413 protein-coding genes, 2 tRNA genes, 3 rRNA genes, 1 other RNA gene and 2 pseudogenes (2 of these 421 cut by a window edge) are annotated in these 454834 nt (G+C 71.6%); 133 read left to right on the top strand and 288 right to left on the bottom strand.

Annotated elements, in window-relative coordinates:
• The 3 genes in view from M1D46_RS08770 to M1D46_RS08760 are tightly spaced (at most 50 nt apart) and all read left to right on the top strand, a layout consistent with a single transcriptional unit that may run on beyond the window.
• Positions 1-505, top strand: the final stretch of a protein-coding gene (locus M1D46_RS08770) for a CaiB/BaiF CoA transferase family protein (protein WP_456285320.1). Its footprint begins 722 nt before the window's first position; the window shows 505 of its 1227 coding nt (coding positions 723-1227); the start codon falls outside the window, past its left edge; its stop codon occupies positions 503-505.
• Positions 502-1425 carry a hydroxymethylglutaryl-CoA lyase gene (locus tag M1D46_RS08765; RefSeq protein WP_456285319.1) on the top strand — a complete coding sequence of 308 codons (924 nt, stop codon included), beginning with the start codon at positions 502-504 and terminating at the stop codon, positions 1423-1425. Before M1D46_RS08770 ends, M1D46_RS08765 begins: the two co-directional genes overlap by 4 nt.
• A gap of 50 nt (positions 1426-1475) precedes the next feature.
• Entirely contained in the window at positions 1476-2306 is an 831-nt protein-coding gene (locus tag M1D46_RS08760; RefSeq protein WP_456285318.1) for a nucleoside hydrolase, read from the top strand.
• Between the two features lie 9 nt (positions 2307-2315).
• Here M1D46_RS08760 and M1D46_RS08755 read toward each other — a convergent pair whose 3' ends face one another.
• The 3 genes from M1D46_RS08755 to ssrA form a co-directional block, all read right to left on the bottom strand.
• Positions 2316-3212: a D-alanyl-D-alanine carboxypeptidase family protein gene (locus M1D46_RS08755; RefSeq protein ID WP_456285317.1), complete on the bottom strand. Its 897-nt coding sequence runs from the start codon at positions 3210-3212 to the stop codon at positions 2316-2318.
• A 60-nt stretch (positions 3213-3272) separates the two neighbouring features.
• Positions 3273-4586, bottom strand: a complete 1314-nt coding sequence (locus M1D46_RS08750) for an APC family permease (protein WP_456285316.1) — start codon at positions 4584-4586, stop codon at positions 3273-3275.
• Between the two features lie 143 nt (positions 4587-4729).
• Positions 4730-5099, bottom strand: a transfer-messenger RNA (tmRNA) gene (ssrA, locus tag M1D46_RS08745).
• Positions 5100-5253: 154 nt separating this feature from the next.
• On the opposite strand from ssrA, the gene M1D46_RS08740 reads away from it, so the two are divergent.
• The 6 genes from M1D46_RS08740 (at position 5254) to M1D46_RS08715 (ending at position 13876) form a co-directional block, all read left to right on the top strand.
• Positions 5254-6402, top strand: a complete 1149-nt coding sequence (locus M1D46_RS08740) for a hypothetical protein (protein WP_456285315.1) — start codon at positions 5254-5256, stop codon at positions 6400-6402.
• A 129-nt stretch (positions 6403-6531) separates the two neighbouring features.
• Entirely contained in the window at positions 6532-7323 is a 792-nt protein-coding gene (locus M1D46_RS08735) for a hypothetical protein (protein WP_456285314.1), read from the top strand.
• Positions 7320-8930, top strand: a complete 1611-nt coding sequence (locus tag M1D46_RS08730; protein WP_456285313.1) for a DNA polymerase Y family protein — start codon at positions 7320-7322, stop codon at positions 8928-8930. Before M1D46_RS08735 ends, M1D46_RS08730 begins: the two co-directional genes overlap by 4 nt.
• Positions 8930-12439, top strand: coding sequence for an error-prone DNA polymerase (locus M1D46_RS08725; protein ID WP_456285312.1), 3510 nt, complete (start codon positions 8930-8932; stop codon positions 12437-12439). Before M1D46_RS08730 ends, M1D46_RS08725 begins: the two co-directional genes overlap by 1 nt.
• Positions 12440-12500: 61 nt before the next feature.
• Positions 12501-13019 (top strand): hypothetical protein, encoded by a 519-nt coding sequence (locus tag M1D46_RS08720; RefSeq protein ID WP_456285311.1) that lies wholly within the window; start codon positions 12501-12503, stop codon positions 13017-13019.
• An 86-nt stretch (positions 13020-13105) separates the two neighbouring features.
• A complete protein-coding gene (locus M1D46_RS08715; protein WP_456285310.1) occupies positions 13106-13876 on the top strand; it encodes a hypothetical protein in 771 nt (256 codons plus the stop codon).
• Here M1D46_RS08715 and M1D46_RS08710 read toward each other — a convergent pair.
• Entirely contained in the window at positions 13841-15118 is a 1278-nt protein-coding gene (locus tag M1D46_RS08710) for a DUF6716 putative glycosyltransferase (RefSeq protein ID WP_456285309.1), read from the bottom strand. The genes M1D46_RS08715 and M1D46_RS08710 overlap by 36 nt on opposite strands.
• A complete protein-coding gene (locus M1D46_RS08705; RefSeq protein ID WP_456285308.1) occupies positions 15115-16878 on the bottom strand; it encodes an acylneuraminate cytidylyltransferase family protein in 1764 nt (587 codons plus the stop codon). Before M1D46_RS08705 ends, M1D46_RS08710 begins: the two co-directional genes overlap by 4 nt.
• A 176-nt stretch (positions 16879-17054) precedes the next feature.
• Here M1D46_RS08705 and M1D46_RS08700 point away from each other — a divergent pair, with 176 nt between their 5' ends.
• Complete coding sequence (locus tag M1D46_RS08700) at positions 17055-17960, top strand: 5'-3' exonuclease (protein WP_282979235.1); 906 nt, start codon at positions 17055-17057, stop codon at positions 17958-17960.
• Between the two features lie 3 nt (positions 17961-17963).
• Here M1D46_RS08700 and trpD read toward each other — a convergent pair whose 3' ends face one another.
• Positions 17964-19028, bottom strand: a complete 1065-nt coding sequence (gene trpD, locus M1D46_RS08695) for an anthranilate phosphoribosyltransferase (RefSeq protein ID WP_456285307.1) — start codon at positions 19026-19028, stop codon at positions 17964-17966.
• Positions 19029-19155: 127 nt separating this feature from the next.
• On the opposite strand from trpD, the gene ctaE reads away from it, so the two are divergent.
• From ctaE to qcrB, 4 genes are read left to right on the top strand one after another with little or no spacing between them, the layout of a single operon-like run.
• On the top strand, positions 19156-19785 hold the full coding sequence (gene ctaE / locus M1D46_RS08690) for an aa3-type cytochrome oxidase subunit III (protein WP_421075315.1): 630 nt from the start codon (positions 19156-19158) through the stop codon (positions 19783-19785).
• Positions 19786-19806: 21 nt separating this feature from the next.
• On the top strand, positions 19807-20610 hold the full coding sequence (gene qcrC, locus M1D46_RS08685; protein ID WP_271173240.1) for a cytochrome bc1 complex diheme cytochrome c subunit: 804 nt from the start codon (positions 19807-19809) through the stop codon (positions 20608-20610).
• A gap of 29 nt (positions 20611-20639) precedes the next feature.
• A complete protein-coding gene (gene qcrA / locus M1D46_RS08680) occupies positions 20640-21704 on the top strand; it encodes a cytochrome bc1 complex Rieske iron-sulfur subunit (protein WP_271173241.1) in 1065 nt (354 codons plus the stop codon).
• A complete protein-coding gene (gene qcrB / locus M1D46_RS08675) occupies positions 21701-23386 on the top strand; it encodes a cytochrome bc1 complex cytochrome b subunit (RefSeq protein ID WP_271173242.1) in 1686 nt (561 codons plus the stop codon). Before qcrA ends, qcrB begins: the two co-directional genes overlap by 4 nt.
• A gap of 67 nt (positions 23387-23453) precedes the next feature.
• On the opposite strand, the gene M1D46_RS08670 is transcribed toward qcrB, so the two are convergent.
• Positions 23454-24413 (bottom strand): D-2-hydroxyacid dehydrogenase family protein, encoded by a 960-nt coding sequence (locus M1D46_RS08670; protein ID WP_456285306.1) that lies wholly within the window; start codon positions 24411-24413, stop codon positions 23454-23456.
• A gap of 84 nt (positions 24414-24497) precedes the next feature.
• Here M1D46_RS08670 and M1D46_RS08665 point away from each other — a divergent pair, with 84 nt between their 5' ends.
• A complete protein-coding gene (locus M1D46_RS08665; RefSeq protein ID WP_456285305.1) occupies positions 24498-25067 on the top strand; it encodes a dihydrofolate reductase family protein in 570 nt (189 codons plus the stop codon).
• Between the two features lie 58 nt (positions 25068-25125).
• Here the strand turns inward: M1D46_RS08665 and ctaF are convergent, their stop codons facing one another.
• From ctaF to M1D46_RS08640, 5 genes are all read right to left on the bottom strand, one after another.
• Complete coding sequence (gene ctaF, locus M1D46_RS08660) at positions 25126-25548, bottom strand: aa3-type cytochrome oxidase subunit IV (protein WP_271173245.1); 423 nt, start codon at positions 25546-25548, stop codon at positions 25126-25128.
• The gene (ctaD, locus tag M1D46_RS08655) at positions 25548-27290 is read right to left on the bottom strand and encodes an aa3-type cytochrome oxidase subunit I (protein WP_271173246.1); all 1743 of its coding nucleotides are present in this window, start codon (positions 27288-27290) and stop codon (positions 25548-25550) included. The genes ctaF and ctaD overlap by 1 nt, the downstream gene beginning before the upstream one ends.
• Before the next feature lie 2 nt (positions 27291-27292).
• Positions 27293-28192, bottom strand: coding sequence for an aa3-type cytochrome oxidase subunit II (ctaC, locus tag M1D46_RS08650; protein ID WP_271173247.1), 900 nt, complete (start codon positions 28190-28192; stop codon positions 27293-27295).
• A gap of 159 nt (positions 28193-28351) precedes the next feature.
• Entirely contained in the window at positions 28352-28717 is a 366-nt protein-coding gene (gene erpA, locus M1D46_RS08645) for an iron-sulfur cluster insertion protein ErpA (RefSeq protein WP_271173248.1), read from the bottom strand.
• Positions 28718-28802: 85 nt separating this feature from the next.
• Entirely contained in the window at positions 28803-30197 is a 1395-nt protein-coding gene (locus M1D46_RS08640; RefSeq protein ID WP_456285304.1) for a M20/M25/M40 family metallo-hydrolase, read from the bottom strand.
• A 48-nt stretch (positions 30198-30245) separates the two neighbouring features.
• On the opposite strand from M1D46_RS08640, the gene M1D46_RS08635 reads away from it, so the two are divergent.
• Positions 30246-30815 carry a DUF3043 domain-containing protein gene (locus M1D46_RS08635; protein ID WP_271173250.1) on the top strand — a complete coding sequence of 190 codons (570 nt, stop codon included), beginning with the start codon at positions 30246-30248 and terminating at the stop codon, positions 30813-30815.
• 102 nt (positions 30816-30917) lie between these two features.
• On the opposite strand, the gene M1D46_RS08630 is transcribed toward M1D46_RS08635, so the two are convergent.
• The 24 genes from M1D46_RS08630 to M1D46_RS08515 form a co-directional block, all read right to left on the bottom strand.
• Positions 30918-31976 (bottom strand): quinone-dependent dihydroorotate dehydrogenase, encoded by a 1059-nt coding sequence (locus M1D46_RS08630; RefSeq protein ID WP_456285303.1) that lies wholly within the window; start codon positions 31974-31976, stop codon positions 30918-30920.
• Positions 31977-32002: 26 nt separating this feature from the next.
• Positions 32003-32485 (bottom strand): transcriptional regulator NrdR, encoded by a 483-nt coding sequence (gene nrdR, locus M1D46_RS08625; protein WP_271173252.1) that lies wholly within the window; start codon positions 32483-32485, stop codon positions 32003-32005.
• Positions 32486-32496: 11 nt separating this feature from the next.
• Entirely contained in the window at positions 32497-33810 is a 1314-nt protein-coding gene (hisD, locus tag M1D46_RS08620; protein WP_282979107.1) for a histidinol dehydrogenase, read from the bottom strand.
• 81 nt (positions 33811-33891) lie between these two features.
• Positions 33892-35325: a hypothetical protein gene (locus M1D46_RS08615; protein WP_456285302.1), complete on the bottom strand. Its 1434-nt coding sequence runs from the start codon at positions 35323-35325 to the stop codon at positions 33892-33894.
• Positions 35326-35416: 91 nt separating this feature from the next.
• Positions 35417-38929 (bottom strand): DNA polymerase III subunit alpha, encoded by a 3513-nt coding sequence (dnaE, locus tag M1D46_RS08610; RefSeq protein WP_271173255.1) that lies wholly within the window; start codon positions 38927-38929, stop codon positions 35417-35419.
• 87 nt (positions 38930-39016) lie between these two features.
• On the bottom strand, positions 39017-39940 hold the full coding sequence (locus M1D46_RS08605) for an RluA family pseudouridine synthase (RefSeq protein WP_456285301.1): 924 nt from the start codon (positions 39938-39940) through the stop codon (positions 39017-39019).
• Complete coding sequence (gene lspA / locus M1D46_RS08600) at positions 39937-40527, bottom strand: signal peptidase II (RefSeq protein ID WP_456285300.1); 591 nt, start codon at positions 40525-40527, stop codon at positions 39937-39939. Before lspA ends, M1D46_RS08605 begins: the two co-directional genes overlap by 4 nt.
• Before the next feature lie 8 nt (positions 40528-40535).
• Positions 40536-41168, bottom strand: a complete 633-nt coding sequence (locus M1D46_RS08595; RefSeq protein WP_456285299.1) for a DivIVA domain-containing protein — start codon at positions 41166-41168, stop codon at positions 40536-40538.
• A gap of 121 nt (positions 41169-41289) precedes the next feature.
• On the bottom strand, positions 41290-41592 hold the full coding sequence (locus tag M1D46_RS08590) for a YggT family protein (RefSeq protein ID WP_271173259.1): 303 nt from the start codon (positions 41590-41592) through the stop codon (positions 41290-41292).
• A gap of 37 nt (positions 41593-41629) precedes the next feature.
• Positions 41630-42133 carry a cell division protein SepF gene (locus tag M1D46_RS08585; RefSeq protein ID WP_456285298.1) on the bottom strand — a complete coding sequence of 168 codons (504 nt, stop codon included), beginning with the start codon at positions 42131-42133 and terminating at the stop codon, positions 41630-41632.
• Between the two features lie 34 nt (positions 42134-42167).
• Complete coding sequence (locus tag M1D46_RS08580) at positions 42168-42851, bottom strand: YggS family pyridoxal phosphate-dependent enzyme (RefSeq protein WP_271173261.1); 684 nt, start codon at positions 42849-42851, stop codon at positions 42168-42170.
• 3 nt (positions 42852-42854) lie between these two features.
• Positions 42855-44030, bottom strand: a complete 1176-nt coding sequence (ftsZ, locus tag M1D46_RS08575) for a cell division protein FtsZ (RefSeq protein ID WP_456285297.1) — start codon at positions 44028-44030, stop codon at positions 42855-42857.
• A 248-nt stretch (positions 44031-44278) separates the two neighbouring features.
• Positions 44279-45355, bottom strand: coding sequence for an FtsQ-type POTRA domain-containing protein (locus tag M1D46_RS08570; RefSeq protein WP_456285296.1), 1077 nt, complete (start codon positions 45353-45355; stop codon positions 44279-44281).
• Between the two features lie 5 nt (positions 45356-45360).
• On the bottom strand, positions 45361-46770 hold the full coding sequence (gene murC / locus M1D46_RS08565) for a UDP-N-acetylmuramate--L-alanine ligase (RefSeq protein WP_456285295.1): 1410 nt from the start codon (positions 46768-46770) through the stop codon (positions 45361-45363).
• Positions 46771-46820: 50 nt separating this feature from the next.
• The gene (locus M1D46_RS08560) at positions 46821-47906 is read right to left on the bottom strand and encodes a UDP-N-acetylglucosamine--N-acetylmuramyl-(pentapeptide) pyrophosphoryl-undecaprenol N-acetylglucosamine transferase (protein ID WP_282979236.1); all 1086 of its coding nucleotides are present in this window, start codon (positions 47904-47906) and stop codon (positions 46821-46823) included.
• Positions 47907-48063: 157 nt separating this feature from the next.
• The gene (gene ftsW / locus M1D46_RS08555) at positions 48064-49263 is read right to left on the bottom strand and encodes a putative lipid II flippase FtsW (RefSeq protein WP_271173266.1); all 1200 of its coding nucleotides are present in this window, start codon (positions 49261-49263) and stop codon (positions 48064-48066) included.
• Positions 49229-50785 carry a UDP-N-acetylmuramoyl-L-alanine--D-glutamate ligase gene (gene murD, locus M1D46_RS08550; protein ID WP_456285294.1) on the bottom strand — a complete coding sequence of 519 codons (1557 nt, stop codon included), beginning with the start codon at positions 50783-50785 and terminating at the stop codon, positions 49229-49231. Before murD ends, ftsW begins: the two co-directional genes overlap by 35 nt.
• Entirely contained in the window at positions 50782-51894 is a 1113-nt protein-coding gene (mraY, locus tag M1D46_RS08545) for a phospho-N-acetylmuramoyl-pentapeptide-transferase (protein WP_271173268.1), read from the bottom strand. Before mraY ends, murD begins: the two co-directional genes overlap by 4 nt.
• Positions 51891-53303 (bottom strand): UDP-N-acetylmuramoyl-tripeptide--D-alanyl-D-alanine ligase, encoded by a 1413-nt coding sequence (locus M1D46_RS08540; protein ID WP_456285293.1) that lies wholly within the window; start codon positions 53301-53303, stop codon positions 51891-51893. Before M1D46_RS08540 ends, mraY begins: the two co-directional genes overlap by 4 nt.
• 28 nt (positions 53304-53331) lie before the next feature.
• Complete coding sequence (locus tag M1D46_RS08535; RefSeq protein WP_456285292.1) at positions 53332-55122, bottom strand: peptidoglycan D,D-transpeptidase FtsI family protein; 1791 nt, start codon at positions 55120-55122, stop codon at positions 53332-53334.
• Positions 55123-55158: 36 nt separating this feature from the next.
• The gene (locus tag M1D46_RS08530; RefSeq protein ID WP_456285291.1) at positions 55159-55758 is read right to left on the bottom strand and encodes a hypothetical protein; all 600 of its coding nucleotides are present in this window, start codon (positions 55756-55758) and stop codon (positions 55159-55161) included.
• The gene (rsmH, locus tag M1D46_RS08525) at positions 55755-56708 is read right to left on the bottom strand and encodes a 16S rRNA (cytosine(1402)-N(4))-methyltransferase RsmH (protein WP_324011770.1); all 954 of its coding nucleotides are present in this window, start codon (positions 56706-56708) and stop codon (positions 55755-55757) included. The genes M1D46_RS08530 and rsmH overlap by 4 nt, the downstream gene beginning before the upstream one ends.
• 97 nt (positions 56709-56805) lie before the next feature.
• Complete coding sequence (gene mraZ / locus M1D46_RS08520; protein WP_271173273.1) at positions 56806-57237, bottom strand: division/cell wall cluster transcriptional repressor MraZ; 432 nt, start codon at positions 57235-57237, stop codon at positions 56806-56808.
• 251 nt (positions 57238-57488) lie between these two features.
• Positions 57489-57875, bottom strand: coding sequence for a DUF3040 domain-containing protein (locus M1D46_RS08515; protein WP_271173274.1), 387 nt, complete (start codon positions 57873-57875; stop codon positions 57489-57491).
• 64 nt (positions 57876-57939) lie between these two features.
• On the opposite strand from M1D46_RS08515, the gene M1D46_RS08510 reads away from it, so the two are divergent.
• The gene (locus tag M1D46_RS08510; protein ID WP_456285290.1) at positions 57940-59022 is read left to right on the top strand and encodes a polyprenyl synthetase family protein; all 1083 of its coding nucleotides are present in this window, start codon (positions 57940-57942) and stop codon (positions 59020-59022) included.
• A gap of 1 nt (position 59023) precedes the next feature.
• On the opposite strand, the gene M1D46_RS08505 is transcribed toward M1D46_RS08510, so the two are convergent.
• Positions 59024-59374 (bottom strand): Rv2175c family DNA-binding protein, encoded by a 351-nt coding sequence (locus M1D46_RS08505; protein WP_282979129.1) that lies wholly within the window; start codon positions 59372-59374, stop codon positions 59024-59026.
• Positions 59375-59605: 231 nt separating this feature from the next.
• On the opposite strand from M1D46_RS08505, the gene M1D46_RS08500 reads away from it, so the two are divergent.
• Together M1D46_RS08500 and pknB are read left to right on the top strand one after the other, a co-directional pair.
• Positions 59606-60886: a LysM peptidoglycan-binding domain-containing protein gene (locus M1D46_RS08500; protein ID WP_456285289.1), complete on the top strand. Its 1281-nt coding sequence runs from the start codon at positions 59606-59608 to the stop codon at positions 60884-60886.
• 93 nt (positions 60887-60979) lie between these two features.
• Positions 60980-62953 carry a Stk1 family PASTA domain-containing Ser/Thr kinase gene (pknB, locus tag M1D46_RS08495; protein WP_456285288.1) on the top strand — a complete coding sequence of 658 codons (1974 nt, stop codon included), beginning with the start codon at positions 60980-60982 and terminating at the stop codon, positions 62951-62953.
• Between the two features lie 167 nt (positions 62954-63120).
• Here pknB and M1D46_RS08490 read toward each other — a convergent pair whose 3' ends face one another.
• Together M1D46_RS08490 and M1D46_RS08485 are read right to left on the bottom strand one after the other, a co-directional pair.
• Positions 63121-64458 carry a class II 3-deoxy-7-phosphoheptulonate synthase gene (locus tag M1D46_RS08490; protein ID WP_271173279.1) on the bottom strand — a complete coding sequence of 446 codons (1338 nt, stop codon included), beginning with the start codon at positions 64456-64458 and terminating at the stop codon, positions 63121-63123.
• 58 nt (positions 64459-64516) lie between these two features.
• Positions 64517-65200 carry a lysophospholipid acyltransferase family protein gene (locus M1D46_RS08485; RefSeq protein WP_324011774.1) on the bottom strand — a complete coding sequence of 228 codons (684 nt, stop codon included), beginning with the start codon at positions 65198-65200 and terminating at the stop codon, positions 64517-64519.
• A 128-nt stretch (positions 65201-65328) separates the two neighbouring features.
• Here M1D46_RS08485 and M1D46_RS08480 point away from each other — a divergent pair, with 128 nt between their 5' ends.
• A complete protein-coding gene (locus tag M1D46_RS08480) occupies positions 65329-67158 on the top strand; it encodes an AMP-dependent synthetase/ligase (protein WP_456285287.1) in 1830 nt (609 codons plus the stop codon).
• Between the two features lie 54 nt (positions 67159-67212).
• Here the strand turns inward: M1D46_RS08480 and M1D46_RS08475 are convergent, their stop codons facing one another.
• The 3 genes from M1D46_RS08475 to M1D46_RS08465 are packed head-to-tail and all read right to left on the bottom strand — an operon-like array spanning position 67213 to position 73216.
• Entirely contained in the window at positions 67213-67707 is a 495-nt protein-coding gene (locus M1D46_RS08475) for a peptide deformylase (protein ID WP_282979135.1), read from the bottom strand.
• Positions 67704-69764, bottom strand: a complete 2061-nt coding sequence (locus tag M1D46_RS08470) for a MinD/ParA family ATP-binding protein (RefSeq protein WP_456285286.1) — start codon at positions 69762-69764, stop codon at positions 67704-67706. Before M1D46_RS08470 ends, M1D46_RS08475 begins: the two co-directional genes overlap by 4 nt.
• Before the next feature lie 44 nt (positions 69765-69808).
• Positions 69809-73216, bottom strand: coding sequence for a pyruvate carboxylase (locus M1D46_RS08465; protein WP_456285285.1), 3408 nt, complete (start codon positions 73214-73216; stop codon positions 69809-69811).
• Positions 73217-73307: 91 nt separating this feature from the next.
• Here M1D46_RS08465 and M1D46_RS08460 point away from each other — a divergent pair, with 91 nt between their 5' ends.
• Positions 73308-74126: a ParA family protein gene (locus M1D46_RS08460; protein WP_271173285.1), complete on the top strand. Its 819-nt coding sequence runs from the start codon at positions 73308-73310 to the stop codon at positions 74124-74126.
• Between the two features lie 316 nt (positions 74127-74442).
• Here M1D46_RS08460 and M1D46_RS08455 read toward each other — a convergent pair whose 3' ends face one another.
• From M1D46_RS08455 to M1D46_RS08445, 3 genes are all read right to left on the bottom strand, one after another.
• Positions 74443-74982, bottom strand: coding sequence for a MerR family transcriptional regulator (locus tag M1D46_RS08455; protein ID WP_456285284.1), 540 nt, complete (start codon positions 74980-74982; stop codon positions 74443-74445).
• A gap of 131 nt (positions 74983-75113) precedes the next feature.
• Positions 75114-75794, bottom strand: a complete 681-nt coding sequence (gene ftsR, locus M1D46_RS08450) for a transcriptional regulator FtsR (RefSeq protein WP_324011787.1) — start codon at positions 75792-75794, stop codon at positions 75114-75116.
• Complete coding sequence (locus M1D46_RS08445; protein WP_271173288.1) at positions 75794-76261, bottom strand: FHA domain-containing protein; 468 nt, start codon at positions 76259-76261, stop codon at positions 75794-75796. Before M1D46_RS08445 ends, ftsR begins: the two co-directional genes overlap by 1 nt.
• A 149-nt stretch (positions 76262-76410) precedes the next feature.
• Between M1D46_RS08445 and M1D46_RS08440 the strand changes: the two genes are divergently transcribed.
• Complete coding sequence (locus tag M1D46_RS08440) at positions 76411-77070, top strand: copper resistance CopC family protein (protein ID WP_456285283.1); 660 nt, start codon at positions 76411-76413, stop codon at positions 77068-77070.
• A gap of 64 nt (positions 77071-77134) precedes the next feature.
• Positions 77135-78532 carry a dihydrolipoyl dehydrogenase gene (lpdA, locus tag M1D46_RS08435; protein ID WP_282979141.1) on the top strand — a complete coding sequence of 466 codons (1398 nt, stop codon included), beginning with the start codon at positions 77135-77137 and terminating at the stop codon, positions 78530-78532.
• Between the two features lie 157 nt (positions 78533-78689).
• On the opposite strand, the gene M1D46_RS08430 is transcribed toward lpdA, so the two are convergent.
• The 7 genes from M1D46_RS08430 to ftsE are packed head-to-tail and all read right to left on the bottom strand — an operon-like array spanning position 78690 to position 83697.
• Positions 78690-79298, bottom strand: coding sequence for a CYTH domain-containing protein (locus M1D46_RS08430; protein WP_324011789.1), 609 nt, complete (start codon positions 79296-79298; stop codon positions 78690-78692).
• A 1-nt stretch (position 79299) separates the two neighbouring features.
• Complete coding sequence (locus tag M1D46_RS08425; RefSeq protein ID WP_282979143.1) at positions 79300-79542, bottom strand: response regulator; 243 nt, start codon at positions 79540-79542, stop codon at positions 79300-79302.
• A 4-nt stretch (positions 79543-79546) separates the two neighbouring features.
• Positions 79547-80581 carry a YihY/virulence factor BrkB family protein gene (locus M1D46_RS08420; protein ID WP_456285282.1) on the bottom strand — a complete coding sequence of 345 codons (1035 nt, stop codon included), beginning with the start codon at positions 80579-80581 and terminating at the stop codon, positions 79547-79549.
• 47 nt (positions 80582-80628) lie between these two features.
• Positions 80629-81099 carry a prepilin peptidase gene (locus tag M1D46_RS08415; protein WP_271173294.1) on the bottom strand — a complete coding sequence of 157 codons (471 nt, stop codon included), beginning with the start codon at positions 81097-81099 and terminating at the stop codon, positions 80629-80631.
• Positions 81100-81149: 50 nt separating this feature from the next.
• The gene (smpB, locus tag M1D46_RS08410) at positions 81150-81626 is read right to left on the bottom strand and encodes an SsrA-binding protein SmpB (RefSeq protein ID WP_271173295.1); all 477 of its coding nucleotides are present in this window, start codon (positions 81624-81626) and stop codon (positions 81150-81152) included.
• Between the two features lie 53 nt (positions 81627-81679).
• A complete protein-coding gene (ftsX, locus tag M1D46_RS08405) occupies positions 81680-82591 on the bottom strand; it encodes a permease-like cell division protein FtsX (RefSeq protein ID WP_324011791.1) in 912 nt (303 codons plus the stop codon).
• A complete protein-coding gene (ftsE, locus tag M1D46_RS08400; protein WP_456285281.1) occupies positions 82588-83697 on the bottom strand; it encodes a cell division ATP-binding protein FtsE in 1110 nt (369 codons plus the stop codon). The genes ftsX and ftsE overlap by 4 nt, the downstream gene beginning before the upstream one ends.
• A 137-nt stretch (positions 83698-83834) precedes the next feature.
• Here ftsE and M1D46_RS08395 point away from each other — a divergent pair, with 137 nt between their 5' ends.
• Positions 83835-84701, top strand: coding sequence for a Cof-type HAD-IIB family hydrolase (locus tag M1D46_RS08395; protein ID WP_456285280.1), 867 nt, complete (start codon positions 83835-83837; stop codon positions 84699-84701).
• Between the two features lie 7 nt (positions 84702-84708).
• Here the strand turns inward: M1D46_RS08395 and M1D46_RS08390 are convergent, their stop codons facing one another.
• The 4 genes from M1D46_RS08390 to pulA form a co-directional block, all read right to left on the bottom strand.
• Positions 84709-86118: a sugar porter family MFS transporter gene (locus tag M1D46_RS08390; RefSeq protein ID WP_271173299.1), complete on the bottom strand. Its 1410-nt coding sequence runs from the start codon at positions 86116-86118 to the stop codon at positions 84709-84711.
• On the bottom strand, positions 86118-87809 hold the full coding sequence (locus tag M1D46_RS08385; RefSeq protein WP_456285279.1) for an amino acid ABC transporter ATP-binding/permease protein: 1692 nt from the start codon (positions 87807-87809) through the stop codon (positions 86118-86120). Before M1D46_RS08385 ends, M1D46_RS08390 begins: the two co-directional genes overlap by 1 nt.
• Positions 87806-89491 (bottom strand): ATP-binding cassette domain-containing protein, encoded by a 1686-nt coding sequence (locus M1D46_RS08380; protein ID WP_456285278.1) that lies wholly within the window; start codon positions 89489-89491, stop codon positions 87806-87808. The genes M1D46_RS08385 and M1D46_RS08380 overlap by 4 nt, the downstream gene beginning before the upstream one ends.
• Positions 89492-89589: 98 nt before the next feature.
• A complete protein-coding gene (gene pulA, locus M1D46_RS08375) occupies positions 89590-95241 on the bottom strand; it encodes a pullulanase-type alpha-1,6-glucosidase (RefSeq protein WP_456287156.1) in 5652 nt (1883 codons plus the stop codon).
• Positions 95242-95464: 223 nt separating this feature from the next.
• Here pulA and M1D46_RS08370 point away from each other — a divergent pair, with 223 nt between their 5' ends.
• Complete coding sequence (locus M1D46_RS08370) at positions 95465-96040, top strand: TetR/AcrR family transcriptional regulator (RefSeq protein ID WP_282979153.1); 576 nt, start codon at positions 95465-95467, stop codon at positions 96038-96040.
• A gap of 31 nt (positions 96041-96071) precedes the next feature.
• Positions 96072-97175, top strand: coding sequence for an LOG family protein (locus M1D46_RS08365; protein WP_456285277.1), 1104 nt, complete (start codon positions 96072-96074; stop codon positions 97173-97175).
• Between the two features lie 3 nt (positions 97176-97178).
• On the opposite strand, the gene M1D46_RS08360 is transcribed toward M1D46_RS08365, so the two are convergent.
• The 3 genes from M1D46_RS08360 to M1D46_RS08350 form a co-directional block, all read right to left on the bottom strand.
• Entirely contained in the window at positions 97179-98582 is a 1404-nt protein-coding gene (locus M1D46_RS08360) for an FtsX-like permease family protein (protein ID WP_456285276.1), read from the bottom strand.
• Positions 98579-99325 (bottom strand): ABC transporter ATP-binding protein, encoded by a 747-nt coding sequence (locus M1D46_RS08355; RefSeq protein WP_456285275.1) that lies wholly within the window; start codon positions 99323-99325, stop codon positions 98579-98581. The genes M1D46_RS08360 and M1D46_RS08355 overlap by 4 nt, the downstream gene beginning before the upstream one ends.
• 127 nt (positions 99326-99452) lie before the next feature.
• Positions 99453-100724, bottom strand: coding sequence for a phytase (locus M1D46_RS08350; protein ID WP_456285274.1), 1272 nt, complete (start codon positions 100722-100724; stop codon positions 99453-99455).
• Positions 100725-100874: 150 nt separating this feature from the next.
• Here M1D46_RS08350 and M1D46_RS08345 point away from each other — a divergent pair, with 150 nt between their 5' ends.
• Positions 100875-101486 (top strand): dihydrofolate reductase family protein, encoded by a 612-nt coding sequence (locus M1D46_RS08345; protein WP_456285273.1) that lies wholly within the window; start codon positions 100875-100877, stop codon positions 101484-101486.
• Positions 101487-101497: 11 nt separating this feature from the next.
• Here the strand turns inward: M1D46_RS08345 and M1D46_RS08340 are convergent, their stop codons facing one another.
• Positions 101498-102076 carry a TetR/AcrR family transcriptional regulator gene (locus M1D46_RS08340; protein WP_282979160.1) on the bottom strand — a complete coding sequence of 193 codons (579 nt, stop codon included), beginning with the start codon at positions 102074-102076 and terminating at the stop codon, positions 101498-101500.
• A gap of 61 nt (positions 102077-102137) precedes the next feature.
• Here M1D46_RS08340 and M1D46_RS08335 point away from each other — a divergent pair, with 61 nt between their 5' ends.
• The 3 genes from M1D46_RS08335 to M1D46_RS08325 are packed head-to-tail and all read left to right on the top strand — an operon-like array spanning position 102138 to position 104118.
• Positions 102138-102524, top strand: a complete 387-nt coding sequence (locus M1D46_RS08335) for a DUF1304 domain-containing protein (protein ID WP_456285272.1) — start codon at positions 102138-102140, stop codon at positions 102522-102524.
• Between the two features lie 44 nt (positions 102525-102568).
• On the top strand, positions 102569-103579 hold the full coding sequence (locus M1D46_RS08330) for an NADP-dependent oxidoreductase (RefSeq protein ID WP_456285271.1): 1011 nt from the start codon (positions 102569-102571) through the stop codon (positions 103577-103579).
• A 26-nt stretch (positions 103580-103605) separates the two neighbouring features.
• Positions 103606-104118: a nucleoside deaminase gene (locus tag M1D46_RS08325; RefSeq protein WP_456287137.1), complete on the top strand. Its 513-nt coding sequence runs from the start codon at positions 103606-103608 to the stop codon at positions 104116-104118.
• Here M1D46_RS08325 and pepN read toward each other — a convergent pair.
• The gene (gene pepN / locus M1D46_RS08320) at positions 104106-106601 is read right to left on the bottom strand and encodes an aminopeptidase N (protein ID WP_456287136.1); all 2496 of its coding nucleotides are present in this window, start codon (positions 106599-106601) and stop codon (positions 104106-104108) included. The two genes, M1D46_RS08325 and pepN, sit on opposite strands and share 13 nt — an antisense overlap.
• 64 nt (positions 106602-106665) lie before the next feature.
• On the opposite strand from pepN, the gene M1D46_RS08315 reads away from it, so the two are divergent.
• Positions 106666-107121, top strand: a complete 456-nt coding sequence (locus tag M1D46_RS08315) for an acyl-CoA thioesterase (RefSeq protein ID WP_271173313.1) — start codon at positions 106666-106668, stop codon at positions 107119-107121.
• 82 nt (positions 107122-107203) lie between these two features.
• Here the strand turns inward: M1D46_RS08315 and M1D46_RS08310 are convergent, their stop codons facing one another.
• From M1D46_RS08310 to M1D46_RS08280, 7 genes are all read right to left on the bottom strand, one after another.
• Entirely contained in the window at positions 107204-108145 is a 942-nt protein-coding gene (locus M1D46_RS08310; protein WP_271173315.1) for a diacylglycerol/lipid kinase family protein, read from the bottom strand.
• A 35-nt stretch (positions 108146-108180) separates the two neighbouring features.
• Positions 108181-108378 (bottom strand): hypothetical protein, encoded by a 198-nt coding sequence (locus M1D46_RS08305; protein ID WP_271173316.1) that lies wholly within the window; start codon positions 108376-108378, stop codon positions 108181-108183.
• A gap of 97 nt (positions 108379-108475) precedes the next feature.
• Positions 108476-110719, bottom strand: coding sequence for an esterase-like activity of phytase family protein (locus M1D46_RS08300; protein WP_456287135.1), 2244 nt, complete (start codon positions 110717-110719; stop codon positions 108476-108478).
• Between the two features lie 110 nt (positions 110720-110829).
• On the bottom strand, positions 110830-112353 hold the full coding sequence (locus tag M1D46_RS08295; RefSeq protein ID WP_456287134.1) for a gluconokinase: 1524 nt from the start codon (positions 112351-112353) through the stop codon (positions 110830-110832).
• Between the two features lie 15 nt (positions 112354-112368).
• The gene (locus tag M1D46_RS08290; protein ID WP_456287133.1) at positions 112369-113388 is read right to left on the bottom strand and encodes a zinc-binding dehydrogenase; all 1020 of its coding nucleotides are present in this window, start codon (positions 113386-113388) and stop codon (positions 112369-112371) included.
• Between the two features lie 17 nt (positions 113389-113405).
• Entirely contained in the window at positions 113406-114173 is a 768-nt protein-coding gene (locus M1D46_RS08285; protein WP_456287132.1) for an SDR family oxidoreductase, read from the bottom strand.
• A gap of 2 nt (positions 114174-114175) precedes the next feature.
• On the bottom strand, positions 114176-115558 hold the full coding sequence (locus M1D46_RS08280; protein WP_456287131.1) for a GntP family permease: 1383 nt from the start codon (positions 115556-115558) through the stop codon (positions 114176-114178).
• A 105-nt stretch (positions 115559-115663) separates the two neighbouring features.
• Between M1D46_RS08280 and M1D46_RS08275 the strand changes: the two genes are divergently transcribed.
• The 6 genes from M1D46_RS08275 (at position 115664) to M1D46_RS08250 (ending at position 121973) form a co-directional block, all read left to right on the top strand.
• On the top strand, positions 115664-116368 hold the full coding sequence (locus M1D46_RS08275; RefSeq protein ID WP_456287130.1) for a FadR/GntR family transcriptional regulator: 705 nt from the start codon (positions 115664-115666) through the stop codon (positions 116366-116368).
• A 125-nt stretch (positions 116369-116493) separates the two neighbouring features.
• Complete coding sequence (locus tag M1D46_RS08270) at positions 116494-117720, top strand: MFS transporter (protein WP_456287129.1); 1227 nt, start codon at positions 116494-116496, stop codon at positions 117718-117720.
• A gap of 104 nt (positions 117721-117824) precedes the next feature.
• Positions 117825-119771, top strand: a complete 1947-nt coding sequence (locus tag M1D46_RS08265; RefSeq protein WP_456287128.1) for a glycosyltransferase family 2 protein — start codon at positions 117825-117827, stop codon at positions 119769-119771.
• Entirely contained in the window at positions 119768-120100 is a 333-nt protein-coding gene (locus M1D46_RS08260; protein ID WP_456287127.1) for an STAS domain-containing protein, read from the top strand. The genes M1D46_RS08265 and M1D46_RS08260 overlap by 4 nt, the downstream gene beginning before the upstream one ends.
• Positions 120090-120503 carry an ATP-binding protein gene (locus M1D46_RS08255; protein ID WP_456287126.1) on the top strand — a complete coding sequence of 138 codons (414 nt, stop codon included), beginning with the start codon at positions 120090-120092 and terminating at the stop codon, positions 120501-120503. Before M1D46_RS08260 ends, M1D46_RS08255 begins: the two co-directional genes overlap by 11 nt.
• A gap of 39 nt (positions 120504-120542) precedes the next feature.
• Entirely contained in the window at positions 120543-121973 is a 1431-nt protein-coding gene (locus tag M1D46_RS08250) for an MFS transporter (protein ID WP_456287125.1), read from the top strand.
• A gap of 3 nt (positions 121974-121976) precedes the next feature.
• Here the strand turns inward: M1D46_RS08250 and M1D46_RS08245 are convergent, their stop codons facing one another.
• Positions 121977-122435, bottom strand: a complete 459-nt coding sequence (locus tag M1D46_RS08245) for an SRPBCC family protein (RefSeq protein WP_271173396.1) — start codon at positions 122433-122435, stop codon at positions 121977-121979.
• 135 nt (positions 122436-122570) lie between these two features.
• Between M1D46_RS08245 and pgi the strand changes: the two genes are divergently transcribed.
• Positions 122571-124253 (top strand): glucose-6-phosphate isomerase, encoded by a 1683-nt coding sequence (gene pgi / locus M1D46_RS08240; protein ID WP_282979182.1) that lies wholly within the window; start codon positions 122571-122573, stop codon positions 124251-124253.
• Between the two features lie 196 nt (positions 124254-124449).
• Here pgi and M1D46_RS08235 read toward each other — a convergent pair whose 3' ends face one another.
• The 3 genes from M1D46_RS08235 to M1D46_RS08225 form a co-directional block, all read right to left on the bottom strand.
• Complete coding sequence (locus tag M1D46_RS08235) at positions 124450-125793, bottom strand: FAD-binding oxidoreductase (protein WP_456287124.1); 1344 nt, start codon at positions 125791-125793, stop codon at positions 124450-124452.
• A gap of 10 nt (positions 125794-125803) precedes the next feature.
• Complete coding sequence (gene helR / locus M1D46_RS08230) at positions 125804-127981, bottom strand: RNA polymerase recycling motor ATPase HelR (RefSeq protein WP_456287123.1); 2178 nt, start codon at positions 127979-127981, stop codon at positions 125804-125806.
• 143 nt (positions 127982-128124) lie between these two features.
• The gene (locus M1D46_RS08225) at positions 128125-128751 is read right to left on the bottom strand and encodes a cyclase family protein (protein ID WP_455968583.1); all 627 of its coding nucleotides are present in this window, start codon (positions 128749-128751) and stop codon (positions 128125-128127) included.
• Positions 128752-128819: 68 nt separating this feature from the next.
• Here M1D46_RS08225 and M1D46_RS08220 point away from each other — a divergent pair, with 68 nt between their 5' ends.
• Positions 128820-129647, top strand: coding sequence for a metalloregulator ArsR/SmtB family transcription factor (locus tag M1D46_RS08220; RefSeq protein WP_456287122.1), 828 nt, complete (start codon positions 128820-128822; stop codon positions 129645-129647).
• Complete coding sequence (locus tag M1D46_RS08215) at positions 129644-130243, top strand: dihydrofolate reductase family protein (protein WP_282979188.1); 600 nt, start codon at positions 129644-129646, stop codon at positions 130241-130243. Before M1D46_RS08220 ends, M1D46_RS08215 begins: the two co-directional genes overlap by 4 nt.
• A 4-nt stretch (positions 130244-130247) precedes the next feature.
• Here M1D46_RS08215 and M1D46_RS08210 read toward each other — a convergent pair whose 3' ends face one another.
• Genes M1D46_RS08210 through M1D46_RS08200 form a run of 3 tightly spaced genes read right to left on the bottom strand, consistent with a single transcriptional unit; the run spans position 130248 to position 134853 of the window.
• A complete protein-coding gene (locus M1D46_RS08210) occupies positions 130248-131858 on the bottom strand; it encodes a thiamine pyrophosphate-binding protein (RefSeq protein WP_456287121.1) in 1611 nt (536 codons plus the stop codon).
• Positions 131855-133534, bottom strand: coding sequence for an amidohydrolase (locus tag M1D46_RS08205; RefSeq protein WP_456287120.1), 1680 nt, complete (start codon positions 133532-133534; stop codon positions 131855-131857). The genes M1D46_RS08210 and M1D46_RS08205 overlap by 4 nt, the downstream gene beginning before the upstream one ends.
• On the bottom strand, positions 133531-134853 hold the full coding sequence (locus M1D46_RS08200; RefSeq protein WP_456287119.1) for an MFS transporter: 1323 nt from the start codon (positions 134851-134853) through the stop codon (positions 133531-133533). The genes M1D46_RS08205 and M1D46_RS08200 overlap by 4 nt, the downstream gene beginning before the upstream one ends.
• A gap of 217 nt (positions 134854-135070) precedes the next feature.
• Between M1D46_RS08200 and M1D46_RS08195 the strand changes: the two genes are divergently transcribed.
• On the top strand, positions 135071-135964 hold the full coding sequence (locus M1D46_RS08195; protein ID WP_271173337.1) for an Lrp/AsnC family transcriptional regulator: 894 nt from the start codon (positions 135071-135073) through the stop codon (positions 135962-135964).
• Positions 135965-135968: 4 nt separating this feature from the next.
• Here the strand turns inward: M1D46_RS08195 and M1D46_RS08190 are convergent, their stop codons facing one another.
• From M1D46_RS08190 to M1D46_RS08125, 14 genes and pseudogenes are all read right to left on the bottom strand, one after another.
• Positions 135969-137327 carry a purine-cytosine permease family protein gene (locus tag M1D46_RS08190; protein ID WP_456287118.1) on the bottom strand — a complete coding sequence of 453 codons (1359 nt, stop codon included), beginning with the start codon at positions 137325-137327 and terminating at the stop codon, positions 135969-135971.
• Between the two features lie 22 nt (positions 137328-137349).
• Positions 137350-137754 carry a nuclear transport factor 2 family protein gene (locus M1D46_RS08185; protein ID WP_456287117.1) on the bottom strand — a complete coding sequence of 135 codons (405 nt, stop codon included), beginning with the start codon at positions 137752-137754 and terminating at the stop codon, positions 137350-137352.
• Positions 137751-138698, bottom strand: a complete 948-nt coding sequence (gene speB / locus M1D46_RS08180) for an agmatinase (RefSeq protein ID WP_456287116.1) — start codon at positions 138696-138698, stop codon at positions 137751-137753. The genes M1D46_RS08185 and speB overlap by 4 nt, the downstream gene beginning before the upstream one ends.
• 216 nt (positions 138699-138914) lie before the next feature.
• A complete protein-coding gene (locus M1D46_RS08175; protein ID WP_324011842.1) occupies positions 138915-139238 on the bottom strand; it encodes a sugar ABC transporter ATPase in 324 nt (107 codons plus the stop codon).
• A 110-nt stretch (positions 139239-139348) separates the two neighbouring features.
• Positions 139349-140464, bottom strand: a complete 1116-nt coding sequence (locus M1D46_RS08170) for an AI-2E family transporter (RefSeq protein ID WP_324011843.1) — start codon at positions 140462-140464, stop codon at positions 139349-139351.
• A gap of 57 nt (positions 140465-140521) precedes the next feature.
• Complete coding sequence (locus M1D46_RS08165) at positions 140522-141694, bottom strand: acyl-CoA dehydrogenase family protein (RefSeq protein WP_456287115.1); 1173 nt, start codon at positions 141692-141694, stop codon at positions 140522-140524.
• Positions 141669-142928 (bottom strand): beta-ketoacyl-[acyl-carrier-protein] synthase family protein, encoded by a 1260-nt coding sequence (locus M1D46_RS08160; protein ID WP_456287114.1) that lies wholly within the window; start codon positions 142926-142928, stop codon positions 141669-141671. Before M1D46_RS08160 ends, M1D46_RS08165 begins: the two co-directional genes overlap by 26 nt.
• Complete coding sequence (locus tag M1D46_RS08155; protein WP_456287113.1) at positions 142925-143164, bottom strand: hypothetical protein; 240 nt, start codon at positions 143162-143164, stop codon at positions 142925-142927. The genes M1D46_RS08160 and M1D46_RS08155 overlap by 4 nt, the downstream gene beginning before the upstream one ends.
• A gap of 242 nt (positions 143165-143406) precedes the next feature.
• Positions 143407-144432 (bottom strand): annotated as a pseudogene (locus M1D46_RS08150) (AMP-binding protein); the annotation flags it as partial.
• Positions 144433-144465: 33 nt separating this feature from the next.
• Positions 144466-146151, bottom strand: coding sequence for an ABC1 kinase family protein (locus M1D46_RS08145; RefSeq protein ID WP_456287112.1), 1686 nt, complete (start codon positions 146149-146151; stop codon positions 144466-144468).
• A gap of 5 nt (positions 146152-146156) precedes the next feature.
• The gene (locus M1D46_RS08140; RefSeq protein WP_456287111.1) at positions 146157-146699 is read right to left on the bottom strand and encodes a PadR family transcriptional regulator; all 543 of its coding nucleotides are present in this window, start codon (positions 146697-146699) and stop codon (positions 146157-146159) included.
• A gap of 62 nt (positions 146700-146761) precedes the next feature.
• A complete protein-coding gene (locus M1D46_RS08135) occupies positions 146762-147403 on the bottom strand; it encodes a UdgX family uracil-DNA binding protein (protein WP_456287110.1) in 642 nt (213 codons plus the stop codon).
• A gap of 14 nt (positions 147404-147417) precedes the next feature.
• Positions 147418-148278, bottom strand: coding sequence for a Rieske 2Fe-2S domain-containing protein (locus tag M1D46_RS08130; RefSeq protein ID WP_456287109.1), 861 nt, complete (start codon positions 148276-148278; stop codon positions 147418-147420).
• A gap of 27 nt (positions 148279-148305) precedes the next feature.
• On the bottom strand, positions 148306-148905 hold the full coding sequence (locus tag M1D46_RS08125; RefSeq protein WP_456284922.1) for an NADPH-dependent FMN reductase: 600 nt from the start codon (positions 148903-148905) through the stop codon (positions 148306-148308).
• A 155-nt stretch (positions 148906-149060) separates the two neighbouring features.
• Here M1D46_RS08125 and M1D46_RS08120 point away from each other — a divergent pair, with 155 nt between their 5' ends.
• Positions 149061-149456, top strand: coding sequence for a TraR/DksA family transcriptional regulator (locus M1D46_RS08120; protein ID WP_456287108.1), 396 nt, complete (start codon positions 149061-149063; stop codon positions 149454-149456).
• Between the two features lie 29 nt (positions 149457-149485).
• On the opposite strand, the gene M1D46_RS08115 is transcribed toward M1D46_RS08120, so the two are convergent.
• Complete coding sequence (locus tag M1D46_RS08115; protein WP_324011859.1) at positions 149486-149893, bottom strand: VOC family protein; 408 nt, start codon at positions 149891-149893, stop codon at positions 149486-149488.
• 59 nt (positions 149894-149952) lie between these two features.
• On the opposite strand from M1D46_RS08115, the gene M1D46_RS08110 reads away from it, so the two are divergent.
• The 5 genes from M1D46_RS08110 to M1D46_RS08090 all read left to right on the top strand — a co-directional run bounded on the left by M1D46_RS08110 (position 149953) and on the right by M1D46_RS08090 (position 153234).
• Positions 149953-150108, top strand: coding sequence for a hypothetical protein (locus tag M1D46_RS08110; RefSeq protein WP_456287107.1), 156 nt, complete (start codon positions 149953-149955; stop codon positions 150106-150108).
• Between the two features lie 49 nt (positions 150109-150157).
• Positions 150158-150940, top strand: a complete 783-nt coding sequence (locus M1D46_RS08105; RefSeq protein WP_456287105.1) for a histidine phosphatase family protein — start codon at positions 150158-150160, stop codon at positions 150938-150940.
• On the top strand, positions 150924-151805 hold the full coding sequence (locus tag M1D46_RS08100) for an ADP-dependent NAD(P)H-hydrate dehydratase (RefSeq protein WP_456287104.1): 882 nt from the start codon (positions 150924-150926) through the stop codon (positions 151803-151805). The genes M1D46_RS08105 and M1D46_RS08100 overlap by 17 nt, the downstream gene beginning before the upstream one ends.
• A gap of 7 nt (positions 151806-151812) precedes the next feature.
• Positions 151813-152463, top strand: a complete 651-nt coding sequence (locus M1D46_RS08095; protein ID WP_456287103.1) for a M23 family metallopeptidase — start codon at positions 151813-151815, stop codon at positions 152461-152463.
• Positions 152464-152532: 69 nt separating this feature from the next.
• Positions 152533-153234 (top strand): haloacid dehalogenase type II, encoded by a 702-nt coding sequence (locus M1D46_RS08090; RefSeq protein ID WP_456287101.1) that lies wholly within the window; start codon positions 152533-152535, stop codon positions 153232-153234.
• 49 nt (positions 153235-153283) lie between these two features.
• Here the strand turns inward: M1D46_RS08090 and M1D46_RS08085 are convergent, their stop codons facing one another.
• The gene (locus M1D46_RS08085) at positions 153284-154000 is read right to left on the bottom strand and encodes a lysophospholipid acyltransferase family protein (protein ID WP_456287100.1); all 717 of its coding nucleotides are present in this window, start codon (positions 153998-154000) and stop codon (positions 153284-153286) included.
• Positions 154001-154120: 120 nt separating this feature from the next.
• On the opposite strand from M1D46_RS08085, the gene M1D46_RS08080 reads away from it, so the two are divergent.
• Both M1D46_RS08080 and M1D46_RS08075 read left to right on the top strand, forming a co-directional pair.
• Positions 154121-155182, top strand: a complete 1062-nt coding sequence (locus tag M1D46_RS08080) for a flavin-containing monooxygenase (RefSeq protein ID WP_456287099.1) — start codon at positions 154121-154123, stop codon at positions 155180-155182.
• A 19-nt stretch (positions 155183-155201) separates the two neighbouring features.
• A complete protein-coding gene (locus M1D46_RS08075) occupies positions 155202-155834 on the top strand; it encodes a TetR/AcrR family transcriptional regulator (protein ID WP_324011866.1) in 633 nt (210 codons plus the stop codon).
• 26 nt (positions 155835-155860) lie between these two features.
• Here M1D46_RS08075 and M1D46_RS08070 read toward each other — a convergent pair whose 3' ends face one another.
• Both M1D46_RS08070 and M1D46_RS08065 read right to left on the bottom strand, forming a co-directional pair.
• On the bottom strand, positions 155861-156088 hold the full coding sequence (locus M1D46_RS08070) for an alpha/beta fold hydrolase (RefSeq protein WP_456287098.1): 228 nt from the start codon (positions 156086-156088) through the stop codon (positions 155861-155863).
• Positions 156089-156232: 144 nt separating this feature from the next.
• Entirely contained in the window at positions 156233-157507 is a 1275-nt protein-coding gene (locus M1D46_RS08065; protein ID WP_456287097.1) for a sensor histidine kinase, read from the bottom strand.
• Positions 157508-157764: 257 nt separating this feature from the next.
• Here M1D46_RS08065 and M1D46_RS08060 point away from each other — a divergent pair, with 257 nt between their 5' ends.
• The 3 genes from M1D46_RS08060 to M1D46_RS08050 all read left to right on the top strand — a co-directional run bounded on the left by M1D46_RS08060 (position 157765) and on the right by M1D46_RS08050 (position 159841).
• Positions 157765-158415, top strand: a complete 651-nt coding sequence (locus M1D46_RS08060) for a response regulator transcription factor (protein WP_324011869.1) — start codon at positions 157765-157767, stop codon at positions 158413-158415.
• Positions 158416-158660: 245 nt separating this feature from the next.
• The gene (locus M1D46_RS08055; protein ID WP_456287096.1) at positions 158661-159200 is read left to right on the top strand and encodes an RDD family protein; all 540 of its coding nucleotides are present in this window, start codon (positions 158661-158663) and stop codon (positions 159198-159200) included.
• Positions 159201-159211: 11 nt separating this feature from the next.
• Complete coding sequence (locus M1D46_RS08050) at positions 159212-159841, top strand: hypothetical protein (protein ID WP_456287095.1); 630 nt, start codon at positions 159212-159214, stop codon at positions 159839-159841.
• Between the two features lie 152 nt (positions 159842-159993).
• On the opposite strand, the gene M1D46_RS08045 is transcribed toward M1D46_RS08050, so the two are convergent.
• Both M1D46_RS08045 and M1D46_RS08040 read right to left on the bottom strand, forming a co-directional pair.
• The gene (locus tag M1D46_RS08045) at positions 159994-160380 is read right to left on the bottom strand and encodes a hypothetical protein (protein ID WP_456287094.1); all 387 of its coding nucleotides are present in this window, start codon (positions 160378-160380) and stop codon (positions 159994-159996) included.
• A 145-nt stretch (positions 160381-160525) separates the two neighbouring features.
• Positions 160526-160599 (bottom strand) — tRNA-Pro (locus tag M1D46_RS08040).
• A gap of 106 nt (positions 160600-160705) precedes the next feature.
• On the opposite strand from M1D46_RS08040, the gene M1D46_RS08035 reads away from it, so the two are divergent.
• Positions 160706-161287 carry an N-acetyltransferase family protein gene (locus tag M1D46_RS08035; protein WP_456287093.1) on the top strand — a complete coding sequence of 194 codons (582 nt, stop codon included), beginning with the start codon at positions 160706-160708 and terminating at the stop codon, positions 161285-161287.
• Positions 161288-161324: 37 nt separating this feature from the next.
• Positions 161325-161693: an RNA-binding S4 domain-containing protein gene (locus M1D46_RS08030; protein WP_324011877.1), complete on the top strand. Its 369-nt coding sequence runs from the start codon at positions 161325-161327 to the stop codon at positions 161691-161693.
• Positions 161694-161702: 9 nt separating this feature from the next.
• Here M1D46_RS08030 and M1D46_RS08025 read toward each other — a convergent pair whose 3' ends face one another.
• The 21 genes from M1D46_RS08025 to M1D46_RS07925 form a co-directional block, all read right to left on the bottom strand.
• Positions 161703-162602 carry an NUDIX hydrolase gene (locus M1D46_RS08025; RefSeq protein WP_271173373.1) on the bottom strand — a complete coding sequence of 300 codons (900 nt, stop codon included), beginning with the start codon at positions 162600-162602 and terminating at the stop codon, positions 161703-161705.
• Between the two features lie 414 nt (positions 162603-163016).
• Positions 163017-164543: a ribosome biogenesis GTPase Der gene (der, locus tag M1D46_RS08020; RefSeq protein WP_282979224.1), complete on the bottom strand. Its 1527-nt coding sequence runs from the start codon at positions 164541-164543 to the stop codon at positions 163017-163019.
• Positions 164533-165216 carry a (d)CMP kinase gene (gene cmk, locus M1D46_RS08015; RefSeq protein ID WP_456287092.1) on the bottom strand — a complete coding sequence of 228 codons (684 nt, stop codon included), beginning with the start codon at positions 165214-165216 and terminating at the stop codon, positions 164533-164535. The genes der and cmk overlap by 11 nt, the downstream gene beginning before the upstream one ends.
• The gene (locus tag M1D46_RS08010; protein ID WP_456287155.1) at positions 165209-166345 is read right to left on the bottom strand and encodes a prephenate dehydrogenase; all 1137 of its coding nucleotides are present in this window, start codon (positions 166343-166345) and stop codon (positions 165209-165211) included. Before M1D46_RS08010 ends, cmk begins: the two co-directional genes overlap by 8 nt.
• 11 nt (positions 166346-166356) lie before the next feature.
• Complete coding sequence (locus tag M1D46_RS08005) at positions 166357-167154, bottom strand: pseudouridine synthase (RefSeq protein WP_421075237.1); 798 nt, start codon at positions 167152-167154, stop codon at positions 166357-166359.
• Positions 167155-167358: 204 nt separating this feature from the next.
• On the bottom strand, positions 167359-167961 hold the full coding sequence (scpB, locus tag M1D46_RS08000) for an SMC-Scp complex subunit ScpB (RefSeq protein WP_282979226.1): 603 nt from the start codon (positions 167959-167961) through the stop codon (positions 167359-167361).
• Between the two features lie 45 nt (positions 167962-168006).
• Positions 168007-168882 carry a segregation and condensation protein A gene (locus M1D46_RS07995; protein ID WP_456287091.1) on the bottom strand — a complete coding sequence of 292 codons (876 nt, stop codon included), beginning with the start codon at positions 168880-168882 and terminating at the stop codon, positions 168007-168009.
• Positions 168866-169732, bottom strand: coding sequence for a ParA family protein (locus tag M1D46_RS07990; RefSeq protein ID WP_324011887.1), 867 nt, complete (start codon positions 169730-169732; stop codon positions 168866-168868). Before M1D46_RS07990 ends, M1D46_RS07995 begins: the two co-directional genes overlap by 17 nt.
• A 134-nt stretch (positions 169733-169866) precedes the next feature.
• The gene (locus M1D46_RS07985; RefSeq protein ID WP_456287090.1) at positions 169867-171222 is read right to left on the bottom strand and encodes an ABC transporter permease; all 1356 of its coding nucleotides are present in this window, start codon (positions 171220-171222) and stop codon (positions 169867-169869) included.
• Positions 171219-171896 carry an ABC transporter ATP-binding protein gene (locus tag M1D46_RS07980; protein WP_271173381.1) on the bottom strand — a complete coding sequence of 226 codons (678 nt, stop codon included), beginning with the start codon at positions 171894-171896 and terminating at the stop codon, positions 171219-171221. Before M1D46_RS07980 ends, M1D46_RS07985 begins: the two co-directional genes overlap by 4 nt.
• Positions 171893-173521, bottom strand: a complete 1629-nt coding sequence (locus M1D46_RS07975; RefSeq protein ID WP_421075235.1) for an efflux RND transporter periplasmic adaptor subunit — start codon at positions 173519-173521, stop codon at positions 171893-171895. Before M1D46_RS07975 ends, M1D46_RS07980 begins: the two co-directional genes overlap by 4 nt.
• Positions 173522-173545: 24 nt before the next feature.
• The gene (locus tag M1D46_RS07970) at positions 173546-174607 is read right to left on the bottom strand and encodes a hypothetical protein (RefSeq protein ID WP_271173383.1); all 1062 of its coding nucleotides are present in this window, start codon (positions 174605-174607) and stop codon (positions 173546-173548) included.
• Between the two features lie 181 nt (positions 174608-174788).
• Positions 174789-175691 carry a site-specific tyrosine recombinase XerD gene (gene xerD, locus M1D46_RS07965; protein WP_456284908.1) on the bottom strand — a complete coding sequence of 301 codons (903 nt, stop codon included), beginning with the start codon at positions 175689-175691 and terminating at the stop codon, positions 174789-174791.
• A gap of 8 nt (positions 175692-175699) precedes the next feature.
• Positions 175700-176269: an NUDIX domain-containing protein gene (locus M1D46_RS07960; protein WP_271173385.1), complete on the bottom strand. Its 570-nt coding sequence runs from the start codon at positions 176267-176269 to the stop codon at positions 175700-175702.
• Entirely contained in the window at positions 176269-177957 is a 1689-nt protein-coding gene (locus M1D46_RS07955; protein WP_324014898.1) for a CTP synthase, read from the bottom strand. The genes M1D46_RS07960 and M1D46_RS07955 overlap by 1 nt, the downstream gene beginning before the upstream one ends.
• A gap of 168 nt (positions 177958-178125) precedes the next feature.
• The gene (gene recN / locus M1D46_RS07950; RefSeq protein WP_456287089.1) at positions 178126-179817 is read right to left on the bottom strand and encodes a DNA repair protein RecN; all 1692 of its coding nucleotides are present in this window, start codon (positions 179815-179817) and stop codon (positions 178126-178128) included.
• Positions 179814-180770, bottom strand: coding sequence for an NAD kinase (locus M1D46_RS07945; protein WP_271173388.1), 957 nt, complete (start codon positions 180768-180770; stop codon positions 179814-179816). Before M1D46_RS07945 ends, recN begins: the two co-directional genes overlap by 4 nt.
• On the bottom strand, positions 180767-181567 hold the full coding sequence (locus tag M1D46_RS07940) for a TlyA family RNA methyltransferase (protein ID WP_456287088.1): 801 nt from the start codon (positions 181565-181567) through the stop codon (positions 180767-180769). Before M1D46_RS07940 ends, M1D46_RS07945 begins: the two co-directional genes overlap by 4 nt.
• The gene (locus M1D46_RS07935; protein ID WP_271173390.1) at positions 181564-181719 is read right to left on the bottom strand and encodes a hypothetical protein; all 156 of its coding nucleotides are present in this window, start codon (positions 181717-181719) and stop codon (positions 181564-181566) included. Before M1D46_RS07935 ends, M1D46_RS07940 begins: the two co-directional genes overlap by 4 nt.
• Positions 181720-181728: 9 nt before the next feature.
• On the bottom strand, positions 181729-182769 hold the full coding sequence (locus M1D46_RS07930; protein ID WP_282979244.1) for an HAD-IIA family hydrolase: 1041 nt from the start codon (positions 182767-182769) through the stop codon (positions 181729-181731).
• The gene (locus M1D46_RS07925) at positions 182753-183838 is read right to left on the bottom strand and encodes a hypothetical protein (protein ID WP_456287086.1); all 1086 of its coding nucleotides are present in this window, start codon (positions 183836-183838) and stop codon (positions 182753-182755) included. Before M1D46_RS07925 ends, M1D46_RS07930 begins: the two co-directional genes overlap by 17 nt.
• A 39-nt stretch (positions 183839-183877) precedes the next feature.
• Between M1D46_RS07925 and M1D46_RS07920 the strand changes: the two genes are divergently transcribed.
• Complete coding sequence (locus M1D46_RS07920; protein WP_456287085.1) at positions 183878-184618, top strand: hypothetical protein; 741 nt, start codon at positions 183878-183880, stop codon at positions 184616-184618.
• Between the two features lie 114 nt (positions 184619-184732).
• On the opposite strand, the gene rrf is transcribed toward M1D46_RS07920, so the two are convergent.
• The 14 genes from rrf to M1D46_RS07850 all read right to left on the bottom strand — a co-directional run bounded on the left by rrf (position 184733) and on the right by M1D46_RS07850 (position 204211).
• Positions 184733-184849, bottom strand: a 5S ribosomal RNA gene (gene rrf / locus M1D46_RS07915).
• A 103-nt stretch (positions 184850-184952) separates the two neighbouring features.
• A 23S ribosomal RNA gene (locus M1D46_RS07910) occupies positions 184953-188057 on the bottom strand.
• 357 nt (positions 188058-188414) lie between these two features.
• Positions 188415-189938: ribosomal RNA gene (locus M1D46_RS07905) — 16S ribosomal RNA — on the bottom strand.
• Together the 16S, 23S and 5S rRNA genes form the textbook arrangement of a ribosomal RNA operon.
• A gap of 489 nt (positions 189939-190427) precedes the next feature.
• Positions 190428-191732, bottom strand: coding sequence for a tyrosine--tRNA ligase (tyrS, locus tag M1D46_RS07900; protein WP_456287084.1), 1305 nt, complete (start codon positions 191730-191732; stop codon positions 190428-190430).
• 33 nt (positions 191733-191765) lie between these two features.
• Positions 191766-193196, bottom strand: a complete 1431-nt coding sequence (gene argH, locus M1D46_RS07895; RefSeq protein ID WP_456287083.1) for an argininosuccinate lyase — start codon at positions 193194-193196, stop codon at positions 191766-191768.
• Between the two features lie 75 nt (positions 193197-193271).
• A complete protein-coding gene (locus tag M1D46_RS07890) occupies positions 193272-194408 on the bottom strand; it encodes a heparan-alpha-glucosaminide N-acetyltransferase domain-containing protein (protein ID WP_456284902.1) in 1137 nt (378 codons plus the stop codon).
• A complete protein-coding gene (gene argF, locus M1D46_RS07885; protein ID WP_271174283.1) occupies positions 194384-195310 on the bottom strand; it encodes an ornithine carbamoyltransferase in 927 nt (308 codons plus the stop codon). The genes M1D46_RS07890 and argF overlap by 25 nt, the downstream gene beginning before the upstream one ends.
• Positions 195307-196512 carry an acetylornithine transaminase gene (locus M1D46_RS07880; RefSeq protein ID WP_456287082.1) on the bottom strand — a complete coding sequence of 402 codons (1206 nt, stop codon included), beginning with the start codon at positions 196510-196512 and terminating at the stop codon, positions 195307-195309. The genes argF and M1D46_RS07880 overlap by 4 nt, the downstream gene beginning before the upstream one ends.
• A complete protein-coding gene (argB, locus tag M1D46_RS07875; protein ID WP_271174281.1) occupies positions 196509-197414 on the bottom strand; it encodes an acetylglutamate kinase in 906 nt (301 codons plus the stop codon). The genes M1D46_RS07880 and argB overlap by 4 nt, the downstream gene beginning before the upstream one ends.
• Complete coding sequence (gene argJ / locus M1D46_RS07870) at positions 197411-198568, bottom strand: bifunctional glutamate N-acetyltransferase/amino-acid acetyltransferase ArgJ (RefSeq protein ID WP_324011915.1); 1158 nt, start codon at positions 198566-198568, stop codon at positions 197411-197413. Before argJ ends, argB begins: the two co-directional genes overlap by 4 nt.
• On the bottom strand, positions 198565-199611 hold the full coding sequence (gene argC, locus M1D46_RS07865; protein ID WP_282980044.1) for an N-acetyl-gamma-glutamyl-phosphate reductase: 1047 nt from the start codon (positions 199609-199611) through the stop codon (positions 198565-198567). Before argC ends, argJ begins: the two co-directional genes overlap by 4 nt.
• A 601-nt stretch (positions 199612-200212) precedes the next feature.
• Entirely contained in the window at positions 200213-202705 is a 2493-nt protein-coding gene (gene pheT, locus M1D46_RS07860; RefSeq protein WP_456287080.1) for a phenylalanine--tRNA ligase subunit beta, read from the bottom strand.
• Positions 202705-203745 (bottom strand): phenylalanine--tRNA ligase subunit alpha, encoded by a 1041-nt coding sequence (gene pheS, locus M1D46_RS07855; RefSeq protein WP_271174276.1) that lies wholly within the window; start codon positions 203743-203745, stop codon positions 202705-202707. The genes pheT and pheS overlap by 1 nt, the downstream gene beginning before the upstream one ends.
• On the bottom strand, positions 203738-204211 hold the full coding sequence (locus M1D46_RS07850; protein ID WP_456287079.1) for a winged helix-turn-helix transcriptional regulator: 474 nt from the start codon (positions 204209-204211) through the stop codon (positions 203738-203740). The genes pheS and M1D46_RS07850 overlap by 8 nt, the downstream gene beginning before the upstream one ends.
• A 53-nt stretch (positions 204212-204264) precedes the next feature.
• Between M1D46_RS07850 and M1D46_RS07845 the strand changes: the two genes are divergently transcribed.
• Positions 204265-204546 carry a RidA family protein gene (locus M1D46_RS07845; protein ID WP_456287078.1) on the top strand — a complete coding sequence of 94 codons (282 nt, stop codon included), beginning with the start codon at positions 204265-204267 and terminating at the stop codon, positions 204544-204546.
• A gap of 44 nt (positions 204547-204590) precedes the next feature.
• Here the strand turns inward: M1D46_RS07845 and M1D46_RS07840 are convergent, their stop codons facing one another.
• From M1D46_RS07840 to infC, 9 genes are all read right to left on the bottom strand, one after another.
• A complete protein-coding gene (locus tag M1D46_RS07840; RefSeq protein ID WP_456287077.1) occupies positions 204591-206063 on the bottom strand; it encodes a hypothetical protein in 1473 nt (490 codons plus the stop codon).
• Positions 206064-206125: 62 nt separating this feature from the next.
• Positions 206126-207049 carry an amino acid ABC transporter permease gene (locus M1D46_RS07835; RefSeq protein ID WP_271174272.1) on the bottom strand — a complete coding sequence of 308 codons (924 nt, stop codon included), beginning with the start codon at positions 207047-207049 and terminating at the stop codon, positions 206126-206128.
• Positions 207046-207693, bottom strand: a complete 648-nt coding sequence (locus M1D46_RS07830) for an amino acid ABC transporter permease (RefSeq protein ID WP_271174271.1) — start codon at positions 207691-207693, stop codon at positions 207046-207048. Before M1D46_RS07830 ends, M1D46_RS07835 begins: the two co-directional genes overlap by 4 nt.
• A 68-nt stretch (positions 207694-207761) precedes the next feature.
• A complete protein-coding gene (locus M1D46_RS07825) occupies positions 207762-208667 on the bottom strand; it encodes a glutamate ABC transporter substrate-binding protein (RefSeq protein WP_271174270.1) in 906 nt (301 codons plus the stop codon).
• Between the two features lie 62 nt (positions 208668-208729).
• The gene (locus M1D46_RS07820) at positions 208730-209470 is read right to left on the bottom strand and encodes an amino acid ABC transporter ATP-binding protein (protein WP_271174269.1); all 741 of its coding nucleotides are present in this window, start codon (positions 209468-209470) and stop codon (positions 208730-208732) included.
• Positions 209471-209552: 82 nt separating this feature from the next.
• A complete protein-coding gene (locus M1D46_RS07815) occupies positions 209553-210359 on the bottom strand; it encodes a TrmH family RNA methyltransferase (RefSeq protein ID WP_324011932.1) in 807 nt (268 codons plus the stop codon).
• Positions 210360-210428: 69 nt separating this feature from the next.
• A complete protein-coding gene (gene rplT, locus M1D46_RS07810) occupies positions 210429-210815 on the bottom strand; it encodes a 50S ribosomal protein L20 (protein WP_271174267.1) in 387 nt (128 codons plus the stop codon).
• 32 nt (positions 210816-210847) lie between these two features.
• Positions 210848-211042: a 50S ribosomal protein L35 gene (gene rpmI, locus M1D46_RS07805; protein ID WP_259606271.1), complete on the bottom strand. Its 195-nt coding sequence runs from the start codon at positions 211040-211042 to the stop codon at positions 210848-210850.
• 75 nt (positions 211043-211117) lie between these two features.
• On the bottom strand, positions 211118-211681 hold the full coding sequence (infC, locus tag M1D46_RS07800) for a translation initiation factor IF-3 (RefSeq protein ID WP_271174266.1): 564 nt from the start codon (positions 211679-211681) through the stop codon (positions 211118-211120).
• Between the two features lie 280 nt (positions 211682-211961).
• Here infC and M1D46_RS07795 point away from each other — a divergent pair, with 280 nt between their 5' ends.
• A complete protein-coding gene (locus tag M1D46_RS07795; protein ID WP_271174265.1) occupies positions 211962-212372 on the top strand; it encodes a DUF1844 domain-containing protein in 411 nt (136 codons plus the stop codon).
• A 24-nt stretch (positions 212373-212396) separates the two neighbouring features.
• Here the strand turns inward: M1D46_RS07795 and M1D46_RS07790 are convergent, their stop codons facing one another.
• The 6 genes from M1D46_RS07790 to M1D46_RS07765 all read right to left on the bottom strand — a co-directional run bounded on the left by M1D46_RS07790 (position 212397) and on the right by M1D46_RS07765 (position 216731).
• Positions 212397-213164, bottom strand: coding sequence for an SseB family protein (locus M1D46_RS07790; protein ID WP_455968119.1), 768 nt, complete (start codon positions 213162-213164; stop codon positions 212397-212399).
• A complete protein-coding gene (gene priA / locus M1D46_RS07785) occupies positions 213148-213894 on the bottom strand; it encodes a bifunctional 1-(5-phosphoribosyl)-5-((5-phosphoribosylamino)methylideneamino)imidazole-4-carboxamide isomerase/phosphoribosylanthranilate isomerase PriA (protein ID WP_271174263.1) in 747 nt (248 codons plus the stop codon). Before priA ends, M1D46_RS07790 begins: the two co-directional genes overlap by 17 nt.
• 86 nt (positions 213895-213980) lie before the next feature.
• Complete coding sequence (gene hisH / locus M1D46_RS07780) at positions 213981-214631, bottom strand: imidazole glycerol phosphate synthase subunit HisH (protein WP_455968120.1); 651 nt, start codon at positions 214629-214631, stop codon at positions 213981-213983.
• The gene (hisB, locus tag M1D46_RS07775) at positions 214628-215227 is read right to left on the bottom strand and encodes an imidazoleglycerol-phosphate dehydratase HisB (RefSeq protein WP_271174261.1); all 600 of its coding nucleotides are present in this window, start codon (positions 215225-215227) and stop codon (positions 214628-214630) included. Before hisB ends, hisH begins: the two co-directional genes overlap by 4 nt.
• Positions 215228-215270: 43 nt before the next feature.
• Positions 215271-216350 (bottom strand): histidinol-phosphate transaminase, encoded by a 1080-nt coding sequence (locus tag M1D46_RS07770; RefSeq protein ID WP_282980027.1) that lies wholly within the window; start codon positions 216348-216350, stop codon positions 215271-215273.
• A gap of 27 nt (positions 216351-216377) precedes the next feature.
• Positions 216378-216731: a LysM peptidoglycan-binding domain-containing protein gene (locus M1D46_RS07765; protein WP_271174259.1), complete on the bottom strand. Its 354-nt coding sequence runs from the start codon at positions 216729-216731 to the stop codon at positions 216378-216380.
• A gap of 251 nt (positions 216732-216982) precedes the next feature.
• Between M1D46_RS07765 and lexA the strand changes: the two genes are divergently transcribed.
• The gene (gene lexA, locus M1D46_RS07760; protein ID WP_271174258.1) at positions 216983-217666 is read left to right on the top strand and encodes a transcriptional repressor LexA; all 684 of its coding nucleotides are present in this window, start codon (positions 216983-216985) and stop codon (positions 217664-217666) included.
• Positions 217667-217735: 69 nt separating this feature from the next.
• Here lexA and M1D46_RS07755 read toward each other — a convergent pair whose 3' ends face one another.
• Positions 217736-218674, bottom strand: coding sequence for a methylenetetrahydrofolate reductase (locus M1D46_RS07755; protein ID WP_324011941.1), 939 nt, complete (start codon positions 218672-218674; stop codon positions 217736-217738).
• A 145-nt stretch (positions 218675-218819) separates the two neighbouring features.
• Here M1D46_RS07755 and M1D46_RS07750 point away from each other — a divergent pair, with 145 nt between their 5' ends.
• On the top strand, positions 218820-220802 hold the full coding sequence (locus M1D46_RS07750) for an alpha/beta hydrolase family protein (RefSeq protein WP_456287076.1): 1983 nt from the start codon (positions 218820-218822) through the stop codon (positions 220800-220802).
• A 4-nt stretch (positions 220803-220806) separates the two neighbouring features.
• Positions 220807-221583, top strand: coding sequence for a hypothetical protein (locus M1D46_RS07745; protein WP_456287075.1), 777 nt, complete (start codon positions 220807-220809; stop codon positions 221581-221583).
• An 18-nt stretch (positions 221584-221601) separates the two neighbouring features.
• Here M1D46_RS07745 and hflX read toward each other — a convergent pair whose 3' ends face one another.
• Positions 221602-223125, bottom strand: a complete 1524-nt coding sequence (gene hflX, locus M1D46_RS07740; protein ID WP_271174254.1) for a GTPase HflX — start codon at positions 223123-223125, stop codon at positions 221602-221604.
• A gap of 161 nt (positions 223126-223286) precedes the next feature.
• On the opposite strand from hflX, the gene M1D46_RS07735 reads away from it, so the two are divergent.
• On the top strand, positions 223287-223925 hold the full coding sequence (locus M1D46_RS07735; protein WP_271174253.1) for a class I SAM-dependent methyltransferase: 639 nt from the start codon (positions 223287-223289) through the stop codon (positions 223923-223925).
• Here the strand turns inward: M1D46_RS07735 and M1D46_RS07730 are convergent.
• Entirely contained in the window at positions 223922-224815 is an 894-nt protein-coding gene (locus M1D46_RS07730; protein WP_271174252.1) for a LysR family transcriptional regulator ArgP, read from the bottom strand. The genes M1D46_RS07735 and M1D46_RS07730 overlap by 4 nt on opposite strands.
• Before the next feature lie 75 nt (positions 224816-224890).
• Between M1D46_RS07730 and M1D46_RS07725 the strand changes: the two genes are divergently transcribed.
• The gene (locus M1D46_RS07725) at positions 224891-225571 is read left to right on the top strand and encodes a LysE/ArgO family amino acid transporter (RefSeq protein WP_456284889.1); all 681 of its coding nucleotides are present in this window, start codon (positions 224891-224893) and stop codon (positions 225569-225571) included.
• Here M1D46_RS07725 and dapF read toward each other — a convergent pair whose 3' ends face one another.
• From dapF to M1D46_RS07660, 13 genes are all read right to left on the bottom strand, one after another.
• Entirely contained in the window at positions 225572-226444 is an 873-nt protein-coding gene (gene dapF / locus M1D46_RS07720; RefSeq protein ID WP_282980016.1) for a diaminopimelate epimerase, read from the bottom strand.
• A gap of 58 nt (positions 226445-226502) precedes the next feature.
• The gene (miaA, locus tag M1D46_RS07715) at positions 226503-227420 is read right to left on the bottom strand and encodes a tRNA (adenosine(37)-N6)-dimethylallyltransferase MiaA (RefSeq protein WP_456287074.1); all 918 of its coding nucleotides are present in this window, start codon (positions 227418-227420) and stop codon (positions 226503-226505) included.
• The gene (gene miaB, locus M1D46_RS07710) at positions 227417-228964 is read right to left on the bottom strand and encodes a tRNA (N6-isopentenyl adenosine(37)-C2)-methylthiotransferase MiaB (protein WP_456287073.1); all 1548 of its coding nucleotides are present in this window, start codon (positions 228962-228964) and stop codon (positions 227417-227419) included. The genes miaA and miaB overlap by 4 nt, the downstream gene beginning before the upstream one ends.
• Positions 228965-229013: 49 nt before the next feature.
• Complete coding sequence (locus M1D46_RS07705) at positions 229014-229949, bottom strand: RecX family transcriptional regulator (RefSeq protein WP_456287072.1); 936 nt, start codon at positions 229947-229949, stop codon at positions 229014-229016.
• Positions 229950-229956: 7 nt separating this feature from the next.
• The gene (recA, locus tag M1D46_RS07700; protein ID WP_271174246.1) at positions 229957-231018 is read right to left on the bottom strand and encodes a recombinase RecA; all 1062 of its coding nucleotides are present in this window, start codon (positions 231016-231018) and stop codon (positions 229957-229959) included.
• Positions 231019-231278: 260 nt separating this feature from the next.
• Complete coding sequence (locus M1D46_RS07695) at positions 231279-231497, bottom strand: DUF3046 domain-containing protein (RefSeq protein WP_324011949.1); 219 nt, start codon at positions 231495-231497, stop codon at positions 231279-231281.
• Positions 231498-231503: 6 nt separating this feature from the next.
• Positions 231504-231818 carry a helix-turn-helix domain-containing protein gene (locus M1D46_RS07690; protein WP_271174244.1) on the bottom strand — a complete coding sequence of 105 codons (315 nt, stop codon included), beginning with the start codon at positions 231816-231818 and terminating at the stop codon, positions 231504-231506.
• Between the two features lie 126 nt (positions 231819-231944).
• Complete coding sequence (locus M1D46_RS07685; RefSeq protein ID WP_456287071.1) at positions 231945-232445, bottom strand: CinA family protein; 501 nt, start codon at positions 232443-232445, stop codon at positions 231945-231947.
• Positions 232438-233019 carry a CDP-diacylglycerol--glycerol-3-phosphate 3-phosphatidyltransferase gene (gene pgsA, locus M1D46_RS07680; RefSeq protein ID WP_282980006.1) on the bottom strand — a complete coding sequence of 194 codons (582 nt, stop codon included), beginning with the start codon at positions 233017-233019 and terminating at the stop codon, positions 232438-232440. The genes M1D46_RS07685 and pgsA overlap by 8 nt, the downstream gene beginning before the upstream one ends.
• Before the next feature lie 25 nt (positions 233020-233044).
• Positions 233045-235861 carry a DNA translocase FtsK gene (locus M1D46_RS07675; protein WP_456287070.1) on the bottom strand — a complete coding sequence of 939 codons (2817 nt, stop codon included), beginning with the start codon at positions 235859-235861 and terminating at the stop codon, positions 233045-233047.
• 98 nt (positions 235862-235959) lie between these two features.
• Positions 235960-237636, bottom strand: coding sequence for a ribonuclease J (locus tag M1D46_RS07670; protein ID WP_271174241.1), 1677 nt, complete (start codon positions 237634-237636; stop codon positions 235960-235962).
• A gap of 80 nt (positions 237637-237716) precedes the next feature.
• Positions 237717-238694, bottom strand: a complete 978-nt coding sequence (dapA, locus tag M1D46_RS07665) for a 4-hydroxy-tetrahydrodipicolinate synthase (RefSeq protein WP_282980002.1) — start codon at positions 238692-238694, stop codon at positions 237717-237719.
• 10 nt (positions 238695-238704) lie between these two features.
• The gene (locus M1D46_RS07660) at positions 238705-239727 is read right to left on the bottom strand and encodes a LacI family DNA-binding transcriptional regulator (RefSeq protein ID WP_456287069.1); all 1023 of its coding nucleotides are present in this window, start codon (positions 239725-239727) and stop codon (positions 238705-238707) included.
• Positions 239728-239840: 113 nt separating this feature from the next.
• Here M1D46_RS07660 and M1D46_RS07655 point away from each other — a divergent pair, with 113 nt between their 5' ends.
• Positions 239841-241364, top strand: coding sequence for an alpha-N-arabinofuranosidase (locus M1D46_RS07655; protein ID WP_271174238.1), 1524 nt, complete (start codon positions 239841-239843; stop codon positions 241362-241364).
• 30 nt (positions 241365-241394) lie between these two features.
• Here M1D46_RS07655 and M1D46_RS07650 read toward each other — a convergent pair whose 3' ends face one another.
• From M1D46_RS07650 to M1D46_RS07635, 4 genes are read right to left on the bottom strand one after another with little or no spacing between them, the layout of a single operon-like run.
• A complete protein-coding gene (locus tag M1D46_RS07650) occupies positions 241395-241901 on the bottom strand; it encodes a dihydrofolate reductase (RefSeq protein WP_456287068.1) in 507 nt (168 codons plus the stop codon).
• 3 nt (positions 241902-241904) lie between these two features.
• Positions 241905-242714, bottom strand: a complete 810-nt coding sequence (locus M1D46_RS07645; protein ID WP_271174236.1) for a thymidylate synthase — start codon at positions 242712-242714, stop codon at positions 241905-241907.
• Between the two features lie 34 nt (positions 242715-242748).
• Complete coding sequence (locus tag M1D46_RS07640) at positions 242749-243312, bottom strand: DUF4395 domain-containing protein (protein WP_456287067.1); 564 nt, start codon at positions 243310-243312, stop codon at positions 242749-242751.
• Positions 243305-243742: a TlpA family protein disulfide reductase gene (locus tag M1D46_RS07635; RefSeq protein WP_456287066.1), complete on the bottom strand. Its 438-nt coding sequence runs from the start codon at positions 243740-243742 to the stop codon at positions 243305-243307. Before M1D46_RS07635 ends, M1D46_RS07640 begins: the two co-directional genes overlap by 8 nt.
• Positions 243743-243888: 146 nt before the next feature.
• Between M1D46_RS07635 and M1D46_RS07630 the strand changes: the two genes are divergently transcribed.
• The gene (locus M1D46_RS07630) at positions 243889-244311 is read left to right on the top strand and encodes an OsmC family protein (protein WP_271174233.1); all 423 of its coding nucleotides are present in this window, start codon (positions 243889-243891) and stop codon (positions 244309-244311) included.
• Positions 244312-244317: 6 nt separating this feature from the next.
• Entirely contained in the window at positions 244318-245217 is a 900-nt protein-coding gene (locus tag M1D46_RS07625; protein ID WP_456287065.1) for a TIGR01777 family oxidoreductase, read from the top strand.
• A gap of 29 nt (positions 245218-245246) precedes the next feature.
• Here the strand turns inward: M1D46_RS07625 and M1D46_RS07620 are convergent, their stop codons facing one another.
• Together M1D46_RS07620 and dapB are read right to left on the bottom strand one after the other, a co-directional pair.
• A complete protein-coding gene (locus M1D46_RS07620) occupies positions 245247-245711 on the bottom strand; it encodes a hypothetical protein (protein WP_421075992.1) in 465 nt (154 codons plus the stop codon).
• Positions 245708-246517: a 4-hydroxy-tetrahydrodipicolinate reductase gene (gene dapB / locus M1D46_RS07615; RefSeq protein ID WP_456287064.1), complete on the bottom strand. Its 810-nt coding sequence runs from the start codon at positions 246515-246517 to the stop codon at positions 245708-245710. The genes M1D46_RS07620 and dapB overlap by 4 nt, the downstream gene beginning before the upstream one ends.
• Before the next feature lie 402 nt (positions 246518-246919).
• Between dapB and M1D46_RS07610 the strand changes: the two genes are divergently transcribed.
• Positions 246920-247750, top strand: coding sequence for an endonuclease domain-containing protein (locus M1D46_RS07610; protein WP_456287063.1), 831 nt, complete (start codon positions 246920-246922; stop codon positions 247748-247750).
• 220 nt (positions 247751-247970) lie between these two features.
• Here the strand turns inward: M1D46_RS07610 and M1D46_RS07605 are convergent, their stop codons facing one another.
• From M1D46_RS07605 to M1D46_RS07580, 6 genes are all read right to left on the bottom strand, one after another.
• Positions 247971-248573, bottom strand: coding sequence for a histidine phosphatase family protein (locus tag M1D46_RS07605; protein ID WP_282979995.1), 603 nt, complete (start codon positions 248571-248573; stop codon positions 247971-247973).
• Positions 248574-248681: 108 nt separating this feature from the next.
• Positions 248682-249746 (bottom strand): aldo/keto reductase, encoded by a 1065-nt coding sequence (locus tag M1D46_RS07600; RefSeq protein WP_456287062.1) that lies wholly within the window; start codon positions 249744-249746, stop codon positions 248682-248684.
• Between the two features lie 158 nt (positions 249747-249904).
• Positions 249905-252190 carry a polyribonucleotide nucleotidyltransferase gene (locus tag M1D46_RS07595; RefSeq protein WP_271174226.1) on the bottom strand — a complete coding sequence of 762 codons (2286 nt, stop codon included), beginning with the start codon at positions 252188-252190 and terminating at the stop codon, positions 249905-249907.
• A gap of 283 nt (positions 252191-252473) precedes the next feature.
• Positions 252474-253397 carry a carbohydrate ABC transporter permease gene (locus tag M1D46_RS07590; RefSeq protein WP_456287061.1) on the bottom strand — a complete coding sequence of 308 codons (924 nt, stop codon included), beginning with the start codon at positions 253395-253397 and terminating at the stop codon, positions 252474-252476.
• Complete coding sequence (locus tag M1D46_RS07585; RefSeq protein ID WP_271174224.1) at positions 253394-254338, bottom strand: carbohydrate ABC transporter permease; 945 nt, start codon at positions 254336-254338, stop codon at positions 253394-253396. Before M1D46_RS07585 ends, M1D46_RS07590 begins: the two co-directional genes overlap by 4 nt.
• The gene (locus tag M1D46_RS07580) at positions 254335-255672 is read right to left on the bottom strand and encodes an ABC transporter substrate-binding protein (RefSeq protein ID WP_456287060.1); all 1338 of its coding nucleotides are present in this window, start codon (positions 255670-255672) and stop codon (positions 254335-254337) included. Before M1D46_RS07580 ends, M1D46_RS07585 begins: the two co-directional genes overlap by 4 nt.
• Positions 255673-255804: 132 nt before the next feature.
• On the opposite strand from M1D46_RS07580, the gene M1D46_RS07575 reads away from it, so the two are divergent.
• The 3 genes from M1D46_RS07575 (at position 255805) to M1D46_RS07565 (ending at position 259129) form a co-directional block, all read left to right on the top strand.
• Positions 255805-256419, top strand: a complete 615-nt coding sequence (locus tag M1D46_RS07575) for a TetR/AcrR family transcriptional regulator (protein ID WP_456287059.1) — start codon at positions 255805-255807, stop codon at positions 256417-256419.
• 84 nt (positions 256420-256503) lie between these two features.
• Entirely contained in the window at positions 256504-258486 is a 1983-nt protein-coding gene (locus M1D46_RS07570) for a glycosyltransferase (protein WP_456287058.1), read from the top strand.
• A gap of 40 nt (positions 258487-258526) precedes the next feature.
• Positions 258527-259129, top strand: coding sequence for a DedA family protein (locus tag M1D46_RS07565; protein ID WP_456287056.1), 603 nt, complete (start codon positions 258527-258529; stop codon positions 259127-259129).
• A gap of 29 nt (positions 259130-259158) precedes the next feature.
• Here M1D46_RS07565 and M1D46_RS07560 read toward each other — a convergent pair whose 3' ends face one another.
• Positions 259159-259800: an FMN reductase gene (locus M1D46_RS07560; RefSeq protein ID WP_456287055.1), complete on the bottom strand. Its 642-nt coding sequence runs from the start codon at positions 259798-259800 to the stop codon at positions 259159-259161.
• A 5-nt stretch (positions 259801-259805) separates the two neighbouring features.
• Positions 259806-261014, bottom strand: a complete 1209-nt coding sequence (locus M1D46_RS07555) for an LLM class flavin-dependent oxidoreductase (RefSeq protein ID WP_271174287.1) — start codon at positions 261012-261014, stop codon at positions 259806-259808.
• Between the two features lie 169 nt (positions 261015-261183).
• Between M1D46_RS07555 and M1D46_RS07550 the strand changes: the two genes are divergently transcribed.
• Positions 261184-262311, top strand: coding sequence for an acyltransferase family protein (locus tag M1D46_RS07550; RefSeq protein ID WP_271174218.1), 1128 nt, complete (start codon positions 261184-261186; stop codon positions 262309-262311).
• Positions 262312-262401: 90 nt separating this feature from the next.
• Here M1D46_RS07550 and rpsO read toward each other — a convergent pair whose 3' ends face one another.
• The gene (rpsO, locus tag M1D46_RS07545) at positions 262402-262671 is read right to left on the bottom strand and encodes a 30S ribosomal protein S15 (protein WP_271174217.1); all 270 of its coding nucleotides are present in this window, start codon (positions 262669-262671) and stop codon (positions 262402-262404) included.
• A gap of 140 nt (positions 262672-262811) precedes the next feature.
• On the opposite strand from rpsO, the gene M1D46_RS07540 reads away from it, so the two are divergent.
• Positions 262812-264134, top strand: a complete 1323-nt coding sequence (locus M1D46_RS07540; RefSeq protein WP_324011974.1) for an MFS transporter — start codon at positions 262812-262814, stop codon at positions 264132-264134.
• A gap of 51 nt (positions 264135-264185) precedes the next feature.
• Here M1D46_RS07540 and M1D46_RS07535 read toward each other — a convergent pair whose 3' ends face one another.
• From M1D46_RS07535 to M1D46_RS07525, 3 genes are all read right to left on the bottom strand, one after another.
• Positions 264186-264734: a YceI family protein gene (locus tag M1D46_RS07535; protein ID WP_271174215.1), complete on the bottom strand. Its 549-nt coding sequence runs from the start codon at positions 264732-264734 to the stop codon at positions 264186-264188.
• A 165-nt stretch (positions 264735-264899) separates the two neighbouring features.
• Positions 264900-265271 (bottom strand): FKBP-type peptidyl-prolyl cis-trans isomerase, encoded by a 372-nt coding sequence (locus M1D46_RS07530; protein WP_271174214.1) that lies wholly within the window; start codon positions 265269-265271, stop codon positions 264900-264902.
• A gap of 123 nt (positions 265272-265394) precedes the next feature.
• Positions 265395-271940 carry a hypothetical protein gene (locus tag M1D46_RS07525; RefSeq protein WP_456287054.1) on the bottom strand — a complete coding sequence of 2182 codons (6546 nt, stop codon included), beginning with the start codon at positions 271938-271940 and terminating at the stop codon, positions 265395-265397.
• Between the two features lie 443 nt (positions 271941-272383).
• On the opposite strand from M1D46_RS07525, the gene M1D46_RS07520 reads away from it, so the two are divergent.
• The gene (locus M1D46_RS07520; protein WP_456287053.1) at positions 272384-273772 is read left to right on the top strand and encodes a response regulator transcription factor; all 1389 of its coding nucleotides are present in this window, start codon (positions 272384-272386) and stop codon (positions 273770-273772) included.
• Positions 273773-273793: 21 nt separating this feature from the next.
• Complete coding sequence (locus M1D46_RS07515; RefSeq protein ID WP_456287052.1) at positions 273794-275347, top strand: LuxR C-terminal-related transcriptional regulator; 1554 nt, start codon at positions 273794-273796, stop codon at positions 275345-275347.
• Between the two features lie 120 nt (positions 275348-275467).
• Here the strand turns inward: M1D46_RS07515 and M1D46_RS07510 are convergent, their stop codons facing one another.
• Entirely contained in the window at positions 275468-276685 is a 1218-nt protein-coding gene (locus M1D46_RS07510; RefSeq protein WP_456287051.1) for a PrsW family intramembrane metalloprotease, read from the bottom strand.
• A 76-nt stretch (positions 276686-276761) separates the two neighbouring features.
• On the opposite strand from M1D46_RS07510, the gene M1D46_RS07505 reads away from it, so the two are divergent.
• Positions 276762-277625: a fumarylacetoacetate hydrolase family protein gene (locus M1D46_RS07505; RefSeq protein ID WP_456287050.1), complete on the top strand. Its 864-nt coding sequence runs from the start codon at positions 276762-276764 to the stop codon at positions 277623-277625.
• Between the two features lie 60 nt (positions 277626-277685).
• Here the strand turns inward: M1D46_RS07505 and M1D46_RS07500 are convergent, their stop codons facing one another.
• Positions 277686-279146, bottom strand: a complete 1461-nt coding sequence (locus M1D46_RS07500) for an aspartate ammonia-lyase (protein ID WP_271174209.1) — start codon at positions 279144-279146, stop codon at positions 277686-277688.
• A gap of 175 nt (positions 279147-279321) precedes the next feature.
• On the opposite strand from M1D46_RS07500, the gene M1D46_RS07495 reads away from it, so the two are divergent.
• A complete protein-coding gene (locus M1D46_RS07495; protein ID WP_456284868.1) occupies positions 279322-281490 on the top strand; it encodes a S9 family peptidase in 2169 nt (722 codons plus the stop codon).
• On the opposite strand, the gene M1D46_RS07490 is transcribed toward M1D46_RS07495, so the two are convergent.
• Entirely contained in the window at positions 281473-282369 is an 897-nt protein-coding gene (locus tag M1D46_RS07490; protein ID WP_456284867.1) for a phosphodiesterase, read from the bottom strand. The two genes, M1D46_RS07495 and M1D46_RS07490, sit on opposite strands and share 18 nt — an antisense overlap.
• A 520-nt stretch (positions 282370-282889) precedes the next feature.
• On the opposite strand from M1D46_RS07490, the gene M1D46_RS07485 reads away from it, so the two are divergent.
• A complete protein-coding gene (locus M1D46_RS07485; RefSeq protein ID WP_456287049.1) occupies positions 282890-283813 on the top strand; it encodes a hypothetical protein in 924 nt (307 codons plus the stop codon).
• A gap of 70 nt (positions 283814-283883) precedes the next feature.
• Here M1D46_RS07485 and M1D46_RS07480 read toward each other — a convergent pair whose 3' ends face one another.
• The 3 genes from M1D46_RS07480 to M1D46_RS07470 form a co-directional block, all read right to left on the bottom strand.
• The gene (locus M1D46_RS07480) at positions 283884-284912 is read right to left on the bottom strand and encodes an ATP-dependent 6-phosphofructokinase (RefSeq protein WP_271174205.1); all 1029 of its coding nucleotides are present in this window, start codon (positions 284910-284912) and stop codon (positions 283884-283886) included.
• A 66-nt stretch (positions 284913-284978) separates the two neighbouring features.
• Positions 284979-287132 (bottom strand): DEAD/DEAH box helicase, encoded by a 2154-nt coding sequence (locus tag M1D46_RS07475; RefSeq protein ID WP_271174204.1) that lies wholly within the window; start codon positions 287130-287132, stop codon positions 284979-284981.
• A gap of 242 nt (positions 287133-287374) precedes the next feature.
• Complete coding sequence (locus M1D46_RS07470; RefSeq protein WP_456284866.1) at positions 287375-287992, bottom strand: hypothetical protein; 618 nt, start codon at positions 287990-287992, stop codon at positions 287375-287377.
• 115 nt (positions 287993-288107) lie between these two features.
• On the opposite strand from M1D46_RS07470, the gene deoC reads away from it, so the two are divergent.
• A complete protein-coding gene (deoC, locus tag M1D46_RS07465; protein WP_271174202.1) occupies positions 288108-288827 on the top strand; it encodes a deoxyribose-phosphate aldolase in 720 nt (239 codons plus the stop codon).
• Positions 288828-288830: 3 nt separating this feature from the next.
• Here the strand turns inward: deoC and M1D46_RS07460 are convergent, their stop codons facing one another.
• From M1D46_RS07460 to M1D46_RS07440, 5 genes are read right to left on the bottom strand one after another with little or no spacing between them, the layout of a single operon-like run.
• Positions 288831-289790, bottom strand: coding sequence for a bifunctional riboflavin kinase/FAD synthetase (locus M1D46_RS07460; protein ID WP_271174201.1), 960 nt, complete (start codon positions 289788-289790; stop codon positions 288831-288833).
• Complete coding sequence (locus M1D46_RS07455) at positions 289787-290224, bottom strand: hypothetical protein (RefSeq protein ID WP_324011991.1); 438 nt, start codon at positions 290222-290224, stop codon at positions 289787-289789. The genes M1D46_RS07460 and M1D46_RS07455 overlap by 4 nt, the downstream gene beginning before the upstream one ends.
• A gap of 52 nt (positions 290225-290276) precedes the next feature.
• Positions 290277-290645, bottom strand: coding sequence for a hypothetical protein (locus tag M1D46_RS07450; RefSeq protein ID WP_421076003.1), 369 nt, complete (start codon positions 290643-290645; stop codon positions 290277-290279).
• The gene (gene truB, locus M1D46_RS07445; protein WP_421076004.1) at positions 290642-291562 is read right to left on the bottom strand and encodes a tRNA pseudouridine(55) synthase TruB; all 921 of its coding nucleotides are present in this window, start codon (positions 291560-291562) and stop codon (positions 290642-290644) included. Before truB ends, M1D46_RS07450 begins: the two co-directional genes overlap by 4 nt.
• A 41-nt stretch (positions 291563-291603) precedes the next feature.
• The gene (locus tag M1D46_RS07440; RefSeq protein ID WP_421076005.1) at positions 291604-292272 is read right to left on the bottom strand and encodes a hypothetical protein; all 669 of its coding nucleotides are present in this window, start codon (positions 292270-292272) and stop codon (positions 291604-291606) included.
• A 160-nt stretch (positions 292273-292432) separates the two neighbouring features.
• Between M1D46_RS07440 and M1D46_RS07435 the strand changes: the two genes are divergently transcribed.
• Entirely contained in the window at positions 292433-293305 is an 873-nt protein-coding gene (locus M1D46_RS07435) for an HhH-GPD family protein (RefSeq protein ID WP_421076006.1), read from the top strand.
• A 3-nt stretch (positions 293306-293308) separates the two neighbouring features.
• On the opposite strand, the gene rbfA is transcribed toward M1D46_RS07435, so the two are convergent.
• The 6 genes from rbfA to M1D46_RS07405 all read right to left on the bottom strand — a co-directional run bounded on the left by rbfA (position 293309) and on the right by M1D46_RS07405 (position 301374).
• A complete protein-coding gene (rbfA, locus tag M1D46_RS07430) occupies positions 293309-293752 on the bottom strand; it encodes a 30S ribosome-binding factor RbfA (protein ID WP_271174195.1) in 444 nt (147 codons plus the stop codon).
• A 74-nt stretch (positions 293753-293826) separates the two neighbouring features.
• Positions 293827-296601 (bottom strand): translation initiation factor IF-2, encoded by a 2775-nt coding sequence (infB, locus tag M1D46_RS07425; RefSeq protein WP_310089089.1) that lies wholly within the window; start codon positions 296599-296601, stop codon positions 293827-293829.
• Positions 296602-296661: 60 nt separating this feature from the next.
• Positions 296662-296901 carry a YlxR family protein gene (locus M1D46_RS07420; protein WP_456284865.1) on the bottom strand — a complete coding sequence of 80 codons (240 nt, stop codon included), beginning with the start codon at positions 296899-296901 and terminating at the stop codon, positions 296662-296664.
• A gap of 97 nt (positions 296902-296998) precedes the next feature.
• The gene (nusA, locus tag M1D46_RS07415) at positions 296999-297988 is read right to left on the bottom strand and encodes a transcription termination factor NusA (protein WP_324012002.1); all 990 of its coding nucleotides are present in this window, start codon (positions 297986-297988) and stop codon (positions 296999-297001) included.
• 106 nt (positions 297989-298094) lie between these two features.
• The gene (locus tag M1D46_RS07410) at positions 298095-299567 is read right to left on the bottom strand and encodes an alanine/glycine:cation symporter family protein (RefSeq protein WP_456287048.1); all 1473 of its coding nucleotides are present in this window, start codon (positions 299565-299567) and stop codon (positions 298095-298097) included.
• A 52-nt stretch (positions 299568-299619) separates the two neighbouring features.
• Positions 299620-301374: a proline--tRNA ligase gene (locus M1D46_RS07405; protein ID WP_456287047.1), complete on the bottom strand. Its 1755-nt coding sequence runs from the start codon at positions 301372-301374 to the stop codon at positions 299620-299622.
• A gap of 132 nt (positions 301375-301506) precedes the next feature.
• On the opposite strand from M1D46_RS07405, the gene M1D46_RS07400 reads away from it, so the two are divergent.
• From M1D46_RS07400 to M1D46_RS07390, 3 genes are read left to right on the top strand one after another with little or no spacing between them, the layout of a single operon-like run.
• On the top strand, positions 301507-301965 hold the full coding sequence (locus tag M1D46_RS07400; protein WP_282978092.1) for a carboxymuconolactone decarboxylase family protein: 459 nt from the start codon (positions 301507-301509) through the stop codon (positions 301963-301965).
• Between the two features lie 5 nt (positions 301966-301970).
• Positions 301971-302861 carry a sigma-70 family RNA polymerase sigma factor gene (locus M1D46_RS07395; RefSeq protein ID WP_456287046.1) on the top strand — a complete coding sequence of 297 codons (891 nt, stop codon included), beginning with the start codon at positions 301971-301973 and terminating at the stop codon, positions 302859-302861.
• Positions 302862-302896: 35 nt separating this feature from the next.
• Positions 302897-304324 (top strand): RNB domain-containing ribonuclease, encoded by a 1428-nt coding sequence (locus M1D46_RS07390; RefSeq protein WP_456287045.1) that lies wholly within the window; start codon positions 302897-302899, stop codon positions 304322-304324.
• A gap of 10 nt (positions 304325-304334) precedes the next feature.
• Here the strand turns inward: M1D46_RS07390 and M1D46_RS07385 are convergent, their stop codons facing one another.
• Entirely contained in the window at positions 304335-304922 is a 588-nt protein-coding gene (locus tag M1D46_RS07385) for a TetR/AcrR family transcriptional regulator (protein WP_456287044.1), read from the bottom strand.
• Between the two features lie 66 nt (positions 304923-304988).
• Between M1D46_RS07385 and M1D46_RS07380 the strand changes: the two genes are divergently transcribed.
• Entirely contained in the window at positions 304989-305600 is a 612-nt protein-coding gene (locus M1D46_RS07380; protein WP_456287043.1) for an NAD(P)H-dependent oxidoreductase, read from the top strand.
• 58 nt (positions 305601-305658) lie between these two features.
• Positions 305659-306345 carry an alpha/beta fold hydrolase gene (locus M1D46_RS07375; protein ID WP_456287042.1) on the top strand — a complete coding sequence of 229 codons (687 nt, stop codon included), beginning with the start codon at positions 305659-305661 and terminating at the stop codon, positions 306343-306345.
• A gap of 6 nt (positions 306346-306351) precedes the next feature.
• Here M1D46_RS07375 and M1D46_RS07370 read toward each other — a convergent pair whose 3' ends face one another.
• Together M1D46_RS07370 and ispG are read right to left on the bottom strand one after the other, a co-directional pair.
• Positions 306352-307107 carry a metallophosphoesterase family protein gene (locus M1D46_RS07370; RefSeq protein ID WP_456287041.1) on the bottom strand — a complete coding sequence of 252 codons (756 nt, stop codon included), beginning with the start codon at positions 307105-307107 and terminating at the stop codon, positions 306352-306354.
• A gap of 22 nt (positions 307108-307129) precedes the next feature.
• A complete protein-coding gene (ispG, locus tag M1D46_RS07365) occupies positions 307130-308281 on the bottom strand; it encodes a flavodoxin-dependent (E)-4-hydroxy-3-methylbut-2-enyl-diphosphate synthase (RefSeq protein WP_271172211.1) in 1152 nt (383 codons plus the stop codon).
• 244 nt (positions 308282-308525) lie between these two features.
• Here ispG and M1D46_RS07360 point away from each other — a divergent pair, with 244 nt between their 5' ends.
• Positions 308526-310460 (top strand): chorismate-binding protein, encoded by a 1935-nt coding sequence (locus M1D46_RS07360; protein ID WP_456287040.1) that lies wholly within the window; start codon positions 308526-308528, stop codon positions 310458-310460.
• Positions 310461-310477: 17 nt separating this feature from the next.
• Here M1D46_RS07360 and M1D46_RS07355 read toward each other — a convergent pair whose 3' ends face one another.
• Positions 310478-311812 carry a M50 family metallopeptidase gene (locus tag M1D46_RS07355; protein ID WP_456287039.1) on the bottom strand — a complete coding sequence of 445 codons (1335 nt, stop codon included), beginning with the start codon at positions 311810-311812 and terminating at the stop codon, positions 310478-310480.
• A 77-nt stretch (positions 311813-311889) separates the two neighbouring features.
• Here M1D46_RS07355 and M1D46_RS07350 point away from each other — a divergent pair, with 77 nt between their 5' ends.
• The 3 genes from M1D46_RS07350 to M1D46_RS07340 all read left to right on the top strand — a co-directional run bounded on the left by M1D46_RS07350 (position 311890) and on the right by M1D46_RS07340 (position 315026).
• Positions 311890-312492 carry a hypothetical protein gene (locus M1D46_RS07350; protein ID WP_456287038.1) on the top strand — a complete coding sequence of 201 codons (603 nt, stop codon included), beginning with the start codon at positions 311890-311892 and terminating at the stop codon, positions 312490-312492.
• A 153-nt stretch (positions 312493-312645) separates the two neighbouring features.
• Positions 312646-313341 carry a YcnI family protein gene (locus tag M1D46_RS07345; protein WP_456287037.1) on the top strand — a complete coding sequence of 232 codons (696 nt, stop codon included), beginning with the start codon at positions 312646-312648 and terminating at the stop codon, positions 313339-313341.
• A 74-nt stretch (positions 313342-313415) separates the two neighbouring features.
• On the top strand, positions 313416-315026 hold the full coding sequence (locus M1D46_RS07340; RefSeq protein ID WP_421075636.1) for a Mur ligase family protein: 1611 nt from the start codon (positions 313416-313418) through the stop codon (positions 315024-315026).
• 130 nt (positions 315027-315156) lie between these two features.
• On the opposite strand, the gene dxr is transcribed toward M1D46_RS07340, so the two are convergent.
• Both dxr and M1D46_RS07330 read right to left on the bottom strand, forming a co-directional pair.
• Positions 315157-316242, bottom strand: coding sequence for a 1-deoxy-D-xylulose-5-phosphate reductoisomerase (gene dxr / locus M1D46_RS07335; protein WP_456287154.1), 1086 nt, complete (start codon positions 316240-316242; stop codon positions 315157-315159).
• A 5-nt stretch (positions 316243-316247) separates the two neighbouring features.
• Positions 316248-317204 (bottom strand): FKBP-type peptidyl-prolyl cis-trans isomerase, encoded by a 957-nt coding sequence (locus M1D46_RS07330; RefSeq protein ID WP_271172217.1) that lies wholly within the window; start codon positions 317202-317204, stop codon positions 316248-316250.
• 154 nt (positions 317205-317358) lie between these two features.
• Here M1D46_RS07330 and M1D46_RS07325 point away from each other — a divergent pair, with 154 nt between their 5' ends.
• Positions 317359-318129, top strand: a complete 771-nt coding sequence (locus tag M1D46_RS07325; RefSeq protein ID WP_282978104.1) for a lysophospholipid acyltransferase family protein — start codon at positions 317359-317361, stop codon at positions 318127-318129.
• Positions 318130-318132: 3 nt separating this feature from the next.
• On the opposite strand, the gene M1D46_RS07320 is transcribed toward M1D46_RS07325, so the two are convergent.
• Positions 318133-318600: an OsmC family protein gene (locus tag M1D46_RS07320; RefSeq protein WP_421075635.1), complete on the bottom strand. Its 468-nt coding sequence runs from the start codon at positions 318598-318600 to the stop codon at positions 318133-318135.
• A gap of 62 nt (positions 318601-318662) precedes the next feature.
• Here M1D46_RS07320 and M1D46_RS07315 point away from each other — a divergent pair, with 62 nt between their 5' ends.
• Complete coding sequence (locus tag M1D46_RS07315) at positions 318663-319658, top strand: asparaginase (protein ID WP_324012024.1); 996 nt, start codon at positions 318663-318665, stop codon at positions 319656-319658.
• Positions 319659-319685: 27 nt separating this feature from the next.
• On the opposite strand, the gene M1D46_RS07310 is transcribed toward M1D46_RS07315, so the two are convergent.
• From M1D46_RS07310 to prmC, 16 genes are all read right to left on the bottom strand, one after another.
• Positions 319686-322451, bottom strand: a complete 2766-nt coding sequence (locus M1D46_RS07310; RefSeq protein WP_456287036.1) for an FtsK/SpoIIIE domain-containing protein — start codon at positions 322449-322451, stop codon at positions 319686-319688.
• A 298-nt stretch (positions 322452-322749) separates the two neighbouring features.
• Positions 322750-323655 (bottom strand): PP2C family protein-serine/threonine phosphatase, encoded by a 906-nt coding sequence (locus M1D46_RS07305; protein ID WP_456287035.1) that lies wholly within the window; start codon positions 323653-323655, stop codon positions 322750-322752.
• A gap of 148 nt (positions 323656-323803) precedes the next feature.
• Entirely contained in the window at positions 323804-324559 is a 756-nt protein-coding gene (locus M1D46_RS07300; protein WP_324012029.1) for a large exoprotein, read from the bottom strand.
• A gap of 70 nt (positions 324560-324629) precedes the next feature.
• Positions 324630-325388 carry a YaaA family protein gene (locus tag M1D46_RS07295; protein ID WP_456287034.1) on the bottom strand — a complete coding sequence of 253 codons (759 nt, stop codon included), beginning with the start codon at positions 325386-325388 and terminating at the stop codon, positions 324630-324632.
• A gap of 91 nt (positions 325389-325479) precedes the next feature.
• Positions 325480-325740, bottom strand: coding sequence for a F0F1 ATP synthase subunit epsilon (locus M1D46_RS07290; protein ID WP_271172225.1), 261 nt, complete (start codon positions 325738-325740; stop codon positions 325480-325482).
• A gap of 2 nt (positions 325741-325742) precedes the next feature.
• The gene (atpD, locus tag M1D46_RS07285) at positions 325743-327191 is read right to left on the bottom strand and encodes a F0F1 ATP synthase subunit beta (protein ID WP_271172226.1); all 1449 of its coding nucleotides are present in this window, start codon (positions 327189-327191) and stop codon (positions 325743-325745) included.
• A gap of 31 nt (positions 327192-327222) precedes the next feature.
• Positions 327223-328113, bottom strand: a complete 891-nt coding sequence (locus M1D46_RS07280; protein WP_271172227.1) for a F0F1 ATP synthase subunit gamma — start codon at positions 328111-328113, stop codon at positions 327223-327225.
• Between the two features lie 22 nt (positions 328114-328135).
• Positions 328136-329779 (bottom strand): F0F1 ATP synthase subunit alpha, encoded by a 1644-nt coding sequence (gene atpA, locus M1D46_RS07275; protein WP_271172228.1) that lies wholly within the window; start codon positions 329777-329779, stop codon positions 328136-328138.
• 64 nt (positions 329780-329843) lie between these two features.
• The gene (locus tag M1D46_RS07270; RefSeq protein ID WP_324012035.1) at positions 329844-330626 is read right to left on the bottom strand and encodes a F0F1 ATP synthase subunit delta; all 783 of its coding nucleotides are present in this window, start codon (positions 330624-330626) and stop codon (positions 329844-329846) included.
• Positions 330626-331177, bottom strand: coding sequence for a F0F1 ATP synthase subunit B (locus M1D46_RS07265; RefSeq protein ID WP_271172230.1), 552 nt, complete (start codon positions 331175-331177; stop codon positions 330626-330628). The genes M1D46_RS07270 and M1D46_RS07265 overlap by 1 nt, the downstream gene beginning before the upstream one ends.
• A 28-nt stretch (positions 331178-331205) precedes the next feature.
• Positions 331206-331445, bottom strand: coding sequence for a F0F1 ATP synthase subunit C (gene atpE, locus M1D46_RS07260; protein WP_156241867.1), 240 nt, complete (start codon positions 331443-331445; stop codon positions 331206-331208).
• Positions 331446-331488: 43 nt separating this feature from the next.
• Positions 331489-332295 (bottom strand): F0F1 ATP synthase subunit A, encoded by an 807-nt coding sequence (gene atpB, locus M1D46_RS07255; RefSeq protein WP_271172231.1) that lies wholly within the window; start codon positions 332293-332295, stop codon positions 331489-331491.
• A 176-nt stretch (positions 332296-332471) separates the two neighbouring features.
• Positions 332472-332942 (bottom strand): hypothetical protein, encoded by a 471-nt coding sequence (locus tag M1D46_RS07250; protein ID WP_282978113.1) that lies wholly within the window; start codon positions 332940-332942, stop codon positions 332472-332474.
• On the bottom strand, positions 332942-334117 hold the full coding sequence (locus M1D46_RS07245) for an MraY family glycosyltransferase (protein ID WP_271172233.1): 1176 nt from the start codon (positions 334115-334117) through the stop codon (positions 332942-332944). Before M1D46_RS07245 ends, M1D46_RS07250 begins: the two co-directional genes overlap by 1 nt.
• Positions 334114-334821 carry an L-threonylcarbamoyladenylate synthase gene (locus tag M1D46_RS07240; RefSeq protein WP_456287033.1) on the bottom strand — a complete coding sequence of 236 codons (708 nt, stop codon included), beginning with the start codon at positions 334819-334821 and terminating at the stop codon, positions 334114-334116. The genes M1D46_RS07245 and M1D46_RS07240 overlap by 4 nt, the downstream gene beginning before the upstream one ends.
• 80 nt (positions 334822-334901) lie before the next feature.
• Positions 334902-335789, bottom strand: coding sequence for a peptide chain release factor N(5)-glutamine methyltransferase (gene prmC, locus M1D46_RS07235; protein WP_456287032.1), 888 nt, complete (start codon positions 335787-335789; stop codon positions 334902-334904).
• A 111-nt stretch (positions 335790-335900) separates the two neighbouring features.
• Here prmC and cysK point away from each other — a divergent pair, with 111 nt between their 5' ends.
• Positions 335901-336839 (top strand): cysteine synthase A, encoded by a 939-nt coding sequence (gene cysK / locus M1D46_RS07230; RefSeq protein ID WP_271172236.1) that lies wholly within the window; start codon positions 335901-335903, stop codon positions 336837-336839.
• Positions 336840-336846: 7 nt separating this feature from the next.
• Positions 336847-337416 carry a serine O-acetyltransferase EpsC gene (gene epsC, locus M1D46_RS07225; protein ID WP_456287031.1) on the top strand — a complete coding sequence of 190 codons (570 nt, stop codon included), beginning with the start codon at positions 336847-336849 and terminating at the stop codon, positions 337414-337416.
• A gap of 70 nt (positions 337417-337486) precedes the next feature.
• On the opposite strand, the gene M1D46_RS07220 is transcribed toward epsC, so the two are convergent.
• The 9 genes from M1D46_RS07220 to argS form a co-directional block, all read right to left on the bottom strand.
• Entirely contained in the window at positions 337487-338890 is a 1404-nt protein-coding gene (locus M1D46_RS07220) for an amidase (RefSeq protein ID WP_456287030.1), read from the bottom strand.
• Positions 338891-339195: 305 nt separating this feature from the next.
• Positions 339196-340269 (bottom strand): peptide chain release factor 1, encoded by a 1074-nt coding sequence (prfA, locus tag M1D46_RS07215; protein ID WP_324012044.1) that lies wholly within the window; start codon positions 340267-340269, stop codon positions 339196-339198.
• A 19-nt stretch (positions 340270-340288) separates the two neighbouring features.
• A complete protein-coding gene (rho, locus tag M1D46_RS07210; protein ID WP_456287029.1) occupies positions 340289-342529 on the bottom strand; it encodes a transcription termination factor Rho in 2241 nt (746 codons plus the stop codon).
• Between the two features lie 153 nt (positions 342530-342682).
• Positions 342683-343615 (bottom strand): homoserine kinase, encoded by a 933-nt coding sequence (gene thrB / locus M1D46_RS07205; protein ID WP_271172240.1) that lies wholly within the window; start codon positions 343613-343615, stop codon positions 342683-342685.
• Positions 343612-344700: a threonine synthase gene (gene thrC, locus M1D46_RS07200; protein WP_271172241.1), complete on the bottom strand. Its 1089-nt coding sequence runs from the start codon at positions 344698-344700 to the stop codon at positions 343612-343614. Before thrC ends, thrB begins: the two co-directional genes overlap by 4 nt.
• 2 nt (positions 344701-344702) lie before the next feature.
• Positions 344703-346007 (bottom strand): homoserine dehydrogenase, encoded by a 1305-nt coding sequence (locus M1D46_RS07195; protein ID WP_456287028.1) that lies wholly within the window; start codon positions 346005-346007, stop codon positions 344703-344705.
• Complete coding sequence (gene lysA / locus M1D46_RS07190) at positions 346004-347434, bottom strand: diaminopimelate decarboxylase (RefSeq protein WP_456287027.1); 1431 nt, start codon at positions 347432-347434, stop codon at positions 346004-346006. Before lysA ends, M1D46_RS07195 begins: the two co-directional genes overlap by 4 nt.
• A 120-nt stretch (positions 347435-347554) precedes the next feature.
• Positions 347555-348325, bottom strand: coding sequence for an LmeA family phospholipid-binding protein (locus tag M1D46_RS07185; RefSeq protein WP_456287026.1), 771 nt, complete (start codon positions 348323-348325; stop codon positions 347555-347557).
• A gap of 1 nt (position 348326) precedes the next feature.
• Entirely contained in the window at positions 348327-349994 is a 1668-nt protein-coding gene (argS, locus tag M1D46_RS07180; RefSeq protein ID WP_271172245.1) for an arginine--tRNA ligase, read from the bottom strand.
• A gap of 60 nt (positions 349995-350054) precedes the next feature.
• On the opposite strand from argS, the gene M1D46_RS07175 reads away from it, so the two are divergent.
• The 3 genes from M1D46_RS07175 (at position 350055) to hrpB (ending at position 353621) form a co-directional block, all read left to right on the top strand.
• The gene (locus tag M1D46_RS07175) at positions 350055-350903 is read left to right on the top strand and encodes an SGNH/GDSL hydrolase family protein (protein WP_456287025.1); all 849 of its coding nucleotides are present in this window, start codon (positions 350055-350057) and stop codon (positions 350901-350903) included.
• 16 nt (positions 350904-350919) lie between these two features.
• A tRNA-Arg gene (locus M1D46_RS07170) sits at positions 350920-350992 on the top strand.
• Positions 350993-351062: 70 nt separating this feature from the next.
• Positions 351063-353621 (top strand): ATP-dependent helicase HrpB, encoded by a 2559-nt coding sequence (hrpB, locus tag M1D46_RS07165; protein ID WP_456287024.1) that lies wholly within the window; start codon positions 351063-351065, stop codon positions 353619-353621.
• Between the two features lie 61 nt (positions 353622-353682).
• On the opposite strand, the gene M1D46_RS07160 is transcribed toward hrpB, so the two are convergent.
• From M1D46_RS07160 to M1D46_RS07140, 5 genes are all read right to left on the bottom strand, one after another.
• Positions 353683-355776 carry a RecQ family ATP-dependent DNA helicase gene (locus tag M1D46_RS07160; RefSeq protein WP_456287023.1) on the bottom strand — a complete coding sequence of 698 codons (2094 nt, stop codon included), beginning with the start codon at positions 355774-355776 and terminating at the stop codon, positions 353683-353685.
• A gap of 234 nt (positions 355777-356010) precedes the next feature.
• On the bottom strand, positions 356011-357126 hold the full coding sequence (locus M1D46_RS07155) for an FAD-dependent oxidoreductase (RefSeq protein ID WP_456287022.1): 1116 nt from the start codon (positions 357124-357126) through the stop codon (positions 356011-356013).
• Positions 357127-357136: 10 nt separating this feature from the next.
• Positions 357137-358018 (bottom strand): CPBP family intramembrane glutamic endopeptidase, encoded by an 882-nt coding sequence (locus M1D46_RS07150; protein ID WP_456287021.1) that lies wholly within the window; start codon positions 358016-358018, stop codon positions 357137-357139.
• Positions 358019-358021: 3 nt separating this feature from the next.
• Positions 358022-358747 (bottom strand): tRNA (guanosine(46)-N7)-methyltransferase TrmB, encoded by a 726-nt coding sequence (gene trmB, locus M1D46_RS07145; RefSeq protein WP_324012058.1) that lies wholly within the window; start codon positions 358745-358747, stop codon positions 358022-358024.
• A 54-nt stretch (positions 358748-358801) separates the two neighbouring features.
• Complete coding sequence (locus M1D46_RS07140; RefSeq protein ID WP_271172262.1) at positions 358802-359635, bottom strand: DUF3097 domain-containing protein; 834 nt, start codon at positions 359633-359635, stop codon at positions 358802-358804.
• Between the two features lie 173 nt (positions 359636-359808).
• Between M1D46_RS07140 and M1D46_RS07135 the strand changes: the two genes are divergently transcribed.
• From M1D46_RS07135 to M1D46_RS07125, 3 genes are all read left to right on the top strand, one after another.
• Positions 359809-361839 carry a TPM domain-containing protein gene (locus M1D46_RS07135; protein WP_456287020.1) on the top strand — a complete coding sequence of 677 codons (2031 nt, stop codon included), beginning with the start codon at positions 359809-359811 and terminating at the stop codon, positions 361837-361839.
• Between the two features lie 62 nt (positions 361840-361901).
• The gene (locus M1D46_RS07130; protein ID WP_271172264.1) at positions 361902-362639 is read left to right on the top strand and encodes a PspA/IM30 family protein; all 738 of its coding nucleotides are present in this window, start codon (positions 361902-361904) and stop codon (positions 362637-362639) included.
• A 95-nt stretch (positions 362640-362734) separates the two neighbouring features.
• Complete coding sequence (locus M1D46_RS07125) at positions 362735-363553, top strand: arginase family protein (RefSeq protein ID WP_456287019.1); 819 nt, start codon at positions 362735-362737, stop codon at positions 363551-363553.
• 7 nt (positions 363554-363560) lie between these two features.
• On the opposite strand, the gene M1D46_RS07120 is transcribed toward M1D46_RS07125, so the two are convergent.
• Positions 363561-364451: an NAD(P)-dependent oxidoreductase gene (locus M1D46_RS07120; RefSeq protein WP_456287018.1), complete on the bottom strand. Its 891-nt coding sequence runs from the start codon at positions 364449-364451 to the stop codon at positions 363561-363563.
• Positions 364452-364548: 97 nt separating this feature from the next.
• Between M1D46_RS07120 and M1D46_RS07115 the strand changes: the two genes are divergently transcribed.
• The 5 genes from M1D46_RS07115 (at position 364549) to M1D46_RS07095 (ending at position 369162) form a co-directional block, all read left to right on the top strand.
• Positions 364549-365607: a D-2-hydroxyacid dehydrogenase gene (locus tag M1D46_RS07115; protein WP_282978137.1), complete on the top strand. Its 1059-nt coding sequence runs from the start codon at positions 364549-364551 to the stop codon at positions 365605-365607.
• A gap of 37 nt (positions 365608-365644) precedes the next feature.
• On the top strand, positions 365645-366433 hold the full coding sequence (locus M1D46_RS07110) for an IclR family transcriptional regulator (protein ID WP_271172268.1): 789 nt from the start codon (positions 365645-365647) through the stop codon (positions 366431-366433).
• Positions 366434-366519: 86 nt separating this feature from the next.
• The gene (locus tag M1D46_RS07105) at positions 366520-367929 is read left to right on the top strand and encodes an MFS transporter (protein ID WP_421075608.1); all 1410 of its coding nucleotides are present in this window, start codon (positions 366520-366522) and stop codon (positions 367927-367929) included.
• Positions 367926-368651, top strand: a complete 726-nt coding sequence (locus tag M1D46_RS07100; RefSeq protein ID WP_324012071.1) for a fumarylacetoacetate hydrolase family protein — start codon at positions 367926-367928, stop codon at positions 368649-368651. Before M1D46_RS07105 ends, M1D46_RS07100 begins: the two co-directional genes overlap by 4 nt.
• A gap of 52 nt (positions 368652-368703) precedes the next feature.
• Positions 368704-369162 (top strand): Fe-S oxidoreductase, encoded by a 459-nt coding sequence (locus M1D46_RS07095; RefSeq protein ID WP_282978142.1) that lies wholly within the window; start codon positions 368704-368706, stop codon positions 369160-369162.
• Here the strand turns inward: M1D46_RS07095 and M1D46_RS07090 are convergent.
• Together M1D46_RS07090 and M1D46_RS07085 are read right to left on the bottom strand one after the other, a co-directional pair.
• Positions 369152-369622 carry an SIP domain-containing protein gene (locus M1D46_RS07090; RefSeq protein ID WP_456287017.1) on the bottom strand — a complete coding sequence of 157 codons (471 nt, stop codon included), beginning with the start codon at positions 369620-369622 and terminating at the stop codon, positions 369152-369154. The two genes, M1D46_RS07095 and M1D46_RS07090, sit on opposite strands and share 11 nt — an antisense overlap.
• Positions 369623-369670: 48 nt before the next feature.
• Positions 369671-370141, bottom strand: a complete 471-nt coding sequence (locus tag M1D46_RS07085; protein ID WP_282978144.1) for a carboxymuconolactone decarboxylase family protein — start codon at positions 370139-370141, stop codon at positions 369671-369673.
• Positions 370142-370347: 206 nt separating this feature from the next.
• Between M1D46_RS07085 and M1D46_RS07080 the strand changes: the two genes are divergently transcribed.
• The 7 genes from M1D46_RS07080 to M1D46_RS07050 all read left to right on the top strand — a co-directional run bounded on the left by M1D46_RS07080 (position 370348) and on the right by M1D46_RS07050 (position 377454).
• Positions 370348-371295 carry an alpha/beta fold hydrolase gene (locus M1D46_RS07080; protein ID WP_456287016.1) on the top strand — a complete coding sequence of 316 codons (948 nt, stop codon included), beginning with the start codon at positions 370348-370350 and terminating at the stop codon, positions 371293-371295.
• Positions 371292-372809, top strand: coding sequence for an ABC transporter substrate-binding protein (locus M1D46_RS07075; RefSeq protein WP_456287015.1), 1518 nt, complete (start codon positions 371292-371294; stop codon positions 372807-372809). The genes M1D46_RS07080 and M1D46_RS07075 overlap by 4 nt, the downstream gene beginning before the upstream one ends.
• A 13-nt stretch (positions 372810-372822) precedes the next feature.
• On the top strand, positions 372823-373773 hold the full coding sequence (locus M1D46_RS07070; protein WP_271172276.1) for an ABC transporter permease: 951 nt from the start codon (positions 372823-372825) through the stop codon (positions 373771-373773).
• On the top strand, positions 373770-374648 hold the full coding sequence (locus M1D46_RS07065; protein WP_456287014.1) for an ABC transporter permease: 879 nt from the start codon (positions 373770-373772) through the stop codon (positions 374646-374648). Before M1D46_RS07070 ends, M1D46_RS07065 begins: the two co-directional genes overlap by 4 nt.
• Complete coding sequence (locus M1D46_RS07060) at positions 374645-375481, top strand: ABC transporter ATP-binding protein (protein ID WP_456287013.1); 837 nt, start codon at positions 374645-374647, stop codon at positions 375479-375481. The genes M1D46_RS07065 and M1D46_RS07060 overlap by 4 nt, the downstream gene beginning before the upstream one ends.
• Positions 375474-376274 (top strand): ATP-binding cassette domain-containing protein, encoded by an 801-nt coding sequence (locus tag M1D46_RS07055; RefSeq protein WP_282978154.1) that lies wholly within the window; start codon positions 375474-375476, stop codon positions 376272-376274. The genes M1D46_RS07060 and M1D46_RS07055 overlap by 8 nt, the downstream gene beginning before the upstream one ends.
• A 154-nt stretch (positions 376275-376428) precedes the next feature.
• Positions 376429-377454 carry an alcohol dehydrogenase catalytic domain-containing protein gene (locus tag M1D46_RS07050; protein WP_456287012.1) on the top strand — a complete coding sequence of 342 codons (1026 nt, stop codon included), beginning with the start codon at positions 376429-376431 and terminating at the stop codon, positions 377452-377454.
• A 6-nt stretch (positions 377455-377460) separates the two neighbouring features.
• On the opposite strand, the gene M1D46_RS07045 is transcribed toward M1D46_RS07050, so the two are convergent.
• The 4 genes from M1D46_RS07045 to M1D46_RS07030 all read right to left on the bottom strand — a co-directional run bounded on the left by M1D46_RS07045 (position 377461) and on the right by M1D46_RS07030 (position 380180).
• Positions 377461-378087, bottom strand: coding sequence for a GNAT family N-acetyltransferase (locus M1D46_RS07045; protein WP_271172281.1), 627 nt, complete (start codon positions 378085-378087; stop codon positions 377461-377463).
• Between the two features lie 9 nt (positions 378088-378096).
• Positions 378097-378792: a uracil-DNA glycosylase gene (locus M1D46_RS07040; RefSeq protein ID WP_282978261.1), complete on the bottom strand. Its 696-nt coding sequence runs from the start codon at positions 378790-378792 to the stop codon at positions 378097-378099.
• Positions 378793-378803: 11 nt separating this feature from the next.
• On the bottom strand, positions 378804-379313 hold the full coding sequence (locus M1D46_RS07035; RefSeq protein WP_456287011.1) for a phosphoribosyltransferase: 510 nt from the start codon (positions 379311-379313) through the stop codon (positions 378804-378806).
• Positions 379314-379397: 84 nt separating this feature from the next.
• Positions 379398-380180: an SDR family oxidoreductase gene (locus tag M1D46_RS07030; RefSeq protein WP_324012083.1), complete on the bottom strand. Its 783-nt coding sequence runs from the start codon at positions 380178-380180 to the stop codon at positions 379398-379400.
• A 196-nt stretch (positions 380181-380376) separates the two neighbouring features.
• On the opposite strand from M1D46_RS07030, the gene M1D46_RS07025 reads away from it, so the two are divergent.
• Both M1D46_RS07025 and metX read left to right on the top strand, forming a co-directional pair.
• On the top strand, positions 380377-381693 hold the full coding sequence (locus M1D46_RS07025; protein ID WP_416383271.1) for a bifunctional o-acetylhomoserine/o-acetylserine sulfhydrylase: 1317 nt from the start codon (positions 380377-380379) through the stop codon (positions 381691-381693).
• 106 nt (positions 381694-381799) lie between these two features.
• The gene (gene metX, locus M1D46_RS07020; protein ID WP_271172284.1) at positions 381800-383005 is read left to right on the top strand and encodes a homoserine O-acetyltransferase MetX; all 1206 of its coding nucleotides are present in this window, start codon (positions 381800-381802) and stop codon (positions 383003-383005) included.
• Positions 383006-383011: 6 nt separating this feature from the next.
• On the opposite strand, the gene cds1 is transcribed toward metX, so the two are convergent.
• The 5 genes from cds1 to M1D46_RS06995 form a co-directional block, all read right to left on the bottom strand.
• Positions 383012-384079, bottom strand: coding sequence for an L-cysteine desulfhydrase Cds1 (gene cds1 / locus M1D46_RS07015; RefSeq protein WP_456287010.1), 1068 nt, complete (start codon positions 384077-384079; stop codon positions 383012-383014).
• 48 nt (positions 384080-384127) lie between these two features.
• A complete protein-coding gene (locus M1D46_RS07010; protein ID WP_282978263.1) occupies positions 384128-385360 on the bottom strand; it encodes an MFS transporter in 1233 nt (410 codons plus the stop codon).
• Between the two features lie 81 nt (positions 385361-385441).
• Entirely contained in the window at positions 385442-385753 is a 312-nt protein-coding gene (locus tag M1D46_RS07005) for a thiamine-binding protein (RefSeq protein ID WP_456287009.1), read from the bottom strand.
• Between the two features lie 23 nt (positions 385754-385776).
• Complete coding sequence (locus tag M1D46_RS07000; protein WP_456287008.1) at positions 385777-386994, bottom strand: hypothetical protein; 1218 nt, start codon at positions 386992-386994, stop codon at positions 385777-385779.
• Positions 386995-387598: 604 nt separating this feature from the next.
• Complete coding sequence (locus M1D46_RS06995) at positions 387599-388501, bottom strand: ADP-dependent NAD(P)H-hydrate dehydratase (protein WP_282978162.1); 903 nt, start codon at positions 388499-388501, stop codon at positions 387599-387601.
• A 58-nt stretch (positions 388502-388559) separates the two neighbouring features.
• On the opposite strand from M1D46_RS06995, the gene M1D46_RS06990 reads away from it, so the two are divergent.
• The 3 genes from M1D46_RS06990 to M1D46_RS06980 all read left to right on the top strand — a co-directional run bounded on the left by M1D46_RS06990 (position 388560) and on the right by M1D46_RS06980 (position 392149).
• Positions 388560-389651: an NADH:flavin oxidoreductase/NADH oxidase gene (locus M1D46_RS06990; protein ID WP_456287007.1), complete on the top strand. Its 1092-nt coding sequence runs from the start codon at positions 388560-388562 to the stop codon at positions 389649-389651.
• Positions 389652-389765: 114 nt separating this feature from the next.
• On the top strand, positions 389766-391091 hold the full coding sequence (locus M1D46_RS06985) for a hemolysin family protein (protein ID WP_324012093.1): 1326 nt from the start codon (positions 389766-389768) through the stop codon (positions 391089-391091).
• A complete protein-coding gene (locus tag M1D46_RS06980; protein WP_456287006.1) occupies positions 391088-392149 on the top strand; it encodes a hemolysin family protein in 1062 nt (353 codons plus the stop codon). Before M1D46_RS06985 ends, M1D46_RS06980 begins: the two co-directional genes overlap by 4 nt.
• 22 nt (positions 392150-392171) lie before the next feature.
• Here M1D46_RS06980 and guaB1 read toward each other — a convergent pair whose 3' ends face one another.
• Positions 392172-393638: a GMP reductase gene (gene guaB1 / locus M1D46_RS06975; protein WP_456287005.1), complete on the bottom strand. Its 1467-nt coding sequence runs from the start codon at positions 393636-393638 to the stop codon at positions 392172-392174.
• Between the two features lie 229 nt (positions 393639-393867).
• On the opposite strand from guaB1, the gene M1D46_RS06970 reads away from it, so the two are divergent.
• The gene (locus M1D46_RS06970; protein ID WP_456287004.1) at positions 393868-397548 is read left to right on the top strand and encodes a multifunctional oxoglutarate decarboxylase/oxoglutarate dehydrogenase thiamine pyrophosphate-binding subunit/dihydrolipoyllysine-residue succinyltransferase subunit; all 3681 of its coding nucleotides are present in this window, start codon (positions 393868-393870) and stop codon (positions 397546-397548) included.
• A gap of 73 nt (positions 397549-397621) precedes the next feature.
• Here the strand turns inward: M1D46_RS06970 and M1D46_RS06965 are convergent, their stop codons facing one another.
• The 5 genes from M1D46_RS06965 to M1D46_RS06945 all read right to left on the bottom strand — a co-directional run bounded on the left by M1D46_RS06965 (position 397622) and on the right by M1D46_RS06945 (position 401626).
• Positions 397622-398923: a GNAT family N-acetyltransferase gene (locus M1D46_RS06965; RefSeq protein ID WP_456287003.1), complete on the bottom strand. Its 1302-nt coding sequence runs from the start codon at positions 398921-398923 to the stop codon at positions 397622-397624.
• Positions 398924-399276: 353 nt separating this feature from the next.
• Positions 399277-399525, bottom strand: coding sequence for a hypothetical protein (locus M1D46_RS06960; protein ID WP_456284813.1), 249 nt, complete (start codon positions 399523-399525; stop codon positions 399277-399279).
• Positions 399525-400712 carry an anion permease gene (locus tag M1D46_RS06955; protein ID WP_456287002.1) on the bottom strand — a complete coding sequence of 396 codons (1188 nt, stop codon included), beginning with the start codon at positions 400710-400712 and terminating at the stop codon, positions 399525-399527. The genes M1D46_RS06960 and M1D46_RS06955 overlap by 1 nt, the downstream gene beginning before the upstream one ends.
• A gap of 57 nt (positions 400713-400769) precedes the next feature.
• Positions 400770-401030: an anti-sigma factor family protein gene (locus M1D46_RS06950; RefSeq protein WP_271172300.1), complete on the bottom strand. Its 261-nt coding sequence runs from the start codon at positions 401028-401030 to the stop codon at positions 400770-400772.
• On the bottom strand, positions 401027-401626 hold the full coding sequence (locus M1D46_RS06945) for a sigma-70 family RNA polymerase sigma factor (protein ID WP_271172301.1): 600 nt from the start codon (positions 401624-401626) through the stop codon (positions 401027-401029). Before M1D46_RS06945 ends, M1D46_RS06950 begins: the two co-directional genes overlap by 4 nt.
• A gap of 123 nt (positions 401627-401749) precedes the next feature.
• Here M1D46_RS06945 and aroA point away from each other — a divergent pair, with 123 nt between their 5' ends.
• Positions 401750-403108 carry a 3-phosphoshikimate 1-carboxyvinyltransferase gene (aroA, locus tag M1D46_RS06940; protein ID WP_271172302.1) on the top strand — a complete coding sequence of 453 codons (1359 nt, stop codon included), beginning with the start codon at positions 401750-401752 and terminating at the stop codon, positions 403106-403108.
• Positions 403105-404148: a ribosome small subunit-dependent GTPase A gene (gene rsgA / locus M1D46_RS06935; RefSeq protein ID WP_282978173.1), complete on the top strand. Its 1044-nt coding sequence runs from the start codon at positions 403105-403107 to the stop codon at positions 404146-404148. Before aroA ends, rsgA begins: the two co-directional genes overlap by 4 nt.
• Before the next feature lie 8 nt (positions 404149-404156).
• Here the strand turns inward: rsgA and M1D46_RS06930 are convergent, their stop codons facing one another.
• The 4 genes from M1D46_RS06930 to M1D46_RS06915 all read right to left on the bottom strand — a co-directional run bounded on the left by M1D46_RS06930 (position 404157) and on the right by M1D46_RS06915 (position 407697).
• Complete coding sequence (locus tag M1D46_RS06930; protein WP_456287001.1) at positions 404157-405296, bottom strand: SseB family protein; 1140 nt, start codon at positions 405294-405296, stop codon at positions 404157-404159.
• An 81-nt stretch (positions 405297-405377) separates the two neighbouring features.
• Positions 405378-406085 carry a YidC/Oxa1 family membrane protein insertase gene (locus M1D46_RS06925; protein ID WP_456287000.1) on the bottom strand — a complete coding sequence of 236 codons (708 nt, stop codon included), beginning with the start codon at positions 406083-406085 and terminating at the stop codon, positions 405378-405380.
• Positions 406086-406161: 76 nt separating this feature from the next.
• The gene (locus tag M1D46_RS06920; protein ID WP_456286999.1) at positions 406162-406461 is read right to left on the bottom strand and encodes a DUF6412 domain-containing protein; all 300 of its coding nucleotides are present in this window, start codon (positions 406459-406461) and stop codon (positions 406162-406164) included.
• Between the two features lie 45 nt (positions 406462-406506).
• Complete coding sequence (locus tag M1D46_RS06915) at positions 406507-407697, bottom strand: MFS transporter (RefSeq protein ID WP_456286998.1); 1191 nt, start codon at positions 407695-407697, stop codon at positions 406507-406509.
• A 45-nt stretch (positions 407698-407742) separates the two neighbouring features.
• Between M1D46_RS06915 and M1D46_RS06910 the strand changes: the two genes are divergently transcribed.
• Positions 407743-408432 (top strand): GntR family transcriptional regulator, encoded by a 690-nt coding sequence (locus M1D46_RS06910; protein ID WP_456286997.1) that lies wholly within the window; start codon positions 407743-407745, stop codon positions 408430-408432.
• Here M1D46_RS06910 and M1D46_RS06905 read toward each other — a convergent pair.
• Complete coding sequence (locus M1D46_RS06905; protein WP_421075588.1) at positions 408429-410807, bottom strand: ATP-dependent helicase; 2379 nt, start codon at positions 410805-410807, stop codon at positions 408429-408431. The genes M1D46_RS06910 and M1D46_RS06905 overlap by 4 nt on opposite strands.
• Positions 410808-410945: 138 nt before the next feature.
• Here M1D46_RS06905 and M1D46_RS06900 point away from each other — a divergent pair, with 138 nt between their 5' ends.
• Both M1D46_RS06900 and M1D46_RS06895 read left to right on the top strand, forming a co-directional pair.
• A complete protein-coding gene (locus tag M1D46_RS06900) occupies positions 410946-411596 on the top strand; it encodes a GntR family transcriptional regulator (protein WP_456286996.1) in 651 nt (216 codons plus the stop codon).
• A gap of 62 nt (positions 411597-411658) precedes the next feature.
• Positions 411659-412324, top strand: coding sequence for a GntR family transcriptional regulator (locus tag M1D46_RS06895; RefSeq protein WP_271172309.1), 666 nt, complete (start codon positions 411659-411661; stop codon positions 412322-412324).
• On the opposite strand, the gene M1D46_RS06890 is transcribed toward M1D46_RS06895, so the two are convergent.
• A complete protein-coding gene (locus M1D46_RS06890) occupies positions 412317-413339 on the bottom strand; it encodes a glycerophosphodiester phosphodiesterase family protein (RefSeq protein ID WP_456286995.1) in 1023 nt (340 codons plus the stop codon). The two genes, M1D46_RS06895 and M1D46_RS06890, sit on opposite strands and share 8 nt — an antisense overlap.
• Positions 413340-413515: 176 nt before the next feature.
• On the opposite strand from M1D46_RS06890, the gene M1D46_RS06885 reads away from it, so the two are divergent.
• The 6 genes from M1D46_RS06885 to M1D46_RS06860 all read left to right on the top strand — a co-directional run bounded on the left by M1D46_RS06885 (position 413516) and on the right by M1D46_RS06860 (position 419552).
• Positions 413516-414427 carry a Bax inhibitor-1/YccA family protein gene (locus tag M1D46_RS06885; RefSeq protein WP_271172311.1) on the top strand — a complete coding sequence of 304 codons (912 nt, stop codon included), beginning with the start codon at positions 413516-413518 and terminating at the stop codon, positions 414425-414427.
• Positions 414428-414564: 137 nt separating this feature from the next.
• Positions 414565-415479, top strand: coding sequence for a phosphodiester glycosidase family protein (locus M1D46_RS06880; RefSeq protein WP_456286994.1), 915 nt, complete (start codon positions 414565-414567; stop codon positions 415477-415479).
• Complete coding sequence (locus M1D46_RS06875) at positions 415476-416546, top strand: glycosyltransferase (protein ID WP_456286993.1); 1071 nt, start codon at positions 415476-415478, stop codon at positions 416544-416546. Before M1D46_RS06880 ends, M1D46_RS06875 begins: the two co-directional genes overlap by 4 nt.
• Positions 416547-416607: 61 nt before the next feature.
• Positions 416608-417198 carry a DUF4956 domain-containing protein gene (locus M1D46_RS06870; RefSeq protein WP_271172314.1) on the top strand — a complete coding sequence of 197 codons (591 nt, stop codon included), beginning with the start codon at positions 416608-416610 and terminating at the stop codon, positions 417196-417198.
• Positions 417195-417962 carry a polyphosphate polymerase domain-containing protein gene (locus tag M1D46_RS06865; protein ID WP_456286992.1) on the top strand — a complete coding sequence of 256 codons (768 nt, stop codon included), beginning with the start codon at positions 417195-417197 and terminating at the stop codon, positions 417960-417962. Before M1D46_RS06870 ends, M1D46_RS06865 begins: the two co-directional genes overlap by 4 nt.
• Before the next feature lie 222 nt (positions 417963-418184).
• Positions 418185-419552: a carbohydrate-binding domain-containing protein gene (locus M1D46_RS06860; protein ID WP_456286991.1), complete on the top strand. Its 1368-nt coding sequence runs from the start codon at positions 418185-418187 to the stop codon at positions 419550-419552.
• 321 nt (positions 419553-419873) lie between these two features.
• Here M1D46_RS06860 and M1D46_RS06855 read toward each other — a convergent pair whose 3' ends face one another.
• A complete protein-coding gene (locus M1D46_RS06855) occupies positions 419874-420755 on the bottom strand; it encodes a formate/nitrite transporter family protein (RefSeq protein WP_282978187.1) in 882 nt (293 codons plus the stop codon).
• Between the two features lie 169 nt (positions 420756-420924).
• Between M1D46_RS06855 and M1D46_RS06850 the strand changes: the two genes are divergently transcribed.
• The 3 genes from M1D46_RS06850 (at position 420925) to M1D46_RS06840 (ending at position 422674) form a co-directional block, all read left to right on the top strand.
• On the top strand, positions 420925-421305 hold the full coding sequence (locus M1D46_RS06850) for an MmcQ/YjbR family DNA-binding protein (protein WP_456286990.1): 381 nt from the start codon (positions 420925-420927) through the stop codon (positions 421303-421305).
• A 167-nt stretch (positions 421306-421472) separates the two neighbouring features.
• Positions 421473-422090 carry a ClpP family protease gene (locus tag M1D46_RS06845; protein WP_282978189.1) on the top strand — a complete coding sequence of 206 codons (618 nt, stop codon included), beginning with the start codon at positions 421473-421475 and terminating at the stop codon, positions 422088-422090.
• On the top strand, positions 422087-422674 hold the full coding sequence (locus tag M1D46_RS06840; protein ID WP_282978190.1) for a ClpP family protease: 588 nt from the start codon (positions 422087-422089) through the stop codon (positions 422672-422674). Before M1D46_RS06845 ends, M1D46_RS06840 begins: the two co-directional genes overlap by 4 nt.
• 51 nt (positions 422675-422725) lie before the next feature.
• Here the strand turns inward: M1D46_RS06840 and M1D46_RS06835 are convergent, their stop codons facing one another.
• From M1D46_RS06835 to M1D46_RS06825, 3 genes are all read right to left on the bottom strand, one after another.
• Entirely contained in the window at positions 422726-423055 is a 330-nt protein-coding gene (locus tag M1D46_RS06835; RefSeq protein ID WP_271172321.1) for a helix-turn-helix domain-containing protein, read from the bottom strand.
• Between the two features lie 59 nt (positions 423056-423114).
• Positions 423115-424308 carry an MFS transporter gene (locus tag M1D46_RS06830; protein WP_282978265.1) on the bottom strand — a complete coding sequence of 398 codons (1194 nt, stop codon included), beginning with the start codon at positions 424306-424308 and terminating at the stop codon, positions 423115-423117.
• 447 nt (positions 424309-424755) lie between these two features.
• Entirely contained in the window at positions 424756-426036 is a 1281-nt protein-coding gene (locus tag M1D46_RS06825) for an alpha/beta fold hydrolase (protein WP_456286989.1), read from the bottom strand.
• A gap of 240 nt (positions 426037-426276) precedes the next feature.
• Between M1D46_RS06825 and M1D46_RS06820 the strand changes: the two genes are divergently transcribed.
• Positions 426277-426615, top strand: a complete 339-nt coding sequence (locus tag M1D46_RS06820) for a hypothetical protein (protein WP_456286988.1) — start codon at positions 426277-426279, stop codon at positions 426613-426615.
• 52 nt (positions 426616-426667) lie between these two features.
• Here the strand turns inward: M1D46_RS06820 and guaA are convergent, their stop codons facing one another.
• From guaA to groES, 13 genes are all read right to left on the bottom strand, one after another.
• Positions 426668-428245, bottom strand: a complete 1578-nt coding sequence (gene guaA / locus M1D46_RS06815) for a glutamine-hydrolyzing GMP synthase (protein WP_271172326.1) — start codon at positions 428243-428245, stop codon at positions 426668-426670.
• Positions 428242-428760: a DUF3817 domain-containing protein gene (locus M1D46_RS06810; protein ID WP_282978194.1), complete on the bottom strand. Its 519-nt coding sequence runs from the start codon at positions 428758-428760 to the stop codon at positions 428242-428244. The genes guaA and M1D46_RS06810 overlap by 4 nt, the downstream gene beginning before the upstream one ends.
• Before the next feature lie 91 nt (positions 428761-428851).
• Positions 428852-429544 carry a nucleoside/nucleotide kinase family protein gene (locus tag M1D46_RS06805; RefSeq protein ID WP_456286987.1) on the bottom strand — a complete coding sequence of 231 codons (693 nt, stop codon included), beginning with the start codon at positions 429542-429544 and terminating at the stop codon, positions 428852-428854.
• A 2-nt stretch (positions 429545-429546) separates the two neighbouring features.
• Positions 429547-430377: an SURF1 family cytochrome oxidase biogenesis protein gene (locus M1D46_RS06800; RefSeq protein ID WP_282978266.1), complete on the bottom strand. Its 831-nt coding sequence runs from the start codon at positions 430375-430377 to the stop codon at positions 429547-429549.
• 65 nt (positions 430378-430442) lie between these two features.
• A complete protein-coding gene (locus M1D46_RS06795; RefSeq protein WP_271172329.1) occupies positions 430443-431561 on the bottom strand; it encodes a GuaB3 family IMP dehydrogenase-related protein in 1119 nt (372 codons plus the stop codon).
• A 56-nt stretch (positions 431562-431617) separates the two neighbouring features.
• Positions 431618-431893, bottom strand: a complete 276-nt coding sequence (locus M1D46_RS06790; RefSeq protein ID WP_282978196.1) for a DUF2277 domain-containing protein — start codon at positions 431891-431893, stop codon at positions 431618-431620.
• 88 nt (positions 431894-431981) lie between these two features.
• Entirely contained in the window at positions 431982-433484 is a 1503-nt protein-coding gene (guaB, locus tag M1D46_RS06785) for an IMP dehydrogenase (protein WP_456286986.1), read from the bottom strand.
• 129 nt (positions 433485-433613) lie between these two features.
• Positions 433614-434468 carry a metal ABC transporter permease gene (locus M1D46_RS06780; RefSeq protein WP_456286985.1) on the bottom strand — a complete coding sequence of 285 codons (855 nt, stop codon included), beginning with the start codon at positions 434466-434468 and terminating at the stop codon, positions 433614-433616.
• Positions 434465-435190: a metal ABC transporter ATP-binding protein gene (locus M1D46_RS06775; RefSeq protein ID WP_456286984.1), complete on the bottom strand. Its 726-nt coding sequence runs from the start codon at positions 435188-435190 to the stop codon at positions 434465-434467. The genes M1D46_RS06780 and M1D46_RS06775 overlap by 4 nt, the downstream gene beginning before the upstream one ends.
• Positions 435187-436092: a metal ABC transporter substrate-binding protein gene (locus M1D46_RS06770; RefSeq protein ID WP_271172334.1), complete on the bottom strand. Its 906-nt coding sequence runs from the start codon at positions 436090-436092 to the stop codon at positions 435187-435189. The genes M1D46_RS06775 and M1D46_RS06770 overlap by 4 nt, the downstream gene beginning before the upstream one ends.
• A gap of 403 nt (positions 436093-436495) precedes the next feature.
• The gene (locus M1D46_RS06765; protein ID WP_456286983.1) at positions 436496-437653 is read right to left on the bottom strand and encodes a hypothetical protein; all 1158 of its coding nucleotides are present in this window, start codon (positions 437651-437653) and stop codon (positions 436496-436498) included.
• Between the two features lie 357 nt (positions 437654-438010).
• On the bottom strand, positions 438011-438955 hold the full coding sequence (rarD, locus tag M1D46_RS06760) for an EamA family transporter RarD (RefSeq protein ID WP_282978201.1): 945 nt from the start codon (positions 438953-438955) through the stop codon (positions 438011-438013).
• A gap of 151 nt (positions 438956-439106) precedes the next feature.
• Positions 439107-439403, bottom strand: coding sequence for a co-chaperone GroES (gene groES / locus M1D46_RS06755; RefSeq protein ID WP_039394204.1), 297 nt, complete (start codon positions 439401-439403; stop codon positions 439107-439109).
• A 147-nt stretch (positions 439404-439550) separates the two neighbouring features.
• Between groES and M1D46_RS06750 the strand changes: the two genes are divergently transcribed.
• On the top strand, positions 439551-440738 hold the full coding sequence (locus M1D46_RS06750; RefSeq protein ID WP_456286982.1) for a THUMP-like domain-containing protein: 1188 nt from the start codon (positions 439551-439553) through the stop codon (positions 440736-440738).
• A 3-nt stretch (positions 440739-440741) separates the two neighbouring features.
• Here the strand turns inward: M1D46_RS06750 and M1D46_RS06745 are convergent, their stop codons facing one another.
• The 14 genes and pseudogenes from M1D46_RS06745 to M1D46_RS06680 form a co-directional block, all read right to left on the bottom strand.
• On the bottom strand, positions 440742-441086 hold the full coding sequence (locus tag M1D46_RS06745; protein ID WP_271172337.1) for a hypothetical protein: 345 nt from the start codon (positions 441084-441086) through the stop codon (positions 440742-440744).
• On the bottom strand, positions 441083-442150 hold the full coding sequence (gene tsaD, locus M1D46_RS06740) for a tRNA (adenosine(37)-N6)-threonylcarbamoyltransferase complex transferase subunit TsaD (protein ID WP_271172338.1): 1068 nt from the start codon (positions 442148-442150) through the stop codon (positions 441083-441085). The genes M1D46_RS06745 and tsaD overlap by 4 nt, the downstream gene beginning before the upstream one ends.
• Complete coding sequence (gene rimI, locus M1D46_RS06735) at positions 442147-442644, bottom strand: ribosomal protein S18-alanine N-acetyltransferase (RefSeq protein ID WP_456286981.1); 498 nt, start codon at positions 442642-442644, stop codon at positions 442147-442149. Before rimI ends, tsaD begins: the two co-directional genes overlap by 4 nt.
• Positions 442641-443294, bottom strand: coding sequence for a tRNA (adenosine(37)-N6)-threonylcarbamoyltransferase complex dimerization subunit type 1 TsaB (gene tsaB / locus M1D46_RS06730; protein WP_324012173.1), 654 nt, complete (start codon positions 443292-443294; stop codon positions 442641-442643). Before tsaB ends, rimI begins: the two co-directional genes overlap by 4 nt.
• 51 nt (positions 443295-443345) lie before the next feature.
• On the bottom strand, positions 443346-443813 hold the full coding sequence (locus M1D46_RS06725) for an N-acetyltransferase family protein (protein WP_456284785.1): 468 nt from the start codon (positions 443811-443813) through the stop codon (positions 443346-443348).
• The gene (locus tag M1D46_RS06720; RefSeq protein WP_271172342.1) at positions 443810-445306 is read right to left on the bottom strand and encodes an APC family permease; all 1497 of its coding nucleotides are present in this window, start codon (positions 445304-445306) and stop codon (positions 443810-443812) included. The genes M1D46_RS06725 and M1D46_RS06720 overlap by 4 nt, the downstream gene beginning before the upstream one ends.
• Positions 445303-445809: a tRNA (adenosine(37)-N6)-threonylcarbamoyltransferase complex ATPase subunit type 1 TsaE gene (tsaE, locus tag M1D46_RS06715; RefSeq protein ID WP_324012178.1), complete on the bottom strand. Its 507-nt coding sequence runs from the start codon at positions 445807-445809 to the stop codon at positions 445303-445305. The genes M1D46_RS06720 and tsaE overlap by 4 nt, the downstream gene beginning before the upstream one ends.
• Positions 445806-446927 carry an alanine racemase gene (alr, locus tag M1D46_RS06710; RefSeq protein WP_456284784.1) on the bottom strand — a complete coding sequence of 374 codons (1122 nt, stop codon included), beginning with the start codon at positions 446925-446927 and terminating at the stop codon, positions 445806-445808. The genes tsaE and alr overlap by 4 nt, the downstream gene beginning before the upstream one ends.
• 131 nt (positions 446928-447058) lie before the next feature.
• A pseudogene (locus tag M1D46_RS06705) lies at positions 447059-447412 on the bottom strand (holo-ACP synthase); the annotation flags it as partial.
• Between the two features lie 43 nt (positions 447413-447455).
• On the bottom strand, positions 447456-449309 hold the full coding sequence (glmS, locus tag M1D46_RS06700; protein WP_456284783.1) for a glutamine--fructose-6-phosphate transaminase (isomerizing): 1854 nt from the start codon (positions 449307-449309) through the stop codon (positions 447456-447458).
• A gap of 59 nt (positions 449310-449368) precedes the next feature.
• Entirely contained in the window at positions 449369-449725 is a 357-nt protein-coding gene (locus M1D46_RS06695) for a universal stress protein (RefSeq protein WP_456284782.1), read from the bottom strand.
• Complete coding sequence (locus M1D46_RS06690; protein WP_456284781.1) at positions 449722-451233, bottom strand: tripartite tricarboxylate transporter permease; 1512 nt, start codon at positions 451231-451233, stop codon at positions 449722-449724. Before M1D46_RS06690 ends, M1D46_RS06695 begins: the two co-directional genes overlap by 4 nt.
• Positions 451234-451247: 14 nt before the next feature.
• Positions 451248-451760: a tripartite tricarboxylate transporter TctB family protein gene (locus tag M1D46_RS06685; RefSeq protein ID WP_456284780.1), complete on the bottom strand. Its 513-nt coding sequence runs from the start codon at positions 451758-451760 to the stop codon at positions 451248-451250.
• 68 nt (positions 451761-451828) lie between these two features.
• Positions 451829-452815, bottom strand: coding sequence for a tripartite tricarboxylate transporter substrate binding protein (locus M1D46_RS06680; protein ID WP_456284779.1), 987 nt, complete (start codon positions 452813-452815; stop codon positions 451829-451831).
• Positions 452816-452955: 140 nt separating this feature from the next.
• Between M1D46_RS06680 and M1D46_RS06675 the strand changes: the two genes are divergently transcribed.
• Positions 452956-453840 carry a LysR substrate-binding domain-containing protein gene (locus tag M1D46_RS06675; RefSeq protein WP_456284778.1) on the top strand — a complete coding sequence of 295 codons (885 nt, stop codon included), beginning with the start codon at positions 452956-452958 and terminating at the stop codon, positions 453838-453840.
• 117 nt (positions 453841-453957) lie between these two features.
• A protein-coding gene (gene kdgD / locus M1D46_RS06670) for a 5-dehydro-4-deoxyglucarate dehydratase (RefSeq protein ID WP_456284777.1) crosses the window boundary here: on the top strand, positions 453958-454834 show its 5' portion. Its footprint extends 59 nt past the window's final position; only the first 877 of its 936 coding nucleotides appear in the window; its start codon is at positions 453958-453960; its stop codon lies off the right edge, out of view.

Raw genomic sequence — 454834 nt, 5'->3', positions numbered from 1 at the left:
CGCCCCGTCGAACGCGTACCTGTGCGCAGACGGCAAGAGCATCGTCGTCGCGGGCAACGGAGATGCCATCTACCAGCGGTACATGACGGCGATCGGCCGAGCCGACCTCGCATCCGCGCCCGATCTGCAGTCGAACGAGGGCCGGTGGGCCGCGCGCGATCGCCTCGACGACGCGATCGGGGCGTGGGCGGCCACGCTCACGAGCCAGGAGGCGCTCGCCGTGCTCGACGCCGCGGGCGTGCCATCCGGCCCGATCTACACGGCGGAGGATGTCTGCGCCGATGAGCAGTACGCGGCGCGCGACATGATCCAGCGCTTCGACGTCGACGACGGGGAGGGCGTCCGCGAGGGCGTCGGATTCCCCGGCATCGTGCCCGTGTTCGGCGGGCGATCGCTTCCCATCGCGCACGTCGGGCCCGATCTCGGCGAGCACACGCGCGACGTGCTGCGCGAGCTCGGCTGGGACGACGCGCGGATCGACGCCTACGAGGAGGACCTCCGATGACCCTGCAGTACCGCGACGTCACGCTGCGCGACGGCCTCCAGCTCGTCGGCAGGCCGCTGCCGACCGAGCGGAAGGTGCAGCTCGTCCGCGAGCTCTTCGCCCTGGGCGTCGAGCACATCGAGGTGGGCTCGATGGCGCGCCCCGACCTCGTGCCCGCGCTCGCCGACACCCTCGACGTCGTCGCCGCCCTGACGCCCGAGGAGCGCGACCGCGTCTGGGTCTGGGTGGCGACCCCGCGACACGTCGAGCGCGCCGCCGCGGCGGGTGTCCGGCGATTCCAGTACTGCTTCTCGGCCTCCGACAGCCACAATCAGGCGAACATCGGCCGCGACACCGAGACCTCGCTCGCGGCGATGCCCGATGCGATCGCGGCCGCCGCGGAGGTCGGCGGGAGCGTGCAGCTCTGCATCGCGACGTCGTTCACGTGCCCCTTCGAGGGCGAGGTCCCCCTCGAGCGCTTCGCGCGCATCCTCGACGACCCGCGCACCGACGGCGCTGTCGACGTCGTCGTCTGCGACACGCTCGGGCAGGCCCATCCGTCAGAGGTGCGCACGCGCGTCGCGCTGGCCGCGTCCGCCCGCCCCGGTCTCGGCGTCGTCTTCCACGGGCACGACACGTGGGGCCTCGGCGTCGCGAACGCCGCCGCGGCCGCGGATGGCGGCGCGACCGTCGTCGACGGAGCGCTCGGCGGCGTCGGCGGATGCCCGTTCGCGCCGGGCGCCTCCGGCAACACCGCCCTGGAGGACCTCGTCTTCGCCTTCCGCCCCGACTGGCTCACTCCCGACGCCTTCGGCACCCTCGTCCGCCTCGGTGAGGAGATCACGACGACGCTCGGCGAGCCCGATCGGTCGCGAGCGCGCTCCGGCGCGCGCAGCCGGGCGAAGGCGTTCCCGTGGGTGGTCGGTGACGCGCCAGACTAAAACATAAAGCGTGTAATGTTTTCATCCACGACAACGGAGCGGAGGCGCGGATGAGGCATGCGATCGCGACAGCAGGACGGATGGTCGTCGACAACGACTGGGGCGGCGACCCGGATGGCCTCGTGGCGCTCGCGCACCACCTCCTCTCGCCATCCGACGACGTCGTCGGAGTGACGAGCTCCTTCCTCAACCCGATGTTCGGCCCATCCGAGGGCACCGCGGAGCGCGGCCGTGAGCTCGCCGCCGAGCTCCTCACGCGGATGGCGCACGCGCCTCTTCCGCTCGCAGCGGGAGCCGACACAGGGTTCGACGGCAGCCCGCGCGAGACCGCCGCGGCGCGGCTCATCGTCGATGCGGCCGCGCAGGCGACGCCCGACGCGAAGCTGACCATCGTGTGCGGCGGCCCGCTGACGAACGTCGCCGACGCCATCCGCCTCGCGCCCGACGTCGTCGAGCGGACTCGCCTCCTCTGGGTCGGCGGCCTGCTCGAGGGCGACGGGTTCGAGTACAACCGCGACACCGATGCCGGCGCGGCGACGTTCGTCTTCGCCCAGCCGGAGCTCGAGGTCATCCGCTTCCCGGCCGAGACGTACCGGCTGCTCGCGATATCGGTCGCCGAGCTCGAGGAGCGGCTGACGTCTTCCGGAGCACTCGGCGGATGGCTGTGGGAGCGCTACGAGCAGCTGCCGCTTCCCGAGGGGGTCGCGATCGACCCGGTCTGGCCGCTCGGCGACAGCGCGCCGCTCGCGTTCACGGCGCTCCGGCACGCGCGCACGCGGACCGTTCCCGGATCGCTCCCCCACGAGCTGGTGTGCGTCGATCTCGACGAGCGCCTGATCATCGAGGACCTCTTCGCACGGCTCCGTCTCGCCGCGCGCTGAGCCGGTCGCTCACTCCGCGAGCGACGCCTCGACCTGCGCGTACAGCTCCCGCGACGCCGTGAACCGCGCGTCGTCGTCGGGCTGCCCCAGCACGACCGCGTAGACGCGGGTCGTCTCGCCGTCTCCGTCCGGCACATCCTTGGCCGAGAGCAGGCTGCTGCCCTCGAGAGTGCCGGTCTTGATGCCGACGACACCCGGATCCGCGAGCAGGTCGTTCGTGTTCTCGACCAGCCCTGCGCCCGGGAGGTCCACGGACGGCGTCGCGACGATCTCCGCGATCACCGGGTTCTCGAGCGCGAGGCGGCCGAGCTCGATGAGCGCCTCGGGCGTGGCCGTGTTCCGGGTGTCGATGCCGGTCGGCTCGACCATCGTGATCCCGTCGAGGCCGTTCTCGGACACGAAGGCGGCCGCGGCTGTCGCGAACGCCGCCTCGTCGCCCCAGATGCTCGTCAGGAGGATGTCGGCGTAGTTGCACGCGGAGCCGATCAGCATCCCCTGGAGCAGCTGGTGCTGCGTGAGCATCCCGTCGACCGGGATCTTCAGGGCGGACTCACCTCGCGCGATGTAGTCCCGGTACGCGATGTCCCACTCCTCGGTGAACCAGTAGTCGCCGCCCTGCTCACCGGGTTCGAGCGGACGCTCCTCGAGCACCATGAGCGCCGTCACGACCTTCGAGATGCTCGCCATCGGCACGGGCGCGTCCGAGCTCGCGACGACGTCTCCATCGGCGATCGCGACGGCGGCCTGTCCCTGCGACGGCCAGTCGATGCCGTCGACGACCGCCGACGACGAGGCCTTCGACGCCCACGTGACGAGCCCGACGATGAGCGCCGCGGCGACCGCGAGCACCGCGACGACGATCGCGATGCGGATGGCCGCAGGCCGACGGGCAGAGGAGGTGATCACACTCCAGTGTGTCCCGCGAGGCGGACCGCGGACATCCGGGATGTCCCTGAATCCGCGGACTCAGCGCGCGCGGTCGCGGCTCGTCCAGCGGGCGACCGCGTACAGCAGGCCGCCGAGGGCGAGCAGAGCGGCCCCGAAGGCCCACACGATCGGGCGCTGCTGGGTGAGCAGCACGATGCACGACGCGATGCCGAGGACGGGGACGAACGTCCACACGCGGAAGTGCGGATGGCCGACACGGTCGCGACGCAGGACGAGCACCGAGATATTCGCGCTGAGGAACACGAAGAGGAGGAGCAGGACGACGGTCTCCGCGAGCGTCGCGAGGTCGCCGATCAGGGTGAGCGCCATCGCGACGACCGTCGTCGCGACGATCGCGACCCACGGCGTCTTCCGGTTCGGGAGAACCCGCGCGAACGCGCCCGGCAGCATCCCCTGCTCCGCCATGCCGTAGGTGAGTCGGCTGGCCATGATCATCGTGAGGAGCGCGCCGTTCGCCACCGCGACCAGGGCGATCGCGCTGAACAGCCACGAGGGGACGGCCACACCGGTCGACTCGACCACCGCGAGGAGGGGCCCGGTGGAGGAGGACAGCTCCTCCGGCGGAAGCGCGATCGCGCTCGCGAGCCCGACGAGCACGTAGACGGCACCTGCCGCGGCGAGCGCGCCGAAGAGCGCGCGCGGGTACGAGCGGGTCGGGTCCTTCACCTCCTCGATGACGTTCGCCGACGTCTCGAACCCCACGAAGGAGTAGTAGGCGATGATCGCTCCCGCGAGGATCGCGCCCGCCCCGCCCGCGTCATCCGGCAGCTGGGTGACGCGCCCGAGGTCTCCGCCGCCTCCTCCGAGGAGCACGCCCACGACGACCACGACAATCACGAGGCCGCTCACCTCGATCACGGTCATCACGACGTTCGCGCCCATGGACTCGCGGATGCCGCGCGCGTTGATCGCCGCGACGAGGGCGAGGAACGCGATCGCGACGGGAACCGCGGGTAGCTCGACGAAGGTGGCGAGGTACTCCCCCGCGAACGCCAAGGCCAGTCCGGCTGCGCTCACGACACCGGCCGCCAGCATGCTGAACCCGACGAGGAACGACACGAGCCGGTTGCGGAACGCCCGCTCGGCGAACACCGCGGCGCCGCCGGCGCGCGGGTACTTCGTCACGAGCTCGGCGTACGAGCCTGCCGTCAGCAGCGCCATGAGCAGGGCGAGCAGAAGCGGCGCCCAGAGCATGCCGCCGACCTCCTCGGCGAGCACGCCCATGAGCGCGTAGATGCCTGCGCCGAGGACGTCGCCGAGGATGAAGGCGAACAGCAGCGGGGTGGTGATGCCCCTTCGCAGCCGCGTTCCGGTGTCAGAGTCGATCGCCATCCGACCATCCTGTCCGCGACGCGGCGCCCGCGCGCGGGGTTGACGAGGCGGGGCGCACCTGCGATGGGCCGAGCCCGAGCATGACGAAGGCCCCTCTCCTCGCGGACGCGAGGAAAGGGGCCTTCCCACTGTGCGACAGCGATCGGTGGAGCTGGGGGGAATCGAACCCCCGTCCAGCGCTGAGTCTCTGGGGCTTCTCCGGGCGCAGTCTGTGAAAGCGTTCTGCTCGGCTCCGACCTTTGTCACAGACACCTAAGTCGACGAGCCCAGTCGAGAAAGAGTCCCGCACGGCGTCCCGACACCGCCGTGCAGCAAGATCCCTAGATGACGCCAGAGTCCGTGTCGGGATCAACCACGGTCTGACGGACTATCGGGCTCGCTTAGGCAGCGAGGGCGAAGTCAGTGCGCTTGGATTCGGCACTTATTGGTTCGCAGGGAGCGTTTACGAGATAACCCTGCATCCTCGGCCCGCTTCTCGCAGATTCGCAAGCACTGTCGAAACCGATCAGCCCCTGGGAATCCTTCTCGCGAAGGGAACCGCTGTCGCTCTGTGGAGTTGTCACCTCGGGTTTCCCCGAGCACTACAGACTACAACACATCCCGAGCCCCCGCATTCCCGCGCGACCCCGGCCATCCGCCCGTCGGCAGATGTCGATAGCGTGGAAGCGTGATCAGGCTCCTCATGTCCTTCATCTTCGGAGCCGGGGTCGCCGCGCTCCTCTTCTCGATCTTCGTCGGCGACCGCTTCACATGGATCTGGATCACCGCGATCATCGTCCTGTCGACCCTCTTCCCCCTCGTGCTCGTCGCGCGGTCGATGGGCTCCCTCGCCGGGCTCCATCCGAAGAAGATCGAAGCCGCCAGGGCCGCGGGGCGCTTCGCCCCCGCCCGCATCGACGCGCTCCGCCGCACCGGCACGACGATCAACGACCAGCCGGTGTGCGAGATCGACGTGTCGGTCGCGCCGGCCGACCGCCCCGCCTACCGCACGACCATCCGCCAGCTCGTCGACATCGTGCGGATCCCGCAGTACCAGCCCGGGGCATCCGTGACCGTGGCGCGCCTCGAGGCGGATGCGCCCGAGGTCGCGATCATCGAGGACGAGGTGCCGGATGCCGCGCGGCTGTCGCGCCTGCCCGCACGCGAGCACGTGGCCGAGTGGCAGGATGGCCCGGTCGTGCTGGGCGCGGAGCGCGCGCCGCGCAGGCGCAAGGGAGATCCGATCATCGGCACGGGCCCGAAGGGCCGCGGATGGCGGATCGCCGCCTACGTGGTGCTCGCCCTGGCCGGTGCGGCAGCCGTGCTCGTGCCGGTGGCCGACGACGTCCGGGCCGAGACGCTCACGATCATCACCGGCGAGGACCACGCGTCGATGTTCGCGGAGGGGCGCGTGCAGCGCGCCCTCGCCGCGATCGAGGAGGCCGCGGGAACGGATGAGACGGTGCAGGTGCTCGTGTACGAGGAGTTCGTGTCCGCCGACATGGCGACCGCACCGGGCTCCGACCGGTTCGACACCTTCTTCTACCGGGGCGGCACCGTCGAGAACCAGGGGCCGGCGTCGATCCAGCCGGAGAACCCCGATGCGGAGCGCTTCCGCTTCGACGACATCGCGTGGGCGGCGTTCCCCGAGTTGCTCGCGCAGGCGCTCGGCGAGGCCGGCCTGACGCGCGACGAGCTCGTCGACGGGCCGTACATGTTCGTCGAGCGCGGCTACGAGGAGGGCGCCCCGGTCGGCATCTCGATCTCCTTCGGCGACGGCTACGCGGACTACGCGTTCATCGGGTCGGCGGACGGCGCGTTCCTCGGCGCCCGCTGACGCGGATCTCCGAGGCGACCAGCACCCTTCTCCCCTCTCACCGTCCTCTCGACCGCGATGTCGGAGGCTGGAAATAGTGTTCGAACAACTCCTCTGGCGGAGCTAGAACATACTTTCTAGAATGGTGGGATGGGGATGGCGCTTCCGGTCGAGGTGCTGCGGCTGCAGACCGAGATCAGCAGGATGCAGCGGGCGAGCGCCCGCGTCACGGCGCTGCCCGTGCACGACGCGCTCGCGCCCCTGTTCCCCGAGGGAGGCCTGCGCCCCGGCGCCGTCTACACGCTCGATCCCGCGGCGAGTCTGCTGCTGGCCCTGCTCACCGAGCCCTCGCGAGCGGGCTCCTGGTGCGCGGTCGTGGGGATGCCCGAGCTCTCGGCGGAGGCGGCCGAGGCCGCGGGCGTCGACCTGTCGCGCTTCGCGCTCGTCCCCGAGCCCGGCGACCGCTGGCTCGCCGCGGTGTCGGCGATCGCCGAGGTCTTCCCCGTGGTCGCGGTGCGCCCCGCCGGGAGCCCGCGCGATGCCGAGGTCGCGCGCCTGACCGCGCGACTGCGCGACCGAGGCGGCGTCCTGCTCGTGACCGGGCCCTGGCCGCAGGCCGAGGCGACGCTGCACCTCGAAGATCCCGTGTGGTCCGGCCTCGGCGAGGGCCACGGTCTGCTCACGGCGCGCACCGTCACGGTGTCGTCGTCGGGGCGGCGCTCCCCCGTCCCGAAGCGCGTGCGCGTGCAGCTGCCCGGGCCGCAGGGCGCCCCTGTCGCGGTGCCCCGTCCGGCTCTCGTCCCCGCGGTGGTGCCCGTCCCGGCAGCGGAGGAGCGGATCGACGCGGCGGCGGCCGAACGCGCCGAGCGCGCTCGCGCGGTGCTCGCCCGCGCCGAGCAGAAGACGCGCGCCGCGCGACGCGGATTGGCGGCTGTCGGATGACCAGGGCCATCGTCGTGTGGCTGCCGGACTGGCCGGTCACCGCGCACCTGCGGACCGTGTCGCGCGACGCGGCACGCCGGGCCGCACGCGACCCGCGGGCCCGCCAGACGAGCGCTCCCGCGACCGCCGCGCCGGCGACCGCTGCGACGGTCGCCGCCGCTCCGCCGGTCGCGATCCTGCATGCCAACCGCGTGGTCGCCTGCTCGGCGGCGGCGCGCGCCGAGGGGGTGCGCCGCGGACAGCGCCGTCGCGACGCGCAGGCGGCCTGCCCTTCTCTGCAGCTCGCCCCGGCCGATCCGGGGCGCGACGAGCGCGCGTTCCTGCCCGTGCTCACGCGCCTCGACGAGCTCACCCCCGGCGTGCAGCCCTTGCGACCGGGCCTCGCCGCAGTGCGGGCTCGGGGCCCCGCCCGCTTCTACGGCGGGGAGGAGCCCGCCGCCCTCGCCCTCATCGAGGCGCTCACGGCGATGGGGCTCCCAGGAGCCCGCGCCGGCGTCGCCGACGGCGTCTTCACCGCCGAGCGCGCCGCCCGCCTGACGCGCGCGGACGCCCCCGTCCGCTGCGTGCCGCCTGGAGCATCCGCCGACTTCCTCGCGCCCCTCTCCATCGCAGCCATCGAAGACGACGCCCTCGTGGGGCTGCTCGCGAAGCTCGGCGTGCAGACCCTCGGCGATTTCGCCGCGCTCGACGGCGAGCAGGTCCGCGCACGACTCGGCGAGCACGGCGTGCGGCTGCACGATCTCGCACGCGGCGCGGACTCCCGTCCCGTCGAGCCGCGCACGCCGCCGCCCGAGCTCGCGCGCGAGCTCGATCTCGAGCCGCCGCTCGAGCTCGCCGATCAGATCGCCTTCGCCGTGCGCCAGACGTGCGACGACGTCTGCACCGCCCTCGGCGAAGCCGGGCTCGTCTGCACCGAGGCCCGGATCATCCTCACCGACGACCGCGGCACGCGCAGCGAGCGCGTGTGGCTGCATCCCACGCGGTTCGACCCCGCGGCCCTCGTCGACCGCGTGCGCTGGCAGCTGCAGGCTGCCGCCGACGACGGCGGCGACCTCGTCGGCGGCATCGCGCACGTCCGCATCGAGCCCGAGGCCGTCGACGACAGCGTGCATCACCAGCCGACGCTCATCGGCCAGGGCCCCGACGAGCGACTCCATCACGCGATGTCGCGCGTCCAGGCGATGCTCGGACACCGCGGCGTCGTCACCCCTGCCGTCGGCGGCGGGCGCTGGCTGCAGGAGCGCGAGGTGCGCGTGCCGTGGGGCGACGGGGAGCGGCCGGCTCAGCGACGCGACGCGCCGTGGCCGGGATCGCTGCCGCAGCCGCTGCCGAGCGAGGTGTTCCGCCATCCGAGGCGCACGCGCGTCTCCGGCCAGGGCGGCGCGGAGGTCTCCGTCGACGACCGCGGGCTGCTCACGGCGGCGCCCGCGGTCATCGACGGGCGCCCCATCACGGCATGGGCAGGGCCGTGGCCCGTGATCGAGCGCGGATGGGACGGCGAGCGGATGCGGCGAGCGCACCGCTTCCAGGTGGTCGACGCGGAGCAGACGGCCTGGCTCATCGTGCTGGAGGACGACTCCTGGTGGATCGAGGGGAGGTACGCCTGATGGGATGGCACAATCCACCCGTGCGCTGGTCGGAGCTCGAGCGCGCGCTGAGCGGGCGTCGCCCCGATCCCGTCCCGGCCGGAGCGGACGGCGGCGACAGCCCCGCGTGGAGCCGCAAGCGCGGCGCGTACACGCCGCCTCCCATCGAGCGCCCGGTCGACGCCATCCCCTATGCCGAGCTGCACGCGCACTCGTCGTACTCGTTCCTCGACGGAGCCTCGTCACCCGAGGCCCTCGTCGAGGAGGCGGAGCGCCTCGGCCTGCATGCCCTCGCCCTCACCGACCACGACGGCTTCTACGGTCTCGCCCGCTTCGCCGAGGCGGCCGAGACGACGAGCGTCAAGACCGTGTTCGGCGCCGAGCTCTCGCTCGGGCTCTCCGAGCCGCAGAAGGGTCATGCCGATCCCGAGGGCGATCATCTGCTTGTCCTCGCCCGCGGCGAGGAGGGATACCACCGGCTCTCGGCCGCGATCACGCACGCGCAGCTGCGCGGAGGGGAGAAGGGGCGCCCCCTCTACGACCTCGAGGAGCTCGGCGCGCAGGCCGGCGGCGAGTGGGTCGTCCTCACCGGGTGCCGCAAGGGCGCGGTGCGGAGGGCACTCGATGCCTCGCTGCGCGGAGGAGGAGATCTCGAGCGCACGGGGCGGGAGCTCGAGCGCCTCGTCGCGCTCTTCGGCCGCGACAACGTGAGCGTCGAGCTCACGGACCACGGCGATCCGCTCGACTCGCCCCGCAACGACGCGCTCGCGGCGCTCGCCGGCCGCCTGCACCTGCCGACCGTGGCGACCAACAACGTGCACTACGCGTCGCCGCACGACGCTCAGCTCGCGACGGCGATCGCGGCCGTGCGCGCGAACCGCAGCATGGACGATCTGGACGGCTGGCTCCCCGCGCACACGGCGGCGCACCTGCGCTCGGGCGCCGAGATGACGCGGCTCTTCGCGCGCCATCCCGGAGCGGTCGAGCGCACCGTGCCGCTCGCCGACGAGCTCGCCTTCCCGCTGCGGCTCGCGAAGCCCGCGCTGCCGAAGCTCGATCTCGACGACGGATGCACGCCGATGGAGCATCTGCGCCATCTCGTCTGGGAGGGCGTCGACCGCAAGTACCCCGGTCGCCGCGAGGAGGTGCGCAAGCGCATCGAGAAGGAGCTGCGCGTCATCGAGGAGAAGGACTTCCCCGGCTACTTCCTCATCGTCCACGGCATCGTGCAGGAGGCCCGCCGCCGCGGCATCCTCTGCCAGGGTCGGGGCTCCGCCGCCAACAGCGCCGTCTGCTACCTGCTCGACATCACCGCGGTCGACGCGATCTTCTACGACCTCCCCTTCGAGCGCTTCCTCTCCGCGCTGCGCGACGAGGAGCCCGACATCGACGTCGACTTCGACTCGGATCGGCGCGAGGAGATCATCCAGTGGGTCTACGACGAGTACGGCCGCGAGCGCGCGGCGCAGGTCGCGAACGTCATCCAGTACCGGCCGAAGAACGCCATCCGCGACATGGCCAAGGCCCTCGGCTTCTCCCCCGGCCAGCAGGACGCCTGGTCGAAGCAGGTCGAGCGCTGGGGCGCCTCGGTCGACACCGGTCCCGACCACGACATCCCCGAGCAGGTGCTCGCGTACGCGACCGAGCTGCTCAAGGCGCCTCGGCACCTCGGCATCCACTCGGGCGGGATGGTGCTCACCGAGCGCCCCGTGGGCGAGGTCGTGCCCATCGAGCACGCCCGCATGGAGAAGCGCACGGTCATCCAGTGGGACAAGGACGACGCGGCGTGGATGGGTCTGGTCAAGTTCGATCTGCTGGGTCTCGGGATGCTCGCGGCGCTGCAGCACTGCTTCGACATCATCCGCGAGGCCACAGGCGAGGAGTGGCGGCTCGAGACGCTCCCGCGCGAGGAGGCCGCGGTCTACGACATGCTGTGCCGCGCCGACTCGATCGGCGTCTTCCAGGTCGAGTCGCGCGCGCAGATGGGCCTCCTCCCCCGGCTGCAGCCGCGCTCGTTCTACGACCTCGTCGTGCAGATCGCCCTCATCCGCCCCGGTCCGATCCAGGGTGGGGCCGTCCATCCGTTCGTGAAGCGGAAGGCGGCCCTCGAGGCCTACCGCCGCGAGCACCCGGATCTGTCGTACGACGCGTGCGTCGCGGCGGTCGTCGAGTACCCCCACCCCAAGCTCGAGCCGGTGCTCAAGCGCACGCTGGGCGTGCCGATCTTCCAGGAGCAGCTCATGCAGATGGCGGTCGCCGTCGGCAACTGCGACGCGGGTGAGGCCGACATGCTCCGTCGGGCGATGGGCTCCAAGCGCGGGCAGGAGAAGATCGAGACGCTCAAGAAGAAGCTCTACGCGGGGATGGCCGAGAACGGCATCACGGGAGAGCTCGCCGACGACCTGTACGGGCGCATCCAGGCGTTCGCGAACTTCGGCTTCGCCGAGTCGCACTCGCTGTCGTTCGCGCTGCTCGTCTACGCCTCGTCGTGGATCAAGCTCCACTACCCCGCCGCGTTCCTCGCAGGGCTCCTCCGCTCGCAGCCCATGGGCTTCTATTCGCCCGCGTCGCTCACGGCAGATGCGCGTCGACACGGGGTGCGCGTGCGCCGCCCCGACATCAATCTGTCGGGTGCGACCGAGGAGCTCGAGCCCCTCGAGCGCGCCGACGAGCCTGCGCACCGTGTGCACAGCCGCGAGACCATCGGCGCGTCGCGCAGGGCGCCGACCGGACGGGAAGCGTGCCGTGAGCACGACCACCCTCCCGTCGGCGACTTCGAGCGGAGCGCACCAGACGAGTCGGAGGCGCACCGACGCGATGGCGCGCACGCCGTCCGCCTCGGCCTGGCCGGGGTCACCGGCATCGGCCTCGCCACCGCGAAGCGGATCGTCGCCGAACGCGCCGCGAACGGCCCGTTCACCGACCTCAACGGGCTCGTGCGGCGCACGGGCGTGACCGAGGCGCAGGTCGAGGCGCTCGCCACGGCGGGGGCCTTCGAGGGCCTCGGGATGACCCGTCGCGAGGCGATCTGGATGGCCGGATCGGCGGCGCTCGATCGCGCGGAGTTCCTGCCGGGAACGGTCGCGTCGGTGCAGCCGCCGCTCTTCCCCGACCCCTCGAGCTTCGAGCGCCTGGCTGCGGACCTGTGGGCCACGGGCATCTCGGTCAACGACCATCCGCTCGCGCACTACCGGGTGCAGCTCAACGGCCGGGGCGTGCTGCCGTCGACGGCGCTGCGCACGCACGAGTCCGGTCGCCGCGTCGAGATCGCGGGCCTCGTGACCCACCGGCAGCGCCCGGCGACCGCATCGGGGGTGACGTTCCTCAACCTCGAGGACGAGCACGGGCTCATGAACGTCATCTGCTCGACGGGCGTCTGGAACCGCTACCGACGCGTGCTGCGCGACAGCCCCGCGCTCATCGCACGCGGCATCCTCGAGCGCTCACCCGAGGGCGTCGTCAACCTCCTCGCCGACGCGTTCGAAGACCTCCGCGTCGGGGTTAAGCACAACTCGCGCGACTTCCAGTGACCGCATCATGACCTGTGGATAACTGCCGCGTCCGCGCCGCGAGCGCACTACCGTGACATGCATGATGCCCCGCAGCCCCCTCGCCCTCGTCGCCGCGATCGCCGGCGCGATCTCGCTCGCGGGCTGCGTACCCGAGCCCGCACCGACGCCGACGCCGACCGGCTTCGCGTCCGAGGAGGAGGCATTCGCCGCGGCGGAGGAGACATATCGGGCGTATATCGACGCGCTCAACGCGAGGAATGCAGGCGATCAGGAGGCCGATCCTCAAGAGTTTCTCGCTGGCGAAGCTCTCAAATCAGATGAGGAAACGCAGCAGCTCCTCGAAGAAAGCGGCCGCTCGTTCGCAGGAGAGTATCTGCTCATAAGCTTCACACCAGCCAAGTATCGGTCGATCGAGGACGCCGCTGAGGTGCAGGCGACCGCTTGCATTGACTCAAGCAACGTGACCGTCGTCGATCGCGACGGGAATGACGTGACCCCGGCCGACGACATACCCGTTTACTCACTCGAACTGGCCCTAACAACAGTCAACAGCGGGTTCAAGATCGCGGAAAGCGAGTACGGAGCCGCGGAATGTTGACAACCACGGTTCTCTCGACTTTCGCGCTAATTGCGGGCCTGCTCACAGCAGAGGCTGCCTTCAACGCCAGTACCGCTGCGTGCTCGATGGACGAAATCAAGCTAGGAATCTGCACCGAGACGCACAACAAGGAAGACCACGTCGAGCTCGAGGGAGAGCGGCACATTCCGCAGGCTCCTCCGCCGCAGCAGCAGAACCCGCAGCAGGAGTACGAGTACATCGACTACGGCGACAACGGCCTGCCGCAGGTGCCGGGGCAGCAGGAGGAGCGGGTGCCGTGCCGGCTCGAGAACTGGCCGGAGGCGCGGGATCAGTGCCGTGTCGAGAAGCCGCCGGCGGAGGAGGATCCCGAGCCGGAGGCGCCGGTCATCCCGCCGCTGACCGAGCGCGACGTGCTGACGTTCGCGCCGGCTCCGCCGAGCGTGACCACCGAGCCCGCCGGGATCGCGATCGTCGGCATGCCGATGAACGTCGTCGCGCCCGCTCAGGAGCACGTCGCTGGCGGTTCGCTGTTCGGGCTGCCGGTCACCGTGTCCTTCACGCCCGCGTCGTTCGCCTTCGACTTCGGCGACGGCACGGTGCAGACGGTCGGCTCGGGCGGATCGACGTGGAACGACCTCGGGCTCCCGGAGTTCTCGGCGACCGAGACGAGTCACGCCTATGCGGCCCGCGGCTCGTACGACGTCGTCGTCTCCGTGTCGTACAGCGCCGTGGTCGACTTCGGAGTGTGGGGCGTCTATCCCGTCGACGGGCTCGTCACCGCGACGTCAGCAGGATCATCCGTGCGGGTGGTCGAGGCGCACACCGCCCTCGTCGAGGGCTCATGCGTCGAGAACCCCGCGGGCCCCGGCTGCTGAGACGGCAGCGCCGAGGCGTCGTCTCATGCGCCTCGTGAAGCGCAGCACCGAGCGGATGGGCACGCCGATCGCGTACGCGACGGCTCCCGAGACCGTGCGGTCGGCGTCGCCCAGTGCGAGCCGCCGCTCCCACGCGTCGCGAGCGCGGCCGCCCCAGCGCCGGTACGGCGGGCGCGGCGCGAGCGCTCCCGCCCGCCGCTGCGCCACGAGCCCGGCGAGCTGCTGGCTCCAGTCGTCGTCCGCCGTGTCGTGGAAGTAGCTGTCGCGCAGCCATTCCGCGCGGGGCATGCGGAAGCTCCGCGCGATCACGTCGTCCTCACCGCCGAACAGGCCGCTCTCCTCGAACACGACGTTGATGAGGCGGCGCGAGACGCCGAACGTGTCGAGCACGATCACGGGCACGCCGCGCGCGATGGCCTCGATCGCCGCGGTCGAGCTGACGGTCACGAGCCCTTCGGCCCTGTCGAGCGCCTCGCCCATCGGCTCCGTCGAGAAGACGAGATTCGGCGGCACGTCGCCGAGCTCGGCGATGAGATCCGGATAGGCATCCCGCTCGGCGTGCGTCTGCTGCTCCCCCGCGCGTCCGCGCAGCTTCACGACGACACGGCGACTCGGATCGAGCTTCGCCGCGTCGACGAGGATGCGCGCGACGAGCTCACGATCCTCACGCGCGCGCGGCACGATCGCCTGCGCCGCGAACACGAGGTCCGTGCCGCCGCGCACAGGCTGCCCGCTCGGCGTGCCTCCTGCCGCGAACGGCAGGCGAGCCAGGCCGAACCGCTGCGCGATCCCCCGCTCCTCCGCGAGCCGGGCGAACTCACGCACCTCGCGATGCGCATGCAGCACGAAGAGATCGCATTGACGCCGGAAGTGCAGCGCGAGCCACGTCGCGGGGACGGAGATGCCCGGGAGCCCCGTCACGATGACGGGCCGCGGCTCCAGCTGTGCGACCTCCCTCGCGACGACGCGCACGAGCGGACCGCGCGCGGCGACGAGCACCGCATCCGCATCCGCCACGAGCTCCGCGAGCTCGTTGAAAGCGGCGCGCCGCACGCGGCTGCGGTCGAGCCCGCTTCCCGCGAGCGCCGTCTCGAGCTGGGCGTCGCTAACGACGAGCGGCGTGTCCAGCACGATGAGCTCGCCGGCCTCATCCGGAAGGGTCCCGAGCAGGGCGGCCGCCCACTTGACGTACGAGTCCGTGTCGGCGATCCCCACGACCCGCCGCAGTGCGGCGGTGGTCATGCGTCGATCGCGTGCGCGAACCGACGCCGCGCGCCCGCGCGAACGCGCATCCGGTCGATGAGCGGCGCCATCGCCCGGGCGATCTCGAGCTGCTCCTCGGAGTCGATCTCGATGGCCGTGCGCTCGGGAACCTCGACGATCTCGATACGGCCGAAGAACCGATGGCGCGCGCGGACGAAGCCCTCGACATCCAGCACATAGAACGCGCCCGTCTCGAGGAAGTGCGGCTCGCGATCCTGCCGCCGCGGCCGGTACCCGACCTCGTGGTTGACCGCCTCGGCCCCCTGCTCGCCCCGCCGCCACAGGAAGCCGTAGGACTCGACCGCCGAGAACGCGCAGTCGGCATTCCCCTCTCGGACCCCGGCCACCGCCATCCGGAGCGCCTCGGCGTCGATGAACGGCGACGTCGCCTGCAGGAAGACGAGCACGCGCGGGCGCACGCCCTGGGCCGCGAGGGCGTCGAGCGCGTGCAGGAGCGCCGACTCCGAGCTCGCGGTCGAACCGGCGATCTCCGCCGGACGCTCGATCACCGCCGCCCCGTGGACCGTCGCGGTCGCCGCGATCTCCGCATCGTCGGTCGACACGAACACCTGGTCGATGCCCGCGTCGAGCGCCGAGCGCACCGCGCGGCCCACAAGCGGGACCCCCGAGATGCGGCGGAGGTTCTTGCCCGGCACCCCCACCGACCCGCCGCGAGCGGGGATCACCGCGACGACGTCGGCCGGCGCCGTCGCCGCGTCGTCGATCGCAGCGGTCGGCGCGCCCCCGGAGCCCCCCAGCTCCCTCGCGCCGACCGCCGCAGTCTCATCCGGGGCTGTCCGCCCCGGCAGCTCGTCCGCGAACGACTCGCCCGTGCGTCGCACGATGCCGTCCTTCTCGCGCAGCACGCTTCCCGTGCCCTCGAGCAGCAGCGACAGCGTCGTCGTCGCGCTCGTCGCGAGCGACAGGACCTCGAGCGGCCGCCCGGCCCCCGCCAGCACCAGCTCGACCGGAAGCCCGAGGCGTGCGACCGTCACACCCGGCAGCGCCGAGACGAGGTCGAGCTGCTCATCGGTCTCACGGCGGTGCGGCAGGTACGTCACCGGCTCAGCGGCCGCCTCGTCGGCGACCCACGCGATGTAGTCGGGAAGCGGCATATGCCCGTCCACCGGGCGCGCGCTGCCGAGCAGAAGGCGATCTCCATCCACGGCCCGCCTCATCCGGTCGCTGTGCGCGCTGTCGCGCAGCCATCCGAATCCGTGGGCGCCGACGCCGACCCCCATCGTGCCCAGCGCCGCGGTGCGCTCGTCGCCCAGTGCGAACGCCGTGAAGAGGTCGACGCCGCCGGCGTGTGCGCGTCGGCGCAGGTGCTCGAGGGCCGAGGGGCCGAATCGCGCCGTGAGCCCGCGCTCGGTCTGCCCCGGTCGCGCGTAGGGGCGCCGCCCCGTGAGCGCGTCGGCGAGGGCGAGCGTGTTCGCGCCGTCGTCGAGGAACGTCACGCGGTCGGGGCGCAGCACGCTCGCGGCGAGACGGAACTGCCCCGAGAAGCCGTCGCCGACGATCCAGTGCCGGTGGCGCGCAAGCAGCCGCCACGGGATGCCGAAGTACGGGAGCATGTCGCCGAGCGGCGCGCGCCGGGCCGAGAGCTCTGCCGCGGTCTCGGGAACCTGGGTCGTGAGGCGGCACGCGACATCGATCACCGTGCCGTGAGCGTGCGCCCACTCGGCCGCCCCGAGCAGCTGCAGGGGCGACTCGATCCATGCGACCGGCTCGCGCTCCACGTGACCTCCTGGCTCTGCGGGATGCCCCGCGCGGCGAGACGCGGGTGTCCCACCTTGACGACCAGGGTGAGCCGAGGGCGTGAACGGGCCCCGGTCCGCGGGTGAGCCGCGGACGACGCGCACATGAACGGATGGTGACGCGGCGGCACTGGCAGGATGGGCACGTGCCCCGCCTCATGCTGCTCGACACCGCCTCGCTCTACTTCCGCGCGTTCTACGGCGTCCCCGACACGGTGCGCGCCGCCGACGGCACGCCCGTCAACGCGGCCCGCGGCCTCCTCGACATGATCGCGAAGCTCGTCACGACCTACGAGCCGACGCACCTCGTCGCCTGCTGGGACGACGACTGGCGCCCGCAGTGGCGCGTCGACCTCATCCCGTCGTACAAGGCGCACCGCGTCGTCGAGGTCGTCGCCGCCGGCCCCGACGTGGAGGAGGTGCCCGATCCCCTCGAGGCGCAGGTGCCGGTCATCCGCGAGGAGCTCAGCGCGCTCGGCATCCCGATCGTGGGGGCGGCGGAGCACGAGGCCGACGACGTCATCGGGTCGCTCGCGACGCAGTCCGCCATGCCCGTCGACATCGTCACGGGCGATCGCGACCTCTTCCAGCTCGTCGACGACGCCCGAGACGTGCGCGTCATCTCCACCGTGAAGGGCATGAGCAAGCTCGAGGTGATGACGGAGGGCGTCATCCTCGAGCGATACGGCATCCGCGCCGACCAGTACGCGGATTTCGCGACCCTCCGCGGCGACGCCTCCGACGGGCTGCCGGGGGTCGCGGGCGTCGGCGAGAAGACGGCGGCGACGCTCCTCGCCGCGCATGGCGATCTCGCGGCCATCCGCTCTGCCGCCGCCGAGGGCGTGGGCATGACGAAGGGTCAGGCCGCGAAGGTCCTCGCCGCCGCGCCGTACCTCGACGTGGCGCCTCGGGTCGTCGCGGTCGTCAGAGACCTCGCGCTCGGCGACGTCGACGGAGAGCTGCGCCCGCTCGACGAGGCGCGCCGCACCGCCGCCCTCGAGCTCGCCGAGCGATGGAACCTCGGGACGTCGATGGCCCGCGCGATCGACGCGCTCGACCGCTGACGATCAGGCGACGCTGAACCGCTGCGTCGCCGCGATCCACTCCTCGAGCTTCGCGGTCGCCCGCCCGTCGTCGACCGCGGCCGCCGCCTCGTCGCGCGCCTCGGTGAGCCGCTGGATCATGTTGCGCTGGGCCTGCGTCGGGTCCTGCGACAGCCGGTAGGCCACGATCCCCGCCGCGGCGTTGAGCAGGACGATGTCCCGGACAGCTCCCTCCTCGCCCGCGAGGGTGCGACGCAGCACATCGGCGTTGTGCTCGGGGGTGCCGCCGAGGAGGTCCTCCATCTGCGCCGTCGGGATGCCGATGTCGCGCGGATGGATGTCGAACTCGTGCATGTCGCCGTTCGAGATCTCCCAGATGCGGCTGTACCCCGTCGTGGTGAGCTCGTCGAGCCCGTCCTCACCGCGGAACACGAGGGCCGTCGCGCCGCGCGTGCGGAACACGCCGGTGATGAGCGGAACGCTCTCGATCTGCGCGACGCCCACCGCGTTCGCCTCGGCGCGCGCCGGGTTCACGAGCGGCCCGAGGTAGTTGAAGACCGTCGGGACGCCCAGCTCGGCGCGCGTCGGGCCCGCGTGCTTGAAGCCCGGATGGAACGCGGCGGCCCAGGCGAACGTGATGCCGGCCGCGTCGAGCACCTGCGCGACGGCCTCAGCCGGGACGCGCAGATCGATGCCCAGCGCGCTCAGGACATCCGATGCGCCCGACTTGGAGCTCGCGGCCTTGTTGCCGTGCTTCACGACGGGGATGCCCGTGGCCGCCACGATGATCGATGCCGTCGAGGAGATGTTGACGGTGCCGAAGCGATCGCCACCGGTCCCGACGATGTCGAGCACGCGCGGATCGACAGGCAGCGGCACGGCGGCCTCGAGGATCGCGTCGCGGAAGCCGATGATCTCCTCGACCGACTCCCCCTTGGCGCGCAGGGCGAGCAGGAATCCGCCGAGCTGAGCGGGCGTCGCCTGACCCTGCATGACCTGCCGCATGGCCCAGGTCGCCTCCGACACGCTGAGGTCCTGACGGGACAGCACCGTGGTCAGAACGGACGGCCAGCTGAGCTCATCGATCATGCCTCGATCTTAGGGCGCATGCGGGGCGGTCTCCCAGCAGGTTGTAAGGCGAACCTAAGTCGCAGGAGGGTGCGACGCACACCCTCCGGTGCCAAAATCACTCCCCGATATCGGCCATAATGGACGGGTGACGACCTCAGCTACGTATGCCCCTGCGCCGAGAACCGTGAAGCGCCCCGATCCCGTCGCCGTCGGCACGATCGTCTGGCTCGGCAGCGAGGTCATGTTCTTCGCGGGTCTGTTCGCGATCTACTTCACCCTCCGCAGCACCTCCCCCGAGCTCTGGGAGAGCCGCACCGAGCTCCTCAACGTGCCGTTCGCGCTCGTGAACACGATCATCCTCGTGCTCTCGAGTGTCACGTGCCAGATGGGCGTGTTCGCCGCGGAGCGCATGCAGCCCTACACCGTCAAGGGCAACGGCTGGAAGAGCTGGGGCATGGTCCCGTGGTTCTGGGTGACCTTCGCGCTGGGCGCGATCTTCGTCTCCGGCCAGGTCTGGGAGTACGCGCAGCTCGTCAGCGAGGGCATGCCGTATGGCGCCGACTCGTACTCGTCGGCCTTCTACCTCACGACCGGCTTCCACGCCATGCACGTGACCGGCGGCCTCGTCGCGTTCCTGTTCACCATCGGCCGCGCGTTCGCGGTCAAGAAGTTCACGCACAAGGAAGCCACCACGGCGATCGTCGTGTCGTACTACTGGCACTTCGTCGACGTCGTCTGGATCGCCCTGTTCGCGGTCATCTACTTCCTGAAGTAAGAGCGGAGCAACAACATCCCCATGGCACGAGAGAAGAAGCGCCGCTCCCACGGCCGTCGCAGCCCCCTCGCCGCAGCAGCCCTCATCGGCATCGGCCTCGTCCTGTCCGGCGGCATCTACGCCGGTGCATCCGCGGCCGTCGCCGCGACGAGCCAGCCCACCGCGGCCGAGACGAGCCTGACCGCCGAGGACGGCGAGAAGCTGTTCCAGGCGAACTGCGCCACCTGCCACGGCCTCGACCTGCAGGGCACGGACGACGGCCCCTCGCTGTACGGCGTCGGCGCACTCGCGGTCGAGTTCCAGGTCTCCACCGGCCGCATGCCGATGGCCGCCCAGGGCCCGCAGGCCGACCAGAAGCCGGTCCAGTTCACCGAGGAGCAGATCCTCGCGATGGCCGAGTACGTGCAGTCGGTCGCCCCCGGCCCCGACTTCCCGTCGGACCACGTGCTCGACGGCGAGGGCGACCTCGCGCGCGGCGCTGAGCTGTTCCGCATCAACTGCGCCATGTGCCACAACGTCGCCGCAGCCGGCGGCGCGCTCACCCAGGGCAAGTGGGCCCCGGACATCCAGGACACGAGCGCCCTGCACATCTACGCGGCCATGGTCACCGGCCCGCAGAACATGCCCGTCTTCAACAACATGAACCTCACGCCCGAGGACAAGCGCGACATCATCTCCGCTCTCCTCTACCAGCAGGAGCAGCAGGCGCCCGGCGGCTTCACGATCGGCTCGCTCGGCCCCGTCGCGGAGGGTCTCTTCGTGTGGATCTTCGGCATCGGCGGCCTCGTGGCCATCACGGTGTGGATCACGGCGAAGTCGAACTGAGCATGGCGAACGAAGAGGACAAGAGCGACATGGCACACGAGCACGACACGCAGGCGGTCGAGAAGGCCTACCGGCCTTCTCCCGGCCTCGCCGTCGCGGTCGACGACCCCGTGAAGAACCCGGGGCTCCCCCCGCACCGGGCGCGCATCACGGACAAGGACCCGCAGGCCAACCGCCGTGCGGTCCGCACGATCTACACGCTGTTCTACGTCTCGGTGGCGGCGAGCATCTGGGCGGTCGCCGCCTACATGCTGTTCCCCATCGAGGGCGACAACGCCACGATGTCGGCCATCCGGAACAACAACCTGTTCATCGGACTCGGCATCGCGTTCGCGCTGCTCGCGATCGGCATCGGGGCCATCCACTGGTCCAAGGCGATCATGAGCGACAAGGAGTTCGTCGAGGAGCGCCACACGACCCGCGGCTCCGAGCCGACGCGCGCGGCCGCCGTCAAGGCCTTCGCCGACGCGAACGAGGAGTCCGGCTTCGGACGTCGCAAGATGATCCGGAACTCGCTGTTCGCGGCTCTCGCGGCCAGCATCATCCCGGGCATCACGCTCTTCCGCAACCTCGCCCCGAACGACGGCAAGGACCCGGTCCAGCTGCTCAACGAGACGATGTGGGAGAAGGGCGAGCGCCTCGTGCTCGACCCCGAGGGCACGCCCGTCAAGGCGTCGGATGTCACGCTCGGGTCGGCGTTCCACATCATCCCCGAGTCGCTCGCGTCGCTGTCGCACTCCGATGGCTACCTCGAGGAGAAGGCGAAGGCCATCGTGCTCCTCGTCCGCCTGCTCCCCGAGCAGCTCACCGAGAGCGAGGAGCGCAAGGACTGGTCGTACGACGGCATCGTCGCGTACTCGAAGGTGTGCACGCACGTCGGCTGCCCCGTCGCCCTGTACGAGCAGCAGACGCACCACCTCCTGTGCCCCTGCCACCAGTCGCAGTTCGACGTGTCCGACCACGCGAAGGTCGTCTTCGGCCCCGCCGCGCGTCCGCTGCCGCAGCTGCCCATCACCGTCGACGACGAGGGCTACCTCGTCGCCAAGAGCGGCTTCACCGAACCCGTCGGCCCGAGCTTCTGGGAGCGTCATTGAGCACCGCAACCGTCACTGACAAGCCGCAGGAGAAGCCCCTCGGCGGACGCTTCGTCGGCGCGACGGCGAACTACATCGACGAGCGGACGAGCATGTCCGGCTTCGTCAAGGCCCTGGGACGCAAGGTCTTCCCCGACCACTGGTCGTTCATGCTCGGCGAGATCGCGCTGTGGTCGTTCGTCGTGGTCCTGCTCTCGGGCACGTACCTCACGTTCTTCTTCCAGGCGTCGATGGTCGAGACGCACTACGACGGCGCCTGGCTGCCCATGCGCGGCATCCCGATGTCCGCGGCCATGGAGTCGACGCTGCACATCAGCTTCGACATCCGCGGCGGCCTGCTCGTCCGCCAGATCCACCACTGGGCGGCGCTCGTCTTCGTGGCGGGCATCGGCATCCACATGCTCCGCGTGTTCTTCACGGGCGCGTTCCGCAAGCCGCGCGAGCTGAACTGGGTCATCGGCTTCGTCCTCTTCATCCTCGCGATGGCCGAGGGCTTCACGGGCTACTCGCTCCCCGACGACCTCCTCTCGGGCAACGGCCTCCGCATCATCGACGGCATGATCAAGGGCATCCCGCTCATCGGCACGTGGACCTCGTACCTCCTCTTCGGCGGCGAGTTCCCCGGCACCGACATCGTGGGCCGCCTGTACACGCTGCACATCCTGATCCTGCCGCTGCTCGTCATCGGCCTGATCGCCGTGCACCTGCTGCTCATGATCGTCAACAAGCACACGCAGTTCGCCGGCCCCGGCCGCACGAACGAGAACGTCGTGGGCTACCCGATGATGCCGGTCTACATGTCCAAGATGGGCGGCTTCTTCTTCATCGTGTTCGGCGCGATCGTGCTCATCGCATCGCTCGTGCAGATCAACCCGATCTGGAACTACGGTCCGTACGACCCGTCCCCCGTCTCGGCCGGAACCCAGCCCGACTGGTACATCGGCTTCGCGGACGGCGCGCTGCGTCTCGCCCCCTCGCACCTCGACGTCGTCATCGGCAACTACACGCTGTCGTTCGGCATCCTCATCCCGCTCGTCGTCCTCGGCCTCTTCATCGTGGTCGTCATGTTCTACCCCTTCATCGAGGCGTGGATCACGGGCGACAAGCGCGAGCACCACATCGCCCAGCGCCCGCGCAACGCCGCGACGCGCACCGCGATCGGCGCCGCCGGCGTGGTCTTCTACGCGACGCTGTGGGCCGCTGCCTCGTCGGACATCATCGCGACGCACTTCCGCCTGACGATGGAGGGGGTCATCCTCTTCCTCCAGATCTCGCTGATCCTCGCCCCGGTGGTCGTGTACTTCATCACGAAGCGCGTCTGCATCGCGCTGCAGAAGAAGGACCGCGAGATCGTCCTCCACGGCTACGAGTCGGGCCGCATCGTCCGCCTCCCCGGCGGCGAGTACCGCGAGGTGCACAAGCCCGTGAACGAGTACGAGCGCTGGAAGCTCGTCGCGGAGGAGACGTACGAGCCTCTCGTCGTCCGTCCTGACGACCGTGGCCGCATCACGGCTGGCCAGAAGCTCCGCGCGGGCCTCTCGCGCTGGTTCTTCGAGGACCGCCTCGCTCCGGTCACCGAGACGGAGTACCGCGCGGCGCTCGAGCACCAGCAGCACGTGCTCCACGAGTACGGCGACGGGCACGCCCACGGCGAGCTCGAGTCGGGCCACGACAAGCACTGAGCCAACGGCTTCAGCAGAAGGGCCCCGGATCCTCGGATCCGGGGCCCTTCTGCTGTCACCGGCTCTGTCAGCCGAGCACGCGGATGGGCGCGCCATCCAGGAACGCCTGCACGTTCTCCACGATCGCCGGATAGAACACCTCGTACGACGCGCTCGTCACGTAGCCGAGGTGGGGCGTGAGGACGGTCCGCGGCGCGGACGCGAGCGGATGGTCGTGCGGAAGCGGCTCGGTGTCGAACACGTCGAGCGCGGCGCCGCCGAGCCATCCCTCCGTCAGCCCGCGGACGAGAGCGTCCGTGTCGACAAGGCCAGCGCGCGCCGTGTTCACGAGCAGTCCGTCCGGGCCGAGCGCGCGCAGCTCCCTCTCCCCCACGACGAGACGCGTGCTGTCGGACAGCCGCAGGTGGAGCGAGAGGATGTCCGCTCGTTCGGCGAGCTCGCGCAGCGTCGACGCGCGCTCGGCGCCGGCGGCAGCGGCGCGCTCCTCCGTGAGATGCGGGCTCCACGCGGCCACCGACATCCCGAACGCGTGCGCATACCGCGCGATGCGCGAGCCGATGCGTCCGATCCCGACGATGCCGAGCGTCATCCCCTCCGCCTCGCGCCCGACGGTCTGCTGCCAGGCCCCGCTGCGCGCGTTCCCGTCCTCGACGGGGAGGTCCCGGAGGGCGGCCAGCAGGAGCGCCCAGGTGAGCTCAGGAGCACCGGCCGCGGAGCCGGGCGTCCCGGCGACGACGATGCCTCGCTCGCGCGCCGCCGCGAGGTCGATGGACGCGTTGGCCATCCCTGTCGTGACGAGAAGGCGCAGAGCGGGCAGGTGCTCGAGGGCGGCCCGGTCGAATGCCGTGCGCTCGCGCATCGCCGCGATCGCGTCGAAGCCCTGCAGGGCGCGAGCCGCGTCATCCCCGAGGTGCTCGTGGAAGAAGACCACGTCGACGCCTCGCGCACGGAGCGCATCCCAGTCGGCGTAGGACGCCGCCACGCGCTGGTAGTCGTCGAGCACGGCCAGTCGGCGAAGAGATCCCATGCTCCGAACCTAGCGGCGCGCGTAGAGTGAGCGGCGTCGGGCGCCCCGGCCCGGGGCGTGCCATGCAGCAGAGAGAGCGCCGAGATGAGAACGCTTCGCTACTCGATCAACGTCACCCTCGACGGGTGCTGCCATCACGAGGCAGGACTCCCGCCCGACGACGAGTCCATGCGGTACTGGACGGAGGAGATGGAGCGGGCCGACGCGCTCGTCTTCGGCCGCGTGATGTACGAGATGATGGAGTCCGCCTGGCGACGACCGGCCTCCGGTGAATGGCCGGGATGGATGGGCGGCGCCGAGGTCGCGTTCGCCGAGGCCATCGACGGCGCTCGGAAGTACATCGCGTCCACCACCCTCGACAAGGTGGACTGGAACGCCGAGATCCTCGAAGGCGACGTCGGCACCGCGGTCCAGCGCCTGAAGGAGGAGCCGGGCGAGGACCTGTGGGTCGGCGGTGTGCGGCTTCCCCTCGCCCTTGCCGATCGGGGGCTCATCGACGAGTACGAGTTCGTCGTCCACCCAGTGCTCGCCGGGAGCGGACCGACCCTGCTCTCCGGTCTGCGCACGCGCATCGAGCTCGAGCCCGTGGCCCGACGGGAGTTCGGTTCAGGAGCCGTCGCCGTCCGGTATCGGCCTCGGGTGACACGAGCATGAACGGAAGAGGCCCCGACCTGGACGAACCGGATCGGGGCCTCTGCGGCGCGTGCGCTGCTCAGCGCGCGAAGTTGCCGCGGTAGTACTCGTAGACCCACCCGAAGAGGGCGACGATCAGCAGGCCGGCCGCGACGGGGATCAGGAAGTGCGCGGTCGCGAGCGAGACGGCGCCCACCGCCACGGCGCTGCCGAGCACGAGGGGCCACCACGACCACGGGCTGAACTCGCCCTGCTCGGTCTCGCCATCGTCGATGTCGGCGTCGAGACGATCCTCGGGGAGCTCCACACCGTGCTGGCCCTTGTGGACCAGCTGCACGTAGAAGGCGATCAGAGCGGCCATGAAGGCCGTGAAGAGGAGCGCCACGGCGCCCACCCACTCGATGTGGCCGCCGTAGTAGGCGAGCCCCCACCCGACGTAGATGACCGCGCAGAGCAGGAAGAACCCGCTGAGCAGCCACCAGATGACGACGTTGGAGCGCATTACTTCACCTTCCCATCGGCGAGGTCCACCGCGGGCGCGTCAGGCGCGTCCTTGGCCGGTCCGACACCCACGGGCACGCCGGCCTCGGGGTGGTTGAGGTCGAATGCCGGGCGCTCGCTGCGGATCCGCGGTATCGACGTGAAGTTGTGGCGCGGCGGCGGGCACGAGGTGGCCCACTCGAGGGAGGCGCCGTAGCCCCACGGGTCGTTGACCGTGATGCGCGGCGCGGTGCGCGCCGTGATCCACACGTTGAGGAGGAACGGCAGCATCGAGGCGCCGAGGATGACCGCGCCCACCGTGGAGAGCTGGTTGCCCCAGGTCCATCCGTCGGCCTCCGAGTAGTCCGCGTAGCGGCGGACCATGCCGTCGACGCCCAGCCAGTGCTGGATGAGGAACGTCATGTGGAAGCCGATGAACAGCATCCAGAAGTGCACATAGCCGAGGCGCTCGTTGAGCATCCGCCCCGTCCACTTCGGCCACCAGAAGTAGAAGCCGGCGAACATCGCGAACACGACCGTGCCGAACACGACGTAGTGGAAGTGCGCCACGACGAAGTACGAGTCGCTCAGGTGGAAGTCGAGCGGCGGCGACGAGAGGATGACGCCGGTCAGGCCGCCGAAGACGAACGACACGAGGAAGCCGAGGGCGAAGACCATGGGCGTCTCGAACGTCACCGAGCCGCGCCAGAGCGTGCCGATCCAGTTGAAGATCTTCACGCCGGTCGGGACGGCGATGAGCATCGTCATGAGGGCGAAGAACGGCAGCAGGACGGCGCCCGTGACGTACATGTGGTGCGCCCACACCGAGACGGACAGCGCGGCGATCGCGATCGTCGCGTAGACGAGCGTCTTGTAGCCGAAGATCGGCTTGCGGCTGAAGACCGGGAAGATCTCCGACACGATGCCGAAGAACGGCAGAGCGATGATGTACACCTCGGGGTGGCCGAAGAACCAGAACAGGTGCTGCCAGAGGAGCACGCCGCCGTTCGCCGGGTCGTAGATGTGCGAGCCGAAGATGCGGTCGGAGGCGGCGGCGAACATGGCGGCCGCGAGCACGGGGAACGCGATCAGGATGAGCAGGCTCGTGATGAGCGTGTTCCACGTGAAGATCGGCATGCGCCACATCGTCATGCCCGGTGCGCGCATCGTGATGATCGTCGTGATGAAGTTCACACCGCCGAAGATCGTGCCGAAGCCCGAGATGCCGAGACCGAGCATCCAGAGGTTGCCGCCGATGCCGGGCGTGAACGACGCGTTGGCGAGCGGCTGGTAGGCGAACCATCCGAACGAGGCCGCACCCTGCGGCGTGAGGAAGCCCGCGACCGCGATGAGCGATCCGAACGTGAACAGCCAGAAGGCGAAGGCGTTCAGACGCGGGAACGCGACGTCAGGCGCACCGATCTGCAGGGGCAGGAGCGCGTTCGCGAAGCCCGCGAAGAGCGGCGTCGCGAACATCAGCAGCATCACGGTGCCGTGCATCGTGAAGAGCTGGTTGTACTGCTCCTTCGTCGGGATGATCTGCATGCCCGGCGCGAAGAGCTCCGCGCGGATGACGAGGGCCATGACGCCGCCGAGCGCGAAGAACAGCAGCGACACGATCAGGTACATGTACCCGATGGTCTTGTGGTCGGTGGAGGTGATCCACTTGACCACGATGTTGCCCTTCTGCTCCACGCGCGAGCCGCTCAGGAGAGCGGCCTGGCGGGGAGGCAGCGTGGTCGGGCGCTCCGTGACGGTCGCCATGATCAGTGCTCCTCTTCCGTGGTGCTGGCAGCCCCGGTGCCGGGGTTGTTGGCGAGACGGTCGTAGGCGTCGGTGATGTCGCCCGTCTGGCCCTTGGCCTCGAGCTCGTCGAGGTACGCCTCGTACTCGGCCTCGCTGACGACCTTCACGTTGAAGAGCATCATCGAGTGGTACTCGCCGCAGAGCTCGGCGCACTTGCCCTGGTACTCGCCCTCGCGGGTCGGGATGAACGACCACGAGTTCTCGTGTCCCTGGTACATGTCCTTCTTGTAGAGGAAGTCGATGATCCAGAACGAGTGGATGACGTCGCGCGACTGCAGGTCGATCGTGACGCGCTTGTCGACCGGGAGCACGAGCGTGGGCAGCTCGTCCTGGTCGATGTCGCCGTTGGCCTCGGGCTGCGCCTGGACGCCCATCGTCCAGACGGTGTCCGAGCCGTCCTCGGCCTCGCCGTTGTACTGGAAGTCCCAGGCCCACTGCTTGGCGATCGCCGTGATCGTCACGTCGGGGTCCTCGTGCGGCGTCTCGATGATCGCCTGGTCGCGCGCCGTGAAGGCGAAGAGGCCGAGCACGAGGATGAGCGGCACCGAGGTGAAGAAGATCTCGATGGGCATGTTGTAGCGGAGCTGCACGGGCAGCCCCGTCTGGCCCTTGCGGCGGCGGTACACGACCATCGCCCAGAGCATGAGGCCCCAGGTGATGATGCCGACGACGAGCGCCGCGACCCACGAGCCCACCCAGAGCGACGCGATGATGGGCGCCTGGTCGGTGGTGGGCGTCCCGGACTCATCGAACCCGGGGAGGTATCCGTGCAGTTCCGTGGGCGTGCACCCTGCGAGAGCGACGGCTGCCGCGGCGATCGCGGGGATCGCAGCCCAGCGGAGATGGCGTTTCGACGGCACGAATTCACCTTTCGAACGTGGATAGGGCGTCTTCAAGTCTAGGGCAACCGCACATGCGATTCTGGCCAACCTTCCAGCGCGTGCCCCGGTTCGCAGGGCCCGTCTGGGCACACGAAAGCCCCGCTCCGGCGTGGCGCGGGGCTTTTCGCGGGGGCGGGCTCAGTGGAAGCTGTCGCCGCAGGCGCAGGAACCCGATGCGTTCGGGTTGTCGATCGTGAAGCCCTGCTCCGAGATCGTGTCCTTGAAGTCGATCTGAGCGCCGTCGAGGTACGGGATGCTCATGTTGTCGACGATGACCTCGACGCCGTCGAAGTCGACGGTCTCGTCGCCCTCGAGGTAGCGCTCGTCGAAGTACAGCTGGTAGATGAGGCCCGAGCAGCCGCCGGGCTGCACGGCGACGCGCAGGCGCAGGTCGTCGCGACCCTCCTGTTCGAGCAGGCTCTTGACCTTCGCGGCTGCGGCGTCGGTGAGGCTCACGCCGTGAGCGCGCGTCGCGGCATCGGCCGCAAGTGTCGTGTCTGTCATGACGCTCCTTCGGGGACGGCCGCGCAGGCGGCGGGGTCGATCCATGGTACCGCCGCCCGCCGGGTGCGGGCTCAGCGCGACGTGATCAGACGGTGCGCGCGTTCGCGCGTGCGAGGAGGAGGGTCTCGGCGAGCACGGCGTGGCGGAACGTGTCGAGATGGAGCGACTCGTTCGGGCTGTGCGCGCGCGAGTGCGGGTCTTCCACGCCGGTCACGAGGATCTGCGCGCCGGGGTACCGCTCGACGAGGTCGGCGATGAACGGGATGGACCCGCCCACCCCCAGGTCGACCGGATCCTTGCCGTAGCCGTCGCGCATCGCCCCGCGCGCGGTCTCCACGGCCCATCCGCTCGTGTCGACGAGGAAGCCGTTCCCGAGGTCGATCTCGCTGAAGGCCAGCTCGGCACCGAAGGGCGCGTGCGCGCGGAGATGCCTCTCGATCGCGTCGTACGCGTCCTGCGCGCTCTGCCCCGGTGCCACACGGGCGCTCACGACGACCGTGACCTCGGGCGACAGGGTGTTCGACGCGGCCGCGACGCTCGTGAAGTCGATGCCGGTCACGGTGATCGACGGCTTGTTCCAGATCCGCGAGAGGATGCTGCCGTTCCCGACGGGCTGGACGCCCGGCAGGAGCCCGGTCTCGCTGCGCAGCGTGTCCTCGTCGTAGGCGGGCGTCTCCGCCTCGCGTGCGGCGAGCCCGTCGACGGCGACGGAGCCGTCGTCGTTCCACAGCGTGGAGAGGAGGCGGATGGTCGCCATCATCGCGTCGGGCACGGCCCCTCCGAACATCCCGGAGTGCGACGCGTGGTCGAGGGTGCGGACGGTGAGGTGGAACTTCGCATTCCCGCGGAGGGATACCGTCACGGCCGGGGTCTCCGCGTCCCAGTTGCCCGAGTCGGCGACGACGATGACGTCCGAGCGCATCTCCTCGGCGTGATCGGTGAGGAACGACGTGAACGACCGCGAGCCGTACTCCTCCTCGCCCTCGACGAAGAGGACGATGCCGAGGTCGAGATCATCGCCGTACGTCTCGCGCAGGGCGCGCAGGGCGGCGATGTGCGCCATGACGCCGGCCTTGTCGTCCGCCGCACCGCGCCCGTAGAGGCGCCCGTCGCGCACCGTCGGCTCGAACGGCGGCGTCTCCCAGAGCGCCTCATCGCCCGGGGGCTGCACGTCGTGGTGGGCGTAGAGCATGACCGTCGGGCGGCCGTTGCGCGCCGCGCGCGTCGCGAGCACGGCCGGCTGCCCCTGCTCCCCCGTCTCCGGGATCGCCGCGGTGCGGACGCGGACCTCGTCGAACACGCCAGTGTCCTCCGCGAGCTGCGCGATCGCCTGCGCGCTGCGCTGCAGCTGCTCCTGGTCGAAAGCCGGCCATGCGATTCCGGGAATGCGCACGAGGCGCCCGAGATCGGCGAGCGCCGAGGGGATGCCGCCCTCCGCGGCGTCGATGAGCTGGGGTTCCGCAGGGAGCTGGGAGGTCATGCCGGTAATCTTAGGTACATCCCGCGACGAGACTTCCGAGGTTCCCTCATGGCCAAGACACCACCCGCCGAGAACGACGCGTCCGAGGCGACGCCCCCCGTCGGGAAGGGGCGCCCGACCCCGACCCGCGCCGAGCGCGAGGCGGCTCGCCGTCGACCCCTCGTGCCCGACACCAAGGAGGCCCGCCAGGCGGCGAAGGCCGAGCTGCGCGCGCGCCAGGAGCGTGCCCGCATCGGCATGGCGAACGGCGAGGAGAAGTACCTCCCCCTGCGCGACAAGGGCCCGCAGAAGCGGTTCGCCCGTGACTGGACCGACGCAGGCTGGCACCTCGGCGAGTTCCTCATGCCGATGATGGTGCTCGTCATCGTCGCCACGTTCATCCCGTCGCCGGCGACCCAGTACTGGTCGTTCATCGTGCTCTGGGTCTTCATCCTCTTCGCCGTGGGCGACATGATCATCCTGTCGCGGCGCGTGAAGACGAAGGCGGCAGAGAAGTTCGGCGGCAAGGACAAGCTCGAGAAGGGCCTCGGCTGGTACGCCGCGATGCGCTCGGTGCAGATGCGCTTCATGCGCCTCCCCAAGGCGCAGGTCAAGCGGGGCCAGTACCCCGCGGTCTGAGACGCATGGCAGAAGCCCCGGAGCCGTCGGCTCCGGGGCTTCTCTCGTCTCGACGCGCTGCGTCTCGACTCGCTGCGTTTCGACGCGCTGCGTTTCGACTCGCTACGCTCGCTCAACGTCCGGGCGCACAGCGCCCGGAGCTCGCAGCGCGTTCAGGTCGCGGTTGATCCTGCGGGCCCAGAGCGGGCCCTCGTAGATGAACGCGCTGTACCCCTGCACGAGCGTCGCGCCCAAGTCGAGGCGCTCCTGCACCTCTTCGGCCGTCTCGACGCCGCCGACCGAGATGACGCAGAAGCCGGGATCGGTCGCGACCGACCGGACGATCCGCAGCACCTCGAGCGAGCGCGCCTTGAGCGGAGCGCCGGAGAGGCCGCCCTCGCCCGCCGCGATGATCGTCGCGGGGTCGGCCGTGAGGCCCTCGCGCGAGATCGTCGTGTTCGTGGCGATGAGGCCCGCGAGCCCGAGCTCGAGGGCAAGACGCGTCACGCCCTCGACCTCATCGTCGGGCAGGTCGGGCGCGATCTTGACGAGCAGGGGCGTCTCCCCCGCCGCGTCCTTGACCGCGGTGAGGAGGGGGCGCAGCGTCTCGACGGCCTGCAGGCCGCGCAGGCCCGGCGTGTTGGGCGATGACACGTTCACGGCCAGGTAGTCGGCGAGCGGGCTGAGCATCCGGGCGCTCGCGACGTAGTCGGCCGTGGCGTCCTCGACGGCGACCACCCGGCTCTTGCCGATGTTCACCCCCACGACGGCGCCTCCGCGGCGCAGTCGGGCGAGTCTCCGCGCGGCCGCCTCCGCGCCCGCGTTGTTGAAGCCCATCCGGTTGATGAGCGCCCGGTCGGCCACGAGACGGAACAGGCGCGGACGGGGGTTGCCCGGCTGCGGGATCGCGGTGAGGGTGCCGACCTCGACATGGCCGAACCCGAGGGCGTCGAGACCACGCACGGCCACGGCGTTCTTGTCGAATCCCGCGGCGACGCCGAACGGCGTCGGGAACTCGTGCCCGAGCGCCTTCACGCGCAGCTCCGGAGCCGGGCGCGTGAGAGCGCGCGCCACCCAGGAGAGCGGGCGGATGCCCATGGCCCGGATCACGGGCATGGCGAGGTGGTGCGCGACCTCGGGGTCGAAGCGCGAGAGGACGTGCGTGAAGAGGAGGGGATACATCCCCGCCAGGGTATCGGGTGCCGCCGTCAGTTCGCCGACGGCGCCTCTGCGCTGCGGCGCCGCGCGTGGTCCGCGCGCAGGTCGGCGATCGACGCCTCGAAGTCCTCGAGCGAGTCGAACGCCTGGTACACGCTCGCGAACCGCAGATACGCGACCTCGTCGAGCTCGCGGAGCGGGCCGAGGATGGCCAGGCCGATGTCGTTCGCGTCGATCTGGCTCAGCCCGGTCTGCCGCAGCGACTCCTCCACACGCTGCGCGAGGATCGCGAGGTCGGCGTCCGTGACCGGGCGCCCCTGGCAGGCCTTGCGCACACCGGCGACGACCTTCTCCCGGCTGAACGGCTCAGCGGCGCCCGACCGCTTGATGACGTTGAGGCTCGCGGTCTCGATGGTCGAGAAGCGGCCACCGCACTGCGGGCACTGCCGTCGACGCCGGATCGAGAGGCCGTCGTCGCTCGTGCGCGAGTCGATGACACGGGAGTCGCCGTGGCGGCAGAACGGGCAGTGCATAGCGCGTCAGCCTACTCGGCGGTTCCTGCGAATCGGGCCGTGATCGCCTCGCCGTGCGCCGGGAGCGCTTCCGCGTTCGCGAGCGCGACGATCGCGTCGGCGACCTCGGCGAGTCCATCCCGGTCGTACTCGATGACCTGCTGCGGTCGCAGGAACGTGTGCGCGCCGAGTCCTGCGGCGTAGCGCGCCTGCCCGCCCGTCGGCAGCACGTGGTTCGACCCCGCGAGGTAGTCGCCGAGGCTCACCGGAGCGAAGCCGCCGACGAAGACGGCGCCCGCACTCGTGTACCGCGCCGCCGCGCGAGACGCGTCCTCGAGGTGCAGCTCGAGATGCTCGGGCGCATAGGCGTTGCTGAACGCCTCAGCGGTCGCCTCATCGTCGACGAGCACGATCGCCGACTGCTCCCCCGCGAGGGCGGTCGCGACGCGCTCGGCGTGGCGGGTGAGCGGCGCGATGCGCGCGAGCTCGGCCGCGACCGCGTCGGCGAGCGCAGCCGACGTCGTGACGAGCACGGCCGAGGCCTGCTCGTCGTGCTCGGCCTGGCTCACCAGGTCGTAGGCGATGAGGCGCGGATCGGCGGCGCCATCGGCCACGACGAGGATCTCGGTCGCGCCGGCCTCGGCGTCCGTGCCGACGAAGCCCGCGACGGCGCGCTTGGCCGCCGCGACGAAGTTGTTCCCCGGCCCCGACACGACGTCGACCGGATCGAGGCCGAGCGAGGGCACGCCCGCCGCGAGCGCGCCGATCGCACCGGCCCCGCCCATCGCGTAGACCTCGTCGACGCCGAGCAGGCCCGCCACAGCGAGGATCGTCGGGTGCACGCGGCCGCCCTGGTCGGCCTGCGGAGGCGACGCGAGTGCGATGCTCTCGACGCCCGCAACCTGCGCGGGCACGACGTTCATCACGACGCTCGACGGGTAGACGGCCTTCCCGCCCGGGATGTAGACGCCGGCACGGGCGACGGGCTGCCAGCGCTGGATGATGCGGGCTCCCTGCCCGATGCGCGTCTCACGCCCCTCGGGCACCTGTGCGGCGGATGCCGCGCGCACGCGGTCGATGGCCCGCTCGAGCGCCGAGCGCACCTCGGGCTCGAGCCCCGCCACCGCCTCGGCGATGTGCTCGGCCGGCACGCGGATCTCGTGCCCCGAGACGCGGTCGAACCTCTCGGCCTGCTCCCGCAGGGACGCCTCGCCACGGGCTCGGACGTCGGCGACGATCTCGACGGCGACCGACGCCGCCGTCTGCAGCGCCTCGGCGGCACGGGGGACGACGGCCAGCAGCTCGGCGGGAGTGAGCGAGCGGCCGCGGAGGTCGATGGTGCGCATGCATCGATTATCCCGCGGCGGCGACGTGCTCATGACAGACGGCCTCCCCTCGCAGCGAGGAGAGGCCGTCGGCGAGGGTGATCAGCCGCGCGTCACGCCGGACACGTCGTGCAGGTAGCCGATTCGGCCGTCGTCGTCGCGCACGACGAAGACGTCGCCGCGGTCCTCCAGGACGAGGGCCCAGGCCGTGGGCCCGATGCGGAACAGCGGTTCGCCGCTCTCGTCCACGACGTCGCGCTCGACCGGGACAAGAGCCCAGAAGGGCTGGGCGGAGGTCGGACGCTCGACGGCCTGGGTCGTCTGAGCGTCGGCCGTCGGGGAACCCTCGGAGCCCTCGACAAGTCGCGACAGCTCGTCGGCGCCGTCATGGGGCGCGGGCGCCGGCTGCTCGGCATCGGGCTCGGTGACCTGGACGTCGGAGAAGACCTCGGTCTCCTGCACACCATGCTCGGCGCCGCGCGGCTCGTCATCGCTGAGGATCGTGTCGTAGAGACCCTCATCGGCAGGCTGCGCGGCCGACGCCTGCTCGGGCGCCGACTGCTCCTCGGGCGCCGCGGCGGACTCGGTCGCCGACGCGTCCTCCGGAGCGGCTGCCGCCGGAGTCACGTAGGGATTCGCGCCCGGAGCGACCCAGGCGTCCTGCGCGGCACCGTGCTGCTGGCCGTATGCGGCCTGACCCGGCTGACCGGCCTGCTGGCCGTAGGCCTGCTGACCGGCCTGCTGGCCGTAGGGCTGCTGGCCGTAGCCGGCCTGTCCGTACGGCTGCTGGCCGTAGCCCTGCTGCCCGTAGGGCTGCTGACCGTAGCCCTGCTGCCCGTACGCCTGCTGGCCGTACGGCGTCTGCGCGTACTGCTGACCGTAGGGGTGCTGGCCCTGCTGCGCTCCCGGCGCCTGCGGCCATCCGCCCTGCCCGGCCGGCGCGTGCGGCCATCCGCCCTGCGCGGCCGGCTGCGGACGCGGCGCGCGTGCGACAGGACGCGCCTTCCGCGCCGCGGGGTGCGCGGTGCTCTCCTCACGGCCGTCGAAGTCCTCGCGGAAGGGCGGGACGAACGGGGCGACCACCGTGAAGAACACCCCGGCGAGCATGAGGAGCGCCTCGAGCCAGGGCACCCACGTGAGGAACCACTCGCCGCCCTGCGCACCCCACGCGAGGCGACTCACCCACAGCACCGCGCCCACCGAGAACGCGACCGAGGCGAACTGGTCGACGCCGAGCGACCCGACGCGGGTGATGGCCGTGGGCGCGAGACGGCGAAGCAGGATGAGGAACGCGCCGGCCGCGGGGAGGAGGGCGCCGAGGATCCAGTCGAGGCCCGATGCCCAGATCGGCACGAACGAGAACCGCACGATGGAGAAGAACGAGAACAGCAGCGCGAGGCCGCCGACGATGACGAGGATGAGCTCACGCGCCGTGAACGGCCCGACGCCCTTCTGCGGGCGCCCGCTGTTCGTCTCCCGCGGCGCGTGCGCCGCCGGTTCGGGCTGGGGCGTGTAGCCGGGGTACTGGTCGCTCACCCTGTGTCCTTCCGTCGAGGTGCGGGTCGATCCTACTTGCCGCGCTTCAGAGCGGCCGCGGGCACGACTCCCCTGCCCGCCGGGCCGTCGCTCACGCGATGCACTGCGGCCCGAGGAGCGCCTTGAGGTCGCCGAAGAGCTCGGCCGTGATCGAGACGGGCATCGGGATCTCGAAGACCTTCGCCGTGCGCCCGCGGTGCATCTTCAGGCGCACCTCGGTCTCGCCGCGGTGGCGCCGCAGGACCTCCGCGAGGTCCTGCGCGACGCGCTCGGTCGCACGTTGCTCGGGAAGGAGCAGCGTGAGCGGCCCCGACACCTCGAGCGCGCCCACGTCGGGAACGAACGCCATCTGCGCGTGGATGTTCAGCCCGTCGTCGCGTCGCGACACGCGGCCGCGCACGGCCAGCACCGAGTCCTGCTGCAGGATCGGCTGGAACTCCGTGTACGTCTTGCCCATGAACATGACCGTGACCTCGCCGTCGAAGTCCTCGACGGTGATCATGCCGTAGGGGTTTCCGCTCGACTTCGCGACGCGGTGCTGCGCGCTCGTGACGAGCCCCGCGACCGTCACCTGATCGCCATCCTGCAGGTCCTCGGAGGCGAGCAGGTCGCTGATCGTGATCGACCGGTGCTTCGCGAGCGGCACCTCGAGGCCCGCGAGCGGATGGTCGGACACGTAGAGCCCGAGCATCTCGCGCTCGAAGGCGAGCTTGTCCTTCTTCGTCCACTCGGGGCGGTCCGGCACCTTCTGCACGGCCTCTGGCTCATCCCACAGGCTGTCGAAGTCGAATCCGATCGCGCCGCCCGCCGCATTGCGCTTGTCGGTGACCGCGGACTCGACCGCCTGCTCGTGGATCTCGAGCAGCGCGCGCCGCGTCGAGCCCATCGTGTCGAAGGCGCCCGCCTTGATGAGCGACTCGACCGTGCGCTTGTTCGCGACGTGCATCGGCACCCGGCGGAGGAAGTCGTGGAAGTCGGTGTAGGGGCCCTCCTCGCGCGCGGCGATGATGCCGTCCACGACGTTCGACCCGACGTTGCGGATCGCGCCGAGGCCGAAGCGGATGTCGTCGCCGACGGCCGCGAAGAAGCCGATCGACTCGGAGACATCCGGCGGCAGCACGTGGATGCCCATCCGACGGCACTCGTTCAGGTACATCGCGAGCTTGTCGCGCGAGTCGCCGACGCTCGTGAGGACCGCCGCCATGTACTCGGCGGGATAGTGCGCCTTGAGGTACGCGGTCCAGTACGAGACGACGCCGTACGCGGCCGAGTGCGCCTTGTTGAACGCGTAGTCCGAGAAGGGCAGCAGGATGTCCCAGAGGGCCTTGATCGCGCCCTCGCCGAACCCGCGCTCCTTCATGCCGTTCGAGAAGCCCTCGTACTGCTTGTCGAGTTCGGACTTCTTCTTCTTGCCCATCGCGCGCCGGAGGATGTCGGCCTGGCCGAGGCTGAAGCCCGCGACCTTCTGGGCGATGGCCATCACCTGCTCCTGGTAGATGATGAGGCCGTAGGTCGTGTCGAGGATCTCGCGCAGCGGCTCCTCGAGCTCGGGGTGGATCGGCGTGATCTCCTGCTGCCCGTTCTTGCGGAGCGCGTAGTTCGTGTGCGAGTTCGCGCCCATGGGGCCCGGTCGGTACAGGGCGATGACGGCCGAGATGTCCTCGAAGTTGTCGGGCTTCATGAGCCGCAGAAGGGAGCGCATGGGGCCGCCGTCGAGCTGGAAGACGCCGAGCGTGTCGCCCCGGGAGAGCAGATCGTAGGCACCGCGGTCGTCGAGCGGCAGGTGCTCGAGGTCGACCTCCTCGCCGCGGTTGGTGCGGATGTTGTCGAGCGCGTCCGAGAGGATCGTGAGGTTCCGGAGCCCCAGGAAGTCCATCTTGATGAGGCCCAGAGACTCGCACGCGGGGTAGTCGAACTGCGTGACGATCTGGCCGTCCTGCTCGCGGCGCATGATCGGGATGATGTCGATGAGCGGCTCGCTCGACATGATGACGCCGGCCGCATGCACGCCCCACTGGCGCTTCAGGCCCTCGAGGCCGACCGCGCGGTCGAAGACCGTGCGCGCCTCGGGATCGGTCTCGATGACCGTCCGGAACTCGCTCGCCTCCTTGTAGCGCGGGTGCTCGGGGTTGAACATCCCGTCGAGCGGCATGTCCTTGCCCATCACGGCCGGAGGCATGGCCTTCGTGAGCTTCTCGCCCATGCTGAACGGGAAGCCGAGCACGCGGCCGGCGTCCTTCAGCGCCTGCTTGGACTTGATCGTGCCGTACGTGACGATCTGCGCGACGCGCTCGGAGCCGTACTTCTCGGTGACGTAGTCGATCACCTCGCCACGGCGGCGGTCGTCGAAGTCGACGTCGAAGTCGGGCATCGAGACGCGGTCGGGGTTGAGGAAGCGCTCGAAGATGAGTCCGTGCTCGAGCGGGTCGAGGTCGGTGATGCGCATCGCGTAGGCGGCCATCGAGCCGGCGCCCGAGCCGCGGCCCGGACCGACGCGGATGCCGTTGTCCTTCGCCCAGTTGATGAAGTCGGCGACGACGAGGAAGTAGCCGGGGAACCCCATCTGGGTGATGATGCCGATCTCGTACTCGGCCTGCTTGCGAGACGCCTCCGGGACGCCGTTCGGGTACCGGTAGTGGAGGCCCTTCTCGACCTCCTTCACGAACCAGCTCTCCTCGGTCTCGCCCTCGGGCACCGGGAAGCGCGGCATGTAGTTCGCCGACGTGTTGAACTCGACGTTGCAGCGCTCGGCGATGAGCAGCGTGTTGTCGCACGCCTCCGGATGGTCGCGGAAGAGCTGGCGCATCTCCTGCGCGGTCTTGACGTAGTAGCCGTCGCCGTCGAACTTGAAGCGGTTGGGGTCGTCGAGCGTCGAGCCGGACTGCACGCAGAGGAGCGCCGCGTGCGCATCGGCCTCGTGCTGGTGCGTGTAGTGCGAGTCGTTCGTCGCGACGAGCGGGATGCCGAGGTCCTTCGCGAGACGCAGGAGGTCGCTCATGATCCGGCGCTCGATCGAGAGGCCGTGATCCATGATCTCGGCGAAGTAGTTCTCCTTGCCGAAGATGTCCTGGAACTCGGCGGCTGCCGCGCGCGCGGCGTCGTACTGCCCGAGGCGCAGGCGCGTCTGGATCTCGCCCGACGGACATCCGGTCGTGGCGATGAGCCCCTTGCCGTACGTCTGCAGCAGCTCGCGGTCCATGCGGGGCTTGAAGTAGTAGCCCTCGATGCTCGACAGCGAGCTGAGACGGAACAGGTTGTGCATGCCCTGCGTCGTCTCGCTGAACAGCGTCATGTGCGTGTACGCTCCGGAGCCCGACACGTCGTCGCTCTTCTGATCGGGCGAGCCCCACTGCACGCGCGACTTGTCGCTACGGTGCGTTCCGGGCGTGACGTAGGCCTCGAGTCCGATGATCGGCTTCACGCCCGAGGCCTTGGCGGCCTTGTAGAACTCGAACGCGGCGAACGTGTTGCCGTGGTCGGTGACCGCGATCGCCGGCATGCCGTAGTCGGCCGCCGCCTGCGTCATCGCCGAGAGCTTCGCCGCCCCGTCGAGCATCGAGTACTCGCTGTGCACGTGGAGGTGGACGAAGGAATCAGACGCCATGCCTCGAGTCTACGTTCGGCGTCCGACACGGAGCCGGGGGCGTGTCGGGCGCGCGCCGCCCGCGCCGCCCGAGGGCGGGGGACGGCGCTACTCGCCGCGGAGGACCGCGAGCGCGTGAGCGAGATCCGCGGGGTACTCCGAGGTGAACTGCACCCACTCCCCCGATCCGGGATGCGCGAACGCGAGCTCATGCGCGTGCAGCCACTGGCGCGTGAGACCGAGCCGCGCCGAGAGCGTCGGGTCCGCGCCGTAGAGGGGGTCGCCGACGCAGGGATGGCGGTGCGCCGCCATGTGCACGCGGATCTGGTGCGTGCGGCCCGTCTCGAGGTGGATCTCGAGAAGCGAGGCGCCGGGGAACGCCTCGATGGTCTCGTAGTGCGTGATGGAGTCCTTGCCGTCCGGAGTGACGGCGAACTTCCACGAATGGCTCGGATGGCGGCCGATCGGCGCTTCGATCGTCCCCGTCAGCGGGTCGGGGTGGCCCTGCACGACCGCGTGGTAGATCTTGTCGACCGTGCGCTCCTTGAACGCGCGCTTGAGCAGCGTATAGGCGCGCTCGGTCTTCGCCACGACCATGAGCCCGCTCGTGCCGACATCGAGGCGATGCACGATGCCCTGGCGCTCTGCGGCGCCCGTCGTCGCGACGCGCACGCCCGCGGCGAGAAGGGCGCCCAGCACGGTCGGCCCCTCCCAGCCGAGGGAGGGATGCGCCGCCACTCCCGATGGCTTGTCGACGACGACGATGTCGTCGTCCTGGTGGACGATGCCCAGCTCGGGCACCTCGACCGGGACAACCCGCGGCTCCTCCTTCGGCTGCCACTCGACGTCGAGCCACGAGCCGGCCGAGACGCGGTCGGACTTGCCGACCGTGACGCCGTCGACCTGCACGCCGCCGGACTCGGCGACCTCGGCGGCGAAGGTCCGCGAGAAGCCGAGCATCTTCGCGAGAGCCGCGTCCACGCGCGTCCCCTCGAGCCCGTCGGGGATCGGCAGCCGCCGGGACTGGCTCACGCGTGCCGTCCTGCGTCGGCGCCCTCGTCATCCGGATGCGCGCCCTCGGCGACGGCGCGGTCCTTCTCGCGCGAGCCGTCGAAGCGGATGCCGACGAGAGTGAGCAGCGCGACCGAGATCATCATCGACACGATGAAGATGTCGGCGACGTTGTAGATCGCGGGGGTGGTCCAGAACCACATCCAGGGCGTCAGGATGAAGTCGACCACGTGGCCCACGGCGAACCCGGGCTCCCGGAACACCCGGTCGACGAGGTTGCCGAGCACGCCGCCGAGCAGCAGGCCGAGCACGACCGCCCAGAGCCGCGAGCGGATGCGCGTGATCGCGAGCCAGACGATCGCCGACGCGACGAGCGCCATGGCGAGGGTGAAGACCCAGGTCACGCCCTCACCGAGGGAGAACGCCGCACCCGGGTTGTAGACGAGGTGCCACTGCAGAGCCTCGCCGACGACGGGAACCGTGCGCCCGGGGTCGAGGCTCTGGATGGCGAGCTGCTTGCTGAACTGGTCGGCGGCCAGCACGACGATCGCGAGGATCGCGATCGTCGTACCGGCCGCCGCCGCACGCAGAGGGGGTCGGCCCGACAAGACGGGCTTTACAGACCGATTGCCGAGACCGGGGTCGAGCTCGCGGGCGTGGCCGACGAGTCGAGGTCCTTGAGCTTGGTCTCGAAGTACGTGCGCAGCTGCTGACGGTAGTCGCGCTCGAACTGGCGGAGCTCCGTGATGCGGCCCTCGAGCGTCTTGCGCTCGCTTTCGAGCTTCGCGTGGATCTCGCGCTGCTTGGCCTCGGCCTCCGAGACGATCTGGCTCGCCTTGGTGTTCGCCTCGCTGACGATCTGCTCGGCCGTGGCCTGGCCCTCGGCGACGTGCTCGTCGTGCAGGCGCTGTGCGCGCTCGATGATGCTCGCGGCGCTCGTGGCGGTCGACGACACGGCGGGAGCAGCGGCCGGAGCCTCCTGCGCGGGGGCCGGCGCGGCGGGTGCCTCGGCGACAGGGGCCGGTGCGGCCTCGGCGGCGGGAGCCTCAGCGGCGGCAGGAGCCGGAGCGGCCTCGCCCGACTCGTACTGAGCGAGCTTCGCCTTCAGCTGCTCGTTCTCCTCGATGGTCTTGCGCCACTCGACGACGATCTCATCCAGGAAGTCGTCGACCTCGTCCGGGTCGAAGCCCTCCTTGAACCGGACGTGCTGGAACTGCTTGGTGACGACGTCATCCGGGGTCAATGCCATGGTTTTGGCTCCTCTTTCGATGAGTACTCGGTCGGCGGCCGGGAACGAACCTGGCACGTGTCCGTGTCTGACAGCATAACCGCCGCTCATGGGCGTTGCCGAGCCGCGACCCGGGGAGGGGTCAGAGATAGGTGAGGGTCCGCGTCACCGACAGCAGGATGAAGCAGAGCAGCATCGTGAGCGCGAACGCGAAGTCGATCGCGATCCCGCCGACGCGAAGCGGGGGGATGACTCGCCGGAACATCTTGATCGGAGGGTCGGTGAGCGTGTACGCGATCTCCGCGAGCACGAGCACCGCTCCCTTGGGACGCCACTCGCGGTTGAACATCGGGATGTACTCCAGGATGAGGCGCCCGAAGAGCACGAAGATGTACAGCAGCAGTGCGAAGTTCAGGATCGACGCGATGAGTCCGAGTGCGCTCACAGCGTACGATTCTGCCCGATTCGGCTGTGCGGGGCCGTCACGACTGCGCGAACGGCGCCGACTCGATGTCGGCGTGCGCGATCGCCCCGTCGCCCGAGACGGCGATGTTCTCCGGCGACAGCAGGAAGACCTTGCTCGTGACGCGCTCGATGCGGCCGTACAGGCCGAGCGAGAGACCGCTCGCGAAGTCGATGAGGCGGCGCGCGTCGGCGTCGCTCATCTGCGAGAGGTTGATGATCACGGGGATGCCGTCGCGGAAGTGCTCGGCGATCGTCTGAGCGTCGCGGTACTGCTTGGGGTGGACCGTGACGATCTCGTTGACCGCGCCGGACGCGGGCTGGCGCACCACGGCGGGGCGACGCAGCGGCGTGACGGGCGCGGGAGCTGCCTCTTCGATGAGCTTCTCCTCTCGGTGCGGACGCTCTTCGCGCGCGATGCGCTCTTCGCGCGGCGTGCGGGACTGCGCCGCGGCCTCTTCCTCGTACTCTTCCTCGTCGGCGAGGCCGAGGTAGACCATCGTCTTCTTGAGCGGGTTCGCCATGGCGTCCTCCGTTGTGTTCGCGTCTTGTCCGAGGCTAACCCCGCGCGTCGCGCGGGCCCGTGATTGCGGATCCGATCCGCAGGTGTGTCGCGCCGCAGGCGATCGCCTCGACGAGATCCGCCGACATGCCGGCGGAGATCCAGGTCGCGTGCGGCTCCACCGAGCGCACGCGCGCGGCGTAGCCCGCGAGTCGCTCGAACGCGGCAGCAGGGGCCTCTCCGAGCGGCGCGACGGCCATGACGCCCCTGAGGGCGAGTGACGGCGCCGCGGCGATCCGCTCGGCGAGCGCCTCGATGCCATCCGGCGCGACGCCCCCGCGGGCGGGGTCGTCGGTGAGGTTGATCTGCACGAGCACGTCGAGCGGGCTCTCCCCCGGCTCGGCCGCAGCCTCGAGCGCGTCGACGAGCCGATCACGGTCGACCGAGTGCACGGCCGAGGCGACCCGGCGAACCGCTCGCGCCTTCTTCGTCTGCAGCTGGCCGATGAAGTGCCAGCGCAGGCCGAGGGGCGCGAGCTCCTCCGCCTTCGCGACGAGCTCCTGCTGGCGGTTCTCGCCGACGTCGACGACCCCGAGCCCGTGCAGCTCGCGCACGAGCGCGGCGGGGTGGAACTTCGTCACGACGATCCGGGTGATCTCCCCGGCGTCGCGCCCCGCCGCGCGTGCGGCATCAGCGATCTGAGCGTCGACGGCCGCCAGACGCTCGGCGAGGCCCGACACGGCCTACTTCAGGAAGTCGGGGATGTCGAGGTCGTCGTCGCCGAACGCCGAGTCGAACCCGCTCGAGTCGGGCAGGACCGGGTTCGTCGCGCCGACGCTGACGGGCTCGCGCTCGGCACGCGACGTCTCGGCCGCGGGCTTCTCCTCGGTCTTCACGACGGTCGGGAGCGACGCGGGCTTCTGCGACTCGACGCGTCCGCCGAACGCGGGCACCTCGACGCGCGGCTGCGGCTCGCCGCTGTCGAACCCGGCCGCGATGACCGTGACGCGCACCTCGTCGCCGAGGGTGTCGTCGATGACCGTTCCGAAGATGATGTTGGCCTCGGGGTGCGCGGCCTCCTTGACGAGCTGCGCGGCGTCGTTGATCTCGAAGATGCCGAGGTTCGACCCGCCCTGGATCGACAGCAGCACGCCGTGCGCACCCTCGATCGACGCCTCGAGCAGGGGCGATTCGACGGCGAGCTCCGCCGCCTTGATCGCCCGGTCGGCTCCGCGCGCGGAGCCGATGCCCATGAGGGCGGAACCGGCCCCCTGCATGACCGACTTGACGTCGGCGAAGTCGAGGTTGATGAGACCCGGCGTCGTGATGAGGTCGGTGATGCCCTGAACACCCGCGAGGAGCACCTGGTCGGCCGTCGCGAACGCCTCGACCATGGAGATGCCGCGGTCGCTGATCTCGAGGAGACGGTCGTTCGGCACGACGATGAGCGTGTCGACCTCTTCCTTCAGGGTCGCGACGCCGAGCTCCGCCTGGTTCTGGCGGCGACGGCCCTCGAAGGAGAAGGGCTTCGTGACGACGCCGATCGTGAGCGCGCCGATCGACTTCGCGATGCGCGCGACGACGGGCGCGCCGCCCGTGCCGGTGCCGCCGCCCTCGCCTGCCGTGACGAACACCATGTCGGCGCCCGCGAGCGCCTGCTCGATCTCCTCCGCGTGGTCCTCCGCCGCGCGGCGCCCGACCTCGGGGTCGGCGCCCGCGCCGAGCCCTCGCGTCAGCTCACGGCCGACGTCGAGCTTGACGTCGGCGTCGCTCATGAGCAGCGCCTGCGCATCCGTGTTGACCGCGATGAACTCGACGCCGCGAAGCCCGAGTTCGATCATGCGGTTCACCGCGTTGACGCCACCGCCGCCGACGCCGACGACCTTGATCACGGCGAGGTAGTTCTGGTTCTGGCTCATGCCGGCCTCCGTATCGACCCCAGGCTTCACCGGGCCTCAACCTTCACGTTCAAGTAGAGGGTTAAAGTATTGCCCGGTATGTATTTCTTTCGTGCTCGACGCTACGTGCGGCGCGGGCGCCACGCGCGCAATGGATGCGGGCGTGTCGGGAGAAATTCCCGGATTGGCCCGCCCCCTGCTCGCATGTCTCACTTCGGCACGGATTTCGACGCCCAAAACCGCCCGTCGTGAGACACGGTCCAAGGTTGTCAGCGCACGATGATGGTCCCGGGTGCGGAGACGTCGTAGACGGTCGCCCCCTCGGCCAGGGCGCCCTTGAGCGCTCCCTGGAGTGTCGAGACCTTCTCGGACGTGTCGTCGACGCTCCCCCAGATGACCCGCGGGCCGCCGTCGCCGAGCGTGAGGGTCACGTCCTCGGGCGACGTCGCTCCCGCTCCCGTGACGCGTGCGCGGATGTCCTCCGGCAGGGAGCGGAGCACCTGGCCGACCGCGCGGAACGCGTCAGCACCTGTCCCGCCCTCCACCTGGATGAGGGGCAGCCCAGCCGGTCGCTCCCCCGCCGTGGCGAGCACGACGCCCGCGGCGTCGACCGTCGTGAAGCCGGCCTCCGACTCGACCACGCCGACCGGCGTGCGCTCGACGACGCGGATGACGAGATCGTGCGGTGGGTGCGCCTCGAGGGTGTAGGTCTCGATGAGCGGGAACGCCACGAGCGCGGCCTTCACCGCGCTCGCGTCGACGAGGGGCAGCGGCTTGCCGAGCTGGTCGGCCAGCACCGACTCGACCGCTGCGGCATCGAGCTGCTCGGCACCCTCGATCGAGATCTCCTCGACCGCGAAGAGCGGGCTGTACGCCGCTCCGACGCTCCCGACGACGAGGAGCAGCACCGAGCCGATCCCGATCAGCCACGCGAGTCGGCGCCGCCGCGCGCGCACCGTGAACCGGCGCACCTCCGCGCGGAGGGCCTTCCGGCGTGCGCGCGCCGCGCGCCAGACGCCGCGCCATCCGACCTGGCCGTCGTCCGCGCGGCCCGACACCCGGCCCTTCGCCTCGTCGTCGGCGCCGCGTGCGCCCGGCCGAGACCGCTCCTCCGCACGACCGCCGTCACCCGGCTCGGCTGAACCGCCCGAGCGGATCTGCACGATCGGGGCCGTGTCGACGTGATCGCCGGCCGGTGCGCTCGACGCGCGGTTCTCGGAGACGGGCTCGCCGATGCCGAGCCGCTGCATCGCCGAACGCCGTTCGGCGAGCCGGCGCTCCTCGTCGTGAGCCGACGCGTCCTCCTCCGTGCCGGAGGAGGGTGGGAGGGGTCCCGGTCGCCGCATGGCGCCTAGCCTGCTGCGCGGGCGTCCGAGCTCGCGAGGGAGTCGAGCACCTGCGGGATGATCCGGTACACGTCGCCGCAGCCGAGGGTGATGACGTAGTCGCCCTCGCGGGCCACGGACGCCGTGTAGTCGGCCGCCTGCTGCCAGTCCGCGACGAAGTGCACGCGCGACGGGTCGTCGAACGCGCCGCTCACGAGCTCGCCCGTGACGCCGGGGACCGGATCTTCGCGGGCACCGTACACGTCGAGCACGACGGTGTGATCGGCGAGCTCCTCGAGGACCCTCGCGAATTCGCCCGCCATGAGCTTCGTGCGCGAGTAGGTGTGCGGCTGGTGGAGCGCGATGATCCGCCCCTCGCCCACCACGGTGCGCGCGGCCGACAGTGCGGCGGCGACCTCGGTCGGGTGATGCGCGTAGTCGTCGTACACGCTCACGCCGCGCTCGACGCCGTGCAGCTCGAATCGGCGCACGGTGCCGCCGAACGTCTCGACCGCGCGCACCGCGGGTTCGAGGTCGTATCCGAGCGTGAGGAGGACCGCGACGGCTCCGGCCGCGTTGATCGCGTTGTGGCGGCCGGGCACGCCGAGGCGGCCCGAGACGCGCTCCTCGCCGTGGACGAGCGTGAAGCCGACGGGTCCGTCGGTCTCGATGTCGACGACGCGCACGCCGGCCGACTCGGCCTCGCCGAACGTCACGACGTTCTCGTGGCGCAGTCGCGACGCCACGCGCTGGGCGCCGGGGTCGTCGGACGAGATGACGACGGCCTCGCGCGCCTCGTCGGCGAAGCGCACGAACGCGTCGTCGAAGGCCTCGTGCGAGCCGTAGTGGTCGAGGTGGTCGGCGTCGACGTTGGTGATGAGCGCGACCGATGTGTCGTAGAGGAGGAACGTCCCATCCGACTCGTCGGCCTCGATCACGAAGAGGTCATCGGAGCCGACGCCGCTCGACGCGCCGACCTGCTGGATGACGCCGCCGTTGACGTAGCTCGGGTCGGCGTCGAGCGCGCGCAGGGCGGTCACGATCATGCCCGTCGAGGTCGTCTTGCCGTGCGCGCCCGCGACGGACACGAGGCGACGCCCGCCGATGAGGTAGTGGAGAGCCTGCGAGCGGTGGATGACGGCGAGGCCGCGCTCCTTCGCCGCGAGGAACTCGGGGTTCTCGGGCCAGATCGCGCCCGTGTAGACCACGGTGTCGACGTCGCCGAGGTTCGCGGCGTCGTGGCCGATGTGCACCGTGGCGCCGAGCTCGGCGAGATCGCGCGTGTTCTGGCTCTCCGACCGATCGGAGCCCGAGACGGGGATGCCGGCGGCGAGGAACATGCGGGCGAGGCCCGAGATGCCCGAGCCGCCGATGCCGATGAAGTGCACGGCGCCGATGCGCTCGGGGATGGGGACGGAGAGGTCGGGCTTGATCATGGCCCGTCGAGTCTAAGCCGCGCGCCTGGCATCGGGCTCACGGCGCGCTGTCATGCCCGGGGCCGCTCCGCGAGGGCCCGGTCGAGGTGCGCGATGACGTTCTCGGTCCCGCGACGCGTGCCGGCCCCGTCGGCCGCCGCGGCCATCCGCTCGAGGAGGTCCGAGCGCTGCAGGAGCGGCAGGATGTCGGTGCGCACCTTCTCGGGAGTGAAATCGGCGTCGTCGATGAGGATGGCGGCGCCCGCGTCGACCGCGGATGCCGCGTTGAGGCGCTGCTCGCCGTTGCCCACGGCATACGGCACGTAGACCGCGGGGATGCCGAGCGCGCTGACCTCGCTCACCGTGGAGGCGCCGGAGCGAGACACGATGAGGTCGGCGAGGGCGAACGCGAGGTCCATCCGGTCCACGTAGCGGCGGACCGCGTATCCGGCGACGCCGGGGTCGACCAGGTCGGACTTCTCCCCCGTGACGTGCAGCAGCTGCCATCCGGTGTCGAGGATCTCCTGCCACGACGCGCCGATCGCCTCGTTGAGGCGGCGCGCGCCGAGCGACCCGCCGAAGACGAGCAGGGTGGGCCGGTCGGGGTCGAGGCCGAAGTGCGCTGCGGCCTCCTCGCGCGCGGCAGCCCGGTCGAGGTTCACGATCTCGGGGCGCAGCGGCATGCCCACGACCTCGCCGCGCTTGAGCGGCGTGCCCTCGAATGCGACGCCGACGTGCGCGGCGCCGCGGGCTCCGAGGACGTTCGCGAGACCCGGACGGGCGTTGGCCTCGTGGACGACGTAGGGCACGCCCTCCTTCCGGGCGGCGACGTACGCGGGCGCTGCCGCATAGCCCCCGACGCCGAGGACGACGTCGACACCGCGCTCGCGGATGTGACGGCGCACGTCCGCGACGGCCTTCCGCCACTTCGCCGGGAAGCGGAGCGCGTACCCGTTCGGCCGACGCGGGAAGGGCACCTTGTCGACGACGAGCAGCTCATAGCCGCGCTCCGGCACGAGACGCGACTCGAGCCCCTCGCGCGTGCCGAGGACGAGGACCTCGTCGGACGCGCTGCGGGCGCGGAGCCCGTCGGCGACAGCGAGAAGCGGGTTCACATGGCCGGCGGTCCCGCCGCCGGCGAGGAGGTACGTCGTCACCCCTCGATCCTCCCATGTGCGCAGCGCGCGCCCGGGCACGACCGCACGGACGGGCATGTCCCGAACGTTCACGGAACCCGAACCCGGATGGCGGGCGGGTGGCACGGCGCCGGCCGGATGGCGCGGGTCAGGCACGGCGCCGGCCGGATGGCGCGGGTCAGGCGCGGCGCGCCGGCCGGTCGGGCAGGGTGCGCGCGCAGGCGAGGAGCACACCCGACGCGAGGAGCACCGCGATGAGCGAGGAGCCTCCCGATGACAGGAACGGCAGTGGCACGCCCAGCGCGGGGAAGACCCTCAGCACGACGCCGATGTTGATGAGCGCCTGGCCGATGATCCAGACGCCGAGTGCGCCCGCCACGACGCGCACGAACAGGTCATCGGCGCGGCTCACGATGCGGAACGCGCCCAGCGCGAACACCAGGAACAGCGCGAGAACGGCGATGCAGCCGAGGAGTCCGAGCTCCTCGCCGACGATCGCGAAGATGTAGTCGTCCGCGGCCGCGGGGAGCCAGTCGTACTTCTCCTTGGAGTTGCCGAGGCCGAGCCCGAGGAAGCCGCCGCTCGCGAGTCCCCAGATGCCGTGCAGCGGCTGATAGCACTCGTTGAGGTAGCGGTCGAGGCAGCTCTGGTCGAGCACGCTCATGATGCGCAGCATGCGGTTGGGGCTCGCGATCGCGAACGCCGCTACCGCGGCGACGGCGGCGAGCACGGGGGCGATGAAGAAGCGGAGCTTCACACCCGAGAAGAACAGCGCGCCGAGCACGACGAGCGCGATGACCATGACCGTGCCGAGGTCCTTGCCCGCCATGACCGTTCCCATCGCGAGCACCGCGACCGGGCCGAGCGGGATGAGGACGTGCTTCCACTTCCCGAGGACCGCCTTCTTCCGGTCGAGCATGAAGGCGCACCAGATCGCGAGGCCGAGCTTGATGAACTCCGACGGCTGCACCGACATGAAGCCGAAGTTGAGCCAGTTGCGGTTTCCGCCGTTCTCCATGCCGAGCGGCGTGAACACGAGCAGCTGCAGGAGGATCGCCCCGATGAGCGCGGGCCAAGCCAGCCGCTTGAGCCAGGCCATGGAGAACCGGCTCACGATGAACATGAGCGGGACGCCGACCGCCGCGAAGACCGCGTGCTTCGCCCCGTCGTTGTACGGGTTGTTCTGCGCCTGCATCGACGTCACGGTCGTGGCCGAGAACACCATGAGGATGCCGAAGATCGTCAGCAGCAGCGCCGCGGAGGCGATGAGGAGGAACTCGAGCGGAACCGGCTTGAAGGCCGCGCCGAGCGAGACCCGTGCCGAGAGCGCGCGGCGCTCGGACTCAGCGGCCTTCGGGATCGTCGTCGTGCGGGCCATCCTCGGTCCCCTTCCCCAGACGCTCCCTCACCGCGGCGGCGAAGCGCTCCCCGCGGTCGCCATAGCTGCGGAACTGGTCGAACGACGCCGCCGCCGGTGCCAGGAGCACCGTGTCGCCTGCGACGGCGACCCCTGCGGCGAGCTCCACGACCCGCGCCATGACGTCTTCAGTGTCCGCGTCGTCGACCTCGAAGAGCGGCACCGCCGGCGCGTGTCGCTCGAACGCGTCGCGCACCGCCGAGCGGTCGACGCCGATGACGATCGCGGCGCGCACGCGGGCGCCGTGCTGGGCGACGAGGTCGGAGATGTCGACGCCCTTGAGGAGCCCGCCGACGACCCACACGGCTCCCGGGTACGCCGCGAGCGACGAGGCGGCGGCGTGCGGGTTGGTCGCCTTCGAGTCGTCCACCCACGTCACGCCGTCGGCGACGCCGACGACCTCGATCCGGTGCGGGTCGAGGCGGAACGACGCGAGCGACGAGCGGATGGCCGCAGGCGGCACATCCAGGGAGCGCGCGAGAGCCGACGCGGCGAGGATGTTCGCCACGACGTGCGGCGCGGCGAGCCCGGCCTCCGCGAGGTCGGCCACGGTCGTGAGCTCGAGCGCCGACGTCCGCCGGTCGTCGAGGAACGCGCGGTCGACGAGGATGCCGTCCACGACGCCGAAGTCGCTCGGGCCAGGGACGCCGAGATCGAAGCCGATCGCGCGCGCTCCCTCCACGACATCCGCGTCCTCGACCATCCGCTGCGTCGCCGCGTCCGACTTGTTGTAGACGCACGCGACGCGCGTATTGCGGTACACGACCGCCTTCGCGTCGCGGTACGCCTCGAACGACCCATGCCACTCGAGGTGATCGTCGGCGAGGTTCAGGCACACCGACGCGTGCGGCACGGGAGCGCCCGCCTCCGCGCTGCGGCCGAGGTACCAGAGCTGGTGGCTCGAGAGCTCGACGACGAGCACGTCGAATCCCGCGGGGTCGCGCACGGCGTCGAGCACCGGCACCCCGATGTTGCCGCAGGGCGCGGCGCGCAGCCCGCCCTCGACCATCATCGTGGCCGCGAGTCGCGTGGTCGTCGTCTTGCCGTTCGTGCCCGTGATGAGGACCCAGGCCGCGGGGCTGCCGTCCGGCCGCACCACCTTGTCGCGCACGCGCCATGCGAGCTCGATGTCGCCCCAGAGCGGGACGCCCGCCTCGTCGGCCCACCGGATGACGGGGTGCGACGGCGGGAAGCCGGGTGAGGCGACGACGACCTCGGGAGCGAACGAGACGAGCTCATCGGGGACGACGTCGAGCGGCCCCTCCCACAGGCGCGCGCCGATCACCGGCAGCAGGCGCGCGTACTCCTCCGCCGCGCTCTCCGTGACGACGAGCACCTCGGCGCCCAGCTCGGCCAGGGTGTCGGCGACGGAGAAGCCGGTGACCGAGAGGCCGAGCACCGCGACGCGCAGCCCCTTCCAGTCCGCGTGCCAGCTCGTCAGAGCGTCGAGTCGGGTGGTCGGAGCGTCCTGCTCGTTCGTCATACCTTCGAGAGCCATTCGACGTAGAAGAGGCCGACGCCGCTCACGGCGAGCATGCCGGCGATGATCCAGAACCGCACCACGATCGTCACCTCGGGCCATCCGCGCAGCTCGAAGTGGTGGTGGAGCGGGCTCATGAGGAAGAGGCGCTTGCCCTTGGTGGCCTTGAAGTACAGGCGCTGCAGGATGACCGAGCCCGACGACAGAACGAAGAGGCCGGCGATGAGCACGCCCAGCAGCTCCGTGCGGGTGAGGATGGCGAGCGCCGCGACGACGCCGCCGATCGCCATCGACCCGACGTCGCCCATGAAGACCTTCGCCTTGGGCGCATTCCACCAGAGGAATCCGACGAGCGAGCCCACGAAGGCGGCCGAGACGATGGCGAGGTCGAGCGGATCGCGCGCCTGGTAGCAGGCCTGCAGGTACTCGTCGGCCAGCTGCGTCGTCGAGCACGACTGATTGAACTGCCAGAACGCGATGAGGCTGTACGACCCGACGACGAAGATTCCCGCCCCCGCCGCGAGGCCGTCGAGGCCGTCGGTCAGGTTGACGCTGTTCGAGAAGCCCACGCCGAGAAGCGCGAGCCAGGCGAGGTAGAGCATCCATCCGAGCACGGGGCCGAGCGCCATGAAGGAGAGCACCGAGATGTCGCGGAAGAACGACACGTAGGCGCTGCCCGGCGTGAGGTTGTACGTGTCGGCGAAGTTCAGCGACACGATGCCGAACGGGATGACGACGAGCACCTGGCCGACGATCTTCTTCCAGCCCGACAGCCCCGCGTAGTGCTGCATGCGCACCTTGAGGAAGTCGTCGATGAATCCCACGGCGCCGAAGCCGACCATCATCCAGAGCACGAGCCAGCCGGAGACGGTGGGCGGATTGTAGCCCGTGTACGCGCCGATGAGATAGCCGACGATCGTGCCGACGATGAAGACGACGCCGCCCATCGTGGGCGTGCCGCGCTTCAGCTCGTGCTTGGGCGCGTTGAAGTTCTCGCCGTCGGTGCGGATGACCTGTCCCCAGCCCCAGCGGCGGAACGCTCGGAGGAAGAGGGGCGTGAGGAAGAGCGTGAACGCCAGTGAGATCGCCGCAGCCGTCAGAAGTGATCTCACGAGAACGATTCTCCCAGACGATCGCCGAGGAACCTGAGTCCCGCCGAGTTGGACGACTTCACGAGCACCCGGTCGCCGTCGCGCAGCTCGCCCTGGAGATACGCGAACGCCGCCTCGGCGTCCTCGAAGAAGACCGCCTCGTCGTTCCACGACCCCTCGGCCACGGCCGCGAGATAGAGCGGCCGGGCGTCCTGGCCGACGACGACGATGCGCGGGATGCGCAGGCGCACGGCGAGGAGGCCGATCTTGCTGTGCTCCTCGACGGCGTACTCGCCCAGCTCGCTCATCGCGCCGAGCACCGCGACCATCCGCTCGTCCGGTCCCGTGATCTGCGCGAGCGTGCGCAGCGCGGCCTGCATCGAGTCGGGACTCGCGTTGTAGGCGTCGTTGATGATGCGCACGCGCTCCGATCCCATGACCTGCATGCGCCAGCGCTCGGCGAGCTCGACGGTCTCGAGGCGCGCGATCGCGTCGTCGAGCGAGACCCCGAGCGCGGTCGCCGCGGTCGCGGCGGCGAGGGCGTTCTTGACGTGGTGGCTGCCGAGCACCTGCAGGTGGAGCGGAAGCGCGGTCTCCCCCGCCGAGATCACGGCATCCGTGCCCGACGCCGTGACACGGAGGTCGGAGGCGCGGACGTCGGCGCCCTCGCCCTCCCCGAACCAGAGGAGGCCGAGGCCCCGCTCGCGCGCGATGCCGGCCATGCTGGCGACCCGCGCGTCGTCGATGTTCAGGACGGCCGTGCCGCCGTCGCGGATCGCCGAGACGAGCTCCGACTTGGCCTTCACCGTCGCCTCGATTCCGCCGAATCCGCCCGCGTGGGCCATCCCGACCATGAGCACGACGCCCACGTCGGGCGTCACGAGCCCCGCGAGGCGGGCGATCTGCCCCGATGCGTCGGCGCCGAACTCGCACACGAGGAAGCGGGTGTCATGCGTGACGCGGAGCATCGTGAGCGGGGCGCCGACCGCGTTGTTGAACGAGCCGACGGGCGCGACCGTCTCGCCCTCTGCGCGCAGGATCGTCGCGAGCATGTTCTTGGTCGTCGTCTTGCCGTTCGAGCCGGTGATCCCGACGACCTGGAGGCGGCCAGCGGCGCGCACGCGTGCGACGACCTCGCGAGCGAGCTCGCCGATCGCGACCACGACATCGGACACGACGATCTGCGTGATCGGCTCGTCGACGACGCGCTCGACGAGGGCGAGTGCCGCGCCCTGCTCGAGCGCCTTCCCAACGAAGAGGTGCCCGTCGGTCGCCTCGCCGGGCTTGGCGACGAAGACGCCGCCCTCGCGGATGTTCCGCGAGTCGGTGTCGACGACCCCGTCGACCGTCGTCTCGGGAGTGTCGGCGCCGTGCAGGCGCAGCTCTCCGCCGACGGCGGCAGCGATCTCGGCAAGGGACAAAGCGATCATGGAATGGAGATCCTCCGCGCGGTGCGCGTCATTCGGCGAACTTGGGAAGCGGCTCTTCTGTCGTCTCAGACGGCATCACACGGTAGTTCTTCACGACCTGCGTCATCGCCTTCTGCAGGGCGGGAGCCGTGGCCGCAGACGATGTTACCCGCGTCGGCTCGTCGAGCGTGACCATCACGATGTACTCGGGGTCGTCGGCGGGGACCACCCCGACGATGCTCGTGAAGTAGACGCCGGCCTTGTATCCGCCCTTGCCGTCGCTCTTCTGGGCGGTGCCCGTCTTGATGCCGATGCGGTAGCCGTCGACGGCCACCTGGTCGGCGAGGGTGCCCTGCGTCGCGACGTTCTCGAGCAGGCGGATGGTCGTGTCGGCCGCGTCCTCGCTCACCACGCGCTCGGGGTCGCTCAGCTCGGGCTTCTCGACCTCGCCGTCGGCCGTCGTGCACGACTCCACGATGTGGAGGGGCTCGCGCACGCCGCCGTTGGCGATGGTCTGGTAGGCGTTGACGACCTGCGGCATCGTCGTCGTGAACGCCTGCCCGAACGTCGTGGCGTAGTGGCCCTGCGGGCCCCACTGGTCGGGCGGGTAGATCAGCCCGGACTCCTCCCCGGGGAAGCCGATGTCGGTGGGGGTGCCGACGCCGAACTTCTGCAGGTACTCGTAGCGCGTCTCATCGGGGACGAGCTCGCCGAACTTCGACAGCGCGACGTTCGACGAGTCGATGAGGGCGCCGGTGAGGGTGTAGTTGAACGTGCCGTGCGAGAACGAGTCGCCGACGCGCGCGCCGTTCGGGAAGGTCTCGAACCCCGAGGCGGTCACCGAGCTGGAGGGGGTCACGGCGCCCTGGTCGAGCAGCGTCGCCGCGGTGATGGCCTTGAACGTCGATCCCGGCTCGAACGTGCGGGAGAAGATGCGCGAGTAGCGGTCATCCTCCTTGCTCGCGCCGAAGTCGTTGGGGTCGACCGTGGGGTACTCCGCTGCCGCGCGGACCGCGCCGGTCGCCACCTCGACGACCATGACCGCGCCCGACTGCGCACCCTGGTTCTGGGTCTCCTCCGCGATCATCTGCTGCATGTACCACTGGAGGTCGGCGTCGATCGTGAGCTGCAGCGTGCCGCCGTCGACGGGCGCCTTCGTCGTCTCCGTGCCGGGGATGATGAGCCCGTCCGATCCCTGCTGGTAGTTCAGCGAGCCGTTCTCGGCCTGGAGGCACGCGTTCTGCGCGGACTCGTAGCCCGCGAGGGGCTCGCCGTCGGTGCCGACGAACCCGAGGAGGTTCCCGGCCACGGCGCCGTACGGGTAGGCACGCGACTGCACCGGCTCGAAGTGGATGTACGGCAGGCCGAGAGCGAGGATCTTCCGGTACTGCTCGGTCGACAGCTTCTTGCCGAGCGGCGCGTACTCCGAGTCCGGGTTCGCCGCGATGGCGTCCGAGACGATCTTCTCGATGTCCTCGCCGCTCATCCCGACGATCTCGCCGATCGCGGCGGCGCTCTCCTCCCACGTGACGACGTGCTCCTCGCCGTCCTCGTCCTCGCGCGTGAGGTCCTTCACGTTCTGCGGGTTGAACTGCGCGGCGTACTGCATGGTGCTGCTCGCGAGCACGGCTCCGTTCGCGTCGACGATCGAGCCGCGTGTCCCGTACAGCGTCTGCGTCGAGGCGATGCCGCTGTAGGCCGCGCGGTTGTCGAGGTGCTCCTGCGCGTTGACCACCTGGATGTCGACCAGGCGCACGGCGAAGCCGGCCACGACGACCGCGACGAGGGCTCCGGCGACGGCGGTGCGGCGCCTCGCGCTTCGACGGGCCTTCGCGTGCATCTCGCCTCCTGGTGTCGCGTGCTTCGGCGGGTCGGATCAGTGGGTCGTGGGGCTCGGCAGGCCGTCGGTCACGGCGGGCGGCAGCTGCGGCTGCTCCTCCTGAGCCCTCTCGTCGCTCTTCTCCGTCTGGCTCGAGGGTGCCTCATCCGCCGACTCCTTGGCGGAGCCCGACTGCGTGTCGGCGAGGAACGCGTTGCCGACCGCTCCGCGGCCCGCCGCATCGACGGCCGAGGCGGAGCCCGCCGCGGCGCCGCCGCCGATCACGGCTCCGTCGCTGAGACGCAGGTAGCTGGGCGCCGCGTCGATGACCATGCCGAGCGACGCGGCCTGCTCGGCCAGGTGCTGCGGCGAGCTGAGACCCGCGACCTCGTCGTAGAGCGCCTGCGTCTCGAGCGTCAGCTCGCGCTGCTGCGCGTCGAGCGCCGCGATCTCGAAGGTGCTCTGCGTCGTCATGACCGACAGCGCCATCTGCGCGACCGCGATGAGCACGGCGCCGACCACCGCGACGACGGCGTAGGCCAGCTTCGGACGTCTGCGGCGGGCAGGGGCCTCGACCGGGCGCAGGTCGGGGCGGCGCTTCTCGACGGGCCGCCGGGCGGGCGGCGCGAGCACGGAGCTCTGGGTGGCAAGGCTCATGGCACATCCCTCACTCGTTCGATGGCGCGCAGGCGCACCGGCTTGGCACGGGGGTTCGACTCCGCCTCGGCGTCGCTCGCGAGCTCGGCGCCGCGGACGAGGAGGCGGAACTCGGCGGCGTGCTCGGGCATCTCCATCGGCAGACCGGCCGGCGCCTTCGACTTGACGGCCTCCGCGAACAGCCGCTTGACGAAGCGGTCCTCGAGCGACTGGTACGAGAGCACGACCATCCGTCCGCCCACCGCGAGCGACGCGAGCGCAGCCGGGATCGCCCGCTCGAGCGCTGCGAGCTCGCCGTTCACCTCGATCCGCAGCGCCTGGAAGACGCGCTTCGCGGGGTGCCCGGCGTTCTTGAGCGCCGACGGCGTGGCGTCCTGGAGGATGTCGACCAGCCGTCCCGAGCGCTCGATGGGGGCCTCCGCCCGCGCGGCGATGATCGCGCGGGCGTAGCGCCCGGCGAGCTTCTCCTCGCCGTACCGCTCGAAGATGCGGCGCAGGTCGCCCTCGCCGTACGTCGCGATGACGTCGGCTGCCGTCATGCCGCCCGTCGGATCCATCCGCATGTCGAGGGGAGCGTCCTGCGCGTAGGCGAAGCCGCGCTCGGCCTCGTCGAGCTGGAGCGACGAGACGCCGAGGTCGTAGAGGATGCCGTCGGCGCGGGGGAAGCCGGCGGAGTCGAGCGCCGCCCGGATGCCGTCGTACACCGTGTGGACGAGCGTCGTCCGGTCGGCGAAGCGCGCGAGCCGCTCCCCCGCGATGCGCAGCGCATCAGGGTCGCGGTCGAGGCCGACGAGGCGGATCCCCGGGAAGCGCTCGAGGAACGCCTCCGAGTGGCCGCCCATGCCGAGGGTGCCATCGACGTACACGGCGCCGTCGCGCTCGAGCGCGGGGCCGAGCAGCTCGACGCAGCGCTCCAGCAGCACCGGGGTGTGGATGTCGCGGATGCCCATGTCGTCTCCCTCATCCGTCCCCGGCTCTGATTCCCAACCGCTCGACCTGCCGCCGGGGAAGTGGCTTCAGGGCTGCGGGTGGGGATCACAACCGGGGTCAGAACAGTCCGGGGATCACCTCCTCCTCCAGTTCGGAGTAGCTCTCTTCATTGCTCTCGAGGTACGCGTTCCATGCGCCCGCGTCCCAGATCTCGGCGTGCGACCCGACGCCCGTGACGACGAGCTCCTTCTCCAGGCCCGCGTAGGTCCGCAGGTGGGACGGGATGGTGATCCGGTTCTGACCGTCGGGGGTCTCGGCACTCGCACCGGACAGGAACATGCGCATGAAATCGCGCGCCTGCTTGTTCGTGAGCGGAGCCTCGCGGATCCGCTCGTGCACCCGCTCGAACTCCGCCGTGCTGAACACGTACAGGCAGCGCTCCTGTCCGCGCGTCACGACGATCCCGCCGGCGAGCTCCTCGCGGAACTTCGCGGGGAGGATGACGCGGCCCTTGTCGTCGAGCTTGGGGGTATGCGTGCCCAACAGCATCGGCCATCACACCCCCCTTCGTTCCGGCCAACTCAGGTGCGCCCCACTTTACTCCACTTCCCTCCACTGTCCAGGGAGATCTGCGCATTATCAGGAATGCGGCGCGTCGGCGTGCCGCGTGATCTCAAGGGAGAACGCGGTGGAGGAGAGTGGAGGCCAAGTGGTGGGCCGGTGGAGCGGATGACGATCGCCGGGCACAGAAAAAGCGCCGACCCGAAGGTCGGCGCTTCTCGTGTGGAGGACGGTGGGGCTCAGCGGCCCTGCTGGCGGCGGTCCCATCGATCGTTCATGCGGTCCATGAAGGAGGCACCCTGCATCGGCTTGCCGGGCACGGTGCCCGTGCGCGGGAGACCCTGCGCGTCGTCGCCCTTCGCCGGCGTCGTGGCGAGCACGACCCCGCCGACCATCGCGGCGAAGCCCGCGACCCCGAGTCCTATGCCGAGAGCCAGGATGCTGTTCCACAGGGCGATGCCCGCGATCACGGCGGCGAGGCCGACGAGCACGAGGATGGCCCCGTAGATGAGATTGCGATAGCTGAGCGCACGGCTCGCCGAAGCGCTCACGACGTCGGCGTCGTTCTGCATGAGATGGCGTTCCATCTCGTCCAGCAGGCGCTGCTCCTGTTCGGAGAGTGGCATGGTGTCCCCCTCGGGTGAAACTGACGATCATTCTATCGCCGCGTGTCCTCACTAGGCTAGGCCTGTGGCGCCTCCTCTCCCCCTGATCGAGACGATCTCCCAGCGACTGGAGAGCTTCTCGACAGTGCAGCACCAGGCCGCTCGCGAGCACGGCCCCGAGGCCGAGGGATTCGTCGCCAGCGCGACGGCCGCGCTCGTCGGCGGGAAGCGCCTCCGCGGGCGGTTCTGCGCGACGGGATGGCGCGCGGTGCGCGGGGCGGACGCCGCCCTCCCGAGCAGCGTCGTCGATGCGTGCGCGGCGCTCGAGGTGTTCCAGGCCGCCGCGCTCGTGCACGACGACCTCATCGACAACTCCGACACGCGCCGGGGGCGGCCCTCCGCCCACCGCGCCCTCGAGTCGTGGCACCGCGACGCCGGCTGGGCCGGCGATGCGGCCGCCTTCGGGCGATCCGGCTCGGTCCTGCTGGGAGACCTGCTCCTGTCATGGAGCGCCGATCTCTTCGACGCCGCGCTGGAGGGGCTCGACACGACCCCTGGCCGCGCACGATCCGAGTACGCGCGGATGCGCCGAGAGGTGATGATCGGGCAGTTCCTCGATGTCGCCGAGGAATCGGCCTGGCCGCGCACACCCGACGCGCAGCACGCCGATCGCGCCCTCCGCATCGCCTCCCTGAAGTCGGCCCGATACAGCGTGCAGCAGCCCCTCGTCATCGGTGCGGCCCTCGCGGGCGGCTCGGACGCGCAGCTCGCGGCGCTCGCGGCCTTCGGCCATCCGCTCGGGCTCGCGTTCCAGCTGCGCGATGACGTGCTCGGCGTGTTCGGCGACGCGGACGAGACCGGCAAGCCCGCCGGCGACGACCTCCGCGAGGGGAAGCGCACCCTGCTCATCGCGTACGCGCGCGAGCGCGCGACCGCGGACATCCGCGCGCGGATCGACGCGCTCGTCGGCGACCCCGATCTCGGCGACGCCGAGATCGCCTTCCTCCGCGAGCAGATCGTCGGCAGCGGAGCCCTCGAGCGCGTCGAGGAGCGCATCGCCGCGTACGCCGACGACGCCGTCGCCGCCCTGGCATCCGCGCCCATCGACGCCGATGCGGTCGTCGAGCTGCGTCAGCTGCTCGACGCGGCCACCCAGCGCACCGCGTGAGTCACGCGAGCGTCTGAGCGACCCGGCGCACCTCGCTCTTGCGCCCCGCGAGCAGCGCCGTGATCGGCGCGACGCCGATCGTGTCATCCGTCGTGAGCAGCCAGTCGATCGCCTCGTCGTCGCTGAAGCCGGCGTCCGCGAGGACGATCACGGTGCCCCGGAGCGAGGACAGCGGATGGCCGTCCACGATGAAGACGGAGGGCACCTTGAGCGGCCCCTCGCGCCGCGAGCCGATGAGCGCGCGCTCATCGAGCAGCCGGCGGATGCGCCCCTGCGGCTCGCCGAGGATCTCGACGAGCTCGGGAATGGTCAGCCAGTCGGTGGGAACGGTCGAGGAGGTCTCCGCAGTCACGTCATCAGTTTCTCATCCCTCGACGGGGGACGCCGCTCGGGCGGCACCGCGGCACAAATCACATCAGTCACATCCGTCCCGTTGACACCCCGGGCACCAGGGGTCACTTCCGGTGACACCAATTGACTTCGTAACACTTCCGTGACAACGTTTCTCGAGTCCGATCGTTGGGGGTTCAACGTGCATCGACCGACTCCGCGCCGCAGGCGCGACCTGTTCACCACCGTTCCCATGGCTGTCACCGGCGCCATCGCCGTGACCCTGGGAGCTCCTGCCGCTGCCGTCGCCGCGGAGCCGAAGCCGCGGGACGGCATGCGCCATCTGCCGTCGGCGTTCGGCCACGTGCAGGGCAGCCTCGCGGTCGCCGCCGGCACGGCGCCGAAGCAGCCGATGGCCGCCGCCGCGCAGATCACGGTGCGCGCTGCCGCCGCTGTCGCGACGAGCTACACGGTCGAGTCGGGAGACACGATCACCGGGATCGCCATCCGCCACGGCCTGCGCACCGTCGACCTGCTGACGTGGAACGGCCTCAGCTGGTCGAGCACGATCTACCCGGGCCAGAAGCTCACGCTGGCCGCGCGCGCCGCGGCGCCTGCGCAGACCGAGGCGAAGCCCTCGATCGAGGCGTCCGCCACGACGAAGAGCCACACGGTCGCGGCGGGCGACACGGTCTGGTCGATCGCGCAGAAGCACGGCACGTCGGTCGACCGCATCATCTCGCTCAACAAGCTCGGCGCGGACGCGATGATCTTCCCCGGGCAGAAGCTCCTTGTCGCGAGCAACGCCGTCGCGCCCCAGGCCGAGGCGAAGCAGCAGGAGTCGGCGCCCGAGGCACCCCAGGCGCCCGCCGTCCCCGAATCCCCCGCCGACGAGACCTACATCGTCCAGGCCGGCGACACCCTCTGGAGCATCGCGCAGGAGCACGGTGTGAGCGTGAGCGAGCTCCTCGCGGAGAACGGTCTCAACGGGTCGAGCATCATCTACCCCGGGCAGAAGATCGTCATCCCGCGCGCCGACGCGAAGCCGGCGCCGCAGGGCGAGGAGAAGAAGGAGGAGTCCGCTCCCCCGTCGATCTACGACTCGCCGCAGGATCAGCTCACCTCGTCGCTCAACGCGCCGCAGACAGAGAACGCGCAGATGATCATCCGCATCGGACGCGAGCTCGGCATCCCGGACAAGGGCATCGCGATCGCGCTGGCGACCGCGATGGTCGAGTCCTCGCTGCGCAACGTCAGCTGGGGCGACCGCGACTCGCTGGGCCTGTTCCAGCAGCGCCCGAGCACGGGCTGGGGCACCGAGGAGCAGATCCTCGACCGCGACTACTCCATCCGGGTCTTCTACGGCGGCGCGGGCGACCCGAACGGGCACACGACGCGCGGCCTGCGCGACATCCCCGGCTGGGAGAGCATGGAGTTCGGCGAGGCGGCCCAGACCGTCCAGATCTCGGCGTTCCCCGACCGGTACCGCCGCTGGGAGCAGCAGGCCTACACCTGGCTGGCCCAGCTCGGCTGATCCGCGCGGAGGCGCGGGATCGTCATCGACCTGTGACCGGCGCCGGGCGCGCCGGTCACAGGCGTCTCAGGGGCCCTTTCGTAGAATTCAACGGTGTCCATGAGTCAGCAGGTCGATCCCCTCATCGGGCGGCTTGTCGACGACAGATACCGGGTCCGCGCCCGCATCGCGCGCGGTGGGATGGCCACGGTCTACGTGGCCACGGACCTCCGCCTTGAGCGCCGCGTCGCGCTCAAGGTGATGCACAGCCACCTGAGCGACGACAGCGTCTTCCAGAGCCGCTTCATCCAGGAGGCGCGCACCGCGGCCCGCCTGTCCGACCCGCACGTGGTCAACGTCTTCGACCAGGGCCAGGACGGCGAGCTCGCGTACCTCGTGATGGAGTACCTCCCGGGGATCACGCTGCGCGAGCTGCTCAAGGAGCAGCGCCGGCTCACGGTGACGCAGACGATCACGATCATGGACGCCGTGCTCGCCGGGCTGTCCGCCGCGCATCGCGCGGGGCTCATCCACCGCGACGTCAAGCCCGAGAACGTGCTCCTCGCGGAGGACGGCCGCATCAAGATCGGCGACTTCGGCCTGGCGCGCGCGACGTCCGCGAACACCGCGACCGGCCAGCAGCTTCTGGGCACGATCGCCTATCTCGCTCCCGAGCTCGTGACGCGCGGGACCGCCGACACCCGCAGCGACATCTACGCCCTCGGCATCATGCTGTACGAGATGCTCGCAGGCGAGCAGCCGTACAAGGGCGAGCAGCCCATGCAGATCGCGTACCAGCACGCGACGGAGTCGGTGCCGCGACCGAGCGTGAAGAACCCCGGCGTGCCCGAGCAGCTCGACGAGCTCGTGCTGTGGGCGACCGAGAAGGAGCCGGACGAGCGTCCGTCCGACGCGCAGCAGATGCTCGAACGGCTGCGCGAGATCGAGCGCGAGCTCGGCGTCACTCCCCTGCCGACGCGCACGGCCGCGGCCAGCAGGTTCCCCGAGGAGCTTCCCGACGAGGGCGAGCAGACGGGCGGCCAGACGAAGGTCATGCCCGAGGCGGCGACCTCGGTGCTCCCGCCGTCGCTGACGAGCACGGGCCCGCAGGAAGACGCCGACAACGCCGCGGTCCTCCGCCGACGGGCGAAGCGCCGACGCGCGCGCGGCGTGTGGCTGATCGTGCTGACGCTCCTGCTCGCGGGAGGCGCGGCGGGCGCCGGATGGTGGTGGGGCTCGGGTCCGGGATCGTACGTCGCCGTTCCGGATCTCGACGGGCTCACCTACGCCGAGGCGGAGAGCACGCTCGCGGGGCTCGAGCTCGACGCGCAGGAGCGCACGGAGAACACGCTCGACGTGCCCGCCGGCGAGGTCATCCGCACCGACCCCTCGGAGGGCGCGCGCGTCGACAGGGACACGGTCGTCACGGTGGTGACGTCGGCGGGCCCCGCCAGCGCCGAGCTGGGCCAGCTCGCGGGTCTCAGCGCCGACGAGGTGCGCGGACTGCTCGAGGACAGTCGGATCTCGGTGGCCGAGGACGACGTGCCGCTCTTCGCCGAGGAGGCGGAGGGGACGGTCCTCGGGGTGAGCATCACTCCGGCGGCCGGGGGCGACCCGGTCGACTGCGCCGCCGGCTGCTCGGTGCACCAGGGCGACGCGGCGCAGCTGACCGTCTCCCTCGGAGACCTGCCCAACGTCGTCGGGATGAGCTCAGAGGAGGCCGCGGCGACCCTCGACGCCGTCGGCGTGAAGACCGAGGTCGTGTCACAGGAGTACCACGACACGGTGCCCGAAGGGCACGTGATCTACTTCCTCGAGCGGTCCGAGCCGGGCAGCTGGCGCCCCGGCGACACGGTGCGTCTCGTCACCTCGCTCGGCCCGCAGCTGTTCGAGGTTCCTGACGTCGTCGGCATGACGCGCGACGAGGCGAAGGCCGAGCTCGAGGCCGCCGGCTTCGCCTACTCGTACAACGGACTGTGGGATGCCGTGGTCGACGAGTTCACCGAGGTCGTGTCGATGAGCCCCGAGGGCGGCTCGCAGCAGCGTGCCGGCACGACGATCACGCTGACGATCACCGGCTCGTTCTAGCCCCGCGCGTTCGTTCCCCCGCGCCATCCGCCGTCACCGGAATCGGATGCACGCGCCTGGTGTGCGCGTGTCGACCCCACCCGCACACACCCGCCCCACCGATCCGATTCCCGGAACCGGTGCGGCACCATCCGCCGTCACTCGAATGGGGGCCGATGCCGCGCAGGTCAGCGCTTCTCGAGCTCCTCGGCCACGAGGAAGGCGAGCTCGAGCGACTGCATGTGGTTGAGGCGCGGGTCGCACAGGGACTCGTAGCGGGTCGCGAGGGTCGCCTCGTCGATCTGCTCGGATCCGCCGAGGCACTCGGTGACGTCGTCGCCCGTGAGCTCGACGTGGATGCCGCCCGGGAACGTGCCCGCCGCGCGGTGCGCCTCGAAGAAGCCGCGGACCTCGTCGACGACGTCGTCGAAGCGACGCGTCTTGTAGCCGGTCGGGGTCGTGATGCCGTTGCCGTGCATCGGGTCGGTGACCCAGAGCGGCTGCGCGCCGGAGGCCTTGACGGCCTCGAGCAGCGGGGGCAGCGCGTCGCGGATCTTGCCGGCGCCCATCCGGGTGATGAAGGTGAGGCGACCGGGCTCCCGCTCGGGGTCGAGCTTGTCGATGAGCGCGAGCGCGGTGTCGGTCGACGTCGTCGGACCGAGCTTGACGCCGATGGGGTTGCGGATGTGCGAGAAGTACTCGACGTGCGCGCCGTCGAGCTCGCGCGTGCGCTCGCCGATCCACTGGAAGTGGCTCGACGTGTTGTAGATCTCCCCCGTGCGCGAGTCGATGCGCGTGAGCGGACGCTCGTAGTCCATGAGCAGGCCCTCGTGCCCCGTGTAGAACTCGACGCGGCGCAGCTCGTCGAAGTCCGCGCCGCACGCGTCCATGAAGCGGATGGCGCGGTCGATCTCGGCGGCGAGACGCTCGTATCGCTTGTTGGCGGGGTTCTCCGCGAAGCCCTTGTTCCACGAGTGCACCTCGCGGAGGTCGGCGAAGCCGCCCTGCGTGAACGCGCGGATGAGGTTCAGCGTCGAAGCCGACGTGTGGTACGCCTGCAGGAGGCGCTGGGGGTCGGCCTCACGCGACGCCGCGGTGAAGTCGTAGCCGTTGACGATCTCGCCGCGGAACGCGGGGAGGGTGATGTCGCCGCGCGTCTCGGTGTCGCTCGAGCGGGGCTTGGCGAACTGGCCGGCCATCCGCCCCATCTTGACGACGGGCATCGAGGCGCCGTACGTGAGGACGACGGCCATCTGCAGCACGGTCTTGACCCGGTTGCGGATCTTGTCGGCCGTGGCACCCGCGAACGTCTCGGCGCAGTCGCCGCCCTGGAGGAGGAACGCGCGGCCCGCGGCCGCGTCGGCCAGCCGCGCCTTGAGGGTGTCGACCTCGCCGGCGAAGACGAGCGGCGGGAGGGTGCTGAGCTCGGCGGCGACCTCGGCGACCGCCGCCGCGTCGGGATACACCGGCTGCTGCTTGATCGGCAGGGACTTCCAGGCGTCGAGTGCATCCAGCGTTCGGGGCATTGTCCGATGTTATCGCGGGACGGCGGCCCCTCCGTTCACGGCGGATGGCCGGCGGATGTCAGCTGGCGGCGAGGCGGTTCTTGACCGTCGACGCGTACTCATCGCTGTACTCCTGGCCGCCGAGCCGCTGAAGCGCGACCATGATCTCGTCGGTCACGGAGCGCAGCACGTAGCGGTCGCCCTCCATGCCCGCGTAGCGGGAGAAGTCGAGCGGCTCGCCGATCACGACGCCCACGCGCATGACGCGCGGCAGGGTCTGCCCGATCGGCATCATCGTGCCGGTGTCGACCATGATGACGGGGATGACCGGCACCTTCGCCTCGAGCGCCATCCGCGCGATGCCCGTGCGGCCCCGGTAGAGCTTGCCGTCGGGGCTGCGCGTGCCCTCGGGGTAGATGCCGAGCAGGTCGCCTCGGCCGATGACCTGGAGAGCCGTGTTGAGCGCCGCCTCCGAGGCGGGCCCGCCCGAGCGGTCGAGGGCGATCTGCCCTGTGCCCTTCATGAACCACTTCGTGGCCCAGCCCTTGAGGCCGCGCCCCGTGAAGTACTCCGCCTTCGCGAGGAAGGACACGGGACGGTCGAGCATGAGGGGAAGGAAGACCGAGTCGATGACCGACAGGTGGTTGCTCGCGAGGATGGCCGCGCCCGTCGTCGGGACGTTCTCGCGTCCGGTGACCCACGGGCGGTAGATGGCCTTCACGATCGGACCGACGAAGACGTACTTCATGAGCCAGTAGAACAAGGTCAACTCCCACTGTCGGAATCGGTCGCCTGGAAGTCTAGCCTTGTAGGAACCGTGCACGCGCGAGGGTCGGGCGCATGCCCCGGCATATACTCGCAGCATCCGCAGCCGGTACCGAAGGAGATGCCGTGATCGAGACATCGACGCCCGCAATCGTCCCCGCCGATCCGTCGGCGAACGTCGCCGACCTCCTCGTCGAGCGGGTGTCGGAGACCCCCGATCGGGCGCTGTTCGCGATCCCTGACGGCTCAGGCGGATGGCGCGACGTCTCGGCCCGCACGTTCCACGAGCAGGTGGTCGCCCTCGCGAAGGGCTTCGTCGCCGCGGGCGTGCAGCCCGGCGACAAGGTCGCCTTCCTCGCGCGCACGACCTACGAGTGGTCGGTCGTGGACTTCGCTCTCTTCTTCGCGGGCGCCGTCATGGTGCCGGTCTACGAGACGAGCTCGCCCGCCCAGATCCAATGGATCCTCTCCGACTCGGGTGCGACCGCCCTCATGGTCGAGAGCGCCGACCATGCAGCGCGCTTCGAGGAGGTCCGCGGCGAGCTCCCGCTCGTGCGCGAGCTGTGGCGGATGGATCAGGACGCCATCGCGACGCTCACCGTCGCGGGCGCGTCCGTCGAGGATGCCGAGATCGAGCGGCGACGTCAGCTCGCGAACGGCGACGACATCGCCACCCTCATCTACACGTCAGGGTCGACCGGGCGCCCCAAGGGATGCGTGATCACGCACGCGAACTTCGTCGAGCTCTGCCGCAACTCGGCGAAGGCGATGACCGAGATCGTGCACCAGCCCGGCGCCTCGACGGTGCTCTTCATCACGACCGCGCACGTGTTCGCCCGGTTCATCTCGCTGCTGTGCGTCCACTCGGGTGTCAAGACCGGACACCAGCCCGACACGAAGCAGCTCGTCGCGGCGCTCGGCTCCTTCAAGCCGACGTTCCTCCTCGCGGTGCCCCGCGTCTTCGAGAAGGTCTACAACTCGGCCGAGCAGAAGACCGAGTCCGAGGGCAAGGGCCGGATCTTCCGCGCCGCGGCGAAGGTCGCCGTCGAGCACTCCCGTCGCGTGCAGGACGGCGAGAAGATCGGGCTCGGGCTGCGCGTGCAGTTCGCGCTCTTCGACCGCCTCGTCTACGCGAAGCTCCGCGCGCTCATGGGCGGGAACGTCCGCTACGCGATCTCCGGCTCGGCGCCCCTCGGCGCCCGACTCGGGCACTTCTTCCACAGCCTCGGCATCACCATCCTCGAGGGGTACGGCCTCACCGAGACGACCGCTCCGGCGACCGTGAACCTCCCGTCCAAGTCGAAGATCGGCTCGGTCGGCCCTGCGCTCCCCGGCGTCGGCGTGCGCATCGCGGACGACGGCGAGGTGCAGGTGCGCGGGATCAACGTCTTCCGCGAGTACTGGCGGAACCCCGAGGCGACCGAGGCCGCCTTCGACGGCGAGTGGTTCCGCACCGGCGACATCGGCGCGCTCGACGACGACGGCTACCTCACGATCACGGGGCGCAAGAAGGAGATCATCGTGACCGCGGGCGGCAAGAACGTCGCCCCGGCCGCACTCGAGGACCCGATCCGCGCGAACCCGATCGTCAGCCAGGTCGTCGTGGTGGGCGACCAGAAGCCGTTCATCGCGGCGCTCGTCACGCTCGACCCCGAGATGCTGCCGGCCTGGCTCGCGACGCACGGCGAGTCGTCCGACCTCACGCTCGAGCAGGCGGCGCAGAATGCGACGGTGCGCGCCGAGATCCAGCGGGCGATCGACGAGGCGAACACGCGCGTCTCTCGCGCCGAGTCCATCCGCAAGTTCACCGTGCTCGGCACGGAGTGGACGGAGGCGACCGGCCATCTGACGCCCAAGATGTCGATCAAGCGCGCGGAGATCCTGCGCGACTTCGCGAAGGACATCGAGGCGATCTACGAGGCGCCCATCCAGACGACGAACATCCCGATGGGGTGAGCAGGCATGAGTGAGGGGGACGGCCGGCGGCCGTCCCCCTCACTCATGCCCTGCCTAGGTGAGCCAGATCTTCTCCCGCACCTCGCGCATGGCGGCCTTGCGGTCGTCCGCCGAGAGGCGCTTGAGGTAGAGCATGCCATCGAGGTGGTCCGTCTCGTGCTGCAGCATCTGCGCGAAGAGGCCCTCCCCCTCAAGCACGACGCGCGCGCCGTCGAGGTCGATGCCCTCCGCCCGTGCGTACGGGTGGCGCAGGGCGTCGTGCCAGAGGCCCGGCACCGACAGGCATCCCTCTCCGGTCGGGACGGGCTCGCCGCGCACCTCGACGATCCGCGGGTTGAGGATGTACCCGATGTCGCCGTCGATGTTGTAGCTGAACGCACGGAGCCCGACGCCGATCTGCGGCGCCGCGACCCCGGCCCTGCCCGGCAGCTTCACCGTCTCGATGAGGTCGTCGACGAGCGCGCGGACGCCGTCGTCGATGTGCTCGATCTCGGCGCACCGCTGAGCGAGGACCGGGTCGCCGATGATCCGGATGTCGCGGACGGTCACTTCTCCTCCTGCGCCGGCTGCCGCAGTCCCTCGACGACGCGCGCGGCGAGCTCGCGCGCGGCGTCGCGCGTGGCAGGAGCGAGCTCGCCGTACGCGATGGCGCTGCCCGTCGCGAGCTGCGGGTCGTACGGGATGCGGACGACGGCGCGCACACGGCTGCGGAAATGCGCGTCGAGCTCGTCGAGGCGCACGAGCGGAGCACCCGGAGTCGACTGGTTCAGCACGACGACCGCAGAGCGCACCTGATCGGCGAAGCCGTTCGACTCGAGCCACGTGAGCGTCTCGCTCGCGAGGCGCGCCTCGTCGACACTGAGCCCCGCGACCACGACGACCTGGTCGGCGAGGTCGAGCGTCGCGCCCATGACGGAGTGCACGATGCCCGTGCCCGTGTCGGTGAGCACGATCGAGTAGTAGTGCGCGGCGACGTCGGCGACGTCGCGGTAGTCCTGATCGCTGAACGCCTCTGACACGTGCGGATCGGTGTCCGACGCGAGCACGTCGAGGCGGGTCTCGTCCCGGACGACGTGATCGGACATGTCGGCGTAGCCGTGCACGGCGTCGCGGTTGCGGACGAGGTCGCGGACGGTCTTCCCGGTCGTCCGCGCGATGCGCTCGGCGAGCGTGCCGCGGTCGGGGTTCGCGTCGACGGCGATCACGCGGTCGTCGCGGGCATCGGCGAGTGCCATGCCGAGGAGTGCCGTGACGGTCGTCTTGCCGACGCCGCCCTTCCGGCTGAGCACGGGGACGAAGCGCGCCGCGCCGCTCAGCGGAGCGGCGATGCGCCGCGAGAGCTCCTTGCGCTCGCGCGTCCGCCGGCTGTCGCCGAGGTTGATGAGGTGTCCCGACAGGCGGTAGACGAGCTGCCGCCACGGCCCCTCCGGCTCGGGACGGTGGATGGCGCCCGTATCGAGGAGCCGGTCGGCCGTGAGCACATCCGCGCTCTCCCGTGCGGCGTTCTCGCTCACCTCCCCCGCCCGACGAGAGAAAGTCTCACGCGGCTTGCGGACGGACTCGGGCGACGACTCGGGCGCGGCCTTCGCCTGCTCGATGAACGACGGACGCGTGATCGGCGGCGCGGGCTTCGCGTTCTCGGTGGATTCGGACATGTCCTCTTCTCTCGCATCGGCGACGGCGCCATCGGGCGCGGTCTCTCCGACGTGCTCGGCCGGCTCTTCCTGGTCGCGGGCGGAAGCGGCCGCGGGGCGCAGGAAGGAGTCGTAGCCCGGCGGGAGCGTCTCCTCTCGCGCGAGGGGACGGCGCTCGCGCGGCTCGGTGTCCGGGGCGCTCTGCGCGTCGGTCGACGCCGCGGCGGTGTCGGCCTCGGCCTCGTCCGCCTCGATGGCGATGTCGGATTCGACCTCGGTCGGCTCGTCGGGCTCGTCGTCCGGCTGGTCGTCGGGCTCGATGTCGTCCGCCGCGGCGGGCTGGTCGTCAGGCTCGACGTCTTCCGCGTCGAGGCCCGTTTCCTCTGCCGCGGCTGCAGCAACGGTGAGGTCGTCGTCCGGCGCGAGCTCGTCCACCTGGGCGTCGGGCTCCTGGGCTTCAGGCTCGTGGACCTCGGGCTCCTGCGCGTCGGGCTCCTCGGCCTCGGGCTCGAGCGCCTCGACGTCGTCCGCTTCGGCACCGTCCGGGTCGAGCGCAGCCGCGCCATCCGCGTCGAGCTCCTCCGCGCCATCCGCCTCGTCGGCGTGCGCGCCGTCCGGCTCCGCGCCATCCGCCTCGGCGTCGTCCTCGACGGTCTCTGCGGGCGTGGACTCACGGGCGGCGGCGACGGTCTCCTCGTCGAGCTCGCCCGTGATGACCTCGAGGTCGTCGTCGGGCTCGTCGGCCGGGAGCTCGATGACGATCCCGCCGCGGCGCACGTCGCCGCCCGGGATGTCATCGTCGACGACGTCGTCATCCGGGTCTTCGATGGTCTGCGGCAGCACGACGCGCACCTGTGCCGTGTGCGTGCCGAGGATGCCGATCGCCGTCGTGTCGATGCCGGTGTCCTCGAGGACTCCGTGGTCCTCGGGCTCTTCCTCTGGCTGTCCGCTGCGATCCGAACTCACTGTCATGTCTCCCCAAGCGGGGCGCGACACACGTCGCGCCCCGCTCAAGGTTACTGGGCGGGCGTGACGACGACCAAAAGGTCGCCCGCCTCCACCTGCTGGGTGGCCGCGATCGCGATCCGCTCGACGATGCCGTCGACGGGCGCCGTGATGGCGGCCTCCATCTTCATCGCCTCGATCGAGGCGACCGGCTGCCCCGCGGCCACGCGGTCGCCCGGCTCCACCTTGACTGTGACCACGCCGGAGAACGGCGCGGCCACCTGCCCCGGCCTGCTCGTGTCGGCCTTCTCGGCCTCATGCGCCTCGACCTGGATGCTGCGGTCGCGCGCCGAGACCGGGCGGAGCTGGCCGTTCAGGGTCGTCATGACCGACCGGATGCCCTTGTCGTCGGCCGCGCCGATCGACTCGAGCCCCGCGTAGAGCTGCACGCCCTTCTCGAGCGTGATGACGTGCTCGCGACCCGGGGTCAGCCCGTAGAGGTAGTCGGCCGTGTCGAGGACGGACAGGTCGCCGTAGGTCTCGCGCATCTCCTGGAAGACCTTCGTCGGCTGCGGGAAGAGCAGGCGGTTCAGCGTCGCGCGTCGCGTGGCCGAGTCGCCGTCCAGAGCCGCCTGGTCATCGGCGCTGATCGGCGTGACGCCGGTCTTCACCTCGCGCCCGGCGAGCACCTTCGTGCGGAACGGCTCGGGCCATCCGCCCGGCAGGTCGCCGAGCTCACCGGCCATGAACCCGACGACCGAGTCGGGCACGTCGTACTTGCCGGGGTTCTCGGCGAAGTCGGCAGGATCGGCGCGGACCGCCGCGAGGTGGAGCGCGAGGTCGCCCACGACCTTCGACGACGGGGTGACCTTGGGAACGCGCCCGAGGATCTCGTTCGCCGCGGCGTACATGTCCTCGATGAGCTCGAAGTCGTCGGCGAGACCGAGCGCGATCGCCTGCTGACGCAGGTTCGACAGCTGTCCGCCCGGGATCTCGTGCGCGTAGACGCGCCCGGTCGGCCCGGCGAGGCCCGACTCGAACGGCTTGTACAGGTGACGGACGGCCTCCCAGTACGGCTCGAGGTCGGACACGGCCTGCAGGTCGAGCCCCGTGTCGCGCTCGGTGTGCGCGAGGGCGGCGACGAGCGACGACAGCGACGGCTGGCTCGTCGTGCCCGCCATGGTCGCCGCCGCGGCGTCGACCGCATCGGCGCCCGCCGCACTCGCCGCGAGCAGCGTCGCGAGCTGGCCGCCGGGGGTGTCGTGCGTGTGCACGTGCACGGGCAGGTCGAAGCGCTCGCGGAAGGCCGAGACGAGCTTCGCCGCGGCGGCGGGTCGCAGGAGGCCCGCCATGTCCTTGATCGCGAGCACATGAGCGCCCGCGTCCGCGATCTGCTCGGCGAGGCGGAGGTAGTAGTCGAGCGTGTAGAGATCCTCAGCAGGGTTCAGCAGGTCGCCCGTGTAGCAGACGGCGACCTCGGCGACCGTCGTGCCGGTCTCGAGCACCGCATCGATCGCGGGGCGCATCTGGGACACGTCGTTGAGCGCGTCGAAGATGCGGAAGATGTCGATCCCGGTCGCCGCGGCCTCGCGCACGAAGGCATCGGTCACCTCGGTCGGGTACGGCGTGTACCCGACCGTGTTGCGACCGCGCAGCAGCATCTGGATGGCGACGTTCGGCAGCGCCTCGCGCAGCCGTGCGAGACGCTCCCACGGGTCCTCGGCGAGGAAGCGCAGCGCGACATCGTAGGTCGCACCGCCCCACGCCTCGACGGAGAGCAGCTGCGGAGTCAGACGCGCGACGTGCGGCGCCACGTTGAGGAGGTCCTTCGTGCGGACGCGCGTCGCGAGCAGCGACTGGTGCGCGTCGCGGAAGGTCGTCTCCGTGACGGCCAGGGCCTTCTGCTCGCGCAGCGCCTGGGCGAAGCCCGCAGGGCCGAGCTCGCGGAGCCGCTGGCGCGAGCCCGCGGCCGGCGCGGCCGACAGGTCGACGGCCGGCAGCTTCGAGCGCGGGTCGATCGAGAGCGGGTTCTCCCCGTGGGGCTTGTTGACGGTGACGTCGACCAGCCAGTTGAGGATCTTCGAGCCGCGGTCCTTCGACGGCCGCCCCCGCACGAGCTCCGGGCGCTCGTCGATGAACGACGTCGAGAGGTCGCCCTCGATGAACGACGGGTCGTCGAGGACGGCCTGAAGGAACGGGATGTTCGTCGAGACGCCGCGGATGCGGAACTCCGCGAGGGCGCGGCGCGCGCGGCGGACGGCCGCGGTGTAGTCGCGTCCGCGGCACGTGAGCTTCGCGAGCATCGAGTCGAAGTGCGGGCTCACCTGGGCGCCGGCGGCCGTCGTGCCGCCGTCGAGGCGGATGCCCGCGCCGCCCGGCGACCGGTAGGTCGTGATCTTGCCGGTGTCGGGCCGGAATCCCTGTGCCGGGTCCTCGGTCGTGATGCGGCACTGGAGAGCCGCCCCGTGCAGGCGGATGTCGTCCTGCAGGAGCCCGATGTCGGCGAGCGTCTCGCCCGACGCGATGCGCATCTGCGCCTGGACGAGGTCGACATCCGTCACCTCCTCGGTCACGGTGTGCTCGACCTGGATGCGCGGGTTCATCTCGATGAAGACGACCTCGCCCGCGCGCGGCCCCGCGGTCTCGAGGAGGAACTCGACGGTCCCGGCGTTGACGTAGCCGATCGACCGCGCGAACGCGACCGCGTGGCGGTGGAGGTCGGCGCGCACGGCGTCGTCGAGGTTCGGCGCTGGCGCGATCTCGATCACCTTCTGATGGCGGCGCTGCACCGAGCAGTCCCGCTCGAACAGGTGGACGGTCTCTCCCGATGCGTCGGCGAGGACCTGCACCTCGACGTGACGCGGCCGGAGCACGGCCTGCTCGAGGAACATGCGCGGATCGCCGAAGGCGCTGTCGGCCTCGCGCATCGCCTCGGCGAGCGCGGGGGCGAGCTCCTCCTTCGACTCCACGCGGCGCATGCCGCGGCCGCCGCCGCCCGCGACGGCCTTCGCGAAGAGGGGGAATCCGATCTCGTCGGACTGGGCGACGAGCTCGTCCACGTCGTCGGACGCGGGCGTCGACCGGAGCACGGGAACGCCCGCCCGGATCGCGTGCTCCTTGGCGGTGACCTTGTTGCCGGCCATCTCGAGCACCTCGGCCGGCGGGCCGATGAATGCGATGCCGTGCGCGGCGGCCTTCGCCGCGAGGTCGGGGTTCTCGGAGAGGAACCCGTAGCCGGGGTAGATCGCGTCGGCGCCCGACTCGACCGCCACGCGGACGATCTCGTCGACGTCGAGGTAGGCGCGGACCGGATGGCCCTCCACGCCGATCTGGTACGCCTCATCCGCCTTCAGGCGATGGAGCGAGTTGCGATCCTCGTACGGGAAGACCGCGACCGTGCGCGCCCCCAGCTCGTACGCCGCGCGAAACGCGCGGATGGCGATCTCGCCACGGTTGGCCACGAGAACCTTCGAGAACATACGCCTCCTCGGCGACAGCTGGCACGGCGGAGCCCGGCACACCGACATCGCTGAGCTCGCCCCCAGCTTAGGGGAGGGTAGGTTAGACCACGTGCACGTACTCAGCGTCAGCTCTCTCAAGGGAGGCGTCGGCAAGACGACCGTGACCCTCGGGCTCGCCTCAGCGGCATTCTCGCGGGGCATCCGGACGCTCGTCGTCGACCTCGACCCCCAGTCCGACGTGTCGACGGGACTCGACATCCAGATCGCCGGCCACCTGAACGTGGCCGATGTTCTCGAGAACCCGAAGGAGAAGGTCGTCCGCCAGGCCATCACGGCGAGCGGATGGACGAAGGTGCACCCCGGCGTCATCGACGTGCTCATCGGGAGCCCGTCGGCGATCAACTACGACGGACCGCACCCGACGGTGCGCGACGTGTGGAAGCTCGAGGAGGCGCTCGCCTCGGTCGAGGCCGACTACGACCTCGTGCTCATCGACTGCGCTCCGTCGCTCAACGCCCTCACGCGCACGGCGTGGGCCGCGAGCGATCGCGTCGCCGTCATCACCGAGCCGGGACTCTTCTCCGTCGCGGCCGCCGACCGCGCGCTGCGTGCGATCGAGGAGATCCGCCGTGGCCTCTCGCCGCGTCTCCAGCCGCTCGGCATCGTCGTGAACCGCGTGCGCCCCCAGTCGATCGAGCACCAGTTCCGCATCAAGGAGCTCCGCGACATGTTCGGCCCCCTTGTGCTGTCGCCGCAGCTGCCCGAGCGCACCTCGCTCCAGCAGGCGCAGGGCGCCGCGAAGCCGCTGCATGTGTGGCCCGGCGAATCGGCGCAGGAGCTGGCGCAGGACTTCGACCAGCTGCTCGACCGCATCGTGCGCGCCGGCCGCATCCCCGTCCCCGAGACGGGCCCCACCGCCGCGGAGTGAGCCCCGGGCCATCCGGCCCCGCCGCGCGAAGCGAGACACGCACCGCCCCACCCCGACGCGTGTCTCACCCGGCGCGGGAAAGCACCCGCCATACCCACCCGTAGCGAGACACGCACCGCCCCACCTCGACCCGTGTCTCACCCGACGCGGGAAAGCACCCGCCATACCCACGCGAAGCGAGACACGCACCGCCCCACCTCGACGCGTGTCTCACCCGGCGCGGGAAAGGACCCGCCATACCCACTCGAAACGAGACACGGCGTGCGAAAGCCCCGTCACTGCCGACGGATGTGTCGACGCGACCCGGGGAGGAGCGTCAGGCGGTGCGCTTCGAGCGGCGTGCAGCCAGCTCGTCGACCGGGTCCGGAGCGGTCGGGTCGAAGTCGACGAGCGTCGACTCGACCTCGCGCAGCACGCGCCCGACGGCGATGCCGAACACGCCCTGGCCGCGGCTCACGAGGTCGATGACCTCGTCGTTCGAGGTGCAGAGGTAGACCGAGGCGCCATCGCTCATGAGCGTGGTCCCGGCGAGATCGCGAATGCCCGACGCGCGCAGCTGGTCGACGGCGACCCGGATCTGCTGAAGCGAGATGCCCGTGTCGAGCAGGCGCTTCACGAGCTTGAGGACGAGGATGTCGCGGAAGCCGTACAGCCGCTGCGAGCCCGATCCCGAGGCGCTGCGGATGGTCGGCACGACGAGCTCGGTGCGCGCCCAGTAGTCGAGCTGCCGGTACGTGATGCCCGCCGCGCGCGCCGCGACCGCACCGCGGTAGCCGGCTTCGGGGTCGAGCTGCGGCAGGCCGTCGGTGAAGAGAAAGTCGGCGGTGAAGCCGTCCGCTGCGGGATCCTCAGCCATCGTGATCCTTACTCCTCACGTTCGATTCCTGTCCACCGTATGGCAGGGATGGGGCCCCGGCAACGACATCCGCGTCGAGGCGGCGGCGTGTCGAGCGAAGCGTTATGAACGTTATAGAACGACGCCGCAGGTCACGGGAGGACGCGCTCGAGCGCCTGCCGCACGAAGATGCCGCGCACCTCGTCGAGACGCCGCGCGAGCTCGGGGCCGAGCTCACCGGCCCGCGCGCGCGAGCGCGCGTCCGTGCGCCGCAGGAGCGGGGTGAGCGCCTGATCGACGAGGTCGGCGTCCTTGTCTGCGCTCTGCTTCACGGCGCGGAGGTGACGCGGCTCGATGCCGTGCCGGTCGAGCGCGACGAACGCACGCAGCAGCGCGACCGCGTGCTCGTCGTAGACGTCAGATGCCTGGATGAGCCCGATGCTGATCGCGTCGTTGAGCAGCTGCGGGGCCGCTCCCGCTTCGGCGAGCAGGTCGGCTCGCGTGTAGGTGCGGGTCGTCGGATGGATCGAGGTCGGCAGCGCGAGCCTCTCGCCTCCGCTCGCATCGACCTCGTCGAGGTGATCGCGGATCACGCTGAGCGGGAGGTAGTGATCGCGCTGCAGCACGAGGCCGAGACGCAGCCGCTCGACGTCCTGCGGGGAGAACTTGCGGTACCCCGACGGCGTCCGCTGCGGCGAGACGATCCCCTGCTCCTCGAGGTAGCGGAGCTTGCTCGAGGTGAGGTTGGGGAACTCGGGAGTGAGCTTGGCGAGCACCTGTCCGATGCTCAGCAGCGCCGCTGACGCGCTTCGCTCTGCGGCAGCGGCTGCCATCAGGCGCCCGCCCCCGCGATGTCTCGGGGGGAGGCGAAGAAGTTGAAGCGGAACTTGCCGATGCGCACCTCGGCGCCGTTGCGGAGCACCGCGCGATCGACGCGCTCTCCGTCGACATAGGTTCCGTTGAGCGAGCGCTGGTCGATGATCTCGAACACCGTCCGGTCGCGGGTGATCTCGGCGTGACGGCGCGAGACCGTGACGTCGTCGAGGAAGATGTCGGCCTCGGGATGCCGACCCGCGGTCGTCACGTCGGCGTCGAGGAGGTAGCGCGCGCCCGCGGTCGGGCCGGAGCGCACGAGGAGCAGCGCGGCTCCCGACGGGAGCGCCCCCACCGCCTCGAGCTCGGCGGTCGACAGCTCACCCGCGAACGGCACGAACGACAGGTCGGCGTCATGCCCGAACGTCTGGGTGACGTCACCTGCTCCGTCGTGGCCGCCCGCCGGCCGGTACTGCGCTTCTGTCACGCTCGACCTCCCTTTCGCTCCACCCTATCCGATCGCCGTCGATCGGATCGGCCCCTCCCAGGGGCCTGTGAGGGCACTCGCGAAAGTCTGCCCTGTGCACGACGCGAGCGGAAGATCCGTTCAGAATCGGCCGATAGCGTCGAGATGCCATGACTGCTCTCCACGCCTCCGCACGCACCCGCCGTCCGTCCCGCCGTCTTGCCGCCGCAGCGCTCGTCGCGGCCGCGATCCTCGCGCCGCAGCTGATGCCATCCGCCGCGTCGGCGCACGACGCGCTCGTCAGCACGTCGCCCGCCGACGGCGAGACGGTGCAGACCCTCCCCGACGCGATCACCCTCACCTTCAGCGGCGCTCTCCTCGAGGGCGCGCCGCAGGCGGTGTTCGTCACGGACGCGTCCTGCCCCGGGATCGCCGAGGCCGAGCCGGGCAGCATCGCGATCGACCGCGCGTCGTGCCGGGACTACGCGGCCGGCGACGCCGTGGCGGACGGCCCGCTCCTCACGCAGCAGCTCGACGTCGCCGGGGCACCCGCCGGCGAGTACACGGTCATCGCGAGCGTCACCTACGGCGACTCGCACAGCGAGGACAAGATCTTCCGGTTCACGACGACCGAGGCCGCGCCGGGCGGGGCGTCCGAGGCGCCGAGCGCCGAAGCGGCGGAAACGCCCGCGGCGGAGGACACGGCCGCCCCGACCGAGACGTCGGAGGATGCCGCGTCTCCCCTCCCCTGGATCCTCGGGGGCATCGGCGCGGTGGTCGCCCTGTCGCTCGTCGCCGTCCTCGTCGGCCGCGCACGCCGGTCCTCCTGAGCCGCCCCGGGCATCCGCCCGCCCGCGCGCTCAGGTCCCCTCCCGCACAGATAGGCTTGATCCCATGGCTCACTACGACGTCGTCATCCTCGGCGCGGGCCCCGGCGGCTACGTCGCCGCCGTCCGCAGCGCCCAGCTCGGTCTCACGACCGCCATCATCGAAGAGAAGTACTGGGGCGGTGTCTGCCTCAACGTCGGCTGCATCCCCTCGAAGGCGCTCCTGAAGAACGCCGAGATCGCCCACACCTTCACCCACAAGGCCGACCTGTTCGGCATCTCGGGCGACGTGCACTTCGACTTCGGCGCGGCGTTCGACCGCAGCCGCAAGGTCGCGGAGACGCACGTCAAGGGCATCCACTTCCTCATGAAGAAGAACAAGGTCACCGAGTACGAGGGCCGCGGCACCTTCACGGGACCCAAGGCGATCTCGGTCGCCAAGTCGGATGGCTCGACCGAGGAGGTCACGTTCGACAACGTGATCATCGCCACCGGCTCGACCGTGCGCCTCCTCCCCGGCGTCCAGCTGAGCGACAACGTCGTGACGTACGAGGAGCAGATCCTCACGCGCGAGCTGCCCGAGTCGATCGTCATCGTCGGCGCCGGCGCCATCGGCATGGAGTTCGCCTACGTCCTGTCGAACTACGGCGTCAAGGTCACGATCATCGAGTTCCTCGACCGCGCGCTCCCGAACGAGGACGCGGAGGTCTCGAAGGAGATCCAGAAGCAGTACAAGAAGTACGGCATCGACATCCTCACCTCGACCGCCGTCAAGACCGTCACCGACAACGGCTCGTCCGTGCACGTCACGTACGAGTCGCGTGACGGCGTGGCCGGCGAGATCACGGCCGGCAAGGTGCTCATGTCGGTCGGCTTCGCGCCGAACGTCTCGGGCTTCGGCCTCGAGAACACGGGCGTCCAGCTCACCGACCGCGGCGCGATCGAGATCGACGAGTTCATGCGCACGAACGTCGAGGGCATCTACGCGATCGGCGACGTCACCGCCAAGCTCCAGCTCGCGCACGTCGCCGAGGCTCAGGCCGTCGTCGCGGCCGAGACGATCGGCAAGGCCGAGACGATGCCGCTCGGCGACTACCGCATGATGCCGCGCGCCACCTTCTGCTCGCCGCAGGTCGCCAGCTTCGGCCTCACGGAGGAGCAGGCGCGCGCCGAGGGCCGGGAGATCAAGGTCGCGAAGTTCCCGTTCAGCGCGAACGGCAAGGCGAACGGCCTCGGCGAGCCCGTCGGCTTCGTCAAGCTCATCGCGGATGCCGAGCACCTCGAGCTCATCGGCGCCCACCTCATCGGCCCCGACGTCTCGGAGCTCCTTCCCGAGCTCACGCTCGCGCAGAAGTGGGACATCACGGCGCTCGAGGCGGCCCGCAACGTGCACACGCACCCGACCCTCTCGGAGACGCTGCAGGAGGGCTTCCACGGCCTCCTCGGTCACTTCATCAACATGTAGGACTGAGCGCGCGCAGCGCGCCGCCTCCGGTCGTTGAGCGACGAGCGCCAGCGCGGAGACGAAACGACGTGAGCCGGCCCCGGGACGATCCCGGGGCCGGCTCACGTCATTTCGACTCGCTCCGCTCGCTCAATGACCGGGGTGGGTGGCGCCGCCCTCAGTTCCCGAGGGCGCGAGCGAGCTTGGACGCACTCGAGGCCGAGCGTGCGCCCGCTGCGGTCGCCGCGCGTGCCACCGCGTCGAAGAACGCGTCGCGGTCGGCCGGGGCGGCCGGTCCGAGCTCGATCTCCCACTCGTGCCATTCGCGGTCGACCCCCGCGCGGAGGTCCGCCGTGCGCACGTGGTCGTCCACGAACTCCGCGACGACGCCGCCGTCGGCGTCGAGCAGCTCGTACGCCGTGCGGTCGTTGACGATGCGCGCGAGCGGGCGCAGGGGCTCGGTCGTCCAGGCGGCGATCTCCGCGGCGACCGCATCCGGGATCTCCTCGGTGTCGCCCAGCGGCCATCCGAGCTCCGTGCGCGCGCCGTCGACGAGCGGGCCCTTGATGTGCCAGCCCGCGTCGGGGCCGCCGGTGCGGCGCCGCAGCGCGACGCCGGCGCGCGCGAGCGCGAGGTCGTCGGTGTCGAGGTAGAGGGCGTCGAGATGCCGCTCCTCGCCCTCCGTGGCCGACGCGACGCCGGGGACGGCCGTCCAGTCGGGCAGGGGCGTTCCGGGGTCGACGTCGAACTTCCGCTCGACCTCGACGAAGCGCGTGGGCTCGGTCATGTCAGCGCGAACCGCCCTCGTCCTCGTCGTCCTCGCCGTCCTGGACGAGGCTGTCCTCCTCCTCGACGAAGAGGAACGCGACCTCGGTCGGGCCGTCGCCCTCCCCCGTGTGCTGAGCCGCGCCCGAGCGGTGGTAGACGACCTGCGTCTCCGAATACGGGACGATCAGCTGCTCGAGATCGGGGCTGTCCAGGGGCAGGACCTGTCCGTCGAGGGGTCCTCCGTGCAGTCGTGCGATGGCCATGCCCTCACGATAGCCGCGCCGCGACGTGCTCGCGCTCTTCGCGCTCGGCCTTGCGCGCGAGCTCGAGAGCGTCTACGGCGAGCCGGACGTCGCGCTCGGCCATCCGCACGCGCCGCTGGGCGAACGTCTCGGCGCCGAACCGGGCGCTCACCCGCGCCTCCTGCTCCTCGACGCGGACGACGATGTACGTGCACGCGATGAGGATCACCTGCGCCGAGAGGTTGAACCACAGCAGCAGGGCGATGAGAGACCCGAACGACGCCAGGAACGGATTGCGGTCCGCCCCGCCGGCGAACAGACCGGACAGCTGCTGCAGGACGGTGAGGCCCGCGCCGCCCAGGAGCGCGCCCGTCCACAGCGCACGCGCCGGAGCGCGGACGCCGGACAGCAGGCGGAAGAGCCAGGCGATGATCACCGCGTCCAGCGCGAACGTCGTGGCGACCGTCGCGACGCGCGTGAGGATCTCGGCCCACCCGCCGCCGGAGAGCCCCAGCCATCCGAGCACCGTCTCGATGAACGTCGAGCCGAGGAACGTGAGCACGGCCGCTGCGAGGAACAGCACGCCCACCGACACCGCGAAGAGCAGGTCGCGCAGCAGCAGCCACACGACGAGGACCTCCTCGTGGGCGGTGCCCGCGATCATCCGGATGGCCGTGCGCATGTTGCCGATCGCGCCGATCGCCGCCCAGACGAGGGCGAGCGCCGAGACGACACTCAGCCAGACGCTGCCGCCGAGCGCGGCGCCGAGGCTGTCGGCGTCGATGATGCCGTCGCCGCTGCCGTTGTGCACGAGACCGGGGATGGCCGCGCTCACGGCGTCGATGAGAGCCTGCCAGAGGTCGCTGCGCGCGTTGAGCCAGAGCGCCGCGACCGCGAAGCCGAGCGCGACGGCCGCGAACACCGAGAACAGCGCCCGGAAGGTCACGGCCGCTGCGAGCAGCCCGCCCTGGTGCTCGGTGAAGAGGAGCACGGCGCGCACGATGCGCACGCGCAGCATCCGGGCGATGGCCGAGCGCACCCATCTCTCGATCGACGACATGCCTGCCACGTTACCGAGCGCCGCGCAGCCCGAGCGCCCCGCCGCGCTCAGGCGACGAGCAGCCCCGCCCAGGCGCCGAGGATCATCCACGGGCCGAACGGGATGCGCGCGTCGCGGTCGGCGCGCCGCGCGGCCAGGAGCGCGAGCGCCCAGGCGGCCCCGCCGACGAAGGCCGCGGCCGCGCCGACCGCGAGCACGGCCCATCCGTGCCAGGCGAGGAAGACGCCCACGAGCGCCGCGAGCTTGACGTCGCCGCCGCCCATCCCCTCGGGGTTCGCGACCCGCAGAGCGAGGTAGAAGGCACCGAGCGCGAGTCCGCCGAGGAGGGCACGGGCCAGGGGCGCCGCATCTCCGAGCGATACGGCGTGCGCGGCGACGACGGCGAGGAGAGCGGCCGTCGAGGGCAGGACGATCCGATCGGGGAGCCGATGCTCATGGATGTCGACGCGCATGAGGATCACGCCGACGACGAGGAAGCCGCCGTACGCGACGGCGGCGAGAACCTCGGGAAGCGGCATCCCGTCAGGCTAGGGACGCCTGCGGGGGTGGCGCGGATGCCTGTGGAGAGTCACTCCCCCATGCGGTTGCGCATGCGCATCGCGCGCTCGGCCTCGCGCTTGTCCTGCCGCTCGCGGAGGGTCTGGCGCTTGTCGAACTCGCGCTTGCCCTTCGCGACGCCGATCTCGACCTTCGCGCGGCCGTCGAGGAAGTAGAGGCGCAGCGGAACGAGCGTGTACCCGCCCGCCGAGACCTGGTGGCTGAGCTTCACGATCTCGTCGCGGTGCAGGAGCAGCTTGCGGGTGCGCTTGGACGCGTGGTTCGTCCACGTGCCCTGCGAGTACTCCGGGATGTGCACGGCGTCGAGCCAGGCCTCGCCGCGATCGATGTACGCGTAGCCGTCGCTGAGGTTCGCGCGCCCCTGGCGCAGCGACTTCACCTCGGTTCCGGTGAGCACGAGGCCCGCCTCATAGGTCTTCTCGATGGTGTACTCGTGGCGGGCGCGACGATTCGTCGCCACCACCTTCTCACCCTGTTCCCGGGGCATGCGCTCACCTCCTCGCTCTCACAGCGCAGCCTTCCACCCTAGCAAGGGTCGGGCTATGCCCGGAGCCAGCGCCGGATCGCGAAGCCCGCCGACAGCGCCGCGAGCACGACGCCGACCACGACGAGCACCGGCACGACGGCCCACGCCTCGGCCATCCCCACCCACGGGATGGCGTACATCTCGTTCACGAGGTACCGCTCGACGCCGAAGTGCACGCCCGCGAGCACGGCCGCGCCGGCGAGGGCCGCGCCGATGAACGCCGCGAACACGCCCTCGAGGACGAACGGCGTCTGGATGAACCGGTTGGACGCGCCCACGAGGCGCATGATGCCGACCTCGCGGCGGCGGGCATAGGCCGAGAGGCGGATGGTCGTGGCGATGAGGAGCACGGCCGACACGAGCATGAGGGCCGCGATGCCGATCGCGATGTACGTCGCGATCGTGAGGGTCGCGAAGAGCGGATCGAGGTACTCGAGCTGGTCGGTGATCTCCTCGACGCCCTGGATGCCCGTGAACGCCTCGACGATGACGTCGGACTGGCTCGGGTCGACGAGGTTGACGTGGAACTCCGCGCTCGTCTGCTCGGCGGTGAGAAGGCTCGCGTAGTCCTCGCCGAGGTTCTCGACGATCGAGTCGAACGCCTCCTCGGGGCTGAGGTAGGTGTAGTCCTGGATGAGCGGCGAGAGCGTCGGGCCCTCGAGCTCCTCCTGCACGGCGGCGATCTGCTCCTCCGACGCGGCGCCATCGACGCACGTGTCGCCGGTCGACAGGGGCGAGCACATGTAGATGTCGACGAGCGCGCGGTCCTGGAAGTACGCGTTGGTCTTGGCGATCTGGGCCTGCATGAGCACGGCCGCGCCCACGAAGGTGAGCGAGACGAAGGTCACGAGGATGACCGAGACGACCATCGAGGCATTGCGGCGCAGGCCCTGCAGCGCCTCGCCGAGGACGAGTCCGAATCTCATGAGGTCGGCCCCACTTCGTCGTCGCGGGAGGTGAGCCCCAGGCGGTCGGCCATGCCGAGCGCGTCCACATCGACGTCGACGCGCGGGATGGACGAGGTGCGGTTCGCGGCGTCCTCCGGCTCCGGATCGACGCCGGGCGCGGCGGATGTCTCGGCGGCGCGCTCGACGGGCGGGATGGCCGCGTCGGCGGGCTCGGACGGCTGCGCGGCGGGCGCCGACGTCGGCCGCACGGCGGGCGCCGACGTCGGCTCGGCGGTGGTCTCCACGACCTCCTCGACGGCGTCGACCGCGCGCTGCGTGGCGCTCTCGGCCGTCTCGCCCGGGGTCTCGGACACCTCGCGCTGGACCTCGAGGACGGCGGTCAGGGCCGCGATCGCGGCCGCACCGCGCTCGGTCTCCGGCTGCAGCGTGCGGATGACCGAGGTGTCTCCGTAGCCGCCGTGGCGGTCGTCGCGGACGAGCTCGCCCTCGCGGAGCTCGATGACGCGGCGCCGCATCTGGTCGACGAAGGTCGCCTCGTGGGTCGCCATCACGACCGTCGTCCCTGTCGCGTTGACCTGCGCGAGGATGCGCATGATGTCGACGGACGTCGTCGGGTCGAGGTTGCCGGTGGGCTCGTCGGCGAGGAGCAGCTGCGGCCGGTTGACGAGCGCCCGCGCGATCGCGACGCGCTGCTGCTCGCCGCCGGACAGCTCGTGCGGCATGCGGCGGCCCATGTCCGCAAGGCCCACGCGCTCGAGCGCCTCGGGCACGGCCTCCTTGATGAAGGCGCGCGACCGGCCGATCACCTGGAGCGTGAACGCGACGTTCTGCGCGACGGTCTTCGACTGCAGGAGGCGGAAGTCCTGGAACACCGCCCCGATGTTGCGGCGGAAGTACGGCGTGCGCCGTGAGGTGAGGGTCTTCGTGTCGCGACCGAGCGCGACGACGCGGCCCGAGGACGGAAGGTCCTCGCGGAGGATGAGGCGAAGGCAGGACGACTTCCCCGAGCCGGAGGCTCCGACGAGGAAGACGAACTCGCCGCGCTGCACCTCGAAGTCGATGTCGCTGAGGGCCGGCTTCGCCGTGCCCTTGAAGCGCTTGGTGACGTGTTCGAACCGGATCATGGCGTACCGAGCCTAAGTCGCGACGCCCCGGGTACCCCGAGCGACACCCCCGCCCGACGCGTTGCCAGGCGGTTCGGAGGTGAGGGCGCTCCGAGGCGCGTGTGGTGTCATGGTGCTCTCCGACGAAAGGCCTCGCCGTGCCCCGCACCTCTCCCCTGCCGTCCGCCTCCGCGGCGACGGACCTGCCCGCTCCCCGACTCGTCGTGAGCGACATGGACGGCACGCTCCTCGACGCGGCCGGCGAGGTTCCTGAGGCGTTCTGGCCGCTGCTCGACCTCATGCGCGAGCGCGGCATCGTCTTCGCGCCGGCGAGCGGGCGGCAGTACGCCACGCTCGCCCGGCTCTTCGCGCGCGCCTCCGACGGCATGCCCTTCATCGCCGAGAACGGCGCCTATGTCGTGCGCGACGGCGTGGAGATCTCGTCGCTCGTCCTCGATCGGGCGTTCGTCCTCGAGGCGGTCCGGCTCCTGCGCTCCCTCGCGGGCGCCGGGCGCGACATCGGCGTCGTCCTCTGCGGCAAGCGCTCGGCGTACATCGAGCGCGTCGACGCGCCCTTCGTCGCCGAGGCGAGCCGGTACTACGCCGCGCTCGAGCGGGTGGACGACATCCTCGCCGCCGATGACGACGTCCTAAAGATCGCGGTGTACGACTTCGTCGACGCCGCCACCGGGACGGGCGCCGAACTCGACCGGCTGCGCGAGACGCACCAGGTCGTCGTCTCGGGACGGCACTGGATCGACGTCATGCCGCCCGCCGCGAACAAGGGCGCTGCGGTCGCGAGCCTGCAGCGCGAGCTCGGCGTGACGCGGGACGAGACGGTCGCCTTCGGCGACTACCTCAACGACCTCGAGATGCTCGACGCGTCGGGGCAGTCGTACGCGATGGCGAACGCCCACCCGGACATCCTCGCGCGCGCTCGCTTCACGGCGCCCGCGAGCGAGGACGAGGGCGTCGTGGCCGTGCTGCGCGGGCTCCTCGACGCGGAGCCCGCGCAGCAGGGCTGAGCGGAGGTCAGCCCTCCATGTCCTCGAGCTCTCGGCCCTTCGTCTCGCGCACCTTCCAGAGCACGAAGAAGAACGACAGCAGCGAGAAGAACGCGTAGAACCCGTACGCGAAGGTCAGGCTGATGTCGCTGAACACCGGGAAGGTCGTCGAGATGAAGAAGTTCGCGACCCACTGAGCGGCCGCGGCGACCGCCAGCGCGCTCGCGCGGATCCGGTTGGGGAACATCTCCCCGAGGAGCACCCACACGACGGGGCCCCAGGTCGCGCCGAAGCCGACGACGAACAGGTTCGCGGCGATGAGGGCGATGATCGACCACGGTGCCGCGAGCTCGGCGCTCGTCGTGCCGTCGGCCGCCGTGACGAGCTCGGCGAACGAGAACGCGAGGGCCATCGTCCCGAGCGAGAGGGTCATCAGCACCGAGCCGGACAGGAGAAGCGCGCGGCGGCCGACGCGGTCGACGAGGATGATCGCGACGATCGTGACCGCGATGTTCGTGATCGACGTGATGACCGACGTCGTGAGGGCGCTCGACTCGTCGAAGCCGACCGATCGCCACAGCGTCGTCGAGTAGTAGAAGATGACGTTGATCCCGACGAACTGCTGGAACACCGACAGCAGCAGCCCGACCCACACGATGGGCTTGAGGCCGAGCACGGGCCCGGCGAGGTCGCGGAGCGATTCGCGCTTCTCGCTGTCGAGCGAGTCCCGGATCTGCTGGATCTTGAGGTTGACGTCGGGCTCGCCCGTGAAGTCGAGCAGCACCTGCGACGCGCGGTCGTAGTCGCCCTTGCGGACGAGGAAGCGCGGCGACTCAGGCAGCCGCAGCGACATGACGCCGTACACGATGGCCGGGATCGCCTCGGCCATGAACATCCACCGCCACGCGTCGATGCCCCACCAGAGCACGGCGTTCGAGCCGCCCGCGATGCCGGCAAGCAGCGCGTTCGAGAGCAGAGCCGCGAAGATGCCGAGCACGATCGCGAGCTGCTGCAGCGAGCCGAGCCGTCCGCGGATCCGCGCGGGCGACACCTCCGCGATGTATGCGGGCGCGATGACCGAGGCGGCGCCGACGCCGAGACCGCCCACGACGCGCCACACGATGAGGTCGATCACGCCGAACGCGAGACCCGACCCGATCGCGGAGACGAGGAAGAGGATGGCCGCGACGAGCATGACGGGGACGCGCCCCCAGCGGTTGGCGATCGACCCGGCGAACCACGCGCCGGCTACGCAGCCGAGCAGCGCGGACGACACCGCGAAGCCCTTGAGCGCGGCCTCGAGCTCGAAGTCCGCCGCGAGCGCGTCGACGGCGCCGTTGATGACGGCGGTGTCGAATCCGAAGAGGAATCCTCCGAGCGCCGCGGCGATCGCGATGCCGATCACCCGGCCGCTGGTCCTCGTGTGCTGTCTCTCCATCAGAGTCCTCCTCGTTCTGCCTGCGGACGTTCGAGGCCTCGTGAGCCTCCCGTGCGTGCTCGCTTCGTGTCAAGGGCTCCCGCGTCGGAGGCCTCGAGGGCGAGGATCTCGGAGATGCCGGCCACGGCGTCCGCACGGTGCGCGATGACGATCGTCGTGAGCTCGGGGCGCGCCGCGACGCTGCGGCGGATGGCCTCCTGGGTGATCGGGTCCTGATGGGATGTCGCCTCGTCGAGGATGAGGAGGCGCGGGCGCCGCGCGAGAGCGCGCGCGAGGCTCAGCCGCTGGCGCTGGCCGCCCGAGAGCGCGAGACCGTCCTCGCCGACGCGCGCGGCGAGACCGTCGGGGTGCGCGCGCACGTCGTCGGCGAGTGCCGCCTGCTCGAGCGCTCGCCACGCGTCATCCTCCGAGAGCCGCGGATGTCCGAGGCGCAGGTTCTCGAGGACCGTGCCGCTCACGAGCACGGCCCGCTGCTCGACGAGCGCGACCGCGGCACGCAGCTCGGAGAGCGCGATGTCGCGGAGATCCACGCCGCCCAGCAGGATGCGCCCCGACCGGGGATCCCGTGCCCGGACGAGGAGCGACGCGAGCGTCGACTTGCCGCTTCCGCTCGGCCCCACGACGGCGAGGCTCCCGCCCGCCGGCACCGCGAACGACAGTGCATCGAGGACCGGAAGAGCGGCCTCCGAATACGCCGCGGTCACGTTCTCGCCCCGGACGTCGAGCGGGCCGTCCGGCAGCCTCACGGGTCGCTCGGGGTCGGCGACGCGCGGGCTGCGATCGAGCACGTCGAGGTAGCGCCGGGCCGCCGCGAGCGCGAGCGGGAGGCTGCGCGCGAACGCCTCGACCGCGGTGACGGCGGGCGCCGCGCCCACGACCGCGGCCGCGAGCACGACGTGCGCCGCCGGGTCGCCGCCCGCGAGCGCGAGCAGGGCGATGACGGCCGCGAACGGCCAGGCGGCGCCGATCGCCGTCCGTGCGCCGAGCGCGCGCCCCTCCGCTCGCAGGTGCGCCCCGACTCGCGCCCCGAGCGCATCGAGTGCGGCGAGGCGCCGCTCCTCGGCGCCGAGGGTCCGGATCTCGACCGCGGCGGCCGCGTCCTCCGCGACGTGCTGGGCGATCGCGGCGCGTTCGACGAGGAGCCCGCGCGCTGCGGAGGCTCCGCGCGCGCGGCCCACGAGCGGCGCGAGCACTCCCCCGATGATGAAGGCCGCGAGGACGACAGCTCCCTCGGCCGGTCCGACCGCGAAGCCCGCCGCGACCAGACCGCCGGGCACGATGACCGCCGCGAGCGCCGGAACGAGGGTGTGCGCGAAGAAGACCTCGACGCGGTCGATGTCGCGTGCGGCGATCGAGGTGAGCTCGCCCGACCCCTCCGCGATCTCGGCGGGCGCGAGCGGGACGACCGCGTCGTAGAACCGCAGCCGCATGTCGGCGATGAGATCGAACGCGGCACGATGGCCGAGGAACTGCTCGAGATACCGCAGCCCGCCCTTCGCGACGGCGAGGGCCACGAGCAGGACGACCAGCGGCAGGATGTCGACGGAGGCGCCTGCGGCGACGGACACGATGGCCCCTGCCGGCACGGCGAGCAGCGCGACGCCCGCGGCGAGCCCCGCGAGCCGCGCGAGCAGGGACGCGAGCAGCCAGGGCCAGGCCGGTGCGGCGATGCGAGCGAGCCGTGCGATCACGATGCCTCCTCCGCCGAGGTGGCGGCCGCGAGGTAGCCGCTCGACAGCGCGAGCTCGGCAGGAGCGCCCGCGGCGGTGGCTCTTCCGCCCTCGATCACCACGACGCGATCGGCGGCGTGCGCCTCGGCCAGACGGTGTGTGACGAGGAGGACGGCGCGTGTGCGCGCGAGGTCTCGGAGCGTCGCGAGGACCCGGTCGGCCGTGGCGCGGTCGAGGCTCGCCGTCGGCTCGTCGGCGACGAGCGCACCCCGCCCGCCGAGCAGGGCACGCGCGATCGCGATGCGCTGCGCCTGACCGCCCGAGACGCCTCGCGCGCCCTCGCCGACCCTCGTCTCGAGTCCGGCCGGCAGCTCGGCCTCCGGTGTCGCGAGACCTGCGGCGCGGAGCGCCGCGACCAGGTCGTCGTCGGACGCGCCGGGCGCGGCCAGAAGGAGGTTGTCGCGCACCGTGCCGGTCAGCAGCACGCTGCGCTGCGGGACGTAGGCGACCGCCGCGCGGAGGGCCTCGGCGGACGCCTCGCGCCCGTCGATGCGCAGACCCGTCGCGGGCAGGAGCCCGGCGACCGCGAGCGCCAGCGACGACTTGCCGGATCCCGAGGGTCCGACGATCGCGGTGAGCCCGGGGGCGAGCTCGAGATCGACGTCGTCGACGACACGGACGCCGCCTCGATCGACGCGGATGCCGTCTCCGCGGATGCGGCCGCCCGGCGCGACGGCCGGCGCTGCGGATGCGGGCGACGGAGCGGACGCGATGGCGGCGCGCACGCGCTCGGCCGCGGCGCGTCCGGCGAGCCCGACGTAGAACGAGCGGCCGAGGCGGTCGACCGGCTCGCGCAGAGGCACGGTCAGGAGGAGCAGGGCGAATGCGGCCCCCGGCGAGACGGAGCCGTCCGCGACGCCGGACACCGCGAGCGCGCCGACGAGCGACAGCATCACGACCCCGAAGATCGCATCGGTGACGAGCAGCACGACCTGATTGCGCCGGAGAAGGCGCATGGCCTCCACGCGCGTCCTCTCGGCCTGGGCGGCGAGCTGCGCGCGGCGCTGCCCCTCGGCACCCAGCAGGCGGATCGTGCCGAGAGCGCGCAGCGTCTCGAGGAAGGACGCGGCCAGACGCGCGGAGATCATCCGGAAGCGGCCGGACCCCGCGCGGAAGCGCGACAGGAACCAGGCGATCACGGGCGGGATCGCCGCCGCGCAGACCGCGATCGGCAGCGCGATGCCGGTCGAGACGAGCACCGCGATCGCGACGATCACGACCACGGGCACGGTGAACGCGGCGATGAGCGGCCCCAGGAAGACGCTGCGGTAGTGCGCGGCCCGCTCGACGTCGTCGGTCGCGCGCGCGACGCGGTCGCCCGACGGCGTGCCGTCATCGAGCGGCGCCGTCAGCTGCGCCGCGACGACGGCGCGACGCCAGGCGCGCTCCTCACCGGCCTGCGCGAGCGGAGGAAGGAGCGCCTCGGCTCCCGCGAGAAGCGCCGCGGCCGCCGTGGCGGCGAGCGCGATGCCGAGTGCCGGGGCGGCGCTCGCGCCCTGGAGGAGCGCGTCGACGCCCGCGCCCGCGGCGAGCGCGGCCCCCGTGAGGGCGCCCGCCCGCAGGACCCCGAGCGCGACCACTGCCCAGCCGGCGGGCGGGACGTCCGCGAGCACGCCGAGCGGGCGCCGAGGGGTGGTGCGCATGGGAGATGAGGCCTTCGGGGTCGAGGGACTCGATCCATCCTAGGAAACGCGGGAGAGGAGGGGCGCATCGCGCCCCTCCTCTCCCGCGTGGTCCGAGCTCAGTCGACGAGCACCGCGACCGTCCGCGCCGGGATCTCGATGGTCGCCGTGTCCGCGCTCCAGGAGGTCTCCTGGACGACCGGGTCGGAGCCGTCGGCCTGCGCGGGCGTGAGCGCGAGGGCGCGTCCCTCGAGCCCCGCGAGCGATTGCGTGACCGGCTCATCCGAGGCGTTGAAGAACACGAGCGCGCCGTCGAGCTCGGGGTCGGCGTCGGCGCCGCGCAGATCGTCGATCCACATCGCGATCGTGCCCGGCGCGTCGGTCGCGGGGAACGACACCTTCTCGTGGATGAGCTCCGACGAGCCGAGCGTGAGCAGGCCCACCTCCGAGCGCACCTCGAGCAGGTCGAGCGCCGCGGCCTCGGCCGTCGCGATGTCGTCGGCCGTCGGCTTCAGCGCAGGGTCCTCGAGGAGGGGCGCCATGATGCTCCACTTGCCGCCGTTGTCGGCCTCGGGAGGCAGACCCGATCCGAAGGTGGACTCCTGCCCCGACCAGTCGATCCGGTTGAACCAGTCGCCCGAGTCGTAGCTGTTGCGGTCGAGCGACTTCGAGCGGAGCAGCTCGGTGCCCGCGTGCCAGAACGACACCGACTGCGACAGCGTGGCGGTCGCGAGGGACAGCGTGTTCATGCGCACGCGCTCGGCCATCGGGGTGTCGGCCGGGAGCTTGAACACGGAGAGGTCGTAGAGCGTCTCGTTGTCGTGCGCATCGACGTAGTTCACGACCTCGGATGGCTCGTCGGCGTAGCCGGCGGGCGCGCCGCGATAGTCGATCTCATCGCCCCGGCGGATCTCGCCGTCCGACGTGAGCAGCTCGTAGTCGCGGAGGTTGCCCGCGAGGCCGAGCTTCACGAGGTCGGTCTCGTGGCCGAGGTCTGCGAGCGCCTGCTCGTCGGTGCCGTTGATCGGGTCGCCGTTCGGGTCGGTGCCGAGGCCCGTGCCGAAGCCCTGGCGGAACGTCGACGATCCGTCGACCGGGCTGCCGCCGTGCACGGCGTCGCGGAGCCGGTCGTTGAACGTGCCGATCCCGGTGCCGCCGAGCTGGCCCTGCTTCGCCTGGGTGAAGAGCCGGTTCCCCGCGACCTCGCCGAAGTCCCAGCCCTCGCCGTAGAGGTAGATGGACGATCCGTCGACGCCGTCGCGGCGCAGGGTGAGCTCGTCGAGCGCCGCGCGGATGGCGGTCATGTTCTCGACGGAGTGGTGGCCCATGAGGTCGAAGCGGAATCCGTCGACGTGATAGTCCCGCGCCCAGGTCACCACCGAGTCGACCATGAGCTTCTGCGCCGCGGCGTGCTCGGTCGCGACGTTCTGGCAGCACGTCGACGTCTCCACATCTCCCGCGGCGTCGAGGCGGTGGTAGTAGCCCGGCACGACGCGGTCGAGCACCGAGCGCTCCCCCTGACCGGACTCCGCGGTGTGGTTGAACACCTCGTCGAGCACCACCTCGAGCCCCATGCCGTGCAGCGCTCCCACCATCGAGCGGAACTCCGCGACGCGCGCCCCTCCGTGGGCGTCGACCGCGTAGGAGCCCTCGGGCACCGAGTAGTGGTACGGGTCGTACCCCCAGTTGAAGCCGTCCTGAGCGGCGACCGCCGACACGCACTCCTGCTGGTCGGGCGACGCCGGCTCCATGGAGGCGAGGTCGCAGTCGGGCTCGAGCTGCGCGGCCCGGTCCTCCTCGATCGTGGCGATGTCGAAGGACGGCAGGAGGTGCACGGTCGTGATGCCGGCGTCGGCGAGCTGACGCAGCTGCCGCGTGCCGTCGCTGTCCCGCGTGAACGCGCGGTACGTGCCCCGCTCCTCCGCGGGCACGGACTCATCCGTGATCGAGAAGTCGCGGATGTGCAGCTCGTAGATCGCGCGGTCCACGTCCTGCTCGACCTCGGGCGCCTTCGCCTTCGTCCACTGCTTCGGCTGCCAGGCCCTGTCGTCGAGGTCGATCGCGACCGAGCGCTCGGAGTTCGACGTGAGCGCGACGGAGTACGGGTCCGTGACGACGTTCGTCTCGATGGCGCCCGTCGTCGGCGCGAAGACGGTGACCTCCCAGGCGAACTCATCGCCCTTGAGATCCTTCTTCCCGCGGACCTCCCACACTCCGGAGGCCTCGTCGTAGCGCGCCTCGTGGCGGAGCGGATCGCCGTCGGCGCCCTCGTCCCACGTCAGCAGGGTCGCCGACTGCGCCGTGGGGGCCCACAGGCGGAAGGTCGGCTTGCTCCCCTGGAACGTGACGCCGAGCTCGACCCGCTCGAGCGCGTCCGCGTAGAGCGCGTCGAGCAGCCCGGGGATCTGGACGCCGGTGTAGCCCGTGATGACGCCGTCTCCGCCGCGCTGTGCGACGGCCAGCTCGCCGCGAGCGAGCTCCGCGGCGTCCTGCCCTTCGACCCGCAGCGCGATCCCGTCCGCGAGCGCCGGGAAGCGCTCGCGCTGCTCCTCGGTGAGGCCCCCGTCGACGACCGTCAGGGCGATGGGGTCGGCGCCTTCGACGGCGCCGTCGACGAGCTCGAGGCTCGCGTCCGGCGAGGCGTAGAGCTCGTACGACGCCCCGTCGGGCTGCCCGAGGTCGGCGGGCCAGACGAGCGTCTCCTCATCGATCCAGTGCGCGCGCTGCTCCCCCGTCCCGGCGAGCGGCGGCTCGGCGGCGGCGATCTCGAGCCGGTGGTCGGCGATCGAGTAGCGGAAGGTCACGGGCGTGCCGTCGGCCACGCTGAAGGAGTAGTTCGCTCCGTCGCGCACGCCGTCGACGCCGTAGTTCTCGTCCCAGCTGCGCCCGTGCGCGACCTTGGCCTCGTAGCCGCCGTCGGGGATGGCGTCGGTCGTGAGCTCGTAGACGCCGTCGCGATCGCCGTCGGAGAGCAGTGAGCCGAGGCAGTCGGGAGCCCAGTCGCCCGCGCACCCGAGCTCGCTCTGGAAGCTCCCCGGCACCGTCACGATGGGGCCCTCCGCCGTCGACTGCACCACGTTCGAGCGCGGGTCGAAGAGGAACGTGATCGGGCCGCCGTCGTGCGAGAACGAGAAGTTCGCGCCGTCCTGGACGCCGCCCTGGCCGTAGTTCACGGTCCAGCTGCCGTTCAGCGCCACCTTGTACTCGTAGTCGCCCGCGGGCAGGTCGAACGTGCCGGCGTAGACACCGCCCGCCTGCAGCTCGAGCTTCGCCGCCTCGCACGCCGGGTCCCAGTCCCCCGCGCAGCCGAGCTCGGAGTTGTGGCTTCCGGGCACCGTGACGAGCTCGATCGGCGTCTCCGGCTCCTCCCTCTCGACGAGATCGACCGCATTGCCGACCGATGCGTAGGTCGAGGCCGCCGAGCGGTTGCCCGCGGCATCGGTCACCACGGCGCGGTACTCGACGAGCGTTCCCGCTGGCAGCTCCGAGACGTCGTGGAACACGCGCGGCTCGGTGTCCTCGGCGGTGCCGAGCGCGTGCCAGGCATCCTCTCCGACCGTGCGCCACGAGAAGCTCGTCTCGATCCATCCGTCGCCCTCGACCTCCGCCGAGATCGGTGCGAGGCCCTCGAGGCCTGCGCCGGGTGTCGGGGCCGCGATCTGCACGGCGGGCGCGGCGTCGCCCGCCGACACCGTGGCGTCGGCGCGGTAGACGACCGCGCCGAGTCCGGGGACGGTGACCGATGCGGTGCCGGACGCGTCGCTCGCGATGGGCGCGTCCGCGCCGTACACGGGAGCGTAGGACGCATCCGAGGTGAGCGTGGTGAGCTCGACCGTGCGCGCCTCCTCGGCGTTGTTGAGGGCGACGACGTACTCGACCTTCTCATCGCGATCGACGCGCGAGAAGGCGTACACGCCCGCGCCGTTCTCGGCGTAGAGCTCGACCTGGGCGCCGGTCGACAGCGCGGGGTGCGCCTCGCGCAGCGCAGCGAGCTCGGCGATGTGCGTGTAGAGCGGCGCCGACGTGTCGTAGCGGTCGACCGATCCCGCGGTCTCCCCCGTCACGAGGGGCTGCTCGACGTACTCCGCGACCTGCGAGGCGAAGAGCGTCTGGCGTGCGCCCTTGTCGCCGCCCGTGCCCGCGAAGCCCTGCTCGTCGCCGTAGTAGACGACCGGCTGCCCGCGCGTGAGGAACAGCAGCTCGTGTGCGAGCTCATCCCGCTCGAGGGCCTCGCCCGTGTTCTGGAGGAGGTAGCCGATGCGCCCCATGTCGTGGTTCCCGAGGAACGTCGGCAGCGCCGTCGCCGACGAGTCGGGCGTCGTGTAGCGGTCGTCGCCGTCGAAGAGGCCCTGGAGGCCCTTCGCGGAGTTGCCCGCCGCGAAGCCCGCCGCCGAGGACTGGAAGGCGAAGTCGAGGACCGAGTTCATGTCGGTGTCGCGCACATACGGCGCGAGCTTGACCGGGTCGGCGTCGTAGACCTCGCCGAACATGAAGAAGTCGTCCTTGCCCTGCGCGTGCGCGTAGTCGAGGACCTCCTTCGTCCAGGTCTCCCAGAACGGGAAGTCGACGTGCTTGACGGTGTCGATGCGGAAGCCGTCGATGCCGAGGTCGACCCAGTCGCGGTACACCTCGACGAAGCCGTTCACGACGGTCGGGTGCTCGGTCATGAGGTCGTCGAGACCGTCGAAGTCGCCGTAGGTCACCGACTCCCCCGACCAGGTCGAGTTGCCGCGGTTGTGGTACAGCGTCGGGTCGTTGAGCCACGCGGGGGTCTTGGCCTCGGGGTCGCTCGTCACGGGCGTGTACGGGAACGAGGTCTCCGCGTCGAGAGCCGGGAACGATCCCGTTCCGGAGTAGTCCGCCGGGTCGAAGGCGCTGCCGTCCGCGTCGCGATACGGGCTCGTCGCCTGGTCGATGTACCCGTACTGGCCCTCGGCGTAGTCGATGACGTCGGCGGTGTGGTTCGTGATGATGTCGAAGTACACCTTGATGCCGCGCGCGTGGGCGTCGGCGATGAGCGCCTCGAGCTCGGCGTTGGTGCCGAGGTGCGGATCGATGCGGGTGAAGTCGGTGACCCAGTACCCGTGGTAGCCGGCGCTCGCATTCGCGCCCTCGCCCTGCACGGGCTTGTTGGCGAAGCTCGGCGTCAGCCAGATCGCCGTCGTGCCCAGACCCTCGATGTAGTCGAGGCTGTCGCGCAGGCCCGCGATGTCGCCGCCCTGGTAGAACCCGCGGTCGGTCGGATCGAAGCCGTGCGCGAGCCGGTCGCCCTCGATGCCGCCCGTGTCGTTCGCGGGGTCGCCGTTGGCGAACCGGTCGGTCATCACGAAGTAGAACCGCTCGTCGGAGCCGGGCTGCCGCACGGGCGCCGCGACGAGCGCGTCGTCCTCCGCCGTGTACCCGCCCGTGAGATCCACGACCTCGACGCCGACGCGCTTGAGGTTGTCGTCGAAGACGAACCGCAGGGTCGCAGGCCCCGCGACGGCGAGCGGGATGTCGTCGGCTCCCCCGTCGAGCCCGTACGCTTCGTCCCATGTGTCGTTCAGCGCGACCTTGTAGTGGTAGCTGCCCGCCGGCACCTCGAATTCGGCGGCGTACACGCCCTCGACGTCGGTCGGCGCGAGCTCGGTCTCCGAGCAGTCCGGCAGCCAGTCGTCGGCGCAGCCGAGCTCGCTCTGCAGGCTGCCCACGAGCGCAGGCGACCGATCGGCGGCGCTCGCGGACACGGCGGAGCCGACCGCGCCCGAGAGCGCGAGGGCGGGGATGGTCATGAGGGCAAGCGCGCGACGTCGCGCAGCGGTCGTCTTCGACACGTCTTCTCCGGGGGTGCTCGGGTGATGACGCCAGGCGTCCCGCCGAAGGTAGCAACCTCGGCGGCGATTCTGCAAGCGCTTGCAGCGAGAAACATGAAGCGTCACCGCCGACTTGGCCCCTTCCGCGCAAGCGCTTGCAGGGCGGGATGTGCGGGATGCCGCGATCGGGCACACTGGAGGGATGGCGGAGGACCCCCGAGCGCTGCGCAGCCGCAGGCGGCTGCAGGAGGCGCTGCACGACCTGCTCACGCGCGAGGCGCTGACCGACATCGGCGTCGCCGAGCTGTGCCGCGCGGCCGGTGTGCACCGGACGACGTTCTACGGGCACTACACGAACGTGGGGGACGTCGCGTCCGACATGCACGCGAGCTGGCTCGACGCAGCCGCCGAGATCTCCGTGCAGCCGGGAGACTCGCTCGACGACCTCGCGGCGCGGTACGAGGAGGCGACCACGGCCGTCCTGCGCGGCATCACCGCGGAGCGCCCCGCCCTGCGCGCGCTCCTCGCCTCGGAGTTCTCCCTCGACTTCCGGCGACGGCTGCAGGCCCTCTTCGACGAGCGGTGCGCCACGGCGCTGTCGCGGTTCCGCGAACGCGGCTTCGATGTGGTCTTCGACGACGCGGTCGCTGCCGCGTACGTCGCAGGCGGGTTCGTGGGCGCCGCCCTGCGCTGGGCGACGAGCGACGACGCCGACGAGGAGTCGTACACGCGCGCGATCTTCCAGCACCTTCCCGCATGGTGGCCGCGCCCGGCCTGACGCGGCGCGGCACCGCGCTAACCTCGGACGGATGAGGCACAGGCGCGGGCGGATCGTCGTGGTGGAGTCCTTGGCCGAGTTCGACGCACGACTCGCGCAAGGCGCGCGGAGCCTGCGCGGATGGCGCCTGCTCGGCCTCGACCTCCGCGAGCGGTCCGGGCAGCTCGCGGAGGTCGACACGTCGCGCGCGACCTTCGCGGGATGTACGCTCGCCACGGGGGACGCCGAGCTCCACGCCGGTCGGGGCGCGCTCGTGCTCCCCGACGTCGCCTTCGCCCCCGTCGACCCTCATCGCGACGCGCTCTACACGGCCGACGAGCTCTACGACGCGCCGGCGTGGGGCGCATCCCTCGACGGACGCGCGTACGCCTGGTCGCAGGAAGCGCGCGACCCCGACGCCGTCCTCGCCCGCGTGCTGCACGACGCGGGGGTCGACGCGGCGCTCGAGCGCTGGGTCGCGGGGCGGCACCTCGTCGGCGTGATGGGCGGCCACGCCCTCCGGCGCGGCGAGCCCGACTACCGTGAGGCCGCGCGCCTGGGGCGCCTCCTCGCGGCGCAGCGCCCCGACGGGCGCCTCGTCGTCGCGACCGGAGGGGGTCCCGGCGCGATGGAGGCCGCGAATCTGGGCGCGCGCTTCGCCGATCTCCCCGAGGACGCGCTCGATGCGGCGCTCGCCACCCTCGCCGTGCATCCGTCCTTCCATCCGTCGGTCGACAGATGGGCCTCATCGGCGCGCGCCGTCCTCGCCGGCCTCGCGTCGCCCGTCGACACGCTCGGCGTGCCCACCTGGCACTACGGGCACGAGCCGCCGAACCTCTTCGCGACGGCCATCGCGAAGTACTTCCGGAACGCGCTGCGAGAGTCGATCCTCCTGCAGCTCTGCGACCGCGGCATCGTCTTCCTGCCCGGCGCCGGCGGAACCGTGCAGGAGATCTTCCAGGACGCGTGCGAGAACTACTACGCGACGCCGGAGACCGTGGGCGAGATGGTGCTCGTCGGCCGGCGGCACTGGACGGAGACGTACCCCGCCTGGCCGCTCCTGCGCGCTCTCGCGGAGGGGCGGTCCATGGCGGGGCACGTGCACCTCGTGGACGACGTCGACGAGGCGGCAGCGCTCATCGCGGCGCGCGGCTGACGGCTACTCGGTCCGCTCGGGGTCCCGCAGCACGCGGGTGAGCACGGGGCGCGTCGCCCGCAGGGCGAGCCACACGAGCAGGATGCCGAGCGCGAAGCACGCGACCATGACGAGGATCGAGATGGGCGCGAGGATGAGCGACATGCCGAGGAGCGGGAAGACGAGCGCGCCCCCGGCGAGCGCCGAGACGATGACCGTGAAGAGAAGCGGCCCCATCGTCGCGCGCGTGCGGGCAGCCTCCATCGTCGCCCGCGGCATGCCGATGCGATCGAGCGCGACGTAGAGCCCGCGCCGGTCGAGGATGGCCGCCGCCTGATTGACGCCCACCGAGCACGCGACCATGAGGAACGAGACGACGAGCGTGATGAGGATGCCCGTGCGCACGTCGACCATGAGGTAGGCCTCCGCTCCCTCGCCGGCCGGGGTCGCCTCGGCGAAGGCCATGCCCGAGCCGCCGACCACCGCGACGAACGTCGTCATGGCCATCCCGCCGACCTGCCGCCATGCGGCCTTGGGGGATTCGAGGACGGCGCGCGCCGCGATGAGCCGCTCGGGGGTCGTCGCGCGCTTCACGCGGAGCCGCGCGTGCACGCCGATCGCCCACGGCCCGATGAGCCCGAGCACCCCCACGCCCGCGGCGAAGCAGCCGCCGACCGCGATGACGACGGCGGCGTATCCCGGCAGCGCGCCCAGGGCGCTGAGCACCGCATACGCACCCGCGACGACCGCGACGGCGATGACCGCCCGCAGCCAGTGCAGCCGCGGCGCCTCCTGCCTCGTCCGCACACCCAGCGGCGAGATGTTGACGCGGCGCAGCCCGAGCCCCGCGCTGAGGGCGGCGACCGCGCCGACCGCGGCGACGACGCCGAGAAGCGGCCCGGGTCCGACCCAGAGCGATGCCGCGCCGATCGGCCGTCCGAGGAACGGGATGAGGCCGACGAACGGCATGAGCCCGAGGTAGAGCACGATGCCGACGAGCGCCCCGGCCACGGCGACCGCCGTCGACTCGAGCACGGTCATGATCGTGACGAGGCGGGGCGTCGCCCCGAGGAGGCGGAGCGTCGCGAGCCGGTCGTCGCGACGGCGCGCCGAGAGCCGGGCCGCAGCGCCGCCGAGTGCCATGAGAGGCACCGCGAGGATCGCGAGCGCCACGATGCTCAGCACCTGGTAGAGCGGGATGATGCCGGCGTCGTCGACCGGCCAGGCCCAGAACATGAGCACGCCCCCGAGCACGGTGAGGAGGAGAGCGGTCGTCACGGCGAACGCGACGGCGGGCAGCGCGAGCGCGGCCGCGCTCTGCGCGCTCGGTCGCGAGAGGTGCCAGGTCAGGCGCAGCACCGGGGCGCGGCCGCTCCCCTGCCCGAGCGGCGCGGGAGGCGCCGTGCGCTCGGCCGCCAGCGCGGTCATCGCGCCACCGCCGTCGTCCGCTCGCCCTGGACGATCCGTCCGTCGCTCAGGCGGATGGTCCGCGTGCAGCGCGCCGCGACCTGCGGATCGTGCGTGACCACGACGAGCGCGTGCCCCTGACGCAGGGTCGCGTCGAGCAGGGCGGTCATCACGTCGGCCGACGTGGCCGAGTCGAGCGCGCCGGTCGGCTCGTCGGCGAACACGACGCGCGCTCCGGTCGCCTGGGCGCGCGCGATCGCGACGCGCTGCGCCTGACCGCCGGAGAGCTGGCCGATGCGACGGTCCTCCATGCCGGCGAGGCCCAGCGCCGCGAGCCACTGCGCGGCGTGCGCCTGCGCCGCCTCCCGCGGATGGCCGGCGAGCATGAGCGGGAGCGCGACGTTCTCGACGGCCGTGAGCTCAGGCAGGAGGAGGCCCTGCTGGAACACGAAGCCGAGCTCCTCTCGACGCAGCTTCGAGCGCTCGGACTCGCGCAGGTCGTTCACGAGCCTGGCGCCCGTGCGCGTCTGGAGGGTCACCGTCCCGGCATCGGGGGTGATGATGCCCGCGAGCACGTGCAGCAGGGTGGTCTTGCCCGACCCCGAGGCGCCCATGATCGCGACGGCCTCGCCGGGGCGCACGTCGATGTCGACGCCCGCGAGCGCGTAGGTCGGCCCGTAGGCCTTCGTCAGGCCGCGTCCGCTGAGCAGCGGGGCGGACGGGGCATGGGCGGAGGCATCGGGTCGAGGGTCTGGAGTGTGCATGCCTCCATGACATCGGATGGCCTCCCGCGGCGGCGTCCGCCGGGCGGCCCCATCCGGTCATCCTCGCGATGTATCCCGTCTCGGTCGCGGAGGGGAGCCGCCCCGCCGGCGGCTCCCCTCCGACCCGTCACCGGCGTGCGACGTCGAGGTCGAGGCCGCTGCGCTCCGCGACGTCCTCCCAGGCGAGGAACTTGAAGTTCGTGCTCGCCTCGTCCGAGCCCTCCGGCGTGTTGTCGCCGTCCTGCACGACGAGCAGTCCCCCGTCGAAGCCGGGCAGGCTCGCGCTCACTGCGTCCGCGCCGTCGCTGTGCTGCGTGCCGTCGACCGCGCCGTCGCCGATCGCGAACGAGCCGACGTAGTCGTTCCCGCCCTGCAGCTCGTAGACGGCGAAGGTGTCGTCGCCCTGGCTCGAGGCCAGGAGGTAGCCCTTCTTCCCCTTCGTGCGGTAGATCGTGAGCCCCTCGATGTCGGTGCGCAGGGCATCGCCGCCGAAGCCGGGGTTCTCCCCCGCGACGCACTCGTCGGTCTCCGGGTCGTACACGGCGGGCTGGCCGAACTCGACCGCGGTGTCGACGAGCTCGGGCTCTCCGGTGAGGTCGGCATCGACCTTCCAGATGCCCACCAGCTCCTGGCCGAGGTAGGCCGTCCCTGTCCGCTCATCCACGACCATCCCCTCGACCTGCGGGTACTCGCCGGGGTCGTCGCACGTCGTCCAGGTGGAGCCGTCGGGCAGCGTGAACGCGGCCGGCAGGGCGAGCTCGCGGATGCGCTCCCAGCCGACCGTGCCGTCCTCGTGCGCCTGCAGCTCGAGGAGGGCCACCTCCGTCTCGGAGTTGCGGCTGACGAGCGCGTACGCGCCGTCGTCGTCCTGCCACGTCGTGAGGCCGTACGCGGTGTGCTCGCCGTCGATCTCGTCCTGAGAGGCGCTGAAGATCCAGCCGGCGTCGGGGTCGGTGACCTCGGTCAGCTCGCCGTCGTCGATGACGAAGATACCCAGGTCGTCCATGCCCTTGTCGGACGCGACGGCGAGGTCGACCTCGTCGCCGTCGAGCTCGAAGTCCTCGACGATGTCGACGTTGTTGTAGCGGCCGGGCGCGTGGTCGTCGCCGGGTGCCGGCTTCGGGGCGATGTGCTGGAGCTCCTCGCCGTCGAGGTCGTACACGTAGATGCCGGCCTCCTTCGCGGTCGCGATGACCACGCTGTCCTCGGGGTCGTCCTCGTCGATCCAGATCGCGGGGTCGTCGGCGTCGGCGTCGTCCTCGTCCCACAGCGCGGGGGTCTCGAGCACGGCCGTGAGCTCATCGGGCTCGTCGTGGTGAGGGCGCGCCTGCGCGGCGGAGGCGCCGACGAGCACGGCGGCCGTGCCGATCGCGGTGACGGTGAGCAGTCGGGGCAGCAAGGTCTCTCCTCGGTTCGGGGAACGGTGACGCTCGATCGTTCTCCCCGGCCGTGAACGCGACATGAACCGGCGCTGACGCGACGACCGGCGTTGACGGCGCCGCCGCGGGTGCCTAGCGTCAGTCGCAGGCGGCCCCGAGGAGGCAGGCGCATGGGAGTGGTGTTCTCGAGCTTCACGACGTCTCTCGACGGATTCATCGCCGACGAGCACGGCCGGGTCGGCGCGCTCTTCGACTGGTACGAGAACGGCGACGTCGAGGTGCCGCTGCGCGGCTACGGCCTGGTGTTCCACATGTCGCAGGCGAGCGCCGACTACTGGCGGCAGAACGACACCGAGGGCGCGTTCGTGGCCGGACGCGGGATCTTCGACGACGCGCGGGGCTGGGGCGGGAGGCCGCCCGGCGACTCGCCGACCGTCGTGGTCACGCATCGACCGCCTCCGGAAGGCTGGCCGCCCGTGCCGGACGCGCCCTTCACCTTCGTCGGCGACCTCGAGGAGGGACTGCGGATCGCGCGCGAGCTCGCCGGCGACGGCGACATCAACGTCGCGGGCGCCGACATCGTGCGCCAGTGCCTCGACCGCGGCGTCCTCGAGGAGATCCGCGTCGACCTCGCGCCCGTGCTGCTGCACGCCGGCACGCGGTACCTCGACGGGATCGCCCGCCGGGACATCGAGCTCACGCAGCTCCAGGTCGTCGAGGGCACGGGCGTGACCCACATCCGGTACGCCGTCGCGTACCGCGACGCGGCGGACGCGCGCTGATCCCGCGGAGCTCAGCCCTCCAGCAGGTCGACCGCGGTGTCGAGCGTGCGCGCCGCCGCCTGCGCGTCGACCCGCACGGTGGCGAGCGCCGCGACGACGAGCCCCGTGAGCGCTTCCGCGAGTCGCAGCCGCTCGCCCTCCGACCGCTCCGGATGCCGTGCCGCGACGCCTGCGGCGAGCGCGTCGCGCAACTCGGCACGGTAGGCCGCGACCGTCTCGGCGACCGCGTGGTCGTCGCCGATCGGCGCCGACGCGGCGTTGATGAGGAGGCACCCGCTCGTGGCCGGGAGCGTGCGCGCCCGCGCGAGCGCATCGCGCAGGCCCACGAGGTAGTCGCGTGCCGCGGTCACCGCCACGTCCGCGCCCTGCAGCGGCCTCAGGCGCGGGCGCACGACCTCGTCGAGGTAGCTCTCGACGGCGGCGTCGAAGAGACCGCGCTTGGATCCGAACGCGTGATAGAGGCTCGACCGCCGCAGCCCCGTCGCCTCCTCGAGCGCGGGCACCGACGCGCCCTCATAGCCCTCGTGCCAGAACACGCCGCGCGCCGCGCGCACGACCTCCGCGCGGTCGAAGCTCGGAATCCGCCCCATGTCCGCTCCCGTCACCCGTTCCCCGGACTATATTGTAACGGTCATTACAGAAAGGTCGATCATGATCGTCGCAGGTCTCGTGCTCGCCGCCGTCGCGGCACTCGTCCACGTCTACATCTTCTTCCTCGAGTCGATCGCCTGGACGAGCCCGCGCGCCCTCAGGACGTTCGGCCAGACGCGCGAGGGGGCCGAGGCGCAGAAGGAGCTCGCCTTCAACCAGGGCTTCTACAACCTGTTCCTCGCGATCGTCTCGGCCCTCGGCGTCGTGCTGTTCGCCACGGGCGCGGCCGTCGTCGGGGCGACCCTCGTCTTCACCGGAGTGGGCTCGATGCTGGCCGCGAGCCTCGTGCTCCTGATCTCGAGCCCCGACAAGGCCAGCGCCGCGCTGAAGCAGGGCCTGGTCCCTGCTCTGTCCGTGATCGCGCTCGCGATCGGCCTCGCCCTGTGATCGACGCACCCCGCGAAACCGCAGCGAAGGAGAGAACCCGGCCCATGCCATCCGCCGTCAGCACTCAGATCCAGCTCGTGTCCCGCCCTCAGGGCTGGCCGACCCACGAGGACTTCCGCACGGTCCAGGTGACCTACGGCGACCTCGCTCCCGGGGAGGTCCGTGTGGAGAACGCGTTCGTCTCCGTGGACCCGTACATGCGCGGGCGCATGAACGACGCGCGCAGCTACGTCGCGCCATACGCGCTCGGCGAGACCATGGAGGGCGGAGCGGTCGGACGGGTCGTGGCGTCGGCGTCGGACGACGTGCCGGTGGGCAGCGTCGTCGTCCACCAGCTCGGATGGCGCGATATCGCGCAGGCTGACGCGTCGGCGTTCCGAGTCGTCCCCGACCTGCCCGGCGTGCCCCTCTCGCTGCGGCTCCACATCCTCGGGATGACCGGGCTCACGGCGTACGTCGGGCTCACCCGCATCGCGGAGATGAAGGAGGGCGACACGGTCTTCATCTCGGGCGCGGCCGGAGCCGTGGGCACGGCCGCGGGCCAGATCGCGCGGCTCCTCGGCGCGAAGCGCGTGATCGGCTCGGCGGGCTCGCCCGAGAAGGTCGCCCTGCTCACCGAGAAGTACGGCTACGACGCGGCGGTGGACTACAAGGCCGCCCCCATCCGTCAGCAGCTGGCGGACGTCGCGCCCGATGGCATCGACGTCTACTTCGACAACGTGGGCGGCGACCACCTCGAGGCCGCCCTCGACGCCTTCAACGACGGCGGCCGCGCGGCCCTGTGCGGGGCGATCGCCACGTACAACGCCGACGGCCCCGTGCCGGGCCCCGACAACCTGTCGAACCTCGTCACGCGCGGTCTGCGCCTCGAGGGCTTCACGGTCGGCAATCATCTGTCGGCGGCGCCGGAGTTCCAGGAGCGGATGGGCGGATGGCTCGCGGAGGGACGCATCGCCTACGACGAGACGATCGTCGACGGCATCGACCACGCGGTCGACGCGTTCCTCGACATGATGCGCGGCGCGAACACCGGGAAGATGCTCGTCGGGATCTGAGGCCAGGGCCGCGCTATCGTCGCGGCATGAGCACCACCCTGAGCGACACCGATCTGGCGCACCTGCGCCGCTGCGTCGACCTCGCGCGCGAGGCCCTCGACGACGGGGATGAGCCGTTCGGCTCCGTCCTCGTCGACGCCGAGGGCCTCGTGCGCTTCGAGGACCGCAACCGCGTGAAGGACGGCGACGCCACCCGACACCCGGAGTTCGAGATCGCACGCTGGGCAGCCGCGCACCTGTCGCCCGCCGAGCGGCGGACGTGCACCGTGTACACCTCGGGCGAGCACTGCCCGATGTGCGCCGCTGCGCACGCCTGGGTCGGACTCGGGCGCATCGTGTACGCGTCGAGCACCGAGCAGCTGGGCGCGTGGCATCGCGCGTGGGGCGTCGCCCCTGGCCCCGTCGCCGCGCTGCCCATCACGGCGGTCGCGCCCGGCGTCCGCGTCGCCGGCCCCGCGCCCGAGCTCGCGGACGAGATCCGCGCCCTGCACGCGCGCATGCTCGGCCGCGAGGCGGACGACGGCGATCAGGCCGGCTGAGCCGCGCGGACTCGCAGGGCGCGCGCGAGGTGGTCGCGCTCCTCGATGACGATCCGGCGCAGTGCGGCCGGGGCGTCGCCGTTCGCGGCGAGCCACGCGTCGACGCGATCGAGCGAATCGGCCTCGGGGAACAGCCCGCGCACGAGGCGCCCCGCGATCTCGATGCTGCGCTCCTCCCACGCGGCGCGGATCCGCGCGAAGTAGGCGTCGTCGAACTCGGCCACGAGGTCGCGCCGGCCGCCGGCGCGGAAGCCCGAGATGGTCGCCGAGAGGTGGTCGTTCGTGAGCGTCCGATCCTCCCACGCGGCGTTCCACGCGTCCCGGCGGACCACGGCGTCAGGGCGCGACGCGAGCACCCGGAGGTGCTCCGTCCGGCCGCTCGCGGTGTCGTCGCGCGCGAGCTCGGCGTCGGCGTCGGCAGACGTCGCATGCCCGGTTGCGGCGAGCGCCGCGAGCCACGCCCAGCGGAGGTCGGGGTCGAGAGCGAGGCCATCCGGCGCCGGCCGGTCGCCCGCGAGGATCGCACGGAGGTCGGCGGCGCGCCCGTCGTGGAAGGCCGCCGCCGACGCGACCGCACGCGCCCAGGCGAGCTGGCCGTCCGACCCCGGTGCCGCCGCGGTCATCCCCTGCCACGTCGTCTCGAGCCATGCCGCGCGCTCGGCCGTGCGCGACGACTCCGGCGTGTAGTGCCCGACCGCGTAGGCGGAGTTCGCGAGCACGCCGCCGAGCAGCGCGACGTTCGACTCGGCCGGTGCGTGACGCCGGACGATCTCGAGGTACCGCCCCGTGGGGAGCTCCCCGTCGCGGGCCGCGTTCCAGAGCGCCGACCACACGAGCCCGCGCGCGAGCGCATCGTCGATGGTCGAGAGCGCCTCGTGCACGGCGTCGAGCGAGCGCGCGTCGAGGCGGACCTTGGCGTACGTGCGGTCGCCGTCGTTCGGGAGGATCAGATCGACGTCGGGGGCGACCGGGAGATCCACGGTCGTGCGCTCCGCGCGGATGTCGAGGTCGAGCGATGCGCGGCGGACGAGGCGGCCCGCGTCGATCGCGTACAGGCCGAGCGAGAGCCGGTGCGGACGCGGATCGGTCTGCACGACGGTGAGGCCCTGCCCGCGCTCGACCGAGATCGTCGACATGCCGGTCGTCTCGAGCCACGCGCGCGACCACGCGCGGACGTCGCGGCCGGACACGGCCTCGAGCTGCGCGAGCAGATCCTCGAGCGTCGTGTTCCCGTACGCGTGCGCGGCGAAGTAGCGTCGGGCCCCCTCGAAGAACGCCTCCTCGCCGACGAACGCGACGAGCTGCTTGAGGACCGACGCGCCCTTCGCGTAGGTGATCCCGTCGAAGTTGAGCTTGGCTGCCTCGAGATCGGGGATGTCGGCGACGATCGGATGGGTCGTCGGCAGCTGGTCCTGCTGATACGCCCACGCCTTGCGTCGATTCGCGAACGTCACCCAGGCGTCTGTGAACCGGGTCGCCGCGGCGGCCGCGTGCGAGCCCATGTAGTCGGCGAAGGACTCCTTGAGCCAGAGGTCGTCCCACCAGCGCATCGTGACGAGATCGCCGAACCACATGTGCGCCATCTCGTGGAGGATCGTGTTGGCGCGCGCCTCGTGCTGCGCCGTCGTCGACGCGCCGCGGTACACGTAGGCCTCCGTGAAGGTCACGAGACCGGGATTCTCCATCGCCCCGAGGTTGTACTCGGGAACGAACACCTGGTCGTACTTGCCCCACGGGTACGGGAACGCGAACGCGTCCGTGAAGAAGTCGAGGCCCTGGCGCGTGATCTCGAGCACCTCGTCCGCGTCGAGGTGCTCTGCGAGCGACGCGCGGCAGAGGACGCCGAGCGCGACCTCCTGCTCGTCGCGGCGCCAGACGCCGTCGACGCGGTGGTAGGGGCCCGCGGCGACCGACGTGATGTAGCTCGAGATCGGCAGAGTCGGCGCGAACTCGACGTGCTGCGCGCCATCCGCCTCCTCCGACGCGACCGCGCTCTGATTCGAGAGCACGTGCCATCCGCTCGGCGCGGAGACGCGGAACGTGTACCGCGCCTTCATGTCGGGCTGCTCGAAGCAGGCCATCACCCGGCGGGAATCGGCGGGCTCGTACTGCGTGTACAGATAGGTCTCGCCGTCGACGGGGTCGACGAACCGGTGCAGGCCCTCGCCCGATCGGCTGTATGCGCCGCGTGCCGCGATGCGCACGGTGTTGCGGTCGGCGAGGCCCGAGACGCGGATGCGCGCGCCGTCCCACTCGACATCGTGCGCGACGCCGTTCACCTCGACGGACTCGACGGCCTCTCCGATGAAGTCGATCCACGTCTCCTCGGCCGTCGCGTCGAACTCGAGGACGCTCGTCGTCGGGAAGCCGCTGCGCTGCGGATCGGGTGCTCCCGTGAGATCGAGCTCGACGCGGATGGCGTGGACGGTGATGGCCGCGGATCGCGCGGCCGCTGCTTCACGGCTGAGGTTGGCGCTGTTCACCGGTCCATGCTTTCACGGCGCGGAGCCGTCGCCGCGGAGCGGCCCCGCGCGTAGGCTGGCCGCGATGAGCACTTCCGCAGACGACGGCCGCATGAACTTCCACACGCGCAAGTGGGTCCGCCCCGAGGACCTCAACGCGAACGGCACCCTGTTCGGCGGGAGCCTGCTCAAGTGGATCGACGAGGAAGCCGCGATCTACGCGATCATCCAGCTCGGCAACTACCGCGTCGTGACGAAGTTCATCTCGGAGATCAACTTCGAGGCGTCGGCTGTGCAGGGCGATCTCATCGAGATGGGCCTCATCGCGACGCACTTCGGCCGCACGTCGCTCACGATGCGCGCTGTGGTGCGCAACATGATCACGCGGCGGACGATCCTCACGATCGAGAAGATCGTCTTCGTGAACCTCGGCGAGGACGGCAACCCCGCCCCGCACGGCTACGACTCGATCACCTACCAGCGCGATCGCATGCCGACCGAGCACTCCGCGACCGGGACCATCCGCCTGCCGCAGGCATAGCCGCCGACGCGGCGGGCCCGGCTCGGATGCTCAGAGCAGGCGAGCCGCCGACGAAGCTGCAGAGGACGCGCACCGCGCGCCGTCAGCGCACGCGCAGCGCGCCGGGCTGGATCTCGACCGTGAACTGCGTCACCTCGCCGAGGTCGTCGCCGTCGACCTCGAGCACGCGCGGCTCCGGCAGCTCGACCGCGACCGACGTCGCCCGCGCGTGGGCCGCCGTGTCGCCGCTCTCGGCGCGGTCGGTCGCACCCATGAGACGGCGGATGCCGTTGTCCCACACGAACGAGCGCAGGGTGTCCAGCCATCCGGCGATGCCCTCCGCGCTCAGCAGCAGCAGGTCGAGCTCGCCGTCCGACGGATCCGCGTCGGGCAGAAGCGTGATGCCGCCCTGCAGCATGCCGCAGTTGCCGACCATCAGGGTGTGGCCCGCCGCCGTCACGGCCTCTCCCCCGTCGACCGCGATCCGCAGCTCGATGACCTCGCTCGCGTTGACCGCGCGCCCGAGGGACTCCACGTAGGCGAGCCATCCGACCTTGCTCTTGAGGTCGTCGTCGGTCTCCACGATCATGTGCGCGTCGATGCCGAATCCGGCCATGACGGCGAAGGCCTGCCGCGTGGGCGCCCCGTCGACGGCCGTCTCGATCCATCCGATGTCGATCACGCGCGCTTCGTCGGCGAGCGCGCGAGCGAACGCCGCCTGCGGGTTGTTGAGCGGGATGTCGAGGTTGCGCGCGAGCAGGTTGCCGGTTCCCAGGGGCACGATCGCGAGCTCCGCCCCCGCGCCCGGCTCCGCGAGGCGCTCAGCGACCGCGCGCACCGTGCCGTCGCCGCCCGCCGCGACGATCACGTCGGCACCCCACTCGAGCGCATCCTCCGTCGCCTTCTGACCGGGATCCTCGACCGTGGTCTCCCACCACGAGATCTCCCGCTCGTCATCGCCGAGCGCGGCGGCGAGCCCGGTCTCGAGCACCTCGCGCTCGGTCTTCGACGGGTTCCAGACGATCGCGATCCGCTCGAGTGCCATGCTTCCCCCTGTGTCCTGCGGCCCGACTCGCCTCCTCAGCCCTCGGGGAGTGCGAGCTTGGCCTTCTTCGCCTGCTTGCGGTTGCGGTCCTTCGCGAAGATCTTCTTCGCGTCCGCTGGGTCCAGTCTGCCCTCGGCGAGCAGGCGGATAGGGCACCGCTTGCAGCGTGGCTTCGACTTGCAGCAGGACTTCTTCGGCTTGACCCGCTTGCTCTTCTTCTTCCCGGAGGACATCCCGACATGGTAGGCCGCCCGGCTCCCCGCGCGAAGAGGGGAGCCGGGCGGATGACGCCGCGTGTCACGCGGCGGCCGAGCGGATGGCGCCGGCCGGTCAGCGCGCGTCGGCCACGGCCTCGACGGCGACGTCGGGATGGTCGCTGAAGACGCCGTCGAGGCCGGCATCGACGAACGCGCGCAGCTCCCCGGCGAGATCGCCGGCCGCATTCGGGTCGGCGCTCGACCGGAACTCGGCGGGCAGGAACTGGTTCTCGAGCCGGAACGTCCACCCGTGCACCTCGAGTCCGGCGGCGTGCGCGTCGGCGACGACCGCGGTCGGCTCGGCGAGCGTGCCATCGGCCGCGCGCGGGATGACGACCGACTTCTCGGCGCCGAGGATGTCGGCGTACGTCGCGATCTCCGCGAGCCCCTCGGGCGTGACGAGGTCGGCGTACGTGCGCGGGTCGCCCGCGGCGTGCAGGTCGAACGGTGCGCCCGACGAGTTCGCGAGCTGGGCGATCCGGACATCCGTCATCGCGTCGAGATCGCGCAGGTTGCCGGTCTCGAAGCTCTGGATGACGACGGGCGCGTCCGCGTGATTCATCCCATCGGCCTCGAGCGCCGCGACGAGCGGCTCCTCGAGCGGGAGGCCGATCCCGTCGAAGTAGGTGGGGTGCTTCGTCTCGGGCGCGATCCCGACGGGCTCCCCGTCGCACGTCGTGGAGTGGCGGGCGAGGTCGATCACCTCGTCGAGGGTGGGGATCAGGTACAGCCCGTCATAGGCCGCGCTGCCGGGGCGGACGTGCGGAACGCGCTCCTTGGCGCGCAGCGTGCGCAGCTCGGCGAGCGTGAAGTCCTCCGTGAACCAGCCCGTCACGCTCACGCCGTCGATGACCTTCGTCGTCCGGCGATCGGCGAACTCCGGATGGGCGGCGACGTCGGTCGTCCCGCCGATCTCGTTCTCATGCCGGGCCACGAGGACGCCGTCCTTCGTCGACACGACGTCCGGCTCGATGTAGTCGGCGCACTGCAGGATGGCCGTCTCGTACGCCGCGAGCGTGTGCTCGGGACGGTACCCGCTCGCGCCGCGGTGGCCGATGACGTCGACCGCCGAGACCTGCGGTCGCGTCTTCTCGAACGACACGACCGCGAACTCGGTGTCGTCGGGCGTGCCCGGCACGCGCGCGTCGTTGCCGGGGTAGTTGTTGTCGTTCCCGATGAGAAGGTCGCCGCCGCGCAGCTGCACGACCGTCTCGAACGACTGGACGGGGAGGGAGAAGACCTCGCCCGTCCCGTAGCCGTCGCCCGCGCCGATCCCGCTCGGGTTCGCGATGCGCAGCGCGTCGAGCGCGAGGGTCTTCTCGACGTATCCGTCGTCGTCCACGCTGTCCAGGGCGACGCGGTACACGCGCTTGGTCACGGCCTGCTCGCCCTCGAAGTCGTCGCGCTCGACGAGCAGCAGATCGCCGCCGCGGACGGCGAAGGCGTCGCCGATGACGTTGGCCTCCTGGTCGGCCTGGTAGCTCCAGGTGCGCCCGGTGTACGCGCCGGCGCGGATGTCGAACTCCAGGATCTCCCGGCGACGCTGGTCGGCGTCGTCGGCGTACGCGCCCTCGACCACCGGGTACAGGTAGTGGCCGTTCGTCGAGATCGCGAGCGCCTCGAACCCGCGGCTCGAGCGCACGCGCGGCGTCTCTCCGGCCGAGAGGTAGGGGTTCTGCGGCGACTTCGCGCCCTCGAGCGCGTAGGGCTTCTCGAGGAGCGTGCCCTCGGCGTCGAAGTGGAGCAGGAACGGCCCGAACTCCTCGCCGACCCAGAACGTGCCGTCCTTCGCGCGCACGACCGACTCGATGTCGAAGTCGGCGCCCGTGAGCAGCCGCTCCTCCGTGCCCTCGTTCACGATCGGGAAGTCCAGGATGTTGTCGCGGTCGTTGTACGAGATGAACCGCTCGACGGCGATCTCGCCGGAGCCGCCCTCCGCCGTCTCCCAGTCGGGACGGACGAGGTAGCTGCGCAGGAGGAAGTCGGCGGAGTTCTCCTTGGAGCCGAACCCGTTGTCGGGCTGAGCCCAGAACGTGCCGTCGCCGTTGTCGATCATGGCGGAGAACCCGGGGATGACCTGGCCCTCCCACGGGCCCGTGCGGCCGTTCGCGGGGGTCGCGAGGGCGCCCGACGGCGGCCCCTCCTCGAGGTGGTCGGCGGAGAGGGTCGCGCGCGCGACGAGCGTGGGCTCGTCGACGGGCGCGCCGCCCTTCTCGTTCGCGGCCAGGGCGGGAGCGGGGACGAGGGAGACGGCCACGGCGGCCGCCGCGGCGGCCGCGGCCAGGCGCTGGGGCCTCCGGGAGAGGATTCGCTTCATGCCGCCAGCGAACCGAACCGCGCGAGCACGACGGTGTCGCGCATGCGGCTGCGCGGCGACGCCGAGGTGAACGGCCGGAAGCACCCGGGGACGCTCCCCGGCCATCCGCCTCAGAACGCGATCGGAAGCGAGGGCGCGAGCCGCCGAAGCCGCGTGTACGTCGGCAGGAGGGCGTCGTACAGCTCGTCGAAGACGGGCAGGAGCGCTCCGTAGACGGCGGCGTCGCCGGGATGCGGGCGGATGGTCTCGTGCACGGGCAGGCGCTCGGCCGCGACGTCGATCGACTCGATGAGCCCGAGCGCCTGCATGCCGAGGAGGGCCGCGCCGTAGCTGGAGCCCTCCTGCCCCTCGAGCAGGCCGACCGGAGCGCCGAACGCATCCGCGAGGGTCTGCTGCCACAGCGGGTGCTTCATGACGCCGCCCGTCGCGCGGATCTCCTCGACCTCGAGGTCGGCCGCGCGCATCGACTGCAGGACGAGGGCCAGCTGCAGGGCGACGCCCTCGACCGCCGCGCGCACGAGGTGCTCCGTGCGATGTGCGCGGGTGAGCCCGATGTAGGCGCCGCGCGCGATGCTGCTCCAGTGCGGTGCGCGCTCGCTGAGGAGGTAGGGCAGCATGATCAGGCCGCCCGAGCCGGCCGGCACGGTCGCCGCCGCATCGAGCAGCTCGGCGGTCGACAGCTCGTGACCGCCGGCGATCTCGGACCGCACCCACTCGAGGGTCACGCCGCCGTTGTTGATCGCCCCGCCGATGACCCAGCGGTCCTCCGTGAGGGCGTAGCAGAAGACGCCGCCGCGAGGATCGACCGCGGGACGGCGGACGGCGACGCGCAGCGCCCCGCTCGTGCCGATCGAGCAGGCGGCGACCCCGGGCCGCACGGCGCCCACGCCGAGATTGGCGAGGGGGCCGTCTCCTGCGCCGACGACCACGGGGGTCGCGAGCGGGAGGCCCGTGGCGGACGCCCCCTCCTCCGTGAGCGTGTCGAGCACCGTGGTCGTCGGGACGAGCTCGGGGAGCTGCTCGGCGCGGATGCCCGCGAGCGAGAGCGCCTCCTCGTCCCAGTCGAGGCGGTGGATGTCCATGAGCCCCGAGCACGACGCGAGCGAGTGGTCGATGACGAGCGCACCGCACATCCGCAGCAGCACCCAGTCCTTGATCCCCGCCCAGATGGCCGCCTGCTGGCGGATCCGCGGCTCCTGCTCGCGGAACCAGATGAGCTTGGTGAGCGGCGACATGGGGTGGATGGGCGTTCCCGTGCGCCGATGGAGCGCGAGCCCGCTCGCGGACGCGCGCAGCCGCTCCGCCTGCACCGCCGCGCGCGTGTCGGCCCACGTGACGACGGGCGTGATCGGCTGCAGCTGCGCGTCGAGCGCCAGCAGCGAGTGCATCGCCGACGAGAACGACAGCCCCGCGACGCGCTCCGCGCCGACCTCGGCGACGACCTCGCGCACCGATGCGTAGACCGCGCCCAGGATGAGCTCGGGATCCTGGACGGCGTGACCGGGATGCGGCTCCTCGAGCGGGTAGCCCTGCGAGGCCGAGGCGACGAGCTCGCCGTCGACCGTGTAGGCGACCGCCTTCGTGGCGGTCGTCCCCATGTCGACGCCGATCACGATGTCGCGCGGGTTCGTCATGCTCCGACCTCCTCGTCAGCCAGCGTCGCTCTGCAGCGTCACGACCACCTTGCCGGAAACCTGCGCATCGCGCGCGATCCGGAAGGCCTCGGCGACCTCGGCGAGCGGAAGCGCGTGCGTGACGACCCTCTCGATGCCGGGGTCGGCCGCCAGCAGCGCGACGGCCTCGTCGATCTCGTCATGGAACCGGAAGGTGCCCACGAGGTGCACCTCCTTCGAGATGTACGGCGCGAGGTTCACCGGCCGCGGCTCGTTCGGGACCATCCCGACCTGCACGACGACGCCCTTGCGGCGCACCGCCGTGCCGGCCGACGAGATCGCGACGGGCGCCCCCGAGCACTCGAAGACGACGTCGAACGCGCTCTGCGGGAGCTCCTCGGCGCCCACGCGAACGAGCGCGTCGGCGCCGAGCTCCGCGGCCCGCGCGAGCGGGGCCTCGAGCACGTCGCTCACCGTGATGTGCGCGGCGCCGCGTGCGCGGGCCGCGGCGACCGCGAGCAGGCCGATCGGCCCGGCACCCGACACGAGCACCCGGGCGCCGGCGAGATCGCCGGCCCGCGTGGCGGCGTGCAGGGCGACGCCCAGCGGCTCGGCGAGCACGGCGCGCCGCACGGGCAGCGTGTCGGGCAGGACGCGGATCATGTCGGCCCGCACGACGAGCTGCTCGCTCATGCCGCCCTGGGTGTGCGGCCACGTCGACGCGCTGCCGAGGTACGACCCGCCCGGCCACAGGTGCGGGTCGTCCTCGATGCCGTGCTCCGGGGTCCCGAAGCGCGCGGGATGGACCGTCACCGGCGTCCCGGGGGCGAGCCGGCCCGACGGGTCGAGATCGACCCGTCCCGACAGCTCGTGGCCGGGGACGAGGGGCTCCCGCACCACGTACTCGCCGTTCGCGCCCTCGAAGTAGTAGTGCAGGTCGGAGCCGCAGATGCCGACGCTGTCGACGCGGATCCGCACCTCGCCCTCCCCCGGCTCGGGCGTCGGGGCCTCGCGGACCTCGATCCGCTCCTTGCCGTCGATGAATGCGGCGCGCATGCTCTTCTCCCTCTCGCTCACACGACGGCGGTCATGCCGCCGTCGACGAAGATGTTCTGCCCCGAGACGAAGCTCGACGCATCGGACGCGAGGTAGAGCAGCGTGCCCCACAGCTCGCGGAAGTCCCCCCAGCGCTGCGCGGGCGTCCGGTTCACGAGCCAGGAGTTGAACGCCTCGTCCTCGACGAGGGCCCGGTTCATCTCGGTCGCGAAGTACCCGGGCGAGATCGCGTTGACCTGCACGTCGTAGCGCGCGAGGTCGGCGGCCATCCCCTTCGTGAGCATCGCGACGCCGCCCTTCGACGCCGAGTACGGCGCGATCGTCTGCCGTGCCAGCTGCGACTGCACCGATCCGATGTTGATCACCTTGCCGGAGCGGCGCTCGGCCATCCCGGGGGTGACGAACCGCGACACGTAGAACACGCTCGAGAGGTTCGCGCTCACGACGGCATCCCAGTCCGCGACCGGGAACTCGGTGAACGGAGCGCGCCGCTGCACGCCCGCGTTGTTCACGAGGATGTCGGGCACGCCGTGCGCGGCGACGATGTCGGCCACGCCGCGCTCGACGGCCTCGGCGTCGGTGACGTCGAACGTCGCCGCGTGCGGTCGGCGGCCGGTCGCCTCGGCGATCGCGTCCTGCGCGGACGCGAGCGCCGCGGCGTCGCGCCCGTGCAGGACGACCTCGGCGCCCGCCTCCGCGAGCGCGAGGGCGAGAGAGGCGCCGAGCCCGCGAGAGGAGCCGGTGACGAGCGCGAGCCGGCCCGTGATGTCGAAGATCCCCGCCATGCTCAGAAGATCGCGAAGACGATGAGCACGATCGCGAAGCCGACGACCGACTCGATCGCCTGCTGCACGGTCCAGGTCTTGAGGGTGGTCTTGACGTCCATGCCCATGAGCCGGCCGACCAGCCAGAAGCCCGAGTCGTTCACGTGGCTGGCGAACACCGAGCCCGCCGCCGCGGCGAGCGTGATGGCGGCCGTGTCGATGACGCTGTACCCGCCCGACGTGACGGCCGGCGCGAGAAGGCCTGCGGTCGTGACGAGGGCGACCGTCGCCGAGCCCTGCGCGACGCGCAGCGCGACGGCGATGACGTACGCGGCGAAGATCACGGGCATGCCGAGGTCGGCGAGGGTGCCGGAGAGGGCGTCGCCGATGCCGGATGCGCGCAGGACGCCGCCGAACATGCCGCCGGCACCCGTGATGAGGATCACCGAGGCCACCGTGCCGAGCGTGCCCTCGACGAGCTTCTCGAGCGCCGACCCGTTCTCGCCGCGGAACTTGCCGAGGACGAGCAGGGCGACGAGCGCCGTGATGAGGAGGGCGACCGGCGACGTGCCGATGAGGATGAGCGCCTGGACCCACACGGCGTCGCCGTCGACGACGCCCGCGGTCGACAGGGTGCTGAGGCCGGTGTTGAGGAAGATGAGCACGAGCGGGAGCAGGAGGATCATGATGACCGTGCTCGCCTTCGGCGGGTTCGCCGGCTGGTCGTCGTCCTGCGCGCCGAAGAGCTCGGGGACGATCATCGGGTAGCGCGAGTTGACGAACTTGCCCCACAGGTAGCCCGAGAGGTACCAGGCCGGGAACGCGATGACCAGGCCGAGCAGCATGACGACGCCGAGGTTCGCGCCGAAGAAGTCCGATGCGGCGACAGGCCCCGGGTGCGGGGGCAGGAAGACGTGCATGACCGAGAAGGCCGCGGCTCCGCTGAAGCCGTAGAGCAGGAGGTTCCGGCCGCCGATGCGGCGCGCGACCGCGAAGATGATCGGCAGCATGACGATGAGGCCCGCGTCGAAGAAGATCGGGAAGCCGAGGATGAGCGAGGTGAGGCCGAGGGCGAAGGCGGCGCGCTTCTCGCCGAAGATGGCGACCATCTTCTCCGCGATGACGCGGGCTCCGCCGGACGACTCGATGAGGCGGCCGATGATCGCGCCGAGCCCGATGAGGAGGGCGACGGAGCCGAGCGTCCCGCCGAAGCTCGACACGAGCACCTCGTTGACGAGCGCGTTCAGTGGCAGGCCGGTCGCGATCGCGGTGAGCAGCGAGACGACGATGAGGACGAGGAAGGCGTGCAGCCTCACCTTGATCACGAGGAAGAGGATGAGCGCGACGGCGACGGCCGCGATGCCGAGCAGAGGCCCGGTGCCCATCGTCTGGGTCCAGTCTTCCATGGTTTCTCCATTGAAATCGAGGGCGCGCACTGTCGCGTGCCGTGCATCAAAGGTACTACTTAAACAACCGATAAGATACTACGTAACCGCGAGCAAGGGAGCGACATGGCCATCGGAGTCCACGGCGATGTGCTCGACGATCTCGGGAGCCGGATCGCGTCGGGCGACCCCCAGCCGGGAGCCGTCTTCACGCTCGCCCAGCTGGAGCGCGACTACGGCGCCTCCCGCACGGTCGTCCGCGAGGCGGTGCGCGTGCTCGAGAGCATCCGCATGGTCGCGTCGCGCCGCAAGGTCGGCATCACCGTCCTCCCCCGCGAGCAGTGGGACGCCTTCGATCCGCACCTCATCCAGTGGAACCTGCGCGGCCGCTTCCGCCAGCAGCAGCTCGAGGCCCTCATGGAGCTGCGCGTCACGGTCGAGCCCATGGCCGCGCGCCTCGCCGCCGCCCGCGCGACCTCGGCTCAGCGCGCCGAGCTCCTGCGTCTCGCCGAGCGGCTCAACGCACTCGGGCAGGCGGGCGACGGCGACTCGGAGGAGTACCTCGCTGCCGACCTCGCCTTCCACGGCACGCTCCTCGCCGCCTCCGGGAACCCGCTTCTCACAGCGCTCGAGACGCCGGTCCACGAGGTGCTGAGCGGACGCGCGAAGCTCGGCCTCACTCCGGGCATCCCCGCTGAGGGCACGCTCGAGGATCATCTGCTCACGGCCCGGGCCATCGCCGAGGGCGACCGCGACGCCGCCGAACGGCACTCGCGGTCGCACATGATGACGGTGTGGAGCGAGATCGCCTCCGACGACGTGATCAGCTGACGCCGAGGTCGGCTCGGTAGAGTCAGCCTGTCGGACGCTCGTCGTCCGAGAGCAGTGCATCTACCGGCCGCCGGAGACCCCGGCGGACAGCGGCGGCACCCGAACCCCGCAGACCGGAGGTGCCCATGACGATCAGCGACGTCCGAGAGAGCCGCAGCCTCCTGCGCATCGCAGGACTCCCCTACTTCCTCATCGCGCTCGTGGCGCGGCTGCCGTTCGCCATGATGGTGGTCGGCGTGCTCACGGCGGTCGTGTCCGTCCGGGGCTCGCTCGCGCTCGGCGGGCTCACGTCCGCGACCGTCGGACTCGGCACGGCGTGCTTCGGCGCGCTGCTCGGCGCCGCCGCCGATGCCTTCGGGCAGCGCCGCGTGCTGCTCGTGCTCGCGGCGGCGAACGCGGCGGCGCTCGCGCTGTTCGCCGCGGTCGTCTACGGCGACACCCCCGACGGACTCGTGCTCGCGGCGGCCTTCGGGATCGGCGCGACGGCTCCCCAGGTCGCGCCGTTCTCGCGCGCCCGGCTCGTGACGCTCATCCGACGCCGGGTCGCCCCCGAGCGCGCACCGCGCACCCTCTCGTCGACGATGGCGTACGAGTCCGCGGCCGACGAGACCGTCTTCGTGATCGGCCCCTTCATCGTGGGCCTGCTCGCTGCGGCGATCGCGCCGTGGGCGCCGCTCGTCGGCGCCGCCGTGCTGACCGCGGTCTTCGTCGGCGCCTTCGCACTGCATCCCACGGGACGCCTGGTCGCGCCCGGTCGCGAGGACGGCGCGGCGCCCTCCTCCGACGTGCGCGATCTCTTCCGGCCGCGCGTGCTCGTGGTCGTGGGAGGCACGCTCGGCGTGGGCCTCTTCTTCGGCTCGATGCTCACCTCCCTGACCTCGTTCATGGCCGACCGCGGCCGCGCCGACGAGGCGGGGCTCATGTACGGCGTGATGGGCATCGGCTCGGCCCTGTTCGCGCTCGGCATCGCGTATCTTCCGGCCCGGTTCTCGCTCGCCGCACGATGGATCGCGTTCGCCTCGGTGCTGCTCGCGGGCTCCCTCTCGCTCCTGCTCGCCGCGAGCCCTGGCGCCATGGCGTGCTCGCTCGCGGTCATCGGCATCGGCATCGGGCCGACCCTCGTGACGCAGTACAGCCTCGCCGCGGCCCGCAGCCCGGAGGGCCGCTCTGCCACGGTCATGACGATGGTCGGCTCGGCCGTCGTCGTCGGGCAGGCGATGGGCTCGGCCCTCACCGGGTCCGTGTCCGAGACGTTCGGCACGTCGGCTGCGCTCCTGCTGCCGATCGCGGCGGCCGCCCTCGTCCTCATCGCGGCGGTCGCGAACGCCGTCCTGTCGCGCCCACGCGCCTGATCGGCGTACCGGCCGGCGGGGCCGATGTCAACGCCGACCGCGCGGATCCACCGCGGCCATAGGATGGCGCGGATGGGCACGAGCGACGACGGGATGGTCCGCAGATGAGCGCGCGCTTCGCAGCGATCCGCATCCTCGCCGTCCTGTCGGTGATCCTCGGCGTGAACTACGTCGCCTGGCGCTGGCTCGAGTCCGTCAACTGGTCGGCGTGGTGGATCGCCGTGCCGCTCGTGCTCGCGGAGACGTACAGCCTCATCGACACGATCCTCTTCTGCCTCACGATGTGGCGCGCACGGGACCGCCCCGGCCCGCGCTCGGAGCCGCAGGGCACGGTCGACGTGCTCATCACGACGTACGACGAGCCGCTCGACCTCGTGATGGGCACCGCACGGGCCGCGAAGCGGATCGCCTATCCGCACTCGACCTGGATCCTCGACGACGGTGCACGCGCGGATCTCGAGCTCGCCGCCGCCGAGGCCGGGATCGGCTACATCCGGCGCTCGGACGACTGGGACGGCAAACCGCGCCACGCCAAGGCGGGGAACCTCAACAACGCCCTGTTCCAGACCGACGGCGAGTTCCTGCTCATCCTCGACGCCGACCAGGTGCCGGATCCCCTGATCCTCCACCGCACGCTCGGCTACTTCGCCGACGACCCGGAGGTCGCGCTCGTCCAGACGCCGCAGTGGTTCTCGAACGTCGACGAGGCCGACCCGCTCGGGAGCCAGGCGCCGCTGTTCTACGGCCCGATCCAGCAGGGCAAGGACGGCTGGAACGCCGCGTTCTTCTGCGGGTCGAACGCGGTGCTGCGCCGCGAGGCGCTCATGCAGCTCGGCATCGTCGGCTACGTGCGCGACCTCGCCGAATCGACCCAGCGCGCGCTCCGCGCGTCGGAATCGCTGCTCGGGCGCGAGGCGAAGCGCGCCGACGGAGCGCTCCGCGAGGAGCTGATGGCCCTGCGCGCCGAGGTCGCCGCCGCACGCGCCGAGATCGCCGCGGGCGAGCCGGTGGCCGACACGACGTACCGCGTGCGTGCGCGCGTCGACGACGCAGGTCGGCGTCTCGTCGAGAACGACCTGGCCGCCATCCGCGCCGACCTCGAGGAGATCGGCGAGCTGCCGATCGCGCACGACGCGCAGCTCGACGTCATGGTCGTCGACGAGGTCGCGCTCGACGAGCTGGCGACCCGCGACCTCTCCCCGCTCGGCGCGATCGAGGCCGTCCGATCGCTGCTCGACGCGCTGCGCGTGGACCGGCCGGGTGAGGCCCAGCCGCTCCTGCCGCTCGCGACGATCTCGGTCACCGAGGACATGGCCACCGCGATGCAGCTGCACGCCCTCGGGTGGCGCAGCGTCTACCACCACGAGATCCTCGCCCGCGGACTCGCCCCGGAGGATCTCCGCACGATGCTCACGCAGCGCCTGCGGTGGGCGCAGGGCACGCTGCAGGTCATGCTGCGCGACAACCCGCTCGTGAAGCGCGGGCTCTCCGCCGGCCAGCGGCTCATGTACTTCGCGACGATGTGGACGTACCTGTCGGGCTTCGCCGCGATCGTGTACCTCGCCGCTCCCGTGTTCTACCTCGTCTTCGGCGTCATGCCGGTCACAGCGTGGTCCGTGGACTTCTTCGCGCGCTTCCTCCCCGCCTTCGCGGTGAACCAGCTGCTCTTCCTCGTCGTCGCCAAGGGCGTGCGCACGTGGCGCGGGCAGCAGTACTCGCTCGCGCTCTTCCCGGTCTGGATCCGGGCGTGCTGGACGGCCTTCGCCAATGTGGTGCTGGGCCGCCCCCTCGGCTTCGCGGTGACCAGGAAGGACGGGCGAGCACCCGGAGGAGTGGCCTGGCGCGAGATCTGGCCGCAGCTCACCGCGATGGCGGTGCTCGTCGCGTCGCTCGCGATCGGCGTCGTCCGCGTCGCGGTCGGAACGGCGGACGGCACGGGGACCCTCGTGAACACCCTGTGGGTCGCCTACGACGTCGTCGTCCTCAGCGTGATCATCCAGGCCGCCCGCTATCGAGGGCCGGCGGCCGCCGACAGAGAGGCAACCGCATGAACCTCACGAGCGCTCACCGCGACGGGTTCTCCGTCATCACGATCGACGGACGCCTCACCGCTTCGGGCGCACCGCGTCTGCGGGACGCCGTGAAGGAGCTCGTCGAGGCCGGCCGCACGCGGATCGTCGTGGACCTCGGCGGCACCGAGTTCGTGGACTCGTCGGGCCTCGGCGCCCTCATCGGCGGTCTCAAGGCCGCGCGGGTCGCGGGTGGGGACCTGCGCATCGCCGCCGTCCCGGATGCTGTGCGGACGGTGATGCGCCTGACGAACCTCGATCGCGTGCTGCGCGAGCACGCGTCGCCGGAGACCGCGTTCGATGAACGGTGACGAGCCCGTCCTTCGTGCCCGTGTCGAGGGACGCGCGGAGATCGCCTTCGTCGACGCCGTGCTCGACGCGCTGGAGAGGATCTGGTTGCGGGCCGACGTCGCCGACGCGGACCGGATGCTCTTCGGGCTCGCCGTATCCGAGATCGCCACGAACGTGGTGACGCATTCCCCCGGCGACGCGGAGGTCCGTGTCACAGCCGAGCTCGAGGTGGGGCGGACCGCGCTCACGGCGATCATCCGCGACACCGCGTGGCCGGTCGACATCGCGTGGGCGGACGTGTCGATGCCCGGCCCCGAAGCGGAATCGGGGCGCGGTCTCGCGCTCGCCCGAGAAGCGCTCGACGTGCTCGATCACCATGTCGACCACGGGAACGTCTGGACCCTCGTCCGTCGTCTCGCCTGATCGGGAATGCCCGGGGCGCCCCGCGACTTGGGTTGTGAGGTGAGCACCACGAGCAGTCGCAGCAGGACCGTCGGCCTTCGATCCGAGCGCGGGCCCGTGCTCGGAGCGCTCATGCTGGCGACCGGGCTCATCGCGATCGACGCGACCATCCTCGCGACGGCCGTCCCGAGCGTCGTGGCCGATCTCGGGCAGTTCGACCAGTTCCCGTGGCTGTTCTCGGTCTACCTGCTCGCGCAGGCCGTGAGCGTCCCGATCTACTCGAAGCTCTCGGACACGATCGGGCGCAAGCCCATCATCCTCATCGGCATCGGGCTGTTCCTCGTCGGCTCCCTTCTGTGCGGCGTCGCCTGGAGCATGACGTCGCTCATCCTCTTCCGCCTCGTCCAGGGTCTCGGCGCCGGCGCGGCGACGCCCATGGCCATGACGATCGTCGGCGACATCTACACGGTCGAGGAGCGCGCGAAGGTGCAGGGCTACATCGCGAGCGTCTGGGCGGTCTCATCGGTCCTCGGCCCTGCCCTCGGCGGGGTCTTCTCTCAGTTCGCGTCGTGGCGCGGCATCTTCCTCATCAACATCCCGCTCTGCATCGCCGCGGGCTGGATGCTCGTGCGCGCGTATCACGAGCAGGTCGAGCGGCGCCGTCACCGCATCGACTACGCGGGAGCCGCGCTCCTGACGGTCGGGATGTCCGCCCTCATCCTCGCGGTCCTCGAGGGCGGGAGCGCCTGGGCATGGACGGCTCCGCCGAGCATCGCGGCCTTCTCGATCGCCGGGGTCGCCCTCGTCGCGTTCGCCCTCGTCGAGCGGCGCGCAGCCGAGCCGATCATCGACCTGTCGCTGCTCCGGCGCCGGCTCATCCTCACGACCACCCTCGTGGCGCTCGCAGTCGGTGCGCTGCTGACGGGCATCACGAGCTTCGCGCCCACCTACCTCGAGAACTCGATCGGCACCGTGCCGCTCCTCTCGGGGCTCGCGGTGGCCGCGCTCACGCTCGGATGGCCGCTCGCGGCGTCGAACTCGGGGCGCCTGTACCTGCGCTGGGGCTTCCGCACGACGACCGTGATCGGCGCGGCGATCTCGCTCGCGGGCGCTGCCGGGCTCGTGGCCGTCGCGCCCTGGCCCAACCCGTTCCTCGTCGCCCTCACCGCGTTCGTCGTCGGCTTCGGCCTCGGCTGGACGGCCGCGCCGACCCTGATCGCCGCGCAGGCGTCGGTCGGGTGGGGCGAGCGCGGGGTCGTCACGGGACTCAACGCCTTCTCGCGCTCGGTGGGCTCTGCCGTCGGCGTCGCGATCTTCGGCGCCGTCGCGAACGGCATCATCGCCGCTGGCGAGGGCGAGCACGACTACGACACGATCATCGCGGCCTCCACCTGGGTCTTCGTCGGCGTCGCCGTCACGGCGGCGCTCATGCTCGCGGCCGCGATCGCGATGCCGCGCGAGCGCATCGCCTCGGGCGAGCCGACGGACTGACGCTCAGGAGCCCGCCGCACGGTCGCGGGCCGCGTGTCCCTCGGCGAGGAACGCCAGACGCCGCAGCGTCTCGGCATTGCGCGCATGCAGCGGCGGATCGACGAGGAACCGGGGAACGAGCGACCCGGGACCCTCGACGGCCGCCTCCGAGATCCGCACGAGCGATCCGGCGCCGCGCGGCTTGACCTCGATCGTCACGCGCGCCTCGCCGATCGGCCATCCGCGCGCCTGCAGCACCATCCGGCGCGGCGGATCCCACTCGACGCACTCGGTCGTGTCGTCGAGGAGCAGCGGCCAGCTGCCCACCGAGTGGTGGAGCTCGGCGCCGGGGCGCGGCCAGTCGTCATCGACCTCGCGCATGCGCGACGCCCCCACGACCCAGACCGGGTAGAGCCATCCGTCGCCGAGGACGCGGAAGATCTCCTCGGGGGTGCAGCGGATCTCGCGGACGTTGATCGACATGGTCGCCTCCGGCTCTCGGTGCCTGGTGCTCACGCTAGACGCAGCCCCTGACCGCGGCACGGGCTTGACATGCGGAGCCTGCCCTCACATGACGCCCGGTGGGCGCGTGAGGGCGGCACTCGGTACGGTTGCAGCATGACCGCTCCCGTCGACCCCACGTCCACCTCGGCCTGGGCGGAGCTCGAGGCGCACCGCGCGAGCTTCTCCCCCGACCTGCGCGGCTGGTTCGCAGCCGACCCCGATCGGGCCGAGCGTCTCAGCCTTCCGCTCGCCGACCTCCACGTGGACCTCTCGAAGAACCTCGTGACCGACGACATCCTCGCCTCGCTCGTGCGACTCGCCGAGCAGACCGGCGTCGCCGAGCGCTTCGCGGCGATGCTCGAGGGCACGCACATCAACACGACCGAGGACCGCGCGGTCCTGCACACCGCGCTGCGTCGCCCGGCCGGCGCGACGCCCGCGCTCACGGTCGACGGGCAGGATGTCGACGCCGACGTGCACGCCGTGCTCGACAAGGTCTCCGCCTTCGCGGAGCGCGTGCGCGGCGGCGACTGGCGGGGCGTCACCGGCAAGCGCGTGACGCACGTCGTGAACATCGGCATCGGCGGATCCGACCTCGGGCCGGTGATGGTCTACGAGGCGCTCAAGCCCTACGCTGACGCGGGAATCGAGGCGCGCTTCATCTCGAACATCGACCCCACGGACCTCGCGCAGAAGGTCGCCGACCTCGACGCCGAGACGACCCTGTTCATCGTCGCGTCGAAGACGTTCACGACGCTCGAGACGCTCACGAACGCACGTCTCGCACGCGACTGGCTGTGGTCGCAGCTCGCCGGCAAGGGCGCGATCGCCGACGACGACGCGGCGCGCACCGACGCCGTCGCGCACCACTTCGTCGCCGTGTCGACCGCCCTCGACAAGGTCGCCGACTTCGGCATCGACCCCGAGAACGCCTTCGGGTTCTGGGACTGGGTCGGCGGCCGCTACTCGGTGGACTCGGCGATCGGCACGTCGCTCGCGATCGTGCTCGGACCGGCGGTCTTCCGCGAGCTGCTCGAGGGATTCCACGCGGTGGACGAGCACGTGCGCACGACGCCGCTCACGCGCAACGTGCCCGTGCTCATGGGGCTCCTCAACGTCTGGTACACGAACTTCCTCGGCGCCCAGTCGCACGCGGTGCTCCCCTACGCGCAGCAGCTGCACCGCTTCGCGGCCTACCTCCAGCAGCTCACCATGGAGTCCAACGGCAAGTCGGTGCGCTGGGACGGCACGCCGGTGACGACCGACACGGGCGAGGTGTTCTGGGGCGAGCCGGGCACGAACGGCCAGCATGCGTTCTACCAGCTGATCCACCAGGGCACGCGGCTCATCCCGGCCGACTTCATCGCGTTCGCGAACCCCGCATACCCCCTCCAGGACGGCGGCCGGGACGTGCACGGGCTGTTCCTCGCGAACTTCCTCGCGCAGACGAAGGCGCTCGCGTTCGGCAAGACCGCGGATGAGGTGGAGGCCGAGGGCACGACGGGTCCGCTCGTCGCGGCCCGCACGTTCGCGGGCAACCGCCCGACGACGTCGATCTTCGCTCCCGCCCTCACGCCGGCGGTGCTCGGCCAGCTGATCGCGCTGTACGAGCACATCGTCTTCACGCAGGGCGTCGTGTGGGGCATCAACTCCTTCGACCAGTGGGGCGTCGAGCTCGGCAAGCAGCTCGCCCTCCAGATCGCGCCCGCCATCGAGGGCGACGAGGCCGCGCTCGAGGCCCAGGACCCGTCGACGAAGGCGCTGCTCGCGTACTACCGCGCGCACCGCTCGAGCTGACGCGAGGTCCCCGACGGCCCGGCTGCGTTCGCGCGGCCGGGCCGTTCGGCGTCGTCAGACGCGGACGAGCGGCACGAGCGCGACGTCGCCGAGCACGTCGCCGTCGATGGAACAGGTCATGAGCGTGCACGCGGGCTGGCGTCGACGGTCGGTGGGCGAGCCCGGATTCAGCCTCGAGAGCGTCGCCCCGCCGCCGTCATCGCGGCAGGCGCCCCTCGTGCAGGACGGCGTCGGGATCGACCCGCTCGCGGATGGCGCGGAGTCGATCGAGATCGGCGCGGGTCCCCGCGCGCTCGAGCGTCTCCTCGGGCGCGAGGAACGTCGGCACGAGCGGCGCCTCGTCCGCGCGACCGAGGATCTCGCGCAGGCCAGCGAGGCTCGCGTCACCCGGCTCGCGCGGCGCACCGGGCGCGGCCGGGGCGAGTCCGTGCACGAGCCATGCGGCGTCGGACAGGGACGCGAACCCCTCGCGGCGTGGCGAGTCGAGTGCGCCGCCGAGCATGCGGAGCCCGAGTCCGACGAGGGGCGCCTGCTCGGGAAGCGCGCGGAACGTGAGGAGGTCGTCGAGCAGGGCGTCGTCGAGAGACCGCAGTGCGGAGGACACACCGCGTGTGGGCGTGGGATCGGTGGGCTCCGCCGATCGAGAGGCCATGAGCGCCGGTGTCGTGTGACCGAAGTCCTCGCGCTCGACGGGGGCCGCCGCGCGAATCGGCTCGAGGAACTCCGCCGCGGCCTCGTCGATCGCGAGCACATCGACCGTGAGGAAGCTGCGCGCCCTGATCGCCTCGGGCAGCTGAGGGACGTCGGGCATGCGCATCGACGTCGCGAAGAGATTGAGCGACGGCGGGGCGACAGCGGCGAGGTCGCGCACGGCCCGCAGCGCGTCGGCCGAGTGCGCCGAGTCGAAGACGATGCTGCCGCCCACGAGCACGGGGGCCGCGACGAGGTCGATCTCGATCTCGGTCACGATCCCCGCGATGCCGCCCGCGCCGCGCAGCGCCCACATGGTCTCGGGGTCGCTCGCGTCATCCACACGCTCGTGCGTCCCGTCTGGCCGGACGATCCAGGCCGCGCGCAGCGCGTCAGACCCGAGGCCCGCCGATCGGCTGAACCACGAGTGTCCCCCGCCGAGGGTGTAGCCCGTCGCGCTCACGACGCGGCTCGTGCCGGCGGGCGCGACCAGTCCCGTGCCGTCGAGGGCGTCGATGACCGCGCCCCACGCCACGCCGGCGCCGATACGCGCGATGCGGGCCTCCTGGTCGATCTCGAGCGCATCGAAGGCACGGGGCCGAACGAGCACTGCTCCCTCGAGAGCCGAGGCCGCGCCATGCCCGCACGGCTGGACGGCGAGCGCGACGCCCTCCTCGCGCGCGAAGGCGACGAGGGCGACGAGGTCGTCGACTCCGGCCGGCTCAGCGACCGCCGCGGGCCGCTGCTCGACGGAGAGGTTCCACGGTCGGCGCGCCTCGTCGAAGGCGGCGTCGTCGGGCAGGCGGAGGAGGCCGGAGAGGCGGCCGCGGAGCGCATCGAGAGCGGACATGACCCACACGCTAGCGAGGTCGTCGGACATCCGTCTCCCCCGGCTCCGCATCGAGGAGGACGAGCTCGCGCGTCGCACGCGTCATCGCGACGTAGCGGTCGACCGCGGCCTCGATCCCCTCGCCCGGCGCATCGGCGCCGGCGAGGAGCACGAGGTCGAACTCGAGTCCCTTCGCGTCCTCCGGCGTCGCCGAGCGGACGCGCCCGTGCGGGCGGAAGTCCGGGTCACCGATCACGCATGCCGTGCCCTCGACGTGCCCGGCGAGCCACCGCTCGAGAATCGCGTCGCGCTCACCCGCCCGCGCCCTCCGCACGGGGATGCCCGAGCTGCGTACGGACACCGGGACGTTCGCGTCGGGCAGGGCGGCGCGGATGACCGGCTCGGCGACCGCCATGATCTCCGACGGCGTCCGGTAGTTGACCGTGAGCGAGGCGACGCGCACGTCGCGCAGACCCGCGCGCGCGAGCCGCTCCTCCCACGAGCCGAGGAAGCCGTGCCGTGCCTGCGCTCGGTCGCCGACGACCGTCAGGCTGCGGGAGGGACAGCGGCGCAGCAGCATCTGCCACTGCGCGTCGGTGAGCTCCTGCGCCTCGTCGACGACGATGTGGGCGAAGGGCCCGATCAGCGCGTCGGGTTCGTGCGCCGGAACGCCCGCCTCGTCGACGAGGCTCTCCCGCGCGTCGTCCCCGCGCAGGATCATCGCGACGCCCATCTCGCTGTCGTCGTTCGCGATGAGGTAGTCGGCGATGTCCTCCCGGTAGGCCCGCTGCGCGGACAGCGCCGCCTCGCGCTCCCGCGCGCGGCGCGCCGTCCCGGGATCGCCCAGTCGCATCCGGGCTGCATCGAGAAGCGGGAGATCCGCGCTCGTCCAGGCCGCGCCATTCGCCCGCGTCAGCAGCCGCACCTCGTCGTCCGCGAGCCACGGCGCGCAGCGCCGCAGGTACGCCGGCACGGTCCACAGGTCGCTCACGAGATCCGCTGCCTCGAGCCGCGGCCACGCGCGCGTGAAGGCCGTCGCGAGGTCCCTGTCCTGCGCGAGCGCGCGGCGCAGGAGGTCCGCCGGCACCTCCTCGTCGTCGTGCCGGTCGGCGATGAGCTCGAGCAGCGTCTCCCAGACCTGGTCGCGCGCCTCGTTGTGCGGCGTCCCCGGCTCGGGAGACGCGAACGCGTCGGCCCAGTCATCCGCCGTCACGACGACGTCCGTCCATGGCGTCTCCACGAGCACCTCGTCGACGGGCGGCTCCTCGTAGAGGCGCACGGCCGGCTCGATCGCCTGCACCATCCGCCCGTCCGCCTTGAGAGACGCGACCCGGGGGTCGGGTTCCGCGCGGGCGACGGCGCCCTCGACCACGAGGTCGTCGACCGTGCACACGCGCACGCCCTCCTCTCCGAGACTCGGCAGCACATCCGACACGTAGTCGAGATATGCGCGCGACGGCCCGACGACGAGCACGCCGCCGCCACCGCGCGCCATCCGCGGCTCGGCGTGCAGCAGGTAGGCCGCGCGATGGAGCGCGACGACCGTCTTGCCCGTTCCCGGGCCGCCGTCGACGACGAGCGCGCCGGCCGAGGGTGCGCGGATGATCGCGTCCTGATCGGCCTGGATGGTCGCGAGCACATCGCGCATGTGCGGAGAGCGGCTCGCGCCGAGACTCGCGATGAAGGCGGACTGGTCGTCGAGCGCCGCGCCGCTCTCGAGGGCGTCGGCCGTGAACACCTCGTCCCAGTAGTCGACGATGCGGCCGCCGCTCCACCGGTAGCGCCGTCGGCTGCTCAGCCCCATCGGATCGGCGTGCGTCGCGCCGAAGAAGGGCTCGGCCGCCCGCGCCCTCCAGTCGACGAGGAGCGGCTCGCCATCGGCATCGGAGAGGCCGATGCGGCCGATGTAGACAGGGTCGCCGCCCTCGGCGGGCACCATGCGGCCGAGGCAGAGATCGAGGCCGAAGCGCCGCAGCAGGCGCAGGCGGGCCGTCAGGCGGTGGATCTCGAGGTCGCGGTCGAGGGCCTTCTGCCCCTGGCCGGCCGGCGCGCGGCGCTGCGCCTCGAGGCGGTCGGATGCGTCGGCGATCTGGCGAGCGAGGCTCGCGGCGATCGCGGCGAACTGCGCCTCGTCGCGTGCGATGAGCGCGGCGTCGGCCTTGGCGGCGCGGCTGTCGGGAAGGGCGAACGGGCTGAGGGCGGTGGTCATGCGGGCGGCTCCGACGATCGCGACGGCACGGCGGACACCCGCTGCGCGCGGGTGCCGGCCGGAGGGAAGGAGACGATTCTGCCCCGTACCGGGGGCCTTGCGGCAAGCCCCCACCCCGGCCGTACACTGGAACCGCGGGGAGATCAGAGGGCGACGACGCGCGCCGGCGCTCCATCCGCATCGATCGCGAGCGGGAAGACGCCGATCCGCGGATGCCGCTCGAGGCCCGCCAGGCCGCGCAGGTTCTCGACGATGAGCGCGTCGGCGCCGAGCACGATCTCGTGCACGGGGAAGCCCTCCCCGCCCGTCGGGTCGGGGCTCAGCAGGTCGACCGCGAGCACGCGCATCCCGTGCGCGACGAGCCAGGCGGCCGCCACCGGGTCGAGGTGCGGATGCGCGGTCGCGTCCGCCGACCCGAAGCGCTCCGCCCATCCGGTGTCCAGCACGACGATCGGCCGCAGATCGGCTTCGAGGTCGGCCGACGCCCTACGCAGGTCGTCGAGCGTGATGACCGCGCCGGCGGCGACCTCGCCGAGGTGCAGGACGATTGCCTCGCCCACGAGCTCGTCGAGCGGGATCGCGCCGGTCGTGCGCCCGCCCGCGATGACGTGGGACGGCGCGTCGAGGTGCGTTCCCGTGTGCGAGCCGAGGTGCAGGGCGGCGACCTCGACGCCGTCGCGCGCGATCTCGAGAGCCGACTCGATGCGCACCGCGGGGTCGCCGGGGTACACGGTCATGCCGGTGCGGATGGGACGGCTGAGATCGCGCATGCGCCGACGGTACACCGCGCCGAAGATTTTCCTTGACATGAATATTCGTCGCAGTGAATACTTCAGTCATGGACCCGCTGCTCGCCGCTCTCGCCGATCCCGCCCGATGGCGGATGATCGAGCTGCTCGCCCTCCGCCCCCGAGCCGTGGGCGAGCTGGCGGAGCTTCTCGGCCTGCGCCAGCCGCAGACCACCAAGCACCTGCAGACGCTCGCGCGCGTGGGCGTGGTCAGCGTGCATCCCCTCGGCCAGCGGAGGGTGTACGCCCTCGAGACGTCGCCCCTCCGGGCTGCGGCGAACCGCCTCGCGAACCTCCTGCAGCAGGCCGACGCGCACGCCGACGAGCGCGAGGTGCTCGATCGCTATCGCGCCGCCATCAGTGCGGAGCGTGCCGCCGCGGACTCCCCTGGATGGGCGGATGGCCGCTCGTTCGCCTTCGAGCGCCACCTCGCCGCCCCGCGCGAGACGGTGTGGCGTCACTGGACCGACGCCGCACTCCTCGCCACGTGGTGGGCGCCGCCGTCTTTCGAGGTCGTCGAGAGCACGATCGCACCGCACCCGGAGGGGGCGGTCGTGCTCGCCTACCGCGATCCGGACGGCGCTCACTACCGGTCGGACGGGCGGGTCCGGGTCGCCGAGGCTCCGGAGCGCCTCGAGTTCGACCTGTCGGTGCGCGACAGCGAGGGCGGTGTGGCCTTCACGGCCCACTACGCGGTCTCGCTCGACGAGGCTCCCCGGGGAACCCGTCTCGCGGCGGAGCTGCACCTCGACGCCACCGCCGTCGCCTCCGCTCCCTTCATCGCCGGCATCGAGACCGGCTGGAACCAGGTGCTCGACAACCTCGTCGCACGCGTCGCCGCGGATCCGCGGCCTGATCGGAAGGAACCCCTCTCATGAACGCTCACGCACCTCGCAGGGTCACGGCGAACCTCAGCCTCACCCTCGATGGACGCTTCAACGGCCCCGGCGGGCCCGGCGACCTCGCTGCGATCGTCCCGTATGCGGTGACCGATGTCGCACGCGACCAGATGCACCGCATGCACGAGAACGCGACGACGGCCGTGCTCGGTCGCGGCAACGCGCAGGGGTTCCTCGGCTTCTGGCCTTCCGTCGCCGACGACCCCTCCGCAGACCCGCGCGACCGCGGCTACGCCGCCTGGCTCCGCGATGTCGAGAAGGTGGTCCTCTCGTCCTCGCTCTCGGAGGCGCCGTGGGAGCGCACGCGCATCGTCTCGGCCCCCGTCGCCGACGTCGTGACGCAGCTGCGCGCGTCCGGCGAGGGCGACATCCTCGTCAACACCAGCCCGAGCCTCATCCGCCCGCTCCTGGCCGCGGACCTCATCGACCGGCTCTACCTCATCGTCTGCCCCGAGATCTCCGGCGGCGGCGAGCGGCTGCTCGAGGACGGGCTCCCGTCGTCGTCCTGGCGCCTGGTGCTGCACGAGGCCGGCGACCGCGGGGAGCTCGCGCTCGTCTACGACCGAGCGCGCTGAGGACTCATCCGTCGACGAGTGCGCCCTGCGGGATGTGGACGAGCCGGACGCCTCCGGCCTCGACCGCCTCGCCGATCGCGGTGCCGATGTCGGCCCGTCGCTCGACGCGCATGCCCCGCGCGCCGAAGGCATCTGCGAGCGCAGCCCAGTCCGGCTGGACGAGATCGACGCCGATCGGCGCGATGCCCCGGTCGATCTCGTTCTGCCGGATCTCCTCGTAGCCGCCGTTGTCGACGCACACGACGACGAGGTCGAGCCGCTGCTCGACCGCGGTCATGAGCTCGTTGACGCAGAACATGAGCGCGCCGTCGCCCAGGACGGCGACGACGGGCCGCTCGGTCTGGGCGACCCGGGCGCCGATCGCGGCCGGGAGTCCGTATCCGAGCGTCGCGTAGGTCGGCGTGTAGAGCAGCGAATGCGGGCGCGCCTGGCGGAGCACGTTCGCGAGCGCCATGTAGACGATCTGCGACGAGTCGCCTGCGACGACCGCGTCGTGGGGCAGGGCTCGCGCGATGGCCTCGGCGAGCGCGACGGTCTCCGGGAGGGCCTCACGGGTCTCCGCGAGGATGGCCGCTCGCGCGTCGGCGAGGTTCGGCGCGGGGCGCGTCCGGATCGCGAGCTCGGCGAGCAGCGCATCGAGGACGGCCCCGCAGTCGCCCACGATCCCGACCGTCGCCTCGAGGTTCTTGTGCACCTGCGCGGCCGAGATGTCGATGCGGATGACCCGGCCGCGTGCGGCGAGTGCGGGAGCCCACAGCTCGGCCTCGCCGAGCTTCGAGCCGAGCACGACGAGCACGTCTGCGTCCTCCGCGACCCCGCGCGCCGACGCGAGTCGCAGGTTCGAGCCGAGCGACAGGGGGTGGTGCTCGTCGACCGTCCCCTTGCCGTTGAGGGTCGTCAGCACCGGAGCGCCGAGGCGCTCGGCGAGCGCCGTCACCTGCGTGGCGGCGCGCGTGGCGCCCCCGCCGGCGACGATCACGGGGCGCCGGGCGCCCTCGAGAAGCGCGACAGCACGGGCGACGGCGGTCGCGTCCGGCCGTGCCGCCGGGCGGAGCTCGCGCGGCGCCCGTGCGGCGACCGGCACCTCGGCCGGCGCCTCGAGCACGTCGAGCGGGATCTCGATGTGCACGGGGCGCGGCCGCCCCGTGCGGAAGAGCGCGAAGGCGTCGTGCACGGCGTCCACGGCCTCAGCCGCGCTCTCGACGCGGCGCGACCACTCCGCGATCGCACCGACCATGGCGCTCGCGTCCTTGGTCTCGTGGAGCGTGCCGACGTCGCGGAACTCGTCTCCGCGCGCGACCCCGGGCGACAGCACGAGCAGCGGGCGGGACTCGCAGAACGCCGTGCCGATCGCGCTCATGGCGTTCTGCAGACCGGGCCCCGAGGTCGTGATGACGACGCCCGGCATCCCCGTCAGCTGCGTCCAGCCGTCCGCCCCGTAGCCGGAGCCCTGCTCATGGCGATTCGTGACCGCGCGGATGCCGAGATCGGTCAGCGGCCGGTAGAGCTCGAGGTTGTGCGTGCCGGGGATGCCGAAGACGGCCGTGACGCCATAGGCGCGGATCGTCTCGAGCACCGCACGCCCCGCGGTGTCCGCGTCGCGCGCCCCGGTCACGAGCCGACCTCCGCGCGGTGGCGGCGCTCGCCGCCGATCCACGTCTCCCTGACCCGGATGGCGGCGATGCGCTCGGGCTCGACCGCGAGCGGGTCGTCGCTCAGCACGGCGAAGTCCGCGCACTTCCCGACCTCGAGCGAGCCGAGATCGTCCTCCCGCCCGAGCGACACCGCGCCTTCGTAGGTGTGGGCGCGCAGCGCCGCGCGCGCGGACACGCGCAGGTCGTCGGGGCCGAGACGGCGCCCGCGCCGCGTCACCCGCGTCACGGCCGTCTGGATCGCCTCGAGCGGGATGGGCTCGGCGACCGGCGCATCCGACGAGATCGTGATCGGCACGCCGGCGGCCTCGAACTCGCCCAGCGGGTTGAACCGCTCCCCCGGGGTTCCGATGGCCTCCTCGACGCCCTCGCCCCAGTTGTAGTAGTGCTGCGTCTGGTTCACCGGCCGGATGCCCGCTGCAGCCATCCGGCGGATCTGGTCGGCCGTCGGCAGGCCGCAGTGCTCGATCCGATGGCGGGCGTCGGGATCGGGGCGCTCGGCGAGCGCCGCCTCGATCGCCGACACGACCATCTCGATCGCGGTCGGCGACTGCGCATGCGTGGCGGTCTGCAGGCCCGCGGCGTGTGCGCGGCGGATGAGCTCTGCGTACTCTGCGGGCTCGTGGTAGAGCTGGCCCGTGCGGCACGGGTCGCCCACGTACCCGTCGGGGAAGTACGCCGTCCATCCGCCGAGCGTGCCGTCGGCGTAGAGCTTGATGCCGGCGAAGCTCAGGTGCGCGTTGCCGAAGGCGCCCACGAGCCCCATCTCGAGTGCCTCGTCGAGGAGGTGCGAGAGCAGGTACATCGACACGCGCAGCTCGAGCCGCCCGGCCTCGGCGAGGCGCAGGTACATGTCGAACTCGCGACGCGAGACCTGAGCGTCGCCGATCGCGGTCACACCGCCCTCGAGGAACCGGCGGGTCGCGACATCGAGCTGGCGCAGGTGCTCCTCCGGCTCGTCGGCGAGGTGGAAGTTCGGTCCGTGATGGCCGATCTTCACGCCGTGCACCCCGGTGAGGATGTTGCAGGCCGCGTCGGACAGCTCGCCCGTGAGCTCGCCGTCTGCGTCGCGGAAGAACACGCCGCCCTCGGGGTCGGGCGTGCCGCGGTCGACGCCCGCGCGCTCGAGCGTCACGCTGTTGACGACGCCGCCGTGGCCCGAGGCGTTCATGAGGTAGACCTCGCGCTCGGTCGACACCTCGTCGAGCTCGAAGCGGGTCGGGTGACGGCGCTCGGCGAGGTTGCGGTGCTCGTACCCGTAGCCGCGGACGGGACGCCCCTCGGGGAGGCCCTCCGCCGCGGCGCGGAGCAGCGCGACGATCTCGGGGATGCTGCCCGCCTTCTCGGGCCCGCAGTCCACCCACGTCATCATCTGCCCGTACATGAGCGGATGCGCGTGCGCGTCGACGAAGCCCGGCACGACGACGCCGTCGCCGAGGTCGACGGTCTCCGGATCGAGGCCGAGCGCGTGCGCGGCCGCCGCGCAAGTCTCGCGGTCGCCGACGGCGAGGATCCGGCCGCGATCGATGAGCATCGCCGTCGCGGTCGTGTCGCGGGCGTCGACCGTGTGGATCGCACGCGCGACGATCATCCGCGGCGCGGTCTGAGCGGGTCGGTCGAAGGGGGTCAGCTTCCTCATGGGAGTCGGTTCGTCCTCGTGTCGGTGCGGGGCGTGAAGGACGCCGTGACCGGCGCCTCGTCGGAGTGCTGGGGAGCGAGCCGCGTGCAGATGCCCGCGAGCACGGCCATCCCGATGAACATCGCGATCACCGACCAGACGCTGCCGGTCCACGCGATGAGCTGCGTCGCGAACCAGGGCGAGAACCCTGCCCAGACCGCCGCGCCCACGCCATAGGCGAGCGCGATCGACGTGTAGCGCGCCTGAGGGCGGAACATCTGCGCGAGGATCGCGGCGATCGGAGCGTACGTCGCGCTCATCGCGACGCGCACGAGCGAGGCCAGGAGGAAGACGGCCGGCTCGATCCGCCCCGGCATGACGAGCAGGAAGGGCGCGAACGTGAGCACGGAGGTGACCAGGCCGATGTACATGATGTTCTTGCGCCCCCAGCGGTCGCCCAGCCACGCGATGGGGAGCGTCACGAGGAACTCGACGAACGACGCCACGGTCATCGCGTCGAGGATCAGCTGCTCGCTGAGCGCGACCGTCTCGCCGGTCGCGTATGCCGTGGCGAACGTCGTCGCGAGGTAGTAGCCGCCGGTCGAGATCGGCAGCAGGCCGATGCCGAGGAGGATCGGCAGCCAGTTGGCACGCAGCGCGAACGCGAGCGGCATGGACTGCTTGCGCCCCTCGACCTTCGAGGCGAAGACCGGCGACTCCTCGACGCGGTAGCGGACCCACAGCCCCACCCCGATGAGCACGATCGACGCGATGAACGGGATGCGCCATCCGCCGTCGATGATGAAGGTCTCGCCGCCGCGCGACATGATCGCGAAGACGCCGGACGCGAGCAGCGCACCGGCGGGGTTGCCGAGCTGCGTGAAGCCCCCGTAGAAGGTCTTCGACTTCTCGGGCGCGTGCTCGACGCTCATCAGGACGGCGCCGCCCCACTCGCCGCCGACGGCCAGCCCCTGCAGCGCGCGCAGGGCGATGAGGAGGATCGGCGCGGCGATGCCGATGTCGGCGTACGTCGGCAGGCAGCCGACGAGCACGGTCGCGACGCCCATGAGGAGGAGGGTGATCACGAGGGAGACACGGCGGCCCAGCTTGTCTCCGATGTGGCCGAAGACGATGCCGCCCAGCGGACGGACGAGGAAGGCGACGGCGAACGTCGCGAAGGCGGCCGCTGTCTCGGCGAGCGGGTCGTCGCTCGGGAAGAACAGCGGTCCGAAGACGAGGGCGGCGGCGGTCGCGTAGACGTAGAAGTCGTACCACTCGATCGTGGTGCCGACGAACGCGGCGAAGCCGGCGCGCCGCGCTCTGCTGTGCGTGGAAGTCATGGTGGCCGCTCCTTTGCGGGGGTATCGGGTTGCATCGGATGCTACGAGCGGCCGGAAGGCGGAGCAAGGCCAGAACTCCAGGAGAATCTCGCTGTCGCCGATGTTCCGATTCGAAGAACGCGCAGATCCGCTCGCGGTGTCTCCTTGAATCGCGAGTAGACTTCACTTCTGCGCGCGTCGACGCGCGTTCCACGGAATCTCGCGGATCGGAGACGGGATGGACTTCGAAGCCGACCTCGTTCGGGCGCTGCAGGAGGACGGGCGTGCGAGCATCCACTCCCTCGCGCTGAGGCTCGGGCAGTCCCGCGCGGCCGTCTCGACACGGCTCCGCGCGATGCTCGCCGACGGCACCGTGCGCGTCGTCGCCGCGGTCGATCCCGCCTTCCTCGGTCAGCACGTGCTCGCGCACGTCTCGGTGCGGGCCGACGGCTCCGTGCAGCCCATCGCCGAGCATCTGCGCGGGCTCCCCGAGACCGTGCTCGTCTCGGCCGTGGGCGGCTCGCACGATCTCGTCACCGAGGTGCGGGTCGGCTCCATGGCGACCCTCCACGAGCTGCTCGCGCGCATCCGCGGGCTCAGCGGCGTCGTGGACATCAGCACCCTGATCTACTCCACGGTCGTGAAGGGCTTCTTCGTCTCGGACTATCAGGGCGACCTCGTGATCGACGACATCGACATGTCCCTGATCGAGATGCTGCAGCGCGACGGCCGCATGAGCTATCGCGCACTCGGCGAGGCGGTCCGCCTCTCCCCCTCCGCGGTCACGACGCGCGTGCAGCGCCTCATCGCGGGCGGTGTCATCAAGATCAGCGCCGTCGAGGCGCGGGGCCTTGCGCACCGGCAGCTGTCGATGGGGGTCGGGCTCAACCTCTCCGGGGAGGACGACGCCGTGATCGACGCGCTGCGCGAGTGGCGCGGCGTCGACTTCGCCGCTCGCACGCTGGGCCGCTTCGACGCGGTCGCGACGCTCGTGGAGCCGACGGCGGGCGCGCTGTACGCGAGCCTCGAACGACTCCGCACGCTCCCTGGCGTCGCGCGGATGGAGTCGTGGCTGCACCTCGCGGTGCTCAAGGAGGACTACGCGCGGACGCTGCGGCCCGCCGCGCGCTGAGGCCTCAGCCCTCCAGCGACTGCTCGGCGAGGTGCACGCTGCGCTCGGCACGCGCGCGACGCCGGACGGGGAGCATCGGGACGAGGTACACCGCGAATGTCACGGCGAACGCGGCGGCGGTCGCGCCGATCGGACTCGGCCAGACATAGGTGAGGAGATAGGACACGAGCGCGCCGACGACCCAGGCGATGATCGCGATCGGGTTCACCCCCTTCGCGAACCAGTAGCGGCCGCCCGAGCTGCGGAGGATGTCGGCGTTGTACGACCCGCGCCGGATGACGTAGTAGTCCACGATCATGATCGCGAACACCGGCACGAAGAACGCGCCGATGACCGTGAGGAACGTCGTGAACTGGTCGAGCAGCGCGAGCCACGTCGAGCCCGCGATCGAGATCGCGCCGAGGATGAGCGCGGTGGGGAGGAAGCGCGGCTGCCAGCCGGGCAGGGAGTTCATGACCGACGTCGTCATCCCGTACACGACCATCGTGTTCGTCGCCATGACCGAGACGAAGATCACCACCGCGATCGGCGCCCCGAACGCCGTCACGAGCGCGGTCGGGTCGAACGGCGCCCCGTCGCCACCCGACTGGAGGATGTACGCGAATGCGGTCGCTCCGAGCGACATCGACACGATCGTCGAGGTCGCGTAGCCCGCGACCGAGCCGACGACGCCCGCACGCGAGGTCCGCGCGAGCCGGTTCACATCGGCCGACAGCACGGTCCACGAGATCGCCGTCGCGATGACCATGTCGAGCACGAACACGTGGGTGAGCTCGCCGGTCGGCTCGAGCGCGAAGTAGTCCGCCGGAGGGAACGCCGTGAACGCCTGCGCGAACATCCACCCGATGACGATGAGCATGAGCACCGCGAGCCACGGCTCGACCCGGGCGATGCCCTCGTGGCCGAAGATCGCGAGGACGACGACGATCGCCTGGCACAGCACCGAGAACAGGACCGGGTTCGAGAAGCCCGTGAGCTGCGCGACGAGTGCGTCGACCGTCACCCCCGCGAGCATGGCCTGCACCCAGCTCCATCCCATGAGCACGAACACGTTCGCCGCGAGCGGCAGCAGGCTGCCGCGGGTGCCGAACGCGCCGCGTGTCAGCGCCATCGTCGGCAGGCCGGTGCGTGTGCCGATGTTGCCGACGGCCGCGAGCACGGCCACGCCCGCGAGCGTGCCGATCACGATCATGAGAAGCGCGCCGCCGTAGTCGATCCCGGGCACGAACAGCGTGCCCGTCAGAAGAGTCGTCACGACGAGGTTGGCGGCGAGCCAGATCATCCCGACACGCCGGACCGCGAGCGTGCCCGTGACGGGGCCGGTCGCGTCGGCGGGGGTCTCTCGACGGCGTTCGGATGACATCGGCGTCTCCTCGGGGTGCGGCTCAGTCGCCGGCGGGAAGGGGTGACAGGTGCTCGTGGATCGCGACGAGGCGACCGCCGTCGACGCGGAAGACGATGCTCTCGCGCTCGCGGTACGCCTCCTCGCCGACGCCGGTGGCGACCCGGGTCGCCACCGTGTGGCTGAAGACCGCACCTCCGGGGTAGGTCTGCACGAGCGCGTCCGACGACGTGCACGACAGCACGCGCCATCCCGATTCGGTCCACGACCTCCACAGGATCTCGTACGACGCCCGGTCGTCGAGCCGCGCGGCCTCGGTGTGGAACACGAACGAGGCGTCGGGTGCGAAGCGCGCGAAGTAGCGCCGGGTGTCGGTCGCGGCGAACGCGTCGACGATGGCGGCGGCCGCCGCCGCGACCTCGTCCTCGCCGGGCGTGCGGACGCTCATCGCTCGGCCCGGGGCGCCATCGCGCTGATGAGCTCGTACGCGACGTGCGACGCCGCGACGGCCGTGAGCTGCGCGTGGTCGTAGGCCGGCGCGACCTCGACGACGTCGGCTCCGACGATGCGCTTGTCGGCGAGGGCGCGCAGGATGCGCAGGAGCTCGCGCGAGGTGAGGCCGCCGGCCTCGGGCGTCCCCGTGCCCGGGGCATGCGCGGGATCGAGCACGTCGATGTCGATCGAGATGTAGAGCGGCGCGTCGCCGATCCGGGTGCGGATCCGCTCGATCGCGCGCTCGACGCCGTCCTCCTCGATCTGCTCGCTCGTTACGATCGCGAAGCCGAGGCGCTCGTCGTCGACGAGGTCGGACTGCCCGTACAGGGGGCCGCGCGTTCCGACGTGCATGCTCGCGGTCTGGTCGATGAGCCCCTCCTCGCTCGCGCGACGGAAGGGCGTGCCGTGCGTGACGGGCGCGCCGAAGTAGGTGTCCCACGTGTCGAGGTGGGCGTCGAAGTGCAGCACCGCGACCGGTCCGTGGTCGCGCGCGACGGAGCGCAGAAGCGGAAGCGCGATCGTGTGGTCGCCGCCGATCGTCACGAGGCGCGTTCCTCCTGCGCGCAGCGCCGTCGCTGCTTCGTCGATCGCGCGGACCGCGTCGTCGATGTCGAACGGGTTCGCCGCGATGTCGCCCGCGTCGGCGACCTGCTGAGCGGCGAACGGCGAGACGCCCTGCGCGGGATTGAACGGCCGCAGCAGACGGGACGCCTCGCGGACGTGAGCGGGACCGAACCGGGCGCCGGGGCGGTAGCTCACACCGCTGTCGAACGGAACGCCCACGACGGCGATGTCGGCTCGGTCCACCTCGTCGATGCGCGGGAGGCGCGCGAAGGTCGCGATGCCCGCGAAGCGGGGGACGACGGATGCGTCGACGGGTCCGATGGGTTCGGTCATGGCGGGTCCTCCTGTGCGGGATCGCCTGGATCCTACGCACGCAGAGGAGGGGCCCGCAAGCGCGGAAATCCAGCGCTTGCGGGCCTCAGGAGAAGGAATATCGGGCAGCTCCGGCGATATCCGCACGAGTGTCATGTTCAGCGCACGGGACGCTGGAGTTCTGCACCCGCCGATCGCCATTCCCCCGATTCTCGGGAGCGGAGACGGCGCGCCGATTCAGAGGTCTTCGGGGGCGAGGTCGCCCTCCCCGTCCTCGCCGAGCTCGGCGACGACCGGATCCTCGTCCTGCGTCTCGGGCTGCACGTCGCTCACGGGGAGGTCGGCCGCCGGGATCTCGTCGTCGTCCGCCGGGATCTCGTCGGGGTCACGGCCGGTCGCCGTCTCCTCGCTCGCGCCCTCCCCCGCATCGCGCGCCTCGGTCTGCTCCCACTCCGCCTGCGCAGGATCGGCGGACGGGTCCGCGTACGCGGTCGCCTCCGCATCCCGGACAGGGCGGATGGCGTCGGGGTCGTCGGTCAGGCGGCTGTCGTTCGCGTCCATGGGGTCCTCCTGTCGGAGCCGGGTGTCGGTACCCGTCCACTCTGCGCGACGGCGCGGTCCGCGCCGAGGGGCTTGATCCGCGACCGCGCGCGCGTTATCGCCGGCCCTCGTCAGACCTTCGCCGGCGGGAGCCGCTTGGCGTCCTGCGACGGGAAGATCACCTTCTGCACGATGATGATGATGCTCGCCGCCACCGGGATCGCGACGAGCGCGCCCAGCACGCCGCCGAGGGCACCGCCCGCGACGGCGGCGATGACGACGATCGCGCCCGGCACGGCGACAGCCTTGCTCATGATGCGCGGGCTCAGCACGTACGCCTCGATCTGCATGTAGACGAGGTAGTACCCGAACGCGATGAGCGCCGTCACCGGCGAGGCGATCAGGCAGATGAGCGAGTTGATGATCGACGCGCTGAGCGTTCCGACGAGCGGGATGAGCGAGCCGATGAACGCGATGAGCGCGAGGAGCGCCGGCATGGGCGCCCCGATGATGCTCAGCACGATGAGGCTGAGCACGCCGTTGATGAGCGCGAGGCTCGCCTGGCCGATCACGTAGCGGCCGACCGCACTCGAGATCTCCTCGAGCACCTCGGTGAAGCGCGCCCGCTGGTAGGCGGGAACGAAGCGCGCCGCGAGGCGCTTCATGCCGCGCAGCGATGCCATGAAGTAGAGCGTGAGGATGAGCACGATCGTCATGCCCGTGACGCCGCCCGCGATGCCGGCTCCGACCGCGACGATGCCTCCGCCGATCTGGGTGAGGTTGGCCGGATCCTGGAGGAAGCTCAGCGCCTGCCCTGCCGCGTCCTCGAACGACGACCCGAACTGCGCGCTCAGCTGCCGGTACCAGTCGCTGGCCATGACGTCGCTCACCATCTGCGGCCCGTTGTCGATGAGGTTCGTCACCTGCTGCACGAGCACGGGGACGATCGCGAGCACGATGCCGGCGAACGCGAGCAGCACGCCGGCCACGACGATCGCGACCGCGGCAGGGCGCGGGAGCCGCCGCTCGATCGCGCGGACGACCGGATCGAGACCGAGCGCGAGGAACAGCGCGATCCCGATGTACACGAGGACCGTGGCGAGCTTGCCCACGAGCGACCCGATGAGCAGCGCGACGAGCACGCCGAGCGCCCCGAAGAGGCCGAAGGTGAACGGGCGGATGCGCCAGCCCACGAGCCTCGCCTCGATCGGCCCACGGGGCTCGCTCTCGACCGTCGTCCGCCGCATGGCTGTCTCCCCCGCGCTCGATGCCGTTCCTCTGCCGATCATAGGCGCGCGTGATGCTCAGTCGTCGTCGAGGAGCGCGGCCGCGTACATGGGCCGCGCGACATCCGCGCTCGGCGGATGGAACAGGCCCGCCGTCGCGTCGCGGTACAGGCGGCTGAGCTCGCTGCCGTTGTCGAAGCCGCTGCCGCCCGCGCACAGGAGGGCGGTCTCCGCGGCTCTGCGCGCCGCGTGCGACGCGTTGAGCCGCGCGCTCACGAGCCGCAGCGGCCATCCGGCGCCGTGCTCGACGAGCTCGTCGAAGTCGCGCGTGTAGGCCTCGAGCTGCGCGGGCACCGCGAGGTACGCCATGTGCGCATCGGCGAGGCGCACGCGCGCCTCGGGCACCTCGGCGAACGTCGTGCCGGTCTTCGCCGACCGCCGCCGCTTCAGCGCTTCGGCCCCCAGCTCGAGCGCGCGGCGTGCGATGCCCGCGTAGACCGACCCGACGAGCAGCTGGAACGTGCTCGTGATCGCGAACACGAGGAGGTCGGGATGGCGTCCCGCCGGGATCCGGCGAGCGACCCGGTCGGCGCGGAGCGGCACGCCGTCGAGGATGGTCGCACGGCTCTGCGACGCGCGCATGCCGAGCACGTCCCACTGGTCGGAGACCGTGATGCCGGGCGCGTCCCGGTCGACGAAGCCGTACACGAGCACGGGGTTGTCGGGAACGGAGCCGTCGCGTCCGTGCACGATGAGGCGCGTCCACACGGGCGAGAGCGACGTGAAGATCTTGACGCCCGTGAGGCGGTACCCGCCGTCGCCGTCGGGCTCCGCGACGGTGTTCGACCCCTGAAGCACCCAGTCGTTCGACGGCTCGCTGATGCCGAACGCGAAGATCTCGCCCGCCATGGCCTCCTCGAGCACCCACGCCAGCGACCGGTCGCCGCGCGCGAGCATCGCCTGGACGACGCCCGTGCACATGAGGTGCATGTTGATCGCGAGCGCCGTGGCCGGAGCCGCCCCGGCGAGACGCTGCTGCAGCCGGGAGACGTCGCCGAGGCCGAGGCCTGCCCCGCCGAGCTCCTCGGGGACGAACAGCGTCAGATAGCCGACTGCGCGCAGCTCCTCGAGGTCCTCGTCGAAGAAGCGGTTCTCCCGGTCGTACACGGCGGCGCGCTCCCGGAACCGCTCGAGCAGATCGTCGGGGAGGTACCGCTCGGCGAGCTCAGCATGCCTGCGTTCCCGGTCCATGTGTCTCCTCTCCGCGCGCGATGAGCAGCGCGCCGTTGTGCCCGCCGAAGCCGAACGACGTCGACAGCACGGCGGCGACGTCAGCGCGCCGCGCCGTGCCGGCGACCACGTCCCATCCGGGCTCGGGGTCGTCGAGATTGAGCGTGGGCGGCAGGATGCCGTCGCGGATGCTCAGCGCCGCGATGATCGCCTCCACGACGCCCGCCGCGCCGAGCAGATGCCCGGTCGACGACTTCGTCGCGCTGATGGGGATGGCGCGGGCGCGGGCGCCGAGGGCGGCCTCGAGCGCCGCGAGCTCGGCCGCGTCGCCCGCGGGCGTGCCCGTGCCGTGCGCGTTCACGTGCTGCACCCGCTCGGCTGTCGCGCCTGCGTCATCGAGGCAGGCGCGGATCGCGGCCGCCGCGCCTGCGCCGTCGGGGCGCGGGGCGGTGGGATGGTGCGCATCGCTCGATGCGCCGAACCCCGCGACCTCGGCGATCGCACGGGCACCGCGAGCCCGCGCGCTGTCGACCGACTCGAGCAGCACGGCCGCGGCACCCTGCGACATGACGAAGCCCGTTCGCCCGCGGTCGAACGGCCGCGATGCCGCCGACGGGTCGTCCTCGTATCCCGTCGCGAGCGCGCGCAGGTTGGCGTTCGAGGCGAGGTTCACGGGTCCGAGGCAGTCCTCCATCCCCACGACGAGCACGGCGTCGGCGTACCCGTGCCGGATGCGGCGCATGCCCTCGCCGATCGCGACGGCGCCGCTCGCGCATGTGGCTGAGACCGCCGAGGCGGCTCCCGTGAGGCCATGCCTCTGGCTGAGCAGAGCGGCCGCCGCGTCGGGCGCGCCGTGCATCGCGAGAGCGAGCGGGACCGCCCGCGGCCCGCGGGCATCCAGCGCTCTCGTCGCGCGCTGCATGGCGTCGACCGGCCCCGAGCCGGTCGCGGCGATGACATCGACGCGGCCGCCGAGCATGCCGCGCGCATCCGCGTCGTCGATCGCCTCGTCTCCTGCGGCGACAGCCCACTGGAGCACGGCGCTGAGGCGCCGCGCGAGGCCGGGCTCGAGGAGGTCGGATGCATCGAAGTCGCGCACCTGGCCCCCGATGCGGACGGGGAGCTCGGCGAACTCCGGCCCGTCGAGCTCGCGGATGGCGCTGCGGCCGTCGGCGACGGCCTGCCACATCGCGGGGACGCCGATGCCGCTCGGCGTGACCGCGCCGGCTCCCGTGATCACGACGCGGCGGCTCACAGGCGCTCCGCCTCTCCGCGCACGACGAGCTCCTTCGCCTCGGCACGCCGGATCTTGCCGCCGACGGTCCGCGGCAGGCGAGCGACCCGGTACCAGCGGCGCGGCACGAACTGGGGGGCGAGGTGCGAGCGCGCGTGCGCCAGGAGCGCCGCCTTGTCGGGTGCGTCGCCCTCGAGGATGAGGGCGACGGCCGTCCCGAGGCGCCCGTCGGGCAGGGCGACCGCACAGGTCGCCACGACCCCGGCCATCCCGTCGAACGCCCGCTCGACGTCGGGCAGCGCGACCTTGTGGCCCCGGTCACCGCGATGTCCCCGGCGCGCCCGATGAGCTCGAGACGGCCGCCGATGATCCGCGCCTGATCGTGGACCGTGGCCCACCCCGACGCATCGCGCAGCACGGCGTCGGTCGTGCCCGAGACGTAGCCGTCGGAGCACGCGGCGGCGCGCACCCACAGGGTGCCGGGCTCGCCGTCGGGCAGGTCGACGCCGTCGGCGTCGCGGACACGCACGGCGATCCCGTCGTAGACGTCGATGAGCGTGCCGTCGCCGCCGCGGCTGTCGCCGATGAAGCCGATCTCCGCCGCGCCGTAGTAGCTGATCAGGCGCACGTGCGGGAGCACCGAGGCGAGGCCCGCGCGGATGCGCGCCGGCAGGTTCGCGCCCCCGGTCACGACGAGCTCGAGCGACGCGAGCCGGTCGGGATCCCGCCGAGCCGCGGCGGTGAGCGCCTCGACGACCGCAGGGACCGCGACGACACGCGTGATGTGCTCGTCGCGGATGCGCCGGGTCGCGTCGAGGGGGTCGAACGCGTCGGCGAGGTGCACGCTGCCGCCCGTCGCCAGGCACTCGATCACGGCGTAGAGCGTGAGGCTGTACGAGACGGGGCCCGGCGCGAGCGTCGCGACACCGGGCAGCGGCTCGAGATGGGCGCTCGACACGGCGACGTTCTCGCGATACTGCCGGCGGGTCTTGAGGAACGCCTTCGGGTCGCTCGTCGTGCCCGAGGAGAAGAGCATGAGGAACGGCTCGTCCGCGTCGCGCACGGCCGGCGGCGCGGCCGGCCGCGTCTCGGCCTCTCGGCGCCGGACGTCGTCGAGCGAGAGGACGACGCCTCTCCAGCCGGCCTCCGCGAGCGCGGCGGCGAGCGCGGGATCGTCGCTCACGACGACGCCGATCCCGGTCGCGACGACGACGCGCACGCGATGCGCGAGCGGCCAGCGCGGGTCGATGACGGCGGAGACGGATCGGTGCCCCGCGAGCCCCGCGACGAGGCGCGCCGTGTGGAAGGCCGAGGTGACGCTGACGGCCGTGATCGGGATGCCCTCCGTCTCGCGCGCCGGGGCGGGCGGATGGTCCTGGGCGCCGTGGAGCGCGTCGACGACCGCGAACACGCGCCGCGAGTCCTCGACGAGGTCGGCGTACGAGAGCCGCTCGCCCTCCCCCGCGATCGCCGTCCGCTCGGGATGCCGCGACGCGACATCGAGGATCGTCGAGGTGATCGGCACGGACCCAGTCTAGGAACCCGTCTGGATGCCGACTCAGCGCCCGCGCGCGAACACGGCGTGCAGGAGCGGGAGCGCGGAGGCCGCCATGAGCCAGCCGCCGAGCGCCGCGTCGCCCGCGTGCAGGACCGCCCCGGCGATGAGAAGCGCGCTGAACACGATCGCGGAGCCCAGCCGCCGCGCGAGGTTCTCGAGCCGTGACAGGCGCCGATCGAGCCGCGGGGTCGACACCTCGACGGAGCCGTCCTCGATCCTCCCGATGAGGCCGTCGAGCCGCTTCGGCAGGCGCAGCGCGAGGCCTGCGGCGTCGAGTGCCTCCTTGGCGACGTCCTGCACGACGTTGCCGCCCTCGTCGCGCAGCAGCTGCGCGGCGTACGGCTCGACCGAGTCCCACAGGTTGAAGCGCGGGTCGAGCGCGCTGCACACCCCGGAGGTCAGCGACATGGCGCGCACGACGAGCAGGAAGTTCTCGGGCAGCTGGAACGGCATCGCACGGGCGAGATCGCCGAACTCCGCCGCGAAGTCCCGGAACTCACGCGGATCCACCTCGCGCAGCTCGGCGAACCCCATCCCGCCGAAGCGGGCGAAGAGCGCAGCGAGCGCGCGCTCGAGCTCGGCGACATCCGCGGAGGGCAGGAGGGCACCGACCGACCGGATCGCGTCGACGAGACCGCGGCCGTCGCGAGCCGCCGCGGCGATGAGCGCCTTGCGCAGCCCCGCGCGGGTGCTCGGCGGGACCTCGCCCATCATCCCGAAGTCGATGAAGGTGAGCCGCCACGAGCCGCCGCCCGTCGGCGTCACGAAGATGTTGCCGGGGTGCGGATCGGCGTGGAAGTACCCGTGCACGAAGAGCTGGTCGAACATGACCGAGGCGAACACGGGCGCGACCTCGGCCGGGTCGATGCCCGCCGCGCGCAGTCCGTCGGCGTCGGTGATCTTGATCGCGGTGACGTCCTCAAGGGCGAGGACGCGGCGCGTCGTGCGCTCCCAGAGCACCGCCGGCACCGCGACGCGGGCGTCGCCCGCGAAGTCCTCGGCGAAGCGCTCGGAGGCGGCGGCCTCGTGGAGATAGTCGATCTCCTCGCGGCACGTCTGGGCGAACTCCTCGATGAGCGCGGGCATGTCGACCCGCTCGCGGACGACGCGGACGCGGCGCAGCCATCCCGCGACCCGCCGGAGCGCCGCGAGGTCGGTGTCGACGACAGCGTCGATGCCGGGGCGCTGCACCTTGAGGACGACGCCGTGGATGCCCGTCTGGGCCGCGTCGGCCGCGGCAGGGCGCGCGCGGTGCGCCTGTCCGAGCGACGCGGCCGCGATCGGGGTCTCGTCCACAGCCGCGAACGCACGGTCGAGCGGGATGCCCAGCTCGGCTTCCGCGAGCGCGCGGACGTCGGCGAAGGCCACGGGCGGCACCTCGTCCTGCAGGCCCTCGAGCTCGGAGGTGATCTCGGGCGGGAGCACATCGAGGCGCGACGACATGAACTGCCCCGCCTTGATCATGAGCCCGCCGAGCTCGACGGCGAGCGCGTGGAAGCGCCGCGCGAAGCGCGTCAGACGCTGCGTCCTCGTGCGCTCGGCAACGCCCGCGAGGCCGATGCGCGGCAGCACGAGCTCGTACCACCACTCGATCGCGAGGTTCCGCGCCGCGAAGCGGAGGATGCGACGGTAGCGCGCGCGGGAGACGTCGTCGACGGGCGCGCCCGACGCGCCGGCGGCCGCCACCCCGCTCAGTCCTGCGCCAGGATCGCGTACAGCCGGCGCCGTGCCTCGTCGAGCACGTCCACCGCCTGCTGCACCTGCTCGGGCGTGCCGGTGCGGCCGACCTGGGCCGCTGCCTGCGCGAGCTCGAGACCCGCCTTCGGCAGCGCCGTGAACGCCGGGCGCTCAGCGCCCTCGGACGGCGACCCCCACGGGACGGAGGCGCGCGCGGCCTCCTCGCGGCCGGCGTCGGTCATCACGTACGTCTTGCGGCCGCCCGACTCCTCGGCGCGCACGAGTCCCTCGTCGGCGAGCAGCTGCAGGGTGGGATACACCGAGCCGGCGCTGGGCTTCCAGCTGCCGCCCGTGCGCTCCTCGATCTCACGGATGATCTGGTAGCCGTGCATCGGCTGCTCGGCGAGGAGCACGAGCACGGCCGCGCGCACGTCGCCGCGCCCCATCCGCGTGCCGCCGCGCTTGTCGAACGACGAGCGCAGCTGCTCCATCATCTGCCACATGCCCTCGAGGGGGGTGCCGCCGCCGAAGCCGCCGGCCGGGAACGAACCGCTCATGATCGTCTCCTTTATCTCGAACGATACTCAACGATATGTCGTCGAGAGCGATCGGGGAAGGGTCATCCGTGAGCGATCCGGGCAGCGGTCCGCAGATCGTCGACGAGGTGATCGAAGGCCGTCTGCCGATCCGTCGCCTCGCGGATGCGCAGCAGGCTCGACGGGTGCGCGGTCACGATCGTCGGCGTCACCGAGGCGTCCGCCGACTCGAGCAACGTGCCGCGTGCCTCGCCGATCTTCACCGGGGCGCCGAGAACCGACCGCGCGGCGGTCGCGCCGAGCGCCACGATGGCGGATGGCCGCACGAGGGCGATCTCGGCCTCGAGCCACGGTCGGCAGGCGGTGAGATGGCCGACGGCGGGCTTCTCGTGGATGCGCCGCTTGCCGCGCCGCTCGAAGCGGAAGTGCTTGACCGCGTTCGTGCGGTAGACATCCTCATCCGGCACGCTGGCGGCATCGAGGGCGTCCGCGAGGACCCGGCCCGCCGGGCCGACGAAGGGCTCCCCCTCGAGGTCCTCGCGGTCGCCCGGCTGCTCCCCCACGAGCATGAGACGCGCCGCGGCCGAGCCGCGCGAGAACACGACCTGCGTCGCGTCCTCCCACAGCTCGCAGCCGCGGCACGTCTCGGCAGCCTGCCGAAGGCCGTCCAGATCCGCTCCCTCGGGAACCCACTCCCCGGCGCCGGGGCGATCGATGTCGGCCACCGCCATCCGTCCGATCAGGCCGCGCGCACGAGCACGCGGCCGTCGTCGACCCGCACCTCCCAGCGCGGCTGCGGCACGCTCGCGGGGCCGCGATCGACGCTGCCGTCGTCGAGGCGGAAGCGGCTTCCGTGCCAGGGGCACGTGACGCAGCCGCTCGGGTCGAGCTCGCCCTCGTCGAGCGGCCCGCCCGCGTGCGTGCAGGTGGCCGAGAGCGCGTGGAGCTCGCCGCGCTGGCGCACGAGCAGAAGCGGCGTGTCGCCGACCGTCACCCTGTTGAGCTCGCCCTCGCGGATCTCGTCGTCGGCCGCGACGTCGTTCCACTTCCGGGTCGTCTTCTGGAACGCGGTGTGGTTGACGCCGATGCCCTTGACGTAGGACAGGTGCCCGCCGAGGTAGGCCGACGCCAGCGTGACGCTCACCGCGACGAGACTCAGCGCGACGCCGACCCCCCGGTGGCCGCGTCGGCGCGCCAACCACGATGCCGCCTGCAGCACGGAGGCCGTGCCGTTCGTCGCCGCGTGCACGAGGCCGACCCGCTTGTCGGGTCCGTACGTGTCGGACCAGTCTGCCGCGCCGGCGAGCGCCGTCGGCGCCGAGGCGACCAGGCCGAGTCCGACGAGCTTGCGCGAGGCCTCCGCGCTGTCCTCGCCCCCGACGAGGTCGAGGGCCGTCGCCGCGCCCCATGCGCCGATCGGCAGGTCGGTCAGGACGGGATGCAGCTGGTGGCCGAGCCACGAGCCCGACAGCGCGTTCTTGACGGGAGCGGCCTTCGTGACGGCCGCGACCCATCCGCTCACCTTCTCGACGATGCCGTCGAGCTCCTTCGTCTTCCCGATGCGCTCGACGAGGTCGTTCACGATCTTCGGTGCCTGCATGTCGTTCCCTCCTTCGTCTCGCGCGCGTCAGTGCATCGTGTCGGGGTCGGAGTCGCCCATGTGGCCCGGCAGCGTCACCGAGAGCACGCGCTCGACGAACGCCGCGTACTCGTCCATGTAGTGGCGGAGGAACTTCTCCGTGCCCTCGTCGGCGACCTCGCCGTCGTCACCGTAGACCTCGGGCTTGAACGTGATGTAGGCCTCGGGCGCGTTCAGCTGCGGTGCGTCGAGGAAGCTCAGCACGCTGCGCATCGACGACTGCATGACGGCGGTGCCGATCGCTCCGACCGATGCGCCGATGATGCCGGTGGGCTTGCGGGCGAAGGAGTTCTGACCCCACGGCCGCGATCCCCAGTCGATCGCGTTCTTCAGCGGCGCGGGGATCGAGCGGTTGTACTCGGGCGACACGAACAGCAGCCCATCCGACCCCTCGATGGCGGCCTTGAACTCGGTCACCGCGGGCACCGGGTCCATCTCGTCGTCGCGGTTGTACAGCGGGAGGTCTCGGATGGGGATCTCGGTGAGCTCGAGGCTGTCGGGCGCGAGGCGGATGAGCGCCTTCGCGAGCACGCGGTTGATGGAATCCTGCGAGAGGCTGCCGACGAGGTAGCCGATCCGATGGGTCATGACACGCTCCTTCTCGTTGCGGGTCACTTCGGTATAGCGCGTCGGCCCCCGGCATGTCACGGGGTTGCGCGTTCTCGCCGATGTCGGCATGCGGCCGCGGATGGTCGATGTCGGTGCTGCGTGGAAGGCTGTTGGGAACGACGGGAGGAGAGGGCATGGCAGGTCCCGAGGAGGCGGCCGCGCTCACGCCGGGCGACCTCGCTGAGCTCCGCGAGCTGCTCGTCGACGAGAGCCGGCGCGCCCGCGCGCAGATCGCGTCCCTCACGGGCGCGTTCGACGACATCGTGGGCGCCGTCGACCACACGGCGACCGACGACGAGCACGAGCCCGAGGGATCGACGATCGCGCTCGAGCGCTCGCAGACGAGCGCGCTGCTCGTCTCGACGCGCGCTCACCTCGCCGACGTCGACCTCGCCCTCACGCGCATGGACGAAGGAGCGTACGGCGTCTGCGAGAGCTGCGGTCAGCCGATCGCCCGCGAGCGGCTGCTCGCCCGGCCCGCTTCACGCACGTGCGTCGCGTGCGCGGCCCGCGCGCAGCGGCGGCGCTGACCACCGGATCGCCGGCGACCGTGCCCTCGTCAGGACGCGTCGGCCGGCGGATTGTGCATGAACTCGAGACGGATGCCGCTGTCATCCTCGACGAACGACGCGTAGTACCGGTCGGTGTAGCGCGGGTACTCCTTGGGGTCGCGCACGGGGGTCCACCCTGCGGCGAGCGCGATCGCGTGCATCCGGTCCACCTCCTCGCGCGAGTCGACCGCGAACGCGAGGTGCTGCCATCCGACCCGCCCGTGACGGTGGGGCCCGCTGTCGGGCTCGCGGGGCGGATAGATGATGAACTCCGTGTCGTCGCCGCGCTGCCAGGAGACGGAGCTGCCGTCGTCGAATCCGCACGTGTAGCCGAGCGCCTCGAGGATGGGGTGGTACTGCTCCTTGGCCCGCGCGAGGTCTTCCACGGTGATTCCGAGATGGTCGAGAAGTGCCATGCCCCCAGTGTCGCGGACGACCGCGTTACGCTGTGCACGACGCGAGCGAAGGAGCCGCCATGTCTCGACAGGAAGAGCATCACGTCCCCGCACCGGGCGAGCCGAGCGTGCCCGAGCTGGAGGACGACGAGACCGTCGCGCCGCGACCCGAGGAGGAGATCGCCGACGTGCTGCGGGCCGAGCCCGACGTCGAGGAACACACCCGCAGCGCGTAGGCGCGCAAGGGGTTGCCGACCGGCGGGGGCCGCTCGCTAGCCTCGGACGATGGCACTCCAGCGGCTCATCCTCATCCGCCACGGCGAGAGCGTCGGCAACGAGGCGGCGAGCGCCGCCGAGCGTGCGGGCGAGGAGGTCATCGACCTTCCGTACCGCGACGCGGACACACCGCTCTCCCCGACCGGCGAGGCGCAGGCGGCCGCGCTCCGCTCGGCGCTGCGCGCGCTCGGCGCGGGGGATGCGATCGCCTGGACGTCTCCGTATCGACGCGCGGCGCAGACGGCCGAGCGCGCCCTCGCGGAACTCGGCGCGCCCGCGGTCGCCGACGAGCGCCTCCGCGACCGCGAGCTGGGCGTGCTCGATCACCTGACCTCGCACGGCGTCGTCGCGCGGTATCCGTCGGAGGCCGAGCGACGCGACCATCTGGGCAAGTTCTTCTATCGTCCGCCGGGCGGCGAGTCGTGGGCGGACGTCGCGCTGCGACTGCGCTCGTTCCTCTCCGACGCAGCCGGGGCGGCAGCCGCGACCGGCGTCGTGTTCGTGCACGAGGCGGTCGTCCACCTGATCCGGTACGTGCTCGAGGGGTGGGATGAGCGCCGCGTCCTCGCCGCGGCGATCGAGGAGCCCGTGCCGAACGCATCGGCGACGGTGCTCGAGCGGGCGGACGGACGCTGGCGCGCTGCACGCGTCGGCGACGTCGGCCACCTGATCGAGGCGGGCGTCGAGGCGACGCTGCACACCGGGCGCCGGGACGCGCTGCCCAGCGGCGGCGAGATCGACCCCGGGCATCCCGACGACGCGGAGGCGGAATCGCGTGTCTCTGCGGAGTGAGCGGGTCACGCCCCGGCTGCTGCGCGGCTGGGGGCTTCCCGACCCTGGCGACTCGAAGTACTCGCGCGGCACCGTGCTCGTGGTCGGCGGGGCGCTGCGCAGCCCAGGCGCCGCCATCCTGGCCGGAACGGCCGCCCTCCGGGTCGGCGCCGGTCGGATCACGCTCGCCGTGGCGCGCTCCGTCGCACCGTCCGTGGGCGCAGCGGTTCCCGAGTCGGGCATCGTCGCGCTGCCGGAGACCGACCAGGGTTCCGTCCGCGCGGAGGCGAGCGCCCTTCTCGTTCCGGAGCTCGACCGCGTGCAGGCCGTGCTCGTCGGGTCGGGACTCGACGACATCGAGGTCGCGGGGCGCCTGCTCGCGTCGCTCGCGACCGAGGCGCCGGAGTCGGTCGTGTTCGTTGTCGACGCGTTCGCTCTCGGTGCGCTCGCAGCCGATCCCGACCTCGCCTCCGCCGTTCGCGGGCGCCTCATCCTCACGCCGAGCCCGACCGAGCTCGGCGTGCTGCTCGACGAGGACGAGGTGGATGCCTCTGATGCGCGCGAGATCCGGCGAGCGGCCCGCGAGACGGCCCGCCGGTACGGAGCGGCGGTCGCGACGCAGTCGCTCGTGGCCGATGCGGATGGCAGCGCCTGGGCCATCCGCGCGGGCGGAGCGGGCCTGGGCACCTCAGGAAGCGGCGACGTCCTCGCGGGCGCCGTCGCGGGGTTCGCCGCCCGCGGGGTCTCCCCCGCTCGGGCCGCCGTGTGGGCGACCTACGTGCACGCGAGCGCGGGCGACGAGCTCGCACGCGGCACGGATGGCGTGGGCTTCCTCGCCGGAGAGCTCGCGCCACGGTTCCCCGGGGTCATCGCGGACGTGAGGTGACAGCGACATGAGCACTTCGATCGATCTGAGATATCCCTTCGCAGGTCGTTGGCTCGCGCGGAACAGTCCGGCGAACCGGGTTCCCAGCCACGGGACGCGGCTGTTCGCGACGGACTACGCCATCGACTTCGTTCCCGTCGACGAGACCGGGCGCACCGCCCCGATCACCCTCGGCTCTCTCGTGAAGCCGGAACCCGTCGACAGGTTCCCCGGATTCGGGCGCCCCGTCCTGGCTCCTGTCGATGGCGTCGTCCTGGCGGTGCACGACGGCGAGCCGGATCACCCTGCCTATCGCGGGCTGCCCTCGCTCCGCTACGCGCTGACCCAGCGGCGTCGCGCCAGGGCCGGCTGGATCGCCTTGGCCGGAAACCACGTCCTGATCGAGAAGCGCGGCGTCATCGTCGCGCTGTGCCACCTGCGTCAGGGCAGTGTCGCCGTGCGCCCGCGGCAGGAGCTGCGGATCGGCGACGTGCTCGGCGAATGCGGGAACTCGGGAAACAGCACCGAGCCCCACGTCCATGTGCAGGCGCTCGACAGCCGCGACATCGAGCGAGCCGGTGCCGTCGGCATCACCTTCAACGGCACGCTCCCCGCGAACGGCGAGGTCATCGACGCAGACGCGCATCCCCGAGCGCTCGTTCCCCCGTCGGGCTCGTGAAGCTCCGAAGACCCTGCGCGAATCCCGGCGAGCCGGATGCGCTGTCGCGTGCGCCGTTAGCGTGGCGGTGTGGAGCGTGCGCAGAGGATCCCTGACGGCCCATCCGCCCGGCCGCGAACCTTCGTGTTCGACATCGTCGGGACGCTGACCGACGAAGTGGGCACGGTGCAGAGGGTCGTCGCGGAGGTGCTCCGCCTCTCCGACGCCGAGTCGCTCGCCTTCGCACGCGAATGGCAGGCGGGGCTCGAGTCCGAGGTCGACGCCGTCGTTCGCGGCGAGCGCGACTGGGCCGACTACGAGTCGCTGAGGTCGGAGGCCCTGAGCGGCGTGCTGCAGGAGCGGCAGGATCGGCCGGGGCGCGCACAGCTCAAGGCGCTGCGGCGGGTCGGGTGCTCTCTGGCCGCTTTCCCGGGTGCCGCCGACGAGCTCACCGCGCTCGCGGAGTCCGCACGCGTCGTCGGGCTGACGAACAGCACGCTCCCGGCGGCATCCGCGTTCTCGGCAGCGGCAGGGCTGCGGTGGCACGCTCTGCTCTCGGCCGACCTCGTCCGGGCCTTCAAGCCGCAGCCCGAGGCGTATCGCTTCGCGATCGACGCCCTCGGGCTCATCCCCGAGGAGTGCGTCTTCGTGGCTGCGCATCCGTGGGATCTCGACGCTGCGAAGGGGTTCGGGTTCCAGACGGCGTACTACCCACGGCCACATGCCGACGCGCCCGCGGCGTCGGACGCGTACGACTACACGATCTCTTCGCTGCGGGAGCTCGTGAGCTGAGCCGCACTGCGGCCACGAGGTCGCTGCGCACGCCGCCTCGCGCCGCGCGTCAGTCCCGCGACGACGCGTTGACGCTTCCCGAGCGCTCCTGTCCGCTGAGTGCGGCGATGGCAGCCATCATGCGCTTGGTGATCTCACGGCGCGCCTTGCCGTCAGGCATGCCTTCGAGGTCGGTGAGGTCGAGCGGCTCGCCGAAGCGCACCTCGAGTCGCGGCCGCCCGGGGAGGAGATGGCTGAACGGCGCGACGGTCCCGGTTCCGATGAGGCCGACGGGCACGACGGCGGCGCCGGTGTCGCGGGCCATCCATGCCGCGCCGCCGTGGCCGTCGTGCAGCTTGCCGTCACGCGAGCGGCTGCCCTCGGGGAAGACGGCGAAGACGCTGCCTGCCCGGAGGATGCTGCTTCCCGCGTCGAGCGCGGCACGGGCGTCGCGTCCGGTGGCGCGCTGGACGGGAACCCCGCCGATCGAGGTGAAGAACCAGCGCTTGGCGCGGCCGAGAGCCCCGGGGCCGGTGAAGTACGCCGACTTGATGAGGAACTGCACGGGCCGCGTCGCGGAGGTCGGGATGATGACCGTGTCGAGCGACGCGAGGTGGTTGCTCGCGAGGAGCACGGGGCCGCTCGCCGGCACATTCTCTCGCCCGGTGACGCGCGGGCGGTAGAGCAGCCAGAACAGGGGACGAAGGATGACGCGGCCGATGAAGTACACGGCGCCGGGGCGGGGAACCGGCGCCGCGGCGGGAGTCGGCGAGACGGGGGCTGGCACGTCGTCACCCTATCCGGGCCGGGCGCCGATGGCGGTGAGGAGAGCCCCGTTGACGCCCGACCTCTCGCGGCGTAGCGTCGAATTCATACGAAGCATGTTCGTACGAATAGGGAGCGCGCCATGGACACCGACGTCCTCATCATCGGCGCGGGGCAGTGCGGCCTCGCCCTCAGTCGCGAGTTGATGCGACGACATGTGGCTCACGAGGTCGTCGATGCCCGCGAGGCACCCGGCGACGTATGGCGCGACCGCTGGGACTCCCTGCGGCTGTTCACTCCCGCGCGATTCGATGCCCTTCCCGACCGCCCGTTCCCGGCCGACTCGGCATCGTACTGCCCTCGCGGACGCGAGTTCGCCGACTACCTCGACGACTATGCCGAGGCCATCCGCTCTCCCCTGCGGATGGGCGTGCGCGCGACGCGCGTCGTCGCCGCGCCGGCCGGCGGATTCATCGTGGGCCTCGAGACCGCTCGCGGCGCGGCCGAGATCGGCGCGCGGCGCGTCGTGATCGCGACCGGCGGTCATGCCGAGCCTCGGGTTCCCGCCGAGGCGGCCGGCCTCGACGCCGGGATCATGCAGGTGCATTCCGGTGACTACCGCCGTCCGGAGGATCTGCCCGGCGAGCGCGTGCTTGTCGTGGGGTGCGGAGCGTCGGGCGTGCAGCTCGGCATCGAGCTCGCGCGCAGCGGGCGTGAGGTGACGGTCGCCGGGCGCCCGACCCCCGCCATCCCGAAGCCTCTGCTCAACGTCGCGGGCGCGCTCTGGTTCGCGTTCCTTCACCACGTCCTGACGCGTGCGACGCCGATCGGGCGCAAGGCGGCGCCGCGTGCGCTCCGGGCGGGCGCGCCGCTCATCGGCCTCAGCGCGCGGGCGCTTGATGAGGCCGGCGCCACTCGAGCGCCCCGGTTCGTCGCCGCGGTGGACGGTCAGCCGGCGCTCGCCGACGGACGCGTCGTCGCGGTGGACACGGTGCTCTGGGCGACCGGGTACCGCCCAGCACTGGACTGGATCGAGGGCCTGCCCCTCGACGAGCTCGGGCTGCCGGAGCATCGTCGGGGCATCTCGACGGTCATCCCCGGCCTCGCGTTCCTCGGGCTGCCCTTCCAGTTCGGGCTCACGTCGACGCTCATCGGCGGAGCCGCTCGGGACGCCGCGCACGTCGCCGCGGAGATCGCGAGATGACCGGCGGGATGAGCACGACGTGACGCCGCGCGCATACCGCTCCCCCGTCCGGGCCGAGCGCGCCGGCCGCACCCGCGCGGCGGTGATCGACGCGGCACGCCATCTCCTCGTGACCGAGGGATTCGACCGGACGACGGTGCACAAGATCGCCGCGCGCGCCGGCGTGAACGTCGACACGATGTATCGGGCGGTAGGACGGAAGCCCGACGTGATCCGCGCCGTCGTGGAGTCCGCCCTGTCCGGCACGGCGGAGACGGTGCCGGCTCATGAGCGCGACTACGTCCTGCGGATCAGGGCCGCGGCGACGGCGGGCGAGAAGCTCGACCTCTACGCCGGAGCCGTCACCGCCATCCAGCAGCGACTCGCACCCGTCTTCGCCGCGCTCAGCGACGCCGCTCGCACCGACGACTCGTGTCGGCGGCTGTGGGACGAGATCTCGGAGCGCCGCGCGCTGAACATGCGGGACTTCGCCGCCGACCTGCGCGCAACGGGCGAGCTGCGGGACGACCTCGACGACGAGGCGGTAGCGGATGTCGTCTGGAGCATGAACGCCCCCGAGTACTGGAATCTGCTGGTGGGGGCACGCGGATGGCCCCCCGAGCGCTTCCGCGCCTGGCTCGCGGATAGCTGGAGGCGCCTGCTGCTGGTGTGAGCGGTGCAGCGCGCGTGCCCCGCAGCTCAGTCCGCGTGGGCGCTCAGGAACGGGATGACCGCGTCGATGACGGCGGCGGGATTCTGCTCGGCCGGATAGTGGCCCGCTCCCGGGCGGACACGGCCCGTGACGTCGCTCGCGAGGCCCCTCATCCCCTCCTCGACGGCGCTGCCCATGCCGAACTCCCCGCCGAGCGCGAGCACCGGCGTGCGGATCGGGTCGTCGGCGATTCGACGAACGGCACGCGCGTCCACTTCCGCAGTGCGGTAATAGGAGCAGAAGCAGGCACGAATCGCCAGCATCGAGGATCTCGGTTTCGCCCGGTTCGTGAAGTTCTATGACCCTAGCAACAACTTTCTCGGTGCGATCGAGTTCTCCGAGGAAGCCAGCACCCCGAGTTAGTGTGCTGCGCGGCTCTCCGTCGCGACTATTCGCTCCAACTCCGCACCAGAGGCAGGAACGGTGGCACGGAGGACCCACCCATCCGCGGTGGCTTCTGATTGCAGCTGCCCTCCGTGGTGGATGAGGCGCTGGCGGGCGCGCACGAGGCCACGGCCTCCCCCGCTGCCGCCGACCGCTCCGCTCGCCAACGGCGTCGAGACGTTCTTCACGGCGAGCTCGACGGTTTCGGGCTGACGAAGGATCTCCACGCTCGCGGAGCGTGAGTTCGGGGCGTGCTTGAGGATGTTGGTGACGGCCTCTATCGCGGTCTCCGTGAGCGCCCGATCCGCAGCCGGCGTCGCACCGAGCGGAGTGCGAGGCGTGGAGACACGCGTGGGGATGTGGGCATCTTTCAACAAGGCTCCGAGGGATGTCACGACGTCGACGACGTCGCCCTCATACCGTGTCGGGCATGAACCCGCGCCGCCAGCACTGGTGTCGCGGATCAGAGACAGCAGGGACTGGATTCTCTCAAGCGCCTTCTCGGCGGAGTCTTCGATCGTCGAGAGGGACACCTGCCGTGCTGCCTCGTCTGGCTGGCGCGGCAGTGCGCGGGCGTGGAACAGCACGAGCGTGAGATCGTGCGCGATCCCGTCGTGCAGCTCATCGGCGATCCGCTCCTGCTCCTCCCGCGCCAGCGTCTCGAGATCTCTCACAACGCGGGCACGTTCGGAGGCGAAGATCGCCTCCCGTGCTGAGACGAGCCGAAAGGTGAGACCCGCTAGGAACGAGATCACTGCGATACCCGCGATCCCGAAGACCCCGCCGTCGGTGAGGGACGAGCCGTTCAGAGCGATGTCCGCGGTGATCACGCCGAGCACCACGACGTGGATCACGATCACCCAGGGTGCGCACGTCGCTGCCACCAGTCCCAGCGCGATTGCCAGCTCGAGAAGGTCGCCGGCGCTGCCGGCCAGCACCGCGCCGAGGCCGCAGATCACCATGACCATGAACGCCGCAGTCAGGGGGTGCCATGCGAAGGCTGCGATGGCGGCATAGAGCATCAGCGCAAGCAAATCTGCTCGGGCGAAGCGCCCGGTGGCGACGATGAAGCCCAGAGCGATACACACCAGGACGCTAACGACGACGATGAGCAGGATGCGGGCGATCGGATGCAGGGATCGCTGCTGCCGGAACTGTCTGGAAACGAGCATTCGGCGCAGAGACGTCCGTCCCGGGTCGGAGAGCGTCAGCTCGCCGCCGGCGCGAGGACGATCGCGCGGTTCAGGCACAGATCCCCAGCACCTTGCACAGCCAGTCGCCGAGGTCGGCATTCGCCCCACTGGCCAGGCGAACCAACGATGCGAGGCTGAACATGGTCGGGGTGTGCATGGTGACTCCTCACGGTCAAGACACGACCTCTGCCCGAGCGGGCGACGGCGTCCCGGTACATGGATGTTCCTCCACACTACGTCGCACCTCCCCAGGGCTGGAGAACCATAGCCCTGGGGCTACAGATTCGCCCTCGCAAGAGCGATAGCGTGAAGAGGTGAGTGAAGTCGTGCGCGTTCTCGTCGTGGACGATGAAGCCCTGGTGCGCCACGCCCTTCGGGCCTTCATCGCTGACGATGCACGAGTCACCCTCGTGGGAGAAGCCCAAGACGGCTCGGAGGTCGTCAAGGCATGCAAGCAGGCTCAGCCGGACGTGGTGCTGATGGACATCAAGATGCCCGAGGTCAGCGGCGTCGAAGCCACCCGTCGTGTCCTGGAGTGGAACCCGCGCTGTCGCGTGGTCGCGCTGACGACGTTCACCACCGAGTGGCGCGCCCTCGAGGTGCTTCATGCCGGTGCTTGCGGATACCTGGTGAAGAACTCCACCCCTGGGCAGATCATCGACGCCATTGTCGCCGCCCACGCCGGCGACCGCGTCGTCTCACCCGAAGTGCAAGAGCGATTCGTGCGCGCCGCGATCGCGTCCGGCGACGGACGCTTCACCGATGGTCCCGCGCTCAGTGACCGAGAGCGGCAGATCATCGAGCTGATCGCGAGGGGCATGTCCAACTCTGAGATCGCCGACGAGCTCCACTACGCCGAGAGCACGGTGAAGGCCGACATCAGGCACATCAACCAGCTGTGGGGTGTCGAGAACCGCCTGCAGATCGTTCTCCGTGCCACCGAGCTCGGCATCATCAACCTCTGACGCGTACGTGCAGCGCGCGAGCAGTCCTCGCCCCGTTCCGGACCCCTTCTTCTGAGTCCCATTTCCCTCGCCTGACCTCGCTCCCGGGGGGCAAAACTCGCATAGTCCCTTGAGAATGCACCACCCTTCTGGAATTCATAGCCCCAGGGCTAGGAAGCCCCGCCAGCCTTGCTGAACCGCCGCGACTCGCCTCAAACTGCGGTGAAGGCACAGCGCTAGCGAACCAGAGGGATCGTCCCCCGGTGATGGACGCACAAAGCCAGAGTCCGCAGACATGGTTTCCGCGCACGAAGGATGGTTTCACAGTGAATGGGACGAAAGACGCGGAGATGGTCCACTCAGCAAGAGGCTCCGTCAAGGACCGGGAGAACACAATGAAGGTGCTCTGGTGGAGAAGAGCGGGCGACTTCCTTGTGGGGACGCTGATCCCCTGGTCGCTTCTCTCCCAGCTCCTCGGCACCGTCTTCTTCCGCCGGTCCTGGCCGGGCGGATGGGGAGGGGCGCTGGTCGCGACCCTCGCTTTCGCCGCAATCGTCGTGATCGGCTCCGCCTTGTCGAAGGACGGCCAGACACCGTCCCAACGACTCTGTGGATTGCGCGTCCTGACTCTCGATGATCGTGTGGCTGGGCGGGGACGACAGGCGGCCCGAGCGGCCGGCCATCTCCTCGACATGCTGAGTCTCGGGGTCGGATTCCTCTGGCCGCTCTGGGACAGCCGGGCGCAGAGCTTCGCTGACAAGCTCGCGGCCACTGTCGTGGTTCGGGCTGGCACGAAAAACCACTGAGAAGGGAAATCATGAAGAGTGCAAAGATCGCCAACGTCATGCTGGCATGCGTCGTAGCTGTCGGCGTCCTGGCGGGAGCAGCACCCGCCCAGGCTGCGGACACTGAAGGTGCGGTGTCTCAGTTCAACACCGAGGCTGAGCAGTCGCTGAAGACTCAGCTTGACGCAGCCGTGGACACCAACGGCCTCGAGGCTTCGTTCGGGGACATCAGCATCGACGCTGGTCCGGACGTCGTCGCCCTCTACGACGGAGACGCGGACGCGTACGCCGCCGACATCATGGAGGCGTTCAAGAGCGACGCTCCGACACAGGAGCCGAACCGCGTGACTCCGTTCGCGAACTACACCTCCAGTGTCTTCGCCGGTGTCCCCGCGGGCGGTGCCTGCTGGATCAAGCAGGACTTCTCCGCCACCGTGAGCAACTACAAGGTGACGTCGAAGAGCCTGCGTGGCAGCTCCTACCAGGAGGGCGTCTGCGTCTTCCAGTGGTCCCCGAACTACTCGTGGTTCGAAGGATCATTCAACGTCCTGAGCAAGGGCACGTTCCACGCCATCATCAAGGGCGGCCCCGTGAGCTTCGCGGCGACGTTCAAGGCGATCTACACCGTCAACAAGTCCTCACTGACACAGCACGTTCAGTAGTCCGATTACACCAGCGAAGGAGGCTCGGGACAATGATGCCGTCATCCGATGCAGCCGCCAACGCCACCGTGCGTCGCGCGGCAGCAGCATTCGCACTGCTGTCGGCCCTCCGCTCGTAACGGAAGACGGCGGCCTCGAGGGGCTGTGCCTCTCTACCCAGTTGACGGCACCCGTGCCGTGGCGCTCACCTGAGACCGAGCGGCACCCGGTACGTGATCACTTACTCGAAGGTAGGTCGCCGAGACGGCTCGGGTATGCGGCGACATCTCCACGACCGCGGTGACGCCGTAGGCGTCTTCGATCAGTGGTGCCGTGATGACATCCTCTGGTGCTCCTGCTGCCGTTATCCTCCCGTGCTGCAACACGATGACTGTGTCGCAGAAGCGGGCGGGGAGGTAGAGGTCATGCAACGCGGTCACGACTGTGAGGACCTCACTGCGGAGCAGCTCGAGGAGCTCCAGCCGGTAGCGGATGTCGAGATGGTTGGTCGGCTCGTCCAGGACGACGATCTCGGGGTGCTGAGCGAGGGCTCTGGCCAATTGAGCCCGCTGCTGTTCGTCGCGATAGCCCTGCTACAGGACATCTTGCCTATCCCTGGGGCATGCGCGGGGTGCAAGAACGGTCGAGGAACCAGAAACGAAACAGTGGGCCCTGATAAGAATCACTTCTCATCAGGGCTCTCTGTCGGGATGACAGGATTTGAACCTGCGACCCCCTGACCCCCAGTCAGGTGCGCTACCAAGCTGCGCCACATCCCGTAGCCCGCGCGGACGCGGACAACTCGAACAGTCTACCGGGTCGAACGAGGTGCCGCGAACCCACACGACCGCCGCGTGTGTCGGCGGTCGGGGGTAGCGTCGGGGCATGGCTGAGATCACGACGGCGCCGGCCACCACAGCGCAGTGGCACGACGTGCAGAGCGCCCTCACGGGCGGCGGCGACGGCCGCAGCTGCCAGTGCATGTGGCCCGTGCTTCCGAACAAGGAGTGGCAGACCACGTCCGTTGACGAGCGCGAGCGCATGCTGCGCGACGAGATCGACGCCGGTCAACCCCCGGGCCTCGTCGCCTACGCAGATGGCCGGGCCGCCGGCTGGGTGCGCGTGGGCCCGCGACCGGCGCAGCGGCGCGTTCTGCGGTCGCGCATCGTGAAGTCGGGAACACAGGAGCCTCTGGAGGACGACGGAGTCTGGGCCATCACGTGCTTCTCCATCCGCCGCGAGCACCGCGGCCAGGGCATCACGCGCGCGCTGCTCGACGCGGCCGTGGACTATGCACGAAGCAACGGGGCGCGCGTGCTCGAGGCGTACCCCATCGACACGGACTCCGGGCGCGAGACGCGGTCCAACGACCTCTACGTCGGCGCCCTCTCAACGTTCGCGAATGCGGGGTTCGAGGTCATCGCGCACCCGACCCCGTCGCGAGCCGTGGTCGCTCTGCGCCTCTGACCGCCCTGCGGCGAGCGCGCCGTACGATGGACGGATCATGAGCGAGTCCGTTCGAATCGACGTCTGGCTGTGGGCGGTGCGCGTCTACAAGACCCGGTCCGCGGCGACCACGGCGATCCGCGGCGGACACGTGCGGGTCAACGGCGACCACGTGAAGGCGGCCTATGCCGTGAAGGTCGGCGACGAGGTGCGCGTGCGCATTAACGGCTTCGACCGGATTCTCGGCGTCCGCGGGATGCTCCAGAAGCGCGTGTCGGCGCCACTCGCAGCAGAGGCGTATGAGGACCGCACTCCCCCGCCACCGCCTCGTGAGTTCGTCGCGCCGATCGTCACGCGTGACCGTGGCGCAGGCCGACCGACGAAGCGCGAGCGACGAGAGATCGACAAGCTGCTCGGGCGCAGCTGAGCACCGAGATCAGTCCAGCTGCTCGAGGAGCCAGCGCGTCCCCTCGACCGCCGCGCCGACCTCGTCCAGCCGCCGACGCAGCTCCCGATCGCTCGTGACCACAGTGAGCCGCAGCCCCGACGCGACCATCGCCTGGGCACGACGGACGATCTCGTCATCACCCGAGCCATCCGCGGAGAACACGCGCACGCCATCCGCGTCCTCGACGCCGCGCGCAGCGCCTTCGACCACCATCGCGAACAGCGGAAACCACCGCATGCCCTCGAGCCCCAGCGTCGGTGCCTCGATACCGCGCTCGGCCAGGCGGGCGATGCGGTCGCGCAGCCGTGTGGCGGCGCCCTGGCGGTCGCGCCACCATCCGTCGGGCACCGCGCCGACGACGTTCGCCGCGTCGACGAGCACAGCCGGACGGATGTCCAGACGAGCACGCAGATCGGGCCACGCGGCAGCGAACCCCGGATGAAGCGGCAGCGCGTCGACGATCGCGGGCGGCACCCACGCGAGCTCGAGGCTCTCGGGGTCGCTGATCACGGGCTCGAACGGATCGGCGACATCGGCCACGACGGTCGTGTACCGCCAGATGCGGGCATCGAACACGTGCGTGAAGCGCGGGACGATCGCACCGTCCGGCACGCCCGCCTCCTCCTGAGCCTCGCGGACCGCGCCTCGCAGCGGGCTCTCGCCCTGGTGCAGCGCGCCGCCCGGGAGAGCCCAGGTTCCGCCGAAGTGGCTCCACCCGACGCGGTGCTGCAGGAGAACACCGCGCGCGGGATCGACGGCGAGGAGCCCGGCAGCGCCGAAGCGGCCCCAGTAGCGCGTGCCGTCCTCCGCGACCACCCACGCGTCACCCGGGTCGCGCGGGCCGTCAGGCCGTCGCGGCTCACCGGGCGCGGGAGGTTCGATCGTCACCCTTCCAGCCTCGCATATGCCCGCGCGAGCCGGATCACGCGCGGGCGCCGCCATCCGCCGTCACCTGCCAGAGCCGCAGCCATCCGCCGTTCCTGAAATCGGACCGGCGGTGCACAAGTCGCCCGCTGAGCACGACACGCGCACACCAGCCCCACCGATCCGAATCCGGACACGCACGCTGCCAGCGCCGCGGCCATCCGCCGTTCCTGAAATCGGACCGGCGGTGCATAAGTCACGCCCTGAGCACGACACGCGCACACCAGCCCCACCGATCCGAATCCGGACACGCACGCTGCCAGCACCCCGCCCTGGCCGTCCACCCCGCCCCAGCGACCCACCCCGCCCCGGCGGACCGCCCCGCAGACGCACGGAGGGCGCCCTTCCGAAGAGGGGCGCCCTTGCGACGGTCGCGGCCTATCGGCGCTGGCGCTTCTCGCGCACGCGCATGTTGATGACGATCGGCGTGCCCTCGAAGCCGTACAGCTCGCGCAGGCGTCGCTGCACGAAGCGGCGGTAGCCCGGGTCGAGGAAGCCGGTCGTGAAGAGCACGAAGGTCGGCGGACGCGTGCCCGCCTGCGTGCCGAACAGGATGCGCGGCTGCTTGCCGCCCCGAAGCGGGTGCGGGTGCTCCGCGACGAGCTCCGTGATGAACGCGTTGAACTTGCCGGTCGGGATGCGCTGGTCCCACGACTCGAGCGCCTGCTCGAGGGCGGGCACGAGCTTGTCGAGACGACGGCCGGTCTTCGCCGAGATGTTCACGCGCGGCGCCCACGCGACGTGCGCGAGATCCTGCTCGATCTCGCGCTCGAGGTAGCGGCGGCGATCCTGGTTGATCATCTCGGGGCTGTCCAGCATGTCCCACTTGTTGAACGCGAGCACGAGCGCGCGCCCCGACTCGAGCACGAGGTCGATGATCCGCACGTCCTGCTCGCTGATCGGCTGGGTCACGTCGAGCACGACGACCGCGACCTCCGCCTTCTCGAGCGCGGCCGAGGTGCGCAGCGAGGCGTAGAAGTCCGCGCCCTGCTGCATGTGCACCCGGCGGCGGATGCCCGCGGTGTCGACGAGACGCCACAGCTTGCCGCCGAGCTCCACGACCTCGTCGACGGGGTCGCGCGTCGTGCCCGCCAGGTCGTTGACGACCACGCGCTCCTCGCCGGCCGCCTTGTTGAGCAGCGACGACTTGCCGACGTTGGGGCGGCCGAGGATGGCCACACGACGCGGCCCGCCGATCTCGTGCTTGGCGACGGCCGACACGTCGGGCGTCTTCGCGAGCACGGCGTCGAGCAGGTCCGCGACGCCGCGGCCGTGGATGGCCGAGACCGGGTGCGGCTCGCCGAGGCCCAGGTTCCACAGGGCGGCGGCCTCGGGCTCGTGACGCGCGTCGTCGACCTTGTTCGCGACGAGGAAGACGGGCTTCGACGTCTTGCGCAGCAGGCGGACGACGTGCTCGTCGGTCGAGGTCGCGCCCACCGTCGCGTCCACGACGAAGAGGATGACGTCGGCCAGCTCGATCGCGACCTCCGACTGCAGGGCGACCGACCGGTCGATGCCCTTCGCGTCGGGCTCCCATCCGCCCGTGTCGACGAGCGAGAACCGACGGCCGAGCCACTCGGCCTTGTAGGTCACGCGGTCGCGCGTGACGCCCGGCGTGTCCTCGACGACGGCCTCGCGGCGGCCGAGGATCCGGTTGACGAGCGCCGACTTGCCGACGTTCGGGCGGCCGACGATCGCGATGACCGGCAGGGCCGGAAGGTACTCGATCCCGTCGCCCTCGTCGTGCAGGCCGGCGAGCAGCGCCGCATCCTCGTCGTCGAGCTCGTAGTCCTCGAGGCTCGCGCGCAGGGTCTCCGCGCGGCGCTCGACGAGCTCCTCGTCGAGCTCCGCGAGCTTCTCGGCGAGCCGGTCCGGCTCGCCCTCGTACTCGTTCTCAGCGGCCATCCCGGCCTCCCGTCTTCTCGTCGATCACCGCGAGCACGGCGGCGACGCTCTGGTCGAAATCCAAGTCGGTCGTGTCGACGACGTCCACTCCGGGCGCGGCGTGGAGGAAGTCGACGACCTTGCTGTCTGACGCGTCGCGCTTGCGCATCGCCTCCGCCACGGCAGCGGTGTCGGGGTCGCCGAGCTCGGCCGACCTCCGTGCCGCGCGCACGTCGGGGTGGGCCGTGAGCAGGATGCGCACGGGCGCGTCAGGCGCGACGACGGTCGTGATATCGCGCCCCTCGACGACGACGCCCGGGAGCCCCGACTCCGCCACGAGCACGCGGAAGAGCGCGTTGATCTTCTCCCGCACCGGCAGCACGCGCGCGACGCCGCTCACGGCGGCGGAGGTCTCGGGCGTGCGGATGGCCTGGGTCACGTCCGTCTCGCCCACGCGGATGGTCCGCACATCGGGATCGAGGGAGACCACGGGCTCGAAGGTCTCGAACGCCGCGAGGACCGCGTCGGCGTCGTCGGTCGAGGCGCCGGCGGCGAGCACGTGCCATGCGAGGGCGCGGTACACCGACCCGGTGTCGAGGTAGCCGTAGCCGAGACGCCGGGCGCTCTCCTTGGAGACGCTCGACTTGCCCGCGCCCGCGGGGCCGTCGATGCCGATGAAGAAGGGTTCAGTCACTGGTGCTCGCAATCCGCCAGCCGCGGGACTCGAGGCCCTCCACGGCGGCGCTCAGGATGGCCGGGTCGACCGCGATCTCCGCGAGGCCGAGCGGGGCCCCCGGAGAGTGCTCGAGTCGGAAGTCCTCGACGTTCACGCCGATTTCGCCGAGGTCGCCGAACAGCCGGCCGAGCTGGCCCGCCACGTCGTCGACCATGACGACGAGCGACTCGAAGCGTCGGCGCTGGCCGTGCTTGCCCGGCAGGCGCTCCACGCCGACATTGCCGCGGCGGATGGTCTCGGCGATCGCGCGACGGGCGCCCGGGGCGTCAGGGGCGCGAAGGGCCTCCGCGGCCGCGGCGAGATCCGCGGCGAGCGCGTCGAGCGCCTCGACGACGGGCTCGGCGTTCGCGCTGAGGATCTGCACCCACAGCTCGGGCGCCGAGTGCGCGATGCGCGTGGTGTCGCGCACTCCCTGCCCGGCGAGGCTCAGAGAGAGGTCGGGGGCATCCGCGAAGCGCGCCGCGAGCAGGGACGCGACGACCTGGGGCACGTGTGACACGAGCGCCACCGAGCGGTCGTGCTCCTCGGGCGTCATCTCGACCGGCACGGCGCCGAGGTCGAGCGCGAGGGCCTCGATGCGCGCGAGGTCGGCCGCGGGCGTCTCGCCGTCGCGGCAGATCACCCACGGGCGCCCGGTGAAGATGTCGGCGCGCGCGGAGATCGCCCCGCCGCGCTCGCGACCGGCCATGGGATGCGAGCCGATGTAGTGCGTGAGGTCGACGCCGCGGGCGCGCAGGGCCCGCAGCGGCTCGAGCTTGACCGATGCGACATCCGTGACGACCGCGCGCGGGAAGCGCGCGAGCTCCGACGCGACGACGTCGGCGACGACGTCCGGCGGAACGCACACGACGACGATCTCGGGGTCGTCGCCATCCGCAGCGGGGCGGCCCGCCCCGTAGTCCACCGCGAGCCGCAGCTGCGACGGCGACGTGTCGGCGAGCGCGACGTCGACGCCCTGCTGGGTGAGCGCGTGCCCGATGCTCGCGCCGAGGAGGCCGGATCCGACGACGCGGACGGTGCCCGTGACGCGTGCGGCGCGGCCGCTCACGGTCGTCGGAGCGGCGTCGGACACGACGCCGCTCGGCATGCCACTCTCGCTCACGAGGTCTCCTGCTCCTCCGATGCCGGAGTCTCGACGCCATCGGCGGGCGGAGCATCCGTCTCACGGCGCGACAGGGTCAGCAGCGCGCCACGCTCCACTTTAGTCAGCTCGCGGGTCTGGCCCACTGGGAGGGTTCCCAGGTGCAGGGGCCCGAACTGGCGGCGCACGAGCTCGAGAACCGGATGGCCGACCGCCGCCATCATGCGGCGCACGATCCGGTTGCGCCCCGAGTGCAGGGTGAGCTCGACGAGGCTCGAGTCGCCCGAGGTGTCGAGCAGGCGGGCCTTGTCGGCGGCGATCGGGCCATCCTCGAGCTCGATGCCGCGCGTGAGCTTCGCGATCGTCTGCGGCGTCACCCGCCCCTCGACCTTCGCGATGTAGACCTTCGTGACGCCGAAGCTCGGGTGGGCGAGCACGTGGGCGAGCTCGCCGTCGTTGGTCAGGACGAGCAGGCCGCTCGTGTCGGCGTCGAGCCGGCCGACGTTGTAGAGGCGCTCCTCCCACTCGCGCGTGAAGCGGCGCAGGTCGGGGCGGCCGCGGTCGTCCTTCATGGTGCTCACGACGCCCGTGGGCTTGTTGAGCATGACGTACCGCTTCGTCGTGTCGAGTTGAACGGCTGTCCCGTCGACGTCGACGAGGTCCTTCTCGGGGTCGATGCGCGTGCCGAGCTCGGTGACGACGGTGCCGTTGACGCGCACGCGCCCTTCGACGATGAGCTGCTCCGAGACACGGCGGGATGCCACACCGGCGTTCGCGAGCACCTTCTGCAGGCGGATGCCCTCTGCCTCTGTCATGCGCTGTTCCTCTTCTTCCTCTTCGCATGTCTCACGCGCGGCGGCAATACCCCGGCCTTTCCCGCGACGCGTGAGACATCAGTGCGTCGTGCGCTGCCCCGTGTCTCGCTTCCCGCTGGAATCATGCCGCGTTTCCGGCGGGAAGTGAGACATGTGTCGTCTCCGGCCGGAGAAGAGACAGGCGTCGGAACGGCCCGTTCGTCCTCATGCGGTGAGCTCGTCGAACCCGTCGGCGCCGTCATCGAGCAGCGGCGAGATCGGCGGGAGCTCGTCGAGCGAGTTGATCCCGAGCTGCTGCAGCAGCAGGTCGGTCGTGCCGTAGTTGACCGCGCCCGTCTCCGGGTCGGCATAGAGCTCGGTGATGAGCCCGCGCGCGAGCAGCGTCCGCACGACGGAGTCGACGTTCACCGCACGGATGGACGCCACCTGCGAGCGCGTCACGGGCTGCTTGTAGGCGATCACCGCGAGCGTCTCGAGCGCGGCCTGGGAGAGTCGCGCCGGCGCCTGGCCCCCGACGAAGTCCGCGACGAGGTCGTCGAACTGCTCGCGCACGTAGAACCGCCATCCGCCGCCGACCTCGCGCAGCTCGAATCCGCGCACAGGGCCGCCCGCTGCGCCGTCGTAGTCCGCGACGAGCGTCTCGATCGCCTGGCGCACGGCGGGCACAGGTGCCCCGACGGCCGTCGCGAGGCTCACGACGCTGAGCGGCTCGTCGGCGATCATGAGCACGGCCTCGAGACGCTGCGTCACGGTGCCGCCCGCCGGCGCGTCGACGCGCTCCGCCGTCTCCGTCTGCTCGTCGCTCATCCTCGCCCTCCTGCCTCGGCCATCCGCTTCCGTCCTGCTCCGCGCTCAGCGGTCATAGTCGGCCCCCAGACTCGCCAGCATCTCATCCGACCACTGCTCGGATGTCCAGGTGAGGGTGAGCTCGCCGAGCGGCTCGAGCTGCTCGAAGCTGATGGCCGCATGCCGGTAGAGCTCGAGGACCGCGAGGAACCGCGCGACGACGACGCCGATCTGATCGACCCCCGCGACGAGCTCCCGGAAGCTCATCCTCTCGCGGGAGCGCAGCTGCGTGACGACGATCGCGGCCTGCTCGCGGATGGACACGAGCGGCGCGTGCAGGTGGTCCAGCCCGACGTGGGGAAGGGCCTTCGGGGCGAACGCGAGCATCGCGAGCGCCGCGAACTCCTCCTTCGTGAGCGTCCAGATGAGCTCCGGGGTCTTCGCGCGATGCTTCTCCTCGAGCGGCACGGCGCGTGCGTGGCGCCCGTCCTCGGCCTGCAGGCGCGCCCGGAACCACCCGGACGCCTCCTTGAACGCGCGGTACTGCAGCAGACGGGCGAAGAGCAGATCGCGCGCCTCGAGCAGCGCGACCGACTCGGCGTCGACGAGCTCGCCCTGCGGAAGGAGCCCCGCGACCTTCATGTCGAGCAGCGTCGCGGCGACGACGAGGAACTCGCTGGCCTGGTCGAGGTCCTCCTCGGGCCCGAGATCGCGCAGATACGCGATGAACTCGTCGGTGACCCTGCTCAGCGCGATCTCGGTGATGTCGAGCTCGTGCTTCGAGATGAGGGTCAGCAGGAGGTCGAACGGCCCGTCGAAGTTCCCGAGCGAGACGCGGAAGCCGCCGCTTCCGTCCTGCTCCGCGGCCCCGGCCGGGTCTGCCTCCTCCGCGCGCGGGGCGAGCGGAGTCTCGTCGTGCGCCGCGTCAGGCGACGGCGCCACGGGCCACCAGCTCCCGTGCCAGCCGGAGGTAGGCCTGAGCCGCCGGGTGCTCGGGTGCGAACTCCGTGATGGGCACGCCCGACACCGACGCGTCGGGGAACTTCACGGTGCGGCCGATGACCGTCTCGAGCACCTTGTCGCCGAACGCCTCGACGATGCGGTCGAGCACCTCGCGCGAGTGCAGCGTGCGGGAGTCGTACATGGTCGCGAGAAGCCCGTCGAGCTCGATCGCCGGGTTCAGGCGGTCGCGCACCTTGTCGATCGTCTCGATGAGGAGCGCGACGCCGCGCAGGGCGAAGAACTCGCACTCGAGCGGGATGAGCACGCCATGCGCCGCGGTGAGCGCGTTCACGGTGAGGATGCCGAGCGAGGGCTGGCAGTCGATGAGGATGACGTCGTACTCGTTCGCGATGCCGCGGAGCACGCGCGCGAGGATCATCTCGCGGGCGACCTCGTTCACGAGGTGCACCTCGGCCGCCGACAGGTCGATGTTCGCGGGGATGATGTCGAGCCCCTCGACCGCGGTGTGGACGATCGCCTCGTGCGCGTCGCGCTTGGGCTCGAGAAGCAGGTCGTAGATGGTCGTCACGTCGTGCGTCTGCACGCCGAGGCCCGCCGACAGGGCGCCCTGCGGATCGAAGTCCACGGCGAGCACCTTGCGCCCGTACTCTGCGAGCGAGGCCGCGAGGTTGATCGTCGTGGTCGTCTTGCCGACGCCGCCCTTCTGGTTGCAGAGCGCGATGATCCGGGCAGGGCCGTGGCTGTCGAGCTTCGGCGGCGTCGGGAACCCCTGGTACGGACGACCGGTCGGGCCGATCGGTCTCTCGTCCTGCTGGGCCTTGCGCGCCACCGAATCCCCTGCTCTCACTGTCCTGGTTGGTCTCGATACGACCTGTCCGAGTCTAATCGCCCTCTCTCCCGACCCGGTGAGCCGACGCCGCGGGTCGGGGTCGCCGGTGCCCGGGCCCCTTCCCGCGGCGTGTGTCAGGCGCCGCGGAGCGCGTTGACCGGCTCGACCCGCGCGGCACGACGCGCCGGGTACCAGCCCGAGAGCCATCCGACGACCGCGCCGAGCACGACGCCGGCGCAGGCGACGAGCGGGTCGACCACGGCCGTCCACTGCTGTGTCGCGGCCACGACGACGACGGACAGGACCCCGAGCGCGGCCCCGATGAGCCCGCCGAGCAGGCCGATGACGATGGACTCGACCGTGAACTGCGCGGCGATCTGCCGGCGGGTGGCGCCGAGCGCGCGCCGCAGGCCGATCTCGCCGACCCGCTCCATGACCGACAGGAGCGTGACGTTCGCGATCCCGAGTCCGCCGGCGAGCAGCGACACCGCGCCGACGATGACGAACACGATGTTGACGTCGGACTGCACCGCATCGCCCAGATCCGATCCGGCGGATGGCGCGCGCACGTCGAGCGTGTCGGGAGCGTCGGGTGCCAGGGCGAGCGGCGCCTGATCGGCGATCTGGGGCCCCGCGCCCACGGCGATCCGGACGACGGCCTCGGCGGGCGCGGGCAGCGAGAAGTCGGCGCGCGCGGCGCCGTCGGGGATGATCACGGCATCCCGGAGCTCGCCGCGCGTCTGCGTCTCGCCCACGATGCCGATCACGGCGTACGCCAGGCCGTCGATGAAGATCGAGGGCTGTCGGTCGACGCGCGCGATGCTGAGACGCTCGGCGGCACGCGCGCCGAGCACGGCCACGCGGTCGCCGCGGACGTCATGCCCCTCGTCGAACATGCGCCCCGTGAGCATCTCGCCGCGGACCACGTCGAGCAGCCCGGCCGACGTCGCCATGAGCGGCGGCGGCGCGGTCGCCGGCGCCGACGGGTCGTTGAGCGGCACGGCCGTGATGGCGGCCTCCTCGAGCGGCACCTCCGAGATGAGAGCCGCCGCCTCGGCACCGGCGAGCAGCTCGAGCCGGTCGGGGGCATCCCACGGGATCGTGCCGAGCGCCCCCGTCCGGCCGTCGGGCCCGCTCGACGCCTCGGCAGGAGCGATGGAGACCTGCGTCGCGGCGACCGCGTCGAACTGGCTCGCGATCTGCGCGGCCGCCGTCTGCGCGAACCCCCAGGTGGCGACGAGGGACCCGATCCCGAGCACGGTGCCGAGGATGGTCATGATGAGTCGGCCGGGGCGCGACCCGATGTCCGTGGTCGCCTCGAGGAACAGATCGCTCGCCGTGAACCGGTCGGCGCGGGCGACGGGGCGCACGAGGTCCACCGCGCGCGAGGGTGCGGGGCCGTCGGCAGAGGGCCGCCGCCGGCGCCAGGTCAGCCGACGGCGGCGCGACGGCGACTCCTCGGCCGGCGCCTCGGTCTCGACGGCGGTCATGCGACCTCGCTCAGCCGGCCGTCGGAGATCCGGATGCTCCGGCGCGCGCGCTCGGCCACGCCCTGGTCATGCGTGATCACGACGAGCGTGAGACCGTCGGCGTTGAGCTCCTCGAAGAGCTCCATGACCTCCCGCGAGGTCTTCTGGTCGAGGCTGCCGGTCGGCTCGTCCGCGAGGAGCAGCCGGGGACCGCTCACGACCGCGCGCGCGACGGCGACGCGCTGCCGCTCGCCGCCCGAGAGCGTGCCGGGGAAGAACGACTTGCGGTGCCCCAGCCCGACGCGGTCGAGGGCGGCCTCGGCGCGCGCCTCGCGCTCGGCGCGCGGCACGCCGCTGTAGAGCATGGGCATGAGCACGTTGTCGAGCACGGTGCGACGCGGCATGAGGTGGAACGCCTGGAAGACGAAGCCGATGAACTGCGCGCGCACGGCGGCGCGCTCGTCCTCGGTCAGATCGCCGGTGAGGGCGCCCGCGAGCCGGTACTCCCCCACGGTCGGACGATCGAGGAGACCGAGGATGTTCAGCATGGTCGACTTGCCCGAGCCGCTCGGCCCGACGATCGACGCGTACTCGCCCTGCTCGAGCCGGAGCGATGCGGCCTTGAGCGCCTGCACCTCCGGCGGCCCGGGGAACGAGCGGGTCACGTCGCGCAGCTCGACGATGGGGTCGGTCACGAGCCGACCACCACGAGGTCGCCCTCCTCGAGCTCGCCCTCGACCGGGGTCACCTCGACGTAGCCGCCCGCGGCGAGGCCGGTCTCGACCGTCACGAGGCGCGTCTCGGCGCTCTCGCCGTCACGCGGGTCGCCCGTGACGACCTCGACGCGCGAGTCGCCGCCGGGGCCGGCCGTGAGGGCCGCGTACGGCACCGAGAGCACCTCGCCCTCGGTCGCGCCGACCGGCACGTTGATGCGGACGTTCGTGCCCTGCACCTGCTCCATCTGCTCGGGAGTGAGCGGGTCGGGCTCGAAGGAGATCTTCGTCCGGCCGCCGTCCTCCGCGGGCTCGATCGCGGCGATGACCGCGCGGTGCTCGGCGCCGTCCGGCAGCTCGAAGGTCGCCTCGGCGCCGACCTCGAGCAGCTCGACGTCGGCGGCAGCGGCGGTGCCCGTGAGCTCGACCGACGCGCCGGACACCGTCATGGCGGCACCCTCGAGCGCGGCGCCGCGCTCGACGTTCACGGCGTCGACGCGGCGCGGCAGCTCCTGCAGGTAGAGCACCTCGCTCGCCGGGAGGAACGGCAGGGCCGACTCGCGCGCCTCGGCGAGCGAGGCGTTCGCCGTCTCGACTCCGGCGATCGCGCTGTCGACCATCGCCTGCTCGGCGCTCGTGTCGCGGGGAGCGTCGAGGGCCTGTCGCTGCAGCTCCGCGACCGCGAGCTGATCGCGCAGGTCGCTCGCATCCTCACCCGCCCCCTCGGCCGCGGCGATCTGGCGGTGCAGGCTCGCGATCTGGTTGTCCGCCTCGCGGATCTCGATGTCCGACGGGCCCTGGCCCGCCGTCGCGAGGGCCTTGCGCGCGTCCGCGAGCGACTGCTCGGCCATCCGCACGCCCTCCTCGGCCGCGATCACCGCCTCCGCGACGCCCTCCTCGGGCTCGGGAGCCGGGTACCCTGCCTGGTTGTAGAGCTCGCCCACCGCGAGCGCCGTCGCCTCGTCGAAGACATCGGACGCGACGTCGCCGACACCGATCCCGACGGCCGTGAGGGCTTCCTTGAGCTGGATGACGTCGGGGCCGGAGACCCCCACGCGCAGCGTGCGGTAGGCCGGCAGCTCCCCCGGCAGCACGATGACCGGCCGCCCGGTCACCTCGAGCGCGATCGAGAGGCTGTCGAGTTCTGCGCCCGCCTCGGGCACCTGCCCGGTCACGATGGCGGCCCCCGTGAACGACGACGTGTCGATCTTGAGCTCGACCGCGTCGGTGTAGCCGACGTCGCCGCGCAGCGTGACGTCGTTGCTCAGCGCGCCGAACTCGACGGGCACCGTGACGAGGCCCGGGTCCGGCGCCCCCGCCCCTGCCGCCGCATCGAGCGGCGAGATCACGAAGCGCCCGAGCGCGAGGCCCCCGGCGAGCGCGACGACCGCGACCGCCGCCGTGATCCACAGCCCCTTGTTGCCGCGGATGACGCGCCCCCACCCGGCGGCGCGTCCCTGCGTGCTCTCGGCCGGCGCCTCCTCGACGGCCGCCTGCTCGACGACCTCGTCGAACGTCGCGTCCGTCGAGGCGGCGTCGGATGTTGCGGGGACGAGCTCTGTCTCTCGGTCCTGCTCGTCCCCGCCGCTCTTCTCGCGCCCCTCCATGCGAAGATCCCGTGCGCGCACCGCTCAGCTCGCCTGCTCGGCAGCGGCCTTGTACGCCTCGAGCTCGGCCTTGTTGTCGGCGATGAACTGCTCCTCGAGCTCGAACTGGATGCGCAGGCTCGCGTCGCGGTAGTCGGTCTTCTCGCGGCAGTCGAGGTCGACGAGCGCGATCTCGATCTCCTTCTCGGCGAGCTCCTTCCACTCGGGCGTCTGCGTGGGGTCGCTCTGCTCCTCGAGAGCCGCGAGCTCCTCCTCGCTCGCGTTCTCGAAGTCGAAGTCCTCGTACGCGGCGTTCTGCTCCTCGTAGAAGGCGTTCTGCTTCTCCGAGAGCTCGTTCATCGGGTCCGCCTGCTTCGTGTAGCCCGCGTGGCCCGCGTCGGCCATGCACGACGCCCACTCCGCGTCGAGCTCGACCATCTCGGGCGACTCCTGGACCGTCGTGTAGAGCTCGTCCATCTTCGTCATGAGCGGCTCGAACTCCTCGTACAGCTTGTCCCAGAGGTTCGTGCCGTACACCTCGTCCGACGCCTCCCCGTTGCAGCCGCGATCGGCGGTCTCGTAGAACGCGTTCCAGTCGAACTCGGGGTCGCTCATCTCCTCCTCGGACGGCTGCTCGCCCCAGAGCGTCTCGTTGTAGGCCAGCTGCTCCGACTCCGACAGCGACTCGATGTACTCCTGGTTCGGGTCGACGTACTCCTCCGGCTCGGGCTGCGGCTGGTCCTGCCAAGGGTCGTTGAACATGCCGTACCCGTACTGCGCGACCCACTCGCGCGACTCGGGGTCCCAGACCCCGTCGTCCTCGAAGACCACGCCGCCGTTCTGCAGGTTGGGCACGTACTCGAAGCCCTCGGCCTGCATGCACTCCGCGGTGCGCTCCTCGATCTCGCGCGTCTGCTCGTCCATCTGCTTCTGCTGCTCCTCGGGCGAGAGGTCGCTGCCGTACACGGCCGCCGTGTACTCGTTGAGGGGCGAGTCCTCCCACGAGAGCTCGGGCTCACCGCCGCCCTGCTGCGAGCATCCCGCGAGGGTCGCGGTGAGGATGGCCGCCGAGGCGACGAGCGTGAGAGGGCGTGTGGTTCGCATCATGGTCCCTGCGTCGAGGCGCGGCGAGCGCGCGGTGCTGTGTCCTGCCATCGTTCCAAGAGCGCAACCCGCGGGGCATCCGTCTGGAGGATGATCTGCGGAGGCGCTCTCACTGAGGATGTGTCGCCGCGGCGCCGATTCCTCTTATCGCGGAGGACTTCGTTACCGACCCGTGATATTCCGGTCAGAGCGCTCGGGGATGGCTCGTCGCGTACACATCGCGGAGCGTGTCGACCGTGACGTGGGTGTAGATCTGCGTGGTCGCGACCGACGAGTGGCCGAGGAGCTCCTGCACGACGCGCACGTCGGCGCCGCCCTGCAGGAGGTGCGTCGCGAACGAGTGGCGGAGGGTGTGCGGGGACACGTGCGCCTCGAGGTGCGCGCGCTCCGCGGCCGCCTGGATCACGAGCCACGCGCTCTGCCGCGAGAGCGGGGCGCCGCGGGCGCCGAGGAAGAGCTTCGCGGTGGCCCTCCCCTTCGCCGCGAGCTCGGGGCGCACGCGGGTGAGGTACGCATCCACCGCGGCGCGCGCGAACGACCCCACCGGCACGATGCGCTCCTTCGAGCCCTTGCCGCGCAGACGCAGCACATCGCCGCTCGCGAGGTCGTCGACATCGAGAGAGATCGCCTCCGACACGCGGGCGCCGGTCGCGTAGAGCAGCTCCAGCAGGGCGCGATCGCGGATGCCCAGGGGCTCGTCGGGCGAGGGCGCGGCCAGCAGGCGCTCGACCTGCTCGATCGTCAGGGCCTTCGGGAGCCGCTGCGGCTGCTTCGGAGGACGCAGCCGCTGGGCGGGATCGTCGGCCGCGAGGCCCTCGCGCACGAGGAAGCGGTGCAGACCGCGCACGGATGACTGGAGGCGAGCGAGTGAGGAGGCAGCGGGCGGCGGGTCCTCCCCGGCCCGTGCCGCCGCGAACTCCGCGGCGATCGCGGGGGTCACGGCGTCGGCATCGTCGACCCCGTTCGCGCGCAGCCACGCGGCATAGCCCTCCAGATCGCGGCGGTACGCCGCGATCGTGTGCTCCGACAGGCCGCGCTCGATCGTGAGGTGCCGCAGATACGCGTCGACGGCGCGCTCGAGACGCACGTCGCGTCCTAGGCGCCGCGCAGCCGCGCCGCGGTCAGCAGCAGTCCCATGCCCGTGGTCGCGTTCCGGAACCGCCCCTCGACGACCGCGCGCACGGCCTCCTCGAGGGGGAGCCACTCCACGCGCATGTCGGCCTCCTCGCCCTCGCGCTCGAACGCGCCTTCCGTCGGCGTGAGGTCGCGTGCGAGGAACAGGTGGATGAGCTCCGACGTGCCACCCGGCGACAGATGCACGGCGCTCAGCTCCTGCCAGTCCGCGGCCTCGAGGTCGGCCTCCTCGGCGAGCTCCCGCTGCGCGGCCTCGAGCGGGCTCTCGCCCGCGACGTCGAGGAGCCCGGCGGGGAGCTCCCAGTCGCGCTCGCCGATCGGATGGCGGTACTGCTGGATGAGCAGGACGCGCTCGTCCGCGTCGAGTGCGACGACCGCCGCCGCCCCGGGATGGGCCAGGTACTGACGCGTCAGCTGGTCGTCGCCGTAGACGAAGCGCTCCGAGACGATGTCCCACACGATGCCGCGGAACGCGACCTCGCTCTCGACGATCTCGACCTCGTGGGCCTCGTCTCGGAGCTCCTCGGTCATCAGGCGTTCTCGACGTCGAACAGCTCGCTAGCCCGGCTGCGCTCGACGGCCGCGCCGACGAGCCCGCGGAACAGCGGGTGCGGGTCGGTCGGGCGCGAGCGGAGCTCGGGGTGCGCCTGGGTCGCGATGTAGTACGGGTGCACGTCGCGCGGCAGCTCGACGAACTCGACGAGGTCGAGGTCGGGGTTCAGGCCGGAGAACACGAGCCCCGCCTCGGCGAGCTGCGCCCGGTAGGCGTTGTTGACCTCGTAGCGGTGGCGGTGGCGCTCCTGGACCTCGGCGGCGCCGTAGAGGTCGGCGGCGAGCGAGCCGTCCGCGAGGCGCGCGGGGTACAGACCGAGGCGCATCGTGCCGCCGAGGTCGCCGCGGTCGAGGATGTCGACCTGCTCGGCCATCGTCGCGATGACGGGAGCGGTCGTCTCGGGGTCGAACTCGGTCGACGATGCGTCGGCGATGCCGGCCACGTCGCGGGCGTACTCGATCACCATGCACTGCAGGCCGAGGCACAGGCCGAGCGTCGGGATGCCCTGCTCGCGCGCGAAGCGGAGCGCTCCGAGCTTGCCCTCGATGCCGCGGATGCCGAATCCGCCGGGCACGCAGATGCCGTCGAGCGACGACAGCTGCTCCTTGGCGCCCTCGGGCGTCTCGCAGGTGTCCGACGGGATCCAGCGGATGTTGACCTTGGTCTCCTGCGCGAATCCGCCGGCTTTGAGCGCCTCGGTCACCGAGAGGTAGGCGTCGGGCAGGTCGATGTACTTGCCGACGAGGCCGATCGTCACCTCGTGCTTCGGGTTGTGGACCGCGTGCAGGACGCGGCCCCAGCGCGTCCAGTCGACGTCGCCGGCCTTCTCGGCGAGGCCGAGGCGGCGCGCGATGTAGGCGTCGAGACCCTGCTCGTTGAGCGTCGAGGGGATGTCGTAGATGCTCGGGAGGTCGACCGTGTTCACGACGCCCTCGATGTCGACGTCGCACATGAGGGCGATCTTGTTGCGGTTGCTCTCGCTCACAGGGCGATCGCTGCGGAGCACGAGCGCGTCGGGCTGGATGCCGACCTGGCGCAGCGCGGCCACCGAGTGCTGCGTGGGCTTCGTCTTCTGCTCGCCGGATGCGCCCATGAACGGCACGAGCGACACGTGCACGAAGAACACGTTGTCGCGACCGAGCTCGTGGCGCAGCTGCCGGGCCGCCTCGAGGAACGGCTGCGACTCGATGTCGCCGACCGTGCCGCCGACCTCCGTGATGATGACGTCGGGACGCGGCTCGTCCTCGGCCTGCAGGCGCATGCGCCGCTTGATCTCGTCGGTGATGTGCGGGATGACCTGCACCGTGTCGCCCAGGTACTCGCCGCGGCGCTCGCGCGCGATGACCTGCGAGTAGATCTGGCCCGTCGTGACGTTCGCGGCCTGCGACAGGTTGATGTCGAGGAAGCGCTCGTAGTGCCCGATGTCGAGGTCGGTCTCGGCGCCGTCGTCCGTGACGAAGACCTCGCCGTGCTGGAACGGGTTCATCGTGCCGGGGTCGACGTTGAGGTACGGGTCGAGCTTCTGCATGACCACGTGCAGCCCGCGTGCGGTGAGGAGGTTCCCGAGACTCGCGGCCGTGAGCCCCTTGCCGAGCGAGGAGACGACACCGCCCGTCACGAAGATCTGCTTGGTGGTGTCGTCGCGCCGTGCCTCAGGAGTCTGCATCACGGGCTTCGATCCTAACAGTCGGGGGTGGGAGGAGGGCGTGCCGCTCGCAGTGTGCTCCCAGCGGCGGATGCTTGTCGCGGCCGACGGGAGGCGCCGCGCCCGGCATCCTTCGGGCTATCGTGCCACGTTCCCGGCGCGCGGGCGAGAGCGACCTCGCGGGCGGTGTCAGACGGCGGTGTGGGCGAGCGCGAGAAGCTCGCGCGCGTGGGTCAGCGCAGCGTCCGAGTCGGCCAGTCCCGAGAGCAGCCGTGCCATCTCGGCCTCCCGCTCTGCGCCCTCCAGACGCTGCACGCTCGAGCGGGTGACCGACCCGTCGTTGGCCTTGACCACGCTCAGGTGGTTGCTCGCGAACGCCGCCACCTGCGCGAGGTGGGTCACCGCGATCACCTGCGACGACTGCGCGAGGCGCGCGAGGCGCTTGCCGACCTCGATCGCCGCGGCGCCGCCGATGCCCGCGTCGACCTCGTCGAACACGAACGTCGGCACGGGGTCGGTCTCGGCGATCACGACCTCGATCGCGAGCATCACGCGGCTCAGCTCGCCGCCCGACGCGCCGCGCGCGACCGAGCGCGGCTCGGCCCCGGGGTGCGGGGAGAGCAGGAAGGCGACGTCGTCGCGCCCGGTCGCCGATTCCTGGCCCGGCGAGACCTCCACGACGAGGCGCGCGTCGGGCATCGCGAGGGCGTGCAGCTCCTCCGTGACAGCGTCGCCGAGGCGCGTCGCCGCCTCCCGGCGCGCGGCGGTGAGCGTCGCTGCCGCGGCGTCGAGCGCGGCGCGCGACTCCTCGCGCTGGGCGGACAGCCGCTCGATCCGGTCTCCGTCGTCGTCGAGCTCCGCGAGCCGCGCGGAGCCCGTCTCGAGGAGGGCGATCGCGGCGTCGAGCGACCCGTGAGCGCGGACGAGAGAGCCGACCGCGGCCCGGCGCTCCTCGACCGCCGCCAGCTCCTGCGGCCCGGTCTCGTCGAGATCGGCGAGGAAGCCCGAGAGCTCGACGGCGAGGTCCGCCGCCCGGTATCCGAGGTCGGCGATCTGCTCCGCCAGGGTCGTGAGCGCCGGGTCGCCCGCGCGCTCGAGCGCGCGACGCGCCTCGCTCACGAGCCCCGAGACATCCGGAGCTCCCTCCTCGCTCGAGAGGGCCTCGCGGGCGAGCGCCGCCGCAGACCGCAGCTCCTCGGCGTTCGCGAGCCGCTCGGCGCGCTCGGCGAGCTGCACGTCCTCGCCCTCGACAGGGGCGATCTGCTCGATCTCCGCGAGGGTCGCGCGCAGGGACTCCGCCTCGGCTTCGCGCGCGGTGCGCTCGGTCGTGAGGGTCTCCAGCTCGCGCTCGAGCTCGCGGTGCGCATGCCATGCGACCCGGTAGGCCTCGAGGGCCTCGCGCACGGGCGCTCCCGCGAAGCGGTCGAGCGCGTCGCGCTGAGCGGCCGCCGAGCGGAGACGCAGCTGATCGGTCTGGCCGTGCACGACGACGAGCGCATCAGCGAGGTCGGCGAGCACCCCGGCCGGGGCGGCGCGGCCGCCCACGCTCGCACGACTGCGACCCTCGGCGGCGAGCGTGCGCGAGAGATACAGCTCGGCGCTGCCGTCGCCGATCGGCTCCAGGTCGCCGCCGGCGTCGCGCACGCGCTCGGCGACGGCGCCGGTCTCCGGAACGATCCACACGCCCTCGACGACAGCCTGCGCCGCCCCCGCGCGCACGGCGCCCGAGTCGGCGCGCTGGCCGAGCAGCAGCCCGAGGCCGGTCACCACCATGGTCTTGCCCGCACCGGTCTCGCCCGTGATCGCCGTGAACCCGGCGCCCATGGGCAGGGTCGCCTCGGCGATCACGCCGAGGTCGCGCAGTCGCATCTCCTCGATCACTCGTGGGCCTCCAGGCTCGGCAGCGTGAGGGTCTCGGTGGGCGTGTGCTCGCTCGGGCCGCGCCATCCCTCGGTCGGCAGCTTGAACTTGCGGACGAGCCGGTCGGTGAACGCGGCGGGGTGCAGGCGGGCGAGCAGCACGGGCTTCGGCGAGCGCCGCACGACGACGCGCGCGCCGGGCGGGAGCGGGTGCGAGCGGCGCCCGTCGCACCAGAGGACGCCGGTGCCCGCCGAGTCGTCCTTGAGCTCGACCGCGACGGCGTGATCGGGCCCGACGACGAGGGGCTTCGAGAACAGCGTGTGCGCCGAGAGCGGCACGACGGCGATCGCCTGCACGGTCGGCCAGATGACGGGCCCGCCCGCGGAGAAGTTGTACGCCGTGGATCCCGTCGGAGTCGCGACGACGACGCCATCCGCACCGTACGCCGTGAGCGGCCGACGGTCGACCTCGATGATGACCTCGATCATCCGCTCGCGCTGGTCCTTCTCGATCGCCGCCTCGTTCAGGGCCCACGTCTCGTAGACCACGCGGTCGTCGTCGTCCTTCACGATGACGGCGAGGGCCAAGCGCTCCTCGACCGCGTAGTCGCCGATGATCGCGCGGTGGACGGCCTCGTCCATGTCGTCGCGCTCGATCTCGGCGAGGAAGCCGACGTGCCCCATGTTGACGCCGAGGACAGGCGCCGTGCCTCCGCGCACCAGCTCGGCCGCGCGCAGGATGGTGCCGTCTCCCCCGAGCACGATCGCGATGTCGATCTCGGTCAGGGCCACGTCGATGCCGAGAGCGGGGACGTCGGCGAGCTCGGCGACGATCGCGGACAGCTCGGCACGGTCGTCGGGGGCGAGCACCGGGACGGCGCCCTCGGCGCGCACGGCGTTCACGACCCGCACCGCGGCGCGCACCGTGTCCTCGCGATACGCGTGGGCGACGATCAGGATCCTGCGCTGCGTCATCGTCCTCCCGCCTCCGTCACGATCGTGTCCTCCCATTCTGTCGGATCCGCTCCGCGGCCCGGCGAGATGTGCACAAGCACCTCGACATTGCCGTGCGCGCCCTCGATCGGCGAACGGCGCACCGCGCGGGTGCCGAGGCCGAGATCCCAGGCAGCACGCAGGACGCCGCGCACGGCGTCGATGCGGAGGGCGGGGTCGATCACGACACCGCCGCGGATGCCGGTGCGCCCCACCTCGAACTGCGGCTTGACGAGCAGGACGACGTCGGCGCCGTCTGCCGCCACCGCCGCGACGGATGGCAGGACGAGCGTGAGCGAGATGAACGACAGGTCGCCCGTGACGACGGAGGGCGGTGTCGCGATGCCGCTGGCCTCCGCGAGCCTCTCCGGGGTCATGAACCGCACGTTGAAGCCCTCGACCGCACGCACCTCGGGATCGCTCGCGACCGCTGGCGCGAGCTGTCCGTGGCCCACGTCGACGGCGATGACCGGGGACGCCCCGCGGGCTCGGAGCACCTGGGTGAAGCCGCCGGTCGACGCTCCCATGTCGAGCGCGGCCCGGCCGGCGACCTCGATCGAGAACGCGTCGAGCGCGTGAATGAGCTTGTGGGCGCCGCGGCTGACCCACTGATCGGCGGCGTCCACCTCGATGCGCGTCGTGTCGTCGACCCTCGCCGACGCCTTCGTGACGATCTCGCCCTCGACCCGCACCGCGCCATCCGCGATGAGGCCCGCCGCGTGCGTGCGCGAGCGCGCGAGGCCGCGCTCGGCGAGCGCCGCGTCGAGCCGCTGCGTCATCGGGGCGCGGTGCCGTCGCGAGGAGCGGACTCGAGCCGCGCGGCCAGCTCGTCGTGCAGGGCCGCGTAAGCGCTCGCCCGCTCGGCGAGAGGCTGATCCTCGATCACCCTGAGCCGGCTGACGAGCTCTGCGCCGTGGTCCTGATCCGTCACCCGTTCAGACTAGCCGCGGCGGAAGCGGTCCTCGTAGAGGCGCTCGGGCACGCGGAAGCCGAAGATCTGGCGGCCGGTGTCCCAGATCGCCTTCGACGCCGCACGCAGCAGGTCGATGTCGCGCGTTCCCTCGCTCACGATGTGCACGTCGGGCCCGTCGATGCGCACGGCAGCGTCGCGGACCCAGACCGTGTCGCCCTTCACGCGGGCGACGGGATACGGCTCGAAGAGCTCGCGCAGGTCGCTGAGGATGTAGGTCGGGCGCGAGTGAGACGGCGCGGCGAGGATGTGCTTGGGCCGGTCGATCCCCGTCAGCACGATCGCCGACGCCATCCCGGCCGCCTGCGCGCCCATGATGTCGGTGTCGAGCCGGTCGCCCAGGAACAGCGGGTTCTGCGCCGAGAATCGTGCGACGGCCGCGTGGAAGATCGGGGCCTCGGGCTTGCCGGCGACCGTCGCGAGACGCCCGACGGCCGTGTGCACGGCCGACACGAGCGTGCCGTTTCCCGGCGCGACGCCCCGCGCCTGCGGGATCGTCCAGTCGGTGTTCGTCGCGATCCAGGGGATGCCGCCCTCCTCCTCGGGAAGAGCGAGGGCGAACGCGGCCTCCGCGAGCTGGGTCCAGCCCACCTCGGGTGCGAAGCCCTGGACCACGGCCGCCGGCGCATCCTCGGCACTGCGGGTGACGACATAGCCGGCCTTCTCGGCCTCGACGACGAGGCCCTCCCCGCCCACGACGAGGATGGTCGAGCCTGCCGGCACGCGCTCCGCGAGCAGGCGCATGGCGGCCTGCGGGCTCGTCACGACGTCGTCGGGCGCGGTGGGGATGCCGAGCTCGCTCAGGTGAGCGGCGACGGACGCGTCCGTCCGCGAGGCGTTGTTCGTGATGAACCCGAGCCGGCGGCCCTCGCTCGTCGCACGGTTCAGGCTCTCGACCGCGTGCGGCAGCGGCCCGGGGCCGGCGTAGACGACGCCGTCGAGGTCGGCGAGGAGGACGTCGACCCCCTCGATCGGTGCGGGGCCATCCGTCCGCTTAGAAAAGAGCGCCATCGGGGCGGTCATCCTCCGTCGTCGATTCCTCAGGTGCAGGCTGCTGCTCTCCGCGCGCCTCGGACTCGGCGTCCTCGGTGTCGACCGGTGTCGCGTCGGGCGCGGCGGCAGCGGCAGCGTCCGGCGTCGTGTCGGCGGCGCCCTCGATCCCGGCGGCGATCAGGATCTCGGACACCTCGTCCTCGATCGTGAACTCCTGCTCGGGCTCGGGCTCGGGCTCCTCTGCTGGCTCGGGCTCGGGCTCCTCTGCCGGCTCGGGCTCGGGCTCCTCTGCCGGCTCGGGAGCGGCTGCGGGCTCCTGCTCGCTTGCGGGCTCCTGCTCGCTTGCGGGCTCCTGCTCGGAGGCGACGTCGTCGGCCGCGTGCTCCTCCTCGGCCGGGAGCGCCTCGGTGTCGGTGTCGTCGACGAAGATGAAGTCGTCCTCGTCTGCGCCGCGGTGCGCGAGGAGCGCCTCCTCGGCCACCTCCGCCCGGCGGCGCCACGACGCCGCCTCATCGGTGCGGCCGAGGTCCTCGAGCACGTTCGCGCGCGCCGCGAAGAGACCCGGGCTCCACTCGAACGCCCGATCGGGATCGAGCTCCGGGATGTCGAGCTCGTGCAGGGCCAGCTCGGTCTGACCGAGATCCAGACGCGCACCCGACATCGCGATCGCGAGCTCGACGCGCGCCGCGACGTCAAGGGCCTCGCGGTCGGCGGCGCGGCCCTCCTCGAGCGCCTTCTCGGGGCGTCCGACGCCGCGCTCGCTGTCGACGATGAGCGCGACGTTGTCGTTGCGCCCCGTGATCCTCCGCTGCGTGCGCAGCTCGCGCAGGGCGAGCGCGAAGTCGCCGTTCGCGTACGCCGTGATCGCCAGCGTCTCCCGGGCGACGCCGATGCGGCCTGCGTGTCGCACCGCGGCGAGGGCGTGCTCGTGGGCGAGCTGCGGGTCCTCGTCGATCAGGCGCGACGCCATCGCGAGATGACGTGCGACGCGCTCCGCGTTCTCCTTGCTGAGGGTCTTCAGCTCGTTGCGGGCTGCCGGCGCGAGATCGCGCGCCGTGATGTCCTCAGGAAGGAACGGATCGGGCACGCGAGCGTGCTCGGGCGGACGCGACGCGCCGCCATCGTCGTGACGCGGACGCGCGGGTCGGCTGTCGCGGTCGTAGGGACGGCGCGGTCCCGCCTGACCGTCGCGGCTCTGCGGACGGCGCTGCGGGCGGTCGTCCCGCTGGTAGGGGCGACGGTCGCCGGACCTGCGGTCGTCCCGCTGGTACGGACGACGCTCACCCGAGTTCCGATCGTCCCGCTGGTACGGACGACGCTCACCCGAGTTCCGATCGTCCCGCTGGTACGGACGACGCTCACCGGAGTTGCGGTCGTCCCGCTGGTACGGGCGACGCTCACCCGAGTTCCGGTCATCACGGGAGTACGGGCGACGCTCACCCGAGTTCCGGTCATCACGGGAGTACGGGCGACGCTCCCCCGAGTTCCGGTCGTCGCGCTGGTACGGACGACGCTCTCCGGAATTCCGGTCGTCCCGCTGGTAGGGGCGACGGTCACCGGAGTTCCGGTCGTCCCGCTGGTACGGGCGACGCTCACCGGAGTTCCGGTCGTCCCGCTGGTACGGACGACGGTCCCCCGAGTTCCGGTCATCCCGCTGGTACGGACGACGCTCCCCCGAGTTCCGGTCATCCCGCTGGTACGGACGACGGTCCCCCGAGTTCCGGTCATCCCGCTGGTACGGACGACGGTCACCATCGCGCTGCGGACGCCCATCACGGGGACGCCGGTCGCGGGAGGCGCTGTCGGAGTATCGGGGACGCGCCCCATCACGCCCACGAGCCCTGTCGTCGCCGCCGCGCGGTCGTGACCCGCCCTCGGGGCGGTCGTTGTCTCCGTCGTTCGGCATGTCTACTCCTCGGTGATGCCCGTGTAACGCACGAAAGGGTCATCCGTCGTCGGATGACCCTTTCGTCTACGTGAAGTCCGGCGGTGTCCTACTCTCCCACAAGGTCCCCCTTGCAGTACCATCGGCGCTGAGAGGCTTAGCTTCCGGGTTCGGAATGTGGCCGGGCGTTTCCCTCTCGCTATGACCGCCGAAACATCTGGTGATGTGTTCGACATCAAGCTTTCTCTATGAAAGTTTTCTGGTGCCCGTACATCGGGAACCACAAAGTGGACGCGAGCACCGCAGAAGACGGTGTGTTATCAAGTCATCGGCTTATTAGTACCAGTCAGCTGCACCCATTGCTGGGCTTCCACGTCTGGCCTATCAACCCAGTAGTCTGCTGGGAGCCTCTCCACCCGAAGGTGATGGAAGTCTCATCTTGAGGCCGGCTTCCCGCTTAGATGCTTTCAGCGGTTATCCATCCCGAACGTAGCCAACCAGCGGTGCCCTTGGCAGGACAACTGGCACACCAGAGGTTCGTCCAACCCGGTCCTCTCGTACTAGGGTCAGATCCTCTCAAACTTCCTACGCGCGCAGCGGATAGGGACCGAACTGTCTCACGACGTTCTAAACCCAGCTCGCGTACCGCTTTAATGGGCGAACAGCCCAACCCTTGGGACCTACTCCAGCCCCAGGATGCGACGAGCCGACATCGAGGTGCCAAACCATGCCGTCGATATGGACTCTTGGGCAAGATCAGCCTGTTATCCCCGAGGTACCTTTTATCCGTTGAGCGACAGCGCTTCCACAAGCCACTGCCGGATCACTAGTCCCGACTTTCGTCCCTGCTCGACCTGTCAGTCTCACAGTCAAGCTCCCTTGTGCACTTACACTCGCCACCTGATTGCCAACCAGGTTGAGGGAACCTTTGGGCGCCTCCGTTACTCTTTGGGAGGCAACCGCCCCAGTTAAACTACCCACCAGGCACTGTCCCTGAACCGGATCACGGTCCGAAGTTAGATATCCAGAGTGACCAGAGTGGTATTTCAACAACGACTCCACAATGACTGGCGTCACTGCTTCACAGTCTCCCACCTATCCTACACAAGCCACACCGAACACCAATACCAAGCTGTAGTAAAGGTCACGGGGTCTTTCCGTCCTGCTGCGCGTAACGAGCATCTTTACTCGTAATGCAATTTCGCCGAGTTCGTGGTTGAGACAGTTGGGAAGTCGTTACGCCATTCGTGCAGGTCGGAACTTACCCGACAAGGAATTTCGCTACCTTAGGATGGTTATAGTTACCACCGCCGTTTACCGGGGCTTAAATTCTCAGCTTCGCCTTGCGGCTGACCGGTCCTCTTAACCTTCCGGCACCGGGCAGGCGTCAGTCCGTATACATCGTCTTGCGACTTCGCACGGACCTGTGTTTTTAATAAACAGTCGCTACCCACTGGTCTCTGCGGCCCACACACGCTTTCGAAGCAAGTTCTAATACGCGCTGGGCCCCCCTTCTCCCGAAGTTACGGGGGCATTTTGCCGAGTTCCTTAACCACGATTATCTCGATCTCCTCGGTATTCTCTACCTGACCACCTGAGTCGGTTTGGGGTACGGGCGGCTAGAACCTCGCGTCGATGCTTTTCTCGGCAGCATAGGATCACCCACTTTTCATCCCCATCACATCTCAGCCACATGAGCCACGGATTTGCCTATGGCTCGGCCTACATGCTTGGACCAGGACAACCATCGCCTGGCTTGGGCTACCTTCCTGCGTCACACCTGTTAATACGCTAACCGCACCAGCATGGGGTCGCGCGCTCCACCAGACGGTGCCACCCGAAGGCGGCGATGTCTGGCTTTGGGCGCTTAGCACCACTGGATTGATTGGGGCGGTTCTTCGCCGGTACGGGAATATCAACCCGTTGTCCATCGACTACGCCTGTCGGCCTCGCCTTAGGTCCCGACTTACCCAGGGAAGATTAGCTTGACCCTGGAACCCTTGGTCTTCCGGAGGACGTGTTTCTCACACGTCTTTCGCTACTCATGCCTGCATTCTCACTCGTGTGGCCTCCACGGCTGGATCACTCCGCCGCTTCACCGCCCACACGACGCTCTCCTACCCATCAACACGGCTGGACCACGAAGGCCTACCAAAAATGTCAATGCCACAACTTCGGTGGCGTGCTTGAGCCCCGTTACATTGTCGGCGCGGAATCACTTGACCAGTGAGCTATTACGCACTCTTTCAAGGGTGGCTGCTTCTAAGCCAACCTCCTGGTTGTCTGAGCAACTCCACATCCTTTCCCACTTAGCACGCGCTTAGGGACCTTAGATGGTGGTCTGGGTTGTTTCCCTCTCGACGATGAAGCTTATCCCCCACCGTCTCACTGCTGCGCTCTCACTTACCGGCATTCGGAGTTTGGCTGACGTCAGTAACCTTGTAGGGCCCATCGGCCATCCAGTAGCTCTACCTCCGGCAAGAAACACGCAACGCTGCACCTAAATGCATTTCGGAGAGAACCAGCTATCACGAAGTTTGATTGGCCTTTCACCCCTATCCACAGCTCATCCCCTCAGTTTTCAACCTAAGTGGGTTCGGCCCTCCACGACGTCTTACCGTCGCTTCAGCCTGGCCATGGATAGATCACTTCGCTTCGGGTCTAGGACACGCGACTAAACTCGCCCTATTCAGACTCGCTTTCGCTACGGCTGCCCCACACGGGTTAACCTCGCCACGTATCACTAACTCGCAGGCTCATTCTTCAAAAGGCACGCCGTCACCCCAACAAGGAGGCTCCGACGGTTTGTAAGCAAACGGTTTCAGGTACTATTTCACTCCCCTCCCGGGGTACTTTTCACCTTTCCCTCACGGTACTTGTCCGCTATCGGTCATCTGGGAGTATTTAGGCTTACCAGGTGGTCCTGGCAGATTCACACGGGATTTCACGGGCCCCGTGCTACTTGGGATACCACTCGCGGCAGGAAACGCATGTCGACTACGGGGCTACCACCCGCTCTGGCCGGCCATTCAAAACCGTTCGTCTATACGCACCTGTACCACCGAGACCTGCGGCAGCGGTCTCAGAATGGTCCCACAACCCCGAACGTGCAACACCTGCCGGCTATCACACACGATCCGGTTTAGCCTCATCCGCTTTCGCTCGCCACTACTCACGGAATCACTGTTGTTTTCTCTTCCTGTGGGTACTGAGATGTTTCACTTCCCCACGTTCCCTCTACCCGCCCTATATATTCAGACGGGAGTCACCAGGTCAGCACGCCGCCTGGCGGGGTTTCCCCATTCGGAAATCCTCGGATCACAGCCCGCTTATCGGCTCCCCAAGGCTTATCGCAGATTGCTACGTCCTTCTTCGGCTCCAGATGCCAAGGCATCCACCGTTTGCTCTTAAAGACTTGAAATCACATGAGCCACAGAACCCCCGAAAGGATCCTGTGTTCGCTTCTTTAAGATGCTCGCGTCCACTGTGTAGTTCTCAAAGTACGGGCGGCACCCCCCCTCCCCGACCAGACAGCCGGCTCAGACGAGGCCCACAAGGAAACAGACACCCGAAAGCGCCTGGTCCCTCAGGACCCAACAGCGTGCAGGCGCCCCGCTCACCGAACCCCCCGTTCCCACCCGACCCGAAGGCCAGACGTACTAGAAGGACTCAGCTGCGCTGACGCCTTGTCAAATGTTCCACCCATGAGCAACCCGTCGAGAACATTCGCCTCGAAACGGGCCTCTGCGAACCCCGAAGGGTTCGAGATGCTCCTTAGAAAGGAGGTGATCCAGCCGCACCTTCCGGTACGGCTACCTTGTTACGACTTAGTCCTAATTACCGATCCCACCTTCGACAGCTCCCTCCCACAAGGGGTTAGGCCACCGGCTTCAGGTGTTACCGACTTTCATGACTTGACGGGCGGTGTGTACAAGACCCGGGAACGTATTCACCGCAGCGTTGCTGATCTGCGATTACTAGCGACTCCGACTTCATGAGGTCGAGTTGCAGACCTCAATCCGAACTGGGACCGGCTTTTTGGGATTCGCTCCACCTCACGGTATTGCAGCCCTTTGTACCGGCCATTGTAGCATGCGTGAAGCCCAAGACATAAGGGGCATGATGATTTGACGTCATCCCCACCTTCCTCCGAGTTGACCCCGGCAGTATCCCATGAGTTCCCACCATAACGTGCTGGCAACATAGAACGAGGGTTGCGCTCGTTGCGGGACTTAACCCAACATCTCACGACACGAGCTGACGACAACCATGCACCACCTGTACACCGACCAAAAAGGGGCGACTGTTTCCAGACGTTTCCGGTGTATGTCAAGCCTTGGTAAGGTTCTTCGCGTTGCATCGAATTAATCCGCATGCTCCGCCGCTTGTGCGGGTCCCCGTCAATTCCTTTGAGTTTTAGCCTTGCGGCCGTACTCCCCAGGCGGGGAACTTAATGCGTTAGCTGCGTCACGGAGACCGTGGAAAGGCCCCCACAACTAGTTCCCAACGTTTACGGGGTGGACTACCAGGGTATCTAAGCCTGTTTGCTCCCCACCCTTTCGCTCCTCAGCGTCAGTAACGGCCCAGAGATCTGCCTTCGCCATCGGTGTTCCTCCTGATATCTGCGCATTCCACCGCTACACCAGGAATTCCAATCTCCCCTACCGCACTCTAGTCTGCCCGTACCCACTGCAGGCCCGAGGTTGAGCCTCGGGTTTTCACAGCAGACGCGACAAACCGCCTACGAGCTCTTTACGCCCAATAATTCCGGATAACGCTTGCGCCCTACGTATTACCGCGGCTGCTGGCACGTAGTTAGCCGGCGCTTTTTCTGCAGGTACCGTCACTTTCGCTTCTTCCCTGCTAAAAGAGGTTTACAACCCGAAGGCCGTCATCCCTCACGCGGCGTTGCTGCATCAGGCTTCCGCCCATTGTGCAATATTCCCCACTGCTGCCTCCCGTAGGAGTCTGGGCCGTGTCTCAGTCCCAGTGTGGCCGGTCACCCTCTCAGGCCGGCTACCCGTCGACGCCTTGGTGAGCCACTACCTCACCAACAAGCTGATAGGCCGCGAGCCCATCCCCAACCGAAAAATCTTTCCCACCACAGACCATGCGGCCATGATGCATATCCGGTATTAGCAACCGTTTCCGGCTGTTATCCCAGAGTCAGGGGCAGGTTGCTCACGTGTTACTCACCCGTTCGCCACTAATCCACCCAGCAAGCTGGGCTTCATCGTTCGACTTGCATGTGTTAAGCACGCCGCCAGCGTTCATCCTGAGCCAGGATCAAACTCTCCGTAAAAAACGAAAGCAGACACCCACCCGGGAAAACGGACAGGCACCTGCGAGTTCAATCATGACCAAAAAGGATGCCAAAAACTGACAACCATAAAATTTGATCCAAAGGAATTCTCAACCAGCCGAAGCTGGACGAGGATAATTTGGCATTTGACAAGTGCACGCTGTTGAGTTCTCAAGGATCAGACGCACCCAGCCCCACGACTCCCGCCGCGGCCCTCCGGGGCAACCATCCACCCCCAGCACCAGCAAGACCACAGCCTCACCAGAACCAGGGATTGTGTTGTACGTCGCAGACCTGGGGCGGGGAACCTTCCGGCTCAACCTCACCGCTTGGCGGCGACAAGGGAATACATTACGCCGAACCCCCACCCCCAGCAAACCCACCCACCACTCGGGCGTGTCGCAACCCGGAAACAGGGCCAACCGGTCCCTGTTGCGCCGAAGGGCGCGCCTCCTCACGGAGACGCGCCCTTCGGCGGAACGCTGGATGTCAGGCGTCGATGAAGACGCCGGCGAGCGCCTTCTTGCCGCGCCGCAGCACCGAGACGCCGCCCGGGAGCGTTCCGTTCACCGTCGCCTCATCGGAGTCGACCTTCGCGCCGTCCACGGAGACGCCGCCCTGTGAGATCGCGCGACGCGCCTCCGATACCGACGAAACGAGCCCCGTCTCCACGAGCGCCTGGGTGACGGGCGTGCCCGCGGCGAGCGTCGCGTGGGGCAGTTCACGGAGCGCGGAGGCGAGGGTGCCCGCGTCGAGAGCACCGAGATCTCCCTTTCCGAACAGAGCCTCCGACGCGTCGATGGCCGCAGCGGTCGCCTCTGCCCCGTGCACGGCGGTCGTCACCTCGAGCGCGAGCCTCTTCTGCGCCGCACGGCGGAACGGCTCGCTCTCCACGAGAGCTGCGTACTCCTCGATCTCGGCCCGCGTGAGGAACGTGAAGACCTTCAGGCGCTCGACCACGTCGGCGTCATGGGTGTTGAGCCAGAACTGGTAGAACGCGTACGGACTGCACATCTCCGGATCGAGCCAGATCGCGTTGCCCTCGCTCTTGCCGAACTTCGAGCCGTCGCTGTTCGTGATCAGCGGGGTGCCGAAGGCGTGGACCGACCGTCCCTCGACGCGGTGGATGAGGTCCGTGCCGCTCGTGAGATTGCCCCACTGGTCGCTGCCGCCCGTCTGCAGGACGCAGTCGTAGCGGCGGTAGAGCTCGAGGAAGTCCATCCCCTGGAGGATCTGGTAGCTGAACTCCGTGTAGCTGATGCCGGCTTCGGAGTTCAGGCGCGCGGTCACCGCGTCCTTCTTGATCATCGTGCCGACGCGGTAGTGCTTGCCGATGTCGCGGAGGAAGTCGATCGCCGACATCGGCGCCGTCCAGTCGAGGTTGTTCACCATCCGAGCGGCGTTGTCGCCGTCGAAGCTGAGGAACCGCTCGATCTGGGCGCGCAGCTGCGCGACCCACTCGGCGACCGTCTCCTTCGTCTGCATGACGCGCTCGGCGGTCGGGCGGGGGTCCCCGATGAGGCCGGTCGCCCCGCCCACGAGACCGAGCGGCCGGTGGCCGGCGAGCTGCATGCGACGCATCGTGAGAAGCTGCACGAGGTGCCCGAGGTGAAGGCTCGGCGCGGTCGGGTCGAACCCGCAGTAATACACGATCGACTCGCCCGCGAGCAGCTCGCGAAGAGCGTCCTGGTCGGTCGACACGTGCACGAGGCCGCGCCAGACGAGCTCATCCCAGATGGTCTCGAAAGAGGGATCGTTCGCCTGCACGGCAACGGAGGTTGCGGGTACAGTCATGCGCTCCAGCCTAGGGCTTCCCGGGACCCGTCCTCACAAGCCGAGCGCGTGCGCGACGGCCTGCGTCCGTGCGACGAGCTCCGCGCGCTGCTCGGCCACCCGCTCGGGAGCGGTGCCGCCGACACCGGCGCGCGATGCAACCGATCCCTCGATCGACAGCACCTCCCGCACGGCGGGCGTGAGGTGCTCGGACACCTCGGCGAGGAGCTCGTCCGTCGCGTCCTCCAGGCCGATCCCCCGCTCCTCGCAGGCGCGGACGAGCGCACCGGAGATCTCGTGGGCGTCGCGGAACGGGACCCGCTGCGTGACGAGCCACTCGGCGACATCCGTCGCAAGCGAGAATCCCTGCGGCGCGAGCGAGGCCATCCGCTCGGTGTCGAAGCGCAGTGTGGCGACCATCCCCGTGAAGGCGGGAAGAAGCACCTCGAGAGTCGCGACGGAGTCGAACACCGGCTCCTTGTCCTCCTGCAGATCGCGGTTGTACGCGAGCGGGAGCGCCTTGAGCGTCGCGAGCAGGCCGGAGAGGTTGCCGATCAGGCGTCCCGACTTGCCGCGCGCGAGCTCGGCGATGTCGGGGTTCTTCTTCTGCGGCATGATGCTCGAGCCCGTCGAGTACCCGTCGTCGAGGGTCACGAAGCCGAACTCGCGGGTGTTCCAGAGGATGATCTCCTCTGACATGCGCGACAGGTCGATGCCGATCTGCGCCGCGATGTAGGCGAACTCGGCGACGACGTCGCGCGCGGCCGTGCCGTCCATGGAGTTCTCGGCCGGCCGATCGAGGCCGAGTTCACGGGCGACGAGCGCGGGATCGAGACCGAGGGTCGACCCGGCGAGCGCCCCTCCCCCGTACGGCGACACGCCCGCGCGGGCGCGCCAGTCGCGGAGCCGCTCGAGGTCGCGCACGAGCGGCCATCCGTGTGCCTGGAGGTGATGCGCGAGGAGCACGGGCTGGGCGTGCTGGAGGTGCGTGCGGCCCGGCAGGATGGCCGACGGGTGCGCGTCGGCCTGCGCCACGAGCGCGTCGATGAGCTGGACGAGCTCGCGCGCGATCACACCCGCGTGGTCGATGAGGAACAGGCGGATGAGCGTCGCGATCTGGTCGTTGCGGCTCCGGCCTGCGCGCAGTCGGCCGCCGAGCTCGGCGCCCACCTCCTCGAGGAGCGCCGTCTCGAGGGCGCCGTGCACATCCTCATCCGCATCGCGCGGACGCAGACGACCGCTTCGCACGCCCTCGGCGAGCGCGTCGAGCCCGGCGTGCATGCGCGCCGCCTCGTCGGCGGTGAGGTAGCCGGCGGCCTCGAGGGCCGCTGCGTGCGCGTGCGATCCGCGGATGTCGTAGAGCGCGAGCTGCCAGTCGAAGTGCGTCGATCGGCTCAGCGCCTGCAGCTCGGGGCTCGGCCCCCCTGCGAAGCGTCCGCCCCAGAGGGCTCCCTCGTTCGTCCCACGCGTCTCGCCTGTGCTCACCCGTCCAGCGTACTGAAGCGCCAGGACCCGCTCCGACCACCATCCATGTCTCGCCCGCCGCGGGAAAGCCCGTCGCTATCCCGCCGGGAGTGAGACACCTCGACGGGACGTCGGCACGATCGTGCGGGCGAGCCAGGCGATGCCGGCCTCGAGCGGGCCGCGCCCGACGAGCAGCGACCACAGGCTGCAGCCGACGATCGTCGCGACGGTCAGGGGCCAGAACGGCTCGGTCGCGCGGAACGCCACGAGATCCGACCCGAACTGCAGCACGGTGGGCTCGGGCTGCAGCAGCGCCCACGCGACGAGCTGCGCCGCGTATGCCGTGAGCGGCATCGAACCCATCGCCCGCAGGGGCCACGCGAGCCAGCGGAGCGGTGTCCGGCACGCGAGGAGGCATACGCCGATGACCGCGACCGCGAACCCGCCGGAGCCGACCGCCTCGGCGACTCCGCTCGAGTGCGCCGCGTCATCGAGCACGTGCGCCCACACGCTCTCGGGCTCGGCGAGCGACCTCCACCGGCCCAGCACCCCGTACCCGATGACGGCCGCGGCCGCGCCGCCGAGGACGAGCGCCAACGCCGTCCGCGGCCGACCGAGGCGGAGGCGTCCGATGGCGAGCCCCGCCGCGACGAAGGCGAACCAGAGCGCGAACGGATAGTGCCATCCGGTCAGCTGCGCGATGAGCTCGCCGGAGAGCGATTCCCACCCTGCCCATCCGTCGATCGCCCACACCGCGAACGGCGCGATCAGCGCGACCGCGACGGCGATCGCGAGCAGCAACGCGGGGCGCATCCGCAGCACCGGGAGCGCGAGGAGGAACAGGATGCCGTATGCCGGCAGGATCACGAGCACGGGCGTGTCGAGTGCGACCAGGAGCAGGCCGATCACCCAGATCGCGATCGCCCGCACGACGATCCGGCCGCGCGCGACCGCCATCCGCTCGCCGTCGACTGGGGTCGACCCGCCCGTGACGAGCGCGAGCGAGACGCCGGCGAGCGTCGCGAAGAGGATGGACGAGCGGCCGTTGACGACGTCGATCCAGGTCGCGGGGTCACCCCAGGCGAAGGGCGACGTGTCGAGCAGGTGGGCGGCGAACATGCCGATCACCGCGAGGCCGCGCGCGAGGTCGATGCCGGGCGCGCGGCCGGACCCGTCCAGCCGAGCCAGACGGGTCCGGATCCAGCCGGTCAGTCCGCCTGGCGCAGCAGCCACACGAGGAGGGCCTTCTGCGCGTGCAGGCGGTTCTCCGCCTCGTCCCAGATGACGCTCTGCGGGCCGTCGATGACCTCGGCGTCGACCTCGTAGCCGCGATCGGCGGGGAGGCAGTGGATGAAGATCGCCTTGTCGTCGGCGAGCCCCATGAGCTCGGGCGTCACCTTGTACGCGCCGAGGTCGCGCAGGCGGGCGAGCTTCTCCTCCTCCTTGCCCATCGAGACCCAGGTGTCGGTCACGACGACGTCGGCACCGGCGGCCGCCTCGAGCGGATCGGTGAAGAGGGTGAGCGAGCCGCCGGTCTCGATGCCGATGCGGTCGGCGTCCATCACGATGTCCTCGCGGGGCGCGTAGTCGATCGGCGATGCGATCCGCACGTGCATGCCGGCCATCACGCCCGCGAGCGCATACGAGTGCGCCATGTTGCTGCGGCCGTCTCCGAAGAACGACAGCGTGAGCCCGCGCAGCTCGCCCTTGTGCTCGCGCACGGTGAGCAGGTCGGCCAGCAGCTGGCACGGATGGAAGTCGTCGCTGAGAGCGTTGACGACGGGCACCCGCGTGCCCTTCGCCATCTCCTCGAGGCCCTGCTGCGCGTACGTGCGCCACACGATCGCGGCGACCTGGCGCTCCAGCACGCGCGCCGTGTCGGCGGGCGTCTCCTTGCCGCCGAGCTGGCTGTTCGCGGTCGAGATGATGAGCGGCGTGCCGCCGAGGTCGGCGATGCCGACGGCGAACGAGACGCGCGTGCGAGTCGACGACTTGTCGAAGATGACCGCCACGGTCTTCGGGCCGGCCAGGGACTTGTCGGCCCAGCGGTCCTTCTTGAGCTCGGCCGCGAGCTCGAGGATCTCGGCCTGCTCGGCCGGCGTGATGTCGTCGTCGCGCAGGAAGTGGCGGGTCATGCGTGGGTCTCCGTCGGGGTCGGGATGGTCGCGGCGACGGCCGAGAGAGCCTCGCCGAACAGGGTGAGGAACTCCTCGATCTCCGCATCGCCGATCGTGTAGGCGGGAGCGATGCGGATGACGTCCGCATCGGGGGCGTTGACGATGAGGCCGCGCTCATGGGCGGCCGCGCGCACCTCCGCCGCAACCGGCGCGGTCAGCGTGATGCCGATGAGGAGGCCCTCGCCGCGCGTGCCCGAGACGAGCGGGAGCTCGGCGACGGCCGTGCGCAGCTGAGCGCCGCGCGCGGTCACGTTCTCGAGCAGCCCTTCGCTCTCGATGTAGCCGAGCACGGCGTTCGCGACCGCGCTGGCGAGCGGGTTGCCGCCGAACGTCGAGTTGTGGGTGCCGGGATAGAACAGGTCGCTCGCTGCGCCGAACGTGATGAGGGCGCCGAGGGGGAATCCCGCGCCGATGCTCTTCGCGAGCGTCACGGCATCGGGGACGATCCCCTCGCGCTGGAAGGCGAACCACTCCCCCGTGCGGCCCGAGCCGGTCTGCACCTCGTCGAGGACGAGGAGCGCGCCGCGCTCGGTCGCGAGCTCGCGAGCCCTCGCGAGGAAGCCGTCCGGCATCGGGACGACGCCGGCCTCGCCCTGGATCGGCTCGACGAAGAGCGCCGCGATCGAGTCGTCGAAAGCCGCATCGAGCGCCTCGAGCGTGGCGTCGATCGAGCGCACACCCGGCAGGACGGGCTCGAACGGATCGCGGTACGCGGCCTTGGGGGTGATCGAGAGCGCCCCCATGGTGCGGCCGTGGAACGCGCCGTTGAGCACGAGGATGGTCGACTTGCCGGTCTTCCCGCCGTGCAGGCGGGCGAGCTTGATCGCCATCTCGTTCGCCTCGGTGCCCGAGTTCGAGAGGAACACCCGTCCGTCGTCGCCGGTGCCGGCCAGACGCTTCAGGCGGGCGGCGAGCTCGAGCTGCGCGGGGCTCGCGAAGTAGTTCGAGATGTGCGCGAGCGTCGCCGCCTGCTTCGACACGGCCTCCACGAACACGGGATGCGCGTGGCCGAGGCAGTTGACGGCGATCCCGCCCAGGAAGTCGAGGTAGCGGCGGTCGTCCGCGTCCCAGACATGCGAGCCCTCACCCCGAGTGAGGAGCGCGAGGCGCCCGCCCAGGCTCATGAGATCCCGCGATGCGTCGTCCTGCCAGGTGCTCATCCGACCACCACCTCCGTTCCGATTCCCTTGCTGGTGAAGAGCTCGACGAGCACCGAGTGCGGCACGCGCCCGTCGATGATGGCTGCCGTCGGCACGCCGCCGTCGACCGCGTCGAGGCACGCCTGCATCTTCGGGATCATTCCCGACTCGAGCTTCGGCAGCATCTCGCGCAGCTCGTCGGCCTTGATGTGCGACACGAGCGAGTCGCGGTTCGGCCAGTCGGCGTACAAGCCGGGCACATCGGTGAGGACCACGAGCTTCCGCGCGCCGAGCGCCACCGCGAGCGCGGATGCCGCGGCATCCGCGTTGATGTTGAGCGTGTGACCGGGGTGGTCGAGGTCGGGCGCGACACCCGCGACGACCGGGATGCGGTCGGCCTCGAGCTGGTCGATCACGGGAGTCGGGTCGACGCGGACGACGTCGCCCACCCGGCCGAGGCTCTCCTCGACGCCGTCGATGACGACGCCGCGGCGCCGGCCGCCGAAGAGCCCGGCGTCCTCGCCCGAGACTCCCACCGCGAACGGGCCGTGCGAGTTGATCTTGGCGACGAGCTGGGGGTTGATCTGGCCGGTGAGCACCATCCGGACGACCGAGATCGCCTCGGTGCTCGTCACGCGGTAGCCGCCCTTGAACTCGCTCGGGATCGCGAGGCGATCGAGCATGCTCGAGATCTGCGGCCCGCCGCCGTGCACGACGACGGGCTTGATGCCCACGTAGCGGAGATACGCGATGTCGGCCGCGAACGCGTCCTGGAGCTCCTCCGAGATCATCGCATTGCCGCCGTACTTCACGACGACGATCTGATCGCGGTACTCCTTGAGCCACGGAAGCGACTCGATGAGGGTGGCCGCCTTGAACTCGGCTTCCTCGGGGCTGGTGTCCTGCAGGTCGATCGGTGTCATGAGGAGTACGCGCTGTTCTCGTGGACGTAGTCGTGCGTGAGGTCGTTCGTGAGGATGGTCGCGGTCGCCTCTCCCGCGTGCAGGTCGATGAGCACGTGCGTGTCGCGCGGTGCGAGATCGACCTCCTCGCGGGGGCGGTCCGGGCCGCCCGCGCTGCACACGCGGACGCCGTTCATCGAGACGTCGACCTGGTAGGGGTCGAACTCCGCGGAGGTCGTGCCGATCGCCGCCAGCACGCGGCCCCAGTTCGGATCGTTGCCGAAGATGGCGGCCTTGAAGAGGTTGTTGCGCGCGACCGAGCGGCCCACCTCGACCGCGTCCTGCTCGCTCGCGGCCCCGACGACCTCGATCGCGATCGCATGGCTGGCCCCCTCGGCGTCAGCCTGCAGCTGCCGCGCGAGGTCGGAGCAGACCGCGGCGAGCGCGCTCGCGAACTCGTCCGGGTCGGGGGTCACGCCCGAGGCCCCGCTCACGAGGAGCGTGACCTGGTCGTTCGTCGACATGCATCCGTCGGAGTCGAGCCGATCGAAGCTGACGTTCGTCGCGGAGCGGAGGTGCGCGTCGGCGGCCGCCGCGTCGAGCACGGCGTCGGTCGTGAGCACGACGAGCATCGTCGCGAGCCCGGGAGCGAGCATCCCCGCGCCCTTCGCCATCCCTCCGATCGACCATCCGCCGCCGCGATGCACCGCGGTCTTGGGAACCGTGTCGGTCGTCATGATCGCGCGTGCCGCGTCGTCTCCGCCGTCGGCGCTGAGGGAGGCGATCGCCTTCGCGGTGCCGTCGAGCACCTTCGCGCGGAACACCTCGTCGCCCGTGCCGATGAGGCCGGTCGAGCAGACCTGGATGCCGACGGCTCCGACGCCGAGGAGCTCCGCCGCGCGCTCCGCGGTCTGGTGCGTCGTCTGGAAGCCGAACGCGCCCGTGAAGCAGTTGGCGCCGCCCGAGTTCAGCACGACCGCCTCGATCACGCCGCCCTTGATCGCCTCCTGCGACCACAGGATCGGGTTCGCCTTCGCCCGGTTCGAGGTGAACACGGCGGCGCCGGCCTTGAGCGGCCCGCGGTTGACGACGACCGCGACGTCGGGCTTGCCCGTCGACTTGAGCCCTGCGGCGACTCCGGCCGCCTCGAATCCTGCGGGTGCGGTCACGCTCACGGCGCCACTCCGTTCACGGTGAGAGCGCGGCCCTCCGGAAGGCCGAGCGCGATGTTCATGGACTGGATCGCGGCGCCCGCCGTCCCCTTCGCGAGGTTGTCGACGGCGGTCACGACGACGACCCGGCCGGCCGCGCGGTCGATCGCGAGGCCGATGAGGGCCGTGTTCGCGCCGAGGACGTCGGCCGTGCGCGGCACCTGTCCCTCGGGCAGGAGCTGCACGAAGGTCTCGCCCGCGTACGCCTGCTCCCACGCGTCGCGGATCTGCGCGTCGGTCACGCCGTCCGCGATGCGCGCCGTCGAGGTCGCGAGGATGCCGCGGGCCATCGGCACGATCACGGGGGTGAAGGAGATCCGGATGTCGCCGGTCGCGCCCGCGGCACGGAGCGCCTGCCGGATCTCGGGGATGTGGCGGTGCGTTCCCCCCACCGCGTACGGGTTCGCCGTTCCGAGGAGCTCAGCGCCGAGAAGATGCGTCTTGAGGCTCTTGCCCGCGCCCGAGGGGCCGACCGCCAGGACGCTCACGATGTCGGACGGGTCGATAACGCCCGCGGCGACGCCGGGCGCGAGGCTGAGGCTCACGGTCGACGCGTTGCACCCGGGCGCCGCGATCCGAGTGGCCCCGACGAGACGCTCGCGCTGCTTCGCGCCGCCGACCGGAAGCTCGGGGACGCCGTACGCCCAGGGCTCGTGGAAGGCACCGCCGTAGAACGCGTCCCAGTCCCCCTCGTCGACGAGACGGTGATCGGCACCGCAGTCGATGACGAGCGCGGCGTCGCCGAGCGCGTCGGTGTACTGGCCGGATTGGCCGTGCGGGAGCGCGAGGAAGACGACATCGTGACCGGCGAGGATCTCCGGCGTCGTGTCCTGCAGGGTGAGGTGCGCGAGCGAGCGGAGATGCGGCTGATGCTGGATGAGCGGCTGGCCGGCGTTCGAGTGCGCGGTGACCGTGCGGATCTCGACGTCCGGATGTTCGGCGAGCAGACGGAGGAGCTCTCCGCCGGCGTAGCCCGAAGCGCCGGAGACGGCGACCGAATACGACATGACTTCTACCTTATTGTCCGTGGGCGGGGGCCGGAGACGGCGACACCGGCCGACGGACCGCGCGCAGGCGCAGTGTCTCGCGGTGTCGCCTAGATTCGGCGGCCGCTGCGACGTCGGGGCGCGACGAGCGCGCTCGGAGCGAGCGTGCGCGAGGTCGCGGGCGAGGTCATGCCGACGACAGTACCACGGAGCGGATGGCCGGCTCGTCAGTCAGGCAGGTCGGCGAGGGTGGGCGTCGTCCATGAGGGATCGGGGCGCCAGTCGCGCCACGCGGGGTCGAACGGCCAGTCCCCGGCCGCGAACGACGCCATCGCCGCGTTTCGCGGCGATCGAGGCAGAGTTCGCCGCGTTCTGCGGGAACCTCGTCCGGCATCCGCCCCGTTCTGAGGCAATCGGTCGGGCGTTCGCCGCGTTTCGCGGCTGGTCTGGCGATGAACGCCGAATCGCCCGACCGACTCGTGAGGCCACGCGCACGCGCACGCGCACGTCTCGCGACCCGGGCCATCCGCGCCCGCGTGCAGATCGCAGCATCGGCGCGCCGCGGCATCCCGGATGCGGCGAGACCCCGCCAGGAGCGGGGTCTCGCCGTGCACGCGCCGTCTCAGTCGCGCAGCTGCGCGCCGAAGCGCTCGCTCGCGACGGCCACTCCGGCGAGCTTCGCGTCCGATGCCTCGGCGGCGGTGAGCGTGCGGTCCGGTGCGCGGAAGCGCAGCGCGAACGTGAGGCTCTTCGATCCCTCGGGCACACCCTGACCGCGGTAGTCGTCCACGAGGCGCAGCGACTCGAGCAGGGAGCCGGCCCCCTCGGCGAGCGCGGCGCGGAGCGAGGCCGCCGGCAGATCGGCCGGGACGATGAGCGAGACGTCCTGCGTCGCGGCGGGGAACGTCGACAGCGACTCGGCGACGACGCGATCGCCCGCGCGATCGAGCACGGCGTCGAGGTCGATCTCGCCGACGGTGACCCGCCCGACGAGGTCGGCCTCGTCGGCGACCTGCGGGAGCAGCTCGCCCACGTACCCCACGACGTCGCCGCGCACGGAGAGCAGGCCGGTGCGGCCCGGGTGCAGCGCGGCGCGCTCGCCCTGGACGACGTCGATCTCGACGCCCGCGGCCGCGGCGATCAGCCGGACCGCGTCGAGGGCGACCTCGAGTCCGGCGGCCTCGGCCGCGCGACCGGGCTGCTTCGGCGCGATGCTGCCCGCGAGCAGGAACGCGATCCGGCGCGGCTGCTCCGGGATGGAGGCGTCGATCGCGGCGAGCGTGGTCGCGTCCGGTCGCACGGCGAGCGGCGGGATGGTGTCGGTCCCGTAGGTCATGCCGGGCTCGGGGAGGAAGACGGTGCCGACCTCGAAGAGCGCCAGATCGGTCAGACCGCGCGCGAGGTTCCGGTGCGCGGTCTGCAGCAGGCCCGGGATGAGCGATCGGCGCAGGTACGGGGCCTGGCCGTCGAGCGCGTTCGCGAGCCGGACGCTCGGCAGGCGCTCTCCCGACGCCGAGCCGTGCAGGTCGTTCTGCTCCTGCGTCGTGAACGGGAAGGCGGGGGTCTCCACGAAGCCCGCGGCCGCGAGCGCGTTCGCGACGCGGCGGCGCCCCTGCTGCAGGGGCGTGTAGCCGCGTCCCGACGGCGGAGTCGGGAGGATCGACGGGATGCGGTCGAGCCCGTGGATGCGCGCGACCTCCTCCGCGAGCGTCCACTTGTCGGTGAGGTCCGGACGCCAGGACGGCGGGATGACCTGCCATCCGCCATCGACGGCGGCCACCTGGGCGCCGATCATCTCGAGGGCGCCCACGATCTCGTCGTCCGTGTAGTCGACGCCCACGATGCCGGGCACGAAGGCCGCGGGGAGCTCGATCCCCTCGGACACCTGCTCGGCGTACAGCGCGCTGCCCAGCTCGTCCGCCGTTCCGCCTGCGAGCTCGACCATGAGGTCGACCGCGCGCTGCGCCGCCGCGTACGGGATGGCCGGGTCGACCCCGCGCTCGAACCGACGCGACGCATCGCTCGACAGCTTGTGCCGGCGCGCCGTGCGCGCGATCGAGACCGCGTCGAACGTCGCGGCCTCGATGAGGACGTTCCTGGTGTCGTCGCCCATCTCGGTCGTCGCACCGCCCATCACGCCGGCGAGGCCGATCGGGCCCGACTCATCGGCGATGAGGAGGTCCTCCGGGTCGAGCGTGCGCACCTGGCCGTCGAGCGTCTCGAGCTTCTCGCCCGGCTCCGCTCGGCGGACCGTGATGCCGCCCGAGAGCTTGTCGAGGTCGTAGCCGTGGATCGGGTTGCCGAGCTCGAGCATGACGTAGTTGGTGATGTCCACGAGGATGCCGAGCGAGCGCACACCTGCGAGCGAGAGCCGCGCGATCATCCACGGCGGCGTCGGCTTCGATGTGTCGACGTCGCGGACGACCCGCGTGACGAACTCCGTCGCGCCCACGCGCCCCCGGATGGGCCGCGTGTCGACGACCGACACCGGGAAGCCCTCGCCCGACGCGACGTCGGCGAGCTCGGCGGGGTCGCGGAACGCCGCGCCGGTGGCGTGCGCGTACTCGCGTGCGATGCCTCGGATCGACAGCGCGTAGCCGCGGTCGGGCGTGACGTTGACGTCGACCGCCGCGTCATCGAGGCCGAGGAGGGCGATCGCGTCGGCGCCGACCTCCGGGTCGAGGCCGAGCTCGACGAGACGGAGGATGCCGTTGTGCTCGTCGCCCAGGCCGAGCTCGCGCGCGGAGGCGATCATGCCATCCGACAGGTGACCGTACGTCTTGCGGGCCGCGATCGGGAACGGTCCGGGCAGGACGGCGCCGGGGAGCGTCGCGACGATCTTGTCGCCGGGGAAGAAGTTGCTCGCGCCGCAGACGATGCCGCGGGGCTCCGCCTCTCCGACGTCGACCTGGCACCAGCGGATCGTCTTGCCGTTCTTCTGCGGCTCCTCCTCGAAGGAGAGCACCCGGCCCACGACGATCGGGCCGGTCAGGTCGAAGCGGACGACATCCTCCTCCTCGAACCCGACGCGCACGAGCGCAGCGAGGACGTCCTCGGGGGTCGCCTCCTGCGGAAGATCGACGTACTCACGCAGCCACGAAAGCGGGACGCGCATCACACCACCATCCCGAACTGCTCGCTGAAGCGCACATCGCCCTCTGCCATGTCGCGCATGTCCTTCACGTCGCTGCGGAACATGAGCGTGCGCTCGATGCCCATGCCGAACGCGAACCCGCTGTAGACCTCCGGATCGATCCCCGCCGCGCGGAGCACGTTGGGGTTGATCATGCCGCAGCCGCCCCACTCGATCCAGCGCGCGCCGCCCTTGAAGGTCGGGTGCCAGAGGTCGAGCTCGGCCGACGGCTCGGTGAACGGGAAGTAGTTGGTGCGCAGGCGGGTCTTCGCCTCCGCGCCGAACAGCTGCCGTGCGACGTGGTCGAGGGTGCCCTTGAGGTGGGCCATCGTGATGCCCTTGTCGACGACCAGGCCCTCGAACTGCGTGAAGACAGGCAGATGCGTCGCGTCGAACTCGTCGGTGCGGTACACGCGGCCGGGGCAGATGACGTAGACCGGCAGGTCCCGCTCGAGCATCGAGCGCACCTGGACGGGGCTCGTGTGCGTGCGCATGACGAGATGGCGCTCGACCGGGTCCACGAAGAACGTGTCCTGCATCTGGCGCGCGGGGTGGTCCTCGTCGAAGTTCAGGGCGTCGAAGTTGAACCACTCGTGCTCGAGCTCGGGTCCCTCCGCGATCTCCCATCCCATGCCGACGAAGATGTCGCCGATCTGCTCCTGCAGGAGCGAGAGCGGATGGCGCGCGCCGGTGCGCGTGCGGCTCGCGACGGCGGTGATGTCGACCCGCTCGGCCTCGAGCCGGGCGGCCAGCTCGGCCTGCGCGAGCTCCTCCTCGCGCGCGGCCAGGGCCTGCGTCACTCGTCCGCGTGCCTGCCCGACGAGCTTGCCGAACTCGGCCTTCTGCTCCTTCGGCACGCTGCGCATCTGCGCGTTGAAGGCGGCCAGGGGCGATCCCTCCCCCGCATGCGCGGCGCGGGCGGCTTTCAGGGCCGCGGTGTCGGGGGCCGCGGCGATCGCGGCGAGCGCGGCCGCGACGGCTGCTTCGACCCCTTCGGGCGTGATCTCGGGAGCATCAGACACGAGAGTCGAGTCTAGTCGGCCGGTCGCCGTGCTCCGCCGCGCTCAGAGCGCGGGCGAGGGAGCGGGATGTGCTCGGCGATCGGCGCATCCGCACCGCGAGCTCCTCGTCCTCCACGCTGTCGAAGGCCGCTCGAGCGGCCTCGACCGCAGGCAGCGCCGCGGTGGTCCAGCGGTAGAGCGCGTCGATGAGGTCCTGCAGCGTTCGGCCCAGGGCGCTGATGCGGTACTCCACCGCGACCGGCCGCGTGCTCAGCACGACACGGTCGACCATGCCGTTGCGCTCCATGCGGCGCAGGGCCGTCGTGAGCGGCTTCTGGGTGATCGCGGGGATCGCCTGGCGCAGCTCGCTGAAGCGCCGCGGTCGCTCGCAGAGCGTGTCGAGAATCCGCAGCGACCACTTGTCGAGGAGCTGGTCGAGGAGATCGCGGTGCTCTTCGGCGAGTCGGAGCGGGTCGGTATCCGGCATGAAACCTCGTCCATGTCGCCGGCCAGATCGCGCGTGACGAGGCCGGCCGCGCCGTGGCGCCGGGCGACCTGGCCGGGCAGCTCGCCCATGCCCTCCGCAACACCGCGCGAGGTCTCGCCGGCGCACGTGCCACCTTCGGTGACGTCGTGCGCCTGCGCTTCTTCGTGACGCGGTGGACCCCGGAGTCGTATCCGGCATTCATAGAGGGCATCGAGCGGGTCGCCGATGAGCTCGGGATCCCGCGGCCGCTGCCGCCGCTGTCGGCCATCGGGGTGGACTACCTGTTCGAGCCGGACGTCCTCGTCGAGGTCGAGGCCGAGGCGATCCTGGACTGAGCCCCGCGGAGCACGGCGCATCCGGTCGCCGTGCTCCGTCGCGCTCAGAGCGCGGGCGGCTGCGGGCCCCACGACGGCGCGTACATCGCCACGCCCTCGTAGGTCCAGTTCCGGTCGCCCTCGCGCAGCTGCCGCGCCTCCGCGGCGTTCGCGGTGTAGAAGTGCTTGCGGAACTTCGCGCTCCAGAAGCGGTGCACCGGCACCGTGTCGCGGTTGGCGGAGGCGGCGGTGCAGAACCCGATGCCCTCGTACGTCCAGTTCCGGTCGGTGGTGCGGACCTTCTGCGCCTCCTGGGCGTTGGTCGTGTAGAAGTGCGATGCGAACGACGACGACCAGAAGCGGTGGACGGCGACCGTTCCGGCGCGGCAGCTTCCGTTGGACACCGGCCACACGCGGAAGTCGGTGCCCTCGTACGTCCAGTTCCGATCGGTCCGGTGGAGGGTCTGGGCCTCGGATCGGTTCACGGTGTAGAAGTGCGCGTTGTCGAACTTCTGACTCCAGAAGCGGTACACCGCGACGCTGTCGCGGGGGTCGGCCTTGCCGCCCGACCCGCCGCCCGTGGGCCCGAACCAGTCGGTGTAGTAGTTGTAGAAGTTCCGGTTGCCGTACGACGCGCAGGGGTCGGACGAGGCTCCATAGCCTGCCGCGAGCGACGCCGCGTTCGGCTGATACGGCGTGTAGTAGTACAGCGCGGCGGTCGCCTTGTTGGCGATCTGGACCGGGCCGGATCCGCAGCTCGCATTCGGGTGCCAGCGCACCTGCGAGGTCTTCCCGACGGGGTACCAGTTGAAGTACGGGTCCTTGGCGTACCGCTGCAGCTGGTACGCCGCCATGTACACCTGGTTCTGGAAGCCGAAGTACCGCTCGTCGCACGCCGCGCCGTCAGGGCAGGCGTAGCCCATCGCGATGTCGTAGCGCCAGTCGCTCGGCCAGGTGTGCGTGACGAGGCCCTGCTCCTTCTGGAGCATGACGAGGAGCACCTTCTCGCTCACGCCGCACGCGCGGGAGACCTTGGAGATGATGGTCGCCGCCGACTCGCGCGATGCTCCCTGATACGTCCCGGCGCAGTACGCGTTCGCCTGCTTCGTCGTCGTCCGCTGCGCGAACTCCTTGAGGCACGTGTAGTCCGGATGGCAGTTCGGCACCTTGCCGTTGAGGAAAGACTGGATCTGCGCGGCCGACATCGTGCCCGAGGTGTACATCTTCGCGTCGCTGATGAGGTTGCCCGCGTTGAAGCCGGCGAGCGTCGCCGCGTCGACCGCGTCGTCCTGCGCGGAGTACTCTCCCGGGTCGGCCTCGTCCTCCGTGGGCGATCCGAGGTAGTCGCCGTCCTCGGGCGTCGGGATGTCGGCGACATCCGTCTCGGCGGCCGCCGAGAGCGCCGCGGAACGCGGATCGGCGACGGGAGCGGCGACAGAGCCGGCGGCGGGAAGCAGGGCGATCGCGAGGGCGGCCGCGATTCCGAGCGCGACGCGACGCAGAGGGCTCCGGTGGGAGCGCGATGTGGGGAGAGGCACGCGGCCAGTATTCCAGAAGCGGGCCGCGTGCCCGGCGCGACGCCGGCCGACGGGCGCCGTGCTCAGGCCGAGCGGCCGCTCGTGCCCTCGCCGAAGGGGTCAGCGCCCTGCTGCGCGATGACCGACGTGACCGTCGCGTCCTCGTGCTGACGCGGATCGGGCGCGCCGCCGCGGACCTTGGGCGAGCTGCTCATCCGCTTCTCGGTGTACCTCGCGATGCCCGAGAGGATGAGGCAGAGGCCGATGTAGATGGCCGCGACGATGATGGTCGCCGGGACGATCGGCGAGTCGAGCGGCGCTCGCGAGCCGATGAAGCGCGCGAAGAACAGCAGCTCCTCGTACGTGATGATGAAGCCGAGGGCCGTGTCCTTGAGGGTGACGACGAGCTGGGCGATGATCACCGGCATCATCGCGCGGATCGCCTGCGGCAGCAGGATGAGGCGCATCACGCCCGACTTGCCGAGTCCGATCGCGTATCCCGCCTCGCTCTGCCCCTTCGGCAGGGCGAGGACGCCGGCCCGGATGACCTCCGCGAGCACGGAGCCGTTGTACGCGATGAGCGAGATGACGACGACCCAGTAGTTCTCCATCCGGATGCCGACGACCGGCAGCCCGTAGTAGAGGAGGAACATCATGACGAGCACGGGGACCGCGCGCAGGAACTCGGTCACGGTCGCGATGGGCCAGCGGATCCAGGCGTGGTCCGACAGGCGGCCGATCGCGAGGAGGAAGCCGAGGATGAGCGCGCCGACCGCCGCGAGGCCGAACGCGGCGAGCGTCCGCCCCGTGGCCGCTGCGATCTGCGCCCACACCGCGGTGTAGGTGAACGCCTCCCACTTGGACGCCGTGAACTGGCCCGTCGCCGCGAGCCGCCACACGAGCCATCCGATCACGGCCGCGACGAGCACGATCGTGAGGGCGCCGATGATCCGGTTCCGGACGATCGCGCGCGGCCCGGGGACGTCGTAGAGAACGCTTCCGCTCATCGCGACACCGTCCAACGCTTCTCGAGCGCCCGCTGCAGCCACGACAGCAGCATGACGAGCGCGACGAACACCACCATCACCCAGATGATCACGACGAGCTGGTTCTCGCCGCGCTCGCTCATCCAGTCGCGCAGCGACCCGAGGTTGAGCACGGAGAAGCCGGCGGCCACCGTCGTGTTCTTGAGGAGCGCGATGAACACGCTCATCATGGGCGGGATCACCGACCGGAACGCCTGCGGCATCACGACCAGCGTCATGACCTGCCCGAAGCTCAGGCCGATCGCACGGGCCGCCTCGGCCTGCCCCACGGGCACCGTGTTGATGCCCGAGCGGATGGTCTCGGCCACGTAGGTCGCCGTGTAGATCCCGAGGGCGCAGATACCGAGCAGCGTGTAGTCCATCCGCACCCCGAGCAGGGGCGGCAGCGCGAACGAGAACCCGAAGAACACGAGAGTGAGCGGCGTGTTGCGGATCGTGTTCACGTACAGCGTGCCGACCGCCCGGGCGATGGGCACGGGCGAGACGCGCATGGCCCCGACGATGATGCCGAGGACGAGCGCGAGCAGCCCGCCGCCGAAGAAGAGCTTGAGGGTGCCGAGCAGCGCCTCGCCCCACAGGTCGAGGTTGTCGGTGATGACGCCCACGGTTCTCCTTCCAGACGATCAGCGGTCAAGGGTGCGGGCCGGGGACGCCGCCCCCGGCCCGCACGGGATCAGTCGACCTCGGGCTGCTCGGCGACGACGCCGGCCGGCTCGAGGTACTGCTCGTACAGGGCGGTCCACACGTCGTTGCCCTCGGTGAAGAGGGTGTTGATGTGCTCCTGGAGCGCCGTGTCGCCGTCGGCGATGCCGACGCCGTAGCGCTCCTCGCTGAAGGGCTCGCCGGCGAGCTTCAGCTCGTCGGGGCGCTCCTGGACGTAGCCCGCGAGGATCGCCTCGTCGGTCGTGATCGCGTCGACCTGGCCCTGGAGCAGGTTCTCGACGCACTCCGAGTAGGTGCCGCGCTCGACGACCTCGCCGCCGTACTCCTCGCGGATGCGCTGCAGCGGCGTCGAGCCCGTGACCGAGCAGGTGACCTTGTCGACGAGGTCGTCGGGCCCGTTGATCGAGTCGTCGTCGGCTGCCACGAGCAGGCCCTGGCCGGTGATGAAGTACGGCCCGGCGAAGTCGATGAGCTCGTCGCGCGCGTCGGTCATCGAGTAGGTGCCGACGTAGTAGTCGATGTTGCCGTTGATGATCTCCTGCTCGCGGTTCGCGGAGGGGATCGTCTGGAAGTCGATCTGGTCCTCGCTGAATCCGAGCGACGCGGCGATCCAGCGTGCGATGTCGACGTCGAAGCCCGTGCGCTCGCCGCTCACCGGGTCCTCGTAGCCGAGCCCCGGCTGGTCGTTCTTGACGCCGATGACGACCTCGCCGGCCTCCGTCATGCGATCGAAGGTCGGGCTGCCCTCGAGCTGGACGTCGCTCGCGACCTCCCAGAGCGCCTCGTCGCCGCCGTCGCCACCCGCGTCCCCGCCGGTGCCGCCATCACCCGTGGGCGACCCGCTGTTGCAGCCGGCGAGGGCCAGCAGCGCGACGGCCGCGATGCCGACGCCCGCGATGTTCCGGAACTTTCGCATGTGATTTCCTCTCTCGTGGATCAGATCGAGTCGCGTGCGCGTGGCCGCGCGACCCCGGTACGTCACTGGGTGATGAGCTTCGACAGGAAGTCCTTGGCACGGTCCGACCGGGGATTCGTGAAGAACTCCTCGGGCGTCGCCTGCTCGACGATCTGCCCATCCGCCATGAACACGACGCGATTCGCGGCCTTGCGCGCGAATCCCATCTCGTGCGTCACGACGATCATCGTCATGCCCTCGCGTGCGAGGCCGACCATGACGTCGAGCACCTCGTTGATCATCTCGGGGTCGAGCGCGCTCGTCGGCTCGTCGAAGAGCATGACCTTCGGATGCATCGCGAGAGCGCGTGCGATCGCGACGCGCTGCTGCTGGCCGCCCGAGAGCTGGGCGGGAAGCTTCGACGCCTGCTGGCCCACGCCGACGCGGTCGAGCAGCGCCCTGGCCTCCTTCTCGGCGTCGGCCTTCTTCATGCCGCGGACCCGGATCGGGCCGAGGGTCACGTTCTCGAGGATCGTGAGGTGCGAGAAGAGGTTGAACGACTGGAACACCATGCCGACCTCGGCGCGGAGATTCGCGAGCGCCTTGCCCTCCTTGGGCAGCTCCTTGCCGTCGATCGTGATCGTGCCGCTCGTGATCGTCTCGAGGCGGTTGATCGTGCGGCACAGCGTCGACTTGCCCGAGCCGGACGGCCCGATGACGACGACGACCTCGCCCTTGTCGACGGTGAGGTCGATGTCCTTCAGGGCGTGGAAATCTCCGTAGTGCTTCTGCACGTCCTTGATGACGACGAGGGGCTCAGCCATGGGCCCACCCTAGGCGCACTCTGAGCATCGGCTGAACACCGACGCGGGAGCCTTTACCGAGTTGTAACGGGTCGACGGCGGCTCAGCCGGCCGCGCGCTGCGCGAACGCGGTCTCGTAGAGGCACACGCTCGCGGCGGTCGCGAGGTTGAGCGACTCGGCCTTCCCGTAGATCGGGAGGCGCAGCGCGCCGTCGGCGAGGGCGAGCGCCTCGTCGGCGAGCCCGCGCGCCTCGTTCCCGAACAGCCATCCCATCGGGCGAGCGAGCGCGCCGCTCTCCCGCGCCGCGAGGAGGTCGTCGCCCTTCACGTCGGCCGCGAGGACAGCGAGTCCCGCGCCCTTCGCGCGCGTGATGACGTCCTCGAGCTCCGCGCCGACCGCGACCGGCACGTGGAAGAGCGACCCGGTGGTCGAGCGGACGACCTTGGGGTTGTACGGGTCGACCGTGCGGCCCGTGAGGATCACGGCGTCCGCGCCCGCGGCATCGGCCGCCCGGATGATCGTGCCCAGGTTGCCCGGATCGCGCACCTCCTCGCAGATCGCGATGAGGCGCGGCTCTGCCGCGAACACGTCCTTCAGCGCCGTGGGGTTCTGCTTCGCCACCGCGACGAACCCCTGCGGCGTGACCGTGTCGGCCATCGACTCGAGGACGGGCTCGGTGACGAACTCGATGTCGACGCCCTCGTCGATCAGCTGAGCACGGAGGTCGGCGTGCTTCTCGAGCGCCGTCGGCGTCGCGAAGAGCTCGACGATCACGTCGGGGCGGTAGGTCACCGCCTCGCGCACGGCCTGCGGCCCCTCCAGGAGGAACAGCCCCGTCTCCTTGCGCGCGACGCGCCTCGCCAGCTTCGCTACGGCCCGCACACGCGGCGACCGGGGATTCTCCAGCACATGTCAAGTCTAGGGACATGACAAGAGGGCGCCCCTCACGGGACGCCCTCTTGCGGAGATCGTGTCAGATCACGCAGCCGACTTCGGCGCGTTCACGTCGCCCGGCAGCGCCTTCTTGGCGACGTCGACGAGCGCGGCGAACGTGGCGGGCTCGTTCACGGCGAGCTCGGCCAGCATGCGGCGGTCCACCTCGACACCCGCGAGGCCGAGGCCCTGGATGAGGCGGTTGTAGGTGAGGCCGTTGGCGCGGCTCGCAGCGTTGATGCGCTGGATCCACAGGCGACGGAAGTCGCCCTTGCGCTGGCGGCGGTCACGGTACGCGTAGACGAGCGAGTGGGTGACCTGCTCCTTCGCCTTCCGGTACAGACGCGAACGCTGTCCGCGGTAGCCCGAGGCGCGCTCGAGGATGACGCGACGCTTCTTCTGCGCATTGACTGCGCGCTTGACTCTAGCCATTCTTCATACTTCCTAACGAACGTGCGTCGCGGTCAGCGACCGAGGAGCTTCTTGACGACCTTGAGGTCGTTGCCAGAGATGACCTGGTCCTGGTTCAGGCGGCGGGTGCGGCGGCTCGACTTGTGCTCGAGGTTGTGACGCATGTTCGCCTGCTGCTTCTTGATCTTGCCGCTGCCGGTGATCTTGAAGCGCTTCTTGCTGCCCGAGTGGGTCTTCTGCTTCGGCATCTTCTTCTTTTCCTTACGTCTGCGCCCCACGGGGCGACGTTGTGTGCAACCCGCCGCGGCGGGAAGTTCTCGGGACTACTCCCCGGCGGGAGCGGCCTTGGCCTCGCGCTGCGCCTGCTTGTTGGCTGCGCGGGCGGCGTTCTGCTCGGCCTTCGCCTCCGACTTGTTCTTGTGCGGAGCGATCACCATCACCATGTTGCGGCCGTCGATCGTCGGGCGCGACTCCACGGAGCCGAACTCCGAGACGTCCTCGGCGAACTTCTGCAGCAGGCGCACGCCCTGATCGGGACGCGACTGCTCGCGTCCGCGGAACAGGATCATCGCCTTGACCTTGTCGCCGGCCTGCAGGAAGCCCTCGGCACGCTTGCGCTTGGTGTCGTAGTCGTGCTGGTCGATCTTCAGGCGGAAGCGGACCTCCTTGAGGACCGTGTTCGCCTGGTTGCGGCGTGCTTCCTTGGCCTTCTGGGCGGCCTCGTACTTGAACTTCCCGTAGTCCATGATCTTGACCACGGGAGGACGAGAGTTGGGGGCCACCTCGACGAGGTCGAGGTCTGCCTCCTGCGCCAGGCGCAGAGCCACCTCGATACGGACGACGCCGATCTGCTCGCCTGCCGGGCCGACGAGTCGGACCTCTGGCACGCGGATGCGCTCGTTGGTGCGGGGATCGCTGATGCGGAACTCCTTGGGTGCGAGATTCGAGCCTCCGCAGCTGCGAGGGTCGCGGCTGCGGGCGGGAGAGTCTTCAGCATCCACCCGAGCACGACGACACGCATCGGCTCGACACCCTGATCGACTCGCGCAGACGCGAGCGGAGTGTGCATGACCCGGTAGCCTGGAACGGCAAGCGCGGGTGGGAACTGAATCCTCTTTCGTCCGGAGAGCACTCCGGAGCCCGCAGAAGTCTAACAGAGAGCGGACCATGAGCGCCATTCCCGCGGACAACTCCCCCTTCGACCCCGAGCGCCACGCGCGATGGGAGGAGCAGGAGCAGGCGTCGGCGGCGACAGACGCCGTCCGCGACATCGCCGACGTCGCGGCCGTCGAGGTCATCGCCTCCGGCTGCGTGCACCTCATGAGCGCCGCCGCCGTCAAGCTCGGTCTCGCCGACTCGCCGGACGCCGACGACCTCGTCGATCTCGACGAGGCGCGCAAGCTCATCAACGCCCTCGCCGGACTCGTCACGGCCGCGGCGCCCGAGATCAGCGACATGCACGCGCGGCCGATCCGGGATGGCCTGCGCTCGCTTCAGCTGCGCTTCCGCGAGCTGTCGACGATCCCCGACGCCCCCGGCAAGGGGCCGGGCGAGAAGTGGACGGGGCCGGTCGTCTGACGCCCGACGCGGCGGCCCCACGTCTCAGGCGGCGTCGAGTTTGACCTGGAGCGAGTCGACGAGCACGGCGATCCGGTCGTCGGCGGCCCAGCGGCGCGCGAGACGCTGGAGGACGGCGTCGAGCTCGGACCGGTCGAGGCCCGCGATGAGCTTCAGGCGCACGATGAGCTCCGGGCCGGCGAGCCGCGCGCCCGGATCCCCTGCCTCCACGCCGACATCGACGACGGCGAGCTCCCCCGCCACGCTGTCCTGCAGTCCGAGGAAGACGTCGGGATTGGCCGGCGCGGGCTCCCACCCCTGATCCTGCGCGATCGCCCACACGGCAGGGCGGCGCACGACGAACTCGGTCGGGCTCGTCGGGTCGAGCACGATGAGGTCGGTGTCCTCGCCCGCCGCCGAGAGCGCAGCGCGCGTGCCCGCAACCGGGATCGGCCGCGCCTTCGGGTCCCACGCGGACATGGTGTCGACGCAGGAGAAGAGCGGAAGCACCTTGCGCCCGTCTGGCGCGGCCACCGTCACGATCGAGAGCTCCTGGGTCTTGTCGACCGTGAGGCCGTTCGGCCCGACGCCCTCGTCGCCCTTCTCCGCGACGAGCGGCACGAGCACGCGCGCCGTCCGCAGGGCGTCGACGACCGCGCGCTGAGAGCCGGACCCGGCACGGAACGACGTCAGCGCCTCCCACAGGGCGGGGTCGGCTGAGCCGTCGTCGCCTGCGGCCGGGTTCGGCTGGAACCGGCGGCCCTCCCAGGGGACGCCGGCGGAGTCGGCGGAGTTGTCAGTACCCCGCGACATCCAGTGCCTCGGCGAGCGTGAACGCACCGGCGTAGAGCGCCTTGCCCACGATCGCCCCTTCGACGCCGAGCGGCACGAGCTCGCGCAGCGCGACGATGTCGTCGAGGCTCGACACGCCACCCGAGGCGACGATCGGCTTGGGCGTGCGCTGCGCCATCTCGCGGAGCAGCTCGATGTTGGGGCCGCGCAGCGTGCCGTCCTTGGTGACGTCCGTGACGACGTAGCGGCTGCAGCCGGCCTCCTCGAGGCGGTCGAGCACCTCCCAGAGGTCGCCGCCGTCCTGGGTCCAGCCGCGCGCGGCCAGCGTCGTCCCGCGCACGTCGAGGCCGACCGCGATCGCCTCGCCGTAGCGGCTGATCACGGAGGCCGTCCACTCGGGGTTCTCGAGGGCCGCCGTGCCGAGGTTGATGCGCTGGGCGCCGCTCTCGAGCGCAGCCTCGAGCGAGGCGTCGTCCCGGATGCCACCGGACAGCTCGACGTTGACGCCGCGCATGTGCTTGATCACCTTGCGCAGGATGCCGGCGTTGCTGCCGCGGCCGAACGCGGCGTCGAGGTCGACGAGGTGGATCCAGTCCGCCCCCTGGCTCTTCCAGTTCTCCGCGGCCTCGATGGGGTCGCCGTAGCTCGTCTCCGAACCGGCCTCGCCCTGCGTCAGGCGGACGGCCTTGCCGTCCGCGACGTCGACGGCAGGGAGGAGGGTGAGAGCGGGAGTGGATGCGAAATCGTTCATGTCACCTCGTGCTCGCAGGCATCTCCTGCCGACGCACGAGTCAAGAGACTAGACCCGTGCCGCCCCCGACTCCAAGTCGACGCGGCTCAGCCTGCGCGACGCAGCCCGTCGACCCAGTTGCGGAGCAGGCGGATGCCCGCCTCGCCCGACTTCTCGGGGTGGAACTGCGTCGCGCTGAGCGGTCCGTTCTCGACCGCGGCGAGGAACCGGCCGCCATGCGTCGCCCACGTCAGGACGGGCTGCGGGAAGGGCGGATCGACCTCGAGCTCCCACTGCTGCGCGGCGTAGGAGTGCACGAAGTAGAACCGCTCGGACTCGAGCCCCTGGAAGAGGCGCGAGCGCTCCCCCGCCTCGACGGTGTTCCAGCCCATGTGCGGCACGACCGGGGCGTCGAGCTCGGTCACGGTCCCCGGCCACTCCGCGAGGCCCTCCGTCTCGACCCCGCGCTCGATGCCGCGGGCGAAGAGCACCTGCATGCCGACGCAGATCCCGAGGACGGGGCGCCCTCCCGCGAGGCGGCGCTCGATGAGCTCGCCGCCACGGATCGCGTTCAGCTGCTCCATGACCGCCTGGAACGCGCCGACGCCGGGCACGAGCAGCCCGTCGGCCGCGAGCACCGCCTCGCGGTCGCGCGTCAGCTCGACGTCGGCGCCTGCGGCCTCGAGCGCCTTGACGGCGGAGTGCACGTTGCCCGACCCGTAGTCGAGCACCGCGACGGTCGGTCGCTCGCCGCTCACAGCGCGCCCTTGGTCGAGGGGATGCCCTCGACGAGCGGATCGAGGGCCTTGGCCTGACGGAACGCGCGCGCGAAGGCCTTGTACTCCGCTTCGGCGATGTGGTGCGGGTCGCGGCCGTTCAGCACGCGGACGTGCACGGTCAGGCCCGCGTTGAACGCGAGGGCCTCGAACGTGTGGCGCACGAGCGAGCCCGTGAAGTGGCCGCCGATGAGGTGCTGCTCGAAGCCCGCCGGCTCCCCCGTGTGCACGAGGTAGGGACGCCCCGAGATGTCGACGACGGCCTGAGCCAGCGCCTCGTCGAGCGGGACGAGGGCGTCGCCGTAGCGCGAGATCCCGGCCTTGTCGCCCAGCGCCTCGCGGATGGCCTGCCCGAGCACGATCGCCGTGTCCTCGACCGTGTGGTGCGCGTCGATGTGGGTGTCGCCGGTCGCCTTCACGGTGAGATCGGTGAGCGAGTGCTTCGCGAACGCCGTGAGCATGTGGTCGAAGAACGGCACGCTCGTGTCGATGCTGCTCCTGCCCGTTCCGTCGAGGTCGAGCTCGAGCTCGATGCTCGACTCGCTCGTGGAACGGGTGCGGCGCGCGGTACGGGTCATGCTCCGATTCTACCGGCGCGACCCGACCGGGCTCCTCGCGCGCTCAGCGGCCGATCTCGGCGAGCGCGTCGAGGAAGGCGCTCGTCTCGTCCTCGGTCCCCGCGGTCACCCGGAGGTGTCCGGGGATGCCGATGTCGCGGATGAGCACGCCGCGGTCGTAGAGCGCCTGCCAGGTCGCGTGCGGATCCTCCACGCCGCCGAACAGGACGAAGTTCGACCACGTCGGGTACACGGTGTAGCCGAGCGCCTCGAGCGTGGCCGAGATCCGGTCGCGCTGCTCGACGATCTCGTCGACCATCGCGAGCATCGTGTCGGCGTGACGCAGGGCCGCGGAGGCCGCCGCCTGCGTGAGCGCGCTGAGGTGGTACGGGAGGCGGACGAGGCGGAGGGCGTCGACGACCGCGGGGTCCGCGGCGAGGTAGCCGACGCGCGCGCCCGCGAACGCGAACGCCTTGCTCATGGTGCGCGAGACGACGAGCCGGGGCCGCCCGGGCAGCAGCTGGAGCGCCGAGGGCACGTCGCGCGGCGCGAACTCGCGGTACGCCTCGTCGACGATGACGATGCCGTCGGTCGCGTCGTAGACGGCTTCCACGACGTCATTCTCGAGCGGCGTCCCCGTCGGGTTGTTCGGTGCGCACAGGAACACGACGTCGGGCCGGGCCTCCGCGACCTGCGCGGCCGCGCTCTCGGGCGTGAGGGAGAAGTTCGCCCCCCGCTCCCCCGAGACGAACGTCGCGCCGACGCCGCGCGTCAGCAGCGTGTACATCGAGTAGGTGGGGGCGAAGCCGAACGCCGTCCGCCCCGGTCCGGCGAACGCCTGGAGGAGGTGCTGCAGCACTTCGTTCGAGCCGTTCGCGGCCCAGATCTGCTCGGGCTCGAGCCCGTGCCCGAGGTACTCCGCGAACCCCTCGCGGAGCGCCGTGAACTCGCGATCCGGGTAGCGGTTCACATCCCGCAGCGCGAGGGCCACCGAATCCGCGATGTCGTCGGCGACCTCGTCGGGGATCGGGTGCGTGTTCTCGTTGACGTTCAGCGCGACGGGCAGCGGCGCCTGCGGAGCGCCGTAGGGCTGCTGTCCGCGGAGGTCGTCGCGCAGGGGGAGGTCATCGAGAGAGACGGTCACCCGTCCATGCTAGAGCGCGCGACGGACTCACTCGCCCGTCGAGTAGGCGGCGGGGATGGCGATCTCCTGCCCCGCGGCGATGTCGCTCCCCGGGAGCTGGTTGAGGTGCAGGATCTCGTCGACGACGTCGCGCGGGTCCGCCTCGGGGGCGACCGCCTGCGCGATGTCCCACAGGGTGTCGCCCGCCATGACCGTGACGGTGTCGAAGGTGCCGGCAGGCGCACTGTCCTCGCGTGAGGCGAGGGCCGCGCCGCCGCTGAGCACCCCGAATCCGATCGCCGCGACGAGCGGAGCCGCGGCGAGCGCGGCGAGGACCCGGCGGCCGCGCACCGTGAGGCGGAGGCGGGTCGAGCGTGCCGGAGCGGAGCTGGTCGTGCGCATGGCGGTTCCTTCCTGTAGATCACTTCGAGTCCGTCTGCTCGGCCGGGAGAGACGGACCCGAAGTGATGTTCCGAACCTATCTTCGATGTGGTCGCGGTGTCAAGAACTCTCTTCGAACGGGTTTCGCGACTTCTGCGAGACACGCTCGAACAAATCTCCCGGAATCCCGTCGAGATCCGCTAGCGTCGTCCTGACGGGACCACCACATCACGCACCTCCGACATTCGAGCGGGGCAGCGAAGGAGCACGACATGACGGATGCGGGCACGCGCGAGGAGAAGCCGCGCACGCGGCGGCGCAAGAACCTGAGCGACAAGCAGCTGGCCATCCTCGAGGTCATCCAGCGCTCCATCCAGCACAACGGCTATCCGCCGAGCATGCGCGAGATCGGCGACGCGGTCGGACTGAAGTCGCTCTCGAGCGTGACGCATCAGCTCGGGCAGCTCGAGCTGAGCGGCTACCTGCGTCGCGACCCCGGGAAGACCCGCGCGATGGAGGTGCTCATCGATCTCCCGGGCTCGGCGGCCGAGAACCCGGCCGACTCGGGCCCCGCGGTCGGCGACGCCGCTCTCGTGCCGCTGGTCGGCCGCATCGCCGCCGGCGTCCCGATCACGGCCGAGCAGCAGGTCGAGGAGATCTTCCCCCTCCCCCGACAGCTCGTCGGCAAGGGCGAGCTCTTCATGCTCAAGGTCAGCGGCGAGTCGATGATCGACGCGGCGATCTGCGACGGCGACTGGGTCGTCATCCGGTCGCAGGGCACGGCGGAGAACGGAGACATCGTCGCGGCCATGGTCGACGGCGAGGCGACCGTCAAGACGTTCCGTCAGCGCGACGGCCACACCTGGCTCCTCCCGCGCAACTCGGCGTTCGAGCCGATCCTCGCCGACGACGCTGTGGTCCTCGGCAAGGTCGTCGCCATCCTGCGCGCGGTCTGACGGCGCACATGAGGAGGGCGGGAGCCGGTCGGCTCCCGCCCTCCTCGTGTGCCGGGAGCGAACCGGCGGTCAGGAAGCCGCGGTCTCGCGCAGCGCGACCCCGGCTTCGCGCAGCACCGCGAGCACGGTCTCGTGCTCGTTGAAGGCGTAGAGGTGGATACCCGGGGCCCCGCCGGCGAGCACCTCGCGCGCGAGGTCCGCCGCGTAGGCGATGCCGATCTCCCTGCGGCCCTCGGGGGTCGGCTCGACCTCGAGCGCGATCGACAGCTCCGACGGCAGGGGCTCGCCCGTGAGCTCGAGCATGCGCGCGAGCTTGGCGGGAGAGGTCACGGGCATGATGCCGGGGAGGATCGGGATGGTCACGCCCGCGGCCCGGGCGCGATCGACGAAGCGCAGGTAGTCGTCGGCATGGAAGAAGAGCTGGGTGATCGCCGCCTCGGCGCCGGCCGCCTGCTTCGCGAGGAGCGCATCGAGGTGCTCGAGCGGATGGCGCGAGCGCGGATGCCCGTTGGGGAAGGCCGCGACGAGCGTGCGCGCACGCGGGGCGCGGTCCACCCGCACCGCCTCGGGAACGCCCGGGATCGTCGTCTCGCCGTAGGGAGCGCGCTCGGCCTGCACGCGGTGGATGAGCTGGACCAGCTCGGCCGAGGTCCGCAGGTCGCCCAGGAACGCGTCGTCCTCGTCCTTCCCGGCGGGCGGGTCTCCGCGGATGGCGAGGAAGCTGAGGATGCCTGCGTCGAGGAACTCGCGGATGAGGGCGCTCGCCGTCGCGTAGTCGTTGCCGACGCACGTGAGGTGAGCGAGCGGCTCGACGTCCGTGTTCTCGCGGATCCACCGCAGCACGCGCAGCGACGCACCGCCCGTGGAGCCGCCCGCGCCGTACGTGACGGAGAGAAAGTCCGGGCCTGCTGCGGCCAGGCGGCGGATGGTCTCCTCGAGAGCCGCGGTGCGCGCGGGCGTGCGCGGCGGGTACAGCTCGAACGAGAACGGCGTGGCCGACGTCGCCATGTCCCTCCTCCGTGCTCTCCGGTCGCCGCGGCGATCCCCTGCCGCCGCATCCGGCCTCTCCTCTCCCGACCGTAGTCGCCCGCGCGCGGGCGCGGGAGCATCTGTGACGCTCCGTGTCGGAACGTCGCCGGTTACCGTGGAGGACATGACGCAGATGCTCCCGTTCGGCTCGTGGCCGTCGCCCATCGCGGCGTCCGACATCGCGGGGAACTCCCCGCGCCTCGGCGACGCGCGGTTCGTAGGCGGCGACGTCTGGTGGGCCGAGGGCGTCGCGGCCGAGCGGGGGCGCACAGCGGTGCTGCGGGCGAGCGACGGCGCGAGCGTTCTTCCCGCGCCCTGGAGCGCGCGGTCTCGCGTCCACGAGTACGGAGGCGGCGCGTGGACCGCGGCCGACGACGGCGCGCTCCTCTTCGTCGAGCAGTCGGATCAGCGCGTGTACCTGCGCACGGCCGATGCGGAGCCCATCCCGCTCACGCCCGCGGGCACCGGCATGGCGTTCGGCGACCTCGTCCTCGCGGAGGGCCGGCTGTGGGCGGTCCGCGAGACGCAGGGCGCCACGGGGGCTCCCCGTCGCGACATCGTCGTCATCCCGCTCGACGGCAGCGCGGCGGAGGACGCGTCCGGGATCGTGAGCGTCGTCGCAGGGAGCGACTTCGTCGCCTACCCCGCACCGCGCGCTGGCCGGCTCGCGTGGATCGCGTGGGACCATCCGGACATGCCGTGGGATGCCGCGGAGCTGCGCGTCGGGCGCATCGAATCGGATGGGCGCGTGCGCCGCTGGACAACACTCGCCGGCGGGCGCGGCGTCGCGGACGGGCAGGATGTGTCGGCGCTGCAGCCCGAATGGGCGGCGGACGATGAGCTCCTCTTCGTCGCGGACCCTCCTGCCGCGCCCGGCGGCCCTGCCCGATGGAACCTCCGCCGCGCCCGGCTCGACGCGGCCGGAGGCGCCGTCGTGGAGCCGCTCCTGCCTGCCGACGCCGACACGGGCGGGCCGCTCTGGAATCTCGGCACCCGCTGGTACGCGCGGCTCGAGGACGGTCGGATCGCCGCGGTGCAGACGAACGGACGCGACCGGCTCGTGCTCGTCGATCCCGGAACGCGGGCGGTGACGGAGCTCGAGACGCCGCTCGGGCAGATGCTCGTCAAGGACGTCGCCGGCGCGCGGCTGCTGCTGTCGGGCGCCGGTCCGCGGACGCCGGGCGGCATCTGGCTCCTCGACGTCGACGGGCGGACGTTCGCGCCGGTGCGCGGCGGGGAGACCGACCTCGACCCGGCGTGGATGCCCGAGGCGCTGCCGCTGTCGTTCCCCGGACCGCGAGGGGATGTGCACGCCTTCGCGTATCCGCCGACGAACCCGCTCGCGACGGGCCCCGAGGGCGACCTGCCGCCGTATCTCGTGCTCGTGCACGGCGGCCCGACCGCGCACGTCTCGGGCGACCTCTCCCTCGCGGTCGCGTACTTCACGAGCCGGGGCATCGGCGTGCTCGATGTCAACTACGGCGGATCGACCGGCTACGGGCGCGCGTACCGCGAGCGCCTCAAGGGCGGATGGGGCGTGGTCGACGTCGAGGACGTCGCGGCCGCCGCGCGCGGCATCGCCGAAGCCGGCATCGCCGACCCCGCGCGCCTCGCGGTGCGCGGAGGATCCGCGGGCGGATGGACCGTGCTGTGCGCGATCGCCGACACCGACGTGTTCTCGGCCGGGATCAGCCGCTACGGCGTCGCCGACCTGCGGATGCTCGTCGCCGAGACGCACGATTTCGAGGCGCGCTACATCGACGGCCTCGTCGGCCCGCTCCCCGAGGCGGAGGAGCTGTACGCGAGGCGATCGCCGCTGTCTCGCCCCGAAGCGCTCCGCACGCCCCTCCTCATCCTCCAGGGCGCGGACGACCCGGTCGTGCCGCCCTCGCAGTCCGAGGCGCTGCGCGACGCGCTCGCGGCGAACGGGGTCCCGCACGCCTACCTGCTGTTCGAGGGCGAGGCGCACGGGTTCCGCGGGCGCGAGGCGATCATCCGCTCGTTCGAGGCCGAGGTCGCGTTCCTCGGCGCCGTCCTCGGGTTCGAGACGCCCGGCGTGCCGCCCCTCGAGATCGAGGGCCTGTCCGACCCGCGGGGTACGGTCTGACGCGATGGAACTGACAGCGCTCGTGCTCGCCGCGACCGGCGGCGCCGACCTCATCCGCGCGGCAGCGCCGGGCGCGCGCCTGCGCACGGCGGGCGTGTCTGCCGTGCTCGTCGTCTGCGCGCTCGCCGGCGCGGCGCTCGGCGCCGATCCGCTCGCTTCGCTCGTCCTGGCGCTGGGCCCGGTCGTCGCCGCGCTCGGCTGGCTCGCGACCATGCGCGCCGACGACTCTCCGCTCGGCTTCCTCCCGGTCGTGCTCCTGGGCGGCATCGCCCTGACGGCGATCGTCGTCCCGCCGCCCGCGGTCGCCATCCGCGTCGAGTGGGGGCAGGGCGAGGGCCTTCCCCTGTCGCTCGTCCTCCTCGCGGCCGGCGGCGCCCTGTTCCTGCTCGAGTCGGCGAACCGGGTCGTCCGCACCGCGCTGCGCACGGAGGACGTCCCCGCGGACGGCGACGTCGCCCCGTCGCGGCGGCGGCGCCTCTTCGGCCAGCGCGGCGAGCGCGACGCGGCGGCGCCCGACCCGCAGGACGTGCACACGCTCCGCGGCGGACGCCTCATCGGACCGCTCGAGCGGATCGTCGTCGGCGGCCTCCTGCTCGCGCACGCCTACCCGGTCGTCGCCGCGCTCATCGCGGCCAAGGGAATCGTGCGCTTCCCCGAGATCTCCCGCGACCGCGAGCGCGGCACGCAGGCGGAGTACTTCCTCGTCGGGAGCATGGTGAGCTGGGCGCAGGCGCTCGCGATCACCGCCCTCGTGTGGCTGGGGTCCGCCGCGCTCGGCTGAGCGAGGCGGACCCCGCGCTCACCCCGCGCTCGAGAAGCGCTCGAGCTCGGCGGCGAGACGCGGCGACACGCGCGCATGGACTCGCGTGCCCCCGGACTCGTGCTCCTGCTCGAGGAAGAGGCCGGTCTCGTGGATGGCCGAGATGAGATCGCCGCGGTCGTAGGGAACGAGGGCGCGCACCTCCACGGCGGGAACGGGGAGCGCCGCCTCCACGACGGCGCGGAGCTCCTCGATGCCCTCGCCCGTGCGGGACGAGACGAACACGGCGTCGGGCTCGAGGCCGCGCAGCACGAGCCGCGCGTCCTCATCGATGAGATCGGCCTTGTTGAACACGATGATCTCGCGGATGTCGCGCGCGCCGACATCCGCCATCACGTCGCGGACGGTCGCGATCTGGCCGGCCGGATCCGGGTGGTGCGCGTCGACGACGTGCACGATGACGTCGGCGTCGGCGACCTCCTCGAGCGTCGAGCGGAACGCCTCGACGAGCTGGTGCGGCAGGTTGCGCACGAACCCGACCGTGTCGGCGAACGTGAACACGCGCCCGTCGGATGTCTCGGTGCGCCGCACGGTCGCGTCGAGCGTCGCGAAGAGCGCGTTCTCGACGAGCACCCCCGCGCTCGTGAGGCGGTTCAGCAGCGACGACTTGCCCGCGTTGGTGTAGCCGGCGATCGCGACCGACGGGACGGTGTGCCGCTTGCGCTCGGAGCGCTTGGCGTCGCGCGCGGGCGCGAAATCCCTGATCTGCTTGCGCAGCTGCGCCATGCGGGTGCGGATGCGGCGGCGATCGAGCTCGATCTTCGTCTCACCCGGTCCGCGCGAGCCCATGCCCGCTCCGCCCGCGCCGACCTGTCCGCCCGCCTGGCGGCTCATCGACTCGCCCCAGCCGCGCAGACGCGGCAGGAGGTACTCGAGCTGAGCGAGCTCGACCTGGGCCTTGCCCTCTCGGGTCTTCGCGTGCTGGGCGAAGATGTCGAGGATGACGGCGGTCCGGTCGATCACCTTGACCTTGATGACGTCCTCGAGCGCGCGGCGCTGGCTCGGGGCGAGCTCGGCGTCGGCGATCACGGTGTCGGCGCCGGCGGACATCACGATGTCCTTGAGCTCCTCCGCCTTGCCGCGCCCGATGTAGGTCGCGGGGTCGGGATGCGGGCGGCGCTGCAGGACGCCGTCGAGCACGGTCGAGCCCGCCGTCTCGGCGAGCGCGGCGAGCTCCCGCAGGGAGTTCTCGGCGTCGACGAGCGAGCCCTGCGCGTACACGCCCACGAGGACGACGTTCTCGAGACGCAGCTGGCGGTACTCGACCTCCGTGACGTCCTCGAGCTCGGTGGACAGACCGGCGACGCGTCGGAGCGCGTGGCGCGCCTCGAGGTCCCACTGGTCGCCGTCGGTCGTCGACCCGGCCGCGGTTCCCGCATCCTGCAGCGCCTGCGCTGCTCCGAAGATGCGGACGCCCGAGCGCGCCTCCGCGTGCGAGAGCACGCGATCGACCGGGTCCGTCGTCGGATCGGTCTGCACGTCGGGATGGAAGGTGTCGGTCAAAGGGTGCCTTTCGTGGTGGTGTGCGCTCCGCGGGCCCGGGCCGGCGTGCGTCCGGGTGCGATGAGCCCTACAGGATACCGCGCGCGGGGATCGCGGGACAGGCGGTTGCGGGAACGAGGGTGTTGCGTGCGACCCGGATGCCTCCGGTAATCTCGAGGATCATGGGGGACCACTACTTCAGCGCGCATCCCTCCGCCCCCGAGCAGCTCCGTCGCATCCGCGTGTCCCTCGCCGACCGCGACGTCGAGGTGACGACCGCGGGCGGGGTCTTCAGCCCGGATCACGTCGACAGCGGCACCCGCGTGCTGCTGTCGAACACCCCTGAGCCTCCCGCCGGTGGCGACTTCCTCGACCTCGGCGCCGGCTGGGGCCCGATCTCCCTGTCGCTGGCCATGCTCTCTCCGCGCGCTCGGATCTGGGCGGTCGACGTCAACGAGCGCGCGCTCGATCTCGTCCGTCGCAATGCCGATGAGCTCGGCCTCGACAATGTCAACGCGGTGCTGCCCGAGGATGTTCCCGACGGGATCTCGTTCCGCACGATCTGGTCGAACCCGCCCATCCGGGTCGGCAAGGCCGTGCTGCACGAGCTCATGGAGACGTGGCTCCCCCGACTCGCCGAGCGCAGCGATGCCTACCTCGTCGTGCAGCGCAACCTGGGCTCCGACTCCCTGCACCGCTGGCTCGACGCCGCTCTCGACGACCGCTTCAGCGTCCACCGCCACGCGACGGCCAAGGGCTTCCGCGTGCTCAAGGTGCGCCGACACGGCAGCCCGGCGACCGGAGCCGTCGAGATCGCCTAGCCGCGCTCAGGCGGCAGCGCGGCGCGCGCGGCCGTGACGACCGCCTCGCGGATGGCCGTGAGCAGCGGCGACCGCAGGTTCCACTGCTGCCAGTAGAGCGGGACGCGCAGGCGCGGCTCGCCCAGCTTCACGAGCAGTCCCGTCTCGATGCCCGGCTTCGCCTGCAGCGGAGGGAGCATCCCCCATCCGAAGCCCAGCCGCACGGCGGCGGCGTAGTCCTCGGATGCCGGGACGTAGTGGCGGGGCGGCCGCGACGGGTCGACGCCGCGCTCGCGCAGCCAGGCCGACTGCACGTCGTCGGCGCGGTCGAAGTCGATCAGCGGCGCGCCCGCGAGTGCGCTCGCCGTGACGCCGTCGGGGAGCCACCGAGCGACGTAGCCCGGCGTCGCGACGGCGTCGTAGATCGTGTCGCCCAGGGCGGTGACCGTGCACCCCGCGATCGGCTCGCGCTGCGACGTGACCGCGGCCATGACGGTTCCGGCCTCGAGCAGCGCGGCCGTGCGGTCCTCGTCCTCGCGGCGCAGCTCGAAGGCGACGTCGTGCGTGCGCGTCACCGGCTCCAGCCCCGGCAGCAGCCACGTCGCGAGCGAGTCGGCGTTCACCGCGATCGGCACGCTCATCCGTCCGGGCCCCTCGAGCCCGAGCGCGACGCTCGCATCGTGCGCAAGCAGCCCGTACTGCCGCGCGAGGCGCACGACGACCGCGCCCGCCTCCGTGGCGCGGGCGGGCTTGGAGCGGACGATGAGCACGCGTCCGAGCTGCGCCTCGAGCGACCGCAGCCGCTGGCTGACCGCCGACGGAGTGATCCGCAGCGCGCGAGCGGCGCCCTCGAGGCTCCCCTCATCGACGATCGCGGAGACAGTGCCGGCGAGTTCGGGCGAGATCTGCATAAGCAGAGCTTAACGAGCGTGAGAATCGTTAGATCCGCTTTTCACTTCTCACGGCGGGCGCGTAGCGTCGAGAGCATGTTCAGCGCCCTGCTCGCCGGCTTCGGCCTCTGCCTCTCGCTCATCGTGGCACCCGGTGCGCAGAACGTCTTCCTCCTCAAGATGGGCATCCGCCGCCAGCATGCGGTCGCGCTCGCGGTGACCTGCTTCCTCAGCGACGTCGCGCTCGTCGCGGCGGGCGTCGCCGGATTCGGCGTGGTCGTGGAGCACCTGCCCTGGCTCTTCGACGCCGTCAAGTGGGCGGGCGTCGTGTTCCTCGCGGGATACGCTCTCGCGGCGGGGTGGCGCGCCCTCCGGCCGACGGGCGAGACCCTCGCGGTCGCCGAGGAGCCGGGCGTCGACCGCGAGCCGGAGTCCTCGGCGGGACCGCGCACGAGCACGGCGACGATCACCCGTCCGCGCACGGCGACCACGGCGCTCCTGCCGGCCGTCCTCGCGTGCCTCGCGATCACGTGGCTCAACCCGCACACGTATCTCGACACCGTGCTGCTGCTGGGCTCGATCTCCGCGAGCTACGGCGACGCCCGTTGGCTCTTCGGCCTCGGCGCGGTGCTGGGCAGCGCCGTCTGGTTCGCCTTCCTCACGGCGATGGCGCGCGTCGCGGCGCGCTGGCTGCGCTCTCCGCGCTCGTGGCGCATCCTCGACGGAGCGATCGCGGTGATCATGGCGGCGCTCGCGACGACGCTCGCCTTCGCCTGATCAGGCGAGCGCGACGGTCCCCGAGAACACGAGGGTCGCCGGTCCCGAGAGCGCGACGTGCTCGCCCTCCTCGGTCGGGAACATCCGCACCCCGAGCGTTCCGCCGGGCACGTCGACCCGCCAGAAGTCAGGGGCGTCGGCGCCCGCCCAGTCGCGGACCGCGAGGGCCGCGGCCGCCGTCCCCGTTCCGCAGGAGAGGGTCTCCCCCACGCCGCGCTCGAACACGCGCATGCGGATGCGTCCGATGCCGTCCTTCACGCCCTGCGGGACGACGAACTCGATGTTCGCTCCGTGGGGCGGCACCGGGTCGATGATCGGCTGCACCGTGAGATCCAGGCCGGCGAGCTCCTCCTCGGAGGCGAGCGCCACCACGACGTGGGGGTTGCCGACGTCGATCCCGAGGCCCGGCCGTGCGACGCTGAGGCCCCGCGCGCGCACGAGCGGGTCGCCCGGCTCGGCGCGCCATCGCCCGAGGTCGACCTGGAAGCCCGTCTCGCTGCGTGTGATGTCCTTGACGCCCGCGCGAGTGCCGATCGGCAGCGTCGAGCCCGCCGGCAGGTCGGCGAGGCCGGCGTCGAGCAGATAGCGCGCGAACACGCGCGTGCCGTTGCCGCACATCTCGGCCTTCGAGCCGTCGGCGTTGCGGTAGTCCATGAACCACTCGGCGGCCGGTTCCTCCGCGAGCGACGCGGCGCCTTCCGGGAGCGCCGCCGAGCGCACCACGCGCAGCAGGCCGTCCGCGCCGATGCCGAAGCGCCGGTCGCACAGCGCCGCGATCTGGTCGTCGGTGAGGTCCAGCTCGCCTTCCGGGTCGGCGACGATGACGAAGTCGTTGCCCGTGCCGTGTCCCTTGGTGAACTGGATCTCCGTCATCCCCCCAGTCTATGGCCGCGGGATGGCGGCGGCCGGGGCACGGGGACGTCGGGCGGGCTCAGCGCAGGGCGTCGACGAGCGGGACAGCGCCCGCTTCGAACCAGCGCACCTCGGGGTACCGCCGGAACCACGAGACCTGCCGTCGTGCGTAGCGGCGCGTGAGCGCCTGCGTCTCGGCGATCGCGTCCTCCTCGGAGAGGGCGCCGTCCAGCTGCGCGAGCGCCTGGGCGTAGCCGATCGCGCGCCGCGCCGTCGCCCCCTGCTCGAGCCCCTGCGTGCGGAGGTGCTCGACCTCCCCCACGAGACCCTCGTCCCACATCCGCTCGACGCGCCGGTCGAGACGCTCGACGAGAGCCGCCCGCTCGAGGTGGAGACCGAGGATCGTCGCAGGACGCCACAGCTCGGGCGCCTCCGGGAGAGCGGCGCCGTGCGTGGACGCGCCCTGCGCGAGGACCTCGAGGGCGCGCACGATGCGGCGGCCGTTGCGCGGGTCGACGCGGGCGGCGGTCTGCGGGTCCTCGTGCTGCAGACGCGCGTAGAGCGCGCCGGGCCCCGAGGTCTCGAGCTCGGCCTCGAGGCGCGCGCGCAGAGCCGGGTCGCGCGGCGGGAAGCGGAAGTCGAAGAGCACGCTCGAGACGTAGAGCCCCGATCCGCCGACGACGATCGCATCGTGCCCGCGGGCGAGCGCGGCGTCGATCGCCGCGCGCGCGTCGACCTGGTAGCGCGCGACGGCGGCCTCCTCGGTCACCTCCAGGACGTCGAGGAGGTGATGCGGGATGCCGCGGCGCTCGGCCACGGGGACCTTGGCCGTGCCGATGTCCATGCCGCGGTAGAGCTGCATGGCGTCGGCGTTCACGATCTCGGCGTGCCGACCCGCCGCGGCGACGGCCTCGGCGATGTCGAGCGAGAGGTCGCTCTTGCCCGTTCCCGTCGCTCCGACGACGGCCCAGAGCCGCGGCGAATCCGCGAGCGTCACACGCCGACGCGGATGGTGGGCAGGCCGAGCCGCACGGCGCCCGAGGCGCTCGCGCCGGGTGCCGCGGGCACCGCGCACGACTCCGCCTGCGAGCGATCCCATGCGTCGCCCGCGCGCGTGCGCCGGATGCGCAGCGGCGCGCCGTCGGGGCTGTCCGCGAGGAGATGGAAGGGCGCGGCGTGCGTGATCTCGACGGTCACGACGTCGCCGGGGCGCGGGCGCTCCGAACCGTCCGGCAGCTCGAAGTGCACGAGCCGGTTGTCCTCCGCGCGGCCCGTGAGGCGGTGGGTCGCGGCGTCCTTCTTCCCCTCGCCGGTCGACACGAGCACCTCGACCGACCGGCCGAGCTGCTTGTGGTTCTCCTCGAGCGAGATGCGCTCCTGAAGGGCGATGAGGCGGTCGTAGCGCTCCTGCACGACCTCCTTCGGAACCTGGTTCGGCATGGTCGCCGCCGGCGTGCCCTCGCGGATCGAGTACTGGAACGTGAACGCGTTCGCGAACCGCGCCTGCTCGACGACGCGCAGCGTGTCCTCGAAGTCGGCGTCCGTCTCACCCGGGAAGCCGACGATGATGTCGGTCGAGATCGCGGCGTGCGGGATGCGCTCGCGGACACGATCGAGGATCCCGAGGAACTTGGCGCTGCGGTAGGACCGGCGCATCGCCTTGAGGATGCTGTCGCTGCCCGACTGCAGCGGCATGTGCAGCTGCGGCATGACCGCGGGGGTCTCGGCCATCGCCGCGATGACGTCGTCGGTGAAGGCCGCAGGGTGCGGGCTCGTGAAGCGGATGCGCTCGAGGCCCTCGATCTCGCCGGCGGCGCGGAGCAGCTTCCCGAATGCCTCGCGATCGCCGAACTCGACGCCGTAGGTGTTCACGTTCTGGCCGAGCAGGGTGACCTCGATCGCGCCGTCATCGACGAGCAGGCGGATCTCGCTGAGGATGTCGCCGGGCCGACGGTCCTTCTCCTTGCCGCGCAGGCTGGGCACGATGCAGAACGTGCAGGTGTTGTTGCACCCGACGGAGATCGAGACCCATCCCGAGTAGGTCGAGTCGCGCTTGGTCGGGAGGGTCGACGGGAACACCTCGAGGGACTCGAGGATCTCGACCTCGGCCTCGCCGTTGTGGCGCGACCGCTCGAGGAGCTCAGGCAGCGAGCCCATGTTGTGGGTTCCGAAGACGACGTCCACCCAGGGCGCGCGCTCGAGAACGGCTTCCTTGTCCATCTGGGCGAGGCAGCCGCCGACGGCGATCTGCATGCCCGCGTGGGCGTCCTTGCGGGACTTGAGATGACCGAGCGTGCCGTAGAGCTTGCCCGACGCGTTCTCGCGGACCGCGCACGTGTTGATGACGACGAGATCGGCCTCCTCGCCGGGCGCCACCTTGACGTAGCCGGCGCTCTCGAGCGAGCCGGAGAGGCGCTCGGAGTCGTGCACGTTCATCTGGCACCCGAAGGTGCGGACCTCATACGAGCGAGCGCGTCCCTGTGCGTCGAAGGCTGCGGGCGAGGGCTCGATGAGCGTGGGGGCGCTGGATGGCGTAGTCATGACCAGGACATTCTACGTTCCGCTCCCCGCGGGCGCGCCGAGGGATCGCTCAGCGGAACCGCACGCTGTGACCGCCGCCGCGTGCCTCGTCGAGTGCGCGACGCGCCGCGGTCATCGCGAGCGAGCCGCCGAACCCCCGCCGCGCGAGCTGGCCGACGAGCCGCCGGAGAGCGGTGTCGTCGTCATAGCGCACGAGGCTCCGCGCCTTCCCGCGTGCGAACTCGAGGGCGCGCTCCTCGTCGTCGTCGGGCAGGTCGTCGAGCGCGGCGTCGATCACGTCGCGCGGGATGCCGCGGGACGACAGCGCCTGCGCGATCGCGCGGCGCCCCTGGTTCTTGCGCGTCGTGCCGGCGTGGACGAGCTGCTCCGCGAGGGCGGCGTCATCGAGTGCGCCGAGCCGCTCCAGCCGGTCGATGATCTCGTCGACCAGGCCCGCGTCGACCTCGTCCTTCCGCAGCCGCATGCGCGCCTCGCTCACGGAGAGCGAGCGCGAACGCAGCGCCTTCAGCAGCCGAGCCTCCGCAGCGTCGGCGACCTCCGATGGCCCCCGCTCGTCCTCGGAACCAGCGGGGTCGACGGCAGGCGCGACCTCCACGAACCGCACGCCGTCGCGCACGGTCGTCGTGACGGCCGGGACGGGAGCGATGCGCCGCTCGCCGGCCCCGAGATCCCGCCAGGTCGTGTGCCAGCGTTCGCCGGACGCCTCTTCGGACGCTCGGGCGTCATCCGCGTCGTCGCCGCTCGTCGACGCGACGCCGCTCGGGATGGCGTCGCCGGGGATGGCGCCGTCCGCCGCGTGCCGGCTCGCCCTCCCGGCCGGATGCGCCGACCTCGCGGGATCGGCGACGCCGGCCGCCCCGCGGTCGGCGTCATCGGATGGGCGCGTGCGGCGCGTGGGGTGAGAGGGTGCCACCGGCCCCCTCCCACCGAAGAGCGGGATCACGGGGGCGAGGTCGCCCTCGCCCCCGTCGGCCACGTCGCTCATGCGCGCCTCACGCCGTGCGGCGGACCGGCTCGACCGCCGCGGGCGCGGACTCTGCCGAGGCCGCGACGCCGCGCTGGCCGATGCCGAGCTTGTCCTTGATCTTGTTCTCGATCTCGAGTGCGATGTCGGTGTTCTGGATGAGGAAGTTGCGCGCGTTCTCCTTGCCCTGCCCGAGCTGGTCGCCGTCGTAGGTGTACCAGGAGCCGGACTTCTTCACGATCCCGTGCTCGACGCCGAAGTCGATGAGGCTGCCCTCGCGCGAGATGCCGACGCCGTAGAGGATGTCGAACTCGGCCTGCTTGAACGGCGGAGCCATCTTGTTCTTGACGACCTTGACGCGCGTCCGGTTGCCGACCGCCTCGGCGCCGTCCTTGAGGGTCTCGATGCGGCGGATGTCCATGCGGACGGACGCGTAGAACTTGAGCGCCTTTCCACCCGCGGTGGTCTCGGGAGACCCGAAGAACACGCCGATCTTCTCGCGCAGCTGGTTGATGAAGATCGCCGTGGTCTTCGTCTGGTTCAGGCCGCCCGTGAGCTTGCGGAGCGCCTGCGACATGAGGCGGGCCTGGAGGCCAACGTGCGAGTCGCCCATCTCGCCCTCGATCTCGGCGCGCGGAACGAGCGCGGCGACCGAGTCGATGACGACGAGGTCGATCGCGCCCGACCGGATGAGCATGTCGGCGATCTCGAGCGCCTGCTCTCCGGTGTCGGGCTGCGACACGAGGAGCTGGTCGATGTCGACGCCGAGCTTCTGCGCGTACTCGGGGTCGAGCGCGTGCTCGGCGTCGATGAACGCGGCGATGCCGCCCGCGCGCTGCACGTTGGCGATCGCGTGGAGCGTGAGCGTCGTCTTTCCCGAGGACTCGGGGCCGTAGATCTCGATGATGCGGCCACGCGGGATCCCGCCCACGCCGAGCGCGACATCGAGCGCGATCGACCCCGTGGGGATGACCTCGACGGGCGCGCGCTCGTCGCTGCCCAGTCGCATGACCGAGCCCTTGCCGAACTGCTTGTCGATCTGTGCGAGGGCCGACTCGAGGGCCTTCTCGCGGTCTGCTGGTGCGGGCATTTCCTGTTCCTTCTCCACTCGTGAACCGCCGCCTGTAGGCTGTCGCGCTCCGACCGGATGGCCGAGGACTGCGACAAGGCGCGTGGCGCTGATGCCGACTCCCACGCTACGGAGGACCACCGACATCGCCGCCGGACCGCCGCATCTGTGGAGGGATATCGTCCCGGAACCACGTTGTGCACGAGACTACGCTCTCTTCGAACGCACCTTCGATGACACGCCGATGAACGCGATCCGAGAATCGAACGGCGGGCGCGGGTTCAGCGTCGCGGTTCGAGCCGGCCGGCTCCGTGCCGGCGTGCGGGAGGGACGTCCGTCTCGATGCACAGCGCCTCCCAGATGTCGCGCGGAGGCACGCCGGCCTCGAGCGCCTCCTGGGCGGTGCGCCCGATGCCCGTGAGCACCAGGTCGTGCACGAGCGAGGCCGCGCGACCGCCGAACTCGGCGTCGACGGCGCGCAGGAACTCGCTGCGGCGCATGCGCGGTCAGCGGAAGGACAGCTCGGGCTCGACCTCGGCGATGAGGTCGTCGGGCACGACGTCGGGGAACGCCTGCACGTCGAGTCCCTCGAGCACCGCGATGCGGTCGCCCACCGTCCGGTAGATCGTGGAGATGGGCACGTCGAGCGCCTCGGCGACCGAGGCGAGGATCTCGCTCGAGGCCTCCTTCTGGCCCCGCTCGACCTCGCTCAGGTATCCGAGCGCGACGCTCGCCTTGCTCGCGACCTGACGGAGGGTCTGGCCCTTCTGCTGGCGGAAGCCGCGCAGAACGTCGCCGATCTCTTGACGAACCAGGATCATGACTATCCCCTCCTCACTCCACCATCCGACGGATGCATCAGAGTACAACACCGATGAGACCAATTTAATCCCGCTTGACACGGGGCGGGGCGCCGCTCACGCCGAGAATCCGCCCAGTGCCCGCCCTCAGATCTCTGCGACCGCGAGATCGAGGGCCGCGAGCACGGCGCTCGCCCGGATCTCCGCCCGGTCGCCGTCGAACAGGTGCGAGGCCACGACGACGTGCTCGGGCGTGGCGACCGCGACGTGCACGGTCCCGACCGGCTGCCCGTCCGGCGACGCCGGGCCGGCGATCCCCGTCGTCGACAGCCCCACCATGGTGTCCTCGTCGGCCAGCGCGAGCGTGCGCCGCGCTCCGGCCGCCATCTCGCGCGCGACGTCCGGGTGCACCGCGCCATGCTCCTCGAGGAGGGCCGCGTCGACGCCCAGCACGCTGTGCTTGATCGCGGTGTCGTAGGCCACCACGCCGCCGCGCATCCGCTGCGACGAGCCGGGCACCTCGATGATCGCCGACGACAGCAGGCCCCCCGTGAGCGACTCCGCGGTCGCGATGCTCCAGTTGCGCGCCGACAGCCGGCGCAGGAGCTCGTTCGCGACCGCGAACGTCTCGCGCTTCACGTCACTCACCGGCGTCCGCCCGCGCTCCGCGGATCTGCGCGAGCACGTAGTCGACGCCGCTCGCCACGGTGAGCACGACGACGATCCACATGAGGATGAGGGTGATGACCGCGAACGCCGGCTCGCCGATGAGAAGCCAAAACGGCAGGAGCGCCCACCCGAGCGCCACGCCCTGGAACGCGGTCTTGACCTTGCCCATCCAGGCGGCGGCCACGACGTGCTGCCGGACGACCACGAAGCGGTGGATCGTGATCCCCCACTCCCGGACGAGGATGACCACGACCATCCACCACGCCATCTCGCCGAGGATCGCGAGCCCGACGAAGGCCGCGCCCGTGAGCAGCTTGTCGGCGATCGGATCCCAGAGCTTGCCGAAGTCGCTCACGATGTCGTAGCGGCGCGCGAGGTAGCCGTCGACCCAGTCGGTCGAGATCGCGACGATGAAGAGAATGGCCGCGGTCCACCGCAGGGGAAGGCTTCCCTCGCCGAGATGCCCCCCGATGAGCAGGAGCACGAAGAACACGATCGCGAGCGGGATGCGCACGACCGTGATCGCGTTGGGAAGCTGGCGGGGGATGCTCATGGCCTCAGTCTGTCAGGCGCGGGCGTCAGTAGCGCGGCTCGTCGCGCCCGGTCAGACCCCAGGCGTCCTCGGACTCGCTCTCGTCGACGACCTCGCGGCCGGCGAACTGCGCCTCGATGGGGTCGTCGGCATAGCGGTCGTCGGCGTCGGGCACCGAGGGCGCCTCGGGCGAGGGAGCCGCCGGAGCGGCAGCGGGCGGCTCCTCGCCGCGCAGCTTCGCGAGCACGCCGGGCAGCTGCTCGGGCGTGACGAGCACGTCGCGGGCCTTCGAGCCCTCGGACGGTCCGACGATCTCTCGCGACTCGAGCAGGTCCATGAGGCGGCCGGCCTTCGCGAAGCCCACGCGCAGCTTGCGCTGGAGCATCGACGTCGAGCCGAACTGGCTCGTGACGATGAGCTCGGCCGCGGCGAGGAGCAGCTCGAGGTCGTCTCCGATGTCCTCGTCGACCTCCTTCTTCTTCGGCTCGAGCGCCTCCGCGACATCCGCGCGGTACTCGGGCCGCGCCTGCCCCGTGACGTGCGCGACGACCTTCTCGATCTCCTCCTCGGTCACCCACGCGCCCTGCACACGGAGCGCCTTCGACGACCCCATGGGCGAGAACAGCGCGTCGCCCTGCCCGATGAGCTTGTCGGCGCCCGGCTGGTCGAGGATGACGCGACTGTCGGTGACGCTCGTCACGGCGAACGCGAGGCGCGAGGGCACATTGGCCTTGATGAGGCCGGTGACGACGTCGACCGACGGCCGCTGCGTGGCGAGGACGAGATGGATGCCGGACGCGCGTGCGAGCTGCGTGATGCGGACGATCGAGTCCTCGACGTCGCGGGGAGCCACCATCATCAGGTCGGCGAGCTCGTCGACGACGACGAGGAGGTAGGGGTACGGCTTCAGCACGCGCTCGCTGCCGGCCGGCACGTCGACCTCGCCCGCGACGACCGCGCGGTTGAAGTCGTCGATGTGGCGGAATCCGAACGACGCGAGGTCGTCGTACCGCATGTCCATCTCCTTCACGACCCACTGGAGAGCCTCGGCGGCCTTCTTCGCGTTCGTGATGATCGGGGTGATGAGGTGCGGCACGCCCGCGTAGTTCGTGAGCTCGACCCGCTTCGGGTCGATCAGCACCATGCGCACCTCGCTCGGCTTGGCGCGCATGAGGAGGCTCGTGATCATCGAGTTCACGAAGCTCGACTTTCCGGAGCCCGTCGAACCCGCGACCAGGAGGTGGGGCATCTTCGCGAGGTTCGCCACGACGAAGCCGCCGCCGACGTCCTTGCCGACGCCGATCGTGAGCGGATGCGTCGACTTCTGGGCCGCGGCGGAGCGGAGCACGTCGCCGAGCGCGACCGTCTCGCGGTCGGCGTTCGGGATCTCCACGCCGATCGCGCTCTTGCCCGGGATCGGGGCGAGGATGCGCACGTCGTTCGACGCGACGGCGTAGGCGATGTTGTTCGAGAGCTGGGTGATCTTCTCGACCTTGACGCCGGGCCCGAGCTCGATCTCGTACTGCGTCACGGTCGGGCCGCGCGAGAACCCGGTGACCTCCGCATCGACCTTGAACTGCTCGAAGACGCTCGTGATCTGGGCGACCACGCGGTCGTTGGCCTCGGAGCGCGCGACGGCCGGAGGGCCCGACGCGAGTGCGGTCGGCGACGGCAGCACGTACGGCTGGGAGGGCGGCTGCGGCCCGCGGCCGCCGGGGCCGTCGGTCCCGAAGCCGGTGAATCCCGGCAGGTCGTCGGTCTCGTCGTCGAGGTCGTCTCCGTCGCCCACGAGGCCCGTGCGTCGCTCGGCGCCGTCGCCGCGCAGCCCGGCGAGCACCGAGGAGGTGAGCACCTCCGTCACCGCGTCGTCCGGGTCGTCCGTGCGGATGTCGTCGGCCGCCGGCGCCGACGTCACGATCGCCTGGTCGTAGCCGCGATCGGTCTGGTCGGTGAGCAGCTCGGTGAGGTCCTGCGGCTCCGAGACGACCTCGGGGTCCTCCTCGCGGCCGGACTTGTTCCGCCGCCACCACGGCACGCCCGCGTCCTTGCCGTCGTCGGCCTCGTCGCCCTCGAGCACCTTCGTCGGGGCCGTCGCGCCCTTGGCGGGCTTCTCGCGGCTCTCCGGCGCGGTGCGCTCGGCGTCGAACATCCACAGGTACAGGTCGCCGAGCCGCTGGCCGATGCGGTTCGGCGGCGTCTTGGTGAGGATGAGCACGCTGAGCACGGCGAGCAGGGACAGCACGACGTATGCGCCGACGTCCGTGATGAGGAAGGCCATGGCCTCGGCGACGAGCCACCCGAAGACGCCGCCCGCCTCGCTCAGGGCGAGCACGCCCTCGACCGGCTTGGGGCGCCCGCCTGCCACGTGCAGGAAGCCCGCGATCGTCACGGTGAGCATGCCGAAGCCGATCCCCACGCGCCCGTTGTCGTTCACCGAGGACGGATGGCGGAAGAACCAGCCGGCCAGCAGGAGCAGGAGGATCGGGAAGATGAAGGCCGCGCGGCCGATCAGCAGGCCGAACGAGTAGGCGCTGATCTGAACGGCGATCTCGTTGCCGATGAAGAACCACTCGTTGACGGCACCCGCGATCGCGAGCAGCACGAGCAGGAGCGGGAAGCCGTCGCGGCGCTGGTCCTTCTCGAGGACCTCGGGCCCGAACGCGCGGAAGAGGCCGCCCACCGCGCGAGCGAGGCCGTTCCATCCCCGGACGAGCAGGGGCTGCCGCTCGGCCTCGTCGACATAGCGCTTGGGAGCCGGATCGGCCTTCTTGCGCGGGCGCGGAGCGGCCACGGCCTCATCCTTCGAGGCCCCGCGGGTGCTTCTGGTTCCCGGGCTCTTCGACGCGGCGGACGTACGTGGCATTGCTCCACGGTACGTCGCCGGGCCGACATCCGGCCGGAACGACGCGGATCGGCGCGGAATCCCGCGCCGATCCGGCGTCCACGACGGCGCTCGCGCCCTCAGGCCTCGATGACGAGCGGCACGATCATCGGCCGGCGGCGCAGCGACTGGTTCACCCAGCGGCCGATCGTCCGACGCACCGTCTGCGAGAGCGCGTGATTGTCGCGCACGCCCTTCTGGGCGGCCTCCTCGAGGGCCGCGACGATCTTCGGCTTGACCTTGTCGAAGACCCGGTCCTCCTCCGCGATGCCTCGCGCGTGGATCTCGGGGCCCGTGATGATCCTGCCGGTCTGCGAGTCGACCACGACGATCACCGACACGAAGCCCTCCTCGCCGAGCGTCCGGCGGTCCTTGAGGTCGGCATCCGTGATGGCGCCGACGCTCGAGCCGTCCACGTAGACGAAGCCCAGGTCGAGCTGGCCCACGACGCGCGCCTCGCCGTCCTTGAGGTCGACGACCGTGCCGTTCGAGCCGATGATGGTGCGCTCGGCGTCGATGCCCGTGTCCTGCGCGAGCCGGGCGTTCGCCATCAGGTGCCGGTACTCGCCGTGGACGGGCAGCACGTTGCGCGGCTTGAGGATGTTGTAGCAGTAGATGAGCTCGCCGGCCGCGGCGTGGCCCGACACGTGCACCTTCGCGTTGGCCTTGTGCACGACGTTGGCGCCGAGCTTCGTGAGCCCGTCGATGACGCGGTAGACGGCGTTCTCGTTGCCCGGGATGAGGCTCGAGGCGAGGATGACGGTGTCGCCCTCCCCCGGCTCGATCTCGTGGTCGAGGTTCGCCATGCGGCTGAGCACGGCCATCGGCTCGCCCTGCGACCCCGTCGACATGTAGACGATCTGGTGGTCGGGCACATCGCGTGCCTTCTTGTAGTCGATGAGCACGCCGTCGGGCACGTTGAGATATCCCAGGTCGGCGGCGATCGTCATGTTGCGCACCATGCTGCGGCCGAGCAGCGCGACGCGCCGCCCGTTCGCGGCCGCGGCATCGAGCACCTGCTGCACGCGGTGCACGTGACTCGAGAAGCTCGCGACGATGACGCGCCCCGGCGTCTTCGAGATGACCTGGTCGAGCACGGGCCCGATCGACCGCTCGGTCGGCGTGAAGCCGGGCACGTCGGCATTGGTCGAGTCGGGCAGGAAGAGATCGACGCCCTCCTCGCCGAGCCGCGCGAAGGCGCGCAGATCGGTGATGCGGCCGTCGAGCGGCAGCTGGTCCATCTTGAAGTCGCCCGTGTGGAGCACGAGGCCGGCGTCCGTGCGCACGGCGACCGCGAGCGCGTCCGGGATCGAGTGGTTCACCGCGACGAACTCGAGCTCGAACGGCCCGGCCTCCCACGTCTCGCCCTCCTTCACGACGTGCGCGACGGGGGTGATCCGGTGCTCCTTGAGCTTCGCTGCGGTGAGCGCGAGCGTGAGCGCGGAGCCGATGATCGGGATGTCGGGGCGCTGCTTGAGGAGGTACGGGACGGCGCCGATGTGGTCCTCGTGCCCGTGGGTGAGCACCACGCCCACGACGTCGTCGAGACGTCCGCGCAGCGGCTCCATGTCGGGCAGGATCAGGTCGACGCCCGGCTGGTGCTCCTCGGGGAAGAGCACGCCGCAGTCGATGATGAGGATCTCGCCGTCGATCTCGTACGTGGTCATGTTGCGGCCGACCTCGCCGAGACCGCCCAGGGGCGTCACCCGAAGGGTCCCCGGGGTGAGATCTGCGGGCTCGAGAACCTGTGTGGACATCGTCCGCCTTCCGGGATGCCCTGCGGCATCCGGTTCGTCGTATTCGGTGTTGTCGCGACGACCGGTGCCGCCGCGGGAGATCAGCGGGTGGTGCCGGGCACCTTCGGCAGCGCGCCGCCCGCGGCCGCGTTGCGGTCGGGGCGGAAGTTCGAGAAGTCGACCCCGTCGACGTCCTTGACGAGCGCGAGCTCGTCCTCGATGAGCGCGGCCTCCCATTCCTCGGGACCGACGAGCGGCAGGCGCACGCGCGGGCTCGAGATCCGACCGAGGCCGTGCAGCACGTACTTCGTCGCGACCGTGCCGGGCACGTGCGTCATGAGCGCGCGCACGAGCGGCTCGAGGCGCTTGTGCTGGTCGGTCGCCGTGGCGAGGTCGCCGCGGTTCACCGCGTCGACGATCGTGCGGTACGGGCCCGAGGCCACGTTGGCGGTCACGCCGATGAGGCCCGTGGCGCCGATCGCGAGCTCGGGGAGCACGTTGGCGTCGTCACCCGAGAAGTACATGAGGTCGGTCTGGTTGAGCACGCGGCTCACCTCGCTGAGGTCGCCCTTGGCGTCCTTGACCGCGAGGATGTTCGGGTGCTTCGCGAGGCGCAGGATCGTCTCGTAGCGGATCGGGATGCCCGTGCGCCCGGGGATGTCGTAGAGGATCACCGGGAGGTCGGTCGAGTCGGCGATGAGCCGGAAGTGCGTGAGGACGCCCGCCTGCGTCGGCTTGTTGTAGTACGGCGTGACGATCATGATGCCGTCGGCGCCGGCCTTCTCGCTCTTCTGATAGAGGTCGATCGCGTGCGCGGTCTCGTTCGAGCCGCCGCCCGTGATGATCTTCGCGCGCCCGGCCGAGACGTCCTTGCCGACCTCGACGAGGCGCAGCTTCTCGGCGTCGGTCAGGGTCGAGGTCTCCCCCGTCGTGCCCGTGACGACGATCCCGTCGGCGCCCTGGGCGATGCACGCGTCGATGTGCTTCTCGACGCCGGGCCAGTCCACTTCGCCGTCCGCCGTCATCGGCGTGACGAGCGCGACGAGAACCTGTCCGAAGGGATTGCCCGTGTGCGTCATGGCATCAAGGCTATCGCCTCGACGACGGCGCCGCCTTCGACGTGGCCCTCAGCACGAGGCGTGCGGGGCTCACGAGGTGCCGCGGCGCGAAGTCCGCGCGCGCCATCCGCGCCTCGAGCGTCTCGACCGCCTGCTCGACGATCCAGCGGGAGCCGGGATCGACCGTCGACAGCCCGCCGGCGACATGGCGGCTGATCCCGACGTCGTCGAACCCGATCACCTGCACGTCCCCCGGCACCGCGACGCCCGCGTCGGCGAGCCCCGCGAGCACGCCGAAGGCGATCTGGTCGGTGACCGCGAAGACGGCGTCGACGCCGAGGCCGTCCCGCACTGCGCGCGCGATGGCGTCGCGCGCGCCGTCGACGGCCGGCTCGCGCACCTCCAAGACCAGCTCGGGATCCGCGGCGAGCCCCGCGTCCGCGTGCGCCGCGCGCCATCCGTCCGTGCGCTGGCTCGACATCGTCACGCCGCGCGACGCGCGCGCACCGCCGACGATCGCGACGCGCCGCGCACCGCTCCCGATGAGGTGGGCGACCGCCATCCGCGCGCCCTCGGCGTTCGCCATGGTGACGTGGTCGAAGCGCTCGGGCACCTGCTGCTCGCCGAGCATGACGATGGGCGTGGGGATGGCGATGCGGTCGAGGTCGGGCGCGCCGAGCCCCACTGGGCTCAGGATCACGCCGTCGTACATGCGCAGGCGCGCGAGCGACAGCGCGGACAGCTCGCCCTCGACGCTCGCACCGCTCTGCTCGACGACGAGGTGGCGCCCCCGAAGGGCGAACGCCTCGGCGAACGCGGCCGCGAGGTCGCCGAAGTACGCGTGGTCGAAGCGCGGCACGATGAGCGCGACCGTGTCGGTGCGTCCCGCGCGCAGGCGCCGCGCCGTGAGGTCGATCTCGTACCCGATCTCCCGCACCTTCTCGAGCACCCGCAGCCGTGTCTCGGCGCTCACCCGCCCGCGGTCGTTGAGCACGTTCGACACCGTCATGACCGACACCCCGGCCGCGCGCGCCACGTCGCTCATCGTCGCCATGGCCGCCTCCTTCGCGCTCGCGCTGCTCGGATCGACCCTATGCGAATCCGCTCTTCCCCCGGAGCCCGTCCGGATGTATCGTTACATCACTTCTCTCACCCGGAAAGGCTCCCATGTCCTCCACCCGCGTCGTCATCGACCTCGACCTCCCCGGCCCCACGATCAGCCGCCACCTCTACGGGCACTTCGCCGAGCACCTGGGGCGGTGCATCTACGGCGGCTTCTTCGTCGGCGAGGACTCCGACATCCCGAACGAGGGCGGCATCCGCCTCGACGTCGTCGAGGCGCTCCGCGAGCTCGCGATCCCGAACCTGCGCTGGCCGGGCGGCTGCTTCGCCGACGACTACCACTGGCGCGACGGCATCGGCCCGCGCGAGAGCCGCCCGCGCATGGTCAACTCCCACTGGGGCGACGTCGTCGAGGACAACTCCTTCGGAACGCACGAGTTCATGCAGCTCTGCGAGATGCTCGGCGCCGACGCCTATGTGAACGGCAACGTCGGCTCGGGCACCGTGCGCGAGATGAGCGAGTGGATCGAGTACCTCACACGGGCCGACGACTCCCCCATGGCCGCGCTGCGCCGCGAGAACGGCCGCGACGAGCCCTGGAAGGTGCCGTTCTTCGGCATCGGCAACGAGGCCTGGGGCTGCGGCGGCAACATGCGCGCCGAGGCGTACGCGGACCTCGCCCGCCAGTACGCGACGTACGTGCGCGACCACGGCGGCAACACGGTGTACCGGATCGCGGCGGGCGCGAACGCCGACGACCTCGAGTGGACCGAGACCCTCATGAAGGCGCTCGGATGCCTCGGCTGCGACGGCCAGGGATCCTCGCCCTATCAGGCGGTCTCGCTGCACTACTACACGATGTCGGGCTCGTGGCAGAGCAAGGGCTCGGCGACCGAGTTCGACGAGGACGAGTGGTACCTCGCGCTCTCCCGCGCCTTCCACATCGAGCAGCTCCTCACGCGGCACAGCACCGTGATGGACCGGCACGATCCGCGCCGCCGCGTGGGCCTCGTCCTCGACGAGTGGGGCACGTGGTGGGATGTCGAGCCCGGCACGAACCCCGGGTTCCTCTACCAGCAGAACACCCTGCGCGACGCGCTCGTCGCGAGCGTGCACTTCGACGCGTTCCACCGCCACGCCGACCGCCTCGTCATGGCGAACATCGCGCAGACCGTCAACGTGCTTCAGGCGATGCTCCTCACCGACCCCGAGACCGGAGCGCTCGTGAAGACCCCCACGTTCCACGTGTTCGCGATGAACGTCGGCCACCACGACGCGCAGGCGCTCGAGGCGCATGTCGTCGACGGCGAGACCCGCGCGGTCGACGGGCGCGACCTGCCGATGATCTCGGCGTCGGCGTCGACCAAGGACGGCGCGGCGCTCGTGTCCCTATCGAACCTCGACGCCGACCAGCCGCGCACGGTCGTCCTCGACCTGCGCGGCAGGGCGGTCGAGGGCTGGTCGGCCCGCCTGCTCACGGCCGACAGCACGGCCGCGCACAACGTGCCCGGTCAGCCGGAGAACGTCGCGCCGGTCGACTTCGACGGCGTCCGCACGCACGCGCGCGGCCTCGAGGTCGAGCTCCCGCCGCACTCGTACGCCACGGTCAGCCTCCGGCTGGGCGCGTGAGCCGAGCCGCTGGGCCCCCGCAGCGGGGGCTCAGCGGCGCCGGTACACGACGAAGCGGTAGCGGGTGCCCGTCCGGCTCGTGAGCCACTCCGCGGGGCCCTCGGGCTCCGACCGGATGGCCTGCCACTCGTCGCCGATCTCGGGCGCGTAGGCGTCGCCATCCGCGTCGACGTCGACCTCGGTGACCCACAGCTCGTCGACGACGTCCATGGCCTGCGCGTAGATCTGCGCGCCGCCGATCACCCAGACCTCGTCGTCGATCCGCCCCGCGGCCTCGAGGGCGTCCTCGAGCGAGTGCACGACCTGCGCGCCCTCCGCCGCGAAGCCCTCGTCGCGCGTGACGACGATGTTGGGACGGTCGGGAAGCGGGCGGAAGCGCTCGGGGAACGACAGCCACGTCTTCCGCCCCATCACGACCGGCGTTCCCGTCGTGGCGCGCTTGAAGAAGGCCATGTCCTCGGGCAGCTGCCACAGCATGCCCCCGTCGGACCCGATCGCGCGGGTGCGCGACTGCGCCCAGATCGAGCGGATGGTCACGGCTCAGACCGCCACGGCCGCGCGGATCGCGGGATGGTGGCGGTACTCCTCCACGACGAAGTCGTCGTACGCGTAGTCGAAGAGCGACTCCGGCTTCCGGGCGAATCGCAGCCTGGGGTACGGGTAGGGCTCGCGCGAGAGCTGCTCGACGACCTGCTCCCGATGGTTGTCGTAGATGTGGCAGTCGCCGCCGGTCCACACGAAGTCGCCCGGCTCGAGACCGGTCTGCTGGGCGACCATGAGCGTGAGGAGCGCGTACGACGCGATGTTGAAGGGCACGCCGAGGAAGAGGTCGGCGCTGCGCTGGTAGAGCTGGCAGCTGAGGCGGCCGTCCGCGACGTAGAACTGGAAGAGGGCGTGGCACGGCGGCAGCGCCATGTCGTCGACCTCGGCCGGGTTCCACGCCGTCACGATGTGCCGACGGCTGTCGGGGTTCGCCTTCAGCTGCGCGACGACCTTCGCGATCTGGTCGATGCTCTCGCCGCTCGGCGTCGGCCACGAGCGCCACTGCACGCCATAGACCGGCCCGAGCTCGCCGTCCTCGTCAGCCCACTCGTCCCAGATCGACACGCCGTGCTCCTGGAGCCAGCGCACGTTCGAGTCGCCGCGCAGGAACCACAGCAGCTCGTAGGCGACCGACTTGAAGTGCACGCGCTTCGTCGTGATGAGCGGGAAGCCCGCGCTGAGGTCGTATCGGATCTGCCGCCCGAACACGCTCGTCGTCCCGGTGCCCGTGCGGTCGTCCTTGTGCGTGCCGTTCGCGAGCACGTCGCGAAGGAGATCCTCGTACGGGGTGGGGATGGCGCCGCTCATGACGTCAAGGCTAGTCGGGATGGCGCGCGCCGGCTCAGGCGGCGCGCTCGCGTCCGACGATGCCCGCGCGCTGCAGGAGGAGGTAGATCCGGCAGCCGAGGCAGAATCCGAATGCCGCGTTGAGGAAGGCGGCGACGAACGCCGCGGCCGCCGCGATCGGCAGCACCCAGGGCACGGCCGCGAGATGCAGGACGAGGCCGAGCCCCGTGACGAACAGGCCGACGCCCTGCGCGAAGCGCGGCGGGCGCGGGTCCTCGAGCTCCGCAGGAGGCCCGAGTCGAGGGCGGACCACGCGGCGGAAGAGCACGCCCCACGGCGCGGTGCGCGGCGAGACGACGCTCCAGAGGAAGAGCAGCGCGACGACGAGCACCGCGAGGAAGCCGGGATCCGCCGCGCGCTCGAAGACGGAGGCGGCGCCGATCCCCGGCGTGAAGACCGCACCGCTCGCGGGCTGATGGGCGAACCAGCCGAACGACGCCGCCGTCCGCGTCGAGACCCCCGTGAAGGCGAGGAACGTCGCGGCGAGCAGCAGCGCGCTCGTGATGGCGGCGGCGAAGCGGGGGCCGCGCGGATCGATCCCTGCGGGGGCGTCAGGCATGGGTCTTCCCTTCGATGGCGTCGAGCTCGGCCATCACCGTGTCGCGGGTCGGAGCTCCGGCGATGCGGGCGCGCGGGATGCCGCGCGCGTCGAGGACGAGGGTCGTGGGCGTCTGGAGCACGTGGAAGCGCCGGGCGATCTCGACGCGGTGCGTGACGTCGACGTCGACGTGCGCGACGCCATCCCTCTCCCCCGCCACGTCGGAGAGCAGCCGCCGCACCGCGGGGCACCGGGCGCACAGCTCGGTGCTGAACTGCACGAGCGTCGCGCGCTCTCCGAAGGCGCCCGGGGCGAGCCCGAGCGCCGTCGGGGCGACGGCATCCGCCCGGACCGCCCGAGCGCGGCCCTCGCGTCGCCGCAGGAGCACGCCGAGGGCCGTCGCGACGAGGACGATCGCGACGAGAGCGGCGAGAGCGGCGGCGGGGGTCATCGGAACCACGGTAGATCCGTCGCCGTGCCGACGGACCCGAGGTGGCGGAATATGACATGAGGGGCGCCGGCGCAAGGCGTTCCCCGTGTCGGGCCGCGCCGTTAGGCTGGCCGCGGACCATCCGCCCCCGATCAGGAGGAACGACAATGACCGTCACCAGCGAAGCCAGCACCTCGTGGCAGGGATCCCTCTTCGAGGGCTCCGGCACCGTCTCGTTCTCGACCGGCGTCGGGACGTTCCCCGTGAACTGGAAGGCCCGCAGCGAGGGCTCCGACACGACGACCACCCCCGAGGAGCTCATCGCGGCAGCGCACTCGTCGTGCTTCAGCATGGCGCTCTCGAACGCGCTCGCCGAGAACGGCACGCCGCCGGAGAAGATCGACACGACCGCGTCGGTCACCTTCAAGCCCGGCACCGGCATCACGGGGAGCCACCTCAACGTCAACGCCGTCGTCCCCGGCATCGACGCCGAGCGCTTCCAGCAGATCGCCGAGGAGGCCAAGGCGGGCTGCCCCGTCTCGCAGGCGCTCGCCGGCATCGAGATCTCGCTCGAGGCGACGCTCGCGTAACCCAGGATGACCGCCTCCTCGCTCACGCGCGTCATCGTCGCCGGCTCGTCGGGCCTCCTCGGCCAGGGCGTCGTCGACGACCTCCGCGCGGCGGGCGTGGAGGTGACGCGTCTCGTCCGCCGCGCCCCGAGCGCCGCGGACGAGACGCGCTGGCTCGACGCTCCCCATCTCGATCCCGCTGTCCTCCGAGGCGCGGACGCCGTCGTGAACCTCTGCGGCGCGAGCGTGGGGCGCATCCCCTGGACGCCCGCGTACCGGCGGCGCCTGCACTCCTCGCGGCTCACGCCCACGCGCGTCCTCGCCCGCGCGATCTCCCAGCTCGACGAGCCGCCCCTCCTCGTCTCGGCGAGCGCCGCGGGCTGGTACGGGTCCTCACCCGATGGCCCCGTCACCGAGGACGCACCTCGTGGGAGCGGATTCCTCGCCGATCTCTGCGGCGCGTGGGAGCAGGCCGCGCACGGCGCCGGGCCCCGCGTCGCGCTCCTCCGCACCGCGCCGGTCGTGCATCCCGACGGCGTCCTGCGTCCGCTCATCCCCCTGACGCGAGCGGGTCTCGCCGGCCCGCTCGGCTCGGGGCGCCAGGTGTGGGCCTGGATCTCCTTCGAGGACGCGATCGCGGCCATCCGCCACGTCCTCGAGCACCGGCTGACCGGGCCGGTCAACCTGGCTGCCCCGGTCGCGACGACCGCGAACGACTTCGGGCGGGCGCTCGCACGTCGGCTGCGTCGCCCTTTCGCCCTGCCTGCGCCCGCGTGGGCTCTCCGCGCCGCGCTCGGTCGCGACTTCGCCGACGACATGCTCCTCGTCGACGCCGATATCGTGCCGCGAGCGCTGCAGTCCACCGGCTTCTCGTTCGCCCACCCGGCCCTCGAGGACGCGATCGCCGCGGTCGTCCCCGAGCGCTGAACGGCTGCGGCAGGCGTCCGCGTCGCGTGCTAGACGGGGCTGTGCGCGGCCCGTTCGCGGCGGATGGCCTCGCGCACCGCGGATCGCGCGCGCTTCGTATCGCCCGCAGCGGCGTACGCGAGGCTCAGCCGGTACCACGCGCGCCAGTCGGTCTCGTCGGCCTCGACCTCGGCGCGGTACGTCGGGAAGAGCGCCTCGCCATCCGCTCGCGCCGGGCGCCCGCTCGGCGACGTGCTGACCTCCTCGGTCGGCAGCCCGCCCTCGCTCTCGAGACGGCGCGCGAGGCGCTCGGCGCGCCATCCGAACAGGAGCTCGCGGCCGAGCCCCCACAGCGCGATGAGCGGAAGCACGATCATCGCGCCGCCCATGACAGCGAGGATCGGCTCGCCGGTCGAGATGCCGATCGACAGAGCCGACACGGCCTTCTGCCCCACGACGAGGATGTAGAGCAGCAGGAGCGCCGTCATGACGGCGACGCCGACGCGCAGTCTCATGCGCCCGTGGCCCGCGCGGCCTGGCCCGCGACCGTCGCACCGTCGTCGACGGGCTCGGCCGCAGCGGGGCGCGGCGTGCCGATGCCGATGTCGATGAAGTTCTCTAGGCCCACGACGACGCCGCGCACGCCGGTCGCGGCCTCGACGGCGATGCGGATGCCCGGCGCGTACGCGGCGGCCGGGTCGATCGTGTCGTGCACGAGGGAGAGCGACTCGCCGGGCCCGGAGAGGATCGTCTCCTGTCGGGCGACCACCCCGGGGCGGCGCAGCGAGTGCACGGGCACGCTCGCGACCTGCTGCCCGCGGGCGCGCTGGTCGACGAACGGCGCGTCGACGGGCGTCTCACGGGCCGCCGCGATGAGCTCGGCCGTGCGGACGGCCGTGCCCGACGGGGAGTCGATCTTCGTGTCGCGATGGGTCTCGACGATCTCGACCGACGGGAAGAACCGCGCGGCTGCCGCGGCGAGCGCCGTGCCGAGCACGGATCCGAGCGAGAAGTTCGGGATGAAGACGGCGCCGGTCCCGGCCGCCTCGACGAGCGGGCGCACGAGCGCGACGCGCTCCGCGGACCATCCGCTCGTGCCGACGAGAACCTGGGCGCCGCGTTCGATCGCCGCGCGCACGACGTCGATGCTCACGGCCGGAGTCGAGGCGTCGATGACGAGATCCGCGCCGTCGAGCTCGGCGAGGTCGCTGCTCGACCCGAGCACCGCGACGATCTCGAACCCGTCCATTCCGTCGACGACCTCGCGGATGATGCTGCCGAGCTTGCCGCTGCCGCCGACCAGTGCCACGCGTGTCGTCATGCCACCATCCTAGGCGGGACGGCCAGGACGTCCGCCGGAGTGCGGCGTGCTCGGGGCGCCCGCGGCACGGCGCTCGCCGGCCCGGCACGCCCCGGCCCGTCCGGCACGCCAGCGGTCCCGGTGCGACACCCGTCGCGACACCCGTCGCGACACCCGTCCCCCGAATCGGACCCGTGGTGCTGAAGTCGACTCCTGCGGCCGACACGCGCACACCCGCCCCAGCCATCCGAATCCCGACACCCCGCACGCCGCCCCGCCCTCGGAGCGCCGTACCCCGAATCGGACCCCCACCCTGGGCGTCTTGCGCCGACGCCTCGTGCACAGGCGGTCGACACGCGCGCACCGGCACGAGCACACGCGCTGTGCCGGTGGCAGGGCCCGCGGGTCGACGAGGCTGGCGGGATGTATCCGACGGAGATCGCGGCTCGCATCGATGCACGTCACGGAGTGGCCCGCGCATCGACGCTGCGGATGGCGGGCGCGTCTGCGCGCGACCTCCGGCGTGCGCTTGTGACCGGATCGATCTGGAAGGTGCGCGCCGGGGTCTATGCGACTCCGGATGTGAGCGCGGACATCGTCACGGCGGCGCGGCACGGCGGCGCACTCTGCTGCGCATCTGCGCTCGCCCAGCTCGGCGTATGGGTTCTCGACGCCGACGCGATTCACGTCGCGATGGGACCGCACGGGCGCCAGCGCGAGCACGCAGGGTGCGCGTGCATCCCGCACTGGGATGAAGGCGCGTCGGGCTTCGGGCGCGTCGACATCGTCCGCGCTCTCGTCCAGCTCGCGCGCTGCCAGGGCGATGAGGCGTTCTTCGCCGCGTTCGAATCCGCGTGGCACCGGGGGCTGCTGTCTCGACGTGATCGCCTCGCGGTGCGCGCACGTCTGGATGCGCGGCAGCGGCGACTCGTCGACGCAGCGCGATCGGACTCGGAGAGCGGGCTCGAGTCGCTCCTCAGGATCCGGCTGCTCCGCTTGGGCATCGTGCTCCGCTGCCAGGTGCGCATCCGCACGGTCGGACGCGTCGACTTCGTCGTCGGCGACCGGATCATCCTCGAAGTGGACGGGCGCGAGAACCACGACGGGGAGAGCCACCGGCACCGCGACCTCGTCCGAGACGCGAATGCTGCCGCGCTCGGCTACCGAACCCTCCGGTTCGACTACGCGCTCGTCATCCACGACTGGCCGCGCGTGGAGCGCGCGATCGTCGGCGCCCTCCGCCGGACGGCGTGACCGCAGGCGCCCCGGGGCCCGAATGCACGGCCGTCTGTCACCGTGCGTGTGCGCGGAATCGGATCCGTGGGGCGTGTGTCGCTCCCTGAGGTCGACACGCGCACATCCGCGCCGGCGATCCGAATCCCGGCACATCCCGGGACGGCCCGGCCCAGCTCGGCCCGGGATGGCCCGGCACGGCGCCCGGCGTACCGGCACCTCCCGGCGGTCCCAACGCGGCTCAGACCGGCGGGGTCTCCGGCAGCCCGGTGCGCAGCTCAAACGGCAGGTGCGCGAGGTCGTTGTGGGCGATGAGGGTCCACGGGCGGCCCTGCTTCTGCGAGATGATCGTGAGCCCGCAGTTCGCCTGGTTCAGCGTCATCCAGCGCCAGTCGGGGGCGCCCAGCACCTCGCGCACGAACCACGCGATCACGAAGTTGTGCGTGATGAGCAGCTCGTGGACGTCGCCATTCTTGCGCACGAGGAACTCGTTCATCGCGTCGGCCATCTGGGCCCTGCCCGCCTCGACCTCCTCCTCGGTGATCCCGCCGAAGAAGGGCTCGAACACGCTCGGCGTCTCGTCGGTCATGCCCGTCGGGACGCAGTCGAACAGGAGCGCGTGCGGCTGCGGATCGATCGCGGGCATCCGCTCGGCCACGATGCGCGCGGTCTCCGCGGCGCGTGCGAGGGGCGAGTGCCACACGTTGTCGAACGGCACGCCAGAGAGCCGGTCGGCGAGCAGCGCCGCCTGGCGCTCTCCGCGCGCGGAGAGCGGGCCGTCCTCGAGCCCGTGCTCGGCGTGCTGGTGCTCTCCGTGGCGGACGAGGTAGATGTAGTGCGTCATCCGAACCCCCTCATCGTCCGCACCTGGAGCCCGCAGGGCGGGCGTCCTCCAGCCTAGGTCACGCCTCGGCGGACGCGCCGTGCGGTTACGCCATCGGCGGAATAATGGTCAGTCCGCGGCCTTCGCGAGGTCGGCGCGATGCCCGCGTCCGAGCTGCACGCCCACCCCCTGCACGAGCTCGTCGACGTGCGCCGGCGTGAAGGCGTTGACGATCGGGGCGACCACGCTCCGCTGCGCGAGGAGCCACGCGACGGCGACCGCCGCGTGCGGGAGCTGCAGCTCCGCGGCGACGGCGTCGAGCGCCTTGAGCGCCCGCGCTCCTCGGCGGTTGAGGAGCTTCGACAGCTGCTCAGACCTCGTGCCCTGGCCGATCGTCTGACGCGAGCGATGCAGTCCGGAGAGGAACCCGTGCTCGAGGGCGTGCGACGGCGTCACGGCGAGGCCCTGGGCGTCGGACACGAGCCGCAGGTCGCCCTCGTACTCCCCGCGGCGCATGAGGTTGTACGGCACGTCGAGCGCCTCGATCCGCGGGTACCCGGCCGACGACAGGATCCGCGCCTCGACGAGCTGGTCCGCGGTGAACCCGTAGGCCCCGACCGCGCGCGCCTTGCCCGCCTCGACGAGCCACTCGGCCGTCGCGAGCGCGTCTTCGAGGGACGTCAGCGGGTAGCTCGCCGCATCGAGGTAGAGGATGTCGATGCGATCGGTTCCGAGGCGCTCGAGCGACGACTCCACGGCGCGGACGAGGTTGACCGAGCCGAGGCCCGGGTTGTCGGGATGGCCGCCGACGCGCACCGCGAGGACGATGTCGTCGCGCACGCCGCGCGAGGCGACCCACTGGCCGAGGATGAACTCGCTGCGCCCCGCGCCGAAGCGGTCGGAGGTGTGCAGCGCGTTGCCGCCGAGCTCGGCGTAGCGGTCGAGCACGGCGAATCCCGCGGCGCGGTCGAGGTTCCACCCGAACTCGGCCCCGCCGAGCATGAGCGGGAACACCTCGACGCCCGACGTCCCGATCGGCGAGCGCAGGCCCGCGCCGATCCCGGGCCCGAGCTCGGGGACGAGCGCCGACGGATGACCGGGGAGCCGGATGGGCTGAGTCGGCACGTCCGCGGACGCATCGGATGTGCGGATGGCTGCGCCGTCGCGCCGCTCCGGCGGTGACGCTGCATCCATGTCGCTCCCTCACGGAGGGTGCGACGAACCGCGGTCCTCCCGTGCCTCCATTGAACCGGAACCCGCGGCGCGCGCCGCGCCGCGGGTCGTAACTGTTTCATCACGGACGCGGAACGGCCCGGCCGCACCGTGTGCGACCGGGCCGTTCCGTGAGCCGATCAGGCCTCGGCGGGAGCCTCGGCCGGGGCCTCCGACGCGTCGGACGCGCCCTCGCCGGCCTCGTCGACGATCTCGAGCGAGAGCTTGCCGCGGTCGTCGATCTTCGAGATGCGGACGAGGATCTTCTGACCCACGCTCACGACGTCCTCGATGTTCTCGACGCGCTTGCCGCCGTTGAGCTTGCGCAGCTCGGTGACGTGCAGCAGGCCGTCCTTGCCCGGCAGGAGCGAGACGAACACGCCGAACTTGGCGATGTTCACGGCCGTGCCGAGGAACTGGTCGCCGATCTCGGGGTTCGTCGGGTTCGCGATCGCGTTGACCGCGGCCCGCGCCGCCTCGGCCGAGGGGCCGTCGGTCGCGCCGATGTAGACGGTGCCGTCGTCCTCGATCGAGATCTGGGCGCCGGTGTCATCCTGGATCGAGTTGATCGTCTTGCCCTTGGGGCCGATGAGCTCGCCGATCTTGTCGACCGGGATCTGCACGCTGATGACGCGCGGCGCGGTCGGCGCCATCTCGTCCGGAGCGTCGATCGCCGCGTTCAGGACCTCGAGGATGCGCAGACGCGCGTCCTTCGCCTGCGTGAGCGCGCCGGCGAGCACCTCGGAGGGGATGCCGTCGAGCTTCGTGTCGAGCTGGATCGCCGTGACGAACTCGCTCGTGCCGGCCACCTTGAAGTCCATGTCGCCGAGGGCGTCCTCCGCGCCGAGGATGTCGGTCAGCGCGGCGTACCGCGTCTGGCCGTCGACCTCGTCGGAGACGAGGCCCATCGCGATGCCGGCAACGGGGGCGCGCAGCGGCACACCCGCGTTGAGCAGCGACAGGGTCGAGGCGCACACGGAGCCCATCGAGGTCGAGCCGTTCGACCCGAGCGCCTCGGACACCTGGCGGATGGCGTACGGGAACTCCTCGCGGCTGGGCAGCACGGGAGCGAGCGCGCGCTCGGCCAGGAAGCCGTGGCCGATCTCACGCCGCTTCGGGCTGCCCACACGGCCGGTCTCGCCGGTCGAGTAGGGCGGGAAGTTGTAGTGGTGCATGTAGCGCTTGCTCGTCGTGGGCGACAGCGAGTCGATCTGCTGCTCCATCTTGAGCATGTTGAGCGTCGTGACCCCCAGGATCTGCGTCTCGCCGCGCTGGAAGATGGCCGAGCCGTGAACGCGCGGGATGACCTGCACCTCGGCGTCGAGCGGGCGGATGTCGGCGAGGCCGCGGCCGTCCATGCGGACGCCCTCCGTGAGGATGCGGCCGCGCACGATCTTCTTCGTGACGGACTTGTAGGCGGCGCCGAACTCGAGCGGAGCGGCCGCGGGCAGCTCGCCCGCCTCCACCTTCTCGATGAGGGCGGCCTTGACGCGGGCCTTGACCTCGTCATCCGCGGCCTGGCGCTGCTGCTTGTCGGCGATGACGTAGACCTTCTCGAGGTCCGCGTGCGCCTCGGCGGCGACGAAGTCGTACGTCTCCTGGCTGTATGCCGGGAACACGGGGAACTCGAGCGGCTCCTTCGACGACTTCGCGGCCATCTCGGCCTGCGCCGCGACGAGCTGCTTGATGAAGGGCTTGGCGGCCTCGAGACCCTGCGCGACGATCTCCTCGCTGGGCTTCGTGGCGCCGGCCTTGATGAGGTTCCAGCTCGCCTCGGTCGCCTCGGCCTCGACCATCATGATCGCGACATCCTCGGAGCCGTCGGCTCCCGTGACGACGCGACCGGCCACGACGAGGTCGAACACGGCGGACTCGAGGAGCTCGGCGTTCGGGAACGCGACCCACTGGTCGTCGTTGCCCGCCTGGCCGGGGATGAGCGCGAGGCGCACGCCGGCGATCGGGCCCGAGAACGGCAGGCCGGAGATCTGGGTCGACGCCGACGCCGCGTTGATCGCGAGCGCGTCGTAGAACTCGCCCGGCGCGATGGAGAGCACCGTGACGACGATCTGGATCTCGTTGCGCAGGCCGTCGACGAACGACGGGCGCAGCGGACGGTCGATGAGGCGGCACACGAGGATGGCCTCGGTCGAGGGGCGGCCCTCGCGGCGGAAGAACGAGCCGGGGATCTTGCCCGCGGCGTACGAGCGCTCCTCGACGTCGACCGTCAGCGGGAAGAAGTCGAAGCCCTCGCGAGGGCTCTTCGACGCGCTCGTGGCCGAGAGGAGCATCGTCTCCTCGTCGAGGTACGCGGCCACGGCGCCCTGCGCCTGCTGCGCGAGACGGCCGGTCTCGAACCGGATGGTGCGGGTGCCGAAGCGGCCGTTGTCGAGAACGGCCTCGGCGGCGGTGATTTCAGGACCTTCCAAGAGGTCTCTCCTTCTTTGTTTAACCTCGCCGGTCCATGTGACGGACGAGTCATGCGAAGGAGCAGGAACAGGCAGATATAGGCCGCACGGCCAGAACCGAAGCTTCACGCTCGCCTGCGCTGGCCACCAGGAGAAATCCACCGGATGCGCGGCACCCGGGAGACCACTTCAGGGGACCAGCTTCCTGCCAGCCTGCTCCATGTCGTGTTCAGTTGTGCGGACGCGCACGGGCGCGTCCACGGCCACCCTACCAGCGCGGGCCGTGGACGCACCCCTGCGACTCCTACTTCACCGCGCCCTCGGTGAGGCCGCCGCGCCAGAATCGCTGCAGCACGATCATCGCGATCGCGAGCGGGATGACCGAGAGCAGCACTCCCCCGGTCGTCAGCTCGTAGAACTCGGGCAGGCGATCCACCTGCGCGCGCCAGTTGTTGAGGCCGAGGGTGATCGGGTACAGGCTCTGGTCGGCGAGCATCACGAGGGGCAGGAAGTAGTTGTTCCAGATGCCCACGAGCTGGAAGAGGAAGACCGTGACGAGCGCGGGCGTCAGGATCCGCAGCCCGACCGTGTGGAAGATCCGCAGCTCCCCCGCGCCGTCGAGCCGCGCGGCCTCCATGAGCGAGTCGTCGACCGTCGCATCGGCGTAGATGCGGCAGAGGAACAGCCCGAACGGCGACACGAGCGACGGGATCAGCACGCTCCAGTAGGTGTTCGCGAGCCCCAGCTGGCTGAACAGGAGGAAGAGGGGCAGCGCCGTGGCGGTGGCCGGCACGAGAACGCCCCCGAGGATGGTGCCGAAGACGAGGTCGCGCCCGCGGAAGCGGTACTTCGCCAGCGCGTAGCCGCCCGCCGCGGCGAAGTAGGTCGCCAGGACGGCGCCGACTCCCGCGTAGAGGATCGAGTTGAGGAACCACCGCACGAAGATGCCGCCGTCGTACGCGAGGACCTGGCCGAGGTTCTCGAGGAGGTGGAGGTCCGACCCGAACCAGAAGCCGAAGGTGGAGAAGAGGTCCTCCGTGGACTTCGTGGCCGCGACGACCACCCAGTAGACGGGGATGAGGAAGTACAGGGCGGCGACGACGAGGATGCCCGTCACGATGATCTTCGACGCCCGCGACCGGCGATGGGCGGCCGACGAACCCGTCGGGTTGACCGCGGCGAGCGTCTGCGTGCGCACGGGATCCGTGCGCGGCTGGGTGAGGGTCATCGGCCGCTCCTGTTCGTGACGCGGAGGAAGAGGAAGGACAGCACGAACGCCGCGAGGGCGATGAGCACGGCCTGCGCCGCGGCGACGTTGTAGTCGTTGTAGGCGAAGGCCGTCGTGTACGCCGACAGGTTCGGCGTGTACTGGGTGTCGATCGCCGGCGCGACGGTCTTCAGGACCTCCGCCTCGGCGAACAGCTGCAGCGTCCCGATGATGCTGAACACGGTCGTCAGGACGAGGGCCGGCGCGATGAGGGGCAGCTGGATGCTCGTCGCGATGCGGAACGCGGAGGCGCCGTCGATGCGCGCCGCCTCGTACAGCTCCCCCGGGATGGCCTTGAGCTGGGCGACGATGATGAGCATGTTGTAGCCGACGTACGTCCAGGTCACGATGTTCGCGATCGACCACAGCACGGATCCCGCTCCGAGGAAGTCGATCTCGATGCCCATCCAGGACGCCACGTCCACGACCGGGCTCAGCCCGGGCACGTAGAGGAACGACCAGAGGATGGTCGCGATGACGCCCGGGATGCCGTAGGGCATGAAGTACACCGCGCGGAAGAAGCCCGGCCACATCGCCGAGGCCGACTCGAGCAGGAGCGCGAGGAGGGTCGCCGCGACGATCATGACGGGCACCTGGACCACGCCGAACAGGAGCATCCGCCCGATGGAGGCGATGAAGTTGCCGTCGGCGAGCGCGAGCGCGTAGTTCTCGAACCACGCGAACGAGCTCGTCACGCCCTCCTCGCCGAACAGCCCGCCGCGCTGGACGCGCGTGAAGCTCGACCCGATCGCGACGAGGATCGGGAGGATGAAGGTGAGGACGAAGAGCGCCAGGAACGGCGCGAGGAGGATCCACGGCGCCCGGCTGACGGCGGCCTGACGCACGCCGGGGCGCCGTCGCACCCGGGCGTCGCCCGTGACGATCGTGCGCGTCTCGCTCATGATGTCGCCTTCCGGATGCGCAGGCCCTTGTTCCGGAAGACCCGCGTGATCTGCTCCTCCGCCTGCCGGACCGATTCGACGAGGCTCTGGCCGGACGCCTTCCGCCGGAAGCCGTCGGAGAGGATGTTGAAGGACTGCTGCGTGATCGGCCACCAGACCCAGTCCGGGTTCTGCGCCTTCGAGGCGGGCACGAACACCTCCTCGTTGTAGTTCTGGCCGCTGAAGAAGTCGGATGGCCGCTGCCGCTGCGATCCGATGTAGTCGGCTGCCGGCGACCATCCGATCCCGCTGTGCTCGATCATCGCGTCGATGCCCTCGGGCGAGGTCGTCATCCAGACGGCGAAGTCCATCGCCTCCTTGGGGTGGCGGCTGTTCGCGAGCACGGCGGCCGTCGATCCGCCCTGGTAGCTCGACCCGTACCCCATGTCCGGCCAGACCGGCATGGGCGCCACGCGCCATCTGCCCTCGCCTCCGGCGACGCCCTGGATGAGCGCGTCGGCCCAGCTCGCGCCGGTGACCGCGGCGATCCCGCCGTCGGCGGCGGCCGCGAACCACGCGGGCGTGAAGTTGCCGTAGGCGGTCGTGACGAGCTCGTCATCGACGACGCGGTCCCAGAAGTCCGCGACCTCGAGGGTCGCGTCGTCGGTCATGTCGATCTCCCAGCCGTCCTCGCCCACCCGCAGCCACGACGCACCCGCCTGCGTGGCGTACATCGCGAACACGGATGCGTCGCCGATCGGGAAGGTGTCGAGGTACGCGCCCGCAGCGCGCGCCTCGACCGCCAGCTCGCGCCACTCGGACCAGGTCGCGGGCGGCGGCGATCCGATCTGCTCGAGGATGGGGTGCTGGTAGTACCAGGCCATGGGGCCGGAGTCCTGCGGGATGGCGTACACGCCGCCGTCGAAGCTGACCTGACCCCACAGGGTCGGGTCGAACTTCGCCGCGTGGTCGGCGGCCCCGTAGCGCGACAGGTCGACGAGGCCGTTCACGAGCATGAACTCGGGGATCGAGCGCATCTCGACCTGGGCGATGTCCGGCCCGCCACCCGCCGCGAGGGCGGAGTAGATCTTCTGGTATCCGCCCGCGTTGCCGCCGGGGATCCAGACGGCCTCGACCTGGACATCCGGGTTCTGCGCGTTCCAGACGTCGGCGACCTTCTGCAGGTCCTTGAGCCAGGCCCAGTAGGTGAGGGTGATCCTCTTGCCCGTCGCCGGCGGGATGGTCGGCTCGGCGTTGACCGAGGTCGTCCCCGGTGTCGAGCAGCCGGCGAGCATGCCCGCCGCCACCGCGCCGAGCCCTGCGCCCAGCAGCTGTCTGCGCGTGATCGCGCCCATCTGACCTCCACGTCTCTGTGAAAGCGGCCACGTCGGCGTGGTCCGTGCGAGCCGTGCGCCCGCGTGGCGACGAAGCTACCACAGGATTCGAGTACGTACTCGAAATTCGTGGCGCCGGTCTAGCATTCCGACATGGACGAGGATGTTCCGCGCAAGCGCGGCCCGTATGCGCGATCGGCCGAGCGACGGCGCGCGATCGTCGACGCCGCGCTCGAGGTCTTCGCCGCCAAGGGCTATCTCGCCGGGTCGCTCCAGGACATCGCCGACCGCATCGGCGTGTCGCAGACGAGCCTGCTCCACTACTTCCCCCGGAAGCGCGATCTCCTCCTCGCGGTCCTCGACCAGCGGGACGCGGTGGACAAGCCCCCGGCCGGGCTGTCCTTCCCCGACGACGTCCTCGCGCAGGCGGATCTCAACGCCCGGCACCACGGGCTCCCCGAGCTCTACACCGTGCTGTGCGGCGAGTCCGTCACCGAGGGCCACCCCGCGCGCGAGCACTTCGCCCGCCGGTTCGCGTCGCTGCGCGACCAGTACGCCGACGAGCTGCGTGCGCTCGCCGCGGAGGGCCGACTCCGCCCGGGGATCGAGCCGTCGATCGCGGCGACCGGGCTCATCGCGATCTGGGACGGGCTGCAGACGCAGTGGCTGCTCGACCCCGACGTCGACGTGACGGCCGGCCTCCGGGCCTACCTCGCGCTGATCCTCGTCGACGCACCGGAGTCGGAGGCATCGGTGACGCCGCGCTGAACGGCCGCCCGGCTCAGGTGAACAGCCGGCGAAGGTCGGGAGAAGTCGGCCCCGCGCGCGTCCCGCGCCCGGGACCCTGGACACGTGAGAGTCGCACTCTTCGCGGAATCCTTCCTCCCCCACATGAACGGGGTCACGAACTCCGTTCTGCAGGTCGTGCGCCATCTCGAGGAGCAGGGCCACGAGACCCTCGTCATCGCTCCGCGCGCGGCGGGGCAGAAGGCCGACTCGCTGGGCTCGCGCACCGCGCTCGTCGCGTCGATGCCCCTCCCCTCGTACCCCGACGTGCGGGTCGCCCTCGCGCCGACCTGGCGGATCCGCCGCCTCCTCGAGGAGTTCCGGCCCGACGTCGTGCACCTCGCGTCCCCGTTCGTGCTCGGATGGCAGGCGCTCGTCGCCGCGGACGCCCTGCGGATCCCGGTCGTCGCGATCTATCAGACCGACGTCGTCTCCTACACCGAGCGCTACGGGGTCGCCGGCGCGGCCGCCGCCGCCGCCAATCACGTCGCCCGGCTGCACCGGCGCTCGACGCTCACGCTCGCGCCGTCGTCGGCCGCTCAGGCGCAGCTCGAGCAGCTCGGCGTGGACCGCATCTGGCGATGGGGCCGCGGCGTCGACGCCGACCGGTTCTCCCCGGCCCGACGCTCCGAGTCCTGGCGGGCACGGATCGCCCCCGGCGAGCGCATCATCGGCTACGTGGGCCGTCTCGCGGCGGAGAAGCAGGTCGAGGACCTGCACGTGCTCTCGGACCTGCCCGGAGCGCGGCTCGTGATCGTGGGCGACGGCCCCGAGCGCGCACGGCTCGAAGCGCGGCTGCCGGAGGCCGTGTTCACCGGCTTCCTCGGCGGAGACGAGCTCGCGGAGGCGCTCGCGAGCTTCGACGTCTTCGTGCACCCCGGCGAGAGCGAGACCTTCTGCCAGACGGTGCAGGAGGCCCTCGCGAGCGGCGTGCCCGTCGTCGCAACGGGGCGCGGCGGGCCGCTCGACCTCGTCCGCAGCAGCGTCGACGGCTGGCTCTACCGGCCCGGCGACCTGGACGACCTGCGGGCCCGCGTCGCGGACCTCCTCGGCGACGACGCCAAGCGACGGTCGTTCGGCCAGGCGGCGCTCGAGAGCGTCCGCGCGCGCACCTGGAGCGCGCTCACGGAGCAGCTCGTGAGCCACTACGCCGAGGCCGCGCGACTGCGGCGCTTCGACGACGCGCTCCTCGCCCGCGGTGCCACCCGGCCGCTGCCGCCGACGTCGGCGCCCGCGACGCGGCGCTGGTCGAGCTTCGTCGCCCTGGGCGACTCGCTCACCGAGGGCCTGTGCGACACGTCGCGCATGCGCGAGGGCGAGTACCGGGGATGGGCCGACCGACTCGCCTCCCTGCTCGCCCAGCGCAGCGGCGCGGACACGCCGTTCCGCTACGCGAACCTCGCCGTGCGCAGTCGGCGGGTGCGCGACCTGGTGAGCGAGCAGGGCCCCCGCGCGATCGCGATGCGCCCCGACCTCGTGTCCATCCTCATGGGCGCGAACGACCTCGTCGGGCACGGGGCCGACCCCGTCGCCCTCGCGCGCGATCTCGAGCGGGTGGTCCGCGACATCCGCGCGACGGGAGCCGACGTGCTCCTCGTCACCCCGTTCCTCCCCCGTCGCCGCGCCGCGATGATCTTCGCGCGCCGCTTCGCGGCCTTCGCGCACGAGATCCGGCGGATCGCAGCCGAGACCGGGGCCATCCTGCTCGACGTGGAGGCCCTTCCGGAGCTCGGGGACCTGTCGATGTACGCCGAGGACCGCGTGCACCTCGGGTCGCGAGGCCACCGGCTCCTCGCGTACCGTGCGGCCGAGGTGCTCGGGATCCCCGACGCGGGAGCACTCGGCGACCTCGACGACGCGCTGCACGCCGACGCGCCGCCCGCGAGCGGATGGCTGCGCCGTCACGCGCTCCCCTGGGTCTGGCGCCGCATGCGCGGGCGGACCGCGGGCGACGGCCTCGTCGCGAAGCACGACGCACTCGTCGAGCTCGCGGGGCGCCGCGCCGAGACCGGCGATGGCAGCGAGCTGTCGAGTCCGCCGCTTCCCTGATGTTCGCGCGGCGTTCACTCCGACGGAGCAGACTGCCGGGATGATCGACGAGTTCGTCTCCGCCCTCGCCGCGAACCCGTGGGCGCTCGCGGCGCTGTTCGGGCTCGTGCTCGCCGACGCGTTCCTCGTGGTCGTCCCGGGCGAGATCGCCGTGACGGTTCTCGCCTCGGTGTCGTTCACGCCGTCGGGGCCGCCGCTGTGGGGCGTGATCCTCGTCGCGGCGGCGGCCGCGTTCGCGGGCGACGCCGCCTGCTACGCGCTCGGGCGCGCGTTCCACCCCCAGCGCTGGCGCGTCATGCGGCATCCGCGCTTCCAGCGCGTCTTCGCGTGGGCCCAGACGCGTCTGCGCTCGCATGTGGCGGCCGCGATCTTCACGGTCCGGTTCATCCCGTTCGCGCGGCTCGCCGTGAACCTCACCGCAGGAGCGACGCGCATCCCCGCCCTGCGCTACCTGCCGGTGGCGGCGGGCGCCGCGACCGCATGGGCGGCCTACCAGGCCCTCGTCGGGGCCGCCGTCGGCGCGATCGTGCCCGGTGGGCCCGTCGTCGCCGTGCTCGTGTCGATCGCGGTCGCGCTCGTCCTCGGCTGGATCACCGACGCGCTCATCGCCCGCTTCGCGCCGCGCGGCGCGACCGGGCGCTGAGAGGGGCCGGCGCGCGGCCGGCCCCCTCGTCAGCGCCCGAGGCCCTCGAGAAGGCTCTCGAACGATCCGCCCTCGCCGAGGTAGCTCTCGGGCGAGAAGGGATCGACCCTCTCGACCGCGGTGCGGCCGGCGACCGCATCGGCGAGCTCGCGCGCGGCGCGGTCGACGCGCTTCTGGAGCGGCGCGACGCTGTCGGCGCCCTGGCCCCAGTCGTCGGCGGCGGCGAACACCCCGGTCGAGACCGGCTCGGCGTGCAGATACGTGAACAGCGGTCGGATGGCGTAGTCGATCGCGAGCGAGTGCCGCGGCGTGCCGGCCGTCGCGCCCAGCAGGACCGGGGTGCCCTCGATCGCCTCGCGGTCGAGCACGTCGATGAACGACTTGAAGAGACCCGAGTACGAGGTCGAGAAGATCGGCGTCACCGCGATGAGGGCGTCGGCCGCCGCGACCCGCTCCATCACCTCCGCGAGGCCCTTCGGCGGGAAGCCGGTGAGCATCGCGTTCATGATGTCGTGCGCATGGTCGCGCAGCTCGACGACGGAGACGTCGGTCTCCACGCCGCGCGAGCCGAGATCGTCGATCACGGCCCGCGTGAGCCGGTCCGCGAGGAGCCGCGTGGAGGACGGCTCCGAGATGCCGGCCGAGAGGACGACGATGCGGGTGGCGCTCATGGCGGTCACGCTCCCTTCCGGGCTGCCGCGCCGAAGGCCGCTCCGGGCTTCGACGCCGTGTCGGTGTCCTGATACGGCGAACCGCCCGTGACGTTGTCGCCGCGGTTCGGGTTGGGGCGCGGCTGGCGCGGCTCGGCGTCGCCGTACCGGGCCTTCACCCGCGCGGCGTGCGTCGGGGCGTCGGGCACGTTCGCCGGACGGTTCTGCGCGAGCTCCTTCCGGAGCACGGGCACGACGTCCTCGCCGAGGAAGTCGATCTGCTCGAGCACGGTCTTGAGCGGGAGCCCGGCGTGGTCGGTCAGGAACAGCTGGCGCTGGTAGTCGCCGAACGTGTCGCGCATCGCCGCGTAGCGGTCGATGACCTGCTGCGGAGAGCCGACCGTGAGCGGCGTCATCTCGGTGAAGTCCTCCATCGACGGCCCGTTGCCGTACACCGGCGCCGAGTCGAAGTACGGCCGGAACTGCCGGACGGCGTCCTGCGAGTTCCTCGCGATGAACACCTGGCCGCCGAGCCCCACGATCGCCTGCTCGGGCGCGCCGTGACCGTAGTGCGCATAGCGCTGGCGGTACAGCGAGATGAGGCGCTGGTAGTGCTCCTTGGGCCAGAAGATGTTGTTCGCGAAGAAGCCGTCGCCGTAGTAGGCCGCCTGCTCGGCGATCTCGGGCGTGCGGATCGAGCCGTGCCACACGAAGGGCTTGACGTCGTCGAGCGGACGCGGTGTGGACGTGAAGCCCTGCAGCGGCGTGCGGAACGCGCCCTCCCAGTCGACGACGTCCTCGGTCCAGAGACGGTGCAGGAGGTTGTAGTTCTCGATCGCGAGCTGGAGCCCCTGGCGGATGTCCTTGCCGAACCACGGGTAGACGGGGCCCGTGTTGCCGCGCCCCATCATGAGGTCCATGCGACCGCCCGACACGTGCTGGAGCATCGCGTAGTCCTCGGCGATGCGCACCGGGTCGTTCGTCGTGATCAGCGTCGTCGAGGTCGAGACGATGAGCCGCTCGGTCTGCGCCGCGATGTACGCGAGCGTGGTCGTCGGCGACGACGAGAAGAACGGCGGGTTGTGGTGCTCGCCCAGTGCGAACACGTCGAGCCCCGCCTCCTCGGCGTGCTTCGCGATCGCGATGACGTCGCGGATGCGCTCGGCCTCGCTCGGCGTGTATCCGGTCGTGGGGTCGCGCGTGATGTCGCTCACGGACATGAGCCCGAACTGCATCCCGCTCCACGAGGTCGTGTCGCTCACCAGATCCTCCGATTCCGCGCGCGGATTCCCGCCCGCCGATTGCATGCAAGTGAATATACCTGGTTCAACGGCTCCCGAGCGAATCTATTCCCCGCGGCGCGGATCCTCGAGGGGGCCTCGCGCATCGGTAGCGTAGAGCGCGATGACGAGCGAGGCAGTGCCGCCGGTCACGGCGTCGACGGGGACCATCCGGCAGAAGCGGCGCGTGCCGTTCTGGGACAACGCGCGCTTCGCGTGCATCGTGCTCGTCGTGCTCGGCCACGCGATCCAGCGCCTCATCTACGACTCGGACGTCGCGTACGCCTTCTACCTCGCGTTCTACGCCTTCCACATGCCGGCGTTCGCGATCATCTCGGGCTACTTCTCGAAGTCCGACCCGCCGTCCCGTCGGCAGATGGTGCGCCTCATCACCGACGTGCTCCTGCCGTACCTCGTCTTCGAGGCCCTGTGGTGGTTCACGAAGTGGCTCGTCGAGGGCCAGGTCGACCCCAACCTCACCAAGCCGTCGTGGACCCTGTGGTTCCTGCTCGCGCTCGGCATCTTCCGGCTCGTGCTGCCCTACCTCGCCCTGCTGCGCTGGCCGCTCCTGTGGTCGGTGCTCATCTCGGTGGGCGTCGGATACCTGCCGAACGTCGACAGCACCTTCTCGCTGTCGCGCACCCTCGGCTTCCTGCCCTTCTTCGTGCTCGGATGGTGGCTGCGCGAGCACGACATCGTCGAGCGGCTCGGCCTCCTGCGCCACCGCCCCTGGTGGGCGTACGCGGGCGCGCTCGCCCTGTTCGCGATCGACGGATGGCTCGCCTGGACCGGAATCGAGACATGGCGCGAGATGGAGCTGCGCTACTGGTTCTTCTACGACGACGCGTACGTGGATCTGCTCTCGCACAGCGTCTGGTGGGCGGGCGCCATGCGTCTCGCGACGCTCGCGATCGGGCTCGTCCTCTCGGCGGCGTTCTTCGTGCTCATCCCCCGTCGGCAGACCCCCTGGACGCGCCTCGGGCAGTACACGATGTACGTCTACCTGCTCCACTCGTTCGTGCTGTACCCGTTCCGCGAGTCCGGCGTGCTGCGCGATCTCGAGCCGACCTGGATCTGGCTGCCGACGGTCGCCATCCTCTCGGTCGCGGTCACGGTGCTCCTCTCGACCCGGCCGGTGCGCTGGCTGACGGGGCCGCTCGTCGAGCCGCGCGCCCGCTGGCTCTTCCAGGACCCTGCCCTGCTCCCCGGCCGACGGAACGACCCGACCGGCTCACGCCGGCCGAAGCCCTGATCCGCCGCGCACGACCCCGGGTACAGCGAAGGCCCGTCCCACCGGGGACGGGCCTTCGAGAAGACGATTGAACGCTGGTCGCGCTCTGCCTTATCGGCGCAGACCGAGACGCTCGATCAGCGCACGGTAGCGTGCGATGTCGATGTCCTGGAGGTAGCCGAGCAGGCGGCGGCGCTGACCGACGAGCAGGAACAGGCCACGACGCGAGTGGTGGTCGTGCTTGTGCTCCTTGAGGTGCTCGGTGAGGTCCTTGATGCGCTGCGTCAGCAGCGCGACCTGCACCTCGGGGGATCCGGTGTCACCGGGGTGCGTCGCGTACTCTTCGATGATCGCCTTCTTGACGTCTGCTTCCAGAGCCATAGATTCGATCCCCTCTCTCTCCTCGTTGCGCGGCGCCCGTCGCCTGATGCGCGAGCTCTCTTCATCCGCGGCCGATCGAACGGCAACCACCAGAGTCTACCCCATCCGCGGGGCACGGAAGAGCAGATAGCCTCTCCCCGATGTCCTCGCGCGTGCTCCTCGACCTGCGTCCCCTGACGCAGAGCCCCGCGTTCGCGCGCCTGTGGGTCGGATCCACGCTGGGCGGGCTCGGCGGGCAGCTCACGATCACCGCGGTCATGCTGCACATGTACGAGCTGACCGGGTCGACGTTCGCCGTGTCGATGATCGCGGTCGCAGGCCTCGCGCCGATGATCGTAGCGGGCCTCTACGGAGGCATGCTCGCCGACTGGTTCGACCGGCGGACGGTCGCCCTCGCGGCAGCCACGGCCACGTGGCTCACGACGGCCCTTCTCGCGGTGCTCGCGTGGACAGGGCACATCGACGCGGGATGGCTCTACGCGCTCTCGATCGTGAACTCGGCCGCGAACTCAATCGTGTCGGCGACGAAGATGGCGATCACGCCGCGCCTCGTCGGCGCTGAGCTGATCCCCGCCGCCGCCGCGCTCAACGGCATCACCGTGGGGATCATGGTCATGGTCGGGCCGGCGCTCGGCGGCGTCCTCGTCGCGCTCTTCGGCTACCCCCTGACCTACACGCTCGACGTCGTCCTCATGCTGTCGCTGTTCCTCGGTCTGTGGACGCTCCCCCGTCTGCGCCCCGAGGGCGCGACGGCGCGCCCGGGGCTCGCCTCCCTCGCAGACGGATGGCGCTTCCTGCGTCGCGCCCCGAACATCCGGATCCAGTTCCTCCTCGACATCGTCGCGATGACCTTCGGGAACCCCCTCGCGCTGTTCCCCGCGATCGGCGCGATCGTCCTCGGCGGCGGAGAGATCACGACGGGCCTGCTCGTCGCGGCGAACGCAGTCGGCGCGTTCGCGTCGAGCCTCTTCTCCGGGCGCATCTCGGCGTACCGCTTCCACGGCCTGGGGATCACGCGCGCGATCCAGGTGTTCGGCGTCGTGACCGCGGTGTTCGGCCTCGTGCTCGCGGCGGCCGCGGCCGGATGGCTCGGCCCCGGCGACGTCGGGCCGAGCAGCCCGAACGTGCCGCTCATCGCGATCGCGATGCTCTGTCTCGCGTGCACCGGCGCCGCCGACAACGTCAGCTCGATCTACCGGCAGACGATGCTGCAGTCCGCCGTGCCCGATGCCATCCGCGGTCGCCTGCAGGGCGTGTTCATCGTCGTGGTGACGGGCGGCCCGCGCATCGGCGCACTCTACGCGGGCGGTCTCGCGACCGCCGCCTCGGGGTGGCTCGGCGAGGCAGGGAGCGCGTGGCTCCCGCCGCTGCTCGGCGGGCTGCTCGTCGTCGCGATCACGACCGCGATCGTCCGCGCGCACCCTCGATTCCGGGCCTACGACGCCGAGGCTCCCGAGCTCTGACACAGCAGGAGGGCCGACCCCGCGGGGCCGGCCCTCCTGCTGCATACGACGTCAGGCCGCGAGCGCGCCCTGGAGGTCGAGGGTGATCTTGACGTCCTTGCCGACGAGGACGCCGCCGGTCTCGAGCGCGGCGTTCCAGGTGAGGCCGAAGTCCTCGCGGTTGATCGTGGCCTTGGCCGTCGCGCCGGCCTTGTAGTTGCCCCACGGGTCCGTGCCGAACCCGCCGAGCTCGAGCTCGAAGGTGACCGGGCGGGTGACGCCCTTGATCGTGAGGTCGCCGTCGACGTAGAACTCGCCGTTCTCGTGACGCACGCCCGTGCTCGCGAACGTGAGCGCCGGGTGGTTCTCGACGTCGAAGAAGTCCGCCGAGCGGAGGTGCTGATCGCGGCCCTCGTCGTTCGTGTCGAGCGACGCGGCGTCGGCGCTCGCGGTGACGGAGGCCTCGAGCACGTTCTCGGGGAGGACGATCGTGGCCGACTTGACCGTGAAGGCGCCGCGCACCTTCGAGATCATCATGTGGCGCACCTCGAAGCCGACCTCGCTGTGCGCGGGGTCGAGGTTGTAGGTGCCGGGACGGTAGCCGGGGATGTCGATGGTCATGGATGCTCCTCAGATGGTCGGGCCGCTCCGAGCGGCGTCACAGAGGAACAATACGCATTCACCTGAATATATTCCACCCGAGGCGCTGAACATCGCGTGAGCGTCGCCTGAACGCGCGGAGCGCCCTGCGGATTCCTCCGCAGGGCGCTCCCGGATCGGATCGCGTCAGGCGACGTCGATGAGGTCGATGATGAAGATGAGGGTCTTGCCGCTCAGGAAGTGCCCCGAGCCCGCGGGACCGTAGGCGAGGTGCGGGGGGATCACGAGCTCGCGGCGTCCGCCGACCTTCATGCCGGGGATGCCGTCCTGCCACCCCTGGATGAGACCGCGCAGCGGGAACTGGATGCTCTCGCCGCGGTTCCACGACGAGTCGAACTCGTCGCCGGTCTCGTACTCGACACCGGCGTAGTGGACGGTGACGGTGTCGCCCGCCTTCGCCTCTGCGCCGTCGCCGACGATGATGTCGCGGATGGCGAGCTCGGAGGGAGCGGGGCCCTCGGGCGCGTCGAATTCGGGCTTGGTGCGTTCTGCGCTCATGCCTCCATCTTGCCCGCTCTGGCCGAGATCCGCTCCCGGCGTGCGCGATCATCGCCCCGGGGACGCCGCGAAGGGCCGATGCAGCGCGGAGGGGGACTCGGCTGCATCGGCCCGCGGCCCGTGTCAGCGCACGCTCTCCCTGCGGGCGCGGGACACGAGAGCCCAGCCGGCGAGGAGGAGGCCGCCGCCGACGGCCAGACCGGCCCATCCGAGCTCCCCGCCGGTCGGGGCGAGCGGGCGGGGCTTGGGCTTCGGCTCGGGCTTCGGCTTCTCGGGCTTCGGCGGGGCGGCCGGCGCCTCCTCGTCGCGGGCGGTCACGGTGACCTCGTTGGTCGGCGCCTCCGGCTGGTTGCGCGTGGCGAAGGTCGCGACGTTGTCGAAGGACGTCTCGACCCGCTCGCCCGGCGCCAGCGGGGGCGCCGACGGGATGGCGGCCTCGAACGTCACCGTGACGACGGCACCGGGGTCGATCGCCGCGAACTCGACGCGGTGCGTGGCGGACTCCGCATCGTATGCCGCGTCGCAGGGGACCGAGCACGTCGCCTCCGCGGCGCTCTCGAGCCCGTCCTGCAGCGCGTCGACGACGACCACGTCGCGGCTCGGGGCATCGCCCGATGCCGTCAGCGTGATGCGGTACTGCACGGTGTCGCCGAAGTCGACCCGGCCGTCCGACTCGACCCAGTCGCCGCCGTCCTGCTCCCAGACCGACTTCTCGGCCTCGAGCGCGCCCGCCACGAGCGGCGTCGGCTCGCAGTCGACGTTGTTGCCGGGCATCGCGGCCACGGCGCCGACGGGCTCCGGGCAGACCGGCTGCTCGGGCGCGGGATCGTCCTCGGTCGTGACCCAGGCGATGTTCTCGTACTCGCCTGCGGGTGCGTCATCCGCGAACCGCACCGTGAGCACGAGCTCGACGCTCTCCCCTGCCCCGAGCAGGGCGGGGTCGACCGCGCAGGTCACGGTCTGGCCGTCGGCGGAGCATCCGTCGGGCCCGGAGACGAAGACCATCCCATCGGGGAGGCGATCGGTCACCGTGACCGGCTCGTCGGCGTCGGCGTCGCGCGAGCCGATGTTCGCCACCGTGATGGTGTAGTCGAACTCCTGCCCGGCCTCCGCCGTGACGCCGCCGTCGTCCTTCGTCAGGAGGAGGTCGACGGGGTGATCGGCGTTGACGATCGTGCACACGACGTCGACGATCCCGACGATGGTCACGACGTCGTCCTCGAGCGCGCCGCCCACGCACGTCCACATGCCCGCCTCGTAGCCGCCGGGCCCGCTCTCCGACAGGGAGTAGGCGCCCGCGGGGACATCCGCCCTCGTCACGGCCTCCTCGCCGGTCGTGCCCTCGATCGCCACGGGCCCCTCGGCCCGGAGGACGAAGTCCGACACCTCGGCGTCGCCGCCGTCGTCGTTGTGGACGACCTTGACGAGGGTGAGGGTGGGGTGCTGCAGCGGCGTCGGCTCGCAGTCGACGTTGTTCGACGGGCTGGGGCACTCCGGCTCCTCAGGAGCCGGGTCGTCCTCGGTCGTCACCCACGCGAGGTTCTCGTACTCGCCGGCAGGTGCGTCGGCCTCGAACGCGACCGTGAGCACGAGCTGCACCGACTCGCCCGCGCCGAGCAGGGCGGGATCGATCTCGCAGGTGACGACGCGGCCGTCGGCCGAGCACTCGGCAGGGCCGGACACGAAGCGCATGCCCTCGGGCAGCTCGTCCACGACCGTCACCGGCTCGTCCAGGTCGGCATCGCGCGCACCCTCGTTCACCACCGTGATCGTGTAGTCGAAGCTGTCGCCGTTGGCCCCGGTGGCTCCCCCGTCGTCCTTCGTGAGGGCGAGGTCGACGGGATCGTCGTCGTTCACGATCGTGCACACCGCGACGTCGCCGACGCCGAGGGCGAGCGCCGATCCGTCGAGGGCTCCGCCCTCGCACGACCATGCCGAGGCCGTGTAGCCGGGCTGCGTCTGCTCCGACAGCTCGTACACGCCGGCGGTGACGGGCGCGTCGGTCACGGCATCGTCGCCCGAGACTCCCGAGAGAGCGTCCGGCCCCTCGGCCATCAGCGGGAAGTCCGCGACGCCGAGGTCGCCGCCGTCGTCGTTCACGACCTCCTTCACGAGGGTGAGGCGCGGCGCGATGTCGTCGTTCACGATCGTGCAGACCGCATCCTCGCCGACGTCGAGCGTCAGCGTCGAGCCGTCGAGCGCTCCGCCCTCGCAGCTCCACTCCCCTGCGAGGTAGCCGCCGGGTCCGGTCTCGGCGAGGGAGTACTCGCCGGCGAGAACCGTCGCCGTCGTGACCGACGGGTCGCCGGTCGCCCCTGAGATGTCGGCGGGGCCATCGGCGCTGAGGGTCCAGTCCGTCGGCAGCGCGGTGCCGCCGTCGTCGTTCACGACCTCCTTGACGAGCGTCAGATGCGGTGCGATGTCGTCGTTGACGATGGTGCACGTGACATCCCCGCCGTTCGGGACGGTGACCACGCCGTCGGGCGTGACCGCACCCCCGTCGCAGACCCAGACGCCCGCCTCGTAGCCGTCCGGCCCGTCCTCGCTGAGGACGTAGCCGCCGCCGGGGACCACGGCGTCGGTGACGGCAGGATCTCCCGTCACACCCGAGATGGTGACCGGCCCCTCGGCGGTCAGCGTCCACTCGGCGCGGTCGAGCGTCCCGCCGTCATCGTTGCGGACGTCCTTGATGAGCGTGAGCTCGCCGGGCTGGTCGTCGTTCACGATCGTGCAGACCGCGACGTCGCCCACGTGGAGGACGAGGTCCGCACCCGTCAGGGATCCGCCGTCGCAGCTCCACGCGCCGGCTGCGTAGCCGCCCGGGCCCGACTCCGACAGCGCGTACTCTCCCGCCGAGACGGGCGCCTCGGTGACGGCCGGGTCGTCGGTCACGCCCGAGATGGGCGTCGGCCCGTCGGCCATGAGGGTCCAGTCGATGTCGACGGCCGTGCCGCCGTCGTCGTTCACGACCTCCTTGATGAGGGTGAGCAGCGGCGCGATGTCGTCGTTCGTCAGCTCGCAGTAGGCGCTGCCGCCGTTCGCGACGGTCACCTGGCCCTGTGCGAGGTCGACCTCGGTCTCCCGCGTCTCGTCGGTCCAGCAGGACACCCCGGTCAGCTCGTAGCCCGCGAGCGCCTCCTCGCCGATCGCGTACGAGCCGGCAGACACCTCGGCGTCCGTGACCTCAGGCGACCCCTCGGTCCCCGAGATCGGAGTGGGGCCATCCGCCGTGAGCGTGAAGTCCGTGTCCACCGCCGTCCCGCCGTCGTCGTTCACCACGCTCTTCACGAGCGTGAGGTGCGCGGGCAGATCGTCGTTCGTCACCTCGCACAGAGCCGTCGCCCCGTTCGCGAGAACCAGCTGCCCCTCCTCGAGATCGATCGGCGTCTCCCGCGTCTCGTCGGTCCAGCAGGACACCCCGGTCAGCTCGTAGCCCGCGAGCGCCTCCTCGCCGATCGCGTACGAGCCGGCAGACACCTCGGCGTCCGTGACCTCAGGCGACCCCTCGGTCCCCGAGATCGGAGTGGGGCCATCCGCCGTGAGCGTGAAGTCCGTGTCCACCGCCGTCCCGCCGTCGTCGTTCACCACGCTCTTCACGAGCGTGAGGTGCGCGGGCAGATCGTCGTTCGTCACCTCGCACAGAGCCGTCGCCCCGTTCGCGAGAACCAGCTGCCCCTCCTCGAGATCGATCGGCGTCTCCCGCGTCTCGTCGGTCCAGCAGGACACCCCGGTCAGCTCGTAGCCCGCGAGCGCCTCCTCGCCGATCGCGTACGAGCCGGCAGACACCTCGGCGTCCGTGACCTCAGGCGACCCCTCGGTCCCCGAGATCGGAGTGGGGCCATCCGCCGTGAGCGTGAAGTCCGTGTCCACCGCCGTCCCGCCGTCGTCGTTCACCACGCTCTTCACGAGCGTCAGCTGCGCGGGGGCGTCGTCGTTCACGATCGTGCAGACGGCGTCGACGTCGAGCGGCAGCGTGAGCTGGTCGCCCTCGAGGACGCCCTCCGTGCAGCTCCAGGCGCCGGCCGCGTATCCGGAGGGTCCGACCTCGGCGAGCGTGTAGTCGCCGGCCGAGACGGTCTCCGGCCCGACGCCGCCCGATCCCGAGATCGGGGTCGGGCCCTCGGCGCTCAGCGTCCAGTCCGTGGCGAGCGCCGTGCCGCCGTCGTCGTTCACGACGTCCTTCACGAGGGTCAGCGTCGGCGCGATGTCGTCGTTCACGATTGTGCACGTGACGTTCTCGGCCAGGTCGAGCGTGACCGTCGACCCCTGCAGCGATCCGCCGCCCGTGCAGGTCCAGTCGCTCGCCGCGTATCCGCCGGGGCCGGCCTCGGACAGATCGTAGGAGCCCGCCGGCACCGCGACATCCGTGACCGCTCCCGACTCCGTGGCGCCGGAGATCTCGACCGGGCCAGACGCCGTGAGCGTCCACTCCGTCGCCGCGGCCGTGCCGCCGTCGTCGTTGACGACCTGCTTCCGCAGCGTGAGCCGCGGGGCCACGTCGTCGTTCACGATCGTGCAGACGACGTCGCCGCCGTTCGGGACGAAGACCGTGTCGCCGTTCGCCTCCGCGCCCGAGCAGGTCCATGCGCCGGGCGTGTACCCCGCGGGGCCGCCGGTCTCCGAGAGCGTGTACTCGCCCGCCGAGACCTCCTCGACATCCGTGCCTCCCGGGCCCGAGATCGGGGTGGGCCCGTCGGCCGAGAGCGTCCAGTCCGTCGGCTCCGCCGTGCCGCCGTCGCCGTTGTCGACGCTCTTCACGAGCTGGAGCGTGCCCGGCAGGTCGTCGTTCGTCAGCTCGCAGAGCGCCGTGCCGCCGTTGGCCAGCGTGAGCTGACCCTGCTCGAGCGCGATCTCCGTCTGGCGCGTGTCGTCGGTCCAGCAGGACACCCCCGTGAGCTCGTAGCCGGCGAGAGGCTGCTCGCCGATCGCGTACGCGCCAGCCGGCACCTCGGCGTCCGTCACCTCGGGCGAGCCCTCCGTGCCCGAGATCGACGCGGGGCCGTCCGCGGTGAGCGTGAAGTCGGTCTCGAGCGCGGTGCCCCCGTCGTCGTTCACGACGTCCTTCACGAGCGTGAGATGCGCGGGCTGGTCGTCGTTGACGATCGTGCAGACAGCCGATTCGCCCGGCGCGATCGTCACGACGTCGCCGACGAGGGCCGCCCCCGCGCACGACCAGGCGCTCGCGGTGTAGCCGGGCAGCTCCTCCTCCGACAGGGTGTAGGCGCCGGGGGTGACGAGCGACGTGAAGTCGCTGCCCTCGCCGTCGACCGTGTCGGCGCCGGTGATCACGGTGTCGCCGTTCACCGCCGTGAGCGGGAAGTCGGCGGCCCCCGCGGTGCCGCCGTCGTCGTTGACGACCACCTTGTCGAGGGTCAGCGAGGTCACCTCGTTCGTGATGACGCATCGCGGGGTCATGAGCCCGAGCGTCGCCGACGACAGCACGAAGTCCTGCCCCGTGTACGCCCCGCCCTGCCACACCGTGGTCTCCACGGTGGGCGAGCCGACCTGGAAGGGATCCTGGTAGGTGCAGACGACGGACAGGCCGGTGACGCCGGCGGGAAGCCCATCGACGAGCTCCCCGACGCGGTAGTCGGGCTGCGCGATGAGTCCGCTCCAGGTGTGCGAGGTGTTCGCCGCGATCTCTGCCGTCACCGACGCGGTCGAGCCGTCCTGATCGGCGACCGGGCCCGTGGCTCCCCCCGCCCCGTGCGACGGCATGCCGTCGGCCTGGTCGATCACGTAGTCGAACAGGAGCCCGTCGGGCACCGCGCCGTCGACGACCTTCTCGACGATGAGGTCGCCGCACGTGCCGATCGTGAGGGGGTCGCTCGCGACCATGAAGTCCTGGAGCTGGCCCTGCGTCCCCGCGTTGCCGGTCTTGGTGACGATGTCGCCGGTGGTGAACGTGACGCACCCGTCGGCCGGGAGGATGCCGGCCGCCGTGAGGTCGATGGCGAACTCGCCGAACGTGTCGCCGATGGCTCCGCCGAAGTCGGGGTTCGGGCCGAGGGCGGCCTGGAACACGATCGAGCCGGTCGGCGCCCAGGAGTCGCCGTCCCACGCCATCCCGAGCGCGTCGGTGGATCCATTGGGGTTCACGTTGAACTGCACGAGCACGTCTCCGTCGCGCCCGGCCGGTCCCCCCTGGAAGGAGTAGTTGATCGACAGGTCGCCCGTGCCCTCGGGCGCGCGCGACCAGTACTGGTACAGGATGACGTGCTGCTGCCCGTCGATGTCGACGATCTCGTACGCGGCGCCGGCCTTGCACAGGTCGCTCTTCTTGTTCGGGAACGGGCCGGGGCTCATCGCCCAGGGGTCGTCGTTGATGTTCTGGCTGTTCGTGCCGCTGACCGTCGGGTCGCTCGCGCTCGTGCCGTCGCCCTCGCAGGCCTCGGCGAGGTCGTAGCTGTCCAGGATGCCCGTCGTCGGGCGCCCATCCGGCGTGAGGCCGGGGCCGTAGAAGGCTCCCCAGTCCGTCGGCCCCGCCTTGTCCCCGTCGATCGCGAACGAGGTGTTCACGATGCCCACGGTCGCGGCCTGCGCGGGGACGGCGACGAAGGCGCCGAACGACGCGAGCACCACAGCGGTCGCGCCCGCGAGGAGCGCCCTCACGCGGCGGCGCACGGTGCCCCTCGAAGCCGGGCGTCCGACCATCCGGATCCTGGACATGGTTCACTCCTGTCCGGGCACTTCTGCCCCGTACCTGCGCCCACGCACGGGAAAGAGCCGCCGAGTCACGGCTGCGCGGGTGCAGCGGTCGCGAGACCGCTGAGGACAACTTCGCGACCTGGGAGGTTGCCGAGAGCTGTCACCGTCGCAATTCACCCGGCCCGTCACCCGGCCCGCACGAGGCGACGGGGAGCGCGGAATTCCGCGGGTTCACCCGGCTCGTCACCCGTCCGCAGAAGCGTCGTCGAGAACACGACCCCCGCGGAGGGCGCGAGAGGAGCACAATGTGGCTCGTGAGGGGTAGTTCGGATGCTTCCGTACCCGGGGAGGCTCCGCGAGCACCGAGCGTTTCAGCGCGCATCTATCGAGCTCTCGGCACCAGGTCCTGGGATACAGCGCTGCGCCTGGTCGAGGAGAACTGGACGCGGCTCATCGCCGAGGACGTGTCGGCGATCCGCGCGGTCGTCGAGACCGTGCCGGTCGAGCGGCTCGAAGCCGACCCGCGGTGGCCTCGTGCACGGGCCTACCTCCTGACCATCCCGACGAAGAGCGCTCCCCCGCGCGTCGGCCCCGGTGGCGAGCGCGTCGACGAGGTGCTGCGGCTCACGTCGGCCGCGCGCGGCGCCCGGACCGCCGAGGACCACGCCGAGGCCCTGCGCCTGGTCCGCGCGGCCCGCGACGCGTACGAGTCCGCCTCTGCGCACCGCAGGGGGGCACTCGCGGACGACCTGCCGCAGCTCCTCCTCACGTGGGGGCTCACCGAGGCCCTTGGCGGCGACGGCGGCGCAGCGGTCGACCATCTCGTCCGCGCCTACTCGACCGCTCGATCCACCGGTGCGCCGCGCATCGCGCTGGCCGCGGCTTCCGAGCTCGCGTGGCAGCACGCGATGGAGGGCCGGTCGGATGCGCGCGACGACTGGATGGCGGCGGCGCGCCTGCTCCTCCCGGCGGGCGAGATGCAGCCGCACGCGCCCGTCGCGCTCCTGCTCGCGCACGCGATCGCGGCATACGACGCGAACGACCTCCCCGCCGCGCACCGCCTGCTCGAGGCGGCGTGGGACGACCGCGGCGAGCGCGCGGTGGAGATCTCGACGCTCCAGGCGTTCGTCGACGCGAAGGACCCGGCAGCGGATCCGTTCGCGCATGTGGCCCGTCTCGAGTCCGCATCGCTCGCGCACCTCATCGACGACCGGCGGGGCCGCCTCGACGCGGCGAGAGCGTGCGCGCTTCTGCACACGGGTCACGGCGAGCAGGCCCGACGGCTGCTCGAGGAGGTGGCCGTGCCCGTCCTGCCCTCCATCCGCGCCCTGCGCGCATCCGCGCATCTCGTGCAGGGAGACCTCGATCGCGCGCTCCGCGACGCGCACGCGTCGCTGCATGAGCTGGGTCGGCCGCGCGGGGTCGTCGAGGCTGCCGCGGTGATCGCGGCCGTGCACCTGCGCCGCCGCGACGGCGAGACGGCGGCCGCCTTCCGGCGCGCCGTCACGCTCGCCGACACGCATCGCCTGCCGCTCGCGCTCGCCAACCTGCCGGCGGGCGACTTCGCCGCGCTCGCGCCGTTCGCGCCATCGGGGAGCCCGAGCATGAGCGTCCTCGAGCGCGCGCCCGTCCGGCGTCCGAGCGTGCCCCCGCTGAGCGGCGTGCGCGCGACCGAGCAGGAGCTCGCGGTGCTCCGCCTCCTCGCCGGCGACCGGAGCATCGCGCAGGCGGCCGCCGTGCTCGGGGTGAGCCCGAACACGGTCAAGACGCTCGCGCGGCGGATCTACGCGAAGCTCGGCGTCTCGGATCGCCGGCAGATGCTGCTCGCGGCGCAGGAGCACGGCCTGCTCTGACCGACACCCTGGGGAGGGACGATGGAAGAGGATGACGAGAGGGACGGGCTCCGCTCGGCCGTGTTCGAGGCACTCGCCGACGAGCGGTGGCGCGATGCCATGCTGCTCGTCGAGCGCGGGTTCGGCGCGCTGCTCGCGTTCGAGCCGGCGATCATCCGGACGGTCGCGGATGCGCTCCCGGAGGCGGAGCTGCACCGTCGTCCGCGCTGGATCGGCCTGCGGCAGTACGTCCACCATCTGCTCACGTCGCCCTCGAAGCCGCCCGTGTTCCCCGAGGCGGACCCGCGCGCGCTCGATCATCTCGAGGCGGGCGACCGCGTCGGGCTGCTCACCGGCCGTGCGGCAGCGCTGCGCACGCGCGGGATGTTCGCGGAGGCCGCCGCGGCCGCGGAGGATGCGCGCGACGCGCTGCAGCGTCTCGACGATGCGGACCGCGCCGAGCTCGAGCCGTTCCTGCCGACGCTCATGACCCAGTGGGGAGCGACCTTCGCGGCGGCGGGCGAGCTGCCCGCCGCGATCGACGTTCTCCTCGGGGCCGCGTCCCTCGCGGAGCGCACCGGCTCGCTCCGCGCCGAGATGGAGGCGCTGGGCGAGCTCGCGTGGATCAACGCGGCCGCCGGGGAGGGGGCGCATGCCGACCGGTGCATCGCCCGCGCGGACGCGCTGCGGCGCCGGCACCCGGACGTGCAGCGCATCCGCGGAGGACTCGCGCTCGCGAAGGCCTACCGCGCGAGCGACGCGCTCGACGTCGAGCGCGCGATCGCGCTGCTGGATGGCCATGAGGAGTCGTTCGAGGAGCTGGGGATCATCGCGGCGTCGCTGCGCAGCATCCTCGGGGCGAGGGCGCGTTCCGCCGACCCGGTCGACATGCTGAGCCGGCTCGAGGTCGAGGTCGAGAACAGCCCCGCGCCACGGACGGCGAGCGGCCTCAACGCCGCGTTCGTCGCGATCGGCCGCGCGACGCTGCTGTCGTACCAGGGCCTCCATGAAGCGGCGATCCTCGCACTGGACGCCTGCCCCGCGCTCCCCCGCCCGGCGACGGGGGTGCTGCGCACCCGGCGGGCCGTCGCGCTCCTCGGCCTCGGCGAGCTCGACGCGGCCGTGCGCGAGGCGTCCCGCGAGACGTCGAGCGTCGCCCCGCGCGCCCGCACGGAGGCTCTCGTCGTCCGCGCGGCGGCCCTGCTGCGCCTCGGGAACCACGCGTCGGCTGTCACGTCGTTCCGCCTCGCGTGCGAGCTGAGCGAGGAGCACGGGCTGCGGGCATCGCTCTCGGTCGTGCCCGCGACCGACCTCGGCGCTCTGGGAGCGGCGGCAGGGCTGCCGCCCGCAGCAGAGCTCGTCGCCGCACGCGACGTCCTCACGCCGTCGCCCTCCTACCGATACGAGCGGCTCTCGCCCCAGCAGCTGGCGGTCGTCCGCGCTCTCGTCGACCACGAGCAGGTCGCCCAGGCGGCCTCCGCCCTGGGCCTCAGCCCGAACACCGTCAAGACGCATCTCCAGGCCGCGTACCGGCGGCTCGGGGCGACCGACCGCACGTCGGCGCTTGAGGAGGCAGGGCGGCGGGGGCTGCTGTGAGGACCCGGAACAGAACTCAGCGCCCGGGCCGCGGCGATGCCTGCGAGACTTCCGAGCGCTGAGTGGATCTGACTCAAGGATGCTCCGGGCGCTCCGGCCATGTCAAGAGCCGAGTCCCGATCAGTACGACAGCAGCTCCCTGCGGGCGTGCGCGGCCCGCGCGAGGAGCGCCCGCTCATCCGACGCCGCGTGCGGGTCGCGCCCCGACACCGCACGCTGGCGGGTCGCGGCGAGCGCGGTCGCGTCCCGGATGAACGCGCGCATGAGATCGGATCGGTCGCCGCGCAGGGTCCGCGCCCACGCCATCCCCGCGCGCCGGCCAGCCGGGGTCGCGAGCATCTCGACCTCCTGCGGCGTGAACCATCCGGCCGCCGCGTACTCGCCCAGCCGCCGCTTCGTGAGGCGCTCCTCCTCGCGTCGGAGTCGCACCAGCACGAGCGTGAAGATGACAAACAGCGGCACCTGCAGGACGACGTAGAGGTGGAGGAAGCCCTCGAGGTCGGTGAACGTGGCCGAGCCGTTCCAGAGCGCGTGCAGGGCCATCGCGCCGAGCAGTCCGCCGAGCCACGGGCCGAGCGCGGCCCCGAACGACGCACCGCGGCGCACCGCGCGCCCGAGCGCGTAGCCGGTGACCGCGGTGAACATCGCGTGCGCGAAGGGCGAGAGGAGCCCGCGCAGCACGAACGTCCAGGTGAGCGACGCGGCGCCGCCCTCGATCACCGACACCGCGAAGTACTGGATGTTCTCGGTGAATGCGAACCCCGCCCCCACGAGCGCGCCGTACACCACGCCGTCCACAGGGCCGTCGAACGCGCGGCGCCCCATGACGAGGATGAGGAGCAGCCCCGCCCCCTTCGCGAGCTCCTCGACGATCGGCGCCTGCACGACCGTGCCGAGGAGGTCGAGCGCGGGCGATCGCGGGAGCGTCATCTGCACCCCCAGGTCGAAGAGCAGAGCGAAGCCCACGGACGCGATCGCTCCCCACGCGAGCGCGAACACGACGAGGCTCCGCGGCTCGGGCTCCCAGCGGTCGACCCACAGCATCGCCGACACGACGAGCGCGAACGGCACGAGGGCGAGCACGAGGCCCACGATCGACGCGGCCGTCCCGAGCGCGCTCGTGAAGTACGACGCGAGGCCGAACAGCAGGACCGCGAGGACGGCCCACAGCCAGATCCACGCACCGCGCCCTCGGCGCGTGGGCACGGGGAGGCGAGGAAGGTGCGGCTGCGTGTGGCCGCCGACCGGGATGGCCGCGCCCGGCGCGCGCTCCGGCTGATCGAAGGGCGTCGAGAACGGCTGCTGCGACGGCGGCGTGAGCCCGGTGCCGTAGGTCATGTCACACAGCCTATGGCTCCGCTTTTGTGCAGATCCGTCCCAGGATCGTGCACGGGCGGCGGATAGCCTGGATTCCATGCGCTTCGCCCACGTGACCTTCCCCGGGGGCGTCGCCCCTTCCCTCGCGCTCGTCGACGACGACGGCGCCGTCGCGGTCGCCGAGCTCGTCGAGGGCGGGCCCGACACGATCGAGCAGCTCATCGCGGGCGGACCGGAGCTCCTGGAGCGGGTCAGGGCCGCGGCGGGCGCGGGGCAGCGGACCCCGGTGTCGGAGCTCCACTTCGCACCGGCCCTGCTCACCCCGCCGACCATGCTCGCCGTCGGGCTCAACTACGCCGCGCACTCGGGCGAGCTCAACCTCAAGACCGACGACACCCCGACGGTGTTCACGTTCTGGCCCAACTCGCTCCAGGGCCACGGGCAGACCACCACGTGGTCGCGTCGCATGAGCGAGGCCGTGGACTACGAGGCCGAGCTCGGCGTCGTGATCGGCCGCCCGGCGAAGGACGTCTCCGAGGAGGACGCCCTCGACTACGTGTTCGGGTACACGGTCGTCAACGACATCTCGGCGCGGAACATCCAGTACTCCGAGGCGCAGTGGTGCCGCTGCAAGTCGCTCGACGGCTTCACGCCCGTCGGGCCGTACATCGTCACGGCCGACGAGATCGCCGACCCGCAGGACCTGCACATCTGGACGCGCGTGGACGGGCACATGATGCAGGACGCCTCGACCGGGCAGATGGTGCGCACGGTCGCGAAGCTCATCTCGCACCTGTCGCAGGGGATCACGCTCCTGCCGGGCACGCTCATCTCGACCGGCAGCCCCGGCGGCTCGGGGTTCTCGCGGACGCCGCAGGTGCTCCTGCGCGACCGCTCGACCGTGACCGTGGGGATCGACGGCATCGGCGAGCTCACGACGCACTGCCGCATGACGGACTGATCGCTTGATGCGAAGGCCCCCGCTCCGGTTCCGGAGCGGGGGCCTTTCGCATGCGGCGCGCTACGCCTGGGTCGGCACGTCCTCCGGCGCGATCACGGGCATGACCGACGTCACCGGCTCGAGGCCGGACAGGCGCGACGGGCTGAGCTGCTTCTCGACCTCATCGCGGTCCATGAGACCGGCCTCGACGACGAGGTCGGCGACGTTGCGGTTCGTCAGCAGCGCGGTCTTCGCGAGGGCCGCAGCGGCCGAGTAGCCGATGAACGGCGTGAGCGCCGTGATGACGCCCACGCTCGAGCCCACCATCGCACCCAGTCGGGCGCGGTTCGCCGTGATCCCGTCGACGCAGTTGACGCGCAGCGTGCGCATCGCCTGGCGCATCCAGATGATCGACTGGAAGATCGAGTGCGCGATCACCGGCTCGAACGCGTTGAGCTGCAGCTGACCGGCCTCGACCGCCATCGTGACCGTGACATCCGCTCCCGCGACCGCGAACGCGACCTGGTTCACGACCTCGGGGATCACGGGGTTCACCTTGCCGGGCATGATGCTGGATCCCGCCTGGCGCGCCGGAAGGTTGATCTCGCCGAACCCGGCCTGCGGACCCGAGGAGAGCAGGCGCAGGTCGTTGCAGATCTTCGACAGCTTGATCGCGTTGCGCTTGAGCGACGCGGAGAACGACATGAACGAGCCGGTGTCGCTCGTGGACTCGACGAGGTCGCTCGCCGTCTCGAGGTCGAGCCCCGTGATGTCGCGGAGATGCCGCTCGACGGCCTTCGCGTACCCGGGGTGCGTCGTGATGCCGGTGCCGATCGCCGTCGCGCCCATGTTGATCTCGTGCAGGAGCACGGCGTTCTCGTTGAGCCGCTGGTAGTCGGCCTCGAGCGTCGTCGCGAAGCCGTGGAACTCCTGCCCGAGCGTCATGGGGACGGCGTCCTGCAGCTGCGTGCGTCCGACCTTGAGCACATCGTGGAACTCGACGGCCTTGCCGAGGAACGACCGCCGCAGGAGGTCGAGCTCCTCGAGGAGGGAGCGCAGCGACAGCGAGAGCCCGATCTTGATCGACGTCGGGTACACGTCGTTCGTCGACTGGCTGCGGTTGGTGTGGTCGATCGGCGAGAGGTACGCGTAGTCGCCGCGCTCGCGTCCCGCGAGCTCGAGGGCGATGTTGGTGATGACCTCGTTCGCGTTCATGTTCGTCGAGGTCCCCGCGCCGCCCTGGATGACGCCGACGCGGAACTCGTCGTGGAACTGCCCGTCGATCACCAGCTGCGCGGCGCGATCGATGAGGTCGGCCCGGTGCGCGTCGAGCACGCCGATCTCGGCGTTCGCGCGGGCAGCCGCCTGCTTCACCATGGCCAGCGCGACGACGAGCTCGGGGTAGACCGAGATCGGGCGCTTCGTGATGTCGAAGTTCTCCATCGCCCGCGCGGTGTGGATGCCCCAGTACGCCTCGCGGGGGATCTCCATGGACCCCAGGGAGTCGGTCTCGGTGCGGGTGGGGGTTGCGTCCTGAACCATGTGCGTCTTCCTCGTGGGTCTTCACGTCGATGTGAGCGGGATGTGCACGATCCTACTCAGGGCAGGTGCTCTCGGTTCTCGACATCGCGTACAGGGCATTCGCGTCCGATGTACAGAGCGTACAAGTGCCATGTCCTCCCCCCGCGAGAGCGCTCGTCCGCATTAGCGTGGACCCGTGACCCCCGATGCGCAGACCGCGCCCCCCATCGCCCCGACCGCCCCGCGACGCCCTGTCGTCCGCACGCATCACGGCGACGTGGTCGAGGACGGCTACGAGTGGCTGCGCGCGAAGGACGACGCCGAGGTGAGGGCGCACCTCGAGGCGGAGAACGCGTACACCGACGCCCGTCTCGCCCACCTCGAGCCGCTGCGCGAGACGATCTTCCAGGAGATCAAGGACCGCGTGCGCGAGACGGACCTGACGGTCCCCGTGCGCCAGGGCGGATGGTGGTACTACGGCCGCTCGCTCGAGGGTCGGCAGTACGGCCTCCAGTGCCGCGCGCCGCTCGCGAGCGAGGACGACTGGACTCCCCCGAAGCTCGACGTCGACGTCGAGGTGCCGGGCGAGCAGGTGCTGCTCGACGGCAACGTCGAGGCGGAGGGACACGAGTACTTCGCACTCGGGGCGTTCAGTGTGACGACCGACGGCTCGCGCATGCTGTGGGGCGTCGACACGCAGGGCGACGAGCGATACACCGTCCGCGTGAAGGACATCGCGACCGGCGAGCTCCTGCCCGACGTGCTCGAGGGACTCGGCGGCGGGGCGCGCTTCACCCCGGACGGGCGCTTCATCCTCTACTCGACCGTGGACGATGCATGGCGCCCCGACGGCGTCTGGCTCCACCGCGTGGGCGAGCCGACCCGCGAGCACGACGTCGAGATCGCGCACGAGGACGACGACGCGTTCTGGATCGGAGCGGGCTTCACCCGCAGCCGGCAGTACCTCGTGATCGAGTCGGCGTCGAACACGACGAGCGAGATCCAGGTGCTGCCCGTCGCCGACCTGCCCCGCCTCGCCGAGGATCCGGCAGCCGTCCCCCGCACGACCATCTGGAGCCGCTCGGAGCGCATCGAGTACTCCGTCGACCACGCCGTCGTCGACGGTGCGGACTGGCTCTACGTGCTCCACAACCGCGGCGCGCTCGACTTCGAGCTCGTGCGCGTGCCCGCCGACGCCCCCGACGCTGAGCCCGAGGTCGTCATCCCCCACTCCCCCGGCACGCGCCTCGAGAGCGTCGACTGCCTGCGCGACTTCGCGATCGTGGAGTACCGGTCCGGCGGCATCCCGCGGGTCGGCATCCTCGACTACGGGACCCACGCCGTGCGCGAGATCGCGTTCGACGAGCCGCTGTACAACGCGGGGTCCGGAGGCAACCCCGAGTGGGCGCAGCCCGTCGTCCGACTGAGCTACGGCTCGTTCACGACGCCTGGCACGGTGTTCGACTACGTGGTCGAGACCGGCGAGCTGCGCGAGCTCAAGCACGTCGAGGTGCTCGGCGGCTACGACCCCGCCGACTACGGCCAGGAGCGACTGTGGGCGCCGGCGGCCGACGGCACGCTCATCCCCGTCTCCGTCGTGTGGAAGCGCTCCTTCGGCGACCCGGGCGCCGCACCCCGCCCGCTGCACCTGTACGGCTACGGCTCGTACGAGCACTCGATCGACCCCGGCTTCTCGTACGCGCGCCTGTCGGAGCTCGACCGGGGCGTCGTCTTCGCGGTGGCCCACGTGCGCGGCGGCGGCGAGATGGGCCGCGCGTGGTACGAGGACGGCAAGCTCGCGAACAAGCGCAACTCGTTCACCGACTTCGTCGACGTCGCGCGCTTCCTCGTGGACGGCGGGTACACCTCGCCGGACCGGATGGTCGCCGAGGGCGGGTCCGCCGGCGGTCTGCTCATGGGCGCGGTCGCGAATCTCGCTCCCGAGCTGTTCGCGGGCATCCTCGCCGATGTCCCCTTCGTGGACGCGCTCACGACCATCCTCGATCCGTCCCTCCCGCTCACCGTGATCGAGTGGGAGGAGTGGGGCGACCCGCTGCACGACCCCGAGGTCTACGCGTACATGAAGTCGTACACGCCGTACGAGAACGTCCGCGAGGGCGTGCGCTACCCGCGCATCCTCGCGATGACGTCGCTCAACGACACGCGCGTGCTGTACGTCGAGCCGGCGAAGTGGGTCGCGCGCCTGCGCGAGGTCGACGCGGACGCGCTCCTGCGGTGCGAGATGACCGCAGGGCACGGCGGCGTGAGCGGCCGCTACAACGCGTGGCGCGAGCGCGCGTTCCAGCTCGCGTGGATGTTCGACGTCCTGGGGATCGCCGACGAGGCCTCAGACCGGCTTGCGTGAGAAGCGCTCGAGCCGCTCCTGCGGGGTGAGCGCGGCCATCTCGGCGTACCACGCGGGCGTGAAGTAGTCGCCCGGGTCGGCTGACGCGACCGGCACGACCGAGTGGGTGATCGTGTCGTCGTAGACGTGCACGAGGTGGAACGCCTGGCCCGCGTCCATCCCGTTCACGCTCTGCGCCGGGAGCGCGATGTCCATCGTGTAGCAGGACGCCGATGCGACGCTCACGGGGACGCCCGCGAAGGTGCCGCTCGTCGAGTAGTGCAGATGCCCCGCGAGGATGGCGCGGACGTCCGACCCGCGCAGGACGCGCGCGAGCTCATCCTGGCGGCGCAGCTCGAGGATGTCGAACAGCGGGATGTGGCTGGGCAGCGGCGGATGGTGGAGCGCGAGGACGGTGCCGAGCGGCGCGGGTGTCGCGAGCTGCTCCGCGAGCCACTCGAGCTGGCCGTCGTCGAGATCGCCGTGGTGCCATCCGGGGACCGATGAGTCGAGCGCGATGAGGCGCAGCCCGCCGACATCCCACGCGCCGGTCACCGCCTCCTGCGTCGCGGGCAGGCCGAGCAGGTCGCGACGCAGCTCCGGGCGCTCGTCGTGGTTGCCCGCGACCCAGACGACGGGAGCGCCCAGACGCTCGGCCACGGGGTCGACGAGGGCGCGCAGGCGGGTGTAGGCCTCGGGCTCGCCGAGGTCGGCGAGGTCGCCGGTGAAGACGAGCGCGTCGACGCCGCCCGCGAGGCGCTCGACGCGCTCCAGGGTCTGCACGAGGTTGGCGTCGGTGTCGATCGCGCCGTTGAGCAGGCGCCCGCCCGCGAGCAGGTGGGTGTCGCTCAGGTGGACGATCGTGCGCCGCGCGGGCGCATGCCTGCCGAACTGCTCCATGCCGCCAGCCTAGGGGCCGCCCCGGACGGCGGCGCAACGAGCCCGTCTCCTGACGCGAGGACCCCATCGCCTGACGCGAGGGCCGCATGTCTCACTTCGCGCGGGAATTCGCCTCCCATGACCGCAGCAATCGAGACATGCACGGCCCGGTCCCGCACCCGTGTCTCACTTCGCGCGGGAATTCGCCTCCCATGACCGCAGCAATCGAGACATGCACGGCCCGCTATCGCACCCTTGTCTCACTTCGCGCGGGAATTCGCCTCCCATGACCGCAGCAATCGAGACATGCACGGCCCGGTCCCGCCCCGTGTCTCACTTCGCGCGGGAATCGCACGGCGAAAGCCGCAAGAGATGAGACATGGGATGGCGCGCCGGACGGCCCCGGGCGAGCGCCGGATGACCCCGGACACCCGCGCAACGACGGCGACACCGCGTGCACAGGGCGGGGGCGCGCCGGATCGGCGCCGATCCGCGCGCGCAGGCGCCGCTCCGGTCGGCTCCGTCGGGCCATCCTGCCGCTATGTCGCGTCGTCCTGAGCCTCTCCCCCTCGACCTGGCCACTGCGCCGTTCCACGTGCGTGACGCGCTCGATCGCGGCATCTCGACCGCACGGCTCCGGGCCCTCGACCTCGACCGCCCCTATCCCGGGGTGCGGACGCCGCGCGCCCTCGCCCCCGAGAGCCTCCGCGAGAGATGCCTCGAGTATGCGCCGCGGCTGAAGCCCGGCGAGTTCTACAGCCACGACACCGCCCTCGGCCTCATCGGAGTGCCGGTGCCGGCTCGGGCGAACGCGCAGCTGCACGTGTCGGTGCACCGGCCATCCCATCCGCCCCGCGTCGCGGGGATCCGCGGCCATCGACTGCAGCGACGCGAGGCTCTCCTGTACCCAGATGCCGAGCTCCCGCTGGAGTCGCCCGCCCGCGCCTGGCGCCAGGTCGGCGGGCTCTGGACGCTGGACGAGCTCGTCGTCGCGGCCGATCACCTCGCCGGTCGCCGCCACGGGGTGCTCACCCTCGCGGATCTCGCGGCGGAGGTCGAGATCATGGGCGACGTGCGCGGCCGCCGCCTGGCGAAGGCGCTCGCCCTCACCCGGCCGGGAGCAGAGTCCCCCGGCGAGACGCGGACGAGGCTCGCGATCTGGCGGGGCGGCCTGCCCGAGCCGGAGCTGAACTGGGATCTCCACGACGCCGACGGCACGCACGTCGCGCGGTTCGACATGGCCTACCTGCGGCGACGGGTGTGCGTCGAGTACGACGGACGCGTGCACGCGCAGGACGCACGGCAGTTCGAGCGCGACGCGGACCGCTGGGAGGCCGTGCGCAGACGCGGTTGGCTCATGGTGCGGATCCTGCGGCATCACCTCGCCGGACCGAGCCCGGCTGCGGCCGGGCTCGTCGCGGCCGCGCTGCGGGAACGCGGATGGCGCCCCGGTGCCCCCGCGTGACGCGTGTCTCATTCTCGGCGGGAACGCGGCAGCGATTCCCGCCGAGAATGAGACACGGGAGGAGGGAGGATCAGCCGAAGAGGGCTGCGGCCTCCTCGTAGCGGGCGAGCGGCACGGTGTGCAGCTCGCCGAGCGCCTCCGTGAACGGAACGCGCACGATGTCGGTGCCCTGCATCGCGACCATCTGGCCCCACGCGCCATCCACGACCGCGTCGGCGGCGTGCAGCCCGAGGCGCGTCGCGAGCACGCGGTCGAAGCCCGAGGGGGCGCCGCCGCGCTGGATGTGGCCGAGCACGGTCGAGCGGGTCTCGATCCCGGTCGCCTGCTCGATGAGCGGTGCCAGCACCTCGCTGATGCCGCCGAGGCGGGGGCGGTTGAACGCGTCGAGGCCCTTGTCGCTGTAGGCCTCGTCCTGGCCCTTCAGCTTGAAGCCCTCGGCGACCACGACCAGCGGGGCGCGACCGCGCTCCGCGGCGGCGAGCACGTGCTCGGTGATCTCCTCGAGCGACAGCGGCACCTCGGGGATGCAGATGATGTGCGCGCCGGCGGCCATGCCCGAGTGCAGGGCGATCCAGCCCACGTGACGGCCCATGACCTCGGCCACCATGCAGCGCTGGTGCGAGTCGCCCGTCGTGCGGAGGCGGTCCATCGCGTCCGTCGCGATGTTCACGGCCGTGTCGAAGCCGAACGAGTAGTCGGTCGCGCGCAGGTCGTTGTCGATGGTCTTGGGGACGCCGAGGACGGGGATCCCGTCGTTGTTGAGGCGCTGCGCGGCCGCGAGAGTGCCCTCGCCGCCGATCGCGATGATGCCGTCGAGCTTGTGCCCGTAGAGCGTCTTCGCGATGTTCTCGGCACCGCCGCGGTCGCCCTCGTAGGGGTTCGTGCGGCTCGTCCCGAGGATCGTCCCGCCGACCTTCGAGAGGCCCTTGACGTCGCGCCGCGTGAGGGGGAAGAAGTCCGCCTCCACGAGCCCCTTCCAGCCGTCGCGGATGCCGACGAACTCCATGTCGTACGCCTCGGTGCCCTTGAGCACCGCACCACGGATGACTGCATTGAGGCCGGGGCAGTCGCCACCACTCGTCAGAACGCCGATCTTCATGACAACAACGCTAGGGCATCCGGGAGGGTGTCCTTTCCCCTCCCGGGCGCCGCATGCGGTGGGAGCCTAGTCGTCGCCCAGAGCCTGGCGGAGCAGGTGCATGAGCGCGGCCAGCTGGACCGAGTCGCTCGACGTCTCGTCGAAGGCCTCGCCGTCGAGCGCGCGGCCCGCCAGACCCTGCTTGCGGTCGATGAGCTCGGCGATCTTCGTGTCGATCGTGTGCGCGGCGATGATCCGCCACGCGGTGACCGGCTCGTCCTGCCCGATGCGGTGGACGCGGTCGATCGCCTGCGTCTGCTCGGCGGCCGTCCAGCTCAGCTCCGCGAGCACGACGTTCGACGAGACCTGCATGTTCACGCCCACGCCCGCAGCCGTCAGCGAGCAGACCGCGATGCCGACCTCGGGATCGTTGTTGAACGCGTCGATCGCCGCCTGGCGCACGGCGCCGGTCTGCTCTCCGCGCACCGAGACCGCCTTGATGCCTGCCGCGGCGAAGTGCGCCTCCGCCTGGTCCATGACGTCGATGTGCTTGGCGAAGAAGACGACCTTGCCGACCGAGCGCTGCAGCTGCGCGGCATAGTCCGCCGCGAGCAGGGCCTTCGCCTGGCCGATCCGCCGCACCATCGCGAACACGTTGTCGCCGCTTGTGCCCGCGGCCTTCGACTCGTCGAGCTCGCCCTGCGCGACGAGGCGCACGATGTCGTCGTCGATCTCGCCCGCCTCGAGCCCGCGCTCGCCGCGCGCCTCGATGATCCGGCGGTAGCGAGCGGCGAGGCGCTCCCCGAGCTCGCGCTCGGCGGCGCGGATGCTGCGCCCGAACTCGTCGTCGAGCTGCACCGGCAGATCGGCGATGAGCTTGTCGGGCAGGTCGGCCGCGACATCCTTCTTGCGACGTCGCACGATGCCCATCGAGATGACGGCCTCGCGCGCCTCGGGGTAGAACGCCTTGTCGGCCGGAGTGAGCCCCGTCGCGTCGAGCTTCTCCATGAGCTCCGGACCGGGCTTCTCGCCGTTCGTCCACCCGAGGAAGCGCCAGATCGCGTCGAAGTCCTCGACGTCGTTGATGAGCGGCGTGCCGGTGAGGGCGAGGAGGAGCGGCTTGCCGCCGGGCGTCGACTCGCGGATGCTCTGCGACAGCGCGAGCACGTTCTGCGAGCGCTGCGACGACAGGTTCTTGATGAAGTGGGCCTCGTCGACGACCATCCCCCGCAGCCCGAGCGTCGCGAGCCATCCGATGTGCCGGTCGAGGATCTCGTAGTTCACGATGAAGACGTCGGCGAAGGCGTCGACGTCCTGCCCGTCGCCGTTGATGACCGTCGCGCGGCGCTGCGGCGTCCAGCGCTCCACCTCGCGCGCCCAGTTCATCTTGACGACGTTGGGCACGACCACCACGAGCGGGTACGCCTCGGCGACCGACGCCGCGAGCACCGACTCGGCCGTCTTCCCGAGACCGGGCTCGTCGGCGAGGAGGAACTCGCGGTGACCCGCGCGCACCGCCTCGAGGAACCGGGACTGATGCGGCATGATCTCGAGCCCCTTGGGCGAGAGCCGGTCGAACTCGGGCACGGGCGGGAGGGGCATCGTGGCGGCCCCGCCGCCGGCGCCCAGCTCGAACGCCTTGTAGAGCGGCCCCATGAGCTCCCAGCCGTCGAGCCGTCGACGCGGCGTCGGGCCGGCGGGCACGCGCGAGAGGTCGGGTGCGAGGAAGGGGTTCGCCTCGCGGCGCGCCTCGATCTGCGGCGGCGTCACGGCGCGCTCGGAGACGACGGGCGCGACGACGGTCGCGGGCAGCGCGGGCTTCTCGTCGGTGATGACGAGCTCCTCGGGCGGCAGCTCCGCACCCGACTCGAGCAGCCAGTCGCGGCGCATCCGGCGCGCGACGGGCGACGTCGCGTGGTCGGCCTCGAGGAGCTGGATGAGGGAGGTGTCGCGTGCCGCGGTCTTCGCGAGGATGGTCGCGACGCCGTCGAGCCGCTTGAGCAGCTCGGCGCGCGCGGCGTCGGAGAGCGCGTCGTCGGCCTTGACGCGGGCGCGCTCCTCGCGCACGAGGAACGCGATGACCTGGAACTTGACCCGGTTGGTCGGGCCGAGCTTGTTGCGCTGCGCCTTGGCCTCGATCTCGCGCACCTTGCGCGCGAGGATCGGGATGATCGGGGCCTCGTCGTCGCGTCGTGCGGACGAGGACTTCTTGCGCTGTCGCGCGGGTGCCGTGGTCGGCATGCTCCTCCTGAGCGTCGCTGCCGGCGGCCGCTGGTGCCTGGCCGGTCGAAGTCGTGCGTGCGTCACGCCCTGCCGGACTGCGGCGGCGCCGGCCGCCTGGATCGACGGACGGCGACCGAACAGCGCGCGCACTCCGGCGTCCGGTGACGCGGCCCGCTCCTCCGGCGCTGTCGCGTCGAACGGATGAGCGGAAGCCTCACGGGCATTCTACGCCATCGCGCGCCGGATCCCACCAGGCGCGGTCACATCCAGAGCGTCGCGATGAGGTCGTCGGTGTACTGGGGCTCGAAGTCGGCGTTCAGCCAGTGCGTCGCGGCCCACCCGCCTCCGCCGAGCACGTGCACCTCGCCGGTCGCACCGGGCACCTCCCCGGTCAGCTCCGTCTCGAGCTCGCAGCGAGTGACGACCTCGCGCTCCTCGCAGGTGAAGCCCTCGGCGAGCAGCGCGGTGCGGATGGTCTCGGTCTGGGCCTCGTCGACGGCGGCGAGGGTCGTCGCGATGCCGACCTCGCTCGCGAGCCCCCACGTGCAGCGCAGCGACTCGACGGCGTCGAGCACCTCGAGGGCGGGGACCACCTCGGTCGAGAGCATCGTGAGACCCGGGTCGTTCAGGGCACCGGCCTCCTCGCTGAGGATCGAGAGCGCCTCGGTCGACCAGGCCTGCTCGCACGAGGCGGGCATCGTGAACACGCCGGGCGCGGTCGTGGGCACGGATGTCGTCGGCGCGGTCGTCGGAGTGGAGGTCGCGGAGGGCGTGGGATCGGGCTCCGCACCCTGGCCCGTGCCGACGCTGCTCGCGCATCCTGCGAGAGAGAGGAGGACGCCCGCTGCGAGGAGGGGGGCGAGTGCACGGCGCATCATGCTCTCGACGCTATCCGAGCGGATGGCGCGCGGGCGACGACGCACGCCGATCGTGATGCAATCGCGCCGCACAGGCCTCGGGCGGCGGCCCGGCAGGCGAAGGTAGGCTGGGCGCATGGCCATCGAGCTCACCGAGGCGGCTGTCGCCGCCGCCATCGACCACGCGATCCTCAAGCCCGACTTCACGCGCGCCGACGTCGATCGCGAACTCGACATCGCGGCCGAGTGGAAGGTGTTCAGTGTGTGCGTGCGCCCGTCCGACGTCGCGTACGCCGTGCGCCGGCTCGAGGGCTCTGGCGTCGCCGTCGGCACCGTGATCGGCTTCCCGCACGGCACGACGTCGACCGCCGCCAAGGTCGCCGAGCTGCGTCAGGCGCGCGAGGACGGGGCCACCGAGTTCGACATGGTCGTGCACATCGGCGCCCTGCGCGGCGGCGAGGACGACCGGGTCGAGGCGGACATCCGCGCCGTCGTCGACGCCGCAGACGGCCTCGTCACGAAGGTCATTCTCGAGACGAGCCTCCTCGACGAGGAGCAGATCGCGCGCGGCAGCCGGCTCACGGAGGCCGGCGGCGCGACGTTCGTCAAGACCTCGACGGGCTTCGCCGGCGGCGGCGCCACGGTGCCGCACGTCGAGCTCATGCGCCGCAGCGTCTCCTCCGCCGTCCAGGTGAAGGCGTCGGGCGGCGTCCGCGGGCTGGACGCCGCGATCGCGATGCTCGAGGCCGGCGCGACCCGCCTCGGGACGAGCGCGAGCGCGACGATCCTCGGCGAGCTGCGGGCGCGCGCCGCGGGAGGCGTCGCCACGGGCGCCGAGGACTCCACCTCGTACTGAGCGTCAGCCGCCCGCGAGGACCTCGCGCACGCGCGCGACGTCGTCGGTCATCTGGATGATGAGCTTCTCGATGCCCTCGAACGCGACCATCCCTCGGATGCGCGCCGCGAACTGCACCTCGACCCTCAGCCCGTAGAGGTCGAGGTCGTCCTCGTCGAGCACGTACGCCTCGACCTGGCGCTGCGCGACGTCGTCGAAGGTCGGGTTCGTGCCGACCGAGATCGCCGCGGGGTACCGCACGACCGAGCCGAGCTCTCCGCGCGGGACGACGAGCCATCCCGCGTACACGCCGTCGGCGGGAATGAACCCCTCGGCGTCCTGCGCGAGGTTCGCCGTCGGGAAGCCCAGCTCGCGCCCGCGCTTCAGCCCGTGCACGATCTCGCCGCGCACGGCGTGCCGGCGACCGAGCAGCTTCGCGGCGCGCTCGACGTCGCCCGCGTCGAGGAGCTCGCGGATCCACGACGACGACACGCGGCGCCCGTCGCCCGAGCTGGCGATGTCGGGCATGATCTCGACCGAGAACCCGTGCTCGGCGCCCATCCGCTCGAGCAGCGCGGCGTCGCCCGCTCCCCCGCGCCCGAAGCGGAAGTCGCTCCCCACGAGGACCCGCTGCGCGCGCAGCGCGCCGACGAGCACGCGCTCGACGAAGCTCTCCGCGGGCTCCGCCGCGAGCTGCTCGTCGAACGCGAGCAGCAGCGTCGCGTCGACGCCCGTGCGCTCGAGGAGGTCGACCTTCTGCTGCACGCTCACGAGCGGCTGCGGGCAGCGGGCAGGCGCGATGAGCGCGAGCGGGTTCCGATCGAACGTGACAGCCACCGTGCGGGCGTCCGTGCCCGCGGCATCGACGAGCATCCGCTCGATGAGCGCGCGGTGCCCCGCGTGCACGCCGTCGAACTTGCCGATCGCGACGACGGAGGGCCCGAACCCCTCCGGCACCTCGCCGGCGTCGCGGAAGAGCATCATCGGGCGACCTCCGCGGCCTGCCGCGAGCGGGCGGGGCGGTGCGTCGCGAGCCACCAGATGCCGAAGAACGGCAGCACGAGCGGGATCCAGACGTATCCGCTTCCGTAGAGCGACCACACGGTCGGGTGCTGGAACAGGGCGGGGAGCGCGATGCTCAGGGAGCCCACGATGATGACGCCCGCGAGCTCGAAGATCACCGACACCCACGCGACGCGGTACCACGCGTCGCTCTTCGAGAACATCAGCGCGAGAGTCGCGAGGATGTACACGACGGCCGACGCCGCCGACAGGGTGTAGGCCACGGGCGCCTCGTCGAACGCGCGCACGATCTGCACGAACGACCGCCCGGTGGCGGCCAGCGCCATCACGCCGTACACGAACACGAGGACGATGCCCACGCCGGTCATCCGGCGGGTGCGCGCTGGCTCTGTCATAACGGCTCCATTTTAGGCGGCGCACCTGCGCGCGGGCCGCGCGAGAGCGCGGTCAGGCCACCTGGATCGTCCAGATCACGTGCATGCGGTACACCATCACGGCGACGGCGAGCCCGAGCACCCCCATGACGACGACGCTCCAACGACTGCGGTCGATGAAGGCCCACACGACGCCCGCGACGGGAAGGAGCGCGGCCGACACGAGGTAGGTCCAGAACTCGAGCAGGTCGCCCGTGGGCGGGTTGCCTGCGAGCGGCGCGATGATCGCGATGACGATCTGCACGACGAGGAGCACCTGCACGAGAGCCATGGCGCCCACGGAGAGGTCGCTCGGGCGCCGTCCGGCGAGTCCGAGGATGACGCACAGCGCGCCCGCGAGGCTCGCGACGGCGACCTGCGCGATCGTGAACCACGCGATCATGCGGCGCCTCCCTGAGGCTCCGGCATGTTCATGGCGCTCTTGAGGGCGGATCCGCGCTTCTCGACGATCCCGATGAGCGCGCCATCCGGACCGATGGCGGCAGCGAGAGCGCCGGGGACGCGTGCGGCCGCGCCGGCGAGCCGCTTGCCGTGGCGCAGGTCTCGCGCCTCGTCGACGGTCGCGTCGAAGCGGCCGAGGACGCTGGCGGCCACGTCGGCGGGCGGAAGGAGGGGCGCGTCGGCGAGCCGGTCGTCGACCGCGGCCGCGTCCGCGACGTCGAACGGCCCGACGTGCGTGCGACGCAGCGCGGTGAGGTGCCCGCCAACTCCGAGCGCGACGCCGAGGTCGCGCGCGAGGGCGCGGATGTACGTTCCCGACGAGCAGTCCACGGCGACGTCGAGATCGATCGCCCCCTCGGATCGGCGCACGGCGTCGATCTCGAAGCGCGAGATCGTGACCTCGCGCGCCGCGAGCTCGACCTCCTCGCCCGCCCGCACCCGGTCGTACGCCCGGCGTCCGTCGACCTTGATCGCGGACACCGCGCTCGGCACCTGCGAGATCGGGCCGGTCAGCGCGGCGACGCCGCGTGCGATGTCCGCGTCCGCGACGGCAGCGAGGGTCTCCGGCGAGACGGATGCGGTGACGTCGCCCTCGGCGTCGTCCGTCGTCGTGGACTGCCCGAGCCGGATGGTCGCGGTATAGGTCTTGTCGAGGCCCACGAGATACGTCAGCAGGCGCGTCGACCCCTCGATCCCGAGGACGAGGAGCCCCGTCGCCATCGGGTCGAGCGTTCCGGCGTGGCCGATCCTCCGGGTTCCGAAGGCGCGCCGTGAGCGCGCGACCACGTCATGGCTCGTCAGGCCTCCCGGTTTGTCGACGAGCAGGATGCCTCCGGCCTGGGGAACGCGTGACGCCATCCCTCCAGCGTATTGCGTCTGCCGAGTGCCCCGCGGACGGGTCAGGCGCAGGCCTCGTACGCAGGGGTCTCGAGCGTCGTGACCGCCACCCGGGTCGCCCCGTCCTGTCCGTCCGCGTACTGGAAGAACACGGATCCGTCCGACGCGTCGTCGTCGTCGATCCGCAGGAACGAGATGCCCTCGATCGGCGAGTCGACCTCGACGGCGTCGGGGTGCACCGCGAGGACGTCCTCGCGCGTCGCGCCCACACCGAGGCCGTCCTCGGTCCGCGGGCCGATCCCCGACCGGTCGCTCAGCGACTCGACGGTCGCGGCGATGACGGGGCCGGCGCCCTCGGCGTCGCGCTGGAACGACACGAGGTACGTGCCGTCGGGTGCGCTCCAGTACGCGACCCACGCGCAGCTGTCGTCGTTCACCCAGTCGCCGGGGAGCGACGCCACGACCTCGTCGAAGTCGTCGCCGAGCTCGATCGGGCCGAGCTCGCCGTCCTCGATCTCCCACGTGGCGGGGTCAGCCGGGTCCTCGGCGTCCTGCCCGGGCGTCGTGGGGGTGGGCGGCGGCGTGCTCGGCGTCTGCGAGGGCGACGCGCTCTCGCTCGGCGAGGGCGACGTCGGCTCCGCGGTGTCGGCCGGATCTCCCTCCGAAGCGCAGCCGGCCATCGCGAGCGCCAGCACCCCGGTCAGAGCGATTCCCGCTCGGATGCGCATCATGATGATCTCCTCTCAGCTGCCCCTCTTCGACGGTAGTGCCCGGATCGGCGGGGTCGGTAACGGTTAGGACGCCGTCCGATAACGCTTCGGTCGCGCCCCGATGCGAAGCACCTGAACGGGTGCGCACGGAGCGCGGATGAGCGCGTCATAGGCTGAGACGATGCCCACCCTCGACCTCGCCGACAGGCTCGTGCCGTGGTTCCGCGCGCACGCGCGCGATCTGCCGTGGCGCCGCCCGGGATACGGGGCCTGGGGCACGCTCGTGAGCGAGTTCATGCTCCAGCAGACCCCGGTCGCGCGCGTGATCCCGCACCTCGAGGCATGGCTCGAGCGCTGGCCGACGCCGACCGCGCTCGCCGACGACGCTCCGGCCGAGGCGGTGCGGCAGTGGGCGAACCTCGGCTACCCGCGCCGCGCACTCTGGCTGCACCGCGCCGCGGTCGAGATCCGCGACCGCCACGAGGGCGTCGTCCCGCGTGACGTGGACGCGCTCCTCGCGCTCACGGGCATCGGGGACTACACGGCGCGGGCCGTCGCGGTCTTCGCGTACGGCGACCGCCATCCCGTCGTCGACACGAACACCCGGCGCGTCATCGCGCGCGCCGTGGACGGCCGCGCGCAGCCGGGTCCTCCCCACCGCCGCGACCTCGAGGCGATGACCGCGCTCCTGCCGGAGACCCCGGCCGAGGCAGCGGCGATGAACGCCGCGGCGATGGAGCTCGGTCAGGTCGTGTGCACGGCGCGCGCCCCGCGATGCGACGAGTGCCCGGTCCGCGCGTCGTGCGCGTGGCTGGCGGCGGGGCGGCCCGAGACGCCGGACACGCGGCGACGGCAGGCCCGGTACGAGGGCAGCGACCGTCAGGCCCGCGGCGCCGTGCTGCGCCGGCTCCGCGAGGCCGGCCCGGATGGCGCCCCGCAGGACGCCGTGATCGCGGAATGGCCCGACCGCGCTCAGCGCGACCGGGCCATCCTCTCGCTGCTGTCCGACGGACTCGTCGAGACCGACGGAGAGCTGCTGCGCCTGCCTCGGTGAGGCTCAGGCGTCGTCTTCGTCCGCCGTCTCACGCGGCTTGACGTAGGGGTCCTCCCCCGCCGCCCACTGCGCGCCAGCGGCGAGCCCGGCGACCGCCTCGTCGCGCTCGCGCGCCTCGCGCAGGAGCGCGGTGAGGTGGTCGGCCGTCTCCGGCAGCGCGTCGGGGATGAACTCGAGCGACGGCGTGAGCCGCGTGTTGAGCTGCTTCCCGACCTCGCGGCGGAGCATGCCGGTGGCGGCTTTGAGGGCCGCGCCGCTCGCGACGCGCTCCTCGTCGGAGCCGTACACCGTGTAGAAGACCGACGCGTGCTGCAGGTCACCCGACACGCGCACGTCCGTGATCGTCACGAAGCCGAGCCGCGGATCGCGCAGGCCCTTCTCGAGGCGCTCGGCGAGGATGACGCGGATGCGATCCGCGAGCCGCGCCTGACGTTCCTGTCCGGCCATGTTGTCCTCCTTGGATGAGACGGCCCTGCCGAGCGGCCAAAGCCGCCCGACAGGGCCGGTGGGTGAGATCCGCGTCAGCCGCGCGGCTTCTCGACCATCTCGGTCGTCTCGATCTCGTCGCCGACCTGGATGTCGTTGTACTTGCCGAGGCCGATGCCCGCCTCGAAGTCCGTGCGGACCTCGGTGACGTCGTCCTTGAAGCGGCGCAGCGACTCGATCGCCAGGCCGTCCGCGATGACCACGCCCTCGCGGATGACGCGCGCCTTGGCGTTGCGCGTGATCGTGCCGGAGCGGACGATGACACCCGCGATGTTGCCGAACTTGGAGGAGCGGAAGACCTCGCGGATCTCCGCGACGCCCGACTGGACCTCCTCGTACTCCGGCTTGAGCATGCCCTTGAGCGACTGCTCGACATCGTCGATCGCGTTGTAGATGACCGAGTAGAACCGGACGTCCACGCCCTCGCGAGCCGCGGCCTCGCGGGCCTTGGCGTCGGGGCGGACGTTGAAGCCGATCACGATCGCGTTGTCGATCGTGGCCAGGTTGACGTCGGACTCCGTGATCGCGCCGACACCGCGGTGGATGATCCGCAGCTGGACGCTCTCGTCGACCTCGATCTTGAGCAGCGACTCCTCCAGCGCCTCGACGGCACCGGCGACGTCGCCCTTGATGATGAGGTTGAGCGACTCGACCTTGCCCTCTTCGAGCGCACGCGTGAACTCCTCGAGCGACATGCGCTTGCGGGCCTTGGCCAGCTGGGCGTTGCGCTCGACGGCCTCGCGCTTCTCGGCGATCTGACGCGCCGTGCGGTCGTCGTCCGTGACGATGAAGGTGTCGCCGGCCCGGGGAACCGAGCTGAGACCCTGCACCTGCACGGGCCGCGAGGGAGCGGCCTCGGTGACGGCGTCGCCGTTCTCGTCGATCATCGCGCGGACGCGGCCGTACGCCGTGCCGGCGACGATCGGGTCGCCGACGCGCAGCGTCCCCGCCTGGACGAGCACGGTCGCCACCGAGCCGCGGCCCTTGTCGAGCTTCGCCTCGATCGCGACACCGCGCGCCGCCTTGTTCGGGTTCGCACGCAGGTCGAGACCCGCGTCCGCCGTGAGGAGGACGGCGTCCAGGAGGTCCTGGATGCCGATGTTCTGACGCGCGGAGACGTCGACGAACATGACGTCGCCGCCGTACTCCTCAGCCACGAGGCCGTACTCGGTCAGCTGCTGGCGCACCTTGGCCGGGTTCGCCTCGGGCTTGTCGACCTTGTTGACCGCGACGACGATCGGCACGCCGGCCGCCTGCGCGTGGTTCAGGGCCTCGACCGTCTGCGGCATGATGCCGTCGTCGGCCGCGACCACGAGGATCGCGATGTCGGTCACCTCGGCACCGCGGGCGCGCATGGCCGTGAAGGCCTCGTGACCCGGGGTGTCGATGAAGGTGATCGCGCGCTCGAAGCCCTCGTGCTCGGTCCACACCTGGTACGCGCCGATGTGCTGCGTGATGCCGCCGGCCTCGCCCGCGACGACGTTCGTCTTGCGGATGGCGTCGAGCAGTCGCGTCTTTCCGTGGTCGACGTGACCCATGACCGTGACCACCGGGGGACGGATCTCGAGGTCGGCGTCGTCTTCCTCGAGCTCCTCCTTCTCGAGGTCGAGGCCGAAGCCCTCGAGGAGCTCCTTGTCCTCGTCCTCGGGCGAGACGATCTGGATCTTGTAGCCGAGCTCGGAGCCCAGCACCTCGAACGTGGCCTCGTCGAGCGACTCGGTCGCGGTCGCCATCTCACCGAGGTGGAACAGCACCGTGACGAGGTTGCCCGGCTGGACGCTCATGCCGGTGATCGACTCGATCTTGTCGGCGAAGTCGGAGATCGATGCGCCGCGGCGCATCCGGATGACGGTGTTGCCGTCGCCGCGCGGGACCTTGACGCCGCCGACGATCGGCGCCTCCCGCATCTCGAACTCTTGACGCTTCGCCCGACGCGACTTGCGCTGCTTGGACTTGCCGCCGCCCTTGCCGAATGCGCCGGCCGTGCCGCCGCGACCGCGGCCGCCGGGGCCGGGGCGGCCGGCGAAGCCGCCGCCGGGTGCGCCGCCGGGACGGAAGCCGCCGCCGGCACCGGGGCCGCCGGGACGACCCGCGCCGCCCGGACGCTGCTGGAACGGAGCACCGGGACGACCGGCGCCGCCACCGGGACGACCGGGGCGCGGCGCGCCGGGGCGCGGTGCACCCGGGCGCGGAGCCTGCGGCTTCGGCGGGCGGGGGATGTTGCCGGGCGTCGGGCGCTGGCCCATGCCCTGCGCCGATGCGAACGGGTTGTTGCCGGGACGCGGACCGCCCGGGCGCTTGCCCATGCCCTGCTGCGACGCGAACGGGTTGTTGCCGGGACGCGGGCCGCCGGGACGGGGCCCGGGGGTCGGTGCGCCGGGCGCCGCGGGAGCGGCGGCCTCGGGCTTCGGCGCGGCGGGCGCCTCGGCAGCGGCCGGCTTCTCGGCCTGCGGGGCCGCGGGAGCCGGCTTGGCAGCGGGCTTCGCGGGTGCGGGCTTCGGTGCAGCGGGCGCCTCGGCGGCCGGCTTCTCGGCCGGACGCGCGGGACCGGGCTTGGGTGCGCCGGGGCGCGGCGCGCCGGGGCGCGCGGGTGCGGGCTTGCGGGCCGCGGGCTTCGCGTCGGCGGGGGCGTCCGCGGGCTTCGCGGCGGCCTCCGACTCGAGCGCGGCGCGCAGCTTGCGCGCGACGGGCGGTTCGACCGTCGACGACGGGCTCTTCACGAACTCGCCGAGCTCCTTGAGCTTCGCGAGCGCGACCTTGCTGTCGACGCCCAGCTCCGCGGCGATCTCATGTACGCGTGGTTTTGCCACAATTCTCCTGTCTGGGGCGGCCTGCCCCGGACAGGGCAGACCTCTAAAGGCGGACGGGTCTCATTTCGAGCCGTTCACTTGATTTCCATAGCTGCTCAGCCATTTCTCGAAGGTCTGCGTGTCGAGCGGGCCCGGCACGCGCAGTGCTCGTACGAAGGCGCGGCGTGTGAGTGCGGTTCCGATGCACTCGGGCGTCGGATGGACCCACGCCCCCCGGCCCGGCATGACAGCGCGCTCATCGGGGACGAGCTCGGAATCGATGACGACCACCCTGAGAAGGGCGGCTCGGGGAGCGCGCATGCGACAGGCGACGCACGTCCGTACGGGTTCCATCCTACACCTCGGCATCGCGGATGGCCGTCGCGCGTGTCGCGACGGCCCTTTCGATCGGGCCGGCTCAGCCCTGCTCGAGGATGCTGTCGGGCTGGATGTCGATCTTGGCGCCCGTGAGCTTGGCGGCGAGACGGGCGTTCTGCCCCTCCTTGCCGATCGCGAGCGACAGCTGGTAGTCGGGCACGAGCGCGCGAACGGCCTTCGTCGTCGCGTCGAGCACGAAGCTGCTCGTCACCTTGGCGGGAGACAGCGCGTTCGCGACGAACTTCGGGAGGTCGTCATCGTGGTCGACGATGTCGATCTTCTCCCCGCTGAGCTCCTCCGTGACGGCGCGGACGCGGCGGCCCAGCTCGCCGATGCAGGCGCCCTTCGCGTTGATCGACGGGTCGTTCGCGCGCACGGCGATCTTCGTGCGGTGCCCCGCCTCGCGGGCGAGCGAGGTGATCTCGACGAGCCCGTTCGCGATCTCGGGGACCTCGAGCGCGAAGAGCTTGCGGACGAGACCGGGGTGCGTGCGCGACACGGTGATCTGCGGGCCCTTGAGGCCCTTCGCGACGCTCGTGACGTAGACGCGCAGGCGGGATCCGTGCGAGTACTCCTCGCCGGGCACCTGCTCCTCGGGCGGCAGGATGGCCTCGACCGTGCCGAGGTCGACGTGGATCATGCGCGGGTTGGGCCCCTGCTGCACGACGCCCGCGACGATGTCGCCCTCCTTGCCGCGGAACTCGCCGAGCACGGCGTCGTCGGCCAGGTCGCGCAGGCGCTGGCTGATGACCTGCTTGGCCGCGTAGGCGGCGATGCGGCCGAAGTCCTCGGGAGTCGTCTCCTCCTCGCCGATGATCGCGCCCTCCTCATCCCGCACGGGGACGAGGATCGCGACGTGGCCGGTCTTGCGGTCGAGGTGCGCGCGTGCGCCCTCGGGGATCTCGCCGCTCTGGGAGACGTGCTTGCCGTATGCCGTGAGGACGGCCTGCTCGATGATCCGAACGAGTTCGTCGAACGGGATCTCCTTCTCGCGCTCGACCGTTCGCAGCAATCCGAGATCGATATCCACAGCGTCCTCCGTATTCAGCTCTCATCGGCACACGTCTCGCCGACATCTCCGCAACGATACCGGATCGAGCCGCGCCCACGCTGGGAGCGGGCCGCGGGCGCGCGCCTCAGCGCCTGCGGCCGACCACCCGGATCGGGCCGGTCACGCTCTCCGCGTTCTCCCAGCACTCGATGCCCTGCACGTCGGGCATGAGGTCGCGCGTGAACACCGGATCGGCACCTGCTCGGCGCTGCTGCGAGTAGTCCTTGAGCAGTCGGAAGACGAGACCCGACAGCAGCGCGACCGCGACGAGGTTGATCACGGCCATGACGCCCATGATCGCGTCCGCGAGCGTCCAGACGAAGCTCGCGGCGGCGACCGACCCCGCGAGCACCGCGAGCACGACGAGCGCCCGGAACGTCGTGAGCACCGCGGGCTTCGTCGAGATGAACTCCATGCTCGCCTCGCCGTAGTAGTAGTTCCCGATGATCGAGCTGAACGCGAGCATGAACACGACGACCGCCAGGGCGATCGTGGCCCAACCCCCGAGCGACGAGGTCAGCGCGTGCTCGGTGAGCTCGATGCCCGACATCCCGCCCTTCTCGATCGGGACCGCGACGAGGACCGTGAACGCGGTGATCGAGCACACGATCATGGTGTCGAAGTAGACGCCGAGCGACTGCACGAAGCCCTGCTTCGCGGGGTGCGTGACGGCGGCGGCGGCGCCCGCGTTGGGCGCCGAGCCGAGGCCGGCCTCGTTCGAGAACATGCCGCGCTTGACGCCGGTGAGGATGATCTGGCCCAGCGTCGCGCCGAGAATCTGGTTGAACCCGAACGCCTGCGTGAAGATCGACGCGAACGCGGCGGGGAGCTGGTCGATGTGCACGATGACGACCGCGAGGCCCAGGAGCAGGTAGGCGAGCGCCATGACGGGGACGAGCCCCTGCGTCACGCTCGCGATCCGGCGCACGCCGCCGAACACGATGACGCCCGTGAGCGCCGCCGTGAGGATGCCGACGACCCAGAGCAGCCAGGTGCCCTCGGCCCCGGAGAGCTGCGTGATGGCGGACGACATCGTGAGCGCGATCGTGTTCGCCTGCAGAGCCGAGAAGGCGAACGGGAAGCAGAAGATGAGGATGACCGCGAACGCGACGCCCATCCAGCGGGCACGCAGTCCCTTGGCCATGTAGTACGCGGGGCCGCCGCGGAAGCCGTCCTTGTCGCGCACCTTGAACAGCTGCGCGAGCGTCGACTCGGCGAAGGCGGAGGCGGCGCCGATCGTCGCCATGAGCCACATCCAGAAGACCGCGCCGGGCCCGCCGACCGCGATCGCGGTCGCGACGCCCGCGATGTTTCCCGTGCCGACGCGCGAGGCCGCCGAGATGGTGAACGCCTGGAACGAGGACACCGACTGCGGGCGGCCGTCGTCGTCGAGCGGGGTCTTGTCCGCAAGGGTCCGGATCATCTCCGGCAGCATGCGGATCTGCACCGCGCCCGAGCGCACCGTGATGTACACGCCGAGGAGCGCCACGATCGGCAGCACGATCCAGGTCCAGAACTGGTCGCCGACAGATGCGATGAGCGCTTCGAGGTCTTCCATGCGCGTCAGTATGTCGTCTCGCCCGCCCGCGGGCCAAACGCCGTGCGGCGCGTCAGGCGGTCAGGCGCGCCACGGCGTCGGCGAACGCGACCACCTCGCGGTCGCCCGTCCGACGGTCCCACAGCTCGACCATCCCGTCGGCCGCACCGCGCCCGACGACGACGAGCTTCGGCACGCCGATGAGCTCGGCGTCGCCGAACTTGACCCCCGGCGACACCTTCGGACGGTCGTCGTAGAGCACGTCGAGGCGGGCCGACTCGAGGTCGGCGACGAGCCGCTCGGCGAGCGCGAACGCCTCGTCTCCCTTGCCCGTGGCCACGATGTGCACGTCGAACGGCGCGACCGACTCGGGCCAGATGAGGCCCCTGTCGTCGTGCGAGAGCTCGGCGATGATCGCGAGGATGCGCGTGACGCCGATGCCGTACGAGCCCATCGTGACGGTCACGAGCTTGCCGTTCTCGTCGAGCACCTTGAGGCCGAGCGCCTCCGCGTACTTCCGGCCGAGCTGGAAGACGTGGCCGATCTCCATGCCGCGCGCGAGCGTCACGGGGCCCGAGCCATCCGGAGCGGGGTCTCCGTCGCGCACGGTCGCCGCCTCGACGAAGCCGTCGGCCGTGAAGTCGCGCCCGGCGACGAGCCCGTGCACGTGGCGGTCGGCCTGGTTCGCGCCCGTGATCCAGCGCGTGCCGTCGACGACGCGGGGGTCGAGGAGATAGCGGATGCCCGTGGCCGACTCCTCGCCGAGGATGGGCCCGGTCGCGCTCCAGGGTCCGATGAACCCGCGGACGAGAAGCGGGTTCGCCTCGAAGTCGGCGTCCGTCGCTGGCTCGACCTCGGCGGGCGCGAAGGCGACCTCGACGCGCTTGTCGTCGATGTCGCGGTCGCCGGGGATGCCCACCACGACGAGCTCGCGCGTGCCGTCCAGATGGGTGAGCGCGAGCACGACGTTCTTGAGCGTGTCGGCCGCGGTCCACTCCCCCTCGAGCACGTCGTTCGCGTGCGCGACGAGGGTCTGGATAGTCGTCGTGCCGGGCGAGTCGAAGACGACGGGCTCGGGGAGGCCGTCGAACGGGACGGGCTCGGGCGCCGTCGTCGTGTACGCCTCGACGTTGGCCGCGTAGCCGCCCTCGCTGCGGACGAAGGTGTCCTCGCCGACGGGCGTCGGGTGGAGGAACTCCTCGGAGCGCGAGCCGCCCATCGCCCCGGCGTCGGCCTGCACGATCGCGTACTCGAGTCCGAGGCGCTGGAAGATGCGCTCGTACGCGTCGCGCTGCGCCTGGTACGAGCGGTCGAGGCCCTCGTCGGTGTGGTCGAACGAGTACGCGTCCTTCATCGTGAACTCGCGTCCGCGCAGGAGGCCGGCGCGCGGCCGAGCCTCGTCGCGGTACTTGTCCTGGATCTGGTAGATCGTGAGCGGAAGGTCCTTGTACGACGAGTAGAGGTCCTTGACGAGGAGCGTGAACGCCTCCTCGTGCGTCGGCGCGAGGAGGTAGTCGCCGCCCTTGCGGTCCTGCAGACGGAAGAGGAGGTCGCCGTACTCGTCCCAGCGGCCCGTGGCCTGATAGGGCTCACGCGGCATGAGCGCCGGGAAGTGCACCTCCTGCGCGCCAGCCGCCGTCATCTCCTCGCGGATGATCTGCTCGATCCGCGCCTTCACCCGCAGGCCGAGCGGGAGCCACGCGAAGATGCCGGCCGCCTGACGGCGGATGTAGCCGGCCCTGACGAGCAGGCGGTGGCTCGCGACCTCTGCCTCGGCAGGGTCTTCTCGGAGCGTGCGGACGAAGAGTTGCGACAGACGGGTGACCACGAGCGACAAGTCTAGGCCCGCGTCCTCGCCGCTCCGACACGCCGGCGGCGCCCCTGTCACACTTCGCGCACGCGCTCCGACGGTATGGATGGACGGCCATCCGCCGTCGACAACGACCGGAGGAGGACGCCCATGACGCGCATCGCGATCGCGAAGACCAACAAGCTCGGCTATGCCGCGGTGATCGGCCTCGAGGGCTATGTGCGCTCGACCGTGGACGCCGAGCTCTACGAGCTCATCAAGCTGCGGGCATCCGTCCTGAACGGATGCGGATTCTGCGTGGACATGCACGCGACCGACGGCGCCCGGCGCGGGATCTCGCAGCGCAGGCTGCACGCGGTCGCCGCATGGCGTCATGCGCGCTCCCTGTTCGACGAGCGCGAGACGGCGGTGCTCGCCCTCACCGACGCCGTCACCCGCCTCGGACCCGACGGGGTCGACGACGAGGTCTGGGATGCCGCGGCGCGGCACTTCGACGACGGGCAGCTCGGTGCCATCGTGCTGGCGATCGCGACGATCAACGTCTGGAACCGGATCGCGATCGCGACCGAGATGGAGCCGCCGGTGGACGCCGCCCACCCCGTAGCCTGAGCATCGTGGAGGCCTTGTCGTCGCGCTCGGCGGCCGCTCTCGCCTGGCGCGAGGAGCGCGACCGCCTCATCGGCATCGCGTATCGGATGCTCGGGGACTTCGGCCACGCGGAGGACGTGGTCTCCGAGGTGGCGCTCGAGGCCGTCCGCGCCGAGCGGGGCGCGCCCGTACGGTCGTGGCCCGCATGGCTCACCACGACGTGCGTGCGGCGTTCGATCGACCGACTGCGGCAGCTGGCGGCGGAGCGGGAGGAGTACCCCGGCCCGTGGCTCCCCGAGCCGGTCGCGGTCGACCGGCTTCCCGAGGACGTCGTCGCCGATCGCGAGATGCTCTCGCTCACGGTGCTGCACCTCGCCGAGCAGCTCTCGCCCGAGGCGCGCGCGGCCGTCGTGCTCCACCGGGCGTTCGGGATGAGCGCGGTCGAGATCGGACGCGTGCTCGAGCGCTCGCCGGCGGCCGTGCGTCAGCTCATCTCCCGCGGCGAGCGCCGGCTCCAGCTCGACGGAGATCGCGCCGCGTCGCCGCCCCCTCCCTCGCGTGAGGCGCTCGCCCGCGTCGTCGAGGCCATCGAGGGCGGCGACGTCGCGGCCGTGGTGGCGTCGCTCGCCGACGACGCCATCCTGTGGGCGGACGGCGGAGGACGCGTCCGCAGCGCTCTCAACCCCGTCTTCGGCCCGCGTCGCATCGCCCGCTTCCTGGCGGGCATCCTCGGCAAGGCGATCGCAGCGGGCGTGCGGCCCCGCGTCGCGCACACGGAGGTCAACGGAGAGCCCGGGCTGTCGCTCGCGATCGGGGCGGAGGTCGACGTCATCGCGTTCGAGTTCGACGCGAGCGGCGCCATCCGCGGCATCCGCCGGGTGTCGAACCCCGAGAAGCTCACGCGCGTGCTCGCCTGACTCGCGCGCGGCGGGCGCACCCCTAGGCTGACGGCATGCCGGCACGTCACACCCGCCTGTCGCCGTCCGCCGTCCAGAGCGCGCTCGGAGAGGCGCTCGCCGAGCTGCGGCGATCCCTCGAGCTGCCCGATTCGTTCCCGCCCGAGGTCGTCGCCGAGTCGGAGGAGGTCGCCGCGAGCGATGCCGCCGTCGACGGCTCGGACGCCGAGCGCGCGGATCTGCGCGACCTCGTGTTCCTGACCATCGATCCCGAGGGATCGCGCGATCTCGATCAGGCGATGCACATCGCCCGCGCGGGTGACGGCTTCGTCGTCCACTACGCGATCGCCGACCTCGCGGCGTTCGTGCGCCCCGGCGGGGCGATCGACGCGGAGGCACGGCGCCGCGGGCAGACCCTCTACGCACCGGACGGCTCCATCCCACTCCATCCCGAGGCCCTGTCGCACGGGGCCGCGTCGCTCCTGCCCGACGAGGACCGCCGCGCCTATGTGTGGCGCTTCGCGCTCGATGCCGAGGGAGCGCACGGCCCCGAGGACGTGACGCTCGAGCGCGCGTGGGTGCGATCGCGGCGCCAGTGGACGTACGAGGATGCCCAGCAGGCGATCGACGACGGCTCGGCTCCGGAGACGCTCCGGCTTCTTGCAGAGGTCGGCCCCCTGCGGATCGCGCAGGAGGCCGCGCGCGGCGGAGCGAGCCTCAACGCCCCCGAGGAGGAGATCGTCGACGGGCCGGACGGCTACACGCTGCGGATGCGCAGGCCCCTTTCCGTCGAGGACTGGAACGCGCAGATCTCCCTCATGACGGGGATGGCCGCGGCCGCGATCATGCAGCGGGAGGGCCGCGGCATCCTGCGGACGATGCCGCCGGCCGACGAGGAGTCGCTCGCGGAGTTCCGGCGGCGCGTCGCGCTCCTCGGTCGCCCCTGGGACGACGCCGTGGACTACGGCGAGTACCTGCGCCGGCTCGACCCCGCCGACCCCGCGACGCCCGCGGTCCTGCAGGCCGCGAGCGCGCTCTTCCGCGGTGCGGACTACGCGGCGTTCACGTCTCCCGACGAGATCCCGGCGGATGCCGGCCAGGCCGCGATCGGCGCGCCCTACGCGCATGCGACCGCTCCCCTGCGGCGGCTCGTCGATCGCTTCGTGCTGCTCGCCTGCACGGGGCGTGCCGATGTCGACACCCTGCCGCTGCTGCCCGACATCATGCGCCGGTCGTCGGCCCTCGCGTCTCGTCTCGAGTCCGGCGCCGTCGACCGCGTCGAGGCGGCCGTCCTGCACGCGCGCATCGGCGACGTCCTGGACGCGGTCGTCCTCGCCGAGACGAAGGGCGGCCGCCGCGTGCAGATCGCCGACCCCTTCGTGACGGCGACGGTGCGGGAGGCTGTCGAGCCGGGCACGCGCATCCGCGTGCGCGTCGAGTCGACCGACATCGCGACGGGAGAGGTCGTCCTCTCCGTCGCGTGACGCATGGCGCTCAGGCGGATGCGCTCGCGAGGGCGATGACGCCGTCGATGCCCGCGTCGACCTGCCCCGCGTCGATGTGCCCCGCGACGACGAGCGTCGCGAGCCCGTGGGCGAGGCCCCAGACACCGGCCACGGCCGCCTCTCGGGTCGGATCGTCGAGCTCGGGCGCGGCCTGTGCGACGACCTCGGCGATCAGCTCCTCGTTCGCGCGGATGAGCGGTGCCATCGCCTCCGACGGATGGCCGGGCACGCACACCTCGGGGTCGAAGACGATGCCGAAGCCGTGCGGATGCTCCCGCGCGTACCCGACGTAGGCCGACGCGATCGCGCGGAGCCGTGCGCGCGGATCGCGCTCCCCCTCCGCCGCGCGGCGCTGCGCGTCGAGGAGGGCGTCCATGTGCCGCTCGGAGAGGCGCTTGAGGAGCGCGAGGCGGTCGGCGAAGTGGTGATACGGCGCGTTGTGGCTCACACCCGCCCGGCGTGCGACCTCACGGAGGCTCAGCACCGCCGCACCGCGCTCGGCCAGGAGCGCGTCCGCCGCCTCGAGCAGCGCGGGACCGAGGTCGCCATGGTGGTACCTGCTGACGGATGTTGACACGCGCAAGATCCTAGCTATCCTGACAGTGTCCACATTCTGGACAGTGCCCACATCTCAGGAGGAGCCGTGCCCGCTCTCGTCATCGACGGCCATCCGTCGCCCGATTCCCTCGTGTCCGCCCTGGCCCGCCGCTACGCGGAGGCGCACGGCGACGCTGTCGTGCTCGCGGTGCGCGATCTCGACTTCGATCCCGTGCTGCGCGCGGGCTACCGGGCCGAGCAGCCGCTCGAGCCCGACCTCGAGGACGCGCTCGAGGCGATCTTCGCCGCCGACCACGTCGTCGTCGCGACCCCGGTCTGGTGGGCATCGACGCCCGCACTCCTCAAGGGCTTCCTGGATCGCGTGCTCCTGCCCCGCGTCGCCTACCGATATCGGGCGAACGGGTTCCCCGAGGGGCTCCTCCGCGGGCGCACGGGCCGGGTCATCATGACGAGCGACTCACCGCGATGGTTCCTGTGGGCGACGGGCGACCCCGCGATGCGCCAGCTGCGCGCACAGACCCTGCGCTTCTGCGGCATCCGCCGGGTGCGCGCCTCTCGCTTCACCGACGTCCGCCATGCCGACGCGCAGCGGCGGAGCGGATGGCTCGAGCGGGTCGCCGAGGACGCGCGGCGAGACGCCGCGCGCGTCTCGCGAGAGGCGCCCGGCGCCCTGATCGCCCGCCCCGTATCCGCCTGAAGCAGAACGCGGCGCCGCCCCTTCCGCCATGTCGGAGGCCGCCGCTAGCGTCGAGGGCATGGACGTCCTCCTCATTCCCGGTCTCTGGCTCGACGCACGGTCCTGGGGGCCGATCGTCGACGCGCTCACGGCCGCCGGCCATCGCCCTCGCCCCCTCACCATGCCCGGCGTCGGGGACCCCGATCCCGGCGACATCGGCCTCGCCGACTGGATCGACGCGGTCGTCGCGGAGATCGACGCCGCCGCCGAGCCGGTGGTCCTCGTGGGCCACTCGGGCGGCGGCAACGTGGCCTGGGGCGCGGTCGATGCGCGGCCCGATCGCGTGGCACGCGCGGTCTTCGTGGACACGGTGCCGCCTGCGCCCGGCTTCGGCATCTCGGAGTTCCCCGTCGAGGGCGGCGTCGTGCCGTTCCCGGGGTGGGACTTCTTCGACGCGCCCGAGACCGCCGACCTCGACGCGGAGACGCGCGAGCGGACGGCCGCGCTCGCCGGAAGCGTGCCGGCCCGGGTCCCGACCGACGAGATCGCGCTCTCGGATCCGCGACGGCACGACGTGCCGGTCACGCTCCTGATGGGGTCGATGGACGAGGACGCCCTCCGCGCCGAGCTCGCGCAGTGGGGGCCGTTCGCGGACGAGTTCGGCGCCATCGCCGACGTCGAGGTCGTGCGCATCGGCTCGGGGCACTGGCCGCAGTTCACGCAGCCGGTGCGGCTCGCCGAGCTCGTCGTCGCCGCCGTGCGCTGAGGCCGCTCAGGCGGTCTGGCGACCGCGGTAGACGGCGGTGCGCAGCTCGATCTCCCACACGTCCGCCGTGGGCATCGCGCGCTCCCGGGCTACCGCGATCTCGGCTTCGACGTCGTACGGCACGCGCACGAACTGGACGCCGAAGGGGGCGCCGCGCTCCCCGTCGAGCTCGCCCTCGAGGATGACGTACGACGGCGTGGGCTCGTCGAGCGGGTTGCCCACGCTGCCGACGTTGAAGAGCGTGCGCCCGTCGGCCGACTCGATGTACGCGTCGTGGATGTCGCCGTAGCCGACGACGTCGGGAGCCGCGCCCGGTCCGGTCATCTCGGTGGCGCGGAACATCCCGTCGAACTGCTCGGCCGTGTGGTGGAAGTGCACGCGCACGTGCGGGCTCTCCGCCGACGCGTGGAAGAGACGGATGCGGCGCCCGCTCAGCGCGAGATCGTGGCAGAGCGGCAGCGTGCGCAGCCAGAGGCGCTGCGCGGCCGTGAGCTCGTCGCGCCACCAGACCATCTCGGCGGGGCCCTCGTCCGGGATGGTGTCGAGGAAGTCGTCCCAGTTGCCCCGCACGTTGACCGCGCAGGCCTCCTGCACGCGCGCCACGGCGGCGCTTCCGCGCGGGCCCTTGCCCGCCGTGTCGCCGAGGTTGACGATGTGCACGATGCCGCGCGCGGCGATGTCGGCGAGCACGGCCTCGAGCGCCGTGAGATTGCCGTGGACGTCGGAGATCAGGGCGATGCGGTCGAGGGGCACGGACGCCATCCTGGCACGGCGCCGCGCGGCGCTACGCCGTGACGACCTGCGCGGTGCCGAGCGGGGCGTCCGGGCCCATCGCGTCGGCGATGCGGTTCGCCTCCTCGATGAGCGTCTGCACGATCTCGGCCTCCGGCACGGTCTTGATGACCTCGCCCTTGACGAAGATCTGGCCCTTGCCGTTGCCCGATGCGACGCCGAGGTCGGCCTCGCGCGCCTCGCCGGGCCCGTTCACGACACACCCCATGACCGCCACGCGCAGCGGCACCGTCATGTCCTTGAGCCCCTCCGTGACGCTGTCGGCGAGCGAGTAGACGTCGACCTGGGCGCGTCCGCACGACGGGCAGGACACGATCTCGAGCTTGCGCTCGCGCAGGTTGAGCGACTGCAGGATCTGGTGGCCGACCTTGACCTCCTCTGCGGGCGGCGCCGAGAGCGAGACGCGGATGGTGTCGCCGATGCCCTCCGCGAGGAGGATGCCGAACGCCGTGGCCGACTTGATCGTGCCCTGGAAGGCGGGGCCCGCCTCGGTCACACCGAGGTGCAGCGGCCAGTCGCCGCGCTCGGCGAGCAGGCGGTACGCCTTCACCATGACGATCGGGTCGTTGTGCTTGACCGAGATCTTGAAGTCGTGGAAGTCGTGCTCCTCGAACAGGCTCGCCTCCCACACCGCCGACTCGACGAGGGCCTCGGGCGTCGCCTTGCCGTACTTCTCGAGCAGGCGGCGGTCGAGCGAGCCCGCGTTCACGCCGATGCGGAGCGAGACGCCGGCGGCCTGCGCGGCCTTCGCGATCGCGCCGACCTGGTCGTCGAACTTGCGGATGTTGCCGGGGTTCACGCGGACAGCCGCGCAGCCGGCATCGATCGCCTGGAACACGTACTTCGGCTGGAAGTGGATGTCCGCGATGACCGGGATCTGGCTCTTCTTCGCGATGATGTGGAGGACATCCGCATCGTCCTGGCTCGGCACCGCGACGCGGACGATCTCGCAGCCCGACGCCGTGAGCTCGGCGATCTGCTGCAGCGTCGCGTTGATGTCGGTGGTCGGCGTCGTCGTCATGGACTGCACGCTGACGGGGGCGTCGCCGCCGACGAGGACCTTCCCGACCCGGATCTGACGCGACTTGCGGCGCGGGGCGAGGGTCTCGGGCACGCGGGGCATACCGATGTTCACTGCAGGCACGGGTCCAGGTTACGCCGCACGGGTGGAAGCGGGCTGGATGGCGGGCGAGCGGAGCGGCGGGAGCGACGCACCGCGCGGCAGGCTCCGCGCGCCTGTGGTAGTTTCAGGCGCATGTTCGCGAACCGCACCTGGTGGCCCGCCCGATAGGCGGTGCTTCGCGAACCTCGAATTCGACCGCCCAGTTCAACCGGATGGGGCGGTCTTTTCTGTCTGAGGGCAGCCTCGCCCAGGAGGAGTTTCACGCATGACCGGGACCGCTGCCCCCGCCACGGCCGACCTCATCGCCCGCCTCGCCGCCGACCCCGGCGCCTCGTTCGCGCTCATCGTCCGAGAGGGCGGCGACGCGGTCGAGGTGCTCGAGGGCGAGGTCGTCGACGTCGAGCTGCTCGCGGACATCCCGCTGACCGGGCCCGACGGCACCCCGCGCGAGGTGCTCGCGCTCGTGCCGTTCCGCCAGGTGCGCGAGCGCGGCTTCGAGGCGCACGACGACGACGCGCCGCTGCGCTGCCTCACCGTCGACGCGCACTCGGCCATCCCGCTCGACGCCGCCGTCGCCGCGCTGCCGGCCGAGCACATCCCGCTCGCGGCCGCGGGATTCGACCTCGACGACGCGGAGTACGCGGCGATCGTCCGCCGTGTCATATCCGAGGAGATCGGGCGCGGAGAGGGCGCCAACTTCGTCATCCGCCGCGACTACGTGGCCGGCGTCGACGCCGACCCGCGCGTGGCCGCGCTGACCTGGTTCCGTGCGCTGCTCGAGCACGAGCGCGGCGCGTACTGGACCTTCGCGATCATCACCCCCGGGCACGTGGCCGTCGGGGCGAGCCCCGAGGCGCACGTCAGCGCGCGCGACGGGGTGGTCACGATGAACCCGATCTCGGGCACCTTCCGCCATCCGGCCGGCGGCGCGACGGTCGAGACGCTGACGGAGTTCCTCTCGTCGACGAAGGAGACCGAGGAGCTCTTCATGGTCGTCGACGAGGAGCTCAAGATGATGAGCGCCGTCTGCAGCGACGGCGGCCGGATCACGGGCCCGCATCTCAAGGAGATGTCGCGCCTCACGCACACGGAGTACGTGCTGCGCGGGCGCTCGCGCCTGGACCCGCGCGAGATCCTCCGGGAGACGATGTTCGCCCCGACGGTCACGGGCTCCCCCATGCAGAACGCGTGCGCGGTCATCCGCCGCCACGAGGCGTCGCCGCGCGGGTACTACTCGGGCGTCGCCGCGCTGTTCACGCCGAACGCCGAGGGCGGGCACGACCTCGACGCCCCGATCCTCATCCGCACCGCGTATCTCGAGGACGGCCGCCTCCGCGTGCCGGTCGGCGCGACCCTCGTGCGGCACTCGGATCCGTACGGGGAGGTCAGCGAGACGCACGGCAAGGCGGCCGGCGTGCTCGGCGCGATCGGCGCCATCCCGCGCGCGATCACGATCGTGCCCGACGACGACGAGCCGGCCGCCGCCCGTCGCCTCGCCGACGACCCCGACATCGCGACGCTCCTGGCCTCCCGCAACGCGCGCCTCGCGCCGTTCTGGATGCAGGAGCAGGAGCCGGGTGCCCGGCAGGCGCCGTTCACGGGCCGACGCGCGGTCGTCGTCGATGCCGAGGATCGCTTCACGACGATGCTCGCCCACCAGCTGCGCCACCTGGGCCTCGACGTGGAGATCGTGCACTGGAGCGAGGCCGAGCCCGCCCGCCTCGACGCGGCGGAGCTCGTGGTCTCGGGCCCCGGCCCCGGCGATCCGCGCGACGACGAGAGCCCGCGCGTCGCCCGCATGCGCGAGGTCGTCGTGCGCCGACTCGAGCAGCACCGACCCCTTCTCGCCGTGTGCCTGAGCCACCAGATCCTCGCGGACCGCATCGGCGTCGGCCTCGGGACGCTCGCGAGCCCCCACCAGGGCCTCCAGCTCGATGTCGACCTGTTCGGCGAGCGCGCATCGATCGGCTTCTACAACACCTTCACGGCCCGCGTGACGCCCGGCGTCACGCGGCTCACGCCGAGCGAGACGCGGTGCGGCGCGGTCGGCGAGGTCGAGGTCGCGGCGGACCCGTCGACGGGCGACGTCTACGCCCTCCGCGGTGCGGGCTTCGCGTCGGTGCAGGGGCACCTCGAGTCCATCCTGTCGCGCGACGGCATGCGGACCCTCGAGCGCCTCGTCGCGCACGCGCTCGCCTGAGACCGCCTGGCGCGCGTTCAGCCGCCGAGCAGCTGCACGGGGTTGAAGATGTCGGCCGCGAACAGCAGCGCGCCCATGCCGATGAGGAGCACCACCACGACGAGCGTGAGGGGCACGAGGCGCGTGGCGTCGGTGGGCGCCGGCTCGGGGCGGCCGAGGAGCTTGGCGACCGCCCGGCGCGCGCCGTCCCACAGGGCGACGAGGATGTGACCGCCGTCGAGCGGCAGCAGCGGCACGAGGTTGAAGACGAACAGCGCGACGTTGAGCGACGCCAGGAGGCTCGTCATCACGGCGACGCGGTCGAGGATCGGCGCGTCGGTCGCGGCCACCTCACCCGCGAGACGCCCCACGCCGACGACGCTCATCGGGCCGTCCGCGTCGCGCTCCCCGCCGGTGAAGAGGTCGTAGGCGGTGTCGTACAGCCGAGCGGGAAGGTCGACGACGATCCCCACGACCGCCGCGACGTTGTCTGCTGCCGCCTGCGGACCCGCCCAGATCGGCTCGCGCACGCGCTCGACCGACGAGCTGATGCCGGCGTAGCCGACGGTCTCGACCGACGTCGTGCCGTCGTCCGCGGTGACCTCGACCTCGTTCTCGACGGGCGTGAGCGTCAGCGGGACACGGGCGCCGTCGCGCTCCACGACGACGGGGATGGCCGTGCCAGGGTGCGCGCGGATGATCTCGGATGCCTCGGCGAACGTCTCCACGGGCGTTCCGTCGAGCTCGACGAGACGGTCGCCGGGGAGGATGCCGGCCGCGTGCGCCGGCGCCTCGGGGTCGTCGGCCGCGCATTCGGTGGCCGTCGAACCGGGAGGAAGGACGCACTCGGACACGGCGGCGACCGTCGTCGTCGCCTGCTGCATGCCGATGCCGCTGAAGAGCACCGCGAACAGGACGACCGCGAGCACGAGGTTCATGATCGGGCCGCCGAGCATGATGACGACGCGCTTCCACACCGGCAGCCGATGGAAGGTGCGCGCGTCGTCGACGCCCTCGAGCGTCTCGGCGTTCGCCGCCTGCGCGTCCTGCACGAGCGTCGCGTAGATGCCGCGGCGACGGGCGGCGCGCGCGGAGGCCGCGGCCGAGTCGGCCGCGGTCGTCGGCTCGTCCTTCGCCGGCGGGTACATGCCCGCCATCGAGATGTAGCCGCCGATCGGGAACGCCTTGACGCCGTACTCGGTCTCGCCGCGGCGCGTCGACCACAGCGTCGGGCCCATGCCGATCATGTACTGCCCGACCCGCACGCCGAAGCGCTTGGCGGGCACGAGATGCCCGATCTCGTGCAGCGCGATCGAGACCGCGAGGCCGACCACCATGACCAGCACACCGATCACGAACGCGAGGACATCCACGCCGCCACGCTAGCGGCCACGCCTCGGAGTTCCCCGCACGGCGCGGGCGCCCGCGGCGAGCGCCTATCCTGGGGGGCGTGACCGACCGGCAGCTGCGCGCCCTCCGCGGGGCGTCCGCGTCGACGGTCGCGACCGTGCTCGCCGCCGTCTCGCACACGGTCGGCGGCGGAGCCGCTCCCGCTCCGCTCCTCGTCGTCGCGATGGCCGCGGTGCTCGCTCTGCCGGCCATCCTCGTCGTCGGCCGGCGTCCGCGTCTGTCCCGCGTGCTCGCCGCCGTCGTCACGACCCAGGCGGCGTTCCACCTCGCATTCCTCGCGCTCGGGTCGCCGGTCGCGACGCGCATCTCCGAGAGCGCGCACGCGGGGCATCTGCACGCCGAGGCGCACGCGCATCCGGCCCTCGTCGAGACGGCCGTCCTCGCGACGGCGGCCGATGCCCCCATGCTCGCGGCGCACGCGGTCGCCGCGCTCGTCACGACGGCGCTCCTCTGGCGCGGCGAGCAGCTCGTCCGCGCGATCGCCGCGTGGGCGATCGCGCGCCTCGTGCGCGCGGCCGCGCTCCCGCTCGTGCGCATCCGTCGTCGGCTTCCCCTGCGTGCAGACCGCCGCAGCGAGCGGGCGAGCCGGCGCTTCCACGACATCCGCCTGCAGCGCGGACCGCCTTCGGCTTCCTTCGCCTGACATTGCCCGTCCCGGGCACCCGTCGCGCTCCGCGATCGCCGCGCGCGACGTCCGGCGCATCCGCGCCATCCGGCACCCCCGCGCGCCCTCCGGCCTGCCTCGCAGCCGGGCCGCGCTGCGCCGGAGCGAATCGAAGACCCCGAAGGAACAGCCATGACTCCCATCGCCCCTGCCCGTCGTCCCGCCATCCGCCGTCGCGGCATCCGCCTCGCCGCGTCCGGCGCGCTCGCCGCCGCCCTCGTGGCCGCACCGCTCGCGGCGCACGCGCACGTCACCGTGACGCCCGATGCTCCCGTCGCGGGCGGGTACGACGTGCTGACGTTCGCGTTCTCGCACGGATGCGACGACTCCCCCACGACCGCCCTCGTGATCACGCCGCCCGCCGACGGCATCGACTCGGTCGTCCCGACCGTCCAGGCCGGATGGTCGATCGACGTCGAGCGCGACGCGTCGACCGGCCTCGTGCAGTCGATCACCTACACGGCGGACGAGCCCGTCCCGAACGCGATGCGCGCCGCTGTGGAGCTCTCGGTCGCCTACGCCGCCGACGCTCCCGACACGCTCGCATTCCCCGTCGAGCAGCTGTGCGTCGACGGCTCGACCTCGTGGTCCGAGATCGCCGAGGACGGCGAGGACCCGCACGACCTCGAGGCTCCGGCGCCGGTCGTGACGCTCGCGCCGGCGGCGGAAGAGGACGGCCACGCTGCGGACGACGCGACGACGGAGACGGACGCGGGCGAGGCCGACAGCGGCGCAGTGCCGGTCGCGCTCGGTGCGGGCGGGCTCGCTGCCGGGGTCGCCGCTCTCGTCGTGAGCGTCCTCGCGTATCGCCGCACCGCGCGTCGCTGAGACGATGCGAGGCGCCGACACCCCGTCGGCGCCTCGCATGCTCTCCTCGGATCGCGCGTGAGACGATGGAGAGGATGTCCGCGACACCGTCGAACCTGCCCCCCGTCCTGCGACCGGAGAACCCGCCGCGACGCTCCCTGACCGAGCTCGCCGAGCGCTTCGGCGGCGAGCTGCGCGGGGAGGCGACGGGCGTCGAGCTCACCGGCGTCACGCTCGCGACCGCCGACCTGCGCGCGGGCGAGGCGTTCGTCGCGATCCGCGGCGTCAACCGCCACGGTGCGGAGTTCGCGGCGGCCGCGGCCGAGAAGGGCGCCGTCGCGGTCGTGACGGACACGGAGGGCGCCGAGATCGCGGCGTCGGCCGGTCTGCCGATCGTCGTCGTCTCCGACCCGCGCGCCGTGCTCGGCGATCTGTCGGCGTGGGTCTATGGCACCGACCGCGACCTGCCGCTGCTCCTCGGGACGACCGGCACGAACGGCAAGACCTCGATCACGCACCTTCTCGACGGCATCCTCACCCAGATGGGCGTGGTGACGGGGCTCTCGTCGACCGCCGAGCGCCACATCGCGGGCGAGGTCATCGTGTCGCGTCTGACGACCCCCGAGGCGAGCGAGTTCCACGCGCTGCTCGCCCTCATGCGCGAGCGGGGCGTCGAGGCCGTCGCGGTCGAGGTCAGCGCGCAGGCGCTGACCCGCCATCGCGTCGACGGCCTGGTCTTCGACGTCGCGGCGTTCACGAATCTCACGCACGACCACCTCGACGACTACGCCGACATGCGCGAGTACTTCGAGGCGAAGGCGTCGTTCTTCACGCCCGAGCGCTCGCGCCGCGCGGTCATCTCCCTCGACTCGGCTCCCGGTGCGGAGTACGTCGCGCGCGCGACCGTGCCCGTGGTCACCGTCGCCACCCCGTCGATCGCGGCCGACCCCGATGCGGCTGCCCAGGCGGACTGGATCGTCACGATCGACGACGAGCGCCAGGAGGGCACGCGGTTCACGCTGACCGGACCGGATGGCCGCGCGCTCACGTCGGTCGTGCCGGTCATCGGCCCGCACATGGCGTCGAACGCCGGCACCGCCATCGTCATGCTGCTCGAGGCCGGCTTCGCGTGGGAGCGCATCGTCGAGGCGCTCGAGCGCGACGGCGGCATCCGCGCGTACCTGCCGGGGCGCACGCAGCTCGTCTCGGGACCGGAGGGCCCCGCGGTCTACGTCGACTTCGGCCACACGCCCGATGCGTTCGAGAAGACCCTCGCGGCCGTCCGCCGCGTGACTCCCGGCAAGGTGCTCATGCTCTTCGGCGCCGACGGAGACCGCGACAAGACGAAGCGCCGCGACATGGGCCGCACGGCGGTCGAGGGCAGCGACATCGTCGTCATCACCGACCACCACCCGCGTCACGAGGACCCCGCGGCCATCCGCGCGACCCTCCTCGAGGGCGCACGCGCGGCGAACCCGGACCACCCGATCTACGAGTTCTCGCCGCCCGAGACCGCGATCGTCGAGGCGGTCAAGCTCGTCGGACCGGGCGACGCGATCCTCTGGGCGGGCCCGGGTCACCAGGACTACCGCGACATCAAGGGCGTCCGCACGCCGTACTCGGCGCGCGAGCTCGCACGGCGCGCGCTGCGCGACGCCGGCTGGCCCGTGCCGGACCCGGCCTGGCCCGTCCCCTACGAGGACTGAGCCGCGCACGCCCTGGCGCTTGCCCCGAGTCCTGGCGCTTGCCCCGAGTCCTGGCGCTTGCCCCGTGCGGCCGGTCAGATCCGCGGATGGCGGCCGCACGCGGCAAGTGCACCCGCGGGCGGGCGCGCCGTCAGCCGCGTGCGGCGATGAGCTCGTCAGCGCTGCGGCGCGCCCAGGCCTCCGCGTCGGCGAGGGTCTCGAGCGTGAGCTCGGCCGGAGCCTCGTGTCGGTCGAGCACGGCGGCGATCGTGTCGACGATGCCGGGGAACGACAGCCGCCCGTCGTGGAACGCCTCGACCGCCTGCTCGTTGGCGGCGTTGTAGACCGCGGGATGCGTGCCACCCGCCTCACCCGCACGTCGCGCGAGCCGCACCGACGGGAATGCGTCGTCGTCGAGCGGCGAGAACTCCCACGTCTGCGCCGCGGTCCAGTCGATCGGCACGTCGACGTCGACGAGACGCTCGGGCCAGGAGAGGCCGAGCGCGATCGGGACGAGCATGCGCGGCGGTCCGGCCTGCGCGATCGTCGAGCCGTCGTGGAACTCCACCATCGAGTGGATGAGCTGCTGCGGGTGCACGACCACCTCGATCCGGTCGTACGGCACGTCGAACAGCAGGTGCGCCTCGATCACCTCGAGGCCCTTGTTCACGAGCGTCGCCGAGTTCGTCGTGATGACGCGCCCCATCGAGAAGTTCGGGTGCTTGAGCGCCTGGGCGGGCGTGACGTCCTCGAGCGCGGAGCGCGACCATCCGCGGAACGGCCCGCCCGACGCGGTCACGACGAGGCGACGCACCTCCCCGCGCTCCCCGGCCCGCAGGGCCTGGGCGATCGCGGAGTGCTCCGAGTCGACCGGGACGATCTGCCCCGGGCGGGCGAGCCGCTTGACGAGCTCGCCGCCGACGATGAGCGACTCCTTGTTCGCGAGGGCGAGCGTGCGCCCGGCCTCGAGCGCCGCGAGCGTGGGACCGAGGCCGACGGAGCCCGTGATGCCGTTGAGCACGATGTCGGCGTCCACGTCCCGCACGAGCTGGGCCGAGCCCTCCGCGCCGAGGGCCGTGTGCTCGACGCCGAACTCGGCCGCCTGCGCGCGGAGCAGGTCCGCGTTGGATCCCGTCGAGAGGCCGACCGGCTCGAACCGGTCGCGGTGCGCGCGGATGACCTCGAGCGCCTGCGTGCCGATGGACCCGCTCGACCCGAGAACGATGACGCGACGCACGCGGGTCACTCCGCCGGAGCCTCTTCTGCGGCGGGCGCCGGGTGCTGGGTCGCGAGGATGTCGACGACGAAGACGAGCGTCTCCTCCTGGAGCTCGTTGCCCTCGCTCGCGCCGTAGCCCTCGGCGGGCGGGATGACCGCGAGCACCTGCGAGCCGACCTTCTGGCCCTCGAGGGCCTTCTTGAAGCCCGTCACCACGCCCGTGGTCTCGAACTGCGCGGGCGTGCCGCGGTCCCAGCTCGAGTCGAACACGGAGCCGTCGGAGAGCTTCACGCCCGTGTACTGGACGAGGACCATGTCGCCCGCCTCGACCGTGGCGCCGTCGCCGGCCTTGAGGGTCGACAGCTCGGTCGTCTCCGGCGCCTCGGCGCCCTCGGGGATCGTGACGGTCGGAGCGCCATCCTCGGCGAGCTCGACCGTGGGCATGCCCTCGGTCGGCTCCTGCTCCTCACCCCACGCCGCGGTCGGCGTCACGCTCAGGAGGTCGAAGACGTAGATCTGCGCGTTCGTCGCGGTGCCGGCCTGGTCGGTGCCCGACGGAAGCGCGAGCACGAGACGCGAGCCGACGTTCTCGCACCCCGTGAACTGACCGAGCGACTCGGGCGACACGAGCGCGGGGAGCAGCTCGCCCTCGTTGTAGCCGAGCTCCCCGACCTTCTCGCCGCTCACGGCGTCGTAGGCGGTGAGCGCGTAGTTGAGGTAGTCGCCGCTCTGGACCGGCTCGCCATCGCCCTCCTCGAGGACGAGGCGCTGGGCCTCGGGGACCTCGATCGGCTTCTCGAAGGTGGCCGTCGACGGCTCGCCGAGCTCGCCGTCCACCGTCACCGACTCCACGGCCTCACCCGTGGGGGCGGCGGCCGCGCAGAGGTCGGCGGGCGTGCCCGTGGGCGACGCCTCCGGCTCCGCCTCTCCCGAGGGCGCGCAGCCCGCGAGGGCGAGAGCCGCGACGACGGCGGTGGACATCAGGCCAAGGGAGCGAGCACGCACGGAAACCTCATTCATCGGGGGATCGCGTCCCATCCTCCCCGATTTCCGCTCCGCATGCGCTGAACGCCGCGGTCGCACCGGCGATCCGCAGGATTCCGGCGACGGCATACGTCGGCAGTACCCTGGAGGGATGACCGACGACGTGCAGAACCCGGCCGAGTCCGACGGCTCACCCGTCCGCCCCAGCTGGGTCTACACGCTGGGGCGCGTCGTCCTCGCTCCTCTCGCGCGCGCCGTCTACCGCCCTCGAGTCGAGGGCAGGGAGAACATCCCCGCCGAAGGGGCGGTCATCCTCGCGAGCAACCACCTGTCGTTCATCGACTCGATCGTCATCCCGATCGCGGCGGCACCGCGCCCTGTCCACTTCCTCGCGAAGTCGGATTACTTCACCGGCACCGGCTTCAAGGGCTGGTTCTCGCGGACGTTCTTCACGGCCGTCGGCGCGATCCCTGTCGACCGCGCCGCCGGGCAGGCCGCGCTCGACGCGCTCGACCGGCAGAAGGACATCCTCGCGACGGGCGCGGCCGTGGCGCTCCACCCGGAGGGCACGCGCTCGCGCGACGGGCGCCTGTACAAGGGCCGGACGGGCGTCGCGTACCTCGCGCTCGAGAGCGGCGCCCCGGTCGTGCCGATCGGGCTCATCGGCACGGACAAGGTGATGCCGGTGGGCGCTCGGATGCCGTCGCTCCGCGACCGGGTGACGGTGCGCTTCGGCGCGCCGATCGATGTGTCCGTGCACGGACCGGCGTCCTCGGGCAAGGCGCGCCGCGCGGCCACGGATCAGATCATGGCGGCCATCCACGAGCTGTCCGGCCAGGAGCTCGCCGGGGTCTACAACGAGCTTCCGGCGAGCAGCACGCTCGAGAAGATCAAGCGCGCCCTGCCCCACGAGCGCCTGTAGCCGTCAGCCGACGGAGACCTCCGCCTCGTGGTGCACGGGGAAGTTCACCGAGTTGGCGATGAAGCACCACTCGTGGGCGTCGTCGTGCGCCGCGCGCGCGTCCTCGACCATCGACGCGTCGGCGACCGTGACCCGCGGGCGCAGCGTCACGCTCTCATACCGCCCGCCGTTGCCCTGCTGGCGCATGGTTCCGACCGCCTCGTCGACGTACGACGTGACGACGACGCCGCGGACGACGCACGCGTGCAGGTAGGAGAGCAGATGACACTCCGACAGCGCCGCGAGGAGCAGGTCCTCGGGGTTCCAGCGCGCACCGTCTCCGCGGAACGGCACGTCGGCGGATGCGAGCACCTCGGGCTTGCCCTCGATCCTCAGCGACACGGACCTGTCGTAGTCGCGGTATCCGGATGTCCCGGTGCCCCGGTTGCCGGTCCAGGTGGCGGTGAGCGCGTAGTGGTGTTCGCCGAGCATGCCCCCAGTGTCGCACCGCGGACGCCGGCGGAGGGCCCGCGGCGCTTCGTTAGGGTTGTGAGGTGACCCCAGAGACCTTCACCGCCCCGGATGCCGTCGAGCTCGCCGTCGTCGATCGAGGAGGGTTCGTGGAGTCCCGCCACGTCGGCGCCGCGCTCGTGCTGTCGCCCGACGGCGAGGTGGTCACGGCGCTCGGCCGCACCGACGCGCTCGTGCTCCCCCGCTCGGCGCTCAAGCCGCTGCAGGCCATCGGATCGGTCACCGCGGGCGCGCCCCTCGAGGGCGAGCGACTCGCGCTCGCCACCGCGAGCCATGCGGGCACCGACCGTCACGCCTCGGTGGTGCGTGACATGCTCGGATCGGTCGGCCTCAGCGAGGACGCCCTCGGATGCCCCGCACAGTGGCCGAGCGACTCGACGACCCGCGACGCGATGGTGCGCGACCACTTCGAGCCGTCCCGCCTCCGGATGAACTGCTCGGGCAAGCACGCCGCGATGCTCATGGCGTGCGTCGCGAGCGGCTGGGACACCGCGACGTATCTCGACCCCGCGCATCCGCTGCAGCTGCACATCCGCGAGGTCGTCGAGCGACTGTCGGGCGAGCGCGTCGGCGCCACGGTCGTGGACGGCTGCGGCGCGCCCGTGCACGCGATCACGCTCGCGGGGCTCGCGCGCGCCGTGCACCGCGCGGGCAACTCGTCGGAGCGGTCGCCGTTCGCGATGCACCGCGTCGCAGGCGCGCTCGTCCGGGCGGTGCGCGAGCACCCCTGGACGGTCGACGGGCCGGGCCGCCCGGATACGGTCGCGATCGAGACGTTCGGGGTCTACTCGAAGTTCGGCGCGGAGGGCGTGCAGACGATGATCGCTCCCGACGGGACGACCGTGGCACTCAAGATGCTCGACGGCTCGACGCGCGCGGGGGTCGTCGTCGCGCTCACCCTGCTCGCGCGGGCGGGCGCTCTCTCGGCGGAGGCGGTCGACTCCTTCGCGCGCAGCCACCCGCTGCTGTCGATCCGCGGCGGCGGCGTCGAGGTGGGTCGCATCCGCGCGACCGTGTGACGCCGAGCCCGACCGAGCCGCGTCGGATCATGGCAGGACGATCCGTCGCGGCGGGAGCCCGTCGGCGCACAGCCACGCCCGCGAAGCGCGCGTGCGCGCGAACGGCGGCAGCTCCCGCTCCCCGGTGAGCGCGCGCAGCTCGGTCGCGCACTCGGCGCCCACGACCAGCGGATGGCCGCCGCGCGCCTCCTGAAGGAGCACCCACTGGCGCTGCCACGACTCAGGCTCCCCCGCGACGACGACCGGCGCGTCCGCGAGAGCGAGGCTCTCGAGAGAGGATCCCGGCGGGAGCTCGTCCACGGCGAGGATCCGCACGCCGTCGCCCCATCCGTCGGCGAGTGCGGCGCAGCGTCGACGTGCCGCTCTCACGACCAGCGCGGTGACGGGAGCGACCGGGCGCCAGGCGACGGGCGTGGCCGGCCCAGCCTCGTCGCGAGCTGCGCCGGGAGCGAGAGCGAACTGCACCTCCTGCCCGTCGAGGACCCCGCGCCCGGGCGGCCGCCGCGGGTCGAACGTCGTCGCGTCGCCGCCCGCCGCGGCGTGGTCGGCGCGCGACGCGAGCGCCAGGAGCGCCCGCCGCGGAAGGAGATCGATGATCCGCGCGACCGCGCCGGTGACGCGCGCGGTCGTCGCGACGACGGTCATCCGCCTCTCCCCCGCATCGCGGACGACGTTCTCGATGCGCTCGGCGATGGCGTGCGCGTAGTCGTGGGGGAATCGCGCGAGCAGAGCGTCGAGATCGTCGATCAGGAGCAGCCCGTCGACGGCGTGCTCGGCGCGCTCGACGGCATCCCAGGCTCCCTCCGCGTCGCGGGGGACGACGATGGCATCGGGGCGCTGCGCACGGACGAGACGCACGACGTTCGAGGTGCCGCTCCCCGATCCGCCGACGACGACGAGCCCGCGCTCGACACCGGGGCGGAGGGTCACCACCGGCTGGCGCTGCCGCTCCGGATCGTCGGCGATGCCGAGCACGACAGCGGAGGCATCCGGCTCGCGGCCGCGCACCGCGGCGAGGGGCAGCTCGGACGGCAGCGGCGGCAGCCACGGTCCCTGTGCGCGCGGCGCCCCCTCGGCGCCGATCGGCGCGAGCTCGCGCGGGGTGGTGAGCGCGATGCGCGTGAGCCGTGGCGCCGCGTCGGCCGCTCGGCGGATGTACGCGAGGCCGCGCCCGTCGGCGCCGCCCGGCAGCGTCGCGGCGAGATCGACGCCGATCACGCCGCGGCTCTCGGACGGCTCGGCGACGCGCAGGGCGATGCGCAGGGGGCAGTTGGCGACCAGGGCATCGCGGAGCACGCCCGTCGAGCGCTGCGTGCCCAGGATGAGATGCATGCCCAGCGCCCGGCCGCGTGCGGCGACGTCGGCGAAGACGGCGTGGAGATCCGGGTGCTCCTGCAGCATGGCCGCGAACTCGTCGACGACGATGACGAGGCGAGGCAGCTCGACGCCGGGCGCGCCGACATCGCGCACCCCGCACGCAGCGAGCCGTCCCTCGCGCCGGCGCACCTCGGCGCGCAGGCTCTCGACCGCCCGCCGCGATGCCGCCCCATCGAGGTCGGTGATGACCCCGGTCACGTGCGCCAGCTCGGAGAGCGCATCGAACGCGGTTCCGCCTTTGAAGTCCGCGAGAAGGAACACCACGCGGTCGGCGGTATAGGTCCTCGCAAGCGAGGCGACCCACGTGACGAGCAGCTCGCTCTTGCCCGCTCCCGTCGTCCCCACGACGACCGCGTGCGGGCCGTCGGCGACGATGTCGATCACGGCCGGCTCGCCGTCCGCCCGCCCCACGACCGCCGGCAGACCCGCGCGATCCCCCGATGCGACGGGCTCGAGCTCGCCGAGGGTCAGCGCGGCATCGGGCCCGCCGCGGCCGCCGCGCTCGGCTCCGCGGCCCGCGAGCCCCTCGGCCACGGCCTGCGCCTGCGCGCGGGAGACGGCCTCGACGGCGACGTCCTCCTCGTGCGTGCCGCGGATGAGCCGCCCCTGCAGGCCCTCGCCGACGTCGAGGACCGCCCCGCAGGCCTCGGGCGGAGCGGCATCCGGCGCGCGGACCGCGATCACGATGTCCGCGTCCGGCGGCGGTCCCTCGCCGGAGAGCGCCAGACGCCGCGACGGCGCCGAGGTCTGCCGATGCGGCAGCGCCTCCATCCACTCCTCCCCGGGAGGAGCCGCCGCGACGCCGAGAGCCTCGGGAGCCATCCGCAGGCAGACCTGGAGCGCGAGGGCGCGCGCCACCGCCTGGGCCACGACCGGCGCTCCCCGCACGCACACGCCTTCGCCCGGTGCGATGGAGATCGGGGCATCGGGAAGGACGCCCGCGCGCCGGCGCAGGGCGTCTGCGCGCTCGCCCTCGCCGCCTGACACGCGGACGCGACTCGATGCCTCCCCGCGGCCGACCACGAGCTCGTCGGAGGGAGCGCGCCACACCGCGCGCTCGTCGGCGAGCAGCGCGCCGAGATCGACGAGCCGACGGTTCAGCTCGACCCGCTCGCGATCGTGGCGCTGCTCGATCTCGAACTCGATGCGCGCACACGCCTCGGTGTAGGCGGCATCAGCGCGCCGACGCTCCCGTCGGGAGCTGCGTCGCGCGTCGACCGCGGCGGCGACGGCCATGAGCGGGCCGAGGGCGGCGAAGCAGAGAGACAGCAGCGACCCCGTGACGAACCACATGGCGACGCCGCCGACGACGGGCACGAGCGCCGCGAACAGCGGCCAGCGTGCGGGCCGCGGCGGCGGGGCGGGCGACGGCAGAGAGAGCGGCTCGTCGATGCGCGCCGCGAGGGGACTCGTCATGCTCCCATGTCATCGCGGATGACGAGTCGGATGGCCGGCGACTGCGCCCCTGTGGACAGGCGCGCCGGGCGCGCAGCCCTGTGCACGCGGCGCGGGCCGCGCTGTGGTGCCCGGAATCGGATGGCCGGGGATCCTGTGCGCGTGTCTGTCCCAGGAGCGCTCACCCGCCCCGCCGATCCGAATCCGGTGACGCTCGCATCCCCAGGCCGATCCGGCGTGGGCCGACCCGGCGTCGGCCGATCCGGCGCGAGGGCCTGTGCCCGCGGCGCGTGCCGGCCCGCGCCGACGTCAGGACGCGCTACGCGGCCGGGCCCGCCGTCTCGGACGGGTCCGGGTCCTCATCCGTGCCCGAGGCCGCTGCCGTCTCGGCGGCGTCGACGGTCGGCAGCTGCGCGGTCGCGGCGTCATCGGCGGACGCAGGGGCCGGAGCGCCGGGCTCGGTGACGTCGACGACGATGATCGAGATGTTGTCGCGCCCGCCGTTCTCGAGCGCCGCGGCGAGCATGGCCTCGATCGCGGCGGCGGGGTCGGGGTTCTGCCGGAGGAAATGGAGGATGCCGTAGTCGGTGAGCTCCTTGGTGAGCCCGTCCGAGCAGATCACGAAGCGGTCGCCCGCGCGCACGTCGAGCCGCACGTAGTCGGGGATCACGCTCTCGCTCGGCCCCACGGCGCGCGTGATGACGTTGCCGTACGGGTGGTTCTCGGCCTCCTCGGGGCTGAGCCGACCCGAGGCGACGAGCTCCTGCACGAGCGAGTGGTCGACCGTGATCTGGGCGATCGCGTCGTCGCGGTCGAGATAGACGCGCGAGTCGCCGATGTTCAGGACGATCCAGGCGTCCTCCTCGCCGTCCGCGTGGAGGTAGATGCCGGTGACCGTCGTGCCGGTGCCCTCGTCGGTCGTCTCGGGGTGATCGCCGATGTCGCCGACGGCGCGCTGGAGAGCCTCCTCGATCGCCTCGGGCGTGATGTCGCCGTGCTCGACCACGCGCTGCAGCTGCGCGATCGTGCTGGCGCTCGCGATCTCGCCGCCGATGTGGCCGCCCATGCCGTCGGCCACGACGAAGAGCGGGAACTGCGCGAGCACCGCGTCCTGGTTGATCTCGCGCTTGCGACCGCGGTCCGTCACGGCCGCCCACGAGACGGTGACGTCGCCTCCGGATCGTCGCACGATCGTCGACTGCGTCGTCACGGGTGCGTCTGGCACGGATCGGCCTCCGGGTGTCGTGGAGCGCTCGTGCGAGCGAGCGCGGGTCATCACATCTTAGTCGAGCCGTGCGACCCGGCTGCGTCGGCCGCACGGCGGAGGGCCCGCACCGGTGCCGGTGCGGGCCCTCCGCGAGGTCGTCAGCGCGTCACGGCTGCGCGGGAGGCGCGGGCGGGGCCGGCGGACGGTCGTCTCCCGCCGGCGGGGCGGGCGGCGTGGTTCCGCCGGGAGGCGGCGGGTACGCTCCGGGCGCGTCGCCCGCGGGCGGGAAGGCGCCGGTCGCGTCGGCCGGCGGCGGGTATGCACCCGGGGCGGGCGGCGGCGGGTACGCGCCGGGCTGACCGGCCGCGGGCTGGCCGTAGGCCGGCGCGGCCTGGCCGTAGCCGGGCGCGGCAGCGGGCTGGGTCGGCACGCCGTCCCACACGGTGCGGTCGCCGAGGAATCCGTTGCCGGCCCACGAGGCGGGCGCGACGTTGGGGTTCCAGCGCGACTTGTCGAAGGCGTTGATGCCGAGCCACACGAGCGACAGGAACACGTAGAGGACGACCCACGCGCCCTCCTTCTGGAGCTTGAGCCCGACGCGGTAGGCCGCCATCGCGGACAGGACCGCGATGGCGAGGCTGAAGACATACCCGATGCCGATCCAGCTCAGCAGCAGCGCGCCGCCGAGGCCGTACAGGACGAGCCAGGGGCTGAGGTCGCCGAGCTTGAAGAACACCATCATGTTGTAGACCGGCACCCAGGCGCGCCAGCGCCCCTGCACGCCCGCCTTGTCGAAGATCTTCATCAGGAACCACGAGCCCAGGACGTAGAAGACAACGCCGATCAGGAGTCCGAAGAAGGCGAAGAGTCCCGCGAGCGCGAGAATCGCGCTGCTGTCGGGACCGTACACGTCGTCATACATGGAAGTTCCCCTCTGTCTGCAGCTGCCGTCAGCCGCAGCTCACACGATGCCAGAAGCGCGGTATCCCCCGCTACTCCCGCGCGAAGAGCAGCACCTCGCGCGAGCTCTCCCCCGGCCGCAGGTCCAGACCGGCATCCGCCGCCCACGCGAGGAGCCCATCCGCCGTCCGCCACGTCGGACGCGACTCCGCGAGGGCGCGCACGAACAGGCCCTTCGCCTTCTTGTTGAAGTGGTTGAGGGCGCGCACCGCTCCGTCCGCGCCCTCGGCGACGACGGACACGTAGACCGATGCGACGTCGTCGGGCACCGGGCCGAGGTCGACATACGCCTTCGAGCGCAGGTCGACGACGAGCCCGTCGGCCGCCTCCCGCAGCGCCTCCCCCGTCGGACCCGCCCAGTGGCGGCGGAGCGCGGGAACGCCCGGCAGCGAGGTGCCCGCGGCCAGCCGATACGCCGGCACGAGGTCGCCCGCGCCGATCGGGCCGAACGGCGCCGTCTGGATGAGCGCGTGCCGTGCGAGCCAGCCGCGTGCGGCACCCGACAGCGACGCCGCGTCGAGCGCGTCGAACAGCACGCCCGTGTAGCGGTCCATGGCGGGCATCGTCGGCGCCGTCAGCAGCGCGGCGTTGTGCGCGATCTCGCCGCGCTGGCGCTCGCTGAGCTTCAGCACGCGCGCCGCGCGGTCGGCGTCGGCCGAGAGCGCGACGAGGGCCTCGGCGACGTCCTCGCGGTGGCGCCGCAGCGAGGGCAGACGCAGGCCGCCGAGGTCGATCGGGGGCCGGTCGCCACCGGGCCGCTTGGTCTCGGACGGGGGAAGGAGGAGGAGCACGGATGGTCCCTTCCGCACGGATGGTGCGCAGACGAAAGCGCCAGGGCGGAGGATCCGAGGATCCTCCGCCCTGGCGGGAAGGTGAGCTGCGTCAGTCGACGAGCTGGGCGTGGCCGGCGACGATGGTGAGCACGTCGCCCTCCATCGACACGAACCCGTCGCGGGCGTCCGCGACGATCTTCGTGCCATCCGCCTGCGTGATGCGGACCTGCCCCTGAGAGAGGATCGACAGCACGGGCTCGTGCCCCTGCATGAAGCCGATCTCACCCTCGGTGGTCTTGGCGACCACGAGGCTCGCCTCGCCCGTCCAGACCTCCGCCTCAGCGGAGACGAGGGTGACGTTGAGCGCCATGATCAGGCGTTCTCCTTCTGGATCTTCGCCCACTGCGCCTCGACGTCGCTGATGCCGCCGACGTTGAAGAACGCCTGCTCAGCGACGTGGTCGAACTCGCCCTTGACGATCGCGTCGAACGACTCGATCGTCTCCTTGAGCGGAACGGTCGAGCCCTCGACACCGGTGAACTTCTTCGCCATGTAGGTGTTCTGCGAGAGGAACTGCTGGATGCGGCGCGCGCGCGACACGACGATCTTGTCCTCTTCCGAGAGCTCGTCGACACCGAGGATCGCGATGATCTCCTGCAGCTCCTTGTTCTTCTGGAGGATCTGCTTGACCGACGTCGCGACGCGGTAGTGGTCCGCGCCGAGGTAGCGCGGGTCCATGATGCGGCTCGTCGAGGTCAGCGGGTCGATCGCGGGGTACAGACCCTTCGACGCGATCTCACGCGAGAGCTCGGTCGTCGCGTCGAGGTGCGCGAACGTCGTGGCGGGAGCCGGGTCGGTGTAGTCGTCGGCCGGCACGTAGATCGCCTGCATCGAGGTGATCGAGTGACCGCGCGTCGAGGTGATGCGCTCCTGGAGCACACCCATCTCGTCGGCGAGGTTGGGCTGGTAGCCCACGGCCGAGGGCATGCGGCCCAGAAGGGTCGACACCTCGGAGCCCGCCTGCGTGAAGCGGAAGATGTTGTCGATGAAGAGGAGCACGTCCTGCTTCTGCACGTCGCGGAAGTACTCCGCCATCGTCAGAGCCGACAGGGCGACGCGCAGACGCGTCCCCGGCGGCTCGTCCATCTGGCCGAAGACGAGCGCGGTCTTGTCGAAGACGCCCGCGTCCTCCATCTCGTGGATGAGGTCGTTGCCCTCACGCGTGCGCTCGCCGACGCCCGCGAACACCGACACACCGCCGTGGTCCTGCGCGACGCGCTGGATCATCTCCTGGATGAGGACGGTCTTGCCGACGCCCGCACCGCCGAAGAGGCCGATCTTCCCACCCTGCACGTAGGGGGTGAGGAGGTCGATCGACTTGATGCCGGTCTCGAACATCTGCGTCTTCGACTCGAGCTGGTCGAAGTTCGGCGCCTTGCGGTGGATCGGCCAGCGCTCCGTGACCTCGAACGTCTCGCCCTCGCCGAGGTTGAGGACGTCGCCGGTCACGTTGAAGACCTTGCCCTTGGTGATGTCGCCGACGGGCACCGAGATGGCCTCGCCGGTGTCGCGCACCTCCTGGCCGCGGACCATGCCGTCCGTCGGCTTCAGCGAGATGGCGCGGATCATGTCGTCGCCGAGGTGCTGCGCGACCTCGAGCGTGATCTCGGTCGACTCCTCGCCGATCGTGATCGTCGTCTTCAGCGCGTTGTAGACGTCGGGGATGGCGTCGTGCGGGAACTCGATGTCGACGACGGGGCCCGTGACGCGTGCGACGCGCCCGACCACCGCAGTGGTCTCAGCCGTGGCGTTGGCAGTCATACTTTCGTCTCTTTCCTGGTGGGTCTGCAGCTCAGGACGCCAGCGCGTCGGCGCCGCCGACGATCTCGGCGATCTGCTGAGTGATCTCTGCCTGTCGCGCGTTGTTGCGCAGGCGCGTGTAGTCGGTGATCAGCTTGTCGGCGTTGTCGCTCGCCGACTTCATCGCCTTCTGCGTCGCGGCCTGCTTGGCGGCCGCCGACTGCAGGAGCGCGTTGAAGATGCGGCTCTGGATGTACACCGGCAGCAGGCGGTCGAGCACCTGCGTGGGCTCCGGCTCGAACTCGTAGAGCGGGTAGACGTCGGCCGGGGCCGTGTCATCCGCGTCGACGACCTCGAGCGGGAGCAGGCGCACCGACTCCGGCGTCTGCGTCATCATGCTGACGAAGCGGTTGTACACGACGTGGATCTCGTCCACGCCGCCCTCGCTCGCGTCGAGCTCGTACGCCTCGATGAGTGCCTGGGCGATCTCCTCGGCCGTGTCGAAGTGGGGCGTGTCGGCGTCGCCGACCCACTCCGCCTTCGCCGCGACACGACGGAACTGGAAGTAGCCCACCGCCTTGCGTCCGAAGAGGTAGAAGTCGATCTCCTTGCCCTCGGACTTCAGCAGCTCCGCCAGCTCCAGACCCTCGCGGATCACCTGCGAGTTGAACGCGCCCGCGAGGCCGCGGTCCGCGCTGATGATGACGACCGCCGAACGCCGCACCGTCTCCGGCTCGCGCGTGAGCGGGTGGTCGATCGACGTGTGCGTGGCCACGGCCGAGACCGCTCGCGTCACCGCGCGGGCGAAGGGCGATGACGCGCGCACGCGCGCCATCGCCTTCTGGATGCGCGAAGCCGCGATGAGCTCCATCGCCTTCGTGATCTTCTTGGTCGTCTGAGCAGAAGAGATCTTCTGCTTGTACTCCCTGAGTTGTGCGCCCATGATGCGTCTTCTCCGGAAGGCGTTACGCCTTGCGGCCCTTGACGATCCGCTCCTGGTTCACGTCCTCGGCGGCGGCCGGCGCGAACTCCTCGCGTCCTGCGTCCGTGAGGTGCTTGCCGTCGCCCTGCTTGAACTCGAGCACGAACTTGTCGACCTGCTTCTCGAGCTCGGCCACCGTGTCGTCCTCGAGCTTGCCCGAGTCGCGCAGCGTGTCGAGGATCGACGTGTTGCGGCGGAGGTAGTCGAGCAGCTCGCGCTCGAAGCGGAGGACGTCCTCCACCTCGATCGTGTCGAGCTTGCCGTTCGTTCCGGCCCAGATCGAGACGACCTGCTCCTCGACGGGGTACGGGGTGTACTGCGGCTGCTTGAGCAGCTCGGTCAGACGCGCACCACGCGCGAGCTGACGGCGCGACGCCGCGTCGAGGTCGCTCGCGAACATCGCGAAGGCCTCGAGCGAGCGGTACTGCGCGAGCTCGAGCTTGAGCGTGCCGGAGACCTTCTTGATGTGCTTCAGCTGCGCGTCGCCGCCGACTCGCGAGACCGAGATACCCACGTCGACCGCAGGACGCTGGTTGGCGTTGAAGAGGTCGGACTGGAGGAAGATCTGGCCGTCGGTGATCGAGATCACGTTGGTCGGGATGTACGCCGAGACGTCGTTCGCCTTCGTCTCGATGATCGGCAGACCCGTCATCGAGCCGGCGCCGAGCTCGTCGGAGAGCTTCGCGCAGCGCTCGAGCAGACGCGAGTGCAGGTAGAAGACGTCACCGGGGTACGCCTCGCGCCCCGGCGGACGACGCAGCAGGAGCGACACGGCGCGGTAGGCCTCGGCCTGCTTCGACAGGTCGTCGAACACGATGAGGACGTGCTTGCCCTGGTACATCCAGTGCTGGCCGATGGCCGAGCCGGTGTAGGGGGCGAGGTACTTGAAGCCCGCCGGGTCCGAGGCGGGAGCCGCGACGATCGTCGTGTACTCCATGGCGCCGGCGTCCTCGAGGGCGCCCTTCACCGAGGCGATGGTCGAGCCCTTCTGGCCGATCGCGACGTAGATGCAGCGGACCTGCTTGGTCGGGTCGCCCGACTCCCAGTTCGCCTTCTGGTTGATGATCGTGTCGATCGCGATCGCGGTCTTGCCCGTCTGGCGGTCGCCGATGATGAGCTGACGCTGGCCGCGGCCGACGGGGATCATGGCGTCGATGGCCTTGATGCCCGTCTGCATCGGCTCGTGGACGCTCTTGCGCTGCATGACGCCGGCGGCCTGGAGCTCGAGCGCGCGGCGTCCCTCGACGCCGGTGATCTCGCCGAGGCCGTCGATCGGGTTGCCGAGCGGGTCGACGACGCGGCCGAGGTAGCCCTCGCCGACGGGGACCGAGAGGACCTCGCCCGTGCGGGTGACCGTCTGGCCCTCTTCAATGCCGGTGAACTCGCCGAGGACGACGACGCCGATCTCGTGCTCGTCGAGGTTCTGGGCCAGGCCCAGCGTGCCGTCCGCGAAGCGGACGAGCTCGTTCGCCATGACGCCCGGGAGGCCCTCGACGTGGGCGATGCCGTCTGCCGCGTCGGTGACCGTGCCGACCTCGTTCGCCGCGGAACCGGTGGGCTCGTAGGCGGCGACGAAGTCCTTCAGCGCGTCACGGATGACGTCGGGGCTGATGGTGATGTCTGCCATTGTCTTCCTTAGTGTTGTGGGGCCGATGGCGACCCCTGAGCCGTCCGCCGGGGCGGGAGAGCTTTCAGCCTGCGAGCCTCTGCCGGAGATCGGCGAGGCGGGACGAGATGCTGCCGTCGATGACGTCGTCGGCGACCTGGATGCGGATGCCGCCGACGACCGTCGGGTCGATCACCGGGTTCAGCGCGACCGCGCCTCCGTACTGCTTCGACAGCGCGGCGGCAAGGCGCTCGCTCTGCGCGGCCGAGAGCGGCACGGCGGTGTAGACGGTCGCGACCGTCCGGCCGCGCTGGGCGGCGGCGATCTTCATGGCGCGCGAGAGGATCGCGCGCACGCGACGGTTCCGCGGCTGCTGCACGAGCGACGAGACGATGAGCGTCGTGCCCTCGCTGGCGCGTCCCTGGAGGAGGGAGGCGATGAGCTCCCCCTTCTTGGCGTCGTCGCCGAGCCGGCTGCCGAGCGCGAGCTCGAGCTCCGGGTTCGCCGAGACGATGCGGGCGACCTGGAAGAGCTCGGCCTCGACGTCGCTCTGCTCGGCCTTGGCGGCCGCGCGGATGGCGAGCTCCTCGAGACCGAGGACGAGGTCGTCGCCCGACGACCAGCGCTGCGCGACGGTCTGCTGGAGCAGACCCTGGGCGGCCGGCGACAGCGACCCGAAGGCCCTGGCGACGAGCGCGCCGCGCGCCTCGGGGGTCGCCGCGCGATCTGCGAGCGCGCCGCTCAGCGCGGACGAGCCGGCGACGGCACGCGACGCGGCGAACAGCTCGCGCGCCGTGTCGAGGTCGACCTGCGCCGCGTCGAGCGCTTCCGCGCCGACCGCGAGCGCCTGAGTGGTCGCGCTGCCCATTACTTCGCCGCCTTCTCGGATGCCTCGAGGTCGGCGAGGAAGCGGTCGACCACGGCCTGGGCCTTCTGGTCCTCCGTGAGGGTCTCGCCGATGACGCCCGAAGCGAGGTCGAGGGCGAGCGTGCCCACCTCGCCGCGGAGCGACACGAGCGCCGCCTGGCGCTCGGCTTCGATCTGCGCGTGCGCGGTCGCCTGGATGCGCTCGGCCTCGGCCACCGCGGTGTCCTTGGCCTCGGCGACGATCTTCTTGCCGTCCTCGCGGGCGGCCTCGCGGATGTCGCCGGCTTCCTTGCGGGCCTCGGCGAGCTGCTTGGTGTACTCCTCGAGGGCGGCCTCGGCCTGCTTCTGGGCCTCGTCCGCCTTCGCGATGTTGCCCTCGATGGCGGCAGAGCGCTCGTCGAGCATCTTCGTCAGGCGCGGGATGGCGACGAAGATCACCACCGCGAGGATGATGATGAAGCACACCGCGGACCAGACGATGTCGTACATCGCCGGGAGGAGCGGGTTGTGCTCGGCTTCCTCGGCGGCGACAGTGACAAGAGCGTTCAGCATCCTGCCTCCTTAAATGTCTGGCGAGGGATCAGTTGTAGCCGAAGATGAAGCCGGTGGCGATGCCGATGAAGGCGAGGGCCTCGGTGAAGGCGATACCGATCCACATCAGCGTCTGGAGGCGGCCGGCGAGCTCGGGCTGGCGGGCGGTCGACTCGATCGTCTTGCCGACGACGATGCCCACGCCGATCGCGGGGCCGATGGCGGCGAGGCCGTAGCCGACCGTCGCGATCGAACCGTTGACCTCGGCCAGAATCGTGGTAGCGTCCACGGGTTTTTCCTTTCGGTAAGGCGGATGACCGTGTGGTCGTCCGTCAGTGCTCTTCCGCAACCGCGAGCTGGATGTAGACCGCGGTGAGGATCGTGAAGACGTAGGCCTGGAGCACGGCGACCAGGACCTCGAACAGGGTGAAGGCGAAGCCGAACGCGAGCGTTCCCACGCTCAGCAGCGACCACCATCCGCCCATCGAGATGAGGAAGAACTGCGTCGCCGAGAAGAACAGCACGAGCATGAGGTGCCCGACGATCATGTTCATCAGAAGTCGCAGCGTCAGCGTGACGGGGCGGATGATGAACGTCGAGAGGAACTCGAGCGGCGTGACGATGATGTAGAGGAACGGCGGGACCCCGGGCGGGAAGAGCGCGTTCCGGAAGAACCCGGCCGGGCTCTTCTTGATGCCCGCGTAGATGAAGGCCACGTACGCGACCACCGCGAGCAGCAGCGGGACCGCGATGACGCTCGTGCCGGCGATGTTGATGCCGGGGATGATGCCCGTCAGGTTCATGAACAGGATCATGAAGAACATCGTCATGAGCAGCGGCAGGAAGCGGTCGCCGTCCTTGCGCCCGAGGATGTTGTGCGCGAAGGTGTCGCGCACGAACAGCATGCCCATCTCGACGATGCTCTGGAAGCGGCCGGGGACCACGGTCATCCGGCGCGTGCCGAGCACGAGGATGAGGACGAGGACCGCGGTGGCGAGGAACTGCGCGAGGTTGATGCGCGTGATCTCGAACGGCGTGCCGACGAAGAGCAGCCCCTCGGGGAAGAAGTCCGCGATCGACGGCGGGTGGAATTCCTCGCCGTCAGCGATCTTGGCGATGAGGTTCGCTGCCTGAGTCAACCTGTGGCTCCAGCTTCTCGCGCGGAGCAGTGCCCAGCACGGTGAATTGTCATGAGAGAGCGGGTCTGCGGGGCCTCGTCGCGTTCATCGCGCCGCACACCGGCCGCAGGTGAGTCCAGCCTATCAAAGGTCGAACCCAGGTTTTGACGCTCTGTAGAAATCCGGGCGGGCGCCCGTCAGCGCGCGTCGGCGTCGGGGGCGTCCTCCCCCGGCAGCGCGACGTCGGACACGTGCGGGATGCGCATGGTCCGCACGACGATGACGTCGACGACGAGCGACGCGACGACGCTCGCGACGATCGCGACGAAGAACACGACCGGCTCGAGCCACGGCTGCCCGCGCAGGAGGAAGAGCGCGCCGATGAAGACGATGAGCTTGAGGAACCATCCGCCCAGGACGATGCCGAAGAAGATCTGCACGTAGAGGGGGTCGCCGAACCAGCGGTTCGCCACGAGCACGCTCACGCTCGTCAGGATGAGGAACACCGCGGCCACGAGGGCGCCCGCGAGCGCCGACCACAGCCCGTCCGCCCCCGCGACGAGGAAGCCGATCGCTCCTCCGACGATCGCGATGACGAGCGTCGCGATGACGCTCCACCGGATGGCCGCGCGCAGGACGGGCGTGCTCGAGACGGGAGAGGGCGACATCAGGCCTCCTGTGGGGTCGGTGCGCCGGCGGGGGTGTCCGCGCCGTCGCCGCGCGGCGCGCGGCGCGAGGGGGTGAGCGTGACGACGAGGCACGCGATGATGCCGACGCCGCCGAACGCGATGCCGATCCACCAGTCGCCGGGCCATCCGTTCTGCGTCGCGATGTACATGAGCAGCACCGCGAGCGAGCAGATCGAGGTCCACGCGTAGAAGATGAGGGTCGAGTCGCGGTCGCTGTGGCCCATGTCGAGCATCCGGTGGTGCAGGTGCTTGCGATCGGGCGAGAACGGCGACTTGCCCGCGCCCATGCGGCGGATGACGGCGAGGCCGAAGTCGGCCAGCGGGAGCGCGACGACGATGATCGGCAGGATGATCGGGATGAACGCTCCGAGCAGCTGCGAGTCGAAGTCCTCGCGCCCGACGATCGACGGAGGCAGCTGACCCGTGATCGCGACCGCGCTCGTGGCCATGAGCAGGCCCAGCACGAGCGCGCCGGAGTCGCCCATGAAGAGCTTCGCGGGGCTCCAGTTCAGCGGCAGGAAGCCGATGCAGGCGCCGATGAGGACCGCCGCGATGAAGGTCGCGAAGTTGAAGTAGCTCGTCGCGCCGATGTCGCGGATGAGCAGGTACGAGTACACGAAGAACACGGCGTTCGAGATGAGGCAGACGCCGGCGACGAGCCCGTCGAGGCCGTCGATGAAGTTCACGGCGTTCATGGCGATGACGATCGAGAGGATCGTGACGCCGATGCTGAACCAGCTCCCCCACACCGTGATGCCGCCGAACGGGAGGAAGAAGATCTGCAGCTGGCCGCCCACGGCGATGATGCCCGCCGCGAGGAACTGCGCCGCGAGCTTGATCATCCAGTCGAGGTCCCACAGGTCGTCGGCGACGCCGACGAGCATGATGAGCGTCACGGCGGCGAGGATCGACCACACGCGCTGCGGCTCGTCCCAGAAGATCCCGAAGTACGGGTTCGCCGCCGAGACCGCGAACGCGGTCGCGATGCCGAGGAACATCGCCACGCCGCCCAGCCGGGGAGTCGGCGTCTTGTGCACGTCGCGCTCGCGGATGCCGGGGTACAGCTTGTACCGCATCGCGAGCTTCCACACCGTCCACGAGAGGCCGTAGGTGACCGCGGCCGTCAGGACGATGATGAAGACGTACTGTCTCACGGGCCGCTCGCTGCCTCGGGCTCGGCCTCGGTCTCGGGGTCGGGCTCGAGGAGGTCGCCGAGCACGTCGCGCAGCTCCGCGCGCGTGACGGCGCCGTCGCGCAGCACGCGGACGACCGGGTCGGCGACTCCGCCCACGAGCGACGTCGCGTCGATGATCGTCGACGCGATGCCCGTCGCGGAGGCGCCCGCGTCGAGGTAGACCGCGACGCTCTCGCCGAGCATGCCGATCGCGGAGTCGATCGTCACGGCGGCGGGGCGTCCCGTGAGGTTCGCGCTCGAGACGGCGAGCGGACCGGTCTCGGTCAGCAGCTCCAGGGTGAGCCGGTGGTCGGGCATGCGCACCGCCACGGTGCCGTGCGTCTCGCCGAGGTCCCAGCTGAGGGACGGCTGGGCGGGGAGCACGATCGTGAGGCCGCCGGGCCAGAAGTGCGAGACGAGGCGCTGGACGGCCTCGGGAACCTCCTCGACGAGAGCGCGCATCGCGTCCTCGCCCGCCACGAGCACGGGCGGCGGCTGCTGGCGCCCCCTCCCCTTCGCGTCGAGCAGACGCTGCACGGCCTCGGGGCTGAACGCGTCGGCCGCGACGCCGTACACGGTGTCGGTCGGGAGGACGACGAGCTCGCCTCGGGCGATCGCCTGACGGGCCTGGCGCATGCCGGGGAGGAGCTGCGTCTCGTCGCGCAGATCGAAGAGGGGGGACATAGCGGGTCAAGTCTACGGCGACGCCGCTGGGAACGCCGGTCGCGACGCCGCGGCGGCGCCCGAACCGGTGCGGCAGGCGGTCAGGCGCGGATGGCCGTGGTCGCGCGGTCGCGCATCGTGAGATCCGGATGGGTCGCGGCTCCGCGCCATCCGTCGGCCGTGAGGAGATCGCGGATGGGCGCGCCCTGCCACTCGCCGTGCTCGATGACGAGGACGCCGCCGGGACGCAGGAGGCGCGCGGCCGTCCGGCTCAGGACCCGCACGACGTCGAGGCCGTCCGGCCCGCCGTAGAGCGCCGCGGCAGGGTCGTGCAGGCGCACCTCCGGGTCGCGCGGGATGGCGTCGTCGGGGACGTACGGCGGATTGGAGGCGACGACCGCGACCGTGCCGTCGAGCTCGGGGAGCGCGTCGGCGAGGTCGCCGAGGACGATGCGGAGGTTCTCGGCGCCGATCCGCTCGGCGTTGCGCAGGGTCCACGCGTGCGCGTCGGGCGACTTCTCCACGGCGTGCACGCGCGCGTGCGGCACCTCGGTCGCGAGCGCGAGCGCGATGGCGCCGCTGCCCGTGCCGAGGTCGACGGCGACGGGCTCGGGCGACGGGTCGGCGCGGAGCGCGTCGATCGCCAGCTGGGCCACCATCTCGGTCTCGGGACGGGGGACGAACACCCCGGGGCCGACCGCGAGGTCGAGGTGCCGGAAGTGCGCGACGCCCGTGATGTGCTGCAGCGGCACGCGCGCGGCGCGGCGCTCGACGAGGGCGTCGAACGCCGCCGCGTGCTCGGGGGCGAGCGCATCGCCGCGGATGACCGCGGCCTGCACTCCCCCGCGGCTCTCGCCGCGCACGTGCGCGAGCAGGAGCTCGGCGTCGACGTCGGGGTCGGGCACCCCCGCGTCTGCGAGGATCCGGGCGGCCTCCGACAGAGCGGAGCGGACGGAGGCGGCGGCGGGCCGAGGGGCAGGGTGCGTCATGGCCCGTTCAGTCTACGGACGGCGTAACTCGGTTACGCCGTCGCGCGGCGCCCCGGGCGTTGTGCCCTAATGTGAAGCCGATCGCAGGATCTCCTCCGCAGAAAGGCCGTCATGACCGGTATCCACGCAGACGTCACCACCGCGTTCGGCAACACCCCGCTCGTCCGCCTCAACCGCGTCGTCGAGGGCGCGGGCGCCGAGGTGTACGCCAAGCTCGAGTACTTCAACCCCGGTTCGAGCGTCAAGGACCGCCTCGGCATCGCCATCATCAACGCGGCGGAGGAGTCGGGCGAGCTCAAGCCCGGCGGCACGATCGTCGAGGCGACGAGCGGCAACACGGGCATCGCCCTCTCGCTCGTCGGCGCCGCCCGCGGCTACAAGGTCATCCTGACGATGCCGGCCTCGATGTCGAAGGAGCGCCGCGTGCTCCTCAAGGCGTTCGGTGCCGAGCTCGTGCTCACCGACCCCGCCGGCGGCATGAAGGCCGCCGTCGCGGAGGCCGAGCGCATCGCGTCCGAGACGCCCGGCGCCATCCTCGCGAAGCAGTTCGCGAACGAGGCGAACCCCGCCATCCACCGCAAGACCACGGCCGAGGAGATCTGGCGCGACACCGACGGCCAGGTCGACATCTTCGTCGCCGGCATCGGCACGGGCGGCACGATCACGGGCGTCGGGCAGGTGCTCAAGGAGCGCAACCCCGACCTGAAGGTCGTCGCGGTCGAGCCGAGCGCCTCGCCGCTGCTGTCGCAGGGCACCCCCGGCCCGGCGAAGATCCAGGGCATCGGCCCGAACTTCGTGCCCCCGATCCTCGACACCGAGGTGTTCGACGAGGTCGTCACGGTCGAGTTCGACGACGCGATCGCCACCTCGCGCGCGCTCGCCGCGAACGAGGGCCTGCTCGTCGGCATCTCGTCGGGCGCGGCCGCCTGGGCCGCGATCGAGGTCGCCAAGCGCCCCGAGAACGCCGGCAAGAAGATCGTCGTGATCATCCCCGACACGGGCGAGCGCTACCTCTCGACGGCCCTGTTCGAGGACCTGCGCGAGGACTGACCGCCCGATGTCGTTCTGGAGTCGCGTCCGCGAGGATCTCGATGCCGCACGGCGTCGGGATCCCGCGGCGCGTTCCGCGCTCGAGATCGCCCTCCTCTACCCCGGCCTCCACGCCATCTGGGCGCATCGACTGTGGCATGCCATGTGGATCCGGGGCCTCCGGTTCGTCGCGCGCGCGGGCTCGCAGCTCACGCGCTGGCTGACCGGCATCGAGATCCATCCCGGCGCCGTGATCGGCCGCCGGTTCTTCATCGACCACGGCATGGGCGTCGTGATCGGCGAGACCGCCGAGATCGGCGACGACGTCATGCTCTACCACGGCGTCACGCTCGGCGGCCGCACCCACGACGGCGGAAAGCGCCACCCCACGCTGGGCGACGGCGTCGCCGTCGGCGCGGGAGCCAAGGTCCTCGGCCCCGTCGTGATCGGCGACCGCTCGATGATCGGCGCGAACGCCGTGGTCACCCGCAGCGCTCCGGCCGACACGGTGCTCGTCGGCATCCCCGCGAAGGCGCGGGCCCGCCGGTCCGGCGAGGACGCGCGCCTCATCCTCATGGCGCCCGAGTACAGCATCTGACCGCTGCTCGACGCCGGTCTCCGCGAGGCGCCGCTGGCTCGCCGCGTTTCGCGGAACCAGCGGATGGCCGTCAGGCCGCGACTGGCGGGCGCGGCAGGGGCCCGCGCGCGGCCTCGAGCTGCGCTGCAACGGCGATGATCGTGCCCTCGCCTCCTGGGCGTCCGATGAGCTGCACACTCACGGGGCGCCCTGACGCGTCGGGCAGCAGCGGCACCGTGAGCGCGGGCAGCCCGCTCACGTTCACGAAGCTGGTATGCGGCGCGTAGGAGCACTGCTGCGCGAAGTTCCGCTCGGGATCGTCCTGGTCGTACCACCCCACGAGGCGCGGCGACTGCGCGAGCGCGGGCGTCAGGACGACGTCGAACGGCGCGAACGCCGCGATCGTCTCCCGCTCGAACACGGTCGCGGCGGCATATGCGGCCAGCACGCGCTCAGCCGCGAGCGCCCTCCCCTCGCGCACGAGCCACGCCGTGAGGGGCTCGAGGTCGAGGTCCAGGCGATCGTCGGCCACGGGGATCCGCGCAGCGGAGGCGCGCCAGATCGTCGTGAAGAGCTCGGGGTACCCGAGCGGCTGCCAGTTCGCATCCGAGACATCGTGCCCCGCGGCTCCGAGGAGCGCGATCCCGCGGTCGAACGCCGCGCGCGCGGCGGGATCGAGCGCCGTGTCGGTCCATCCGTCCCACGGCGTGACGGTCGTGACGCCCACGCGGAGTCGGCCAGGGTCGCACCGGGCGGCCGCGGCGAACGGGCCGCGTCCGGGTGCGCGCGTCGCGTAGGTGTAGGGAGCGGATGCCGCGAGCGCGTCGAGCAGGAACGCCGCGTCCTCGACGGTGCGGGCGATCGGGCCGGCGACCGACAGCCCGCCCGGCGCATCGAGCCCCGAGCCGATCGGCAGGCGGCCGCGCGACGGCTTGATCCCGACGACCCCCACGGTCGCGGCGGGGATGCGGATGGATCCGCCGCCGTCCGAGGCGGGAGCTGCGGGCAGCAGGCCGGCCGAGACCGCGACGGCCGCCCCGCCGCTCGATCCGCCGGCGCCCGTCGCCGGGTCCCACGGGTTCCGCGTGGGCGGGGCGACGCGCGACTCGGTGTAGCCGGTCATGCCGAACTCGGGGGTGCTGGTCTTCCCGAGGCTCACGGCGCCGAGCTCGTCGAGCGCGAGCGCGAGCGGGTCGGATGCCACGGGCACGTACGCGGCGAACGCTCGCGATCCGTAGCGGGTCGGCACTCCGGCGCGCGCCGTGAGGTCCTTGTCGGCGAGAGGCAGGCCCCACAGGGGGCGCGTCGGGTCGGGCCGTCCGAGCCGATCCGCGGCCGCGAGGGCCCGCGCGGCCGTCACCTCGGTGAAGGCGCCGAGGCCGTCGTCGAGTCGGGCGATCCGGTCGAGGAAGTGCGTCGCGACCTCGCGCGGCGCGACCTCTCCGCGCTGGAGTGCCGCCGCGAGCTCGACGGCGCTCAGCTCGTGGATGTCCATCCGACCATCCTCCCGCACGATCGCCGCACCGCCTTCGTCCACGACGGTGATCGCCCAGGTCGCACTTGGCGGCCTCAACCCGACCAATACGGCCGGAAACCGCGACCCCGACAGGGCGACACCCGCCCAGGTCGCACTTCGCGGCCTCAACCCGACCAATACGGACGGAAACCGCGACCCTAACAGGGCGACACCCGCCCAGGTCGCACTTCGCGGCCCCCAACCGACGAATACGGCCGGAAACCGCGACCCGAACGGGTGACGGATGGCCCAACGGGGCGACGGATGGCGTCAGCCGGCCGAGATCACTCCCCGAGCGACGCGAGGCGCTCGGCCTCGTCGGCCTCGATGCAGGATTGCACGACGGGCTCGAGCGCGCCGTCCATCACCTGGTCGAGGTTGTACGCCTTGTATCCCGTGCGGTGGTCCGCGATGCGGTTCTCGGGGAAGTTGTACGTGCGGATGCGCTCCGAGCGGTCCATGCCGCGGATCTGCGACTTGCGCGCATCGGCCGCGACGGCCGCGAGCTCCTCCTGCTGCTTCGCGAGCAGACGCGCGCGGAGGACGCGCATGCCCGCCTCGCGGTTCTGCAGCTGCGACTTCTCGTTCTGCATCGACACGACGATGCCGGTCGGCACGTGCGTGATGCGCACCGCCGAGTCGGTCGTGTTGACCGACTGGCCGCCGGGTCCGGACGACCGGAAGACATCGATCTTCAGGTCGTTCGGGTCGATGTGGATCTCCTCGGGCTCGTCCACCTCGGGGAAGACGAGCACGCCGGTGGTCGAGGTGTGGATGCGCCCCTGCGACTCGGTCGCGGGAACGCGCTGCACGCGGTGCACGCCGCCCTCGTACTTGAGATGCGCCCACACGCCCTGCGCGGGGTCGTTCGAGGATCCCTTGATGGCGACCTGCACGTTCTTGTAGCCGCCGAGGTCGGACTCGTCGCGCTCGAGGAGCTCGGTCTTCCACCCCTTCGACGCCGCGTACTGCATGTACATGCGCAGGAGATCGGCCGCGAAGAGGGCGCTCTCGGCGCCGCCCTCGCCGGCCTTGATCTCCATGATCACGTCGCGCGCGTCATCCGGGTCGCGCGGGATGAGGAGACGCCGCAGCCGCTCCTGCGCCTGCGCGAGGTGCTCCTCGAGTGCCGGCACCTCCTCGGCGAAGGCGTCGTCCTCCTTCGCGAGCTCGCGAGCGGCCTCGAGGTCCTCCCCCGCGGCGATCCACTCCTCGTGCGCGCGCACGATGCGGCTGAGCTCGGCGTAGCGCCGGTTGACCCGCTTGGCGCGCGCCGCGTCGGCGTGCACGGCGGGGTCGGAGAGCTCCTCCTGCACCCGCCGGTGCTCGTCGATCAGCGCCTGGACGGACTCGAACACGCGTGCTCCCCCGCCCGCGTCAGCGGATGTCGTTCTCGTGGCCCGAGCCGCGGCCGCCCGTCGCCGGGATCGACTTCTGCATCTGCACGAGGAACTCGACGTTCGACTGCGTCTCCTTGAGCTTGTCGAGGATGACGCCGAGCGCGTGCTGCTGGTCGAGGCCCGCGAGGGCGCGACGCAGCTTCCACGTGATCTTCACCTCGTCGGGCGACAGGAGCATCTCCTCACGGCGAGTGGACGACGCGTTGACGTCGACCGCCGGGAAGATCCGCTTGTCGGCGAGCTGACGCGAGAGGCGCAGCTCCATGTTGCCGGTGCCCTTGAACTCCTCGAAGATCACCTCGTCCATCTTCGATCCGGTCTCGACGAGCGCCGTGGCGAGGATGGTCAGCGAGCCGCCGTTCTCGATGTTGCGCGCGGCGCCGAAGAAGCGCTTGGGCGGGTAGAGCGCCGACGCGTCGACGCCGCCCGTGAGCACGCGGCCCGAGGTCGGGGCCGAGATGTTGTACGCGCGTCCGAGGCGCGTGATCGAGTCGAGCAGCACGACGACGTCGCGGCCCAGCTCGACGAGGCGCTTCGCCCGCTCGATCGCGAGCTCGGCGACCGTCGTGTGGTCCTCCGCGGGACGGTCGAACGTCGAGGCGATGACCTCGCCCTTGACCGACCGCTGCATGTCGGTGACCTCCTCGGGCCGCTCGTCGACGAGCACGACCATGAGGTGGGCCTCGGGGTTGTTCTGCGAGATCGCGTTCGCGATCTGCTGCAGGACGATCGTCTTGCCGGCCTTGGGCGGCGCGACGATGAGGCCGCGCTGGCCCTTCCCGATCGGCGCGACGAGGTCGATGATGCGCTGCGTGAGCTTCTCGGGCGCGGTCTCGAGGCGGAGGCGCTCCTGCGGGTAGAGCGGCGTGAGGTCGCCGAACTCGATGCGGTTCGCGGCGTCCTCGACGGACAGGCCGTTGATCGAGTCGACCTTGACGAGCGCGTTGTACTTCTGCCGGCCCGTCGACTCGCCCTCGCGCGGCTGCTTGATCGCGCCGACGATCGCGTCGCCCTTGCGGAGGTGGTACTTCTTCACCTGGCCGAGCGAGACGTAGACGTCCTGGTGCCCCGGGAGGTAGCCCGTGGTGCGGACGAACGCGTAGTTGTCGAGCACATCCAGAACGCCCGCGATCGGGATGAGGACGTCGTCCTCGCCGATCTCGGTGTCGAACTCGTCGTCGGCGCCGCCGCGGCGCTTGTTGCGCGCGCGACCACGGCCCTCGTTCTGCGCCTGGGCCTGTGCCTGGCCGCGCCCCTGGCGCTGACCGCCGCGGTCCCCGCGGTCGCCCTCGTCGTTGGCGTCGTCCTGCGTCGCGCGGGCGTCGTCGCCCTGTGCCTCGCCGTTGCCCTTGTTGCGGCCTCGGCGGTTGCGGTTGCGGCCTCGGCGGCCGGTGCCCTCCTCCGAGCGCTCGCCCTCGCGGCTGCCCTCGGCGCGTGCGGCGTCGGACGCCTCGTCGGCGTCGCCCTGCGCGTCGGCGGGTGCCTCCTCGGCGGCCGGCTCGGCCTTGCGGACCGGACGGCGGTTGCGGCCACGGCCGCGGCCGCCCTCGGCCTGCTCGCCCTCGGCCTGCTCCGCCGGGGCGGCGTCGGCCTGCTCGGCGGGCTTCTCGGCGTCCTCCGCGGGCGCCTCGACGGCGTCCTCGTCAGCGGCCGTCTCATCAGCGGCCGTCTCGTCGGCGGCAGGCGTCCCCTCAGCGGACGCCGCCTCCTCGGCGGGGGTCTCCTCCGCGGTCGGCGCCTCGTCCATGGCCTCGGGCGAGGGAGCGGTCTCGACCGCCTGCTCGGCGACCTCGACGACCTCCGCGGCGTCGGCGGATGCCGCCGCGTCGGCCTGCGGGGCCTCCTCTGCCGGCGTCTCGACGACGGGGTCGGCCTTCTTCGTGCGGCGCGGCGCGCGCTTGCGCACCGGCTTCGCGGGCGCCTCCTCAGCCGCGGGCGCCGCGTCGGCGGCGGGTGCCTCCTCGGCCGCGGGGGTCTCCTCGGCGGGCGCCTCGACGGCCGCGTCGGCCGTGCCGGCCGACTTCACGCGGCGCGGCGCGCGCTTGCGCACGGGCTTGGCGGGCGCCTCCTCGGCGGGTGCCGCATCTGCGGCGGGCTGGGCGTCGGCCTGCGCGCTCTCGGCGGGCGACGTCTCGGTCGCCTGCGCCTCGGGCTGCGCGTCGAAGAGGGTCTCTTCTCCGCCGACGGCGTCGTTCTGGATCTCGGAGATCGGCTCCACGAGTACTCCTGTCGGTATTGCGTGGCATGACCCGAACCGCACTGGCGGGATTCGCGTGACGCGCGCCACGACGCGCGTGGATCTCGGCCGGTCTCGGAGACGGCGGGGATCGTGCGGGGGCTTCGCAGAATTGCGACGGTGGCTTCGAACGTGCTATTCAGCACCCACCGGGATGTCCCTCACTGTACCACCTTTGAAATCGACGGCGAGCATGAGGGCGTCCCACGGGGTGTCCGCGACCCGGGCGACGAGCTCGGCTGCCTCGACGCGGCGGCCGGGGCCGTCGGCGAGGACGAGGACGCTCGGGCCCGCGCCCGAGACGACGGCCGCGAAGCCCGCCGCGCGCAGCGCCTGGACGAGCCGGTGCGTCTCGGGCATCGCCTCGGCGCGGTAGTTCTGGTGGAGCTTGTCCTCGGTCGCGGCGAGCAGCAGCTCGGGGCTCTGCGTGAGCGCCGCGATGAGGAGCGCCGAGCGCGAGACGTTGAACACGGCGTCCTCGCGCGGCACCTGCAGGGGCTGCAGGCTGCGTGCGAGGGAGGTCGACATGGTCGTCTCCGGGACGAAGACGACGGGCGCAACGCCGCGATGCACGAGGAGCTTCTTGTGCTGCGGGCCCCGCTCGTCGACCCACGCGATCGTGAGCCCGCCGAAGAGCGCGGGTGCGACGTTGTCGGGATGTCCTTCGAGCTCGGTCGCGAGGCGGAGGAGGTCGTTCTCGGAGAGCTCGACGTCGCCCTCGAGGAGCCCCTTCGCGGCGAGCACGCCGGCCGAGACGGCGGCGCCCGAGGAGCCGAGGCCGCGCCCGTGCGGGACGCCGTTGTGCGCGACGAGCCGCAGGCCTGGCGCGGGGCGCCCCGCATCGGCGAAGACGTGGCGGATGGCGCGCACGATGAGGTGCGACTCGTCGCGGGGGATCTCCTCCGCGCCCGACCCGGTCACCTCGATCTCGAGCTCGCCCTCCGGCAGGGCCGTCACGGTGAGCTCGTCGTACGCCGACAGCGCGAGGCCGAGGGTGTCGAACCCGGGGCCCAGGTTGGCGCTCGTGGCCGGCACGCGGACGTGCACCGAGCGCCGGGCTGGCGTCACGCGGGCGCTCCGACGGGAGCGAGCCCGAGCACGTCGGCGACGTCGGACGTCGAGGCGTCGACGACCGTCGGGGTCACCTCGGAGCCGTCCTCCTGCTTGAGCGCCCACTGCGGGTCCTTGAGCCCGTGGCCCGTGACGGTGATCGCGACGCGCGAGCCCGCGGGGATCGCGCCCGCCTCGGCGCGCTCGAGGAGACCGGCGACGCCGATCGCGGACGCCGGCTCGACGAACACGCCGGCCGTGCTCGCGAGGAGCCGCTGCGCGGCGAGGATGGCCGAGTCGGAGATCGCGCCGAAGTACCCGTCGGTCTTCTCGCGCGCCGCGAGGGCGAGCTCCCACGAGGCGGGGTTGCCGATGCGGATGGCCGTGGCGATCGTCTCCGGGTTCTTCACGACCTCGCCGCGGACGATGGGCGCCGAGCCCTCGGCCTGGAAGCCGAACATGCGCGGCACGCGCGTCGACGTGCCGGCCTCTGCGTCCTCGACGTACCCGCGCGAGTAGGCGGTGTAGTTGCCGGCGTTGCCGATCGGGATGAAGTGGAAGTCGGGGGCGTCGCCGAGCTGCGAGACGATCTCGTACGCCGCGGTCTTCTGGCCCTCGATGCGGTCGGGGTTGACCGAGTTCACGAGGTGCACGGGGTAGCTCTCGCTGAGCTCGCGCGCGATCTCGAGGCAGTCGTCGAAGTTGCCGCGGATCTGGATGAGCTGACCGCCGTGGATGACGGCCTGGCTGAGCTTGCCCATGGCGATCTTGCCCTCGGGCACGAGGACCGCCGCGGTGATCCCCGCGTGCGCGGCGTACGCCGCGGCCGAGGCCGACGTGTTGCCGGTCGACGCGCAGATGACGGCCTTCGCGCCGTGCTCGACCGCGCGCGAGAGCGCGACGGTCATGCCGCGGTCCTTGAACGAGCCGGTCGGGTTCATGCCCTCGAACTTGATCCAGACATCCGCGCCCGTGCGCTGCGACAGGGCGGGTGCCGGGATGAGCGGCGTGCCGCCCTCGCCGAGGGTCACGACGGTCGAGGCGTCGGTGACGCCCAGACGGTCGGCGTACTCGCGCATCACTCCGCGCCAGACGTGGGCCATGGTCATTCTCCTTCCACGCGCAGCACCGAGGCCACGCGCTCGACGACATCGCTCTGAGCGAGGCGGGCGACGGTGTCGCTGAGCGCCTGCTCCCGAGCCCTGTGGGTTCCGATCACGATGCGGGCGGTGCCCTCGTCATCGACGGTCTGCTCGACGGTCGCCGCGGAGACGCCGCCGTCGTTGAGGATGCCCGCGATCGTCGCGAGCACGCCCTGCTCGTCCGACACCTCGAGGGTGATCTGGTAGCGCGTCGTGATGCGCCCGATCTCGGCGGTCGGCAGGCTCTGGCGCGCCGACTCCCCCACGCCCACGCCGCCGGCGATGTGACGGCGGGCGGCCGACACGACGTCGCCGAGCACGGCCGACGCGGTCTGCACGCCGCCCGCTCCCGCGCCGTAGAACATGAGGGGGCCCGCCGCCTCCGCCTCGACGAACACGGCGTTGTTGCCGCCGTGCACCGTCGCGAGAGGATGGTCGCGGCTGATGAGCGCGGGATACACGCGCACCGAGATCGACTCGTCCTCCCCGTCGGCGCCGGGCAGGCGCTCGCACACGGCGAGGAGCTTGATGACGAAGCCCGCGCGGCGCGCGCCCTCGATCATGTCGGCCGTGATCGACTCGATGCCCTCGCGGTGCACGTGCTCCATCGCGACCTCGGTGTGGAAAGCGAGGCTCGCGAGGATGGCCGCCTTCTGGGCCGCGTCGTATCCCTCGAGGTCGAGGGTCGGGTCGGCCTCGAGGTAGCCGAGATCCGTCGCGATGCGCTGCGCCTCCTCGGCGGAGAGCCCCTCGCGGTCCATCTTGTCGAGGATGAAGTTCGTCGAGCCGTTGACGATGCCGAAGATGCGGACGATCCGGTCGCCTGCGAGCGAGTCCTTCAGGGGGCGGATGATCGGGATCGCGCCCGCGACGGCGGCCTCGTACGAGACGGACGCGCCGACCTGGTCGGCCGCGTCGAAGATCTCGGCGCCGTGAGCGGCGAGGAGGGCCTTGTTGCCCGTCACGACGTCGGCGCCCGAGTTCAGGGCGGTGAGGATGTGGGTGCGGGCGGGCTCGATGCCGCCCATGAGCTCGATGACGATGTCGGCGCCGACGATGAGGCTCTCGGCGTCGGTCGTGAGCAGCTCGCGCGGGAGCTCGACGTCGCGAGGGGCGTCGAGGTCGCGGACGAGGATGCCCGAGAGCTCGAGGCTCGCGCCGCTGCGCTCGGCGAGGTCGTCGCCGTGCTCGAGAAGCAGGCGCGCGACCTGCGAGCCGACGGAACCGGCGCCCAGCAGGGCGACCCTCAGCGTGCGGTGGTCGATCATCCTTCTCCCTCTCCGGCCGCGAGGCCGGTCTCGGTGTCGAGCCCGGCGTCGCGGGCGAGCAGATCGTCGATCGTCTCGCCGCGCACGATCACGCGGGCGCTCCCCCCGCGGACCGCCACGACGGGCGGCCGCGGGACGTGGTTGTAGTTGCTCGCGAGCGGCACGGTGTACGCGCCCGTGGCGGGGACGGCGAGCAGGTCGCCGGGCGTGACGTCGCCCGGAAGGTACTCGTGGTCGACGACGATGTCGCCCGACTCGCAGTGCATGCCGACGACGCGCACGAGCGCGGGAGCGTCCATCCCCTCGCGCGATGCGAGCCGCGCCGAGTACTGCGCGCCGTACAGCGCGCCGCGCGCGTTGTCGCTCATGCCGCCGTCGACGCTCACATAGACGCGGTCGCGCTCTCCGTCGGGCGTCTGCACGCGGACCGGCTTCACGGTGCCGACCTCGTAGAGCGTGACGCCCGCAGTGCCGATGATGCTGCGGCCCGGCTCGAAGGCGAGGGTCGGCAGCGGGATGCCGCGCGCGTCGCACTCGTCTGCGACGGCCCCGACGATGCCCTCCGCGAGCTCCTCGATGGGCGAGGGATCGTCGGCTCGCGTGTAGGCGATCCCGAAGCCCCCGCCGAGGTTGAGCAGCGGGATGTCGCCGCCCGCGAGGAGGCGCTCGTGCAGCTCGACGAGCCGCGAGGCCGACTCGCGGAAGCCGGCGACGCCGAAGATCTGCGAGCCGATGTGGCAGTGGAGGCCGGCGAAGCGCACGTGCGGCAGCTCGCGGATGCGGGCCACCGCCTCCTCGGCCGCGCTGAGCGGGAACCCGAACTTCTGGTCCTCGTGCGCCGTCGCGAGGAAGCTGTGGGTCTCGGCGTGGACGCCGCTGTTCACCCGCACGAGCACGCTCTGCATGACGTCGAGGCGCTCCGTGATCGCCGCGAGGCGCTCGATCTCGATGAGCGAGTCGACGATGATCGTGCCGACGCCGGCGGTGACGGCGCGCTCGAGCTCCCACACCTGCTTGTTGTTGCCGTGGAAGCCGATGTGCGAGGGCGCCACGCCGGCGGCGAGGGCGACCGCGAGCTCGCCGCCCGAGCAGACGTCGATCCGCAGGCCCGCGTCGACCATCCACCGCGCGATCTCGGCGCTCAGGAACGCCTTGCCCGCGTAGTAGACGCGCGCGTCGCCGCCGCGGCGAGCCGCAGCGGACGCGAACCCGTCGCGCGTGCGCACGGCGCGCGAGCGCGCCTCGTCCTCGTCGATCACGACGACCGGGGTCCCGTACTCGCGCGCGAGCGCCGTGGCGGGCACCCCGCCGATGACGAGCACCCCGTTCGCATCGCGCGACGCCGATGCCGGCCAGACACCGGGCGCGAGGTCGTTCGGGTCAGCGGGAGACGTGAGCCATTCGGGCGCGAGGGCGGACGAGGACACGGGGCACCAATCAGTGGATGGGGGTTCGCCGCGGCGCGGGATGGTCACGTCGCCGCGGTGACTGAGAGTCTATGGCACGCCGCGCGCGACCCGTGCCGCGGGACGACGCACGACGACGCATCAGCCGCAGCTCGCCGCGGCGAGGGCGTCGGCGTCGGAGAGGACGCCGTCGGCGAACGCGAGGCGGACGACGAGATGCTCGTCGACGATGTCGGCCGCGGTCACCTCGAGGCCGTCGGGGAGCGCATCGGCGCGGCACAGTGTGAACGGCCGCGCGAGGGCGCTGAGGTCGACCGGCGCCTGCGCGAGCGTGTCCGCGGTCAGCTCGAGGTCGCCGATCGAGATCGCCTCGGGGGTGAGCACGACGTCGCCGTCCGACACGCTCGGCACGGCGGTGAACGACAGCGGGATGTCCGCGCCCAGCAGGCTCACGTGCGTCGACAGGCGCGCGGCGGGCCCGGGGAGCAGCACGGCGACATCCCCCCACGTCGCCCAGCTGCCGCCGACCGCGGCGAGCAGCGCGTCGACATCCGCCGCGTCCATCCGGATGGCGGCGGTGCCGCCGAGCGCGCTCAGGTCGTCTCCCCGCACAGGCACCCCGTGCGCGCGCACCGCGACGTCGCCGGACAGCCCGCCGACTGCGACGTCGTCGCTCGCGACGGCGAGGTCGTCGAGCCGGCCCGCGATGAGCTGCGGGATGACGAGCCCGCCGACCCCGACCTCGATGGGCTGGTCGGCCGGCAGCGCGAGCTCCGACACGATCACGTCGCGCACCTGCTGCTTCACGAGCTCGCGCGCGACCGCCTCGCCGACGAGGAACGCCGCGACCGCGACGGCGACGATCGCGCCGACGGCGACGAGCGCCCGCAGCGGACGACGGCGGCGCGCCACGTCACATCCGCTCGGGCGCGCTCACACCGAGGAGGTCGAGCCCGTTGCGGAGCACCTGGCCGGTCGCGTCGTTGAGCCACAGGCGCGTGCCGTGCACGGGCTCGACGGGCTCGTCGCCCTTGGGCGTGACGCGGCAGCTGTCGTACCAGCGGTGGTACAGGCCGGCGAGCTCCTCGAGGTAGCGCGCGATGCGGTGCGGCTCGCGCAGCTCGGCGGCGAACGCCACGACGCGGGGGAACTCCTGGAGGGCGCCGAGCAGCGCGCTCTCGGTCTCGTGGTCGAGCAGCTCGGGCGCGAACGTCGAGCGGTCGACTCCCGCGTCCACGGCGTTGCGCGCGACGTTCACCGTGCGCGCGTGCGCGTACTGCACGTAGAAGACCGGGTTGTCGTTCGTGCGCCTGCGCAGCTGCTCGGGGTCGAGCGCGAGCGGCGAGTCGGCGGGATACCGCGCGAGCGAGTACCGCAGCGCGTCCGTCCCGATCCACGAGATGAGGTCGTCCATCTCGATGATGTTGCCCGCGCGCTTGGACAGGCGCGCCCCGTTCACCGAGACGAGCTGCCCGATGAGCACCTCGATGTCCTTCTGGGGGTCGTCGCCCGCCGCGCCCGCGAGGGCCTTGAGACGGTGGACGTAGCCGTGGTGGTCGGCGCCCAGCAGGTAGATCTTGTGCTGATAGCCGCGGTCGGACTTCGAGAGGTAGTACGCCGCGTCGGCAGCGAAGTACGTGTAGATCTCGCTGTCGGAGCGGCGGACGACGCGGTCCTTGTCGTCGCCGAACGCGGTCGTGCGCACCCAGACGGCACCGCCGTCCTCGAACACGTGTCCCTGCTCGGCCAGGCGGTCGATGGCCTGGTCGATCGCGCTGGCACCCTCGGCGCCCTTCTCGTGCAGTGTGCGCTCGCTGAAGAAGACGTCGAAGTGCACGTTGAACGTCTCGAGGGACTGCTTGATCTCCTCGAGCTGGCGCGCATAGCCGAGCTCGCGGGCGACGGCGAGCTGCGCGTCGTCGTCGAGCTCGAGCAGATCGGGGCGCTGCTCGAGGACGTGCGCAGCGAGATCGGCGATGTACTGGCCCGGGTAGCCGCCCTCCGGCGTCGGCTCCCCCTTGGCCGCCGCGAGCACGCTCGCGCCGAACTTGTCCATCTGCGCGCCCGCGTCGTTGATGTAGTACTCGCTGACGAGGTCGGCGCCGCTCGCCTTGAGCACGCGCGCGATCGAGTCGCCGAGCGCGGCCCAGCGCGTGTGGCCGATGTGGAGCGGGCCCGTGGGGTTCGCGCTCACGAACTCGAGGTTGATCGTGTTGCCGACCTGCGTCTCGTTGCGCCCGTATGCGGCGCCCGCGTCGACGATCGTCTTCGCGAGGGCCCCAGCCGCGGCGGCGTCGAGGCGGATGTTGATGAAGCCGGGGCCCGCGACCTCGACCGACGCGATGCCGTCGACCGAGCCGAGGGCGTCGGCGATCTCCTGCGCGAGCTCGCGCGGGTTCGCGCCGAGGCGCTTGGCGAGCTTCATGGCGATGTTCGTGGCCCAGTCGCCGTGATCGCGGTTCTTCGGGCGCTCGAAGACGACGTCGGCGGCGGCCAGGTCGAGGGACTCCTCGGGGCGGCGACGCTCGGCGATCGGAGAGAGGACGGCGAGCAGGGCGGCGGCGAGGGAATCCGGGTTCATAGCGTCACAAGTTTATGACGACGCACGGTGTGGCCACGCCGAGTGCTTATCCTCGTTCGCATGACCGCGGCGCACCCGACCCGCCGGCCCGTCGTGCTCGCCGCGGCGATCGGCTTCCTCCTGCTCGCCGCCGCCCTCGTGCTCGGGGTCTGGCGGCCCTGGGCGCCGCTCCCCGTGCCCGACGCGGCGGTCGCCTCCGACCGAGAGGCGGCTTCCGCCGAGAGCACCGCGACGATCGCGCTGCCCGACGACCCGACGGTGCTCGTCTTCGGCGATTCGTGGACCTACGGCTCGGCGGCGACGACCCCGACGGGCGGGTACGCGTACCGCTTCGGGGAGCTCGAGGGCTGGGAGACCGTCGTCGACGGCGTGCGGGGCAGCGGGTACCTCAAGCCGGGGATCGACGGCCCGGCCTTCGGCGAGCGCATCGCCGCGCTCGATCCCGCGCTCGATCCGGATCTCGTCATCGTCCAGGGCTCGATCAACGACCGCCGACAGGACCTGTCGCGCTACGCGGGCGCGGTGAATGCGGCATGGGACGCGCTCGCGGACCTCTACCCCGACGCCGCGATCGTCATCCTCGGCCCCGCGCCGCACATCCTTCCGGTCGAGGACACGACGGCGGAGCTCGACCGCAGGCTCTCGGCGCTCGCGGCGGACCGCGGATGGCCGTACATCTCGCCCGTGCAGGACGAGTGGATCACGGCCGCCGACTACCTGCGGCTCATCGACACGTCGGAGCGCGGCGCGCGGCACCCCTCCGACGCCGGACACGCCCATCTCGCGGAGCGCCTCGTCGCGGCGATCGCGGAGATCACGGCCCCCGTGCAGGTCGAGGCCGCGGAGAACCAGCCCGAGCCGGCGCTCCCGGCGGCGCCCGACGTGTACGAGGCACCCTCGCCGCGCTGATAAGCTCGATCAGCACGCCTCCGTAGCTCAGGGGATAGAGCGCCGGTTTCCGGTACCGAAGGTCGGGGGTTCGAATCCCTCCGGGGGCACCCGGTGCGAAGGCCCCGCTCGTCTGCGAGCGGGGCCTTCGCCGTTCCCGCCCCCTGAGAGAATCGGACGATGGCCGACCCGCACCGCTTCGACCTCGCCGCGCTCGGCGCGGGGCTCACGGTGTCGACGGCGCGCGACGCGCTGCTTTCGGCCGCCCGGCACGGCGCGTTCGTCGTGACGGCGCCGCCCGGCACGGGCAAGACCACCTTCGTCCCTCCCGTCCTCGCGAACGCCGTGCGCGGGCGGGTTCTCGTGACGCAGCCGCGCAGGGTCGCCGTGCGCGCGGCCGCCCGCCGCATCGCGCAGCTGGACGGGTCGGAGCTCGGCGGCCCGGTCGGCTTCAGCGTCCGCGGCGAGCATGAGGTCGGCCCGCGCACGCGCATCGAGCTCCTCACCCCCGGCGTGCTGCTGCGCCGACTGCTGGCCGATCCCGGTCTCGACGGCGTCGACGCGGTCATCCTCGACGAGGTGCACGAGCGCTCGCTCGACGGCGACCTCCTCCTCGGGATGCTCGCCGAGGCACGCGCGCTCCGCGACGACCTCGTCGTGACGGCCATGTCGGCGACCCTCGATGCGGACGCCGTCGCCCGCCTGCTCGGCGGCGCCGATCATCCCGCGCCCGTCGTCGACGTGCCGTCGCCCCTCCATCCGCTCGCGATCGAGTACGCGCCGGGAGATGCACCGCGCCTCGACGAGCGCGGCGTCACGCGCGCGCACCTCGCGCACCTCGCCCGCGTCGCGACGGCCGCACAGCGCGAGGACGGCTGCGATGCCCTCGTCTTCGTGCCCTCGGCGCGCGATGTCGACGAGCTCGTGCGGCTCATCCGCGACCGCGCGGCGGACATCGAGGTCCTCCCCCTGCACGGCCGGCTGCCCGCCCGCGAGCAGGATCGCGCCACGCAGGGGCGCCGCGCCGGGGAGCCGCCCCGCATCGTCGTGAGCACGGCGCTCGCCGAGAGCTCGCTCACGGTGCCCGGTGTGCGGCTCGTCGTCGACGCGGGCCTCTCGCGCGAGGTGCGCCGCGACCGCGGCCGCGACATGACCGGCCTCGTGACGGTCAGCGCGTCGCGAGCGAGCGCGGACCAGCGAGCCGGGCGCGCGGCACGCCAGGGCCCCGGCCGAGCGGTGCGCGCCTACGCGGAGGTGGACTTCGCACGGATGCCGGCTGCCGCCGCACCCGAGATCGCCTCGGCCGACCTCGTCGACGCCATGCTCCTCGCGGGCGCGTGGGGCACGCCGGGCGGCGAGGGCCTCGCCCTCCTCACCCCTCCCCCGCACGCCGCGGTCGCTCAGGCGCTCTCCGTGCTGCACGCGCTCGAGCTGACCGACGCGAGCGGACGGCCGACGGCTCTCGGGCGCCGCATCGCACCGCTTCCCGTCGGCGCTCGCGAGGCGCGGGCCCTCCTCGAGGGCGCGGCGATGCTCGGCGATGCGCGTGCGGCCGCCGAGGTCGTCGCGGCGATCTCCGACGACCACCGCGATGCCGATGCCGACCTCGGGCGGATGCTCCGCGAGCTGAGGGATGGCCGCGGCCCGGGCGCCGCGCGCTGGCGGCGCGAGACGGCCCGGCTCGCCCGGATCGCGGCATCCGACGCGGCGCCCCGCGGGTCCGATTCCGGGCCATCCGCGCCCGGGCCATCCGCGCCGGGAGCCGTCGTCGCCCTCGCGCGGCCCGACTGGATCGCCCGGCGCACGGGCCCGCACGACCGGACGTACCTCCTCGCGAGCGGCACGCGCGCCGCGCTTCCCCCGGGCAGTGCGCTGAGCGCGTCGGAGTGGCTGGCCGTCTGGGAAGTCCAGCGCGCGGAGGGCCGCGCTGCCGAGGGCACCGGCGCCGTCATCCGGATGGCCGCCGCGCTCGCCGAGGAGGACGCGCTCGCGATCGGGGCGGGGCTCACGAGCGACGAGCGCGCCGCACGCATCGAGGGCGGTCGCGTGCGCGTCCGCCGCACCCGCCGCCTCGGCGCCATCCTGCTCGCCGAGACGCCCGTCGCGGCGACCCCCGAGGACGTCGGCCCCGCCTTCGCCGCGCACGTCCGCGAGAGGGGCCTCGACGCGCTCGCGTGGCGTCCCGAGGCGCTCGCCCTGCGCGCGCGCCTCGCGCTCGTGCACCGGGAGATCGGCCGCCCGTGGCCCGAGGTCGACGACGCCTCCCTGCTCGCGCGCATCGACGACTGGCTGGGGCCCGATCTCTCCCGCCTGCGCGCCGACGTGTCCCTGCACGGGATCGACGTCGAGGCAGCGCTGCGGCGCCTGCTCCCCTGGCCGGAGGCCGCGCGCCTCGACGAGCTCGTGCCCGAGCGGCTCGCCGTGCCGTCCGGGTCCCGCGTGCGCATCGACTACGCGGGCGATGTGGATGCACGGCCCGTCGTCGCCGTGAAGCTGCAGGAGGTCTTCGGCCTCGCGCAGACGCCGCGCCTGGTCGACGGGCGCGTGCCCGTGCTCTTCCATCTGCTCTCCCCCGCGCGGCGTCCTCTCGCCGTGACCGACGACCTCGCGTCCTTTTGGAACGGCCCGTACCAGCAGGTGCGCAGGGAGATGCGCGGGCGCTACCCGCGCCATCCGTGGCCGGAGGATCCGTGGACGGCGCCCGCGACCGCGAAGACGAACCGCGCGGCCGGGCGCTGAGCCCGCTGTCGGCGCCGTGAGCCGGCTCGCGGCGCCGGGCGCGGAGTCTGCTCGGCGCCGCTCAGCTCCGGAGAGCGAGGGCGAACGGCAGGACGGCCGTGGCGCCGGCCCTGCGGAGCTCGCGCGCGGCGAGCGTGAGCGTCCACCGGCTGTCGGCGAGGTCGTCGACGAGCAGGATCGGCCCCGTCGGCACCGCGAGCGGGGACGCGTCGAGGCGACCGTGCAGGTCGGCGACGCGGAACGCGCTGTTGCCGCCGGGGCGGCCGACCGGCGCGGCGGGATCGAGGGCCAGCTCGCCGAGGTACGGCAGGCGCCCGACCCGTGCGAGCCCCTGCGCGGTCGAGGCGACGAGCTGCGGGTGGGAGCGCGAGGGCACGGAGGCGACAGCGACGGGGCGCTCGTCCCAGCCCCAGTCGGCGAGCACGCGCACGCAGGCATCGAGCAGGCGCGGGGGCACGGGCTGGTCGGGCGCGCCCGCGGCGAAGAGCTCGCGCAGGGCACCGCCCCAGCCGAGATCGGTCAGGCGGGCGAGCGCGCGGCCCTCGGCCGCCTGCTCCTCGGCCGGGATGCGGCCCTTGAGCGGCACGCCGAGCCGATCGAGACCGGATGGCCACTGGCGCCGCGGCTCGATCGGCACGCCGACGCGGTCGAGGGCGGAGGCGGCGGACGCCGAGACGCCCTGACCGATCTCGGCGGAGAGCCACGGTCCCGCGCAGTTGTCGCAGCGCCCGCACGGCGCCGCGGTGTCGTCGTCGAGACGGCGCTGCAGGAACTCCATGCGGCACGCGGTGGTCGTCTCGTACTCGAGCATGTGCTCCTGCTCGATGCGGCGCTCGGCGGCGATGCGGCTGTACCGCTCGGCGTCGTACGTCCACGGGATGCCGGTCGCGGCCCATCCGCCCTTCTCGCGCCGCACCGCGCCGTCGACGTCGAGCACCTTGAGGAGCAGCTCGAGGGGCGTGCGCCGGATGTCGACGACCGCCTCGAGCGCAGCCGTCGACAGCGGACGATCGGCCGCTCCGAGGGCCGACAGCACGCGCTCGGCGCGCTCCTGGTCGGGCATCGACGCGGTCGCGAAGTAGTGCCAGATGTCGCGGTCCTCGGGGCCCGGAAGCAGAACGACATCCGCGGACGCCGTCGCGCGGCCCGCACGGCCGACCTGCTGGTAGTACGCCACGGGCGACGAAGGGGCACCCAGATGGAGCACGAAGCCGAGGTCGGGCTTGTCGAAGCCCATGCCGAGCGCACTCGTCGCGACGAGCGCCTTGACCTCGTTGCGCTTGAGCATCGCCTCCGACTCCGCGCGCTCGTCGGCGTCGCTCTGCCCGGTGTACGCGCGCACGGCGTGGCCGTGATCGCGCAGGAGCCGGGCGGTGTCGTTCGCGGCGGCGACCGTGAGCGTGTAGATGATGCCCGACCCCGGCAGCTCATCGAGGTGGCTGAGCAGCCACGCGAGACGCGCCGTCGCGTCGGGGAGCCGCAGCACGCCGAGGCGCAGAGACGCGCGTGCGAGCGGGCCGCGGATGGTCGTCACGCCCTCCGCACCCAGCTGCTCGACGACGTCGGCGACCACGCGGCTGTTCGCGGTGGCCGTCGTCGCGAGCACAGGGACGGACGGCGGCATCTGCGCGATGAGGTCGCGCAGGCGCCGGTAGTCGGGGCGGAAGTCGTGGCCCCAGTCGCTGATGCAGTGGGCCTCGTCGACGACGAGCATGCCGATCCGCCGCACGAGGGCGGGCAGCTGCTCATCGCGGAACGTCGGGTTGTTGAGCCGCTCAGGAGACACGAGCAGCACGTCGACCTCGTCGGCGTCGAGCTGCGCGAGGACGTCGGTCCACTCGTGCGCGTTCGTCGAGTTGATCGCCACGGCGCGGACGCCGGCCCGCTGCGCGGCCGCGATCTGGTCGCGCATGAGGGCGATGAGGGGCGACACGAGCACCGTCGGCCCGGCTCCCGCGTCTCGGAGCAGCCTCGTCGCGACGAAGTACACGGCCGACTTGCCCCACCCGGTCCGCTGCACGACGAGCGCGCGGCGGCGTCCGCCCACGAGCGCCTCGATCGCCTCGAACTGCCCCTCGTGGAAGTCGGCGTCGTCCCGCCCCACGAGCTTCCGGAGGGCCGCGAGCGCGGAGGTCCGCAGGGTGTCGTCGCTCATGCTCCCAGCCTCGCACGGGCATCCGACAGCCGGCCTGGTCCTCCCGCGCCGACCCGGCAGGTCGGACGCCCCGCATGTCTCACCGGTCCCGCATGTCTCACCGGTCCCGCATGTCTCACCGGGCCCGCATGTCTCACCACGCGCGGCTAACCGGCACCCATACCCACCCGCACCGAGACACGCACACGAGGACACCCCACCCACCCCGCTCACGTCGCGGGATCGGCGCGCGGATCACCGTCGCAGGGCGAAGAACGGATCCGGATGGCCCGCGCCGGTCGCGAGGGAGGCCAGGTGCTCGCCGAGCGCGGGGGCGAACTTGAACCCGTGCCCCGCGAAGCCCGCGGCGACGATGATCGGCCCCGCCGCGTCGAGGATGAAGTCCTCGCCCGTGCGCGACGTGTACGTGCAGCTGATCGGCTCCAGCCGATCGGGGTCCGCGCCGGGCATCCACTCGCGCACGTACGCGCGCAGGGCGGCGACGACGTGCTCCTCGGGCGCGAACGTGCGCGTGGCGGGTGTGACCTCGGGGCCCGCGCCGTGCCATCCGACCTTGAGGCCCTCGCCGGGCGAGACGAGCCCGTAGATCGGCCCGAGCCATCCGAACCCGGACGGCTCGGCGAAGTGGTTGAAGCTCGGCCAGCCCGCGCCGTCGTCGCCCGCGGCGAGCGCGAAGTGGGCGGGATGCTCCTCCGTGACCCGCAGGCGCGGCAGGTCGACGACGCCCGCGAGCAGCTCCGACGACCACGCGCCCGCTGCGACGACCGCACGGCGCGCGCGGACGACGAGATCGCCGGCGCGCACCTCGGCCGCCCCGTCGCCGAGGACACGGACGCCGTCGACGCGCACGCCGTGTCGGATGTCTCCGCCGAAGCGCGCAGCGAGCGCGTGGAGCGCGCGGACGGCGCGCTCGGCCCAGATCCGCCCGCCGTCCGGCAGGAAGAGCGCGTCGCTCGCGAACCGCATCCCCGGCCAGCGGCGCGCGGCCTCGCCCGCGGGAACCGTCTCCACGGCGAGCCCGGCGCGCGGCGCGTTCTCGCGCAGGCGCTCGGCCTCGGGAACGGGCCCGCGGTTCACGATGCCGGTCTGCTCGAGGATGGTCTCGCCCGACTCCGCCTCGAGCTCGCGCCAGAGGGGCAGCGCACGCGTGAGCAGCCGCAGGTACGCGGGCTCCGCGTACGACGGGTTGAAGTTGCGGGTCGACGCGTGCGAGGCGCCGAGCGCGTGGGCGGGCTCGTGCGCCTCGAGCAGCACGACCTCGCACCCTTCGCGGGCGAGCGCCCACGCGGTCGCGGCGCCGACGACGCCGCCTCCGACGACGACGGTCTCGACGTCCATCCGGTCGGTCATGCGGGTCTCCTCACACCAGGAAGAACGGGACGGCGCCGGGGTTGTGCGCGTGCACGAGCACGAGGAACACGACGGCGTCGAAGAGCAGGTGCACGGTCACGACGTAGGCCAGCGAGTGCGTGCGCAGGAAGATCCACCCCTGCAGCAGCGCGAACGGGATCGTCAGCACGGGACCCCAGGCGCGGTAGCCGAGCTCCCACAGGAACGACACGAACACGATCGCCTGGAGCACGTTGGCGACCGTCGTCGGGAAGTGCCGCAGCAGCAGCGCGAACACCGTGCACACGAAGAAGAGCTCGTCCCAGATGCCCACGGCGCCCACGCCCACGAAGAGCCGCGCGATGAGGTCGGCGGTGTCGACGACCGGCCAGTTGCGGTACACGCCCGACGTGATGAAGTAGAACGGCAGGATCAGCCATCCGAGCGCGAGCACCGCGACGAGCCACCCCCACTGCAGGCGCGTCCAGCGCCGGCCCGTCCGCCACGGGAACGCGATCGCGCGGTCGCGGTAGACGAACCGCGAGACCGCGTACGGCACGGCGACCGCGCCGCCGAGCGCGACCGTGAAGCGGATCATCGCGGCGTCGTCGAGCTCGGCCGCGAGCGGGATGGCGCTCACGATGAGCAACCCGACCGCGATGAGCGACAGATCCCGCGCGAGGGAGGGCATGGGCGCGGATGGCCCGGGCGCGGATGGCGCGGATGGCGCGAGGGCCCAGGGCGCGACACCGCGCGACCGGTCGGCCGCGATCGCGAGGGCGATGCCGGCCGCGAGCAGCAGCCATCCGAGCCACGGCACGAGCAGCACGAAGAACGCCGGAGCCGCGAGGCACGTGAGAAGCGCGGCGGCGAGCGGGAGCGGCGCGACGGCGCGCGCACCGGGCACGGCCACCCGTCAGCTCCGCGCGACGCGGCGGTAGACGAGATCGCGGATCTCGCGCCCCTTCTCGATGCCCTTGCGCTCGAAGGCCGTCATCACCCGTCCATCGAAGCGGTCGGCCCAGTCCCCGTCGAACGCGCGCTCGAACTCGGGCGCAATGTCGAGCACCTCGCGCATCTGCAGGGCGTAGTCCTCCCAGTCCGTCGCGAGGCGCAGGAGGCCGCCGTCGCGCAGGGCGCGGCCCGCCGTGGCGCCGAACCCGGGGCGGATCATCCGGCGCTTCGTGTGCCGCTTCTTGTGCCACGGGTCGGAGAAGAAGATCCAGACCTCGTCGGCGCCGCCCTCCGGCAGGAGCGTCTCGAGCACCTCGGGCGCGTTCGCCTCGATGAGACGGAGGTTGCGCACGCCGGCGGCGTCGGCGTCGAGCATCGTCCGCGCGAGCCCCGCGCGGAACACCTCGACGGCGAGGAAGTCGACGTCGGGCCGGGTCGACGCGGCGTGCACGATCGCGTGCCCCTGCCCCGACCCGATCTCGACGATGAGCGGCGCCACGCGGCCGTACTCCTCCGCGGGGACGAACCGCGCGTCGGGGTGGACCGATGTCGACGCGATGGCCCGCGGCACGTCGAAGAAGTACGTCGGCGCGAGCTCGGCCCACGCGCGCTCCTGCGCCTCCGACATGCGCCCGCTGCGGCGGACGAACGAGACGGGATGGTCGCGGAAGGTGCGGGGCTCGGGCATGCCTCCAGGGTACTTTCCGCCGCCGTGCCCTCCCCGTGGGTCAGGCGCCGTGGGTCACGGGGCCGTGACGAAGTCGATGAGCTCCTCGACCCTGCCGAGCAGCTCGGGCTCGAGGTCGCGGTACGTCGTCACGCGCGAGAGGATGCGCTGCCACGCGAGGCCGAGGTCCTCCTTGGTCTCGGCGGGCCAGCCGAGGCCGCGGCAGATGCCGGTCTTCCAGTCGGTGCCGCGCGGCACGACGGGCCAGCGCGCGATGCCGACCGCCTGCGGCTTGACGCACTGCCACACGTCGACGAACGGATGGCCGACGATGCGGACGTGCGCACCGTGGCGCCCGCGCGCGATCTGCTCGGCGATGCGCGACTCCTTGGACCCCGGGACGAGGTGGTCGACGAGCACGCCGTAGCGGCGCTTCGCCGACGGCGGCTCCTCCTCGAGGAGCTCGTGCAGGAGGTCGATGCCCTGGAGGAACTCGACCGCCACGCCCTCGACGCGCAGATCGGCGCCCCAGACCTTCTCCACGAGCTCGGCGTCGTGCTTCCCCTCCACGAGGATGCGACTCGGCAGCGCGACCCGCGCCCGCTGATCCTCGACCGCGAACGATCCGGATGCCGTGCGGCGGCGGCCCTGCGGTGCCGCCTTCGGCGGGACGAGGGCGACCGGCTCGCCGTCGATGAGGAAGCCCGCGCCGAGCGGGAAGACGCGCGTGCGCCCCTTCCAGTCCTCGAGCTCGACGCTGCCGTTCTCGACGCGCGTGATCGCGCCGCAGTACCCGTCTCCCGCGACCTCGACGACGAGGTCGAGCTCCGCGGGGACCGGCTTCGACGTCTTCCTGCCCTTCTCGCGCCATCCCGCCGCGAGCACGTCGGTGCCGTATCTGTCGTCCATGAGGGTCCTCCCGCCCTCCATCCCACCACGGGCCGCCGACCCGTCGCGGAGCGGCGCGCGCTCGACGCGGTCGATGAATCTCCTGTGCGCGGCGACCTCGTCTTCCGCCGCATGCCGCCGCGTGCATAGGATCGGTCTCGCGGGCCCATGGCGCCCGCGGAGGGGAAGTCGCCATGCGGGCAAGGTGGACCGTGGCGCTGTGCGCCGGCCTGACGCTGTTCCTCGGGGGCGCCCCGATGGCGGCGTCGGCGGAGAGCCCGGTCGAGCTCGGCGACGCGTACGTCTACGACGGCTCGGATGTGCTGACCCCGAGCGAGGAGCGCGCCGCCGACGAGCGCCTCGCTCAGCTCGTCGCCGACACCGACGTCTCGCTCTGGGTCGTCTACGTCGACGATTTCGAGAACCCCTCCGACGCCATCGAGTGGGCCGACGCGACGGCGGACCGGAACCGCCTCGGCAGCACGCAGTACCTCCTCGCGATCGCGACCGAGGGCCGTCAGCTCTACATCTCCTCCGCCGCGGACGGCCCCGTGAGCGAGGACCGTCTCGCGGCGATCGAGCAGGACCTCTTCGACGCCCTCGCGGACGACGACTGGGCGAGCGCGGTCGACGTCGCCGCCGACGGGTTCGAGGGCGGCGGACAGGGCGGCGCCAGCGCATGGCCGTGGATCATCGGCCTCGTCGTGATCGCGGGCATCGTGATCGTCGTCGTGCTGCTCTCGCGCAAGCGCAGCCCCGCGGAGAGGGCAGGGGCCGGTGACACCCCCGCCGAGCCCGAGGTCCCGACCGCCGAGCTGCAGCGCCGGGCGGCCTCCGCCCTCATCGCGACCGACGACGCCATCCGCTCGAGCGAGCAGGAGCTCGGGTTCGCGGTCGCGCAGTTCGGCGAGGAGGCGACCGGCGAGTTCCGCACCGCGCTGTCGGATGCGCGCGCGTCGCTCGCGCGCGCGTTCGAGCTCAAGCAGCGGCTCGACGACGCCACGGAGGACACCGAGGCCGACGTGCGCGCGTGGAACACCGAGATCGTCGCCCTCTGCGAGCAGGCGGCGGCGTCGCTCGAGGAGAAGGCGCAGGGATTCGCGCAGCTGCGCCAGCTCGAGCAGAACGCGCCGGAGGCGCTCACGCAGGTGCAGGAGAAGCGCGCGCAGGCGGCGTCCGTGTCCGACGAGGCCCGCCGCGCGCTCGAGGCGCTGGGCGCCCGGTACGCGCCCGAGGCGCTCACGACCGTGGCCGACAACCCCGAGCAGGCTCAGGCACGGCTGGCGTTCGCCGACGAGCAGCTCGCCGTCGCGCAGCGCGCGATCGGCTCGGGCGAGGGCGGCGAGGCCGCCGTCGCCATCCGCGATGCCGAGCAGGCGATCGCCCAGGCGCGGCGCCTCGGCACCGCGATCGACGAGCTCGGCGCGGCGCTCGCTGAGGGCGAGAAGCAGGCGGCCGATCTCATCCTCGAGCTCGAGGGCGACGTGGCCGCGGCCCGGCAGCTGCCCGACGAGGACGGGGCCGTCGCGGCCGCCGTCGCGCGCACCGAGCAGCAGATGCAGACCGCGAAGCAGAACCTCGCCGGCTCCGGGCGCCGCCCGCTCGCGATGCTCGAGGCCCTCCAGAAGGCCGACGAGGAGATCGACCGCGCCCTCGCCGGCGGTCGCGACGCGGTCGAGCGGCGACGGCGGTCCGAGCAGATGCTCGAGCAGACCATCCTCCAGGCGCGCAGCCAGGTCTCGGCGGCCGAGGAGTACGTGTCGGCGCGGCGCGGCGGAGTGGGCTCGGACGCCCGCACGCGGCTCGCGCAGGCCGGCGCCGAGCTCGCGCGCGCGGAGGGCCTGCGCCAGAGCGACCCCGCGGCCGCGCTCGGCCACGCGCAGTCCGCGCTCCGTCTCGCGAACGACGCGATCTCCCTCACGCAGAGCGACCTCAGCATGTTCGAGTCGTCGTACCGCTCGCAGGGCCGCTCCTCAGGCGGGGACGACTTCCTCGGCGGGCTCCTGGGCGGCCTCATCGGCAGCTCCCTCGGCGGCGGGCGCTCCTCGAGCTCCGGATGGGGCGGCGGCCTCCTCGGCGGAGCCGGGGGCGGGCTCTTCGGCGGCGGAGGCGGCTCGTCGCGCTCCGGGCGCCGCGGAGGCGGGTCGTTCGGCGGAGGACGATCCGGCCGCCGGAGCTTCGGCGGAGGCGGCCGCTCGGGCCGCCGCGGAGGTGGTCGCTTCTGATCCGCCCCTCCCTGCCCTGAGACAGCCATCCGCTCCTGACCCCAACCGAAAGGGAAACACCGATGACCAAGCAGTCGATCTTCGGACGCATCTCGACCCTCATCCGGGCGAACATCAACGCCCTCATCGACGAGGCCGAGGACCCCCAGAAGATGCTCGACCAGCTCGTCCGCGACTACACGAACAACATCGCCGACGCCGAGGCCGCCATCGCCGAGACGATCGGGAACCTGCGCCTGCTCGAGCGCGACACCGCAGAGGACCGCCAGACCGCGGCCGAGTGGGGCAACAAGGCGCTCGCCGCGAGCCGCAAGGCCGACGAGCTGCGCGCATCGGGCAACACCGCCGACGCCGACAAGTTCGACAACCTCGCGAAGGTCGCCCTGCAGCGTCAGATCTCGACCGAGAACGAGATCAAGGCCGTCGAGCCGCAGCTGCAGCAGCAGACCGAGGTCGTGAACAAGCTCAAGGACGGGCTCAACGGCATGAAGGTCAAGCTCGAGCAGCTCAAGGGCAAGCGCGCCGAGCTCCTCGCGCGCGCCAAGACGGCCGAGGCGCAGAACAAGGTGCACGACGCCGTCAAGTCGATCGACGTGCTCGACCCGACGAGCGAGCTCGGCCGCTTCGAGGACAAGGTCCGCCGCCAGGAGGCCCTCGCCGCGGGCAAGGCGGAGATCGCCGCATCGAGCCTCGACGCGCAGTTCGAGTCGCTCGAGGACGTGGGCGAGCTGACCGAGGTCGAAGCGCGCCTCGCGGCGCTCAAGACCGGCGGCCAGCCGCAGGGCCAGCTCGGCGCCTGACCGCCTTCCGACGCCGCCCTCTCCCCGGGGAGGGCGGCGTCGTCGTGTCCGCGGGCGCACTCGCGCGCGCCCTCCGGCAGGGGCAGGATGGGAGGATGGCACGATTCCTCGTGGTCCCGCAGTGGCAGGGCTCCCCCTCGTCGAGGGCGATGGCGCTCATCGACGGCGCCGAGGCCATCGCCGGCGACCTGCCACGCTCCGCGTGCACCGGCATCGACGTCCCGCTCGAGGCGGGCGACGCCCTGGGCACCGGGGTCCTCAGAGCGAGCGCCCTCCAGCGCGTGCGCGACGGCATCGGCGCCGCGCTCGACGAGCACGACGATGAGCCGGTCATCGTCGTCGGCGGCGACTGCGGCGTCGCGGTGCCCGCGATCGGCCGCGTCGCGGCCGACGACCTCGCGGTCGTGTGGCTCGACGCGCACGCCGACCTGCACGAGCCGTCCTCGTCTCCGTCCGGCGCGTTCTCGGGGATGTCGCTGCGCGGCGTCCTCGGCGGCGGCGAGCCCACGCTCGCGCTCCCCCGCGGCGCCGTGACGCCCGACCGCGTCGTCCTCGCGGGCGCCCGGATCCTCGAGGACGAGGAGGCCGACTTCCTGGAGACGAGTGCGATCCGGCGCGTGCCCGCCGCGGATTTCACCCCCGACGCCCTCGCCGAGGCCGCGACTGCCACGGGCGCGGCGCGCGTCTACGTGCACATCGATCTCGACGTCCTCGACCCCGCGCACATGTCGGGGGTCACGGCCCCCACGCCATTCGGCCTCGAGCCCTCCCAGGTGGTCGCGGCGATCGCGGCTCTGCGCTCGGCGCTGCCGCTCGCGGGCGCATCGGTCGCGGGCTTCGCGCCGTCGTCGCCCGCTGCCGCCGTCGACGACATGGGCACGATCCTGCGCCTCATCGGCGCCCTCGCGCGCTGAGCCCGGGTCAGCGCTCCTCGACGAGGCGGCGCGTCACGACGAGATCGTCGTCCCCGAGGCCGCGTTCGACGAGCTCGTCGAACGCGGCGCGCAGCGCCGGAAGCAGCACGGGGTGCGTGCGCGTCTCCGCTGCCACGTCATCTGCGAACGCGAGGTCCTTCACCATGTACTTCGCGACTCCGGAGGGGCTGTAGTCGCGGGCCACGAGCTTGTCGCGCCGGCTGCGGAGCAGGTTCGATCCCGCGTAGCCGCCGCCGAGCAGCTCCCACAGCTGCCCGGGGTCGATCCCGCTGCGCTCGGCGAGCACGGTGGCCTCGGCGAGCGCGAGCATCGTCGCCGACACGACGAGCTGATTGCACGACTTGGCGACCTCCCCCGCTCCGAGCGGACCGAGGCGCACGGGCGTCCCGCAGGGACCGAGCACGCGCGCCGCGAGCGCGGCGTCGGCCTCGTCGCCGCCCATCATGATCGAGAGCGTCCCCGCCCTCGCGCCGTCCTCCCCGCCCGACACGGGGCAGTCGACCACCCGCACCCGGCCATCCGTCCGCTCCGCGAGGTCCGCAGCCAGAGCGCGAACGCGCGTGGCCGACGACGTCGAGCCGATGAGCAGGAGGAGGGGATGCGCGACGCCCGCGAGCAGGCCGTCGTCGCCCTCGAGCAGGCCCTCGAGCTCGGGAAGGTCGGGCACCATCGCGAGCACGGCGTCGCTGCGCTCGGCGAGGGCGCGCGGCGTCTCGCACCAGGTCGCGCCGGCGCTCTCGAGAGACGGATGGCGGCGCGTGCGGCCCGTGATCGCGAGCGCGCCGTGCGCCTCCACGAGGTGCTCGGCCATCGGCAGGCCCATCGCGCCGAGGCCCACGACGCCGACGCGGAGAGGAGGATGAGCGTCATCGGTCATGCTCCGACTCTACGGGTTTTGGCCAGAATATGGAACGTCGTACAGAACTTTGGCCGAGCCGGTATGCTGGCACCACCCCACATCGAAGAGGATGGTCATGACCGAAAGCACCGGACGGCTGCGCGCCGTCATCGCCACCGACCTGTCGGAGCAGCTGTGCCGCGAGCTCGAGCGGCGCGAGCCGCGACTCGAGATCGTCCGCGATCCGAGCCTGTGCCGCCCCATGCGGTGGCCCGCGGACTGGGGCGGGGACCCCGCCCACGTCCGCTCGCCCGCCGAGCAGGAGGCGTTCGACGCGCTCGTCGACTCGGCCGACATCCTCTTCTCGATCCCCGACACCGACCCGGCGGCCCTCGCCCGCACGGTGCGCGCGAATCCGCGCCTCCGCTGGGTGCACGTCATGGCGGCCGGCGGCGGCGCCCAGGTCAAGGCCGCGGGCCTCACCGAGGAGGAGCTCGGCCGGGTCGTCTTCACGACGAGCGCGGGCGTGCACGGCTCGACCCTCGCGGAGTTCGCCGTCTTCGGCGTGCTCGCGGGCGCCAAGGAGCTTCCCCGCCTGCAGCAGGCGCAGCGCGAGCACGCGTGGGACGACCGCTGGACGATGCGCCACCTCGACGAGATGACCGTGCTCGTCGTGGGCCTGGGCGGCATCGGCAAGGCCGTCGTCTCGCGGTTCGCGGCCTTCGGCGCGCGGGTGTGGGGAACGAGCCGATCGGGCCGCCCTGTCGACGGCGTCGAGCGCATCGTCCCCGTGGACGAGCTCGCATCCGCGGTCGGCGAGGTCGACGCGATCGTCGTCACCCTGCCCGGCACCGCGCAGACCGAGCACCTCATCGGCGAGGAGGTGCTCCGCGCGGTCAAGCCGGGCGTCATCGTGACCAACGTCGGGCGCGGCAGCGTCATCGACGAGGCGGCGCTTCTCGCCGCCCTCGACGACGGCCGGGTATCGTACGCGGCGCTCGACGTGTTCGAGGTGGAGCCGCTTCCCGACCGGAGCCCGCTGTGGGACCATCCGCGCGTTCTCGTGAGCCCGCACACCGCGGCGCTGTCGACGCAGGAGGACGCGCGCATCATGCGCCTCTTCGCGGACAACGCGCGTCGCCTGCTCGACGGCGAGCCCCTGCGTAACGTGGTGGACACCGTCGAGTTCTACTAGGCCGGTCGCGCGAGCGCCGGCATCGCGAAGGAGCGCCATGTCCACTGCCCCCGATCGAGACCCGGCGCCGGCCGTCACGCGCGCCCTGCGCATCCTCACGGCGCTGGCCGACTCCGGCGGAGCGCCGATGACGCTCAGCGAGCTGGCCAGAGCGGTCGGCATCGCGAAGTCCTCCGCCGCGAACCTCTGCGCGGCGCTCGAGGAGGGCGGCATGATCGAGCGCGACGCGCGCGGCTTCCGGCTCGGTCGGCGCACCGCCGAGCTCGGCGGGGCGTTCGCACTGCAGTTCAACCAGGTGCGCGAGTTCTTCGCGATCTGCGCGGCCTCCGAGGTGCTGCACCGGGAGGTCGTGCAGATCGCCATGCTCGACGGAGCCGACGTGCTCTACCTCGCACGCCACGAGGGGCGCGCTCCGCACCGCCTCGGCACGCCCCTCGGCTCGCGCCTGCCGGCCGCGCAGAGCGCGACCGGCAGGGCCATCCTCATGACCCTCGACGACGAGGACGTCGCCCGCCAGCTGCCGCCGTCGGCGTTCGCGGCCGTGACCGAGCGCAGCGTCACGAGCCTCGACGCCCTCCTCGCGCTCCTCGCGGAGGCGCGGGAGCGCGGCTATGCGCTCGACGAGAGCGGGTCGTTCGCGGGCATCACGGGCGTCGCCGTGCCCCTGTCGCCATGGAATCCGAGCGACCCGCCGCTCGCCATGGGCGCGGCGCTGCCCGCCGATGCGACGACTCCCGAGCGAGTCGCCGAGGTCGGCGAGGCGCTGCTCGCGGCGGCGTCGCTCCTGACGAACCCGCTCGCCGTGCGAGGCTCCAGCTCGGACTGAGCGTTCAACATGTTGCACACCGTTCCATCTATGGTACGGTGGTCACGTCTCGCGCTCCCGCGAGCGCCCTCATCGAAGGAGATGACGTGAGCACAGCAGCCCCGACTGCCCCCAAGACCCAGTACGACGATCCCGAGTACGCCGCGAACCTCCGGCGCGCCACCCTCGCCTCGAGCGTCGGCAGCGCGCTGGAGTACTTCGACTTCGCGTTGTACGGCCTGATGACGGCCCTCGTCTTCAACCGCCTGTTCTTCGACCCCGCCGATCCCGCGATGGGCGTGATCGGCGCGTTCGCGGTCTACGGCGTGGGCTTCGTCGCGCGCCCGTTCGGCGGGTTCTTCTTCGGGACGATCGGCGACCGGCTCGGCCGCAAGTGGGTCCTCGTCGTGACGATCCTCCTCATGGGCGGCGCATCGACGGCCATCGGCCTCCTGCCGACCTACGAGGTCGTGGGCGTGTGGGCAGCCGTGCTGCTCGTGATCATGCGCCTCCTGCAGGGCTTCGGCGCGGGAGCCGAGCAGGCCGGCGCCACGGTGCTCATGGCGGAGTACGCGCCGGTGCGCCAGCGCGGGTTCTTCGCGGCGCTGCCGTTCATCGGCATCCAGGCGGGAACGCTCCTCGCGGCCCTCGTCTTCTCCGGGCTGTCGCTCATGCCCGAGGACGCGTTCCTCGCCTGGGGATGGCGCGTGCCGTTCCTCGCCTCGTTCCTGCTCATCCTCATCGCGCTGTTCATCCGCATGCGGCTGCGCGAGACGCCGACCTTCGTCGAGCTCGAGAAGCACGAGCAGGTCGCCGCGCACCCCTTCCGCGACATCTTCACGACCGGCATGCCGGGCGTCATCACGGGCATCGGCCTGCGGATGGCCGAGAACGGCGGCTCGTACATCTTCCAGAACGTCGCGCTCGCGTTCGTCGCCGGCACGTTCATCGCGAACCCCGTCGACCGCGGCATCGCGACGTGGGGCGTGACGATCGGCTCGCTCATCGGCATCTTCTCGGTCCCGCTCACCGGCTGGCTGTCCGACCGGTTCGGCCGTCGCCCGGTGTACCGCTTCGGCGCCGTCTTCATGCTGCTCTTCGCGTTCCCTGCGTGGTGGATGCTCTCGCTCGGCGACCCGGTTCTCACGGTGGCCGTCATCGCGATCGGCATCGGCGTCGCCGTCGCCTCGATGCTCGGCCCGCAGTGCGCGCTCCTGCCCGAGATGTTCGGCAACCGCCACCGCTACCTCGGCGTCGCGATGGCGCGCGAGATCTCCGCGGTGCTCGCGGGCGGCCTCGCGGGAGTGCTCGGCACGTGGCTGCTCACGCTGACCGGCGGCAACTGGGTCGTCATGGGCCTCTACCTCGCCACGCTCGCCGCGATCACGACGGCATCGACCTTCCTCATCCCGGAGACCCGCAGCCGCGACCTCCTGCGCATCCAGGACGCGGTCCGCGTCTCGACCGACGAGAAGGACACCGGCCTCGTGTCGGTGGTCATCGCCGACGCGCGATGAGGATCGCCCGCATCGCCTCCCCGTCCGGCGCCGTGCACGCGGTGCCGGACGGGGAGCGCTGGCAGCCCGTGTCCGACCCGTTCGCGGCCTTCGCCTCGGGCGCGGCGCCGGTTCCGCTCGGCGCTCCCGTCGACTCCCCCGTGTTCCTGGCGCCCGTCGACCCCCGCGTCGTCGTGGGGATCGCCCAGCCCGCGCACCCGGGCGGGCCCGTCGGCGCGTGGCTCAAGAGCCCGCGCACGGTCGTCGCGAGCGGCGCCGAGGTCGCCCTGCGGCGCGACGCCGGGCGCCCCGTGATCGAGGGCGAGGTCGCCGTCGTGATCGGGCGGAGCACGGCCGGTCTCACGCCCGAGAACGCGGCGTCGTACGTGCTCGGCGTGACCGCCGTGAACGACGTCTCGAGCCCCGACCGCTCCGATCCGCGCAACTTCGAGGTCAAGGGCGGAGCAGGCTACACCCCGCTCGGCCCGTGGATCGAGACCGCGATCGACCTCGACGAGGTCGACCTCGCCGTCCGCATCGATGGGGTGGAGCGCGTCCGGACCGGCACCCACGAGCTCCCGGCGCCCGTGGCGGACTGCCTTGCGTACGTCGCGCACTGGATCGAGCTCGGGCCGGGCGACGTCGTGATGACGGGAGCGCCGCGCTCGGCGTTCCCGGTCGAGCAGGGAGCGCTCGTCGAGATCGAGGTCGCCGGCGCCTTGCTGCGCACGCGCTTCCGCTGACCCGCGTGCGCCATCCGCCCCTCGCCCGCCCGGACTGCGGCAGGATGGCGTCATGCGCATCAGCTTCCCGGCCGATCCGGCTCCCGCCCACTGGCGCGAGATCGCCGCGCTGCGGGTCGAGCACGGGCGGCGCATCGACGCCCGCATCCCGCGATGGCTGCTCGACTCCCCCGTGAGCGCGGTCGGCTGCGCCGCCGCGACGGCGCTCGGATGGCTGTGGGGGACGCTGTGGAGCCGCGGGCGCGTCGAGCGCCGCGAGGGCCTGCTCGTCTTCCGCGGGATGCCCGCGTGGACCTTCGCCCGCGGCGGCGTGTGCGTGGGCGGGTGCTTCCTGACCGGCGACCGGAGCGTGTCGACCCGGCTCCTGCGGCACGAGGCCGTGCACCTGCGGCAGTGGCGCCGCTACGGCGTGCTCATGCCCGTGCTGTACCTGCTCGCGGGACGGAACCCGCTGCGCAATCGCTTCGAGATCGAGGCCGGACTGGAAGCGGGCGGCTACGTCAGCGGATGAGGCTCGCGAAGGCGTCGGGCACGTGGATGGCCTCCGCCGGGGTCCCGAGGGATCCCGTCAGGTGGTCGACGATGTCGGCCGTGCCGAGGAAGCCGCCGAGCAGCACGACGCGCGTCGAGTCGTCGCCGGCGCACATCATCTCGTCGGCCCACGCGGTGACCGCACGGGACAGCGCCTGGCCGGGCGCGCAGGCACGTCCGGTGCCGGGTGCGCCCGAACGCCGGGAGCGGTCGAGCCACGTCACGACCATCCGGGCGGGTGCGGCGATCTCGCCGATCCACGACCCGTCGGGAACCTCGATGAAGATGCGGCCCGTCGAGCAGATCGGCAGCGTCGCGACGAGCGTCTCGAGGTCGACGAGCGAGCGCTCGTCGGCCGTGATGAGGTGCTGCACGCGCGCGTGACGCGACGCACGGCAGACCTTGTCGCCGTGCTCCTGGGTCGTCTCGATGCTCTCCATGACGACGCCAGTCTACACCGCGCGAAGGGTTGCCTTACCTCAGCACGGTCAGCTCTCCGCGGGGCGGGGCGGCACGGGGTAGCGGCCGGCGACGGTGATGCGGTTGAACGCGTTGATCGAGACGCTGAGCCAGCTGACGGCGACGTACTCCTGCTCGCTGAGCACCGCGCCGACCCGGTCGTACAGGTCATCGGGGATGCCGGCACGGTGGATGAACGTGTGCGCCTCGGCGAGCTCGAGGGCCGCGCGCTCGCGCTCGGAGAAGACGCCCGACTCGCGCCACACCGCGATCTGCGCGATCTCGTCGACCGTGAGCCCCGCGGCGACGGCCCGATCCACGTGCACGCGGACGCAGTAGGCGCAGCCGTTGAGCTGCGAGCAGTGCAGGAGCACGAGCTCCTTGAGCCGGTCGTCGACGCCGTACTCGCGCGCGATGCGGCCGACGGTCTGCGAGAACGCGTCGAGCGCCTTGTAGGCCTCGATCGCCGACTTGGACAGATGCACGCGCTGCTCGGTCATGCTTCGACCCTAGTGCGCGGAGGCGGACCCGGCTCGGCGGCAGATCGCGCAGCGCCACCCACCCGCTCCGTACCTTATGCTCAGATCTGCCGCTGCGCGACGAGCAGTTCGATCCGCGATTTCCCGGGCGGGCCTCGACCTCGCCAGAATGGAGGCGTCGGGAGCCCTCCCGTGCGTCCCGCTCGGCGTCCCCATCGAGGAGTCCTGTGAGCATCGCCCCCGCGAACGCGGCATCCCCCGCCGACGACGCGTTCGACGAGTTCTCGTTCCTGCCGGAGCAGGCCGCCGCTCAGGGGCGCCCCGCTCCGATCGGCCGACGCGAGCGTCTCCTCCTTCCCGACGGACGCGCTCTCAGCGCTCTCGCGTACGGCGAGGGGCGCCCGAGGATCGTGCTCCTCCACGGGGCCGGCCTCAACGCCCACACGTGGGACCAGACCGTGATCGCGCTCGGCCTCCCCGCGCTCGCGATCGACCTTCCCGGCCACGGGCACTCGTCGTGGCGTGCCGACGCGGACTACCGCTCCCGCACGATCGCCGACGACGTCGTGCGCGGCATCGAGGCGTGGGCGGACGCTCCCGTCGTCCTCGTCGGGCAGTCCCTCGGCGGGCTCACTGCGGCCGCCGTGGCATCGCGACGGCCCGACCTCATCGCGCGCCTCGCCATCGTCGACATCACGCCGGGCGTCGACACCTCGGCCGGACCGGCGATGCTCCGCCGCTTCTACGAGGAGACGGTCTTCGCGTCTCGCGACGAGCTCGTCGAGCGCGCGCTCGCGTTCGGCCTCGGCGGCTCGCGCGCGCAGGCCGAGCGGGGCGTCCTCCTCAACTCCCGCGTGCGCGAGGACGGCCGGGTGGAGTGGCGCCACCACTTCGCCCAGCTTATGTCCTCGGGGACGCCCTCCCCCGCCGCTGCGCCCGAGAGCGGGTGGGAGGATCTCGCCGGCGTGACCGCCCCGATCGCCCTCGTGCGCGGCACCACCGGGTTCGTCACGTCAGGTGACGCCGACGAGTTCGCCCGGCGCACGGGCGCCGACGTCGTCGCGCTCGACGCCCCTCACAACGTGCAGGAGGTCGCCTTCGCCGACCTCGCATCCCTCATCGCGCGTCTCGCCGCCTCGGCGGGCGCCGCACCGGAAGGACGGCAGACAGCATGATCCGCATCCCCGCGCGCCCGGCGTCCGCCGCAGCGCTCCTCGTGCCCGCCGTGCTCCTCGCCGGCTGCGCCGGCGGCGGGCAGACGTCGCCCTCCGACGCTCCCGCGGGCGAGCCCAACCCCGACGCGAGTCTGCGCGTGGGCCTCGTCCTCGAGCCGACGAACCTCGACATCCGCCGCACCTCGGGCGCCGCGCTCGAGCAGATCCTCGTCGACAACGTGTACGAGGGCCTCGTGACCCGCACGCAGGAGAACGAGATCGTGCCCGCGCTCGCGAGCTCCTGGGAGATGTCGGAGGACGGCCTCGTCTACACCTTCACGCTCGAGGAGGGGGTCGTCTTCCACGACGGCGGCGAGCTCACCGCGCAGGATGCCGTCGCGTCGCTCGAGGAGGTCGTCTCCGACGAGTCCGTCGTCGGCCACGACGACCTCGCGAACGTCAAGTCCGTGACCGCTCCCGACGACCGCACCGTCGTCGTCGAGCTGACGGAGCCGAACCAGAACCTCCTCTTCACGCTCACGGGCCCCGCCGGCCTCGTGTTCGACGAGGGCGACGAGACCGACCTCCAGAGCGACGCGAACGGCACCGGCCCGTTCACCCTCGCGGAGTGGAACCAGGGCGAGAGCATCGTGCTGGAGCGCTTCGACGAGTACTGGGGCGAGGCCGCGGGCGTGGCCGAGGTCGTCGCGAGCTACATCCCGGACTTCACCGCGGGCGTGAACGCGGCGCTCGACGGCTCGCTCGACGTGCTCACGGCCGTCGACCCCCAGCTCGCGCCGCAGCTCGACGGCGCGAACGGCTTCACGCTCACGACCGGTCGGACCACGGACAAGTACGTGCTCGCGTTCAACAGCGCCGAGGCGCCGCTCGACGACGCGCGCGTGCGGGAGGCCCTGCGCCTCGCGATCGACCACGACGCCCTCGTCGAAGCCGTGGGCGCCGGCGTGACCCAGTACGGCCCGATCCCCGAGCTCGACCCGGGCTACGAGGACCTGTCCGACGTGGCGCCCTTCGACCCCGACCGCGCACGGCAGCTCCTCGCGGAGGCCGGTCAGGAGGATCTCGAGCTCGAGCTCACGATCCCCGCGTTCTACGGCACGACGGCGTCGACGTTCCTCGTCTCGGCGTTCCACGACGTCGGGGTCGAGCTGACCGTGAACCCCGTCGAGTTCTCGACGTGGCTGCAGGACGTCTACACGAACGGCGACTACCAGCTGAGCTTCGTGAACCACGTCGAGCCGCGCGACTTCGGAGCGTGGGCGAACCCCGACTACTACTTCCACTACGACAGCGCCGAGGTCCAGGAGCTCTACGCGCAGGCGATCGCCGCGATCGATCCGGACGAGTCCGCCGATCTGCTCGCGCAGGCCGCGCGGATCGTCGCCGAGGACCACGCCGCCGACTGGCTCTACACGGGCGAGACGATCGTCGCGGTGGGGCCGGGCGTCGCGGGCTTCCCCGTCGACTCGATCAACTCCCGCCTCGACCTCGCGTCCGTGACGCTGGCCGACTGAGGCCCCTCCGCCGGTGCTCCGGTACACGCTGACGAGGCTCGCGCTGCTGGCGCTCGGGCTGCTCGTCGCGAGCGCACTCGTCTTCGCGACGCTGCGCGTGCTGCCGGGCGACGTGGCGCAGCTCGTCGCGGGCACCGAGGGCAGCCCCGGCCAGGTGGCGGCGATCCGCGAGCGCCTCGGCCTCGACCGGCCCGTCCTCGTGCAGTACGCCGACTGGATCGGCGGGATCCTGCGCGGCGACCTGGGCCGGTCGCTCCTGACCGGCACCCCGGTCGCCGACGAGCTCGCGTCGAAGGCGCAGGTGACGGTGCCGCTCGGCGTGCTCTCGCTCGCCATCGCCCTCGCGATCGCCGTCCCGTTCGGCGTCCTGTCGGCCATCCGCCGCGGGCGCCCCGTCGGCACCTCGATCAGCGTCGTCGCGCAGCTGCTCGCCGCGGTTCCCGTCGTCTGGGCCGGGATGATGCTCGTCGTCGTGTTCGCGATCACCCTGGGCTGGCTGCCCGCGCAGGGATTCCCGCGCGCGGGCTGGTCCGACCCGGCCGCCGCGCTGCGAGCGCTCACGCTGCCCGCCCTCACGGTGGGCGTCGTCGAGGGCGCGCTCCTCCTCCGCTTCGTGCGCAGCGCGACGCTGCAGGCACTCGGCGAGGATCACGTGCGCACGGCGGCGGCGAAGGGGCTCACGCGCACCCAGGCGCTCGTCCGGCACGGCCTGCCGTCGGTCGGCCTGTCGATCATCACGGTGCTCGGCCTGCAGATCGCCGGCATCGTCGTCGGCGCTGTCGTCATCGAGCAGGTGTTCAACCTCCCCGGCATCGGGCGGATGCTCGTGGCGGATGTCGGCGCGCGCGACCTCGTGAAGGTGCAGGGCGAGCTGCTCGTCCTCACGGGCTTCGTGCTCGCGATCGGGTTCGCGGTCGACATCGTGCACCGTGTGATCGACCCCCGGCAGAGGGAGGCCGCATGACACCCGCGCGCGTGCTCTCGCGCCTGTGGCGCACGGGGACGGGGCGATTCGGCCTCGTCGCGGTCGCCGTGATCGGCATCGTCGCCCTCGTGTCGCTGCTCTGGACCCCGTTCGATCCGCGCACGGTCGACCTCGCGGCGCGCTGGACGGGCCCCGGATGGCCGCACCTGCTCGGCGGCGACGCGAACGGGCGCGACATCCTCAGCCTGCTCATGGTCGGCGCGCGCACGACCGTGCTCGTCGCGGCGGGCGCGGGCGCGGTGGCGACGGCCGTCGGCGTGCTGCTCGCCGCGCTCGGCGCCCTCACCGCGCGGCCCGTGCGCGAGGCCGTGGCGGTGCTCGTCGACATCCTCATCGCCTTCCCCGTGCTCCTCATCGCCATGATGCTGTCGGCCGTGTGGGGTGCGTCGCTGTGGATCGTCGTGTGGTCGGTCGGCATCGGGTTCGGCGTGAACATCGCGCGGGTCGCCCGCGCCGAGCTGCGCCGCGTGCAGCGCAGCGACTTCGTGCTCGCGGCGCGCGCGTCGGGGCTCACGACCGTGCAGACGCTCACGCGCCACCTCCTCCCGAACGTGCTGCCGGTGTTCATCGTGCAGCTGTCGTGGTCCATGGCGGCTGCCGTGCTGGCGGAGGCGGGGCTGTCGTACCTCGGCTTCGGCGCCCCGGTCACCGAGCCGAGCTGGGGCCTGCTCCTCGGCGACATGCAGCGCTACATCTCGCTGCACCCGCTCTCGGTGCTGTGGCCGGGACTCGCGATCACGGTCACCGTGCTCGCGCTGAACCTCCTCGGCGACGCCCTGCGCGAGGCGACCGACCCGACCCTGCGCCGCGGCGAGGCCAAGCCGCAGGCGCATCAGCCGGTGGTGGTCTCATGAGCCTCGAGGTCTCGGGTCTCACGATCGAGATCGGCGGTCGCCGCGTCGTCGACGACGTCTCGTTCGCCGTGCCCGACGGCGCGCGGCTCGGGCTCATCGGCGAGTCCGGATCGGGCAAGTCGCTCACGGCGCTCGCGATCCTGGGCCTCCTGCCCGCGGCCGCCACCGCGAGCGGCAGCGTCCGCTGGCAGGGCGCCGAGATCCTCGGCATCCCCGACCGCGAGATGGCGCGGCTGCGGGGTGACGAGATCGGCATGGTCTTCCAGGAGCCGCAGACCGCGCTCAACCCGATCCGCACCGTGGGGCGCCAGATCTCGGAGGCCGTGCGCATCCACCGCGACGTCTCCCGGCGCGAGGCCGCGGAGATCGCCGTCGCCGAGGCCCGTCGCGTCGCGCTGCCCGACCCCGAGCGCATCGTCGCCCGCTACCCGCATCAGCTCTCGGGCGGGCAGCGCCAGCGGGTCGCGCTCGCCATGGCGCTCGCATGCCGCCCGCGGCTGCTCATCGCCGACGAGCCCACGACGGCCCTCGACGTCACGATCCAGGCCGAGGTGCTGCGCCTGCTCCTGTCGCTCGTCGCGGACGACGGGATGTCGCTCGTGTTCATCACGCACGATCTCGCGGTGCTGTCGCAGGTCGCGACCCACGGCGTCGTGCTCGAGGACGGCCGCGTCGTCGAGGATGCGCCCGTGTCCCGGCTGCTCACCGCGCCGCAGCACCCCGTCACGCAGGGACTCCTGCGCGACGCGACCGCGACGCTCTGGCGACCCGCGGGCGCGGAGAACGCCCCGCGAGATGACGGCTCGGCGAAGGGGGCGGATGGCCATGGCTGACATCCTCCTGCGAGCGCGCGCGCTCGAGCGGCGGCACCTCCATCCGCGCACGACGCTCTTCGAGCGGCGGCGCGAGACCGTCGCGCTGCACCCGACCGACCTCGACATCCGCCGCGGCGAGGCCGTCGGGATCATCGGCGAGTCCGGGTCGGGCAAATCCACGCTCGTGCGCCTCCTGCTCGGGCTCGACGTCCCGACGGCGGGCACCGTGGAGTACGACGGCCGGCCGGTCGACGCCCGCGCCCCGGCGCGGGCGCTGCACGGGCTGCGGCGCGCGACGGGCATCGTCTTCCAGGACCCGTACGCCTCGCTCGACCCCCGCATGACCGTCGCGCGCATCGTCGAGGAGCCGCTGTGGGCGCTCGGCATCCCGGGAGACCGCGCGGCGCGCGTCCGAGAGGTGCTCGCGCAGGTCGGCCTCGAGCCCGACATGGCCGACCGCTACCCGCACGAGTTCTCCGGAGGCCAGCGTCAGCGCATCGCCCTGGCCAGGGCCATCGTCCACCGCCCGGAGACGCTCGTAGGCGACGAGCCGCTGTCGGCGCTCGACGTCACGGTGCGGGCGCAGATCCTCGCGCTCCTCGCCGACCTGCGCGCCCGCGAGCGGATGACCCTCGTGCTCGTCTCGCACGACATCGGCGTCGTGCAGAACCTCTGCGACACGGTCGTCGTCATGAAGGACGGCCGCGTCGTCGAGCACGGGCCGACCCCGCAGGTGCTCCTCTTCCCGCGCGAGGACTACACGCGGCGGCTGCTCGCGGCCATCCCGACGATCGACCAGCCGCGCGCCTGACCCGGCACGGGGCATCCGCACGCGCCCGCGGCACGGGGCGGTCGCCATCCGTTTGCCGTCCGTTCACGCGCGCGCGTCAGGCTCGCCCCATGTCGATCGAGCGCGCCGCAGCCGGACCGCACCGCAGCCCCGCGACGACCGCCGCGGCCACGCTGTGAGCGCCGCGCCCACGACCCTCGCCGCCGTGTGGCGGGGCGCCGACGGCATCCGGATCGAGGAGCTGCCGGTGCCCGCGCCGCGGCCCGGCGAGCTCGTCGTCGAGATCGACCTCGCGACCGTCAGCGGCGACGACCGCCGCACCGCATCGGACGCGCACCGCGCACCCGCTGCCGTGCTCGGCCACGAGGCGGTCGGACGCGTCGTCGCCGCGGGAGTCGGCGCACCGGCGACCGAGGGCGATCGGGTCGTCTGGGCCCCATCCGTCGGATGCGGGATGTGCGACCGCTGCCGACACGGACGGGTCGCGCGCTGCCGCAAGCTGCGCGAGATCGGGCGCGAGCCCATCGACGGCCCGTGGCCGCTCTCGGGCGCCTACGCCCGGCACATCCTCCTCCCGTCCGGAGCGACCGTGGAGCGGGTGCCGGACGAGCTGTGCGATGCCGTCGCGGCGCCCGCGGGCGGCGCCACGGCGACCGCGATGGCCGTGCGCGAGGCGTCGGGCGACCTCACGGGCCTGCGCGTCCTCGTCTGCGGCGCGGGGATGCTCGGCCTCACGGCGACGGCGGTCGCCCGCGAGAGCGGGGCGTCCGAGGTGGTCGTCCTCGATACCGACGCGTCGCGCCGCTCGCTCGCGCTCGCCTTCGGCGCGACGACGGTCGTGGGGCCGCGGGATCGCCCGGGCGAGGCGGATCTCGCGTGGGAGCTCTCGGGAGCGGCCGAGGCGGCCTCGGGCGCGCTCGCGGCGCTCGCGATCGGCGGCCGGCTCGTCCTCGCGCGCGCAGCCGCGACATCCGCCGCGGTGCCTGTCGACCTGGACCGCGTCGTCCGCCGCGGGCTCGCGATCACCGGCGTGCTCGGCTCCGAGCCCCGCCACCTGCGCGAGGCGGTCGCGTTCCTCGCGTCCACGCGCACGCGGTACCCGTGGGAGCGGCTCGTCGCGCCCGCGATGGGCCTCGAGCACCTGGCGCTCCTCCTCGCGCAGCCCGCGAGCGTCGCGCCGCGGACCGCGATCGCGCCCTGACGACGGTCAGTCGTCCGAGCCGAAGACCCGTGAGAGCACGCCGCGCTTCCGCTTCGGCGTGAGCGACTTCTGGAGGTACACCGTGCCGAGCCAGCGGTCGAACTTGAAGCCGACCTTGCCCATCCGCCCGACCTCCTCGAAGCCGAAGCGCTCGTGCAGCGCGAGCGACCCCTCGGCGCCCTTGTCGCTGATCACCGCGACGATCTGACGGAGCCCCTTCTCCTCGCACGCCTCGATGAGGGCGGCCAGGAGCGCGGTGCCGAGGCCCTTGCCCGTCGCGGCGTGCCCGAGGTAGATCGAGTTCTCGACCGTGTACCGGTACGACGACTTGCCCGACCACGGCGACACGAGCGCGTAGCCCAGCACCTGCCCGGTCGGCGCGACGGCGACGAGGAAGGGCAGGTCGAGCTTCTGCAGGTGGAGGAACTTCTCCTTCCACTGCCGATGCGTCCACTTCTTCTCGTCGAAGGTCACGACCGAGTTCGTCACGTAGTAGTTGTAGATCTCGCGGATGTCCTCGATGTCGCGCATCTCGGCGGGGCGGATCTCGTACGAGAACGGGCGCTCGGGGGCGGGCCGACGCTGCAGGTGCAGCGGCAGGCGTCGGCGCTTCTGGTATTCCTCCTCGAGCATGCGTCCAGCCTACGCGGGGATCGTCCAGTCGACAGGGCCGGCGCCCTGCTGCGCGAGCAGCGCGTTCGCTCGTGAGAACGGCCGCGATCCGAAGAAGCCGCGGCTCGCCGAGAGCGGCGAGGGGTGGGGCGACTCGATCGACGGCACGCCGCCCAGCAGCGGCTTGAGGTTCGCGGCGTCACGCCCCCACAGGATCGCCACGAGCGGCCCGCCGCGCTCTGCGAGGGCGCGGATCGCGGTCTCGGTCACCCGCTCCCACCCCCATCCGCGGTGCGACGCGGGCGCACCGGGGCTCACCGTGAGCACGCGGTTGAGGAGCATGACGCCCTGGTCGCTCCACGCCGAGAGGTCGCCGTGGGGCGCGGGCGCGACGCCGAGGTCGCTCTGCAGCTCGCGGTAGATGTTCTGCAGGCTGCGCGGGATGGGCCGGACGTGCCGCTCGACCGCGAACGACAGGCCGATCGGATGGCCCGGGGTCGGGTACGGGTCCTGCCCGACGATGAGCACGCGGACGTCGGCGAGCGGGCGCTGGAACGCCCGCAGCACGCGGTCCCCCGCGGGCAGATACGGCCGCCCGGCCGCGACCTCGGCGCGGAGCCGGTCGCCGAGCGCGGCGATGTCGGCGGCCACGGGTGCGAGGGCGTGCGCCCAGCCGGCGTCGATGAGGCCCGCCTCGGCGAGCTCGGGAAGGGAGCGCCCTGCCATGTCGAGCGCGCTCACGCGGTCGGGGCGAGGCCGAGGTCCTCCTCGCGCACGGTGCCCCTGGCCGACCAGGGGAAGTCGATCCAGAGGTCGGTGTCCTTCCACGCGTAGTCGGGCTGGATGATCGTCGACGGCTTCGTGAAGATCGTGACCGACCGCACGTCGGCGCCCTTGTCGGAGAGCAGCTGGACGGCGAGTGCGAGCGTGCGCCCCGAGTCGGCGACGTCGTCGACGAGGAGCACGCGTCGCCCGTCGAGGTACTCCATGTCGAGTGCCGGCGGGAGCACCTCCGGCGCATCGAGGACGGTCCCGATGCCCGTGTAGAACTCGACGTTGATGGCGCCGCAGTTCTTCGCACCGAGGCCGTAGGCGATGGCGCCGGCGGGGAGGAGTCCGCCGCGCGCGATCGCGACGACGACCTCGGGCTCGAAGCCGCTGTCGAGGATCGTGCGGGCGAGATCGCGCGTCGCGGCGCCGAAGCCGTCCCAGGTGAGGACTTGGCGCTCGGTCGGAGTGTCGGTCACGGGCGTTCCTTTCGATCGTGTCTCAGTCGTCGCGCCTTCCCGGGCCGGAAAACCAAGGAAAACGAGACATGCGGATGGTGCGGATCAGCTCTCGCGGACGGCGAGAGGGCCGCGGTGCAGGAGATGGGCGGCCGCCTGGGCCACGGGCCGCACGGTCACGAGGTCGAGGTTCACATGCCCGGGCGCCTCGAGGGCGTACGCGATCACGTCGGCCACGTCCTCGGCGGAGAGCGGGCTGTCGACGCCCGCGTACACGGCCTCCGCCGCCTCCCGGTCGCCGCCGAGGCGCGTGAGCGAGAACTCCTCGGTGCGCACCATCCCCGGCGCGATCTCGATCACGCGCAGCGGCTCGCCGTTGAGCTCGAGCCGGAGGGCGTCGACGATCATCGACTCCCCGGCCTTCGCGGCGTTGTAGCCGGCACCACCGGGATACGCGCGCTGAGCAGCCGTCGACGTGACGAAGAGCAGGTCGGCGTGGCCCGCTCCCCCGCGCACCGCGTCGCGCAGCTGCGGCAGGAGAGCCCGCACGAGCCGCTGCGCGGACAGGACGTTCGCCTCGAACATCCACGTCCACTCGTCGGCGTCGCCGTCCTCGACGCGGTCGGTGCCGCGAGCGCCGCCCGCGACGTGCGCGAGCGCCTGCACGCCGCCGCTCGCGGCGAGATGCGCGGCCAGGGCGTCGACGTCGGCCTGCCGGGTGAGGTCGGCGGCGAACACGTCGGCGCCCGTCTCCGCGGCGAGCGCCTCGAGGCGCTCGGCCCGCCGGGCCACGCCCGTGACGTCCCATCCGCGCGAGCGCAGCAGGCGCACCGTCGCCGCGCCGATCCCCGAGCTCGCTCCCGTCACGACCGCACGCCTGTTCGCCATCCGTCCAGTATGCCGTCCCCGGCCGAGGGCGCACCGTGACGGCCTGTGACGAGCCGTGACGGCATGCGACGCGCGATATGACGCCGCGTGTCCCGTGCGTTGCCCGGGCACCGCGGGTTCCGTACTGTCGCAGTCATGCCCGAAGGCGGGCATCCCCGAGCAGATCCGACGACCATCCTTCGAGCAGGAGACACGCATGAGCGAGAACTGGCGCTTCGAGACCACGCAGATCCACGCCGGCGCGCAGCCCGACCCCGTGACCGGGGCCCGCGCGACGCCGATCTACAACACGACCTCGTACGTGTTCCGCGACGCGGACCACGCGAAGAACCTCTTCGCGCTCGCCGAGTTCGGCAACATCTACACGCGCCTGCAGAACCCGACGCAGGATGTCGTCGAGCAGCGCATCGCGGCGCTCGAGGGCGGCACGGGCGCGCTCCTCGTGGCGAGCGGCCAGGCCGCCGAGACCTTCGCCGTGCTCAACATCGCGCAGGCTGGCGACCACATCGTGTCCTCGAGCTCGATCTACGGCGGCACCTACAACCTCTTCAAGTACACGCTCGGCAAGCTGGGCATCGAGGTCACCTTCGTCGAGAACCAGGACGACCCCGAGCAGTGGCGCGCGGCGGTCCGCCCGAACACGAAGCTGTTCTTCGCGGAGACGATCGGCAACCCCGCCATCAACGTCCTCGACATCCGCACGGTCGCCGACATCGCCCACGAGAACGGCGTGCCGCTCATCGTGGACAACACGATCGCGACGCCGTACCTCATCCGCCCGTTCGAGCACGGCGCCGACATCGTCGTGCACTCCGCGACGAAGTTCCTCGGCGGACACGGCACGGTCCTCGGCGGTGCGATCGTCGACGGCGGCCGCTTCGCGTGGTCGCAGAACGTCGAGAGGTTCCCGGGTCTCACCGAGCCCGACCCGTCGTACCACGGCGCGAGCTACACGACCGCCGTGGGCGACGAGCTCGCGTACATCATCAAGGCGCGCGTGCAGCTGCTGCGCGACCTCGGCTCGGCCATCGCCCCGCAGAGCGCGTGGCAGCTCATCCAGGGCATCGAGACGCTGTCGCTGCGCATCGAGCGCCACGTGCAGAACGCCCAGGAGATCGCGGAGTGGCTCGAGAACCACCCCGACGTCGCGACGGTCAACTACGCGGGTCTCCCGTCGTCGCCCTGGTACGCGAACGCGAACCGCTACGCGCCGAAGGGCGTCGGCGCCGTGCTGTCGTTCGAGCTCAAGGGCGGCGTCGACGCGGGCCGCGCGTTCGTCAACTCGCTGGGCCTGTTCAGCCACCTCGCCAACATCGGCGACGTGCGCTCGCTCGTCATCCACCCCGCATCGACGACGCACTCGCAGCTCACCCCCGAGCAGCAGCTCACGAGCGGCGTGACGCCGGGACTCGTGCGCCTGTCGATCGGCCTCGAGAACGTCGACGACCTCAAGGCCGACCTCGAGCAGGCGCTCGTCGCGGCCCGCGAGACGGCGGCGGCCGCTCGGGCCTGACCCGCGAACACGATGGATGCCCCGGGCGCGCGCCCGGGGCATCCGCCGTATCCGGCGACGCGTAACAGTGGCGGGGGCGCCCCGCAGAGCACGGGAGAATGGACGGATGGACTGGCAGATCTCCGAGGACACGGTGCCGTCTGCTCCCGTCACGGAGGCCGACGCCCGCTCGATGGCCGGCCGTCCGCCCGCGACGGGAGCGTGGCTCGACGGCGATCCCGTGGGGGATCGCCGGTTCGCCGCGTTCGGACCGCTCACGACCGAGAGCGGCGCGGAGCTGCCCGGGTTCCGCCTCGCGTACGAGACGTGGGGCGAGCTGAGCCCCGCCCGCGACAACGCGGTGCTCATCCTGCACGCGCTGACCGGCGACAGCCATGTCCGCGGCCCCGCCGGCCCCGGGCATCCGACCGCGGGATGGTGGGACGCGCTCGTCGGGCCGGGTCTCGCGATCGACACCGACCGGTGGTTCGTCATCGCCCCGAACGTCCTCGGCGGATGTCAGGGCTCGACCGGGCCGGCGAGCATCCACCCCGACGGCGAGGCCTGGGGCTCGCGCTTCCCGTATCTCACCATCCGCGACCAGGTCGCCGCGCAGGTCCGACTCGCCGACGCCCTGGGCATCGACCGCTGGGCCGCCGTGATCGGCGGCTCGATGGGCGGCATGCACGCGCTCGAATGGGCCGTCGGGCTGCCCGACCGCGTCGAGCGGCTGGCCATCCTCTCCTCGCCCCCGATCAACACGGCCGACCAGATCGCCCTGAACTCCGTTCAGCTCGAGGCGATCGAGATCGATCCCCGGTTCGCGGGCGGCGACTACTACGACGCGGCACCCGGTGAGGGGCCGCACCGCGGTCTCGCGCTCGCCCGTCGGATGGCCCTGCTGAACTACCGCAGCCCCACCGAGCTCAATCAGCGGTTCCAGCGGTCGTGGCAGTCCGACGTCAGCCCCCTCGGCTTCGGCGGCCGCTTCGCGGTGGAGTCGTACCTCGACTTCCACGGCAACAAGTTCACGCGCCGCTTCGACGCGAACACGTACATCCGGCTCGTGGAGGCGATGGACTCGCACGACGTCGGCCGCGGCCGCGGCGGTGTCGAGGAGGCCCTGTCGGAGGTCACCGCGACGACGCTCGTGCTGGGGATCGACAGCGACCGGCTCTTCCCCGTCGACGGGCAGCACCGCATCGCGCGCAGCATCCCGAACACGCTCGACGGGCAGGAGTCGGTGGTGCTGCACAGCGACTTCGGCCACGACGGGTTCCTCATCGAGACCGAGGCCGTCGCCCACCACCTCGGCCGCCTGTTCGCGGCGTAGCGCGGGTCAGTCCCAGACGCCGGTCGCGAGGAAGCGGTCCATCCGCTCGCGGTGCGGCGCGAGGTCGTGCCCCTGCGCGGCGACCCACGCGTCGTCGTGGTACGTGTGGGCGTAGCGCGCGCCGCCGTCGCAGATGAGGGTGACGACGCTGCCCCGCTCCCCCGCCGCGATCATCCGCGCGATGATCTGGAACGCGCCGACGAGGTTGGTGCCGGTCGAGCCGCCCGCCCAGTGCAGCGTGCGCTCCCTGAGGAGGCGGATGGCCGCGAGCGACGCCGCGTCGGGGATCGGGAGCACCTCGTCGATCACTCCGGGGACGAACGACGGCTCGACGCGCGGGCGCCCGATGCCCTCGATGCGGCTCGGCATGCCCGTCGTGTGGTCGGAGCGCCCGGTGCGCCATCCGCCGTAGTACGCGGAGTTCTCCGGGTCGACGACCGCGATCCGGGTCGGATGGCGGCGGTAGCGCACATAGCGGCCGAACGTCGCGCTCGTGCCGCCGGTTCCCGCGCCCACGACGATCCACGCGGGGACGGGATAGCGCTCGGCGGCGAGCTGCTCGAACACGCTCTCGGCGATGTTGTTGTTGCCGCGCCAGTCGGTCGCGCGCTCGGCGTACGTGAACTGGTCGAGGTAGTACCCGCCGCTCTCCGCCGCGAGGCGCTCGGCCTCGGCGTACATGTCGCCGGGGACGTCGACGAAGTGACAGCGCCCTCCGTAGAACTCGATGAGCTCGATCTTCTCGGGGCTCGTCGCCCGCGGCACGACCGTCACGAAGTCGAGCCCGAGCATGCGCGCGAAGTACGCCTCCGACACGGCGGTCGATCCGCTCGACGCCTCGACGAGCGTCGTCCCCTCGTCGATGCGCCCGTTCACGAGCCCGTAGAGGATGAGCGACCGCGCGAGGCGGTGCTTGAGCGAGCCGGTCGGGTGCACGGACTCGTCCTTGAGGTACAGGTCGATGCCCCACTCCGGCGGAAGCGGGAAGACGTGCAGGTGCGTGTCGGCGCTGCGGTTCGCGCCGGCCTCGAGCAGGCGGATGGCGTCGCGCACCCAGGTGCATCGGTCGGTCACGCCTTCGACCCTACGCGGCGTCCTGCGCCGCGAGCGGATGGCCCGGGCTCAGACCGTGGGGATGGGCGAGGTGCCGGTGTCCTCCGAGGAGAAGGATGCGAGCATCCGCGCGTCGGAGCGCCGTTCGGCCGCGAAGGCGACGAGCGCGATCGCCATCCCAACGAGTGACAGGACGACGCCGACCCACACCGGGGCGACGTATCCCCATCCGGCGGCGATCACGGCGCCGCCGAGCGCCGCTCCGAGGCTGTTGCCGACATTGAGCGCCGAGTGGTTGAGGGCGGCGCCGATCGCCTGGTGATCGCGCGCGACATCGAGCAGGCGCAGCTGCACGGTCGGCGTGGCGGTCGCCGAGACGGTCGCGAAGACGAACAGGCCGATGACGAGCGCGACGGTGAGGTGGGCGACGACGCCGACGAGGGCCGACGCGCCGGCGAGCGCGAGCAGACCGTAGACGAGGGTGCGGCGCACGCTGATGTCGGCGAGCAGGCCGCCGAGCAGGTTGCCGATCGTCATGCCGAGCCCGATGGCGACGAGCGCGATCGACACGACCCACTCCTCCGCCCCGGCGACCTCGGTCACGAGGGTCGCGACGTAGCTGTACACCGCGAAGAACGCGCCGAAGCCGATCGACCCGATCGCGACCGTGAGCCAGACCTGGGGGATGCGGAAGATGCCGAGCTCGTGGCGGACCGTGCGACCCGCGTCGCCGGGCTGCGCAGGCACGAAGAAGGCGATCATGAGCAGGGCGAGCAGGAAGACCGCCCCGACGACGACGTAGGCGGCGCGCCATCCGAGCTGCTGACCGAGGAGCGTGCCGCCGGGCACGCCGACCACGTTGGCGATCATGAGGCCGCTCATGACGATCGAGATCGCGCGGCCGCGCTTCTCGGGGCCGAACAGGTCGGCCGCGACGACGGCGGCCATGCCGAAGTAGGCGCCGTGCGGCAGACCCGACAGGAAGCGCGAGAGGCCGACGAGCTCGAACGTCGGCATGATGACGGTGAGCGCGTTGAAGACGAGGAGCGCGAGGGCGAGGGCGATGAGCACGCGGTGCCGCGGGAACCGCGACACGAACGCCGCGATCGTCGGCGCTCCGATGACGACGCCGAGCGCGTAGAGGCTGATCAGCACGCCCGCCTGCGCGACGGCGTCCTCGGGGCTCGCGGCGTGGACGGCCGGCAGGAGGTCGCCCGCGATGCGCGGGAGGAGGCCCATCGAGACGAACTCGGTCATGCCGATGCCGAAGGCGCCGATGGCGAGCGAGAGGAGCGCCCACATCGCCGCACCCCTCGACGTGGTGGTCGAGGTGGTCACCAGGAGAGTCTACGGGCCGTGCGCGGCGCCGTTCTCACGGAAGCCTCAGTCCAGGTCGCCGATCGCACGTTTGAGGCGCTCGATCTTGCCGTCGATCTCGCCGTGGTAGCCCGGGCGGATGTCGGCCTTCAACACGAGGGAGACGCGGGAGCCGAACGGCATGACGGCCTCGGTCGCGCGGCGCACGACATCCATCACCTCGTCCCAGGTCTCGCCCTCGATCTCGGTGAACATCGACGTCGTGCGGTGCGCGAGGCCCGATTCGCGGACGACCTTGACGGCCGCGGCGACCGCGTCGTGCACGGAGCCGTCGGCGCTGCCGTCTCCCGAGGGAGCGACGGAGAAGGCGACGAGCATGGGATTCCCCTTTCGAAGGATGGTCAGGACTCCGCGAGCGCGACGGCGCGCGAGCGGACGCGGACGGGCACGCGCGCCACGCGCGCGACCGCCCAGACGAGGAGGACGACGAGCAGTGCGTTGCGCGCCGTCAGGACCGACACGGCGAACGGCTCGGCGAGCATGACCCCCATGTAGAGGAGGGGGTACACGAGCTGGGTGAGGAGCGCGCAGGCCAGCGCGAGGAGAGCCGGCCCCCGAGCACGTCGCCGATCGACGACGAGCCACAGCGCGATCGGCGCGATGAGCCAGTCGTGGAACTGAGGGGAGCCGACCTTGTTGAACACCATGAACGCGAGAACGAGCGCCAGCGCGAGCGGCGGCACGAGCGAGCGGTACGCGGCGCCCCGGCGCGCCTGGACGACGCCGAGCACCGCGATCGCGGCGACCGCGGCACCGAGCAGCGGGGTCATCGCGGCGATGACGGCATCGACCTGCGGTCCCGTCACCTGGAACGTGAGGATGTCGCGGTCGTAGAAGATCCACCAGTCCGGGATGTGCAGCGCGGCGCCCCAGAGGTAGAACGTGCTCACGGGCGCCTCGAGCTGCAGGCCGCGCCCCGTCTGCATCGTGACGAATCCGAGCAGGTGGGCCGCTCCCCCGCTCACCACGACGACCGCGACGACGAGGGCGGAGGCGACGGCGGCGCCGACGAGCACGGCCCCTCGGCGGCGCATCGCGACCACGGCCGTGGCCACGAGCGCAACCGGCCACACCTTGATCCAGGCGGCGGCCGTGAGGAGGGCGGAGGCGACGGTCGGCCGCGTCGCGAGGAGGAGCAGCCCGACGATCGCGATCGGCACCGTGATCGCGTCGAGCCGGAACATCCCGACCGGCCCGAGGAGGAGCGCGAAGCCGAGCCAGAACCACGCGGCCGTGCGGCGACCGCGTGATCGTCCGTCTCCGACGAGGAGCCAGAAGGCGACCGCGTCGCACAGCGTGACGAGGATCGCCCACGCGAGGTCGTATCCGCCGATCCCGGCGAGCGCGTGTGCGAGCAGCATCGGCGCGAGGGCCAGCTGCGGGTAGACCCACGCCTCGGTGACGCCGACGATGCCGTCGCCCGCGAGGGCGCGTGCCGACCACGGCTCGTACACGAGGTGGACGTCGCCCATCGGCTGGTTGGGCATCCACCACCCGGCCGCCGCGACCCAGACGTGCACGAGCGTGAAAGCGATCCACAGCAGCATCCGCCTCGGCACGCCCCCATCCTACGGACCGCCCCTCCGGCCATCCGCCCCCGTGCATGTCTCGAAAAGGCACGGTTTCGGCGCGCCAATCCCTACCCGGGTGAGACATGCCTGCCCGGGCCCGGTCGCATGTCTCGAAAAGGCACGGTTTCGGCGTGCCAATCCCCACCCGGGTGAGACATGCCGACCCGGGCCCGGCCGCATGTCTCGAAAAGGCACCGTTTCGGCGTGCCAATCCCTACCCGGGTGAGACATGCCGACCCGGGCCCGGCCGCATGTCTCGAAAAGGCACCCTTTCGGCGCGCCAATCCCTACCCGGGTGAGACATGCCGGCCCGGGCCCGACCGCATGTCTCGAAAAGACACCCTTTCGGCGTGCCAATCCCTGCACCGGTGAGACATGCCACGTCGGGCCCTGGGCGCACCCCGACCGCATGTCTCGAAAAGACACCCTTTCGGCATCCCTATCCCCACCCTGGTGAGACATGCCGGCTCCGCCCGGTCGCCGCCCGGCCGCCACCCCGGCGCCCGCCCCGCCCCGGCCGCCGCCCGGCCGCCACCCCGCCGCAACCCCCGCACCAGCCCCAGCACCAGCCCCCGAACACGCCCGCGCCGACTCAGGCGGCGAGCGCGGCGGCGAAGGCGGCCGGAAGCGCCTCGGCCACGTCGATCGCGGCGATCGGATGGCCGCGGCCGGAGGCGATGCGTCCGGCGGTCCCATGGAGCCAGGCAGCGGTCGCGGCGATCGGGCCGAGCTCCTCGACGTCGAGCTCGCGCCCCGCGACGCGGGCGGCCGCCGCTGCTCCCGCGAGCAGAGCGCCCGCCGCTCCGGCCAGGACGTCGCCCGTGCCCGCCGACGCGAGCCAGGGCGTGCCGGAGCGGACGACCGTCCACCAGCCTCCCGGCGTCGCCACGATCGTCGCGGCGCCCTTGAGGAGCACGACGCCGCCGAGCGCGACCGCGGTCTCGCGGACGACGAGCACGCGCTCTCGGAACGGGCCGCTCAGGCGCGGGGCGAGCGGATCCTCCTCGACGTCGTCGATGCCGAAGCCGAGCGGAATGCGCACCTCGCGCAGCTCCCCCTCGTGCGGCGTCACGATGAGCGGGCCCGTGGCCTCCGCCGCGAGGTCGAGCGCCCCCGCGTCGACGACGACGGGCAGCGGCCGGTCGCGCAGGATGCCGCGCAGCAGCCGCGTCTCATCCTCGCCGCGTCCGCGCGCGTCCACACCGGAGCCGATGACCCAGGCGTCGGCGCGCCCCGCGCCGAGCACGGTCTCGGGTCGGCGCTGCAGCACGAGGCCCGCGACGTCCTCGGGTCCGTCCCACCGGACCATCCCGACGCCCGCGCGCCACGCGCCCTCCGTCGAGAGCACCGCCGCGCCCGGGTACGCGAGCGACCCCGTGCGCAGGGCGACGACGCCTCGGGAATACTTGTGGTCGTCTGCGGTTGGCACTCGCAGGACGCGGACCGCGTCCTGGGCGGTCCACTCATCCGAGTGCCATGCGTGTCCTCCCGGCATGCCGCCACCCTACTCGCGCTGTGCGCGGCGCCGACGAGCGCCGCCGGATCGGAGCACTGTGAGCCAGCTGTTCAGCCCCCTGACCGTCCGCGAGACGACGTTCCGCAACCGCCTGTGGGTGTCGCCGATGTGCATGTACAGCGCCGAGGACGGCGTCGTGAACGACTGGCACCACGTGCACCTCGCGCAGTTCGCATCGGGCGGCGCGGGCCTGGTCATGAGCGAGGCCGCGGCCGTCTCGCCCGAGGGCCGGATCTCGCCGCGCGACGCGGGCATCTGGAACGACGCCCAGCGCGACGCGTGGGCCGAGGTCGTCGCCGCGATCCACGCGCGCGGCGCGCTCGCGGCCGTGCAGCTCGCGCACGCGGGTCGCATGGGCTCGACCTGGTGGCCGTTCGCCGACGCGGAGGGCAGCGTTCCGATCGAGGAGGGCGGATGGCCCACGGTCGCCCCGTCTCCGGTCGCGTTCGACGGCTACGCGGTCCCGCAGGAGCTCGACGAGGCGGGCATCGCACAGGTGATCTCGGACTTCCGCGCCGCCGCCCGGCGCGCCCTCGATGCCGGCTTCGACGTCGTCGAGGTGCACGCGGCGCACGGCTACCTCCTGCACGAGTTCCTCTCGCCGCTGTCGAATCAGCGCACGGACGGATGGGGCGGCTCGCCGGAGGGCCGGGCACGGCTCCTGCTCGAGGTCGTCCGCGCCGTGCGCGCCGAGGTGGGCGACGGCGTGCCCGTCCTCGTGCGCTTCTCCGCGACGGACTGGGCCCCGGGCGGGCTCGAGGTCGAGGACGTCGCGACCGCGGCGACCTGGGCGCACGAGGCCGGCGCCGACCTCTTCGACATCTCCACCGGGGGTCTCGTGCGCCACCAGCGCATCGAGCCGGGACCGGGCTACCAGGTTCCGCACGCCGCCCGCATCCGCGAGCTCACGGGCTTCCCCACGGCGGCCGTGGGGATCATCACGTCGGGAGAGCAGGCCGAGGAGGTGCTCGCCGAAGGCGCAGCCGACGCCGTCTTCGCGGGCCGCGAGTTCCTGCGGGATCCGCACTTCGCGCTCCGTGCGGCGGCCGAGCTCGGCGAGCCGGCCGACGCGCTGTGGCCGCCGCAGTACCTGCGCGCGCACCGCGAGCGCGTGGCGGCACGACGCTGAGCGAGACGCGCGTCCAGAGGCGTGCCGTATCATGAGCGGCACGATGGACGACCCTCCGAGTTACAGACGATCGCCCCACTGCCCGCCCTCCGAGCCCCTCGGAGGTGACGAATGATGGATTACGTCTTCCTGGGCGTGGGGCTCATCCTGACGATCGGAACCGGTCTGTTCGTCGCGAGCGAGTTCGCGCTCGTGAACCTCGACCGCGCCGAGCTCGAGGCGCGCCAGTCGCGCGGCGAGAGCCGCCTGTCGCTCACGATCCGCGCGCTGCGGCACACCTCGACGCACCTGTCGAGCGCCCAGCTCGGCATCACGCTGACGACCCTGCTCACGGGCTACACGCTCGAGCCCGCGTTCTCGAACCTCCTGCGGCCGGTCCTCCTCGGCTGGGGCGTCGCCGAGCCGGCCGTCGCGCCCATCGCGACCGTCGTGGCGATGGCCGTCGCGACCATCCTCTCGATGATCCTGGGCGAGCTCGTGCCGAAGAACTTCGCGCTCGCGCTGCCGCTGGCCACGGCCAAGGTGGTCGCGCCGTTCCAGATCGCGTTCACCGCCGTGTTCCGGCCCGTGATCGCCCTGCTGAACGGCAGCGCCAACGCCGTGCTGCGGGCGATGGGCATCGAGCCCAAGGAGGAGCTCTCGGGCGCCCGCTCGGCCGAGGAGCTCTCGAGCCTCGTGCGGCGCTCCGCTCTCGCGGGCGTCCTCGAGGAGGACACCGCGACCCTGCTCGACCGGAGCCTCACGTTCGCGCGACTCAGCGCAGGCGACGTCATGACGCCGCGGCCGCGCGTCCACGCGGTCGCGGCCGGCGACTCCGCCGACGAGGTGATCCAGCTCGCGCGGCAGACCGGGCACAGCCGGTTCCCCGTGTACGACGAGTCGATGGACGACATCGTCGGCATCGTGCACCTCAAGGCCGCGGTCAGCGTTCCGCGCGAGCGGCGAGGCGACGTGCCGGCGGCCGCCCTCGCGAACGAGCCGCTGCGCGTTCCCGAGACCGTGCACCTCGACGCCCTCATCGCCGAGCTCCGGGTCGGCGGCTACCAGATGGCCGTCGTCGTCGACGAGTACGGCGGCACGGCGGGCGTCGTGACCCTCGAGGACCTCGTCGAGGAGATCGTCGGCGAGGTGTCCGACGAGCACGACCGCCGCCCCGCGGGGGTCGTGCGCCACCGCGACTCGGTGACCTTCCCCGGTCAGCTCCGCCCCGACGAGCTGCGCGACCGCGCAGCCGTCGAGGTGCCGGAGGACGACGCGTACGACACGGTCGGCGGATTCATCATGAGCGTGCTCGAGCGCGTGCCCGTCGTCGGAGACGCCGTCCGCGTCGACGACGGCACGCTCACGGTGGAGCGGATGGACGGGCGCCGCGTCGACCGCGTGCGCTTCACCCCCGACCCGCTCCCCGAGGGCGCTGAGGACGAGGAGGGCCGGCGATGAGCGACTGGGCCGGACTGGCATGGCTCGTGGTGCTGCTGCTCGCGAACGCCTTCTTCGTCGGCGCCGAGTTCGCCGTCATCTCGGCGCGGCGCTCGCAGATCGAGCCGCTCGCCGAGAAGGGCTCGCGCGCGGCGCGCACCGCGCTGTTCGCGATGGAGCACGCGACGCTCATGCTCGCGACCTCGCAGCTGGGCATCACGATCTGCTCGCTGCTCATCCTGAACGTCTCGGAGCCGGCGCTGCACCACCTCCTCGCGGTGCCGCTCGGACTCACCGGGATGGCCGAGGCGGCCGTCGACACGATCGCGTTCGTGATCGCGCTCGTGTTCGTCTCCTACCTGCACGTCGTGTTCGGCGAGATGGTCGCCAAGAACATCGCGTTCTCGGTTCCCGACCGCGCCGTGCTCCTGCTCGCGCCCCCGCTCGTGTGGGTGTCGAAGGTCTTCCACCCCGTGATCTGGGCCCTGAACTGGCTCGCGAACGCGGTGCTGCGCCTCTTCGGCGTCGAGCCGAAGAACGAGGCCGCATCGACCTTCACCCTCGACGAGGTCGCCACGATCGTCGCGCAGTCGCGCCGTGAGGGCGTCCTCGACGACAGCGCCGGCACGGTCGCGGCCGCGGTGGAGTTCACCGACAAGAAGGCGAAGGATGTCGCGGTGCCGCTCGCGCGGATCGTGACGCTTCCCGAGCAGGTCACGCCCGACGAGGTCGAGCGCGCGGTCGCGAAGCACGGCTACTCGCGGTACGTGATCGTCGACGACGCGGGCGATCCGGTCGGATACGTCCACCTCAAGGACATCCTCCGCGCCGCGAACGGCGACGACCCGGATGAGAAGGCCGCGCGGCCCATCCCGCCCAAGCGGATCCACGCGATGGTGCCGGTGCAGGAGACGACCGACCTCGAGGACGCGCTGGCGATCATGCGCCGCGCCGGGCGCCACCTGGCCCGGGTGCGCGACGCCGAGGGCACGACGACAGCCGTGCTCTTCCTCGAGGACATCATCGAGGAGCTCGTGGGCGAGGTCCACGACGCGACCGAGCGCTCCCGCCGGCGCTGACGCGACGCCCCGGCGCTCCCCGTCACCAGCTGACGGGGAGCGCCTTCCCCTCCTCGTAGCCCGCCGCGGACTGCAGGCCGACGCGGGCGCGGTCGTGGAACTCCGCCACGGTCGCGGCGCCCGCATACGTGAACGACGAGCGCACGCCCGAGGTGATCATGTCGACGAGGTCCTCGACGCTCGGGCGGAGCGGGTCGAGGTAGATGCGCGACGACGAGATCCCCTCGGCGAACAGCTCCTTGCGTGCACGCTCGTAAGCGTCGAGTCGGCCGAAGCGCTCCTGCACGGCCTTCGTCGAGGCCATCCCCCATGACTCCTTGAAGATGCGGCCGTCGGCGTCCGTCTGCAGCGAGCCCGGCGCCTCGATGGTGCCGGCGAACCACGAGCCGATCATGACGCTCGCAGCGCCCGCCGCGAGCGCGAGCGCGACGTCGCGCGGGTAGCGGACGCCGCCATCCGCCCACACGTGCGCGCCGAGGTCGCGTGCGGCCTCGGCCGTCTCGAGCACGGCCGAGAACTGGGGCCGCCCGACGGCGGTCATCATGCGGGTCGTGCACATCGCGCCGGGGCCCACGCCGACCTTGAGGATCGACGCGCCGGCAGCCACGAGGTCGCGGACGCCGTCGGCCGTGACGATGTTGCCGGCCACGACCGGGATGCCGAGGCCCAGGCCCGCGACGACGCCGAGCGCGCGCAGCATCCCCTCCTGATGCCCGTGCGCGGTGTCGACCACGAGCACGTCGACGCCCGCCGCCGCGAGCGCCCGGGCCTTCGCCTCGACGTCGCCGTTGATGCCGATCGCCGCGGCGACGACGAGGCGGCCGCCGGCGTCGACCGCGGGGCGGTAGAGCGTCGACCGGAGGGCGCTGCGGCGCGTCGCGGTGCCCACGAGCCGGCCCTTGCGCACGACCGTCATCATCTCGACATCGGCGTCCACGAGCAGGTCGAACGCATGCCGTGCGTCGGTGACGTCGTCGGCGTCGATCGACGGCACGGGGCCGCGCACGAGGTCGCCGAGCGCGGCGTCGGGAAGCGCGGTCGCGAGCCGAGACGCCGGCAGCATGCCGCGGATGTCGGACACGTGCGGGAGTTCGCCATCCGCTCCCTCGCCGCGACCGACGACGATGCCGTGCCCCTCGAGCGGCGGCAGCACGCGACGCGCCTCCTCGACCGTCGTCTCCGCCGCGAGGATGAGCGGCGTGTCCCAGTGCACCGGCTGCCGCTTCACCCAGCGGATGGCCGCATCGAGGGCCTGAAGGGGCATGTCCTGCGGGAGCACGCCGAGCCCGCCGCGGCGCGCGAGGGCCGCCGCGAGCCGCGGGCCCGTCACGGAGTTCATGTTGCTCGACACGAGCGGGATGGTCGCGGTCGTGCCGTCACCCGGCGCGAGGTCGACCTGGAGGCGGCTCGTGATCGCCGATCTGCGCGGCGCGAGGAAGACGTCCGAGTAGGTGAGATCGACCGTCGGGGGCTCGCCGATGAATTCCATGTCGCCCACGGTAGCGCCGCCCTCTCGGAACGCGGCGGCGCGCGACTGTGCGTGCCATCAGAGCGCGTCGCCTCAGGGCGTTCCGCGCGGCGAGTGGGCTAGGCTGGATGCCTGAACGCACGCGCATCGTCCCGGTGCGAAGAGACCGCCTCGGGAGGTCCGGTTCGGGGGTTTTCCGCATCGGAGCATGCGTGCCATCGATTCAGGGACGAAAGTGGGCGATCCTGCCGTGTCAAGCCGTGTGACGGGCGTCGGTACCTCGAGCGAAGACGAGTTCGGTGCCAACGAGTGGCTCGTCGAAGAGCTCTATGAGCAGTTCAAGGTCGACCGCAACGCGGTCGACAGGGAATGGTGGCCGATCCTCGAGGCGTACGGCGCAGGCGCCGGCGCGCCCGCGGCTCCGGCCGCTCCGACCGCGACGCCCTCGGGCGGCCCCGCGCATCCGCCGACGGCGCCGATCCCCGTCGTCGGGCAGCAGCCGGTCGCGCGCACGACGGCGCGCCCCGCGGCGCCCGCGCCCATCCCGGCCGACCAGCCCGTCTCGAAGCCCGCGAACGGCGACGACCAGCGCGAGGCCGAGGAGGACAGGGTCACCGTCCTCAAGGGAATGACCAAGACGCTCGCGAAGAACATGGACGAGTCGCTGACCGTCCCGACCGCGACGAGCGTGCGGACCATCCCCGCGAAGCTGATGATCGACAACCGGATCGTCATCAACAACCACATGGCGCGTGCACGCGGCGGCAAGGTGAGCTTCACGCACCTCATCGGGTGGGCGCTCATCCGCGCGCTCAAGGAGTTCCCGAGCCAGAACGTCTTCTACGCCGAGATCGACGGCAAGCCGTCGGTCGTCGCCCCCGCGCACATCAACCTGGGCATCGCGATCGACCTGCCCAAGCCCGACGGCTCCCGCGCCCTCATGGTGCCGAGCATCAAGAAGGCCGACACGCTGACCTTCAACGAGTACCTCGCCGCCTACGAGGACCTCGTCAAGCGCGCTCGCGCGACCAAGCTCACCGCGGCCGACTTCGCGGGCACGACGATCTCGCTCACGAACCCCGGCGGCATCGGCACCGTCCACTCGGTGCCCCGCCTCATGAAGGGCCAGGGCTGCATCATCGGCGCGGGCGCCCTCGAGTACCCGGCCGAGTTCCAGGGCGCGAGCCCGAAGACGCTCAACGAGCTCGCGATCGGCAAGACGATCACCCTCACGAGCACCTACGACCACCGGGTCATCCAGGGCGCCGGGTCGGGCGAGTTCCTCAAGAAGGTGCACGAGCTGCTGCTCGGCGAGCGCGACTTCTACGAGGAGATCTTCGCGGCCCTGCGCATCCCCTACGCGCCGATCCACTGGAACCCCGACGTCGCCGTCGACCTCTCCGAGCGCATCGACAAGACCGCGCGCGTGCAGGAGATCATCAACTCCTACCGGGTGCGCGGCCACCTCATGGCCGACGTCGACCCGCTCGAGTACGTCCAGCGCGAGCACCACGACCTCGACATCGAGTCGCACGGGCTGTCGTTCTGGGATCTCGACCGCGAGTTCGTCACGAACGGCTTCGGCGGCAAGCGCCAGATGAAGCTGCGCGACGTGCTCGGCGTGCTGCGCGACACGTACTGCCGCACCGTCGGCATCGAGTACATGCACATCGCCGACCACGAGCAGCGCGAGTGGTTCCAGCAGAAGCTCGAGGTCAAGTACGTCAAGCCGGACCACGACGAGCAGCTGCGCATCCTCCGCAAGCTCAACGAGGCCGAGGCGTTCGAGACCTTCCTCCAGACGAAGTACGTCGGCCAGAAGCGCTTCTCGCTCGAGGGCGGCGAGTCGCTCATCCCGCTCCTCGACCGCATCCTGCAGGGCGCGGCCGACGGCGGGCTCGAGGGCGCCGCGATCGGCATGCCGCACCGCGGCCGCCTCAACGTGCTGACGAACATCGCCGGCAAGGCGTACGGCGAGGTCTTCCAGGAGTTCGAGGGCGCCCTGCCCGGCAACAAGCGCGGCTCGGGCGACGTCAAGTACCACCTCGGCACCCAGGGCACCTTCACGTCGGACGGCGGCTCCTCGCTCGAGGTGCTCCTCGCCGCGAACCCGTCGCACCTCGAGACCGTCGACGGCGTGCTCGAGGGCATCGCGCGCGCCAAGCAGGACCGCGGCCCGATCGCGTCGTTCTCGTGGCTGCCCGTCCTCATCCACGGCGACGCGGCCTTCGCGGGCCAGGGCGTCGTCGTCGAGACCCTTCAGATGTCGCAGCTGCGCGGCTACCGGACCGGCGGCACGGTGCACATCATCGTGAACAACCAGGTCGGCTTCACCACGCTGCCGCAGGACTCGCGGACCTCGTACTACGCGAGCGACGCGGCCAAGACCATCCAGGCGCCGATCCTCCACGTGAACGGCGACGACCCGGAAGCGGTCGTGCGCGCCGCGGAGCTCGCCTTCGAGTACCGCGAGCGCTTCCACCGCGACATCGTCATCGACCTCGTCTGCTACCGCCGCCGCGGGCACAACGAGGGCGACGACCCGTCGATGACGCAGCCGCTCATGACCGACCTCATCGAGGCGAAGCGCTCCGTGCGCCGCCTGTACACCGAAGCCCTCGTCGGCCGCGGCGACATCACCGAGGAGGAGTACGAGCAGGCGAAGGCCGACTTCCAGAACCGCCTCGAGGTCGCGTTCGCCGAGACGCACGCGGTCGAGACGGGGGCGAACCCCGTCGTCACGCCCGAGGTCGAGCAGGACCCGGTCGTCGGGGAGCCCGACGTCACCGGCGTCCCGGTCGAGGTGATCCACCAGATCGGCGATGCGCACGCGAACAAGCCCGAGGGCTTCACGGTGCATCAGAAGCTGCAGCAGCTGCTCGACAAGCGCGTGCAGATGAGCCGCGAGGGCAAGATCGACTGGGCGTTCGGCGAGCTCCTCGCGTTCGGATCGCTCCTGCTCGAGGGCACGAACGTCCGCCTCGCGGGCCAGGACTCGCGTCGCGGCACGTTCGTGCAGCGCCACGCGGCGTTCCACGACCGCGTGAACGGCCAGGAGTGGCTGCCGCTCGTCAACCTCTCGGAGAGCCAGGGCCGCTTCTGGGTGTACGACTCGCTCCTGAGCGAGTACGCGGCGCTCGCGTACGAGTACGGCTACTCGGTCGAGGCCGAGGAGGCGCTCGTTCTCTGGGAGGCGCAGTTCGGCGACTTCGTCAACGGCGCGCAGTCGGTGATCGACGAGTACGTCTCGTCGGCCGAGCAGAAGTGGGGCCAGGAGTCGGGTGTCGTGCTCCTCCTCCCCCACGGGTACGAGGGCCAGGGCCCCGACCACTCGTCGGCGCGCATCGAGCGCTTCCTGCAGCTGTGCGCGCAGGACAACATGACGGTCGCGCGTCCGTCGACGCCCGCGTCGTACTTCCACCTCCTCCGCCGCCAGGCGTACGCGCGGCCGCGCAAGCCGCTCATCGTCTTCACGCCGAAGGCCATGCTGCGTCTGCGCGGGGCGACGAGCGAGATCCAGGACTTCACGCAGGGCCGCTTCCAGCCGGTTCTCGCCGACGACCGCCCGATCGACAAGGCGGGCGTCACGAAGGTGCTCCTGCACTCGGGCAAGATCCACTGGGATCTCCGCGGCGAGCTCGAGAAGAACCCCAACCCGTCGATCGCGCTCGTGCGCCTCGAGCAGTTCTACCCGGCGCCCGTCGAGGCGCTGCAGGCCGTGCTCGCGGAGTACCCGAACGCGGAGATCGTCTGGGTCCAGGACGAGCCCGAGAACCAGGGCGCGTGGCCGTTCATCTCGCTCGAGGTCGCCGGCCGTCTCGGCCGCACGATCTCGGTCGTCTCGCGCCCGGCAGCCGCCGCGCCGTCGACCGGGTCCTCGAAGATCCACGCGGTCGAGCAGGCCGAGCTGATGGGCCGCGCGCTGGCCTGATCCGCACGACGAAGCGGCCGGTCATCCCTCGGGATGGCCGGCCGCTTCGTCGTGCGGTGCGGATGCCGCGGGCTCAGTACCAGATGCTGAGCGACGGCGGCTGGGCGGGCCGGAACGCGACGTCGAGCGCCGCCGCGACCGCGCGGTCGCCCGCCATGCGACGTGCCGCGAGGAGACCGAGGGCGGGCACGCCCCCGAGGAAGATCGAGGACAGCTGCGCGATCCCGAGCCGGAGGTCGGGCGCCGCGTCCGTCGGCGCGACGTGCGCACGGCCATCCGCGCCGATCTCGAGGCGCCACGTGCCCGTCGTGAGGTCGAGCGGGTCGGTCACCTCGAGCGTCGCCGTCGCCGGTGCGGAGTACGTGCGCGCCTCGAGCGCGCGCGGAACGTCGAGGATGCGCAGCCAGCCGTGGTCGCGGATGGTCTGCACGGCGCCGCGCTCGTCGCTCACGAGCCAGCGGAGCGGGTCGTCGACGGGTCGCAGGTCGGTGCGGACCTCGGCCACGAGATCGTGCTGGAGGGCGAAGCGCAGGAGGGCGGCCGTCGCGTCGTCGGTCTCGGCCGCGAGATGGCGGATGTCCAGGCGCGCGAGCGCGAAGTCGCTCTCGCCCTCGGCGATCCGGTAGGCCATCGCGCCCCGCACGGCGCCGTCGGCGTCGACGTACCGCACGCCGCGGACGCTGTCGCCGTCCTTCACCGAGGAGGACAGGCCGGCGTGCTGCCGCCAGCGGCGCGGCCATCCGGCGATCTCGCCCGCGCGCAGCGTGCGCTGACGATCGTGCACCTCCCCGAGGTCGCGCGCGAGCTGCTCGCGGCTCACGAACTCGACGCGGCCGTCGGGATCGCCGCCGGACCATCCCGCCCGCCGCACATCGATCGTCCATCGGCTCATGGGGATCGCCGATCCGAAGCCGTACCGGCCGTAGATGGTGGTCTCGGTCACGGTCAGCCCCGCCATCGCGAGGCCGGCCTCGGCCGCGGCGCGCACCTCGCCCTCGAGCATGGCCCGCGCGATGCCGCGCCGCCGGTGGGTCGGCGACACGGTCACACCGCTGATCGCCCACATGTCGAGCTCGCCGCCGGGGATCGTCAGCGGCGTGACCCACGAATCGACCGTCGCGACCGGGATCTCCGGCTCGGCGATCGACGCGTCGAACACCGCCGTGTACCGGCGGTCGGCGAGCTGGGTGTGCTGCTCGGTGAGCGACTCGTCGTTCACCTCCGGGCCGAGGAATCCGCGCGACACGGCTTGGAGCGTGCGGCCCAGCGCGTCGCGGTCCGTCCCGTCGACGAGCCGGTAGTCGAGGCCGGCGGCGGCGAGGCGCGCGTGAGAGGTCGGGTCGGCGGGAACAGTGCGTGCGTCGATGGGGCTCACCGCACCAGCCTACGGGCGGGCGCGGACGCCGGGTCCGAGCCGCCGCCCGCGGCGGCAGGCGCGGAGCGGCGCAGGATGGCCCGAGGTGCGTCGCCCGAAGAGGGTCAGGCCCCGCGCGGGCGCACCTGCTCCCCCGGGCGTCTCCCGAATCGGATCGGTGGGGCGGATGTCGTCGTCTGCGCACGACACGCGCACACCAGCCCCGCGGCTCCGACAGGAGTGACGCCGGAGCCGTCCCGGGAATCGGACCGGCGGGACGGGTGTCGTCCCCTGAGCACGACACGCGCACACCCGCCCCGCGACTCCGACAAGCGTGACGCCGCGCGGGCCCAGCGGGATGGCTGCCGAGGGCCTCAGGCCCCGAACATCTGCTTCCCGAAGACGATGACGACGATCCCGAACAGGGCGGCGGCGATGCAGAGCCCGAAGCACGCCCACGCGCCGACGCGGGCGCCCGAGAAGCCGCCGGCTCCGGGTTCGGGGGCCGTGGCGAGGAGGCGGACCCCGAGCGCGAACAGCGCGGGGAGGCCGGCGCCGAGCAGGAGCCCGGCGACGAGCACCTGGCCGACGGAGCCGAGAATCGCGGAGACGTCGATGGCCATCAGCGCACCACCTTCACGACGCTCGTCACGTTCGACGTGTCGACCGTGACGCCGTCGTCCTTCCAGTCGTCGTTGACGTTGTGGTGCGACACCTCATTGTGCGTGGAGCGCCAGTACATGTAGCCGGACAGCCCGATGAGCAGGGCGAAGACGATGAGGACGCCGATGACGCCGGGGAACGCGGAGCCGATCCACCAGCACACGCCGCCGACAGCGGCCGCGGCCGGCAGCGTGATGATCCACGCGATGCCCATCCGCCCCGCGAGCTTCCAGCGGACCTCGGCGCCCTTCCGCCCCAGACCGGTGCCGAGGATGGATCCGGTCGCGACGTGCGTCGTCGACAGCGGGAGGCCGAGGTGGCTCGAGGTGAGGATGATCGCCGCGCTCGACGTCTCCGCGGCCATCCCCTGCGGCGCCGACAGCTCGACGAGGCCCTTTCCGAGCGTGCGGATGATGCGCCATCCGCCCAGGTAGGTTCCGAGCGCGATCGCGAGGGCGCACGTCAGCTTCACCCAGAACGGAACGTCGTCCTCGGGGTTCACCGCCCCGTATGCGATGAGCGCGAGGAAGATGACGCCCATCGTCTTCTGGGCGTCGTTGGTGCCGTGCGCGAGCGAGACGAGCGACGCCGAGCCGAGCTGGCCCCAGCGGAAGCCGCGCTCGGACTTCTCCGCCGGCACGCGGGCGGTGATGCGGTAGACGAGCACGGTGCCGACGCCCGCGATGAGGGCCGCGATGAGCGGCGACAGCACGGCGGGGATGAGCACCTTGCCGACGATGCCGGCCCACACGACGCCGTTCGCGCCGTTCACGATGCCCCAGACGAACGCCGAGCCGACGAGCCCGCCGAAGAGCGCGTGGCTCGACGACGACGGGAGGCCGAAGAGCCAGGTCACGAGATTCCAGATGATCGCGCCGACGAGGCCGCAGAAGACGATGAGCATCAGCTCCTCGCCCTGCGCCTGGTTCAGGTCGACGACGTCTCCGCCGACCGTCTTCGCGACCTCGATCGAGAGGAACGCGCCGACGAGGTTGAGCACGGCCGAGAGGGCGACGGCCGCCTTCGGTCTCAGAGCCCCGGTCGCGATGGACGTGGCCATCGCGTTGCCCGTGTCGTGGAACCCGTTGGTGAAGTCGAATGCCAGGGCGGTGACGACCACCAGCAGGAGGACGAAGAGCTCTTCCACGTCGTCTATTGTCCACCCCGAGACTGTGTGCTCGACGCCACGGTCTCAGGGGCGGTCTCAGACCGCTGTGTGGGCGGCCTGCGCCGCGCGCAGCTGGGCGAGGACGTGGTCGCGGAGCTCCTCGGGGGCGACCTCCTCGCGGCAGGAGCGCTGGATGGCCTCGGTGAGCGTGCGCTCGACGAGGACCTCGCCCTGGCAGCTCGGGCAGCTGTCGATGTGCTCCTTGATGTCGGAGTGCTCGGTCCGGCACAGCTCGATCGCGCCTCGGAGGTACGCCTCGAGGTCGCGCCGTGCTTTCTCGCAGCCGCAGTCGGTCATTTCTTCGCTCCTGTCTCGGCGGCCGAGATCCCGCGCTCGGCCGCATACTCGGTCAGCATCCCGCGCAGGAGCCGCCGGCCACGGTGCAGGCGGCTCATGACGGTGCCGATGGGGGTCTTCATGATGTCGGCGATCTCCTGGTAGGCGAAGCCCTCGACGTCGGCGAGGTACACCGCCATCCGGAAGTCGTCGGGGATGGACTGCAGAGCGTCCTTCACCACCGAGGCGGGCATGCGGTCGATCGCCTCGGCCTCGGCCGAGCGGCTGCTCATCGCGGTCGTCGACTCGGCGCCGCCGAGCTGCCAGTCCTCGAGGTCGTCGATCGTGCCCTGGTAGGGCTCGCGCTGCTTCTTCCGGTACGTGTTGATGTAGGTGTTCGTGAGGATGCGGTACAGCCACGCCTTGAGGTTGGTCCCCTGCGTGAACGACGACCACGACGCGAACGCCTTGACGAACGTCTCCTGGACGAGGTCCGCCGCATCCGGCGGGTTCCGGGTCATCCGCATCGCTGCGCCGTAGAGCTGGTCCATGAAGGGGAGCGCCTGCTCTTCGAACTGCGCGCGCGCGTCTGCCGGGGAGGGCTGTGCGTCGCTCATGATCGGCAAGTCTAGGCGCGCCGCGTCGGCGCCGCCGCAGGGCCCCGCGTCGACGTCCTCACGCGGATTCGCAAGGGTGGCGAACATCCGGCTCCTCTCGTGCATTCAGTAGGGTGGAACGCGATGACTGCCCGTGGGTATTCCCCCGACGGCCATGGCGCCGTGAACAGACCGCAGGGCGCGTACGAGGCGCCCGTCGCCGAGCGTGCGCTGGACGCGACCCTGGCCGTGCCCGGGTCGAAGTCGCTCACGAACCGCGAGCTCGTGCTCGCGGCCATCGCAGACGGGCCGAGCACCCTGCACCGGCCGCTGCACTCGGACGACTCACGCCGGATGATCGAGGCGCTCACCCAGCTGGGTGTCGGGATCGAGGAGGTCGAGGGCGACAGCCCGTTCGGGCCCGACCTGCACGTGACCCCTGCCGCTCCCCTGCGCGGCGGCGGCACGGTCGACTCGGGCCAGGCCGGCACGGTGATGCGGTTCGTCGCCCCGCTCGCGGGCCTCGCCGACGGCGACGTGCTCGTGACCGCTCACGAGAGCGCGCTGCACCGGCCGATGGGCGAGATGATCAAGGCGCTGCGCGACCTCGGCGTCGACATCGACGACGAGGGGCGCTGGTCGCTCCCGTTCCGCGTGCACGGACACGGCCATCTGCGCGGCGGGGAGATCGACATCGACGCCTCGGCGTCGAGCCAGTTCGTCTCGGGCCTCCTGCTCGCCGCCCCGCGCTTCGACGTCGGCCTGCGCCTGCGACACGTCGGCGCCCGCCTGCCCAGCGTCCCGCACATCGACATGACGATCGAGTCGCTCGCGCGACGCGGCGTGCTCGTCGAGCGGTCGGGCCACGGCGAGTGGATCGTGCCGGCCGGCCCCGTGCGCGCCAAGGACATCGCGATCGAGCCCGATCTGTCGAACGCCGCACCGTTCCTCGCGGCCGCCATGATCGCGGGCGGCCACGTGACGGTGACCGGATGGCCCGTGCACTCGACCCAGCCGGGAGCGCACCTCACCGAGATCCTCGCGCACATGGGCGCGCGCGTGACGCGGCGCTCGGGTGCGCTCACGGTCTCCGCGGGCAAGGGCCTGCACGGCGTCGACCTCGACCTCTCGGCGGTGAGCGAGCTCACGCCGACGCTCGTCGGGCTCGCGGCGTATGCGGACGGACCGTCGACCTTCCGCGGGATCGCGCACATCCGCGGGCACGAGACCGATCGCCTGGCCGCGCTCGCCCAGAACCTCCGCGCGGTCGGCGGCGAGGCCGAGGAGCTTCCGGACGGCATCCGCGTGTTCCCGCGGCCCCTCCGCGCGGGCACGTGGCGCGCGTTCCACGACCACCGCATCGCGACCACGGGCGCGCTCATCGGGCTGCGCACCCCGGGTGTCGTCGTCGACGACATCGGCACGACGGCGAAGACGCTGCCGGAGTTCGCCCAGCTGTGGGAGGGCCTCGTCGGCACGAGGTCGAGGAGCACCTCGGCGTGAGCTGGCTCGGCGACTCCGACGACCTCGACGACGAGTTCGACGAGTCGGATGTCCGTGTGCGGCCGAACCCGAAGGCCAACCGGCCGCGCACGAAGCGGCGCCCCGCACACGAGGACGCCCGCATCGCGCGGGTGCTCGGCGTCGACCGCGGGCGCTACACCCTGCTCATCGACGAGGACGGCCCCGACGAGCACGAGGCGACGGCCGCCCGCGCGCGCGAGCTGCGCCGCACGCCGATCGTCACGGGCGACCGCGCGCGCGTCGTGGGCGACACGTCGGGCCGTGAGGGCACGCTCGGGCGCATCGTCGGCATCGAGGAGCGCACGTCGCTCCTGCGTCGCAGCGCCGACGACACCGACCAGGTCGAGCGGGTCGTCGTCGCGAACGCCGACCAGATGCTCGTCGTCGTCGCCGCGGCCGATCCCGAGCCGCGCCCGCGCCTCGTCGACCGCTACCTCGTGGCGGCCCTCGACGCCGGCATCCGGCCGCTCCTCGTCGTCACGAAGACCGACCTCGCCGACCCCGAGGGGTTCCTCGCGCACTTCGAGGGCCTTCCCGACCTGCGCGTCTTCCGCAGCGCGCGCGGCGAGACGCCAGTCGCCGAGATCGGAGCGGCGCTCGTGGGCCATTCGACGGTCTTCGTCGGGCACTCCGGCGTCGGCAAGTCGACGCTCGTGAACGCCCTCGTGCCCGGCGCCGGCCGCGCGACGGGGCATGTGAACGAGGTGACCGGCCGCGGCCGGCACACGTCGTCCTCCACGGTGTCGCTGCGATACGAGGGCCGACGGGGCAAGGGATGGGTGATCGACACCCCGGGCGTGCGCTCGTTCGGGCTCGGCCATGTCGACCCCGCGAACATCCTCCGGGCGTACCCCGATCTCGACGCCGTCGCCGAGGAGTGCCCGCGCGGGTGCACGCACCTGCCCGACGCGCCGGACTGCGCGCTCAACGAGGCGGTCGCGGAGCACCGGCTGCCCGCGCCGCGCCTGGACTCGCTGCAGCGCCTGCTCGAGACGTTCGCGGCGCGCGCGGAGTACTGAGCCCGCCCCTACTCCTCCTCGAGGGCGAGCACCGGGGCGAGCTCGTCGCGCGTGAGCGTGATGAGCGGCCCCGCCGGGTCGATGAGCACGCCGCCCAGCTCCTCGTGGTCGCGGAGCATCTTCGCGAGCTTGACGACCTTGATCGGGAGCGCCTTCTCGCCGCGGCCCTGCGCGACGACCTCGAGGGGGTGCGAGTGCAACTGCACGAGGCGCGTGCCGTCGGCCAGGCGCGCCTCGGCGATCCCCATCTTCGTCTGGTCCTCCGCGAGCGAGCCGACCGCGACCCAGAGCGGCGGGGCCTCCGCGAGCAGCGCGGCGACCTTGTGCGGGGTGTCGGCCTCGCGCGGCGCCGTGAGCAGCGCCTTGAGGCGGAACTCCGGGTCGGCCTGGTTCATCGCCTGCTCGATGATGTCGCGCGGCAGCACCACGCGGTGCGGTGCGGAGTTGTTGTCGATGATGATGCCGCCGAAGTCGCCCTTGAGCAGCTGCGTGAGCAGCGCCGCGACGGGCTGCGCAACAGCCGACGTCTCCGTGTCGCCATCGCTCTGGACGGCGTCGCGCAGGGCCTTGCCCGAGCTGAACGCGACCATGAAGTTCTGGTCGCCCACGCGCGCGATGCCGAAGGTGACGGGCTTCCCCTCCGCGATCTGCTGGCGCGCATCGCCCTTCACCCGCAGGAAGACGTGGCCCTGCAGCATCTGCCGCAGCACGCCCATGACCTGCGGGCCGGTCGGCTTCTCCGGGAGAGCCGCGAGCGCGTCGCGCAGCAGCGCGTTGTCGCGCAGGCCCGGCACGGTCTCGAGCTGGGTGGGCGGAGCGGCGGGCGCCTTGGGCAGTTCGGGGCGCGCGGGCGGGGTCGGCTCGGGCGCCGGGCGGCGCGTGACGGACGGCCCGGGCTGAGCGGGCGCAGACGGCGCGGCCGGGGCGGGCGCGGGCTCGTCGGACGGCGGGGCGATCTCGGGCCCCGAGGGCGCTCCCACGCCGCGGAACGCGGAGAACGAGATGCCGACCTCGGGTGTCTGCTCGGCGGGAGCCTCCGGCTCGGCGGGAGCGTCGGCCGCCGCAGCGGCCCCCTCGCCTTCGACCGGGGTCGAAGCGGCCTCCTCCGTCGCGGGGTCGGTCTTCTTCTTCCTCGAGAACAGGCCCATGCGCCCAGCCTACGGGTCGCCGACGGGCCCTCCGGCCGCTTCGCACGCCCTGCCCAGGTTGCGCGGCGCATCCGCCCTCGCTCACGGAAGCGGGTACCGCCTGCGCAGCAGCGCGCGCTGCCCGAGCGTCCATGACATGGTCGTGAGCAGGTAGATGCCTGCCGCGAGCGGCAGAAACGGCGCGATGAGGGCGGTCGTGTGCACGAGCAGTCCGACCTGACGGAGAATCGCAGGCCCTTCGAGCGAAGCAGGCGGACGGAAGGCGCGGCGGGTGATCTCTGCGATCAGCGCGAGCAGTCCGACGAGCACCGCGAACACGATGGCGCCCTCGGCGCCTGCGCTGAGCGCGTTCGCGCCGAGCGACACACCCGCGAGCTGCTCCTCGAGGAGCCCGTTCGGGCGCCCTGCGACCACGGGGTGGAGGAATACGGCAGAGAGCACGCCGATGACGGGCGCCTGCGCGAGCATGGGGAGGATGCCGGCGAGAGGAGACACGCTCTCTTCCGCGTAGGCCCGCGCAGTCTCGCGCTGGAGGCGCTGCGGGTCGCGTCGGTGCCGGTCCGCGATGGCCTTCAGCCGCGGAGCGATACGCGCTCTCGCCTGCTCGGCCTTCGCCTGCGCGACGCCGGCCGGGAGCAGAAGAGCACGCACGAGGAGTGTGGCGACGACCACGGCGAGCGCGCCGGAAGCCGTACCGGCGAGCGGCCGGAGAACGTCGGCGATGCCGACGAGGAGGGTCGCCGCGGCGTCGAGCACGGCGGCGAGCGGGGGCAGAGCGAAGGGGTCCATGAGTGTCCTGACGTCGAGGCGGATGCGGCTGATGGCCGCATGCGCGTCGACGGCGCGCCTGGGCGCGCGGACGCCGCTACGCGGCCGGAGCCGCGCCGCCCGGCGCGCGCGGGCGCGGATGCCCCGCGGCACCCGGGTCGCACTGCGCGGGCGCGCCGCGCTCGCGTCGCTCGGCGCGCAGGCGCCGGCGGATGGCAGGCCGCGCGTCTCCTGCCGCTGTCGGCTTCGTGGCGATGGCGAGGATGGCCAGCGCGGCCGCCGCGAGAGCGAGCGCGCCGAGGGCGACCGGCTCCTGAACAGCGGCGGAGCCGAGCGCCACCAGGAGCAGACGCACGAGGGTGCCGATCCACTCGATCATGCCGTCGCCTCCCCTCATCCGAAGAGTATCGCGCTCCGCCGCCTCGCAGGGCCCGCTCGTCGCTCAGGCGGCGTGCTCGTCGTGCCGCGGGATGAGCGGATAGGCCGCGAGCGGCACGAGCGCCGTGAGCGCGAAGGCGAGCGGGAAGCCGACGGCCGTGATGAGCGCGCCCATCACGGGGCCGACGGCGGATGCCGCGACGAACTGCCCCGTGTTCTGGATGCCGAGCGCCTTGCCCGACCACGCCGATCCGGCCGCCTCCGCGACCGAGGTGAACGCGAGGCCGTTGTCGGCGACCGTGACGCTCGTGGCGATGACGAAGACGACCGCCGCGGCGGCGCCCGCCTCGAGCGCCGCCACGAGGGCGAGCGCGGCCATGACGACGACGCCGCTCACCGCAACCCAGCGCAGGACGCGCATGCGGCTGCCGACCCGATCGCTCAGCGCGCCGACCGCGATCCGCCCGAACGCGCCGACGAACTGCGACGCGGCGATGAGCGCGCCCGCCGCCGCGGCGTCCCACCCGAGTCCCGCGATCAGCCACACCATCCCGAACGTCGACAGGAGGAACTGCGGGAAGACGAGAAGCAGCGACACCGCGTGCACGCGGGCCAGGAAGCCGCTGCGGCGATACGGGTTCGCGCCCGCGGGCGCTCCTGGCACGGCCGGGGTCCGGGGCGGGTTCTCGACGCCCAGGGCGCACAGCACGGCGAGGAGGCCGGTCGCGGCCGCCGACACGAGAAGCGGCGCCGCGATGCCGCCGGCGTCGGCGAGCCCGGGCACGACGAGCGCGGCGACCGCGACGCCCAGCGGCTGCGACATCTGGCGGATGCCCATGGCGGTGCCCCGACGACGGCGCGGGAACCAGCCGACGACGATCCGGCCACTCGCCGAGTTCACGCTCGCCGAGGCGGCCCCGCCGAGGAGGAGCAGGGCCCCGAAGCCGAGGACGTCGGAGACGGCCGACGCCGCGAGCGCGAAGACCGCCGTCAGGGCGAGCCCGCCGGCGATGACCCACCGCTCGCCGTGGCGATCCGCGAGGTGCCCCCACAGCACGAGCGTCGTCACCATGCCGAGGGTGGGCGCGGCGGCGAGCGCGCCGGCCTCGGCCAGCGACATGCCGCGCTCGAGGTGCAGCAGCGGGATGAGGTACGCGGGCGTGCTGACGAGCATGGTCCCGGCCGCCTGCGCGAGCACGCCGAGCACGAGCATCCGCCAGGCCTTGACGGGGGCGCGGGTGATGATGTCGGTCATGGCTCCTCCTCGGTGTACCGTACTGGTATACCACTGGAGGATGCCATGCCGCACACCGACGACCGCGCCCCCTATGCGACCCTGCGCGCGGCCATCCTGTCGTTCGATCTGCTCCCCGGCGAGTCCCTCAGCGAGCGCGGGCTGGAGCCGCTGACCGGCGCATCGCGCACCCCGATCCGCGCCGCCCTCCTCCGCCTCGAGGGCGAGGGGCTCACGCGGCGGGATGGTCGCGGGTGGCGGGTCGCGCCGATCGACCTCAGCGAGGTGCGCGCGGCCATGGAGTTCCGCGAGGCCGTGGAGACCGGGGCCGTGGCCCTCGTCGTCGACCGGGCGTCGGACGACGACCTCGCGGCGCTCCGCGCGCTCGCCGAGGAACCCGAGCACGACGACGAGGAGGCGGGCGTCCGCGACGGCGGCGACTTCCACGTCGCCCTCGCGCGCCTGTCGGGCAACGCGTTCTTCGCCGACGCGCTGGCCGACGTGATGACGCGTCTGAGCCGCACGCGATGGCTCGAGGTGCGCACGCCGCAGGCGCGCGCCCACGCGCGCGACGAGCATGCGGCCATCCTCGATGCGATCCTCGCGCGCGAGGCCGAGACGGCGGCGGCGCTCGTCGCAGCGCACGCACGCGGCACACGCGAGCGCCTCGTCGGCTTCCTCGAGGGCGAGCGGCGCCGCCTCCGGGGCCGCGGGATGGCGATCGTCGACGGCGGCGCGGAGCCGAGCGCGGGCTAGAGCTTGGCGATCGGCGCGACCTTGATGAGGAGCTTCTTGGCTCCGGCCTCGTCGAAGCGCACGTGCGCGATGCGCTTGGCGCCCTCCCCCGTGATCGCGTCGACGGTCCCCTCGCCGAAGTCGTCGTGGCGGATGCGGTCGCCCGCGGCGAGCTCGAGGTCTCCGTTGTCGCGCACCTTGTTCGTGACGAGCCCGGGGAAGCGGTCCATCGCGGTCGACTTCGGCTTGAGGCCCCCGCCGGCCGGCAGCGGCTTCACACCCCAGCGGTCGCTCGATCCGCCGGGTCGGCGCGCGTTGAGGGCGCGCGACTGGGTTCCGCCGCGGGAGTTCACGTCGCCGGGAGACTGCTTCCAGTCGATGAGGGCCGCCGGGATCTCCTGCAGGAACCGGCTCGGCATCGCGACCGTGACCTCGCCGAACTGCGCACGGGTCATCGCGAGCGACAGGTAGAGGCGTTTGCGGGCCCGCGTGATCCCGACGTAGAACAGGCGCCGCTCCTCCTGCGGGCCGCCCGGCTCGCCCGCCGAGATGCGGTGCGGGATGAGGTCCTCCTCGACGCCCGTGACGAACACGGCGTCGAACTCGAGCCCCTTCGCCGTGTGCAGCGTCATGAGCGAGACGGCACCCGACTCGTCGTCGAGGTCGTCGGTGTCGGCGACGAGCGCGACCTCGGTGAGGAAGTCGACGATCGTGCCCTCGGGGTTGTTCCGCGCGAACTCGCGCGTGACCGCGACGAGCTCGTCGAGGTTCTCGACGCGCGCCTCGTCCTGCGGATCGCGGCTCATGCGCAGCGCGTCGAGGTAGCCGCTCTTGTTGAGGAGCACCTGCAGGCCCTCCGTGACCGCGGATGGCGGCGCCTGCTCCCCCGAGGCGGGGAAGAGGATCCCGCTCGCCTCGCGGAGCACCTCGTCGAGCTGGGCGATCGCCTTCTGCAGCTTGGGGCCGAGCCCCATCTCCGCCGGGTGCGCGAGCGCGTCGCGGAACGACAGGCCGTTGTCGGCCGCGAATCGCGCGATCGTCGTCTCGGTGACGTCGCCGATGCCGCGCTTGGGCTTGTTCAGGATGCGCCGCACGGCCATCTCGTCGGCGGGGTTCGCCACGGCGACGAGGTAGGCCAGGGCGTCCTTGATCTCCGCGCGGTCGTAGAACTTCGTGCCGCCCATGATCTTGTAGGGCACCGCGGCGCGGATGAAGATCTCCTCGAGCGCACGGGACTGCGAGTTCGTGCGGTAGAACACGGCCATCTGCTGGTAGTCGATGCCCGAGCGCCGCAGCTTCTCGATCTCGTCGGCGACGAACTGCGCCTCGTCGTGCTGCGAGTAGCCCGTGAAGCCGACGATCTTCTCGCCCTCGCCCTGGTCGCTCCAGAGGCGCTTGTCCTTGCGGTCGAAGTTGTTGCGGATCACCGCGTTCGCCGCGTCGAGGATGTTCTGGCTCGACCGGTAGTTCTGCTCGAGGAGGACGACCTTCGCGCCAGGGAAGTCGCGCTCGAACTCGGTGATGTTGCGGATGTCCGCCCCGCGGAACGCGTAGATCGACTGGTCCGAGTCGCCGACGACCGTGAGGGAGGCCGCCGGCTCGTCCTCGAACACCATGCCGCCGGCCGCTTCCGCCTGCACGGGCCGCGTCAGCTCGCGGATGAGCTGGTACTGCGCGTGGTTCGTGTCCTGGTACTCGTCGACGAGGATGTGGCGGAACCGCTTGCGGTAGACGTCGGCGACGTGCGGGAACGCCCGGAAGAGGAAGACGGTCTGCGCGATGAGGTCGTCGAAGTCGAAGGCGTTCGCCTTCTGCAGCTCGCGCTGGTAGTCGCCGAAGATCTCGACGAACTTCCGCTCGGCGGGGTCGTTCATGTTGGCGTCGCGCGCGTACGACTCGGCGTCGGCGAGCTCGTTCTTGAGCTTGGAGATGCGCGACTGCACGCCGGCCGGGGTCAGCCCGAGCGCGTCGGCCTCGCGCTCGCGCACGAGGCGCTTGAGGAGCGCGCGCGAGTCGCCGGAGTCGTAGATCGTGAACGCCTTCGTGAAGCCGAACTGCTCGGCCTCGCGGCGCAGGATGCGCACGCACGCCGAGTGGAACGTCGAGATCCACATGCCGCGCGCGCTGTCGCCCACGATCTGCTCGACGCGCTCGCGCATCTCGCCCGCGGCCTTGTTCGTGAAGGTGATCGCGAGGATCTGGCTCGGCCACGCCTCTCGACTGCGCAGGAGCGAGGCGATGCGGTGCGTGAGGACCCGCGTCTTGCCCGACCCGGCACCCGCCACGATGAGCAGAGCGGGGCCGCGGTACTCGACGGCCTCGCGCTGCGGCGGATTGAGCCCCTTCAGCAGATCGTCGTCGGCGGCGGCGGAGAGGGGGAAGAGCGCGTCTGTCATGTCCCTTCGAGTGTAGGGCGGGCCCCTGACAAGGGCAGATGTACCCGTATTCCGGAGGAACAACACAGCTGGTGAGAGCGACATATCGCAGGTGCGAGGAGTAGTGTTCATCCGTTCGCATCGACTGGGGAGGTTACGATGCCGAATTTCACTGGGAAACTCGACCTATCGCCGGCACGACTGGGCGACGCCGTGTACGACAGGATCGCGGCGGCCATCGTCGACGGCTCCTTCGCGCCCGGAGAGCGCATCCGCGACCTCGACATCGCCGAGAGCCTGGGGGTCTCGCGCATGCCGGTCCGCGAGGCTCTGCAGCGCCTCGAGCGGGAGGGGCTCATCGAGATGTCGGCGAGCCGCTTCACGCGCGTGACCGAGATCACGCCCGAGATGGTGACCGCGAGCATCGAGTTCGCGCGCTACCAGACCGGCGTGGCCGCGCGGATGGCCGTGGAGCGGATGGACGACGCCGCGCGCAGGCGCAGCCTCGAGCTGCTCGAGGACCTGCGGACGGCACTCGCCGCCGGCGATCGCGACCGCGCGCGCGAGAGCTACTTCGCGTGCTTCCTGTTCCTCGTCGACCAGACGGAGAACCCGGTCTTCCGCTCCGTCACGATGGACGCGCGGTTCGCGCTCGAGCGCAACATCCGCAGCGGCAGCTTCGCGATCGCCGTGGACGACGCGGTGTCGGCGCTCTTCGACGAGCTGCGCGACGCGATCGAGAGCGCGGACGCGCTGCGGGCCGAGCAGAGCATCCTCGAGCTGTTCGACGCCACGACCTCGCGCGACTGACCCCACGACACCCTGTTGCACGAAGCGCCGGTGGCGCTACCGTGTGTCCAAGGGGGTCTGCCATGCAGCGATACAGGGGGCAGGTGCGTGTCGTCGAGCACGCCGGGGAGATGAAGCGCACGTCGGAGCACGTACGCGAGGCGATCAGGACAGGAGCGCTGCCGCCGGGAGCGCGGATCCGCGACGCGGTGATCGCCGACGAGCTCGGGATCCCTCGCGCGATCGTGCGCGTCGCGCTGCGCGAGCTGGAGCGCGTGGGGCTCGTCCGCGAGACCCGCAGCCGGTTCTACCGCGTCGCCGAGCACGCCCCCGACCGCTTCCACATCGCGATGGAGTGCCTGGGGATCGAGGTCGGCATCGGCCTCCATCTCGCGCTCGCGCGGGTCGACAGCGCCGCGCGGGTGCGCCTGGCGCAGCTGTTCCGCGCGCTCGCCGCGCTGTGCGACGAGGGCCAGCACACGCCGGAGGTGCTCTACGGGGCCGCGCGGGTGGCCTTCGATGCGACCATCGAGGCCGCGGGCAACCCGTTCCTCCGCGTGTCCTTCGACCGCGCGTGGGGCGAGCTCATGCGCAGCACGCGGGGCGGCCATCCGCTGCTGAACCCTCCGGAGTTCATCGCGGCACGCGCGCGCGAGGTCGCCACGGCCATCCAGGCGTCCGACGCCCGCACCGCAGAGCGTTGCCTCGGTCGGATCTTCCGGGCCGACATGAGCTCCTCCGTCAGCTGACGACGCGGACGCGGAACACGTCCGCCCCCAGATCGGGATGGTCGACGAACACGCCGTCCACCCCGCTCGCGCGCACGAGCTCCCACTCGGCCGCGTAGTCGCCGAACGCCGCGCGCCCACCCGCGCCGCGGAACTCGGGAACGAGGAACGCGTTCTCGGGGCGGCAGGTCCAGGTGAACACCTGCAGCCCGCGGTCGTGCGCGTCGGCGACGAGCCGACCCGGCCCGGTCGCGCGCCCCGCGCCGTCGGGGCGGAGGATCATGCGCTTGTCGACGCTGATGCCGTCGACCACGCCGACGAGCTCGTCGAGACCGGCCGGCGTCGCGGTCTGCGCGTAGCTGCGCGCCGCGGCGCCATCGCGCACGAGGAGGTCGAAGGCCGTCCCCCGGGCTTCGAGCAGGTGGATGTAGGTCCCGGGCACGCCGCGCGCACGCAGCCGCCGCAGCACCGTCTCCTCGAACGCCTCGACGATGAGAGGGAGCGACCCGTCCAGCCAGCCCGCGGTGGCGAGGTCGCGCTCGATGAGGGGCACGAGATCGAGGCCGACGCGCTCGAAGTACGTCGCATGCTTGATCTCGAGCACGACGCCGATCTCGCGCCCGTGCTCGGCGGACGCTGCGCGAACGAGCTCGAGCAGCTCGTCCAGCCGCAGGATGGGCTCGGCCCCGTCGAATGTCGCGCTCGCGGGCCGCAGGTCGGGGATCCGCTCGCGCGTGCGCAGGGTCGCGAGCTCGTCCCACGTGAAGTCCTCCGTGAACCAGCCGTCGAGCCGCTCGCCGTCGACGGTCTTCGCCGTCCGACGATCGGCGAACTCGGGATGGTCGGCGATATCGGTCGTGCCGGAGATCTCGTTCTCGTGCCGGACCACGAGCACGCCGTCGCGCGTGGCGACGACATCGGGCTCGACGGCGTCGACGCCCATCGCGAAGGCGAGGGCGTAGGACGAGCGCGAGTGCTCGGGCCGATACCCCGGTGCTCCGCGGTGGCCGATGACGAGCGGATGGCGACGGGGCATACGAGAAGGCTAGCCAGCGCGCGGGAAGCGGGATTTCGCCGCGCGTGAACGCTTTCCGAATCACAGCCCTCCCATAGCATCGCGTGACTACTCTGGAGGGACAGCATCATCGTGGGGCTTCCGCGAAGCTCGACGATGAGACCGCGCCGTCAGCAGACCATAGGAGTGACCGCATCATGGCCAGCCCCGGTTTCAACAATCCCGTCTTCTCCCCCGATCCGCGCGCGGTTCAGAGCTACCCCGGTGGCCCGCAGGCCGCGCAGTACGGAACGCCCACCACCCCGCCGCCTGCCGGCGTCCAGGCCGGGCAGTTCGCCCACATGGGCGTCGACGCCGCGGCGAACGCCCAGATGGAGGGCATGCTCGCCGCGCCGCCGGCCGGCGCACGCGAGACCGGCCGCATGACGGTCGAGGACACGATCTGGAAGACCGTGGGCCTCTTCGCGGTCATGCTCGTGCTCGCGACGGTCGGCTACTTCTGGACCTTCGCGCCGGCGATCGCGACCAACAACCTCGCCAACGCGTCGATGATGCCGTGGATCATCGGCATGATCGGCGGCGGCATCCTCGGCCTCGTGAACGCGTTCAAGAAGACGCCGAGCGTTCCGCTGATCTTCGCCTACGCGGCGTTCGAGGGGCTCTTCGTCGGCGGCATCTCCGCCTACTTCGAGCTCATCTGGCCCGGCATCATCATGCAGGCCACGCTGGCGACCGTCTCGGTCATCGGCGTGACGCTCGCCCTCTTCGCCAGCGGCAAGATCCGCGCCTCGGCCCGTGCGACCAAGATCTTCATGATCGCGATGATCGGGTATCTCGTCTTCTCGCTCCTCAACCTCGTGCTCTCGTTCACGGGGATCGTGGACGGCTGGGGTCTCCGCTCGGGATGGCTCGGTGTCGCGATCGGCGTGCTCGTCGTCATCATGGCGGCGTACTCGCTCGTGCTCGACTTCGACATGGTGCAGCAGGGCGTCCGCAACGGCGCCCCGCGCAAGTTCGGCTGGCAGGCCGCCTTCGGCATCATGGTCACGGTCGTCTGGCTGTACGTCGAGATCCTGCGCATCATCGCCATCCTCCGCGGCAGCGAGTAAGCAGCCGCAGACGATCGAAGGCCGTCCCGCTCCGCGGGGCGGCCTTCGTCGTCTCTGCCGGCGTCTCCAGAGGAAGCCGGAGCCCCGTCATCCCGGTGCCATAGCGACCGCATAGCCGCGCGCTCGAGCATCGGGCCATGAGCGAACGACGGATCCTCTCACGCAGAGCCTTTCTCATCGGCGGGGCGACGGCTGTCGCCGGCGCCGGCACGGCCGCCTGGTGGGCGGCCGACCGATTCCTCGTCCCGCATGTCGAGGTCGCGAGCGTCGCGGCGGCCGAGGAGGCGTCCGGCACCGCGGTCTCCGAGACGGCTTCGACCTCGAGTGCGAGCACCGTCTCGATCGAGACCGTCACGACGGGCACGGGCGCCGACACCCTCACCTTCTTCGTCGCGCACGTGACGCTGGGCGACCCGACCGACCTCCGCACGGCGTTCGCGCACGACCAGTTCGGCGAGAACGTGACGCAGCTCGTGTCGGAGATGGCCGAGGCGCACGGCGCCCGGTTCGCCGTCAACGGCGACTACTACGGCTTCCGCGACACGGGCATCCAGGTGCGCAACGGGGTCGCGTACCGCGATGCGGGGGCGCGCGAGGGCCTCGCCCTCTACGCCGACGGGCGCGCCGAGATCTACGACGAGACCGCGACCACGGCGCAGGCCCTCGTCGACGCGGGTGTCTGGACGACGCTCTCGTTCGGCCCGGCGCTCGTGCGCGACGGCGCCGTCGTCGAGGGCGTCGACGAGGTGGAGGTCGACACGAACTTCGGCAACCACTCGATCCAGGGCGAGCAGCCGCGCACCGCGATCGGCGTGATCGATGCGACGCACCTCCTCTTCGTCGTCGTCGACGGACGCGAGGAGGGGTACAGCCGCGGCGCGACCCTGCCCGAGCTCGCCGAGATCATGCAGGGCCTCGGCGTGCAGACCGCGTACAACCTCGACGGCGGCGGCTCGAGCGAGATGTGGTTCGATGGCGAGGTCGTCAACCGGCCCTCCAACGGCGGCGAGCGGGCGACGAGCGACATCCTCTACATCGGCGGCGCGGCGTGACCGTCGTCGCGATCCCGGCCTACGAGCCGGACCACCGGCTCGTCGACCTCGCCACGGCCCTGCACGAGCGCGATCCCTCGCTCGACATCGTCGTCGTGGACGACGGCAGCGGCGTGGCGTCGGCGCCCGTCTTCGCCTCGCTCGAGGCCGCAGGCATCGAGGTGCTGAGCCACGGCGCGAACCGCGGCAAGGGGGCCGCGCTGCGCACGCTCTTCCGGCACGCACGCACGGCGCACCCCGACGCTCCCGTCGTCACCGCAGACGCGGACGGGCAGCATGCCGCCGACGACATCGTGCGGGTCGCGCGTGAGGTGGAGGGGAGCCCTGACGCGATCGTGCTCGGGGTGCGCGACTTCCGGGGCGACGACGTGCCGCTGCGCAGCCGTTTCGGCAACGCGGTGTCTGCGCGGATGTTCGCGGTCGCCACGGGCGTCCGGGTCGTCGACACGCAGACGGGGCTGCGGGGGCTGCCTGCTGCCGCGCTCCCGTGGGCGTCGCGCCTGCCGGGCGACCGCTTCGAGTACGAGGCGATCATGCTCCTCCGCTCGGCGCGGGCCGGCTTCCGGATCCTGCAGACGCCCATCCGGACGGTCTACCTCGACGAGAACCGCAGCTCGCATTTCCGCCCGCTGCGCGACTCGCTGCGCGTCGTGGCTCCGCTGGCTGCGTTCCTCGCGTCGTCGGTGCTCGCGGCAGCGGTCGACGCGCTCCTGCTCTGGCTGCTCCTCCTCGCGAGCGGATGGCTGCAGGGATCGATCGCGGGCGCCCGCGTCGTGAGCGCGAGCCTGAACTTCGCCGTGAACCGCATCTGGGTCTTCGGACGCCGTCGACAGCGCGCTCCCCTGCGCGTCGAGCTCGCGCGCTACGCCGCCCTCGCGGCGGTCGTGCTCGTCGCGAACGTGACCCTCATGACCATCCTCGACGCGCTCGGCGTGGGCCTCGTCATCGCCAAGGTCGCCACCGAGGCGGCGCTCTGGCTCGCCGGGTTCCTGGTTCAGCGCGCGTGGGTGTTCGCGCACGCGCGCGCAGCCGACCGAGCGCCGGTGAAACCCCTGGTCCTCGCTTGATCGGGGCATAGGAGGCCCATAGACAGCGCCGCTTCACTGAAGTGAACGAAAGGTGAACGACATGCCCGATCTCACGATGCTCGCCGTCGACCTGGCCGCCATCACGCTGCTCACGGTCGCCGTCTACTTCCACCGCCACCGGCGGCGCGACCTCGTCGTCGCGTTCTTCGGCGTCAACATCGGCGTCTTCGCGGTCTCGAATGTGCTCGCTTCGGCCGAGGTGGCCGTCGGCCTGGGGCTGGGTCTGTTCGGCGTCCTGTCGATCATCCGCCTCCGCTCGAGCGAGATCTCTCAGCGCGAGGTCGCCTACTACTTCGCGGCGCTCGCCATCGGGCTGCTGACGGGCCTCGCGCCGACGTTCGACGTGCTCCCGACCGTGCTCGTCGCGGTCGTCGTGCTCGCACTCGCCGTCGTCGACCATCCCGCTCTGTTCGCCTCCTACCGGCACCGCACGGTCGAGCTCGACGAGGCCATCGGCGACGACGACCAGCTGCGGTGCGCCCTCGAGGAGCGGCTCGGGGGCGAGGTGCGGGCGTTCTCCGTCCAGCACATCGACTTCGTCAACGACACCACGCTCGTGGACGTGCGCTATCGCGTGCGCCCGGCCGCGGCCATCCGCATCTCCGCCGTCCGCGAGGAGGTGGCCGCGTGAGCCTCTCGGAGCGGTTCGCGGGCCGCTTCACCCCGCTGTCCCTCGACGAGCTCGTCGAGGAGGCCGAGCTGCTCACCCGCGTCGACCGCAAGTACCTCATGACGGCCGACGACGCCGTGCGGATCCTCGATCAGGTCGATCGCCGCACCCGGGTCCTGGAGATCGACGGCGACCGCGCGTCGCAGTACGGCACGATGTACTTCGACACCCCCGATCTCCTGAGCTACCGCCTCGCGGCGCTCGGCCGGCGGCGCCGCTTCAAGCTGCGCGCGCGGCACTACGTCGACACCGACGCGGCCTTCCTCGAGATGAAGACGCGTGGCAGCCGCGGCACGACCGTGAAGGAGCGGATCGCGCACCCCGCCGACGCGGTCGACCGCCTCACCGACGAGGGCCGCGGCTACGCCGCCGAGGCCGTCGCGTCGCTCGGTCTCGACGCCGGCATCGCCGACACGCTCACGCCGACGCTGCACACGGCCTATCGGCGCACGACGCTGCTCCTGCCCGAGGGCGCCCGCGCGACGGTCGACACCGAGCTCGCGTGGGCCGATGCCTGGGGCGGACGGATGCACCGCCCCGACCTCGTGATCGTCGAGACGAAGTCCGCCGCTCGCGCGTCGTCACTCGACCGGCTGCTCTGGCGCGGAGGTGTCCGCCCGGTCGGCATCAGCAAGTTCGCCACGGGCCTTGCCGCCCTGCACCCCGATCTGCCCTCCAACAAGTGGAGCCGCGTGCTCCGCACCCACTTCGCACCCGCCGCCTGACCCGACAGGAGCCCTCATGAACACCGAACCCCGCCGCTCCGCCCGCACCGCGCGTGTGGGCCTCGGCCTCGCCTTCGCCCTCGCCGTCGCGGCCGTCACCGGCTGCTCCGCCATCGCGAGCGCGGCCACCGACACCGCAGCCGGCTCCACGTCGGACTCCTCGTCCGCTTCGTCGTCCACGCGAGCTCGGCCTCCACCGCCGAGGTCGCGAGCGTCACCGCGGTGAGCGACGCCAACGCCGACCAGACCGTCGTGAACGACGACGAGTGGTCGGCCGACGACGCCGTCGACATCGCCCTGTCGGGAACCGAAGCCACGACGGATGCCCCGGGCGTGACGGTCGCGGACGGCACGGTGACCATCTCGGAGGCCGGCGTGTACCGTCTGTCGGGCGACTACACGGGATCGATCGTCGTGGCCGCGCCCGACGACGCGCAGGTCGTGCTCATCCTCGACGGCGCGACGATCGCGGCAGCCGACGCCCCGGCCATCCAGGTGACGACTGCCGACGACGTCGCGCTCTTCCTCGCCGAGGGCTCGACCAACGCCGTCGCGTCGACGGGCGCGTATTCCGCCGATGCCGACGCGAACGCCGCGATCTGGGCCGACGCGGATCTGACGATCTCCGGCACAGGAGCGCTCACCGTCGAGGGGGAAGCGGAGGACGGCATCGCGAGCAAGGACGACCTCGTCATCTTCTCCGGCGAGATCACCGTGACCGCCGCCGACGACGGGCTGAAGGGCAACGACTCGCTGACGGTCCGCGACGGCACGATCACCGTGGACGCCGGCGGCGACGGACTCGCCTCCGATCAGGATGCGGACGAGACCCAGGGCTACGTCAAGATCGAGGGCGGCACGCTCGACATCATCGCAGGCAGCGACGGGATCGACGGCTACACCGACATCGTCATCACGGGCGGAGACATCGCGATCTCGGCGGAGGAGGGCATCGAGGCCGGCACGATCGCGATCGGCGGCGGCGTCATCGACATCACGGCGACCGACGACGGCATCAACGGATCGGCGGGCTCGAGCTCCGACACGGCGTCGGGTGAGGAGATGCAGGGCGGCATGGGAGGAGGCGGCATGCAGGACTCCGGCGAGCTCGTGCTCATCGCGGGCGGCGAGGTCACGATCGACTCCGACGGCGACGGGCTCGACTCGAACGGCTCGATGGAGATCACGGGCGGCACGACGGTCGTCTACGGCCCGACGAGCTCGGGCAACGGCGCGCTCGACACGAACGGTTCGCTCACGATCTCGGGAGGCACGGTGCTCGCGCTCGACTCGGGCGGCATGAGCGGCTCCCCCGCGACGGAATCGGCTCAGGCCTGGGTCGCGGCTTCCGCGTCGGGCGCTGCAGGGTCGACCATCGAGATCGTCGCGGAGGACGGCACGGTGCTGTTCTCGACGACCGCCGAGAAGGACTTCGGGGCCGTCGTGTTCTCGAGCGCCGACGTCGTATCGGGTGCGTCGTATGACATCTCGGTCGACGGCGCCTCCGTCGCGACCGCGACGACCGGCCAGGCCCTCGCGGGCGGGATGGGCGGCGGAGGGATGGGCGGCCCGGGCGGCGGGCGCGGCTGAGCCGCCTCCCCGCACCAGGCCGTGCCCGCCGTACCCGGAATCGGACCCGTGGGGCACACGTCGCCCACTGAGGCCGACACGCGCACACCAGCCCCAGCCATCCGAATCCGGACACCGGAACGACGCGACGCTCCCTCACCCACCGTCCCCGGAATCGGACCCGTGGGGCACACGTCGCCCGCTGAGGCCGACACGCGCACACCAGCCCCAGCCATCCGAATCCCGGTACGCCCGAAGGAGCGAGCCCGAACGGCACACCCGAACAGGATGCCCGGACATGCGGGAGCCCGGACGCGCGAGGCGTCCCGGCTCCCGTCGGTCTCAGAGCTGGTCCGCGAGCTCGGCCGGCACCCGGGTCGGGGCGGCCGCGAAGCGCTTGCCGTTCGGCTTCACGAGCGCGACGCGCTTCGGGGCCGTCCGGCCGTGCGTGGCGTAGATCGTGAGACCCACGAACGAGAGGCCGCCCACGAGGTTGCCGACGACGGTGGGGATCTCGTTCCACACGAGGTAGTCCACGAGCGTGAAGTCGGCGCCGAGGAGCAGACCCGACGGGAACAGGAACATGTTCACGATCGAGTGCTCGAAGCCCATGTAGAAGAAGAGCATGATGGGCAGCCACATCGCGATGACCTTGCTCGCGACGCTGTCCGACATCATGGCCGCGACGACGCCGGTCGACACCATCCAGTTGCAGAGGACGCCGCGCACGAAGAGCGTCAGCATGCCCGAGGCGCCGTACTCCGCATAGCCGACCGTGCGGCCGTGGCCGATCTCTCCGATGGCCTGGCCGATCGCGTTCGGCTCGGCCGCGAAGCCGTAGGTGAACACGATCGCCATGAGCACCGCGACCGTGAACGCGCCGAGGAAGTTGCCGAGGAACACGAGCCCCCAGTTGCGCAGCACGCCGCCGCCCGAGACGCCAGGCCGCTTGTCGAGCCAGGCCAGGGGCGCGAGCGTGAAGACGCCGGTGAGGAGGTCGAACCCGAGCAGGTACAGCAGCACGAATCCCGCCGGGAAGAGCAGGGCGCCCAGAAGCGGCTGACCCGTGTTCGTCGACACGGTCACGGCGAACGCGGCGCCCAGGGCGAGGATGGCCCCGCCCATGAACGCGCGGATGATCGTGTCACGGGTGGACATGAGGATCTTCGACTCGCCGGCATCGATCATGCGCGTGACGAGGTCGGCGGGCTTCACGTAGGACATGGCGACTCCGTGGATCTCGAGGGGTGCCTCCAGGATGGCGGCACGACGTTTCGCGGGACGCGTCGCGGTGTTACGGGCGATGTCCGTTCCGGTCACGACCGACGACACCGGTCTGTGACTCCGCGCGGATGCGTACGCTGGCGGAGGACCGACGACGAGGAGAGTGCGGATGGACGGCGACGACCTGCAGCGCCACGCGGCCGAGCGCGCGGAGGAGCTTCCGGGCATGACGCTCGAGTACCCCTTCGGACCCGAATGGGAGGTCTTCAAGGTGCGCGGCAAGGTCTTCATGCTGCAGACCGTGCGCGGCGGAGAGGCGATGGTGAACCTCAAGGCGCGCCCCGAGGACGGGGAGGCGCTGCGCGCGACGTTCGCCGAGATCGCCCCCGGCTATCACATGAACAAGCGGCACTGGATCACCCTCACGCCCGGCCCGGGGCTCACGCCCGAGCTCGTCGACGAACTCGTGACCGAGTCGTACCTCCTTGTCGTGCAGGGGCTCCCGCGGCGCGCTCGGCCCGTCGACCCGGAGACGTTCGGGCGCGCCTGAGCGCCGGGCGCGTCCTCGCGGCGCGGCCATCCGCTCTCCATCGGCGCGGCCATCCGCTCTCTCGCGTCGCGGCCATCCGCTCGGGGCAGATCCGCCATCCGCTCGGGGCAGATCCGCCTTGAGCCGATTCCCGCCCGGCGAGCGGATGGCGCGCGCACGCTGGGTGCATGGCAGACGAACCGAAGATCCCGCAGTTCACGGCGGAGGCCCGCCGTGAGCTCTACCACCGCCGCGTGCTCGTGCTCGACGGCGTGCTCGACGACGACAACGGCATGCTCCTCACGACGCAGATGCTCGCGCTCGCCGCCGAGGATCCGCAGGGCGAGATCGCGCTGTGGATCCACTCCCCCGGCGGCTCCGTGCCGTCGATGCTCGCGATCCGCGACGTGATGCGGCTCGTCCCGTGCGACGTCTCGACGCTCGCGATCGGCCTGGCCTGCAGCGCGGGGCAGTTCCTGCTCTCGGCGGGGACGCCCGGCAAGCGCCGCGCCCTCCCCCACGCCCGGATCCTGCTGCATCAGGGCTCCTCGGGCATCGGAGGCACGGCCGTCGACGTCGAGCTGCAGGCCGACGACCTCCGCCGGCTGCGCGACACGGTGCTCGGCCTCATCAGCGAGGACACAGGCCAGCCGCTCGCGCGCGTCTTCGAGGACTCGCTGCACGACAACTGGTTCACGGCGGAAGACGCCAGGGACTACGGCTTCATCGACGCGATCGTGAGCGGATTCCACGAGGTCATGCCCGAGCGGCGCGTCCGCATCGGGCTCGGAGCGGAGGCGGCATGAGCACCTACACGATCCCCAACGTCATCACCCGCGACGGCCGCGGCGAGCGCATCATGGACGTGTACTCGCACCTGCTCGCCGAGCGGGTCGTGTACCTCGGCACGCCCATCGACGCGGGCGTCGCGAACGCGCTCATCGCGCAGCTCCTGCATCTCGAGTCGTTCGCGCCCGACCGCGACGTGCAGCTCTACATCAACTGCGAGGGCGGCGACCCCGCGGCCATGCTCGGCGTCTACGACACGCTGCAGTACATCCGACCCGACGTCGCGACGACGTGCGTCGGCCAGGCCATCGGCGTCGGCGCCGTGCTGCTCGCGGCGGGGGCGCCCGGCAAGCGAGCCGTGCTCCCGCACGCGCGCGTCGTGCTCAACCAGCCGGCGGCGCAGGGGCGCGGGGCCATCCCCGACCTCATCCTGCACGCCGACGAGCTCGTGCGCGTGCGCGGCGACATGGAGGGAGTCCTGTCGCACCACACCGGGCACGACGTCGAGACCCTGCGCCGCGACACGGACCGCGACCGCGTCTTCACCGCACGCGCCGCCGTCGAGTACGGGCTCGCCGACGTCGTCCTGGAGCGGCACTGACGGACGGACGGCAGGATGGCCGGGGCGCGGCGGTCGCGCCCCGGTCGGCCGTCAGGCGGCGAGGGCGAGCACCGCGCCCGGCGCCTGCAGCGTCGCGGGGGCCAGCGCCGTCGCGCGCAGGTCGTCCGCCACGCCGGCGGTCAGGTCGAGGAGCGTGCCGCCGAGAGCGCCGAGGATGGCCGCGACGATCTCGCTCGAGGGCTCCTTGCGCCCGCGCTCGACCTCGGAGAGGTACTGCACCGACACACCCGCGCGCCGCGCGACCTCGGCGAGCGTCTCCCCGCGCTCGTGGCGCATGCGCCGCAGCCGGTCGCCGACGAGATGTCGCCAGAGCGGATCCGGCTCGACGGGGCGCGACGGGAGCGGAAGCAGTTCGGCCATGCCCTCACGGTAGGCATCGCGGCTCGCGCGCGCACCCCTTTCCGCCCAGAGCAGAACGGCTACGCGCGCCGGCGCTCGAGGAAGCCCGAGAGCGCGATCACGAGCAGACCCGCCACCGGCACGATGACGAGGCTCACCCTCAGCTCGGTCGCGTCGGAGATCGTGCCGATGACGAGCGGTGAGATGAGGAACCCGAGGCGCATGAGCCACGTCACGACGGTGAGCCCGGTGCCGGGGCGCAGGCCCGGCAGCTCGTCGGCGGCGTGCATGGCGGCCGGCACGAGCGTCGCGACGCCGAATCCCGCCGCGGCGAACCCGACGAGGGTGAGCGGGACCGAGGGCCATGCGAGAGCCGACCCCATGCCGAGCGTGACGAGCGCGCCGCCCGCGACCGCGACCATCCGCTGCCCGAACCGGTCGACGAGGCGGTCGCCGACGAGGCGCCCGATGAACTGGAACCCGATGAGCGCGATGAAGCCCATCGCGGCGAGCGCCGCGGGCGCGCCGAGCGATTCGCGCATGTAGAGGGTCGCCCAGGAGCTGCCGACCTCCTCGACGATCGTCCCGGCGATCGCGATGACCGCCAGCCCGGCCATGACGAGCGCGATGCGCGGCGTCCGGCGCGCGGTCGGTGCCGCTGCGGCGGTGGTAGTCGGCGTCTCGGCGTCGCCCGACTCCTCCTCGGGACCGGGCAGGCAGAAGCGCAGCGCGACGATCGCCGTCGCGGCGAAGAGCGCCCCGGTGATCGCTAGGTGCACGCCGAGCGGGAGGCCGATCGCGATCGCTCCGGCCGACATGAAGCCGCCGACGACCGCGCCGAGCGACCAGATGGCGTGGAAGCCGTTGATGATCGAGCGCCCATACCGCTTCTGCACGCGCAGGCCATGGGCGTTCTGCCCCACGTCGGTCACCGAATCGAGGACGCCCGCGAGGAAGAGGCCGAGGGCGAAGAGGATCGGCACCGGCGCGAGGCCGACCCCGAGCATGGTGGCGGCGAGGAGCACGGAGCCGATGACCGCGACGCGGCCGGATCCGAGACGGCGGATGATCGCGGCGGCGGCGAGCCCCGACAGGAGCGCGCCGACCGGCATCGCGGCGATCGAGGCGCCATAGAGGGTATCGCTGAGGCCCAGCGCGTCCTTGATCTCGGGGAAGCGTGGGATGACGTTGGCGTAGATCGCGCCGTTCGTGAAGAAGAGCGCGGACACCGCGCCGCGGGCCCTGCGCGCCTCGCGCGAGGGCGGGGAGGACATGCTCACCGGGTCTCCTGATCCATCCGCGATCTGCGGATGTGTGTACAAGCGTACACGGGGCGGGCGGGGCGGGGTTGGGGGCTGGGTTGGGGGCCGGGTGCGGGGTTGGGGGGTCGGCGGGACCGTCCAGGTCGCAGTTCGCGTCCCCAACAGCCCGAATACGGACGGCAACCGCGACCCGAACATCGGCGGGACCGTCCAGGTCGCACTTCGCGTCCCCAACAGCCCCAATACGGACGGCAACCGCGACCCGAACACCGGCGGCCGCCGCCCAGGTCGCAGTTCGCGTCCCCAACGGCCCGAAGACAGACGGCAACCGCGACCCGAACACCGGCGGCCCCACCCAGGTCGCACTTCGCGTCCCCAACGGCCCCAATACAGACGGAAACCGCGACCCGGACATCCGGCGGCGCCACCCGGGCGACCCGGACAGGCGCCACAGCCGGTTCAGGCGAGCGGTCCGCCCTCGGCGACGACGCGGTCGATGAGGGCGCGCACGATGCGCGGGTCCTGACGGAGCCCGTCGTGCTCGTACTCGTTCGTCACCCAGAGGTGCGTGTGCGGCACGAAGCGCGCGGTCTCCTCGGCCTGCGGGAAGTCGACGTACATGTCGTCGTAGTACATCGCGGCGGCGACCGGCACCTCGTTGCGCGCGAGCCGCGTCCGGTCGTACAGGCTCGGATGGTCGACGCGATCCGCGAGCGCATGCGCGGCATCGCGGAAGGGCCGCAGCGACGCGATCTCGTCGAACATCCACGGGAAGAACATCTCCCCCGTGAACGGCATCGGCCCGTCGGTCGCGGGCAGTCCGCCCCGCTCGTCGCGCACACGCTGAGCGGCCCACGCGGTCGCGCCGTCGCCTTCCGCGTAGATCTCCTCCTGCAGGAGCGCGTACAGCGGTCCGCGCCAGTACTGCGTGGCGGCGTCGACTTCGGCGAGGAAGTGATCGCTCGGCACGCCAGGGCGCGAGAAGGCCTCGTCGAGGAGCCAGTGCATCCGCTCGAAACCCGGCTTCATGCCGAACTCGATGCCGAGCGTCTGCAGCCGGCGCGCGGAGAGCCGGTCGCCGCTGGGCAGGCGCACGTCGGAGCCCTCGAGGATGTCGACGATGCGCGCGAGCGTGTCGGCGTCCTCCGGATAGCGACGGTAGAACTCGGCGGTCTTCGCCTCGACGCGCGGGATCGTGCGGCGGTAGACCTCGGCGGGATCGGGATCGACCGAGGTGAGCCCTCCTGTGACGTACGACGCGGCAAGGGCTTCGGGATGGAAGGACAGATACGTGAGCGTGAGGAACCCTCCGTAGCTCTGCCCGAGCGTCTGCCAGCGCAGGCCGCCGAACACCGTGCGGCGGAGGTGCTCGAGGTCGGCGACGATCTGCTCGGCACGGAAGAGCCGGATGTAGGCGGCCGCGTCGTCCGCGGTCATGCCCGCGATCGAGGCGCGTTCGACACGCGTGGAGCGCCCCGTGCCGCGCTGGTCGAGGAGCAGCAGCCGGTGCGTCTTCAGCACCTCGTCGATCCAGTCTCCGCCGCCGGGCATCGGGCGCGGCCCGGTGCCGCCCGGACCGCCCTGGAGGAAGACGAGCAGCGGTGCGTCGACGCGGTCGACGTGGGCGACCTCGCGGGCGAACACATCGATGGTGCGGCCGTCGTCGGGTGCGGTCCAGTCGAGGGGCACGGTGACGGTGTGATCGCGGATGAGCCGGTCGCGCATGCGGTAGGACGTCATCGTCCCATTCTCGCGGGCGCGAGTCGCGCGAGGCAGGATGGTGTCAGGCGCGCCGGACGGGCGCACAGGAGCAGGGGGATGCTCATGGATTGGCCGAACTGGTTGGGTGATCTGCCCACGTGGCTCACAACGCTGGCGATCGCGATCGCAGCGTTTCAGTACATCGGCGAGCGTCGTCGCCGCCTTGCTGAGGAAGATCGTGAGCGGAAGGCGCAGGCGACAGAGCTCACGGCCTGGGCTGTGACAGACGTCGAGCGCGACCCGCGCGTCTACGGCGTCGTCGTGTCCAACACATCAGGCTCGACCTTCCACGACATCGTCATCGACGTGACGATGCACGGCGAGCGCGTCGAGCATCCGATCGAGATGAACGTGCTCCCTCCCGGTGAGTACTTCGTCATGCTCAACCCGAAGGGCAGCCCGTTCGCGTGGGACTTCGCGAAGCACACCTCGGAGTACGACGGGAATCTGCGCCCCTACACGAAGAGCGACCGTTATCGGGTGCTGGGCTACGCGTTCTCGGACAATCGCATGCAGCGATGGACGGTCGACGAGCGGGCGGTGCTGAACAGCCTCTGAACGGCGAAGGCCGCCGCTGCGGGTGCAGCGGCGGCCTTCAGCGGGGGCGGGATCACTCCCACTCGATCGTCCCCGGGGGCTTCGAGGTGACGTCGAGCACGACGCGGTTCACCTCGCGCACCTCGTTCGTGATGCGGTTGGAGATCTTCGACAGCACGTCGTACGGCAGACGCGTCCAGTCGGCGGTCATCGCGTCCTCGCTCGAGACCGGACGCAGCACGATCGGATGGCCGTACGTGCGGCCGTCGCCCTGCACACCCACCGAGCGGACGTCGGCGAGCAGCACGACGGGGCACTGCCAGATCTCGCTGTCGAGACCGGCCGCGCTCAGCTCCTCGCGCGCGATGGCGTCGGCGTCACGCAGGATCTCGAGACGGTCAGCGGTGACCTCGCCCACGATGCGGATGCCAAGGCCGGGCCCCGGAAAGGGCTGGCGGCCGACGATCGCCTCGGGGAGGCCGAGCTCGCGGCCGATCGCGCGCACCTCGTCCTTGAACAGGGTGCGCAGCGGCTCGATGAGCTCGAAGTCGAGGTCATCGGGCAGACCGCCGACGTTGTGGTGGCTCTTGATGTTCGCCGTGCCGGCGCCGCCGCCGGACTCCACCACGTCGGGGTAGAGGGTGCCCTGGACGAGGAAGCGGATGGGCTCGCCCTCGGCCTTGGCCTCCTCGACGAGCTCGCGCTGCACCTTCTCGAAGGCGCGGATGAACTCGCGGCCGATGATCTTGCGCTTCTCCTCGGGGTCGGTGACGCCCGCGAGGTGGCCGAGGAAGGTGTCGGCCGCGTCGACCGTGATGAGGCGGACGCCCGTCGAGGCGACGTAGTCCTTCTCGACCTGCTCGCGCTCTCCCTTGCGGAGGAGCCCGTGGTCGACGAAGACGGCGGTCAGCTGGTCGCCGATCGCGCGGTGCACGAGGGCCGTCGAGACCGCCGAGTCCACGCCGCCGGAGAGGGCCGAGATGACGCGCGCCGAGCCGACCTGCTCCCGGATGCGCTGCACCTGCTCCTCGATGACGTTGCCGCTGTTCCAGTCTGCGGGGAGGCCCGCGGCCTTGTGCAGGAAGTTCTCCAGCACGTTCTGGCCGAAGTCGGAGTGCTTCACCTCGGGGTGCCACTGCACGCCGTAGAGGCAGCGCTCGTCGTTCCCGAAGGCGGCGACGGGCGTGACGGCCGTGGAGGCCAGCACCTGGAAGCCCTCTGGCGCCTGGGCGACCTGGTCGCCGTGGCTCATCCACACGTTCTGCTCGCTGGGCTGGCCGCCCAGCAGGACGCCGCCGTCTCCGACGACGGCCGCATCGGTCGCGCCGTACTCGCGCAGACCGGTGTGGGCGACCTCGCCGCCGAGCGCCTGTGCCATGACCTGGAAGCCGTAGCAGATGCCGAGCGTGGGGATCCCGAGCTCGAAGACGCCGGGATCGAGGGAGGGTGCGCCGGGCTCGTACACCGACGACGGCCCACCCGAGAGGATGATCGCGACGGGGTTCTTCTCGGCGACCTCTGCGGCCGTGATCGTGTGCGGCACCAGCTCGCTGTAGACGCCCGCCTCGCGCACGCGACGTGCGATGAGCTGGGCGTACTGCGCGCCGAAGTCGACGACGAGGACGGGGCGCGCAGCGGTGTCTGCGCTCATCGGGGGACCTCCTGGGTCGGTGCGGACGGAGTCGAGGGGCCGGAGGCGGCCTTGGCGGCCCGCTTCTCGGCGGCGGTCTCCTCGCGCTGGGCGAGGTAGCGCTTGACGTCGCGGGCGACGAAGTACTCCATGAAGAAGGAGAGGAACGGCACGACGCCGCCGCCGGCGAGCAGCAGGAAGCGCCAGAACGGCCAGCGCATGAGGCTCCACACGCGGAAGCACGCGAAGAGGTACACGACGTAGAACCAGCCGTGGACGATGAGGATGCCGAGCGACAGGTTGATGCCGTCACCGGTCGAGATGAGCTCCCCCGTCGGGCTCGGGACGACCTCGCGGAACGCGAAGAGGCCGTGGGAGTCGAGGAAGAACAGCTCGACGGCCAGCTGCGGCGTGTACTTCAGCACCATCTCGGCGCACAGGAGAAGCAGTCCGACGCCCGTGATGACCGAGCAGACCTGGTAGAAGCGGAGCGCCCGGCGGATCTGGGGGAAGGATGAGACCCGCGGCTGTGGCATACCTCGATTCTAGTGGGGGCGCACCTGGCGGTTCGCCGATGGGCGGATGGCCGCGGCCGCTGCGCGGGCAGGGCACCGTCCGCCGTCGACGTCAGCCCGTCGGCGGCCCCAGCGACTCGCCGGTGATCCCCGAGACGACGAGGTCGGCGCGGACGCGCGATCCCTCGATCAGCACGGCGTTCGCGCCGTCGACGTCGCGTGCCCACGCTGCGGCCGCCTCGGGCGTCCGCCCGTGCCGTGTGTGCCGCGCGACAAGCCGTGACTCGCGCTCGGCAGGGGGCGTCGCGCAGAACCAGACCTCATCCATCCGCTCCCGGACGCCGAGCCACGGCTCCCGGTCGATGAGCAGGTAGTTGCCCTCGACGATGACGACCCGAGCCGTCGGCTCGATCGCGATCGCCCCGGCCACGCCCTCGTCGACGTCGCGCTCGAACGCGGGCGCGTAGACCGTGTGACCCGTCTCGCGGCGGACCCTGTCGAGGAGCGCGACGAATCCCCAGCCGTCGAACGTGTCGATCGCTCCCTTGCGGTCGCGCAGGCCCAGGCGCTCGAGCGTCGCGTTCGCGAGATGGAACCCGTCCATCGGCAGCGCGACCGCACTGCCCTCGCGGCGCGCGTTGAGCGCCGCCACCAGGGCCGCCGCGAGGGTGGTCTTCCCTCCGGGGCTGCCCGCGACCCCGAGCAGGAACCGCCGCCGGGTGCGCGCGGCGAGCTCGATCCGCCGGGCGAGCTCCTCGACCCGCTCCGCGGGCGGGCCCGCGCGCCGATCAGCTTCGGAGGCCACGGCTACTCGTCGTCGGGGTCGCCGCCCGCGAGCTCCTCGAGCTCGCGCTCCCACGCGTCCTTCGCGAGGCGATACCAGAGGTAGAACGAGAACGCCGCGAACACCGCCCACTCGACCGCGTAGAAGAGATTCAGCCAGTTCACCGGCCCCGCCACCTCGGGAGCCGGCGACGAGATCGCCGTCAGCTCCGTCTCGACGAGGCCCGCGACCGGGTCATCCGAGGTGAGGTACGGGCGGTAGACGTCGATCCGCTCGCCGTCGATCTCGGTGTCGTGCCATCGGCTGAGCAGCGCGGCAGGCGACATCCGCGTCATCTCGTCGACGTCGTCACCCGGCGGCAGCTGCGGCCCCTCGTCGGAGATGACCCGCCCGGTGAGCGGCGTCGGCTGCCAGTCGACGACGTGCCGCAGCTCGGGGGCGACGTACTTCTCCTCCGCGCGCTCCTCGAGTGCGGCCACGGCGGCGTCGGCGTCCTCGCGGGAGGCGGTCCAGCCGAGCGCGACCGCGATCGACCGGCTCTCGGGGTAGACCGCGAGGGCGAACTGCCCCGTGACCCAGTAGCCCTCGACGCCGTCGTCGAAGCGCGACGAGACGACGATGAAGTCGCCGGGCACCCACTGGCCTTCGAGGGAGACCTTCTGGCCGACGAGCGCGTCGTCGAGGTACTGCCCCGGCCGCACGACCTCGTCGATCGGGCGGATGATCTCGGTCGCGCCGTCCTCGGGGGGATCGGTGTCGATCGCGCGCGCGAGCTGCCACTGCAGGAGCCACGAGAACACGCCGGCCACGACGAGGCACAGCAGCAGCATCGCGATCCAGCGCGGCCGCAGCATGACCTCGCGCAGCGTCGGCGGGAAGACCTGCGTCTCGCTCGCAGCGGGTGGCGCGGGATCGGCCATCAGTGCACGGGGTTCACGACGACGTCGACGCGCTGGAACTCCTTCAGGTCGGAGTATCCCGTCGTCGCCATCGACTTGCGCAGCGCCCCGATGAGGTTCGCCGTGCCATCCGCCACGAGGGCGGGCCCGTAGAGGACCTCCTCGAGCGTGCCGACCTGGTCGACCTTGACGCGGTGGCCGCGCGGGAGCTTCGGATGGTGCGCCTCGGGCCCCCAGTGGTAGCCGTTGCCGGGCGCATCGGTCGCGCGGGCGAGCGCGACGCCGAGCATCACCGCGTCCGCGCCCATGGCGAGCGCCTTCACGATGTCGCCCGAGGTTCCGACGCCGCCGTCGGCGATCACGTGCACGTAGCGGCCGCCCGACTCATCGAGGTAGTCGCGGCGCGCACCGGCCACGTCGGCGACCGCGGTCGCCATGGGCGTGGTGACGCCGAGGGTCGCGCGGGTCGTCGACGCGGCTCCCCCGCCGAAGCCGACGAGCACGCCGGCCGCGCCCGTGCGCATGAGATGGAGGGCGGCCGTGTACGTGCCGACGCCGCCGACGATGACCGGCACGTCGAGCTCGTAGATGAACTCCTTGAGGTTCAGCGGCTCGGCCGCGCTCGAGACGTGCTCGGCGGACACCGTGGTGCCCCGGATCACGAACAGGTCGACGCCCGCGGCGACGACCGTCTCGTAGAGCTCCTTCGTGCGCTGCGGCGACAGCGCGCCGGCCACCGTGACGCCGGCGTCGCGGATCTCGGCGAGACGCGCCGTGATGAGCTCGGGCTTGATCGGCTCGGAGTAAAGCGCCTGCATGCGGGCGGTCGCGGAGCGCTCGGGCAGCGACGCGATCTCCGCGAGCAGCGGCTCCGGGTCCTCATAGCGCGTCCACAGACCCTCGAGGTCGAGGACGCCGAGGCCGCCGAGCTTGCCCAGCATGATCGCGGTCTGCGGGCTCACGACCGAGTCCATCGGCGCGCCGACGACCGGCACGTCGAACGTGTACGCGTCGATCGCCCACGTCGTGGACACGTCCTCGGGGTTGCGCGTGCGCCGCGAGGGCACGACCGCGATGTCGTCGAACGTGTACGCGGGTCGACCCCGCTTGCCGCGGCCCAGCTCGATGTCACTGCTCACCCGCCCAGCCTACCTGGCCGGGTGACGGCCATCCGGATCCGCGCCGCGTCGCGCGATCAGGCCGCGTAGCGGCCGGAGGCGATGGCCTTCGCGCGCTTCTTCTCGGCCTCCTCCTCGCGGTTCTTGGGAGGTGTCGTCGCGACGAGGTCGGCGAGCAGGTGCTGGGTGGCGTGGGCGATCTCCGCGACCGCGCGGTCGAACGCCTCACGGTTCGCCTTCGACGGCTTCGTCGTGCCGGCGATCTTGCGGACGTACTGCAGCGCCGCCGCGTGCACCTCCTCGGAGGTCGCGGCGGGCTCGAAGTTGTGGAGGGTGTGGATGCTTCGGCACATACCCGCACGGTACGCCCGGGGCTCGGAGGGGTCCAGGGGTGCCGACGACGAAGGCCCCCGCCGGAGCAGGGGCCTTCTGTCGAGCGGCTCAGCGCTTGTAGTTCGGCGCCTCGACGACGATCTGCACGTCGTGCGGGTGCGACTCCTTGAGACCCGCCGAGGTGATGCGGACGAACTTGCCGCGGGTCTTGAGCTCGTCGATCGTGCGCGCGCCGACGTAGAACATCGACTGGCGCAGCCCGCCGACGAGCTGGTACACGACCGCCGAGAGGGGCCCGCGGTAGGGCACCTGACCCTCGATGCCCTCGGGGATGAGCTTGTCGTCGCTCGGGACGTCGGCCTGGAAGTAGCGGTCCTTCGAGTACGAGGTCTGCTTGCCGCGCGTCTGCATGGCGCCCAGCGAGCCCATGCCGCGGTACTGCTTGAACTGCTTGCCGGCCTGGAACACGATCTCGCCCGGCGACTCCTCCGTGCCCGCGAGCAGCGACCCGAGCATGACCGTGTCGGCGCCGGCGACGAGCGCCTTCGCGATGTCGCCCGAGTACTGGAGGCCGCCATCCGCGATCACGGGCACGTCGGCGGCGCGCGCCGCGAGCGACGCCTCGTAGATCGCGGTCACCTGCGGCACGCCGACACCGGCGACGACGCGCGTCGTGCAGATCGAGCCGGGGCCGACGCCGACCTTGACCGCGTCGACGCCCGCCTCGATGAGCGCCTGCGCGCCTTCGCGTGTGGCGATGTTGCCGCCGACCACGTCGATGTGCGCGAACGACTCGTCCGACTTGAGACGGCGGACGATGTCGATGACGCCCTGCGACTGCCCGTTGGCCGTGTCGACGACGATGACGTCGACACCCGCGTCGCGCAGCGCCTCAGCGCGCTCCCACGCGTCGCCGAAGAAGCCGATCGCGGCGCCCACGCGGAGGCGCCCCTGGTCGTCCTTCGTGGCGAGGGGGTACTTCTCGCTCTTGTCGAAGTCCTTGATGGTGATGAGGCCGGCGAGCTTGCCCTCGTCGTCGATGAGCGGCAGCTTCTCGACGCGGTGCTCGGCGAACAGGGCGATGACCTGCTCGGCGGCGATGCCGACGGGGCCGGTGATGAGGCCCTCGCTCGTCATGACGTCCTTCACGCGCGTCACGGGGCGCTGGATGTCGGAGACGAACCGCATGTCGCGGTTCGTGATGATGCCGATGAGGCGGTTGTCCTCGTCGACGACGGGCAGACCCGAGATGCGGTACTTCGCGCACATCGCGTCGACCTCGGCGATCGTCGCGTCGGGCGAGGTCGTGATCGGGTCGGTGATCATGCCCGACTCGCTGCGCTTGACGCGGTCGACGGCCGCGGCCTGGTCGGCGATCGAGAGGTTGCGGTGGAGGATGCCGATGCCGCCCTGGCGGGCGAGCGCGATCGCCATCCGCGCTTCGGTGACGGTGTCCATCGCGCTCGAGAGGAGCGGGATGGCGACCCGGATGCGGCGGGTGAGCCGCGACGACGTGTCCGCTTCGCTGGGGATGACGTCGGTGTGCCCCGGGAGGAGCAGCACGTCGTCGTAGGTGAGGCCGACGAAGCCGAACGGGTCGTGTTCTGTCATTGGGGGTGTCTCCTGCCGACGCGATGAGGGCTGCTCCGGTACGGGAGGGATCGCCGTCCCGTGCGCCGATTCTATCGGCGCGCCCGGAGAGCGGCGCCGTCTCGCTCACACCCCGCGCACAGGAAAGCCTCAGGCGGCGCGCACCCGCGCCATCCGCCGTCCGACCACCCCGTGCCGTGGGCTGAAGAGGTAGACGAGAGTGAAGACGACGCCCTGGACGAGGATGACGAGCGCCCCCGACGCGGCATCCAGCCAGTAGCTGAGGTAGATGCCGATCACCGAGCAGGCCGCCGACAGGATCGGCGCGATGACGAGCATCCGCCCGAATCGGTCGGTGAGGAGGTGCGCGGTCGCGCCCGGGATGATGAGCATCGCGACGACGAGGATGACGCCGACCACCTGGAGCGCGACCACCGCGGTGAGCGCGAGGACGCCGAGCAGGATGGCGCCGAGCAGACGGGGCGAGAGCCCGATCGCGAACGCATGGGTCGGGTCGAACGCGTAGAGCGTGAGATCGCGTCGCTTCACGAGCAGCACGACGAGGGCGACCGCGGCGAGCGCGCCGATCTGGATGAGGTCGCCGTCGGAGACGCCGAGGATGTTCCCGAAGATGATGTGGTTGAGATCGGTCTGACTCGGCGTCACGGAGATGAGGGCGAGCCCGAGCGCGAAGAGGGTCGTGAAGACGATGCCGATCGCGGCGTCCTCCTTGACGCGGCTCGTGTCGCGGAGCACGCCGATGAGCGCGACCGCGAGCAGCCCGAAGGCGAGCGCGCCGAGCGCGAACGGCGCGCCGAGGATGTACGCGATGACGACGCCTGGCAGCACCGCGTGCGAGACGGCGTCGCCCATGAGCGACCATCCGACGAGCACGAGCCAGCACGACAGCAGGGCGCAGACGACCGCGGCGACGACGGTCGCGGCGAGCGCGCGGAGCATGAAGTCGTACTGAAGCGGCTCGAGGAGGAGGTCGAGGGGGTTCATGCGGCCTCCCCGAGCCCGAAGGCGCGTGCGAGGTGCTCCGGCCGCAGCGCCTCGCCGACCGGGCCGTGGAAGAGGGGCCTGCGCAGGAGGAGGATGGCCTCGTCGGCCAGCTCGGGAAGCGCGTGCAGGTCATGGGTCGAGACGAGCACCGCACAGCCGTCGGCCGCGAGCTCGCGGAGGAGCCGCACGATCGTCGCCTCGGAGCGCTTGTCGACCCCGGCGAAGGGCTCATCGAGCAGGAGGATCCGCGCCTCCTGCGCGATGCCGCGCGCGACGAACGCGCGCTTGCGCTGACCTCCCGACAGCTGGCCGATCTGGCGGTCTGCGAGATCGACGAGGTCGACCCGCTCGAGGGCCTCCTCGACGGCCGCGCGATCATCGGGGCGGGCCCGCCGCGTCAGGCCCTGGCGCCCGTAGCGCCCCATCATGACGACGTCGCGCACGGAGACCGGGAACGCCCAGTCGACGTCCTCGCTCTGCGGCACGTAGCCGACGATGCCGCGCCGACGGGCGACAGCGGGCGACCCGCCCTCGATGCGGACGCTGCCGGCGTCGGGGCGGATGAGCCCGAGCGCGGTCTTGAAGAGCGTGGACTTGCCCGACCCGTTCATCCCGATGAGGGCCGTCACCTTCCCGGCCTCGAGGGTCGCGGACGCGGCGTCGAGAGCGAGGATGTCGCGGTAGCGGACTGTGATGTCGGCGAGCTCGATCGCGGGACTCATCCGGTCAGCCCCTCGACGATGAGCGACGCGTCATGCCGGATGAGGTGGAGGTAGGTGGGAACGGGCCCCTCCGGCTCGGAGAGGGAGTCGACGTAGAGCGTGCCGCCGAACGCCGCGCCCGTCGCCTCGACGACCTGCTGCATGGGCTTGTCCGACACCGTCGACTCGCAGAACACGGCTCGGACGCCGTTCTCCTCGACGAACTCGATGGCGGCGGCGATCTGCTGAGGCGTCGCCTGCTGCTCGGCGTTGACGGGCCAGATGTACGCCTCGGTGAGCCCCGCGTCACGCGCGAGGTACGAGAACGCCCCCTCGCATGTGACGAGCGCCCGCTCGTTCTCCGGCAGCGGCGCGAGCGCGTCGACGAGCTCGTCCTGCACGGCCTGCAGCTGCTGCGCGTAGGCCTCTCCGTTCGCCGCGAAGTCGTCGGCGTGCTCGGGGTCGAGCTCGCTGAACGCCTCGACCATGTTGTCGACGTACACCTGCACGTTGACGGGGCTCATCCAGGCGTGCGGGTTCGGCTTGCCGGCGTACGCGTCGCCGGCGATGTCGATAGGCTCGACGCCCTCCGACACGACGACGTGCGGCACGTCGACGGAGTCGACGAACTGCGCGAACCACGCCTCGAGGTTGAGGCCGTTGTCGAGGATGAGGTCGGCGTCGGCGGCGCGCCGGATGTCTCCTGGCGTCGGCTCGTAGCCGTGGATCTCGGCCCCGACCTTCGTGATCGACTCGACCGAGAGGTGCTCGCCCGCGACATTGCGGGCGATGTCGGCGAGCACGGTGAAGGTGGTGAGGACGACCGGGCGGTCGTCATCCTGGGGCGCGGCGCCCCCGGCGCACCCCGAGAGCAGGGCGACCGCCGCAAGGACGGCACCTCCCCGGACGAGATTTTTCGGCATACCGAAAAAGTAGCTTTTCGGTGAACCGAAAACAAGGCGCTTGCGGATGGGCGCCGAGGCGCGGTAGGCGGATGGCCGACAGGGCCTGCGCGGAGTCGCGGCTGGCGGCGCCCGGCGCGGCACACCGTCACCGGAATCGGCCCCGTGGTGCTGGAGTCGCCTCCTGCGCATGACACGCGCACACCATCCCCAGCCATCCGAATCCGTGACCCGCAGCGGGTGACGACCGCGGTCACAACCGTCGCCGGAATCGGACCTGTGGGGCACGAGTCTCCTCCTGCGCACGACACGCGCACACCAGCCCCAGCCATCCGAATCCGTGACGTGCCGCACCTCGCTACTGCCGGGCGGCGGAGAAGGCTCGCGCTGAGCTCCTTCCGGAGACCCGCGCGAGCCCCTCCCGTCAGGAGCAGCGCACGATCGGCCCGGTCACGTTCGAGATGACCAGGTTGTCCGCACACGGGTTCTCGACGATGCGCGCGCCGTTGATGAGCGTGAGGTTGCGCAGCGTGATGTCGCGGTTGCCGGGGAACTCCGTCCGCTCGGCGAGGCGCACGTCACCGCGCGAGATCGTGCCGCTCGTCGTGGCGAGGCTCACATTCGCGCAGTTCTCGATGAGCACGGGGTTGTTGCCGGTGTCCGTGAGCTCGACGCGGTCGATGATGAGTCCGCCGCTCTCCGACACGCAGAAGACGCCCCGGCCGCCCCCGGTCGCCTTGACGGTGCCGACGCGGATGTTCGTCGGATACGCGTCGCCGATGCGACCGGCCCTGTTGGCGATGCGGAACGCGGCATAGCCCGTCCCCGTGCCCGCGCCGACGGCGTCGACCGTGCCGACCGTCGCGTTCACCGTGTTGTTGAGGAGGAGTCCGGAGTGCGCCACGTCGCGAGCGGTCACGGTGCCGACCGTGAGGCCGTCGACGCCGTATGTCTCGACGGCGTGCGAACCCGCGCCCGAGACGTAGACGCTGTCGATGACGATGTTCTTCGCGTAGACGCTCGTGTCGCCGAGGTTGTCGATGCGCACGCCGAGGCCGCCGCTCAGTCGCATGTCGATGTCGCGCAGGCGGAGGTTGTCGACGTTCCGCGCGAAGATCCCGTACACCGGGGTTCCCGTCAGGTGCAGCCGCGCGATCTCGATGTCGTGCGCGCCGCGCATGTAGACGCCCGCGACATTCCCGGATCCGGTGCCGGTGACGTTGATCGTGCCGCAGGACTCGAGCGTGGTGTAGCTCGGCATCGTGATCCGGGCGTTCGCGCTCATCGTCCCCGATCCGTTGACGACCACGCGCTGCTTGCTCGTCCTCCCCGCGTCGAGGCCGGAGATGGCCGTGTTGATGGCCGTGAGCATGTCAGCGCCCTCCCACAGGAGGGTCGAGCCGCGATACGCGCGCCAGGTGCTGCCGTCTTGCACAGCGGCCCCGTGCACGGTCGAGCCGGTGCAGCTCGTGCCGGCGGCATGGGCCGGGGCGGCGAGAGCCAGTCCCGCGATGCAGAGGATGGTCGTCGCGAGCGCGGACAGGATGGCGCGGCTGCGCCGCCGCGCGTGAGCATGTCTCAAGATGGGTCCCCTTCGACACGCCGCCCGCGATCCGCGTCCTCTTTGACGCGGCGGACGGCGACTGACTCGCAGAGTAGCGACGCGTCAGTCAGGAGAGGAAGCGTTTTCCCGAAATGCACGACCCGCAGCGACGGTCACCGGAATCGGACCGGTGGTGCTGGAGTCGCCTCCTGCGCACGACACGCGCACACACGCCCCAGCCATCCGAATCCGTGCCCCTCAGCAGGCGAAGACCGCGGTCACAACCGTCGAGTCACCCCGCCCACTCGCCCCAAAACGCGGCGACCCGCCGCCGCGCTTCGACCCAGAACGCCGCCCCAGAACGCCGCCCCAGAACGCCGCCCCAGAACGCCGACCTCAGGCGACGGGCTCGGGCTCCAGGGCCGGTCGGGGGCGACGGGCGTGCCGGATCATGTCCACGCTCAGCACGACGAGCGCGACCCAGACGATGCCGAAGCCGATCCACCTCTCGAGCGGCATGGGCTCGTGGAGCACGACGACGCCGACGAGGAACTGCAGGATCGGCGCGATGAACTGCAGGAGCCCCACCGCCGTCAGCGAGATGCGCCGGGCGCCTGCCGCGAAGAGCAGCAGCGGCACGGCCGTGGCGACGCCCGCGAGCGACAGCATCACGGTGTGCAGCGTGCTGACGGTTCCGTAGGTCAGCCCCGCCGTCGCCGCGACGACGACGAGCTGCACGACCGCGACCGGCGCGAGCCACATCGTCTCGAGCGCGAGGCCACTGACCGCGTCGACCGCGCCGCCGATCCGGTTCTTGACGAGCCCGTAGAGGCCGAACGACGTGCTGAGGATGAGCGCGATCCACGGCACGGAGCCGTATCCGACGACGATCACGACCACCGCCGCGGCCGCGATGCCGACCGCGGCCCACTGCGCGGGGCGCAGCCGCTCGTGCAGCACGAGCACCGCGAGGACGACCGTCGTGATCGGGTTGATGAAGTACCCGAGGCTCGACTCCACGACGTGCCCGGTGAGGGTCGCGATGAGGAAGGTCTGCCAGTTGACGTAGATGAGGACGCCGGCGATCGCCGTCCACAGCGCGAGACGGGGGTTCCGCAGCACCGCGATCATCCGGCCCCATCCGCGCGCGACGGTGAGCAGGATGGCGCAGAAGACGAGCGAGAGGAGGACGCGCCAGGCGACGACCTCCCAGGGGCCGGTCGGCGCGAGGAAGACGAAGTAGAGCGGGAGCACACCCCACAGCAGGTAGGCGCTGAAGCCGTACCCCGTGCCGAGCGCCCGCTCGCGTTCCGAGGATCCAGTGGCGGAGAGCGTGGTCACCGATCCAGCCTAGGTCGGCAGGTGGTCCGCGAGGGCGGCCGGGACGGTGCCGCGGCGGTCATCCTCCGGCGCATTCCTGCCACGCGGTCATCCCCGCGCATGCAGAAGGGCCCGACGCCGAAGCGCCGGGCCCTCCAGGAAAGGCGTGTCGTCAGCGGACGACGACCGCGAGCACGTCGCGGGCCGAGAGCACCAGGTACTCGTCGGCGCCGAACTTGACCTCGGTCCCGCCGTACTTGCTGTACAGGACGCGGTCGCCGACGGCGACGTCGAGCGGAACGCGGTTGCCGTTGTCGTCGATGCGGCCGGGGCCCACGGCCACGACCTCGCCCTCCTGGGGCTTCTCCTTGGCGGTGTCGGGGATGACCAGACCGCTGGCGGTGGTCTGCTCGGCCTCGACCTGCTTGATGACGATGCGGTCCTCGAGCGGCTTGATGGAAACCGACACGGTGTACCTCTTCTTTCGTTGCTTCGACGGAAGACTCAGTTCGCACTCTCATGACGAGAGTGCTAACGCCAGTGTAGGGCGGGACCTGGCACTCCCGCAACGCGAGTGCCAATTCGAGGACACGGGATGACACGCGAGAATGGACGCATGGAGCAGGGAGAACTCGACGCGCTGCTGACCGCCGAGGGCCTGGCCCTGCTCGACGCGCTGGACCCCGTGGAGACGACGGCGGATGTCGCCCGCACGGTATCGCGCCTCCGGGCCGCGGGCCACTCCCCCGACCTCGTCTCGGCGGTCGTCGGCCAGGTGCGTCTGCGGTCGCGGGCCGAGACGAAGTTCGGCCCCTTCGCGGCGCGCATGCTCTTCACCCGCGCGGGGGTCGAGCAGGCGACGCGGATGGCCGTGGCCGCGCACCATGCAGGGCGCATGCGCGCGGCGGGGATCGAGCGCGTCGTCGACCTCGGCTGCGGCATCGGCGGCGACGCGCTCGCGTTCGCCGGCGTCGGGATGGACGTGCTCGCAGTCGACGCGGACCCCGTGACGGCGGCCCTCGCGGCCTACAACCTGCGGCCGTTCGGGGATGCCGTGGAGGTGCGCTCCGAGCGCGCAGAGGAGGTCGACCTCTCCGGCTGGAACGCGGTCTGGCTCGACCCCGCGCGTCGCACGAGCGGTCACTCCGAGACCCGCCGGGTCGCGCCATCCGACTACTCCCCCGCACTCGACTGGGCGCACGCGCTCGGCGAGCGGATGCCCGTGGGCATGAAGCTCGGGCCGGCTCACGATCGCGAGGCGATCCCCGACGAGGTCGAGGCGCAGTGGGTGAGCGTCGACGGGTCGACCGTCGAGCTCGTGCTCTGGTCGGGGGCGCTCGCGCGCGACGGCGTGCGGCGGGCCGCGCTCGTCATCCGCGGCGACGCGTCGCACGAGCTCACCGCTCCCGCCGACACCGAGGACGAGCCGGTGCACGAGCTCGGGGCGTTCCTGCACGAGCCCGAGGGCGCCGTCATCCGCGCGCGCCTCGTCGGCGAGGTCGCCCGGTCGCTCGAGGCCGGCCCGATCGCTCCCGGCATCGCCTATCTCACGGGCGACGCCGCGCTGACGACGCCGTTCGTCTCGTCGTTCCGCGTCCGCGAGACGCTCCCCGCCGACGTCAAGGCGCTCGCGAAGGCGCTCCGCGCCCGCGGGATCGGCACCCTCGAGATCAAGAAGCGCGGCGTCGACGTCGATCCGGCGCTCCTCCGGAAGAAGCTCAATCTGCGCGGCGACGGATCGGCCACGCTTTTCGTGACGCGCATCGGCGGCCGGCGCGCCGCCATCCTCGCCGACCGCGTGTAGCGGCTACGCGGCCGGCAGCTCGATGACGGGCGCCTCGCCGAGCTGGCCGAGGATCCAGAGCGCCCAGACGCCGCAGTAGGCGATCGCCACGACGCCGAACCCGAATCCCCACCAAGCGAGGGCCCGGTCGGCATGTCGGCGGACGAGCGCGATGACCGCGAGCACGACGGCGATGAGCGCGAGCGGCGCGACCCACGGCGTGAACCACGACATCGTGAGCGCGAACATCCCGAGCACGAGCGACGGGCTCGAGAGCGAGACGCGGCGGCGCGGCCGGTCGGAGCGGGAGGGCACCGCGTTCAGCAGCTCGTCGTCGTCGAGCTGCGCCGCGTCCTCCGGCTCGGTCATGGTCTGCGCGCGACCTGGATGTCGGTGACGGGCAGGGTCGAGTCCGCTCCGAACGCGAGCGTCGAGGGCTCGTGGCCCGACTGGATGAGCTCGGAGGCGAGCGCGGCGATCATCGCGCCGTTGTCGGTGCAGAGCCGCAGCGGCGGGATCCGGACGGTCACGCCCGCGGCCTCGGCGCGCGCGAGAGCGACCTCGCGGAGACGGCGGTTCGCGATCACGCCCCCGCCGAGAAGCAGTCGCGGCACGTCGTGCTCCGCGCAGGCATCCAGTGCCTTCGTCACGAGCACGTCGACGACGGCCTCGCGGAAGCTCGCCGCGACATCCGCCATCGGGATGTCCTCGCCCTCGGCCTCGCGCTGCTCGGTCCACCGCGCGACGGCGGTCTTGAGGCCCGAGAACGAGAAGTCCCAGCGGTGCTTCTCGCGGTCGCTCGCGCGCGAGAGGCCCCGGGGGAAGCGGATGGCATCGGGATCGCCGCCGACGGCAGCGCGGTCGATCTCCGGCCCGCCGGGGTACGGCAGTCCGAGAATGCGCGCGACCTTGTCGAAGGCCTCCCCCGCCGCGTCGTCGACGGTCTCGCCGAGCAGCTCGACGTCGCTCGTGAGGTCGCGGACGAGCAGCAGCGAGGTGTGCCCGCCCGAGACGAGCAGGGCGACGGTCGGGTACTCGAGCGGCTCGCTGTCGTCGGCGAGGATGTCGGCCGCGATGTGCCCGACGAGGTGGTTCACGGCGTAGAGCGGCTTGCCGAGCGACACGGCGAGGGCCTTGGCGGCGCCGACTCCCACCATGAGCGCACCCGCGAGGCCCGGCCCGCTCGTGACCGCGACGGCGTCGAGATCCGCGAGCCGGATGCCCGCCTCGGCGACGGCCTGCTCGATCGCCGGCTGCAGCGCCTCGAGGTGCGCGCGGGCGGCCACCTCCGGCACGACGCCGCCGAAACGCGCGTGCTCGTCCATGCTGCTCGCGATCGTGTTGGACAGGAGGGTGCGGCCGCGGACGATCCCGATGCCGGTCTCGTCGCAGCTCGTCTCGATGCCGAGCACGAGGGGTTCGGCGCGGTTCATGAGCAGGCTCCTGCGTCGGTCGGGTCGGGGATGCGCGCGGCGCGCCACGCGGGGACGTCGAGCTTCATGACGATCGCGTCGACGTCGTCGGGCTGGTAGTAGCGCGGCCGCCGGCCGAGCTCGGCGAACCCCTCGCTGACATAGAGCGCCTGGGCGACCGGGTTGTCGGCGCGGACCTCGAGGAACACCTCGCGCACGCGGCGGCGATCGGCCTCCTCGAGGAGGAGCCGCAGCAGCGCCCTGCCCTGCCCGCGGCCGCGCGCGCTCTCGGCGATCGCGATCGTCTGGACATCCGCGTCCTTCGCCCCAGGGAGCGATCGCAGACCGGCGTAGCCCGCGACCTGACCCGCCTGCTCGAGCACGAGGTAGTGCGCGTGCTCCGACGCGAGCTCCTCGCGCATCATGCCCTCGCTCCAGGCGTCGGTCGGGAACGCGCTGCGCTCGAGCGCCATGATCGCGTCGAGGTCGGCGACGGTCGCCGCGCGGATGCTCACGAGCCCACCCGCTTCCGCGGCGCGGGCGCCGTGACGTCGGGCGAGCGCAGGTACAGCGGCTCGGTCACGCCGCGCGTCTCGCCCGCGCGGAGGCGGATGGCCGCGAGCCGGCCCAGCGCGCCGATCGGGATGCGCGTGGCGAGAACGAACCGGTCGCCGTCGAGGTCGCGCAGCGGCGCGAGCAGCGGGTCCGCGGAGAGGTCTGCGTCGCGCGGGCGCAGCTCGGGTCCGGCGATGCGGCGCGGCAGACCCCATCCGTCGAGGTCGCCGTAGATCGAGATGGCGTTCTCCCTGCGGCGCGCGTCGGTCGCGACGGCGAATCCGCCGGTCGGGAAGGCGATCGTCAGCTCCGCGGCGACCGCGTCGTGGCTCGCGATGCCGAGCACGGGAACATCGCGGCCGAGGGCGAACGCGCGCGCGGCGGCGATGCCGATGCGGAGGCCCGTGAAGGGCCCCGGCCCCATTCCCGCGGCGACATGCGTGATGCGGTCCGGCCCGACGCCCGCGTCGGCGAGCGCGCGCTCGAGGAGCGTGCCGATCACCTCGGCGTGACCGAGGGCGTTCTCGCTCTCGGCCTCCGAGAGGATCTCGCCGTCGGGCGCGACGACGGCCGCGCCCGAGCCGATGGAGGTGTCGACGGCCAGGATCATGCTCTCCAGCGTAGTTTCCCGCCGGTCACGGAATGCCGGGAACGCGCGCCCTCAGTCGAGGGTCTTGTGCATCCGGATGGCGCTGATCTCGAACCCGAGCGACGTGTACAGACGCCGGGCGGCGGTGTTCGAGCCGAACACGTTGAGCCCGATCGACCGCGCTCCCTGCGAGCGGGCGTGCTCCTCCCCGAGCTGCATGGCGGCCCGGCCCAGCCCGCGACCGCGGTGCGCCTCGTGGATCTGGATGTCCCACACCCACCAGGCGGTGTCATCCGGGCTCGGATCGGGCCCGATCCACAGCCACCCGACGACCTCGTCGCCCTCGACGACGTCGAACACGCGGTGGCCGGCGACGAGCTGCCCGTCGGGGAAGGCGCGCTCGACGCTCTTCTGCGCGTTCTCGCGTGCGACGTCGGGCGCCTCCCCTGCCGCCATGAGCTCATCGGCATACGCGCCGCGGCTGCGGTCGATCCAGGCGGGCAGCCGGGAGGGGTCCATATCGCGAAGGGTGAGCGTCATCCCGGAAGTCTGCCAGCGCGGGGCGCGGCGCGGAAGCCGCTCGCCTCGCCCGCGATCGCCGCACGGTAGGCGCGCTCGTCGAGCGCCCCGATCCGCGAGTGCCTCCGGCCGTAGGCGAGGTAGATCGCGATGCCGACGGCCATCCAGCAGCCGAACGCGATCCAGGTGCCGCCCGAGAGCTGCGTCATGAGCGCGAGGCACGTCACGGCGCCGAGGACGGGCACGACGGGGAAGAGCGGCACGCGGTACGTGCGCGGCAGGTCGGGGCGGCGGTATCGCAGGACGATGACGGCGACGTTGACGACCGTGAAGGCCGCGAACGTCCCGATGCTCGTCGCGTTCGCGAGCTCGCCGAGGGGCACGATGCCCGCAGCGACGGCGATCACGGCGCCCGTGATGAGGGTGCCGGCCACGGGGGTGCGGGTCGTCGGCGAGATGCGCCCGAAGACGCGCGGCACGAGCCCGTCGCGCGACATCGTGAGGAGGATGCGCGTCTGCCCGTACAGCACGGTCAGCACGATGCTCGCGAACGCGATGAGCGCGCCGATCGAGAACACGACGCCGAACCAGGGCTGGCCGGTCACCTCGGCGAGCACCGTCACGAGTCCGTGGTCGCGGAACCACGGCGCCTCGCGCGCGCCGACCGCCGCGATCGCGACGACGACGTAGATGGCCGTCACGAGGCCCATCCCGAGCAGGATGGCGCGCGGCAGGTCGCGCGCGGGGTCTCGCGCCTCCTCGCCCGCAGTCGAGGCCGCGTCGAACCCGATGTACGAGAAGAACAGCACGGCCGCGGCGCCTGTCACGCCCGGGAAGAACGCGTCGAACATGCCGTCGAAGTGATCAACGCGGAATGCGGTGAACGCGACCGCGGAGAAGAAGAGGAGGACGCCGACCTTGAGCGCGACGAGCACGGTGTTGATCCAGGCGGCCTCGCGCACGCCGCGCAGGAGCAGCACCATCGCGAGGATGACGAGCAGGAACGCGCTGAGGTTGAACACGCCGCCCTCGGCCGACGGATCCGAGGCGATCGCGGCCGGCAGCGAGAGCCCGAAGATCGCGAGGGTCTCGTCGACGTACTGCCCCGCGCCCGATGCGACCGCGGCGACCGAGACGCCGTACTCGAGGACGAGGCACCAGCCCACGACCCAGGCGACGCCCTCGCCGAGCGTGACGTACGCGTACGAGTAGCTCGAGCCCGACACCGGCACGGCGCCCGCCATCTCGGCGTACGACAGGGCGGAGAGCAGAGCGGGGACGGCCGCGAGCAGCACGCTCATCCAGATGCCGGGACCGGCATGCGGGATCTGCTCGGCCAGCAGGGCGAGGATGCCCGTGCCGAGCGTCGCGCCGACGGAGATCATGGCGAGCTGGATCATCGAGAGGTGGCGTCCCAGCGTCGCAGAGCCCTCGCTCGACTGCCCGGCCTCGGCGACGAGCATGCCGATCGTGCGGCGGCGCAGGAGCTGGCCGCCGAGAGACGCGCGGGTCATGCGGCGGTGCGCTTCTCGATCACGACGATGCGCGGCGCGTCGGCGTCGAGCTCCGCGGAGGCGCGCGAGAGATCGCCGCACATCGTGTCGGAGCCGCGTCCGCCCACGGGGCGGGTGATCTCGACGTCCCACCACACCTCGCGCAGGCCCTCGATCTTGTCGCGCCCCCACTCCATGACGACGACCGATCCGTCGACGTCGATGTCGAGGTCGTCGAGCTCGAGCGCCGACGAGAGGCGGTACGCATCTGCGTGGACGAGCGGCGCCCCGCCGACGAGGGAGGGGTGCGTGCGCGCGATGACGAAGGTCGGGCTCTGGATGGGCCCGCGCACGCCGAGCGCATCGGCGAGGCCGCGCGTGAGCGTCGTCTTGCCGGCGCCGAGCGGCCCGGTCAGGACGACGAGGTCGCCCGCCTCGAGGTGCGCGCCGATGCGGCGGCCGAGGTTCTCCATGTCGGTCGCTGTGGGCACGTCGTGCGTGCCGAGCAGCTCGTCGGGGATCATCCCTTCACCCTCCGTGCCACGCGCGGTCCGATGCGCGTGACGATCTCGTAGTTGATCGTGCCCGCCGCGTCCGCCCACTCCTCGACCGCGGGAGCCCCCGCAGCGGGGTCGCCGAAGAGGATCGCCTCGTCGTCGACGGCGACCGGATGGTCGCCCGCATCGACGACGAACTGGTCCATCGCGATCCGCCCGACCACGGGCATCCGGCGCCCGCCGATCACGACCGGCGCGCGGTTCGAGGCCTGGCGCGGGATGCCGTCGGCGTAGCCGAGCGGCACGAGGGCGAGCGTCGTCTCCCCCGTCGTGCGATGGACGTACCCGTATGAGACGCCCTGGCCGGCTGGCACGCGGCGCACGGCCGCCACCCGGCCGCGCAGGGTCATCGCGGGCCGCAGCCCGAGGTCGGCCGACGTCGCGTCGTCGAACGGCGAGAGCCCGTAGATGCCGACGCCGACGCGGACGGCGTCGAAGCGGGCGGCGGGCAGGCGGATGGCGGCGGCGGTCGCCGCGATGTGGCGGATGCGCGGCGAGAGTCCCGCCGCCTCGGCCTGCGCGAGCGCGCCCTCGAAGACGCGCACCTGCGCGAGATCGTCGGCCTCGCTCGTGCCGGAGAGGTGGCTGAAGACCCCCTCGACGACGATGCGGCCGGCCTGCGCGAGGCGCGCCGCCTCCGCGAACGCGGCGGGCCAGTCGGCGGGGGCGAGCCCGTTGCGCCCGAGGCCGGTCTCGAGCTTGAGGTGCACGCGCGGCACCTCGTCGCCGATCGCTGCGGCGGCGATCGCCGCGAGCTGCGGGATGCGCGAGACGCCGAGCTCGACCCGCGCGGCCACCGCGGTGGCGAAGTCCTCGACCGGGTCGTGCAGCCACGCGAGCACGGGCGCGTCGATGCCCGCGGCGCGCAGCGCGAGCGCCTCGGGGATCTCGGCGACCCCGAGCCGCGTCGCCCCTCCCTCGAGCGCCGCGCGCGCCGCGGTCTCGGCGCCATGGCCGTAGCCGTCGGCCTTCACGACCGCGATGAACTCGCGCGTCCCCGTCACCTCGCGCAGATGCCGCACGTTGTGCACGATCGCCGCGCGATCGATGACGGCCTCGCGCAGAGCGCGCCCCTCGCCGCTCACGGGGTCGTCTCGCCTGCGGTCGACGTACCCGCGCCACCCGCGACATCCGAGCCATCCGCCTCGTCGCCGTCCGCCTCGTCGAGGGGCGATTCGACGCCCGCGCTCACGACGTCGACCGCGGCAGGGCCCGCCTCCCCTTCGGCCGTGACGTAGGCGATCGCGAGCCCCGCATCGTGCGACAGCGAGAGGTGCAGCGCCGTGATCCCGAGTGCGGCGACGGTCTGCGCGGTGGCGCCGGTGAGCTCGAAGCGCGGCGCCTCGCGCTCGCCGAGCCGGGCGACCTCGATCTCGGTCCACGTCACGCCGTCCGAGCCGCCGAGGGCCTTGATGAGCGCTTCCTTCGCGGCGTAGCGCGCGGCGAGCGAGCGCAGCGGCAGGCCGCGCTCGTGCTCCGTGAACAGGCGGTCGCGCAGGCGCGGCGTGCGCATGATCGTGCTCTCGAACCGCGGGATGTCGACGAGGTCGACGCCGATGCCGACGATCATCCTTCTCCCTTCCGCCGTGCCCGTGCTGCGCGCTCCGACGCGCCTACTCGACTGTGACCGACTTCGCGAGGTTGCGGGGCTGGTCGACGTCGAGGCCCTTCGCGGTCGCGAGGCCCATCGCGAAGATGTGCAGCGGCACGACGGCGAGGATGGGCTCGAACAGCGGCGCCGCGAGCGGCACCCGGAGCACCTCGTCGGCGAAGGGCAGCACGGCCGCGTCGCCCTCCTCCGCGACCGCGATCACGCGGGCGCCGCGGGCGCGGATCTCCTCGATGTTCGAGATGACCTTCGCGTGCAGCGTCGCGCCCTGACGCGGCGACGGCACCATCACGAACACCGGCTGACCCGGCTCGATCAGCGCGATCGGGCCGTGCTTGAGCTCGCCCGCGGCGAACCCCTCCGCGTGGATGTACGACAGCTCCTTGAGCTTGAGCGCACCCTCCAGCGCGATCGGGTACCCCACGTGACGGCCCAGGAACAGGACTGACCGCGTGTCGGACATCCACCGCGAGAGCTGCTCGATGCGCTCCTGCTCGTTCTCCAGGATCCACCGGATCTTCTCCGGCAGCGTCTCCAGCTCCGCGATCGCCGCACCCGCGACCTCCGCCGACAGCGCGCCCCGCACCCGCCCCACGTGCAGCGCGAGCAGGTACAGCGCCGTGATCTGCGCCACGAACGCCTTCGTCGACGCCACCGCGACCTCCGGCCCCGCGTGCGTGTACACGATCGCGTCCGACTCCCGCGGGATCGTCGCGCCCTGCGTGTTGCAGATCGACAGGGTCTTCGCGCCCAGGCGCGCGGCCTCCTTCACCGCCATCAGCGTGTCCATCGTCTCGCCGGACTGGCTGATCGACACCACGAGCGTCTCCGGCCCCACGATCGGGTCGCGGTACCGGAACTCGTGGGCGAGCTCCACATCCACCGGGATCCGCGCCCACTGCTCGATCGCGTACTTCCCGACCAGACCCGCGTAGTACGCCGTCCCGCACGCCAGCACGATCACCCGGCTCACGCCCTGGAACAGCCCGTCCAGGCCATCCAGCTCGGGGATCACGATCTGCCCGTCCTGCACCCGACCCAGCACCGTGTTCGCGACCGCCTCGGGCTCCTCCGAGACCTCCTTGGCCATGAAGCTCGACCAGCCGCCCTTGTCCGCAGCCGCCGCATCCCACGACACCTCGAACGGCTCGACCTCCACGACCGCCCCGTCGAAGTCCGTCACCGACACGCCCTCCGGCGTGATCGACACGATCTGATCCTGCCCGATCGCCAGCGCACGACGCGTGTGCTCCACGAACGCCGCCACATCCGACCCGAGGAAGTTCTCCCCCTCGCCCAGACCGATCACCAGCGGCGAGTTCCGCCGCGCGCCCACGACCAAGCCCGGGTGATCCTCATGCATCGCCAGCAGCGTGAACGCGCCCTCCAGCCGCGACACCACCGCCCGGAACGCCGCAGCCAGATCCCCGCCCGCAGCCCGGTACTCCCGGCCCAGCAGCACCGCCGCGACCTCGGTGTCCGTCTGGCTGCGGAACGAGAACCCCTCCGCCTCCAGCTCCGCCTTCAGCGCAGAGAAGTTCTCGATGATGCCGTTGTGGATCACCGCCAGCCGGTCATCATCCGCCAGATGCGGATGCGCGTTCAGATCCGTCGGACCCCCGTGCGTGGCCCACCGCGTGTGCCCGATCCCCGTCGTGCCGGCACCCAGCGGAGCCTCATCCAGCGCCTCCCGCAGACGCGCCAGCTTGCCCGCCTTCTTCCGCATCCCCAGCGACCCCTCGCGGTCGATCACGGCGATGCCCGCGGAGTCGTACCCCCGGTACTCGAGCCGAGCAAGACCCGCGAGAAGGATGTCCTGGCTTTCCCGAGGACCGACGTATCCGACGATTCCGCACATGCGCTCAATCCTAGGGACGCCATCCTGGGAACCCCGGCAGGCCGCCGCCCCGGGCGCGGCTACGGGCGCACGACGAGCACGGGAGCGTCGACCGCGAGCACGGCGCGCATGGCGGGCGTCGCGACGAGCAGACGGCCGGCTCCCTCGCGTCGGCGCATGCCCACGACGACGAGGTCGACCCCCTCGTCCGACACGATCGAGGCGAGCGCGTCGCCGTCCGCCGGCGCCTCCACCTCGACCGTGCGGGCATCGCGCAGGCTCTCCGACGAGCCGCGCTCATCGGCGAGGGTGCGCAGCAGCGCCTCCTCGCCCGCCACGACGAGTCGGGAGCCGCGCCGGTCCGCCTCGGCCGCGGCTGCGGCGAGCGCCGAGCGGCCTTCCGCGCCCGGCACGAGCAGGGCGAGCACCGCGCTCATCGGCGGCCGATCCCGATCGCGGACCCCCGCCGGGCGCGCATCGCCGACTGGATGACCGGCAGCACGATGACGACGACGGCGACGGCGATGAGCACGCCCGAGATCGGCCGGGTGAGGAAGCCGGTCGGGTCGCCGTCGAACAGGAGGAGCGCCCGCCGGATGCTCGACTCGAGCAGCGAGCCGAGCACGAACGCGAGCACGAGCGGGCCCGGCTCGAAGCCGAACTTCTTCATGAGGTACCCGAGGGCGCCGAAGCCGACGACGAGCGCCACGTCGAAGACGGAGTTGTTGATCGTGTAGGCGCCGATCAGGGTGATGAGCGCCGTGATGGGGGCGAGGATGGCCGCGCGCACGCGGAGGATGCGCACGAACAGTCCCACGAGCGGCAGCGACATGATGAGCAGCAGCACGTTGCCGATGTACATCGAGTTCACGACGCCCCAGAAGAGGTCGGGGTGCTGGTCGACGAGCTGCGGGCCGGGCGTCACGCCCTGGATGAGGAGCGCGCCGAACATGAGCGCCATCGTCGCGTTGGCCGGGATGCCGAGGGTGAGGAGAGGGATGAAGGAGCTCGTCGCCGCCGCGTTGTTCGCAGTCTCCGGGCCGGCGATGCCCTCGACCGCGCCGTGGCCGAACCGCGAAGGGTCCTTCGCGCGCTTCTTCTCGACGGCGTACCCCGCCATCGACGCGATGGTCGCTCCGCCCCCGGGCAGGAGACCGAGGAGGAAGCCCAGAACGGAGCCGCGCGCGAACGCGCCCGACGACTGCCGCAGCTCGGTGCGGCTGGGCCAGACGTTCGCGACGTGCGCAGGGGCGAGCGTCTCCGCGCGATGCCGCTCCTCGAGGCTGTAGAGGATCTCGCCGAGCCCGAACAGGCCCATCGCGATCGGCACGAAGTCGAGGCCGTCGGCGAGCTGCAGGCTCTCGAAGGTGAATCGCTCGGCCCCCGTGAAGGGGTCGCGCCCCACCGTGGCGAGGAGCAGGCCGATGCCCGCTGCGATGATCGCCTTGAGCTTCGAGCCGCTCGAGATCGTGGCGACGAGGAGGATGCCGAGCAGAGCGAGCGCCGCGTACTCGGCGGGCCCGAAGCTCAGCGCCCACCCCGCCACGATCGGCGCGAACACCGTGAGGCCGATGATCGCGACGGTGCCCCCGATGAACGAGCCGATCGCGGCGATGCCGAGCGCCGTGCCCGCCTTGCCGCGCTTCGCGAGCGCGTAGCCGTCGAAGACCGTCACGACCGAGCTCGCCTCGCCCGGCAGCCGCAGGAGGACCGAGGTGATCGTGCCGCCGTACTGCGCGCCGTAGAAGATGCCCGCGAGCATGATGATCGCCGTGACCGGCTCGATGCCGTAGGTCAGCGGCAGGAGGATGGCGATGGTCGCGGCGGGCCCGAGGCCCGGGAGCACGCCCACGAGCATGCCGACGACCACGCCGATGAGGCAGTAGAGGAGGTTGAGGGGCTCGAAGACGGTCGCGAAGCCGTCGAGCACGGGCTGGAAGTCCATGGTGTCTCCGCGGGTCAGAGCAGGTGGGGGATCGACGTCTTGAGGGCGACGACGAAGACGAGGTAGAACCCGACGACGATCAGCACGGATCCGACGATGGAGAGGATCCAGCGCTCGTGGCCGAGGACGCGCAGCCAGAGGAAGGCCAGCAGGAGGGTCGGGGTCTCGAAGCCGATCACCGGCAGCAGCGCCACGTACGCGACGAGACTCGCGAAGCCCGCGGCGGCCATCCACGACGCCCGCATGAACTTCTCTCCGTCGCCGCCGTGACGGCCCGCGACGAGCTGCGCGAGCGCGAGGATGACGACGACCGCGCTCACGGCGAGCGGCCAGAGCCCTGGCCCGGGCTTCGCGAGCGTCCCGATTCCGAGGGAGGTCGCGAGCACGGCGCCGAGCGCTCCGACCGCGGCCGCGACGAGGGAGCCGGCGAGGTTGGCGATCGGCCCGGCCGCGGGCGGCGAGTCGTCGATCGGAACGGGCGTGGTGTCGCCCGGCGGCGGCGCGGGTTGCGCGAACAGTCCGGCCATGCGGCGTCCTCTTCCTGGAGTCGTGCGGGCGGGCGCGCGGCCGGGGGTGCTCCCGGCCGCGCGCGCTCTCAGCCCTCGGTGAGCGAGATGCCGTTGTCCTCGACGAGCGCGCGGTAGGTGTCGGCGAGCTCGGTCCACTCGCTGACGACCTCGTCGCCCGAGATCTCGTGCGGCGTGAGGAGATTGGTCTCGTTGAGCTGCCGGTACGCGTCGGTCTCGAGCGCCGCGTCGATCGCGCTCACGAGCGCCTCCTGCACGTTCTCGGGGAGGTCCTTCGGCCCGGCGACCGCGCGGTACTGGGCAACGGGGATGTCGTAGCCCTCCTCCGCCGCGGTCGGGACGTCGGGCAGGTACTCGTTGCGCTCCTGGGAGAACGTCAGAAGCGGGGTGACCGTGCCCGCGTCGATCTGCGGCTTGGCCTCGCCGAGCTGGATCGTGGCGACCTGGACCTGGTCGCCCATGACCGCGGTGAGCGCGGGCGACCCCGAGTCGAACGGCACGGCCGTGCCGTCGATGCCGGCCTCCGCGAAGAGGATCGCCTGCGCGAGCTGCGATCCGGTGCCGACGCCCGTCGTGCCGTACGAGAGGTCCTCGGCCCCGGAGAGGTCGTCGAGGCTGTCGAAGCCCGACGCGGTGCTCGCGACGAGCACGTAGTCGTCCTGCGAGAGGCCCTTGAGGACGGTGAGGTCGTCGAGGCTCACCGCCTCCTCCTCGCTGACGGCGAGCGGGGTGATCGTGATGAGCGACGCGTTGAGCAGCACGAGGTTGTACCCGTCGGCCTCGGAGGCGGCGACCTCCTCGGTGGCCAGCGCGCCGTTGGCGCCCGGCTTGTTCACGACGGGCACGGCGACGCCCAGCTCCTCCGCCATGCCCTCGGCGACAGCGCGGGCGATGAGGTCGGTCGATCCGCCCGCCGCCTGACCGACGGTGAGGGTGATCGGGCCGGTGGGGAACTCCTCGGCGTCACCGCCCGAGGCGATGTTGCCGCCGCACGCGGTCAGGGCGAGCGCGCCGGCGGCCAGGAGGCCGAGTCCTGCGAATCGGGTGGCGGTCATGTCGGTCCTTTCGGGTCGGGCGTCCTCGCCCGCTTTCGTTCGCGGCGTCCACACCGATGTGGGACGGGTACTCAGGTTAGGAAGGCGGATGGATGCACGTCCAAGCCAGATTCCGAATAGCGCGATACCCTCAGGGCATCATGTTCACGCTCGACCAGCTCCGCTGCTTCATCGCCGTCGCCGAGGAGCTCCACTTCGGACGGGCCGCCGAGCGCCTCCGCATGACCCAGCCGCCGCTGAGCCGTCAGATCCAGCGGCTCGAGGCGCACCTCGGCGTGACGCTGCTCGACCGGGACAACCGCAGCGTCGCGCTCACGGAGGCCGGCCAGGCCTTCCTCCGCGAGAGCCGGGAGATCCTCGCGGCCGTGCAGCGCGCGCCGTCCACGGCCCGCGAGGTCGCAGCCGGCCGCAGCGGGGTCGTGCGGATCGGCTTCACCGCCGCCTCCGGCTACAGCGTGCTCGGCCCGCTCCTGACCGCGATCTCGGAGGCGCTCCCGAACGTCCGGCTCGAGCTCGAGGAGCTCGTCACGAACGAGCAGCGCGACGCCCTCGCGGATGGCTCCCTCGACCTCGGTCTCGCGAGGCCGCCGTTCGACCCCGAGCGGTTCGACTCGCGCCTGCTGCTCGCCGAGGATCTCGTCCTGGCTGTGCCCGCCGGCCATCCGCTCGCCTCGGCCGCGGACATCCCGAGCCGCGAACGGCTGCAGACGGAGCCGCTCATCATGCACTCCCCCACGAAGGCGCGCTACTTCTACGACCTCGCGGTGCGGATGCTGCCGGTCGACCACGCCCGCGTGGTGCACGTCGTGAGCCAGATCGCGACGATGGTCGCGCTCGTGGCCGCCGGACGCGGCATCGCGTTCGTCCCGGAGTCGGCACGCCTGCTCGGCATCGACGGGGTGTCCTACGTCGACCTCGGCCCGGACGCGCACGACATCGTGCAGCTGCACGCGCTCTGGAGCAGTGCGAGCCGGAATCCCGCACTCGCGCGCGTCGTCCGCCTCCTGGACGACCTGCCCGCCTGATACCTCGAGAGCATCGAACTATCCACTCTTTGGCTTGGACAGGTATGGCGGGCCCCGCCTAGCGTGACGGGTATCCCGTTCGTCGCCGGGTCGCCGGCACTGGCTCCAGGAGCACTCGTGGCACGTCTCACCCCCGCCGAACTGGCGGCTCACCTGAAGGATGGACTTCTCTCCTTCCCCGTCACCGCGTTCACCCGCGAGCTCGCCTTCGATGAGCGCGCCTACCGCGAGCACGTCGAGTGGCAGGCGAGCTACGACGTCGCGGGGCTGTTCGCCGCGGGCGGCACCGGCGAGGGCTTCAGCCTGAGCCCGGCGGAATCCGCTGCCGTGGTGCGCGCGGCGGTCGAATCCTCCCGCCCTGAGGTGCCTGTGCTCGCCTCGTCCGGCGGGGCCACCTGGCAGGCGGTCGAGAACGCCCGCGCAGCCGAGGAGGCGGGCGCGGAGGGGCTCCTCGTGCTGCCGCCCTACCTCACCGAGTGCGATCAGCGCGGACTCGAGGCGCACGTCGACGCGATCGCCTCCGCGACGCGGATCGGCATCATCGTCTACAACAGGGCGAACGCGGTGTACTCCGCGGAGACGGTCGAGCGCCTCGCGGACCGCCACGAGAACTTCATCGGGTTCAAGGACGCGATCGGCGACATCGAGCACCTCGCCAAGGTCTACGCGCGCAACGGCGAGCGTCTCTTCTACCTCGGGGGCCTGCCGACCGCCGAGACCTACGCCCTTCCGCTCCTGCAGATGGGCATGAGCACCTACTCGTCCGCGCTGTTCAACTTCCTCCCCGAGTTCGCGCTCGAGTTCTACCGCGATGTGCGCGCGCAGGACCGCGCCGCCGTGACCGAGAAGCTCTCGCGCTTCGTGCTGCCGTACCTCGACATCCGCGATCGAGGCCGCGGCTACGGCGTCTCGATCGTCAAGGCAGGGCTGCGCGCCGTCGGCCGCGACGCCGGGCCCGTCCGCCCTCCTCTGCAGGACCTCTCCGAGCAGGACC

The sequence above is a fragment of the Microbacterium sp. JZ70 genome, assembly GCF_053903225.1.
This window is presented reverse-complemented; position numbering and strand designations above follow the sequence as displayed.

Bases quoted from the DNA above. Each gene is read 5' to 3' on its own strand.
- M1D46_RS08050 (WP_456287095.1), top strand. From the start codon at position 159,212: ATGAAGAGTGCAAAGATCGCCAACGTCATGCTGGCATGCGTCGTAGCT.
- M1D46_RS07155 (WP_456287022.1), bottom strand. From the start codon at position 357,126: ATGACCGACCGGATGGACGTCGAGACCGTCGTCGTCGGAGGCGGCGTC.
- M1D46_RS07060 (WP_456287013.1), top strand. From the start codon at position 374,645: ATGAGCCTCGAGGTCTCGGGTCTCACGATCGAGATCGGCGGTCGCCGC.
- M1D46_RS08300 (WP_456287135.1), bottom strand. From the start codon at position 110,719: ATGAAGCGAATCCTCTCCCGGAGGCCCCAGCGCCTGGCCGCGGCCGCC.
- qcrA (WP_271173241.1), top strand. From the start codon at position 20,640: ATGGCACACGAGCACGACACGCAGGCGGTCGAGAAGGCCTACCGGCCT.
- M1D46_RS08430 (WP_324011789.1), bottom strand. From the start codon at position 79,298: ATGACCGAGCCCACGCGCTTCGTCGAGGTCGAGCGGAAGTTCGACGTC.
- tsaD (WP_271172338.1), bottom strand. From the start codon at position 442,150: ATGAACCGCGCCGAACCCCTCGTGCTCGGCATCGAGACGAGCTGCGAC.
- guaB (WP_456286986.1), bottom strand. From the start codon at position 433,484: ATGACAGAACACGACCCGTTCGGCTTCGTCGGCCTCACCTACGACGAC.
- M1D46_RS06950 (WP_271172300.1), bottom strand. From the start codon at position 401,030: ATGACCGACTGCGGCTGCGAGAAAGCACGGCGCGACCTCGAGGCGTAC.
- M1D46_RS07045 (WP_271172281.1), bottom strand. From the start codon at position 378,087: ATGCTCGAGGAGGAATACCAGAAGCGCCGACGCCTGCCGCTGCACCTG.
- M1D46_RS07750 (WP_456287076.1), top strand. From the start codon at position 218,820: ATGACGCAGATGCTCCCGTTCGGCTCGTGGCCGTCGCCCATCGCGGCG.
- M1D46_RS07055 (WP_282978154.1), top strand. From the start codon at position 375,474: ATGGCTGACATCCTCCTGCGAGCGCGCGCGCTCGAGCGGCGGCACCTC.
- glmS (WP_456284783.1), bottom strand. From the start codon at position 449,309: ATGTGCGGAATCGTCGGATACGTCGGTCCTCGGGAAAGCCAGGACATC.
- M1D46_RS06920 (WP_456286999.1), bottom strand. From the start codon at position 406,461: ATGAGGGGAGGCGACGGCATGATCGAGTGGATCGGCACCCTCGTGCGT.
- M1D46_RS06680 (WP_456284779.1), bottom strand. From the start codon at position 452,815: ATGACCGCCACCCGATTCGCAGGACTCGGCCTCCTGGCCGCCGGCGCG.
- M1D46_RS08500 (WP_456285289.1), top strand. From the start codon at position 59,606: ATGGCTGTCACCGGCGCCATCGCCGTGACCCTGGGAGCTCCTGCCGCT.
- M1D46_RS07730 (WP_271174252.1), bottom strand. From the start codon at position 224,815: ATGCAGATCTCGCCCGAACTCGCCGGCACTGTCTCCGCGATCGTCGAT.
- M1D46_RS07475 (WP_271174204.1), bottom strand. From the start codon at position 287,132: ATGCCGACCACGGCACCCGCGCGACAGCGCAAGAAGTCCTCGTCCGCA.
- M1D46_RS06725 (WP_456284785.1), bottom strand. From the start codon at position 443,813: ATGACGCTCACCCTTCGCGATATGGACCCCTCCCGGCTGCCCGCCTGG.
- M1D46_RS07850 (WP_456287079.1), bottom strand. From the start codon at position 204,211: ATGCCGGATACCGACCCGCTCCGACTCGCCGAAGAGCACCGCGATCTC.
- argC (WP_282980044.1), bottom strand. From the start codon at position 199,611: ATGTCGTATTCGGTCGCCGTCTCCGGCGCTTCGGGCTACGCCGGCGGA.
- M1D46_RS07390 (WP_456287045.1), top strand. From the start codon at position 302,897: ATGCCGGCACGTCACACCCGCCTGTCGCCGTCCGCCGTCCAGAGCGCG.
- M1D46_RS06685 (WP_456284780.1), bottom strand. From the start codon at position 451,760: ATGGCCGGACTGTTCGCGCAACCCGCGCCGCCGCCGGGCGACACCACG.
- pgsA (WP_282980006.1), bottom strand. From the start codon at position 233,019: ATGAGCATCCCCCGCCAGCTTCCCAACGCGATCACGGTCGTGCGCATC.
- M1D46_RS06750 (WP_456286982.1), top strand. From the start codon at position 439,551: ATGGAGCAGGGAGAACTCGACGCGCTGCTGACCGCCGAGGGCCTGGCC.
- M1D46_RS07410 (WP_456287048.1), bottom strand. From the start codon at position 299,567: ATGGAAGACCTCGAAGCGCTCATCGCATCTGTCGGCGACCAGTTCTGG.
- M1D46_RS08725 (WP_456285312.1), top strand. From the start codon at position 8,930: ATGGGATGGCACAATCCACCCGTGCGCTGGTCGGAGCTCGAGCGCGCG.
- M1D46_RS07795 (WP_271174265.1), top strand. From the start codon at position 211,962: ATGAGCGCCATTCCCGCGGACAACTCCCCCTTCGACCCCGAGCGCCAC.
- M1D46_RS07100 (WP_324012071.1), top strand. From the start codon at position 367,926: ATGAGGATCGCCCGCATCGCCTCCCCGTCCGGCGCCGTGCACGCGGTG.
- M1D46_RS07550 (WP_271174218.1), top strand. From the start codon at position 261,184: ATGACGAGCGAGGCAGTGCCGCCGGTCACGGCGTCGACGGGGACCATC.
- M1D46_RS07590 (WP_456287061.1), bottom strand. From the start codon at position 253,397: ATGACCCTCACCCAGCCGCGCACGGATCCCGTGCGCACGCAGACGCTC.
- argB (WP_271174281.1), bottom strand. From the start codon at position 197,414: ATGACACCGATCGACCTGCAGGACACCAGCCCCGAGGAAGCCGAGTTC.
- ctaD (WP_271173246.1), bottom strand. From the start codon at position 27,290: ATGGCGACCGTCACGGAGCGCCCGACCACGCTGCCTCCCCGCCAGGCC.
- M1D46_RS07320 (WP_421075635.1), bottom strand. From the start codon at position 318,600: ATGCTCGGCGAACACCACTACGCGCTCACCGCCACCTGGACCGGCAAC.
- M1D46_RS07420 (WP_456284865.1), bottom strand. From the start codon at position 296,901: ATGCGCGCTCCCCGAGCCGCCCTTCTCAGGGTGGTCGTCATCGATTCC.
- M1D46_RS06905 (WP_421075588.1), bottom strand. From the start codon at position 410,807: ATGACAGACGCGCTCTTCCCCCTCTCCGCCGCCGCCGACGACGATCTG.
- M1D46_RS07620 (WP_421075992.1), bottom strand. From the start codon at position 245,711: ATGAGACTGCGCGTCGGCGTCGCCGTCATGACGGCGCTCCTGCTGCTC.
- M1D46_RS08010 (WP_456287155.1), bottom strand. From the start codon at position 166,345: ATGCCGAGCGGCGTCGTGTCCGACGCCGCTCCGACGACCGTGAGCGGC.
- ftsE (WP_456285281.1), bottom strand. From the start codon at position 83,697: ATGATCCGGTTCGAACACGTCACCAAGCGCTTCAAGGGCACGGCGAAG.
- M1D46_RS07500 (WP_271174209.1), bottom strand. From the start codon at position 279,146: ATGGTTCAGGACGCAACCCCCACCCGCACCGAGACCGACTCCCTGGGG.
- murD (WP_456285294.1), bottom strand. From the start codon at position 50,785: ATGACGAACGAGCAGGACGCTCCGACCACCCGACTCGACGCTCTGACG.
- M1D46_RS08260 (WP_456287127.1), top strand. From the start codon at position 119,768: ATGAACCTCACGAGCGCTCACCGCGACGGGTTCTCCGTCATCACGATC.
- miaB (WP_456287073.1), bottom strand. From the start codon at position 228,964: ATGACTACGCCATCCAGCGCCCCCACGCTCATCGAGCCCTCGCCCGCA.
- M1D46_RS08005 (WP_421075237.1), bottom strand. From the start codon at position 167,154: ATGACAGAGGCAGAGGGCATCCGCCTGCAGAAGGTGCTCGCGAACGCC.
- recA (WP_271174246.1), bottom strand. From the start codon at position 231,018: ATGCCCGCACCAGCAGACCGCGAGAAGGCCCTCGAGTCGGCCCTCGCA.
- pheT (WP_456287080.1), bottom strand. From the start codon at position 202,705: ATGCGCGTCCCGCTTTCGTGGCTGCGTGAGTACGTCGATCTTCCGCAG.
- argS (WP_271172245.1), bottom strand. From the start codon at position 349,994: ATGAACCCGGATTCCCTCGCCGCCGCCCTGCTCGCCGTCCTCTCTCCG.
- tsaE (WP_324012178.1), bottom strand. From the start codon at position 445,809: ATGATCCCCGACGAGCTGCTCGGCACGCACGACGTGCCCACAGCGACC.
- M1D46_RS08420 (WP_456285282.1), bottom strand. From the start codon at position 80,581: ATGTCGTCGATCGAGAGATGGGTGCGCTCGGCCATCGCCCGGATGCTG.
- M1D46_RS07510 (WP_456287051.1), bottom strand. From the start codon at position 276,685: ATGACCTACGGCACCGGGCTCACGCCGCCGTCGCAGCAGCCGTTCTCG.
- ftsW (WP_271173266.1), bottom strand. From the start codon at position 49,263: ATGGCCCGCACGACGACGATCCCGAAGGCCGCTGAGTCCGAGCGCCGC.
- M1D46_RS07535 (WP_271174215.1), bottom strand. From the start codon at position 264,734: ATGACCATCGACATCCCCGGCTACCGTCCCGGCACCTACAACCTCGAC.
- M1D46_RS06880 (WP_456286994.1), top strand. From the start codon at position 414,565: ATGAGCGAACGACGGATCCTCTCACGCAGAGCCTTTCTCATCGGCGGG.
- truB (WP_421076004.1), bottom strand. From the start codon at position 291,562: ATGGCGTCACGCGTTCCCCAGGCCGGAGGCATCCTGCTCGTCGACAAA.
- tyrS (WP_456287084.1), bottom strand. From the start codon at position 191,732: ATGACTGTACCCGCAACCTCCGTTGCCGTGCAGGCGAACGATCCCTCT.
- speB (WP_456287116.1), bottom strand. From the start codon at position 138,698: ATGACCGAACCCATCGGACCCGTCGACGCATCCGTCGTCCCCCGCTTC.
- M1D46_RS08330 (WP_456285271.1), top strand. From the start codon at position 102,569: ATGCCATCCGCCGTCAGCACTCAGATCCAGCTCGTGTCCCGCCCTCAG.
- M1D46_RS08295 (WP_456287134.1), bottom strand. From the start codon at position 112,353: ATGACGAACCCGCGCGACATCGTGATCGGCGTCGACATGGGGACGACC.
- M1D46_RS08595 (WP_456285299.1), bottom strand. From the start codon at position 41,168: ATGGCATTGACCCCGGATGACGTCGTCACCAAGCAGTTCCAGCACGTC.
- M1D46_RS06690 (WP_456284781.1), bottom strand. From the start codon at position 451,233: ATGGACTTCCAGCCCGTGCTCGACGGCTTCGCGACCGTCTTCGAGCCC.
- M1D46_RS07010 (WP_282978263.1), bottom strand. From the start codon at position 385,360: ATGTGGGCGCTCCTCTCGCTCGCCATCGGCGCCTTCGGCATCGGCATG.
- M1D46_RS07515 (WP_456287052.1), top strand. From the start codon at position 273,794: ATGGAAGAGGATGACGAGAGGGACGGGCTCCGCTCGGCCGTGTTCGAG.
- M1D46_RS07140 (WP_271172262.1), bottom strand. From the start codon at position 359,635: ATGGACGACAGATACGGCACCGACGTGCTCGCGGCGGGATGGCGCGAG.
- M1D46_RS08305 (WP_271173316.1), bottom strand. From the start codon at position 108,378: ATGTCCTCCGGGAAGAAGAAGAGCAAGCGGGTCAAGCCGAAGAAGTCC.
- M1D46_RS06720 (WP_271172342.1), bottom strand. From the start codon at position 445,306: ATGACCCGCGCGTCTCTCGGCGGCCAGCTCCTGCGCCGCCGCACGATC.
- M1D46_RS07310 (WP_456287036.1), bottom strand. From the start codon at position 322,451: ATGACGAGTCCCCTCGCGGCGCGCATCGACGAGCCGCTCTCTCTGCCG.
- M1D46_RS07970 (WP_271173383.1), bottom strand. From the start codon at position 174,607: ATGATGCGAACCACACGCCCTCTCACGCTCGTCGCCTCGGCGGCCATC.
- M1D46_RS07460 (WP_271174201.1), bottom strand. From the start codon at position 289,790: ATGATGCTCTTCCGCGACGCCGGCGAGGTGCCGGAGGGGTTCGGGCCC.
- M1D46_RS06770 (WP_271172334.1), bottom strand. From the start codon at position 436,092: ATGCCGAAAAATCTCGTCCGGGGAGGTGCCGTCCTTGCGGCGGTCGCC.
- M1D46_RS06845 (WP_282978189.1), top strand. From the start codon at position 421,473: ATGGCAGACGAACCGAAGATCCCGCAGTTCACGGCGGAGGCCCGCCGT.
- M1D46_RS08715 (WP_456285310.1), top strand. From the start codon at position 13,106: ATGGACGAAATCAAGCTAGGAATCTGCACCGAGACGCACAACAAGGAA.
- M1D46_RS07820 (WP_271174269.1), bottom strand. From the start codon at position 209,470: ATGGCTGAGCCCCTCGTCGTCATCAAGGACGTGCAGAAGCACTACGGA.
- M1D46_RS08280 (WP_456287131.1), bottom strand. From the start codon at position 115,558: ATGGAAGACTGGACCCAGACGATGGGCACCGGGCCTCTGCTCGGCATC.
- M1D46_RS08035 (WP_456287093.1), top strand. From the start codon at position 160,706: ATGGCTGAGATCACGACGGCGCCGGCCACCACAGCGCAGTGGCACGAC.
- M1D46_RS08255 (WP_456287126.1), top strand. From the start codon at position 120,090: ATGAACGGTGACGAGCCCGTCCTTCGTGCCCGTGTCGAGGGACGCGCG.
- M1D46_RS08095 (WP_456287103.1), top strand. From the start codon at position 151,813: ATGAGCACTTCGATCGATCTGAGATATCCCTTCGCAGGTCGTTGGCTC.
- M1D46_RS07560 (WP_456287055.1), bottom strand. From the start codon at position 259,800: ATGAGCGCCACCCGCATCGTCGTCCTCTCGGCCGGCATCTCGGAGCCG.
- nrdR (WP_271173252.1), bottom strand. From the start codon at position 32,485: ATGCACTGCCCGTTCTGCCGCCACGGCGACTCCCGTGTCATCGACTCG.
- M1D46_RS07290 (WP_271172225.1), bottom strand. From the start codon at position 325,740: ATGGCGCTCAACGTCACCCTCGTCTCCGCTGAGGCGGAGGTCTGGACG.
- M1D46_RS07400 (WP_282978092.1), top strand. From the start codon at position 301,507: ATGACGCGCATCGCGATCGCGAAGACCAACAAGCTCGGCTATGCCGCG.
- M1D46_RS07265 (WP_271172230.1), bottom strand. From the start codon at position 331,177: ATGCTGAACGCTCTTGTCACTGTCGCCGCCGAGGAAGCCGAGCACAAC.
- M1D46_RS06945 (WP_271172301.1), bottom strand. From the start codon at position 401,626: ATGAGCGACGCACAGCCCTCCCCGGCAGACGCGCGCGCGCAGTTCGAA.
- M1D46_RS07940 (WP_456287088.1), bottom strand. From the start codon at position 181,567: ATGACGCAGCGGCTCGACGCGGCGCTCGCCGAGCGCGGCCTCGCGCGC.
- M1D46_RS08465 (WP_456285285.1), bottom strand. From the start codon at position 73,216: ATGTTCTCGAAGGTTCTCGTGGCCAACCGTGGCGAGATCGCCATCCGC.
- M1D46_RS08630 (WP_456285303.1), bottom strand. From the start codon at position 31,976: ATGTATCCCCTCCTCTTCACGCACGTCCTCTCGCGCTTCGACCCCGAG.
- M1D46_RS07345 (WP_456287037.1), top strand. From the start codon at position 312,646: ATGACTCCCATCGCCCCTGCCCGTCGTCCCGCCATCCGCCGTCGCGGC.
- M1D46_RS07660 (WP_456287069.1), bottom strand. From the start codon at position 239,727: ATGGCGACGATGAGCGACGTGGCGCGCGCGGCCGGGGTGTCGGTCATG.
- mraZ (WP_271173273.1), bottom strand. From the start codon at position 57,237: ATGCTGTTGGGCACGCATACCCCCAAGCTCGACGACAAGGGCCGCGTC.
- M1D46_RS07625 (WP_456287065.1), top strand. From the start codon at position 244,318: ATGACCGCCTCCTCGCTCACGCGCGTCATCGTCGCCGGCTCGTCGGGC.
- erpA (WP_271173248.1), bottom strand. From the start codon at position 28,717: ATGACAGACACGACACTTGCGGCCGATGCCGCGACGCGCGCTCACGGC.
- ctaF (WP_271173245.1), bottom strand. From the start codon at position 25,548: ATGCGCTCCAACGTCGTCATCTGGTGGCTGCTCAGCGGGTTCTTCCTG.
- scpB (WP_282979226.1), bottom strand. From the start codon at position 167,961: ATGAGCGACGAGCAGACGGAGACGGCGGAGCGCGTCGACGCGCCGGCG.
- M1D46_RS07120 (WP_456287018.1), bottom strand. From the start codon at position 364,451: ATGACCGATGACGCTCATCCTCCTCTCCGCGTCGGCGTCGTGGGCCTC.
- lpdA (WP_282979141.1), top strand. From the start codon at position 77,135: ATGGCTCACTACGACGTCGTCATCCTCGGCGCGGGCCCCGGCGGCTAC.
- trmB (WP_324012058.1), bottom strand. From the start codon at position 358,747: ATGCCCGAGCCCCGCACCTTCCGCGACCATCCCGTCTCGTTCGTCCGC.
- M1D46_RS08190 (WP_456287118.1), bottom strand. From the start codon at position 137,327: ATGTCATCCGAACGCCGTCGAGAGACCCCCGCCGACGCGACCGGCCCC.
- M1D46_RS07090 (WP_456287017.1), bottom strand. From the start codon at position 369,622: ATGGAGAGCATCGAGACGACCCAGGAGCACGGCGACAAGGTCTGCCGT.
- M1D46_RS07530 (WP_271174214.1), bottom strand. From the start codon at position 265,271: ATGAGCGCAGAACGCACCAAGCCCGAATTCGACGCGCCCGAGGGCCCC.
- lexA (WP_271174258.1), top strand. From the start codon at position 216,983: ATGACGGATGCGGGCACGCGCGAGGAGAAGCCGCGCACGCGGCGGCGC.
- M1D46_RS08365 (WP_456285277.1), top strand. From the start codon at position 96,072: ATGAGGCACAGGCGCGGGCGGATCGTCGTGGTGGAGTCCTTGGCCGAG.
- M1D46_RS08325 (WP_456287137.1), top strand. From the start codon at position 103,606: ATGAGCACCACCCTGAGCGACACCGATCTGGCGCACCTGCGCCGCTGC.
- ftsR (WP_324011787.1), bottom strand. From the start codon at position 75,794: ATGGCAGCCGCTGCCGCAGAGCGAAGCGCGTCAGCGGCGCTGCTGAGC.
- M1D46_RS07030 (WP_324012083.1), bottom strand. From the start codon at position 380,180: ATGGCGAACAGGCGTGCGGTCGTGACGGGAGCGAGCTCGGGGATCGGC.
- trpD (WP_456285307.1), bottom strand. From the start codon at position 19,028: ATGATCGATGAGCTCAGCTGGCCGTCCGTTCTGACCACGGTGCTGTCC.
- M1D46_RS07450 (WP_421076003.1), bottom strand. From the start codon at position 290,645: ATGATCGCGTGGTTCACGATCGCGCAGGTCGCCGTCGCGAGCCTCGCG.
- M1D46_RS07670 (WP_271174241.1), bottom strand. From the start codon at position 237,636: ATGTCCACACAGGTTCTCGAGCCCGCAGATCTCACCCCGGGGACCCTT.
- M1D46_RS08110 (WP_456287107.1), top strand. From the start codon at position 149,953: ATGTCTCGACAGGAAGAGCATCACGTCCCCGCACCGGGCGAGCCGAGC.
- M1D46_RS08735 (WP_456285314.1), top strand. From the start codon at position 6,532: ATGGGGATGGCGCTTCCGGTCGAGGTGCTGCGGCTGCAGACCGAGATC.
- M1D46_RS06870 (WP_271172314.1), top strand. From the start codon at position 416,608: ATGCCCGATCTCACGATGCTCGCCGTCGACCTGGCCGCCATCACGCTG.
- M1D46_RS07455 (WP_324011991.1), bottom strand. From the start codon at position 290,224: ATGACAGAGCCAGCGCGCACCCGCCGGATGACCGGCGTGGGCATCGTC.
- qcrC (WP_271173240.1), top strand. From the start codon at position 19,807: ATGGCACGAGAGAAGAAGCGCCGCTCCCACGGCCGTCGCAGCCCCCTC.
- M1D46_RS07270 (WP_324012035.1), bottom strand. From the start codon at position 330,626: ATGGGCAGCGCGACCACTCAGGCGCTCGCGGTCGGCGCGGAAGCGCTC.
- M1D46_RS06850 (WP_456286990.1), top strand. From the start codon at position 420,925: ATGGACGGCGACGACCTGCAGCGCCACGCGGCCGAGCGCGCGGAGGAG.
- M1D46_RS07745 (WP_456287075.1), top strand. From the start codon at position 220,807: ATGGAACTGACAGCGCTCGTGCTCGCCGCGACCGGCGGCGCCGACCTC.
- smpB (WP_271173295.1), bottom strand. From the start codon at position 81,626: ATGCCCCGGGAACAGGGTGAGAAGGTGGTGGCGACGAATCGTCGCGCC.
- M1D46_RS08195 (WP_271173337.1), top strand. From the start codon at position 135,071: ATGGACTTCGAAGCCGACCTCGTTCGGGCGCTGCAGGAGGACGGGCGT.
- M1D46_RS07125 (WP_456287019.1), top strand. From the start codon at position 362,735: ATGGCACGATTCCTCGTGGTCCCGCAGTGGCAGGGCTCCCCCTCGTCG.
- M1D46_RS06810 (WP_282978194.1), bottom strand. From the start codon at position 428,760: ATGCCACAGCCGCGGGTCTCATCCTTCCCCCAGATCCGCCGGGCGCTC.
- der (WP_282979224.1), bottom strand. From the start codon at position 164,543: ATGGCCGCTGAGAACGAGTACGAGGGCGAGCCGGACCGGCTCGCCGAG.
- M1D46_RS07375 (WP_456287042.1), top strand. From the start codon at position 305,659: ATGGACGTCCTCCTCATTCCCGGTCTCTGGCTCGACGCACGGTCCTGG.
- M1D46_RS07630 (WP_271174233.1), top strand. From the start codon at position 243,889: ATGACCGTCACCAGCGAAGCCAGCACCTCGTGGCAGGGATCCCTCTTC.
- hisD (WP_282979107.1), bottom strand. From the start codon at position 33,810: ATGCGCACCATCGACCTCCGCGGCCGCTCGCTCACTCCCGCCGAGCTG.
- M1D46_RS08270 (WP_456287129.1), top strand. From the start codon at position 116,494: ATGACGATCAGCGACGTCCGAGAGAGCCGCAGCCTCCTGCGCATCGCA.
- M1D46_RS08125 (WP_456284922.1), bottom strand. From the start codon at position 148,905: ATGACCCATCGGATCGGCTACCTCGTCGGCAGCCTCTCGCAGGATTCC.
- M1D46_RS07985 (WP_456287090.1), bottom strand. From the start codon at position 171,222: ATGACCGCCGTCGAGACCGAGGCGCCGGCCGAGGAGTCGCCGTCGCGC.
- M1D46_RS08700 (WP_282979235.1), top strand. From the start codon at position 17,055: ATGCTGCTCGACACCGCCTCGCTCTACTTCCGCGCGTTCTACGGCGTC.
- M1D46_RS08490 (WP_271173279.1), bottom strand. From the start codon at position 64,458: ATGCCCCGAACGCTGGATGCACTCGACGCCTGGAAGTCCCTGCCGATC.
- M1D46_RS08515 (WP_271173274.1), bottom strand. From the start codon at position 57,875: ATGCCACTCTCCGAACAGGAGCAGCGCCTGCTGGACGAGATGGAACGC.
- M1D46_RS07330 (WP_271172217.1), bottom strand. From the start codon at position 317,204: ATGTCCACCGCCGTCGTCGCGGCTCTCGCCCTCGCGGGCTGCGCGCCC.
- M1D46_RS07605 (WP_282979995.1), bottom strand. From the start codon at position 248,573: ATGACGCACTACATCTACCTCGTCCGCCACGGAGAGCACCAGCACGCC.
- M1D46_RS07435 (WP_421076006.1), top strand. From the start codon at position 292,433: ATGCCCACCCTCGACCTCGCCGACAGGCTCGTGCCGTGGTTCCGCGCG.
- M1D46_RS07635 (WP_456287066.1), bottom strand. From the start codon at position 243,742: ATGACCCCCGCCGCCGCTCTCGCCGCTCTCGTCGCGATCGTCCTCGTC.
- M1D46_RS08335 (WP_456285272.1), top strand. From the start codon at position 102,138: ATGATCGTCGCAGGTCTCGTGCTCGCCGCCGTCGCGGCACTCGTCCAC.
- M1D46_RS06775 (WP_456286984.1), bottom strand. From the start codon at position 435,190: ATGAGTCCCGCGATCGAGCTCGCCGACATCACAGTCCGCTACCGCGAC.
- M1D46_RS08185 (WP_456287117.1), bottom strand. From the start codon at position 137,754: ATGAGCGTCCGCACGCCCGGCGAGGACGAGGTCGCGGCGGCGGCCGCC.
- hrpB (WP_456287024.1), top strand. From the start codon at position 351,063: ATGGCCGACCCGCACCGCTTCGACCTCGCCGCGCTCGGCGCGGGGCTC.
- M1D46_RS07555 (WP_271174287.1), bottom strand. From the start codon at position 261,014: ATGCAGTTCGGGCTCATGTCCGTGAGCGACATCACGCGCGACCCCACG.
- M1D46_RS07575 (WP_456287059.1), top strand. From the start codon at position 255,805: ATGGACGAGGATGTTCCGCGCAAGCGCGGCCCGTATGCGCGATCGGCC.
- M1D46_RS06985 (WP_324012093.1), top strand. From the start codon at position 389,766: ATGGATTACGTCTTCCTGGGCGTGGGGCTCATCCTGACGATCGGAACC.
- M1D46_RS08285 (WP_456287132.1), bottom strand. From the start codon at position 114,173: ATGGCGGGGATCTTCGACATCACGGGCCGGCTCGCGCTCGTCACCGGC.
- M1D46_RS07655 (WP_271174238.1), top strand. From the start codon at position 239,841: ATGTCCTCCACCCGCGTCGTCATCGACCTCGACCTCCCCGGCCCCACG.
- M1D46_RS06675 (WP_456284778.1), top strand. From the start codon at position 452,956: ATGTTCACGCTCGACCAGCTCCGCTGCTTCATCGCCGTCGCCGAGGAG.
- M1D46_RS08055 (WP_456287096.1), top strand. From the start codon at position 158,661: ATGGACGCACAAAGCCAGAGTCCGCAGACATGGTTTCCGCGCACGAAG.
- pgi (WP_282979182.1), top strand. From the start codon at position 122,571: ATGACCGCTCCCGTCGACCCCACGTCCACCTCGGCCTGGGCGGAGCTC.
- M1D46_RS07240 (WP_456287033.1), bottom strand. From the start codon at position 334,821: ATGTCCCCCCTCTTCGATCTGCGCGACGAGACGCAGCTCCTCCCCGGC.
- M1D46_RS06780 (WP_456286985.1), bottom strand. From the start codon at position 434,468: ATGAACCCCCTCGACCTCCTCCTCGAGCCGCTTCAGTACGACTTCATG.
- M1D46_RS06890 (WP_456286995.1), bottom strand. From the start codon at position 413,339: ATGCCCCGTCGCCATCCGCTCGTCATCGGCCACCGCGGAGCACCGGGG.
- M1D46_RS06995 (WP_282978162.1), bottom strand. From the start codon at position 388,501: ATGCCGGGAGGACACGCATGGCACTCGGATGAGTGGACCGCCCAGGAC.
- M1D46_RS07195 (WP_456287028.1), bottom strand. From the start codon at position 346,007: ATGATCGACCACCGCACGCTGAGGGTCGCCCTGCTGGGCGCCGGTTCC.
- M1D46_RS08390 (WP_271173299.1), bottom strand. From the start codon at position 86,118: ATGGAGAGACAGCACACGAGGACCAGCGGCCGGGTGATCGGCATCGCG.
- M1D46_RS06855 (WP_282978187.1), bottom strand. From the start codon at position 420,755: ATGTCCTACGTGAAGCCCGCCGACCTCGTCACGCGCATGATCGATGCC.
- M1D46_RS07565 (WP_456287056.1), top strand. From the start codon at position 258,527: ATGATCGACGAGTTCGTCTCCGCCCTCGCCGCGAACCCGTGGGCGCTC.
- M1D46_RS08380 (WP_456285278.1), bottom strand. From the start codon at position 89,491: ATGCGCACCACCCCTCGGCGCCCGCTCGGCGTGCTCGCGGACGTCCCG.
- prmC (WP_456287032.1), bottom strand. From the start codon at position 335,789: ATGACGCACCCTGCCCCTCGGCCCGCCGCCGCCTCCGTCCGCTCCGCT.
- M1D46_RS08570 (WP_456285296.1), bottom strand. From the start codon at position 45,355: ATGCGGCGACCGGGACCCCTCCCACCCTCCTCCGGCACGGAGGAGGAC.
- M1D46_RS07065 (WP_456287014.1), top strand. From the start codon at position 373,770: ATGACACCCGCGCGCGTGCTCTCGCGCCTGTGGCGCACGGGGACGGGG.
- M1D46_RS07160 (WP_456287023.1), bottom strand. From the start codon at position 355,776: ATGAGCGACGACACCCTGCGGACCTCCGCGCTCGCGGCCCTCCGGAAG.
- thrC (WP_271172241.1), bottom strand. From the start codon at position 344,700: ATGGCCCACGTCTGGCGCGGAGTGATGCGCGAGTACGCCGACCGTCTG.
- M1D46_RS07525 (WP_456287054.1), bottom strand. From the start codon at position 271,940: ATGTCCAGGATCCGGATGGTCGGACGCCCGGCTTCGAGGGGCACCGTG.
- M1D46_RS07490 (WP_456284867.1), bottom strand. From the start codon at position 282,369: ATGGAGCAGTTCGGCAGGCATGCGCCCGCGCGGCGCACGATCGTCCAC.
- rpsO (WP_271174217.1), bottom strand. From the start codon at position 262,671: ATGGCTCTGGAAGCAGACGTCAAGAAGGCGATCATCGAAGAGTACGCG.
- M1D46_RS08115 (WP_324011859.1), bottom strand. From the start codon at position 149,893: ATGGCACTTCTCGACCATCTCGGAATCACCGTGGAAGACCTCGCGCGG.
- M1D46_RS07110 (WP_271172268.1), top strand. From the start codon at position 365,645: ATGTCCACTGCCCCCGATCGAGACCCGGCGCCGGCCGTCACGCGCGCC.
- guaA (WP_271172326.1), bottom strand. From the start codon at position 428,245: ATGAGCGCAGACACCGCTGCGCGCCCCGTCCTCGTCGTCGACTTCGGC.
- M1D46_RS07765 (WP_271174259.1), bottom strand. From the start codon at position 216,731: ATGCGCACGACCAGCTCCGCTCCGGCACGCTCGACCCGCCTCCGCCTC.
- M1D46_RS07945 (WP_271173388.1), bottom strand. From the start codon at position 180,770: ATGACGCAGCGCAGGATCCTGATCGTCGCCCACGCGTATCGCGAGGAC.
- ftsX (WP_324011791.1), bottom strand. From the start codon at position 82,591: ATGAGATTCGGACTCGTCCTCGGCGAGGCGCTGCAGGGCCTGCGCCGC.
- M1D46_RS08235 (WP_456287124.1), bottom strand. From the start codon at position 125,793: ATGTCCGCTCTCGATGCGCTCCGCGGCCGCCTCTCCGGCCTCCTCCGC.
- M1D46_RS07115 (WP_282978137.1), top strand. From the start codon at position 364,549: ATGACCGAAAGCACCGGACGGCTGCGCGCCGTCATCGCCACCGACCTG.
- M1D46_RS08310 (WP_271173315.1), bottom strand. From the start codon at position 108,145: ATGGCACTCGAGCGGATCGCGATCGTCTGGAACCCGTCGAAGACCGAG.
- rplT (WP_271174267.1), bottom strand. From the start codon at position 210,815: ATGGCTAGAGTCAAGCGCGCAGTCAATGCGCAGAAGAAGCGTCGCGTC.
- M1D46_RS08730 (WP_456285313.1), top strand. From the start codon at position 7,320: ATGACCAGGGCCATCGTCGTGTGGCTGCCGGACTGGCCGGTCACCGCG.
- M1D46_RS08140 (WP_456287111.1), bottom strand. From the start codon at position 146,699: ATGAGCGGTTCGTTCCCGGCCGGCGGCTTCGGCGGCGGCACCCCCCTC.
- M1D46_RS08340 (WP_282979160.1), bottom strand. From the start codon at position 102,076: ATGGGGCGGATTCCGAGCTTCGACCGCGCGGAGGTCGTGCGCGCGGCG.
- M1D46_RS07960 (WP_271173385.1), bottom strand. From the start codon at position 176,269: ATGACCGAGGAGCTCCGAGACGAGGCCCACGAGGTCGAGATCGTCGAG.
- pulA (WP_456287156.1), bottom strand. From the start codon at position 95,241: ATGACCATCCCCGCCCTCGCGCTCTCGGGCGCGGTCGGCTCCGCCGTG.
- M1D46_RS08535 (WP_456285292.1), bottom strand. From the start codon at position 55,122: ATGCACGCGAAGGCCCGTCGAAGCGCGAGGCGCCGCACCGCCGTCGCC.
- M1D46_RS08640 (WP_456285304.1), bottom strand. From the start codon at position 30,197: ATGACCTCCCAGCTCCCTGCGGAACCCCAGCTCATCGACGCCGCGGAG.
- M1D46_RS06695 (WP_456284782.1), bottom strand. From the start codon at position 449,725: ATGAGCGCGGTGCTCGCCCTGCTCGTGCCGGGCGCGGAAGGCCGCTCG.
- M1D46_RS08765 (WP_456285319.1), top strand. From the start codon at position 502: ATGACCCTGCAGTACCGCGACGTCACGCTGCGCGACGGCCTCCAGCTC.
- M1D46_RS07485 (WP_456287049.1), top strand. From the start codon at position 282,890: ATGTCGCGTCGTCCTGAGCCTCTCCCCCTCGACCTGGCCACTGCGCCG.
- dnaE (WP_271173255.1), bottom strand. From the start codon at position 38,929: ATGGCGTCTGATTCCTTCGTCCACCTCCACGTGCACAGCGAGTACTCG.
- aroA (WP_271172302.1), top strand. From the start codon at position 401,750: ATGACTGCCCGTGGGTATTCCCCCGACGGCCATGGCGCCGTGAACAGA.
- M1D46_RS07600 (WP_456287062.1), bottom strand. From the start codon at position 249,746: ATGGATGCAGCGTCACCGCCGGAGCGGCGCGACGGCGCAGCCATCCGC.
- deoC (WP_271174202.1), top strand. From the start codon at position 288,108: ATGGCCATCGAGCTCACCGAGGCGGCTGTCGCCGCCGCCATCGACCAC.
- M1D46_RS08670 (WP_456285306.1), bottom strand. From the start codon at position 24,413: ATGGGATCTCTTCGCCGACTGGCCGTGCTCGACGACTACCAGCGCGTG.
- epsC (WP_456287031.1), top strand. From the start codon at position 336,847: ATGTCGTTCTGGAGTCGCGTCCGCGAGGATCTCGATGCCGCACGGCGT.
- M1D46_RS07880 (WP_456287082.1), bottom strand. From the start codon at position 196,512: ATGAGCACCTGGCAGGACGACGCATCGCGGGATCTCATGAGCCTGGGC.
- M1D46_RS07540 (WP_324011974.1), top strand. From the start codon at position 262,812: ATGTCCTCGCGCGTGCTCCTCGACCTGCGTCCCCTGACGCAGAGCCCC.
- M1D46_RS07930 (WP_282979244.1), bottom strand. From the start codon at position 182,769: ATGGCGCTCTTTTCTAAGCGGACGGATGGCCCCGCACCGATCGAGGGG.
- cysK (WP_271172236.1), top strand. From the start codon at position 335,901: ATGACCGGTATCCACGCAGACGTCACCACCGCGTTCGGCAACACCCCG.
- M1D46_RS07370 (WP_456287041.1), bottom strand. From the start codon at position 307,107: ATGGCGTCCGTGCCCCTCGACCGCATCGCCCTGATCTCCGACGTCCAC.
- M1D46_RS08215 (WP_282979188.1), top strand. From the start codon at position 129,644: ATGAACGCTCACGCACCTCGCAGGGTCACGGCGAACCTCAGCCTCACC.
- M1D46_RS08175 (WP_324011842.1), bottom strand. From the start codon at position 139,238: ATGGACGCGAACGACAGCCGCCTGACCGACGACCCCGACGCCATCCGC.
- M1D46_RS06745 (WP_271172337.1), bottom strand. From the start codon at position 441,086: ATGACCGAGCCGGAGGACGCGGCGCAGCTCGACGACGACGAGCTGCTG.
- M1D46_RS07505 (WP_456287050.1), top strand. From the start codon at position 276,762: ATGCGCTTCGCCCACGTGACCTTCCCCGGGGGCGTCGCCCCTTCCCTC.
- M1D46_RS07640 (WP_456287067.1), bottom strand. From the start codon at position 243,312: ATGCCTGACGCCCCCGCAGGGATCGATCCGCGCGGCCCCCGCTTCGCC.
- M1D46_RS06840 (WP_282978190.1), top strand. From the start codon at position 422,087: ATGAGCACCTACACGATCCCCAACGTCATCACCCGCGACGGCCGCGGC.
- M1D46_RS08540 (WP_456285293.1), bottom strand. From the start codon at position 53,303: ATGATCGCTTTGTCCCTTGCCGAGATCGCTGCCGCCGTCGGCGGAGAG.
- guaB1 (WP_456287005.1), bottom strand. From the start codon at position 393,638: ATGGAATTCATCGGCGAGCCCCCGACGGTCGATCTCACCTACTCGGAC.
- M1D46_RS08120 (WP_456287108.1), top strand. From the start codon at position 149,061: ATGGCAGGTCCCGAGGAGGCGGCCGCGCTCACGCCGGGCGACCTCGCT.
- M1D46_RS07480 (WP_271174205.1), bottom strand. From the start codon at position 284,912: ATGAAGATCGGCGTTCTGACGAGTGGTGGCGACTGCCCCGGCCTCAAT.
- argF (WP_271174283.1), bottom strand. From the start codon at position 195,310: ATGACCCGCCACTTCCTGCGCGACGACGACATCACGCCGGCCGAGCAG.
- M1D46_RS07470 (WP_456284866.1), bottom strand. From the start codon at position 287,992: ATGATGCGCCGTGCACTCGCCCCCCTCCTCGCAGCGGGCGTCCTCCTC.
- M1D46_RS07725 (WP_456284889.1), top strand. From the start codon at position 224,891: ATGTTCAGCGCCCTGCTCGCCGGCTTCGGCCTCTGCCTCTCGCTCATC.
- M1D46_RS07360 (WP_456287040.1), top strand. From the start codon at position 308,526: ATGACCGGGACCGCTGCCCCCGCCACGGCCGACCTCATCGCCCGCCTC.
- M1D46_RS08205 (WP_456287120.1), bottom strand. From the start codon at position 133,534: ATGAGGAAGCTGACCCCCTTCGACCGACCCGCTCAGACCGCGCCGCGG.
- M1D46_RS07300 (WP_324012029.1), bottom strand. From the start codon at position 324,559: ATGTATGACGACGTGTACGGTCCCGACAGCAGCGCGATTCTCGCGCTC.
- M1D46_RS08245 (WP_271173396.1), bottom strand. From the start codon at position 122,435: ATGTCGATCAACGTCCGCGAGATCCGCTGCACCCCCGAGGAGATCTTC.
- M1D46_RS08030 (WP_324011877.1), top strand. From the start codon at position 161,325: ATGAGCGAGTCCGTTCGAATCGACGTCTGGCTGTGGGCGGTGCGCGTC.
- M1D46_RS08750 (WP_456285316.1), bottom strand. From the start codon at position 4,586: ATGGCGATCGACTCTGACACCGGAACGCGGCTGCGAAGGGGCATCACC.
- M1D46_RS07440 (WP_421076005.1), bottom strand. From the start codon at position 292,272: ATGATGCGCATCCGAGCGGGAATCGCTCTGACCGGGGTGCTGGCGCTC.
- M1D46_RS07790 (WP_455968119.1), bottom strand. From the start codon at position 213,164: ATGTCGCGGGGTACTGACAACTCCGCCGACTCCGCCGGCGTCCCCTGG.
- M1D46_RS07610 (WP_456287063.1), top strand. From the start codon at position 246,920: ATGTATCCGACGGAGATCGCGGCTCGCATCGATGCACGTCACGGAGTG.
- M1D46_RS07175 (WP_456287025.1), top strand. From the start codon at position 350,055: ATGACCGCGGCGCACCCGACCCGCCGGCCCGTCGTGCTCGCCGCGGCG.
- M1D46_RS08355 (WP_456285275.1), bottom strand. From the start codon at position 99,325: ATGCACACTCCAGACCCTCGACCCGATGCCTCCGCCCATGCCCCGTCC.
- M1D46_RS07040 (WP_282978261.1), bottom strand. From the start codon at position 378,792: ATGGCAGGGCGCTCCCTTCCCGAGCTCGCCGAGGCGGGCCTCATCGAC.
- M1D46_RS06885 (WP_271172311.1), top strand. From the start codon at position 413,516: ATGGCCAGCCCCGGTTTCAACAATCCCGTCTTCTCCCCCGATCCGCGC.
- M1D46_RS07130 (WP_271172264.1), top strand. From the start codon at position 361,902: ATGACCAAGCAGTCGATCTTCGGACGCATCTCGACCCTCATCCGGGCG.
- M1D46_RS08345 (WP_456285273.1), top strand. From the start codon at position 100,875: ATGGGAGTGGTGTTCTCGAGCTTCACGACGTCTCTCGACGGATTCATC.
- M1D46_RS07580 (WP_456287060.1), bottom strand. From the start codon at position 255,672: ATGGGCGCGATCACGCGCAGACAGCTGCTGGGCGCAGGGCTCGGCGCG.
- M1D46_RS06910 (WP_456286997.1), top strand. From the start codon at position 407,743: ATGCCGCACACCGACGACCGCGCCCCCTATGCGACCCTGCGCGCGGCC.
- M1D46_RS08635 (WP_271173250.1), top strand. From the start codon at position 30,246: ATGGCCAAGACACCACCCGCCGAGAACGACGCGTCCGAGGCGACGCCC.
- M1D46_RS08425 (WP_282979143.1), bottom strand. From the start codon at position 79,542: ATGGCCATCGCACGACTGCACGGAGGACCCCTCGACGGACAGGTCCTG.
- M1D46_RS07695 (WP_324011949.1), bottom strand. From the start codon at position 231,497: ATGCGCCGCAGCGAGTTCCTGCGCGCCGTCGACGCCGAGTTCGGCGGT.
- M1D46_RS08710 (WP_456285309.1), bottom strand. From the start codon at position 15,118: ATGACCACCGCCGCACTGCGGCGGGTCGTGGGGATCGCCGACACGGAC.
- M1D46_RS06915 (WP_456286998.1), bottom strand. From the start codon at position 407,697: ATGACCGACATCATCACCCGCGCCCCCGTCAAGGCCTGGCGGATGCTC.
- M1D46_RS08105 (WP_456287105.1), top strand. From the start codon at position 150,158: ATGGCACTCCAGCGGCTCATCCTCATCCGCCACGGCGAGAGCGTCGGC.
- M1D46_RS08275 (WP_456287130.1), top strand. From the start codon at position 115,664: ATGGCCATCGGAGTCCACGGCGATGTGCTCGACGATCTCGGGAGCCGG.
- dapA (WP_282980002.1), bottom strand. From the start codon at position 238,694: ATGACGCACACGGGCAATCCCTTCGGACAGGTTCTCGTCGCGCTCGTC.
- M1D46_RS07025 (WP_416383271.1), top strand. From the start codon at position 380,377: ATGAGCGAGAACTGGCGCTTCGAGACCACGCAGATCCACGCCGGCGCG.
- M1D46_RS08170 (WP_324011843.1), bottom strand. From the start codon at position 140,464: ATGCGGCGGACGACGGTCGAGAGCGAGCCCCGTGGGCCGATCGAGGCG.
- M1D46_RS08290 (WP_456287133.1), bottom strand. From the start codon at position 113,388: ATGCGCGCCGCATTCATCGACGGCAAGGAGCGGATCGAGGTCCGCGAG.
- rbfA (WP_271174195.1), bottom strand. From the start codon at position 293,752: ATGGCCGGACAGGAACGTCAGGCGCGGCTCGCGGATCGCATCCGCGTC.
- M1D46_RS07825 (WP_271174270.1), bottom strand. From the start codon at position 208,667: ATGCGAAAGTTCCGGAACATCGCGGGCGTCGGCATCGCGGCCGTCGCG.
- M1D46_RS07835 (WP_271174272.1), bottom strand. From the start codon at position 207,049: ATGAGCGGAAGCGTTCTCTACGACGTCCCCGGGCCGCGCGCGATCGTC.
- M1D46_RS08530 (WP_456285291.1), bottom strand. From the start codon at position 55,758: ATGAGCCTTGCCACCCAGAGCTCCGTGCTCGCGCCGCCCGCCCGGCGG.
- M1D46_RS08080 (WP_456287099.1), top strand. From the start codon at position 154,121: ATGGACACCGACGTCCTCATCATCGGCGCGGGGCAGTGCGGCCTCGCC.
- M1D46_RS07755 (WP_324011941.1), bottom strand. From the start codon at position 218,674: ATGGCGACGTCGGCCACGCCGTTCTCGTTCGAGCTGTACCCGCCGCGC.
- M1D46_RS06960 (WP_456284813.1), bottom strand. From the start codon at position 399,525: ATGGCCATCGACGTCTCCGCGATTCTCGGCTCCGTCGGCCAGGTGCTC.
- M1D46_RS07340 (WP_421075636.1), top strand. From the start codon at position 313,416: ATGTCCGCGACACCGTCGAACCTGCCCCCCGTCCTGCGACCGGAGAAC.
- M1D46_RS07735 (WP_271174253.1), top strand. From the start codon at position 223,287: ATGGGGGACCACTACTTCAGCGCGCATCCCTCCGCCCCCGAGCAGCTC.
- M1D46_RS07095 (WP_282978142.1), top strand. From the start codon at position 368,704: ATGCGCATCAGCTTCCCGGCCGATCCGGCTCCCGCCCACTGGCGCGAG.
- M1D46_RS08440 (WP_456285283.1), top strand. From the start codon at position 76,411: ATGACTGCTCTCCACGCCTCCGCACGCACCCGCCGTCCGTCCCGCCGT.
- M1D46_RS07645 (WP_271174236.1), bottom strand. From the start codon at position 242,714: ATGAGCGGCGCCATCCCCACCCCGTACGAGGATCTCCTTCGCGACGTG.
- M1D46_RS08220 (WP_456287122.1), top strand. From the start codon at position 128,820: ATGGACCCGCTGCTCGCCGCTCTCGCCGATCCCGCCCGATGGCGGATG.
- hisB (WP_271174261.1), bottom strand. From the start codon at position 215,227: ATGACCCGTACCGCGCGCCGCACCCGTTCCACGAGCGAGTCGAGCATC.
- M1D46_RS08130 (WP_456287109.1), bottom strand. From the start codon at position 148,278: ATGCAGGCACCGAAGATCGTGAACGACCTCGTCGAGCGCATCGGGAAG.
- M1D46_RS06825 (WP_456286989.1), bottom strand. From the start codon at position 426,036: ATGACGTCCTACCGCATGCGCGACCGGCTCATCCGCGATCACACCGTC.
- M1D46_RS07280 (WP_271172227.1), bottom strand. From the start codon at position 328,113: ATGGGCGCACAACTCAGGGAGTACAAGCAGAAGATCTCTTCTGCTCAG.
- M1D46_RS07250 (WP_282978113.1), bottom strand. From the start codon at position 332,942: ATGTCGCCCTCTCCCGTCTCGAGCACGCCCGTCCTGCGCGCGGCCATC.
- M1D46_RS07675 (WP_456287070.1), bottom strand. From the start codon at position 235,861: ATGCCACGTACGTCCGCCGCGTCGAAGAGCCCGGGAACCAGAAGCACC.
- M1D46_RS06980 (WP_456287006.1), top strand. From the start codon at position 391,088: ATGAGCGACTGGGCCGGACTGGCATGGCTCGTGGTGCTGCTGCTCGCG.
- M1D46_RS07690 (WP_271174244.1), bottom strand. From the start codon at position 231,818: ATGATCCTGGTTCGTCAAGAGATCGGCGACGTTCTGCGCGGCTTCCGC.
- M1D46_RS08665 (WP_456285305.1), top strand. From the start codon at position 24,498: ATGAGAACGCTTCGCTACTCGATCAACGTCACCCTCGACGGGTGCTGC.
- M1D46_RS08415 (WP_271173294.1), bottom strand. From the start codon at position 81,099: ATGCCGCTTCCCGAGGTTCTCGCCGCCGTCGCGTACGGCGGCTTCCTC.
- M1D46_RS08265 (WP_456287128.1), top strand. From the start codon at position 117,825: ATGAGCGCGCGCTTCGCAGCGATCCGCATCCTCGCCGTCCTGTCGGTG.
- M1D46_RS06925 (WP_456287000.1), bottom strand. From the start codon at position 406,085: ATGGACCCCTTCGCTCTGCCCCCGCTCGCCGCCGTGCTCGACGCCGCG.
- M1D46_RS07955 (WP_324014898.1), bottom strand. From the start codon at position 177,957: ATGCAGACTCCTGAGGCACGGCGCGACGACACCACCAAGCAGATCTTC.
- M1D46_RS06830 (WP_282978265.1), bottom strand. From the start codon at position 424,308: ATGTCCTCCCCGCCCTCGCGCGAGGCGCGCAGGGCCCGCGGCGCGGTG.
- ftsZ (WP_456285297.1), bottom strand. From the start codon at position 44,030: ATGAGCCAGAACCAGAACTACCTCGCCGTGATCAAGGTCGTCGGCGTC.
- M1D46_RS07705 (WP_456287072.1), bottom strand. From the start codon at position 229,949: ATGAGCGACGTGGCCGACGGGGGCGAGGGCGACCTCGCCCCCGTGATC.
- M1D46_RS08360 (WP_456285276.1), bottom strand. From the start codon at position 98,582: ATGACCGCGCTGGCGGCCGAGCGCACGGCGCCTCCCGCGCCGCTCGGG.
- M1D46_RS07085 (WP_282978144.1), bottom strand. From the start codon at position 370,141: ATGACCGAGCAGCGCGTGCATCTGTCCAAGTCGGCGATCGAGGCCTAC.
- atpD (WP_271172226.1), bottom strand. From the start codon at position 327,191: ATGACTGCCAACGCCACGGCTGAGACCACTGCGGTGGTCGGGCGCGTC.
- M1D46_RS07975 (WP_421075235.1), bottom strand. From the start codon at position 173,521: ATGGAGGGGCGCGAGAAGAGCGGCGGGGACGAGCAGGACCGAGAGACA.
- M1D46_RS08760 (WP_456285318.1), top strand. From the start codon at position 1,476: ATGAGGCATGCGATCGCGACAGCAGGACGGATGGTCGTCGACAACGAC.
- M1D46_RS06800 (WP_282978266.1), bottom strand. From the start codon at position 430,377: ATGCTGCGGCCGCGCTGGATCGCGATGCTGCTGCTGTGCCTCGTCGTG.
- M1D46_RS08470 (WP_456285286.1), bottom strand. From the start codon at position 69,764: ATGACAGTGAGTTCGGATCGCAGCGGACAGCCAGAGGAAGAGCCCGAG.
- M1D46_RS06790 (WP_282978196.1), bottom strand. From the start codon at position 431,893: ATGTGCCGAAGCATCCACACCCTCCACAACTTCGAGCCCGCCGCGACC.
- M1D46_RS08200 (WP_456287119.1), bottom strand. From the start codon at position 134,853: ATGACTTCCACGCACAGCAGAGCGCGGCGCGCCGGCTTCGCCGCGTTC.
- dapF (WP_282980016.1), bottom strand. From the start codon at position 226,444: ATGACGGAGATCCAGTTCACCAAGGGACACGGCACGGGCAACGACTTC.
- M1D46_RS07135 (WP_456287020.1), top strand. From the start codon at position 359,809: ATGCGGGCAAGGTGGACCGTGGCGCTGTGCGCCGGCCTGACGCTGTTC.
- M1D46_RS08315 (WP_271173313.1), top strand. From the start codon at position 106,666: ATGAGCACTTCCGCAGACGACGGCCGCATGAACTTCCACACGCGCAAG.
- tsaB (WP_324012173.1), bottom strand. From the start codon at position 443,294: ATGATCCTGGCCGTCGACACCTCCATCGGCTCGGGCGCGGCCGTCGTC.
- M1D46_RS07075 (WP_456287015.1), top strand. From the start codon at position 371,292: ATGATCCGCATCCCCGCGCGCCCGGCGTCCGCCGCAGCGCTCCTCGTG.
- priA (WP_271174263.1), bottom strand. From the start codon at position 213,894: ATGAACGATTTCGCATCCACTCCCGCTCTCACCCTCCTCCCTGCCGTC.
- dapB (WP_456287064.1), bottom strand. From the start codon at position 246,517: ATGACGACACGCGTGGCACTGGTCGGCGGCAGCGGCAAGCTCGGCAGC.
- M1D46_RS06930 (WP_456287001.1), bottom strand. From the start codon at position 405,296: ATGGGCCTGTTCTCGAGGAAGAAGAAGACCGACCCCGCGACGGAGGAG.
- metX (WP_271172284.1), top strand. From the start codon at position 381,800: ATGGACTGGCAGATCTCCGAGGACACGGTGCCGTCTGCTCCCGTCACG.
- M1D46_RS08165 (WP_456287115.1), bottom strand. From the start codon at position 141,694: ATGGACCGGGAACGCAGGCATGCTGAGCTCGCCGAGCGGTACCTCCCC.
- helR (WP_456287123.1), bottom strand. From the start codon at position 127,981: ATGACCACCGCCCTCAGCCCGTTCGCCCTTCCCGACAGCCGCGCCGCC.
- M1D46_RS07325 (WP_282978104.1), top strand. From the start codon at position 317,359: ATGACCGACGACGTGCAGAACCCGGCCGAGTCCGACGGCTCACCCGTC.
- M1D46_RS08225 (WP_455968583.1), bottom strand. From the start codon at position 128,751: ATGCGCGATCTCAGCCGTCCCATCCGCACCGGCATGACCGTGTACCCC.
- M1D46_RS07585 (WP_271174224.1), bottom strand. From the start codon at position 254,338: ATGAGCGAGACGCGCACGATCGTCACGGGCGACGCCCGGGTGCGACGG.
- M1D46_RS08720 (WP_456285311.1), top strand. From the start codon at position 12,501: ATGATGCCCCGCAGCCCCCTCGCCCTCGTCGCCGCGATCGCCGGCGCG.
- M1D46_RS08455 (WP_456285284.1), bottom strand. From the start codon at position 74,982: ATGGCTGAGGATCCCGCAGCGGACGGCTTCACCGCCGACTTTCTCTTC.
- M1D46_RS07005 (WP_456287009.1), bottom strand. From the start codon at position 385,753: ATGCTCGTCGCCTTCTCCGTCGCTCCCTCGGGAGACGGCAGCGCCGAC.
- M1D46_RS08370 (WP_282979153.1), top strand. From the start codon at position 95,465: ATGGCGGAGGACCCCCGAGCGCTGCGCAGCCGCAGGCGGCTGCAGGAG.
- murC (WP_456285295.1), bottom strand. From the start codon at position 46,770: ATGATCAAGCCCGACCTCTCCGTCCCCATCCCCGAGCGCATCGGCGCC.
- M1D46_RS06895 (WP_271172309.1), top strand. From the start codon at position 411,659: ATGCAGCGATACAGGGGGCAGGTGCGTGTCGTCGAGCACGCCGGGGAG.
- M1D46_RS08585 (WP_456285298.1), bottom strand. From the start codon at position 42,133: ATGGCGAACCCGCTCAAGAAGACGATGGTCTACCTCGGCCTCGCCGAC.
- rsmH (WP_324011770.1), bottom strand. From the start codon at position 56,708: ATGGGCATCCGCGACATCCACACCCCGGTGCTGCTGGAGCGCTGCGTC.
- M1D46_RS06900 (WP_456286996.1), top strand. From the start codon at position 410,946: ATGCCGAATTTCACTGGGAAACTCGACCTATCGCCGGCACGACTGGGC.
- M1D46_RS07220 (WP_456287030.1), bottom strand. From the start codon at position 338,890: ATGGACATCCACGAGCTGAGCGCCGTCGAGCTCGCGGCGGCACTCCAG.
- atpA (WP_271172228.1), bottom strand. From the start codon at position 329,779: ATGGCAGACATCACCATCAGCCCCGACGTCATCCGTGACGCGCTGAAG.
- M1D46_RS06835 (WP_271172321.1), bottom strand. From the start codon at position 423,055: ATGGCCGAACTGCTTCCGCTCCCGTCGCGCCCCGTCGAGCCGGATCCG.
- rpmI (WP_259606271.1), bottom strand. From the start codon at position 211,042: ATGCCGAAGCAGAAGACCCACTCGGGCAGCAAGAAGCGCTTCAAGATC.